The organism is Pseudomonas sp. GW823-FHT02C05 (assembly GCF_058797595.1).
In genome coordinates, this window is sequence record NZ_JBXAJU010000002.1 from 731,504 (window position 1) to 1,119,449 (window position 387,946).

At 63.1% G+C, this 387,946-nt stretch carries 364 protein-coding genes, 4 tRNA genes and 6 pseudogenes (1 of these 374 only partly in view); 242 read left to right on the plus strand and 132 right to left on the minus strand.

The annotated features are described in order from the left end of the window. The 4 genes from AC1RGE_RS14355 to AC1RGE_RS14370 form a co-directional block, all read left to right on the plus strand. A protein-coding gene (locus AC1RGE_RS14355) for an LLM class flavin-dependent oxidoreductase (RefSeq protein WP_011059733.1) crosses the window boundary here: on the plus strand, positions 1–402 show its final stretch. The gene continues 930 nt to the left of window position 1, outside the view; the window shows 402 of its 1,332 coding nt (coding positions 931–1,332); the start codon falls outside the window, past its left edge; its stop codon occupies positions 400–402. 62 nt (positions 403–464) lie between these two features. Next, a complete protein-coding gene (locus tag AC1RGE_RS14360; protein ID WP_011059734.1) occupies positions 465–803 on the plus strand; it encodes a YegP family protein in 339 nt (112 codons plus the stop codon). 272 nt (positions 804–1,075) lie between these two features. Further along, positions 1,076–1,720 carry a hypothetical protein gene (locus tag AC1RGE_RS14365; protein WP_011059735.1) on the plus strand — a complete coding sequence of 215 codons (645 nt, stop codon included), beginning with the start codon at positions 1,076–1,078 and terminating at the stop codon, positions 1,718–1,720. Continuing rightward, a complete protein-coding gene (locus AC1RGE_RS14370) occupies positions 1,720–2,253 on the plus strand; it encodes a hypothetical protein (protein ID WP_072443233.1) in 534 nt (177 codons plus the stop codon). The genes AC1RGE_RS14365 and AC1RGE_RS14370 overlap by 1 nt, the downstream gene beginning before the upstream one ends. A 69-nt stretch (positions 2,254–2,322) precedes the next feature. On the opposite strand, the gene AC1RGE_RS14375 is transcribed toward AC1RGE_RS14370, so the two are convergent. Next, on the minus strand, positions 2,323–3,210 hold the full coding sequence (locus AC1RGE_RS14375; RefSeq protein WP_015634478.1) for a dihydrodipicolinate synthase family protein: 888 nt from the start codon (positions 3,208–3,210) through the stop codon (positions 2,323–2,325). Positions 3,211–3,241: 31 nt separating this feature from the next. Then, positions 3,242–4,024, minus strand: a complete 783-nt coding sequence (locus AC1RGE_RS14380) for an aldolase (protein ID WP_011059738.1) — start codon at positions 4,022–4,024, stop codon at positions 3,242–3,244. Between the two features lie 161 nt (positions 4,025–4,185). On the opposite strand from AC1RGE_RS14380, the gene AC1RGE_RS14385 reads away from it, so the two are divergent. Continuing rightward, positions 4,186–4,728, plus strand: a complete 543-nt coding sequence (locus AC1RGE_RS14385) for a helix-turn-helix domain-containing protein (RefSeq protein WP_011059739.1) — start codon at positions 4,186–4,188, stop codon at positions 4,726–4,728. A 109-nt stretch (positions 4,729–4,837) separates the two neighbouring features. Here the strand turns inward: AC1RGE_RS14385 and AC1RGE_RS14390 are convergent, their stop codons facing one another. Beyond that, positions 4,838–5,857, minus strand: a complete 1,020-nt coding sequence (locus AC1RGE_RS14390) for a DUF4917 family protein (RefSeq protein ID WP_041774553.1) — start codon at positions 5,855–5,857, stop codon at positions 4,838–4,840. Positions 5,858–6,015: 158 nt separating this feature from the next. On the opposite strand from AC1RGE_RS14390, the gene yiaY reads away from it, so the two are divergent. From yiaY to AC1RGE_RS14425, 7 genes are all read left to right on the plus strand, one after another. Then, on the plus strand, positions 6,016–7,164 hold the full coding sequence (yiaY, locus tag AC1RGE_RS14395) for an L-threonine dehydrogenase (RefSeq protein ID WP_011059741.1): 1,149 nt from the start codon (positions 6,016–6,018) through the stop codon (positions 7,162–7,164). Positions 7,165–7,313: 149 nt separating this feature from the next. Further along, complete coding sequence (locus AC1RGE_RS14400; protein WP_492584519.1) at positions 7,314–8,051, plus strand: PA3715 family protein; 738 nt, start codon at positions 7,314–7,316, stop codon at positions 8,049–8,051. Between the two features lie 25 nt (positions 8,052–8,076). After that, a complete protein-coding gene (locus AC1RGE_RS14405; protein WP_019094816.1) occupies positions 8,077–8,808 on the plus strand; it encodes a PA3715 family protein in 732 nt (243 codons plus the stop codon). Positions 8,809–9,047: 239 nt separating this feature from the next. Next, complete coding sequence (locus tag AC1RGE_RS14410) at positions 9,048–9,686, plus strand: LysE family translocator (RefSeq protein ID WP_011059744.1); 639 nt, start codon at positions 9,048–9,050, stop codon at positions 9,684–9,686. A 104-nt stretch (positions 9,687–9,790) separates the two neighbouring features. Further along, positions 9,791–11,140, plus strand: coding sequence for a sensor domain-containing protein (locus tag AC1RGE_RS14415; protein ID WP_011059745.1), 1,350 nt, complete (start codon positions 9,791–9,793; stop codon positions 11,138–11,140). Positions 11,141–11,299: 159 nt separating this feature from the next. Continuing rightward, a complete protein-coding gene (locus tag AC1RGE_RS14420; RefSeq protein ID WP_492584521.1) occupies positions 11,300–11,830 on the plus strand; it encodes a DUF4142 domain-containing protein in 531 nt (176 codons plus the stop codon). A 43-nt stretch (positions 11,831–11,873) separates the two neighbouring features. After that, entirely contained in the window at positions 11,874–12,782 is a 909-nt protein-coding gene (locus AC1RGE_RS14425) for an SDR family oxidoreductase (protein ID WP_011059747.1), read from the plus strand. Positions 12,783–12,820: 38 nt separating this feature from the next. Here the strand turns inward: AC1RGE_RS14425 and AC1RGE_RS14430 are convergent, their stop codons facing one another. Continuing rightward, positions 12,821–13,231 (minus strand): low affinity iron permease family protein, encoded by a 411-nt coding sequence (locus tag AC1RGE_RS14430; RefSeq protein WP_011059748.1) that lies wholly within the window; start codon positions 13,229–13,231, stop codon positions 12,821–12,823. A gap of 202 nt (positions 13,232–13,433) precedes the next feature. Between AC1RGE_RS14430 and AC1RGE_RS14435 the strand changes: the two genes are divergently transcribed. Next, on the plus strand, positions 13,434–14,207 hold the full coding sequence (locus AC1RGE_RS14435; protein ID WP_019096079.1) for a GNAT family N-acetyltransferase: 774 nt from the start codon (positions 13,434–13,436) through the stop codon (positions 14,205–14,207). Between the two features lie 7 nt (positions 14,208–14,214). On the opposite strand, the gene AC1RGE_RS14440 is transcribed toward AC1RGE_RS14435, so the two are convergent. The 5 genes from AC1RGE_RS14440 to AC1RGE_RS14460 are packed head-to-tail and all read right to left on the minus strand — an operon-like array spanning position 14,215 to position 18,617. Further along, positions 14,215–14,991, minus strand: coding sequence for an AraC family transcriptional regulator (locus AC1RGE_RS14440; protein ID WP_011059750.1), 777 nt, complete (start codon positions 14,989–14,991; stop codon positions 14,215–14,217). A gap of 59 nt (positions 14,992–15,050) precedes the next feature. Further along, positions 15,051–16,340 carry an FAD-dependent oxidoreductase gene (locus tag AC1RGE_RS14445; RefSeq protein ID WP_492584523.1) on the minus strand — a complete coding sequence of 430 codons (1,290 nt, stop codon included), beginning with the start codon at positions 16,338–16,340 and terminating at the stop codon, positions 15,051–15,053. Beyond that, entirely contained in the window at positions 16,337–16,570 is a 234-nt protein-coding gene (locus AC1RGE_RS14450) for a 2Fe-2S iron-sulfur cluster-binding protein (protein ID WP_065364417.1), read from the minus strand. Before AC1RGE_RS14450 ends, AC1RGE_RS14445 begins: the two co-directional genes overlap by 4 nt. Continuing rightward, the gene (locus tag AC1RGE_RS14455; protein WP_492584525.1) at positions 16,567–17,688 is read right to left on the minus strand and encodes an NAD(P)/FAD-dependent oxidoreductase; all 1,122 of its coding nucleotides are present in this window, start codon (positions 17,686–17,688) and stop codon (positions 16,567–16,569) included. The genes AC1RGE_RS14450 and AC1RGE_RS14455 overlap by 4 nt, the downstream gene beginning before the upstream one ends. Beyond that, on the minus strand, positions 17,685–18,617 hold the full coding sequence (locus AC1RGE_RS14460) for a 4-hydroxyproline epimerase (RefSeq protein ID WP_401155332.1): 933 nt from the start codon (positions 18,615–18,617) through the stop codon (positions 17,685–17,687). Before AC1RGE_RS14460 ends, AC1RGE_RS14455 begins: the two co-directional genes overlap by 4 nt. 276 nt (positions 18,618–18,893) lie before the next feature. On the opposite strand from AC1RGE_RS14460, the gene AC1RGE_RS14465 reads away from it, so the two are divergent. The 4 genes from AC1RGE_RS14465 to AC1RGE_RS14480 all read left to right on the plus strand — a co-directional run bounded on the left by AC1RGE_RS14465 (position 18,894) and on the right by AC1RGE_RS14480 (position 24,278). Beyond that, positions 18,894–19,814, plus strand: coding sequence for a dihydrodipicolinate synthase family protein (locus tag AC1RGE_RS14465; protein ID WP_019094822.1), 921 nt, complete (start codon positions 18,894–18,896; stop codon positions 19,812–19,814). 159 nt (positions 19,815–19,973) lie between these two features. Beyond that, a complete protein-coding gene (locus tag AC1RGE_RS14470; protein WP_011059756.1) occupies positions 19,974–21,545 on the plus strand; it encodes an APC family permease in 1,572 nt (523 codons plus the stop codon). A 32-nt stretch (positions 21,546–21,577) separates the two neighbouring features. Further along, on the plus strand, positions 21,578–23,152 hold the full coding sequence (locus AC1RGE_RS14475) for an aldehyde dehydrogenase (NADP(+)) (RefSeq protein ID WP_492584527.1): 1,575 nt from the start codon (positions 21,578–21,580) through the stop codon (positions 23,150–23,152). Between the two features lie 115 nt (positions 23,153–23,267). Further along, positions 23,268–24,278 (plus strand): Ldh family oxidoreductase, encoded by a 1,011-nt coding sequence (locus AC1RGE_RS14480; protein ID WP_065364411.1) that lies wholly within the window; start codon positions 23,268–23,270, stop codon positions 24,276–24,278. Positions 24,279–24,335: 57 nt separating this feature from the next. Here the strand turns inward: AC1RGE_RS14480 and AC1RGE_RS14485 are convergent, their stop codons facing one another. After that, the gene (locus AC1RGE_RS14485; RefSeq protein WP_011059759.1) at positions 24,336–26,492 is read right to left on the minus strand and encodes a TonB-dependent receptor; all 2,157 of its coding nucleotides are present in this window, start codon (positions 26,490–26,492) and stop codon (positions 24,336–24,338) included. 231 nt (positions 26,493–26,723) lie between these two features. Here AC1RGE_RS14485 and AC1RGE_RS14490 point away from each other — a divergent pair, with 231 nt between their 5' ends. After that, positions 26,724–27,260 carry a GNAT family N-acetyltransferase gene (locus AC1RGE_RS14490; protein WP_015634497.1) on the plus strand — a complete coding sequence of 179 codons (537 nt, stop codon included), beginning with the start codon at positions 26,724–26,726 and terminating at the stop codon, positions 27,258–27,260. 59 nt (positions 27,261–27,319) lie between these two features. On the opposite strand, the gene AC1RGE_RS14495 is transcribed toward AC1RGE_RS14490, so the two are convergent. The 4 genes from AC1RGE_RS14495 to AC1RGE_RS14510 all read right to left on the minus strand — a co-directional run bounded on the left by AC1RGE_RS14495 (position 27,320) and on the right by AC1RGE_RS14510 (position 31,431). After that, positions 27,320–27,694, minus strand: coding sequence for a hypothetical protein (locus tag AC1RGE_RS14495; RefSeq protein WP_015634498.1), 375 nt, complete (start codon positions 27,692–27,694; stop codon positions 27,320–27,322). Between the two features lie 219 nt (positions 27,695–27,913). Further along, positions 27,914–28,201, minus strand: coding sequence for a hypothetical protein (locus AC1RGE_RS14500; protein WP_015634499.1), 288 nt, complete (start codon positions 28,199–28,201; stop codon positions 27,914–27,916). Between the two features lie 476 nt (positions 28,202–28,677). After that, a complete protein-coding gene (locus AC1RGE_RS14505) occupies positions 28,678–29,865 on the minus strand; it encodes a DUF1501 domain-containing protein (RefSeq protein ID WP_492584529.1) in 1,188 nt (395 codons plus the stop codon). Between the two features lie 27 nt (positions 29,866–29,892). Further along, positions 29,893–31,431, minus strand: a complete 1,539-nt coding sequence (locus AC1RGE_RS14510; RefSeq protein ID WP_492584531.1) for a DUF1800 domain-containing protein — start codon at positions 31,429–31,431, stop codon at positions 29,893–29,895. Between the two features lie 374 nt (positions 31,432–31,805). Here AC1RGE_RS14510 and AC1RGE_RS14515 point away from each other — a divergent pair, with 374 nt between their 5' ends. Beyond that, positions 31,806–33,581 carry a sensor domain-containing diguanylate cyclase gene (locus AC1RGE_RS14515; protein WP_492584533.1) on the plus strand — a complete coding sequence of 592 codons (1,776 nt, stop codon included), beginning with the start codon at positions 31,806–31,808 and terminating at the stop codon, positions 33,579–33,581. A 79-nt stretch (positions 33,582–33,660) separates the two neighbouring features. On the opposite strand, the gene AC1RGE_RS14520 is transcribed toward AC1RGE_RS14515, so the two are convergent. Next, a complete protein-coding gene (locus AC1RGE_RS14520) occupies positions 33,661–34,389 on the minus strand; it encodes a class I SAM-dependent methyltransferase (RefSeq protein WP_492584535.1) in 729 nt (242 codons plus the stop codon). Between the two features lie 272 nt (positions 34,390–34,661). Between AC1RGE_RS14520 and AC1RGE_RS14525 the strand changes: the two genes are divergently transcribed. Next, positions 34,662–35,090, plus strand: a complete 429-nt coding sequence (locus tag AC1RGE_RS14525; protein ID WP_015634504.1) for an SMI1/KNR4 family protein — start codon at positions 34,662–34,664, stop codon at positions 35,088–35,090. A 106-nt stretch (positions 35,091–35,196) separates the two neighbouring features. On the opposite strand, the gene AC1RGE_RS14530 is transcribed toward AC1RGE_RS14525, so the two are convergent. From AC1RGE_RS14530 to AC1RGE_RS14550, 5 genes are all read right to left on the minus strand, one after another. Continuing rightward, positions 35,197–35,270: transfer RNA gene (locus tag AC1RGE_RS14530), tRNA-Gly, on the minus strand. Between the two features lie 155 nt (positions 35,271–35,425). Beyond that, positions 35,426–36,310 carry an alpha/beta fold hydrolase gene (locus AC1RGE_RS14535; protein WP_015634505.1) on the minus strand — a complete coding sequence of 295 codons (885 nt, stop codon included), beginning with the start codon at positions 36,308–36,310 and terminating at the stop codon, positions 35,426–35,428. A gap of 325 nt (positions 36,311–36,635) precedes the next feature. Continuing rightward, positions 36,636–37,328 (minus strand): pseudouridine synthase, encoded by a 693-nt coding sequence (locus AC1RGE_RS14540; protein ID WP_011059770.1) that lies wholly within the window; start codon positions 37,326–37,328, stop codon positions 36,636–36,638. Positions 37,329–37,357: 29 nt separating this feature from the next. Beyond that, a complete protein-coding gene (locus AC1RGE_RS14545; RefSeq protein WP_011059771.1) occupies positions 37,358–37,576 on the minus strand; it encodes a cysteine-rich CWC family protein in 219 nt (72 codons plus the stop codon). Continuing rightward, complete coding sequence (locus tag AC1RGE_RS14550) at positions 37,569–39,056, minus strand: sensor domain-containing diguanylate cyclase (RefSeq protein WP_011059772.1); 1,488 nt, start codon at positions 39,054–39,056, stop codon at positions 37,569–37,571. Before AC1RGE_RS14550 ends, AC1RGE_RS14545 begins: the two co-directional genes overlap by 8 nt. A gap of 339 nt (positions 39,057–39,395) precedes the next feature. On the opposite strand from AC1RGE_RS14550, the gene AC1RGE_RS14555 reads away from it, so the two are divergent. Beyond that, a complete protein-coding gene (locus AC1RGE_RS14555) occupies positions 39,396–39,605 on the plus strand; it encodes a hypothetical protein (RefSeq protein WP_227454106.1) in 210 nt (69 codons plus the stop codon). A 274-nt stretch (positions 39,606–39,879) separates the two neighbouring features. Beyond that, on the plus strand, positions 39,880–40,275 hold the full coding sequence (locus AC1RGE_RS14560; protein WP_404673166.1) for a hypothetical protein: 396 nt from the start codon (positions 39,880–39,882) through the stop codon (positions 40,273–40,275). 104 nt (positions 40,276–40,379) lie between these two features. Here AC1RGE_RS14560 and dspII read toward each other — a convergent pair whose 3' ends face one another. Beyond that, positions 40,380–41,492: an enoyl-CoA hydratase/isomerase DspII gene (gene dspII / locus AC1RGE_RS14565; protein WP_011059774.1), complete on the minus strand. Its 1,113-nt coding sequence runs from the start codon at positions 41,490–41,492 to the stop codon at positions 40,380–40,382. Positions 41,493–41,624: 132 nt separating this feature from the next. Between dspII and ung the strand changes: the two genes are divergently transcribed. After that, entirely contained in the window at positions 41,625–42,317 is a 693-nt protein-coding gene (ung, locus tag AC1RGE_RS14570; protein WP_041120579.1) for a uracil-DNA glycosylase, read from the plus strand. 153 nt (positions 42,318–42,470) lie between these two features. Here the strand turns inward: ung and AC1RGE_RS14575 are convergent, their stop codons facing one another. From AC1RGE_RS14575 to AC1RGE_RS14595, 5 genes are all read right to left on the minus strand, one after another. Next, entirely contained in the window at positions 42,471–43,502 is a 1,032-nt protein-coding gene (locus AC1RGE_RS14575; RefSeq protein ID WP_011059776.1) for an AbrB family transcriptional regulator, read from the minus strand. After that, a complete protein-coding gene (locus AC1RGE_RS14580; RefSeq protein WP_011059777.1) occupies positions 43,495–45,009 on the minus strand; it encodes a tripartite tricarboxylate transporter permease in 1,515 nt (504 codons plus the stop codon). The genes AC1RGE_RS14575 and AC1RGE_RS14580 overlap by 8 nt, the downstream gene beginning before the upstream one ends. 1 nt (position 45,010) lies before the next feature. Continuing rightward, positions 45,011–45,469: a tripartite tricarboxylate transporter TctB family protein gene (locus AC1RGE_RS14585; protein WP_011059778.1), complete on the minus strand. Its 459-nt coding sequence runs from the start codon at positions 45,467–45,469 to the stop codon at positions 45,011–45,013. Positions 45,470–45,527: 58 nt separating this feature from the next. Then, positions 45,528–46,514 (minus strand): Bug family tripartite tricarboxylate transporter substrate binding protein, encoded by a 987-nt coding sequence (locus AC1RGE_RS14590; RefSeq protein WP_011059779.1) that lies wholly within the window; start codon positions 46,512–46,514, stop codon positions 45,528–45,530. A 79-nt stretch (positions 46,515–46,593) separates the two neighbouring features. Next, positions 46,594–47,886, minus strand: a complete 1,293-nt coding sequence (locus AC1RGE_RS14595; protein ID WP_492584537.1) for an OprD family porin — start codon at positions 47,884–47,886, stop codon at positions 46,594–46,596. A 236-nt stretch (positions 47,887–48,122) separates the two neighbouring features. Here AC1RGE_RS14595 and AC1RGE_RS14600 point away from each other — a divergent pair, with 236 nt between their 5' ends. Together AC1RGE_RS14600 and AC1RGE_RS14605 are read left to right on the plus strand one after the other, a co-directional pair. Continuing rightward, positions 48,123–48,794 (plus strand): response regulator, encoded by a 672-nt coding sequence (locus AC1RGE_RS14600; protein ID WP_011059781.1) that lies wholly within the window; start codon positions 48,123–48,125, stop codon positions 48,792–48,794. Continuing rightward, a complete protein-coding gene (locus AC1RGE_RS14605) occupies positions 48,787–50,172 on the plus strand; it encodes a sensor histidine kinase (protein ID WP_011059782.1) in 1,386 nt (461 codons plus the stop codon). The genes AC1RGE_RS14600 and AC1RGE_RS14605 overlap by 8 nt, the downstream gene beginning before the upstream one ends. A gap of 7 nt (positions 50,173–50,179) precedes the next feature. Here the strand turns inward: AC1RGE_RS14605 and AC1RGE_RS14610 are convergent, their stop codons facing one another. Both AC1RGE_RS14610 and ygfZ read right to left on the minus strand, forming a co-directional pair. Next, positions 50,180–51,001 (minus strand): HDOD domain-containing protein, encoded by an 822-nt coding sequence (locus AC1RGE_RS14610; RefSeq protein WP_011059783.1) that lies wholly within the window; start codon positions 50,999–51,001, stop codon positions 50,180–50,182. A 37-nt stretch (positions 51,002–51,038) separates the two neighbouring features. Then, complete coding sequence (ygfZ, locus tag AC1RGE_RS14615) at positions 51,039–51,980, minus strand: CAF17-like 4Fe-4S cluster assembly/insertion protein YgfZ (RefSeq protein WP_011059784.1); 942 nt, start codon at positions 51,978–51,980, stop codon at positions 51,039–51,041. Between the two features lie 149 nt (positions 51,981–52,129). On the opposite strand from ygfZ, the gene AC1RGE_RS14620 reads away from it, so the two are divergent. Both AC1RGE_RS14620 and AC1RGE_RS14625 read left to right on the plus strand, forming a co-directional pair. Beyond that, entirely contained in the window at positions 52,130–52,384 is a 255-nt protein-coding gene (locus tag AC1RGE_RS14620; protein WP_011059785.1) for an FAD assembly factor SdhE, read from the plus strand. Then, complete coding sequence (locus AC1RGE_RS14625) at positions 52,368–52,820, plus strand: protein YgfX (protein ID WP_047284331.1); 453 nt, start codon at positions 52,368–52,370, stop codon at positions 52,818–52,820. Before AC1RGE_RS14620 ends, AC1RGE_RS14625 begins: the two co-directional genes overlap by 17 nt. Here the strand turns inward: AC1RGE_RS14625 and nadB are convergent. Beyond that, entirely contained in the window at positions 52,789–54,405 is a 1,617-nt protein-coding gene (gene nadB / locus AC1RGE_RS14630; RefSeq protein ID WP_011059787.1) for an L-aspartate oxidase, read from the minus strand. The two genes, AC1RGE_RS14625 and nadB, sit on opposite strands and share 32 nt — an antisense overlap. 558 nt (positions 54,406–54,963) lie before the next feature. Here nadB and rpoE point away from each other — a divergent pair. The 4 genes from rpoE (at position 54,964) to AC1RGE_RS14650 (ending at position 58,784) form a co-directional block, all read left to right on the plus strand. After that, the gene (rpoE, locus tag AC1RGE_RS14635; protein WP_007930230.1) at positions 54,964–55,545 is read left to right on the plus strand and encodes an RNA polymerase sigma factor RpoE/AlgU; all 582 of its coding nucleotides are present in this window, start codon (positions 54,964–54,966) and stop codon (positions 55,543–55,545) included. A 31-nt stretch (positions 55,546–55,576) separates the two neighbouring features. Beyond that, positions 55,577–56,164 carry a sigma-E factor negative regulatory protein gene (locus AC1RGE_RS14640; protein WP_011059788.1) on the plus strand — a complete coding sequence of 196 codons (588 nt, stop codon included), beginning with the start codon at positions 55,577–55,579 and terminating at the stop codon, positions 56,162–56,164. A gap of 8 nt (positions 56,165–56,172) precedes the next feature. Beyond that, positions 56,173–57,129, plus strand: coding sequence for a MucB/RseB C-terminal domain-containing protein (locus tag AC1RGE_RS14645; RefSeq protein WP_011059789.1), 957 nt, complete (start codon positions 56,173–56,175; stop codon positions 57,127–57,129). 224 nt (positions 57,130–57,353) lie between these two features. After that, complete coding sequence (locus AC1RGE_RS14650; protein WP_011059790.1) at positions 57,354–58,784, plus strand: DegQ family serine endoprotease; 1,431 nt, start codon at positions 57,354–57,356, stop codon at positions 58,782–58,784. A gap of 75 nt (positions 58,785–58,859) precedes the next feature. Here the strand turns inward: AC1RGE_RS14650 and AC1RGE_RS14655 are convergent, their stop codons facing one another. Beyond that, complete coding sequence (locus AC1RGE_RS14655) at positions 58,860–60,293, minus strand: M48 family metalloprotease (RefSeq protein WP_011059791.1); 1,434 nt, start codon at positions 60,291–60,293, stop codon at positions 58,860–58,862. A 232-nt stretch (positions 60,294–60,525) separates the two neighbouring features. On the opposite strand from AC1RGE_RS14655, the gene AC1RGE_RS14660 reads away from it, so the two are divergent. Together AC1RGE_RS14660 and AC1RGE_RS14665 are read left to right on the plus strand one after the other, a co-directional pair. Continuing rightward, positions 60,526–60,765, plus strand: a complete 240-nt coding sequence (locus tag AC1RGE_RS14660; protein WP_011059792.1) for a sulfurtransferase TusA family protein — start codon at positions 60,526–60,528, stop codon at positions 60,763–60,765. A 40-nt stretch (positions 60,766–60,805) separates the two neighbouring features. After that, positions 60,806–61,876 carry an AI-2E family transporter gene (locus AC1RGE_RS14665; RefSeq protein ID WP_011059793.1) on the plus strand — a complete coding sequence of 357 codons (1,071 nt, stop codon included), beginning with the start codon at positions 60,806–60,808 and terminating at the stop codon, positions 61,874–61,876. 36 nt (positions 61,877–61,912) lie between these two features. Here the strand turns inward: AC1RGE_RS14665 and AC1RGE_RS14670 are convergent, their stop codons facing one another. Both AC1RGE_RS14670 and AC1RGE_RS14675 read right to left on the minus strand, forming a co-directional pair. Then, positions 61,913–62,386, minus strand: coding sequence for a peroxiredoxin (locus AC1RGE_RS14670; protein WP_011059794.1), 474 nt, complete (start codon positions 62,384–62,386; stop codon positions 61,913–61,915). Between the two features lie 9 nt (positions 62,387–62,395). Then, a complete protein-coding gene (locus AC1RGE_RS14675; protein WP_011059795.1) occupies positions 62,396–62,956 on the minus strand; it encodes a glycine cleavage system transcriptional repressor in 561 nt (186 codons plus the stop codon). A gap of 326 nt (positions 62,957–63,282) precedes the next feature. On the opposite strand from AC1RGE_RS14675, the gene dapA reads away from it, so the two are divergent. The 13 genes from dapA to AC1RGE_RS14740 all read left to right on the plus strand — a co-directional run bounded on the left by dapA (position 63,283) and on the right by AC1RGE_RS14740 (position 81,733). After that, entirely contained in the window at positions 63,283–64,161 is an 879-nt protein-coding gene (dapA, locus tag AC1RGE_RS14680; protein WP_169892603.1) for a 4-hydroxy-tetrahydrodipicolinate synthase, read from the plus strand. A 17-nt stretch (positions 64,162–64,178) separates the two neighbouring features. Further along, a complete protein-coding gene (bamC, locus tag AC1RGE_RS14685; protein WP_492584539.1) occupies positions 64,179–65,294 on the plus strand; it encodes an NlpB/DapX family lipoprotein in 1,116 nt (371 codons plus the stop codon). A gap of 4 nt (positions 65,295–65,298) precedes the next feature. Further along, positions 65,299–66,057, plus strand: coding sequence for an MBL fold metallo-hydrolase (locus AC1RGE_RS14690; RefSeq protein WP_011059798.1), 759 nt, complete (start codon positions 65,299–65,301; stop codon positions 66,055–66,057). A 28-nt stretch (positions 66,058–66,085) separates the two neighbouring features. Next, positions 66,086–66,799, plus strand: a complete 714-nt coding sequence (gene purC, locus AC1RGE_RS14695; protein ID WP_011059799.1) for a phosphoribosylaminoimidazolesuccinocarboxamide synthase — start codon at positions 66,086–66,088, stop codon at positions 66,797–66,799. A gap of 84 nt (positions 66,800–66,883) precedes the next feature. Next, positions 66,884–66,973 (plus strand) — tRNA-Ser (locus tag AC1RGE_RS14700). A gap of 575 nt (positions 66,974–67,548) precedes the next feature. Continuing rightward, entirely contained in the window at positions 67,549–68,115 is a 567-nt protein-coding gene (locus AC1RGE_RS14705; RefSeq protein WP_011059800.1) for a fimbrial protein, read from the plus strand. Between the two features lie 27 nt (positions 68,116–68,142). Further along, positions 68,143–68,886: a fimbrial biogenesis chaperone gene (locus AC1RGE_RS14710; RefSeq protein ID WP_011059801.1), complete on the plus strand. Its 744-nt coding sequence runs from the start codon at positions 68,143–68,145 to the stop codon at positions 68,884–68,886. 175 nt (positions 68,887–69,061) lie between these two features. Next, positions 69,062–71,644, plus strand: coding sequence for a fimbria/pilus outer membrane usher protein (locus AC1RGE_RS14715; protein ID WP_492584541.1), 2,583 nt, complete (start codon positions 69,062–69,064; stop codon positions 71,642–71,644). Further along, positions 71,644–72,402, plus strand: coding sequence for a fimbria/pilus periplasmic chaperone (locus AC1RGE_RS14720; RefSeq protein ID WP_492584543.1), 759 nt, complete (start codon positions 71,644–71,646; stop codon positions 72,400–72,402). Before AC1RGE_RS14715 ends, AC1RGE_RS14720 begins: the two co-directional genes overlap by 1 nt. A 94-nt stretch (positions 72,403–72,496) precedes the next feature. Next, positions 72,497–74,128 (plus strand): ShlB/FhaC/HecB family hemolysin secretion/activation protein, encoded by a 1,632-nt coding sequence (locus AC1RGE_RS14725; protein WP_492584622.1) that lies wholly within the window; start codon positions 72,497–72,499, stop codon positions 74,126–74,128. A gap of 75 nt (positions 74,129–74,203) precedes the next feature. After that, on the plus strand, positions 74,204–77,239 hold the full coding sequence (locus AC1RGE_RS14730; RefSeq protein WP_011059805.1) for a two-partner secretion domain-containing protein: 3,036 nt from the start codon (positions 74,204–74,206) through the stop codon (positions 77,237–77,239). Positions 77,240–77,459: 220 nt separating this feature from the next. Further along, positions 77,460–78,602: a fimbrial protein gene (locus tag AC1RGE_RS14735; protein WP_228102246.1), complete on the plus strand. Its 1,143-nt coding sequence runs from the start codon at positions 77,460–77,462 to the stop codon at positions 78,600–78,602. 143 nt (positions 78,603–78,745) lie between these two features. Further along, a complete protein-coding gene (locus AC1RGE_RS14740; RefSeq protein ID WP_492584545.1) occupies positions 78,746–81,733 on the plus strand; it encodes a two-partner secretion domain-containing protein in 2,988 nt (995 codons plus the stop codon). A 197-nt stretch (positions 81,734–81,930) separates the two neighbouring features. On the opposite strand, the gene AC1RGE_RS14745 is transcribed toward AC1RGE_RS14740, so the two are convergent. Together AC1RGE_RS14745 and AC1RGE_RS14750 are read right to left on the minus strand one after the other, a co-directional pair. Continuing rightward, positions 81,931–82,719 carry an IclR family transcriptional regulator gene (locus AC1RGE_RS14745; protein WP_015634531.1) on the minus strand — a complete coding sequence of 263 codons (789 nt, stop codon included), beginning with the start codon at positions 82,717–82,719 and terminating at the stop codon, positions 81,931–81,933. Positions 82,720–82,877: 158 nt separating this feature from the next. Continuing rightward, a complete protein-coding gene (locus AC1RGE_RS14750) occupies positions 82,878–83,327 on the minus strand; it encodes a PaaI family thioesterase (protein WP_019093300.1) in 450 nt (149 codons plus the stop codon). Between the two features lie 322 nt (positions 83,328–83,649). Between AC1RGE_RS14750 and AC1RGE_RS14755 the strand changes: the two genes are divergently transcribed. From AC1RGE_RS14755 to AC1RGE_RS14765, 3 genes are read left to right on the plus strand one after another with little or no spacing between them, the layout of a single operon-like run. Beyond that, positions 83,650–85,353 (plus strand): long-chain fatty acid--CoA ligase, encoded by a 1,704-nt coding sequence (locus AC1RGE_RS14755; RefSeq protein WP_019093301.1) that lies wholly within the window; start codon positions 83,650–83,652, stop codon positions 85,351–85,353. Positions 85,354–85,401: 48 nt separating this feature from the next. Continuing rightward, positions 85,402–86,757: an MFS transporter gene (locus AC1RGE_RS14760; RefSeq protein ID WP_492584547.1), complete on the plus strand. Its 1,356-nt coding sequence runs from the start codon at positions 85,402–85,404 to the stop codon at positions 86,755–86,757. 31 nt (positions 86,758–86,788) lie between these two features. Next, positions 86,789–87,757: an NAD(P)H-dependent flavin oxidoreductase gene (locus AC1RGE_RS14765; RefSeq protein WP_492584549.1), complete on the plus strand. Its 969-nt coding sequence runs from the start codon at positions 86,789–86,791 to the stop codon at positions 87,755–87,757. Positions 87,758–87,814: 57 nt separating this feature from the next. Here AC1RGE_RS14765 and AC1RGE_RS14770 read toward each other — a convergent pair whose 3' ends face one another. Genes AC1RGE_RS14770 through AC1RGE_RS14790 form a run of 5 tightly spaced genes read right to left on the minus strand, consistent with a single transcriptional unit; the run spans position 87,815 to position 93,733 of the window. Further along, a complete protein-coding gene (locus AC1RGE_RS14770; protein WP_019093304.1) occupies positions 87,815–88,066 on the minus strand; it encodes a hypothetical protein in 252 nt (83 codons plus the stop codon). A gap of 5 nt (positions 88,067–88,071) precedes the next feature. Beyond that, positions 88,072–89,205, minus strand: coding sequence for an acyl-CoA dehydrogenase family protein (locus tag AC1RGE_RS14775; protein WP_492584551.1), 1,134 nt, complete (start codon positions 89,203–89,205; stop codon positions 88,072–88,074). Positions 89,206–89,215: 10 nt separating this feature from the next. Beyond that, the gene (locus AC1RGE_RS14780; protein ID WP_161466752.1) at positions 89,216–90,403 is read right to left on the minus strand and encodes an acyl-CoA dehydrogenase family protein; all 1,188 of its coding nucleotides are present in this window, start codon (positions 90,401–90,403) and stop codon (positions 89,216–89,218) included. Positions 90,404–90,413: 10 nt separating this feature from the next. Then, entirely contained in the window at positions 90,414–91,595 is a 1,182-nt protein-coding gene (locus tag AC1RGE_RS14785; protein ID WP_053149577.1) for an acetyl-CoA C-acyltransferase, read from the minus strand. 17 nt (positions 91,596–91,612) lie between these two features. Next, entirely contained in the window at positions 91,613–93,733 is a 2,121-nt protein-coding gene (locus tag AC1RGE_RS14790; RefSeq protein ID WP_492584553.1) for a 3-hydroxyacyl-CoA dehydrogenase NAD-binding domain-containing protein, read from the minus strand. Between the two features lie 298 nt (positions 93,734–94,031). Between AC1RGE_RS14790 and AC1RGE_RS14795 the strand changes: the two genes are divergently transcribed. The 7 genes from AC1RGE_RS14795 (at position 94,032) to AC1RGE_RS14825 (ending at position 100,860) form a co-directional block, all read left to right on the plus strand. After that, positions 94,032–94,748, plus strand: coding sequence for a GntR family transcriptional regulator (locus AC1RGE_RS14795; RefSeq protein WP_011059818.1), 717 nt, complete (start codon positions 94,032–94,034; stop codon positions 94,746–94,748). Further along, complete coding sequence (locus AC1RGE_RS14800) at positions 94,745–95,533, plus strand: SDR family oxidoreductase (RefSeq protein ID WP_011059819.1); 789 nt, start codon at positions 94,745–94,747, stop codon at positions 95,531–95,533. The genes AC1RGE_RS14795 and AC1RGE_RS14800 overlap by 4 nt, the downstream gene beginning before the upstream one ends. 99 nt (positions 95,534–95,632) lie before the next feature. After that, positions 95,633–96,565: a 3,5-dioxohexanoate:acetyl-CoA acetone transferase gene (kce, locus tag AC1RGE_RS14805; protein ID WP_011059820.1), complete on the plus strand. Its 933-nt coding sequence runs from the start codon at positions 95,633–95,635 to the stop codon at positions 96,563–96,565. Between the two features lie 72 nt (positions 96,566–96,637). Further along, positions 96,638–97,966: an MFS transporter gene (locus AC1RGE_RS14810; RefSeq protein ID WP_492584554.1), complete on the plus strand. Its 1,329-nt coding sequence runs from the start codon at positions 96,638–96,640 to the stop codon at positions 97,964–97,966. Between the two features lie 99 nt (positions 97,967–98,065). Further along, positions 98,066–98,986: a LysR substrate-binding domain-containing protein gene (locus tag AC1RGE_RS14815; RefSeq protein ID WP_011059822.1), complete on the plus strand. Its 921-nt coding sequence runs from the start codon at positions 98,066–98,068 to the stop codon at positions 98,984–98,986. Between the two features lie 238 nt (positions 98,987–99,224). Next, on the plus strand, positions 99,225–100,412 hold the full coding sequence (locus AC1RGE_RS14820; protein ID WP_258611572.1) for a low temperature requirement protein A: 1,188 nt from the start codon (positions 99,225–99,227) through the stop codon (positions 100,410–100,412). An 82-nt stretch (positions 100,413–100,494) separates the two neighbouring features. Continuing rightward, positions 100,495–100,860, plus strand: coding sequence for a 5-carboxymethyl-2-hydroxymuconate Delta-isomerase (locus tag AC1RGE_RS14825; RefSeq protein ID WP_011059824.1), 366 nt, complete (start codon positions 100,495–100,497; stop codon positions 100,858–100,860). Positions 100,861–100,863: 3 nt separating this feature from the next. On the opposite strand, the gene AC1RGE_RS14830 is transcribed toward AC1RGE_RS14825, so the two are convergent. From AC1RGE_RS14830 to AC1RGE_RS14850, 5 genes are all read right to left on the minus strand, one after another. Then, positions 100,864–101,802 carry a LysR family transcriptional regulator gene (locus AC1RGE_RS14830; RefSeq protein WP_072451020.1) on the minus strand — a complete coding sequence of 313 codons (939 nt, stop codon included), beginning with the start codon at positions 101,800–101,802 and terminating at the stop codon, positions 100,864–100,866. 180 nt (positions 101,803–101,982) lie between these two features. Continuing rightward, the gene (locus AC1RGE_RS14835; RefSeq protein WP_401260637.1) at positions 101,983–102,891 is read right to left on the minus strand and encodes a DMT family transporter; all 909 of its coding nucleotides are present in this window, start codon (positions 102,889–102,891) and stop codon (positions 101,983–101,985) included. 16 nt (positions 102,892–102,907) lie between these two features. After that, positions 102,908–104,092: a cyanate transporter gene (locus AC1RGE_RS14840; protein ID WP_019093310.1), complete on the minus strand. Its 1,185-nt coding sequence runs from the start codon at positions 104,090–104,092 to the stop codon at positions 102,908–102,910. A gap of 208 nt (positions 104,093–104,300) precedes the next feature. Next, a complete protein-coding gene (gene cynS, locus AC1RGE_RS14845; protein WP_011059828.1) occupies positions 104,301–104,771 on the minus strand; it encodes a cyanase in 471 nt (156 codons plus the stop codon). A 36-nt stretch (positions 104,772–104,807) separates the two neighbouring features. Beyond that, positions 104,808–105,467 (minus strand): carbonic anhydrase, encoded by a 660-nt coding sequence (locus tag AC1RGE_RS14850; protein WP_011059829.1) that lies wholly within the window; start codon positions 105,465–105,467, stop codon positions 104,808–104,810. Between the two features lie 109 nt (positions 105,468–105,576). On the opposite strand from AC1RGE_RS14850, the gene cynR reads away from it, so the two are divergent. After that, positions 105,577–106,467, plus strand: coding sequence for a transcriptional regulator CynR (gene cynR / locus AC1RGE_RS14855; RefSeq protein ID WP_011059830.1), 891 nt, complete (start codon positions 105,577–105,579; stop codon positions 106,465–106,467). Here cynR and AC1RGE_RS14860 read toward each other — a convergent pair. Further along, positions 106,440–107,228 carry a transporter substrate-binding domain-containing protein gene (locus AC1RGE_RS14860; RefSeq protein WP_019093311.1) on the minus strand — a complete coding sequence of 263 codons (789 nt, stop codon included), beginning with the start codon at positions 107,226–107,228 and terminating at the stop codon, positions 106,440–106,442. The two genes, cynR and AC1RGE_RS14860, sit on opposite strands and share 28 nt — an antisense overlap. Positions 107,229–107,391: 163 nt before the next feature. Here AC1RGE_RS14860 and AC1RGE_RS14865 point away from each other — a divergent pair, with 163 nt between their 5' ends. From AC1RGE_RS14865 to AC1RGE_RS14880, 4 genes are all read left to right on the plus strand, one after another. Beyond that, positions 107,392–108,054, plus strand: a complete 663-nt coding sequence (locus tag AC1RGE_RS14865) for a class I SAM-dependent methyltransferase (protein WP_492584556.1) — start codon at positions 107,392–107,394, stop codon at positions 108,052–108,054. A 122-nt stretch (positions 108,055–108,176) separates the two neighbouring features. Beyond that, on the plus strand, positions 108,177–109,310 hold the full coding sequence (gene rnd / locus AC1RGE_RS14870) for a ribonuclease D (protein WP_011059833.1): 1,134 nt from the start codon (positions 108,177–108,179) through the stop codon (positions 109,308–109,310). Beyond that, positions 109,307–109,600, plus strand: coding sequence for a YcgL domain-containing protein (locus AC1RGE_RS14875; RefSeq protein ID WP_011059834.1), 294 nt, complete (start codon positions 109,307–109,309; stop codon positions 109,598–109,600). The genes rnd and AC1RGE_RS14875 overlap by 4 nt, the downstream gene beginning before the upstream one ends. A gap of 120 nt (positions 109,601–109,720) precedes the next feature. Further along, positions 109,721–110,653, plus strand: coding sequence for a D-2-hydroxyacid dehydrogenase (locus AC1RGE_RS14880; RefSeq protein ID WP_011059835.1), 933 nt, complete (start codon positions 109,721–109,723; stop codon positions 110,651–110,653). Positions 110,654–110,766: 113 nt separating this feature from the next. Here AC1RGE_RS14880 and AC1RGE_RS14885 read toward each other — a convergent pair whose 3' ends face one another. Then, entirely contained in the window at positions 110,767–111,360 is a 594-nt protein-coding gene (locus tag AC1RGE_RS14885) for a nitroreductase family protein (RefSeq protein ID WP_011059836.1), read from the minus strand. 274 nt (positions 111,361–111,634) lie between these two features. Between AC1RGE_RS14885 and AC1RGE_RS14890 the strand changes: the two genes are divergently transcribed. Next, positions 111,635–112,084 carry a YcgN family cysteine cluster protein gene (locus AC1RGE_RS14890; RefSeq protein ID WP_015634549.1) on the plus strand — a complete coding sequence of 150 codons (450 nt, stop codon included), beginning with the start codon at positions 111,635–111,637 and terminating at the stop codon, positions 112,082–112,084. Between the two features lie 45 nt (positions 112,085–112,129). Further along, complete coding sequence (locus AC1RGE_RS14895) at positions 112,130–113,365, plus strand: hypothetical protein (protein WP_011059838.1); 1,236 nt, start codon at positions 112,130–112,132, stop codon at positions 113,363–113,365. A 43-nt stretch (positions 113,366–113,408) separates the two neighbouring features. Here AC1RGE_RS14895 and AC1RGE_RS14900 read toward each other — a convergent pair whose 3' ends face one another. From AC1RGE_RS14900 to AC1RGE_RS14915, 4 genes are all read right to left on the minus strand, one after another. Beyond that, positions 113,409–113,780 (minus strand): YgaP family membrane protein, encoded by a 372-nt coding sequence (locus AC1RGE_RS14900; protein WP_011059839.1) that lies wholly within the window; start codon positions 113,778–113,780, stop codon positions 113,409–113,411. Positions 113,781–113,862: 82 nt separating this feature from the next. Then, a complete protein-coding gene (locus tag AC1RGE_RS14905; RefSeq protein WP_011059840.1) occupies positions 113,863–114,330 on the minus strand; it encodes an RNA methyltransferase in 468 nt (155 codons plus the stop codon). Between the two features lie 197 nt (positions 114,331–114,527). Then, the gene (locus tag AC1RGE_RS14910) at positions 114,528–114,905 is read right to left on the minus strand and encodes a YajD family HNH nuclease (protein WP_011059841.1); all 378 of its coding nucleotides are present in this window, start codon (positions 114,903–114,905) and stop codon (positions 114,528–114,530) included. Positions 114,906–114,954: 49 nt separating this feature from the next. Beyond that, positions 114,955–115,641: a spermidine synthase gene (locus AC1RGE_RS14915; protein WP_492584558.1), complete on the minus strand. Its 687-nt coding sequence runs from the start codon at positions 115,639–115,641 to the stop codon at positions 114,955–114,957. 75 nt (positions 115,642–115,716) lie between these two features. Between AC1RGE_RS14915 and AC1RGE_RS14920 the strand changes: the two genes are divergently transcribed. Further along, positions 115,717–116,028, plus strand: a complete 312-nt coding sequence (locus AC1RGE_RS14920; protein WP_011059843.1) for a hypothetical protein — start codon at positions 115,717–115,719, stop codon at positions 116,026–116,028. Between the two features lie 30 nt (positions 116,029–116,058). Here the strand turns inward: AC1RGE_RS14920 and AC1RGE_RS14925 are convergent, their stop codons facing one another. Together AC1RGE_RS14925 and AC1RGE_RS14930 are read right to left on the minus strand one after the other, a co-directional pair. Then, on the minus strand, positions 116,059–116,532 hold the full coding sequence (locus AC1RGE_RS14925; RefSeq protein WP_011059844.1) for a cyclic nucleotide-binding domain-containing protein: 474 nt from the start codon (positions 116,530–116,532) through the stop codon (positions 116,059–116,061). Between the two features lie 102 nt (positions 116,533–116,634). Beyond that, positions 116,635–118,689, minus strand: coding sequence for a S9 family peptidase (locus AC1RGE_RS14930; protein WP_093404124.1), 2,055 nt, complete (start codon positions 118,687–118,689; stop codon positions 116,635–116,637). 100 nt (positions 118,690–118,789) lie between these two features. On the opposite strand from AC1RGE_RS14930, the gene AC1RGE_RS14935 reads away from it, so the two are divergent. Genes AC1RGE_RS14935 through AC1RGE_RS14945 form a run of 3 tightly spaced genes read left to right on the plus strand, consistent with a single transcriptional unit; the run spans position 118,790 to position 120,650 of the window. After that, positions 118,790–119,287, plus strand: coding sequence for a hypothetical protein (locus AC1RGE_RS14935; protein ID WP_011059846.1), 498 nt, complete (start codon positions 118,790–118,792; stop codon positions 119,285–119,287). A gap of 33 nt (positions 119,288–119,320) precedes the next feature. After that, positions 119,321–120,097, plus strand: coding sequence for a class II glutamine amidotransferase (locus AC1RGE_RS14940; RefSeq protein WP_011059847.1), 777 nt, complete (start codon positions 119,321–119,323; stop codon positions 120,095–120,097). Positions 120,098–120,107: 10 nt separating this feature from the next. After that, positions 120,108–120,650 carry a DUF2937 family protein gene (locus AC1RGE_RS14945; RefSeq protein WP_011059848.1) on the plus strand — a complete coding sequence of 181 codons (543 nt, stop codon included), beginning with the start codon at positions 120,108–120,110 and terminating at the stop codon, positions 120,648–120,650. A 212-nt stretch (positions 120,651–120,862) separates the two neighbouring features. Here AC1RGE_RS14945 and AC1RGE_RS14950 read toward each other — a convergent pair whose 3' ends face one another. Continuing rightward, positions 120,863–121,783: a LysR family transcriptional regulator gene (locus AC1RGE_RS14950; RefSeq protein ID WP_492584560.1), complete on the minus strand. Its 921-nt coding sequence runs from the start codon at positions 121,781–121,783 to the stop codon at positions 120,863–120,865. Between the two features lie 137 nt (positions 121,784–121,920). Between AC1RGE_RS14950 and AC1RGE_RS14955 the strand changes: the two genes are divergently transcribed. From AC1RGE_RS14955 to AC1RGE_RS14970, 4 genes are all read left to right on the plus strand, one after another. Further along, positions 121,921–123,204 carry an MFS transporter gene (locus AC1RGE_RS14955; RefSeq protein WP_011059850.1) on the plus strand — a complete coding sequence of 428 codons (1,284 nt, stop codon included), beginning with the start codon at positions 121,921–121,923 and terminating at the stop codon, positions 123,202–123,204. 71 nt (positions 123,205–123,275) lie between these two features. Then, positions 123,276–124,028 carry a 5-oxoprolinase subunit PxpA gene (locus AC1RGE_RS14960; protein ID WP_015634555.1) on the plus strand — a complete coding sequence of 251 codons (753 nt, stop codon included), beginning with the start codon at positions 123,276–123,278 and terminating at the stop codon, positions 124,026–124,028. Next, on the plus strand, positions 124,025–124,729 hold the full coding sequence (gene pxpB, locus AC1RGE_RS14965; protein WP_011059852.1) for a 5-oxoprolinase subunit PxpB: 705 nt from the start codon (positions 124,025–124,027) through the stop codon (positions 124,727–124,729). Before AC1RGE_RS14960 ends, pxpB begins: the two co-directional genes overlap by 4 nt. Then, complete coding sequence (locus AC1RGE_RS14970) at positions 124,726–125,643, plus strand: 5-oxoprolinase subunit C family protein (protein ID WP_019093317.1); 918 nt, start codon at positions 124,726–124,728, stop codon at positions 125,641–125,643. The genes pxpB and AC1RGE_RS14970 overlap by 4 nt, the downstream gene beginning before the upstream one ends. Positions 125,644–125,714: 71 nt before the next feature. Here AC1RGE_RS14970 and AC1RGE_RS14975 read toward each other — a convergent pair whose 3' ends face one another. The 3 genes from AC1RGE_RS14975 to AC1RGE_RS14985 all read right to left on the minus strand — a co-directional run bounded on the left by AC1RGE_RS14975 (position 125,715) and on the right by AC1RGE_RS14985 (position 128,971). After that, entirely contained in the window at positions 125,715–126,893 is a 1,179-nt protein-coding gene (locus AC1RGE_RS14975; protein ID WP_011059854.1) for a vWA domain-containing protein, read from the minus strand. A 12-nt stretch (positions 126,894–126,905) separates the two neighbouring features. Then, on the minus strand, positions 126,906–127,751 hold the full coding sequence (locus AC1RGE_RS14980) for an AAA family ATPase (protein WP_011059855.1): 846 nt from the start codon (positions 127,749–127,751) through the stop codon (positions 126,906–126,908). A gap of 143 nt (positions 127,752–127,894) precedes the next feature. Then, on the minus strand, positions 127,895–128,971 hold the full coding sequence (locus AC1RGE_RS14985) for a DUF748 domain-containing protein (RefSeq protein WP_015634558.1): 1,077 nt from the start codon (positions 128,969–128,971) through the stop codon (positions 127,895–127,897). 248 nt (positions 128,972–129,219) lie between these two features. On the opposite strand from AC1RGE_RS14985, the gene cysK reads away from it, so the two are divergent. The 4 genes from cysK to AC1RGE_RS15005 all read left to right on the plus strand — a co-directional run bounded on the left by cysK (position 129,220) and on the right by AC1RGE_RS15005 (position 133,303). Continuing rightward, positions 129,220–130,194, plus strand: a complete 975-nt coding sequence (gene cysK, locus AC1RGE_RS14990; RefSeq protein WP_011059857.1) for a cysteine synthase A — start codon at positions 129,220–129,222, stop codon at positions 130,192–130,194. A 226-nt stretch (positions 130,195–130,420) separates the two neighbouring features. Beyond that, a complete protein-coding gene (locus AC1RGE_RS14995) occupies positions 130,421–131,359 on the plus strand; it encodes an aspartyl/asparaginyl beta-hydroxylase domain-containing protein (RefSeq protein ID WP_011059858.1) in 939 nt (312 codons plus the stop codon). Between the two features lie 354 nt (positions 131,360–131,713). Then, on the plus strand, positions 131,714–132,577 hold the full coding sequence (locus AC1RGE_RS15000) for a DMT family transporter (RefSeq protein ID WP_492584562.1): 864 nt from the start codon (positions 131,714–131,716) through the stop codon (positions 132,575–132,577). A gap of 348 nt (positions 132,578–132,925) precedes the next feature. Next, entirely contained in the window at positions 132,926–133,303 is a 378-nt protein-coding gene (locus tag AC1RGE_RS15005; protein WP_015634561.1) for a hypothetical protein, read from the plus strand. A gap of 15 nt (positions 133,304–133,318) precedes the next feature. Here the strand turns inward: AC1RGE_RS15005 and AC1RGE_RS15010 are convergent, their stop codons facing one another. Next, entirely contained in the window at positions 133,319–134,263 is a 945-nt protein-coding gene (locus AC1RGE_RS15010; RefSeq protein WP_019093322.1) for a LysR family transcriptional regulator, read from the minus strand. Positions 134,264–134,392: 129 nt separating this feature from the next. Then, positions 134,393–134,968 (minus strand): annotated as a pseudogene (locus tag AC1RGE_RS15015) (tripartite tricarboxylate transporter permease); the annotation flags it as partial. On the opposite strand from AC1RGE_RS15015, the pseudogene AC1RGE_RS15020 reads away from it, so the two are divergent. From AC1RGE_RS15020 to AC1RGE_RS15040, 5 genes and pseudogenes are all read left to right on the plus strand, one after another. Beyond that, positions 134,961–135,062, plus strand: a pseudogene (locus AC1RGE_RS15020) (4-hydroxythreonine-4-phosphate dehydrogenase PdxA); the annotation flags it as partial. The pseudogenes AC1RGE_RS15015 and AC1RGE_RS15020 overlap by 8 nt on opposite strands. 383 nt (positions 135,063–135,445) lie before the next feature. Beyond that, positions 135,446–136,771 (plus strand): MFS transporter, encoded by a 1,326-nt coding sequence (locus tag AC1RGE_RS15025; protein ID WP_019093324.1) that lies wholly within the window; start codon positions 135,446–135,448, stop codon positions 136,769–136,771. A 32-nt stretch (positions 136,772–136,803) separates the two neighbouring features. Next, on the plus strand, positions 136,804–137,979 hold the full coding sequence (locus tag AC1RGE_RS15030; RefSeq protein WP_011059864.1) for an L-rhamnonate dehydratase: 1,176 nt from the start codon (positions 136,804–136,806) through the stop codon (positions 137,977–137,979). Between the two features lie 52 nt (positions 137,980–138,031). Beyond that, complete coding sequence (gene araD1 / locus AC1RGE_RS15035) at positions 138,032–139,027, plus strand: AraD1 family protein (RefSeq protein ID WP_492182428.1); 996 nt, start codon at positions 138,032–138,034, stop codon at positions 139,025–139,027. Between the two features lie 41 nt (positions 139,028–139,068). Further along, the gene (locus AC1RGE_RS15040; protein ID WP_492584564.1) at positions 139,069–140,649 is read left to right on the plus strand and encodes an aldehyde dehydrogenase (NADP(+)); all 1,581 of its coding nucleotides are present in this window, start codon (positions 139,069–139,071) and stop codon (positions 140,647–140,649) included. Between the two features lie 46 nt (positions 140,650–140,695). Here AC1RGE_RS15040 and AC1RGE_RS15045 read toward each other — a convergent pair whose 3' ends face one another. Further along, positions 140,696–141,589, minus strand: coding sequence for a DMT family transporter (locus AC1RGE_RS15045; RefSeq protein WP_011059867.1), 894 nt, complete (start codon positions 141,587–141,589; stop codon positions 140,696–140,698). A 248-nt stretch (positions 141,590–141,837) separates the two neighbouring features. Between AC1RGE_RS15045 and aceK the strand changes: the two genes are divergently transcribed. From aceK to AC1RGE_RS15075, 6 genes are all read left to right on the plus strand, one after another. Further along, positions 141,838–143,559: a bifunctional isocitrate dehydrogenase kinase/phosphatase gene (aceK, locus tag AC1RGE_RS15050; protein ID WP_011059868.1), complete on the plus strand. Its 1,722-nt coding sequence runs from the start codon at positions 141,838–141,840 to the stop codon at positions 143,557–143,559. A gap of 135 nt (positions 143,560–143,694) precedes the next feature. Then, positions 143,695–147,606 (plus strand): ATP-dependent RNA helicase HrpA, encoded by a 3,912-nt coding sequence (hrpA, locus tag AC1RGE_RS15055; protein WP_492584566.1) that lies wholly within the window; start codon positions 143,695–143,697, stop codon positions 147,604–147,606. Between the two features lie 274 nt (positions 147,607–147,880). Next, positions 147,881–149,002 (plus strand): beta-ketoacyl-ACP synthase III, encoded by a 1,122-nt coding sequence (locus AC1RGE_RS15060; protein ID WP_019093329.1) that lies wholly within the window; start codon positions 147,881–147,883, stop codon positions 149,000–149,002. A gap of 77 nt (positions 149,003–149,079) precedes the next feature. Then, positions 149,080–149,694 carry an RNA polymerase sigma factor gene (locus tag AC1RGE_RS15065; protein ID WP_011059871.1) on the plus strand — a complete coding sequence of 205 codons (615 nt, stop codon included), beginning with the start codon at positions 149,080–149,082 and terminating at the stop codon, positions 149,692–149,694. Then, positions 149,688–149,921: an anti-sigma factor family protein gene (locus tag AC1RGE_RS15070; protein ID WP_011059872.1), complete on the plus strand. Its 234-nt coding sequence runs from the start codon at positions 149,688–149,690 to the stop codon at positions 149,919–149,921. Before AC1RGE_RS15065 ends, AC1RGE_RS15070 begins: the two co-directional genes overlap by 7 nt. 425 nt (positions 149,922–150,346) lie before the next feature. Beyond that, positions 150,347–151,681, plus strand: a complete 1,335-nt coding sequence (locus tag AC1RGE_RS15075) for an OprO/OprP family phosphate-selective porin (protein WP_011059873.1) — start codon at positions 150,347–150,349, stop codon at positions 151,679–151,681. A gap of 104 nt (positions 151,682–151,785) precedes the next feature. Here AC1RGE_RS15075 and AC1RGE_RS15080 read toward each other — a convergent pair whose 3' ends face one another. Both AC1RGE_RS15080 and AC1RGE_RS15085 read right to left on the minus strand, forming a co-directional pair. Beyond that, positions 151,786–152,187 (minus strand): nuclear transport factor 2 family protein, encoded by a 402-nt coding sequence (locus tag AC1RGE_RS15080; protein ID WP_026019998.1) that lies wholly within the window; start codon positions 152,185–152,187, stop codon positions 151,786–151,788. Continuing rightward, positions 152,168–153,535 carry an MFS transporter gene (locus tag AC1RGE_RS15085; protein WP_103290538.1) on the minus strand — a complete coding sequence of 456 codons (1,368 nt, stop codon included), beginning with the start codon at positions 153,533–153,535 and terminating at the stop codon, positions 152,168–152,170. Before AC1RGE_RS15085 ends, AC1RGE_RS15080 begins: the two co-directional genes overlap by 20 nt. A gap of 84 nt (positions 153,536–153,619) precedes the next feature. Here AC1RGE_RS15085 and AC1RGE_RS15090 point away from each other — a divergent pair, with 84 nt between their 5' ends. Both AC1RGE_RS15090 and AC1RGE_RS15095 read left to right on the plus strand, forming a co-directional pair. Next, positions 153,620–154,525 carry a LysR family transcriptional regulator gene (locus tag AC1RGE_RS15090; protein WP_053149641.1) on the plus strand — a complete coding sequence of 302 codons (906 nt, stop codon included), beginning with the start codon at positions 153,620–153,622 and terminating at the stop codon, positions 154,523–154,525. A gap of 75 nt (positions 154,526–154,600) precedes the next feature. Next, positions 154,601–155,725, plus strand: a complete 1,125-nt coding sequence (locus AC1RGE_RS15095; protein WP_011059877.1) for a GNAT family N-acetyltransferase — start codon at positions 154,601–154,603, stop codon at positions 155,723–155,725. Positions 155,726–155,741: 16 nt separating this feature from the next. Here the strand turns inward: AC1RGE_RS15095 and aqpZ are convergent, their stop codons facing one another. From aqpZ to AC1RGE_RS15120, 5 genes are all read right to left on the minus strand, one after another. Further along, positions 155,742–156,440 (minus strand): aquaporin Z, encoded by a 699-nt coding sequence (gene aqpZ / locus AC1RGE_RS15100; protein WP_011059878.1) that lies wholly within the window; start codon positions 156,438–156,440, stop codon positions 155,742–155,744. 204 nt (positions 156,441–156,644) lie between these two features. Then, positions 156,645–158,477 (minus strand): ABC transporter ATP-binding protein, encoded by a 1,833-nt coding sequence (locus AC1RGE_RS15105; RefSeq protein WP_492584568.1) that lies wholly within the window; start codon positions 158,475–158,477, stop codon positions 156,645–156,647. Between the two features lie 90 nt (positions 158,478–158,567). Continuing rightward, on the minus strand, positions 158,568–159,131 hold the full coding sequence (locus tag AC1RGE_RS15110) for a peptidylprolyl isomerase A (RefSeq protein ID WP_011059880.1): 564 nt from the start codon (positions 159,129–159,131) through the stop codon (positions 158,568–158,570). Positions 159,132–159,134: 3 nt separating this feature from the next. Next, the gene (locus tag AC1RGE_RS15115) at positions 159,135–159,938 is read right to left on the minus strand and encodes an alpha/beta fold hydrolase (protein ID WP_072443297.1); all 804 of its coding nucleotides are present in this window, start codon (positions 159,936–159,938) and stop codon (positions 159,135–159,137) included. 29 nt (positions 159,939–159,967) lie between these two features. Then, positions 159,968–160,891, minus strand: coding sequence for a PA3225 family LysR-type transcriptional regulator (locus tag AC1RGE_RS15120; RefSeq protein WP_011059882.1), 924 nt, complete (start codon positions 160,889–160,891; stop codon positions 159,968–159,970). Between the two features lie 49 nt (positions 160,892–160,940). Here AC1RGE_RS15120 and AC1RGE_RS15125 point away from each other — a divergent pair, with 49 nt between their 5' ends. The 3 genes from AC1RGE_RS15125 to AC1RGE_RS15135 all read left to right on the plus strand — a co-directional run bounded on the left by AC1RGE_RS15125 (position 160,941) and on the right by AC1RGE_RS15135 (position 163,136). Further along, a complete protein-coding gene (locus AC1RGE_RS15125) occupies positions 160,941–161,255 on the plus strand; it encodes a hypothetical protein (protein WP_011059883.1) in 315 nt (104 codons plus the stop codon). A 158-nt stretch (positions 161,256–161,413) separates the two neighbouring features. Continuing rightward, entirely contained in the window at positions 161,414–162,013 is a 600-nt protein-coding gene (locus AC1RGE_RS15130; RefSeq protein WP_011059884.1) for an FMN-dependent NADH-azoreductase, read from the plus strand. A 259-nt stretch (positions 162,014–162,272) separates the two neighbouring features. Further along, complete coding sequence (locus AC1RGE_RS15135) at positions 162,273–163,136, plus strand: carboxylate/amino acid/amine transporter (RefSeq protein WP_041116582.1); 864 nt, start codon at positions 162,273–162,275, stop codon at positions 163,134–163,136. An 89-nt stretch (positions 163,137–163,225) separates the two neighbouring features. On the opposite strand, the gene AC1RGE_RS15140 is transcribed toward AC1RGE_RS15135, so the two are convergent. Further along, complete coding sequence (locus AC1RGE_RS15140; protein ID WP_011059886.1) at positions 163,226–164,524, minus strand: mechanosensitive ion channel family protein; 1,299 nt, start codon at positions 164,522–164,524, stop codon at positions 163,226–163,228. 193 nt (positions 164,525–164,717) lie between these two features. On the opposite strand from AC1RGE_RS15140, the gene AC1RGE_RS15145 reads away from it, so the two are divergent. Continuing rightward, positions 164,718–166,058, plus strand: coding sequence for a DEAD/DEAH box helicase (locus tag AC1RGE_RS15145; RefSeq protein ID WP_011059887.1), 1,341 nt, complete (start codon positions 164,718–164,720; stop codon positions 166,056–166,058). Positions 166,059–166,119: 61 nt separating this feature from the next. Here the strand turns inward: AC1RGE_RS15145 and AC1RGE_RS15150 are convergent, their stop codons facing one another. Continuing rightward, a complete protein-coding gene (locus AC1RGE_RS15150) occupies positions 166,120–166,395 on the minus strand; it encodes a hypothetical protein (protein ID WP_011059888.1) in 276 nt (91 codons plus the stop codon). Positions 166,396–166,707: 312 nt separating this feature from the next. Here AC1RGE_RS15150 and AC1RGE_RS15155 point away from each other — a divergent pair, with 312 nt between their 5' ends. The 6 genes and pseudogenes from AC1RGE_RS15155 (at position 166,708) to AC1RGE_RS15180 (ending at position 180,956) form a co-directional block, all read left to right on the plus strand. Continuing rightward, positions 166,708–168,450 carry a ShlB/FhaC/HecB family hemolysin secretion/activation protein gene (locus AC1RGE_RS15155; protein ID WP_492584570.1) on the plus strand — a complete coding sequence of 581 codons (1,743 nt, stop codon included), beginning with the start codon at positions 166,708–166,710 and terminating at the stop codon, positions 168,448–168,450. A gap of 27 nt (positions 168,451–168,477) precedes the next feature. Next, entirely contained in the window at positions 168,478–177,780 is a 9,303-nt protein-coding gene (locus AC1RGE_RS15160) for a hemagglutinin repeat-containing protein (protein ID WP_492584572.1), read from the plus strand. Beyond that, positions 177,780–178,250: a hypothetical protein gene (locus AC1RGE_RS15165; RefSeq protein ID WP_492584574.1), complete on the plus strand. Its 471-nt coding sequence runs from the start codon at positions 177,780–177,782 to the stop codon at positions 178,248–178,250. Before AC1RGE_RS15160 ends, AC1RGE_RS15165 begins: the two co-directional genes overlap by 1 nt. Positions 178,251–178,500: 250 nt before the next feature. Continuing rightward, a pseudogene (locus tag AC1RGE_RS15170) lies at positions 178,501–178,908 on the plus strand (toxin C-terminal domain-containing protein); the annotation flags it as partial. Positions 178,909–179,313: 405 nt separating this feature from the next. Further along, complete coding sequence (locus AC1RGE_RS15175) at positions 179,314–179,589, plus strand: hypothetical protein (RefSeq protein WP_492584575.1); 276 nt, start codon at positions 179,314–179,316, stop codon at positions 179,587–179,589. 785 nt (positions 179,590–180,374) lie between these two features. Then, on the plus strand, positions 180,375–180,956 hold the full coding sequence (locus AC1RGE_RS15180) for a hypothetical protein (RefSeq protein ID WP_053156871.1): 582 nt from the start codon (positions 180,375–180,377) through the stop codon (positions 180,954–180,956). A 65-nt stretch (positions 180,957–181,021) separates the two neighbouring features. Here AC1RGE_RS15180 and AC1RGE_RS15185 read toward each other — a convergent pair whose 3' ends face one another. Together AC1RGE_RS15185 and AC1RGE_RS15190 are read right to left on the minus strand one after the other, a co-directional pair. Further along, a complete protein-coding gene (locus AC1RGE_RS15185) occupies positions 181,022–181,969 on the minus strand; it encodes an AraC family transcriptional regulator (RefSeq protein ID WP_011059897.1) in 948 nt (315 codons plus the stop codon). 117 nt (positions 181,970–182,086) lie between these two features. Then, positions 182,087–182,830, minus strand: a complete 744-nt coding sequence (locus tag AC1RGE_RS15190) for a DUF899 domain-containing protein (RefSeq protein WP_258718301.1) — start codon at positions 182,828–182,830, stop codon at positions 182,087–182,089. Between the two features lie 197 nt (positions 182,831–183,027). Between AC1RGE_RS15190 and AC1RGE_RS15195 the strand changes: the two genes are divergently transcribed. Further along, positions 183,028–183,420, plus strand: coding sequence for a hypothetical protein (locus tag AC1RGE_RS15195; protein ID WP_015634584.1), 393 nt, complete (start codon positions 183,028–183,030; stop codon positions 183,418–183,420). 7 nt (positions 183,421–183,427) lie between these two features. Here the strand turns inward: AC1RGE_RS15195 and AC1RGE_RS15200 are convergent, their stop codons facing one another. The 3 genes from AC1RGE_RS15200 to AC1RGE_RS15210 form a co-directional block, all read right to left on the minus strand. After that, positions 183,428–184,297: a DUF6279 family lipoprotein gene (locus AC1RGE_RS15200; protein WP_492584576.1), complete on the minus strand. Its 870-nt coding sequence runs from the start codon at positions 184,295–184,297 to the stop codon at positions 183,428–183,430. 65 nt (positions 184,298–184,362) lie between these two features. After that, positions 184,363–185,082: a TorF family putative porin gene (locus AC1RGE_RS15205; protein WP_011059901.1), complete on the minus strand. Its 720-nt coding sequence runs from the start codon at positions 185,080–185,082 to the stop codon at positions 184,363–184,365. Between the two features lie 197 nt (positions 185,083–185,279). Further along, the gene (locus AC1RGE_RS15210; RefSeq protein WP_016962619.1) at positions 185,280–185,468 is read right to left on the minus strand and encodes a PFL_1563 family small protein; all 189 of its coding nucleotides are present in this window, start codon (positions 185,466–185,468) and stop codon (positions 185,280–185,282) included. Between the two features lie 342 nt (positions 185,469–185,810). On the opposite strand from AC1RGE_RS15210, the gene AC1RGE_RS15215 reads away from it, so the two are divergent. The 3 genes from AC1RGE_RS15215 to AC1RGE_RS15225 all read left to right on the plus strand — a co-directional run bounded on the left by AC1RGE_RS15215 (position 185,811) and on the right by AC1RGE_RS15225 (position 188,108). Then, entirely contained in the window at positions 185,811–186,647 is an 837-nt protein-coding gene (locus AC1RGE_RS15215; protein ID WP_492584577.1) for a CvfB family protein, read from the plus strand. Between the two features lie 28 nt (positions 186,648–186,675). Next, positions 186,676–187,098: a DUF2177 family protein gene (locus AC1RGE_RS15220; protein WP_401155397.1), complete on the plus strand. Its 423-nt coding sequence runs from the start codon at positions 186,676–186,678 to the stop codon at positions 187,096–187,098. Positions 187,099–187,184: 86 nt separating this feature from the next. Continuing rightward, entirely contained in the window at positions 187,185–188,108 is a 924-nt protein-coding gene (locus tag AC1RGE_RS15225) for a DMT family transporter (RefSeq protein WP_053150154.1), read from the plus strand. Between the two features lie 8 nt (positions 188,109–188,116). On the opposite strand, the gene AC1RGE_RS15230 is transcribed toward AC1RGE_RS15225, so the two are convergent. After that, positions 188,117–189,277, minus strand: a complete 1,161-nt coding sequence (locus AC1RGE_RS15230; RefSeq protein WP_011059906.1) for a YbfB/YjiJ family MFS transporter — start codon at positions 189,275–189,277, stop codon at positions 188,117–188,119. Positions 189,278–189,381: 104 nt separating this feature from the next. Between AC1RGE_RS15230 and ptrR the strand changes: the two genes are divergently transcribed. Both ptrR and AC1RGE_RS15240 read left to right on the plus strand, forming a co-directional pair. Beyond that, positions 189,382–190,275: a putrescine utilization regulator PtrR gene (gene ptrR, locus AC1RGE_RS15235; protein WP_011059907.1), complete on the plus strand. Its 894-nt coding sequence runs from the start codon at positions 189,382–189,384 to the stop codon at positions 190,273–190,275. Positions 190,276–190,408: 133 nt separating this feature from the next. After that, on the plus strand, positions 190,409–190,537 hold the full coding sequence (locus AC1RGE_RS15240) for a PA1414 family protein (RefSeq protein ID WP_011059908.1): 129 nt from the start codon (positions 190,409–190,411) through the stop codon (positions 190,535–190,537). Between the two features lie 88 nt (positions 190,538–190,625). On the opposite strand, the gene AC1RGE_RS15245 is transcribed toward AC1RGE_RS15240, so the two are convergent. From AC1RGE_RS15245 to speB, 6 genes and pseudogenes are all read right to left on the minus strand, one after another. Continuing rightward, the gene (locus tag AC1RGE_RS15245) at positions 190,626–190,886 is read right to left on the minus strand and encodes a hypothetical protein (protein ID WP_011059909.1); all 261 of its coding nucleotides are present in this window, start codon (positions 190,884–190,886) and stop codon (positions 190,626–190,628) included. A gap of 27 nt (positions 190,887–190,913) precedes the next feature. After that, positions 190,914–191,171, minus strand: coding sequence for an acyl carrier protein (locus AC1RGE_RS15250; protein WP_072444248.1), 258 nt, complete (start codon positions 191,169–191,171; stop codon positions 190,914–190,916). A 304-nt stretch (positions 191,172–191,475) separates the two neighbouring features. Then, positions 191,476–192,855 (minus strand): sodium:solute symporter family protein, encoded by a 1,380-nt coding sequence (locus AC1RGE_RS15255; protein ID WP_492584578.1) that lies wholly within the window; start codon positions 192,853–192,855, stop codon positions 191,476–191,478. Between the two features lie 132 nt (positions 192,856–192,987). Next, positions 192,988–193,203 carry a hypothetical protein gene (locus tag AC1RGE_RS15260; protein ID WP_019093738.1) on the minus strand — a complete coding sequence of 72 codons (216 nt, stop codon included), beginning with the start codon at positions 193,201–193,203 and terminating at the stop codon, positions 192,988–192,990. 21 nt (positions 193,204–193,224) lie between these two features. Then, positions 193,225–193,416, minus strand: a pseudogene (locus tag AC1RGE_RS15265) (DUF4440 domain-containing protein); the annotation flags it as partial. A 164-nt stretch (positions 193,417–193,580) separates the two neighbouring features. Beyond that, complete coding sequence (speB, locus tag AC1RGE_RS15270) at positions 193,581–194,531, minus strand: agmatinase (protein WP_011059912.1); 951 nt, start codon at positions 194,529–194,531, stop codon at positions 193,581–193,583. A gap of 358 nt (positions 194,532–194,889) precedes the next feature. Here speB and AC1RGE_RS15275 point away from each other — a divergent pair, with 358 nt between their 5' ends. Further along, entirely contained in the window at positions 194,890–195,783 is an 894-nt protein-coding gene (locus AC1RGE_RS15275; RefSeq protein ID WP_011059913.1) for a LysR family transcriptional regulator, read from the plus strand. Between the two features lie 9 nt (positions 195,784–195,792). Next, the gene (locus AC1RGE_RS15280; protein WP_492584579.1) at positions 195,793–196,389 is read left to right on the plus strand and encodes a tRNA-uridine aminocarboxypropyltransferase; all 597 of its coding nucleotides are present in this window, start codon (positions 195,793–195,795) and stop codon (positions 196,387–196,389) included. Between the two features lie 80 nt (positions 196,390–196,469). On the opposite strand, the gene AC1RGE_RS15285 is transcribed toward AC1RGE_RS15280, so the two are convergent. Together AC1RGE_RS15285 and AC1RGE_RS15290 are read right to left on the minus strand one after the other, a co-directional pair. Next, positions 196,470–196,865, minus strand: a complete 396-nt coding sequence (locus AC1RGE_RS15285; protein ID WP_011059915.1) for a YbaN family protein — start codon at positions 196,863–196,865, stop codon at positions 196,470–196,472. A gap of 10 nt (positions 196,866–196,875) precedes the next feature. After that, positions 196,876–197,463 carry a UPF0149 family protein gene (locus tag AC1RGE_RS15290; protein WP_011059916.1) on the minus strand — a complete coding sequence of 196 codons (588 nt, stop codon included), beginning with the start codon at positions 197,461–197,463 and terminating at the stop codon, positions 196,876–196,878. A 274-nt stretch (positions 197,464–197,737) separates the two neighbouring features. Between AC1RGE_RS15290 and recQ the strand changes: the two genes are divergently transcribed. After that, the gene (recQ, locus tag AC1RGE_RS15295) at positions 197,738–199,864 is read left to right on the plus strand and encodes a DNA helicase RecQ (RefSeq protein WP_011059917.1); all 2,127 of its coding nucleotides are present in this window, start codon (positions 197,738–197,740) and stop codon (positions 199,862–199,864) included. Positions 199,865–199,983: 119 nt separating this feature from the next. Then, the gene (locus AC1RGE_RS15300) at positions 199,984–200,418 is read left to right on the plus strand and encodes a MarR family transcriptional regulator (protein ID WP_011059918.1); all 435 of its coding nucleotides are present in this window, start codon (positions 199,984–199,986) and stop codon (positions 200,416–200,418) included. A gap of 96 nt (positions 200,419–200,514) precedes the next feature. On the opposite strand, the gene AC1RGE_RS15305 is transcribed toward AC1RGE_RS15300, so the two are convergent. Further along, the gene (locus AC1RGE_RS15305) at positions 200,515–202,704 is read right to left on the minus strand and encodes a patatin-like phospholipase family protein (RefSeq protein ID WP_492584580.1); all 2,190 of its coding nucleotides are present in this window, start codon (positions 202,702–202,704) and stop codon (positions 200,515–200,517) included. Positions 202,705–202,775: 71 nt separating this feature from the next. Between AC1RGE_RS15305 and AC1RGE_RS15310 the strand changes: the two genes are divergently transcribed. Next, complete coding sequence (locus AC1RGE_RS15310; RefSeq protein WP_011059920.1) at positions 202,776–203,063, plus strand: Rdx family protein; 288 nt, start codon at positions 202,776–202,778, stop codon at positions 203,061–203,063. Here the strand turns inward: AC1RGE_RS15310 and AC1RGE_RS15315 are convergent. Both AC1RGE_RS15315 and AC1RGE_RS15320 read right to left on the minus strand, forming a co-directional pair. After that, positions 203,057–203,950 (minus strand): DMT family transporter, encoded by an 894-nt coding sequence (locus tag AC1RGE_RS15315; RefSeq protein WP_015634597.1) that lies wholly within the window; start codon positions 203,948–203,950, stop codon positions 203,057–203,059. The two genes, AC1RGE_RS15310 and AC1RGE_RS15315, sit on opposite strands and share 7 nt — an antisense overlap. Before the next feature lie 51 nt (positions 203,951–204,001). Then, positions 204,002–204,817: a helix-turn-helix transcriptional regulator gene (locus tag AC1RGE_RS15320; RefSeq protein WP_019093741.1), complete on the minus strand. Its 816-nt coding sequence runs from the start codon at positions 204,815–204,817 to the stop codon at positions 204,002–204,004. Positions 204,818–204,949: 132 nt separating this feature from the next. On the opposite strand from AC1RGE_RS15320, the gene AC1RGE_RS15325 reads away from it, so the two are divergent. Then, complete coding sequence (locus AC1RGE_RS15325) at positions 204,950–205,771, plus strand: UDP-2,3-diacylglucosamine diphosphatase (RefSeq protein ID WP_011059923.1); 822 nt, start codon at positions 204,950–204,952, stop codon at positions 205,769–205,771. 22 nt (positions 205,772–205,793) lie between these two features. Here AC1RGE_RS15325 and AC1RGE_RS15330 read toward each other — a convergent pair whose 3' ends face one another. Further along, complete coding sequence (locus AC1RGE_RS15330; RefSeq protein ID WP_169893807.1) at positions 205,794–206,384, minus strand: HD domain-containing protein; 591 nt, start codon at positions 206,382–206,384, stop codon at positions 205,794–205,796. A 74-nt stretch (positions 206,385–206,458) separates the two neighbouring features. Then, on the minus strand, positions 206,459–206,770 hold the full coding sequence (locus AC1RGE_RS15335) for an Mpo1-like protein (RefSeq protein WP_169893805.1): 312 nt from the start codon (positions 206,768–206,770) through the stop codon (positions 206,459–206,461). A 148-nt stretch (positions 206,771–206,918) separates the two neighbouring features. Between AC1RGE_RS15335 and AC1RGE_RS15340 the strand changes: the two genes are divergently transcribed. Beyond that, a complete protein-coding gene (locus tag AC1RGE_RS15340) occupies positions 206,919–207,980 on the plus strand; it encodes an AraC family transcriptional regulator (protein ID WP_011059926.1) in 1,062 nt (353 codons plus the stop codon). Here AC1RGE_RS15340 and AC1RGE_RS15345 read toward each other — a convergent pair. Beyond that, positions 207,937–209,391, minus strand: coding sequence for a TrkH family potassium uptake protein (locus AC1RGE_RS15345; protein WP_492584581.1), 1,455 nt, complete (start codon positions 209,389–209,391; stop codon positions 207,937–207,939). The genes AC1RGE_RS15340 and AC1RGE_RS15345 overlap by 44 nt on opposite strands. A gap of 122 nt (positions 209,392–209,513) precedes the next feature. Between AC1RGE_RS15345 and AC1RGE_RS15350 the strand changes: the two genes are divergently transcribed. Beyond that, the gene (locus AC1RGE_RS15350; protein WP_011059928.1) at positions 209,514–210,080 is read left to right on the plus strand and encodes a nitroreductase family protein; all 567 of its coding nucleotides are present in this window, start codon (positions 209,514–209,516) and stop codon (positions 210,078–210,080) included. An 81-nt stretch (positions 210,081–210,161) separates the two neighbouring features. Here AC1RGE_RS15350 and AC1RGE_RS15355 read toward each other — a convergent pair whose 3' ends face one another. The 6 genes from AC1RGE_RS15355 to AC1RGE_RS15380 form a co-directional block, all read right to left on the minus strand. Next, positions 210,162–211,502 carry a sensor histidine kinase gene (locus AC1RGE_RS15355; protein ID WP_011059929.1) on the minus strand — a complete coding sequence of 447 codons (1,341 nt, stop codon included), beginning with the start codon at positions 211,500–211,502 and terminating at the stop codon, positions 210,162–210,164. A gap of 66 nt (positions 211,503–211,568) precedes the next feature. Continuing rightward, positions 211,569–212,006 carry a Spy/CpxP family protein refolding chaperone gene (locus AC1RGE_RS15360; RefSeq protein WP_011059930.1) on the minus strand — a complete coding sequence of 146 codons (438 nt, stop codon included), beginning with the start codon at positions 212,004–212,006 and terminating at the stop codon, positions 211,569–211,571. A gap of 143 nt (positions 212,007–212,149) precedes the next feature. Then, positions 212,150–212,827 carry a response regulator transcription factor gene (locus AC1RGE_RS15365; protein WP_011059931.1) on the minus strand — a complete coding sequence of 226 codons (678 nt, stop codon included), beginning with the start codon at positions 212,825–212,827 and terminating at the stop codon, positions 212,150–212,152. A 7-nt stretch (positions 212,828–212,834) separates the two neighbouring features. Beyond that, positions 212,835–213,245 (minus strand): SH3 domain-containing protein, encoded by a 411-nt coding sequence (locus AC1RGE_RS15370; protein WP_492584583.1) that lies wholly within the window; start codon positions 213,243–213,245, stop codon positions 212,835–212,837. Between the two features lie 110 nt (positions 213,246–213,355). Beyond that, positions 213,356–213,655 (minus strand): YciI family protein, encoded by a 300-nt coding sequence (locus AC1RGE_RS15375; RefSeq protein ID WP_011059932.1) that lies wholly within the window; start codon positions 213,653–213,655, stop codon positions 213,356–213,358. A gap of 1 nt (position 213,656) precedes the next feature. Next, positions 213,657–214,253, minus strand: coding sequence for a septation protein A (locus tag AC1RGE_RS15380; protein WP_011059933.1), 597 nt, complete (start codon positions 214,251–214,253; stop codon positions 213,657–213,659). Between the two features lie 87 nt (positions 214,254–214,340). Between AC1RGE_RS15380 and AC1RGE_RS15385 the strand changes: the two genes are divergently transcribed. From AC1RGE_RS15385 to rluB, 6 genes are all read left to right on the plus strand, one after another. After that, complete coding sequence (locus AC1RGE_RS15385; protein WP_011059934.1) at positions 214,341–215,201, plus strand: PHP domain-containing protein; 861 nt, start codon at positions 214,341–214,343, stop codon at positions 215,199–215,201. A 13-nt stretch (positions 215,202–215,214) separates the two neighbouring features. Continuing rightward, positions 215,215–215,844: an L-threonylcarbamoyladenylate synthase gene (locus AC1RGE_RS15390; protein ID WP_041120586.1), complete on the plus strand. Its 630-nt coding sequence runs from the start codon at positions 215,215–215,217 to the stop codon at positions 215,842–215,844. Continuing rightward, positions 215,845–216,663, plus strand: coding sequence for a segregation and condensation protein A (locus tag AC1RGE_RS15395; protein WP_011059936.1), 819 nt, complete (start codon positions 215,845–215,847; stop codon positions 216,661–216,663). 12 nt (positions 216,664–216,675) lie between these two features. Then, positions 216,676–217,671 carry an SMC-Scp complex subunit ScpB gene (gene scpB, locus AC1RGE_RS15400; RefSeq protein WP_492584584.1) on the plus strand — a complete coding sequence of 332 codons (996 nt, stop codon included), beginning with the start codon at positions 216,676–216,678 and terminating at the stop codon, positions 217,669–217,671. Between the two features lie 77 nt (positions 217,672–217,748). Next, positions 217,749–217,940: a DUF1289 domain-containing protein gene (locus AC1RGE_RS15405; RefSeq protein WP_011059938.1), complete on the plus strand. Its 192-nt coding sequence runs from the start codon at positions 217,749–217,751 to the stop codon at positions 217,938–217,940. A 145-nt stretch (positions 217,941–218,085) separates the two neighbouring features. Further along, complete coding sequence (gene rluB / locus AC1RGE_RS15410) at positions 218,086–219,276, plus strand: 23S rRNA pseudouridine(2605) synthase RluB (RefSeq protein ID WP_015634611.1); 1,191 nt, start codon at positions 218,086–218,088, stop codon at positions 219,274–219,276. Between the two features lie 139 nt (positions 219,277–219,415). Here the strand turns inward: rluB and AC1RGE_RS15415 are convergent, their stop codons facing one another. Both AC1RGE_RS15415 and AC1RGE_RS15420 read right to left on the minus strand, forming a co-directional pair. Then, positions 219,416–220,381 (minus strand): CgnE/CgnB domain-containing protein, encoded by a 966-nt coding sequence (locus AC1RGE_RS15415; RefSeq protein WP_011059940.1) that lies wholly within the window; start codon positions 220,379–220,381, stop codon positions 219,416–219,418. Between the two features lie 63 nt (positions 220,382–220,444). Next, the gene (locus AC1RGE_RS15420) at positions 220,445–220,582 is read right to left on the minus strand and encodes a hypothetical protein (protein WP_011059941.1); all 138 of its coding nucleotides are present in this window, start codon (positions 220,580–220,582) and stop codon (positions 220,445–220,447) included. A 49-nt stretch (positions 220,583–220,631) separates the two neighbouring features. Here AC1RGE_RS15420 and AC1RGE_RS15425 point away from each other — a divergent pair, with 49 nt between their 5' ends. The 3 genes from AC1RGE_RS15425 (at position 220,632) to arfB (ending at position 223,644) form a co-directional block, all read left to right on the plus strand. After that, positions 220,632–220,952 carry a hypothetical protein gene (locus tag AC1RGE_RS15425; protein ID WP_134532568.1) on the plus strand — a complete coding sequence of 107 codons (321 nt, stop codon included), beginning with the start codon at positions 220,632–220,634 and terminating at the stop codon, positions 220,950–220,952. Between the two features lie 651 nt (positions 220,953–221,603). Further along, positions 221,604–223,025, plus strand: coding sequence for an amino acid permease (locus AC1RGE_RS15430; protein WP_011059942.1), 1,422 nt, complete (start codon positions 221,604–221,606; stop codon positions 223,023–223,025). A gap of 205 nt (positions 223,026–223,230) precedes the next feature. Beyond that, complete coding sequence (gene arfB / locus AC1RGE_RS15435; protein WP_492584585.1) at positions 223,231–223,644, plus strand: alternative ribosome rescue aminoacyl-tRNA hydrolase ArfB; 414 nt, start codon at positions 223,231–223,233, stop codon at positions 223,642–223,644. Here arfB and AC1RGE_RS15440 read toward each other — a convergent pair. From AC1RGE_RS15440 to phhA, 6 genes are all read right to left on the minus strand, one after another. After that, complete coding sequence (locus tag AC1RGE_RS15440) at positions 223,641–224,840, minus strand: MFS transporter (protein WP_492584586.1); 1,200 nt, start codon at positions 224,838–224,840, stop codon at positions 223,641–223,643. The two genes, arfB and AC1RGE_RS15440, sit on opposite strands and share 4 nt — an antisense overlap. Positions 224,841–224,956: 116 nt before the next feature. Continuing rightward, positions 224,957–225,139 carry a hypothetical protein gene (locus AC1RGE_RS15445; protein WP_011059945.1) on the minus strand — a complete coding sequence of 61 codons (183 nt, stop codon included), beginning with the start codon at positions 225,137–225,139 and terminating at the stop codon, positions 224,957–224,959. A gap of 83 nt (positions 225,140–225,222) precedes the next feature. Next, positions 225,223–225,354 carry a hypothetical protein gene (locus AC1RGE_RS15450; protein ID WP_015634613.1) on the minus strand — a complete coding sequence of 44 codons (132 nt, stop codon included), beginning with the start codon at positions 225,352–225,354 and terminating at the stop codon, positions 225,223–225,225. A 194-nt stretch (positions 225,355–225,548) separates the two neighbouring features. Then, entirely contained in the window at positions 225,549–226,739 is a 1,191-nt protein-coding gene (locus AC1RGE_RS15455) for an amino acid aminotransferase (RefSeq protein ID WP_053156918.1), read from the minus strand. Then, positions 226,739–227,095, minus strand: coding sequence for a 4a-hydroxytetrahydrobiopterin dehydratase (locus AC1RGE_RS15460; RefSeq protein ID WP_007930096.1), 357 nt, complete (start codon positions 227,093–227,095; stop codon positions 226,739–226,741). The genes AC1RGE_RS15455 and AC1RGE_RS15460 overlap by 1 nt, the downstream gene beginning before the upstream one ends. Before the next feature lie 70 nt (positions 227,096–227,165). Continuing rightward, on the minus strand, positions 227,166–227,957 hold the full coding sequence (phhA, locus tag AC1RGE_RS15465) for a phenylalanine 4-monooxygenase (protein ID WP_011059947.1): 792 nt from the start codon (positions 227,955–227,957) through the stop codon (positions 227,166–227,168). A 307-nt stretch (positions 227,958–228,264) separates the two neighbouring features. On the opposite strand from phhA, the gene AC1RGE_RS15470 reads away from it, so the two are divergent. The 66 genes from AC1RGE_RS15470 to AC1RGE_RS15795 all read left to right on the plus strand — a co-directional run bounded on the left by AC1RGE_RS15470 (position 228,265) and on the right by AC1RGE_RS15795 (position 301,969). After that, positions 228,265–229,833: a sigma-54-dependent phenylalanine hydroxylase transcriptional regulator PhhR gene (locus tag AC1RGE_RS15470; RefSeq protein ID WP_047284476.1), complete on the plus strand. Its 1,569-nt coding sequence runs from the start codon at positions 228,265–228,267 to the stop codon at positions 229,831–229,833. Positions 229,834–230,038: 205 nt separating this feature from the next. Continuing rightward, entirely contained in the window at positions 230,039–230,779 is a 741-nt protein-coding gene (gene flgF / locus AC1RGE_RS15475; protein WP_011059949.1) for a flagellar basal-body rod protein FlgF, read from the plus strand. A 45-nt stretch (positions 230,780–230,824) separates the two neighbouring features. After that, complete coding sequence (flgG, locus tag AC1RGE_RS15480; RefSeq protein ID WP_011059950.1) at positions 230,825–231,610, plus strand: flagellar basal-body rod protein FlgG; 786 nt, start codon at positions 230,825–230,827, stop codon at positions 231,608–231,610. Between the two features lie 61 nt (positions 231,611–231,671). Then, a complete protein-coding gene (gene flgH / locus AC1RGE_RS15485; RefSeq protein WP_011059951.1) occupies positions 231,672–232,367 on the plus strand; it encodes a flagellar basal body L-ring protein FlgH in 696 nt (231 codons plus the stop codon). A gap of 15 nt (positions 232,368–232,382) precedes the next feature. Continuing rightward, complete coding sequence (locus AC1RGE_RS15490; protein ID WP_011059952.1) at positions 232,383–233,492, plus strand: flagellar basal body P-ring protein FlgI; 1,110 nt, start codon at positions 232,383–232,385, stop codon at positions 233,490–233,492. Positions 233,493–233,502: 10 nt separating this feature from the next. Next, the gene (flgJ, locus tag AC1RGE_RS15495) at positions 233,503–234,765 is read left to right on the plus strand and encodes a flagellar assembly peptidoglycan hydrolase FlgJ (RefSeq protein ID WP_011059953.1); all 1,263 of its coding nucleotides are present in this window, start codon (positions 233,503–233,505) and stop codon (positions 234,763–234,765) included. 10 nt (positions 234,766–234,775) lie between these two features. Continuing rightward, positions 234,776–236,827 carry a flagellar hook-associated protein FlgK gene (gene flgK / locus AC1RGE_RS15500; protein WP_011059954.1) on the plus strand — a complete coding sequence of 684 codons (2,052 nt, stop codon included), beginning with the start codon at positions 234,776–234,778 and terminating at the stop codon, positions 236,825–236,827. Positions 236,828–236,840: 13 nt separating this feature from the next. Then, the gene (locus AC1RGE_RS15505; RefSeq protein WP_011059955.1) at positions 236,841–238,409 is read left to right on the plus strand and encodes a flagellar hook-associated protein 3; all 1,569 of its coding nucleotides are present in this window, start codon (positions 236,841–236,843) and stop codon (positions 238,407–238,409) included. A gap of 121 nt (positions 238,410–238,530) precedes the next feature. Next, on the plus strand, positions 238,531–242,103 hold the full coding sequence (locus tag AC1RGE_RS15510; RefSeq protein WP_492584588.1) for a glycosyltransferase: 3,573 nt from the start codon (positions 238,531–238,533) through the stop codon (positions 242,101–242,103). 415 nt (positions 242,104–242,518) lie between these two features. Further along, a complete protein-coding gene (locus AC1RGE_RS15515; protein ID WP_103289638.1) occupies positions 242,519–245,455 on the plus strand; it encodes a TIGR00180 family glycosyltransferase in 2,937 nt (978 codons plus the stop codon). Between the two features lie 96 nt (positions 245,456–245,551). Then, positions 245,552–246,721: a UDP-4-amino-4,6-dideoxy-N-acetyl-beta-L-altrosamine transaminase gene (pseC, locus tag AC1RGE_RS15520; protein WP_346624514.1), complete on the plus strand. Its 1,170-nt coding sequence runs from the start codon at positions 245,552–245,554 to the stop codon at positions 246,719–246,721. A 97-nt stretch (positions 246,722–246,818) separates the two neighbouring features. Further along, positions 246,819–247,526 carry a pseudaminic acid cytidylyltransferase gene (gene pseF, locus AC1RGE_RS15525; RefSeq protein WP_011059959.1) on the plus strand — a complete coding sequence of 236 codons (708 nt, stop codon included), beginning with the start codon at positions 246,819–246,821 and terminating at the stop codon, positions 247,524–247,526. After that, complete coding sequence (pseG, locus tag AC1RGE_RS15530) at positions 247,523–249,028, plus strand: UDP-2,4-diacetamido-2,4,6-trideoxy-beta-L-altropyranose hydrolase (protein ID WP_019095433.1); 1,506 nt, start codon at positions 247,523–247,525, stop codon at positions 249,026–249,028. Before pseF ends, pseG begins: the two co-directional genes overlap by 4 nt. After that, positions 249,021–250,073: a pseudaminic acid synthase gene (gene pseI / locus AC1RGE_RS15535; protein WP_072444225.1), complete on the plus strand. Its 1,053-nt coding sequence runs from the start codon at positions 249,021–249,023 to the stop codon at positions 250,071–250,073. The genes pseG and pseI overlap by 8 nt, the downstream gene beginning before the upstream one ends. Positions 250,074–250,304: 231 nt before the next feature. After that, entirely contained in the window at positions 250,305–251,231 is a 927-nt protein-coding gene (locus AC1RGE_RS15540) for a ketoacyl-ACP synthase III (RefSeq protein WP_011059962.1), read from the plus strand. A gap of 82 nt (positions 251,232–251,313) precedes the next feature. Next, on the plus strand, positions 251,314–252,603 hold the full coding sequence (locus AC1RGE_RS15545) for a motility associated factor glycosyltransferase family protein (protein WP_072444223.1): 1,290 nt from the start codon (positions 251,314–251,316) through the stop codon (positions 252,601–252,603). Continuing rightward, the gene (locus AC1RGE_RS15550; RefSeq protein WP_072444221.1) at positions 252,600–252,869 is read left to right on the plus strand and encodes a hypothetical protein; all 270 of its coding nucleotides are present in this window, start codon (positions 252,600–252,602) and stop codon (positions 252,867–252,869) included. The genes AC1RGE_RS15545 and AC1RGE_RS15550 overlap by 4 nt, the downstream gene beginning before the upstream one ends. A 236-nt stretch (positions 252,870–253,105) precedes the next feature. Then, positions 253,106–253,957, plus strand: coding sequence for a flagellin domain-containing protein (locus tag AC1RGE_RS15555; protein WP_011059965.1), 852 nt, complete (start codon positions 253,106–253,108; stop codon positions 253,955–253,957). 73 nt (positions 253,958–254,030) lie between these two features. Next, positions 254,031–254,402 (plus strand): flagellar protein FlaG, encoded by a 372-nt coding sequence (locus AC1RGE_RS15560; protein WP_011059966.1) that lies wholly within the window; start codon positions 254,031–254,033, stop codon positions 254,400–254,402. A gap of 82 nt (positions 254,403–254,484) precedes the next feature. Beyond that, positions 254,485–255,939, plus strand: coding sequence for a flagellar filament capping protein FliD (gene fliD, locus AC1RGE_RS15565; RefSeq protein ID WP_011059967.1), 1,455 nt, complete (start codon positions 254,485–254,487; stop codon positions 255,937–255,939). A gap of 128 nt (positions 255,940–256,067) precedes the next feature. Next, positions 256,068–256,463, plus strand: a complete 396-nt coding sequence (gene fliS, locus AC1RGE_RS15570) for a flagellar export chaperone FliS (protein ID WP_011059968.1) — start codon at positions 256,068–256,070, stop codon at positions 256,461–256,463. An 11-nt stretch (positions 256,464–256,474) separates the two neighbouring features. Continuing rightward, positions 256,475–256,771, plus strand: a complete 297-nt coding sequence (fliT, locus tag AC1RGE_RS15575) for a flagellar protein FliT (protein ID WP_011059969.1) — start codon at positions 256,475–256,477, stop codon at positions 256,769–256,771. Between the two features lie 171 nt (positions 256,772–256,942). Next, entirely contained in the window at positions 256,943–258,418 is a 1,476-nt protein-coding gene (locus AC1RGE_RS15580) for a sigma-54 dependent transcriptional regulator (protein WP_011059970.1), read from the plus strand. A 128-nt stretch (positions 258,419–258,546) separates the two neighbouring features. Continuing rightward, entirely contained in the window at positions 258,547–259,740 is a 1,194-nt protein-coding gene (locus AC1RGE_RS15585) for a sensor histidine kinase (protein ID WP_401022359.1), read from the plus strand. 5 nt (positions 259,741–259,745) lie between these two features. Beyond that, a complete protein-coding gene (locus AC1RGE_RS15590; protein ID WP_368994509.1) occupies positions 259,746–261,152 on the plus strand; it encodes a sigma-54-dependent transcriptional regulator in 1,407 nt (468 codons plus the stop codon). 128 nt (positions 261,153–261,280) lie between these two features. Next, complete coding sequence (gene fliE, locus AC1RGE_RS15595) at positions 261,281–261,607, plus strand: flagellar hook-basal body complex protein FliE (RefSeq protein ID WP_011059973.1); 327 nt, start codon at positions 261,281–261,283, stop codon at positions 261,605–261,607. 15 nt (positions 261,608–261,622) lie between these two features. Beyond that, positions 261,623–263,410 (plus strand): flagellar basal-body MS-ring/collar protein FliF, encoded by a 1,788-nt coding sequence (gene fliF, locus AC1RGE_RS15600; protein ID WP_011059974.1) that lies wholly within the window; start codon positions 261,623–261,625, stop codon positions 263,408–263,410. Beyond that, complete coding sequence (fliG, locus tag AC1RGE_RS15605; protein WP_011059975.1) at positions 263,403–264,422, plus strand: flagellar motor switch protein FliG; 1,020 nt, start codon at positions 263,403–263,405, stop codon at positions 264,420–264,422. Before fliF ends, fliG begins: the two co-directional genes overlap by 8 nt. Positions 264,423–264,431: 9 nt before the next feature. Next, the gene (gene fliH, locus AC1RGE_RS15610) at positions 264,432–265,274 is read left to right on the plus strand and encodes a flagellar assembly protein FliH (protein ID WP_011059976.1); all 843 of its coding nucleotides are present in this window, start codon (positions 264,432–264,434) and stop codon (positions 265,272–265,274) included. After that, positions 265,264–266,622: a flagellar protein export ATPase FliI gene (gene fliI, locus AC1RGE_RS15615; protein WP_492584590.1), complete on the plus strand. Its 1,359-nt coding sequence runs from the start codon at positions 265,264–265,266 to the stop codon at positions 266,620–266,622. The genes fliH and fliI overlap by 11 nt, the downstream gene beginning before the upstream one ends. Before the next feature lie 6 nt (positions 266,623–266,628). Next, positions 266,629–267,078 carry a flagellar export protein FliJ gene (gene fliJ / locus AC1RGE_RS15620; RefSeq protein ID WP_011059978.1) on the plus strand — a complete coding sequence of 150 codons (450 nt, stop codon included), beginning with the start codon at positions 266,629–266,631 and terminating at the stop codon, positions 267,076–267,078. Between the two features lie 87 nt (positions 267,079–267,165). Next, on the plus strand, positions 267,166–267,471 hold the full coding sequence (locus AC1RGE_RS15625) for an STAS domain-containing protein (protein WP_011059979.1): 306 nt from the start codon (positions 267,166–267,168) through the stop codon (positions 267,469–267,471). 5 nt (positions 267,472–267,476) lie between these two features. Beyond that, the gene (locus AC1RGE_RS15630) at positions 267,477–269,183 is read left to right on the plus strand and encodes a fused response regulator/phosphatase (protein WP_103289648.1); all 1,707 of its coding nucleotides are present in this window, start codon (positions 267,477–267,479) and stop codon (positions 269,181–269,183) included. A gap of 30 nt (positions 269,184–269,213) precedes the next feature. Further along, the gene (locus AC1RGE_RS15635) at positions 269,214–269,558 is read left to right on the plus strand and encodes an Hpt domain-containing protein (RefSeq protein ID WP_011059981.1); all 345 of its coding nucleotides are present in this window, start codon (positions 269,214–269,216) and stop codon (positions 269,556–269,558) included. A gap of 98 nt (positions 269,559–269,656) precedes the next feature. After that, positions 269,657–271,060, plus strand: a complete 1,404-nt coding sequence (locus AC1RGE_RS15640) for a flagellar hook-length control protein FliK (protein WP_492584591.1) — start codon at positions 269,657–269,659, stop codon at positions 271,058–271,060. 190 nt (positions 271,061–271,250) lie between these two features. After that, positions 271,251–271,751, plus strand: coding sequence for a flagellar basal body-associated protein FliL (gene fliL / locus AC1RGE_RS15645; RefSeq protein WP_011059983.1), 501 nt, complete (start codon positions 271,251–271,253; stop codon positions 271,749–271,751). A 9-nt stretch (positions 271,752–271,760) separates the two neighbouring features. Next, positions 271,761–272,729, plus strand: a complete 969-nt coding sequence (gene fliM / locus AC1RGE_RS15650) for a flagellar motor switch protein FliM (RefSeq protein ID WP_011059984.1) — start codon at positions 271,761–271,763, stop codon at positions 272,727–272,729. Positions 272,730–272,784: 55 nt separating this feature from the next. Then, positions 272,785–273,246, plus strand: coding sequence for a flagellar motor switch protein FliN (fliN, locus tag AC1RGE_RS15655; RefSeq protein WP_011059985.1), 462 nt, complete (start codon positions 272,785–272,787; stop codon positions 273,244–273,246). Then, the gene (gene fliO, locus AC1RGE_RS15660) at positions 273,247–273,690 is read left to right on the plus strand and encodes a flagellar biosynthetic protein FliO (protein WP_072451682.1); all 444 of its coding nucleotides are present in this window, start codon (positions 273,247–273,249) and stop codon (positions 273,688–273,690) included. Continuing rightward, positions 273,690–274,439, plus strand: coding sequence for a flagellar type III secretion system pore protein FliP (gene fliP, locus AC1RGE_RS15665; protein ID WP_072451681.1), 750 nt, complete (start codon positions 273,690–273,692; stop codon positions 274,437–274,439). The genes fliO and fliP overlap by 1 nt, the downstream gene beginning before the upstream one ends. Positions 274,440–274,463: 24 nt before the next feature. After that, the gene (gene fliQ, locus AC1RGE_RS15670; RefSeq protein WP_011059988.1) at positions 274,464–274,733 is read left to right on the plus strand and encodes a flagellar biosynthesis protein FliQ; all 270 of its coding nucleotides are present in this window, start codon (positions 274,464–274,466) and stop codon (positions 274,731–274,733) included. A gap of 4 nt (positions 274,734–274,737) precedes the next feature. Further along, the gene (gene fliR, locus AC1RGE_RS15675; RefSeq protein ID WP_072451680.1) at positions 274,738–275,520 is read left to right on the plus strand and encodes a flagellar biosynthetic protein FliR; all 783 of its coding nucleotides are present in this window, start codon (positions 274,738–274,740) and stop codon (positions 275,518–275,520) included. 3 nt (positions 275,521–275,523) lie between these two features. Continuing rightward, on the plus strand, positions 275,524–276,660 hold the full coding sequence (flhB, locus tag AC1RGE_RS15680) for a flagellar biosynthesis protein FlhB (RefSeq protein ID WP_015634638.1): 1,137 nt from the start codon (positions 275,524–275,526) through the stop codon (positions 276,658–276,660). A gap of 154 nt (positions 276,661–276,814) precedes the next feature. Beyond that, positions 276,815–277,936: a DegT/DnrJ/EryC1/StrS family aminotransferase gene (locus AC1RGE_RS15685; RefSeq protein ID WP_011059991.1), complete on the plus strand. Its 1,122-nt coding sequence runs from the start codon at positions 276,815–276,817 to the stop codon at positions 277,934–277,936. A gap of 82 nt (positions 277,937–278,018) precedes the next feature. Beyond that, positions 278,019–278,240, plus strand: coding sequence for an acyl carrier protein (locus tag AC1RGE_RS15690; protein ID WP_011059992.1), 222 nt, complete (start codon positions 278,019–278,021; stop codon positions 278,238–278,240). Positions 278,241–278,245: 5 nt separating this feature from the next. Then, the gene (locus AC1RGE_RS15695) at positions 278,246–279,286 is read left to right on the plus strand and encodes a ketoacyl-ACP synthase III (RefSeq protein WP_011059993.1); all 1,041 of its coding nucleotides are present in this window, start codon (positions 278,246–278,248) and stop codon (positions 279,284–279,286) included. A 56-nt stretch (positions 279,287–279,342) separates the two neighbouring features. After that, positions 279,343–280,107, plus strand: coding sequence for an SDR family NAD(P)-dependent oxidoreductase (locus AC1RGE_RS15700; protein WP_041774561.1), 765 nt, complete (start codon positions 279,343–279,345; stop codon positions 280,105–280,107). 16 nt (positions 280,108–280,123) lie between these two features. Beyond that, positions 280,124–280,762 (plus strand): acetyltransferase, encoded by a 639-nt coding sequence (locus AC1RGE_RS15705; protein WP_011059995.1) that lies wholly within the window; start codon positions 280,124–280,126, stop codon positions 280,760–280,762. A 48-nt stretch (positions 280,763–280,810) separates the two neighbouring features. Continuing rightward, positions 280,811–281,938 (plus strand): aromatic ring-hydroxylating oxygenase subunit alpha, encoded by a 1,128-nt coding sequence (locus AC1RGE_RS15710; RefSeq protein WP_026020248.1) that lies wholly within the window; start codon positions 280,811–280,813, stop codon positions 281,936–281,938. Continuing rightward, a complete protein-coding gene (locus tag AC1RGE_RS15715) occupies positions 281,935–282,555 on the plus strand; it encodes an LbetaH domain-containing protein (protein WP_011059997.1) in 621 nt (206 codons plus the stop codon). Before AC1RGE_RS15710 ends, AC1RGE_RS15715 begins: the two co-directional genes overlap by 4 nt. A 58-nt stretch (positions 282,556–282,613) precedes the next feature. Further along, entirely contained in the window at positions 282,614–283,849 is a 1,236-nt protein-coding gene (locus AC1RGE_RS15720; RefSeq protein ID WP_011059998.1) for an FkbM family methyltransferase, read from the plus strand. A 100-nt stretch (positions 283,850–283,949) separates the two neighbouring features. Continuing rightward, positions 283,950–287,468, plus strand: coding sequence for a glycosyltransferase (locus AC1RGE_RS15725; protein ID WP_015634644.1), 3,519 nt, complete (start codon positions 283,950–283,952; stop codon positions 287,466–287,468). Positions 287,469–287,612: 144 nt separating this feature from the next. Beyond that, on the plus strand, positions 287,613–289,742 hold the full coding sequence (flhA, locus tag AC1RGE_RS15730) for a flagellar biosynthesis protein FlhA (RefSeq protein ID WP_011060000.1): 2,130 nt from the start codon (positions 287,613–287,615) through the stop codon (positions 289,740–289,742). A gap of 11 nt (positions 289,743–289,753) precedes the next feature. Next, positions 289,754–291,076 carry a flagellar biosynthesis GTPase FlhF gene (gene flhF / locus AC1RGE_RS15735; RefSeq protein ID WP_011060001.1) on the plus strand — a complete coding sequence of 441 codons (1,323 nt, stop codon included), beginning with the start codon at positions 289,754–289,756 and terminating at the stop codon, positions 291,074–291,076. Positions 291,077–291,194: 118 nt separating this feature from the next. After that, positions 291,195–292,025: a flagellar synthesis regulator FleN gene (gene fleN, locus AC1RGE_RS15740; protein ID WP_011060002.1), complete on the plus strand. Its 831-nt coding sequence runs from the start codon at positions 291,195–291,197 to the stop codon at positions 292,023–292,025. Continuing rightward, the gene (gene fliA / locus AC1RGE_RS15745; protein WP_011060003.1) at positions 292,022–292,762 is read left to right on the plus strand and encodes an RNA polymerase sigma factor FliA; all 741 of its coding nucleotides are present in this window, start codon (positions 292,022–292,024) and stop codon (positions 292,760–292,762) included. The genes fleN and fliA overlap by 4 nt, the downstream gene beginning before the upstream one ends. A gap of 165 nt (positions 292,763–292,927) precedes the next feature. Next, complete coding sequence (locus AC1RGE_RS15750) at positions 292,928–293,299, plus strand: chemotaxis response regulator CheY (RefSeq protein ID WP_003183998.1); 372 nt, start codon at positions 292,928–292,930, stop codon at positions 293,297–293,299. A 30-nt stretch (positions 293,300–293,329) separates the two neighbouring features. Beyond that, positions 293,330–294,118 carry a protein phosphatase CheZ gene (locus AC1RGE_RS15755; RefSeq protein WP_011060004.1) on the plus strand — a complete coding sequence of 263 codons (789 nt, stop codon included), beginning with the start codon at positions 293,330–293,332 and terminating at the stop codon, positions 294,116–294,118. 12 nt (positions 294,119–294,130) lie between these two features. Continuing rightward, complete coding sequence (locus AC1RGE_RS15760) at positions 294,131–296,416, plus strand: chemotaxis protein CheA (protein WP_065363385.1); 2,286 nt, start codon at positions 294,131–294,133, stop codon at positions 296,414–296,416. Between the two features lie 47 nt (positions 296,417–296,463). Then, positions 296,464–297,585 carry a protein-glutamate methylesterase/protein-glutamine glutaminase gene (locus AC1RGE_RS15765; protein WP_011060006.1) on the plus strand — a complete coding sequence of 374 codons (1,122 nt, stop codon included), beginning with the start codon at positions 296,464–296,466 and terminating at the stop codon, positions 297,583–297,585. Beyond that, entirely contained in the window at positions 297,585–298,325 is a 741-nt protein-coding gene (locus AC1RGE_RS15770) for a flagellar motor protein (RefSeq protein ID WP_011060007.1), read from the plus strand. The genes AC1RGE_RS15765 and AC1RGE_RS15770 overlap by 1 nt, the downstream gene beginning before the upstream one ends. Positions 298,326–298,327: 2 nt before the next feature. After that, positions 298,328–299,212 carry a flagellar motor protein MotD gene (gene motD / locus AC1RGE_RS15775; RefSeq protein WP_011060008.1) on the plus strand — a complete coding sequence of 295 codons (885 nt, stop codon included), beginning with the start codon at positions 298,328–298,330 and terminating at the stop codon, positions 299,210–299,212. Between the two features lie 50 nt (positions 299,213–299,262). Continuing rightward, positions 299,263–300,051, plus strand: coding sequence for a ParA family protein (locus AC1RGE_RS15780; RefSeq protein ID WP_011060009.1), 789 nt, complete (start codon positions 299,263–299,265; stop codon positions 300,049–300,051). Positions 300,052–300,135: 84 nt separating this feature from the next. After that, entirely contained in the window at positions 300,136–301,014 is an 879-nt protein-coding gene (locus AC1RGE_RS15785; protein ID WP_492584592.1) for a CheW domain-containing protein, read from the plus strand. A gap of 79 nt (positions 301,015–301,093) precedes the next feature. Further along, complete coding sequence (locus tag AC1RGE_RS15790) at positions 301,094–301,576, plus strand: chemotaxis protein CheW (RefSeq protein WP_011060011.1); 483 nt, start codon at positions 301,094–301,096, stop codon at positions 301,574–301,576. Next, a complete protein-coding gene (locus tag AC1RGE_RS15795; RefSeq protein ID WP_011060012.1) occupies positions 301,577–301,969 on the plus strand; it encodes a DUF2802 domain-containing protein in 393 nt (130 codons plus the stop codon). It begins immediately after the preceding gene. A 58-nt stretch (positions 301,970–302,027) separates the two neighbouring features. Here the strand turns inward: AC1RGE_RS15795 and AC1RGE_RS15800 are convergent, their stop codons facing one another. Beyond that, a complete protein-coding gene (locus AC1RGE_RS15800; protein ID WP_011060013.1) occupies positions 302,028–302,357 on the minus strand; it encodes an EscU/YscU/HrcU family type III secretion system export apparatus switch protein in 330 nt (109 codons plus the stop codon). Next, positions 302,354–303,937 (minus strand): flagellar hook-length control protein FliK, encoded by a 1,584-nt coding sequence (gene fliK / locus AC1RGE_RS15805; protein WP_072451668.1) that lies wholly within the window; start codon positions 303,935–303,937, stop codon positions 302,354–302,356. Before fliK ends, AC1RGE_RS15800 begins: the two co-directional genes overlap by 4 nt. Before the next feature lie 196 nt (positions 303,938–304,133). Between fliK and ccmA the strand changes: the two genes are divergently transcribed. The 11 genes from ccmA to AC1RGE_RS15860 all read left to right on the plus strand — a co-directional run bounded on the left by ccmA (position 304,134) and on the right by AC1RGE_RS15860 (position 312,783). After that, a complete protein-coding gene (gene ccmA / locus AC1RGE_RS15810; RefSeq protein WP_011060015.1) occupies positions 304,134–304,769 on the plus strand; it encodes a cytochrome c biogenesis heme-transporting ATPase CcmA in 636 nt (211 codons plus the stop codon). Then, positions 304,766–305,434: a heme exporter protein CcmB gene (ccmB, locus tag AC1RGE_RS15815; protein ID WP_011060016.1), complete on the plus strand. Its 669-nt coding sequence runs from the start codon at positions 304,766–304,768 to the stop codon at positions 305,432–305,434. Before ccmA ends, ccmB begins: the two co-directional genes overlap by 4 nt. A gap of 90 nt (positions 305,435–305,524) precedes the next feature. Continuing rightward, on the plus strand, positions 305,525–306,280 hold the full coding sequence (locus AC1RGE_RS15820; protein WP_072444213.1) for a heme ABC transporter permease: 756 nt from the start codon (positions 305,525–305,527) through the stop codon (positions 306,278–306,280). Further along, complete coding sequence (gene ccmD, locus AC1RGE_RS15825) at positions 306,277–306,453, plus strand: heme exporter protein CcmD (protein ID WP_011060018.1); 177 nt, start codon at positions 306,277–306,279, stop codon at positions 306,451–306,453. Before AC1RGE_RS15820 ends, ccmD begins: the two co-directional genes overlap by 4 nt. Then, positions 306,450–306,905 (plus strand): cytochrome c maturation protein CcmE, encoded by a 456-nt coding sequence (gene ccmE / locus AC1RGE_RS15830; protein ID WP_011060019.1) that lies wholly within the window; start codon positions 306,450–306,452, stop codon positions 306,903–306,905. Before ccmD ends, ccmE begins: the two co-directional genes overlap by 4 nt. A gap of 3 nt (positions 306,906–306,908) precedes the next feature. Next, positions 306,909–308,897 (plus strand): heme lyase CcmF/NrfE family subunit, encoded by a 1,989-nt coding sequence (locus AC1RGE_RS15835; RefSeq protein ID WP_011060020.1) that lies wholly within the window; start codon positions 306,909–306,911, stop codon positions 308,895–308,897. Next, the gene (locus tag AC1RGE_RS15840; protein WP_011060021.1) at positions 308,894–309,430 is read left to right on the plus strand and encodes a DsbE family thiol:disulfide interchange protein; all 537 of its coding nucleotides are present in this window, start codon (positions 308,894–308,896) and stop codon (positions 309,428–309,430) included. Before AC1RGE_RS15835 ends, AC1RGE_RS15840 begins: the two co-directional genes overlap by 4 nt. Next, positions 309,427–309,897 carry a cytochrome c-type biogenesis protein gene (locus AC1RGE_RS15845; protein WP_011060022.1) on the plus strand — a complete coding sequence of 157 codons (471 nt, stop codon included), beginning with the start codon at positions 309,427–309,429 and terminating at the stop codon, positions 309,895–309,897. Before AC1RGE_RS15840 ends, AC1RGE_RS15845 begins: the two co-directional genes overlap by 4 nt. Continuing rightward, positions 309,894–311,105, plus strand: coding sequence for a c-type cytochrome biogenesis protein CcmI (gene ccmI / locus AC1RGE_RS15850; RefSeq protein ID WP_019093641.1), 1,212 nt, complete (start codon positions 309,894–309,896; stop codon positions 311,103–311,105). The genes AC1RGE_RS15845 and ccmI overlap by 4 nt, the downstream gene beginning before the upstream one ends. 14 nt (positions 311,106–311,119) lie before the next feature. Further along, positions 311,120–311,521 (plus strand): hypothetical protein, encoded by a 402-nt coding sequence (locus AC1RGE_RS15855; RefSeq protein WP_011060023.1) that lies wholly within the window; start codon positions 311,120–311,122, stop codon positions 311,519–311,521. A gap of 119 nt (positions 311,522–311,640) precedes the next feature. Then, positions 311,641–312,783, plus strand: coding sequence for a hypothetical protein (locus AC1RGE_RS15860; RefSeq protein WP_019093639.1), 1,143 nt, complete (start codon positions 311,641–311,643; stop codon positions 312,781–312,783). A 70-nt stretch (positions 312,784–312,853) separates the two neighbouring features. On the opposite strand, the gene AC1RGE_RS15865 is transcribed toward AC1RGE_RS15860, so the two are convergent. Beyond that, positions 312,854–314,062: an MFS transporter gene (locus AC1RGE_RS15865; RefSeq protein ID WP_011060025.1), complete on the minus strand. Its 1,209-nt coding sequence runs from the start codon at positions 314,060–314,062 to the stop codon at positions 312,854–312,856. Between the two features lie 245 nt (positions 314,063–314,307). On the opposite strand from AC1RGE_RS15865, the gene AC1RGE_RS15870 reads away from it, so the two are divergent. Together AC1RGE_RS15870 and AC1RGE_RS15875 are read left to right on the plus strand one after the other, a co-directional pair. Further along, positions 314,308–314,937 carry a hypothetical protein gene (locus AC1RGE_RS15870; protein WP_492584594.1) on the plus strand — a complete coding sequence of 210 codons (630 nt, stop codon included), beginning with the start codon at positions 314,308–314,310 and terminating at the stop codon, positions 314,935–314,937. Positions 314,938–315,071: 134 nt separating this feature from the next. Then, on the plus strand, positions 315,072–315,521 hold the full coding sequence (locus tag AC1RGE_RS15875; protein WP_015634653.1) for a RidA family protein: 450 nt from the start codon (positions 315,072–315,074) through the stop codon (positions 315,519–315,521). A 65-nt stretch (positions 315,522–315,586) separates the two neighbouring features. Here the strand turns inward: AC1RGE_RS15875 and AC1RGE_RS15880 are convergent, their stop codons facing one another. From AC1RGE_RS15880 to gcl, 8 genes are all read right to left on the minus strand, one after another. Further along, positions 315,587–316,588: a sulfate ABC transporter substrate-binding protein gene (locus AC1RGE_RS15880; protein WP_015634654.1), complete on the minus strand. Its 1,002-nt coding sequence runs from the start codon at positions 316,586–316,588 to the stop codon at positions 315,587–315,589. Between the two features lie 90 nt (positions 316,589–316,678). After that, positions 316,679–317,503, minus strand: a complete 825-nt coding sequence (locus AC1RGE_RS15885; protein ID WP_015634655.1) for an ion transporter — start codon at positions 317,501–317,503, stop codon at positions 316,679–316,681. A 21-nt stretch (positions 317,504–317,524) separates the two neighbouring features. Then, a complete protein-coding gene (locus AC1RGE_RS15890) occupies positions 317,525–318,445 on the minus strand; it encodes an urea transporter (protein ID WP_015634656.1) in 921 nt (306 codons plus the stop codon). A gap of 101 nt (positions 318,446–318,546) precedes the next feature. Further along, positions 318,547–319,962: a pyruvate kinase gene (gene pyk / locus AC1RGE_RS15895; RefSeq protein ID WP_011060031.1), complete on the minus strand. Its 1,416-nt coding sequence runs from the start codon at positions 319,960–319,962 to the stop codon at positions 318,547–318,549. Continuing rightward, positions 319,952–321,232, minus strand: a complete 1,281-nt coding sequence (locus tag AC1RGE_RS15900) for a glycerate kinase type-2 family protein (protein ID WP_492584595.1) — start codon at positions 321,230–321,232, stop codon at positions 319,952–319,954. The genes pyk and AC1RGE_RS15900 overlap by 11 nt, the downstream gene beginning before the upstream one ends. A 153-nt stretch (positions 321,233–321,385) precedes the next feature. Beyond that, on the minus strand, positions 321,386–322,279 hold the full coding sequence (locus tag AC1RGE_RS15905) for a 2-hydroxy-3-oxopropionate reductase (protein WP_011060033.1): 894 nt from the start codon (positions 322,277–322,279) through the stop codon (positions 321,386–321,388). Positions 322,280–322,384: 105 nt separating this feature from the next. Beyond that, the gene (hyi, locus tag AC1RGE_RS15910; protein ID WP_346624507.1) at positions 322,385–323,167 is read right to left on the minus strand and encodes a hydroxypyruvate isomerase; all 783 of its coding nucleotides are present in this window, start codon (positions 323,165–323,167) and stop codon (positions 322,385–322,387) included. Positions 323,168–323,284: 117 nt separating this feature from the next. Next, positions 323,285–325,060 carry a glyoxylate carboligase gene (gene gcl / locus AC1RGE_RS15915; RefSeq protein WP_015634658.1) on the minus strand — a complete coding sequence of 592 codons (1,776 nt, stop codon included), beginning with the start codon at positions 325,058–325,060 and terminating at the stop codon, positions 323,285–323,287. 268 nt (positions 325,061–325,328) lie between these two features. Here gcl and AC1RGE_RS15920 point away from each other — a divergent pair, with 268 nt between their 5' ends. Then, complete coding sequence (locus AC1RGE_RS15920) at positions 325,329–325,769, plus strand: GlcG/HbpS family heme-binding protein (RefSeq protein ID WP_011060036.1); 441 nt, start codon at positions 325,329–325,331, stop codon at positions 325,767–325,769. A gap of 131 nt (positions 325,770–325,900) precedes the next feature. On the opposite strand, the gene AC1RGE_RS15925 is transcribed toward AC1RGE_RS15920, so the two are convergent. After that, on the minus strand, positions 325,901–326,509 hold the full coding sequence (locus AC1RGE_RS15925) for a TetR/AcrR family transcriptional regulator (protein ID WP_011060037.1): 609 nt from the start codon (positions 326,507–326,509) through the stop codon (positions 325,901–325,903). A gap of 169 nt (positions 326,510–326,678) precedes the next feature. Here AC1RGE_RS15925 and AC1RGE_RS15930 point away from each other — a divergent pair, with 169 nt between their 5' ends. Further along, on the plus strand, positions 326,679–327,602 hold the full coding sequence (locus AC1RGE_RS15930; RefSeq protein WP_011060038.1) for a DUF808 domain-containing protein: 924 nt from the start codon (positions 326,679–326,681) through the stop codon (positions 327,600–327,602). A 7-nt stretch (positions 327,603–327,609) separates the two neighbouring features. Here AC1RGE_RS15930 and AC1RGE_RS15935 read toward each other — a convergent pair whose 3' ends face one another. From AC1RGE_RS15935 to AC1RGE_RS15945, 3 genes are all read right to left on the minus strand, one after another. Continuing rightward, positions 327,610–329,643 carry an FUSC family protein gene (locus AC1RGE_RS15935; RefSeq protein ID WP_011060039.1) on the minus strand — a complete coding sequence of 678 codons (2,034 nt, stop codon included), beginning with the start codon at positions 329,641–329,643 and terminating at the stop codon, positions 327,610–327,612. Positions 329,644–329,784: 141 nt separating this feature from the next. Beyond that, the gene (locus AC1RGE_RS15940) at positions 329,785–330,573 is read right to left on the minus strand and encodes an MlaA family lipoprotein (RefSeq protein WP_011060040.1); all 789 of its coding nucleotides are present in this window, start codon (positions 330,571–330,573) and stop codon (positions 329,785–329,787) included. After that, positions 330,566–331,864 carry a hypothetical protein gene (locus AC1RGE_RS15945; RefSeq protein WP_015634662.1) on the minus strand — a complete coding sequence of 433 codons (1,299 nt, stop codon included), beginning with the start codon at positions 331,862–331,864 and terminating at the stop codon, positions 330,566–330,568. Before AC1RGE_RS15945 ends, AC1RGE_RS15940 begins: the two co-directional genes overlap by 8 nt. Before the next feature lie 233 nt (positions 331,865–332,097). On the opposite strand from AC1RGE_RS15945, the gene AC1RGE_RS15950 reads away from it, so the two are divergent. Further along, positions 332,098–332,463, plus strand: coding sequence for a hypothetical protein (locus tag AC1RGE_RS15950; RefSeq protein WP_011060042.1), 366 nt, complete (start codon positions 332,098–332,100; stop codon positions 332,461–332,463). A gap of 27 nt (positions 332,464–332,490) precedes the next feature. Here AC1RGE_RS15950 and AC1RGE_RS15955 read toward each other — a convergent pair whose 3' ends face one another. Further along, the gene (locus tag AC1RGE_RS15955; protein WP_492584596.1) at positions 332,491–334,044 is read right to left on the minus strand and encodes a glycoside hydrolase family 17 protein; all 1,554 of its coding nucleotides are present in this window, start codon (positions 334,042–334,044) and stop codon (positions 332,491–332,493) included. Positions 334,045–334,374: 330 nt separating this feature from the next. Between AC1RGE_RS15955 and AC1RGE_RS15960 the strand changes: the two genes are divergently transcribed. The 3 genes from AC1RGE_RS15960 to AC1RGE_RS15970 all read left to right on the plus strand — a co-directional run bounded on the left by AC1RGE_RS15960 (position 334,375) and on the right by AC1RGE_RS15970 (position 337,383). Beyond that, entirely contained in the window at positions 334,375–335,226 is an 852-nt protein-coding gene (locus AC1RGE_RS15960; RefSeq protein ID WP_011060044.1) for a glycine betaine ABC transporter substrate-binding protein, read from the plus strand. Positions 335,227–335,416: 190 nt separating this feature from the next. Then, the gene (locus tag AC1RGE_RS15965; RefSeq protein ID WP_011060045.1) at positions 335,417–335,728 is read left to right on the plus strand and encodes a DUF485 domain-containing protein; all 312 of its coding nucleotides are present in this window, start codon (positions 335,417–335,419) and stop codon (positions 335,726–335,728) included. Then, on the plus strand, positions 335,725–337,383 hold the full coding sequence (locus tag AC1RGE_RS15970) for a cation acetate symporter (RefSeq protein WP_011060046.1): 1,659 nt from the start codon (positions 335,725–335,727) through the stop codon (positions 337,381–337,383). Before AC1RGE_RS15965 ends, AC1RGE_RS15970 begins: the two co-directional genes overlap by 4 nt. 285 nt (positions 337,384–337,668) lie before the next feature. On the opposite strand, the gene gltA is transcribed toward AC1RGE_RS15970, so the two are convergent. Beyond that, positions 337,669–338,958: a citrate synthase gene (gene gltA / locus AC1RGE_RS15975; RefSeq protein ID WP_011060047.1), complete on the minus strand. Its 1,290-nt coding sequence runs from the start codon at positions 338,956–338,958 to the stop codon at positions 337,669–337,671. A gap of 350 nt (positions 338,959–339,308) precedes the next feature. Between gltA and sdhC the strand changes: the two genes are divergently transcribed. From sdhC to AC1RGE_RS16035, 12 genes are all read left to right on the plus strand, one after another. Beyond that, positions 339,309–339,695 (plus strand): succinate dehydrogenase, cytochrome b556 subunit, encoded by a 387-nt coding sequence (gene sdhC / locus AC1RGE_RS15980; protein WP_015634665.1) that lies wholly within the window; start codon positions 339,309–339,311, stop codon positions 339,693–339,695. Further along, on the plus strand, positions 339,689–340,057 hold the full coding sequence (sdhD, locus tag AC1RGE_RS15985; RefSeq protein WP_011060049.1) for a succinate dehydrogenase, hydrophobic membrane anchor protein: 369 nt from the start codon (positions 339,689–339,691) through the stop codon (positions 340,055–340,057). The genes sdhC and sdhD overlap by 7 nt, the downstream gene beginning before the upstream one ends. Before the next feature lie 3 nt (positions 340,058–340,060). Beyond that, positions 340,061–341,833 (plus strand): succinate dehydrogenase flavoprotein subunit, encoded by a 1,773-nt coding sequence (gene sdhA, locus AC1RGE_RS15990; RefSeq protein ID WP_011060050.1) that lies wholly within the window; start codon positions 340,061–340,063, stop codon positions 341,831–341,833. A 12-nt stretch (positions 341,834–341,845) separates the two neighbouring features. Then, complete coding sequence (locus AC1RGE_RS15995; protein WP_011060051.1) at positions 341,846–342,550, plus strand: succinate dehydrogenase iron-sulfur subunit; 705 nt, start codon at positions 341,846–341,848, stop codon at positions 342,548–342,550. 263 nt (positions 342,551–342,813) lie between these two features. Then, entirely contained in the window at positions 342,814–345,645 is a 2,832-nt protein-coding gene (locus tag AC1RGE_RS16000; protein ID WP_011060052.1) for a 2-oxoglutarate dehydrogenase E1 component, read from the plus strand. 42 nt (positions 345,646–345,687) lie between these two features. Next, on the plus strand, positions 345,688–346,911 hold the full coding sequence (gene odhB, locus AC1RGE_RS16005) for a 2-oxoglutarate dehydrogenase complex dihydrolipoyllysine-residue succinyltransferase (RefSeq protein ID WP_492584598.1): 1,224 nt from the start codon (positions 345,688–345,690) through the stop codon (positions 346,909–346,911). 100 nt (positions 346,912–347,011) lie between these two features. After that, positions 347,012–348,448, plus strand: a complete 1,437-nt coding sequence (gene lpdA / locus AC1RGE_RS16010; protein ID WP_011060054.1) for a dihydrolipoyl dehydrogenase — start codon at positions 347,012–347,014, stop codon at positions 348,446–348,448. Positions 348,449–348,678: 230 nt separating this feature from the next. After that, positions 348,679–349,845 carry an ADP-forming succinate--CoA ligase subunit beta gene (gene sucC, locus AC1RGE_RS16015; protein WP_009047768.1) on the plus strand — a complete coding sequence of 389 codons (1,167 nt, stop codon included), beginning with the start codon at positions 348,679–348,681 and terminating at the stop codon, positions 349,843–349,845. Beyond that, the gene (sucD, locus tag AC1RGE_RS16020) at positions 349,845–350,726 is read left to right on the plus strand and encodes a succinate--CoA ligase subunit alpha (protein WP_003223019.1); all 882 of its coding nucleotides are present in this window, start codon (positions 349,845–349,847) and stop codon (positions 350,724–350,726) included. The genes sucC and sucD overlap by 1 nt, the downstream gene beginning before the upstream one ends. A 328-nt stretch (positions 350,727–351,054) precedes the next feature. Then, positions 351,055–352,368 (plus strand): branched-chain amino acid transport system II carrier protein, encoded by a 1,314-nt coding sequence (brnQ, locus tag AC1RGE_RS16025; RefSeq protein ID WP_011060055.1) that lies wholly within the window; start codon positions 351,055–351,057, stop codon positions 352,366–352,368. 176 nt (positions 352,369–352,544) lie between these two features. Then, positions 352,545–353,282: a DUF599 domain-containing protein gene (locus tag AC1RGE_RS16030; RefSeq protein ID WP_011060056.1), complete on the plus strand. Its 738-nt coding sequence runs from the start codon at positions 352,545–352,547 to the stop codon at positions 353,280–353,282. A gap of 43 nt (positions 353,283–353,325) precedes the next feature. After that, positions 353,326–353,799, plus strand: a complete 474-nt coding sequence (locus AC1RGE_RS16035; RefSeq protein WP_011060057.1) for a lipoprotein — start codon at positions 353,326–353,328, stop codon at positions 353,797–353,799. A gap of 117 nt (positions 353,800–353,916) precedes the next feature. Here AC1RGE_RS16035 and AC1RGE_RS16040 read toward each other — a convergent pair whose 3' ends face one another. Further along, positions 353,917–354,168 carry a hypothetical protein gene (locus tag AC1RGE_RS16040; RefSeq protein ID WP_011060058.1) on the minus strand — a complete coding sequence of 84 codons (252 nt, stop codon included), beginning with the start codon at positions 354,166–354,168 and terminating at the stop codon, positions 353,917–353,919. 158 nt (positions 354,169–354,326) lie between these two features. On the opposite strand from AC1RGE_RS16040, the gene AC1RGE_RS16045 reads away from it, so the two are divergent. The 4 genes from AC1RGE_RS16045 to AC1RGE_RS16060 all read left to right on the plus strand — a co-directional run bounded on the left by AC1RGE_RS16045 (position 354,327) and on the right by AC1RGE_RS16060 (position 358,047). Beyond that, positions 354,327–354,803 carry a PaaI family thioesterase gene (locus tag AC1RGE_RS16045; protein ID WP_015634669.1) on the plus strand — a complete coding sequence of 159 codons (477 nt, stop codon included), beginning with the start codon at positions 354,327–354,329 and terminating at the stop codon, positions 354,801–354,803. After that, the gene (locus AC1RGE_RS16050) at positions 354,800–355,252 is read left to right on the plus strand and encodes a PaaI family thioesterase (RefSeq protein ID WP_015634670.1); all 453 of its coding nucleotides are present in this window, start codon (positions 354,800–354,802) and stop codon (positions 355,250–355,252) included. Before AC1RGE_RS16045 ends, AC1RGE_RS16050 begins: the two co-directional genes overlap by 4 nt. A 90-nt stretch (positions 355,253–355,342) precedes the next feature. Continuing rightward, on the plus strand, positions 355,343–357,247 hold the full coding sequence (htpG, locus tag AC1RGE_RS16055; protein ID WP_011060059.1) for a molecular chaperone HtpG: 1,905 nt from the start codon (positions 355,343–355,345) through the stop codon (positions 357,245–357,247). 71 nt (positions 357,248–357,318) lie between these two features. Continuing rightward, on the plus strand, positions 357,319–358,047 hold the full coding sequence (locus AC1RGE_RS16060) for a dienelactone hydrolase family protein (protein ID WP_492584600.1): 729 nt from the start codon (positions 357,319–357,321) through the stop codon (positions 358,045–358,047). A gap of 103 nt (positions 358,048–358,150) precedes the next feature. Here the strand turns inward: AC1RGE_RS16060 and AC1RGE_RS16065 are convergent, their stop codons facing one another. Both AC1RGE_RS16065 and AC1RGE_RS16070 read right to left on the minus strand, forming a co-directional pair. Then, entirely contained in the window at positions 358,151–359,023 is an 873-nt protein-coding gene (locus AC1RGE_RS16065; RefSeq protein WP_492584602.1) for a pirin family protein, read from the minus strand. Between the two features lie 62 nt (positions 359,024–359,085). Further along, on the minus strand, positions 359,086–359,502 hold the full coding sequence (locus tag AC1RGE_RS16070) for an OsmC family protein (protein ID WP_492584604.1): 417 nt from the start codon (positions 359,500–359,502) through the stop codon (positions 359,086–359,088). A 191-nt stretch (positions 359,503–359,693) separates the two neighbouring features. On the opposite strand from AC1RGE_RS16070, the gene AC1RGE_RS16075 reads away from it, so the two are divergent. From AC1RGE_RS16075 to AC1RGE_RS16090, 4 genes and pseudogenes are all read left to right on the plus strand, one after another. After that, positions 359,694–360,668 carry an amidohydrolase family protein gene (locus tag AC1RGE_RS16075; protein WP_492584624.1) on the plus strand — a complete coding sequence of 325 codons (975 nt, stop codon included), beginning with the start codon at positions 359,694–359,696 and terminating at the stop codon, positions 360,666–360,668. A gap of 72 nt (positions 360,669–360,740) precedes the next feature. Then, positions 360,741–361,205, plus strand: a complete 465-nt coding sequence (locus AC1RGE_RS16080) for a DUF3859 domain-containing protein (RefSeq protein WP_072451655.1) — start codon at positions 360,741–360,743, stop codon at positions 361,203–361,205. 139 nt (positions 361,206–361,344) lie between these two features. After that, positions 361,345–362,115: pseudogene (locus AC1RGE_RS16085) on the plus strand (MCP four helix bundle domain-containing protein); the annotation flags it as partial. Continuing rightward, on the plus strand, positions 362,107–362,970 hold the full coding sequence (locus AC1RGE_RS16090) for a methyl-accepting chemotaxis protein (protein ID WP_404940410.1): 864 nt from the start codon (positions 362,107–362,109) through the stop codon (positions 362,968–362,970). The pseudogene AC1RGE_RS16085 and the gene AC1RGE_RS16090, both read left to right, overlap by 9 nt. 67 nt (positions 362,971–363,037) lie before the next feature. On the opposite strand, the gene fabB is transcribed toward AC1RGE_RS16090, so the two are convergent. The 5 genes from fabB to AC1RGE_RS16115 all read right to left on the minus strand — a co-directional run bounded on the left by fabB (position 363,038) and on the right by AC1RGE_RS16115 (position 369,983). Continuing rightward, positions 363,038–364,258, minus strand: a complete 1,221-nt coding sequence (gene fabB / locus AC1RGE_RS16095) for a beta-ketoacyl-ACP synthase I (RefSeq protein WP_011060066.1) — start codon at positions 364,256–364,258, stop codon at positions 363,038–363,040. 11 nt (positions 364,259–364,269) lie between these two features. Next, on the minus strand, positions 364,270–364,785 hold the full coding sequence (gene fabA / locus AC1RGE_RS16100) for a 3-hydroxyacyl-[acyl-carrier-protein] dehydratase FabA (RefSeq protein ID WP_011060067.1): 516 nt from the start codon (positions 364,783–364,785) through the stop codon (positions 364,270–364,272). Positions 364,786–365,033: 248 nt separating this feature from the next. Then, positions 365,034–366,935 carry an ATP-binding protein gene (locus tag AC1RGE_RS16105; protein ID WP_011060068.1) on the minus strand — a complete coding sequence of 634 codons (1,902 nt, stop codon included), beginning with the start codon at positions 366,933–366,935 and terminating at the stop codon, positions 365,034–365,036. Beyond that, positions 366,932–367,855: an ABC transporter substrate-binding protein gene (locus AC1RGE_RS16110; protein ID WP_492584606.1), complete on the minus strand. Its 924-nt coding sequence runs from the start codon at positions 367,853–367,855 to the stop codon at positions 366,932–366,934. Before AC1RGE_RS16110 ends, AC1RGE_RS16105 begins: the two co-directional genes overlap by 4 nt. 1 nt (position 367,856) lies before the next feature. Next, positions 367,857–369,983: a TonB-dependent receptor plug domain-containing protein gene (locus AC1RGE_RS16115; protein WP_072444197.1), complete on the minus strand. Its 2,127-nt coding sequence runs from the start codon at positions 369,981–369,983 to the stop codon at positions 367,857–367,859. A gap of 195 nt (positions 369,984–370,178) precedes the next feature. Between AC1RGE_RS16115 and AC1RGE_RS16120 the strand changes: the two genes are divergently transcribed. The 10 genes from AC1RGE_RS16120 to AC1RGE_RS16165 all read left to right on the plus strand — a co-directional run bounded on the left by AC1RGE_RS16120 (position 370,179) and on the right by AC1RGE_RS16165 (position 378,734). Then, a complete protein-coding gene (locus AC1RGE_RS16120) occupies positions 370,179–371,204 on the plus strand; it encodes an NAD(P)H-dependent glycerol-3-phosphate dehydrogenase (protein WP_011060071.1) in 1,026 nt (341 codons plus the stop codon). 18 nt (positions 371,205–371,222) lie between these two features. After that, the gene (locus tag AC1RGE_RS16125) at positions 371,223–371,570 is read left to right on the plus strand and encodes a DUF4389 domain-containing protein (protein WP_011060072.1); all 348 of its coding nucleotides are present in this window, start codon (positions 371,223–371,225) and stop codon (positions 371,568–371,570) included. Continuing rightward, positions 371,567–372,016 (plus strand): phosphohistidine phosphatase SixA, encoded by a 450-nt coding sequence (gene sixA, locus AC1RGE_RS16130; RefSeq protein ID WP_011060073.1) that lies wholly within the window; start codon positions 371,567–371,569, stop codon positions 372,014–372,016. Before AC1RGE_RS16125 ends, sixA begins: the two co-directional genes overlap by 4 nt. Before the next feature lie 171 nt (positions 372,017–372,187). After that, complete coding sequence (locus AC1RGE_RS16135) at positions 372,188–373,855, plus strand: AMP-binding protein (RefSeq protein ID WP_065363408.1); 1,668 nt, start codon at positions 372,188–372,190, stop codon at positions 373,853–373,855. A 31-nt stretch (positions 373,856–373,886) separates the two neighbouring features. After that, complete coding sequence (locus AC1RGE_RS16140) at positions 373,887–374,330, plus strand: hotdog fold thioesterase (protein ID WP_011060075.1); 444 nt, start codon at positions 373,887–373,889, stop codon at positions 374,328–374,330. 114 nt (positions 374,331–374,444) lie between these two features. Then, positions 374,445–375,239, plus strand: a complete 795-nt coding sequence (locus AC1RGE_RS16145) for an alpha/beta fold hydrolase (RefSeq protein WP_011060076.1) — start codon at positions 374,445–374,447, stop codon at positions 375,237–375,239. Continuing rightward, positions 375,236–376,090 (plus strand): alpha/beta hydrolase, encoded by an 855-nt coding sequence (locus AC1RGE_RS16150; RefSeq protein ID WP_011060077.1) that lies wholly within the window; start codon positions 375,236–375,238, stop codon positions 376,088–376,090. The genes AC1RGE_RS16145 and AC1RGE_RS16150 overlap by 4 nt, the downstream gene beginning before the upstream one ends. A gap of 50 nt (positions 376,091–376,140) precedes the next feature. Then, positions 376,141–376,800: a glutathione S-transferase family protein gene (locus AC1RGE_RS16155; RefSeq protein WP_011060078.1), complete on the plus strand. Its 660-nt coding sequence runs from the start codon at positions 376,141–376,143 to the stop codon at positions 376,798–376,800. An 8-nt stretch (positions 376,801–376,808) separates the two neighbouring features. Continuing rightward, a complete protein-coding gene (locus AC1RGE_RS16160) occupies positions 376,809–377,612 on the plus strand; it encodes a DUF4892 domain-containing protein (protein ID WP_026020223.1) in 804 nt (267 codons plus the stop codon). A 69-nt stretch (positions 377,613–377,681) separates the two neighbouring features. Beyond that, on the plus strand, positions 377,682–378,734 hold the full coding sequence (locus tag AC1RGE_RS16165; RefSeq protein ID WP_011060080.1) for an AI-2E family transporter: 1,053 nt from the start codon (positions 377,682–377,684) through the stop codon (positions 378,732–378,734). A 39-nt stretch (positions 378,735–378,773) separates the two neighbouring features. On the opposite strand, the gene xopAW is transcribed toward AC1RGE_RS16165, so the two are convergent. The 3 genes from xopAW to AC1RGE_RS16180 all read right to left on the minus strand — a co-directional run bounded on the left by xopAW (position 378,774) and on the right by AC1RGE_RS16180 (position 381,318). Next, positions 378,774–379,400, minus strand: coding sequence for an EF-hand domain-containing protein (gene xopAW / locus AC1RGE_RS16170; RefSeq protein WP_041116762.1), 627 nt, complete (start codon positions 379,398–379,400; stop codon positions 378,774–378,776). 113 nt (positions 379,401–379,513) lie between these two features. After that, positions 379,514–380,554 (minus strand): sensor histidine kinase, encoded by a 1,041-nt coding sequence (locus AC1RGE_RS16175; protein WP_492584608.1) that lies wholly within the window; start codon positions 380,552–380,554, stop codon positions 379,514–379,516. Further along, entirely contained in the window at positions 380,554–381,318 is a 765-nt protein-coding gene (locus AC1RGE_RS16180; RefSeq protein ID WP_011060083.1) for a response regulator, read from the minus strand. The genes AC1RGE_RS16175 and AC1RGE_RS16180 overlap by 1 nt, the downstream gene beginning before the upstream one ends. Positions 381,319–381,635: 317 nt before the next feature. On the opposite strand from AC1RGE_RS16180, the gene pyrF reads away from it, so the two are divergent. Continuing rightward, positions 381,636–382,337, plus strand: coding sequence for an orotidine-5'-phosphate decarboxylase (pyrF, locus tag AC1RGE_RS16185; protein ID WP_011060084.1), 702 nt, complete (start codon positions 381,636–381,638; stop codon positions 382,335–382,337). A gap of 105 nt (positions 382,338–382,442) precedes the next feature. Here pyrF and AC1RGE_RS16190 read toward each other — a convergent pair whose 3' ends face one another. Continuing rightward, positions 382,443–383,447: an NADP-dependent oxidoreductase gene (locus AC1RGE_RS16190; RefSeq protein WP_492584610.1), complete on the minus strand. Its 1,005-nt coding sequence runs from the start codon at positions 383,445–383,447 to the stop codon at positions 382,443–382,445. A gap of 237 nt (positions 383,448–383,684) precedes the next feature. On the opposite strand from AC1RGE_RS16190, the gene AC1RGE_RS16195 reads away from it, so the two are divergent. From AC1RGE_RS16195 to AC1RGE_RS16205, 3 genes and pseudogenes are all read left to right on the plus strand, one after another. After that, the gene (locus AC1RGE_RS16195) at positions 383,685–384,446 is read left to right on the plus strand and encodes an SDR family oxidoreductase (RefSeq protein ID WP_492584612.1); all 762 of its coding nucleotides are present in this window, start codon (positions 383,685–383,687) and stop codon (positions 384,444–384,446) included. A gap of 1,060 nt (positions 384,447–385,506) precedes the next feature. Beyond that, positions 385,507–385,731: pseudogene (locus tag AC1RGE_RS16200) on the plus strand (HAMP domain-containing protein); the annotation flags it as partial. Next, a complete protein-coding gene (locus tag AC1RGE_RS16205) occupies positions 385,729–386,592 on the plus strand; it encodes a methyl-accepting chemotaxis protein (protein ID WP_373870545.1) in 864 nt (287 codons plus the stop codon). The pseudogene AC1RGE_RS16200 and the gene AC1RGE_RS16205, both read left to right, overlap by 3 nt. A gap of 63 nt (positions 386,593–386,655) precedes the next feature. Here the strand turns inward: AC1RGE_RS16205 and AC1RGE_RS16210 are convergent, their stop codons facing one another. Further along, positions 386,656–387,414, minus strand: a complete 759-nt coding sequence (locus AC1RGE_RS16210) for a hypothetical protein (protein ID WP_015634689.1) — start codon at positions 387,412–387,414, stop codon at positions 386,656–386,658. Between the two features lie 379 nt (positions 387,415–387,793). Between AC1RGE_RS16210 and AC1RGE_RS16215 the strand changes: the two genes are divergently transcribed. Both AC1RGE_RS16215 and AC1RGE_RS16220 read left to right on the plus strand, forming a co-directional pair. Next, a tRNA-Glu gene (locus AC1RGE_RS16215) sits at positions 387,794–387,869 on the plus strand. Positions 387,870–387,871: 2 nt separating this feature from the next. Further along, positions 387,872–387,944: transfer RNA gene (locus AC1RGE_RS16220), tRNA-Gly, on the plus strand. The last annotated feature ends 2 nt before the right edge of the window (positions 387,945–387,946 follow it).

A 387,946-nucleotide genomic window follows, 5' to 3' on the forward strand; every position in this document is an offset into this window, starting at 1 on the left:
CATCTGCCCCTGCATGCGCAGGTGCCGTTGCTGGACGACGCCGCCCCCACCGAGCGGCATAAAAGCCGCCGGCACCTGGTGCAGGAACTGATCCGCCGGGAGCGGCCGAGCCTGGCGCAACTGCTGCGCAGCCTGTCGGCCAGCGGGCACAAGGTACTGGTGGGCACGCCGGGGCAGATCGTCGATGAGCTGGCTACCTGGTACCAGGAATACGCCGCCGACGGCTTCAATGTGCTGTTCACCCATCTGCCGGGGGCCATCGACGATTTCGTGCAACTGATCACCCCCGAGCTGCAGCGCCGGGGTCTGTTTCGCCAGCGCTACACCGGCCACAGCCTGCGTGAACACCTGGGGCTGGCGCGGGTGGAAAACCGTTTCTTCAGCCACCGGGGCAATGGCTGAATGGCTGAAAGAGTCTTTACTCTCAAGGCGCAACGCCCATCGATCAACCCAGGAGCTACAGCATGTCCGGATGGTATGAGTTGAAGAAAAGCAGCAACGGCCAGTTTCGCTTCGTGCTCAAGGCGGCCAATGCCGAGGTCATTCTCAGCAGCGAGCAGTACACCACCCGCGCCGCAGCCGAGAACGGCATCGCCTCGGTGCAGGCCAACAGTCCCCTGGAAGAGCGCTACGAGCGCAAGAGCGCCAAGGATGGCAAACCCTATTTCAACCTCAAGGCGGCCAACCACCAGATCATCGGCAACAGTGAAACCTATTCCTCGGAAGCGGCCCGGGAAAAGGGCATCGCCAGCGTCAAGGCCAACGGCCCCAGCCACAACATCAAGGACCTGACGTCCGTTTAGGCCCGGCTCCACACACCCTCGACAGCACCAGGCCCGAACCCATGCAGCGTTCGGGCTTTGTGCTGCCAGCGGGTTTTCACGAGCACCTGGCATTTGCCTGGAGGCCGGGCGAGGGCAGCGTATTGTGATCTGGCAGGCCGCCAGCCGATTGGCGACGGAGTTATGGCGCAATGCCATCATTTGCCTTATCCTCCGCGCCCGTCACCGGGCGCTCGGCAGGCCTGGCACTCTGGTTGACGTTATCAATCATTGTCCAAGGGATCTGCGACCTCATGATTCGCCCTCTCGTATTACTCGCCGCGCTGCTGGCGTTGAGCGGTTGCTACAGCCTGTCTTCCACGAAAGTTGCCGAGAGCATGCGCCCCGACTCGCAGTCGGGGGTGGCCTATGTGGTGGGGGTGGTCGGCATCTGGCCGAAGGCGGTGCACACCGCCAACGAACAAATGCTGCTGATTCGCCCGCGCGGCGGTGACGGGTTCGCCTCGGCGCGCTTGTACAACCAGATCTACGGCCGCACGCCACGGGATGTGCGCGAGACCTGGCACGGCATCGGCAGCCTGTTCGTGATGCCGCTCAAACCCGGGCGCTACGAGATCTACAACCTGCACTTCGACCGCGGCAATGCCACCGCCTGGAGCCGCGAAGATTTCTCCATCCCCTTGGAACTGGAAGCCGGCAAGGCTTATTACCTGGGTGATTTTCGCGCCGGCTGCCTGTCGGCGTCGGGGGCCAAGTGCGTGTTTCTGCACAGCGACCACCTGGAGCGCGACGCCGCCCTGGTGCGCGCCAAATACCCGCAGGTGCCGAACCTGCAACGGGTCGATCTGGAGAAGATGGAGGAGGTCACGTCGTTGATCGTCAGGGAGCAGGGGCCCAAGTCGTCGATGCTCAAGGCCATGCTGTCGGGGGATCTGTAATGCGTAATCAATTGTGGTTTTTGATGGTGCTGATGCTGGGGCTTGGCGGTTGCCAGACCAGCCACAGTCTCAAGCGGGCCGAGGTGGATTATCAGCAGCGGCTACCGGCGATCAGCGTCAGTGTGATGGGGGCCATCCCTGCCGGCCTGATCCGTGACGAACTGCGTCGTCGCGGCACCTTCGAGCAGGTGCAGCCGGGGTTCAGTGCCGATGGCTACAACGTGATCGTGATGGCCAACAGTGATTACTTCGGCTGGCAGAACATTCCCATGGGGCTGCTCAGTGCCATGACCTTGTTTATCGTGCCGGGCCGGACCACTTGGGACAGCCAGGTGATGTTCCATGTCAGCCGCGGTGACCAGGAGGTGGCCAAGTATCGGGTCAGCAATCAGACCCGCTCCTGGCGTGGGTGGGCCAACACTGATGGCGGCCAATACCAGCATGTGCGGCGCATCACCGACGACTTCATTGCGCAGATGCTGCAGGACCCGCAGTTCAAGGCCCAGGCCCCGGTGGCGCTGGACAGTCACTGAGCCACGCTTGGACGCGGCACATGCCAAAGCCCGAACGGTGTCAGCCGTCCGGGCTTTTTTTTCAGGAAATCAACCCAGGCTCTGCAGCAGCGTCTGCAACTGTTGGCGACCGCCCTCGTTCAGCGCGAATACCGGCTTGCGCGGCTCGCCGGTGGGCAGCCCGGCGAGTTCCAGCCCGGCCTTGACCGTGGCCGGCAAACCGCCCTTGAGGATGAAGTCCAGCAGCGGCAACTGGCGGTAGAACAGCGCCCGGGCGCGAGCCAGGTCGTTGCTCAGCACGGCCTGATAGAGGTCGAGATTGAGCTGCGGGATCAGGTTCGCCGCCGCTGTGCACCAGCCACTGGCACCGGCAGCGAAAGCTTCCAGGGCCAGCGGGTTGCAGCCGTTGTAGAACGGTACCTGGCCTTCGCCCAGCAGTTGCAGCTTGTGCATGCGCTGGATGTCGCCGGTGCTTTCCTTGACCAGGGTGACGTTTTCCACGGCGTGGAAGATCTTCAGGATCAGTTCCACCGACATGTCGGTGCCGCTGGTGGCCGGGTTGTTGTAGAGCATGATCGGCACGCCGATGCTGGCGCCGATGGCCTGGTAGTGAGCGAGGATCTCGGCTTCGCTGAGCTTCCAGTAGGAGGCGGGCAGCACCATCACCACGTCGGCGCCCTTGGCTTCGGCAAAACGCGCGCGGCGGATGGCCTTGGCGGTGGTCAGGTCGGAGACGCTGACGATGGTCGGCACGCGCTTGGCCACGTGGCGGATGCTGAACTCGCTGACCTGGTCCCATTCGGCGTCGCTCAGGTAGGCGCCTTCGCCGGTGCTGCCCAGGGGGGCGATGGCGTGGACGCCCGCGTCGATCATGCGGTCGATGGAACGCCCGAGGGCGTCCAGGTCCAGGCCTTCGCCGTTGGGGCCGAAGGGGGTGACGGTGTAGCCGATGATGCCGTGGATCTGGGTAGTAGGCATGGTGCAACTCCTGCAAGGCATAAGGGGTGGATCAGTTCAGGCAGTCGGCGTGTTTTTTCAGGTTTTGCCGAGCGTAGTAGTTGAAGGCGGCGCTGTGGCGCTTGGGCTTGGAAATCCAGTCATGGGCTTCGCGGCCCAGCTCCGGGAGGATCGGCTTGATGGTGCCGGCGGCCATGGCCAGCAGTTGCAGCTTGGCCGCACGCTCGATCAGTTGAGCGATCACGCAGGCTTCCTCGATGCTCGCGCCGGTGGACAGCTGGCCGTGGTGGGAAAGCAGGATCGCGCGCTTGTCGCCCAGGGCGGCGGAGATGATTTCGCCTTCTTCGTTGCCCACCGGCACCCCTGGCCAGGCTTCGAGAAAGGCGCAGTCCTCGTACAGTGGGCAGAGGTCCATGTGCGACACCGCAAGCGGCACTTCGATCATCGACAGCGCGGCGACGTGGGTCGGGTGGGTGTGGATGATGCAGTTCACGTCCGGCCGGGCGCGGTACACCCAGCTGTGGAAGCGGTTGGCCGGGTTGGGCATGCCGTGGCCTTCGAGGACCTCCAGGTCTTCGTTGACCAGCAGCAGGTTGCTGGCGCTGATTTCATCGAAGCCCAGGCCCAGTTGCTGGGTGTAGTAGGTGCCGGGTTGCGGGCCGCGGGCGGTGATCTGCCCGGCGAGGCCCGAGTCGTGGCCGTTCTCGAACAGAATGCGGCAGGTCAGGGCCAGCTTTTGTCGGTCGGTCCACGTATTATCCGCCAGGGTATTTTGCATCTGGGTCAGGGCTTGCTTGACCAGTTGGTCTTTGGGCAATGCTAATGTCTTGGCCATGTCGAAGGTCCTTTGAGAAGTGCAATGGACGTCGGATCTGCGCTTCACCTGCTGCTTGCGACGGCGCTTGGTGAATCGCGATGACACTTAAGAGGCTATATGACACTTTGTGTCATTGGCAAGCGCCAATCGTTGTTTTCTAGATGGATTAACCGCTCTACATGTCTATCCGTTTGAAATTACTGAGAAAAAAACTGGGCGTGACCCTGGAAGCCCTGGCCGAGAAATCCGGGATGACCAAGAGCTATCTGTCGAAAGTCGAGCGCGGGCTGAACACGCCGTCGATCGCTGCCGCGTTGAAGCTGGCCAAGGCGCTGAACGTCAAGGTCGAGGAACTGTTCGCCGAGGACAGCATCAGCCTCGACAGCTACAGCCTGGTGCGCAGCGACCAGCGCCAGTCACTGGCGGCCAATGGGCAGACGCCGGGATATGCGGTGCTGGCCCATCAGGTCAGCGAGCGCAACCTGCTGCCGTTCATCATCTACCCGGCCCGGGAATTCAGTGACAAGACCTTCAAGGAACACCTGGGGGAGGAGTTCCTGTTCGTCCACGAAGGCCAGGTGGAAGTGGATTTCATGAACGAGCGGGTGATTCTCAACCGTGGCGATGCACTGCACTTCAATGCGCAGAAACCCCACCGCATCCGTTCCGTGGGGGACGAGCAGGCGCAGTTGCTGGTGGTGGTGCACAGCAGCGAGGACTGAAGGCGTTCAGCGCCGCCAGGAGCCGGCTGGTTGGCGAATGAGCACCAAGACATGCATCGCCCCGGCGGACATCTTCGCTGGCAAGCCAGCTCCTACAGGGCGGGAGTGCTCAGCGCTCCACGGGCACCGACAGGGCCGGGTTGCCCAGGGCGTGGGTCTTGGAGTCGAAGAAACGCAGACTCAGGTCCAGGCCTTCGAACAGCTTGGCGTAGTGGCGTTTCTGGTGCTGGATGAACGCCGCGCTGCGCGGGTAGATGGAGATCGCCAGGGTCTGGGTCGCCGACTGGCGGATCGCCTGGACCAGGTGGCTGTCCTGGGGCCCCAGGTTGTGGCCGAAGATGCACAGCGCGCCGCTGTGATCCAGCAACTGCTGGTAGCAGAACGACAGGTAATCCGAGCTGCGGATGGTCTTGAGCTTGTCCGCCAGCGGCCCCTCGCTGACGAACAGCGGCACGTCGTCCAGGGTCTTGAGGGTGTTGTTGATGGCGAAGCTGCCCAGCAGGGTGCCTTCGGTGGAGGTCAGCTTGCGCGCGCTGCCGTCCAGGTTGCGCACCAGGTGCAGGCCGCCATGCAGGTAGAGAATGCGGGTCGGGGCGCTAGGGGCGCTGCCCAGTTCGAAGGCCGGATCGGCACCGTGGAACAGGTCGTCGATGCCTTGGCTGTCCTGTTGCACGGCCCAGTAGTTGAGCAGGTCATAGTTGCTGGTGAACACCGTGGGATAGCGCCGCAGTTCCTGGTTGATCGCCACCAGGCTCTGCTCCTGGACCAGGCGCCAGGGAATGTGCACCGCGTGCACGGTGTTGATCAGCGCTTCCTTGATGGCGTAGTAGCGATTGCGCGGCGCCGCCGAGCTGACTGCCAGGGCCTTGTTGACTCGGCTGGTGGTTTTCAGGGCGCCCAGTACCTGCTCGAAACTGCGGGTCTGCAGGGCCTCGAATACGCTGAGCTCGGACTGGCTGAGGGGTTTTTCTTCCACTGTGCGAGCGTTTTCGAACAGTGAGTCGTAGGCAAAGTCTTCCCACACGGCACGGCTGGCGCCGTTGCCGATCAGCAGGCCACTGAACGGTGTGCTGGCACCCAGGGCGTTCCAGTCTTCAAGTTCGGCATCAAATTCCTGGAAATCCATCATCGCGGTCATCGGTCTCAAGGCTGGAGGTATTTCGGCTGGCGACTTTATCACGACCGACCCTTGAGCCAGATCAACAACGCCGGTGAGCGATCGGTCGATCCTGTTTGGCAAACATTGCATCGACACCGTGAAATCGGCATTCGCCGGGAGACCTTCTGATGAGCAGCACCTTTTTCATTCCAGCCGTGAACATCATGGGCATCGGCTGTCTCGACGAGGCCATGAGCGCCATCCGCAACTATGGATTTCGCAAGGCGCTGATCGTCACTGACACGGGCCTGGCCAAGGCTGGCGTGGCCAGCATGGTGGCCGAGAAGCTGGCCATGCAGGACATCGATTCGGTGATCTTCGACGGTGCCAAGCCCAACCCCAGCATTGCCAACGTCGAGCAGGGCCTGGCGCAATTGCAGCAGGCACAGTGCGATTTCGTCATCTCCCTGGGCGGCGGATCGCCCCATGACTGCGCCAAGGGCATTGCCCTGTGTGCCACCAATGGCGGGCAGATCCGCGATTACGAAGGCGTCGACCAGTCGGCCAAGCCGCAACTGCCCTTGATCGCCATCAACACCACCGCCGGCACTGCCAGCGAAATGACCCGTTTCTGCATCATCACCGACGAATCGCGCCATGTGAAAATGGCCATCGTCGACCGCAACGTCACGCCGTTGCTGTCGGTGAACGATCCGGCACTGATGGTGGCGATGCCCAAGGGCCTGACCGCCGCCACCGGCATGGATGCCCTGACCCACGCGGTGGAGGCCTATGTGTCCACCGCCGCCAACCCCATCACCGATGCCTGCGCCCTGAAGGCCGTGGAAATGATCAGCGCCAACCTGCGCCAGGCGGTGCACGACGGCAACGATCTGCTGGCACGGGAGAACATGGCCTATGCGCAGTTCCTCGCCGGCATGGCATTCAACAATGCGTCCCTGGGTTTCGTGCACGCCATGGCCCACCAGCTGGGCGGCTTCTACGACCTGCCCCATGGCGTGTGCAACGCGGTGCTGTTGCCCCATGTGCAGAGCTTCAACGCCACGGTATGCGCCCAGCGCCTGACCGATGTGGCCCACGCGCTGGGAGCGGACATTCGCGGTTTCAGCCCGGAAGAGGGCGCCCAGGCGGCCATCGCGGCGATCCGCACCCTGGCCCGTGATGTGGAGATTCCCGCCGGTTTGCGCGAGTTGGGCGCCAAGTTGCAGGACATTCCGCTATTGGCGGCCAATGCCCTCAAGGATGCCTGCGGCCTGACCAACCCGCGTCCGGCGGATCAGCGGCAGATCGAGGAGATTTTCCGCAACGCGTTCTGAGGGACGGAACCCTTCGCTGGCAAGCCTGCGAAGGGTTCATCCGCACCACAGACTCCCGAGCAACTGCTCCCGGCGTTGAAAGCGCCCGCGCCGCGGAGGATAGTGCGACCTGAAATGGCGCTCTATCCGCCTGTCACAAGGAGTCGTGAATGATCCGTTGCTCTTCCCTGGCCCCGCTTCTGGGCAGCCTGGCCCTGCTGGCCGGTGCCACATCCGCCGTCGCCCAGTGCCTGCCGCCGCCACGCAATGCCGAAGTCCCGGGCTTTTCCCTGTGCAAGGACTGGCCGGCCTTTGCCGACCAGAGCATCAGCCTGCTGTCCGAGCAGGTTCCGGACCCCAGCGACACCGGCACCGATGACGGCACCTACAACCTGCAACTGGCAGTGCTGGACCGCAGCAGCGGACAGGCCCTGGCCAGCTATGAGCAGCCTGCCGCCTTTGTCTCCGACGCCGTTCGCCTGGAGAGCGTGAAGCTCGATACCGGGCGCTTCCAACTGACGCCTCAGGTTCGAGCGTTCGGGGTCCGGGCCGCGTTCGAGGGCTCGTCCCGGGTCAACCCGTTCAATCAGACCTGGCTCAGCCTCTACGTGCGCGAGGGCAGTACCCTGCGCCCGGTGCTGGAGAAGTTCGTGGCCCATTCCTACAACGGCGAATGGGATGGCCAGTGCGCCGGCGAGGGCACTAAAACCACGCGCACCCTGGATATCGCCAAGACCCGCAGCCACGGTTACGCCGACCTGATCGTGCGTTCGGTCAGCGTCAGTACCCAGAGCAAAAAAGTCGGGGAAGAATGCCAGTCCACCTCCGTGGCCGCCAAACCGGTGGTCAGCACCCTGCACTACGATGGCCAACGCTACGTCCTGCCCAATGGCTTCAGTGACATCTGATACCGGCGATCGATAAGGAAGCTTGATGAACCTGCTTGAACAATCGACCCGCGGGCTGGTGCTGTGCGCGTTGCTGGGTGTGGCGACGATGGCGCTGGCCGAGTGCGACAACAGCCCCAATTCCCCGGGAGAACTCCACGTCTGCAAACCCTGGCCGGCGGAAGACGGCATCAACATCGGGGTTCGAGCATCGCCGGTGCAAGGGGCCGAAAACGCCAAGGTACCTCGCTACAACCTGGATGTGGCGCTGCTGCTCGACGACAGCGGCTGGGCCGTGGCCAGCTACAACAAGGACCTGGCCCGGCGTTCCGATGGCTTGGCCTTGCAGGGGTTGCAGATCGATACCGGGCGTTACCAGTTGAGCGAGGAGGAGCGGGCCTTTGGCCTGCGGGCCACCTACCGCCGCGCCTCAAGCACCCACCCCCATGAGAAAACCGTACTGACCCTGTTCGTGCGTGATGGCAAGGGCCTTCCGCCGAGGCTCGAAGGGCTGGTGGTGGATGAGCGCCGCGCTGAGCTCGGCCGGGGCGGTGAGTGTGTCGGGCGCAGCCGGACCCTGCACCGGACCCTGGAACTGGGCAACGGCCAGCGCAACGGCCAGACCGACCTGCTGGTGCGTACGCGAATCGTCGACACCGAGCATTTCAAGGGGCCGGCCGGTTGCGAAAGCCGCGACCTGGTGCCCAGGGACAGCCGTGTCACCTTGCACTACGACGGCCAGCGCTACCCCTTGCCGAAAACCTTGACGGGAGCGTGAACCATGCTCAAGGGGCTCAACCACCTGAGCCTGGCCGTCAGCGATCTGGCCTCGCGATTGCTGGCCTGGCGTGATCATCCTTACCCGGGAATGCGCTTTTACTCCGCCGATTGAGAGACTGTTCCACAGGGGCAGCTGACGAAAGCGGCTGGTGGCAAGGTGCCTTGATCGTGCAGAATCCGCCACATTCCCCCTGTGCCTGGCGTTTTTGTCAGGCGCATCGTCCTGGAGTCTTGCTGATGACCTCATCGCTGTTGCTGGCCGTTATCGCCTCGGGTTTCATTTATGCGATCACCCCTGGGCCCGGAGTGCTGGCGGTGTTCGGCATCGGCGCGGCCCGCGGGCGGCAGGCGGGGGCCGGTTTTCTCTGCGGGCACATGCTGGGCGACGTGGTCTGGTGCAGCACGGCGCTGATCGCCATTGTCGGGGCCCGGGAGATCGGCAGCGATGCGTTCAATATCCTCGGCGTGCTCAGCGGCCTGTACCTGTTCTGGCTCGGCCTGCGGGCCATCCGCAGTAAACCGCGCGATGGCGACGAACCCCAGGGCCCGGCGCGCAACCCGTTCTGGCACGGGATCCTGTTCGGCCTGACCAATCCCAAGGCTTATCCGGTGGCGGTGGCAACCTTCACCGCGCTGCTCTCCAGCCGCGCGGAGCTGTTGACCTGGTCGATGCTGCCGGGGCTGATTGCCCTGAGTTTCCTTGGCGGCCTTGGCGCATACGCTATCCTCATCGGCATCGTCGGCGCGCGTAAGGTACGTAATTGGTACCAGCGCCACGAGCTGGCGATCACCCGGGTCTGCGGGGTGATGTTCATCGGTTTCGCGATCAATGCCCTGCTGCACGCAGTGCCAGGGTTGGTCGGCAACAAGGCGTGACGCGCCGCGCGGGTTGCGACGGTGTGCAGTTGCAGGCTTCGGCCTGCGACCGGGCTCAAGGGATGGGTACTCAGTGCATTTTTCATGGGTAGTAGCTTTCTCTGATGGCAACCAAGAACTCCGCGCCTCTGGCCAGTTTCATCGACCTGCTCCTGGACGCCGTGTGCGCCGTGGATGTCGAGGGTCGCTTCGTGTTCGTCAGCGCCGCCTGTGAGCGGGTCTTCGGCTACACCGCCGACGAGCTGATCGGCCGCCCGATGATCGAGCTGGTGCACCCGGCCGATCGTGAACGTACCTTGCAGGCCGCCCGGGAAATCATGGGCGGGGTGCCCAAGCCGAATTTCGAGAACCGCTACGTGCGCAAGGACGGGCGGGTGGCGCATATTCTCTGGTCGGCGCGCTGGTCGGAAGTGGACCAGTTGCGCATCGCCGTGGCCCGCGACATCACCGAGCGCAAGCAGGCGGAATCCCGGCAGGCGGCGCTGTACGCGATTTCCGAGGCGGCCCATGCCACCGAAGACCTGCTGGTGCTGTTCCGGCATGTGCATCGGATCATCGGCGAATGGCTGCCGGCGCTGAACTGTTCCCTGGCGCTCTACGACGAGCGCAGCGCCAGCCTGAGTTTTCCCTATCACGTCGATGACTGCGAAGGCAGCCCGGAACTGCCGGGCACCTTGATCGAACGCTTCTGTGTCGAGGTGCTGCAATGCGGCCAGCCCTTGCTGCTGGCGCCGGAGTGCCCGGTGAACCGGGTGCTCTGGAGCGAGTTCGCGGCTATCCAGGGTTCGCGCTGCTGGCTGGGCGTGCCGCTGAATTCGCAAAAGGGCACCATCGGCGTGCTGATGGTCAAGAGCGCCCCGGGCACCGAAAGCTACAGCGAACAGGACCAGGAACTCTTGCAGTACGTCAGCGCGCAGCTGGCCGCGGCCATCGAACGCAAGCAGCTGCATGCACGCCTGCACTACATGGCCGAATACGATCAATTGACTCACCTGCCCAACCGCGAACTGCTGCGCGAGCGCCTGCGTTCGGCCCTGGCCCGGGCCCGGCGCGAGTCGGGGCGCATGGCCCTGCTGTATGTCGACCTGGACAAGTTCAAGGAGGTCAACGACACCTGCGGGCACGCGGTGGGGGACATGCTGCTGCAAGCGGTGGCCAACCGGCTCAAGGGCTGCGTGCGGGAAACCGACACCGTGGCGCGGATCGGCGGCGACGAGTTCGTGATCCTGCTGGAGAGCGTGCAGCACAGCGAGGACGCCCAGCGGGTAGCGGAGAAGATCCGGCGGACGCTGGGCGAGCCGCTGCGCCTGGACGGCCACTCGTTGAACATCCTGCCGAGCATCGGCATCGGCCTGTATCCCGAGCATGGCCTGGAGGAAAAACAGCTTTTCAAGCACGCCGACGAAGCCATGTACGCGGTCAAGCGGGCACAGAAAAGCCGCTCCAACGCCTGAGCCGGCAAGCACCGGATGAAGCCCTGGCCCGGCCGTGCCGGGGTTCACCGTTCGTCGTGCAAGCGAGGGTTTTTCTAAACCTTTGCGCCCCCCACCTTTCCCTATGCAGACGGGAGCCATGGCTTCCGGCAGATCAATTTGCAAGCGGAGAGCCACCTCATGAACCCCATGGCCACAGTCATGCGCGGTGCCGGACTGGCACTGCTCCTGGGCCTTGGCGCCACCAGCGCCCTGGCCCAGTCCCCCGCGGATTTCATCGACGACGCCTCGGCCAAGGGCATGGCCGATATCGAAGCCAGCCGCCTGGCCCACCAGCAGACCTCATCCAAGGCGGTCAAGGAATACACCATCCAGGTGATCAACGACCGCACCACCGCCAACCAGCACCTGGCCAAGATCGCCAAGCAGCTGGACTTGCCGGTCGCCCCCCGGGAACAGGTGATGGACCAGGCCAAGCGCCTGATGCCCCGTGTACCTGAAGCCGAGGGCGAGGACTTCGATCGCGCTTACGCCGCCAGCCAGGTCAAGGCCACCGAAGAAGCCATCGAGCAGATCCAGCAGCAGGCGCAGACCAGCGAGGTGCCGGAGCTCAAGGCATTTGCCGAAGAGACCCTGCCCAAGCTGGAAAACCACCTGCAGACGGCCAAGGCCCTGCAGGCCGGGCGCCGGTCCGACCGGCTGGACGGTTGAGCCCCGCCGTTGCCCCATCCTTGCCCTTTAGTTGGAGAGCACCATGTCGACTCAACCCGTATCCAATCAGTACGCGATGCAGGATCCCCTGACCCAGTACCCCCAGCCGGAATTTCCCGACCAGCCGCAAACGGCGCCGGGCATCGACCAGGACATGATTCCCCGTCCCGACCACGGCGAGCACAGCTATCACGGTTTTGGCCGGTTGCTGGGGCGCAAGGCCCTGATCACCGGCGGCGATTCGGGTATCGGCCGCGCGGCGGCCATTGCCTATGCCCGTGAAGGCGCGGACGTCGCCATCAACTACCTGCCCGAGGAGGAGCGCGACGCCCGCCAGGTGATAGAGCTGATCAAGGCCGCCGGGCGCAAGGCCGTTGCGCTTCCCGGCGATATCAGCGACGAACGTTTCTGCCGCGACCTGGTGCGCCGGGCCCATGAGCAACTGGGTGGGCTGGACATCCTGGTCAACGTGGCGGGCAAGCAGGTGGCGCAGGAGGACATCGCCGACATCAGCACCGCTCAGTTCGACGCCACCTTGAAGACCAACGTGTATGCCTTGTTCTGGATCTGTCAGGCGGCCTTGCCGCTGATGCCGGCTGGCGCCACGGTGATCAACACCGCGTCGATCCAGTCCTACCAGCCTTCGGCCAGCCTCCTGGATTACGCCACCACCAAGGCGGCGATCGTGGCTTTCACCAAGGCCCTGGCCAAACAGGTGATCGGGCGGGGGATCCGGGTCAACGCCGTGGCGCCGGGGCCGATCTGGACCGTACTGCAACCCAGTGGTGGCCAGCCTCGGGAAAAGATCCCGCAGTTCGGCCTGCAAACCCCCATGAAGCGTCCGGGGCAGCCGGCGGAATGCGCTCCCCTGTACGTGCTATTGGCGTCGCAGGAATCGAGCTACATCACCGGCGAAGTGTTCGGGGTCACCGGCGGCAACCCTCTGCCCTAGGATGATCGGCGCAGGGGCCAGCCTTCGCCGAGCCGATCTCAGCACTGATTGAGATCGGTCTTGTCCTGCTGGCTGGAGGTGCTGACGGACAGCTCGGAATCGCCGCCCTGGCCGATCTCGCGGTATTCGCGGCGCATCTGCTCCAGCTGCTTGAGGTCCAGCCCGTCCAGGTTGAGCATGGCGTTGTGGGCCGCCTTGGTGGCCCGCAGCAGCTCGTCGATCTTCAAGTGCAGAATGTCGTTGTCGCGGTTCTGGGTGTTCTGGATCAGGAACACCATGAGGAAGGTGATGATGGTGGTGGAGGTATTGATGATCAACTGCCAGGTGTCGTTGAAGTGAAACACCGGCCCGCTGAGCCCCCAGATCAGAATCAGCAACAGCGCGCCGAGAAAGGTTTTCGGGCTGCCGGCCCACATCGATAGCGCTTGCGAGATCTTCGAGAACTTCATGGCCGTGTTCCTTATGGGGAGGTGTCTGAAGGTGTGACAGCAGGGCTCTGGCGAAAGTGCTTTTTTTCCAGTGCCCGCTTACACCTCACAACACTCCTTCGCACAATAAAACAGGATTGTGCTGGAGCTGTCGGGGCGCTGGGCTTAACGTGGCCCGGGCCAGGTGCCCCATGGGGCGCCACGACGCTCAAGGAGGCAGCTTATGTCGGCCAGTACCGGTGCTTCGGTCATCGACCTGTATCACCAGGCGCAAGACTATTTCTTCGTTTCCATCTCCCAGTTCTATCGACGTTTCGGCAGTGGCCTGAGTGCCTATTGCACCGGGGTCGAAGCCAGCAGCCTGAACCTGTTGATGATGAATGTCTGCGCTGTCGACGAGCCGGGGGCGTTGGCCGAAGGCGTGGCGTTCCTGCAGCGCACGGGCATGCCGTTCTGTGTGGTGGTGCCCGAGGCGCTGGTGCCCCGGGTCAGCGGGCAATTGCACCAGCAGCATCTGCTGGCGGCGGACAAGACCACCTGCATGGTGCTCGATCTGACGCGCCATGAGCCCCGGCAAGCGCTTGCGGCGCAGGCCCAGGTGCGCTGTAGCGACCTGCGCCTGGAGGATTGGGCGCAGCCCGTGCAGAGTGCATTCGAGTCCGGCGAGGGGGGGATCGAGCAGTACCTGGCCCGGCATCGGGCGGCGCTGTCGGCGGGCCGGGCCCTGAGCCATTTCACCCTGTATGTCGAGGAGCGCCCGGTGAGTGCCCTGACCCTCTCGCTGCTGCCGGGGCTGGCGCGCCTGGATGACATCGGCACCGTGCAGGATTGCCAGGGCCAGGGCTATGCCACGGCGCTGATTCAAGCGGTGCTGGCGTTCGCCCGGGCCAGGGGGGCCAGGACCTGCGTGCTGGAAGCCTCCCTCGATGGCCTGTCGATCTACCGCAAGGCTGGCTTCGAACCGCTGTTCGACTACCGCACCTTCTGCCAGGAATGAGCCTGCCCTAGCGGGCAGCGTTCTGCCGGAACTGGCGCGGGCTGAGCCCGGTCAGGGCCTTGAACTGGCGGCTGAAGGCACTGTGGTCGGTGTAGCCGCATTGCAGCGCGACCTCGGTGATGGGTTCTTCGGTGAGCAGCAACTGCGAAGCGTGTTCCAGGCGGACCTTGTGGATCATCTGCCGTGGCGTGAGGTGGAAGATGCGCTTGCAGTAGCGCTCCAGCTGGGCAGTGGACAGGCTGGCGATGCGGGTCAGGTCGTCCAGGCGGATGGCCTCGCTGTAGTGCTCGCGGATATGCCGGTCCACCGCTGCCAGGCGTTCATAGGCCGGATGGGTGTCATGGGCGGCCTGCAGGTCCAGGGAGATCCCGGCCATGCCGATGATCTGCCCGTCACGCCCGTACAGCGGCAGTTTGTGGGTCAGGCACCAGCCGGGCTCGCGGCTGCCATACAGATGCAGTTCCAGCTGGCCCTTGATGGTGATGCCCTGGCGCAGCACGCGCTGGTCCTGCTCGGTGTAGACCGGGCCGAGCACCGCCGGGAAGACTTCGGCGGAGGTCTTGCCCAGCAGGGGCCGCACATTCTTGAAACCGCAGCGCTGGGCCAGGGTCAGGTTGGCCACTCGGTAGCGGGCCTGCAGGTCCTTGATGAAGAACACCGCGCTGGGGATGCAGTCCAGCAGCGGGGTGATCGGCGCCATATTGGCCAGCAGGCCATTGAGGTCCCGGGGTGCATGGGCGGCGATGGCCCGGGGCAAGTGGTGCAGCTGTGCGCCATCGATCATCGTCTGCCTCTCTCTATGGGGGCTTGGGGGATGGATCTGGGTCGATAAAGCCAAGGGGTTCAGGGGCCGCCGGTTGCATTGTCGGCGCCGGGGCGTGCCTGCTGGCTGTCGAGCAGCAGCGTGGCGATTCGCGCCGGCACCAGGGGTGCCCGTGGCGGGGTGGGCGCCCAGCCGAACAGGCGGTGGGCCGCGCTGGCACAGACCCGGCCCTGGCAGGCGCCCATGCCGCAGCGGCTCTGCAGCTTGGCCTGGGCCCAGTCGGGGGCTGCGGCCACGGCGGCGTAGGGCACATCCTCGCACCGGCACAGCAGAGTATCAGCTCGGGCCAGTTGCAGGACCTGCGGTTGCAGCTCGAAATGCCGCAGCAGGCGCTCGGCAAAATGCTGCCAGTGACGGCGCTGCTGGATCAGTTCGGCGGCCCGGTCTGCCTGCCCGCTGGCCACACAGCCGGCGATCCGGCCTTCGATCAGCGCCAGTTCGCTGCCACCGATGCCCGTGCACTCGCCGGCGGCCAGGACCTGGGGCAGGCTGCTGCGCTGTTGCTGATCGACCGCGATGGCGCCCTGTTCCAGGCGGCAGCCCAGGTGGTTGGCCAGGCGCACATTGGGTACCAGGCCGAAGCCGCAGGCCAGGTAGTCGCAGGGGATTTCCAGGGTGCGCCGGCCCTGGCGGATGCGCACGGCCTGCAGGTGCTGCTCGCCCAGTGCCTCGACCACGTGGGCGTTGCAGCGATAGCTCGGGGTGGCCAGGCTCAGGGCCTGGGCCAGCTTGTTCGGCCAGCGCCACAACTGGGCGGCAAAGCCCAGCAGCGAGGCCGCCGGGGCCTGTTCCAGCACCCGCACCACCCGGCCGCCGGCGCGGCGCGCGGTGGCGGCGCTGGCCAGCAGCAAGGGACCGCTGCCGGCGATCACCAGGGTCTTTCCTGCCACCGCCAGGCCGTTCTTGAGCAGCGCTTGCAGGCCGCCGGCCCCGGTCACCCCGGGCAGGGTCCAGCCGGGGAAGGGCAGCAGCAGTTCCTGGGCGCCACAGCACAGGATCAGTTGTTCGAATTCCACGTGCCAGGCCTGCCGGGCATCTTCGAGCAACAGGCTGTGGGTGCCCAGGGTCGAGATGATGCGGGTGGCGCTGAGGTAGCGCACCGCCGGGTGCTGCAGCACCTTGAAGTGCTCAGTCTGGGCGGCGCTGGGCGGATGCTGGGGGCCGTGGCGCCAGATCTGGCCGCCGGGGCGCGGGTTGTCATCGACGATCAGGATCGAGCTGGCACTGTGGCTGGCGGCCTGGGCGGCGGCCAGCCCCGCCGGGCCGCTGCCGACGATGAGGATCTGGCACTGCAGGTGGCGGGCGGTCATTGGCTGCGCTCCACCTGCATGCCGTCCCGGCACAGGGTCTGGCAGGCCAGCTGGCGGCGGCCATCGATGGTCATCCGGCATTCCTGGCAGATGCCCATGCCGCAGAACATGGTCCGCGGCTGGCCACCGCAGGAGGTGCGGGTGCGCGGGTCGGCACTGCCGGCCACGGCGGCGCCCACGCTGAGGCCGTCGGCCACCTGTAGGGCCTGCTGGTCCAGGTAGATGATCATGGCAAGTCTCCAGTCAGGGCGGCGAAGCGCCCGGGCAGATAGGGGCGTGGGTCGAGCGCCGGGCATTCGCCCAGCATCAGGTCCACCAGCAGTCGCGCGCTGCCGGGTGCGGTGGTGACTCCCAGGCCTTCATGCCCGACCGCCAGCCACAGGCCCGGTTGCCGCGGGTGTTCGCCGAGGATTGGCAGGCCATCCGGCGTGGCGGCGCGAAAGCCGGTCCAGGCGCGGATGCCGTTGAGCTCGGCGAGCGCCGGCAGGTAGTCCACGGCGCGCCGCAGCATGGGCGCCAGTACGCTGGGTTCGATGGCCGGATCGAGGGTGTCGAACTGTCGGGACGAGCCGATCAGCAACTGACCGGTGGGCCGCGGCTGGACATTGAACGCCACCGAGGTGCCGTGGCTGGCGTGGGCGCTGGCGGCGTAACCCAGCTCCACCAGTTGGTGGCCGACCTGGTGCGGGTAGCGGTCGCTGATCAGCAGATGGCCCTTCTTCGGGCGCAGGGGCAGGGCCGGCAACAGTTCCCGGGCAGCGAAGCCGTTGGCCAGCAGCACCCGTTGTGCCCTCAGCACGCGACCGTCGGCGAGCTCCACCTGGTCCCCGGCGACGCTGCGCACCCGGGCTGCCTGGCGCCTGATCAGCGAAGCGTTGCCGAGCAGCCAGTGAGCAGTGGCCGGGGCGTAGAGGATCGCGTCGCCGGGGATCTTCAGCGCACCGGCCAGGCCTTTGCGCAACATCGGTTCCAGGCTCGCCAGCCGGGTGCTGTCCAGCAGCTCGCCGCTGATGCCGTGGTCGGCCAGGGCCTGCTGCTTGGTTCGCGCCAGGTCCCTCTCGTGGTGGTCGGCGGCCAGCCACAAGGTGCCGCAGTTCCGGTAGGCGCAGGCCTCGGGCAGGCGTTCGCGCAGCTGCCGCCAGAGGCCGAGGGAGTAGTGACTCAAGGCCAGTTCCGCCGGGTTGTCGTCCATCACCACCAGATGGCCCATGCCGGCCCCGGTGGCACCGCCACGACCATCGTCGAGCACCTGCACCCGCAGGCCGCGCCGGGCCAGCTCATGGGCGCAGGCGGCACCGATGATGCCAGCGCCCACCACTATCACCTCGGCCTCGGCCACCGGCGTCACGAGCCGATGCCCCAGGCGAACGGATCGCTGTCGTCCAGCAGCAGAGTGGCTTCGGCGCTGATGTGGGCATTGCCGCGAAGGATCGGAATCAGTTGCTCGCCGACCTTCTCATAGTGGGCGCTGAACTGGCTGCCGATGACACTGGCCTGGCGCCAGGCCTGGCCCGGGGCGAGCTTGCCGTCCGCCGCCAGGCACGCCAGCTTGGCGCTGGTGCCAGTGCCGCAGGGCGAACGGTCGTAGGCCTTGCCGGGGCAGAGCACGAAGTTGCGGCTGTCGGCCTGCGGGTCGTCGGCGAACAGTTCGATGTGGTCGATGACCCCGCCCTCGGCGCCGGTGATGCCGGCGGCTTCGAGGGCCTGGCGCACGTCCCAGGTGTAGTGGGTCAGGGCTTCGACATTGTCCAGGGCAATGCGCTGGCCGTGGTCGCTGATCAGGAAGAACCAGTTGCCGCCCCAGGCGATGTCGCCGTGCACCTTGCCGTGGCCGGGCAGTTGCAGCATCACCTGGGTGCGGTAGCGGTAGGCGGGGACGTTGCGCACGCTCACCGACAGGTCCTCGTGCAGGGTGGCCTCGACGGTGCCCACCGGGGTTTCGATACGGTGCACGCCCTGGTCGATGCGCCCCAGGTGATACAGCGAGCGCACCAGGCCAATGGTGCCGTGGCCGCACATGCCCAGGTAGCCGCTGTTGTTGAAGAAGATCACTCCGGCACAGGCGTCGCCGGCCTGCGGCTGGCACAGCAGGGCCCCCACCAGCACGTCGCTGCCCCTGGGTTCGAGGACGCAGGCCCGGCGCCACTGGTCGTGCTCGCGCTCCAGGATCTGCAAGCGTTCGGCCATGGAGCCGCGGCCCAGGTCGGGAAAGCCGTCGATGACCAGGCGGGTGGGTTCACCCCCGGTGTGGGAGTCGATCACGGTTATTTTTTTCATGAGGGCACCTGAGGGCAAAGAGCTACAGAGTGGCCTTGGCGGGGGCGCTGCCGCTTGTGGGTTTTCGCTGTCGTGGATGACGAAATCGGCACAGTCCGTTCGGCTGTCGAGGCGGTGTGCGAGGAACGCGCCGGTGAGCCGCGAGCGTCGGGCAAGTGTGCCGATTTCGTCTCCTTCGGGGGTGAAAAGTCTCAAGCTGCGACGGGGATAAAAGGCGACTCTGGATTTCGTATCCAACGCCTGTCGGCCCGGCCGACCTCATACAAGGACAAGACCATGAGCCGTAAAGCCATCCAGTGGAGCGGTGTGTTCCCCGCAGTGACCACCCAGTTCAACGCCGATTTTTCCCTGAACCTGCAAGCCACCCACAAGGTCATGCGCAGCCTGGTGGACGATGGCGTCTCGGGGCTGGTGGTGTGCGGCACCGTGGGGGAGAACACCTCGTTGACCACCGCGGAAAAACTCGCGGTGATCGAAGTGGCCAAGGACGCCGCCGGCGGCCGGGTGCCGGTGATTGCCGGGGTGGCCGAATTCACCACCGAGTTTGCCCGCAACACCGTGCGCGAGGCCGCCAGGGCCGGGGCCGACGGGGTGATGGTGATGCCCGCCCTGGTGTACTCGGCCAAGCCCCATGAGACCGCCGCGCATTTTCGCGCCGTGGCCACCGGCACCGACCTGCCGGTGATGGTCTACAACAACCCGCCCATCTACAAGAACGACGTCACCCCCGACGTACTGATCGCCCTGCAGGACTGCGAGAACATCGTCTGCTTCAAGGATTCCTCCGGCGATACCCGGCGCTTCATCGACCTGCGCAATGCCGTCGGCGACCGCTTCGTGCTGTTCGCCGGGCTCGATGACGTGGTGGTGGAAAGCGTTGCGGTGGGCGCCGAGGGCTGGGTCTCCGGGATGTCCGTGGCCTTCCCCAAGGAGGGCGAGACGCTGTTCCGCCTGGCCAAGGAAAAGCGCTTCGAGGAAGCCCTCACCCTTTACCGCTGGTTCATGCCTCTGCTGCACCTGGATGCCCGTCCGGACCTGGTGCAGTGCATCAAGCTCTGCGAGGAACTGGTAGGGCGTGGTTCGTCCATTACCCGGCCGCCGCGCTTGCCGCTGCAGGGCGAGACGCTGGCCGAGGTCAAGGCGATTGTCGCCAAGGCCCTGGCCACGCGCCCGAGCCTGCCCAACGTCGGCTTGTAAGGCGTTCACGGGCGCCCAGGGTGAAGGGCGCCCGCTTTCGAACAACAGCTCCGGGAAGCCACGAGGCACAGCCCGGGTGCAGTGCTGCAAGCGTCGGACGGCCCCGCCGACGTGACATTCCATCTGCCCATTCCAATAATCCAAAACAGGCGCAGCCCCATGTCAGGCAAAGGCAAATTCAAGAAACAACTCTCTCTGGTGGACCTGACCTTTATCGGTCTGGGTGCGATTTTCGGTTCCGGCTGGCTGTTCGCTGCCAGCCACGTTTCGGCGATTGCCGGGCCGGCGGGGATCTTTTCCTGGCTGCTGGGCGGCTTTGCCGTACTGCTGCTGGGCATCGTCTACTGTGAGCTGGGGGCAGCCCTGCCCCGGGCCGGCGGGGTAGTGCGCTATCCGGTGTTTTCCCACGGGCCGCTGCTGGGCTACCTGATGGGGTTCATCACCCTGATCGCCTTTTCCAGCCTGGTGGCGATTGAAGTGGTGGCGGCCCGGCAGTACGCCGCGGCCTGGTTCCCGGCGCTGACCCACGAGGGTTCGAGCAACCCGACGATCATCGGCTGGCTGGTGCAGTTCGCCCTGTTGTGCCTGTTCTTCTGGCTCAACTACTACAGCGTCAAGACCTTCGCCAAATCCAACAACTTCATCAGCCTGTTCAAGTTCATCGTGCCGCTGCTGGTGATCGGGGTGCTGTTCAGCTTCTTCAAGCCCGATAACTTCCATGTCCAGGGCTTTGCGCCGTTCGGTCTCTCGGGGATCGAGATGGCGGTCTCGGCGGGGGGCATCATCTTTGCCTACCTGGGGCTGACCCCGATCATTTCCGTGGCCAGCGAAGTGCGCAATCCGCAGCGCACCATTCCCATTGCCCTGATCCTTTCGGTGTTGCTCTCGACCCTGATCTACGGCCTGCTGCAACTGGCCTTCCTGGGCAGCATTCCCACGGAAATGCTGGCCAACGGCTGGAGCGGCATCAGCAAGGAGTTCTCTCTGCCGTACCGCGATATCGCCCTGACGCTCGGGGTCGGCTGGCTGGCCTACCTGGTGGTGGCCGACGCGGTGATCTCCCCCAGCGGCTGCGGCAACATCTACATGAACGCCACGCCGCGGGTGGTCTACGGCTGGGCCCGTACCGGGACCTTTTTCAAGATCTTCACCCGCATCGACGAAGAGTCCGGCATTCCGCGTCCGGCGCTGTGGCTGACCTTCGGCCTGTCGGTGTTCTGGACCTTGCCGTTCCCTTCCTGGGAAGCCCTGATCAATGTGGTCTCGGCGGCCCTGGTACTGAGCTATGCAGTGGCGCCCATCAGTGTCGCGGCCTTGCGCAAGAGCGCGCCGGAGTTGGCGCGGCCGTTCCGCGTGCGTGGTTTTGCCCTGCTGGGGCCGGTGTCCTTCGTGATCGCGGCGCTGATCGTCTACTGGTCGGGCTGGGGCACGGTGTCCTGGCTGCTGGGGCTGCAGATCCTGATGTTCGTGATCTACCTGTTGTGCAAGCGCCTGGTGCCCACCGATCACTTGAGCCTTGGCGAACAGGTGCGTTCGTCCCTGTGGCTGATCGCGTTCTATGCCCTGACCATCGTCATTTCCTACCTGGGCAGCTTCGGCGGCATCGGCGCCCTGGCTCACCCCTTCGACACCCTGACCGTCACCCTCATGGCTCTGTGTATCTACTACTGGGGCGCCAACACCGGCGTGCCCGGCGCCAAGCTGGTGCTGGACGGCGATGAGGTGGAATGAGGGTGCCCACTTTCAAGCAGACGAGGCAAACCATGACTGTTACTGGACAGATGCTGATCGGCCAGCAAGCCGGCTTAGGCACCCACGGGCATATCCATGGGCTGAACGCGGCCACCGGCCAGGTGCTGCAACCGGCTTTTGGCGGGGCCGCACCGGCCGACCTGGAGCGTGCCTGTGCCCTGGCCCAGGCGGCGTTCGAGCCTTATCGGCTGTTGCCGCTGGAGCGGCGGGCGGCGTTTCTGGAGAGTATCGCCAGCCAGATTCTTGAGCTGGGGGATGAACTGATCGAGCGTTGCCTGCTGGAAACCGGCCTGCCCCGTGCCCGCCTGGAAGGCGAGCGCGGGCGCACCGTTGGCCAGTTGCGGCTGTTTGCCGCGGTGGTGCGCAAGGGCGGGTTTCTCGGGGTGCGGATCGACCCGGCGCAGCCCGGGCGCCAGCCTTTGCCCAGGGTCGACCTGCGCTTGCGGCAGATGGGTCTGGGGCCGGTGGTGGTATTCGGTGCGTCGAACTTTCCTTTGGCCTTTTCCGTGGCTGGCGGCGATACCGCATCGGCCCTGGCGGCGGGCTGCCCGGTGATCGTCAAGGCGCACTCGGCCCACCCCGGCACCTCGGAACTGGTGGCCCAGGCCATCGCCCGGGCGGCACGGCAGCAGGGAATGCCCGAAGGGGTGTTTTCACTGTTGTTCGACAGTGGCCGGGATATCGGCCAGGGGCTGGTGGCGGACTCGCGGATCAAGGCCGTGGGTTTCACCGGCTCGCGCAGCGGCGGGATGGCCCTGATGCAGATCGCCGCGGCGCGCGCCGAGCCGATCCCGGTGTATGCGGAGATGAGTTCGATCAATCCGGTGCTGCTGTTGCCCCATGCCCTCGAGGAGCGCGGCGAGCAGATCGCCCCGGCGTTTGTCGCCTCGCTGACCCAGGGCGCCGGGCAGTTCTGCACCAACCCGGGGTTGATCCTGGCCGTCGATGGGCCGGCGTTGCAGCGTTTTGAGCGGGCCGCCGCCGAGGCCCTCGGCCACGTGGCGGCGCAGACCATGCTCACGCCGGGCATTTACCGCAGCTACTGCCAAGGCGTGGCCAGCCTCGCGGCGCATGCCCGGGTGCAGCTCCTGGCCCAGGGCCCGGAAGGGCAGGGCCAGCAGGCGCGCGGGGCATTGTTCGCCACCTCGGCCGCGGCGTTCATGGCGTGCCCCGAGTTACGCGGGGAGATCTTTGGCCCGGCCTCGCTGATTGTCCGCTGCGCCGACTTGACTGTCCTGCAACAGGTACTGCGCAGCCTGGAGGGCCAGCTGACCATTGCCATTCACCTGGGCGAGGGCGATCAGCCGCAGGTGCGGGCGCTGCTGCCGCTGCTGGAGAGCAAGGCCGGGCGCCTGCTGGCCAACGGTTTCGGCACCGGTGTCGAAGTGGCCCATGCCATGGTCCATGGCGGGCCGTTCCCGGCCACTTCCGACAGCCGCAGCACTTCCGTGGGCAGCCTGGCGATCCAGCGCTTCCTGCGCCCGGTGTCCTACCAGGACCTGCCCGAGTCGCTGTTGCCGGCTGAACTGCACAGCGCCAATCCATTGCAGGTGCCGCAGCTGCTCGACGGCCAGGGCCCGGGCTGACCCGAGGCGCGCCTGCTCTCCTCGGGAGTGCCGGCGCGCCTGCTCATCCTTCTTGCCTTACCTATCCGCAAACTCTCCCACAGGAGCGTTCCCCACCTGCCATAGAGGTTCCTGCATGTCTGAATACATCACCCTGTCACTGGATGAAGTCTGTGCCCTGTCCTATCAGGTCCTCACTCGCCACGGCCTGTCCGACGCCCATGCCCGGGCGATCGCCGAAGTCATCACCCAGGGCCAGCGTGACGAGTGCCACTCCCATGGGGTGTATCGTCTGCTGGGCTGCGTACGTTCGGTGCGCGAGGGCCGGATAGACCCCCGGGCCGAACCCAGCCTGCGGCATGTTTCTCCCGGGGTGCTGGAGGTGGATGCCCATTACGGCTACTCCCTGCTGGGTTTTCATACCGGTTTGCCGATCCTTGCGGAAAAGGCCCGCAGCCAGGGGATCGCCGCCATGGTGATCAAGCGCTGCTTCCACTTTTCCGCGCTGTGGCCGGAGGTCGAGGCGATTGCCGACTACGGCCTGGTGGGGATGGCGATGAACCCCAGCCATAGCTGGGTGGCCCCGGCGGGCGGGCGTCATCCGGTGTTCGGCACCAACCCCCTGGCCTTTGCCTGGCCGCGCCCGGGGGGCCAGCCTTTTGTCTTTGACTTCGCCACCAGTGCCATTGCCCGAGGGGATATCGAACTGCATGCACGCCAGGGCAAGCCGATTCCCGAGCACTGGGCCATCGACGCCGATGGCCAGCCCACCACTGATGCCAAGGCGGCGTTGCAGGGCGCCATGCAGACGTTCGGCGGGCACAAGGGTTCGGCCCTGGCGGCGATGATCGAGTTGCTGGCCGGTGCCCTGATCGGCGACCTGACCAGTGCCGAGTCCATGGCCTTCGATGGAGGCGTGGGGGCTACGCCCTGCCATGGGGAACTGGTGCTGGCGTTCGATCCCAGGGTGTTTTTGGGGGAGGGCTATGCGCAGGGGCTGGAACGGGCGGAAGGGTTGTTCGCGGCGATTGCCCGGCAGGGCGCACGGCTGCCGTCACAGCGGCGTTTTGCGGCCCGGGCCCGCAGCCTGGAGCACGGGGTGCAGATTCCCCGAGGGCTGCTGGAGGATATTCGCGGGTTGCTCTGAGACCTGTTCACCGGCAGACGGCTCCTGCGGATGAGTGCAGGAGCCGGCTTTACGGCATCAGAAGCGTACGTTGGCCGCCAGCTCGGCGGAGCGCCCCGGCGCGACGGTGGCGAACATCCCCACGTGGGAGGCGTCGTAGTAAGTCTCATCGGTGAGGTTGAGCACGTTGAGTTGCAGGTCCAGGTTCTTGTTCACCCGGTAGGCGAGCATGGCGTCGTAGCGCCAGTAGGAATCGAGGCTGCGGGTGTTTTCATCGTTGGTATAGCGCTTGTCCACATAGTTGGCGCCGCCGCCGACCTTCCAGCGGTCGGTGAGGGCGTAGGTGGTCCAGACCGAGCCGCTGTTGGGGGCGATGAACTTGGCCTGGTTGCCATCGAAGTTGGTGTTTTTTCCGGACGCATACTTGACCGTCTTGGCATCCAGGTAGGTGTAGCCCGCCATCACTTCCCACTGTTCGGTGAGATGGCCGGTGGCTCCCACTTCAAACCCCTTCACCTCGACGTCGCCGTCCAGCGTGACCTCGTTGCTGATCGGGTCGTAGGTCCGGGCGTTGGTCTTCTCGGTCTTGAACAGGGCCGCGGTCAGGGACAGGCGTTCGTTCAGCAGGTCCCACTTGGTGCCCAGCTCGATGCTGCGGCTCTTTTCCGGATCCAGGTTGCTCAACCGCCCGCCCGCGGCGCCGTCGGCCCCCCCGGATTGCCCGGCGGTTTCCCCCGATGGGTTGAACGAAGTGCCGTAGGACAGGTAGATGCTGCCGTACGGCAGCGGCTTGAAGACGATGCCGCTCTGGTAGGTCCAGAGGTTGCTGCGGTTGCTCTGCACACCATCTCGCACGTGGTAGTTGTCGAAGCGTGCCCCCAGGTTCAGGTCCCACTGTTCATGCAGGGCCAGGGTGTCCATCACGTACAGGGCGCGGTTGTTGTGCTTGGTAACGCGATGCTGGCCATCGCCGCGTGGCACCGGGGTGAAGGGATCCTTGGGGTTGGGGTGGTTCAGGTCACCGAGGTCGGCGCTGCCCGCGCTGCCATAGCGGTTTTTCTCGTCGATCCGTTCCCGGGAGAATTCCAGGCCGGCGCTGTAGCTGTGGCCGATGGAGCCGGTGTCGAACTTGCCGAAAATATCGGTCTGGTTGATCAGCGAGGTATTGACCACGTTACGTGGGCGAGCGGTGCGTTGTGCGAGGTTGTTGCGCTCCTGGGCCGGTGTCGCAATCGGCCGGCTCATGATGTAGTCCTGCATGCTGCGCCCCTGGCGTGTGGTGTTGCGCAGGGTCAGGTGGTCATTGAAGTCGTGCTCCAGTTGCAGGGTGAACAGGTCGGCCGAGGTCTTGCGGAAGTCGCGTTTGCTGAAGCCGTAGAAATTGTCCCGGTCAACCTTGACCGGCTTGCCGCTGATGGCCGATACCGGAACACCTTGGTCGGGAATGTCGTCGCTCTGCATGTGGTAGTAGCTGAGGGTGCCGCGGGTATCGGTGTTCAGGCCGAAGGAAAAGCTCGGCGCCAGGCCCCAGCGGGTGACTTCCACATCGTCGCGCCCGGGGGTATCGGCTTCATGTTTCATGGCGTTCAGGCGCAGCGCCATGTTCTGTTCGGGCAGGTACTGGTTGAGGTCGACGGTGGTGCGGCGCAGTTGATCGGTGCCCAGGGTCAGGCTGCCGGCGGCGAAGGTTTCCTGCTGCGGCACTTTGCTGACCAGGTTGATGGTGCCGCCGGTGGAACCGCGCCCCGCGTAGGCCGAGCCCGGGCCCTTGACGATCTCGATCTGCTCGACGTTGAAGGCTTCGTGGGTCATGCGCCCGACATCGCGAATGCCGTCGATCATGATGTCGGTGCTGGCTTCGAAACCACGGATGAAGGGCCGGTCGCCCAGCGGCGTGCCGCCTTCGCCCGCGCCGAAGGTGATTCCCGGCGTGGTGCGCAGGGCATCGGCCAGGGTCGACACCGCACGCTCCTGCATCAGGGATTCGGTGATGATGGTCACCGACTTCGGGGTTTCGCGCAGCGGTGCGGTGAACTTCACCGAATCCGATGTTTCGCGCTTGTATCCCGGCTTGTGTTCGCCCTTGACGTGGGTGGTGCCGAGGGTGACGGATGCCGGGTCGGATGGGCGTTCGGTGGATTGCTCGGTGGCGCCGAGGCTGGCTTCGCTAAGGGCCATCAAACCGAGGGATGTGGACCACAACTTCCATGGGTGTGGGCGGGCAGGACTGGACATTTCAGATAGAGCCTCCGTTTTATTTGGAATGGATTCTCATCTGCGAATTAATATCATTCAATCAGAACTATCTGAACAATCATGTCGAAAAGTGTATGCGTCGTTGTATGCGCGATAGCCGGCCCCTCCTCAGGACCGCTACCAAGGGGCCGTGGCCTGTTGCTGAACCGGAGGGTTCTTTTTTTTCCGGCGTTGCGGTTTCATGAGCGCCCCCTTTCAGGAAGCTCACGGATGAACCTGCATTTCGAAACCGCCCGCCTGTTGCTGCGCCCCCGTACCCTTGAGCACTTCCAGGCGTGCCTGGGTATGGATCAGGATCCCGAAGTCACGCGCTTCATCCCCGGGACCTGGGATGGCGGGCAGTGGCACAGGGACTTTTTACAGGGGCGCATGACCCAGGATTTCGGCCCGCGCTGTGGGTATTGGGCGATCTTCGCCAAGGACGCGCCGGATGAGTTGCTGGGCTGGGTTTCCTTCATTCCCTTCGATGCTGTGGGGCCCGAGCTGGAAATGGGCTGGCGCCTGGTGCGGCGGGCCTGGGGGCGGGGTTTTGCCAGCGAGGCCGCGCGGCGGATCGTCGAGCATGCGTTTGCCGACCCGGCGGTGCAGCGCATAGTCGCCGATGCCCATGTCGACAACGAGGCGTCGTTGGCGGTGGCACGCAAGGTCGGTTTTCGCTTCACCCACAATGCCGATTTCGAAGGCTTGCCCTGCCGCTTCTTTGCAATGACCCGTGAGGATTTTTGCCAGCAACGGTCGGCTGGCTGAGGCGGGGGGGGCAAGCGTGGGGCGCCGTTGGCGGCGCCCCGTATGGTCCATGCCTGCCGTCAGAGGTGGCGGCTGACCCACCACAGCACCAGGAAGGCAATGACGGCCACCAGGGCCGCGAACTGGAACAGATTGATCAGCCACTTCAGGCCCAGGGGGAATTTCCTGTAGTCCTTCACGTTCAGGCCGCCGTTGCGCAGGAACAGGTGGGGCATGGCGAACAGTGCGCCGATGCACAGCAGCATGAAGAAACGGCTAAGGGGGTCCTTGCCCAGGAGCGGCATGCGGATGGCAATGACCCGGCAGCGCGACAGGTGCTTGACCATGTCATCAAGCCTGAAATAGCCCAGGTAGACCTGGATCGCCAGGGACACCAGCCCGGCCATGACCACCAGGACCCAACCCGCGGTATAGATATCTTTTGCGTTACACATATCTCTTCAGTGACCTCCTCAAGGTGGCGACCACGCGCTCAGCGTATTGCTCCTCCAGTGAGCCCTGGCACGCAGGGCAGCCGGCCACCATAGCACTTTGGGAGCGGTGTCGGGCGCAGGTGCTCCGGTACCCAGGGGTCAATGAGCGCCGCATCAGGGCTGTTTAGCGCGGTCGTAGCCCTGGTCGGAGGCTGGGAGAGAGGGGGGGGCAGGGCGGCCCTAGAGTTTGGCGCAACGCTCCACATCGGCCTGGGTGGTGACCTGGGTGTCGATGCCCAGGCGGTATTTGCAATAGTCGATGATCATCTGGCGCTGTTCATCGGTGAGCTTTTCCACGCGCCGGTAGTCGCCGTCATTGGCGTGGATGTTGAAGAATTCCAGGCGCAGGGTCGGGGATGTCTTGATAAACCAGCGGGTATGGGTTTCAGCCTCTTCAAGCTCGGTGTAGTAACCGAGGTTGAGCACCATCAGCAGGATGAGGGAGAGCAGCAACAGCAGTGTTTTCAAGGCACGGCTCCTTCCGTGGGGGGGCGCCAGGGGCGCGGGCTGCGAATGCTTCAGGTTTTTCCCCGGCTTGGCAAGCGCTCGGGCAGGAGGGGGGACAGCATCGATGGCGGGATTGGCTTCAGGTTCAGCAAGCAGACAGTTGCGCACTGGTAAAAATATCGGCACGCCGGGCAGGAGCCGGGCGGTGACAGGGGGCAAATGGTTTCAAGCGGATTCACGGCAGGTTGCCAAAAGTCTGCCGGGGCGAATGGCCCGGTGCATCCGTTTGCGAACCGCAGAGCGATCGTGGGCTCTGTACGAAAACTACCTGCGCTTCGATCAGACTGCGTTAAAAACAGGCTCGGAATGCTCATTTAGGTTCCTAAACTCCGCTTCCTCGCCTGTTTTTGCCTTGCCTGATCTTTGCTCGGCGAGTTTTCGTACAGACCCTGGGATCGCTCTTTTTTTGCCAGCACCCGGGCGTTTCAGCAACGGCATCAGACCAGGCCCAGGGTCGCGGGCCGGGAACCGGGGAACACCGCCTGCACCTGAGCGCTGGAAAGCCCCCAGGTAGCGCCCAGTAGGCCACCGAGCAGATCCCGGTAGTTGTTGAGCACCGGGTAGTCGCGGTTCTGCAGCAGGCTTTGCGCGTTCACCGTCACTTGCTCGCCGGCCAGGCGCCCGCCGCGAATGCTGCCGCCCAACACCCAGTACACCGTGCCATGGCCGCGGTCGGTGCCCCGGGCGCCGTTCTCGCGAAAGGTCCGGCCGAATTCGGAGACCACGACCACCAGGCTGTCCTTCCAGTGCTCGCCCATGGCCTCGGCATAGGCCGCCAGCCCTTGCCCGAGGTTGGCCAGGTTGCTGGCCAGTTGGCCCTGGGTGCTGCCCTGGTTGACGTGGGTATCCCAGCCGCCGACATCGACGAAGCCCAGGCGATACTGCTCGCGCATCAGGCCGGCCATGCGCCGGGTCTGGGCGGCGAAGCTCTGTGCATTGGCGGCCCCGCGATTGGCTGCGAGCATCTCTTGCTGCAGCTCCCGGGAGACCTTCTGGCGCAGGGCCAGTCCATCGCTGGCCGCGGCGGCATAGGGCGTGTGCTGGTACATGGAGGCCAGAATCGCTGCCTGGCGCTCATCGAAGGGCGTCTTGCCGGCGCTGCGCAAGGACAGGTTGGGAATCTGCTGGCCGCCCTGGAAGCTCAGGGGCAGGGCGTCGGTAAAGGCGATAGGCGCGCTGTCGGGCACCTGCCGCGCCAGGCGTGCGAGGAACCCCGAGTCGTAGCGCCGGTGCTGCTGGCTTGGCTGGCCGGCCTCGATAGTGTCCTGGGTCTGGAAGTGGCTGCGGGACAGGTCGTCGGTGCCGGCAAAGGGCACGAAGGCGAGTTCCTGGCGCTGCCACAGCGGGTACAGCGAATCGCGCAGCACCGGGTTCAGGCCCCAGTGGCTGTCCAGCGCGATGGCGCTCTGCGGGTTGTGCCCATCGGGCCGGGCTATCGCCAGGGTCGGGCGCGACTCGTAGTAGAAGTCGCTGCTGTAGGGCACCAGCAGGTTGTTGCAGTCATAGCCTCCGCGCAGGAACACCAGCAGGGTGCGCGGCGCCGAGGCCGGTGCGGCGAACAGCCGGGCACAAAACGTCAGGCTGGGCAGGGCGGCGGCTGCGATCAACAATTGGCGACGATTCATGACGGCTCCTGGTCAGGTGGGGCGCTCTCAGCGATTGTTGAAATCCGGCGAGGACAGCAGGAAGGTGTTCCATTCCTGGGGGGAAACGGCCTGCTCCAGGGCGTTGCGGGTGGTGCTGGAGAGGTAGGGGGCGATCGCCTGGTAATACATCGGCGTGGTGATCATGGGAAACCCCGGCCCCGGGACCTGGCTACCCTCGGCGGTGAACAGCCGGTTGTTGCCCGAGCCCATGGCCCGGGCGATTTCAAAGCGCCTGGCCATCTGCCCGGAACTCGACCAGCCACTGGCTACCAGCGGCCAGCCGTCGGGAGTGATGCGCCCGAACAGCGGCTGGCCCATCTGATTCAGCCAGTTGAGCAGTGGTCGCGGGTTGGCCAGGGGCTTGCCGTCATAGGTCAGGCGCAGCGCCGAGACCACGAACTGTTGCGGGTCCTTGAATTTCCTGCCGGCCGCGTGCAGCAGCTCCGGCGATTGCATCAGGGTGGCCATGACCTGGGCGATGTCGCCATCGCTGTCACTGAAGCTCTTGGCCATGCGCGCCACCAGCGCCGGCGGCGGCTCGTCCGCGACGAAGTACTGGGCCAGCTTGCGCGAGATGAACCGCGCGCAGGCCGGTTGCCGGGTGATGAGGTCCACGGCCTGGGTGATCTCGTCATACCCGCTGCCCTTGATGGTATGGCCCAGCAGGTGCTTGTCGCTGAAGTCGTGACGTGTGGGGTTGAACTGGAACAGGCCCTGTTGCACCACCAGGGGCTGCAGGTTGCGGGGAAAGTGCTGCTCGCGACCGTCCAGGGGCGCCAGCCCGGCTCCGGTGAGAATCAGCGCCAGCTGTTGCACGTCTTCCTGGCTGTAGCCGGCGTCGACGCCCAGGCTGTGCAGTTCCATCAGTTCACGGGCGTAGTTCTCGTTGACCTTGCCCCTGGCGTTACTGCTGTTGTCCAGGTATTCGAGCATGGCCGGGCTTTGCAGGGTGGCCAGCAGCAGGTCCTTGAACTTGCCCAGGGCGTGGGGGCGGAGGGTGTTTTCAAGGTAATCGGCGGTCAGCAGCCGCACCCTGCCCTTGCCCTGGAACACGCTGAAATGGTTGAGCCAGAACAGCACCAGTTGTTCCTTGAGCTGGTTGGGGCCGTAGACAGCTTGCAACAGCACACTGGACTGGGTCTGTTCAGCCAGTTGGGTGGCGTACTGGCGCAGGTCTTTTTGCGCCTGGTTGCGCGCTTCGCCCTCGGGCATTGCCTTGATCTGTTCCTGGCGCTGCCGGAACTCCTCCAGCAGGGAGCGGGGCGAATCGTTCAGGGCCGGATAACTGCGCAGCAGGGTGTCGATGGCCGGTGGCAACGGATCGTGCAGGCGATCGTCCAGTTGCGCCCTCAGCAGCTCATTGCGCCCCAGGGTGCGCAGGCGCTGGAGTTGCGCCGCGTCCAGGTCGAAGCCGTCACGCCGCAGCCATGCGATGTCGGCGGCACTGGGCGCTTGAGGTTGTGCGGCGTGGGCCAGGATTGGCAGCAGCACAGCCAGGGCAGTCGACAGGTACAGGCAGCGGGGCAACGGGGAAAGCCTTGGCATGGGCGGTTGGTCCGAAGTGAGAGGTTGCGGCCGATGGGATTTTCGCCATCTGTCGCCAGGTTCAGGGCAGGGCGTGAAGCCTGTCCCGGCTCCCTGGGCAGCACAGCGGTATAGCGTCGCAGGCTACCAGAGGGTTGTTCCGGCTTTCAGTCGGCAATGCTCTAGGACAAGTGTTTCAACGCAGGGTTGGGGGGCTTGCCGTCGACCGTTCGTCCGACGGATGGAATTGGCAAGCACTAGTCACTGCGTCATGCTGTCGATGGATGTCGTAGTGCCACTACTTCAAGGCCCGACCCGGTTTCCGGGTGTCGTTCCATCCCTGCGTTGGTGAGATAGATTGGTGATGAGTGTGTTGATCCTGCCCGAGGCGCAATATGCCCGATAAGGCGCTGGCCGAGGAGCAGCGCCTGGCTGCCCTGTATGCCCTGGAACTGCTGGATACGGCCCGGTGCGAGCGTTTTGACCGCATCTGCCGGCTGGCCGCAGAGTACTTCAAGGTGCCCACGGCCCTGATCACCCTGGTGGACCGTGATCGGCAGTGGTTCAAGTCGCGGGTGGGCTTTGCGCCCGAGCAGACCCCCATCGAGCAATCGTTCTGCGCCTATACCATCAAGTCCGGTGATGTATTCGAGGTGGAAAACGCCCGCCAGGATGTGCGTTTCCACGCCAATCCCCTGGTGACCCAAGACCCGGGCATCGGTTTTTATGCCGGCGCGCCGCTGATTACCTCCACCGGGCATGCGATCGGCAGCCTGTGCGTCATCGATCGCCAGCCCCAGCGCCTGAACGCTGCCGAGCGTCAGCAACTGCGCGACCTGGCATCCCTGGTGATGGAGCAGGTGGAGCAGCGTCAGCGCCTGACCCGGCGCGATCCGGTGAGCAGGCTGCCCAACCGTGAGCAATTTCAGAGCGACCTGTACGACCTGGCGGATGAGAACCCGGGAGAACGGCGCGTGCTGGTGCTGTTGGACGCGGTGGACATGACCGTGGCCCACGAGCTGACCCTGGCCATGGGCCTGGCGCCGTTCGAGACCATCGTGCGTTTCCTGGCCCAGCAACTGCTCGCCTACCTGGGGCGCCATGTGCGGGTGTATCACGTATCGGTCAAGCGCTTCGGCTTCCTGCTGCCGGCGGCTCCCGGGATCGAGCGCTTCCTGGAAGGCCTGGTGCGGCGCCTGCGGCGTCAGCCGCCAGGGCTGGAACTGCCGATGATTCCCGGGGTGTGCGCGGGCACGGTGGAGTTCTCCACGGACCGCGACGCCGTGCCCGACGTGTTGCGCAAGGCCATGTTCGCCCTGGAACTGGCGACCCTCAACCGCAGCACCTGGGCGCCTTACGACGTGGTGCGGGACCAGGCCTACCGGCGAGCCTTCAACCTGGCCTCGGATATTAGCGAAGCCCTGGACAGTGGGCAGATCTACCTGATGTTCCAGCCGCGTTTCGCCCTGCCCGACGGCGCCCAGGTCAGCGCCGAGGCGCTGATCCGCTGGGATCACCCCTGGCTGGGGCCGATTTCACCGGCGGAGTTCATTCCGGTGATGGAGCGCAATGCGTTGATCCACCGGGTAACCCACTGGGTGATCAATGCGGTGCTCGGCAAGCTGCAGGCCTGGAGCGACGGTGAAGTGCAGCGCCTGTCGATCAACCTCTCGCCCCAGGATTTCGAGGACCAGGACATCGCTGATGTGCTCAAGGCGGCCTGTCGCCGCCACGGCATCGAACCCCATCGCCTGGAAGTGGAAATCACCGAGGGTGCCTGGTTGCGTTCCAACCCGCGGGTGCTGGACCAGTTGAGCAAGATCCGCGCCCTGGGCATGGATGTGGCCATCGACGATTTCGGTACCGGCTACAGTAACTTCGCCTATCTGCATCAGATTCCGGCCAATGTGGTGAAGCTCGACAAATCCATGGTCACCGACCTTGAGAGCAGTGCCCAGCACCAGAAGATCACCCGCTCGGTCATCGCCCTGGCCCGGGAACTGGGCTACCGCACCGTGGCCGAGGGCATTGAAAGCTTCAAGTGCCTGCAGATGCTGCGCACCTTCGGCTGCGATGAGGCCCAGGGTTATTTCCTGGCCCGGCCCATGGTCCAGGAAAAATTCCTGGCCCGCAGCGCGGCCCAGCGCTTTCCACTACAGCAAGGCTACTGACTGCGGCTTCTGTAGCCGCTGTCGCAGGCTGCGAGCGGCCCGAAGGGGCGTTAAAAAACCTTGAGGGCGCCGCACCTCCTCACCGCTGCGCTGCCACCAGCAACAGCATCGGCCGCTCCCGCTCCTCTGCCAGCGCCGGACGGTCCTCGACCTGCTGCGCCGTGGGGCCCCACTCCTGCACATGGCGCAGGTTGAAGCCGGTATCGATCAGCGTGTTGAGCAGCGTGCCCAGGGTACGGTGTTGCTTGATCACCCCTTCGGCCAGCCAGTGGGTCACCCGCTCGCCTTCCTGCTGGTAGCTGTCCACCGGCCAGGACTGGCGGCCCTGCGCGTCCACCTGCCAGCCCGGGTTGCGCGGTGCCATGAAGATCGGGTGCTCGATGGAGAACACCAGGCGCGCCCCCGGTACCAGGGCCGCATAGACCTGGGCGAACAGGCCGGGCAAATCCTTTATGTAGTGCAGGGCCAGTGAGCTATAGGCCAGGTCGAAGCTGCAGGCGGGCAGGCGCAGTTGCTCCAGGTCCTCTTGCTGATACTGCACGTTGGGTGCCGAGGTGGTGGCGCGGGCGGTGGCCAGCATCTTCTGCGAAACGTCCAGGCCGACTACTTGGCGGGCACCGTGCTCGCTGGCCCAGCGGCTGAACCAGCCATAGCCGCAGCCCAGGTCCAGCACCCGCAGGCCGTTCATCGGTGGCAGCAGGGCTTGCAGGGCCGGCCATTCCGGCGCGGCGTCGAGGCCGCCGAGGGAGCGGCCCATCTGGCTGTAGGCCTGGAAAAAAATCGGGTCGTCGTAGATGTTCTGAGTCATGTCGGGAGGCTCTATCAGGTTCGTGTGCAGCCCTGGTGGGCAGGGAATGTCATGCAGTTGAAACAGCTGAGGGGCTTCTCCCTCGCAGGGCGCGACGCAGGTATCGTCGATGGCCGGGCAGGCGGTGCAGCAAAACAGGTCGGATATCTTAGCCAGTTTTGCGGGCCGGGCCATCGCCGGATGCTTTGCACGCCAGGATCTTCATCGGCACAATCGCCGGCCGGGAACACCGAGTGTCCCCGGCCCCGAATTCGTACCCCAAGAGAGGCATCATGGGCAAAGCGAGAGTGACAGGCACGACGATCGAGGCGATCCGCGCGGCAGAGATGGCATTGGGGCGTACCTTGCCCTGCTCGTTCGCGCGCTGGTTGCTGGAGCACAACGGCAAGGCCCTGGGGGCGCTGGAGGTGTTTCCGGTCTTCGATGCCCGGGATCCGCGCAAGACCTGGGAGTCGATAGTCCGCCATTTCGAAGGCGGCTGGCGGGCCTGGCAGGACAACGTCTGCGCTGACCCGGCGGGTTTCTCCAACCTGCTGCCGTTCGCCCAGTTCGGCACGGGCGACTACTACTGCTTCGATTACGCCGTGCTGGGGGAGGCCGGTGAGCCGGTGGTGGTGCTCTGGTCCCATGAGACTGGCGCCACGTCCGTGGTTGCCGATGGCTATGCAGCTTTTCTGGCCAGCACCGATCGGCCCGGGTAGGCACAAGGCTTGGGCTTGAATGGTCAGGTCTGGAGGGAGAGATCGTTGCGGTTCAACGACTGGGAAACTGCTTGGAGCTTCTGCGTGGGCACGCAGATTGGGGAAGTGGAGCGGGTGAAGGGAATCGAACCCTCGTTATCAGCTTGGGAAGCTGGAGTAATGCCATTATACGACACCCGCTCGAACGGCTGACTTTGTACCAGATGTGGCCGTGGATTTGAAGTTTTTCTTTAGCTGACTTGCGCTTGCGCGCCGCTGACCTTCATCGCAAGCCCGCCCCATACCGTGAAAACCGGGGTTGTCACGGTGTGCAGGCGGCCTGCGAGGAGGGCTTTTCAGAGGGCTCGTACATGCTGCTCCTGGACATGCGGGGCACGCGAACGGTTGTCGTACTGGCCCGGTTTGAGGAACCCCATCAGGGCCTGGCGAGTGTCGCGGCAGGCGGCCTTGTGCTCCATGTCGAGAAAGTGCCCGGTGGCCTGGATGGTACTGAAGCTCGACTGCTGCACATGGTTGGCGAACAGCCGGGCATCGTTGGCCGAGGTGTACTCGTCCCATTCGCCGTTGATGAACAGCACCGGGACCTGGATGTTGCGTGCGGCCCTGAGGTAGCACTGGCGATCACCATGGAGCACATGGCTGATGTGGAAGTGCATCTGCCCGTACTCATGTTCCGCCAGGCTGCTGACGTGGCGATAATTGAAACGCTTGAACAGCGACGGCAGGTGCTTGCCGATGGTGTTGTTGACCAGGTCGCCGACGCGATGGCCATCGCGGCTGCCGAGGTAGTCGACACCGCGTTCCAGGTAGTCGCGCATCGGCTCGTTGATCACCGGCGAGAACGAGCTGATCACCGCCTTCTCGATGCGTCGCGGGCGCTGGGAGAGCGCTTGCAGGGCGGCGGCGCCGCCCCAGGAAAACGACAGCACATGTTCGGCGGCGAAGTGCTCGATCAACTCCAGCAGGATCTGCCCCTCGACTTCCTTGGTGAGCATCCGTTCGTGCCTGTTGTGGGCCTTGGAGCGACCCGCGTAGGGCTGGTCGTAGAGCACCACATTGAACTGCGGGTGGAGGTTCTTCACGGTCTGGGCAAAGGACGCAGTGGTGGCCAGTGAGCCGTTGACCAGAATGATGGTCTTGTCTGCGGCATCTGCGCGATAGAACTCCGTGTAAACCCGATACTGACCCTGTATATCCAGCACAGCGATTTCTGGCCTCATGTCATAAGACTCCTGGCAAGCGGGTATGCGCGCAACGTGAGTGTGCACGGGCAATGTGACAGGTAGGCATACGCCTGGAATCGGAGCCCATGTCGATCCGGTAAGGCAGGTCGACGGGTGTTGTTATAGGCGGGCGATTTGCCGGGGGGAAGGCAGAGCAGGCAGGGCTCAGGCCGGCAAAGGGTTTCTTAGATGCGTGGTTGTGACTCGTCGGTCACAATTCGGCCGACGGACAGATTCAAGCAGGGCAACCGGGAACCTGCAAGGTCATTGGGCAAATTGTTCGACAGCTTCTGCCCAGCGGTCGTGTGGCGCGGCGCAACGCTCAGATCAGGCGTATTTCGGCGTCGCTCAGAGCACGGTATTCACCGGGGGCCAGGCGTTCGTCCAGCAGCAGCGGGCCCATGCGTTCGCGGTGCAGGCGCAGCACCTTGTTGTTGAAGTGGCCGAACATGCGCTTGACCTGGTGATAGCGCCCTTCGACGATGCTCAGCCGGGCGCTGCGGGGGCCGAGGATCTGCAGTTGAGCGGGCAGGGTGGTCAGGTCCTCGAAGGCGAAATACAGGCCATGGGCGAAAGTCTCGACGTACTCGGGGCCGATCTCCTGCTCGGTTTCCACGTAATAGAGCTTGGGCAGTTTGGTCTGGGGCTGGGTCAGGCGCCGCGACCAGTTGCCATCGTTGGTGATCAGCATCAGCCCGGTGGTGTTGTAGTCCAGGCGCCCGGCGATATGCAGATCCTGCGGGTCCGGCTCATGGATCAGTTCGAGCACGGTCTTGTGCTCGGGGTCGCGGGTGGCGCTGACGCAGCCCATGGGCTTGTGCAGCATGAAGTAGCGCGCCGGCTTGCCGGCCTGCAGCACTTCGTCGTCCAGCTCCACCCGGCTGAACTCGCGGACCTCGGCCTTGGGGTCGCTGACCGGCTGCCCATCGATGCGAATGCGTCGTTGCACCAGCAGCACGCGCACTTGCTGGCGGTTGAAACGGGGCAGGTTGCTGAGAAAACGGTCAATGCGCATGGTGATCGGTGGCTATCGGCTGGAGGGGCTCAGGGACGGGGCAGGGTAGCGGCGCGCAGCTGCGCGTCGACCCCGGCACAGCGCGGGCACAGGCAGGCCTGGTTGCGCAGCTCCGGCGCCAGGGCTTCGATGATCGCCGGGTCGATGTCCACGCTGTAGCACCAGCAGGCCTGGCCGGCGCGGCGCGGGTCAGCCAGGGTGCAGTCGTTGCGGGCACCGCAGGCGGGGCAGAGTTCAGGTTCATTCATGGCTGGAGTGAGGCATTTCCACGCAGGTTCGATTGCGTCCGGTGTGCTTGGCACGGTACATCGCGTGGTCGGCACGGGACAGCAGGCTGTGCAGGGTGTCCTGGGCTTGCAGGCTGGTCAAGCCGATGCTGACGGTCAGTTGCAGCGGCTGCCCTTCATAGTGATAGCGCTGCTGTTCGGTGAGCAGGCGGATCTTCTCGGCGATGCCCAGGGCCACGCTGCTGTCGGTGTCCTTGAGCAGGACGATGAATTCTTCGCCGCCCCAGCGGCAGACGATGTCGGACTGGCGCAGGCAGCCCTGCAGGTCCCGGGCGAAGCCACTGAGCACCTGGTCCCCGGCCAGGTGGCCGTAGGTGTCGTTGAGGCGCTTGAAGTGGTCCAGGTCCAGCAGCACGGCGCACAGCGGCGTCAGGTCGCGCCAGGCCTCTTGCAGGGCCTGGGCCGCCAGCAGGTCGAACCCGCGGCGGTTGGGCAGACGGGTAAGGCTGTCGAGGGTGGCCTGGGCTTCGATCTTGCGCTGATAGCGGCGCACCACGGCGCTGAGCAGGACCAGCACGATGGCGGTGATCACCAGGCAGATCAGCAGGTTCAGGTACAGCGACTGGCGGATGCTGTTGAGGGCGCCGTCTTCGCGTTTGTCGACGAACAGGTACCAGTTCAGCTCGGGAATGAAGCGCACATTGAGAAAGTGCCCCTGGCCCTGGGAATTGTATTCATAGCTGCCGCTGTGGGGCTTGGGCAATTGGCTCAGCAGCTCCTTGAGGCTGCCCAGTTCATGCAGCGACTGGCCGCTGCGGGCGCCCTGGGGGCCACCGTCGGCACCGGTGAGGACGATGCGGCCGAAGGCGTCGACGAAGTACACGCTGCGCTGGTAACGCTGCTGGTACTTGTCGATCAGCTTGATCACCGCATCCACGGTCAGGCCGACCCCGGCGGCGCCGATGAAGCGGTCCTGGTAGTCGTAGACCTTGTAGTTGATGAAGAAGGTCAGCTTGTCCTGGTTGGCCAGGTCCGGGTCGACGTTGATCTCGTAGGGCGTGCTCATGTCGCGTACGCGAAAGTACCAGGCGTCCCGGGGCTCATCGGCCTTGACCTTCTTCAGCACGCCCTTGGCCTGGTAGTAGGTGAGGCTGGTGTTGGAGACGAAGAACGCGGTGTAGGCGTCGTAATGGGTCATGACCTCGTTGAGGTAGCGGGTCATCTGGCTTGGGTCGCGCTCGCCGGCCACCACCCAGTCGCGCATGAAGGTATCGCGGGCCATCATCGAGGAGATCAGCACCGGCCGCACCAGGTCCTTCTGGATTTCCGAGTACACGGTATCGGAGGTCAGGGGCAGTTCGGTATTGACGATGCTGTCGCGGATCGAATCCCGCGAGGCGTAGTAGCTGAGCAGCGAGGTGGCGAGAAAACCGCTGCCCAGCAGGGCGATCAGGACCAGAACCAGCGAGCGCTGGGAATACAGGGGAGAGCGGCGCGGCATGGTGATTCCGTGATAGTGGCCCGATGACGCATTCTAGTGGCACGGCGCACAAATAACTCGTTCATCACGCGCCTGAATTGTCTCGAGTTCGATACGTTTGCCAGGCGCTGGAAGGCCAGCGGGGGGCTCGTTGCAACTTGAGCCTGCAAGGCCGCCGAGCAGGCCCCGCCACTGGTCGGTGAAGCCATCGGGGCACTGCTGCGCGGCGCACCACAAAGGCTTTTTGCGGTCCTATGCAATGCCAGTCATGCCGTTTCGATTGGCGTCGTCCAGCGTCGCTGGTACGGCTTGCACGCGGTCCGGGAGGCCGCCATGTTCCGTCGAATCTTGCTCGGTGTTGTGCTTGGTTTGAGTCTGTCCGCCTGTGTGCCCTATTACGTCGAGCCGGGGTACTACCGCACTGACGTGTATGCGGTTCCAGGCCCCTATTACTACGGTGGCTACCCCTACTATGGAGGCGGCTACAGGCCTCACTACTATTACCGGCCCTACTATCACGGGGGCTACGGGCCGCACTACTACGGCGGCTACCGACGCTGGCACCACTAGCCGGCACCAAGGCCCGTACAACAGGCCACCGCCTCGGATGACAAGAGGCCAAGGGCCGAGAGTCGTTGCCCACAGCGCTGCCTTTGCCTGAGGCAGCGCTTTTTCGTGGGCGTGGAAAACCGCGGGAAAGGACGTCAGCAGCACTTGTTTCAAAGTGTTGCGCAAATCGCACCACAAGCGCTTTTCGCGGTCAGATATTGCGTCAGTCAGCCTGTTGCTGATTGCCGCCTGCCAGCGTCGCTGGCGAGGCTTCTTCGCGGTCCAGGAGGCCGCCATGTATCGTCGACTTCTACTGATTGCCTTACTGGGTTCGAGCCTTGCTGCGTGTGCCCCTTATTACGGTGGAGGCTCCGGCTACTACAGCTCGGAGGTCTACAGCGCTCCCGCGCCGGCCTATTACTACGGTGGCGGGTCTTCCTACTATTCCACGGGGCGCAGTTACTACCCACCGCGCTACTACCAGCCCGCTCCGCGCTATTACCAACCGGCCCCGCGTTACTACCAGCCACCGCGCGCGGTATACCGGCCTTATCCGAGCCAGGGTTGGGGTGGGCATGGCCGGCCGAACAACTGGAGCAACCAGGACTGGGGCGGCCACGGCGGGCGTGACAATGGCGGGCGCGGTGATCACGGGCGCGGCGACCATGGCCAGGGTGGCCGCGGTCATTGAGCCGAACCCTGTAGCCGCTGCCGCAGGCTGCGACAAGGTCCGCAGGACCTTCGGCGAGTCCACTGTCGCCGCGTCCCTTCGGGCAGTGCGCAGCCTGTGACGATCTAGTAATCCGTCAGGTCCGCCAGGGGATGGCGACCTTCCCAGGCCTTGTGGAAATGCGCCTCCACCACGGCCTCGGGCACGCTGTTGATATCCGCCCAGTGCCAGTGCGGCTGATGATCCTTGTCGATCAGCCGCGCGCGCACGCCTTCGGCAAATTCCGGATGCCGGCAGCAGTTCAGGCTCAGGGTGTACTCCATCTGGAACACCTCGGCCAGGGACAGGTAGCGGGCGCGGCGGATCTGTTCCCACACCAGGTGTGCAGTTAGCGGGCAGCCTTCGACAAGGGTCTTGGCCGCACGGCTGTAGAGGGCATCGCTGTGGTTGTGCAATTGGCTGATAGCCCGCCAGGCACAGCCCACGTCACTGACATCCAGCCAGCTGTCGATCTGTTGCCGGCGCGGCAGCCATTGAGCGTCAGGCATCTGCTCCAGGGCTTCCTGTTGCAGGGCCTTGAGCAGGCTGTTGAGCTGCCTTGGGGTCTGTTCCTGCCAGTTCAGTTGCAGCAGGCCCTCGATCAGCGCTTCCTGTTGCTCATCGAGCAGGAAACGGTCGGCAAGGTTCAGGTCCAGAGCGTCGCGGCCGTTCATATGGGCGCCGGTAAGGCCCAGGAACAGCCCGAGCTTGCCGGGCATGCGCGACAGGAACCAACTGGCGCCCACATCCGGGTACAGGCCAATGCTGATTTCCGGCATTGCCAGGCGGCTGCTGGGGGTGACGATACGAATGCCAGCACCTTGCAGCAGCCCCATGCCGCCACCCAGGACATAACCGTGGCCCCAGCAGATCAGTGGTTTGGGGTAGGTGTGCAAGCGATAGTCGAGGCGGTATTCCGCGGCGAAGAAGTGCCCGGCCAGCGGCGGCACTTCGCCGGGGTGGGCCAGGCAGGCTTGGGCCAGGCTGCGCACTTCGCCGCCGGCGCAGAAAGCCTTGGCGCCGTTGCCCCGCAACAGCACGCACACTACCTGCGGGTCCTTGGCCCAGGTGTCGAGGTGTTCGCTCAACTGCTGGATCATGGGCAGGGACAGGGCGTTCAGGGATTTTTCCGCGTCCAGGGTGGCAATGGCGATGCGTGCACCATCGGTGCCGGTGAGTTCTTCGACGTGCAGGTTCATCGTGACCTCGATGGGAAATTTAAGCGGTCAGTATGATCGCTGTAAGGGAAAGTGCCGGTTCTGTGTCAGATCAATTGACAAGCGAAGTGGGCTTTCCTAGGGTGCGGCCATTGTTTTTTCACGGGCATGGCCATGACTGCTGACGATCGTATCAAACTCGAACCGAGCTGGAAGGAGGCCCTGCGTGCCGAATTCGACCAGCCCTACATGAGCGAACTGCGGGAGTTCCTGCGCCAGGAACATGCCGCCGGCAAGGAAATCTACCCGCCGGGACCGATGATCTTCAACGCCTTGAACTCCACGCCGCTGGACAAGGTCAAGGTGGTGATCCTCGGCCAGGACCCCTACCACGGGCCGGGTCAGGCCCATGGGTTGTGCTTCTCGGTGCAGCCCGGGGTGCCCGCGCCACCGTCGCTGGTGAATATCTATAAAGAGCTCAAGCGCGACCTGAACATCGACATCCCCAACCATGGCTACCTGCAGAGCTGGGCCGACCAGGGCGTGCTGATGCTCAACACCACCATGACCGTGGAGCGGGCGAACGCCGCTTCCCATGCGGGCAAGGGCTGGCAGTTCTTCACCGACCGGATCATCGAAGTGGTCAGCGAGCATCAGCCGCACCTGGTGTTCCTGCTGTGGGGCGCCCATGCCCAGAGCAAGCAGAAGCTGATCGACGCCACCAAGCACCTGGTGCTGACCTCGGTGCACCCTTCGCCCTTGTCGGCCTATCGTGGCTTTCTTGGTTGCGGGCATTTCAGCCGCACCAACAAATACCTCGAGCAGAATGGCGAGACGCCGATCGAGTGGCGCCTGCCGCCGTTGTAACCAGTGCTCGATGGGGGGCTGCTTGGCGGCCACCCCACTCGCGACTTGAACCAAGGCATATCTGTAGCCGCTGCCGCAGGCTGCGAACGGCCCGTGGGGACGCGGCGGTGGTTCGGCCGCTGAAGGTCCTGCGGACCTTGTCGCAGCCTGGGGCTACAGGGGGCCTTTGTTCCAGTGGCGGAACAGGGGCTCGGCGAGAAACAGCACGAACAGCAACCTCATGACCTGCATCGCCGTTACCAATGGCACCGACAGTTGCAGGACTTCGGCCGTCAGGCTCATTTCCGCAATACCGCCGGGCATCATGCCCAGGGTCAGCGAGCGCAGGTCCAGGCGGGTCAGGGCGCTCAGGCCCAGGGCTGCGAGGCCGGCGATCAGCATGGTCAGGGCGGTGCCGATCAGGGTGCGGCCCATGAACGAAGGGGCCCGGCGAAAGAACTGGCGGTTGAAGTGGCAGCCCAGGCCGCTGCCAATCAGCCACTGGCCCATCTGGCTGGCGCCGTCGGGCAGGCCGATGTGCAGGTCCCAGGCGATGCTCAGTGTCGCGCTGAGCAGCAGGGGGCCGAACAGCCAGGGGTTGGGCTGGCGCAGGCGCTGCCAGAGCCAGGCCAGCAGGGCACCGGCCGGAAACAGCAGGGCCAGCCAGCGCCAGTCCACCGTAGCGGCATGCAGGGCGGGCGTGCCTTCCCCCAGCAGGTACTTGAACGCCGCCGGCACACAGAGCACCACCGTCAGTACCCGCAGGCTCTGCCCGGCCGCTACCCGGCTGAGCACCGCGCCGTTGCGCGCGCCGAGGTTGACCATCTCCCCGGAGCCGCCGGGCATGCTGGAGAAGAACGCGGTGGCCCGGTCCTCGCCGGTGCGCCGCAAGAGCCAGACCCCGACCACGCTGGACAGGCTGGTGACCAGGGCACCGAAGAAGATCAGGCCGAAATGGCTCAGCACCTGCTCCATCACCTGCGGGGTGAAGTGCAGGCCGATGCCGATGCCCACCACCCATTGCCCGCATTTGCGCCCGCCGGGGATTTCCGCCAGTTGCCAGGGCGTCAGGCAGCGCACCAGGATGATCGCCAGCAACGAGCCGACCATCCACGGCAGCGGCCAGCCGATCTGGCTGGCGAGGTAGCCGCCAACCAGGCCCACCAGGGGCGTGCCCCACCACTGTTTCCAAGTGGATTCAGACATCGGCCACGGCACGTTGCTGGGCCGCGCGCTTGCGCCAGATACGCAGCAGCGGCATCAGCAGCATGATCACGGTCAGCACCCAGACCCCGACGGTGATCGGGCTCGACCAGAGGATCTCCATGGCGCCGTTGGAAATCGACAGCGCCCGGCGCAGGTTCTGCTCCATCAGGCCACCGAGGATGAAGCCCAGCAGCACTGGCGACAGCGGGAAGTCCAGCTTGCGCAGGATGTAGCCGAAGATGCCGATGCCCACCATCAGGAACAGGTCGAAGGTGGTGGCGTGTACCGCATAGACGCCGATCCCGGTAATGATGGCGATCACCGGCACCAGGGCCCAGTTCGGCACCGCAAGGATGCGGGTGAAGATGCGGATCATCGGAATGTTGAGGATCACCAGCATGATGTTGGCGATGAACAGCGAGGCGATCAGGCCCCAGACGATATCCGGCTGTTGCTGGAACAGCAGCGGGCCGGGGGTGATGTTGTACAGCGACAGGGCGCCGATCATGACCGCGGTGGTGCCGGAACCGGGCACGCCGAGGGTCAGCATCGGTACCAGGGCGCCACAGGCCGAGGCGCCGATGGCGGTTTCCGGGGCTGCCAGGCCGCGCTTGTCGCCCTGGCCAAAGGTGCCGCTGGCACCGGCGATGCGTTTCTCGGTCATGTAGGCCACGGCGCTGGCCAGGGTCGCGCCGGCTCCGGGCAGCACGCCCATGATGAAGCCCAGCAGGCCGCAGCGGATGTTCACCACGAACACCGAGGCCGCTTCCTTGAAGTTGAACATCATGCGCCCGGTGGCCTTCACCGCTTCCTGGCCGCGATGGGTCTTTTCCAGCAGCAGGAGAATCTCGCTGATAGAGAACAGGCCCAGCACCAGCACCACGAACTGGATGCCGTCGGTGAGGTGGATGTTGTCCCCGGTGAAGCGGTACACACCGCTGTTGGCGTCGATGCCCACGGCCGACAGGAACAGGCCGATCAAGGCGGCAATGAAGGTCTTCAGCGGCCGGTCGCCGGCCATGCCGCCCAGGCAGACGATGGCGAACACCATCAGCACGAAGTACTCCGCCGGGCCGAAGGCGATCGCCCACTTGGCCAGCAGCGGGGCGAACAGCACCATGCCGCAGGTGGCGATGAAGGCACCGATGAACGAACTCCAGGCCGACAACGACAGGGCTACGCCCGCCAGGCCCTTGCGTGCCATGGGATAACCGTCGAGGGTGGTCATCACGGTGGAGGCTTCGCCGGGAATGTTCAGCAGGATCGAGCTGATCCGGCCGCCGTATTCGCAGCCCAGGTACACCGCCGCCAAGAGGATCAGCGCCGATTCCGGCGGCAGGCCCAGGGCGAAGGCGATGGGGATCAGCAGCGCCACGCCGTTGATCGGGCCCAGGCCCGGCAGCAGCCCGACCACGGTGCCGATCAGGGTGCCGGACAGGGCGGTGACCAGGTTGTAGGGGGTCAGTGCAACGCCGAAGCCCTGGCCCAGATAGCTGAGGGTATCCATATCAATTCTCCAGAACGTCGAGCAGGCCGAGGGGCAGGGGGACGTCCATGACCCGGTCGAACAGCCAGTAGAGGCCGACACTGAGCAGGCAGATGATCACCAGGCTGGGCAGCCAGCGGCCGCCGTACAGGCGGGCCATGGGCACGCCGATGAGAATGCTGGCGACGATGAAGCCCAAGGGCTCGAAGGCCCCGGCGAAGACCAGCAGCAAGGCCACGCAGAGGGCGATCTTGGTCAGGGTCTGCCGGTCCAGGGGCGGTTCTTCTTCGCTGTGCTTGATCGGTGCCGGGCGAAACAGCATGTACAGCAGGGCCAGGCCCATCAGCCCGAGCATCAGCAGGGGGAAGGCCCGCGGGCCCACCGGTTCGTAGGAAAAGGCCGCCTGGTAGGGCCAGGCCATCAGTGCCAGGCCGGCACAGGCCAGCAGCAACACCGCGGCGAAGAGACGTTGAACGAGCATGGCTAACTCCCGGGCCCGGCCCCCGATGCGCGAGGGCCGGGCCGTCAGAAAGGGACGGTCACTGGATCAGGCCGAACTCTTTGGCCAGGGTCTTGTAGTCGGCTACCTGCTTTTTCACGTAGGTATCCAGTTCGGGGCCGGTCATGGCGAAGGGGAACAGCTCGCGCTGGTCGCGCAGCTTGGCGAACTCTTCGGAGGCCAGCAGCTTGTCGAAGGCCTCTTTCCACCAGGCGTACTCCGCATCGCTGACCTTAGGCCCGAGGTAGAAGCCGCGTACCACCGGCCAGACGATGTCGTAGCCCTGCTCCTTGGCGGTGGGGATGTCTTTCATTTCCGGCTCGTCCAGGCGCTGCTCGGAGAACACCGCCAGCAGGCGCATGTCGCCGGCCAGGATATGCGGCATGGAGTCGGAGATGTCGGTACTGCCAACCTGGATATGCCCGCCCAGCAGGGCAGTGGCGATCTCGCCGCCGCCTTCCAGGGCGACATAGCGCAGATCCCGCGGGTTGATCCCGGCGGCCTTGGCGATCAGCGCGGTCTGCATCCAGTCCTGGCTGCCGACGGTGCCACCGGAGCCGATCACCACTTTGCTCGGGTCTTTCTTCAGGGCCTGGACCAGATCGTCGAGGTTCTTGTAGGGCGAATCGCTTTTCACCGCGATGGCGCCGTAGCTGGTGCCCACCGCCGCCAGCCAGCGCACCGCGCTTTCATCGAAGCGGCCGAACTTGCCCTGGGCCAGGTTCAGCAGCGAACCACTGGACCAGGCAACCAGGGTCCCGGCATCGGCCGGACGCTGGGCCACCACCGCGTTATAGGCCACGGCCCCGACACCGCCGGGCATGTAGGTCACGCGCATCGGCTTGGAGAGGAGTTTCTCGTTGACCAGGGCGCTTTGCGCCAGCTTGCAGGTCAGGTCGAAACCGCCGCCAGGGGAGGCCGGGGCGATGCATTCCGGGCGCTTGGGCTCGGCGGAGGCTGCCAGCAACTGGCCGGCGAACAACATGCAGCCGGCGGCGAGGGCGAGTTTGCGCAGTGAAAGGTCCATGAGCGTCTCCACAGGAGTTGTTGTAGGTATGTCCGGGTCATCCCCGACCCGTTTTTCGTAGGAGCGTGATAGGGGGGGCTTACCACAGCGCTAGGCTGTAGCTCACCAGCAGGCGTACTTCATCCGCATCGCGTGCCGAATAGTTGGAACGGTAGGTGGCGTTGCGCAGGCGCACGGCGACGTCCTTGAAGGTGCCGCTTTGCACTACGTATTTGACCTCGGTGTTACGTTCCCACTCTTTGCCGGTGTCGCCGTTCTTCAGGGCAATGTTGTCGCCGCTGAGGTAGCGGGTCATGAAGCTCAGGCCGGGCACTCCCAGCTTGGCGAAGTCGAAGTCGTAACGGGCTTGCCAGGAGCGCTCCTCGGCCCCGGCGAAGTCGTTGATCTGCACGAAGTTCACCAGGTATGGGTCGCTGCCATCGACGTAGGGGAAAGCGCTGTCGCCGGACATGTGCTGGTAGCCGGCGCTGAGTTTATGCCCGTTGAGGGCGTAGCTCACCAGGCCGTTGAGGGATTTGTTGTCGATCTTGCCGCCGCGGGTCTGGCCCTGGTCGTCGCTGATGGCCAGGCGCAGGTCGGTGCCGAAGGTGCCCGGGCCCATGGGCTGGGAGGCTACCAGGCCGAGAAAGTGCTGGTTGTAGACATCGTCCAGTTGGGCGAAGTGGTAGCTGCCGGTGATCTTGTCGGTGAACTTGTAGTCCAGGCCGCCGAAATTGAAGTGCTTGCCGGCCACGGTGCCGGCGAAGCGGCTGTTCTTGTTGTTGAGGCGGATATCCTCGTAGTTGCTGTCATCGCGGTCCTTGGCCTTGTCCAGGCGACCACCGGTGAAGGTCAGGTTCTTGATCTCCCTGGAGGTCAGCAAGCCGCCCTCGAAGGTCTGCGGCAGGATGCGCCCGTCGTTGGGCTTGAGGATCGGCAGTTCCGGAATCAGGCTGCCGATTTTCAGTTCGGTGGCGGAAATCTTCACCTTGCCGGTCAGGCCGAGCTTGGAGTACTCGTTGGCCGCGCGCCCGTCATCGTGGGTCGGCAGCAGGCCGGTGCCGGTGCGGTCGGGGCTGGAGTCGAGCTTGACCCCGAGCATGCCCAGGGCGTCCAGGCCGAAGCCCACGGTACCTTCGGTGTAGCCCGACTGCAGGTTGAGCATGAACCCCTGGGCCCATTCGTCGCGCTTGGACTGCTGGGCGCTGGTGCCGTCGCGAAAGTCGCGGTTGAAGTACATGTTGCGGGTTTCGAAGGTGGCGCTGCTGTCTTCGATAAAGGCGGCCTGGCTCAAGGGCGCGAAACCGGCAAGGGTGGCGGCGCTGGCAAGAGCAGTCGGGGTCAGACGGGAAAAACGCGCGGGCTGGACAGCCTGAGGGTGCGTGGATGGCATCCTGGAGTACTCCGTTATTGTTCTTATTTTGACGAAAACGCTTCGAGGCGTTTTGCGGGTCAGCGGCCTTCACGGCCAGGGCAGTCGAGACTGTCCGTGGCGGGACTCTAAAGGGCCAACCTTTCGCTAACCTTTCAGTGCACTTTCGTGGCTTTCGGGCTTCACAGCGGCGGTTGCGGCGGTACACTCCGCGCCAAAGAGCGGCGTCGATCCCCCCTGAAACGAGGTAAACAGCCATGCGAGTCCTGCTCGTGGAAGACCACCTGCAACTGGCCGAAAGTATCGCCCAGGCGCTCAAGAGCACCGGCCTGACCGTAGATGTGCTGCACGATGGGGTGGCGGCCGACCTGGCCCTGGGCAGCGAGGAATACGCCGTGGCGATCCTTGATGTCGGCCTGCCGCGCATGGATGGTTTCGAAGTGCTGGCGCGCCTGCGGGCCCGCGGCAAGAACCTGCCGGTGCTGATGCTGACCGCCCGCAGTGACGTCAAGGACCGGGTCCACGGCCTGAACCTGGGGGCCGACGATTACCTGGCCAAGCCCTTCGAGCTGACCGAGCTGGAGGCCCGGGTCAAGGCCCTGTTGCGTCGCAGCGTGCTGGGGGGCGAGCGCCAGCAGCGTTGCGGAGTGCTGGCCTATGACCTGGACACCCGGCGTTTCACCCTGGGCGAGGAGTTGCTGACCCTGACTTCCCGCGAACAGGCGGTGCTCGAAGCCTTGATTGCCCGCCCTGGCCGGGTCATGAGCAAGGAGCAACTGGCCTCCCAGGTGTTCGGCCTGGACGAAGAGGCCAGCCCCGACGCCATCGAGATCTACGTGCACCGCCTGCGCAAGAAGCTCGACGGCCATGCGGTCGCCATCGTCACCTTCCGCGGCCTGGGCTACCTGCTGGAAAGCCGCGATGCATAAGCCCAGCAGCCTGCGCTGGCGCTTGCTGTGGAACCTCGCACTGCTGCTGGTGGTGCTGATGCTGGCCAGCGGCCTGAGCGCCTACTGGAACGGCCGTGAGGCCGCCGATACCGCCTATGACCGGACCTTGCTGGCTTCGGCGCGAACCATCGCCGCCGGCTTGTCCCAGCGCGATGGCAGCCTGAGTGCCAACGTGCCCTATGTGGCCCTGGACACCTTTGCCTACGACAGCGCCGGGCGCATCTACTACCAGGTCAACGACATCCATCAGACACTGATTTCCGGTTATGAGAACCTGCCCGGGCCGCCGCCCGGCACCCCGCGAACCGATGATTACCCGGCCCTGGCGCGCTTCTACGACGCCCGCTACCAGGGCCAGAACGTACGGGTGGTGAGCCTGCTCAAGGCGGTCAGCGAGCCGAACATGAACGGCATGGCGGAAATCCGCGTGGCGGAGACCGACGAGGCGCGGGTGGCCATGGCCCGCAGCCTGATGGCCGATACCCTGCTGCGCCTGGGCATGCTGGCCATCGGCGCCCTGGTGCTGGTGTGGTTTGCGGTGAGTGCGGCCTTGCGCCCCCTGGAACGCCTGCGCGGGGCGGTGGAAGAGCGCCAGCCGGACGACCTGCGGCCGCTGCCCCTGGTCTCGGTGCAGCGCGAACTGTGGCCGCTGGTACGCGCCTTGAACCATTTCACCGAGCGCCTGCGCGGGCAGTTCGAGCGCCAGGCGCAGTTCATCGCCGAGGCTGCCCATGAGTTGCGCACCCCGCTGGCTGCGCTCAAGGCCCGCCTGGAACTGGGCTTGCGCGCAAGTGAGCCGGATACCTGGCGCGCCACTCTGGAAAGTGCGGCCCAGGGCACCGACCGCCTGACCCACCTGGCCAATCAGTTGCTGTCCCTGGCCCGGGTGGAAAACGGCGCCCGGGCGATCGCCGAGGGCGGGGCGCAGTTGCTCGACCTCAGCCAGCTGGCCCGTGAACTGGGCATGGCCATGGCGCCTCTGGCCCATGCCCGGGGCGTGGCCCTGGCCCTGGAGGCCGACGAACCGGTGTGGCTCAGGGGCGAACCGACCCTGCTCAATGAACTGCTCAGCAACCTGGTGGACAACGCCCTGGCTCATACTCCGCCGGGTGGCAATGTGGTGCTGCGGGTGTCACCGCCCGGGGTGCTGGAGGTGGAGGACGATGGGCCGGGCATTCCCCTGGAAGACCGTGACCGGGTCTTCGAGCGCTTCTACCGGCGCAATCAGCAGGGTGCGGGTTCGGGCCTGGGGCTGGCGATCGTCGGTGAGATCTGTCGCGCGCACCTGGCACAGATCAGCCTGCACGATGGCGAGCCGTCGGGGTTGAAGGTGCGGGTGAGCTTTACAGCCGGCTAGGGGATGCTCAATAGAGCATGGAGCGGGATTCTTCCAGGTCCAGGCACATGGCCTTGTTGTCCGGGTCTATCCCCAGCTTCTTGAAGGCCGGCACGCTGAAGGCGTCGATCCGCGACAGCGGGTGCTCGGTGTCCTTGTGGCAGTACAGGGTCGCCACCTGGACCAGGTCGACGTAGTCGATCCGGCTCGACTGGCGGCTGAAGTCCAGGTATTGCCCGGGGATCTCCACCAGTTGCTCGGGGAACTCCCAGACCCGCAGCAGCTTGTCTCCCAGCAACGGGTGGATGCGCTCGATCACGTGATTGAGGCTGACCGGGTCGGAGAGCAGTTCGTAGTGGTCTTCGGCGTAGGTAAGAATCGGCAGCACGCCAATCTGGTGCACCAGGCCGCCCAGGGCCGCCTGGTCCGGCTTGAGCTGGCTGTAGCTGCGGCACAGCGCATAACTGACCCCGGCCACCTCCAGGCTGCGGCGCCAGACATCGCGCATTTTCTGTTCCACCACTTCGGAGCGGGCGTTGAAGATCTGCTCCATCACCAGGCCGATGGCCAGGTTGCTGCTGTAGTTGACCCCCAGGCGGGTGATTGCCGTGTGCAGGTCGGTGACTTCCTGGGCCGCCCTTAGCAAGGGGCTGTTGACCACCTTGATCAGCCGCGCCGACAGCGCGGTATCGCGGCCTATCACCTTGCTCAGGGTACTGACGCTGATTTCCGGGTCTTCGGCGGCCTGGCGAATCTGCAGGGCCACCTCCGGCAGGGTTGGCAGAACCAGGTCATCGTTGCCGATGGCCTCCAGCAAATCCTGTTGGACCTTTTGCGCCAGCTCAGTCATGTAAGTTCTCTAGGGTGTTGCAAGAAAAGGCAGGCAATCAGCGCTGGATCTCGCGGTCGCGATCCAGCTGGTACGGCAGGTCCAGCAGTTGCAGGGTTGGCCCTTCGAGTGTTTCCAGGTGCAGTTCGCCCCCTTCCACCGCTTCGGCCTGCAGCACGGCCAGCAGTTCCACGCCCTGCTGCGCCCGGGCGGCCAGGACCACTTCGCCAATGGCGCTGTTGTGGCTGGGAGCGAACAGCGCAGTGCCTGGAACGGGGAGGGCGTCGCCAGGCAGGGCAAGGCGGTACAGGCGACGCTTGAGCTTGCCCAGGTACTGCATGCGGGCGACGATTTCCTGGCCGGTGTAGCAGCCTTTCTTGAAGCTGACGCCGCCAACGGCCTGCAGGTTGAGCATCTGTGGAATGAACAGTTCACGGGTCTCGGGCATGACTTGGCCGAGGCCGGCGCGGACTTGCCCCAGCAGCCACTGGTTCAGCTCGCCCTCGGGCAGTTGCGCGGCCAGTTGCTGGCGCAGGCTGGCGGCGCGCTCGGCCGGCACCCAGAGTTCGGCGCGCTGGCTGGATACGCGCAAGGCGATCAGGCCATCGGCGCGGGCCACGGAGCCGTCTTCCTCGGGCAGCTCAAGGCCCAGACCGCTCAGGGCGACCTGGGCATCGGCCAGGCCGAAACGCGCCCAACTGGCGCTTTCGTCGGCAAGCTTGGCCTTGGAGAACACCGCGTACTTCTTCAGGTCTGCCAGTTGCGGCTCGATCAGCTCGCGGGCCATGGCCAGTAGGCAGCCGTCGCCTTCCAGAAGGATGCGGAAGCTCGATTGCATGCGGCCTTTCTGATTGCAGCGGGCGCCGAGGCTGGACTGGCTGTCACTGAGGTAATTGAGGTTGCAGGTCAACTGACCCTGAAGGAATTTGCTGGCGTCAGGCCCGCGGACAGCGAGCACGCCTTCGTGGGAGAGGGGGCAGAAAAAAGCGGAGTCAGCCATGGTTCATCGCAGGGTAAAAAGTCTGGAGCACATCATAAGGGGGCGCCCCTGAAATGGATAGTTCACAAAGGATGGGTGGCCACCGACCAAAGCCGACTGTTCTCGTCTCCCCCGGGCTGTATACTTGCGCTCTATTTGAGGAGCGCTCCATGGTTGAAGATGTTGAACTGAATCGCCTCTACTGGCACAGCCGCCGCGGCATGCTTGAGCTGGACGTATTGCTGGTGCCGTTCGTCAGGGAGGTGTACCCGCATCTCAATGAGACCGACCGCGAGTGCTATCGCAAGCTGTTGGAGTGCGAGGATCAGGACATGTTTGGCTGGTTCATGGAGCGCAGCGAGTCCGAGGACCCCGAGCTGCAGCGCATGGTCCGCATGATTCTGGACCGTGTCCAACCCAAGTAGGTTGTTCGAATGCCGCTGGCGTGCCTCACGGCAACTGCTGGCGGCCTACCTGCTGGCCCAGGCGTTCGCCCTGGGCGCGTTTTTCCTGCTGGATCTTCCGTCTGTCGCCAGGCTCGTGGGGCTAGGGTTGTGCCTGCTGCACGCCGGCTGGGTGTTGCCGCGGCAGATTCTCTTGAGCCATCCACGGGCCTTCACCGGGTTGCGTCATTCGCCCGAAGGCTGGCAGCTGTGGAGTCGATCCGAGGGGTGGCAGGCCGTGCAGTTGCGCCCCGACAGCCTGGCGCTGCCATTGATCGTGGTGCTGCGTTTTCGGCTGCGGGGGGAGCGCTGGGTGCGCTCTGTCTGTGTGCCGCGGGACGCGCAGGCCGCCGACCAGCATCGGCGCCTGCGGCTGCGGCTCAAGTTCAGCCGGCGTAGGTGGGCGGCACCAGAATAGTGTCCCGGGCCTCGGGCAGCATCTGCGGGTAGTCCAGGGTGTAGTGCAGGCCGCGGCTCTCCTTGCGCTCCATGGCCGAGAGAATCATCAGCTCGGCCACCTGGGCCAGGTTGCGCAGCTCGATCAGGTCACGGCTGACCTTGTAGTTGCTGTAGAACTCGTCGATCTCGTCCAGCAGCAGGCGCACCCGGTGCTGGGCCCGCTGCAGGCGCTTGTTGGTACGCACTATGCCTACGTAGTCCCACATGAACCGCCGCAACTCGTCCCAGTTGTGCGCAATGATCACGTCTTCATCGGAATCGGTGACCTGGCTGGCATCCCAGGCGGGCAGGGCGATGGGGATCGACACCTGGGGCAGTTGCCGAAGGATGTCGGCCGCCGCCGAACGGGCGTAGACGAAGCACTCCAGCAATGAGTTGCTGGCCATCCGGTTGGCGCCGTGCAGGCCGGTGAAGCTGGTTTCGCCAATGGCGTACAGGCCCGGCACGTCGGTGCGGCCCTGTTGGTCCACCATCACCCCGCCGCAGGTGTAGTGCGCGGCCGGCACCACCGGGATCGGCTGCCGGGTGATATCGATGGAAAACTCCAGGCAACGCTCGTAAACGGTGGGGAAGTGGCTCTTGATGAAGGCTTCCGGCTTGTGGCTGATGTCCAGGTACACGCAGTCGATGCCCAGGCGCTTCATTTCATGGTCGATGGCCCGGGCCACGATGTCCCGTGGTGCCAGCTCGGCCCGAGGGTCGAAGCGCGGCATGAAGCGTTCGCCGTTGGGCAGCTTGAGGTGGGCGCCTTCGCCACGCAGGGCTTCGGTAATCAGGAAGCTCTTGGCCAATGGGTGATACAGGCAGGTGGGGTGGAACTGGTTGAATTCCAGGTTGGCCACCCGGCAGCCCGAGCGCCAGGCCATGGCGATACCGTCGCCGCAGGCACTGTCGGGGTTGCTGGTATAGAGGTAGACCTTGGCTGCGCCGCCGGAGGCGAGGATCACGAAGCGTGCGCCAAAGGTGTCGACCTGGCCGGTGCTGCGGTTGAGCACGTAGGCTCCCAGGCAGCGGTCGCCTTCCAGCCCCAGGCGTTTTTCGGTGATCAGGTCGACGGCGACCCGTTGTTCCAGCAATTCGATATTGGGGTGTTGCCGAGCCTGGGCCAGCAGGGTCTTGAAGATGGCCGCACCGGTGGCATCCGCCGCGTGGATGATCCGCCGGTGGCTGTGGCCGCCCTCGCGGGTCAGGTGGAATTCGAAGCCGCTGTCGTCGCTGCTGGAGTCTTCGTCGCGGGTAAAGGGCACGCCCTGGTCGATCAGCCACTGGATGGCCTCGCGGCTGTGTTCAACGGTAAAGCGCACCGCATCCTCGTGGCACAGGCCGCCGCCGGCATTGAGGGTGTCATCGACGTGGGATTCTACGGTGTCGGTATCATCCAGCACGGCCGCGACGCCGCCCTGGGCCCTGAATGTCGAGCCGTTGGCGAGGTCGCCTTTGCTCAAGACGGCAATACGCAGGTGGCTGGGCAGGGTCAGGGCCAGGCTCAAGCCGGCGGCACCGCTGCCAATCACCAGAACATCGTGTTGAAACTGTTGGCTCATTTGAAGGATTCCGCTCAAAGCGACCCGGGAAGGGGTTGGCGCAAGACGCCTGAATCGGCAAGTCAAAGCAGCCACACAGCCCACTAGTATATAGAGGGGGGGATCGGCACAATAGTCGCGCCTTCATGGCATTGTGCGACTTCACCGAGCAAAAGCGTTGCTCTCGGTCAGTCCGATATTCGGAGCATTCCAGCCTCTGGAGCGGCTGATCGAAGACATAGGGCGGTTTTTCTTGCCACCGTTACACAATCTTCGTCTGGCGCAGCTATAAAGATTGGGAACTTTTGCCAAGGCCCCAAACTCAATAGAAGGTTGCCTGAAAGAAGGGACAGCGTCGGTTATATCCAAGGTTTACAGTGTGTCCCTTGTGACAGAATTCGACGACAGGATTATTCGCGCAGCCGGCCTCGCCCGTGCTGCGTTTTTCGTGCGTGCCGGATCAGAGCCCGCAGGAAACTTGCTTGGAGGGGGAGAACTTTTGCGAAAAGCCCGAGTCTATGTTTGCAAGCCTGATCGTTTAGTGATGCAAGCCTCCTCCGAGCTTATCGAGGAGTGTTCATGCTAACCCAGGAAGAGGATCAGCAGCTGGTCGAACGCGTTCAGCGTGGCGACAAGCGAGCGTTCGATCTGCTCGTGCTGAAGTACCAGCACAAAATTCTCGGGTTGATCGTGCGTTTCGTGCACGACACCCATGAAGCCCAGGATGTTGCACAAGAAGCTTTTATCAAGGCTTACCGTGCACTAGGTAATTTTCGGGGTGACAGCGCGTTTTACACGTGGCTGTACCGTATCGCCATCAACACGGCGAAAAACTATCTGGTTTCACGCGGCCGCAGGCCGCCGGATAGCGATGTAAGTTCTGAGGATGCGGAGTTCTATGACGGCGATCATGGCCTGAAGGATCTCGAATCGCCGGAGCGTGCGTTGCTGCGGGATGAGATCGAGGGCACCGTCCATCGAACCATCCAGCAACTGCCTGAAGATTTGCGTACGGCCTTAACTTTACGTGAATTCGATGGTCTGAGTTACGAGGACATTGCGAGCGTCATGCAGTGTCCGGTGGGTACCGTGCGCTCCCGGATTTTCCGCGCTCGGGAAGCCATCGATAAAGCCCTGCAGCCGTTGTTGCAGGAAACCTGAGACAGCGGCGACAGCCAAGAGAGGAACCGCCATGAGTCGTGAAGCCCTGCAGGAATCGCTGTCCGCGGTGATGGATAACGAAGCGGACGAACTGGAATTGCGTCGGGTATTGAATGCCGTCGACGAAGTGGAAACCCGTGAGACCTGGGCCCGTTATCAAATCGCCCGGGCAGCCATGCACAAGGAGTTGCTGCTTCCGCGTCTGGACATCGCCGCTGCCGTTTCTGCAGCTCTGGCTGATGAGGCCGTGCCGGCCAAAGCCTCCCGCGGACCTTGGCGCAGCCTGGGCCGTCTGGCAGTAGCTGCCTCGGTGACCGTGGCCGTGCTGGCCGGTGTTCGCCTGTACAACCAGGACGAGATCGCAGGTGTCGAACTGGCACAGCAAACCGGCCAGCCCACCCTGGCGACTCCACAAGTCAAAGGGCCGGCAGTACTGGCCGGCTACAATGAAAGCTCGGAAGCTACTGGCCCCATGGCCAATGGCGTACTACAAGGGCAGCCAGGCTGGCACGATCAGCGTCTGCCAAGCTACTTGCGCCAGCACGCCCAGCAAGCTGCACTCAAAGGCACTGAAAGCGCTCTGCCTTACGCCCGTGCGGCAAGCCTGGAAAACCGCTAAGGAGGATCATGCGCGCCATACCTCTATTAACGCTTCTGCTCAGTGGCTGGTTTGTGGTTCCAGCCCATGCCGACGAAGCCCAGGACTGGTTGCAGCGTCTTGGGCAAGCGGAACAGCAGCAAAGCTTTCAGGGCACTTTCGTTTACGAGCGCAACGGTAGTTTTTCTACCCATAACATCTGGCATCGCGTCCAGGATGGAAAGGTCCGTGAGCGGTTGATCCAGCTCGATGGGTCCGCTCAAGAGGTGGTGCGTGTCGATGGTCGTACCCAGTGCGTCAGTGGCGAGTTGGTGGCAGGTCTCGGGGATTCCCCTGACGGTGCCGCCCGAGCCCTGGACCCGCAAAAACTCAAGAATTGGTACAACCTTGCTGTCATCGGCAAGTCGCGCGTGGCCGGTCGCCAGGCGGTGATCGTTTCGGTCACGCCCAAGGACCAGCATCGCTATGGTTTCGAGCTGCACCTGGATCGTGAGACCGGGCTGCCGCTCAAGTCCCTGTTGCTCAACGACAAGGGGCAGTTGCTGGAGCGCTTCCAGTTCACTCGCCTGGATACTGCGGATGTGCCTGACGACGTCGAGTTGCGTCCCAGCGCTGGCTGCAAGCCGGTGTCTCTGGACAGCGACAAGGCCTCGGCGGTCAAGACTGTGCAAACCTGGCATTCCGACTGGCTGCCTCCGGGCTTCGAATTGACCAGCAGCAGTGCCCGCAAGGATCCGGAAACCAAATCCATGGTCAACAGCCTGCTGTATGACGATGGTCTTGCGCGCTTTTCGGTGTTTCTCGAGCCGCTCAACGGCGCGACGGTCACCGATACCCGCACTCAGCTCGGACCTACGGTGGCTGTATCACGCCGCCTGACTACCCCCGATGGCGAGATGATGGTCACGGTGGTCGGGGAGATCCCCATTGGTACTGCTGAACGTATTGCGCTGTCGATGCGTTCCGATACCACTGCCAAGCAATGAGCCTTTGTTGGTTGTGTAAGAGGTCAGTGATGCCCGCTCCACAATTGAGAAGATGAAATGTTTGGTCAGCAATTTCATTTGCAAAATTCCCAGAGTTTTTCTATAGGTCAGAACCCCCTCGGTTCTGACCTTATTTGTCGTTCCTGGAACAAAGATGCCGCCCCTGCAGTTTCGGTATTTGCTGTTCCATATCGCTTAACCACGCTCGTCGTAACGGGAGCCGTATGTCGATACCACGCTTGAAGTCCTACTTCACCATTCTTGCCACCGTGCTGGTGCTTGGGCAGGCCGTTTCTGCCCAGGCGGCCGAGCTGCCTGATTTCACCCAACTGGTCGAGCAGGCCTCGCCTGCGGTGGTGAACATCAGTACCACGCAGAAACTGCCGGACCGCCGGGTTTCCAATTCGGCGCAGATGCCCGACCTCGAAGGCCTGCCGCCAATGCTGCGCGAGTTCTTCGAACGGGGCATGCCCCAGCCACGCTCTCCGCGCGGGGATCGTCAGCGCGAAGCGCAGTCGCTGGGTTCCGGGTTCATCATCTCCGCGGACGGTTACATCCTCACCAACAACCACGTGATCGCCGATGCGGACGAAATTCTTGTGCGTCTGGCCGATCGCAGTGAGCTGAAAGCCAAGCTGATCGGTACCGACCCACGCTCCGACGTAGCACTGCTGAAAATCGATGGCAAAGACCTGCCGGTGCTGAAACTGGGTAAATCCCAGGACCTCAAGGCCGGCCAGTGGGTGGTGGCCATCGGCTCGCCGTTCGGCTTCGACCATACCGTGACCCAGGGTATCGTCAGTGCCATCGGTCGCAGCCTGCCGAACGAAAACTACGTGCCGTTCATCCAGACCGACGTGCCGATCAACCCGGGCAACTCCGGTGGCCCGCTGTTCAACCTGGCCGGTGAAGTGGTGGGGATCAACTCGCAGATCTACACCCGCTCCGGTGGTTTCATGGGCGTGTCTTTCGCCATCCCGATCGATGTGGCGATGGACGTTTCCAACCAGCTGAAAACCGGTGGCAAAGTCAGCCGTGGCTGGCTTGGCGTGGTAATCCAGGAGGTCAACAAGGACCTGGCTGAATCCTTCGGCCTGGAGAAACCGGCCGGCGCGCTGGTTGCACAGATCCAGGATGATGGCCCGGCGGCCAAGGGCGGCCTGCAAGTGGGTGACGTGATCCTCAGCCTCAATGGCCAGCCCATCGTCATGTCGGCCGACCTGCCGCACCTGGTAGGCGCGCTGAAGGCCGGGGCCAAGGCCAACCTGGAAGTGATCCGCGACGGCAAGCGCAAGAATGTCGAGCTGACCGTCGGCGCGATTCCTGAAGAAGACAAAGACCTGAGCATGCTGCCCAAGTCGGGTGTCGAGCGCAGCAGCAACCGTCTGGGTGTAGCGGTGGTCGAGCTCAACGATGAGCAGAAGAAAGCCTTCGACCTCAAGGGCGGGGTAGTCATCAAGGAAGTCCAGGACGGTCCTGCGGCGCTGATCGGCTTGCAGCCGGGCGACGTGATCACTCACCTGAACAATCAGGCGATCACTTCGGCGAAGGAGTTCACTGAAATCGCCAAGGCATTGCCGAAGAACCGCTCGGTGTCCATGCGGGTACTGCGTCAGGGGCGAGCCAGCTTCATCACCTTCAAGCTGGCCGAGTAATTCGCCAGCCTCTGAGGTTGCCCAATAAAAAGCCCGCCTCGTAAGAGGCGGGCTTTTTTGTGGCTTGCGTCAATGTCAGCGCATCATGTCCTTGACCATCTGTTCCTGGTCCATCATCTCGCGCTGGCGAGCGTCGATCCTCGACGACAGGGGGAAGTTGCTGCCGGCCCGGCGCTTGGCGAAGTCCAACTGCTGGATGGCCTGGCGATAGTCGCCCACCAGGGCGAAGTACTCGGCTCGGGCCTGGTGCAGGCCGATGATATTACCCGACAGGCCGCGGGTTTCCGCCACCAGGTACCAGACATCCGGGTCGTCCGGGCGGCTTTTCAGCAGGCCTTCCAGGGCCTTTTCGGCATCGGCCGGGCGGTTCTGCTTGAGCAGCAGGTCCACGCGGATCTGGTTCAAGGGGTAATTGCCCGGGTACAGGTTGAGCATCCTTTCGACCCGAGTCTGCGCGTCCGGCAGGCGGCTGTTGGCCATGTCCAGTTCGATCTGAGCCAGGTTGTAGGTCACGTCGTTGGGCGACTTGGCCAGCAGCGGCTTGAGGTTTTCCCGTGCTTCGTTCCACTGGCTGCCCTTGATCTGGGCGATGGCCAGGCCGTAGCGAGCGATGTCGTTCTTCGGGTTCTCATCGAGCTGCGCGCGAAAGCGCTTGGCGGCCAGCCCTGGCGATTCCTCATAGGTCAGTTGCACCCGGGCGCGGATCAACTGGTAGCGAAGGCTGTCTTCGGTGCCGCCTTGCCGGGCCTGTTCCGCACGGTTGCGGGTGTCGGCGATCCGCGATTCGGTCACCGGGTGAGTCAGGAGAAATTCCGGCGGCTTGGCATCGAAGCGGTACTGGCGCATCAGGCGTTCGAACATGGTGGGCATCGAGCGCGGGTCGTAGCCGGCCTTTTCCAGGTTGAGGATGCCGATGCGGTCGGCTTCCTGCTCGTTCTGCCGGGAGAAGCGCCGCTGTTCCTGGATGGCTGCGGCCTGGGTGCCGGCGATGGTGGCGATCCCCGCGTCCCCGGCGCCAGCGGCGGCAATCACGATCCCGGCCAGCAGGGCGGCCATCATCGGCACCTGCATGCGCTGCTGGGCTTCGACCCCCCGGGCGAAGTGGCGCTGGGAAAGGTGCGCCAGTTCGTGTGCCAGCACCGAGGCGTACTCGCCTTCGGTCTGGGCATTGAGGAACAGCCCGCCATTGACCCCGATGATTCCCCCGGGAGCGGCGAAGGCGTTGAGCTGCGGGCTGTTGATCAGGATGAACTCCAGGCGCCGGTCGTTGACCTGGCTGGTTTCCACCAGTTTGTAGACGCTGGTTTCGACATAGTCCTTGAGTTGCGGGTCGTTGAGCTGCGAAACCTGGCTGCGCAGCAACGCCAGCCAGGCACGGCCCAGTTGGTATTCCTGTTGCGGAGAGACAATGGCTGAACTGGCATCACCAAGTGACGGCAGGTCGTCGGCGAAGCCCGGTGAGGCGAGCAGGCAAGCGAGCGTCAGCAGGGTAGGGCGCAATACATTCATGCACAAAGCCTTAATCGACAAAGGCTCTACTGTAGCTGGACACCTGGCCGGGGACCAGACAAAGCCAGTGAAAACTCTGAGGATAAAAAGTGCTTTTGGGTAAATTCCGGCGTCTACCTGATCGTGGCTTCGGCAGCGCGCGGCAGTGCTCTGGTGTCGGGCTTCTTTATTGCCGGCGGGCCTGGCTTGCAGGGTATTCTAGACGCCTTGAATTGATGATCGGAGTAATCCAATGACCGATGTTGTCGCCCATGATGCCGAGCTGGACGCCAGCGGCCTGAACTGCCCGCTGCCGCTGCTCAAGGCCAAGATGGAACTCAATCGCCTGGCCAGTGGCGCGGTACTCAAGGTCATTGCCACCGATGCCGGCTCCCAGCGTGACTTCCGCACTTTCGCCCGCCTGGCCGGTCATACCCTGCTGCGTGAAGAGGATGAAGCCGGGGTGTATCGCTACTGGTTGAAAAAGGCCTGAGCGCAGTCTGCCCTTGAGGGCCTTCATCTAAGGAACATCGATGTTCAAAGTGCTACGTGACTGGATTCAGCGCTACTTCTCGGATGAAGAGGCGGTGGTGCTGGCCGTTCTGCTGTTTCTGGCCTTCACTGCCGTCCTGACCCTGGGCGGCATGCTCGCGCCGGTGCTGGCGGGGATGGTCCTGGCCTACCTGATGCAGGGGCTGGTGGTGAGCCTGGAGCGGCTGCGCCTGCCTGGCGGGGCGGCCGTGGGGCTGGTGTTCGCGCTGTTCATGGGGCTGCTGCTGGTGTTCATCCTGGTGGTGGTGCCGTTGCTCTGGCATCAGTTGATCACCCTGTTCAACGAGCTGCCGGGCATGCTCGCCAAGTGGCAGTCGCTGTTGCTGCTGTTGCCCGAGCGCTACCCGCATCTTGTGTCCGACGAGCAGGTGCTGCAGGCCATCGAAGTGGCCAGGGGCGAGATCGGCAAGTTCGGCCAGTGGGCGCTGACCTTCTCCCTGTCCAGCCTGCCCTTGCTGGTGAACATCATGATCTACCTGGTACTGGTGCCGATCCTGGTGTTCTTCTTCCTCAAGGATCGGGCGATGATCAGCCGCTGGGTGATCAGCTATCTGCCCCGCGAACGTACGCTGATTACTCGCGTGGCCCATGAAATGAACCGGCAGATCGCCAACTACATTCGCGGCAAGGTCATCGAGATCGTCATCTGTGGCGGGGTGACCTACATCGCCTTCGTCGCCCTGGGCCTGAACTATGCGGCCCTGCTGGCTCTGCTGGTGGGGGTCTCGGTGGTGGTGCCCTATGTCGGCGCCGTGGTGGTAACGGTACCGGTGGCGCTGATTGCGCTGTTCCAGTGGGGCTGGAGCGATCAGTTCATCTACCTGATGGCGGTCTACGGGATCATCCAGACCCTGGATGGCAACGTGCTGGTGCCACTGCTGTTCTCCGGCGCGGTGAACCTGCACCCGGTGGCGATCATCTGTGCGGTGCTGCTGTTTGGCGGGCTGTGGGGGTTCTGGGGGATATTCTTTGCGATTCCCCTGGCGACCCTGTTCAAGGCAGTGCTGGATGCCTGGCCCAGGAAGGACCCGGTGGTGGCACCTCTACTCTAGATAAACGGGGCGGCTGATACAGCCGCCCCGGTCATTTCAGGCCTTGTTCAGGGCCTGGGCCGCGGCCAGTACGGCGTCGACGTGCCCGGGTACCTTCACCCCGCGCCATTCCTGGCGCAACACACCGTCCTTGTCGATCAGGAAGGTGCTGCGGTCCACGCCCAGGTATTCCTTGCCGTAGAGCTTCTTCAGCTTGATCACGTCAAACAGCTGGCAGACGGCTTCGTCCTTGTCGCTGATCAGCTCGAAGGGGAATTCCTGCTTGCACTTGAAGTTCTCGTGGGACTTCAGGCTGTCGCGGGAAACGCCGAAGACTTCGGTGTTGGCAGCCTGAAAGGCGGCGTATTGATCGCGAAAGCCCTGGCCTTCGGTGGTGCAGCCCGGGGTGCTGTCCTTGGGATAGAAGTAGATCACCACTTGCTTGCCCTTGAGGTCGGACAGGCTGACGGTCTGCCCGCTGGTGGCGGGGGCCTGGAAATCGGCAATAGGTTGATCGATAGCAACGGCCATGGGGCTTCCTTACATAGGGTTCTGTGGGCGCCAGGGTTCGATCAGCGCGTCGAGGTTCATGGCATCGGCAAAGTCCAGGAACTGGTCGCGCAGCCAACTGATCTGGGTGCCGGCGGGCAGGGTCACGGTAAAGGTGGCATTGAGCATGGTGCCGCCGGTCTGTGGAGCCTGGTAGGTATCGCAGGTGAGGTTTTCCAGCTCGACCTGATGGTCGATGAAGAACTGGCACAGCTCATTGACGATGTCCGAGCGGTACGCGGCGCTGACGTAGGCCACATAAGGCAGGGCCTGGGGGCGGCTTTCCAGGGCGGCGCTGCGCACCACGTTGACCGTGAAGGCATGCTTCTTGGCCAGGAACGGCAGGCTGCTTTCCAGGCGCGCCAGGGCGTCCCAGCTGCCGGAAATCTCCAGAACCAGCGCGCTGCACTCGCCATGCCGGGTCAGGCGCGACGTCACCACGGCGCAGCGGTTTTCATGGCTGGCGCGGCACAGGACGTTGGTCAGCTCCATGGGGTTGGCGCCGAGGGCACTGATGACAAGGAATTGTTCGCGAACTGTGGGGGTGGACATGCAGCATTCCTAAAGCGATGAGCGGTCGGTACTTTTTGACAAGCCAGTACCGGGCAAGCGTCGCCGGCGGAACTTCAAGGCCTCGGACCACAAGCCGGCGACTGGCCCCGAAACGCTCGGAACACAGGCTGGCAACGCGGGAATGGGGCTTTGCAGATCCAACAGGCAGGCGATAACCCGGTCTACACGCTTATCAGTAGCGATCAAAGCCTGAAGGGTAGCGAAAACCATCGCTCAGGGGAATGCTCATGGCGCGGGACTTCGCTTGTGCAAGGAACTTGGCGCCAGTACCATTACCGCTCTCTTTTTCCGGCAGGAGCGGTTGCATGATTGCGGGCAGTATGGTGGCACTGGTCACACCCATGGATGCACAGGGAAATCTCGACTGGGACAGCCTGAGCAAACTGGTGGACTTCCACCTGCAAGAGGGCACCAACGCCATCGTGGCGGTCGGCACCACAGGTGAGTCGGCCACCCTGGATGTGAACGAGCACATCGAAGTGATTCGTCGGGTGGTCACCCAGGTTGCAGGGCGCATTCCGGTGATCGCCGGTACCGGCGCCAACTCGACGCGCGAAGCGATCGAGCTGACCACCAATGCGAAGATCGCCGGCGCCGATGCGTGCCTGCTGGTGACCCCGTACTACAACAAACCGACCCAGGAAGGCCTGTACCAGCATTTCCGCGCCGTTGCCGAGGCCGTGGACATCCCGCAGATCCTCTACAACGTTCCGGGCCGCACCGCATGCGACATGCAGGCCGAGACCGTGATCCGCCTGTCCAGCGTGAAGAACATCATCGGGATCAAGGAAGCCACCGGCGACCTGCAGCGCGCCAAGGCCATCCTGGCCGGCGTGCCCGGCGATTTCCTGGTGTACTCCGGCGATGACGCCACCGCAGTCGAGCTGATCCTGCTGGGCGGCAAGGGCAATATCTCGGTGACCGCCAACGTCGCGCCACGGGCCATGAGCCAGATGTGCGCCGCGGCCATGGCCGGCGATGCCGCCAAGGCCCGGGAGATCCACGAGACCCTGATGCCGCTGAACAAGACTCTGTTCATCGAATCCAACCCTATTCCCGTGAAATGGGCCCTGCACGAAATGGGCTTGATGCCGGACGGTATCCGTCTGCCGCTCACCTGGCTCAGTGCCGCCTGTCACGAACCGCTGCGGCAGGCCATGCGCCAGTCCGGCGTCTTGGTTTAATTGAGGAAGTACAACGCATGAAGCGAATGGCCGGACTTTCCGCACTTGCCTTGATTATCTCCAGCACCAGTGGCTGCGGTTGGATCTGGGGCCCGGAAGGCTACTTCCGTGACCGGGGTAGCGATTACCTGCAAGCGCAACAAACAGCACCGATGCAATTGCCGCCGGATGTACAGACCGCCAAGCGTCTGGACCCTCTGCTGCCGATTCCGCGCAACGTGGCCGACGACAACGTCAAGGGCGAGTACGAAGTGCCTCGTCCACAGCCGCTGTCGTCCATTGCCGATGCCAGCGACTACACCCTGCAAAAGAGCGGCGATTCGCGTTGGGTCATGGCCCAGCATCCACCGGCCGAAGTCTGGCCAGTGGCGGTGCAGTTCTTCCAGGACAACGGTTTCCGCCTGGATCAGCAGCGCCCGCAAACCGGTGAGTTCACCACCGGCTGGCAGCGTTCCGACGAGCTTTCCGCTGCCGTGGCCAAGCGCCTGAGCAGTGCCGGCGTCGCCGCCGACAGCGAAACCCGTGTGCGGGTCCGGATCGAACCGGGTGTGCAGCGCAATACCAGTGAAGTCTACGTGGTCAGTGCCGAGCGTCCCGCCGGCAGCACCGCTGACGTGGAATTCACCAATCGCTCGGTCAACACCGGCCTGGACGCCGCGCTGGTGGACGACATGCTGGCAAGCATGAGCCGCACCTCCGAGAAGGGCGGTTCGGTGTCTCTGCTGGCGGCCCGCGATTTCGATACCCCGAGCCGGGTCAGCCTCAGCGAGGATGGCAGCGGCAACCCGGTACTGAACCTGGGCGCCGACCTCGATCGCGCCTGGTCCAGTGTTGGCCGTGCCCTGGAACAGGGCGAATGGCGGGTTGAGGACATCAACCGCAGCCTGGGCCTGTACTACATCAACCTGGCGGAAAAAGCCGAGAAGAAAGACGACGAGCCGGGCTTCTTCGGCAAGTTGTTCGGCAGCAAGCCGGCCAAGGAAGAGATCGAAGCCCGTGCCGAGCGCTATCAGGTTCGCCTGAGCAAGGTAGGCGAGAACGTCCAGGTCACCGTCGAGAAGAACATCAACACCGTAGCGCCGGCCGATGTGGCACGCAAAGTGTTGGGCGTGATTCAGGACAACCTGGGCTGATCCGATGCGTTTTGCCGTTCTCGGCAGTGGTAGCCAAGGGAATGGCACGCTGATCGTCAGTGCCGACACCTGCGTTCTGGTGGATTGTGGTTTCTCCCTGCGGGAAACCGAGCGGCGCCTGCTGCGTCTGGGAGTCGATCCCGCGCAGTTGAGCGCCATCCTGGTAACCCACGAACATGCCGACCACGTGCATGGCGTGGGTTTGCTGTCTCGGCGCTACAATCTACCGGTCTACCTCAGCCAGGGCACCTTGCGCGGGATGCGCAAACCGGTGGAGGTCGCGGGTTTTGTCCGCGGTGGCGAGTCGCTGCAGATCGGCGCCTTGCGCATCGACGTGATTGCCGTGGCCCACGACGCCCAGGAACCTACGCAATTTGTCTTCAGTGATGGCCAGCGGCGCTTCGGCCTGCTGACCGACCTCGGCTCCTACTGCGCCGGGGTGCTGGACGGCTACCGTGGCCTGGATGCCTTGATGATCGAGGCCAACCATTGCCGGGATCGGCTGGCACGGGGTTATTACCCGTACTTTCTCAAGCAGCGGGTTGGCGGCGACCTGGGACATTTGAACAACCATCAGGCCGCAAGCCTGGTGGCCGAATTGGGATGGCAGGACCTGCAGCACCTGGTCCTGGCTCATCTGAGCAGCAAGAACAACCTGCCGCAGCTGGCCCGGCAATGTTTTGTCGACACCCTCGGGTGCGACCCGGACTGGCTGCAACTGGCCGATCAAGATTCAGGGCTCGACTGGCGCCACATCGCCTAGCCCACCTACTTAGCAAGCGGAGCCCATCATGGAAAAACGTGAAGAACTCTACCGCGGCAAAGCCAAATCGGTTTACAAGACCGACGACGCCGACCGCTTGATCCTGCTGTTTCGCAACGACACCTCGGCGTTCGACGGCAAGCGCATCGAGCAGCTGGACCGCAAGGGGATGGTGAACAACAAGTTCAACGCCTTCATCATGCAGAAACTCGAAGCCGCCGGCGTGCCGACCCAGTTCGACAAGCTGCTGGGCGACAACGAATGCCTGGTGAAGAAGCTCGACATGATTCCGGTGGAGTGCGTGGTGCGCAACTACGCCGCCGGCAGCCTGGTCAAGCGCCTGGGCGTGGAAGAGGGCATGAAGCTCAACCCCTACACCTTCGAGCTGTTCCTCAAGGACGACGCCAAGGGCGACCCGTTCATCAACGAATCCCACGTGGTGGCATTCGGCTGGGGTACTGCCGAGCAACTGGCGCGCATGAAAGAGTTGTCGCTCAAGGTCAACGAAGTGCTGAGCAAGCTGTTCGATGACGCCGGCCTGCTGCTGGTGGACTTCAAGCTGGAGTTCGGCGTGTTCAGCGACGGCTCCATCGTCCTGGGCGACGAGTTCAGCCCGGACGGTTGCCGTCTGTGGGACAAGGACACCAAGAAGAAGATGGACAAGGACCGCTTCCGCCAGGGCCTGGGCGATGTGATCGAAGCCTACGAAGAAGTGGCCCAGCGCCTCGGCGTACCGCTGTAATCGACGCAAGCATCTGATAGCACGGAAAAAATTTGCTCGGGGGGCTTCGCTTCGAGCAAAGGTGCTGTTATGATGCGCGCCGTTGGAGAGATGCCAGAGTGGCCGAATGGGACGGATTCGAAATCCGTTGTACCTTCACCGGTACCTAGGGTTCGAATCCCTATCTCTCCGCCATACAAATGAAAGCCCCGGAAAACATCGATTTCCGGGGCTTTTTTGTTGCTCGCAATCGGCCGCCCCGGGCCGTGCGCCCCCCTCGTTTTCCAGCAACGCCTTCTGCCGAACTGTTAGCGCCGGCGGAATCAGTGCGTCCTGCGTCCTGCGCCCGGTCGATTCGGCGGTGCTTGGCCAAATATCAATAGTCCACAATACTTGATGCTGTTATCGGCTATTGGATTGATATTCCAGGAAGTTGTTATTAGCGAATAACTTTAGTTTGTCTGCTGTTTAAGTTGGTTTCCCATTCCGAGAAATTTCCTGTTTCTCTGCGGGAGCATTCCCGGAAATCATGCTGTAGTGATCTTGATCCAAATAAATCGACTCTTCTATATGCTTGGTCGCTGCTGGCAGACCCGATCCGAACTTGTAGTTCAAGCCGGCCGGGATGCCGGGAACAAGCAGCATTAATTAACTTTTATAAGGTCAGGCAAATCCGTTCTTCCAAGCTGGCGGCAGTATTATTGTCGGTTGCTTTCGGAGGGAAGTGTTTTGTTGTTGCTTCCTTATAATCATTTGGAAAAGGAAATCAGATGAAACGCAAGACTCTCTTGTCCATGGCAACTTCCGGGTTGATGCTGGCAGCATTGATTCCATCCTTTGCCCAGGCTACCGATGGCGTGGTGAAGTTCAGTGGCAGCATCTCTGACACCACCTGCGATATCAACGGCAAGGCACCGGGCGAAGGTAACGAGACTAACGTTGAACTCGGTACTATCAACCCGTCTGTATTTAGCGAGATCGGCAAGACTTCTACGCTGAAACCGTTCGTACTACAGCTTTCGGGTGCCAGCTGTACTGCTGGTAAGAGCGTTTCCATCGAGTTCGATCAACTCGGCAACGTCGACCCTGCCTCCGGCAACCTCAAGCTGATCGGTAGCAAGCCTGCAAGGGGCGTGCAGATCCAGATCTACAACGACCACGGCAGTACTCCGGCGAAGATCGTCCTGGGTCAGGCGGAAGCCGCACCCCAGGTCGCTACGATCTCCACTGAAAAGACTGCAACCCTGAAGTACCAGGCCGCTTACGTATCTACTGAAGCCTCCGTCGGTGCGGGTTCGGGCGTGTCCTACATCCGCTACACCCTTGCATACCAATAACAGCAGTTAGTTATTAAGGGGCAGGTCATGACGCCGACTGCGCGTTTTGTTCATTCTCTCGTTATCGGTGTCATGTTCCTGGGGATACTGTCGGGGGTCGCGCATGCCGGGATAGTACTGGAAGGTACGCGCCTGGTTTATCCAGCAGAGGCTCGTGAAGTTACATTGAAGTTGAGTAACACCGGCTCTGTGGCCTTGTTGGCGCAAAGTTGGATCGACGAAGGCGATGCCAACAAGTCTCCTGAGGAAATCAAGGTTCCCTTTCTTCTGGCCCCAGCAGTCAGCCGGGTGGAAGCGGGAGGCTCGGCAATATTGCGTGTGTCTTATTCAAAAGAACCCTTGGCAAAAGATCGCGAATCGTTGTTCTGGCTGAATGTACTGGAAACGCCACCACGGCGAAAACAGGACGAGAACGTGTTGCAGTTTGCATTCAGGACTCGGATCAAGATTTTCTTCCGCCCTGACAACTTGATTGGCAATGCGGGCATGGCTGGCGAAAAGCTCAAGTGGGAATTAAGTCGAGCAGGCGCTTCGCAAGTTCCGGTTATCAAAGTGTTTAACCCAACACCTTATTACGTGTCCTTCGGACGCATGGAAGTTGCTGTGTCAGGCCGTCGAATCGATTTGAAGCCAGGCATGGTCGCACCCTTCGGATATGAGTCTTTCCCCTGGCCAGCGAGCGCTCCGTCACAGCCGACCAAGGCATCAATCGAATATGAGGTGATCGATGATTTCGGCGGCCGAGGCCTGCTGAAAAAGTCGCTTCTTTGACGGGGTACCTCATCACTTCTGCGGGCTTTTCAGTGGCTTGGTTTTCTTGAGGGGCAGGGATCTCGTTATGTCGCGTATTCCGTGCCATCGGCATTTGCGTGCGAGCTGTTCTGGGCCTTCATCCGGCCGCAGACGGGTTCCGGCGACGCAGTCACTGTGTCTGGCGGCGGTGCTGATGAGCAATTCCATGGTGCTGGTGGCCGACCAGGACGGCATCGCGCCGGCGACGGCAGAGGCTGCGGATACGGGCTCCAGCCAGGATGTGTTGTTCGACAGCCAGATGCTATTTCAAGGTAAGGGCACTCCCATCGATACCTCGCGCTTTCAACAATTGGGCTATGTCGCGCCCGGCACATACTTGCTTGATGTGCTGGTGAGCAGTCAGTGGCGGGCGTTGCAGGAAATCCAGTTCCGCGCCAGCGATGACCCCCAGGGCAGCCAGCCGTGCTACGACCGTTCGTTGTTGCAGCAGTTGGGTATCGACTTGAAAAAGACCGATGCGAGCCTGGGCACCCATTCCTCTCACCCTCTCATGGGCGATGGGCTGTTTTGCGGCGACCTGGGCAGCTACATCCCTGGCGCGACCACCCGCGTCAAAATTGCGGAACAGAAGATCGAGTTGTCGGTGCCGCAGCTTTTCCTGCAGCAGAACCTGTCGAAAACCTATGTCGATCCGGCGAGCTGGGATTACGGCGTGTCCGCGGCCACGCTCAACTACAACACCAGCCTGTTCAGTTCCCAGAGCAATGGGCGAAGCCAGACCGATGGCTATGCCGGGCTCAACCTGGGGCTCAACCTGGGTGACTGGCGTCTGCGTCACAGCGGTACCGCCACCTGGTCGCCGGAGGTGGGCGGCCATTATCAGCGCGGTTACATCTATGCCCAGACCGACCTGCCGGCCTGGCACTCGCAGTTGCTGGTGGGAGAGAGCGTGACCGAAGCCGATCTGTTCGACTCGGTATCGTTTCGCGGTGTCCGGCTGGCCAGCGACCCGCGCATGTTGCCCGAGAGCCAGCGCTACTACGCACCGCAGATCCGCGGCACGGCCAGCACCAATGCCAAGGTCTCGGTCTATCAGCGCGGCTACATGATCTATGAAACCTCCGTTGCACCGGGGCCGTTCGAGATTTCCGATCTGCAAGCGGCAAGCTTTGGTGGTGATCTGGACGTGACGGTCACCGAGGCCAACGGCCAGACCAGCCGCTTTACCGTACCTTTTGCCACCACCGTGCAAACCCTGCGCCCCGGCACCTCACGCTACAGCCTGACGGCGGGCAAGGTGGCGAACCCCGGGCTCGGTGGCAGCGAGCAATATGTGGCCCAGGGCACCCTGCACTACGGCCTGGATAACCAATTGACCGGTTATGCCGGCACGGCACTCACCGGCAGCTACATGTCGGCGTTGATCGGCAGCGCACTGAATACTTCCCTCGGGGCTTTTGGCCTGGACCTGACCCAGGCCCGAACCGAGCTGCCCCGGGGCGGCAGCATGCAGGGCCAAAGCGTGCGCCTGTCCTACAGCAAGAACCTGCCCAACAGCGGGACCAACTTCTCATTGCTGGCCTACCGCTATTCCACCAGCGGTTACCTGGGCCTGCATGACGCCATCAGCCTGCAGGACCACGTCAACCAGGGCGAGAGCGTCGACTCGTTCGCCCGGGTCCGTGACCGCCTGGATATCAACATCAACCAGCAACTGGGCGACGGCGCAGGGCAGCTCTATGCCACGGGCTCCAGCCTCCAGTACTGGAATCGCCAGGGCCAGACCCTGAACTTCGCCATGGGCTACAGCAACCAGTGGCGCGGTAACAGCTACTCCTTCATGGCTCAGCGCATGCGTGCTTCCAGCAGTGGTTCGCGGGCAGGCGCGGGGGCGGACAACACGTTTTTCAGCTTCAGCCTGTCGATTCCCCTGGGGCGGGAAGGGCGCCGGGGTACCACGATCAACAGCTACGCCAGCCACGACAAGCGTTCTGGCGCGCACTACACCAGCGGCATTTCCGGCGTACTGGACAATGATGGCGACGCCACCTATGCGTTGTCCGCCGCCCATGACCAGCGCCAGGGCGAAACCTCGACCAACGCCAGCCTCAACTATTTCCTGCCCGAGGTTTCCCTGAGTTCGAGCTTTTCCCAGGGCCGCGACTATCGCCAGCAGTCTCTGGGGGCTTCCGGGGGCATGGTGCTGCATTCGGGTGGCTTGACCTTCGCCCAGACCCTGAGTGAAACCACGGGCCTGGTGCATGCTCCCGATGCCAAGGGCGCCCGGGTCGGCTATGCCGATACGCGGGTGGATGGAAGCGGCTATGCCGTGGTCTCCAGCCTGAGCCCCTATCAATTGAACACCGTGGACATCGACCCCACTGGCGTTGCCGACGACGTCGAGCTGCTGCTCAGCTCGCGCCATGTGGCGCCGGTGGCGGGGGCGGTGGTGATGCTTTCGTACCCGACCCGCAGGGCGCGTGCGGTGCTGATCGACAGCCAGCAGCCCGATGGCCAGCAGTTGCCGTTTGCTGCCGTGGCCGTCGATGCCCAGGACGGTGCCGAGCTGGGGGCGGTGGGCCAGGGCAGCCGCCTGGTGCTGCGTACCGAGCAGGACCAGGGCACGATTCGCGTGGAATGGGGCCAGGAGCCGGATCAGCAGTGCCTGATCGACTACCAGTTGCCGCCCCGCGATACGGCCTCCGCCACGGGCTATGTGGTGCTTCAGCGCCCCTGCCGGGCGATGCCGGCAGGTTCCGTAGAGGAGCGGCCTTGATGGGCCATCAAGGCGGATATCGCCGTCTTTGCTCCCTGCGTGGTTGCCGGTGGCTGCTGGGGCTGCTGGCCTTGTCCAGCGGCTGGGCCCAGGCCGACCTGTCGATTGTCGGCACACGGTTCATCTATCCCGCCGGCAAGCCGGCCATCAGCATCCGGGTCGGCAATAGCGGCCGTGCGCCGATCCTGTTGCAGGCCTGGCTGGACAAGGGCGACGCCGAGGTCGACCCCAGCGCCCTGGTGGTGCCGTTCGTGCTGTCGCCACCCATCTCCCGGCTCGAGCCAAGGCAGAACGCAGCCCTGGTCCTGCGCTACAGCGGCGAGCCATTGCCCGGCGATCGGGAGTCGGTGTTCTGGATCAACTTTCTCGAAGTACCGCCCCTGGCGGCCGCGAAGGACGACTTGCTGCGGTTGGCATCGCGCATGCGTATGAAGCTGCTGTACCGCCCCCAGGGCTTGTCCGGCAAGGCTGACGAAGCGGTCGGCCAGTTGCGCTGGAGCCTTGTGGCGCCGGGGCAGGCTGGCGCTGCGCTGCTGGCCGGCAACCCGACCCCGTACTACGTGTCCTTCGCTGAGGTGGCGCTGGGCAGCGGCAATCGATCAATCACATTGCAGGGGATCACCGTGGAGCCCTTCGGCTCGACGCGGATCGCCCTGCCCGATATGCAGGGAATTACCCCGGATCAGGCGGTGGTTCATTACCAAGTGGCAACTGACAGCGGGGAGACGCTGAGTGGAAGTGCGCGGATACAAGACTGAAGTTGCCTTGGGCAAGTCATCGAACAGCCTGCTTGCGGGGGGCCTTGAACGGCGCTGGCAGCGATTGTCCGGGGGCTGCCTGGGCTTGCTGCTGATGTTGCCCGCAGTGGCGGCTGCCGCGGTGTATGTGCCCAACGCCGGGCAGGCGATGCGCGACATCCAGGCCACGCAACCGGCCTTGCCGGAGCAGCCGGCACCGGAGCTGGACCTGCCGGCGAAGCCGCCGAGCGCCTCTGCCCAGGCTCCGGACACCTCCGGCATCCGCTTGCAGGTCAACGACTTCGTGATCGTCGGCAACCAGGTGTTCAGCAACGAGACGCTGCAAGCCCTGCTGGCGGACCTCAAGGGCCAGGAGCTGGACCTGAACCAGCTGCGCGCGGCCGCCGAGCGCCTGACGACCTATTACCAGAACCAGGGCTACATGCTGGCCCGGGCCTTCCTGCCGGCCCAGGACATCGAGGACGGCGTGGTGCGTATCGAGGTCATGGAAGGTCGCTACGGTCGTATTCAAGTGAACAACCAGTCCCGGGCCCTGAATTCGGTGATCACAGGCCCGCTGTCGTCACTGCACAGCGATACCGCGGTCCGCAGTGAAGATCTTGAACGCAGCCTGCTGCTGTTGAGCGACCTTCCCGGGGTCCGGGTCAAGGGCACTCTCAGTGCCGGCGAGCAGCGCGGCACCACCGACCTGCTGGTCAATGCGCAGCCCGGGCCCTGGGCCAGCGGCACCCTGGAAGCCGACAACTTCGGCGGCTACTACACCGGCGAATACCGCCTCGGGGGCAGCCTCAACCTCAACAACCCCTTGCGCCTGGGCGATCAGTTCAACCTGCGCCTGCTCGGCAGCGATGAGGACCAGCGCTACTACCGCGCCGCCTACAAGCTTCCCCTGGGCCCCTGGTCCACCAGTGTGGGCGTGGCCTATTCGCGGATGAACTACGAGTTGAGCCGGGACTTCGAGGTGCTGGAGGCCCACGGCCAGGCGAGCATCGGCAGTGTCTTCATCACTCAGCCGCTGATCCGCAGCCGCACCTTCGATCTCAGCGCCCAGTTGCAGTACGAGGACAAGCGCCTGCGCGACGACATCGACCTGTTCGAAGTCAGCAGCCAGAAGCATGTGGAACTGTGGAGCCTGAGCCTCAACGGCAACTCCCAGGACAGCCTGCTCGGCGGCGGGCAGAACTTCTTCTACCTCACCTACGGCAGTGGCCGGTTGAGCATCGACGACCCGATGGACCAGTGGCGCGACCATTTCACGGCCGGCACCAACGGTGGCTTTCAGAAGCTCAACCTCAATGCCGCGCGCCTGCAGTACCTGAGCCCGCGCTTTCAGCTCTATGGCCAGTTCAACGGCCAATGGTCCTCGACCAACCTGGACAGCTCGGAAAAATTCGGCATCGGCGGCCCCTTCGATGTGCGCGCCTATCCCCAGGGAACCAGCAGTGGCGACCAGGGCTGGCAGGCCAGCCTGGAACTGCGCTTTCTCCTGGCCCCGCGCTGGCAGCTCAAGGCGTTTGTCGATCACGGCGCGGTGCAGGTCAACAAGAGCCCCTGGATCCACGACGAGAACCGCCGCCAGTTGTCGGGCGCCGGTGTGGGTGCCAGTTGGAGCGGTCCTTCGCAGCAGATCAGCGTGACCAGTGCCTGGGCCCTGGACAACAACCAGGAAGGCAGCGGGCCCGAGCGCACGCCGCGGATCTGGGCCAGCGCGACACAGTATTTCTGAAGGCCGGCGTGTGCTTCGGAGGTGGTGCCGTCCTGCATAGGTTGCAGGGCGTTAATAAGTAGATAAGGAGTCAACGTGAATAAGGTTTATGCATTGGTGTGGAATCAGGCCCAGGGCTGCTGGAGTGTGACCGACGAGGGCGCACGCCGTCGTCGCCGCTCCGGAACACGCAAGGGCCTGGTGGTGATGGTGGCCGGGCTGCTGGGCATTGGTGTTCTGCCTGTGGCCTTCGCGTTGCCGACGGGAGGCACGGTGGTCTCCGGCACGGCGGACATCCTGACGTTCGACAATGGCAAGCAGATGTCGATCAACCAGCACACTGACAAGCTGATCACCAACTGGAACGACTTCAGCGTGAACCGTGGCCAGACGGTGACCTTCAGCCAGCCGACCAAGACCTCGGTGGCCCTGAACCGGGTGATTGGCGTCAATGGCAGTAACATCCAGGGGCAGATCAATGCCAACGGCCAGGTGTTCCTGATCAACCCCAACGGGGTGGTATTCGGCAACAACGCCCAGGTCAACGTCGGTGGCCTGGTGGCCTCGACCCAGAACATCACCGATGCCAACTTCACCGCCGGCAACTACAAATTCGCCGGGACCTCGCAGGCTGAAGTCGTCAACAACGGCATGATTACCGCCACCGATGGCGGCGGCGTGGCGCTGATCGGCAAGACTGTGCGCAACGAAGGTGACATCAAGGCGCAGAAGGGCAGCGTGGCCCTGGGTGGCGGCAACGAGTTCACCGTCAGCTTCGACAGCAACAACCTGCTGGACCTGAAAGTCGATGCCGCGGCGATCGATGCGCTGGTCAGCAACGGCGGGCTGCTCAAGGCCGACGGCGGGCAGGTATTGATGACCGCCAAGAGTGCAGGCTCGATGCTGCAGACCGTGGTCAACAACCAGGGCGCCATTGAAGCCAACACCCTGTCGCGCAAGGCCGGCAAGATCACCCTGGACGGCGGTGACGTCGGCGTGGTCAACGTCGGCGGCTCGCTGAGCGCCAACGCACTGACTGCCATCGGCGATGGCGGCGTGGTGGAAACCAAGGGCGCCACCACCAAGGTGCAACTGGCCGCCCGGGTCAACACCCTGGCCAACAATGGCCGGGCCGGGACCTGGAAGATCAGCTCTTCGGACGTCACGGTCAATCCGACCTCCACGCCCGGTGAAACCACGGTGTATGCCGATACCCTGTCGCACAACCTGGCTACCACCAACATCGAGTTGAACAGCAAGGCCGGCAACGTGTCGATCGATGGTGATATCGCCTGGGCCAGCGGCAATCAATTGAGCGTGGCCTCGGCCCAGGACATCAGCCTCAACAAGAACCTCAAGAGCAGCGGTGCGGGCGCCCGTATCGAACTCAATGCCAATCGGGACATCAAGATCAATGGTGCAGTAGCGCTGACCGGGGTCAACAGCAGCCTGGGCCTGGACTACGGCAACAGCTACGCCCTGGGGCCGAAGGGCCAGGTCACCCTGTCCGGCAGTGGCGCCTGGTTCGACGCCAATGGCGACCTGTACAAGGTGATCCAGAACGCCGCGCAATTGCAGGCGATCGGTACCAGCCTCGACGGCCTGTATGTGCTGGGCAACGACATCAAGGGCACCGGCAGCATCAAGTCCATTGGTGGCAGCCGAGAGTTCAACGGGGTCTTCGACGGCCTGGGCAATACCATCAGTGGTTTCACGGTCAATACCGACGGCCCTTACGGCGGTCTGTTCGGCCGCTCGTCCGGCACCATCAGCAACCTCAAGCTGGCGTCGATGAACATCTACGGTGCCACCTCCAACGCAGGCTTCGGCAAAATCGGTGGTCTGGTCGGCGTAAACACCGGCCGCATCGAAAACGTCAGTGGCACCAACCTCAACGTCTTCGCCAACAGCAACCAGAACAACATTGTCGGCGGCCTGGTCGGTGTCAACGCCGGCGGCACCATCGATCGTGGCTCGATGGCCGGTACGGTGACCGGTAATGCCAACACCTCCGCCGTCGGTGGGCTGGCGGGGGAAAACAACGTCGCTTCGACTGGCCTCGGCACCATTACCAACAGCACCACCGACGTGCGGGTGCTGGGCACCATGCAGGTCACCACCAATGGCGGCATGGGCGGCCTGGTAGGCGTCAACAAGGGCGGCCTGATTAGCGACTCTTCGAGTGCTGGCACCGTCGGTACCGGGTTCAACCGTTACGTCCAGGACCCGAACCTGGGTGGCCTGGTGGGTTACAACCAGGGTGGCAGGATCGAACGCGCCAGCTCCTCGGTCGGCGTCTGGGGGTACACCGCCAGCCGTATCGGCGGCCTGGTGGGCTTCAACAACAACGGCGCTATCGTCGACTCCAGCGCCAGTGGCGCGGTGGTCGGTGCGGGCTCCGTGGCTGCCGGTGGCCTGGTGGGCTGGAACCAGAACAGCGAGCTCAATAACGTCAAGGCCACAGGCAAGGTCAGCGATTCGACCGGTGCCAACGTCGGCGGGCTGGTGGGCAAGAACGACAACAGTCGGATCCACACGGCTGAAGTGACAGGTGATGTGGTCGGCGGAGCCAGCGGCAACATCGGTGGCCTGATCGGGCACAACTTTGGTGGCAACACCGAATATGTCGTGGCCCGTGGCAAGGTCAGCGGCGGCAACCTCAGCTACGTCGGCGGCCTGGTGGGCTACAACGACGGTGACCTGAGTTCGGCCGAGGCCAGCGGTGACGTCAGCGGCGGCGCCAACAGCTTTGTCGGCGGGCTGGTGGGGACCAACGGCGACTTTGTCGATCACCGGATCAACAGTGCCTCGGCCAAAGGCAATGTGGTGGGCGGTAGCCAGAGTTCGGTGGGTGGCCTGGTCGGCCAGAACAATTCGTTCATCACCAACTCCCTGGCCAATGGTCAGGTGAGCGGCGGCACCTATGCCCGCCTGGGTGGCCTGGTCGGCTTGAACATGGGCGATCTGCGCAACTCCGTGGCCTACGGCAACGTCAAGTTCGTGTCGAACTACGCCCAGACCTACGGCGGCCTGGTCGGGGTCAACTACGGCGACATGCGCTACAACACGGCGCTGGGCCTGGCGACTCAGGTACCCGCGGTCGGCCTGAACCAGGGCGACATTCGCAACTGATGATCCACAACCACTGATCCGAGGAATGGCAGTTGCCCCCGGTGCGCCTGGCGCACCGGGTTCCGGCTGCTGGCGGGTACCTGCTTGTCTCGTTCCTTGATGATCTTTTTTAAGGGTGGCCGCGAGCAGCCGGCCACTGTTGGGTAATCCATCTCGTTTGTGCAGAACGCTGCCCTTGTCATGGGCGGTATCACCAAGGCGCAGACAGGGAGAAAGACAGATGATTCGCCAATGGCTGAGGCTTGTAGCCGATTGCAGACCGCTGCCCCTGTGGGTTCATGGCGTCATGCTCGCAGGGGTGCTTTGCGGCTGGGGCGGCGCAGAGGCGCAAGCGGCCTCGTTGAACGGTTATGCCAGGGACTGCAACCTCAGCAGCAAGGCCGGTTCTCCCTGGAGGCTGGTCAACCCGTTGAACACCAATACCCCGGTGGGAACCGTGTTGTGGGAGCGTACGGTGACCTTGCATACCAGTTTCAACCTGGCGATCTCCGGGAAACCGCGGGAGCTGGTGACCGCCGGACATTGGAGCCCCGGTACGCCGCAGACCGATGACGCCGCGCCTACCGATGTCGCCGGCATTGGCCTGCGACTGGACGTAGCTCCGCAAGGGCGGGAGAGAATACGAGTGACCCAGGTCACTTCTCCCATTGTCCTGGAAAAAAATGATGACCTGATCTACGAGAGCGGTTTACCCGCTCAGACCATGGTCACCCAGATTATTCAATCGCTGATCCTGACCGTACCGCCGGATCAGTTGCCCGCGGGCACTCTCAAAGTGACCCAGGTAACAGGCTCGTCCTACCTGCAGTTGTATGCGTACGACCTGGAAAAAAACGAATCAACCCTGGGATCCCAATTGGGCAAGCTCAGCCCGCCGCTGACCTACAGCTGCCGCAAGAGCCTGGTCATGGGCGGCCTGGACTTCAACATGGACATCGAGCTGCCCAAGACCTGTGTGGTGGAAGCCTACAAGGAGATCGGCGTGCGCCTGGGGCGCTTCTCCCTGGCGGACTTTCCCCAGGTCAATGCCACCTCGCCCGAGGTTCCCTTCAGCATCGGGTTGAGCCGCTGTTCGATGCAGGCCCGGCCTCGCATCAGCTTTATCGACAAGTCAGGGGGCTCTGCGGTCAAGGGCGTGCTGGGCCTGATCGATTCCACCACCCGCGGGTTCGGCATTGTCATGACCAATGGGCTGACCTCGGAGCGCATCGAGTACAGCGGCCAGAGCTACGAGATGCAGCGCATCGGCGATGGCGCAAGCATTCCCCTGCGAGCCAGCTACATCCGCATCGGCAATGACCAGGAGGTTCACGCCGGAGGGGCTGCCAACGGGGCTGCAGAGTTCACTTTTACCTTCCCATGATCGCGACCGCTCATTGAGCCGGGCCGTCCGTGGGCAAGTTCTACCCAACACCGTCGTCCAGTTTGAAGGCCTAGCGAGCGCTTCAGCGGCAGTGCCGTGCTGCAAAGGTTTGCAGTACGTAGATAAATCGATATGGAGTTTTCATGAACAAGATCTATGCATTGGTATGGAACCAGGCCCAGGGCTGCTGGAACGTCACTCACGAAGGCGCCCGGCGTCGGCGTGCCGGCTCCGGCAAGGGCCTGGTGGTGGCAGTTGCCAGTCTGTTGGCATTGACCGGGTTGCCTTCGGCGTTTGCCTTGCCCACGGGAGGGGAGGTGGTGTCCGGCAGTGCCGATTTCCATACCCAGGGCCAGCACATGTCCATCAATCAGCAGACGGACAAGCTGGTCACTCAGTGGAAGGATTTCAACGTGCAGAACGGTCAGTCGGTGACCTTCAACCAGCCCACCAGCACTTCGATCGCCCTGAACCGGGTCGTGGGTGTCAATGGCAGCCAGATTCACGGGCAGATCAACGCCAATGGCCGGGTGTTCCTGATCAACCCCAACGGCGTGGTGTTCGGCCAGGGCGCTCAGGTGAATGTCGGTGGTCTGGTGGCTTCGACCCGGGATATCAGCGATGCCGATTTCAAGGCCGGCAACTACAAGTTCGCCGGCACCTCGGCAGCCGAGGTGGTCAACCAGGGCTCCATCACTGCCGCTGACGGCGGTGGCGTGGCGCTGCTCGGGGCCAGGGTGACCAACCAGGGCACCATCAAGGCGCAGAACGGCCGTGTGGCGTTGGCCGCAGGCGATGGCTTCACCGTCAGCTTCGATGACAACCAACTGCTGGACCTGCATGTCGACAGCGCAGCGCTCGACGCGCTGGTGCACAACACCGGCACCGGCCTGCTCAAGGCCGATGGCGGGCAGGTGCTGATGACCGCCAAGAGCGCGGGCTCCGTGCTGCAGACGGTGGTCAACAACCAGGGCACCGTCGAAGCCAACACCCTGTCGCAGAAGGCCGGGCGCATTACCCTGGATGGCGGCGACGTGGGCGTGGTCAGCGTTGATGGCTCGCTGCGCGCCAGTGCGCTGGACGGCAAGGGCGATGGTGGGGTGATCGAGACCCGGGGCGCCAACACTCGGGTGCAACTGACGACCAAGGTCGACACCCAGGCCAGGGATGGCCAGACGGGCACCTGGAAGATCGCCAGCAACGAAGTCAAGGTGGGCTCCTTCCTCACCGCCAAGAGCAACACTGCCCATGCCGACACCTTGTCGCGCAACCTGGCAACCACTAATATCGAACTGGCCAGTGGCAAGGGCGACGTGGCGGTGGAAAACGGGCTCTTCTGGTTCAGTGGCAACCAGTTGACCCTCTCTTCGGCCAAGGACATCCGCCTGGATGACAGCCTGTTTGCCGGTGGCGCCAATGCCCGGGTGGAACTCAACGCCCAGGGGGACATCAAGCTCAATCGTCAGCTGACGCTGAGCGGCAGCAACAGCAGCCTCGGGCTGAACCATGGCGGCAACTTTGCGCTGGGCCAGAATGGCGGCGTCACCCTGTCCGGCAACGGCGCCCGCTTCGATGCCAACGGCGAAGCTTACAGCGTGATTCAAAACGCCACGCAGTTGCAGGCGATCGACCAGGATCTGGCGGGCCGCTACGTGCTGGGCAACTCCATCGACAGCAGTGCACGCCTGACCTCCATCGGTGGGCAGCAAACCTTCAGCGGCGTCTTCGAGGGCCTGGGTAACACCCTCAGCGGTTTGACGGTCAACAGCAACGGCACCGACGGCGGGCTGTTCGCCAGTTCGTCCGGCAGCATCGGCAACCTCAAGCTGGCCTCGATGACCATCAACGGCGCCACGTCCACCACCGGTAGCAGTGCCGTCGGTGGCCTGGTGGGGCGCAACAGCGGGAAAATCGCCAACGTCAGTGCCAGCAAACTGCGGGTGAATGCCAAGGGCCGGCAGGACAACCTGGTCGGCGGCCTGGTGGGCAGCAACGCCGGTGGCTCCATCGACGCGTCGTCGGTGGCCGGTGTGGTATTGGGCAATAGCTTTACCTCGGCGGCCGGTGGCCTGGTGGGCGAAAACCGTCAGGTGGTGGGCAGTGGCGGCACCGTGACCAACAGCAGCGCCGATGTCCGGCTCACCGCCAGCATCGCCAGCAACGCCGAGGGCGGTGTGGGCGGGTTGGTGGGCGTCAATCATCAAGGGCTGATTGCCGGTTCCTCCAGTTCTGGAACGGTTTCCAGTGGTGACAGCTACAGCTACAAGGGCACCAACCTGGGTGGCCTGGTGGGTTACAACCAGGGCGGCCGCATCGAGGGTTCCCAGTCTTCGACGGCGGTCTCGGGCAATGGCGCGAGCCATGCCGGCGGCCTGGTGGGGCGCAACGAGTCGGGCCGCATCAGTGACTCTGTCGCCAGCGGCGGGCTGCTGGGCAAGAACTTTGCCACGGCCGGTGGCCTGGTGGGCCTGAACCAGGACAGCACGTTGCACAACGTCACGGCCAGTGGTTCGGTCAATGGCGGCAGCAGCCTGCACATCGGTGGTCTGGTGGGGCAGAACATCGACGGCCACATCAGCCTTGCCGAGGCCTTCGGCCTGGTCCAGGGCGCGAGCAACAGCAACGTGGGCGGGCTGGTCGGCTACAACGTGGGCGGGCTGGTTGCCAACTCAACGGCCTGGGGCAACGTCGTGGGCAAGGACCAAAGCCACGTCGGCGGGCTCATCGGCTACAACGCCGGGGACCTGAAGTCGGTGGAAGCCCGTGGTGATGCCAGTGCTGGCGCCAAGAGCGCGGTGGGCGGCCTGGTGGGTACGCATGGCGTTCTCAAGGGTGACAGCCTTATCGACACCGCTTCGGCCAAGGGCAATGTCTCCGGGGGCAGTTACAGCGTGGTCGGTGGCCTGGTGGGGCAGAACAACGCGCGGATCGTCAACGCGCTTGCCAGTGGTGAGGTTTCAGGCAGCCGGGATGCACGGCTTGGCGGCTTGGCGGGGGTGGACCTGGGTGACATTCGCCAGTCCGCATCCTTCGGCAATATCCAGGTGATTGCGCCCAACTACGCAAGCCTGGGTTACGACCGCCCGTTCAGTCAGGCGGCCGACTTCAACCAGGGGGTGATGGGCAACTGAATCGCCCCCGGCCGTCGATAGAGGCACTTGCCCACTTCGGATATGCCCTGGCAACCCAGGGCGTGTCCGGAATCGGCTGCCTGCTTCAGCATCGATGGAGTGTCCTGCCCTTGGGCACTTTCGATTGGCTGGCGTTTGGGCAACCTTGAAACCAACCCCTGCATCCATCGCGGATCAGGGGTTTTTTATGGCCTGCCTCAGACGCCCAGGCTTTCCAGGTCCCGTGCCAGCATCACCAGTTGGTGGGCCAGGGAGCTTTCGAGTTTTTCGCTGGACAGCTGGAAGCTCGGGGCGCCGCAGGTCAGGGCCATGATGCTGCCGTCGGCCAGGCGCAGTGGCACGCCGGCACCGTTGACGTTGCGGTCCCACTCGCCCAGTGACAGGCAGAAGCCGAACTCTTCGTATTCACGGAAGGAGTCTTCCAGGGATTTTTCCAGGGCAGGCCATTCATCACCGAGCTTTTTCGCCACTTCCCCCAACAGATGGTCACGCTCGATTTTCGGCGTGGCGGCCAGGTAGGCGCGCCCGGCGGCGCTGGTGGCCAGGGGCAGGCGCAGCCCGGGCTCCATGCGCAGGCTGGCAACTTCCGGCGGGCGGCTGCTGTCGACGTGGATCATCGACAGGCGATCGCGGCAAGTCAGGCTGACGGTGGTGTTGGTGCGGCGCGAGAACTCGTCCATGAACGGCTTGCCCAGCTGGCGCACCCGCAGGCTGGCGGAGTAGGCGTAGCCCAGGGCCAGTACCGCTGAATCCAGCTGGTACTTCTCCAGGTCCTGGTTGTACTTGAGGTAGCCCAGCTGCGTCAGGGTGTAGGTCAGGCGCGACACCGTGGGCTTGGGCAGGCCGGTGATGCGCGCGATGTCCTGGTTGCCGCGTACCGCGTGACCGTGGGTAAAGGCCCGCAGGACCTCCAGGCCTCGGGCCAGGGCTTCGACGAACTTACGGTCTTTGGGCGCTTGTTCCGGGGAGTCGTTCGGGTCTTGCATGGGGTCTTCCGGTAGGGGCTGGTGCCGGGCGCAATGCCGGTTGACCACGCAGCGGATTCGTGGAAACAAAGGAAAAATGTTATCCCGGAACCGCCGCAATTGAAATCTGCGATTCCCTGACGAAACCCGATTCCGTTCCTGACGCCATCACCGGCCAATCAAGGGCACGCCATAACCTCAGTGGCTGCCGCGCGCAGGCGGCCGCGCTTGAACACCCCTTCGGCGCTGGCCAGCAGGCGGTCCTGGGCATCCAGCAGGTCGCAGCTGGCCATGAAGATCTTGGCCCCGCCGCCGCGCAGGCGGGCCACGGCCCGGACCTCGGTGGCCGGTGGGATCGCGGCCATGTAGTTGATGTTCAGGGACAGGGTCAGGGCCAGCCGCCACTGGGCGGGGTCGGCATGCCAGGTGCCGCTCATGCCCATGGCGGTGTCGGCCAGGGAGGCGATGACACCGCCGTGCAGATTGCCGGCCTGGTTGAGGTGATGAGGTTGGACGGTGACCGCGATGACGGTTTGCGCCTGCTGGTATTCCCGCAGGTTCAACCCGAGATGGGCCGCGAATCCGCTGAACAGGCCTTGCAGCATCGAAACTTCGGGTACGGCACTCATGGGCGATGGCTCTTGGGTCAGTCCCGGTCGGGTTTCCTGGAGGGCAGGTGTTCCCCGTGGCCAGGCAGCAGTGATTGTTCTGATTGTGTTTCGCAGGGCAGATAGTTCGTTGAAATGCAGGATGTCAGCGAATATTCTACTGGTCAATATGGAATGTTATTTCGCACAGCGGAATATAAGTGGTTGAAAATCACGCCCCGCATGGGGCAGGATCGATCCGGGGCGGTGGCCCATCAACGTGCGGCCTGGCTGGCCAGCCGGCACCGGATGACGCTGTCCATGGCTGTTCCCTCGATCATTCCCGGGCTTGAAGGAGTCTTCCATGTCCACCGCTCGTACCCAGCGCCCCCATCACCGTGTCTGGCCCAAGCGCCTGCCCCTGGCCTTGTCGGTGCCGGCCACCTCGCTCTGGTTCAACCTGGAGGTGGCGGCCCGGCGTTACCCGGACAAGGTCGCCTACCGGTTTTTCGGCCACACGCTGAGCTTTGCCCAGTTGCAGGCCGAGGCCCTGGCGCTGGCCGGCTGGTTGCAGGGCGAAGGGGTCGAGCCCGGTGACCGGGTGGCGCTGTACCTGCAGAACTGCCCGCAATTCATCATCGCCTGCTACGCCATCCTGCGGGCCAATGCGGTGCTGGTGCCGATCAACCCGATGAACAAGGTGCAAGAGCTGAGCTACCAGCTCGGCGATGCCCAGGCGCGGGTACTGATCTGCGCCGCGGACCTGGCGCCCATCGCCCAGGCGGCGAATGCCAGCCTCGAACCCGAGCAGCGACTGCACCGGGTCTTGGTGACCCGCTACAGCGATGCCATGCCGGCATCGGCGGACATGCACCCGGCGGAGGTCGCCAGCGCCGAGATCGATGCCTGGCTGCGCAGCGAGCCAGCGCTGCCCGAGGGCTACCAGCGCTGGAACGAGGCCCTGGCCCAGGCACGTTGCCCCGGCCCGCACACTGCCCAGGCCGATGACCTGGCGCTGCTGCAATACACCTCGGGCACCACCGGCCATCCCAAGGGCTGCATGCACACCCATCGCAGCCTGATGAGCAACGCGGTCAGCGGCAGTTGGACCCAATCCACCGTGGAGTCGGTGGGCCTTGGGGTCGTGCCGTTCTTCCACATCACCGGCCTGGTGTGCTTTGTCCTGCGGGCGGTGTTCGATGCCACCAGTACGGTGATCATGCCGCGCTGGGATCGGGAGCTGGCCGGGCGGCTGATCTCGCGGTACCGGGTGACCCACTGGACCTGCATCCCGACCATGGTCATCGACCTGTTCGCCAGCCCCCATTACCAGGACTTCGAACTGTCGAGCCTGGTGCATATCAACGGTGGCGGGGCGGCGATGCCCGAGGCGGTGGCGCAGCGCCTGCGCCAGGAGTTCGGCCTGACTTTTCTCGAAGGCTACGGCCTCACCGAAACCGCCGCCGCCAGCCATGGCAACCCCCCTGAGCGGGCCAAGCTGCAATGCCTGGGCATGCCGTTCTTTGGCGTCGATTCACGGGTGGTGGACCCGCGCACCCTGGAGGAACTTGCACCCGGCGAGGTGGGGGAAATCATCACCTCTGGCCCGATGCTGTTCAAAGGCTACTGGCGCAACCCTGAAGCCACCGAGGCGGCGTTCGTCGAGTTCGAGGGCAAGCGTTTCCTGCGTACCGGCGATCTGGGGCACATGGATGAGGAGGGCTATTTCTTTCTCACCGACCGCCTCAAGCGAATGATCAACAGCAGCGGCTTCAAGGTCTGGCCGGCGGAAGTGGAGGCGCTGCTGTTCAAGCACCCGGCGGTGCACGAAGCCTGTGTCATCGCCACCCGGGACGCCTACCGCGGGGAAAGCGTCAAGGCCCTGGTGGTGCTGCGCAGCGAGGCCCGGGGCCGCACCGCCAGCGAAGAGATCATCGCCTGGGCGCGCGAGCACATGGCCGCCTACAAGGTGCCGCGGGTGCTGGAGTTCGTCGACAGCCTGCCCAAGTCCGGCTCCGGCAAGGTGATGTGGCGCGTGCTCCAGGATCGCGAGGCGACCCATAGCTGAAGAGTGATTTCCCTGGCGGGCCAACCCGCGACTGCGTCGGAGACGACAATGACTACAACAACAATAACGGTCCAGGATCCCCACGCCTCACCCGAGCATGCCCGGCAGCTCGACACGCTGTACGCCAGGATCCGCTGGCGCCTGCTGCCGCTGTTGATGCTGTGCTACATGGTGGCCTTTCTGGACCGGGTGAACATCGGCTACGCCCAGTTGCAGATGAAGCAGACCCTGCCGTTCGGCGATGCGGTGTATGGCCTGGGGGCGGGGATCTTCTTCATCGGCTACTTCATCTTCGAAGTGCCCAGCAACCTGATGCTCAAGCGCAGCGGCGTGCGCAAGACCCTGTTGCGGATCATGTTCTGCTGGGGCCTGGTGGCCGCGGCGATGATGTTCGTCAGCACCCCGATGCAGTTCTACGTTCTGCGTTTTCTTTTGGGGGCCTTCGAGGCCGGGTTCTTCCCCGGAGTGATCCTGTATTTCACCTACTGGTTCCCGGCGCCGCGCCGGGGGCAGGTGATCGCCATCTTCATGACCGCCGCCGCGGTCGCCGGGCTGATTGCCGGGCCGGTCTCGGGCAGCATCCTCAAGTACCTGGATGGCACGGTCGGCCTGCACGGCTGGCAATGGATGTTCATGATCCAGGGGCTGCCGGCCAGTGTCCTGGGGGTGGTGGCTTTTTTCTATCTGCAGGACAGCCCGGCCCGGGCCCGCTGGCTCAGCCCCGGGGAACAGCGCCTGCTGGACGCCGACATGGCCCAGGATCTGGCGAACGCCCGGGACAAATCCCAGGACAGCCTGGCGCAGATGTTTCGCGACCCCAGGATCTACCTGCTGTCCACGGCCTATTTCATGTTCCTGGGCGCCACCTACATGCTGGTGTTCTGGATGCCGAGCCTGATCCAGGGCTGGGGCAGCAAGGACCTGTTGCAGGTCGGGCTGATCACCGCGATCCCCAATATCGTCGGGATCGTCGGCATGGTGCTGATCGGGCAGCACTCCGACAAGCACCGGGAGCGGCGCTGGCACTTCGTCGGCTGCATGGCCATCGCGGTGTTCGGCCTGGCGGTCACCACCTTGCTCAACGGCCACCTGCTGCTGTCGGTTACGGCCCTGGGTTTTGCCTACGTGGGGATCAAGGCCGGCACGCCGATCTTCTTCGCCCTGGTCAGCGAGTACCTGTCGGTGGCGGCCACCGCCGGGGGCATTGCCTTCATCAGCAGCTTGGGCAACCTCGGCCCGGCGGTCACACCCTGGCTCAACGGGGTGATCAACAGCCATACCGGCGGCCACGTGTCGAGCATGTACCTGGGGATTGTCATGTACCTGCTGGCGGGCGGGCTGGTACTGGTGACCGCGCGCATCGCCCGGGTGCCCAAGGTCGCTGCGGTCGTCGCCGAATCATGAACTACCCATTGGATTGCCCAGGAGCCCGAACATGAGCCTGCCGAAGATTCTCACCCAGCATTTGCGCCTGCCAGTGGTGGCCGCGCCGCTGTTCATCATTTCCACTCCCGAGCTGGTGATCGCCCAGTGCAAGGCCGGGATCGTCGGTTCCTTTCCGGCGTTGAACGCACGGCCGGCCGAGCGCCTGGGGGAGTGGATCGAGCAGATCACCCAGGCCCTGGCCGAGCACGACCGGCTGCACCCGCAGCGGCCCGCCGCGCCGTTTGCGGTGAACCAGATCGTCCACCGCTCCAATGACCGGCTGGAGCAGGACATGGCGGTCTGCGTGCAGCACAAGGTGCCGATCATCATCACCTCCCTGGGCGCGCGCCCCGAGATCAACCAGGCGGTGCACAGCTACGGCGGCATCGTGCTGCACGACGTGATCAACAACCGTTTTGCGCGCAAGGCCGTCGACAAGGGCGCCGACGGCCTGATTGCCGTGGCGGCCGGCGCCGGAGGGCATGCGGGCACCCAGTCGCCGTTTGCCCTGGTGCAGGAAATCCGCCAATGGTTCGATGGCCCGCTGCTGCTTTCCGGGGCCATTGCCTCGGGGCGTTCGATCCTCGCGGCCCAGGCCCTGGGGGCGGACCTGGCCTACATCGGCTCGGCCTTTATCGCCACCCAGGAGGCCAACGCGGTGGCGGGCTACAAGCAGATGATCAGCCAGTCGGCGGCCGAGGATATCGTCTACACCAACCTGATCACCGGGGTGCACGGCAATTACCTGAAGGCCTCGCTGGTGGCTGCGGGGCTGGACCCCGATGACCTGCCCAGCAGCGATCCCTCGCAGATGAGCTTCGGCGCAGACAGGCACAAGCCCAAGGCCTGGAAGGAGATCTGGGGCTGCGGCCAGGGGATTGGCGTGGTTGACGGCGTACCGAGCGCCGGAGACTTGGTGGCGCGCCAGGGCAGGGAGTATCAGCAGGCCTGCCAGGAGCTGCGCACCCGGTTGCTGTAACGCACAAGTGGGGAAGGGGAGGCTGCCGGCAATGGCCGGCAGCGTCGTTTTCGCGATCTACCAGATCTTGTGGATGAGGCTCAGGGCGTGGCCGCGGTAGGCCAGGCTCTCCATGACCTCCAGGTAGCGGTTGTCGACCTCGGCCACGCCCTTGCCGGGCGCCGCGCTGATGCGGCGCCAGGCTTGGCTTGGGTTCAGCAGGGGGGATTGAGCGCAGCGTCGGGCAGCGCGCTGCGCACCGGGCAAGGAAGGCGGCGACACCTGCGGCCCTTGCGACAGGCCCAGGTGGCCGCCCGGGCCGCGATTCATGGGGCCTATTGCTTGCCGAGGGCGATGTAGCGTTGCAGGTGGTGATCCTCGTCCCCCAACTGATGGTCGATCATCACCAGCCGCTTGGCGTAATGGGCCAGGGGCAGCTCCCAGGTCATGCCGATGCCGCCGTGCAACTGGATGCATTCTTGCGCCACCAGGGTGCCGATGCGGCCGATGCTGACCTTGGCCGCTGACAGCGCGCGCTCGCGGTCCAGGCGATCGGCCTCCAGGGCCGAGGCGGCATTGATCACCGCCGAGCGCGCTTGTTCGATCTCCAGCAGCAGCACCGCCATGCGATGTTGCAGTGCCTGGAAACTGCCGATCGGGCGGCCGAACTGCTGGCGGGTGCGCAGGTAATCCAGGGTCGCCACTTTGGCCACCTCCATGGCGCCCAGGGCTTCGGCGCACAACGCCAGCACGCCGCGGCCAATGGCCCGCTCCAGGGTGGCATGGCCCTGGTGCAGGGTGCCCAGCAGGGCAGAGCCCGGCACAAGCAGCTGGTTCAGGCGCACCTGCGCCACGGGGCCGCCATCGAGGGTGGCGCTGCCGCGGATCTCCAGGCCCGGGGTGTCCCTGGGCACCAGGAACAGCGAAATGCCCTGGCTGTCGTCAATGGTCCCGGCGGTGCGGGCCGACACCACCAGCAACCCGGCCTGCTCGCCGTGCAGCACCAGGCTCTTGGTGCCATCCAGGCGCCAGCCGTCGGCCTGGGGTTCGGCGCGGCAGGCGACCCGGTTGAGTTCGTAGTGGCTGTCGGGTTCGTCATGGGCCAGGGCGGCGATCAGGCTGCCGTCGATGATCTGCGCCAGCTCGATCTTCTGCGTTTCGGTGCCGGCGCTGGCGATGGCGTCCCCGGCCAGCACCGCGCTGCCCAGCAGCGGTTCCACCAGCAGCCCGCGGCCCACGGCCTCGAAGACCAGGGCCAGGTCGAAGCCACCGCCGCCGTAGCCACCGTCGGCTTCGCTGAACAGGGCGCCGATCACCCCCATCTCTGCCAGCTGCTGCCAGATCCCGGAGTTGAAACCCTGGCCTGACTGCAGGCTCTGCTGGCGTTTGTCCAGGTTGTAGTGCTGGGCGATAAAGCGGTTCAAGCTGTCGCCGAGCATGCGCCGTTCTGCGCTGTGTTCGAAGTTCATGTGCGCACCCTCAGAGCCCGAGAATCATTTTCGAAATGATGTTTTTCTGGATTTCATTGGAGCCGCCGAAGATCGACAGCTTGCGATTGTTGAAGTACTGCGCCGCCGCGCTGCTGGCGAAGGCCGGGCCCAGGTCCATCGTCCCGGTGTCGCCTTCGTCCTGCATGACCCGGGCGGCGGGGCCCATGGCCCGGCGCAGCAGAGCGGTGAGCTCCTGGCGGATTTCCGTGCCGCAGATCTTCAGCATCGAGCTTTCCGCGCCGGGCGCGCCGCCACCGGCCACCGCTGCGATCACCCGCAGGTTGGTGGTCTTCATGTTCTCAAGGTCGATCTCGACCCGGGCCAGGCGTGCAGCGAACTGCGGGTCTTCCAGCAGTGGCCGGCCATTGCGGGTGCGCTGTGCTGCCACGCGCTTGAGGCGTTGCAGCGCGGCCATGGACAAGCCGACCCCGGCAATGTTGGTGCGCTCGTAGGTCAACAGGTACTTGGCACAGGTCCAGCCCTTGTTTTCCTCGCCCACCAGGTTGGCCACCGGCACCCGCACGTCGGTGAAAAACACCTCGTTGATCTCGTGGTCGCCTTCCAGGGTGATGATCGGACGCACCTCGACCCCGGGGCTGGCCATGTCGATCAGCAGGAAGCTGATGCCTTCCTGGGGCTTGGCCTCGCGGTCGGTGCGCACCAGGCAGAAAATCATGTTGGCGTGCTGGCCCAGGGTGGTCCAGGTCTTCTGGCCGTTGACCACATAGTGATCGCCGTCGCGTACGGCCGTGGTCTTGACCGCCGCCAGGTCCGAGCCGGCACCGGGTTCCGAATAGCCCTGGCACCACCAGTGGCGGCCGTCGAGGATGCGCGGCAACCAGTAGTCCTGCTGCTGTGGGGTGCCGTACTTGATCAGCACCGGGCCCAGCATGTTGACCCCGAACGGCACGATGCGCGGCGCGTTGGCCAGGCCGCATTCGAGTTCGAAGATGAATTTCTCCACGGCGCTCCAGCCCGGCCCGCCAAAGGCCTCGGGCCAGTGGTTGGCCAGCCAGCCGCGGGTGTTGAGGGTCGAATGCCAATGCTCCATGTCGGCCTTGGACAGGCGTTCGCCATTGGCCACCTTGTCACTCAGTTCGCTGGGCAGGTGTTCGGCGAGGAAGGCCTGCACCTGATTGCGGAAGGCTTCTTCTTGGGGGGTGAAACTCAGGTCCATGTCGGCGTCCTCAATAGATTTCGAACAGCGCGGCGGCGCCCATGCCGCCGGCAATGCACATGCTGACCACGGCGTACTTGACCCCGCGGCGCCGACCTTCGAGCAGCACATGGCCGGCCAGGCGCGCACCGGTCATGCCGAACGGGTGGCCGAGGGCGATGGCCCCGCCGTTGACGTTCAGGCATTCATCGGCGATGCCCAGCCGCTGCTGGCAATAGAGCGCCTGGGAGGCGAAGGCTTCGTTGAGTTCCCAGAGGCCGATGTCGTCCACCTTGAGGCCGTGCCGGGCCAGCAGCCGGGGTACGGCGAACACCGGGCCGATGCCCATTTCGTCGGGTTCGCAACCGGCCACCGCCATGCCACGGAACACGCCCAGCGGTTGCAGGTTGGCGCGGGCCGCTTCACGGGCCTCCATCAGTACGCAGGCCGAGGCGCCGTCGGACAGTTGCGAGGCGTTGCCGGCGCTGACGAAGCGCTGCGGGCCCAGCACCGGTTCCAGTTTGGCCAGGGCCTCGTAAGTGCTCCCCGGGCGGTTGCAGGTGTCGGCGTCCACCGTGACCTGGTGCTGGCTGACCTCGCCGCTCTGCTTGTCGGTCACGGCCATGGTGGTGGTGCAGGGAATGATTTCCTCGCGGTAGTGCCCGGCCCGTTGCGCCGCTTCGGTCTTGTGCTGGCTGCGCAGCGAGAAACGGTCCTGGGCCTCGCGGCTGATGCCGTAGCGCGCGGCGACGATGTCCGCGGTCTCGATCATCGGCAGGAACAGCTCCGGCTTGTGCTGCACGAGCCAGGGATCGAGATCCGGGTCGTCGCTGCCGCGGCCGCGGATCTGCGAGATGCTTTCCACGCCACCGGCAATGATGGCGGGGGCGCCATCGACCACGATACGCCCGGCGGCCATGGCGATGGCCTGCAAGCCGGAGGCGCAGAAGCGGTTCACCGTGGTGCCGGCGATGCCGATGGGCAGGCCGGCGCGGACCACCGCCAGGCGCGCGACGTTGCGCCCGGTGGTGCCTTCGCCGTAGCCACAACCGAGGATGGCGTCCTCGATCAGCCCCGGGTCGATGCCGGCCCGTTCCACGGCGGCGCGTACCGCGAAAGCGGCGAGGGTCGGGCCGGGAGTGATGTTGAATTCGCCGCGGTGGGCCTTGGTCAGGGGCGTGCGTGCGGTGGATACGATGACGGCTTCGCGCATGGCGCGTGCTCCTTGAGTCAATGGCTGTGGTTGAGGCTGTCGAAGTTCTCGCCGCGCTCCACCAACTGCTCCAGCAGCGGCGAGGCTTTCCAGAACAGCGGGTCTTGTTCGGCGAATTCGCGGATGTCCGCCAGCACCTGGGGCAGGCCGTACTGGTCGGCGTACTTGAGCGGGCCACCGCGATAGCGCGGGAAGCCGTAGCCATGGATAAAGGTGATGTCCACATCCAGGGGGCGCAGGGCGATGCCTTCGTGCACCACGTTGGCGCCTTCGTTGATCATCGCCGCCATGTAGCGCCGCAGGATCTCCGGGTTGCCGAAGGGGCGGGGCGTGATGCCGGCCCGGGCCCGCTCGGCGTCGATGATGGCCAGGACTTCCGGGTCCTGGGTGGCGCTGCGCGGGCCCTGGGCATAGAGGTAGTAGCCACGGCCGGTCTTGTGTCCGAACCAGCCGTGCTCGCACAGGCGGTCGGCAATCTGCACGTAGCGCGCGTCGGGATTGCGGGTGGCGGCCTTGCGTTTGCGCGTCGCCCAGCCGATATCGCCGCCGGCCAGGTCGGCCACCTGGAAGGGCCCCATGGGGAAGCCGAAGTCGCGCAGGGCCTGGTCGATCTGATAGGGCGAAGCGCCGTCTTCCATCATGTAGTCCGCCGCCTGGCGGTAGACCGCGAGGATCCGGTTGCCGATGAAACCATCGCAGACCCCGGCACGCACCGGCACCTTGCGCAGTTTCTTCGCCAGTTCGAAGGCCGTGGCCACCACGTCCGGTGCGACCTTGGCCGGGACCACGATCTCCAGCAGCTTCATGATGTTGGCGGGGGAGAAGAAGTGCAGCCCGATGACATCGGCAGGCCGCGAGACGCTGTCGGCGATGGCGTTGAGGTCCAGGTAGGAGGTGTTGCTGGCCAGTACCGCGCCAGGTTTGCACACCCGGTCCAGTTCCTTGAACACCGCCTGCTTGGCGGCCATGTCCTCGAACACCGCTTCGATCACCAGGTCGGCCCGGGCCAGGTCCTGGTAGTCCAGGCTGGCGCGGAAGCGGGCCAGGGTCGCGGCCTTGCCGGCGGCATCCAGGCGGCCTTTTTCGATCAGCCCGTCATAGACCTTCTCGACGTTGCCCCGGCCGCGGTCCAGGGCCTGCTGGTCGCGCTCGATCATGGTGACCTGCAGGCCGGCGTCGAGGGCCGAGACAGCGATGCCGGCGCCCATGGTGCCGCCGCCGACCACGGCCACCTGTTCGATGGGGCGAGGCTGGGCGATGCGGGTTTCCGGGGCCTTGAGCACCTCGCGCTCGGCGAAAAAGGCATGTACCAGCCCGGCACGCTGCGGGCTGTCGAGGCATTCCTGGAACAGCCGGCGTTCTTCCTCCAGGCCTTGATCGAAGGGCCGGTCAAGGGCCGCCTCGACCGCACGAATGATGTTCTGCGGCGACAGCAGGCCCTTGGCCTTGTGCGTGAGCTGTTCGCGGGCGGCGTTGATCTGTTCGCGTTGCAGATGCTGATCGCCCAGGGCCCGGGCGTTCCGGGTGCGCCGCACGCCGGCATGGCTGTCCACCAGCTCGCGGGCATAGGCCAGGCCGGCAGCCAGGGCATCCTCACCCTCCGCCAGGCGGTCCACCACCCCCAGGTCGAGGGCCTCCCGGGCATTCAGGTGACGGCCGCTGAGCATCAGTTCCAGGGCCGCCCGGGCACCGATCAGGCGTGGCAGGCGCTGAGTGCCACCGGCCCCGGGCAGCAGGCCGAGCAGCACTTCCGGCAGGCCGAGGCGGGCGCTGCCCAGGGCCAGGCGGTAGTGGGCCGCCAGGGCCACTTCCAGGCCGCCTCCCAGTGCCACGCCCTGGATGGCCGCCACCACCGGTTTGGCGCTGTCCTCGATGCGCTTGACCACCGCTGGCAATGCCGGGGCCTGGGGCGTCTGGCCGAATTCGCGAATATCGGCGCCGCCACAGAAGTGGCGCCCGGCGCCGGCCAGCAGGATGGCGGCCACCGTCGGATCGTCGGCGGCGCTGTCCATGGCGGCCAGCAGCCCGCGCCTGACCTCCACGCCAAGGGCGTTCACCGGCGGGTTGTCGAGGGTCAGGACCAGGATGTTGCCGTGCAGGGCGGATGCCACAGAGGGCTGGGCGGTGTCGCGACTCATTGCAGCAGTCTCCGGAGGAAAGGGCAGCGTGAGGCCGATGGTTGCCCAGGGGGCTCCGGGCGCTGAGCGGAAATCAGGATTGGATTCCGCTGTTTGAATCGGCTGGTGAAAATAATCCTGTCATCAATAAATTAGTGGGTCAATACGGAATAGTGTTTCGCAGTGCGGAATAAAAAGATTCTTTTTACTTGATTTAAGCCCTTGATTGCTTCAGAGACGTGAGGATGAATATTTGACATATTTGATTTGTGATCACATATTGCTGCCCACAAGAATCACAACACAGGTGTCACCCCCCATGTCCGAAGGTCCTATCCCCCTGCCTACCTTGCGTCAGGTTTCTCGCGATACCTTGCAGGAACAGGTGTATCGACAGATTCGCGAAGCCTTGATGAGTGGCCGATTCCAGCCCGGCCAGAAACTGACCATTCGTGGCCTGGCCGAAGCCCTGGGTTCCAGCCCGATGCCGGTGCGCGAAGCCCTGCAGCGCTTGAGTGCGGAAAATGCCTTCGAGGTCACGGAAACCTCCCGCCTGCGGGTACGCATGATGACGGTGGAGCGCCTGCGGGAAATCCGTGATGCACGGGTGGCCCTGGAGGGGCTGCTGGCGGAAAAGGCCGTGCAGCATCTGCACAAGGCCGATATGCAGGAGATCGCCGATCTCTGCCGGCAGATGCAGAAGGCCGCCGACGAGGTGGATGTCTCCCGCTACCTGTGGACCAACTTCGCTTTCCACCGGCGCATCTATGCGGTGGCCCGGGCCGAACTGACCATGGCCGCCGTGGAGAACTTCTGGCTGCACATGGGCCCCTGCTTCGCCCTGGTGGCGCCGGACAAGGCCCACCTGCAACGTTCCATGGAAGCCCACAACCGAATCGTCGAGGCCCTGGTCGCCGGCGATGGCCCGGCGGCGCGAGCAGCGGTCACCGACGACATCATGCAGGCGGCGGATTCCCTGGGCCGCCTGCTGGCCAAGAGCGACGGCGCAGCACAGCGCAAAGGAGGCCGGGCATGAGCATCCTTCAGCGTTTGCAGCCTTATCCGGGCTTGCGAGTGATGATTTCCGGTGGCGCGGCGGGCATCGGTGAAGTGCTGGCCGCTGCCTACCTTGAAGCCGGCGCCCAGGTGCATGTGTGCGATGTCAGTGAAGCGGCCCTGGCGGCCTTTCGCGATCGCTACCCCGAGGCCCTGGCAACCCGTACCGATGTCGCCGACCCGGCGCAGATCGAAGCCTTGTTCAAGCTTCAGGTGCAGCACTTCGGTGGCCTCGATGTGCTGGTCAACAACGCCGGCATTGCCGGGCCGACCGCGGGCATCGATGCCGTCAGCGATGCCGACTGGCAGCGCACCATCGATATCAACCTGACCGCGCAATACCGCTTCGCCCACCACGCGGTGCCCCTGCTCAAGGCCTCGGACAAGGCCCACCTGCTGCACATCGCCTCCGTGGCCGGGCGCCTGGGCTACGCCTGGCGCACGCCCTATGCCGCTACCAAATGGGCGATTGTCGGGTTGATGAAGTCTTTGGCGGCGGAGCTGGGTGCCAGCGATATCCGGGTCAACGCGCTGTTGCCGGGGATAGTCGAGGGGCCGCGGATGGAGGCGGTGATCCAGGCCCGGGCCGAGCAGACCGGGGTACCGGTGGCGCAGATGCGCGAGCAGTACCTGGAGAAGATCTCCCTCAAGCGCATGGTCAGTGCCGAAGACGTGGCGGCCATGGCGCTGTTCCTCTGTTCGCCGGCGGCATGCAACGTCACCGGCCAGGCGATCAGCGTCGACGGCAACGTCGAATACCTCTAGCTCCCGCCGGCTGGCCGCGCCGGCGAGGACCGCCGGCGCTGAAACCTGTAGCGACACCCTGGGATTTTTTTCATCAAGAATAAAAGTCGGAGTACCGTCATGCCTGGAAAAACACCCGTCATCATCACTTGCGCCGTTACCGGTGCCATTCATACCCCGTCCATGTCGCCCCACCTGCCGGTCACGGCCGGGGAGATCGCCGCCGAGGCCATCGCCGCCGCGGAGGCCGGGGCGGCCATCGTCCACCTGCACGCCCGGGACCCGGAGGACGGCCGGCCGAGCCAGGACCCCGAGCTGTTCCGGCGCTTCCTGCCGCAGATCAAGGCCGCCTGCGACGTGGTGATCAACCTCACCACCGGCGGCGCGCCGACCATGGGTGTCGAGGAGCGCCTGCAACCGGTGCTGGAGTTCAAGCCGGAACTGGCCTCGCTGAACATGGGCTCGATGAACTTCGGCCTGTACGAAATGCTCAACCGCTTCACCGAGTTCAAGCACGACTGGGAGCGGCCGTACCTGGAGGAAAGCGACGACCGGATTTTCCGCAATACCTTCCGCGATATCGCCCATATCCTCAGCGCCTGTGCCGAGAACCGCACGCGCTTCGAGATCGAGTGCTACGACATCGGCCACCTCTACACCGCTGCGCATTTCCTGGAGCGCGGACTGCTCAAGGCGCCGCTGTTCATCCAGTCGGTGTTCGGCCTGCGGGGCGGCATCGGCGGCCACCCCGAGGACCTGGCACACATGCGCCGCACCGCTGACCGGCTGTTCGGCGATGCCTATCATTGGTCGATCCTCGGCGCCGGGCGCAACCAGATTCCCCTGGCGACCATGGGCCTGGCCATGGGCAGCCATGCCCGGGTCGGCCTGGAGGACTCGCTGTGGGACGGCCCCGGCAAGCTGGCGGCGAGCAACGCCGACCAGGTACGACGCATCCGCAGCGTCATCGAGGCCCTGGGCGGCCGGGTGGCGACGGCGGACGAAGCCCGCACCCTGCTCGGGCTCAAGGGGCGCGACCAGGTCGCCTTCTAAGCCCCGCAGGCCCGCTGCCGGCGCCTTCCGGGCGCTGGCGATCCCGCATAACAATTACAAAGGGATATGCCCATGAACACTGCAACCGCCGCGCCGCCCCGGGACCCGCAACAACTGACCCGGCTGATGTTCCTCAAGCTGATGCCGCTGCTGATCGCGGCCTATGTCCTGAGTTTTCTCGACCGCACCAATATCGCCCTGGCCAAGCATCAGCTGGATGTGGACCTGGGGATTTCTGCCGCGGCCTACGGGCTGGGGGCCGGACTGTTCTTCCTCACCTATGCGCTGTCCGAAGTGCCGAGCAACCTGATCATGCACAAGGTCGGCGCGCGCTTCTGGATCGCCCGGATCATGGTGACCTGGGGGCTGATCTCCGCCGCCATGGCTTTCGTCCAGGGCGAGACCTCCTTCTATGTGCTGCGCCTGCTGCTGGGGATCGCCGAGGCCGGGCTGTTTCCCGGGGTCATGCTGTACCTGACCTACTGGTTCGACCGCCAGCAGCGGGCCCGGGCCACCGGCTATTTCCTGCTGGGGGTGTGCCTGGCCAATATCATTGGCGGCCCGCTGGGCGCGGCGCTGATGAAGATGGACGGCCTTTTGGGCTGGCACGGCTGGCAGTGGATGTTCCTGCTCGAAGGCCTGCCGGCGGTGTTCTTCGCTTGGGTGGTATGGCGGCGCCTGCCGGACCGCCCGAGCCGTGCTCCCTGGCTGAGCGCCGAGCAAGCGGCGGCCATCGAACAGCGGCTGGCCCAGGAAGCCGACGAGGGCGCGGGGCAGGGCGGGCACTCGTTCCGGCAATGCTTCACGCCACAGATCCTGCTGGCGATCTTTGTCTACTTCTGCCATCAGATCACCATCTATACCGTGATCTTTTTCCTCCCCAGCATCATCGGCAAGTACGGCAACCTGAGCATCATGAGCGTTGGCCTTTTGACCTCGCTGCCCTGGATCGCCGCAGCCGTCGGGGCTATCGCCTTGCCCCGGCTGGCCAACAGCCCGCAACGCTCGCGGCGCCTGCTGGTCTGTGGCTTGCTGGTGATGGCGGCGGGGCTGTCGATCGCGGCGTTTTCCGGGCCGGTGTTCAGCCTGCTGGGGTTCTGCGTGGCGGCGCTGATGTTCTTCGTGGTGCAGTCGATCATCTTCCTGTACCCGGCTTCACGGCTCAAAGGCGCGGCGTTGGCGGGTGGCCTGGGCTTCGTCAATTCCTGCGGGCTGCTGGGCGGTTTTGTCGGCCCTTCGGTGATGGGCGCGATCGAGATGAGCACCGGCAATGCCATGAATGGCCTCAAGGTGATTGCCCTGGTGCTGCTGGTGGCGGCATTGGCGGCCCTGCGTTTGCGCCAGGGCCAGGAGGACCGCAGTGAGCAGAGGACGAGTGGGCTGGCGAGAAACTCCGCCTGAGGTCTGCCCGGGGGCGGCGTCGCTTGGCAGATCTTGCCTGGACGCCAGCCCTCCGGCCTTTCTACACTGCTTCCCGTCTGGGGACCGGGGGCAACATCAATGAATCGCAATGAACTGCGCAAGGCCGATATCAACCTGATGGTGGTGTTCGAGGCGCTGATGCTCGAGCGCAATGTCACCCGGGTGGCGGAGAAGCTGTTCCTCGGCCAGCCCACCATCAGTTCCGCGCTCAACCGCCTGCGGGCGATGTTCAACGACCCGCTGTTCATTCGCGTCGGCCATCGCATGGAGCCCACGGCTCGTGCCGAGCAGATCATCCAGCACCTGTCGCCGGCCCTGGACGCGCTGTCCTCGGCCCTGAGCCTGACCCACGATTTCGATCCCGCCAGCAGCACCATGACCTTTCGCATCGGCCTGTCCGACGACGTCGAGTTCGGCCTGCTGCCCCCCCTGCTGCGGGCCCTGCGCCAGGAAGCGCCGCAAGTGGTGGTCGTGGTGCAGCACGTGGACTACTGGCGGATTCCCGACCTGCTGGCGTCCGGCGATATCACCGTGGGCATCAGCCAGACCCGCGGCCTGCCGGCCAACGCCAAGCGCAAGCTGCTGCGGCATATCCAGCCCAGCGTGCTGCGGGCCGATGCCAGCGATACACCGCTGACCCTCGATGAGTACTGCGCGCGGCCCCATGTGCTGGTGTCCCACACCGCCAATGTCGCCGGCTTCGCCGATGAGTGGCTGGCGGAGATCGGCCGCACCCGCCAGGTCGTGTTGTCGGTGCCCCAGTACAGCTCGCTGCCGGCCCTGCTCGCCGGCACCAAGCTGATTGCCAGCCTGCCCGACTATGCCGCCGCCGCCATGGCCGCCTCGGGGCAGCTGTACTGCGAGCCGTTTCCGTTCAAGACCCCGACCCTGGACCTGTCCATGGTCTGGCTCAGCCATGTGGACACCGACCCCGCCGAACGCTGGCTGCGCTCGCGGCTGGAAGCCTTCATGAGCGAGCGGGCGCCCCTCGCGAGCTAATCGTGCCTTGCAGCCGCTGCCGCAGGCTGCGATGGACCGCGCAGCGGGCCCCAAACCTGCCCATGCGGTATGCCTGGCGGATCGGGTGGGCGGCCTTGCCAGTCCTGCGGACCGGGTCGCAGCCTGCGGCAGCGGCGACAGCGGCGCAGTGAACGGAGGCCGCCAGCTTGGCATAGGCACAGGGGGCTGCTTTGCTGTGTGGATCGTCTGTTGAAACATTGATCGGTGGAGTGTGCCCATGAGTCGTTCCCGTTCCCTGTTGCGTGGGCGTGGCAGCCACGACAGCGGCAAGGTTGGCATGGTCGAGCTGTTCTTCGACCTGGTGTTCGTGTTTGCCGTGACCCAACTGTCCCACTCCCTGCTGGCTCATCTGTCCCTGGGCGGAGCGCTGCAGGTGGCGTTGCTGATGGTGGCGGTGTGGTGGGTGTGGATCTTCACCTCGTGGATCACCAACTGGCTGGACCCGGAAGCCCTGCCGATCCGCCTCGGCCTGTTCGTGCTGATGGTGGCCGGGTTGCTGCTGTCCTCGTCGATTCCCCAGGCCTTCGGCGAGCGTGGGCTGCTGTTCGCCGGCGCCTATGTGTTCATGCAGGTGGGGCGCACCGCCTATTCACTGTGGGCAGTGCGCGGCGAGCCGCTGAACATGACCCGCAACTTCCAGCGGATCCTCTTGTGGCTGATGTTCTCGGGCGTTTTCTGGATCACCGGTGGCCTGCTCGAAGGCCCGCAGCGCCTGGCGTGCTGGGGGCTGGCCCTGGCCATCGAGGTGCTGTCGCCGTCGCTGTATTTCTGGGTGCCGGGGCTCGGCCGCTCGACCCTGGAAGACTGGAATGTCGAAGGCAACCACATGGCCGAGCGCTGCGCTCTGTTCGTGATCATCGCCCTGGGTGAATCCCTGCTGGTCACCGGCGCCACCTTCGCCGAGCTGGCCACCAGTGCCGAAGGGGTACTGGCTTTCGTGGTGGCGGTGCTGGGCAGCATTGCCATGTGGTGGGTGTATTTCGACAGCGGCGCCGAGCGTGCCCACCACCGCATCGCCCACTCCAGCGACCCGGGGCGCCAGGCGCGTATTGCCTACACCTACCTGCATGTGCTGATCGTCGCCGGGATCATCGTCAGTGCGGTGGCCGACGAACTGGTGCTGGTGCACCCGCAGCATGCCAGCCAGGCCGCGGTGCTGGTGATCGTCGGCGGGCCCTGGCTGTTCCTGCTCGGTTGCGCGCTGTTCAAGTGGGTGATGAACGAGCGGCCGTTGCCGCCGCTGTCGCACCTGGCCGGGCTCGCGGCCTTGCTGCTGTTGTTGCCCGCGGCCTGGAACCAGTGGTTTTCCGCCCTGGTGCTGGGCAGCCTGACCACCCTGGTGATGCTGCTGGTGGCGGCCTGGGAAACCCTGGCCCTGCGGGAAAGGGCGGCGTCCAGGCAATGAGGCTAACGGCTACTGCGGCGGCGTGGGGCGGGTTGTGTAGTATGGAGCGCCTTTTTACCCCTGACTGACCGGGAGCTTTGCCATGCCGCACCTGCATATGGAATACACCGCCAACCTGCCGCAACTGGACGTCGACAAGGCGCTGCTGCGACTCAATCATGGGCTGGTGGCGTCCGGGCAGTTCTCCGACGAGTTCGACATCAAGAGCCGTGCAGTCAAGGTCGAAGCGTTCCGGGTCGGCACCGGGATTGGCGAGCGCGGCTTTGTCCACGTCAAGCTGGCCTTGCTCAGCGGCCGTTCGCCAGAGGTCAAGAAGCAGTTGTCCGAGAGCCTGCTGGCGGTGTTGCAGGATCTGGCGCCATGGCCGGCGGATGTCCAGGTGCAACTGTGCGTGGAGATCGTCGATATCGACCGCGCGTCCTACAGCAAGGCCGCCGTCGGCCGCTGAGGATCAGGCCAGCCCCTGCTCGGCGCAGACCTTGACTATCTGTTCACGGAACCAGGTCTGCGCGCTGTCCTGATCGGTGTGCTGGCTCCACTGCATGTCCAGGCTGAATCCCGGCAGGCCGCTGGGGGCCTCGCAATGGTTGAACACTGCCTCGTTGGCCAGCAGTGCCTGGATGCGCCGGGGCAGGGTGAGGAGGAAGTCGGTGCCGGTGATCATCTTCAGCGCTGCGCTGTAGCTGTTGGAGCGGGCGACGATCTGCCGCTTGTGGGCCTGGCGCGCCAGCCAGCCGTCCACCATGTTGCTGTCCGACGTCCAGGGCGTGGGAAACACGTGCCGCCGCTCGACGAACGACTGCAGGCTGAAGCGCGGTTCCCTGGGCGGGGTCGCACGCTTGTCGAAGACACACACCAGGTCGTCCTCCAGCAGCATCTGCGATTTGAAGTCGGCGTGGCCGCGATGGAAGTCGGGCCCGAAACAGATCACCAGGTCGACGCTGCCATCGCGCAGGTCCTCGGCGGGAATATCACTTTCCAGCTTCTGCACGTTGACTGTCACCGGCAGGTCGGCGTAGTCGAAGCCCTTGAGCAGGCGCGGCAGGATCAGCAGCTCGAAGTATTCCGGGGCACAGAGGTTGAAGGTCACGGCCTGGCGGGTCGGGTCGAAGGCCGGCACGCCGCTGTGGCACAGGTTGATGCTCTCCAGGATCCTCAGCACGTGGTTGTACATGCTGGTGGCCTTGTAGGTCGGGCGCATGCCGGTGCGGGTGTTGATGAACAGTTCGTCCTCGAAGCCGTTGCGCAGTTTCTTCAGGCAGTAGCTGACGGTCGACTGGCTGACGCAGAGGGTTTCCGAAACCCCGGTGACACTGCTTTGCTCGTACACCGCGATAAAGACCATGAGGTCCTGCATGTCGAGTTTTCTGAGCACATTGCTGATGAGCATCCGTTCCATCCCGCTGAGCACCTGGCGCCGGTGGCGCGCAAACCGGATCGATGCTAGCGGAACGATCGTCCTAATTAAATGCCCGGGGCGGGGATTCGCGGACAGCATCGGGACATAAATGTCCGATAACACGACCTGCGCAGTTTCGCGCACTGCAATGGTGCTTGTCCCGGGTAGATTTCAGGCCGCCGCGGCTGTCGGGCGGCTGCCGCGCACCAGGCCGAGCATGCCCAGGGCCACCAGCAGGGCGCCGAGCATTTCTGTCAACTGTGGCCCCTGGCCCAGCCACAACCAGTGGAACAGCGTGAGGAACAGGGTGCTCAGGTAGATGTAGGAAATCACCGTGGACGGGGCGATGACGCCGATGGCCCGATGCAGCAGCCAGAAGGTTGCCAGGGTGGCGAACAGCGCCAGGTACAGCAGCCACAGCAGGTCGTTGCCGCGCAGTAGCGCGGCACTGCGCCAGCCGCCACTGGCCAGGCTGGCGACAAACAGGAACAGCGATCCGAACAGCATGTTCCAGAAGGTCATGGCCGCCGGGCTGCGCCCTTGCAGGCTGCCGGCCTTGAAGTGCTGGCTCAGCGGCGAGTAGGCGGCCATGGCCAGGCAGCCCAGGGCGTAGATACCCATGGCGTACAGCGACGGCAATTGCCCTGGCGCGCCGCCCTTGAGGATCAGCAGCAGCGCCCCGGCCCCCGCCACCAGCATCGGCAGCAGGCGGCGCCGCAGGCCGCTGCCAGGCAGCAGCCAGGCTTCGAACACCAGGGTCAAGAGCGGCACCAGGGTGAACAGAGTCCCGGTGTTGACCGCCGAGGTATAGCGCAGGGCTTCGAACAGCGAACCGAAATACAGCGCCAGCAGCAGGCCCAGCAGCCCGTGGGCGCGCAAGCCGGCCAGGGTCATGGGCGCCGAACCCTTGAGCCACAACAGAGGCACGAACATCAGCGCCGAGAACAACAGGCGCAGGGCGGTCAGCAGTACCGGGTCGATGGCCTGGCTGACCTCGGCGGCGGCAAAGAACGAAGCGGCAATCAGCACCGCCCACAGCAGCATGCCGAGGTTGGCCTGGGTGAAGTTCACCGGGTTCATGATGGCCTCTCCCGGCTCAGCGGATGTGCTGGCGGTAATGCTTCGGATCGAAGCGCAGCGCCATGAGGATCATTACCAGCATCACCGCGGCCAGTGACCACCAGGCCCATTCGAAGCTGCCCAGCTGGTCGCGGATCATGCCCGCCAGCAACGGCGACAGCCCGGCAATCAGGTAGCCGATGCCCTGCACGAAAGCGGTCAGGCCACCGGCGCGGCGCGGGTCGCTGAGGTGGTCCAGGGAGACGATCAGGCTCATGGGAAACAGCCCGCCAATTCCCAGGCCCAGCAGGCACGGCCACAGCAGGCTGAGGTGTTTGGGGCTGAGGATCAGGCCGCAGAAGCCGGCGATGATCAGTACCAGCAGGGCCACCAGCACCAGGCGCCGGTCCTGGCTGCGGTTGGCGATGGCCGGGGTGACCAGCCCGGAAATCACCTCCATGGCGGTGAGAAAGCCCAGTAACAGGCCCGCGTTCTGCTCGCTCCAGCCGTTCTCCACGTAGTAGGGCGCCAGCCATGCCAGCACGCAGGTGTAGGAAGCGGTGCCGAGGCCGAAGAACACCGCCAGCAGCCAGGCCCGGCGATTACCGGCAAAGGACTCCCGTGCTCCACCTTTGCCCGGCAGCCTGGGCAGGGCCGCGCGCTGGGCGTACCAGAACACCAGGGCCAGCAGCGCCAGGGCGGCCCAGATCGCCAGGGCCAGGCGCCAACTGCCACTGTGGTTCATCACCAGGGGCGAGAACGACGCGGCCAGCGCTGCACCGCCCATGATCGAGGTGACGTACAGGCCCATGAACAACGAGACATTGTCGGCAAAGCGCGACTTGATCAGCGCCGGCAGCAGTGCCTGGATCAGGGCGATGCCGATGCCGGCCAGCACCGCGCTGAGAATCAGCTCGGCCGCCGAATCCATGAACAGCCGCGAGACCGTGGCCAGGCCGATGACCAGCAGCGACAGGACCACGGTGCGGTGCTCGCCCAGGCGCTGGCTGATGCCCATGCCGAAGAACATCGCCAGGCCCATGGCCATGACCGGCAGCATGGTCAGCAGGGAAGCCAGGCTGAAGCTCAAGGGGATATCGCCACGAATGCCCGACAGCAGCGGGCCGACGGCGGCCATCGACGGACGCAGATTGAGCGCCACCAGAATCACACTGACCATCAGCCAGAGTGCGGGGCGGGAAGTTGCACGAACGTTTTCCATGGTCGGACCTTCAACAAACAAGGACCCGATTAGGCGGCTCGGTCTGGAGTGGGGGCAAATCAGAAAGTCCGCGGTGTTATTTAAAAACTAAATAACACCGCGGACCTGTAGCCGCTGCCGCAGGCTGCGATCCGGGCCGCAGGGCCGCAAACCGGACGATACGCACGCCCGGCAGGCACCTACCGCTGGAGCAACCTGCAACCCGGGATCAGAACGGCTTGGTCGGCAGGTACTTGCCGTCCAGGGTGATCACTGCGCGGGAACCGCCTTCCGGATCTTCGACCTTCTTGATGTCCAGCTTGAAGTTGATGGCGCTGATGATGCCGTCGCCAAACTGCTCGTGGACCAGGGCCTTGAGGGTCGAACCGTAGACCTGGAGCATTTCATAGAAGCGATACACGGTCGGGTCGGTGGGGATGCCGCCGGCGATGCTGCCGCGCAGGGGAATGCTCTGCAGCAGGCGGCTGGCGTCCTGGTCCAGGCCCAGCTTGTCGCACACCAGGTCGGCGGCGGTGGCCGGCAGGGCGTGCTGGCCCAGCAGGGCGGCGGTGACGAAAGCCAGGCTCAGCCCGGTGCCGTCGGTGAGGTCCTGCCACGACAGGTTCTTGCGCGCCTTGGCGTCGATGATGGTGTCGGCCAGGGCCAGGCGTGGAGCTTGGGCGAATTGGGATTGCAGCATGGGGTGACTCCTCTTGAGTGACGAAACGGGGGCTGCTCAGGCAGCGCTGGAAGCTTGGCTGGCCAGGGCACAGGTGTGCGGGTACTCGGCCAGGGAGACGAAACGCTGGGTGTTGCCGTCGAGGGCGACGATGGCGCCGCTCTCGATGTCATAGACCCAGCCATGCAGGTTGAGCCGGCCCTGTTCCAGGGCCAGGGCCACCGAAGGATGGGTCTTGAGGTTGGCCAGTTGGGCGATCACGTTGTCGCGCACCAGGGCGTCCAGGTGCTCGGCGGGCGAGGCGTGCTGGCGGGCGGCATTGATCACCTTGGCCGACTCGGCATGGCGCAGCCAGTTGGCCACGGCGGGCAGGTGGTCGAGGCACTTGCAGGTGGAAATGGCGGTCATCGCGCCGCAGTCGGAGTGGCCGCAGATGACGATGTCGCTCACCCCCAGCACTGCCACCGCGTATTCCACGGTGGCCGATACGCCGCCCGGCTCGGGGCCATAGCTGGGCACGATGTTGCCGGCGTTGCGGATCACGAACAGGTCGCCGGGCTCTTGCTGGGTCAGCAGTTCGGGCACCACCCGGCTGTCGGAGCAGGTGACGAACAGGGTGCCGGGGTTCTGGGTGCTGGCCAGTTGCTTGAACAGTTCACTGCGTTGGGGAAAGGCTTCGCGCTGGAACTTGAGGAAGCCGTCGATGATGTTCTGCATGGGGTTCTCCTTGCGTCGCTGATGGGGCAAGGATGGAAGTTTTCAGCTATAGCGTCCAAGATCGGCTTATTATGCTTTCCATAAGTACAGCCTATAGTTGGAATTCCCCATGCTGTTGCGTCACATCCGTTACCTGCTGGCCGTGGCCGAGCATTGCAACTTCACCCGGGCTGCCGAGGCGCTGCATGTGTCCCAGCCGACCCTGTCGCAACAGATCAAGCAGTTGGAGGAGGGCCTGGGGGCGCCGCTGTTCGACCGTTCCGGGCGCAGCGTGCGCCTCACCGATGCCGGCCAGGCCTATGTCGCCTATGCCCGCCGCGCCCTGCAGGACCTGGAGGCGGCCAGGCGGGCGATCCACGATGTGCAGGACCTGAGCCGCGGCTCGCTGCGCCTGGCACTGACCCCGACCTTTACCGCCTACCTGGCCGGGCCCTTGCTCAGCCGCTTTTACCGGCAGCACCCGGGAATCGGCCTGAGCATCGAGGAAATGACCCAGGACCGCCTGGAGGCGGCCCTGGCCGAAGACCGCCTGGACCTGGGTATCGCCTTCGCCGGCGAGCACCTGGCGGAGATCGAGAGTCAGGCGCTGTTCATCGAGACCCTGAGCCTGATGGTCGGCCCGCAGTATCCGCAGCCCGAGCGCCTGCCCTTGAGTGCCGAGGCCCTGGGCCGCCAGCCCCTGGTGCTGCTCAGCGCCGACTTCGCCACCCGCCGGCACATCGACCTGTATTGCCGGCAGCAGGGCATTGCCCCGCCGATCGCCGCCGAGGCCAATTCGGTCAGTGCGATTGTCGAGATGGTCCGGCGCGGGCAACTGGCGACCATCCTGCCCAGCTCCATTGCCCGGGAGCAGCCGGGGCTGCGCACCCTGGCCTTGCAGTCACCACCGGCGCCGCGCAGCGTGGTGCTGCTGGGGCGCAAGGGCGCCTATCGCAGCGCCGCCTGCCAGGCTTTCCGGCAGTTGCTGCTGGATCAGGACGAGGGCGCGGCCAGCCACTGATTGACCACCCGGTCGTAGGCGCCGGTGGCCTTGCTCAGGTGCAGCCATTGGTCGACGTAGCTTTTCCAGGCCACATCGTCCCGAGGCAGGAGAAAGGCCTTCTCGCTGTATTGCAGATAGCGCTCGGGGTTGACTGCGCACAGCCCCGGCTTGTGCCGTTGCTGGAAGCGCGCCTCCGAGGCGTCGGTGATCATCACGTCGGCGCGGTGGGTCAGCAACTGATCGAAGATCGTCACGTTGTCGGCGAACAGGGTCAGGCTGGCCTTGGGCAGGTGGGCCCGGGCGAAGATTTCGTTGGTGCCGCCCGGTGGCTCGATCAGGCGCACCTCGGGCTGGTTGATCTGTTCCAGGGTCTGGTAGCGCTTGAGATCCTGGCAGCGCACCAGGGGGATCTTGCCGTCGATGCCCAGGGGCTGGCTGAAGAAGGCTTTTTTCTGCCGCTCCAGTGACACCGAAATACCGCCGACGGCGATGTCGCACTGTTGGCTCTGGAAGTCCGCCATCAGGCCCTTCCAGGTGGTGTTGACCCACTTCACCCGCACCCCGAGGCTCTCGGCCAGGGATTCGGCCAGGCTGATGTCGATGCCTTCGTAGTGGCCGTCGTCGCGCAGGTAGCTGTAGGGCTTGTAGTCGCCGGTGGTGCAGACCGTCAGGTGGCCGCGCTCGATCACCTGGTCCAGGTGCGAGGTGGGCTCCTGGGCGAAGCTCAGGGCAGGGGCGCTGAGGCCCAGCAGGGTACACAACAGCAGGCGCGGGAGCATGGAATCGTTCCTTGAGGGGCAGGGGGGCGGAGCATTATTGGCGCCAGCCGCCGGCCAGGCAAGGCAAGTACCGGTGCTGGAAGGCGATGCGGGCTTTCGACCTTTTTTTCACGAATGGCACGTTAACCTGTGGCCCCTGGATTCCAAAAAGAGTTCGCCGTTCATGTCGTCCCATCCCCCACCGTCCATCGAACTGGAGTTCGCTCGGCGCTACGACCAGGAGCACGCGCGCGTCTGCCGCGAGCCCCGGCCAGCCGGGATTGGCGTGCGCCTGGCCGTCTGGCGCACGGCACGCCTGGTGCGTCACGCCCTGAAGGAAGCCGGCGAGCCGGGGCTGATCCTGGATGTGGCCTGCGGCGCCGGGCGCTACTGGCCGGTGCTGGGCGAGCACGGCAACCGGGTGATTCTGGCGGCGGACCCTTCCCAGGACATGTTGAACCATGCCCAGACCCACCACCCGGCCAGCCTGCTGAAACGGGTCAAGACCTTTCACAGCTCGGCGTTCAATATCGGCCTGTCGGCCAATGCGGTGGACTGCATCATCTGCATGCAACTCTTTGCCCACGTGACCCGGGGCGAGGATCGCCTGGCCCTGCTGCGCGAGTTCTATCGGGTCAGCCGGGACACGGTGATCCTGGCCACGCGGATCGAGCCGCTGTTGCAGATCGCCCGACCCGCTTCTGCCAGCTCCGGCATGCCGCCGCTGGCCAGCAAGGTGCGGCTGGAAGCGGAGTTCCGCGAAGCCGGTTTTGAAGTGCTCGACCATCGGGACCTGCTGCCCGGTTGGGCGCCTTCGCGAGTCTATGTGCTGAGAAAACAGGGTTAGCCCAGAGTCTCGGACTATTCTTGCCCTCCGGCAGATGGTTTCTCACTTGCTCTTGTCGGGTGAATGCTCGGAAATCGCCGGAGGCGATATATACTGCGCGCCATTCTTCAAGGGAGAGCCGTGTGGCCATCGATATACATTGGATTCGCGACAACGATAGCCTCGGTCAGCTTTGCGCCCAGTGGCAGCAGTTGCCATTCGTCGCCCTCGACACCGAATTCATGCGGGTCGACACTTTCTATCCCATTGCCGCCCTATTGCAGATTGGCGATGGGCAGCGCGCCTACCTGATTGACCCTTTGACCATCGACAACTGGCAGCCACTGGCGGCCCTGCTGGAGAATCCGGCAGTGGTCAAGGTGGTGCACGCCTGCAGCGAGGACCTTGAAGTCCTGCTGCGCCTGACTGGCAGCCTGCCGGCGCCGTTGTTCGACACGCAACTGGCGGCCGCCTACCTGAACCTGGGTTTCTCCATGGGCTATTCGCGCCTGGTGCAGGAAGTCCTGGGCATCGACCTGCCCAAGGGCGAGACCCGTTCCGACTGGCTGCAGCGCCCGCTGTCGGAAACCCAGGTCAGCTACGCCGCCGAAGACGCCGTGCACCTGGCCCAGGTGTTCACCGAACTGCGGCCCAGGTTGTCCGAGGACAAGTACCGCTGGGTGCTGGAAGACGGCGCCGAGCTGGTGGCCAACCTGCGCCGCGAAGTGGACCCCTACGAGGTCTACCGCGAAGCCAAGCTGGCCTGGAAACTGTCCCGCGCCCAGCTGGCGGTCTTGCGTGAACTGTGTGCCTGGCGCGAGCGCGAGGCCCGTGCCCGCAACCTGCCGCGCAACCGTATCGTGCGCGAGCATGCCCTGTGGCCCCTGGCCAAGACCCAGCCGGACAACCTGTCGGCGCTGGCCAAGATCGAAGACATGCACCCGCGTACCGTGCGCCAGGACGGCGAGTTCCTCCTCGACCTGATCAAGCGCACCGCCAGCGTCGGCCCGGATCAATGGCCGCCGGCCGTGCCCGAACCCCTGCCGATCGAAGCCGCGGCCCTGCTCAAGCGCCTCAAGGCCGTGGGCCAGGCCCAGGCCGAGCGCCTGGGGATCGCCCCGGAAGTGATGCTGCGCAAGAAAACCCTGGAGAGCCTGCTCAAGAGCGGCTTCCCCAACGGGCCTTACCAATTGCCTGATTCGTTGCGTGGCTGGCGCCGCGAATTGATGGGCCAGGCGCTGCTGGACAGCCTGGCCACCGCCGGAGAACAGCCTTGAAACGTATCTGCTCCATCTACAAAAGCCCGCGCAAGAACGAGATGTACCTCTACGTGCTCAAAAGCGAGGCTCTGGAACGCGTGCCGGAAAACCTGCTGCTGGCCTTCGGCAAGCCGCAACATGCCTTCGACCTGGTGCTGAGCCCGGAGCGCAAGCTGTCCCGCGAGGACATCCACCAGGTGCTGGAAAACCTCGACAAGCAGGGCTACCACCTGCAGATGCCACCGGCAGAAGACGAGTATATCGAGCACTTGCCCGAAGAGCTGCTGCGTCGCAATGATCCGGTCTGACCTGTAGGCGCCCGGTCCCGGGCGTCCTTGTAAGTGCAACTGACTGACCTGGCAGCCGCCTTGATCGATGGAGCGATTCTCCGTCGGCGGCTGCCTGCACCGTTTTTTAAGGTTTGAGCCATGCGCGTTCTGATTGCCGAACACGATCACGCTGTTTATGCCCGCCTGTTGCGTCAGGCGGCCCCGGAGCTGGAAGTGCTGACCAGTGGCGACTCCGCCGAGCTGGCACGGTTGGCGGCGGATTGTCCGGTCTGGCTGGGGCAGCCGGACCTGCTGGCCACCCTGCTGCGCCAGGGGCACCAGCCCCAGTGGCTGCAATCCACCTGGGCCGGCATTACCCCGCTGCTGGCCGACGGCCTGCCGCGGCACTACCGCCTGACCCGGGCCGTGGGCATCTTCGGCCAGGTGATGGCCGAGTACGTGCTGACCTACATCCTGGGCCATGAGCGCGAGGTGCTGGCGCGCCTGGTGAGCCAGGTCGAGCGCAAGTGGGACAACCGCCTGGGCCAGAGCCTGGTGGGGCGCAAGGTGCTGATCGTCGGCACCGGCGACATCGGCCAGAGCGTGGCGCAGTTCCTCCTGCCGTTTGGCGTGAAGCTGTACGGCATCGCCAGCCAGCCCCGGGAGCAGGCGCCCTTTATCGAAGTGGCCGGCCTGCAAGACCTGGGGCGCCTGGTGGGGGAGGTGGACTACGTGGTCAACCTGCTGCCCAACACCCCGAGCACTCACGACCTGTACGACGCGGCGCTGTTCAAGCAGTTCAAGCCCACGGGGTTGTTCATCAATGTTGGCCGGGGCGTGGCGGTGGTCGATGCGGACCTGGTGCAGGCCCTCAAGGATGGGCATCTGGCGGGGGCGGTGATCGATGTCTGCCGCCAGGAGCCCTTGCCGCAACGGCATCCGTTCTGGACCGCCTGGGGCTTGCTGCTGACGGGCCACAGTTCGGCGCCGACCTCGCCGGAATTGATGGTGCAGTTGTTCGTCGACAACCTGCGGGCTTATCAGGCTGGGCAGGCCCTGCGCGGCGAAGTGGATTTCGCCCGGGGCTATTGAAACGGACCTGATCGCAGGAGCGAGCTTGCTCGCGAAAGCCGCGCTTGCCAGGCAAGCGCGGCAGCCTTCAGGGCTTCGCGAGCAAGCTCGCTCCTACAGAGGCGATCGCGGCTTTAGAGGCTGAAATCGCCTTCGGCCACGGTTTCGCTCAGGGGGCGACGCGGGCTTGGCTCTTCCCGGGCCTGGAGGTAGTCGGCCAGGGTCGACTTGTCTCCCAGCTTGCCCACGGCCACGGCGGCGTGCACGGCATAGCCTTCGGGGATCTTCAGTTCCTTGCGGGTCAGTTCCTGGTCGAAACCGGCCATGCCGTGGGTGTGCCAGCCACTGAGGCTGGCTTGCAGGGCCAGGTGGCCCCAGGCCGAACCGGTGTCGAAGGTGTGCCACAGGGCCGGGGTTTCCTCGCTGGCGCCGGGCACGGTGAAGGTGGTCTTGGAAATCACGATCACCAGGGCCGAAGCGTGTTGCGCCCAGCCACGGTTGAATTCGTTGAGCAGGCCGAGGAAGCGTTCCCAGTTCGGCGTGTCGCGGCGGGCATAGAGGAAGCGCCAGGGCTGCGAGTTGTAGGCCGAAGGCGCCCAGCGTGCGGCTTCGAAGAAGCTCAGCAGGGTTTCTTCGGGGATGCTTTCGCCGGTGAAGGCCCGGGGCGACCAGCGCTGGGTGAACTGCGGGTGGATGGCGTAGTCGGCAACGCGAGTGTTGGCGCTCATGGAAAAACTCCTGGCAGCATGTGAGATGAGTGGAATAAACCGGCAAGCGCAGATGAGCTGAGCGAAGGGGTATTCCTGACCCCGTGCGGTTTGCCGGGTGCAACGCGGTCAAGCGTTAATGGCACACGGACGCGGGTCGGTCCGAGGGGCAAAGCTACTGTGCCCATGGCCCGCTGACAAGTCCCGGCCTACCGACAGTCGCCAGCGCTTGGCCCGCCGGTTCTTCGGCACTAGACTGGCGGCCTTTTCACCCTCGGATATTGATGCTTGAGCCATGGCCGCCAAAGTCGAACCTTTCTGGATACGCAAAACCCTCGAACAACTCGACCAGGACGAATGGGAGTCGTTGTGCGATGGCTGCGGTCTGTGCTGCCTGCAAAAGCTTGAAGACGAGGACGACAACAGCGTCTATTACACGCGCATCGCCTGCAAGCTTTTGGACCTCAAGACCTGCCAGTGCAGCGATTACCCCAACCGCCGCGACTCGGTGCCCGACTGCATCCAGCTGACCCCGGGCAAGGCCGACGAATTCAAGTGGCTGCCCCCCACCTGCGGCTACCGCCTGGTGAGCGAGGGCAAGGACCTGCCCCTGTGGCACCACCTGGTGTGCGGCGACCGCGATGCGGTGCACCACGAACGTATTTCCCAGTCCGGCCGCATGCTCGCCGAAGGCAGCGTGGCGGAAGAGGACTGGGAGGATCATCTGATTTTCCGCGCAGGCTGAGGGTTCGCCGCGCCGGCTTCAAGGTTTCAATAGCAAGGAGAGGGTATGAGGGTGGGGGCGAAGCTGGCGCTGGCCGCTGCGATGCTGGCATTGAGTGCATCGGCGTTTGCGGCGAAGAAGGTCGATCTGGATTATCACGTGCGCTTCCTGCCCCAGAGCGATCAGGCCGAAGTGCGCCTGACCCTGGCCGACGGCGCGGCGCTGCGCAGCCTGGATTTCGATCTGGGCTCGACCGGCGACTACAGCGACTTCAAGGCCGACGGCCAATGGCAGGCCGCCCCCGCCGGTGCCGGCGGTCAGCGTGGGGTCTGGCGCCCGGCCAGCGGCAAGGCCAGCCTGAGCTACCGGGTACGCCTGAACCACAGCATCAAGAAGGGCAGCTATGACAGCCTCAGTACTGCCAACTGGGCCCTGCTGCGCGGCGAAACCCTGGTGCCGCCGGCGCACCTGGACCAGCAGGACGGCATCGAGCTGGTGGCGCGCCTGGATTTCGAACTGCCCGCCGGCTGGAAGAGCATCGAGACCGCCTGGCCGCGGATCGGCAAGCACCGTTTTCGCATCGACAACCCCTCGCGGCTGTTCGACCGTCCCGCCGGCTGGATGCTCGCTGGCACCCTGGGCAGCCGCCGCACGCGCCTGGGGGAAACCGACGTCAGCGTGGTCTCGCCACTGGGCCAGGGCATGCGGCGCATGGATGTGCTGACCCTGCTGACCTTTGTCTGGCCGCAGGTGCAGGCGGTGTTTCCCCGCCAGCCGAGCAAGCTGTTGATCGTCGGCGCGGCCGATCCGATGTGGCGCGGCAGCCTGGCCGGGCGCGATTCACTGTTCCTGCACAGCCGCCTGCCGCTGGTCAGCGAGAGCGGCGCCAGCCCCTTGCTGCGGGAGCTGGTGCAATCTCTGGCACGGATCAACGACAGCCAGCGCAGCGACTGGATCAGTGAAGGGCTGGCGCAGTACTACGCCATCGAGCTGCTGCGCCGTGCCGGTGGCATCAGCGATGAACGTTACCAGGTGCTGGAGAAGCGCCTGGCCCGGGACGGCCACAAGGTCACCAGCCTGCGCGGCGAACAGGTGGACAGCGCCACAGTGGCCAAGGCGGTGTTGCTATTGCAGGAGCTGGATCGGGAGATTCGCCTCAAGACCCGCAACAAGCGTTCCCTGGACGATGTCCTGCAAGCGGCGATGCGCCTGGAAAGCGTCAGCACCGCCGAATTCATCCAGCTCAGTGAAAGCGTGCTGGGCGAGTCCTCCAGGGTCCTCGACACCAGCCTGCTGCGCTGACCCGGCGCGGTTGGCCCCAGGCGTCCATGAGGACGCCCCGGCTTCAGGCCTTGGGCACCTTCACTTCATCATTGCTGGCGGCCTTGGCGTTGCGGCCGGCGGCTTCGGCATCGGCTTTCAGGTTGCGCAGCTCTTCTGCAGCGCGTTCGATCTTGTTGCGCACGTTGTTCATGTCCTGGCGGCTTTTCTCCAGCAGGCTTTTCGCCGAGCTGTGCCCGGTGATGCCCCGGGCCAGGGCCACGCCGCCGATGGCTACCTGGATCAGGCCGAATACGCCGCCACGGCGCAGGCCCTTGCCCATCATCACCACGCCGCCGGCCAGCGAGCCGATGCGCTCCCAGCCCTGGACATTCTGGGTGGGCTGGCTCTGGAACGGGGTCGATTCGATGGTTTGCAGCTGTTTGCGCTCGCTCATGATCTGTCTCCAAGGGCGGTAAGGGATACAAGGCTGACTGCACGAAGGCGTCACAGGTTCCCGGGCAATGACCGGCGTGTGCTCAGAACTTGGGACCGGAGCGGGTGTTGTTACCCTTGGCCAGGCGATCGTAGAGCACCACGTTGACTGTCGCTGCCAGGTTCATGCAACCGGTGGTGGGGATGTAGACCACGTCCTCGCACCAGTCGCGGATCTCCTTGTCGAGGGAGCCGTCTTCCGGGCCGAAGATGTACAGGGCGCGATCCGGGTGGGTGTATTCGGGCAGTGGGCGGGCACCCTCGACCAGTTCCACGGCCACCGGAATGCAGCCCAGGGGGAGGATTTTCTTCAGGTCGTCGATGCCGATCAGCGGAATGTCCTGGTGGACCTTCTTGGTGTCGGTGACGAAGTCGCGGGCCCGCTCATAGCGCTTGCCGGTGTAGAACACCGAGGCGACGCCATAGCAGCCGGCGGCGCGCATCACCGAACCGACGTTCTCCGGTGACTTGGGGTTATACAAACCGATGCAGCTGTACCTTTTGTTTGCCACGAACAAAGCGCCTTGGGGGAAAAGAGCGCGATTATACGGGGATTGCCCACGGCTCGGTGGCTTGTTGTGGCGAGGGAGCTTGCTCCCGACGCCGGCCAATGCGGTATAGCAGGCCGGCCGGGGACACAGGGTTTACGGCTGCCTTGCCGCCGAACGGGAGCACGCTCGCTGGCCACAATATGCCCGGCGGCTGGTGCTTACTCCGGGTCTTTCTTCATCAACCCGGCCAGGGCGGCGAACGGGTTGTGGGTCGCCTTGGCGACTTTCGGGGTGCTCAGGGAGCCTTCGCCGAAGTACTGCTGGTCGGTGTAGCGCGAGTGCTCGTTATCGTGGCAGTACAGGCACAAGAGTTCCCAGTTGGAACCGTCCTGGGGGTTGTTGTCGTGGTTGTGATCGCGGTGGTGCACGGTCAGCTCGCTCAGGCGCTTGCCGGAGAACTCCCGGGCGCAGCGGCCGCAGACATGGGGGTACATTTTCAGTGCCTTGTCGCGGTAGCCCATTTCCCGGTCGCGCTGGGCGTCGGCAAGGATACGGTCCAGTTTGGCGGTGTTGGACGGGGGAGTGGACGAACTCATGGGTTCACCTTTGTAGAAGGACTAATGACGGTAATGGACAAAGTTTAGCTCAGGCCTTGAGCTTCTCGGCAATCCAGATGGTGTGCCGGGTGCCGCGATTGCCATGGGCGAAGACCTGTACTTCCTCGGCCTTGAAGCCGGCCTTGCGCAGGCGCTCGGAGAACTGCCGGTCGGCGCTGGCCGACCACACCGCAAGAATGCCCTTGGGCCGCAGGGCCCGGGCGCAGGCGGCCAGGCCGGCGCTGGAGTAGAGCCAGCTGTTGGCTTTCTGGGTCAGGCCTTCGGGGCCGTTGTCGACGTCGAGCATGATCGCGTCGAAGCCCTGGGGCTCGGCCTGCAGGACCTTGGCCACGTCTTCCAGGCGGATCACCGTGCGCGGGTCCAGCAGCGGCCGGCCGGACTTTTCGCCGAGCGGGCCACGGTTCCATTCCACCACCCCGGGCACCAGCTCGGCGACCACCACCTCGGCGCTCTTGCCCAGGTGCTTGAGAGCCGCGGCCAGGGTGAAGCCCATGCCCAGGCCGCCGATCAGCACCCGCGAGTTCGGGCGCTCGGCGACCTTGCTGCAGGGGATCTGCGCCAGGGCATCCTCGGAACCGTGCATGCGCGTGTTCATCAACTGGCCGCCGTCGCCGCCCTGGATCTTGATGACGAAATCCTCACCGTATTCGAACAGGCACAAGGCACCGCCGTTTTCAGGAATCGCAGTAGTGTCCAGCAGTACGAAACGTTTCATGGAGATCTCATTGAGGAAGGCAAAACGCCCCGGTTGGGAGTAGCCTGACGCCAGACAATAGCAATGGAGCCATTGATGAAGCGCACTATTCTAACGGTGATTGCCCAAGCGGCGCTCGCCCTCACCGCAGCCCTGGCGCTTGGTGCCGGCCCGGCTTTGGCCGACGAGCCGCAAAGCGCCCCGGTGGTGACCCCGGCGCCGACCCTCGGCACCCCGGGTACCGCGACCCCTACGCCTTATCCGCAAGTCACCCCGCCCAGCACGCCGAAAGCCGGCAGCAGTGGCAGCGCGCCCCTGCTGCCGCCGATCGACATGCCCAAGCCGCCCAAGGACCAGACCCTGCCAGGGCTGGAGCAGAACGACAGCAAACCCAAGGTTCAGGGTTGATGGATGTAGCGGGCGAGGGTACCCCGGGGCTCAGATCTGCTGCGCGAGCAACTGGCCGTCGGCCATGCGCAGCCGCTTTGACAGCGACACGGCCAGGGCGCGGATGATCTTGGCGGCGATCTTTGGCGCATCGTTGAGCATCTTCTCCAGGGAGTCCTTGCCCAGGTTGAGCAACTGGCAATGGCTGGCGGCCACGCAGGTAGCCGAACGTCGCTCGCCATCGAGCACCGCCATTTCGCCAAAGGCCCGGCCGCTGCGCAGGGTAGCGATGGTCAGCGGCTGGCCGTCGTGGTTGCGCTTTTGCACCGCCACCTGGCCGCTGTGGATGATGCACATGAAGCTGCCGGCATCGCCCTCATGAAAGATCGCTTCGCCCTCGGCGATGCTGCTGATGCTGAAGTAGCCGGCCGCAGCGTTGAAGTCGGCGGGCAACAACTGGTCGAACAGGCCGCAGTCCATCAGCCAGTCGCGGATCTCGTTGTTCAGTAAGGTGGGTTCGGACATGGGATCACGGTCTTTTTCTTGTGTCTGTTGCACGGGCGCAGGCCCGGTCCGGCGGTTGCCGGCGGCGTTCTGGGTTAAGACAGGTACGCCGCCGGGAGTTCCTCAGGCCAGGCCCAGAATGTTCAGGATAAAGGCGTATTCGAGGGCTACGTCACGTAATCCCTGGTAACGCCCGCTCATGCCGCCATGGCCGGCCCCCAGTTCGGTCTTGAGCAGCAGCGGGTTGTCGTCGGTCCTGGTGGCCCGCAACCTGGCCACCCATTTGGCCGCCTCCCAGTACTGCACGCGGCTGTCGTTGTAGCCGGCGATCACCAGGGTTGCCGGGTAGGCCTGGGCGCGCACGTTCTCGTAGGGCGCGTAGGCCTTGATCCGTGCGTAGACCTCGGGCTCCTCGGGGTTGCCCCATTCGTCGTATTCGGTGACGGTCAGCGGCAGCTCCGGGTCGAGCATGGTGTTGAGCACATCGACGAAGGGCACTTCGGCGATGGCGACCTTGAACAGCTCGGGGCGCTGGTTGAGTACCGCGCCGATCAGCAGGCCGCCGGCGCTGCCGCCACTGATGGCCAACTGCTGGGCGCTGGTCAGGCCCTGGGCGATCAGGTGTTCGGCGCAGGCGATGAAGTCGCTGAAGGTGTTCTGCTTGTGTTCCTGCTTGCCGGCGCGGTACCAGGCCTCACCCAGCTCGCCGCCGCCGCGCACGTGGGCGATGGCAAAGGCCACGCCGCGATCGAGCAGGCTCAGGCGGGCGTGGGAGAACCAGGGGTCCAGGCTTTCGCCGTAGGCACCGTAGCCGTAGAGGTACAGCGGCGTCGGCTGGCCCAGGCAGTCGCGCTTGACCACCAGGCTGATGGGCACTTGGGTGCCGTCGGCGGCGGTGGCCCAGAGGCGCTGGCTGACGTAGGCCTCGGGGTCGAACGGGCCCAGTACCGGGGTTTCCTTCAGCACCTGCTGCTGGCCGTCGGCCAGTTGCAGCTGGCGCACCTGGGCCGGGCGGTTCAGGGCCTCGTAGCGTAGGCGGATGCGCTCGCTGGAAAACTCCAGGCTGTTCTGCACGTGCAGGCTGTAGGCCGCATCCGGCAGTTGCACGCGGTACACCGGCAGGTCCCGGGGGTGCACTTCGATGATCGGCAGGCCGCCTTCGCGCAGGCTCAGGGTCATGGCTGCGGCGTTGAGGGTCACGCCGTCGAGCATCACCTCGGGGTTGTGCGGCACCAGCAGTTGCCAGTCGTCCTGCTCGGGGATCGCGCCGTTGTCCGCGGCCTGGTAGAGGGCGAAGTTGATGCCGTCGCGGTTGCTGCGGATGAACCAGGTCCATTGGCCGTCCAGCAGGCCGTGGTCGACATCGTATTCATGGCCTTCGACCCGCGGCGCCAGGCAAGTGAACGGCAGCTGTGGCTGCGTGGCGTCCAGGGCCCAGGTCTCGCCGGTGGTCTTGCTGCCCAGGGACAGCAGCAGTTGGCGTTCGGAGCTGGAACGGTAGCAATGCAGGAAGAAGCGTCCGTCCGGCTCGTGGAACACTTCCTCGGCGGCGGTGCCATCCAGCCGGTAGCGCAACAGCTTGTGCGGGCGGTGGGTATCGTCCAGCTCGCCGAAGAACAGGGTCAGGCTGTCGTTGGCCCAGGTCATGCTGCCGTCGCAGTTGTCGAAGGACAGCTCGCTGACTTTGTCGCTGGCCAGCTCCTTGACGAACAGGGTGTAGATTTCCTCCCCAGTGGTGTCGAGGCTGTAGGCCAGGCGCTGGTGGTCGGGGCTGATACTGAAGGCCCCGAGGGAGAAGAAGCCGCCATTGGCCAGGGCGTTGGGGTCCAGCAGCAGTTGCTCGCGGCTTTCGTCCACCGTCAGGCTGTCGTCCGCCGGGCGCGGGCAGCGGTAGTGGCGGGCGTATTCGTCGCCGGCGGTGGTGCGGGTGTAGTACAGGTACGGGCCCCAGGGCGAGGGCAGGGACAGGTCGGTTTCGAGGATCCGCCCCTTGATCTCCTGGAACAGCGTTTCACGCAGGGGCCCCTGATGCGCCAACTGGGCGTCCAGGTAGCTGTTTTCAGCCTTCAGGTAATCGAGCACCGCGTCGGTGTCGCGTTCCTGCAGCCAGGCATACGGGTCAGCGCCTTCGGCCTTGTGGGCAATCGGGGCGCTGCTGTCGTTGGCGGTTAAGGGCATGGGTGGCTCTCGGGCGATGACAAATGAGGGCTGGGCAGACGGCGGTGCAGCCTGACACGGCAAAAGTCGTTATCATAAGCGCCTCTTTGCCTGCCTTGCCATGGACACCATGACCGAGAACGACTATCTGATCGCCTGGGGGCTCTATGCCTTCGCCGCCTTGGGCTGCCTGCTGGTGTGGATGCGCCTGACCCGCTGGATGTGGCGCTGGCTGCGCGAACCGCTGCGAGTGCTGGTGGCGGTGCTGCTGTTCAGCCCGACCATCATCGACCCGGTCAAGGAAAAATTTGCCCCGGCCGTGGCCATCACCGCCCTGGATATAGCCTTCAAGGTCGGCAACAACGCCTGGCGTGCGGTATCCGACCTGTTCATGTACGGCATGATCGCCTTTGGCGTCTACCTGCTGTTCGTGCTGATCCGCTGGCCCATTGAGCGCGCGGCCAGGGAGCGCCGGGAACGCAACGAAGCGGCGAAAGCTGCCGCCAAGGCTGCCGAAGTGGAGGATGACCAGCCCTTCGGTGGCGCCGGCAATGACCGTTACGGCCGCCAGCCTGCAGCCGGCACCCCCCTGAATACGCGGGTCGAACCGCGTTTGTAACGCTGCCCCCGGCATTGAAGCGAGAGTCCGAGCATGTGTGAGTTGTTGGGCATGAGCGCCAATGTACCGACCGATATCGTCTTCAGCTTTACCGGGCTGATGCAGCGTGGCGGCCGCACCGGCCCCCATCGCGACGGCTGGGGCATCGCTTTCTATGAAGGCCGCGGCCTGCGCCTGTTCCAGGACCCGGCGGCCAGCAGCGAGTCGGAAGTGGCCAACCTGGTTCAGCGTTACCCGATCAAGAGCGAAGTGGTGATCGGCCATATCCGCCAGGCCAACGTCGGCAAGGTCTGCCTGGCCAACACTCATCCTTTTGTCCGCGAGCTGTGGGGCCGCAACTGGTGCTTTGCGCACAATGGCCAGTTGGCGGATTTCCAGCCCCAGGCCAGCTTCTACCGCCCGGTAGGCGATACCGACAGCGAAGCGGCTTTCTGTGACCTGCTGAACCGGGTGCGGGCCGCCTTTCCCGAGCCGGTGGAAATCGAGGAACTGCTGCCGACCCTGATCCAGGCCTGCAGCGAATACCGCAGCAAGGGCGTGTTCAATGGCCTGCTCAGCGACGGTGACTGGCTGTTCTGCTATTGCTCGACCAAACTGGCGCAGATCACCCGGCGCGCCCCATTCGGCCCGGCGCGGCTGAAGGATGTGGATGTGATCGTCGACTTCCAGGCCGAAACCACGCCCAACGACGTGGTCACGGTGATCGCCACTGAACCCTTGACCGAAAACGAAACCTGGACCCGCTACCAGCCGGGCCAGTGGAGCCTGTGGCGGCGCGGTGAATGCGTCAGCCATGGCCAGACCGAATAAGGACATCCCTATGTTGCTCAGTTATCTGCGGCTGGTGCTGTTCGCCGCCGGCCTGTTGATCGGTGTGCAAGTGCCGGGTTTCATCAGTGATTACGCCAAGCGCGTCGAGGCGCATCTGATCGAGTCGCAGCACAGCCTGCAGGGCTTCCAGGGCACCGCGCAGCAATTCTTCAAGGGCGACATGAACGCCCTGGTGGCCCATTACCGGGCCAGCGACGATCCGGTGTTTCGCAGCGATGCCGAGAGCCTGAGCGGCTTGCTCAGCCGCCAGCTGGCCCTGGACAAGCAATACCAGGCGATGCAGGGGCCCTGGTACATCCGCCTGCTGCAAGTGGCCCTGGCCCCCGACCCGGAAATCCGCAAGGAAACCTGGGACGGCTACAGCTACCAGATCCTGCTGACCCCGGAAGCCATGATCTGGGGTATCAGTGGCGCCTTGCTGCTGTCCTTCGGCCTGGAATGCCTGTACCGGCTGATCGACTGGGTAGTGCTGGGCGGCAAGCGCCTGCGCCAGAGCCGCCCGATTGAAGAGCGCGACCTCAAAGGCCTCTGACCCCCTGTAGGAGCCGGCTTGCCGGCGACGGGGGCCGCGTGGCTTGCGCCTGACTGAAGATCGCCTTCGCTGGCAAGCCAGCTCCTACGGGAGCCGTATCGATTTTGTTTTCTGTGTAGGAGCCGGCTTGCCGGCGAAAGCGACGCGCCTGATACACCGCAGCGCGCGGTTCGCTGGCAAGCCAGCTCCTACGAGAGAGGGGATGGCGATGTTCACTGGGGTTCGATGAGCACCAGGTAATCCGCGCCGACCTTCTGCCCATAGCGCTGCACCACGCGCTGGCACAGCTCGACTATGTCCTCCACCAATTCCACTCCCACCCGCCACGACACCACCACTTGCAGGTTCGGCGGGCGCTGTTCGATGGCCAGCAGGGTCAGTTCGCCCCGGGCCAGTTCCTCGCGCACCAGCACCGGCGGCAGGGCGCCGATGCCGAAGCCGTCCCGCAGCAGGCGGGTGATGGCCGACACCGAGTTGACGCAGTTGAGCCGCGGCGCCAGCACGCCGTTGGCCTGCATCAGGCTCAGCACCTGCTGGTGGGGCAGGGAGTTCTTCGAGTAGGTGACGATCCGTTCCCGGGCCAGCTCGGCGACGTTGGCGTAGTCGCGGTTGTAGATCGAGTTGCTGGCGGCGATCCAGCCCATGGGATAGCTGGCCAGTTCCAGGCTGCGGATGCTTTCCTGGCGCAGCAGGTCGGTTTGCAGCACCAGGTCGAGAAAGCCTTTTTGCAGCTGGTCGCACAGGTTCAGCGACGTGTCGGCCACCAGCTCGATTTCCACCTGCGGGTAGTGGTCCATCATCTCTGCCACCAGGGGGCTGAGCCAGGTGTGGATTACCGTGTCCATGACCCCGATGCGAACCCGCCCGACCTTGCTCGACGGCGCTTGGATGGACTGTTTCAGCACCTGCAGGGTGTCGAGCATCTGCTCGGCGTGCTCCAGCACCTTGACGCCTTCCGGGGTCAGGCTGACGCCCCGGGAGTCGCGCAGGAACAGCTTCACGCCCAGTTCGCCCTCCAGCACCGCGATGCGGCTGGAGATCGCCGCCTGGGTGGTAAAGAGTTTTTCCGCGGTGTGGCTGAAGCTCTTCAGCCGCGCGACCCAGACGAAGGTTTCGAGGAACTTGAGGTTCATGGGATCAACTTTTCTTATGCATAAGGGCAGTTTTTATTAGTTGGACGCAGTTGGCGCTCGAGCCGAAGAATGCGCCAACCCACGATATGCGTCGTCGGGGCCCAGAACAACACCAATAAATTACCCTGGAGATCGCCATGAGTGCGCCCGAAACACTGGCCGCCAAGGCCCCGCGCCGCGCCGGCCCGTTTGACTGGTACCGGGACATCAACCAGCAGGAGCGCCGGACATTCTGGAGCTGCAAGCTCGGTTATGGCCTGGATGGCATGGACACGCAGATGCTCAGTTTCGTGATCCCGACCCTGATCGCACTGTGGGGCATCACCTCCGCCGAAGCCGGGCTGATCCATACCAGTACCTTGCTGGCCTCCGCCCTGGGGGGCTGGATCGCCGGGATCCTCTCCGACCGCATTGGCCGGGTGCGCACGTTGCAACTCACGGTCCTGTGGTTCGCATTCTTTACCTTTTTGTGTGGCCTGGCGCAGAACTACGAGCAGTTGCTGATCGCCCGGACCCTGATGGGCTTCGGCTTCGGTGGCGAGTGGACCGCCGGGGCGGTGCTGATCGGCGAGGTGATCCGTGCCAAGAACCGTGGCAAGGCGGTGGGCATGGTGCAGTCCGGCTGGGCCCTGGGCTGGGGCATAACGGCGTTGCTATATGCGCTGCTGTTCTCCCTGCTGCCGCCGGAAGACGCCTGGCGCGGGCTGTTCCTGCTGGGCATCCTGCCGGCGATCTTCGTGATTTTCGTCCGCCGCCTGGTCAAGGACCCTGAGGTCTATCGCCAAACCCGGGCCCGGGAAGAGCCCAGCAACCCGGCCCGGTTCTACGAGATCTTCGCCCCGGGGATCCTCAGCACCACCCTGCGCGCATCGCTGTTGGCGGCGGGGGCCCAGGGCGGCTACTACGCCATCACTTTCTGGCTGCCGACCTTCCTCAAGACCGAGCGCGGCCTGAGCGTGCTGAGCACCGGCGGCTACCTGGCCATGGTGATCTTCGGCTCCTACATGGGCTATGTAATCAGCGCCTACCTGACCGATATTCTCGGGCGCAAGAAGAACTTCGTACTGTTCGCCGCCGGCTCTTTCACCATCGTCCTGCTCTATACGCAAATGCCGGTGAGCAACGCGGTGATGCTCTGGCTGGGCTTTCCCCTGGGCTTTTTCGCCTCGGGCATCTTCAGCGGCATGGGAGCGTTCCTCACCGAACTGTTCCCCACCCGCATCCGCGGTTCCGGCCAGGGTTTCTGCTACAACAGCGGCCGGGCGCTGGCGGCGCTGTTCCCCCTGCTGATCGGCCTGCTCAGCCAGCATGTGCCGCTGGGCGCGGCCATCGGCACCTTTGCCGCGGTGTCCTACGGCGTGGTGGTGCTGGCAGCCTTGAGCCTGCCGGAAACCCGCGGCAAGGAACTTGAGGCACGCTAACTGATAATCTGCGGGGCATTGCCAGCGCTGCCCCGCAGCGGACCCCTTATAAAAACACAGGAACACTGACCATGAGCCGCCTGTTATTGAATTGCGACATCGGCGAAAGCTTTGGCAACTGGACCCTGGGCCTGGATGCCGAAGTCATGCCCTTTATCGACTGCGCCAACATCGCCTGCGGTTTCCACGCCGGCGACCCGGGCATCATGCGCAAGACCGTGGCCCTGGCCCTGGCCAATGGCGTGCGCATCGGTGCGCACCCGGCCTACCAGGACCTGGCAGGCTTTGGCCGCCGCTCCATGAGCTACTCGCCCGAGGAAATCCAGGACCTGCTGCACTATCAGATCGGTGCGCTGGACGGCATCTGCCGAGCCCAGGGCGGCCGGGTCGAGTACGTCAAACCCCATGGCGCGATGTACAACGACATGATGGCCAAGCCTGCGCAACTGCGGGCGGTGATCCAGGCCGTGGCAGCCTACGACCCGCAACTGCCGCTGATGCTCATGGCCACCCGCGACAACAGCGCGGCCCAGGCCCTGGGCGATGAGTACGGCGTGACCCTGTGGTTCGAAGCCTTTGCCGACCGCGCCTACGACAACGCCGGGCATCTGGTGTCGCGGCAGTTGCCGGGGGCGGTGCACCATGACGCGCAAACCATCCTCCAGCAGGCCCTGACCATCGCCCGCGGCGAGCCCCTGGCCGCCAGCGACGGCAGCGCCTTGCTGCTGCACGCCAACACACTGTGCGTGCATGGCGACAACGCCAGTTCGGTGGCGGCGGTGCAGCGCATTCGCGAGGCCCTGAACCAGCAGTCCGGCCTATGAAGCCACAGGTTGAAGTAGTTGCCATCGACTGCCTGATGGTGCGGCTGTTCGAGGTGATCGCCGAGGACAACATGCCCTGGATGCTGGCCGCCGCCGAAGGGCTGCGGCGGGCCTTCGGCGAGTCTCTGGTCGATCTGGTGCCGTCCTATACCACGCTGATGGTGCATTACGATTTGCTGGCCCTGAGCCCGTCCGAGGCCCGGCAGCGGATCGAGGTCGCCTTGACCGACCTGGCGCCCGGCACCACCCAGGCCGGGCGCGAGCACGTGCTGCCGGTGTGGTACGACCTCAGTGTCGGGCCGGAACTGGTGCTGTTGTCCCGGCGCAGCGGGCTGTCGGTGGCCGAGGTGATCGAGCGTCACAGCCAGCGTGAATATCAAGTGTTTGCCCTGGGCTTCGCTCCCGGGTTTGCCTTCATGGGGCTGGTGGAGGAGGCACTCGCGGCGCCGCGGCTGAACACCCCGCGCAAGCGGGTGGCGGCGGGCAGTGTGGGGATCGCCGAACGGCAGACCGCGGCTTACCCGGTGGTATCGCCGGGGGGCTGGAACCTGATCGGCCGCACCCCGAGCCGGTTGTTCGATCGCGAGCGCGACGGCTACAGCCTGATGCAACCGGGGGACCGGGTGCGCTTTGCCCCAGTGGAGCGGGCCGAGTTCCTGCGCCTGGGGGGCGATGACACGCCACTGGAGGTGCCGGCATGAGCCGATTGACGATCGAGGCCAGCACCCCGCTGTGCCTGCTGCAAGATGCCGGGCGCTTTGGCGTGCGCCACCTGGGCGTGACCCAGGGCGGGGCGCTGGACTGGGTGTCGATGTCCTGGGCCAACTGGCTGCTGGGCAATGCCCTGGATGCGCCGGTGGTGGAAATCACCCTGGGCGGTTTCACCCTGCAGGCCGAGGACTATTGCCTGCTGGCCCTGGCCGGGGCTGATCTTGGGGCCTATGTGGATGAGCGGCCTTTGACCCCGGGGCGCAGTTTCATCCTGCAAAAGGGCCAGCGGCTGCGATTCACCCAGCCATTTTCTGGGGCCCGGGCCTATCTGGCCGCCCCTGGCGGTTTCGACGCGCCCAAGGTGTTGGGCAGTTGCGCCAGTGTGTTGCGTGAAGCCCTGGGTGGCCCCGATGGTTATGGCCGCGCCCTGAGCGAGGGTGGGGTGTTGAGTTATTCGGGAGCTGGCGGTGCGCTCAAGAGCCTGTCGGCGGAGCAACTGCCGGATTGGCAATCCGCTGCACCGCTGGAGGTGATCCTGGGGGCGCAAATCGGCCAGTTCAGCGGTTTGAGCCTGTTCGATGCCTTCAATAGCAGTTGGAGCCTGGACAGCCGGGCCGACCGCATGGGCGCGCGCTTGCTCGGGCCGGTCTTGCAGTACCAGGGCCGGCCGATGATTTCCGAGGGCATTCCCCTGGGGGCGATCCAGGTGCCGCCGGACGGCCAGCCGATCATCCTGCTCAATGACCGCCAGACCATTGGCGGCTATCCACGGCTGGGGGCGTTGACCCCACTGTCCCTGGCGCGGTTGGCGCAGTGCCTGCCGGGCAGCGAAGTGCGCCTGGCGCCGGTGGTGCAGGAAACGGCGCATCGGCAGCAGGTGGCGTTCCTGCGCCGGTTCGGGTGAGGGGCTGAAAGCTTCGCCGGCAAGCCGGCTCCTACATCGCCCTGTAGGAGCCGGCTTGCTGGCGAACGGGTTTATTTGGACAGGAAGCGCATGCCTTCTTCCAGGCCACGCAGGGTCAGGGGGTACATCTGGTCTTCGATCAACTCGCGAACGATATTGGTCGAAGCGGTATAGCCCCAGGTGTCCTTGGGATAGGGGTTGATCCAGATGAGCTTCTTGTACTTCTCCATGAAGCGCTGCATCCACACGTAGCCGGCTTCTTCGTTCCAGTGCTCCACGCTGCCGCCGGCCTGGGTGATTTCATAGGGCGCCATGGCGGCATCCCCGACGAAGATCACTTTGTAGTCGGCGCCGTACTTGTGCAGCAGGTCCTGGGTCGAGGTGCGCTCGGAGCCGCGGCGCATGTTGTTCTTCCACACCGACTCATAGATGAAGTTGTGGAAGTAGTAGTACTCCAGGTGCTTGAACTCGGTCTTGCAGGCCGAGAACAGTTCCTCACAGATCTTCACGTGGGCATCCATGGAACCGCCGATGTCGAACAGCAACAGCAACTTGATGCTGTTGCGCCGTTCCGGGCGCATCTGGATGTTCAGCAGCCCGGCATCCCGGGCGGTGTGGTCGATGGTGCCGTCAATGTCCAGCTCCTCCGCCGCACCCTGGCGCGCGAACTTGCGCAGCCGGCGCAGGGCCACCTTGATGTTGCGGGTGCCCAGTTCCACCGAGTCGTCGAGGTTCTTGTACTCGCGCTGGTCCCAGACTTTCACCGCCTTGCCCTGGCGCTTGCCGGCATCGCCGACGCGGATGCCTTCCGGGTTGAAGCCACCGGAGCCGAACGGGCTGGTGCCGCCGGTGCCGATCCACTTGTTGCCGCCGGCATGGCGTTCCTTCTGTTCTTCCAGGCGTTTCTTGAACTCTTCGATGAGTTTGTCCAGGCCGCCCAGGGACTGGATCTGCGCCCGCTCTTCATCCGTCAGCGAGCGCTCGAACTCCTTGCGCAGCCAATCCTCGGGGATCAGCGCCTGCAGGTGGTCGTCGAGTTTTTCCAGGCCGTTGAAGTAGGCGCCGAAGGCCCGGTCGAACTTGTCGAAATGCCGTTCGTCCTTCACCAGGATCGCCCGGGCGAGGTAGTAGAACTCGTCCATGTCGGCGAAGGTCACGCGCTGCTTGAGCGCGTTGATCAGGTCCAGCAGCTCGCGCACCGACACCGGCACCTTGGCCGCGCGCATTTCATTGAACAGGTTGAGCAGCATGGCATCAGCCTCTTAACGACTACCGCGACGGCTCATGAACGCCAGGCGTTCGAGCAATTGCACATCCTGCTCGTTCTTCACCAGGGCGCCGGCCAGGGGCGGGATGGCCTTGGTCGGATCGCGCTCGCGCAGCACCGCTTCGCCGATGTTGTCGGCCATCAGCAGCTTGAGCCAGTCCACCAGTTCCGAGGTCGAGGGCTTCTTCTTCAGGCCCGGCACTTTGCGCACATCGAAGAACACGTCCAGGGCTTCGCTGACCAGGTCCTTCTTGATGTCCGGGTAGTGCACATCGACGATCTTCTGCAGGGTGGTGCGGTCGGGGAAGGCGATGTAGTGGAAGAAGCAGCGACGCAGGAAGGCGTCCGGCAGCTCTTTCTCGTTGTTGGAGGTAATGATGATGATCGGCCGCTGCTTGGCCTTGATGGTCTCGTCGATCTCGTAGACGTAGAACTCCATCTTGTCCAGTTCCTGCAGCAGGTCGTTGGGGAACTCGATGTCGGCCTTGTCGATCTCGTCGATCAGCAGGATCACCCGCTCCTCGGATTCGAAGGCTTCCCACAGCTTGCCCTTCTTCAGGTAGTTGCGAATGTCGTGCACCTTGTCCACGCCCAGTTGCGAATCGCGCAGGCGGCTGACCGCGTCGTACTCGTACAGGCCCTGGTGGGCCTTGGTGGTGGACTTGATGTGCCAGGTGATCAGCTTGGCGCCGAAGGATTCGGCCAGTTGCTCGGCAAGCATGGTCTTGCCGGTGCCGGGTTCGCCCTTGACCAGCAGCGGACGCTCCAGGGTGATGGCGGCATTGACTGCCAGCTTCAGGTCATCGGTGGCGACATATGCGCTGGTGCCTTCGAACTTCATCTGCAATTCCTCGAACGGTGACGGCGAGCTGCCCGGGGCAGGTCGATTGAATGGGGAGTGATGGCGCGACTATAACGCGCTGCCCGGTCGACTGTGAACGTGGACGCCCCATTCAGTCTCTGAATGGAGCGTCACGGGGTGACTCAGTCAGGCGACGGCTTGGGCTGCTCGTAGCGGGCATTGAAGGCCTGGATGAAACCGTTGCGCAAGATCTGCAAAAACGCCTGGAACGCGCTGATATCTTGCTGGTGCACGCTGCCACTGAGCTCGACCCGGGTGGCGAACTGGTTCTTGCGCTGGTTCTTCAGCAGGGTTTCGCTGGCGCCCACCAGGGCCTCCCACACCGAGCGGAAAATGCTCTTGTTGCGGTTCTCCACGTCCTGTTGCCAGTTGAAGACTTCCACGTCCCGCAACAGCGGCTTGATATAGCCGTGCAACTGGCCCTTCTCGGCCTGGGCTTCGATCACCACGTCACCGTGCCCGGCATTGAAGTCGAACTTGCCGTAGGCCGAGGCGAAGTCGTTGAAGCGCTTGAGCTCGATATCCCGGGCCCGCAGGCGGAACTCGAAGTTCTCGAAGTTGCTCAAGGGGTCGAAGGTGGCGGTGCTTTCCATGGGCGCCTGGCCCTGGAGCAGGGCCTTGCCGTCGAAGCGCGCATCGCGCTTGCCCTGGGTGTCCACCACGTTGGTCAGGTTGTAGAAGCTGGCGTTGACCTGGGTCGCGCCGATGTTCACCGGCGGCTTGGAGCTGAAGTTGCGAAAGTGGATCTTGCCGTCATCGATCCGCACTTCGTCGAGGGTGATGGGCAGCAGCTTGCCCAGTTGGGCTCGCCAGTCGGTGCCCTCACCGGTCTGCGATGCCTGCTTGTCGGCCCCGCCGTCGACGAAGTTCAGCTCCGGCTGGATGAACTGCACCTTGGCCACTACCGCGTGGTCGTACCACAGCGAATGCCAGCTCACCGAGAGGTCGATCAGCGGCGCCTTGACGAAGGGCACTGGCACCTTGCCGCTGACCTTGACGATCTCCAGGCCATTGATGCGGTAGGCGCCGCGCCACAGGGCCAGGTCAATGTCGCTGATGCGTCCGCGGTAGTCGCCCATGTCCGCCAGCTTGTCGTTCAAGTAGTCGCGCACCAGGTAGGGCAGGGCGATATGCAGGGCCACCAGCAGCACCACCAGGCTTGCCAGGACCCACAGGGGCCAACGGTAACGAGCTTTCATGATCAGCAGCCTCCAGCCGTATACAGGCATTGACTGCGTCCGTTGGCAGACGTTCGAGTCAATGTTCCCGGGGTGGCCTGGGGCGCAGGTTCGGGGAACGCAGGAGCCGGGCCATGAACTCGGCGTCGCTGATGTGTCTCTTGCATAGGCACGACTGGCCCGGCTGGCCCGGGTGTTGCGCGACTGGACGCTCAAGGGCGCCAGGCATACCCTTGGGGACTTCTTCACTGCTGCATAAGGACCCAGCCATGAGCCGAATTTTTGCTGATAACGCCCATTCCATCGGCAATACGCCCTTGGTGCAGATCAACCGCATCGCCCCGCGCGGGGTGACCATCCTGGCCAAGATCGAAGGACGCAACCCGGGCTATTCGGTGAAGTGCCGGATCGGCGCGAACATGATCTGGGACGCCGAAAGCAGCGGCAAGCTCAAGCCGGGCATGACCATCGTCGAGCCCACGTCGGGCAACACCGGGATCGGCCTGGCCTTCGTCGCCGCCGCCCGTGGCTACAAGCTGATGCTGACCATGCCGGCGTCCATGAGCATCGAGCGGCGCAAGGTGCTCAAGGCCCTGGGCGCCGAGCTGGTGCTCACCGAGCCGGCCAAGGGCATGAAGGGGGCGATCGAAAAGGCGGCGGAAATCGTTGCCAGCGACCCGGCCAGGTACTTCATGCCGCAGCAGTTCGATAACCCGGCCAACCCGGCGATCCACGAAAAGACCACCGGTCCGGAAATCTGGAACGATACCGACGGCGCGGTGGACGTGCTGGTGGCCGGGGTTGGCACAGGGGGCACCATCAGCGGTGTGTCGCGCTACATCAAGAAGACCCAGGGCAAGCCGATTCTCTCGGTGGCGGTGGAGCCGGCGACTTCTCCGGTGATCACCCAGAAACTCGCCGGTGAAGAGATCAAGCCCAGCCCCCACAAGATCCAGGGCATCGGCGCCGGTTTCGTGCCCAGGAACCTGGACCTGGCGATGGTCGACCGGGTGGAGCTGGTGACCGATGAAGAGTCCAAGGCCATGGCCCTGCGGCTGATGCAGGAAGAGGGCATCCTCTGCGGCATCTCCTGCGGCGCGGCGATGGCGGTGGCGGTACGCCTGGCGGAAACCCCGGAAATGCAGGGCAAGACCATCGTGGTGATCCTGCCGGACTCCGGTGAGCGCTACCTGTCGAGCATGCTTTTCAGCGACCTGTTCACCGAGCAGGAAAACCAGCAGTAAGCACGGATCAGGCATTCGCCCGCAGGAGCCGGCTTGCCGGCGAATGCTGACCCATATCAGGCCAGGGCCTGGCTGCTTATGCTACTTAACGCCTTTGTTGCATAACCGTTAACGCTGAATGTTGGGTTGTGCGGGTTTTTCCAGGGCCCAGGAGTGTTTATCATTGCCGGCTGCCAGGTCGGGTGAACGCTCCCCCTACAGGTGCCTATTTCCAAGGAGTCGTTGCATGAGCTTTTCCTTTACCGCCAAGGTCGCGGTGTTGTCGCTGTTCGTCGGCAGCATTCTCTACGTGCACCTGCGCGGCAAGGCGCGTCTGCCGGTACTGCGCCAGTTCGTCAACCATTCGGCGCTGTTCGCCCCCTATAACGCCCTGATGTACCTGTTCTCCGGGGTGCCTTCCAAGCCGTACCTGGACCGCAGCAAGTTTCCCGAGCTGGACATCCTGCGGGACAACTGGGAAGTGATCCGCGAAGAGGCCATGCACCTGTTCGACGAGGGTTACATCCGCGCCGCCGAGAAGAACAACGATGCCGGTTTCGGTTCCTTCTTCAAGAAGGGCTGGAAGCGCTTCTACCTCAAGTGGTACGACAAGCCGCTGCCCTCGGCCGAGGCCCTGTGCCCGAAGACCGTCGAGCTGGTGAGCGCGATTCCCAACGTCAAGGGCGCGATGTTCGCGCTGTTGCCCGGTGGCAGCCACCTCAACCCGCACCGCGACCCCTTCGCCGGTTCCCTGCGTTATCACCTGGGCCTGTCGACCCCCAACTCCGATGCCTGCCGGATCTTCGTCGATGGCCAGGAGTACGCCTGGCGCGACGGTGAAGACGTGATGTTCGACGAGACCTACGTGCATTGGGTGAAGAACGAAACCGAGATCACCCGGGTGATCCTGTTCTGCGACATCGAGCGTCCGCTGAGCAGCCGCCTGATGACCCGCATCAACCGTTGGGTCAGCGCCCAACTGGGCCGCGCCACCGCGCCGCAGAACCTGGATGACGAGCGTGTCGGCGGGATCAACCAGGCCTACGCCTGGAGCAAGCGCTTCAGCGACAGCTTCAGTGGCGTGGTCAAGCAGTGGAAGCGCCGCCATCCCAAGCTGTACCGCATCCTGCGCCCGGTGCTGGCAGTGGTGGTGCTGGTAGTCCTGTGGAAGTGGCTGTTCGGATAAATCTTGCAATGAATATCGGGCGCTGGTTATATTCGGCGTCCGATGAGTCCACAGCGGCTCAGGTTTTTCCTCTCTCGAGAACCATCAGTATATGGCCTTTTCCCTTCTCAACGCGGTAGTGGTTTCAGCGGTCAACGCTGGCGTCGTGCCGTGCGGGAATCAGCAGCCTGTGCAGATCGGTCATTACCCCCCACCTGTCAGTAGCACGCCGGTGTACGCAGTCGTATCACCGCCGGGCGTTGGCTTCTCGGGCTGATCAGCAACCGCTGCTGTTCCCTGCGCCCGCCTGAAAAAAACACTACTGAACTTCAGCCTCGGCTGAATTGGCTTCTTGCCTGATTACAGGTGGTTTTCATGTTGCTCATTTCAAAAAAGTCCGCGCTCGCGGCCGCTTCCACGACCCTGTTCGTCCTGCTCTGGAGCAGTGGCGCCATCTTCTCCAAATGGGGCCTGGCCCACGCCTCACCCTTTGCCTTCCTGCTGCTGCGCTTCGTCATTGCCCTGATCGGCCTGATGCTGCTGGCGCCCCTGCTCAAGCTCAGGTTGCCCCGTGGGCGCCGGGCCATGGGCTTTGCCGTGGCCACCGGCCTGGTGCTGCTGGGGGCCTACCAGATCTTCTACATCCTGGCCCTGGACCTGAAGGTGACCCCCGGGGTCATGGCCACCATCATGGGGGTGCAGCCGATCCTCACGGTGGTGCTGATGGAGCGCCAGCGCTCCTGGAGCCGGCTGTTTGGCCTGAGCCTGGGGCTTGCCGGGCTGGTGATGGTGGTCTACCAGAGCATCGGCCTGGCGGGGATGTCCATCACCGGCATGCTGTGCGGGCTGCTGGCCCTGGTCAGCATGACCGCCGGTTCGATCATGCAGAAACGCATCACCGACAATCCCCTGGGCACGTTGCCGGTGCAGTACCTGGCAGGGCTGCTGCTGTGCGCGCTGTTCGTGCCGTTCCAGCCGTTTCACTTCGAGCACAGTGCAGGTTTCGTGATTCCACTGCTGTGGATGGGGCTGGTGGTGTCGGTGCTGGCCACGCTGTTGCTGTATCGGCTGATTGCCCAGGGCAACCTGGTAAATGTCACCAGCCTGTTTTACCTGGTGCCTGCGGTGACCGCGCTGATGGACTACCTGTTCTTCGGCAATCGCCTGGGGCTGCTGAGCCTGTTGGGCATGGGCCTGATCATCGTCGGGCTGGTGTTCGTGTTCCGCAAGCAGCCTTGACCGCCCTGGGCGGCGTGAGCTCTGCGCGCCGTCGCTGACGACACCGGCCGGGTGCAATGCCCGGTCGGTTGTTTTCCCTATTTATGGCATGAAGGGTCGACTTTTATGTCGAATGGCGGCCATATGGCATCATTGTCGAAAAGGTACTCGCCAACTGCATTGGGACAGGGCTTCAGCGCCGCGTGAGGCAGCTCGAAGAGTCGCCTGAGCAACGCTTGCAGGTGATTTTGATAACCAGTTGATTGGACTTCTTTTCTAATGCTTCCAAACAGTCCATCAGACTTTTCTCAAAAGCTAAAGCCCGTACCTAGACTGACGATACAGTCCTTACACACAAGGAGAGTCAGGATGAACGTAGCGCTTGCTTCCACTGCTTTGAGTCTGTTCCTTGGGCTATCGGGCAGTTGCCTTGCCGCCACTCCCTCAGGGCAAGGCATCATCCGTTTTTACGGCAAGATCGTAGAGTCCAACTGCACCTCCAATGCTGCCAGCGATGGGCTGAACTTGCGGCAGTGCCCTCAGGGCTCGCGTGGGGGATCCATTGACGTTCGGCGGGTCGGCCCGCTGGCCAGCGCCAGCGGCCCGGGAAACTCCGTAGTCAAGGTCAAGCTCCTGGCCGACAGCGGGCGCGAGGGGCGCTATTACGACCAGCACTATGCCGTTATCGACCAGGCAGGCAAGGCCGTGACCTCGGGCGCCTACCTGATCACCCTGAACGTTCCCTGAGCACCTTGGCGGGATTCAGTCTCGGCTCAGCCCGTGTTCCTTGCGAACCGAGTTCATGAAGGCCTGCATCGCCGATGACTGGATGCGGTGCCGCCGGGTGATCAATCCGAAGGGCGGCAAGCGCGCCTCGAACTGGATCGGCAGCACCGCCAACAGGTGACGCCCGGGATAGTCTTCGACTACCGAAACCGGTGTAACACCAATCATGTCGGTCTGCTGCACCAGAGACAGCAAGGTCATGATCGAGGTGGTCTCGACGATGCTGCTGGGGATATCGACCCGGGCGTTGTGAAACACCTGGTTGATGATCGAGCGCATGGGGCTGGGATGCTGTTGCAAGACCCAGGTCTCGTTCTGCAATTGTGCCCAGCTCAGGTGCGTGGCTTGCGCCAGTGGATTCTGCACCCCGGCGATCACGCACAGGGCCTCTTCACCCAGGCTGTCGAAGAGCAGTTCCTCGGCCCGTGCGCCGCCGGGAATCCTGCCCAGGACGATGTCCAGTTGATCCTGGAGCAAGGCCTGTACCAGCACGTCGCTGGTGTCGACCTGGATGCTCATGGACAACCGTGGATGGCTTTGCTTGAGAGTGGCGATGGTCCGCGTCAGCAGTCCCGAGGCCAGGGCCGGAATGGCTCCGACGGCGACCCGCCCGAGGTTGCCGGATTCCAGTGCCACCAGTTCCTCACGCATGCCGCTGAGCTCGGCGAAGACCATCTGTGCGTAGTAGATCACTGTCTCGCCGAAGGGCGTGGGACGCATGCCCCGAGGCAGGCGTTCGAACAGCTCCACACCCAGCAGGTCCTCCGCTTCGTGGAGCATCTTGGTGGCTGCTGGTTGGGTCATGCCAATGTTGTCCGCTGCGCGGCGTAGCGAGCCGAACTCCTGCAAGGCCAGCATCAGCCGCAGTTGTCGCAGGCGCAGACGGCTGTGGATCACATTGGCATCAGGAATCTTGGTCATGGGCCGGGCTCGCAGTAAAAGGCAGCGGCAAGCCTGACAATAAATGCCAGGCCTTGCCAGGGGCTACGTCAAGGGTAGGGGCTCATTGGGCCAGGGGATGTTCGTTCAGCTTTCTGCACGGCGCTGAAGCAGCCGCTGCAGGTCGGCAGACAGCAGCGGCCAGAACAGCATCAGCACCACGTCGAAGAAGGCGTTGTGCACCGAGTAGGCACCAATGGCGCAGACCATGATGATCGGTGCAATGATCGAGAACGGAATTCGCAGGATCGAGGCGAACAGCGGCACGGTGACCAGCACCACGATCAGGCTGACCACGTTGCCCAGGTACATACTGGCGATGAGCCCCCAGACGAAATCGTGCTGCTCGACGAACAGTGTCGGCCCCGGGTGCAGCCCCCAGATCATCAGGCTGCCAAGCATTACCGCAGCGGTGGCAGAGCCGGGAATGCCCAGGGTCAGCATCGGCAGCAGGGCGCTGGTGCCGGCAGCCTGGTCGGCGGTTTCCGGGGCGATCACGCCTTCGATTTCGCCCTTGCCGAAGTTCTCTCGGTGCTTGGAGAAGGGCCGCGCCAGGCTGTAGCTCATGAACGAGGCCGCAGTCGGGCCAGCGGGCGTGATGCCCATCCAGCAGCCCACCAGAGTGCTGCGCAGCAGGGTCAGCCAATAGCGCGCCAAGCGCGCCCAGGTACACAGGATGATCATCGGCCCGGCGGTGAAGGCCGCCCAGGCTCTGGGCATCGCCACCGACGGGCCTTACCCGGGCGACACCATCTTCCTCAAGGTTCAGGGCGACGCCAGGCCTTCGAGATCGCTTGCCGCATGGGCGCCCACCGCCACTGATCGGAGCATTTCCTGGTTCCCGCATTCCCATGCCTTGGCATGGGAATGCTTTCTGGCATCCGCCGTTTGCTAGAGCGCCTTGGCCGGCATGGCTGCAGGCGTCGGCTTGCCCGCGAAAGGAACGAGATATCTCCGATAACCCTAAAAGGCAATAAAAGCCCTCCGGCGATCACCTGTGGTTATCGTTGGATGCCCATAAGTGATTAGCCGCTGCTGTCGGCGCTGGCTAAAGTCGCCTCATCGATTGAGCGGCTGCCAGCCACTCGCTCAGCGATCGAACAACTACAAAAAGCCCGCCTTGTCCCTTGCGCAAGGCCTGACCGGCACTCAAGGAACCTCCACATGACCCGTCCAGATTCTGCGCTGGCGCTCGCCAGCGCCATCTCCAAAAGCCGGCTGCGTCTGCTGCCCTTCCTGATCCTGATGTACATCCTGGCCTTTATCGACCGTTCCAACGTCGGCTTCGCCAAGGCGGCGCTGCAAGCCGACACCGGCCTCGGCGATGCAGCCTTCGCTTTTGGCGCGAGCATTTTCTTCATTGGCTACGCCTTCTTCGAAGTGCCCAGCAACTACATGCTGCATCGCCTCGGTGCGCGGGTCTGGTTGTGCCGGATCATGGTCACCTGGGGTCTGGTGTCGGCGGCGATGATGTTCGCTCACAACGCCCAGACGTTTTATGTGCTGCGTTTTCTTCTGGGCGTGGCCGAGGCCGGCTTCTTCCCGGGGATCATTCTCTACCTCACCTACTGGTTTCCGGCCCAGAGCCGGGGCCAGGCCCTGGGGCTGTTCTACTTCGGCCTACCCCTGGCGCTGGTCCTCGGCAGCCCGCTGTCGGGCTGGTTGCTGGAATTCCATGGGGTGTTCGGCCTGACCAACTGGCAATGGCTGTTCGTGGTCGAGGGCCTGATGGCGTCGGTGGTCGGCATCGCCGCCTACTTCTACCTGGTGGATCGTCCCGGCGATGCGCGCTGGTTGAGCGTCGAGCAGAAGCAGGCGCTGCATGACGCCCTGGCCGCAGAGGACGCAAGGAAAAAGGACAGCAGCCCCCACGGCTTCCTCAGTGCCCTGCGCAATCCCCGGGTCCTGCAATTCTGCCTGGCCTACTTCACCATCCAGATGAGCGTCTACGGCGTGGTGTTCTACCTGCCGACACGCATCGCCGGGCTGCTGGACGGCCACGTGGGCCTCAGCGTCGGGCTGATCACCGCGATTCCGTGGATCTGTGCCCTGCTGGTGACCCGCCTGGTGACCCGCTATGCCGACCGCAGTGGTCAGCATCAGCGCCTGGCGGTGGTGATGCTGACCATGGCCGCTCTGGGCATCGCTGCTTCCGCACTGGGTAGCAGCATGGTCCCGGTGGTCCTGGCCTTCTGTTTCGCCGCCGCCGGCTTCGTCGCCGTGCAGCCGCTGTTCTGGACCATCCCCACCGGCTACCTCAGCGGTGCCGCGGCGGCCGGCGGCATCGCCCTGATCAACTCCATCGGCAACCTCGGCGGCTTTGTCGCGCCGAACCTCAAGACCCTGATGGAAACCCAGTTTGCCGATCCACGTGCGGGGATGTTCGCCCTGGCCCTGGTAGGCATCCTCGGCGCCATCCTGTTGTCACGCCTGAATACTCGGCACACCCCGACAGCTCCCAAACAGCTCACACCGTCCCAGGTCGGCTGATCACTACCCACGCCTTGCAAGGAAACCCCCTGATGAAAATCACCGCGATCCGTACCCGTGTATTCGAATGGAAAGGCAAAGTCGTGCCACCTCAGGCGCACTTCTGCACCAATGCCACGGACATCCTCTTCGAGCGTGGCGATGCCATGGGCTCGTTCCGTTTCCACGGCTGGCTGGTGGTGGAAGTGGAAACCGACAACGGCCTGGTGGGCATCGGCAATTGCGCCCTGGCGCCGCGGGTGGCCAAGGAAGTCATCGACACCTATCTGGCTCCGATCGCCATCGGTGAGGACCCTTTCGACAACGAATACATCTGGCAGAAAATGTACCGTCAGAGTCACGCGTGGGGGCGCAAGGGCATCGGCATGGCGGCCATCTCGGCGATCGACATCGCCCTCTGGGACATCATGGGCAAAGCGGTGAACAAGCCGGTGTTCAAGCTCCTCGGCGGGCGCACCAAGGACAAGATCTGGACCTACGCCTCCAAGCTCTACGCCAATGACAATCTCGACCTGTTCCTCGAAGAGGCCCAGGGCTACCTCAACCAGGGTTTCACTGCGCTGAAGATGCGCTTCGGCTACGGTCCCAAGGACGGCCCGGCCGGCATGCGCCGCAACATCGAGCAGGTACGCGCTCTGCGCGAACTGGCCGGCCCGGATGTGGACATCATGCTCGAGTGCTATATGGGCTGGACCCTGGAATACGCCCGGCGCATGTTGCCCAAGCTGGCGGAGTTCGAGCCGCGCTGGTTGGAGGAGCCGGTGATCGCCGACGACCTTGAAGGCTACGTCGAACTGAAGAAGATGGGCATCATGCCGATCTCCGGCGGTGAGCACGAGTTCACCTCCTATGGCTTCAAGGACTTGCTGGAACGCCGCGCCGTCGACGTGATCCAGTACGACACCAACCGCGTCGGCGGCATCACCGCCGCGCGCAAGATCAACGCCATGGCCGAAGCCTGGTCGGTGCCTGTGATTCCCCATGCCGGGCAGATGCACAACTACCACTTGACCCTGTCCACCACGGCCTCGCCGATGGCCGAGTTCTTCCCGGTGTTCGACGTCGAGGTCGGCAACGAACTCTTCTACTACGTGTTCAAGGGCGAGCCGCAGCCAGTCAAGGGCTACATCCAGCTCGATGACCACAAGCCGGGCCTGGGCCTGGAAATCTGCGAAGACTACCTGAGCGAATTCAACATCATCGAATAAGCCTCGGGCGCCGCTTGCGGGCGGCGCCGTACACACCTATGGGAGAGCGAACATGCGCTTGATTCAATTTGCCAGCAGCACCGGCCAGCGTCAGGTCGGAGTGATCGAAGAGCAGCAAGTGCGAGTATTGCGCAACACCTCCAGCACCCGTGAACTGGCTCTGGCGGCGATCCGCAACCAGCGCAGCCTGCAGCAGGAAGCGCAGCTGCGCGGCAGTGATCCGGGACCGGACTATGCACAGCTGTTGCAGCAGGGCCGGGTGCTGCCGCCCCTGGACCATGAGGACCCGGCCCATTGCCTGATCAGCGGCACCGGCCTGACCCACCTGGGCAGTGCCTCGGCCCGGGACAAGATGCACCAGCATGACGGCGAGGTCGAAGCGGGCATGACCGACACCATGCGCATCTTCAAATGGGGCCTGGAAGGCGGCAAGCCCGAGGCCGGGCAAGTGGGGGCCCAGCCGGAATGGTTCTACAAGGGCGACGGCAGCATTGTCGTGCGTCCCGGCGGCGATTTTCCGCTGCCGCCGTTTGCCGAGGATGGGGGGGAGGAACCGGAGCTCACCGGCCTTTATGTGATCGGTGACGATGGACTGCCGTACCGCGTCGGTTATGCCCTGGGCAACGAGTTCTCCGACCATGTGATGGAGCGGCGCAACTACCTGTACCTGGCCCACTCGAAGCTGCGCTACTGCGCCTACGGCCCGGAATTGCGGGTCGGCGAACTGCCCCGGCACCTGGTGGGCCGCAGCCGCATTATCCGCAACGCTGAAGTGCTCTGGGAAAGGGAGTTTCTCAGCGGTGAGGACAACATGTGCCATAGCCTGGCCAACCTCGAATACCACCACTTCAAGTACGCGCAGTTCCTGCGTCCCGGCGACGTCCATGTGCACTACTTCGGCACCGCCACCCTGTCCTTTGCCGACGGTGTACGCACGCGCCCCGGCGACCGCTTCCAGATCAGCCTCGAAGCCTTCGGCGCGCCCCTGGAAAACACCATCGGTGCAAGCGTCCAGCCCTTGGCCATCGGCCAGGTACGGGCCCTGTAAATCTTCAACCACCGGCCTCTGGCGCCGGTCAAGGAATTCTCATGACTCGCTTGTCTGGACACAACTACATTGGTGGCGCCCGCAGCGCTCTGGGCGAGGTGCAGTTGCACAGCCTGGATGCCAGCAGTGGCCAAGCCCTGCCGGGAAGCTTCTTTCAGGCGACCGCGGCGGAAGTGGATGCCGCGGCCCGGGCCGCGGCGCTGGCCTACCCGCTGTACCGCAACCTCAGCGCCGAGCGGCGTGCGCAGTTTCTCGATGCCATTGCCGATGAACTGGACGGCCTCGGGGATGATTTCATCGCCACTGTCTGCCGGGAAACTGCCTTGCCCGCCGGGCGCATTCAGGGCGAGCGAGGGCGTACCAGCGGCCAGTTGCGTTTGTTCGCCAGGGTCCTGCGTCGGGGCGACTTCTATGCTGCACGCATCGATCGCGCCTTGCCCCAGCGCCAGCCGCTGCCGCGCCCGGACCTGCGCCAGTACCACATCGGCCTGGGCCCGGTGGCGGTGTTTGGTGCCAGCAACTTCCCCCTGGCGTTCTCCACCGCCGGTGGCGACACCGCTGCGGCCCTGGCCGCCGGTTGCCCGGTGGTGTTCAAGGCCCACAGCGGGCACATGGCGACCGCCGAGTGGGTGGCGGACGCGATCATCCGCGCGGCACAGCGCAGCGGGATGCCCGCCGGAGTGTTCAACATGATCTACGGAGCCGGGGTCGGGGAGTGGCTGGTCAAGCACCCGGCGATCCAGGCGGTGGGCTTTACCGGCTCCCTCAAGGGTGGCAATGCCTTGTGCCAGATGGCCGCGACCCGGCCGCAGCCGATCCCGGTGTTCGCCGAGATGTCGAGCATCAACCCGGTGATCCTGCTGCCGGAGGCTCTCAGGGTCCGGGGTTCGCAGATCGCCGCCGAACTGGCGGGTTCGGTGACCTTGGGTGCGGGTCAGTTCTGTACCAATCCTGGCCTGATCATCGGCCTGCGCTCGCCGCAGTTCAGCGCCTTTCTCCAGCAGTTCAGCACGCAGATGGACCAGCAGGCGCCGCAGACCATGCTAAACAGCGGCACGCTGGTCAGCTATTGCCAGGGGCTTGCAGCCTTGCACCAGCATCCACGTCTGCGGCACCTGGCGGGGCGGCCACAGCAGGGCGCCCAGGCACAGGCTCAGCTATTTCAGGCCGATGTCAGCCTGTTGCTGGAGGGCGATGAACTGCTTCAGGAGGAAGTCTTCGGCCCGGCCAGCATCGTCATCGAAGTGGCGGATCAGCGTGAACTGGCGGCGGCCTTGCAGGGGCTGCGTGGGCAACTGACCGCGACCTTGATCGGCGAGGAACAGGAACTGCTGGAGCATCGCTGGCTCAGTGAGGTCTTGCAGGAAAAGGTCGGCCGGCTATTGCTCAATGGCTATCCGACCGGGGTCGAAGTCTGCGATGCGATGGTTCACGGCGGGCCTTATCCGGCAACGTCGGATGCCCGTGGCACCTCGGTGGGCAGCCTGGCGATCGCGCGCTTCCTGCGCCCGGTATGTTTCCAGAACTACCCGGACGCGCTGCTGCCTGAAGCCCTGCGCAATGCCAACCCGCTGGGTATACGACGCCTGGTGGACGGAGAAATGAGCAACGCCACGCTTTGACCCTGGGCGGCCGCAACAGGCCTTGAGCAGATGCCGGCAGCCTGTTTCAGGCTGCGGCCTTTGCCGCCGGCCTTAGCACCAGCCACAGCGCGGCGGCAATCAGCGCGCCGCCATACAGGTGGGCCATGGACAGCGGCTCGTTCAGCAGCAACGCGCCCCACAGTACGCCGAATGGCGGGATCATGAAGGTCACAGTCATCGAACGCACCGGGCCGATGGCGCTGAGCAGGCGGAAATACAGCACGTAGGCAAACGCGGTGCAGCCCAGCCCCAGCCCCAAAAGCGATAGCCATACGCTCCAGCCACCCCAGCTGGGGGGCGGCTGGCTGATGGCGTTGTAGGCGAACAGCGGCAACAGCAGCAGGGTCGCTCCCAGCATGCTGCCCAGGGCCGACAGGCGGCTGTCCAGGCCGCCGGCCTGGTCCAGCCAGCGTCGGGCGAGGAACCCGGCGAAGCCGTAGCAGGTGGTGGCCATCAAGCAGGACAGGGCGCCCAGCAGCAGGTCTCGGTCGAAGGCCACGGGGCCGGCGCGGGTCAGGATGCCGACGCCGAGCAGGCCCAGGCAGACCCCGGCGAATTTGCTCGGGGTCAGGCGTTCATGGAAAAACAGGCCGCCGATCAGCACCCCCATCAACGGCGTGGTGGCATTGAAGATCGCCGAGTAGCCGGCGGGCAGCACCTGGGCCGCCACCGAGTACATCGTCGCGGGTATCCCGGAGTTGATCACCCCGAGCAGCAGCACGGTCTTGAGCTTGCCGCGAAAGTTCCAGTCGACCCGCATCAACGCCAGCATCACCAGCAGCCCGAGCGCGGCGATGGACACCCGGAAGAAGGCCGTGGGCACGCTGCCCAGCACCGGGGCGATGATGCGCATGAACAAGAAGCTCGCGCCCCAGATGGCGGCCAGCGACAGCAGGCGCAGCAGATCGACAGGTTTCACAGGAGGTTCCTTGGGTTCGGGGCGAGGGATCTTGCCCAGCGTGGCCGGGCATGGCAAACCTTATTGGCGCACGGGGCGAAGAAAACCCGCACCCCGATTGTTGCGTTCAATCCTGCGTTGCAGAGGCCTGGAGACAGAGCGACCGCCGGGTCATTTTTCGGCGTACATCCCAACACAAAAATACGCTTCTCTTCACCTCGTTTCACTGGCTAAGCTCTGGCATCGTAAATTCCCGCAGAGGTCTCTTTATGTCGCAGTCATGGCCCGCCGCCGATATCGCTCGAATGATCCTCGATGGCTTCGACGACTACCGCGAGCACTTTCGCCAGATCACCGACGGTGCCCGGCAACGCTTCGAGCAGGCGCAGTGGCAGCAAGCGCAAAAGGCCTCGGCAGCGCGGATCAACCTGTATGAAGAGAAGGTGGGCGAGACCGTGGCGCGTCTGCACCAGGCCTTCAGCACCGAGTCGCTGATGGATGTCAGCCAGTGGCCACTGGTGAAAAGCGCCTACATCAGCCTGATCGACCTGCGCTTTGACGATGAGCTGTCCGAGACCTGGTACAACTCGATCTTCTGCGGCCTGTTCAGCCACGACCTGATCAGCGACGGCTGCATGTTCATCCACACCACCCGACCCAGCCTGCGCCGGGCCCGGGCCGCGCAGACCCGCAGCTACAAGCCCCAGGGCGAACTGGCGACGATGCTCGAACAGGTATTCGCCGACTACCGCTTCAGCGAGGACTACGCCGACCTGCCGGGGGACCTGCGGCGCCTGGAGGCGCAATTGCGGGAGAACCTGCCGGACTGGGTGTGCAAGGACCCCGAACTGACCCTGGAACTGTTTTCCTCGGTGCTCTACCGCAACAAGGGCGCCTACCTGGTGGGGCGTATCTTCACCCATGAAGAACAGTGGCCGCTGGTGATCCCGCTGCTGCACCGCGAAGGCCGGGGGATCCAGATCGACGCGCTGATCACCGACGAGGCGGACGTCTCTATCATCTTTTCCTTCACCCGTTCCTACTTCATGGTGGACGTGCCGGTGCCGGCGGAATTCATCGGCTTCCTCAAGCGCATCCTGCCGGGCAAGCACATCGCCGAGCTGTACACCTCCATCGGTTTCTACAAGCACGGCAAGTCGGAGTTCTACCGTGCCCTGATCAACCACCTGGCCAGCACCGACGATCGCTTCATCATGGCTCCCGGGGTGCGCGGCATGGTCATGAGCGTGTTCACCCTGCCGGGCTTCAACACCGTGTTCAAGATCATCAAGGACCGCTTCTCGCCGTCGAAGAACGTCGACCGGGCCACGGTGATCGAGAAATACCGGCTGGTGAAAAGCGTGGATCGGGTGGGCCGCATGGCCGATACCCAGGAGTTCGCCGACTTCCGCTTCCCCCTGAGCAAGTTCGACCCGGCGTGCCTTGAGGAACTGCTGGAAGTGGCGCCCTCCACGGTGGCGGTGGAAGGCCAAACTGTACTGATCCGCCACTGCTGGACCGAGCGGCGCATGACCCCGCTCAACCTCTACCTGGAGCATGCCAACGAAGCCCAGGTGCGCGAGGCCCTGGAGGACTACGGCCTGGCGATCAAGCAGCTGGCGGCGGCCAACATCTTCCCCGGCGACATGCTGCTGAAGAACTTCGGCGTCACCCGCCATGGCCGGGTGGTGTTCTATGACTACGACGAAATCTGCTTCCTCACCGAAGCCAACTTCCGCCACATTCCGGCCCCTCGTACCCCGGAAGATGAAATGGCTTCCGAACCCTGGTACTCCATCGGCCCCCACGACGTGTTCCCCGAGGAGTTCCCGCCGTTCCTGTTCGCCGATGCCGGCCAGCGCAAGCTGTTCGACCAGCTGCACGGCGAGCTGTACAACGCCGATTACTGGAAGGGCCTGCAGGAGGCCATCCGCGCCGGCAAGGTGATCGATGTCTTCCCTTACCGGCGCCAAGGCCTGGAAGACGAATAAATAGACGTGCAGGAGCCGGTTTGCCGGCAAAGGCGCCCTCACTGGCCCCTTCGCCGGCAAGCCGGCTCCTACGTATTGCATGGACTTTTCTGCGACAATCGCGCCCTGCCTAAATAGACGACCCTTGCGTACCTGATGACTGACGAATCGCCTGCAATCGACCAACTGCTGAAAAACCTCGATCAAGCCATGCTCGGCGACCGTCACCGGTTGCGCCGGCAGTTGCTCGAACTGCGCAAGAAGCCAGACGAGGCCAAGCTCGCCCAGTGGCTCGAGCGCATGCAGGCTTCCTGCAACCTGGTGACGGCGCGGCGCCAGAGCGTGCCGCAGATCCGCTATGACGACAGCCTGCCGATTGCCGCCAAGCGCGACGAGATCAAGGAGGCGCTGCTCAAGCATCAGGTGCTGATCATTGCCGGCGAGACCGGCTCGGGCAAGACCACCCAGTTGCCGAAGATCTGCCTGGAAATCGGTCGTGGCCAGCATGGCCTGATCGGCCATACCCAGCCCCGGCGGATTGCCGCCCGCAGCGTGGCCAGCCGAGTCGCCGAAGAGCTGGCCACGCCCCTGGGCTCGCTGGTGGGCTACCAGGTGCGCTTCGAGGACCAGAGCGATTCCAGCACCCTGATCAAGCTGATGACCGACGGCATCCTGCTGGCGGAAACCCAGAACGATCGCTACCTGGAACGCTACGACACGATCATCGTCGACGAGGCCCACGAGCGCAGCCTGAACATCGACTTCCTCCTCGGCTACCTCAAGACCCTGCTGCCGCGGCGCCCGGACCTGAAGGTCATCATCACCTCGGCGACCATCGACCTTGAGCGCTTCTCCAAGCACTTCGATAACGCGCCGATCGTCGAGGTCTCCGGCCGTACCTTCCCGGTGGAAACCTGGTATCGCCCGTTGACCCTGGAACAGGACGAGGAGGGCAACCGGGTCGAGGACGACCTCACGGTGGACCAGGCGATCCTCGCCACCCTGGATGAAATCGCCGCCCATGAACGCAGTGAAAGGCGCAGCCCCGGGGACGTGCTGGTGTTCCTGCCCGGCGAGCGGGAGATCCGCGACGCCGCGGAGATGCTGCGCAAGGCCCAGCTCAAGCACACCGAGATCCTGCCGCTGTACGCGCGCCTGTCGCCGGCCGAACAGCAGCGCATCTTCCAGTCCCACCCGGGCCGCCGCGTGGTGCTGGCCACCAACGTCGCCGAAACCTCGCTGACCGTGCCGGGCATCCGCTACGTGATCGACAGCGGCACTGCGCGCATCAGCCGCTACAGCTACCGGGCCAAGGTCCAGCGCCTGCCCATCGAGGCGATTTCCCAGGCCAGCGCCAACCAGCGCAAGGGCCGTTGCGGCCGGGTCGAACCGGGGATCTGCGTACGCCTGTACAGCGAGGAAGATTTCCTCGGCCGGCCGGAATTCACCGACCCGGAGATCCTGCGTACCAACCTGGCGGCGGTGATCCTGCAGATGCTGCACCTGCGCCTGGGGGAAATCACCGCCTTCCCGTTTATCGAGCCGCCGGATGGCAAGGCCATCAGCGACGGTTTCAACCTGCTGCAGGAACTCTCGGCAGTCGATCGCAACAGCCAGCTGACACCACTGGGCCGGCAACTGGCGCGCCTGCCGGTGGATCCGCGCATGGGCCGCATGCTGCTGGAAGCGGCCAAGCTCGGCAGCCTCCAGGAAGTGCTGATCGTCGCCAGCGCCATGTCGATCCAGGACCCCCGCGAGCGTCCGCCGGAGCGCCAGCAGGCCGCCGACCAGGCCCACGCCCAGTGGAAGGACGTGGATTCGGACTTCGCCGGGCTGGTCAACCTGTGGCGCGGCTTCGAAGAACAGCGCCAGGCCCTCACCGCCAGCCCGCTGCGCAACTGGTGCCGCAAGAATTTCCTGAACTACCTGCGCCTGCGCGAGTGGCGTGATTCGCACCGGCAATTGAGCCTGATCTGCCGCGACCTGCAACTGAGCCTGAACAAGGAGCCGGCGGACTACCCGAAACTGCACAAGGCGGTGCTGGTAGGCCTGCTCAGTCAGATCGGCCAGAAGACCGAAGACGGCGACTACCTGGGGGCCCGCCAGCGGCGCTTCTGGATCCACCCGTCCTCGGGCCTGGGCAAGAAGCGCCCGCAATGGCTGATGACCGCCGAGCTGGTGGAAACCACCAAGCTCTATGCGCGCATGGTGGCCAAGATCGAGCCGGACTGGATCGAGCCCCTGGCCGGCCATCTGGTGAAGAAGAACCACTTCGAGCCCCATTGGGAGAAGAAGCGCGGCCAGGTAGTGGCCTACGAGCAGATCACCCTGTTCGGTCTGATCGTGGTCGGCCGCCGGCCAGTGCATTACGGCCCGGTGGACCCGGTGGTATCCCGCGAGCTGTTCATCCGCGAGGCCCTGGTGCGTGGCGAAATCCAGTCCAAGGCCAAGTGCCTGAGCGCCAACACCCAGTTGCTGGAACAGCTCGATGCGCTGGAGGCCAAGGCCCGGCGCCGCGACATCCTGGCCGACGAGGAAACCCTGTTCGCCTTCTACGACGCGCGCCTGCCAGCGGAGATCCACCAGACCGCGACCTTCGACAGTTGGTACCGGGTGCACAGCCAGAAGAACCCGCAGTTGTTGATCATGCGCGAGGAAGACGTGCTCGCCCGCGAGGCCAGCGAGGTCACCGCCAAGCAGTACCCGGACACCCTGCATATCGGTGACCTGGAACTGGCCCTGAGTTACCACTTCGAACCCAACCATCCCCGGGACGGCGTGACCCTGCGGGTGCCGGCGCCGCTGCTGCCGGCACTGCCCGCCGAACGCCTGGAATGGCTGGTGCCGGGGCTGATCGAGGCCAAGTGCATCGCCCTGGTGCGCAACCTGCCCAAGGCCCTGCGCAAGAACTTCGTGCCGGTGCCGGACTTCGTCAAGGCCGCCCTGCAGCGCATGGTCTTCGCCGAGGGCTCCTTGCCCCAGGCCCTGGGCCGCGAGCTGCTGCGCATGACCGGTGCCCGGGTCAGCGACGAGGCCTGGAGCGAAGCCGAACAACAGGTGGAAAGCCACCTGCGGATGAACCTGGAAGTCGTCGACGCCCAGGGCAAGTTCCTCGGCGAAGGCCGCGACCTGGCCGAACTGACCGCGCGTTTCGCCGAAGCCAGCCAGGCTGCCCTGGCGGTGCCGCAGACTGCCAAGAGCCAGCAACCGGTGCAAGCCAAGGTATTTGCCGCGGTGGCGGAAAAGACCCAGCAGAAGATCGCCGGGCTGTCGATGACGGTGTACCCGGCCCTGGTGGAGGAGGCGGGTACGGTCAAGGAAGGGCGCTTCTCCACCGCTGCCGAAGCCGAGTTCCAGCATCGCCGGGCCTTGCAGCGCCTGCTGTTGCAGCAACTGGCCGAGCCGGCCAAGTTCCTGCGGGGCAAGTTGCCGGGCCTTACCGAGCTGGGCCTGCTGTACCGCGAACTGGGCCGGGTCGATGCGCTGGTGGAGGACATTCTCCTGGCCAGCCTCGACAGTTGCATTCTTGAAGGCGAGGCCGTGCTGCCTCGGGATGGCGCGGGCCTGGCCTCCCTGGCCGAGCGCAAGCGTGGTGCCTGGACCGAGCACGCCGAGCGCCTGGCACGCCTGACCCTGGAGATCCTCAAGCTCTGGCACGGCCTGCAAAAGCGCTTCAAGGGCAAGATCGACCTGGCCCAGGCCGTGGCCCTCAACGACATCAAGGCCCAGCTGGCGAACCTGGTATACCCGGGCTTTGTCCGGGAAACCCCGGCCCTGTGGCTCAAGGAGCTGCCGCGTTACCTCAAGGCCGTGGAACTGCGCTTCGAGAAACTCGGCAGCCAGGTGCAGAAGGACCGGGTCTGGAGCAGCGAGCTCACGGGCCTGTGGAGCCAGTACCAGACGCGGGCCCAGAAGCATGCCCAGGAAGGCAAGCGCGACCCGCAGCTGGAGCTGTACCGCTGGTGGCTGGAGGAGTACCGGGTGTCCCTGTTCGCCCAGCAGTTGGGGACCAAGGTGCCGATTTCCGACAAGCGCCTGAGCAAGCAGTGGAGCCTGGTCGACGCCTGATCTAAAGCCCTTCGCAGGCGCTGGCGTGCCAGCGAAAGCGCCGCCAGGGGCGGCACAGGGTTGACTCCGTCGATCTTGCAGTTGCGGCGAAATGGCGGAGGTTATGGCAAACTCCGCCGTCATAAATGCCGGCCCCGGCTTTCTGCATCGCAGGCAGCCTGGGCGGATCGGAATAAAGCGATGCCAGAAACGGCTCCCTTGGCGGGAGTCGTCCCTTTACGGTTTGGCACGTGAGTGCCAATACCTTCTGCCTCAACACATTAGAGGAACGACCGTGCACAACGTCGTCATCAGCGGCACCGGCCTGTTTACCCCGGCCAACAGCATCTCCAACGAAGAGCTGGTGGAATCGTTCAATACCTACGTCCACCAGTTCAACAGTGACAACGCTGCCGCCATCGAGCGCGGCGAAGTGCAGGCCCTGACCGAATCCAACGCCGCCTTCATCGAAAAGGCCTCGGGCATCAAGAGCCGCTTCGTCATGGACAAGGACGGCATCCTCGACCCGCAGCGCATGGCTCCACGCCTGCCGGAACGCTCCAACGACGAATGGTCGGTACTCTGCCAGATGGCCGTGGCCGCCGCCGAGCAAGCCCTGCAGCGGGCCGGCAAGACTGCCGCCGACATCGACGGGGTGATCGTCGCCTGCTCCAACCTGCAGCGCGCCTACCCGGCCATCGCCATCGAAGTCCAGGCCGCACTGGGCATCCAGGGTTTTGGCTTCGACATGAACGTGGCCTGCTCCTCGGCGACCTTCGGCATCCAGGCGGCCTGCAACAGCGTGCAACTGGGCCAGGCCCGGGCGATCCTGATGGTCAACCCGGAAGTCTGCACCGGGCACCTGAACTTCCGTGACCGCGACAGCCACTTCATCTTCGGCGACGCCGCCACCGCGGTGGTCATCGAGCGAGCCGACCTGGCCACCTCCGAGCACCAGTTCGACATCGTCAGCACCAAGCTGCTGACCCAGTTCTCCAACAACATCCGCAACAACTTCGGCTTCCTCAACCGCGCCGCGGAAGAGGGTATCGGTGCCCGCGACAAGCTGTTCGTCCAGGAAGGCCGCAAGGTATTTCGCGATGTATGCCCGATGGTGGCCGAGCTGATCGCTGCGCACCTGGAAGAAAACCAGCTCAACGTCAGCGACGTGAAGCGCTTCTGGCTGCACCAGGCCAACCTCAGCATGAACCACCTGATCGTCAAGAAGCTCCTGGGCCGCGAAGCCTCGGTGGAAGAAGCGCCGGTGATTCTCGACACTTACGCCAACACCAGTTCGGCGGGTTCGGTGATTGCCTTCCACAAGTACCAGGACGACCTGGCCAGCGGTTCCCTGGCCGTGCTCAGCTCCTTTGGCGCCGGTTATTCGATCGGTAGCGTGTTGCTGCGCAAGCGTTGATTCAGGGTTGGGGTGTGGCGTCGGGCGGGATTGGCGCGTCACACCCCCTCAAACCTGCATGATTGAACGAGGCACGAATGGCCGCTGCTGATGACACGCAACTGCTAGAGCGCCTGTTGGCGGGCGAACAAAAGGCTTACAAGGAACTGGTCGGCACCTACCAGAGCGCCATGCGCGCCGTGGCCTACGCCATTGTCGGCAACCGCCACGCCGACGAAGTGGTACAGGACGCCTGGCTGTCGGTGGTGCGCAACCTGGCGGGTTTCCAGGGGCGTTCCAGCCTCAAGACCTGGCTGCTGACCATCACCGCCAACGCGGCCAAGAGCCGCTACAAGCAGAACCGCCGGGAAGTGTTGCTCGACGATCTGCCGGCGCCCCATGGCACCGTGGGTGATGAGCGTTTCTCCTCCAGCGATGGTCACTGGCTGGTGGCGCCTTTCGCCTGGCACGAAGACACCCCGGAGGCCCTGCTGACCGAGTCCGAACTGCGTGACTGCCTGGAGCACACCTTGCTCAGCCTGTCGGAGTTGCAGAGCAGTGTCCTGCTGTTGCGCGAACGCCAGGGCCTGGAGCTGGAAGAGATCTGTAACCTTTTGGGGCTCACGCTCTCCAATGTCCGGGTACTGCTGCACCGGGCGCGTCTGAAGGTCTTCGCCACCGTGGAGCATTTTGAGGAAACCGGCCAATGCTGACCTGCAAGGAACAAGTGGCACGATCCAGCGATTATCTCGATGGCCAGTTGAGCTTTCGCGAGCGCTTGATGGTGCGCCATCATCTGTTGTTCTGCCCCAACTGCCGGCGTTTCATTCGCCAGATGCGCCTGCTCCAGGCCACCTTGCGGGTGCTTCCGGAGCCGCCCCTGGAAGGTCTCGACGAACTGGCCGAGCGTCTGGCCGCCGAGCGCCAGAACCACCGCTGATCCTGCCTCCCCCATGGCTCGGTAGCCGCTGTCGAGCCCCGGCGAGGCTGCGAAAAGGCCCGCAGGGCCTTGCTTGACGGTCTCCCGCCGAACCTCCAGCGCCCTCAGGATCGCGGCGTCTCCTACGGAGCCGTTCGCCGCCTCGCCGGGGCTCGACGGCTACAGACGCCACATGAAACTGTCATCCGATCAAAGGTGACAGTGTTCTTGTGTCCCCCTATTCCCCCGCAAAACCCAGGGCAAAGGCTCTAGTACAGGCTTTTTGCCTTATTTCATTTCGAAGTAAAAAAGTTCCCCTGTAATCAAATCTTTATCTATCAGCAACCCGGCTGAAATAACCCCTCGCCAAGATTCCCACCCAACACCAGCGGGCCAACCCCGCGTGTTTTCCAACGCTACAGACCACCAATTAGGGGAACTCTTCGATGATCCGTAAGCACTTCGCCGGTTTTGCCGCCAGCGCCCTGGCCCTGGCAGTAACCGCCCAGGCTTTCGCTGGCACCGTCACCACCGACGGCGCCGATATCGTAGTCAAAACCAAGGGCGGCCTTGAGGTTGCTACCACCGACTCCGCGTTCAGCTTCAAGCTGGGCGGTCGTCTGCAAGCCGACTATGGCCGTTTCGACGGGTTCTACACCAAGAATGGTGACAGCGGCGACGGCGCGTACTTCCGCCGCGCCTATCTGGAATTGGGCGGCACCGCCTACAAGGATTGGAAATACCAGATCAACTACGACTTCTCCCACAACTCGGGCACCGCCGATGACGGTTACTTCGACGAGGCGTCCATCTCCTACGTCGGCTTCAAGCCGGTGACCCTGCGCGCCGGCCGCTTCGACGAAGACTTCGGCCTGGAGAAGGCCACCAGTTCCAAGTGGGTCACCGCCATGGAGCGTAACGCCGCCTACGAGCTGGCCGACTGGGTCAACTCCCACGAGAACGGCATGGGCCTGCAGGCCAGCTCGGTGGTCGCCGACATGGCCTACCTGTCCGGCAGCGTGGCGGCCAAGGATATCAACGACAAGGACGGCGACAGCGTCAAGCAGTTCAACGCGCGTGCCGTGTTCGCCCCGATGCACGAGACCGGCAACGTCCTGCACTTCGGCCTGGACTTTGCCAGCCGTGATGTGAGCGACACCGCTTTCGACTCGCGGATCCGCCCACGCCTGGGCGTGCGTGGTATCGCCACCAACGGCGGCAACGATGCCGGCACCAACGGCAACCGTGCCACCTTCGGCGGCGGTGCCGGCCTCAACGCGTCGAGCCAGACGGCCGTTGGCGCCTATGACAATGACCGGGTGTTCGGCGGTGAATTCGCCTTCGCCACCGGCCCGTTCTCGGCCCAGGCGGAATACCTGACCCGCAAGCTGCAGGCCGACAGCAACGCCTACAAGGACGTCAAGGCCACCGGTTTCTACGGCCAACTGGCCTATACCCTGACCGGCGAGGCCCGGGTGTACAAACTCGACGGCGCCAAGTTCGACACCATCAAGCCCGAGAACAAGCAGTACGGTGCCTGGGAAGTGTTCTACCGCTACGACAACATCAAGGTCGATGACAAGAACGTCGTAGCCGCCACCGCCACCCGTGACGTCGGCGATGCCAAGGCCACCATGAACACCATCGGGGTCAACTGGTACGCCAACGAGGCGATCAAGATTTCCGCCAACTACATCAAGGTCAACACCGACAAGATCACCAACAACGTTGGCGATGACAGCGGCGATGCCCTCGTAGCCCGTGTGCAGTACGTGTTCTAACGCTGTTGCAACACCCAGGTAGAGCTCTTTCTCATCCGTTATAGCTCCTCTCGTTTTTAACCCCGCCCCGGCGGGGTTTTTTTTGCCCGCTGAACGGGCGCCTCTCAAGGGCAGGCGGTTTCGTGCAGGTACAGCCACTGCGCCGCATCGCCCTGCACGCGAATGATCGCCAGGGACAGGCGCGCGCTTTCGACCTGGCCCAGGCGGTGGGTTTCCTTGTAGTGGATCGCCGCGCTCTGGCCTTCCTGCCACACACAGCGCACCTGGCTGATGCTGATTTCCAGACCGGGGCGTTGGCCCAGGCCTTCGCGAAACAGCTGTTCCACCTGCTCGCGGCCGACCATGGCGCCGCCGGTGGTGACCATCTGGAAGTCTTCGGCGAACAGCCCCAGCAAGGGATCGATGCAGGCCTCGGCATCCCCGCGCTGGTTGGTGAAGACGCTGTGAATCAGTTGGTGAATCCAGTGCACGCTGTATTGCGCCTGTCTAGCGATCGAGTTGGGCATGGGAGGCCTCGGGTGGTGGGAGTCGGTTCAGGGTCAACAGGGGTAGCAGGCCGGCTGCGGCGGCCAGCAAAAGGCTCAGGTGGTAGGCGCCGGTGACGCCCCGATAACCCAGCAGCAGGTTGTAGAGCATCAACAGTAAGGCCGCGCCGAGGCTGAAGGCCATCTGCCGGTTGATGTTCCAGATCACGCTGGCCTTGTGCGTATCGGCGCCGTCGAAGTCCAGCAGGGCGGTGGTCTGCGCGGTATTGGCACCGGCGCCGCCGCCCAGGCCCATCAGCAGGTAGGCCAGGCTGATCAGGGGCAGATCGGCCAGCGAATCGACCCCGTACAGGCTGGCGATGCCGGCGCTGTGCAGCACCAGGGCGATGGCGAACAGCCGTGCGGCGCCCAGGCGATTGTACAAACGTCCGCAGGCGAGCATCGCCAGCAGTGCGCCGGCGGCATACAGCAGCATGAACATGCCGCTGTGCTGGGCGCTCAGGTGCAGGCTCTCCTGAAGGAAGAACAGGCTCAGCAGATTGACCCCGGTGAAGACCCCGGGGATCGCGTGATAGATAGCCACCGACAGGCCCAGGCGCGGATTTTTCAGCAGCCGCAGTTCGACGATGGGCCGGGCGCAGGCCCGACAGTGACGCCGGTAGCACTCGGCCAATAGCAGGCCGGCAACCAGGCCCGGTGCGGCCTGATGGGCCGGGTAGCCGCTGCCGTACAGCGACATGCCGAGCAACAGGCAGCCCAGGCTCGCAGTCACCAGCAGCAGGCCGCGCAGGTCCGGGCGCGGCGGTGGCGCCGAGCGCTCGGCGTTGATCCAGTACCAGGACAGCAACGCCGCCAGCAGCGACAGCGGCAGGCTGGCGAAGAACACCCAGCGCCAGGAACTGTGGTCGACAATGGCCCCACCCACCGTGGGCGACAGCGCTGGCGCCAGTAGCGCCACGGCCATCACCAGGGTGGAGATCCGCGCCCGTTGCGTGCCCTGGAACAGGTTGAAGGTCAGTGCCTGCCCCAGGGGAATCAGCAGGCCGCCGGCCATGCCCTGGACCAGCCGCCAGAACACCAGTGGCATGAAGCTGTCGGCCAGCCCGCACATCAGCCCGGCAACGCTGAACAGCAGCATCGAGGCGCAGAGCACCTGGCGGTTGCCGAAACGCGCCGCGAGCCAGGTGCTGATGGCGATCACCAGGGTCAGGCCGAGGATGTAGGCATTGGCGACCCAGGCCACGGCGGCGCTGGACACTTGCAGTTGGGCGGCGATAGTGGGCAGGGCCACCGCCGACATGAAAATGTTGACGCAGTCGATGAAGAATCCGAGAAGGAATACCACCGCCACTTTGTATCTGTAAGTCATGCCGTCTCCCTTTTGGCGCGCAGCTTAGGGAGCTTGGGGGCAGGGTGTCGAGGTGCCTATACTTGACGCATTGTTTAATGGGATTTGACAGTGAGCGAAAATTTTCACGGCCAGCTGCACCGGGTACAGACCTTTCTTGCGGTGGTGGACTTCGGCTCATACACCCGCGCCGCGCAGTACCTGGGCATCAGCAAGGCCATGGCCAGCCTGCACATAAAGGCCCTGGAGCAAGCGCTGGCGAGCACCTTGCTGATCCGCACCACGCGGCAGGTGACACTGACCGAGACCGGCCAGGCCCTCTACGACGAGTTCAAGGGGATTGTCGCCAATATCGACACCGCCTTCGACAATGTGCTGCACGGGCGCGACCGGGTCAGTGGCAAGTTGCGCATCAGCTCCACGGCGGAGTATGCCGAGACGTTTGTGTTGCCGATCCTGCCGTTGTTCACCGCGCGTTATCCCGAGGTGCGCCTGAGTTATCACTTCAACTCGTCGTTGAATGATCTGGTGGCGGAAAAGCTCGACCTGGTGATCCGCCTCGGGCACCTGGCGGACTCGGGGTTCAAGGGGCGCCAGCTGGCGGACTACGCCATTGTCCTGGTGGCCAGCCCGGCGCTGCTCAAGGACCGGCAGGTGACGCAGCCTGAAGAGCTCGATGCCTGGCCCTGGATTGGCAACAGCAACCTGGGCGGGCCGCCGGGCTGGACCTTCAGCCATCCGCGCCGTGGCGAGGTGGAGGTCAAGGTCAGCCCCGGGCACGAGTCCAACTCGGCGACGGCGATTCGCGCCATGGCCCTGGCCGGCCTGGGGCTGGCGGTGCTGCCGGAGTGGATGGTCCTCGATGACCTGGGCAACGGGCGGCTGGTGCGGGTATTGCCCGAGTACCGGCTGGCCACGCAGCCGGTGCATGTGCTGTTTCCCAACAGTGCGCACCTGCCGCGCAAGTCCCGGGTGTTCATCGACTTTCTGGCGGAGCACCTGGGGCGCTAGCGCTGCGGCGGTTTCGGTGAACCCGGGGATGGAGGATACTCCCCGGGTTGTTCGATCTGAATTCCGGGGACCCCGATGCCGCTGCAATCCTTGAACAGCCTGTCCGCCGTCGATCCTGCGCAATGGGATGGCCTGCTCAAGGACGGGCAACCCTTTGTGCGCCACGCCTTTCTCAGTGCCCTGGAAGACAGCGGCAGCCTTGGCCCGCGCTCTGGCTGGCAGGCCGAGCACCTGCTGCATGTCGAAGACGGTCGGCTGCTGGCGGCGCTGCCCAGCTATCGCAAATGGCATTCCTACGGCGAATACGTGTTCGATCATGGCTGGGCGGATGCCTGCGACCGGGCCGGAATCGACTACTACCCCAAGCTGCTGACGGCGGTGCCGTTCAGCCCGGTGAGCGGCGCCCGGGTGCTGGCAGCGACCCAGGCAGATGCGCTCGAACTGCTGAAAAGCCTGCCCGGCTACCTGGAGATCGAAGGACTTTCCAGTGCCCATATCAACTTCACCGACGATTTCAGCGACGCGGCCCTGGAGCAGCAACCGGGCTGGCTGCAGCGCCTGGGCTGCCAGTTTCACTGGCAGAACCGTGGCTACCGGGACTTTCAGGATTTCCTCGATGCCCTGAGCTCGCGCAAGCGCAAGCAGATGCGCAAGGAGCGCGAGCAGGTGGCGGGGCAGGGCATTGATTTCCAGTGGCTCGAAGGCCATGAACTGGACCAGGCGCAGTGGGATTTCGTCTATGCCTGCTACGCCAACACCTACGCGGTGCGGCGCCAGTCACCCTACCTGACCCGAGCATTTTTCAGCCTGCTGGCCGAGCGTATGCCCGAAGCGATCCGCGTGGTCCTGGCCAAGCAGGGCGGGCGCCCGGTGGCCATGGCCTTCAGCCTGGTGGGCGGCGACAGTTTCTATGGGCGCTACTGGGGTTGCCTGGCGGAGTTCGACCGCCTGCATTTCGAGACCTGTTTCTACCAGGGCATGGAGTACGCCATCGCCCAGGGGCTGCAGCGCTTCGACGCCGGCGCCCAGGGCGAACACAAGCTGATTCGCGGCTTCGAACCGGTGCTCACCCGCTCCTGGCACTACCTGCGCCATCCCGGGCTGAAGGCTGCGGTGAAGGATTTCCTGCAACAGGAACAGGCCGGAATCCGCGCCTATGCGCAAGAGGCGAGGGACGCCTTGCCCTATCGGCAGGCGTGACCCTCGCCAGCGTTGCTCAGCCGTCTTCCTTGCCCAGCCAGCGATAGACCACGCCGCCGATCACTGCGCCAAGGATCGGCGCCAGCCAGAACATCCACAGCTGCTGCAACGCCCAGCCGCCAACGATCAGCGCCGGTCCGGTGCTGCGGGCCGGGTTGACCGAGGTGTTGGTGACCGGGATCGAGATCAGGTGGATCAGGGTCAGGGCCAGGCCGATGGCGATGGGCGCCAGCCCCGCCGGGGCGCGTTTGTCGGTGGCGCCGAGGATGATCACCACGAACATCAGGGTCATCACCAACTCACAGACAAAACCCGCGGCCATGGAATAGCCGCCGGGGGAGTGTGCGCCATAGCCGTTGGACGCCAGCCCCGAGGCCAGTTCGAACCCCGGCTTGCCGCTGGCGATGAAGTACAGCAGCGCCGCGGCGATTACCCCGCCGATCACCTGCGCGACGATATAGGCCGGCAGTTCCCTGGCCGGAAAGCGTCCACCCACCACCAGCCCGACGGACACCGCGGGGTTCAGGTGGCAACCGGAGATATGGCCGATGGCGAAGGCCATGGTCAGCACCGTCAGGCCGAAGGCCAGGGCGACCCCGAGCAGGCCGATACCGACGTTGGGAAAGGCCGCCGCCAGCACGGCGCTGCCGCAACCGCCCAGGACCAGCCAGAACGTACCGAGCAATTCGGTGACAGAACGTTTGAACAAAGACATGAGAGAGTCCTTGATAGGTCAACCTATCAACGCGATACAACTGTTATGCATCCCGCAGGTTAACTACAGGTTCCGCTCCGGAACCTAGGCTGAGTACAGCAGGCTTTCGGCGCAATTCCACTCGCCCATGAAAAACGCCAGGGCCCCCTGAAACCGGGGGCTCTGGCGCATTGTGCGGCAACTTTCTGTAGCGGCTACAGAGGCTCAGTCGATGCCGACGAAGCCTCCGGTCTGGTGCTGCCACAGGCGCGCATACAGGCCGCCGTGGGCCAGCAGTTCGGCGTGGGTACCGGTCTCGGCGATGCGCCCCTGTTCCAGGACCACCAGGCGGTCCATGCGGGCGATGGTGGAGAGGCGGTGGGCGATGGCGATCACGGTCTTGCCTTGCATCAGGGTCTCCAGGCTTTCCTGGATCGCCGCTTCCACTTCCGAGTCCAGGGCCGAGGTGGCTTCGTCCATGATCAGGATCGGCGCATCCTTGAGCAGCACCCGGGCAATGGCGATGCGCTGGCGCTGGCCGCCGGACAACTTGACCCCGCGCTCGCCGACATGGGCGTCGAAGCCGGTGCGGCCCTGGGCGTCGGACAACAACGGGATGAACTCGTCGGCACGAGCCTTGCGCACTGCTTCCCAGAGTTCCTCGTCGGTGGCGTCGGGGCGGCCGTAGAGCAGGTTGTCGCGGATCGAGCGGTGCAGCAGCGAGGTGTCCTGGGTGATCATGCCGATGCGTTCGCGCAGGCTTTCCTGGGTTACCCCGGCGATGTCCTGGCCGTCGATGAGGATCTTGCCGCCCTGCAGGTCGTAGAGGCGCAGCAGCAGGTTGACCAGGGTTGATTTGCCGGCCCCGGACGGGCCGATCAGGCCGATCTTCTCCCCCGGGCGGATTTGCAGGTTGAGGTCGCTGATGACCCGATTGGCCTTGCCGTAGTGGAATTCCACATGTTCGAAACGCACGCCGCCCTGGGCCACCGCCAGCTTCGGTGCCTGCTCGCGGTCGGTGAGTTGCAGGGGCTGGGCGATGGTCTTCAGGCCGTCCTCGACCATGCCGATGTTTTCGAAAATGCCGTTGATCACCCACATGATCCAGCCGGACATGTTGACGATGCGGATCACCAGCCCGGTCGCCAGGGCAATGGCCCCGGCGCTGATCAGCGACTGGCTCCACAGCCACAGGGCCAGGCCGGTGGTGCCGGCGATCAGCAGGCCGTTGAGGCTGGTGATGGTCACGTCCATGGCGGTGACCACGCGCCCGGCCAGCTGGCTCTTTTCGGTCTGCTCGGCGATCGCCTCGCGGGCGTAGCTCTGCTCGAAGTGGGTGTGGGCGAAGAGCTTGAGGGTGGTGATGTTGGTGTAGCCGTCGACGATTCGCCCCATCAGCTTGGAGCGGGCGTCGGAGGCGTCCACCGAGCGCTTCTGGATGCGTGGCACGAAGTAGCGCATGGCACCGATGAAGCCGGCGATCCACAGCAGCAGCGGGATCATCAGGCGCCAGTCGGCGTCGGCGAACAGCACCAGGGAACCGATGGCGTAGATGGTCACGTGCCACAGGGCATCGATCACCTGCACCGAGGAGTCCTGCAGCGAATAGCCGGTCTGCATGATGCGCTGGGCGATGCGCCCGGCGAAGTCGTTCTGGAAGAAGTTCAGGCTCTGGCGCAGCACGTAGCTGTGGTTCTGCCAGCGGATCAGGCTGGTCATGCCAGGGTTGATGGTCTGGTGCATCAGGAGGTCGTGCAGGCCCACCATCAGGGGCCGGAACAGCAGCGCCACCACCGCCATCCAGGCCAGTTCCAGGCCGTGGTCGGTGAACACCTGGACGCTGGGGGTGCCCTGGGCCAGGTCGATGATGGTGCTCAGGTAGCTGAACAGCGACACCTCGATCAGGGCCACGAACAGGCCCACCACCAGCAGGGCGACGAAGCTCGGCCAGACTTGCTTGATGTAGTGGAAGTAGAAGGGCAGGACCCGGTTGGGCGGGGTGGCGCTGGGAGCGTCGCGGAAGATGTCGATCAGTTGTTCAAAACGACGAAAGAGCATGGGGTCTGAAGCCCGGGGTACGGGCTCTCCTGTGCAGAAAACGGACGGGGCGCCGGGTAGGGCGCCGCCGTCGGGACAGGCTGCGAAGTATCAGTCGATACGCTTGGCCGACTTGATCAGTACCGGGTCGATCGGCACGTTCTGCATGCCCTGCTTGGTGGTGGTCTGGGAGTTGACGATCTGGTCCACCACGTCCATGCCGCTCACCACCTTGGCGAATACGGCGTAGCCGGCATCGCGGCCCGGGTCGAGGAAGGCGTTGTCGGCGACGTTGATGAAGAACTGGCTGGTGGCCGAGTTGGGGTTGGAGGTGCGGGCCATGGACAGGGTGCCACGCACGTTATGCAGGCCGTTGGAGGCTTCGTTCTTGATCGGGTCGCGGGTGTCTTTCTGCACCATCTGCGCGGTGAAGCCACCGCCCTGGACCATGAACCCCGGGATCACCCGGTGGAAGATGGTGTTGGTGTAGAAGCCGCTGTCGACGTAGTCGAGGAAGTTCTTGCTGGAGATCGGTGCCTTGACCGGGTCCAGTTCCACTTCGATCTTGCCGAAGCTGGTGTCCAGCAGGACGTGGGGCGCCTTGGCCGGTTGCGCGGCCATCAGGTTGGCCGCGAAGAGTACGGAGCCGGCGACGAGGGCGATTTTTTTCAGCATGGGTCAGTGATCCTGGGTGGTGGTGTCGACTGTGGTCATGAAGTCCAGCAGGGTTTGGTTGAAGCGCTGCGGCTGGTCCAGCGGCGTGGCGTGTCGGGAGTCCTCGATCACCACCAGCCGCGCGTCCGGCAGCAGTTTGACATAAGCCTCCTTGAGCGCCACCGGGGTGTAGTCGCGGTCGGCGCTAACGACCAGGGTTGGACAGGTGATTCGCGACAGACGTTCCTGAACCCCCCAACCGACGATGGCGTCGAAGCTGGCGAGATAAGCACGTTTGTCGTTTTTTGCCCAGCGCTCGGCCATCTTCTGCCGCAGCTCGCCCTGCTCCGGCTTGGGAAACAGCCGCGGGCCCAGGGCCTTGCCGATGGCGCTCGGGCTCAGCACCCGGGCCAGGCTCCAGCGCTTGAACCACTGCCAGTAGTCGTTGGCGCTGCGCAGCTTGACCTCGGGGCCGCTGTTGACGATGCACAGGCTCTTGAGCAACTGCGGCTGGTCCACCCCCAGCTGGAAGCCGATCATGCCGCCCATGGACAGCCCGACGTAGTGGGCCGGGCCCAGGTTCAGGTGCTCGATCAGCGCCACGATGTCGGCGGTGAAGCCTTTGATACTGTAGCGCTCCCGGGGCTTGTCGGAGCGCCCGTGGCCGCGGATGTCCGGGACGATCAGCCGATAGCGGGTCGAGAGCGCGGGGATCTGTTTTTCCCAGTCCAGGGCGCTGGAGCCCAGGCCATGGACCAGCAGCAGGGGGTCGCCCCGGCCGTATTCCTCGTAGTGCAGGGTGCAACCTTCATGCTCGAAATAGGCCATGGCAGAACTCCTGTTCTGGTGGGGTGGCGTCAGGCTTGCTCGGGGGCGGCAAAGGGCGCATCCAGGGGCGCGGTGTCGAAGGTGCGCAGCAGCTCCACGAGGATCTGCGTCGCCGGGCCCAGGGGTTTGTCCTTGTTGGAGTAAAGGTAGAAGGTCGGGTGGCGGCTGCCGCCCTGGTCCAGGGGCAGGACCTTGAGCAGGCCTTCGCGCAGCTCGCGCTCGATCAGGTGCCGGGGCAGCCAGGCAAAGCCCAGGCCGCTGCCGACGAAGGTCGCGGCGGTGGCCAGGCTGCCCACGGTCCAGCGCTGTTCGGCGCCGAGCCAGCCGACATCGCGCGGTTGCTGGCGGCCGGAGTCGCGGATCACCACTTGCAGCTGGCTTTCCAGGTCCTGGAAGTGCAGTTCCCGCTGCAGGCGGTGCAGGGCGTGTTCCGGGTGGGCCACGGCGACGAACTCCACCGAGCTCATCTCGGTACCCAGGTAGCCGGGAATGTTGAAGCCGCTGATGGCCAGGTCGGCCACCCCTTCGAGCAGCACTTCCTCGACCCCGGACAGCACTTCCTCGCGCAGGCGCACACGGCAGCCACGGCTTTGCGGCATGAAGGCGGTCAGGGCGCGTACCAGGCGCGCGTTGGGGTAGGCAGCGTCCACCACCAGCCGCACTTCGGCTTCCCAGCCCTGTTCCATATGGTGGGCCAGGTCTTCCAGCTGGCTGGCCTGCTTGACCAGTTGCCGGGAGCGGCGCAGCAACACGCCGCCGGCTTCGGTGAGCACTGCCTTGCGACCGTCGATGCGCAGCAGCGGCACGCCGAGCTGGTCCTGCATGCGGGCCACGGTGTAGCTGACCGAGGACTGGGACCGGTGCAGCGCTTCGGCGGCCTGGGCGAAACCGCCGTGGTCGACCACCGCCTGCAGGGTGCGCCATTGATCCAGGGTCACGCGGGGCGCTTTCATGAGGGGCTCCTCTTGTCCTAAGCTGGCGCTCCTTACTGGAGACTGCCGAATGAGAAAATTCTGTTGTGTGTTGCTGGCTCTGTTGCCCTTGAGCGCCTGGGCCTATCCCATCGAAGTCGAGAAGCAGCTCAACGGCCAGAGCATCGATTACACGGCCTATGACACCGATGAAGACATCGGCTCCATCCAGTTGAACAACTACGGCAAGAGCGATGCGCTGTGCTCGGTGGTGTTTCGCAATGGCCCCGAAGCGCCGCGCACCCGCAAGGTGGAAGTCGCCGCAGGGCAGAGCAAGAACGTTACCGCCAAGTTCAATCGCAAGATCATCAAGCTGCGCCTGGACCTGACCTGCCAGGCCAAATGATCGAAGTGGGCCCGGCCCGGCCGGTTGCTGCAGGGCTGGCTCCGCTTATAAACGAATTTGTTGATTGGTTATAGCAGTTATTTGCGCTTTTTCATCGATATCGCTCTGTTTAATCTGCGCTCCATCGACTTACGCATACCCCGATGGAGATTTGTGCCATGTCCCGCGTCCTGATCATTGAAAGCAGTGCCCGCCAGCAGGATTCCGTATCCCGCCAGTTGACCCAGACCTTTATCCAGCAATGGCAAGCCGCCCACCCGGGTGATTCGATCACGGTACGCGACCTGGCCCGCAACCCGGTGCCGCACCTGGATGCCAACCTGCTGGGGGGCTGGATGAAACCCGCCGAGCAGCGCAGCGCCGCCGAGCAGGACTCCCTGCAACGCTCCAATGAATTGACCGAGGAATTGCTGGCCGCCGACGTCCTGGTCATGGCCGCGCCGATGTACAACTTCGCCATTCCCAGCACCCTCAAGGCCTGGCTCGACCACGTACTGCGCGCCGGGGTGACCTTCAAGTACACCGACACCGGGCCCCAGGGCCTGCTCACCGGCAAGCGTGCCTACGTGCTTACTGCCCGCGGCGGTATCTACGCCGGCAGCACCGCGGACCACCAGGAACCCTACCTGCGCCAGGTGATGGGCTTTATCGGCATCCACGATGTGGAGTTCATCCACGCCGAAGGCCTGAACCTGGGGGGCGATTTCCACGAGAAGGGCCTGAACCAGGCCAATGCCAAGCTGGCCCAGGTGGCCTGAGCCGCGACTCTTGAGCCCAGGCGCCGCTCAGCGAAGGGCAGGGCGGCGCCGTTAATCCGCAGATAATCCACCGGTGTTCAAGTAGCGCCTGCGCATCCCCCTTCAAGCCGGTTCGCGCATCGAACCTCCCTTTGTACTGGTTGCTCCTTCAGTACCGACGCCCGATTGCACGCCTAGCGAGATCGGGCATTTTTTTTGCCCGGGATTCATCTGAGGGGGCAAAACCGCTATCGTCGCCGCCATTCAAGACGAGGCGAACATGGGCTATCTACTTTTTGTCACGCTGATCCAGGCGTTTTCCTTCAGCCTGATCGGCGAATACCTGGCCGGGCATGTCGACAGTTACTTCGCGGTGCTGGTGCGGGTGCTGCTGGCGGGGCTGGTGTTCATTCCACTGACCCGCTGGCGCCGGGTGGCCCCGGCCTTCATGCGCGGCATGCTGCTGATCGGTGCGCTGCAGTTCGGCATCACCTACGTGTGCCTGTACCTGAGCTTTCGCGTGCTGACGGTGCCGGAAGTACTGCTGTTCACCATCCTCACGCCGTTGCATGTGACCCTGATCGAAGACGCCCTGAACCGGCGCTTCAACCCCTGGGGCCTGCTGGCGGCGCTGGTGGCGGTGGCAGGCGCGGTGGTGATCCGCTACGACAGCGTCAACCCGGACTTCTTCATGGGCTTCTTGCTGCTGCAACTGGCCAACTTCACCTATGCCGCCGGGCAAGTGCTGTACAAGCATCTGGTAGCGCGCTACCCCAGCGACGAGCCGCACTACCGGCGCTTCGGCTACTTCTACCTGGGGGCGCTGCTGGTGGTGTTGCCGGCGTTCCTGCTGTTCGGCAAGGCCCACTACCTGCCCGACGCGCCGCTGCAGTGGGCGGTGCTGCTCTTCCTCGGCCTGGTGTCCACGGCCCTGGGCATGTACTGGTGGAACAAGGGCGCGTGCCTGGTGACCGGCGCCACCCTGGCGGTGATGAACAACCTGCATGTGCCGGTGGGGCTGTTGATCAACCTGCTGATCTGGAACCAGCACGAAGACCTGGGGCGGCTGTTGCTGGGCGGGTTGGTGATTCTGGGGGCGGTGTGGATCAGCCGCCGCGGCGCGGCACCGCGCCTGAGGCCCTAACCTGTAGGAGCCGGCTTGCCGGCGAAAGGGCCCGCAAGCGTTGCGTCTGGCCGGCCAACGCCTTCGCTGGCAAGCCAGCTCCTACCGGGTTACAGAGCCTGCTTCTCTACCGTCGGCACATGGCTGGCACCCAGCACCGCCGGCAGCAGGCCGGCCCGCAGGTCGGTGCCGCTGGGCTGCTGGTACAGGTTCAGGCCGAATTCCGGCATCACCGCCAGCAGGTAATCGAAGATATCCCCCTGGATGCGCTCGTAATCCACCCACGCGGTGGTGCGGGTGAAGCAGTAGATCTCCAGGGGAATGCCCTGGGCCGTGGTCTGCATCTGGCGCACCATGCAGGTCATGTTCGGCTGGATTTCCGGGTGGCTCTTCAGGTAGGCCAGGGCATAGGCGCGAAAGGTGCCGATATTGGTCATGCGCCGGCGGTTGGCCGACAGCGCGGCGACGTTGCCCTGGGCTTCGTTCCAGCTTTTGAGCTCGGACTGCTTGCGCCCGATGTAGTCGGTGAGCAGGCGCACCTTGCTCAGGCGCACTTCTTCGTCGTCATGCAGGAAGCGCACGCCGCTGGCGTCGATGTACAGGCTGCGCTTGATCCGCCGGCCGCCGGACTGCTGCATGCCGCGCCAGTTCTTGAACGATTCGCTCATCAACCGCCAGGTGGGGATCGAGACAATGGTCTTGTCGAAGTTCTGCACCTTGACCGTGTGCAGGGTGATGTCCACCACGTCGCCGTCAGCGCCGACCTGGGGCATTTCGATCCAGTCGCCGACCCGCAGCATGTCGTTGCTGGTCAACTGTACGCTGGCCACGAAGGACAGCAGGGTGTCCTTGTAGACCAACAGGATCACCGCCGACATGGCGCCCAGGCCCGACAGCAGCAACAGCGGCGAGCGGTCGATCAGGGTGGCGACGATGATGATCGCGCCAAACACGTACAACACCATTTTCGCCAACTGCACATAGCCCTTGATCGAGCGGGTGCGGGCGTGTTCGGTGCGCGCGTAGATGTCCAGCAGGGCATTGAGCAGGGCGCTCAGGGCCAGGAGCTGGAACAGGATGGTGAAGGCCATGGCCAGGTTGCCGAGGAACAGCAGGCTGGTCTTGCTCAGCTCCGGTACCAGGTGCAGGCCGAACTGGATCACCAGGGAGGGAGTCATCTGTGCCAGGCGGTGGAATACCTTGTTGTGGCGCAGGTCGTTGAGCCAGTGCAGGGCCGGCTGGCGGCCCAGCAGCTTGACCGCGTGCAGCACCAGGTAGCGTGCCACTCGTCCGACCAGCAGGGCGACCACCAGTAACAGGGCCAGGCCGATGCCGGCGTGCAGGAGAGGGTGTTGGTCGAGTGCTCCCCAGAGATCCTGGGTATTGAGCCAGAGCTGTTTGAAATCCATGGGCTAAAACGATTCTTCTATAAGGCACAGGAGGGGGATTAGAGCATTTAACCCTGGGAAAGTTACGGTTAAGGACAAATCGGTTAACAAAAAACCAACTCTTTGCCACCGTTTGCACAAAGAAACTCGGCCTTCGCGCTCGAAACCGGTACCCTATGCAGCTGTTTTTTTGCATATCTTCGAGGTAGCACCCGTGTTTTCCCAATTCGCCCTGCACGAACGCCTGCTCAAAGCCGTGGCCGAGCTTAAATTTGTCGAGCCGACGCCGGTGCAAGCAGCGGCTATTCCGCTCGCGCTGCAAGGGCGTGACCTGCGGGTGACGGCACAGACCGGTAGCGGCAAGACCGCGGCTTTTGTCCTGCCGATCCTCAATCGCCTGATCGGCCCGGCGAAGATCCGCGTCAGCATCAAGACCCTGATCCTGCTGCCGACTCGGGAACTGGCCCAGCAGACTCTCAAGGAAGTCGAGCGTTTCTCCCAGTTCACCTTCATCAAGTCGGGCCTGATCACCGGTGGTGAAGACTTCAAGGTCCAGGCTGCCATGCTGCGCAAGGTGCCGGACATCCTCATCGGCACTCCGGGGCGCATGCTGGAGCAACTCAACGCCGGCAACCTGGATTTGAAGGAAGTCGAAGTGCTGGTGCTCGACGAAGCCGACCGCATGCTCGACATGGGCTTTGCCGAAGACGTGCAGCGCCTGGTGGACGAATGCCCGAACCGCCAGCAGACCATGTTGTTCTCCGCCACGACCGGCGGCTCCGGCCTGCGGGAAATGGTCGCCAAGGTCCTCAACAACCCTGAGCACCTGCAACTCAACAGCGTCAGCCAGCTGAACGAAACCACCCGTCAGCAGATCATCACCGCCGACCACAACCAGCACAAAGAACAGATCGTCAACTGGCTGCTGGCCAACGAGACCTACCAGAAGGCCATCGTCTTCACCAACACCCGGGCCATGGCCGACCGCATCTACGGCCGCCTGGTGGCCCAGGACTACAAGGCTTTCGTCCTGCACGGTGAAAAGGACCAGAAGGACCGCAAACTGGCCATCGACCGCCTGAAGCAGGGCGGGGTGAAGATCCTCGTGGCCACTGACGTCGCTGCCCGCGGCCTGGACGTTGACGGCCTGGACCTGGTGATCAACTTCGACATGCCGCGCAGCGGCGACGAATACGTGCACCGCATCGGCCGCACCGGCCGTGCCGGCAACGATGGCCTGGCCATCTCGCTGATCTGCCACGGCGACTGGAACCTGATGTCGAGCATCGAGCGCTACCTCAAGCAGAGCTTCGAGCGCCGCACCATCAAGGAAGTCAAAGGCACCTACAGCGGGCCGAAGAAGGTCAAGGCCTCCGGCAAGGCGGTGGGCGTGAAGAAGAAAAAGACCGACGCCAAGGGCGACAAGAAAAAGGCCGTGGCCAAGGCCCCGACCAAGCGCAAGACCGCCAACCGGCCCAAGAGCGACAGCCTGGTCAGCCAGGATGGCCTGGCGCCGCTCAAGCGCCGCAAGCCACAGGCCCCCGCCGCTGAATAAGCCTGGCGCCTGATGCAGATGAAAAGCCCGGACCTGGTCCGGGCTTTTTGCTTTGCGGGTGTCAGCTCTCGGCCTTTTTCTCGGCAGTGGCCAGTTCCTTGAGCCGCTGGTCGATCAACTGGCAATTGTCCGGCAGGTCCTTGCTGGAGGTGCTCAGGTCCATCTTCTGCAGTTCGGCGTTGATCTCCTTGGCCTTGGCCGGGTTCTGCTCGGTGATCTTGCTGACTTCCTGGGCCAGCTGTTCGCGCTTGGCGGTGGCTTCGTCCGGGGTGCAGGCCCAGGTGGGCAGGGCGAACAGCAGGCTGCTGGCGAGGGTAAGAATGCTCAGGTTCTTCATGGCGTAGGCCTCGTGATTCGGAACGGGCAGTCATCCGGTTGAGGCAGCGGAGGCAGGGAAAGTTCAGTTGGATTGAGCCGGTGGCCGCGGCTTTGATTGCCGTGCCTGATCAGGAATTCTTACTCGGCAATTCAGATGGATCTGATTTGCCGGCGTCGCCGATAGCTCTAGCATCCGGCCTTGTAGCAGGGCGCGTGCCCCGCAAAACCAGCCATCCATCGACGATGCTCGCGCTTAATTGACGTCAGAATGGTGGCACATTAACATCGCGCGCCCTTTCTCTACCCTTGCTGCCGTTTCGAAGGACCGAATATGTCTCTCTCCACCCTCGGGATGAGGTTGTGCTGTGCCTTGTCCTGCTTGCTGCTGGTCACTGCGCTGCCCAGCGCCACTGCCGCGCCGTTGCCGGGCCCGGCTTTCAACCCCGGCGACCAGGACCTGATCCGCGACCGCCAGAACCGCCTGCTGGAAGAACAGCAGCGGCGCCTCGAAGAACTCAAGGACCTGCCCGGCAAGAGCGCCGCGCCTGTAGCGCCCACGGCGCCGGCCGACAGCCGCTGCTTCCCGATCAAGGACATCCAGCTCAAGGGCGCCGACTCGCTGTCGGCTGCCGAGCGCGAGCGCCTGCTCCAGCCCTACATCGGCCAGTGCCTGGGGGTAGCGCAGCTCAATGAACTGCTCAAGGTCATCACCGACCGCTATATCGAAAAAGGCCTGGTCACCAGCCGTGCCTACCTGCCGCAGCAAGACCTCTCCAGCGGCCACCTGCAAGTGCTGGTGGTGGAAGGCAAGCTCGAAGGGCTCAAGGCCGCCGAAGACAGCAAGCTCAGTGCCCGTGAGCTGAACATGGCCTTCCCCGGCAGTAGCGGTGAGCTGCTCAACCTGCGGCAGATCGAACAGATGGTGGACCAGCTCAACCGCCTGCCGTCGAACCAGGCGCAGATGGAACTGGCCCCGGGCCAGGCCGTGGGCGGCAGCGAGGTCTTGGTCAAGAACAACGCGCAAAAGCCCTGGCGCGTTGGCCTATCACGCAGCAACGAGGGCCAGAAGAGCACCGGCGAGCAGCAGTGGGGCAGCTCCTTCGAATGGGACAGCCCCCTGGGGCTGGCCGACCAACTGGTGCTGCGCGGCGGCCACGACGCCATCAGCGACCACCAGAAAACCTCGCGCAACGCCATGCTCTATTACAACCTGCCGTTTGGCTGGTGGAACCTCAGCTACAGCTACAGCCAGAGCGAATACCGTTCCCTGGCCCAGGGCCAGGGCTTCAACTTCAAGCAGACCGGCGACAGCCAGAATCACCAGTTGCGCCTGGAGCGGGTGATCCATCGCGACGCCCTCAGCAAAACCTCGCTCAATACCGGCCTGAGCTACCTGCGCACCAACAACTACATCGAAGACAGCAAACTGAGCAACAGCAGCAACCGCCTCAGCGAAGCCCAGTTCGGCATCAACCATGGCCGGCGCATCGGCAGCGGTTTTCTCAACCTCGACCTGGGGCTGCAGGACGGCATCGGCGCCTTCGATGCGCAGCGTGAAAACCAGCGCGACCGTTTCGGCAACCGCCAGGCCAACGCCCGTTATCGCAAGTACAGCGCCACCGCCAGCTACCTGCAGCCGTTCAAGCTGGGGGAAGAATCCCTGGTGTTCAGCAGCCTGGTCACCGGCCAGCGCAGCGAGGACCTGCTGTTCAGTTCGCAACGCATGAGCCTGGGCAGCCAGTCCTCGATCCGCGGCTACAAGGACCAGAGCCTCAATGGCGACAGCGGCTACTACTGGCGCAACGACCTGCGCTGGACTCGTCCGGTGGGCTGGGACTGGCTGCGCCCGGTGTTCGCCGAATACGGCGCGGGGCTGGGCTATGACTTCGGCGCGATCCGCAACGACCGCTACAACGCCGAGCAGCATGGCCGGGTCTCCAGCGACTCCATCGAATTCTTCGCCCGGGGCAAGCACCTTGCCGCCAGCGTGACCTTTGCCCATTCCCTCGAACGGCCCGAAGCCCTGAGTGAACGGGAAGCCCCGATCTATTTCCGCCTGGACCTGTTCCTTTAACTCCGCTCTTTGCCCGAGATATACGACATGGACGCTCGTCAGTTCGCCTTTCTGGCCCGCCAGCCTTCCGCCACCCTGCAAGCGCGGGATTCGTTCTGGGGGCTGTCCAAACGCGGTCTGGCGTTCATCCTGGCCAACGTGATGTTCTGGCAGCCCGTGGTGGCGATGGCCGACGGCATCGTGGTCAACGGCAGCGGTACAACACTGGGACAGGCCGGCAATGGCGTGCCCATCGTCAACATTGCCACGCCCAATGGCAGCGGCCTGTCGCACAACAAGTTCAGCGACTACAACGTCGGCCAGCAGGGCGTGATCCTCAACAACGCCACCGGCCGCACCCAGGAAACCCAACTGGGCGGAATCATTCTCGGCAACTCCAACCTGGGTGGCCGCGCGGCCAATATGATCCTCAACGAGGTCAACGGCGGCAGCCCCAGCCAGCTCAAGGGCTACACCGAAGTGGCCGGGCAGTCGGCCCATGTCATTGTCGCCAACCCCTATGGCGTGAGCTGCAACGGCTGCGGCTTTATCAACACCCCGAAAGCCACCCTGACCACCGGCAAGCCGGTGATCGAGAACGGCCAGGTCCAGCGTTACCAGGTGGACCAGGGCAGCGTCGCCATCGAAGGCGCGGGCCTCAACGCGAGCAATATCGACCAGTTCGAAATCATCACCCGCAGCGCCAAGCTCAACGCCGAGATCCAGGCCAGGCACCTGGCGGTGATCGCCGGGGCCAACGACGTCGACGCCAAGACCTTGAGCGCCACGGCCCGCACCGCCAACCCGGCGGATGCACCGCAACTGGCCATCGACTCATCAGCCCTGGGCGGCATGTACGCCGGGGCGATCAAGCTGGTGGGCACCGAGGCCGGGGTGGGGGTTAAGCTCGACGGCAAGCTGATCGCCAGTGGCGGTGATATCCAACTGGATGCCAACGGCCAGTTGCGCATGGCGGACGCCACTGCCGAGAAGGGCGCGGTGGCGATCAAGGCCGGCAGCCTGGAGGCCCAGGGCGCGGTCTACGCCGGCAGCGAACTCAAGGTGCAGACCAAGGGTGACCTGAGCAGCCAGAAAACCCTCGCCGCCCGCGACAGCATCCAGCTGGACAGCGGTGGCCAACTGAGCAACCAGGGCATCATCGAAGCCGGGGTCAATGCCGATAACTCTCGCAACGCCAACGGCGACATCAGCCTCAACGCCCGGGATCTCGACAACCGCGGCAAGAGCATTGTCGCCAGTCGCGACCTGACCCTGAACACGGCCCAGACCCTGGACAACCAGGGCGGCACCCTGAGCGGGCAGCGCCAGGTGAAGGTCAGTGCCGGGGCTCTGGATAACAGCCGTCAGGGCAAGCTGCTGAGCGCCGAGCGCCTGCAACTCGATGCTGAGCAAGTGCGTAACGGCCAGGGCGGCCTGATCAAGAGCCAGCAGTCACTCGATGCCAACCTGGGCCACTTGAGCAACAGCGGCGGCGAGCTGTCGAGCCAGGGCAGCAGCAACCTGGTGCTGGCCGGGATGGACAACCTCACCGGCGTGGTACTGGCGCAACAGACCCTGGAGATTACCGGTACTGCGGAACTGGACAACCAGGGCGGCCTGCTCTCGGGCTGGCAGGGCCTGACCCTCAATGGCACGGGCTTGAACAACAGCAACAAAGGCACCGTTTCCAGCCTCAAGGGCGGTGTCGAGGTCACCCTCAGCGACGCCTTGAACAACAGCCAGGGCGGTGGCCTGGTCAGCCAGCAGGCCCTGGACGTCAAGGCCGCGAGCCTCGACAACAGCCACCAGGGGGTGATCTCCAGCGCCGGCGAGCAAAGCCTCAAACTCAGCGACCTGCTGGACAACAGCCAGGGCGGCTCCATCGACAGCGCCGCGACCCTGACCCTGCAGGCCATGACCCTGGGCAACCAGGGCGGCACGGTCAACGCCGCCGGCGACCTGGAGTTCATCGGCAGCGACCTGGACAACAGCCACGGCACCTTCACCGGCAAGCAGGGCGTTACCCTCGACCTGCTGGGACACTTGATCAACAACCAGGGCACCCTGTCCGCCGCTGGCCCTTTGCTGCTCAAGCGCAGCACTAAGGTTGAGAACCAGGGCGGCGAACTCTCCAGCCAGCAGTGGCTGCGGCTGTTCACCGAACACTTGGACAACCGACAGAAGGGCCGGGTCGCGGCCAATGAGTCGGTGTTGATCAACGCCAGTGGCGAAGTGCAGAACAGCGATGGCGGAGAGATCCTCAGCCGCGAAGCCGACCTGCAACTCAATGCCGAGCGTCTGGATAACGCCAGAGGCCTGCTGCAGGCCAAGACCAACCTGGGCCTCGATGTGGCGGCCGACGCCGGCAACCAAGGCGGACAAGTGATTGCCCAGCAGGGCGACCTGACGCTCAAGGCGGGCCACCTCGACAACAGGGCCGGCAAGGTGTCCGCCCTCAACGGCGGCGCCACCCTGGAAACCGCGGCCGATGGCCGCCTCGACAACCGCGACGGCGCGCTCTTCGCCCAGCAGGCTCTGCATATTAGCGCCAAGGACCTGGACAACAGCGCCGGCCAGATCAGCGCCCGGCAGATCGAGCTGGAGCTCGCTGGTGCCCTGGACAACCGCCAGGGCCTGATCGAAAGCGGCAGTACCCTGGCCACCGCTGCTGCCAGCCTGGACAACCAGCGCGGGCAACTGCGGGCCCTGGGCCTGGCCAGCAAGACCCGGTTCAGCATCGCTGGCACCTTCGACAACCGCGACGGCTCCCTGGAAACCGCCAACAACGACCTGGCCTTCGACGCCGGCGGCTTCAACAACCGCGGCGGCAGCCTGCTGCACAGCGGCAGTGGCGTGTTCGGCATCTCCATGGCCAACCTCGAAGACGTCGGCGGCCGCCTGAAGACCGCCGGCCAACTGACCCTGGAAGCCGAGCGCTGGACCAACAGCAGTGCAATCCAAGCCGACCGGTTGCTGGTCAAGGTCGACCACCTGACCCAGACCGCCGATGGCCAGCTCCTGGCGGGCACCGGCCTGACCGGCAGCGGCAGCCACTGGAGCAATGACGGCCTGATCGGCAGTGACGCCGCGCTCAACCTCGACCTGAACGGCAGCTACAGCGGCAAGGGGCGCCTGAGCAGCATTGGTCAACTGGACCTGCATGCCGCCCAACTGGACCTGGCGGACAGCGCCAGCATCGCCGGTGGCGCCAATGGCACCCTGAAGATCGACGGTGCGCTGAACAGCGCCGGGCGTATCACCGCCAGCCAGAAGCTGCTGCTGAATGCCGCCAGCATCCACAACCTCGGCACCCTGGGCAGCGGTGAAGACCTGAGCCTCAACGCCGCCACCCTGGTCAACGACCATGGCCTGATCTCCAGCGGCGGCAATATGCAGTTGCTGACCAACAGTTTCACCAACCGCTATGCCCAGGTGTACAGCCTGGGTACCGCGCTGATCGCCAAGGACGACCAGCAAGCCAGGGCCGACCTGCTGGACAACCGCTCCGGGGATATCGAAAGCCTGGGCAAGCTGACCATCGCCGCCAGCACCCTCAACAACGTCATGGACGTGCTGCAGTACACCGAGCACGAAAAGAGTGCCGCCAGCATCACCCGCCTGTCCTGCACCCTGATTCCCGTCGCCGGCTGCGACGACCGCGGCGGTGGCCGCATCAACGGCCTGTGGGAAGTGGCCGAGACCGACCGCCTGCGGGTGACCAACAGCAGCGCCGCCGCCAGCCTCAACAGCGGCGCCGACCTGCAGATCGATACCCAGACCCTGACCAACACCAGCAGCCTGATTACCGCGGCCGGCGACATCAACATCAAGGCCGAGACCGTCCACAACCAGGGCCTGCAACCCCAGGAAATCACCACCCTGCGGCGCTACTGGAGCTTCGTCAACGAAACCGGCACCGCCGCAGCCCTAGCCGCCGCGTTCAACGCCCGCAACAACCCGACGCCTTCGAGCAGCTTCGCCTCCGACCTCAGCGCCTTCATTGCCTGGACCGGGGTGATGCTGTCTTCCAGCAGCAAGGTGGTGGACGGCGACCAATCCTTCGCCGCCACCATCCAGGCCGGTGGCAAGGTCAACCTCAAGGCTGACCAGACCCTCGACAACAGCGTGATCCGCTCCTTCTACGAGTACGTCGGCGCCGGCAAGACCCTGACCGACACCGGCGTTGGCAACGGCTACTCGACGCCGATCCGGATCAACCCGCAACTGCCCCCGGAACTGGCCCAGCAACAGGTCAACCCCCTGGAGCTGCCGGGCTTCACCCTGCCCACCGGCGGCAACGGCCTGTTCCGCCTCAGCGGCCAGGGCAGCACTTTGGCCCAGGCCCCGACGCCTGCGCAGATCGCCGGCCTGCCGGACGCCGCGAGCCTGTCCCGGCCGCACAAGTACCTGATCGAAACCAACCCGGCGCTGACCAACCTCAAGCAGTTCATGAGCTCGGACTACCTGCTGTCCAACCTGGGCTACAACCCCGATGAAAGTGCCAAGCGCCTGGGGGACGGTTTCTACGAACAGAAACTCATCCAGCAAGCCATGGTGGCCCGCACCGGCCAGCGCTTTATCGATGGCCAGGACAGCAACGAAAAGCTCTTCAAGCACCTGATGGACAACGCCCTCCAGAGCAAGCAACAGCTTGATCTCTCGGTGGGCGTGACCCTGACCTCCGAACAAGTCGCCGCCCTGACCCACGACATCGTCTGGCTGGAAAGCCATGAAGTGAACGGCGAACAGGTGTTGGTGCCAGTGCTGTACCTGGCCCAGGCCAACAACCGCCTGGCGCCCAACGGCTCCCTGATCGCCGGCAAGGACGTGAGCCTGATTGCCGGCAAGGACTTGAACAACGTCGGCACTCTGCGCGCGGCCAATGACCTGTCGGCGGTGGCGGGGGCGAACCTGGTCAATAGTGGGTTGGCGGAGGCGGGCAAGGGCCTGAGTCTGACGGCGGGCAAGGATCTTCTGAACAAGGCCGGTGGTGTTATCGCTGGGCGTGATGTGGCCTTGATGGCAACTGATGGGGACGTGGTTAACGAGCGAACCTTGACTCGTCATCGGAGCTCCACTTCCACCAGTAATGAACAACGCGATTTTGTTGATAGTGCAGCGCGTATCGAGGCCGCCAACAATCTGACCCTGACTGCAAGCCGGGACCTGAAAAATACCGGTAGTGCATTGACCGCAGGCGGTGATGCGGTGCTCAGCGCTGGGCGTGACCTGTCCATTACGTCCACCGAACAGGCGAACAGCAGCAGTGGCCAGTTCAAGAAAGACCTCTGGACGCGTAGTCAGACCACACAAAATGCCAGTGACATTCAGATAGCCGGCAGTCTGAAAGCAACAGCGGGTCAAGACATTCAAGTAGTGGCGAGCAAGGTTGCTGCCCAGCAAAGCTTGTCGATGGTTGCAGCACGAGATGTGGCCATCGAGTCTGCGGCCAACGCGGGTCATAGCTCGTTCAAAACCAGTAACGGTAGAAGTTCTGACGATCAGGTTCGCCAGCAGTCTTCACGGGTAGAGGCGGGTGGTGATCTGTCGATCAAGGCAGGCCAGGACCTGACATTGGTGGCCAGCCGGGTTAAAGGGGGGCAGAACGTCGCCCTGGATGCTGCTCGCGATCTCAATGTGCTGTCGGCAAAGGATGAGACTGCCTCTTTCATGTCCAAGAAGAGCAAAGGCTCCTTTGGTCAGAGCAGCAGCAAACAGCAGGAGAGCTACCACAGTACCAACATCGCCTCCGTGGTCGAGGCCGGGAAAGACCTGACCCTCAACACCAGCAAGAAAGCCGATGGCGGCATGAGCATCAACGGTGGCCGCGATGTCACGCTGATCGGCAGCCAGCTCAAGGCCGGTGCAGACCTGATGGTCGGTGCCACCGGTGATGTGGCGATCCTCTCCGGTGTCGAGGAGCACGGCTCCTACAGCAAGAAGACCAAGTCCGGTTTCCTCGGCCTGTCCAAAAGCGGCAAGAGCCAGTTGCAAACCACCGCGACCCAGGTCGGCAGCGAGCTGAGCGCTGGCAACGATGTGGTGGTGGCCGCGGGCAACGATATCCGCCTGCGGGCCAGTGAAGCCGTGGCCGGCAACGATGTGGAACTGCGTGCCGGGCTGGTCAAGGACAGCGGTGACATCAACCTGGTTTCGGCCAATGACACGGCCTACAGCCGCAGCGAGCAGTACAAGAAAAAAGTCGGGCTTTCCTCCTCCGGGGCCAGCGTCTCCTTTGCCTCGGCCAAGGAGTCCGGGCGCCAGGCGCAAAGCAGCACCAGCGTGGGCAGCCAGGTGCTGGCCGAGCGCGATGCGAGCCTGAAGGCCGAGCGCGACATCAATGTGGTGGGCAGCGGCATCAGCGCCGGGCGCAATGTCAGTCTTGACGCCGGACGCGATGTGAATGTGCTGGCGGCACAGAACAGCTCGGCGGAGCAGGACTGGAAAAAGAGCAAGCAAGTCGGCGTGGGCGTCAGCAGTGACGACAACGGTGTGAGTTTCTTCGCCGGTGCCGAGCGCAACAAGGAAAAGAACCGCGTCGAAACCCAGACCGCCGCCGCCAGCCAGATCAGCGCCGGTGCAGACCTGTCGGTCAACGCCAAGCGCGACATCAATCAGGTGGGTTCCGACCTTCGGGCCGATCACGACATCAACCTGGTCGCCGGCCGCGACATCAAGATCGACGCCGCCCGGGAAGTGCGGGTGACCGAGCAGCAGCGTGAAAGCGAGCGCAATGGCCTGGGTGTCACCATTAACCACAACTATGGCAAGACCAAGGACGCGGTCAACGGCGCCGGCGACGGTGAAAACAACACCAGCAAAGCCTCCAGCACCCTCAAGGCCGTCGACTCGGTCAGCCAGTTCCTCGCCGGGCCGACCGCCGACGTCAAGCTTGGCAACAGCAAGCAAAGCAGCAGCCAGGAGATCATCGAGCAGGGCAACCGCTCTTCAACTCTGCAGGCCGGCAACGACCTGAACCTCACGGCCAACAACGACGTGACCGTCAAGGGCAGTCAACTGAGTGCCGGGCGCGACATCAACGTCAAAGGGCGCGACGTCACCCTGGATGTGGCCAAAGGCAGCATCAGCGAGGAAACCCGCAACACCGAGATGTGGGGCGGCATCCACGGCGGCACCAGCGGCGGCTTCAAGATCGGCGTCGGCGGCAGCTTCGGCACCGCCAGCACCGAGAGCAGCCAAGGCTCCTCCACTGCCACCCAACTGGATGCCGGGCGCGACATCAACCTCAAGGCCAGCAACGACCTGAACCTGATCGGGACCCAGGCCCAGGCCGGACGCAACATTGACCTGGATGCCGGCAACGACCTGAATATTCGCGCCGCGCAGAACGATCACAGCAGCGAGAACAACCGCAACAGTGGTGGTGGGGAAGTGGGCTTCACCTTCGGCTCGGAAGGCGTGGGCGTCTACGCCAGCGTCAGCATGGGCAAAGGCAATCTGGAGCGTGAAGGCGAGCGCCAGCAAGAGGCTTATCTCTATGCCGGGGAGCGGCTGGGCTTCACCAGTGGCAAGGACACCAACATTTCTGGTGCCAACCTGCGTGGCGATGAAGTTATCGGGCGTGTCGGGGGGGACCTGAACATTGCTTCGGTCGCCGACACCGGCAAGGTCAAGGGCAAGGAATTCGACATCAGCGTCACCGCTACCTTTGGTCCTGCTCCAGGGCTCAGTGGCTCGGTCGGCTATGGCCAGACCACCGGCAAGACCGACTGGGTTGAAGAGCAAACCCGTATTACCGGCAAGAACAAGGTCGATATCCGCACCGAAAACCACACCCAAATCGACGGCGCGCTGATCGCTGCCGACAACGGCAACCTCAAGCTGGACACCGGCACGCTGGGCTTCAGCGATATTGCCGGCAAGGACAAGGAACACGGTTATTACCTGAACGTGGGCGGCACCTACAGCTCCGGTAGTGGCACCACACAAGACAGCAGCCAGGTGGGTAAAGGCAAGGAAGGTGAAACCGGCTGGAGCGTCAGCGGCTGGGACTACCAGAAGGACCGCGAGCAGATCGTGCGCGCCACCGTCGGGGCGGGCGAGATCGTGGTGCGCAAGGATGCCGAGACCGGGGCCGATTCAACGGCCGGGCTGAACCGGGATGTGAGCAAGGCGTATGAGATCACCAAGGATGAGGAGTCGCGTACGGATTTGTATGCGAGTAGTTCTTCCCTTGGGGCGGTGGCGAGCCCGAAGAAGACGTATGAGCAGTGGAAGAAGAATGTTGAGTTGTATGGGGAGAACAGTCGAGACGCGATGTTAAAGCTCGACGAGCTTATGGCCAGTATGGTCGTGCTACTTACAGCGGGAAGCGATATCGAATTTGCATCCAGGCACGTGAACAACGTGCTGGTGATCCGTGAAAACGCTCGAAAACTCGTCAGCAAGGATGAGAACAAACGTGCGGAGGGCATGGATTATCTGATCCGGTCCAAAGTCGGCGAAGCGAATGGGGAGGCTGCAAAACTTCTTTTCGCTCGGATGAAGGATATTGCCCGCGAGAGCCCGGAGAAGTCACTTGAGCTAGCAGAAATGTTGGCCAGTTTGAAGAACCCTTCAAATGGATCGCTAAATCTCGCTGCTGCTCCTGGCGTAGGAATGATGGGGGCCTTAGCGCTTGCGCTGGTTTACTCAGGAGCGTCACCCCAGACTCAAGAAAATATGCGTAACACAGCCAACTCGGTTGTTGAGAGCGCTAAAAAGTCAGGTGGTGTTGCAAAGGAAGAGGTGCAGAGGCAGCTAAAAATTTCGATCGGCCTTTGGGAGTTGATAACCCTCACTACGTTTCCAATTCACCTGCTTGATGATGAAAACCGAAAGCTGGTCAATCCGATTGTTGATGCATCAGGACTGAATCCTACCAGTGGGGGCTACGCTGAAGGTGGCGGAGTTATCACAACGCCTCATACGGGTGGTACTCAGCTGGATGGAGTACAGAAGGATGGTGCCTATGTAACTCCGGAGCACAAGCTGAATCCGGGGGTGATGTATACTATAAATGGTATTACTCCTCGTAATGCACGAAATTTAGTTGGAGGGCCTCTTGAGGGTGGGACTCAAGTTAGTCGAAATTTCATATTGGAAGGTGGTCCCGTGAATGGAGTGTTATATCGGGCTGATAATCAAGGGAACATAACTAGCTACGCTACTTATGATTCGGTGGGTATGGTGTTGAAAAGAGTCGATGTTACAGGTAAGCCTCATTTGTCTGTTCCGACGCCACATGTAATAGAGTATGGTAGGAATACACTTCCTGATGGAACTGTTAGAGTGCAGTCACCATCCACGAAGTTAGCCCCAAGACCAATTAGACCAGACGAGGTTCCATGATGAGTGTTAATACAATTAAACCTTTTGTAGGCTTGAGTAGATATGAGTCATGGAAATCGCAGTGGGCGGAAAAAAGTACAGTTGATATATTTTCCTATGTGAGTGAAATTTGCAGTCCTGAAGATGTTATGTTGTTTTGTAGATTGTTGTTTCCCGATTTTGTTGTTAGGGATGATGCGGTGTTTCTAGAGAGTCGATACGACGCTGCGATATTCGATGTTTGGCTCGAGCAGTTGAATGGTGATGTCAATGCCGTTGAGAGGGTGATGAATCAAATTCATCTTTATGATGTTTTTTCTGGAACGGCAAGCGATGTTGGTGATGTAATATTTGAACAGTTGGCGGATATTTTTGCAGTTTCATGGCGTTTGGTTTTAAAAGATAAGTTTCCCGAGAAGAAGTTCTCTGTTGAAGTCTCAAATGCCGAGCAGGATTACGGTCCAACGATAATTTTTTTTCAGATTTGTTAGTTGTGTTTTAGAGTGGGCGGTATGAGTTTTTGAGTTGAGTGGTTTTGTGTGTGAGTTATTAGGTTGTATGTGTCGTGGGTGGTGTATTGCAGAGTGATATTTAGGGGGGTTAAGAAGTTTTTTTGTATGTTGCTTGTCTGGAAGAAGAGTGGGTTGTTTCGTGTTAAATAGTTCTGCTCTTAGTGTCCGCGTAAAAGATGAGTGATTCAGTTCTAACTCTATATATGTCGCGAGAGAAACGAGTGGCTTTGGCACTCTGATCGCTGCCGACAACGGCAACCTCAAGCTGGACACCGGCACCCTGGGCTTCAGCGATATCGCCGGCAAGGACAAGGAACACGGCTATTACCTGAACGTGGGCGGCACCTACAGCTCCGGTAGTGGCACCACACAAGACAGCAGCCAGGTGGGTAAAGGCAAGGAAGGTGAAACCGGCTGGAGCGTCAGCGGCTGGGATTACCAGAAGGACCGCGAGCAGATTGTGCGCGCCACCGTCGGGGCGGGCGAGATCGTGGTGCGCAAGGATGCCGAGACCGGGGCCGATTCAACGGCCGGGCTGAACCGGGATGTGGGCAAGGCATATGAGATCACCAAGGATGAGGAGTCGCGTACGGATCTGTATGCGAGCAGTTCTTCCCTTGGAGCGGTGGCGAGCCCGAAGATTGATATTGCTAATATTCTTGCCGAAGAGCGAGGGGTGAGTGTTCTGTTGAGAGGCTCTAATACACCAAGTGGTGACGCGACTATTCGTTTGCCAGATGGCACAAGACTTCGTGCAGAGTTTAAAACTTTTGAAACTCCAGATGCTCCGGTGTCAGAGCTGACGGATAATCGTATAAAGAGAATATTTGAGCGAAATATTAGTACCGGGAGTTCGCAGCTTAATGGTTTTCCAAGTGCGGTGGTGATTGATGCGCGTGCATTGAGTTTGTCATCTGAGCAGGTTGCTGGCTATATAGATAGAGCTTTAAATAACGTGGTGCCGAAGCGTCCTGAGTTGGAGCAGGTTTTTGCAATCACACAACATGGGGTTATTCAAATGCCGATTGTGAGAGGGAAGTAAATGGGTACGTATTATTATTTGTGCTGCAAAACTTGCAGAATTTCATTGAGCTTAGGAAAAAAGCTGGCGAAGGAAGGGGGGCGATTAGTTGTTCAGGGGGTTTACTCTGATAAGGAAAGGGCTTGGCTCAATGATAAGCGTGCATGGGATATTATTCAGGCTTTTTTTCAGCAGCATGAAGGGCACGATTTACTATTCGTTAATGATGACGACTTTTCGCAGATCCAGTTGTATGACTATGTTGAAGGAGATGACTTTTTGGAGGGGGGAACTTGATTGGTGGTTTTTTCTATAATAACAATTTTTGTTATGGTTGCTGCGTAAAGTTCTAAAGGGCGTTACATGTTGGATGCAATTGGAGATGTCCGTAGCCTAAATGGAGAGGAGAGATATGATGGCTGTTGGGTACTTTGAATTTACTTTGGTTTTTGATGAAAGAATAGTAAATGTTTGTGGATAAATGGTGAGGCGATATTCCTGGATATAGTGGGGAAGGGGAGGTTTTAGGCGGGTTTCCTAACTGTTTGTTAGGAAGGGTAGATATTGAGTTGTTGTTGGTTGGGTTTTTTCGTTTGCTCTCGGGAGTTGAGTCGTGGGCTAGTGAAGTAAGAGTTTTTGGTTATAAGGGTGTTGGGCGAGTAGAGATTTGGGAAGATGATATCTTTATACTGTTTGGATTTTGAGAGATTATCTTTATTTCTGATAGAGGAAATTATATATCTTGCCGCTAACTTTGATTGTAACTTGGTGTTATTTGGTGGTGGGGAGATTTTTGAGCCAAAACTGCCCTTGGTTGTGGAAAAGGTAAAGTAGCCTAACGCTTTTGTTTTTTGTGAGGAGCTAGCTGGTTTTTTCGAGGCTCTAGTTTTGTGGGGTGAAAAATATAGTTGGAAATTATTTGGTTTGGTGTTGTTATATGGTCTTCAGAATTGGCGTATTTTGGCCTGAATTTACTCTTGTAGTGGTTGTTTTGTTGAGCTCTTTTTATAGCGGATTAATTAGGTCTGTACGCGTCGCTAAGTTTTTCTCAGTTGTTGAAAACCTCTCAAGGAAGATCCGTCATGCGTCTGTTGTCTCTGCTCTTCACCCTCGCTTTGCTCGCCGGTTGTGCCTCCACCCCGGACTATTACATCTCGCCCAAACCGGTGCAGATTCCCGCCAACGCGACTTACTGGATCGACACCTTCAACCTGCAGTTGGTCGGCGAGAGCGAGCGTTTTCTGCCCGAGGACAAGTTGCGTCAGCAACTGGGCATGGAGTTGATCCGGCAGTTGGGCAATGCCAATCGCTACGCCGCCACCAAGGACAGTGCCGACTACCTGCTGGATGTAGATGCGGTGTACAAGCGCCGCCTCAGTGATTCCCAGGGCGGGCTGGTGTCGATGGTCGTCGATGACAATACGATCCTTGCCAGTGTCGACTTTGGCTACAAGGTGCAGGTCAAGCGCGACGGCGCCGAGGTGTTGCATTTCGCCCAGGAGCGCGATGGTTTGCAGCCTGCCGGGGCCATGGGCCAGTTGCGCAATATGAAGACCATGTTGGGGGCGATCACCAACAGCGGTAACTCGGATGTGGAGAACTTCTACATTCGTGCTCTGCCGAGGTTCATCGTTCGCGATATCACGGCCATTCCTTCTCGTTGAGTGAGTGTGTGGAGGGATTGTAGGAGCGAGCTCGCTCCTACAGGGGGATCAACGTGCTTTTTGGGTTATAGCTTTTTCACCGGAATGCAGATCTCACACTCCAGCTCCCCGGTCTTGACGTCGTAGAAGGCATCCGCCGGGTAGCGTTCGAAGGCCGGGCGCGGGTCGAATTGCAGGCCGCTCTTGGGCAGCCAGTCGCGGCACAGTTCGATCCAGGCGTCGGCGATAGCCGGGCCCAGGCCGCGGTAGTGGGCCACGGCGTAGAGGCCGCCGGGCAGGGTGGTGACGACCGCGGGGGCGCTGGCCTTGAAGTCTTCGGGCACTTCCACGCAGGCGTCGTAGCGGCATTTGTCGGCGGGGGTGAGGTCCGGGTCGTCGTGGCCGATGCCGTAGCGCACGCGGTTGAACAGCTGGTGTTCGAGCATCCACGGCGCGGCGGTTTCGCGCCAGAAAACGCCAATGCCCGGGCCGTAGGCGCCGATATAGCGCAGGTAGGCCACGCGGGTGGCGGGTAGTTGCTGCAGGGTGACCTTCATCGCGGTTTCCTTCAGGTGAATGAAGGCGTCAGGATCGTCGAAGGCGGGGATGTGGGTCTGATCAGGATTGCGCAATTCACGCAGGCGGCGTTCGCGGATGTCGTCCAGGCGGCGGTGCCAGCGTTTGGGCTCGGTATCGCGCCAGGTGCTGGGGGAGACCGAGAAGTGCTGTTTGAAGGCCCGGGAAAATGCCTCGCCGGAGCCGAAGCCGACTTCCAGGGCAATTTCCAGCACTGAGGCCGAGGGGCGGCTGGCCATGAGGTAGGCGCCGCAGGCCAGGCGTCGGCGGCGCAGGTAGGCACCCAGGGGCTCGCCGACCCAGGCGCTGAACAGGCGGTGGAAGTGGTAGGGCGAGAAATGGGCGACCCGCGCCAGGTCCGCCAGCTCCAGGGGTTGGTCCAGGTGTTGGTCGATATGCTCCAGCACCCGGCTCATGCGCAGGGTGTATTCGTGGAGGCTGTGATAGGCGGCGCTCATGTCTACAGCTTAGTTGGCTGGGTGGGTCGTCACAGTCTGCCGCAGATTTGTGCCGTTTGTGAGTGCGATTCGCCGGCAAGCTGGCTCCTGCGGCAGGTTCTGCCGGCGAACAGGTTCTCAATCGTCACAACAGCAACTGCTGTTCTTGCCCTGGGGCGTTGCCTGGTAGCGATCGTGGTGCCGGACCCAGCCCATGATCTGCTCTTCGTTGCGCCCCTTGGGCGTCAGGTCGAGGAAGTTGTAGGCCCCCAGCAACAGGTCCAGCCCGCGGGCATAGGTGGAATAGGTGTGGAATATCTCACCTTGCGGGTTGCGGTAGAAGACGCTGAGCCCGGGCAACTCCTGCTCATTGCCACTGGCCTGTTCGTAGTTGTAGCTGGCAGTGCCCTGGGCCAGTTGCTCGGCGCTGAGGCTGACGCCGAAGTCCTGGTTGAAGTCGTCGCCGGCGCTGGAATACCAATCGAAATGCCAACCCATGCGCTGGCGAAAGGCCTGGAACTCGGCATAAGGGGCGTGGGAGATGGCCACCAGCGCTACATCGTGGTGGGCCAGGTGCTGGTTGGCGCCATCGAAGTGGTCGGCGACGAACGAGCAGCCCTTGCAGCCTTCCTCCCAACCTTCGGCAAACATGAAGTGGTAGACCAGCAGTTGGCTGTGGTCGCCAAACAGATCGGCCAGGCCCAGCGGGCCATCGGGGCCATGAAACTGATAGGGCTTGTCGATTTTTACCCAGGGCAGCGCCCGGCGTTCGGCGCTGAGCTGGTCGCGCTGGCGGGTAAAGGCCTTTTCGTGGATCAGGTGCTGTTTGCGGGCTTGCAGCCATTGTTCCCGGGAGACCACGGGATGCTCGGTAACGGACATGACATCTCTCCTCAAGGCAGTGGGGGCGATGGGTCTTACACACGCTAGTCGTTTGGCGCTGGAGTGGATCGACAAACCGCCCAGCGGTTTTCCGATCAGGGGGCGGCGGGCTGGGGTGGATTTCCTGAACGGCTGAATGGCCTGCCGGTCACAACGTGTGAAGGCATTTCATTCTCTTGTCTGGAGGTTGAATCAGGATGACGACTTATAACTGGGATCTGATCGAACGACTGCTGCACGAAGTGCAGAACGGCGCCGGCCACAGCTTCACTCCGCGACCCTATGCCGAGCAGCATGCGGCGGCCAAGGCGGCGGAAGGCGAGCCCACCGGCAATCTGGATGACCTGAAAGTCACCGCCACCGAGTACGAAAAGTTACTGCTGGACCGTGGCTTTATCGAAAGCCGGCCGGAAGAGGAGGGGGGCAATGGCGAGAACTTCGTGCTCACGCCCCGTGGTTCCAGCCTGCTGTGCCTGATCGACAGCAGCATCCCGGGCAATGATCACCCGCGCCAGGTGCTGGAGGAGCAGGCCGATGCGCTGGATCCGGCGACCTTCGATCAGGTGGCCTCCAAGGCCCAGATCGCCTAGGTTGCACCTAGCCCTGGCGGGCGTTCTGCAGGCATTTGAGCTCGGCGAAGTCCTTGCGCACTCCGTCGATTTTCTTCAGCAGGCGCTGGCGCTGGGCCGGGGTGCTTTGTGCCATCAGGTCCACCAGCAGGCTGCGTGCGGCCTGTTCGGTGTGGGCGTAGGCCTGGCGATAATCCGGCGTCCATAAGCTCTCGCGGTGTACCAGCAATTGCTCGATACGTTGTGGGAAATCTCTGTTTTGCCGTTGCTCTACAGCCGCGCTGAATTGCGCCTGCCAGTGGGCTCGGTTGGCGATCCACTGCTGGTTCTGCTCGCCCAGGCTGCTGGACCATTGTTCCACCCGTTGCTGCTGGCTCGGGCTCAAGGGGCCGAGCCAGGCGTTCAGGCGCTTGCTCATGCGTTGGCTGCGCTGCTCTATCTGTTGCGCCAACGGCGGCTTGAGGTATTGCTCCTGGTGTTCCTGCAGGTCCTTGGCGAAGGCGGAATTCATCTCTTTGACTTGCTGGTCGTTCAGACCCTGGAGCAGCTCCACGGCGGACGGGGTGATCTGCTGGGCGGTTTCGGCGATGGCTTGCTTGGCTTCCCGGGTGCGCTCTTGCAAGCCCTGGTCGCTGACCTGGTTGTTCTGCACCATCAGTTGCAGGCGGTCGAGCCAGTCCAGGTAACCCGGAAGCTGGGTGGTGCAATGCCAGCTCAGGTGCTGCTGCAGGCGCTGGTTGAACCAGCTCTTCTGCTCGCTGTTCATGTCCAGGTAGTCGTTGAGGTTCCAGGGAATGATCACATCCAGGTTGCGATAGGCCAGGCCGACCCGGCTACAGGCGCCCAGCAGCAGGCTGATGATCAGGAGCGGAATGAGGAGGTGCCAGCGGCGCGCCATGTTCGAGTCCTTGCGAGTGCGGGTTGCTGTATCTGAACCCTGAAGGTGCCTCGCAGTTCAGACGTTCAGTAGAACGCCCGTTCGGCCTTGAAGGTGAGCAGGCCGTCGCATTGCGGGTTATGCCCGGAGTAGGCGCTGCAGTCGTTGCCGCTGAGGCTGGAGTCACTGTAGATCAGGTTCAGGTCGATCCCCAGCCAGGGGCGCGAGAGCTTGATCGACCAGTCATTGAAGCCGGCCACGTAGCCGCCGTCGGCGATCGAGACGCCATTGTTCAGTTGATGGGTGGTGTATTTGACGCTGACGCCAATGCCGAACGGTACGTTGCCGCCCAGGTCAGCGAACAGGGTGCTGTTGCGTTTGTCCGGGTCATTGCTGAAGGCCGCGCCGAAGCGGCTACCGAGCAGGGTCAGGCCGCCGTAGAATTCCTGGCTGTCCTGGGTCCGCAACTGCGGGTAGTTGTAGTGGATCATTCCCAGTTCGTAGCCCAGGGTCTGGTCGAAGGGCTGCTTGAAGCCCAGGTAGGAATCCACCTCCAGTTTGCTGGAGGGGCTCAGGCCCATGCTGGGGGCCCACTGGCCGGCATACCAGCCACTGTCGTGGCTCAGGTCGAGGCCGCCGTGGAACGAGCCGCTTGAGGACGGCTTGACCAGGCCCTGGGCCATGCTGCGGCTGGGGCTGGTGCCCAGCTTGAGGTCGAAATCCCCCAGCTCGCGCTGGAAGATTTGCCCATGGGCAATGGGGCAGGCCAACAGCAGGCTGCAGGCCAGCAACGAGGATTTGAGCATGCAGCACTCCCTGAACTGCGCGGAGCGACAACCTGAAAGGCGGCTGAAACGATTGATCTAGAGGGAGTAAAGGATACCGGCGAATGCCATTGGCTGAAGGCCGTTCGTCGATTTGCTGGTAGTGGGGAGGAGAGCGGGTGCCAGTCCTAGCGCTTTGAGGGCAAAGCGCTAAGGGACCAGGATAATGCGCGGGGGAGTTACTTCTTGCCCAGGCTGATCTGCTTGGACGGGCCGAAAGTCTGGCCGCTGACGCCTTTGGCGATCTGCTGGATTTCGCCGCCCGATTTCAGGAACGCTGCGATCTGTTCGTTGATCGATTCACTGGTTTCAACGGCGGGAGCTGGTTTTGCTTTGCTGTTGGAGGCTTTTACTCGCATGGCGGCCATTTAACCTTTCGGGAAAATTAATTTGGCCAGGCATCTTATCAGAAATACTTGACAATTGCTTGGTAAATATCCCCTGGAACAGAAAGGCGCTTCCTGCTGTTTTTCCTAAGTTTATTTTTCGGATATTTTCCTAAGTCGCTGTTTTAACTAAGGACCCATCGAAAAAAATGCCCTCTCGCTGTGCTCCGCAAAGGCTCTATGCACGGCTGTTTGCCTGACGAGCGGCCGGTTGAGCGCCGGGAACGCCAGAAAAATCAAGGATTTCGTGGCCGGCGATTCAGGAGCGTCAACGCAGGCCTGGAAAACAGGTAGAATGCCGCCCACGCAATGAGGGTATTGGAAATGGCTTTAGTCGGGCGCTACAACAGTTTGCAAGTGGTTAAACACACTAACTTTGGTTTGTATCTGGACGGTGGGGCAGACGGCGAAATATTGCTGCCCAATCGTTATATCCCCAAGGACATTCCCAGTGAAGATGAAGACTGGCTGAATGTTTTTGTTTACTTGGACAGTGCTGACAAGTTAATCGCAACTACCGAAAAGCCGAAAGTTCAAGTTGGTGAGTTCGCCAGTCTTAAAGTCGTCGAAGTTAACAGTATCGGGGTGTTCCTGGACTGGGGGCTGCCCAAGGATCTGCTGCTGCCGTACTCCGAGGAAAAGCGCCAGATGAACGCCGGCGAATACTGCGTGGTGCATGTCTACCTGGACAAGCACACTCGCCGTATCACCGCCACGGCCCGTCTGGACCGCTACCTGGACAAGACGCCGGCCAACTACAAGGCCGGCCAGGAAGTCGACTTGCTGGTGGCCGAGTCCACTGACATGGGCTTCAAGGCCATCATCAACAACAAGCACTGGGGCCTGATCCACAAGAACGAAGTGTTCAAGTTCCTGCGCTCGGGGATGCAAGAGAAAGGTTTCATCAAGGAAGTGCGCGCCGACGGCAAGATCAGCCTGAGTCTGCAACCTGTCGGTGAACAGGCGGCCACCAGCCTGAACTCGAAGATCCTCGCCAAGTTGCGGGAAAACGATGGCTCGCTGGCGGTCAGCGACAAGAGCGATCCGGTCTTGATCAGCAGTTTGTTCGGGGTTAGCAAGGGCAACTTCAAGAAGGCCATCGGTGCCCTCTACAAGCAGGGCCAGATTGTCATTCACGCGGATCGTATCGAGCTAAGCTGAGACTCACTTCACGCGGCGGGCGAGGCTTATGAAAACCACGCTGGTTGCCTGGCTCGCCACCTTGCTGGCGTTCCTGCTACTCGACGCGCTCTGGCTGGGGCTGATGATGGGCGAAACCTACCGGACCCAGTTGGGGGCGCTGCTGCTGGAACAGCCACGGCTGTTGCCGGCAGCGCTGTTCTACCTCCTCTACGTTAGCGGTTGCCTGCTGTTCGCCGTGCGGCCCGCCCTGCAGCAGGGCGGCTGGCGCCGGGCTGCGTGCCTGGGGGCGCTGCTCGGGCTGGTGGCCTACGGCACTTATGACCTGAGCAACTGGGCGACCTTGCAGGGCTGGTCGGCTTCCCTGGCGCTGCTGGACATGGCCTGGGGCATGCTGGCCAGTGCCCTGGCCTGCAGTTTCGGCGTCTTCTGTGCCTGCCGCTGGGCGCCTGGCGCAAACGACGGGAACTAGGTCTGCTCCAGGGGACCCGTCAGGCGCGGCGGCAGTTCTTTATTTCGGGTAGGGGTCATGTCATTGAATCAATGTGAGGTACGGCGGTGAGCATCGAACGGCGCAACGCCGATGGGTTTGCCCTGCAGGTGATGTTGGGGCTGTGCCTGATCTGGGGCGTGCAGCAGGTGATGATCAAGTGGGCCGCGGCGGACATCGCGCCCATCATGCAGGCGGCCGCCCGTTCGGGGATCTCGGCGCTGCTGGTGGCTGTACTGATGTGCTGGAAAGGCGGCTGGTCCCAGGTTTCCAGTACCTGGCGCGGCGGCTTGCTGGCCGGCGCTCTGTTTGGCCTGGAGTTCCTGTTTATCGCCGAAGGCCTGAAGCTCACCAGTGCCGCGCACATGTCGGTGTTTCTCTACACCGCACCGATCTTCACCGCCCTTGGGGTCAATTGGCTGTTGCCCAGCGAACGCTTGCGGCCCTTGCAATGGTTGGGGATCGTCCTGGCCTTTATCGGCATCAGCATTGCCTTTGCCGGCGGGATCTCCCTGGACAACCTGGACCGGCGCATGCTCCTGGGCGACATTCTGGGACTGCTGGCGGGGCTGGCCTGGGGCGCGACCACAGTGGTGGTGCGGGCTTCGCGGCTGTCCGAGGCGCCGGCGACCCTGACCCTGTTCTATCAGTTGATCGTCGGTTTCGTCGGCCTGTTGCTGATCGCCGTGCTCAGCGGCCAGGTGACCCAGGTCAGCCTGACGCCGGTAGCGGTGGCCAGCGTGTTGTTCCAGGGGCTGGTGGTATCGTTCTTCAGCTACCTGACCTGGTTCTGGCTGCTGCGGCGTTATCTGGCGGCGAACCTGGCAGTGTTTTCCTTCATGACCCCGATGTTCGGCGTGACCTTCGGCGTGCTGTTACTGGACGAGCCCTTGAGCCTCAACTTCGTGCTGGGGGCAATGCTGGTGCTGCTGGGTATTACCTTCGTCAGCGCCGAACAGTGGCTGCGGCGGCGGATCCAGCGCTTGTTGTAGCCCGCGCTTCACGAGACGACCGCACAGCGCTGTGCCCTTGGTCGCAGTTGCCAGAGCAGGCTGGCGCCGATCAGCAAGCCGCAGCCCGCCACCACCAGCGCCAGTTGCAGGTCGCCGCTGAAGTGGCTGCTCAGGGCGGCCAGCAACGGGCCGCTCAACTGGCCCACGGCAAAGCAGGCAGTGAGCAGGCCGGCGTTGCGCTGGGCCGACTGCGGTGCCAGTTCCCGGGAGCGCTGCATCACCAACTGCATGCAGGCCAGGAACGGCGTGCCGCACAGCAACACGCCCAATACCAGCCCCAGGCCACTGCCCAGCAGGCAGGCAAAGACCCCGGCGGCCTGCAGCCACAAGGTCGCCATCAGCCATTGCCGGGTGCTGTGCGGGGTGTGCCGACGCAGGCTGGCCAGGGCCACGCCTACGGCCGCGGCCAGGCCGAAACCGGGCCAGAACAGGTCGGCCTGCCACTGGCCCTGGAAGCGCGCATTGGCCATCTGCGAAAGGAAGGTCGCGGGGATGATGTAGCCCACGCCATACAGGGCGTAGACCAGCCCCAGGCGCGCCACGCTGTGCTCAGTGGCGCAGGCGCTCTGCGTTTCGCCACTGGGGCGCGCCGAGGCCGGGGGCAGGATCGGCAGGATCACCAGCAGCATCAACAAGGCGACCGCGGCATACAGCAGCCACAGGTTGGCCGAGCTTTGCCCCAGAAGATTGGAGCCCAGGGCCAGTAGCCCGGTGAGCATGATGCCCAGCCCCGGGCCGGCGAACACCAGGGCCCCGAGGCGTGGCCGGCCCGCCGCCTGGGCCAGGGGTTGGCTCAGCGCCGTGATCATCACCAGCACCCAGGCGCTGGCCACCCCGGTGCCGAAGCGCAGCAGCAGGTGCGGCCAGAAGCCCTGGGCCCAGAACGAGGCCAGGGTCAGCAGCACGCACAGCCACAAGCCGCCCAGCAGGCGCAGGCGCACCTGGGCCGGACGCCTGGCGAACATGGCGTCCAGGGCTCCGAGGAAATAGCCCAGGTAATTGGCGGCGGCAATCAGCCCGGCGGCGGTCAGGTCGACCTGGCCTTCGCTGATCAGGTGCGGCAGTTGCGGGGTCAGGGCGAAGCGGCCAATGCCCATGGCCATCATCAGGGCAATGAAGCTGGCGAGCAGGCGGAGCAGGGGAGACATGGTCGGCTTTCCATCGATGGGGACAATGACCGTCAGGCTAGGACTGATTGACTTTCTTTAAAAATAAATAATATTGAGTAACTTGTTCAGTTTTGGAGAAAGTCATGGAGTTCAGCCAATTGCGCATCTTCCAGGCCGTGGCCGAGGAAGGCTCCATCACTCGCGCCGCCGAGCGCCTGCACCGAGTGCCGTCGAACCTCTCGACCCGGCTCAAGCAACTGGAGGAGCAGCTGGGGGTCGAACTGTTCCTGCGCGAGCGTCAGCGCCTGCAGTTGTCGCCGGCGGGCAAGGTGCTGCTGGATTACGCCGCGCGCCTGTTCGCCTTGCACGACGAGGCCCATGCCGCGGTGCAGGGCGGTCAGCCGGCCGGGGAGTTTGTCCTGGGCACCATGTACAGCACCGCGGCGATTCACTTGCCTGCATTGCTGGCGCGTTATCACCGGGCTTATCCGGCGGTGAACCTGCAGGTGCAGTCCGGGCCCAGCGGCGAGTTGCTCGAAGGCTTGCTCACCGGGCGCCTGGATGCGGCCCTGGTGGACGGGCCGCTGGAGCTGGCAGGCCTGGATGGCGTGCCCCTGTGCGACGAGACCCTGGTACTGATCAGCGAAGCCGACCATCCGCCGGTGCGTACGGCCCGGGACGTGGAGGGCCGTGCGGTGTTCACCTTTCGCCAGGGCTGCTCCTATCGCATGCGTCTGGAATCCTGGTTTGCCCACTACCACGCCGCGATGGGGCGGGCCATGGAGATCGAGTCCTATCAGGGCATGCTGGCCTGTGTGATCGCCGGTTCCGGGGTGGCGCTGATGGCTCAGTCGATGCTCGACAGCCTGCCGGGGCGCGAAAGCGTGGCGGTGCATGCCCTGGCCGAGCCTTTTGCCCGTGCCACTACCTGGCTGATGTGGCGCAAGGGCATGGTCGGGGCCAACCTCAATGCCTGGATCGAGCTGCAACAGGGCGCTGGCGTGCAGCTTGCGCAGCAGGCGCGGGCCCATGCTTGAACACCCGATGGCCATTGGCTTTAATCCAGTAACAGTTCATTGCCATTGCGCAGCAGCGCGCTGGAAAAGATAGGGCTATTATCTGCTTGAGGCGGCGCAGTATCGCCGCTCGGCACGACCCTGAGGGGGCACTATGAAAGACAAACTGCAAAGCTGGCTGCACGACCTTGGCGTCGCACTGGGCCTGATCGAGCCACCGCTGCAACCGGTGCCGATTCCTACCGACGAAGAGCTGCGGCGCCGTCAACAACGTCGTCGCTGAAGCAGAGGCGAGAGCGGAGTGCAGGCTCCGGCTCTCGCGGATGTTTTCTAGCCGGCAGTCGCTGGGCCACAGGCCTGGGGCAATCGGGTCAATCCTGGTTTTGCCGGGCCTTTTCCAATAACCATTGCACCAGGTCATCCACCCTTTCCAGCTGCCCTAGCGCTCGCTGCTCTTCACGGGGCAAGACACCCAGGTCGAACCTGTCCTCCAGGCGCCACAGCAGCGCCTCGATATCATCCCTGTCCAGCCCCAGTTCAGAGAGACCGCTCTGGTCATCGAAATCCACAGGCTCATCCAGCCAGTGGCGAATGAGCAGGTGCACTGCCGCGCGCGCTTGGGCCCGATTCATCTGCGTTGCTCCCGATACGACAGCAGGTCAGGCGGGACGGGCAGCGTCGGCGCGGGTCTTTTCCAGGATGAACAGGCTCAGCTCGCTGATGCTGCTGATTCGATACAGGTCGCGGTCGGGATCCAGGCGAATGTTGAACTCTCGCTCCAGGCTGTGCAGCAGGGCCTTGAGGTCCAGGGAGTAGGTGTCGTGTTCGCGGGCCTGGCAGGGCGGGATTGGCCACTTCTGGGCCATTTGTGCATCGATGGCATGACGGATGCTTTGCTGGATGGAGAAACGGTCCATAAACACCTCGGGGCAGGGAGAGGCTCTTATTGTTTTATGACCCCATCCAAGGGTGAAGCGATAGCGTGCACTGAGGCGGCCAGCGATCCTTGTACTGTTTTCCTGCGGGAACAGTCGTCGCTGGATCTGAGTACAGCACAGGTTTTTTTCCGGCGGGGTAACCATTCGTCCATTCATGGTCCTGACGAAAATGGCTGCGGGCTTTGCCCGTCGCTGCCGCGAGGCTTTTGCCAGGCAAAAAAAAACGGGTGCGGCCACCGACGCCGCACCCGTCGAAGAAAAGCTTCAGACCTCCGGCTTCACGTCAGATTGCGTTGGCCAGGGGCGCAGGGCGCCGGGAAGTCAGGCTCACCACCACGAAACTCACCAGGCCCACGGCCAGGCTGTAGTAGATCGGTGTGTTGGCATCCAGGCCGTCCTTGAACATGAAGGCCAGAGCCGTGACGAAGCCCAGGCCCATGCTGGCGATAGCGCCGGCAGTGGTGGCGCGTTTCCAGAAAATGGCGCCGATCAGCGGGATCAGCATGCCGCCCACCAACAGGTTGTAGGCCAGGGTCAGGGCGCTGATCACGTCGTTGACCACCAGGGCAATGCCCAGCACCACGATGCCGGTGAGGAAGGTGAACAGGCGGTTGATCCCCAGGCTCGATTGCTTGCCGCCGCGCAGCCTTGGCAGCAGGTCTTCGGTCAGGGTGGTGGAGGCGGCCAGCAGGCCGGCGCTGGCAGTGGACATCATGGCGGCCAGCGCCGCAGCGATCACCAGGCCACGGATGCCGTCCGGCAGCGAGGCTTTGACGATGGCGGCAAAGGCGTTGTTGACGTTGTCCAGGTCCGGCAGCAGAACATGGGCGGCCATGCCGATCAGGGCGCAGGCCAGGCCGTAGAGGATGCAGTAGAAGCCCGCCAGGGTGCCGGCGTATTGCGCGACTTTCTCGGTCTTGGCGGTGAACACCCGTTGCCAGATGTCCTGGCCGATCAGGATGCCGAAGAAGTAGATCATGAAGTAGGTGATGATGGTGTCCCAGCCGATGGCGGTGAAGCTGAAACTGGACGCTGGCAGCTTGGCCACCAACTCATCCCAGCCGCCTACGCGGTACAGGCAGATCGGCAACAGGATGAACATCAGGCCCACGGTCTTGATCACGAACTGGACGATGTCGGTCAGGGTCAGCGACCACATGCCGCCGATCGCCGAGTACACCACCACCACGCCGCCTCCCAGCAAAACCGAAACCCAGAACGGCAGGCCGAACAGCACTTGCAGAACGGTGCCGATGGCGAGGATCGAAGTCACCCCGATCATCAGCGCGTAGGCCAGCATGATCACTGCGCTGGCCTGGCGGGCCATGGGGTTGTAGCGCTTCTCCAGCACCTGGGTGACGGTGAAGATGCGCAGCTTGAGCAGCGGCTTGGCCAGCAGCAGGTTCAGGGCAATGATCCCCGCCCCCAGGGCGGCGCACAGCCAGAAACCGGAAATGCCGTGGACATAGCCCAGGCGCACGGTGCCGACGGTGGAGGCACCGCCCAGGACCGTGGCGGCCATGGTGCCCATGTACAGGGTCGGGCCCAGGTTGCGGCCGGCCACCAGGTAGTCCTCGTGGGTCTTGGCCTTGCGCATGCCGTAGTAGCCGAGTACGAGCATGCCGGCGGCATAGATGAGTACGACAAATAGATCTAAAGCCATGGTGGCGTGTCTCCGATTATCTTTTTTATGTGAAACAAACGGTTCATGCAGGTGCTGGCTGCTCAGCGAAGGCGGGGTCAAGTCTTGTGCAAGACCCAGGGGCTCTATCGCGAGGCCGGCCGCTCCAGGAGGTTATCCGGGCAGTAGCGCGCGACTTGCCAGCAGCCCGCTGGTACAGCGGCTGGCCATGCTGGAGTGCGCAGTTTCGAGAGTGGCGATGGCGGTGCTGGCCAGGCCGGGGGGCAGGCGAAACAGGTCGCAAGGCCTGGTGTCGCGCTGGTGCTCGAGGATCTGTCCGATCCTGTTGGTTGCGATGTTGCTAGGGTTTTTTTCTTTGTTGTTATTCATGATCTGCTCCGATCACATTGGCTAAGGGGGTGGCAGCCCTTCCGGCACAGCGGACAAATGGTTGTGACAGGCCAGCCAGAGGCCTTGTTGTTTTGTGCGAGACCCAATGGTTTCGCGTTCCTGGCTGAAGTCTTGCTCCCCTTGCATGCGCAGCTTCGTGGCTACGTCATGAGTCAATCCGGCGCCGTCCCCTTGTGGGCGGACGACGGCGTTGTCCGGGATGCGTCACCGCACCTCGGAACCATCCTTGGCCCGTCATCGGCCGGCTAATGCCTGGCAGGCATTGCGCAACAGCAGTCGAGGACGGGGTAAAGATGAAGCGGGTAGTACCGCTTTGCGCCGCAAACGGTCTGGCGGCGCGCAGCATGTGCTGAGTCTCAGCGATGGGCGACGCCAGGCAGCACGCAGAGCATTTCGTACAGCAGGTTGGCGCCCAGCAGCGAGGTATTGCCGGTGGTGTCATAAGGCGGCGAAACCTCCACCAGGTCGCAGCCCACCAGGTCCAGGCCCTGGCAGCCACGGACAATCTCGATGGCCTGGATGGTGGTCAGGCCACCGATTTCCGGGGTGCCGGTGCCTGGGGCCCAGGCCGGGTCGATGCCGTCGATGTCGAAGCTCAGGTACACTGGGCCGTTGCCGACTTTCTCGCGGACTTCGGCCATCAAGGGCTCCAGGGATTTGTGCCAGCATTCTTCGGCCTGGACCACGCGAAAGCCCTGCTTGCGGCTCCAGTTGAAGTCTTCGGCGGTGTAGCCCTGGGCGCGCAGGCCGATCTGCACCACGCGGTCGCAGTCCAGCAGGCCTTCTTCCACGGCGCGGCGGAAGGTGGTGCCGTGGGCGATCTTCTCACCGAACATGTGGTCGTTGACATCGGCGTGGGCATCGATGTGCACCAGCCCGACCTTGCCGTGTTTCTTGTGGATGGCCCGCAGGATCGGCAGGGTGATGGTGTGGTCGCCGCCCAGGGTCAGGGGAATCACGTTGTGTTCGAGGATGCCGTCATAGGCTTCTTCGATGATGCGCACCGCGTCCAGCAGGTTGAAGGTGTTGATCGCTACGTCGCCGATGTCGGCCACCGACAGCGAGTCGAACGGGGCAGCGCCGGTGGCCATGTTGTAAGGGCGGATCATGACTGATTCGGCACGGATTTCCCGCGGGCCGAAACGGGTGCCGGCACGCAGCGAGGTGCCGATGTCCAGGGGCACGCCGACGAACGCAGCGTCCAGGCCGGCAGCGGATTGCAGATGGGGAAGACGCATCATGGTGGCGATGCCGCCGAAGCGCGGCATTTCGTTGCCGCCCAGTGGTTGGTGGAGAATCTTGTCCACGGGATAGGCCTCATCGTTGTTTTATATTTATGGGGTCGACGGCGCAGCGAATCCTGCCCGAGCAACCGAGTGGGGCCGATTCTGCGAAATGTAGTGCGGGGAAAGAATCGCTACGAACAAATACTTAGTTCAGATTTTTCTAAACTAATGGCCGATGGCGCGCTAGACTCCCGCGCTGCTCCCCAGGCCCTTGGTGGCGAGGGAGCTTGCTCCCGTCCGGTGGTGCAGCCACCGTTATCCGGGTTGCAGGGTTGGATTGAAAGCGGGCATGGAGGCCATCGGGGTTGCTTTGCCACTCGGCGAGAACCCGCCCCTCGCCGCAGGGACGTTGTCGTTTTGCCTGTTATCGGAGCCTGTCATGGCCAACGCTTTACCTGATCTGAAACTATTGCGCATCTTCGTCAGCGTGGTGCGGCATCAGGGGTTCGCCAACGCCCAGCATGAACTCAATCTTTCCACCTCGGCCATCAGCACCTACATGAGCCAGCTGGAGGCGTCCCTGGGCCTGGTGCTCTGCCACCGTGGCCGGGGCGGTTTCAGCCTGACCAGCAAGGGCGAGCTGTTCCACCAGGAAACCCTGCGCCTGCTGGGCGAGCTGGAAGGTTTCGAACAGTACGCCGCAGCCCTCAAGGGCGAGCTTCGCGGGACCCTGAACCTGGGGGTGATCGACTCCACGGTGAGCGATAAGGCCCTGCCGTTCGCCGAGGCCATCGGCGCCTACAGCCAGGAGCATCCGGCGGTGCACCTGCACCTGTCGGTGATGAGCCCCCACGAGTTGCAGCTGGGGGTGCAGGACAATCGCCTGGACCTGGCCATCGGTGCCTTTTCCACGCGCATGAGCGGCCTGGTGTACATGCCGCTGTACCGCGAGCAGCATTGGCTGTATTGCAGCAACCGCCACCCGCTGTACAGCGAGCGGCGCATTCCCGAGCAGGTGATCACCCAGCAACGCATGGTCGGCCGCGGCTACTGGAGCCAGGCCGAACTGGCCCGGCACGGCTTCAAGCACAGTGCGGCGACGGTGGAGAGCATGGAGGCGCAGTTGATCCTGGTGCTGTCCGGCGCCTACATCGGCTACCTGCCGGAACATTACGCCCAGGCCTGGGCGGACAAGGGCGACTTGCGGGTGCTGCTGCCGGCAACCTTTGGCTACCAGGCGCCGTTCTCCATGATCATGCGTCGCGGACGCGGTCGAGAGCCGCTGATCCAGACCTTTCGCGACCTGCTCAAGGCGCAGCTCAACCAGTCATAAGGAGGTCCCATGTCTCGAGCACGCTGCGAGCGTTGCCTGCGCCCTGCGGGCCATTGTCTGTGCCCGCTGATTCCGCAGCTATCCAGCCGCACCCGAGTGCTGTTGTTACAGCATCCCAGTGAGGTCAATCATGCCTTGAACACCGCACGTCTGGCGGCGCTGGGGCTGAACAACGCCGAACTGGTGGTGGGGGAAGTGTTCGAGGAGCTGCCGGCGTTGCTCGACCAGCCCGGATATCGAGCATGCCTGCTGTTCCCGGCGGATGATGCCCGGCCATTGCAGGCCTATGCCGAGACGGATGCACCGCTGCTGCTGGTGGTGCCCGACGGCACCTGGCGCAAGGCGCGCAAGTTGCTGCACCTCAATCCGTTGCTGGCGGCGCTGCCAAGGGTGACCCTGGCGACTGGGGTGGAGTCTCGCTATCGCCTGCGCAAGGCCCCGGGGCCGGGAGCCTTGTCCACTGTGGAAGCGATCGTTCAGGCATTGCAGGTACTTGAAGCTCCTGCTTCGTTCGAGCCGCTGTTGCGGCCTTTCGAGGCCCTGATCGAAGGGCAGATTGCCGCGATGGGCGAAGACACCTACCAGCGCAACCACGCCAAATCCTGACCGCTCCCGAGTCTGGCGCCGCTGCCGCAGGCGGTGATGGTGCGCGGTGGCCCCGCGCTTGCCGGCCACCCCACAAACCTTCAGGAGCGCCGCAGGGTCTTCTGCCGCAGGATATAGAGACTCACCAGCACTGCGCTGGTCAGCATGAAGCCCCGGGCCCAGGGCGATGGCACCAGGTAGCAGGAGAAGCCGATGCTCAACCACATCAGGCCGATGGCGTAGACCTTGCCCTTGAGCGGAATGCCGTTGCCGTCGAGATAGTCGCGGATCCACGGACCCAGGCGCGGGTGTTGCACCAGCCATTGGTAGAAGCGTGGCGAGCTACGGGCAAAGCAGGCGGCTGCCAGCAGCAGGAAAGGCGTGGTAGGCAATACAGGAAGGAAGATACCCACTACCCCCAGCGCTACGCTCGACCAGCCGATGGCCAGCAGAACGTAACGCCATAGCAGGGGGCGTTGGCCTATGGGCTTGGCCATAGGCAACGACTCAGTGGTGGCGCGGCTTGAGCAGTGCAGGTTTTTCGTCGGGGGCGTTGCACAGCAGGTACAGCGCGGTCAGCGCTTCCGGGATCTGCACGATCATGTCGTCCATCAGGTTGGCATCGCTGGCGATGTCGGAGAACTCCGGCTGTTCGTCGAACAGGCCGGAACCCACCATGATCGGCAGCAGCATCTCGCTGACTTCTTCCTCGGCGGTTTCGAACCAGGCCGCTTCACGCAGGAACACGCCTTCCATGAAGCCGATGCACCAGCCGCGCAGGTCGGAGTCGTCCGGGTCCTCGCCCAGGTCGAGTTCGCAGGGCAGCTCGAATTCTTCGTCGGAAGCCAGTTGGCGGGCGATGTGCGCCTTGAGGGCCAGCAGGGTCGACTCGATGGCTTCGCGTTCGGCGTCGTCACGGTAGTGCGGCTCTTCGGCGAACAGGGCGTCGATCCATTCACGGTCCGGAACGCTTTCCGAGCAGATGGACAGCGCGGTCAGGTAGCCGTGAGCGGCCACGTAGTCCAGCGCCTCGTCGTGCAGATCATCTGCATCGAGGAAGACTTGCAGGCGGGTTAGTTGCTCAGCGAAGGACATTGACGGCTACCTTGGGGAATAAACGATGCTGAATTCTAGGCTTTCTTGCGCGCTCAAGCCAGCCGCGGTGCCGATTTGAGCGGTTCTAAAGGTTACCAGCGGTCCATTGTCGGTGCCCTCTGCCGGGAAGGGGTCGGGTATACTCGCGCGTTTTGTGATGCCCTGCAGGCTGGTCGTCCGCTCCGGACAAGTCCGCTAACGCAAATGTCGGTGAAGCGTGCCGGCTTTTCGTCCAGTCTGCCCCCAGGGATTTCAGCGATTTTTGGAGTTTTTCATGCTCGAACAGGCTCAACGCGTCCTCAAGGACATCTTCGGCTACGACAGTTTCCGTGGTCGCCAAGGTGCGATCATTGAGCGCGTGGCCAGCGGCGGCGATGCCTTGGTACTGATGCCCACCGGTGGTGGCAAGTCGCTGTGTTTCCAGGTCCCGGCGCTACTTCGCGAAGGGCTGGCGGTAGTGGTTTCGCCGCTGATCGCGCTGATGGACGACCAGGTTGCGACCCTGGAGGAACTCGGTGTCGCGGCGGCAGCCTTGAACTCCACCCTCAGCGCCGAGCAGCAGCGTGACCTGGCCGCGCGCATCCGGCGCGGCGAAGTGAAGATGCTCTACCTGGCCCCCGAGCGCCTGGTCCAGCCGCGCATGCTGGCGTTTCTGCAGAGCTTGGAAATCGCCTTGTTCGCGATTGATGAAGCCCACTGTGTGTCCCAGTGGGGCCACGACTTCCGCCCCGAATACCTGCAATTGGGGCAACTGGCGGAAATGTTCCCCCAGGTGCCGCGCATTGCCCTGACTGCCACGGCTGACAAGCGCACCCGGGAAGAGATCGTCAATCGCCTGCACCTGCAGGACGCCGAGCGTTTTCTCTCCAGCTTCGACCGGCCGAACATCTTCTATCGCATCGTGCCCAAGGAGCAGCCACGCAAGCAGTTGCAGGCCTTCCTCAACGAGCGGCGCAGCGATGCCGGGATCGTCTATTGCCTGTCGCGCAAAAAGGTCGACGAAGTGGCTGCATTTCTCTGCGAGCAGGGCTTCACCGCGCTGCCCTACCATGCCGGGTTGCCCAATGAGCTGCGGGCCTATCACCAGAAGCGCTTCCTTAATGAAGAAGGCCTGATCATGGTGGCCACCATTGCCTTCGGCATGGGCATCGACAAGCCCAACGTGCGCTTCGTGGCCCACATGGACTTGCCCAAGTCGCTGGAAGCCTACTACCAGGAGACCGGTCGCGCCGGCCGTGACGGCCTGCCGGCAGACGCCTGGATGGCTTACGGGCTGCAGGACGTGCTGATGCTCAAGCAGATGCTGCAGAACTCCGAGGGCGACGAGCGCCACAAGCGTCTTGAGCAGCACAAGCTCGATGCGATGCTGGCCCTGTGCGAGGAAACCCGTTGCCGGCGCCAGACCCTGCTGGCCTATTTCGATGAAGACATGCCGCAACCCTGCGGTCACTGCGACAACTGCGTCGATGGGGTACAGACCTGGGACGCCACCGAGCCGGCACGCCAGGCGCTGTCGGCGATCTATCGCACTGGCCAGCGCTACGGCGTCGGTCACCTGGTGGATGTGCTGCTGGGCAAGGACACGGAAAAGGTCCGCAGTTTCGGCCATCAGCACCTGTCGGTATTTGGTGTCGGCAAGGCCCGCAGCGAAGGCGAATGGCGCTCGCTGTTCCGCCAGTTGGTGGCCCGCGGCCTGGCCGACATCGATCTGGAAGGTTATGGCGGCCTGCGCCTGAGCGACAGCTGCCGCCCGCTGCTCAAGGGCGAAGTGACCCTGGAGTTGCGTCGTGATCTCAAGCCGCAAACCACCCCCAAGAGCAGCACCAGCCAGGCCAGCCAGCTGGTACGGGGCGAGGAGCGCGAGCAGTGGGAAGCGCTGCGGGCCCTGCGACGCAAGCTGGCGGAAGAACATGGGGTGCCGCCTTATGTCATTTTCCCCGATTCCACCTTGCTCGAAATGCTCCGCAGCCAGCCCGGCTCCATGGCCGAAATGGCCGAGGTCAGCGGCGTGGGTGCGCGCAAGCTGGAGCGTTATGGCGCAGCCTTCCTCGAAGTCCTCGGCGGCGGTGTCGAGGCGCCGAAAGTGGTTGCCGACCTGCGCCATGAACTGATCACCCTGGCTCGTGCGGGGATGACCCCGGTGCAGATCGCCGGCCAGTTGCAGTGCACGGAAAAGAACGTCTACACCCTGCTCGCCGAAGCCATCGGCAAGCAGCAGCTGTCGCTGGAGCAGGCCCTGGACTTGCCGGAAGACCTGCTGGGAGAGATCCAGGATGCGTTCCTCGACGGCGAGGGCGAGTTGCCGCCAGTGGCCGAGGTTATCCCGGTGTTTGCCGGAAGGGTGCCGGAAGGGGTGCTGTATTGCGTGCGTGCGGCCTTGGAGTCGGAGTTTGAAATGTGAAGGGGTGCGTCAATGTTGTAACGATTCAGTCCCTTACAGGCCTTGCCTCCGGGCAAGGGGCATGCTTAGCTGACTAATAATTAGTTTTTCTTTATTTTCAGTCTGATCATGAGTGTTTTATGCCGTTAACCGATGAACACCGTTTTGGTATGCAGCTGGCGCATATGTCTCGCGGCTGGCGTGCCGAACTGGACCGCCGCCTGGCGGGGCTCGGCCTGTCCCAGGCCCGCTGGCTGGTGCTGTTGCATTTGGCCCGCTTCGAAGAGGCGCCCACTCAGCGCGAGCTGGCGCAAAGCGTCGGCGTAGAAGGGCCGACCCTGGCCCGGCTGCTGGACAGCCTGGAAACCCAGGGCCTGGTTCAGCGCCAGTCGGTGGTGGAAGATCGCCGGGCGAAGAAAATCGTTCTCTGTCCGTCCGCCCGGCCCTTGATCGAACAGATCGAAACCATCGCCACCGCCCTGCGTCATGAGCTGTTCGTTGGCGTTGACGAAGAGGACTTGCGGGTCTGCATTCGCGTTCATGAGCGCATCCTGGCCAATCTGGAAAAATCCTGACGCCTTCAACCGGGGTTGCCTGACCCCGGTTTGTCTTGTTCCTCTGCCATTCTGAATTCAAGCCTGCTGCGCCCAGGGGCGTTTTTTGCGTGCCTGTCAAAAGGTCTGGCCCAGATTCAGTGACAGGGCTTTCTGGTTGTCGTCGTTGAAGCCGTAGCTGAAGTTCAGCGGCCCCAGCGGCGTGTCGAAGCCGAGAAAGATGCTCGCCGCGTTGATGTAGCCGCTGTCGAAGGCATTGTCGTTGTTCCACACCCGGCCCCGCTCCAGCGAGCCTCCCAGGTACAGTGGAAAGTCCAGGGGCAGGTAGGAGCGTGGTGTCAGGCGACGGAAGTACACGGCGCGAGCCAGGCTGATGTTCTGCCCGGAGAGGGCGTCCTGACGGAAACCGGACAGTTGTCGAGCTCCACCGAGCAGGAAGCTGGACGTCACCACGTCGGCGTTGTCCAGGGTCCGGCCATAGCGACCGCCCAGGACAAAGGTATTGGGGCCGCTGCTCAGCGCCTTGTCCAGCTTGAACTCCCACTGCCGGTAGCGATTGTCCGAACCCAGGCTCGGTTCGAACTGGCGCAGGCTCAGCTTGATGTCTTCGCCGGAGTGAGGAAAGTAGACGTTGTCCAGCGAGTCGAAGGAGTACTGCAACTGGTAGTAGCCTTCGTTGAAGTTTTCGCTGGGCAGGTTATGGTCGCCGATGCGCACATCGGCCTTGCCCCAGGCCTCGCCGACGCCGAAACGCACTTCGCCGCTGTTGCCGATCTGGCGCCCAAGGTTGAGCCCGAAACCGTAGCGTTCCACGCGATATTCGGCGATCGGGTCGTTGTCCAGCACCGCCTCGACGTTTTGCGCTTCGGCGGCGATGAAGGGCGCAATGAAGTAGCGTGAACCGGCATCCAGTGGCTGGTAGAACTCGCTGTAGAGTTCCTGCTGATCACCGATCTGCACCCGGGTCAGCCATTCTGCACCCAGGCTGTTGATGCCGTTCATGCGGTAGCTGGCGCCGATATTGAACGCGCTGTCGCCACGCATGTCATCGGACAGGTTCAGCCCCAGGCGCAGGTAGTCGGTACCACTGCGCTTGCCCCGGGCGCTGATCACCAGGGTGTTGTCCTGCCCCTTGTGGGCTACGCGATACTGCACCTGTTCGAAGAAATCCAGGCCGTACAGGGTGCCCATGTCGGTTTCCAGGCGGCCCAGGTCCAGCGGCTCGCCGATGCGCTGGCGGATGTAGTAGCGGATCACTTCGTCGCTGACCTTGGAGTCGTTTTCCACCTTGATCGCGCTGATGATCGGCGTGCGCTGGCTGGGCTGGCGCGCAGCGGTCAGTTCGGCATCCAGCGCATGGGCCGGACGTAGACGGGCCAGGCGCGCGTCGAGGATGCGGGTGGCGCGGTAGCCGGTGTCGATCATTTCCTGGGCCCGGCCAAAGTCGGTAACGCCAAAGCTCGACAGCGCTGGCTGGATCAGTACGTCGTCCTTGTGCAGTGCCGCCAGTTGCACCTCCGAGTTGCGCCGGGTCATCAGGGTGATGGACTGGTTGAGCACGTCGACCACGGTATTGAGTTGCTTGCGCGAACGCAGCGGTGTGCCGATGTCCACCACGATGGCGATGTCGACTCCCATGTCCCGTGCCACGTCCAGGGGAATGTTATCGGTCATGCCGCCGTCCACCAGCAGGCGGCCATCCAGTTCCACCGGTGCGAAGACCGCCGGGATCGACATGCTGGCGCGGATCACCTGGGGCAGGTGGCCCTTGCGAAACACCACTTTCTCGCCGCTGGCGATATCGGTGGCCACGGCCCGGAAGGGGATCGGCAGCTTGTCGAAGTCACGGGTATCGCTGGCGTGGGCCAGCTTGCTTTCCAGCAGCAGTGCCAGGTTCTGTCCCTGAATCACCCCCAGCGGCAGGCCCAGGCTGCCATCGTCGCGGAAGCTGAGCTTCTGCTTGACCAGAAAATCCCGGTCGTCCTGCTTGCGCCGGAACGGCACGTCTTCCCGGGGCGGGGCATCGGACAAGGCCTGTCGCCAGTCGATGTTCAGCGCGAGCTTTTCCAGCTCGTCGATCTTGTAGCCCGAGGCATACAGCCCGCCGATCACCGCGCCCATGCTGGTGCCGGCGATGGCGTCGATGCGGATGCCCTGTTCCTCCAGGGCCTTGAGCACCCCGATGTGGGCCAGGCCGCGGGCGGCGCCCCCAGACAGCACCAGGCCGATTTTCGGTCGTGGCGCTTCGGCAGATTGAGCAAGCAAGGGCAGCAGGCAGAGGAACAGGCAGGACAGCAGGCGGCGCATTACGGTTCTCGGGGCGGGCGATAAAGCCGGCTATTATAACGACGCCCTTGAATCCAGGAGTCGGCCGTACCATGACTGAACGTAAACCCGAAGTGATCATCACCTATTGCACCCAATGCCAGTGGCTACTGCGGGCGGCGTGGCTGGCCCAGGAGCTGTTGAGCACCTTCAGCGACGACCTGGGCAAGGTGTCCCTGGAGCCGGCAACCGGCGGGGCCTTTCGCATCACCTGCGATGGCGTGCAGATCTGGGAACGCAAGGCCGATGGTGGCTTTCCCGAGGCCAAGGTGCTGAAGCAGCGGGTTCGCGACCAGATCGACCCCGAGCGCGACCTGGGCCACAACGACCGTACTCAGTGAGAGCCGGCTTCAGCCGTGGCTGCCTTGCTGCCCGAACCCGCCGACAGGCGGCTTGAAACCACGATGGCAACGATGATCAAGGCCCCACCGAACAACATGCGCAGGGTCGGGTTTTCGCCGAACAGCAACCAGGCCACGGTAATTCCGTAGACCGGTTCCAGGGCAAACACCACCGCTGCGGTGCGCGCCTTGATCACTGCCAGGCTGGCGACAAACAGGCTGTGGGCCAGACCGGTGCAGAAAATTCCCAGCAGGCTGATCCACAGCCAGTCCATGGCCCGCACCTGGCCAAGCTCGGGAGCCGCCACCGGCAACAGGCACAGGGCGACCACCACGTTTTGACAGAGCGCTGCCTGCACCGCGGGGATCCGCCCGGAGCTGGCACGGTTGTTCAGTGACAGCAGCGCAAACAGCAGGCCCGAGCCCACGGCCCAGAGCAGGCCGGTGGTGGCCTGGCTGGCCAGGTCGAAGTCCGGGGTCACCAGCACCAGGCCGATGCTGACCAGCAGCACCAACAGCATTTCGTTGAAGCGGATCCGCTCGCGGAAGATCAGGCCTTCGAGAATCACGGTGAACGCCGGGAAACTGGCAAAGCCCAGGGTCGCGATAGCCACCCCCGCGACCTTCACCGCCACGAAGAAACTCACCCAGTGCCCGGCCAGCAGCAGGCCGCTGAGCAGCAGGCGCCGCCAATCGGTGGCGGCCAGTTTCTGCCAGGGGGTGTTGCTCGCCAGGCGGGCGAAGACACCCAGGGCGAGCACGGCAAAGGCTGCACGGCCGAAGACGATGACCGCGGGCGAAGCGGCGGCGAGCTTACCGAATACACCGGTCAGGCCGAACATCAGGGCACCGATATGCAAGGCGCCAAGGGCGGTACGCGGAGTCATTTTTATCCTTAACCACAAGACGGGCAGTAATGGCCTTAGGCGGCAATGGGCTCAGTCTACGGGCGGGGCGGCCTGTTGGTCTGTCGCGATCCTGGCGTTTTTTGTCGAGGGACTAGCGTCTGCCCCTTGGCGCAGTTGGCGCGGCGAATGGCCGTACTGCCGCAGTATCGCCGCGGCAAAGGCACTCTGGGAGCTGTAACCCACGCGGCTGGCGATTTCGCCCATGGGCAAGGTCGATCCGCGCAACAGTTCCAGGGCCATGTGCAAGCGCCGGCGTCGCACGTATTCCATGGGGCTGGCCCCGCACTCGGCGATGAACCGTGCATGCAGGCGGGCAGTGGACAGCCCGGCGATACGGGCCAGGTCGGCCACCTGCAAGGGGTGGGCGGCGTGATGATCGATATGGGCATTCAGGGCGGCATAGGGCAGGCGGCGCTCGCGGGGCTGGCTGTCGGCGCGATGATTGAGGCTGGCCAGCAGCAAGACCGCGCCTTGCTGGGCAATCAAGGGGTCGTCCACCGGGCTGTCCGCCAGCCAGTTGACCAGGCGGCTCTGGCTCGGCCCCAGGACCTGGTGTCGGGGCGCATCGAGCAAACGCCGACTGGCCTCTGCATGTTCCCCCAACGATTGCTGAACCCAGTGTTCGCCGGGTATGTCCAGCACCAGGCAATGGCTGCCGCTGGGGCTGCCGCAGACATGCCGGGCGCCGGCCGGCACCACCACGAAGCTCTGCTGCTGCACCTGGCTGCCCTGGCCTTCGACTTCGAAATCGAGCTGGCCACGCAGGCCGAACACCAGTTGCGCATGTTCGTGGCTGTGGGCGATCAGGTCATGAGTGTAGTGGCGCAGAGTGAGGATAGATCCCATCACGGTCTCCTTTGCAGGCGGCCAGTCTACACCGGCGGTCGGGCGTTTCGCGCTGTCATCGCACTGCCGCATTTGTGTCATGGGCTATTAATCGCTGGGGCGCAAGCTCGCAAAAAATCCAGGAGAGCGTCCATGACCCATGCCGAACTCGCCAAGCCCAGCCGCAAGCAACGGGTGCGGACCCTGTGGATTTCAGATGTGCACCTGGGCACCCGGGATTGCCAGGCCGAACACCTGGCACGCTTTCTCAAGGCCTATCACGCCGATCGCATCTATCTGGTGGGCGACATCATCGATGGTTGGAAGCTGCGCGGCGGCATGTACTGGCCCCAGGCCCATACCAACGTGATCCGGCGCCTGCTGACCATGAGCAAGCGTGGTACCGAGGTGATCTACGTCACCGGCAACCACGACGAATTCCTGCGGCGCTACTCCAGGCTGATTCTCGGCAATATCCAACTGGTGGACGAGGCGGTACATGTCACTGCGGACGGGCGTCATCTGCTGGTGATCCACGGCGATCAGTTCGATGTGATTACTCGCTATCACCGCTGGCTGGCCTTTCTCGGCGACTCGGCCTACGAATTCACTCTGACCCTCAACCGCTGGCTCAACCACTGGCGGGCGCGTTATGGCTATGGGTACTGGTCGCTGTCGGCCTACCTCAAGCACAAGGTCAAGACGGCGGTGAGCTTCATCAGCGATTTCGAGGAAGCCATTGCCCACGAATGCGTCAAGCGCGAGTTGCACGGGGTGGTCTGTGGCCATATTCACCATGCCGAGATCCGCAAGGTGGGCGAGGTGGATTACCTCAATTGCGGTGACTGGGTGGAGTCCTGCACGGCCCTGATCGAGCACTGGGACGGCAGCATCGAGCTCTATCGCCTGGCCGAGGCCCAGGCCCGTGAGGCCCAACTCAAGGCTGAGCGGATGAAAGTCGCGGAGCCGGCCTGAGCCCGGGGCCGAACACGGTTTTTCAGGCCGGGCTGGCCTGCTCCATGGCCGCCTTGTACAGCGACTGCCGGGGCTGGGCGAACAGCCGTTGCAGCATGGGCTCGAAGAAGCTCAGGGGCAGGCTCTCGTAGGCCGGATCGAAGGCGGCGGCGTCGTACTTGGCGCAGAACTCGGCGGTGTACTGGTACAGCGGGTGGTCACTGAACTGCTCGCGCAGGTGGCGATCCATGCCCAGGTGATGGAAGAAGTAGTAACCCTGGAAGATCCCGTGCTTCTCCACCATCCACAGGTTTTCCGGGCTGACAAAGGGTTTGAGAATGGCGGCGGCGATATCCGGATGGTTATAGGAACCCAGGGTATCGCCAATGTCGTGGAGCAGGGCGCAGACCACGTATTCCTCGTCGCGCCCGTCGTGCCAGGCGCGGCTGGCGGTCTGCAGCGAATGGGTCAGGCGGTCCACCGGGAAGCCGCCGAAGTCGCCTTCCAGCAATTGCAGGTGGGTCAGGATGCGTGTCGGCAACTGCTTGGCGTAGGCACTGAAATCCGCGGCGATGATCGCCCAGTCCTCCTGGGTGCCGTCCTGCATATGGGTAAAGCGCGCATGGGTGTTCATCGGCCATCCTCTTGTTGTCATGGGGCGGGTCTGCAAGGCCTGGCCCTGTGGGGAGCCGCTGGCGGCCCTGGGGTCTAGAAGGGCACCTTGCCGAGGATCATGTCGCGGTACATGACGAAGTCCCCCAGCAGGCTGTACAGCGGATGCTGGAAGGTGGCCGGGCGGTTTTTCTCGAAGAAGAAATGCCCGACCCAGGCGAAGCCATAGCCGGCTATCGGCAACACCAGCAGCAGCCACCAGGCGCCTTTGCCGATGGCCAGGGCGAGGATGAAGATCACCAGGCTGGTGCCGATGAAGTGCAGGCGTCGGCAGGTGCTGTCGCTGTGCTCGCTCAGGTAGTAGGGGTAGAACTCGGCGAAGCTGTTGAACTGTCGGGTGTTTTCCATGGCCGCGATCTCTGTGTCTGTTGTTCTGTCGGCGGGGAGCTTATTTGAGTCTAGAGTCCTTGGCGGCGCAGGCCAGTGACAATAGGCGCCACTTTAGTATCCTTGGGAAATTGGCCGTAGCATGCGGCTCATCATGTAAGAACCCCTCATGAGCGAACGAACGACTTCTGCAAGCTGGACCCTGGGAATCGTCAAGGCCCTGGAGATGGACGGCCTGGATTGCCGGGCCTTGTTCAAGCAGTTGGGGCTCGACTACGGTGCCCTGGAAGATCCCGACGCGCGCTTCACACAGGACTCCATGACCCGGCTCTGGCAGCGCGCCGTCGAGCTTTCCGGCAACCCGGCGATCGGCCTGAACATGGGCAAGGTGGTGCGTCCTGCGTCTTTTCACGTGGCCGGGTATGCATTGATGTCGAGTCGTACCCTGGCGGAGGGGTTTCAGCGGCTGGTGCGTTATCAGCGGATCATTGCCGAAAGCGCTGACTTGAGTTTCCGCCTTCTTCCCGAAGGCTATGCACTGATCCTGACGGTGCATGGCGACCATCTACCGCCCACCCGTCAAAGTGCCGAGGCTTCGCTGGCCTGTGCCCTGGCCTTGTGCGGCTGGCTGACGGGGCGCGCGTTGCAGCCGCGCAAGGTGTTGCTGCAGGGCGAGCAGCCCGGTGACCTGCAACCCTACAAGGACATGTTCCACGCGCCCCTGGTGTTTGCCGCGCCCTTTGATGCGCTGATCTTCGAGCGTGCCGACATGGAGGCCACGCTGCCCACCGCCAACGAGGCCATGGCCCTGCTGCACGATCGTTTCGCCGGCGAATACCTGGCGCGCTTCTCCGAAAGCCGGGTGACCCACAAGGCGCGGCAGGTCTTGTGTCGCCTGCTGCCCCAGGGGGAGCCCAAGCGCGAAATGGTGGCGCAGACGCTGCACCTGTCCCAGCGCACCTTGCAGCGGCGCCTGCAGGAAGAGGGCACCAGCTTCCAGGCGCTGCTGGATGACACCCGCCGGGAACTGGCAGAGCAGTACCTGGCGCAGCCGCGCATGACCTTGCTGGAAATTGCCTACTTGCTGGGGTTTGCCGACCCGAGCAACTTCTTCCGTGCATTCCGCCGCTGGTTCGATGCCACGCCCGGTGAGTACCGGGCGCGGTTACAGGCCGCGCCGGCCCCGGTCAATGACGCCAGAATGCCGGAATACACAACACGAACACCGTGATGATTTCCAGCCGGCCCAGGAGCATGCCCAGGGACAGGATCCACTTGGCGGCGTCCGGCAGGGTCGAGAAGTTGCCGGCCGGGCCGATGGTTTCGCCCAGGCCCGGGCCCACGCCCGACACGGTGCTGGCGGCACCGGTGAGGGCGGTCATCCAGTCCAGGCCCAGCAGCGACAGGGCCAGGGCGATCATGCAGATGGTGATGGCGAAGAAGAACGAGAAGGTCAGGATCGAGCGGACGATTTCTTCGTCCAGGCGATGGCCGTTGTACTTCTGCTTGATCACCGCCCTCGGGTGAATCAGTTGATTGAGGTTGGCCTTGAGCAGGATGTAGGCGACCTGGAAGCGGAAGATCTTGATCCCGCCGGCAGTGGAGCCGGAACAGCCGCCGACAAACCCCAGGTAAAAGAACAGCATCAGTGAGAAATTGCCCCACAGGCTGTAGTCGCCCAGGGCGAAGCCGGTGGTGGTGACCACCGACGTCACGTTCAGCGCCACGTGGCGCAGGGCCTCGAGCCAGTGCAGGTTGGTGGTCCACCAGTACCAGGTGCCGAGCACCAGCCACGTCACCAGGAGCATGCCCAGCAAGCCCTGGACCTGCTGATCCTTGATCAGCGCCCGACGATTGCCCCGCAGGGTCGCCACATAGAGGGCGAAGGGCAGGCTGCCGAGGATCATCACCACCACCGCCACCCAGTGCACCGCCGGTTGTTGCCAGTGGGCCAGGGATTCGTCGGAGGTAGAGAAGCCACCGGTGGAGATCGCCGACATGGCGTGGTTGATGGCGTCGAAGATGTTCATCCCGGCCCACCAGAAGGCCAGGCTGCCGCAAATGGTGATGCCGACGTAGCTGGCGACAATCAGGCGCGCCACCATGTGCGAGCGCGGCATGACCTTTTCCGAGCGGTCCGAAGACTCGGTCTGGAACAGGCGCATGCCACCGATACGCAGCAACGGCAGGATCGCCACCGCCATGCCGATGAAGCCGATACCCCCCAGCCAGTGCAGCATCGAGCGCCAGATCAGGATGCCCGGGGACATGCTGTCCAGGCCACTGAGCACGGTGGCGCCGGTGGCGGTGATGCCTGACATGCTTTCAAAGAACGAGTCGGTGTAGCTGATGTGCTGGGTTAGCAGGAATGGCAGGGCGGCAAAGATGCACACCACCAGCCAACTGGAGACGGTCAGCAGGTACATGTCGCGGGGGCGCAGATGAACGTGCTCGGGGCGCCCGGGGATCACCAGGGCCAGGCCGGCGATGAAGGTGATCATGCTGGCCCAGAGGAAGGACGGCAGGTCGCCGGTGCGTTCGAAGATCACCAGGGTCGCCATCGGCACCACCATGGCGATCGCCAGGGTGATGAGGAAGATGCCGATGATGAAACCAATGATCCTTAAGGTCGGCAACGCCATGTGTTCCGCTCGGGCTGGTAGATGAAGGGCGCCCATTCTACCTGCGGGGCAGGGCATGTAAACCGGCACCCGGCCGGCAGATCCCGCTAGAATGGCCGGACATTTTTTTCAGGAGGTGGCCGATGGAGGCTCTCGACGCTTTGCTCAACCGTGTTTCCGTGCCGCGCCTGGTGGAGCCCGCGCCTAGCGCCGCGCAGCGCGAAGCCTTGTTCGCCGCCGCCCTGCGCGCGCCGGATCATGGTCAGTTGCGCCCCTGGCGGTTCCTTACCGTCGAAGGTGCGGCACGCGAGCAGTTGGGCGAGTTGCTGGTGGAGGCGGTACAGCTGCAGGGCGGCGAAGTGACCCAGGCGGCCCTGGACAAGGCCCGGGCCATGCCCCTGCGCGCACCACTGGTGGTTGTGGTGGTCGCCCGTTTGCAGGAGCACTTCAAGGTGCCTAGGAGCGAGCAGTTGCTGGCAGCGGGCTGCGCGGCCCACGGTATCCTGCTGGCGGCCTATGCCCAGGGGATCGGCGCGGTGTGGCGTACTGGCGAGTTGTCCTACTCGCCCCATGTAGCCAAGGGCCTGGGCCTGGAGGACGGCGAAGAGATCATTGCCTTCCTGTATCTTGGCACGCCGCTGAATGAGCCGCGGATCGCCCCCAAGGTCGATACCGCCGAGTTCGTCAGCGCCTGGACTGCCAAGGCCTGATTTTCCTCTTCTAACGCTGTGTACCTCGCGGGCAAGCCCGCTGTTGCCGGACCCGGCGGCAGCGGCTTGCCCGCGTTGCGTTCAGGCCTGCACCACGGCGCCGGGGACCAGGGGCAGTTCCAGGGTGGCGATGAATCCGCCCTGAGGGTGGTTGGCCAGCAGCAGGCTGCCACCGTGACGCTCTGCGGCGCGGCGGGCGATGGCCAGCCCCAGGCCATGGCCCGGAGCGCTTTGCCCCGGGGCGCGGAAGAAGGGCTCTCCCAGCTGGCTCAAGTGCTCGGCTTCTACGCCGGGTCCATGATCGCGCACGCTGATCTGGATCTTCTCGCCCTGGCGTTGGGCCGTGACTTCGATCGCTTGCCCGGCGGGGTTGAAGCGCTGAGCGTTGCGCAGCAGGTTGTCCACTGCCCGCTCCAGCATGGTCGGCCAACCGCGCAGGTGCAGCTGTGGCGGGGCGGTTATCAGCACCGGCTGTTCCGGGCAGGCCAGTTGCGCGTCTTTCTGCACGGCGACCAGCAAGGCGTTAAGGTCCACTTCTTCGGCGCTGGCGTTGTCCGCATCGACCCGGGCCAACACCAGAATCTCGCTGATCAGCGCTTCCAGGCGGTCACATTCGCGGGTCAGCCGCGGCCAGAGCTTTTCCCGTTCTTCGGGGGCGGCCCGTTCCGCCAATGCCAGGGCGATGCGCAGGCGGGCCAGGGGCGAGCGCAGTTCGTGAGACACGTCCCGCAGCAGTTGGCGCTGGCTGCCGATCAGGCTCTGTAGGCGCGAGCCCATGCGGTTGAAGTCCCGGGCCAGTACACCGAATTCGTCGCGGCGGTTGGACAGGCGCGCCAGGCTGTTCTGCTGGTAGGTGGCCTGGCCCAGGTCGTGTACCGCGCCGCGCAGGCGGCTCAGGGGACGAGTGATGGACAGGGTGACCAGGAGGCTGAACAGGGTCAGCACCACCAGGGCGATGGCCAGGGCGCTGAGGGGCCAGGTCAGGCTGTCGCGGTGCCAGGCGTCCAGTTCCGGATGGGGGATGCGATAGATGAACAGGTAGGTGTCGCCGGTTTTCGGGCTGGTGTACTCCGCTGTCAGGCGGCGCCAGGGCAGGTGCCGGTCGTCATTGTTCTGCCGGGCTTCGAAGGCCGCGGCGCGGCGCGGGAAGGTGCCGCGAACCACCGGGTCGCCGCTCTCGTTGAGCACCTGGACATCGATGTGGTACTGGCGCTTGCGCTGCTGGAGGATGTCCTGGGCGGCGTCCTCGCCCTGGTTCTCGTAGGTCTGTGTCCATTCCTCGGTCAGGCTGTTGAGGCCGGGGTGACGGCTGAGGATCCAGGCATCCTGGTTGAGCATGTGCCCGAGCAGGATCGACAGCCCTGCAACCAGGGTGATGGCCAGCCAGAAGCTGGCCAGGATGCGCCAGAACAATGAACGCACAGGAACTCCTCGAACGCGAAAGCCCAGTGGGGGGAGGCCACTGGGCTGGGGGTGGACGCTAACGCATTATTGCGCTTTTTGCGGTTGCTGCGCTTTCCAGGCCTTGAACTCGGCCCATTCGGCGCGACGCTCCTCTTGTTTCTTGACGATGGTGTCAAACTCTTTCTGCTGCTCTGGCTTGAGCAGGGCGCGGATATCGGCCTGGGTTTTCTGGTGCTTGGCGGTCAGCTCATCCTTCATGGCTTTCTGGTCGGCCGGCGAGAGTTTCTCCAGGTACTTTTCCACCACGGCCTTGCGGTCGTGCATTTGCTCGCCCATCAGCTTGCCGATCTGCTGGCGCTGTTCGCGGCTCAGGTCCAGTTGGCTGAAAGGGCCTTTGCCGCGCATGTGCTCGCTGTGCCGAGGGCCGTCCATGGGGCCCATCGGGCCGTGGCCTTCCGGCATGGCCATGGCCACGGTTGGCAGGGCGGCGGCGAACATCAGAGCGATCAGGGTCTTGCGCATGGTGTATCTCCTTGTCTCATTCCCGGTAAGTTCCGGATGAGTTCAGGTTACCCAGATCAAGGTCAGCGGCAGTCAGCGGAGGGTAAAGCTTGGGTAAAGAAGGTATTTCACGGCCCTGACATATCTGCCAGGGCACATCGGGATCAGAGGCTGTAGTAGTAGCCGCGGCTGCGCAGGGCGACGATCCGTGGACGGCCGTCGGGGTGCGGGCCGATCTTCTTGCGCAGGTTGCTGACATGCATGTCCAGGCTGCGGTCATACAGGGTCAGCTTGCGGCCCAGGGCGATCTGCGCCAGTTCCTGCTTGTCCAGGGGCTCGCCCGGTTGCTTGAGCAGGGCTTCGAGCAGGCGGCTTTCGGAAACGGTCAGGGTAATGTCCTGCTCGTCGATGTTGACCACACCGCGCAGCGGACTGAAGCACAGGTCGCCCAGTTCCATCTGGCTGGAGGCCGCCACCGGATGGCTGCGGCGCAGTACGGCACGCAGGCGGGCGGTGAGTTCACGGGGGTCGCAGGGCTTGGCCAGGTAATCGTCGGCACCCAGTTCCAGGCCGAGGATGCGGTCCAGGGGTTCGCCACGGGCCGAGAGCATCAGCACCGGCAGGTCGGGGTGCTCATTGCGCAGTTGCTTGAGCAGCTCCAGGCCGCTGCCGTCGGGCAGCATCACGTCCAGTACCACTGCTGACGGCGCCGTTTCGGCCAGGGCGCGACGGGCGCTCAGGCCATCGTGGCAGGCCCGCACCAGAAAACCTTCCTGGCTCAGCCAGCTGCTCAGGAGCTCGCACAGCTCCTGGTCATCATCAATCAGTAACAGGTCGCTCATGAATCTCTCAATTTAGCCATTGTCGACGCTTGCGATGCCCGCCACTGGCGAAGATCCCGCAGAGCAGGGCCAGCAGGGCCACGCCGCCGCCGGTGACGAACCACTGCTGTTGATCGGTCAACAGGCGGGGTGCCGGGTTGGCCTGGGCCTCTTTGAGCTGCAGCTTGAGGCGCTGGTTCTCCTGGCGCAAGCGGGTCAGTTGGGGGCTTTCCCGTTCGGCATCGGTATTTTGCAATTGTTTGCTCAGTTCATCGCGCAGGCGCTCGCTTTCTTTCAAGCGTTGCTGCAACTCGGTGATCTGACTGCCGGCGCTCAGGGACAACGGCGTGGAATGGCCGGTGTCCTGGGCTTCCTCGGCAAGGGCTGGAGCCCCGATCGACAACATGACCAACAGCAGGCACAGCGGACCTTGGCGCATCGAAACTCCTGATTCCAATCGAGTGTTGGGCAGGTTGTCGGCAGTCAAACGAGAATAATGAGCGATTGAGAGCGCGATGAACCGCGAAGGTTCATCGTACCCGGGAGGATTTACGGCATCGATTGCTTGAACGGCTTGACCAGTACATGGGCGTAGACGCCGCAGGTCACGAACGGGTCGGCGTCGGCCCAGGCCTGGGCGGCGCTCAGGGAGTCGAACTCGGCGACGATCAGGCTGCCGCTGAAACCGGCCGCGCCCGGGTCATTGCTGTCGATCGCCGGGTGCGGGCCGGCGAGTACCACGCGCCCCTGATCCTTGAGCACTTGCAGCCGCTCCAGGTGCGCCGGCCGGTTGGCCAGGCGTTTTTCCAGGGAGTTGGCGACGTCTGTGGCAATGATTGCGTAAAGCATGTCAGTCCTCGGTTTTCGGGGTGGTGGGATCGGCGTCATGCAGGTGGCGCGAGAGGTAGATACCCTGGCCCACCAGGAACAATACGGTCATGCCCAGGCTGCCGAAGACCTTGAAGTCGACCCAGATGCTCTGGAAGGTGAAGGCGACAAACAGGTTGGCGGCGCCGCAGAACAGGAAGAAGGCGATCCAGGCGATGTTCAAGCGGGTCCATACCGGGTCTGGCAACGTCAGGGCGTGGCCCATGATGCGCTTGATCAGCAGGCGGTCGCCGACGAAGTGGCTGCCGATGAAGGCCAGGGCGAACAGCCAGTTGACCACCGGAGCTTTCCATTTAAGGAAGGTTTCGCTGTGGAAGGCCAGGGTCAGGCTGCCGAAGACCAGGCAGGCGATCAGGGTCAGCCACTGGCTTTTTTCCAGCTTGCGCTGGGAGATGAACAGGGCGCCATACACCACCAGGGAACTGATGATCAGCACCGCTGTGGCGCTGTAGATGCCGCCCAGGGTGACTTCGTGACCGGCAAGGTCGACGACGCGGGGATCAATTTTATAGACGATGAAAAACAGGAACAGCGGGATGAAGTCGATGAATTGTTTCACAGTGGCAGCCAGAAGCAGGATGTCCCGGCATAATAACAAACATCCTTGGTAGCGAAAGCGCCAGCTGACTTGAGGTTTTATCGTCCTGTGAATGTTGATTTGCACTGCCATAGCACGGCCTCCGACGGCGCCCTGGCGCCCGCGGTTCTGGTTGCGCGTGCGTACGAGAGAGGCGTGCGAATCCTGTCCCTGACCGACCACGACACCCTCGAAGGGCTGGACGAAGCGCGCCAGGCGGCGCAGCAACTGGGCATGCAGCTGGTCAATGGCGTTGAGCTTTCCTGCACCTGGGGCGGCGCCACTATCCATGTGCTGGGCTACGGCTTCGATACCCAGGCCCCGGCTTTGGTGCAAGCCATCGAAAAACTCCACGAAGGCCGCTGGCTGCGTTCGGAGGAGATCAGCCGCAAGCTGGCCCTCAAGGGCATGCCGGGAGCGCTGGAAGGCGCCCGGGCGATCCAGCAGGAACTGGGGGACAGTGGCAATGCACCGGCGCGGCCGCACTTTGCCGACTACCTGGTGCGTGCCGGTTTCGTGAAGGATCGCGCCGAGGCGTTTCGCAAATGGCTGGGGGCCGGCAAGCTGGGGGACGTCAAGCAGCACTGGCCGACCCTGGAAGAAACCGTCGGCACACTGCGGGCCGCGGGGGCCTGGGTCAGCCTGGCCCATCCCTGGCATTACGATTTCACCCGCAGCAAGCGTCGCCGCTTGATTGCCGACTATATTCAAGCCGGTGGTCATGCTATCGAAGTGGTCAATGGCCACCAACCTGCAGAGCAAGTGGGCAGTTTGGCTATCCTTGCTCGTGAATTCGGACTGCTGGTCAGCGCTGGCAGTGACTTTCATGGCCCTGGAGGCTGGTCCGAGATTGGTGAGTATCGCCCGGTCCCGGAAGACCTGCCGCCCCTTTGGTGTCGGTTCAAACATGAGCCAATTATTGCCGCCTGAACAGGTAGAGACAGTGAGTCAATTTTTCCAGATCCACCCGGAAAACCCCCAACCACGCCTGATCAAACAGGCCGTCGAGATCATTCGCAGCGGCGGTGTGGTGATCTATCCCACGGATTCGTCCTACGCCGTCGCCTGCCAGATGGGCGACAAGGGCGCAATCGAACGGGTTCGACGCCTGCGCCAGCTGGACGACAAGCACAACTTCGCGCTGATCTGCAGCGACCTTTCGCAGTTGGGCCTGTTCGCCAAGATCGACACGGGCACCTTCCGTCTGCTCAAGGCCCATGTGCCGGGGCCCTACACCTTCATTCTCAACGCCACCCGGGAAGTGCCGCGCCTGCTGCTGCACCCCAAGCGCCGGACCATCGGCCTGCGGGTGCCGAGCAACCCGATCGCCCTGGCGCTGCTGGCCGAGCTGGGCGAGCCGCTGATGAGCGTCAGCCTGATCATGCCCGGTGATACCGAGGCCCTGAGCGACCCCTACGAGATGCGCCAGTTGCTGGAGCACCAGGTGGACCTGATCATCGATGGCGGTTTCGGCAGCACCGAGTCGTCCACGGTGATCAACCTCGCCGACGGCGAGCCGGAAGTGATCCGCGTCGGTTGCGGCGACCCCGCGCCGTTCATGGCCGAGGCCTAGATGTCCGCAGTGGAAACCGTCGACGACCAGGCCGGCGCCCAGCAGGAGCTGCCCTTCGCCATGGTCTACGGCCAGGCGGTCATGGAAATGCCCCTGGACCTGTACATCCCCCCGGATGCCCTGGAAGTCTTTCTCGAAGCCTTCGAAGGCCCTCTGGACCTGCTGCTGTACCTGATCCGCAAGCAGAACATCAACATCCTCGACATCCCGGTGGCGGAGATCACCCGCCAGTACATGGGTTATGTGGAGCTGATGCAGTCGGTGCGCCTGGAACTGGCCGCCGAGTACCTGGTGATGGCGGCAATGCTTGCCGAGATCAAGTCGCGCATGCTCCTGCCGCGCTCAGCCGAGGTCGAGGAAGAAGAGGACGATCCGCGGGCCGAACTGATCCGCCGCCTGCAGGAATACGAGCGCTTCAAGGCGGCCGCCGAGGGCATCGACGGCCTGAGCCGGGTCGGTCGCGATGTGCTGGTGCCCAAGCTCGACGCCCCGGAGGCCCGGGCGCGCAAGCTGCTGCCGGATGTGGCCCTGGAAGAGTTGCTGATGTCCATGGCCGAGGTGCTGCGCCGTGGCGACATGTTCGAAAGCCATCAGGTGAGCCGCGAGGCGCTGTCCACCCGCGAGCGCATGAGCGATGTGCTGGAGCGGCTCAAGGGCGGCGGTTTCGTGCCCTTTGTCGAGCTGTTCACCGCCGAGGAAGGGCGCCTGGGGGTGGTGGTGACCTTCATGGCGATCCTCGAACTGGTCAAGGAATCCCTGGTCGAGCTGGTGCAGAATGAGCCCTTTGCGGCCATCCACGTACGGGCGCGAGCCGAATAACGAGCTTAAATCATGAATTTGAATGAACCCCGTGAGCTGGCGCCCCTGCTCGAAGCCTTTCTGTTGGCCTCGGGAAAACCCCAGTCCCTGGAACGCCTGTTCGAGCTCTTCGAAGAAGCCGAGCGGCCGGACCCGGCGGTCTTCAAGAAAGCCCTGGCCCTGCTCGGCAAGTCCTGCGAAGGGCGGGCCTTCGAGCTCAAGGAAGTGGCCTCCGGCTATCGCCTGCAGATCCGCGAGAAGTTCGCGCCCTGGGTCGGCCGCCTGTGGGAAGAGCGCCCACAGCGTTACTCGCGCGCCATGCTGGAAACCATGGCCCTGATCGCCTATCGCCAACCCATCACCCGGGGCGAGATCGAGGACGTGCGTGGCGTGGCGGTCAACAGCCATATCGTCAAGACCTTGCTGGAACGTGAGTGGATCCGCGTTGTGGGGTATCGCGACGTACCGGGCAAGCCGGCGATGTTCGCCACCACCAAGGCGTTTCTCGATCACTTCAACCTGAAGAACCTCGACGACCTGCCGCCTTTGGCGGAACTGCGGGAGATCGAGGCCGAGCCGGTATTGGAATTCGACGACGCGCCGGTGCCCGAGCACCTGCAACAACTGGCCGATGCCAGCGCCGAGCCGGAGGAACCCAAGGAAGAAACCAGCTTCCATACCCTGCTGCTGGAGCTGGATTCCATGGAGGAGGGGATCAAGACCGACTTCGAAGACTTGCACCGTGATGGTGTGGTGGAACCGGAGCAGGGAGGAGTGCAAGAGCCGGTGCCGGATCTCCCGCAGGAGGAGGCCCGGACCGAATCTGAGTTCCTCGCCGATGAGCCCGATGAATTCCCGGTCGAACCCGAGGACCGGCCGCCGGTCGAAGCAGAGGATGACGTGCTGGGCGTGGCCGAGGCCCGGGCCAAGTTGCTCGCCGCAGTAGCCGCTCTGGAGCCTGCTACGCCGCAGTTGAGCGAGGAAGAGGCCGAAGCCATCGAAAACGAACGCCGCCTGCTGGACGATTGACCTTGTAGTCGCTGGCCGGCTCGGCGCATGGCTGGCGGTTTTTTTCGCCGGCAAGCCGGCTCCTACAGAGGTGATGGATGAGTTCTGCCAAGGATCCCTGCATCAGCGTGTGCAAGTTCAGCGATGACATCTGCATCGGCTGCGGGCGCAGCAAGCGTGAGATCAAGGCCTGGAAGAAGCTCGACAAGGCCGAGCGCCGTCAAGTGCTGGCTGAAGCCGCCATGCGCCTGCTGCAATTGCGCGCCACCGGCCGGCGGAAAAAGTCCTGAGGGGCGACTTATCAACTAGTCTGTGATGCGCAACCGCCGCCATGAGCGTATGATTCGCGACCCTTTGGCGATCCCTTCGCCACAGACCCTGTTTTCCACCCTTCAGGCCGCTCAAGCCTGAAGCGACACACCGGGAGGTGCCCAGATGAGCGATACCGATCAGAACGACCAGGAAATCCGTCCAGCCGGCGAAAAACTGCAGAAAGTCCTCGCCCGCATCGGCGTCGGCTCGCGCCGCGATGTCGAGTCCTGGATCAGCCAGGGCCGGATCAAGGTCAACGGCAAAGAGGCCACCCTGGGCCTGCGCGTCGACCTGCATGACGCCATTTCCATCGATGGCAAGGTGATCAAGCGCGAAGAGGCCGCCGAATCGGTGCGCCGCGTGATCATGTACAACAAGCCCGACGGCGAGATCTGCACCCGCGACGACCCGGAAGGCCGCCCGACCGTGTTCGACAAGCTGCCGCGTCCGCGCGAAGGCCGCTGGATCAACATTGGCCGCCTGGACATCAACACCACCGGTCTTTTGATGTTCACCACCGACGGTGAGCTGGCCAACCGGCTGATGCACCCTTCCTACGAGATGGACCGTGAGTACGCGGTGCGTGTGCGTGGCGAGGTCGACGACGAGATGATCGAGCGCCTCAAGGCCGGCGTCATGCTCGAAGACGGCCCGGCCAAGTTCACCGACATTCAGCAGGCGCCCGGTGGCGAAGGTTTCAACCACTGGTACCACTGCGTGGTGATGGAAGGTCGCAACCGTGAAGTGCGCCGCTTGTGGGAATCCCAGGGCCTGGTGGTCAGCCGCCTGAAGCGCGTGCGCTTCGGTCCGGTGTTCCTGAACTCCGACCTGCCCATGGGCCGCTGGCGCGAAATGAGCCAGTACGAAGTCGATGTGCTCAGCGCCGAAGTCGGCCTGACGCCGGTGGCCATGCCGCAGCTCAATGCCAAGTCCAAGGACAAGCTGGAGCGCATGCAGCGCAAATCCTCGCGTCCGGTGGGCAAGAGCGAGCGCGTGCGCACCCTGCGTCCGGCCAATGGCAGCGCGGCCACCCCGCGTGTTTCCCGCGAGCCGCAGATCGAAGGCGAGCGTCCTGGCCGCAAGCCGGCTGCCCGTCCGGATGGCGAGCGTGGCTCCCGTGCTCCGCGTCCGGCTACTGGCCGCGGCACTCCGGTGGCCGACCGCCCGGCGGACACCAAGCGTCCGGCCAAGCCGGCGCCCAAGTCCAAGCGCCCAAGCCTGGTGCTGGACAAGGACGCACCTTCCGGCAAGCGCCGTGGCGCCCCGGCCGGTTCCGGCCAGCGTCCCGGTTTTGGTCGCCGCAAGCCGGAGTGATTCCCGGCCTGCCGACAAAAACGCCAACCTCCGGGTTGGCGTTTTTTTTGCCTGCAACTGCGCAGGAGCCGGCTTGCCGGCGAACCGGGCCGCCCGGCTTGCGCAGGCTGATAGCGGCCTTCGCTTACCAGCTCCTACGCTAGAAGGCGAACTGGCCGTCGAACACAGGCTTGTTATCCACCGCCAGCACTCCGGAACTGAAGATCAGGTCCAGGTGATGGCTGCCTTTGGCGCCGCCCCCCAGGCCCAGGTGCAGGCCGCAATGGCGCTCTTCGAAGCCGGAGTTGCGCCCGTAGAGGGACCTGATGCCCTCGTTGGTGCCGATTCCCAGTTCCTCTATGCGCCGGTTGGACGGGTTGGCATCCAGGTACTTGTTGAAGTCATTGGCCAGCCCCGGCACCTCGGTGGCCACCCGGCTGATGCTGGAGTTCTCGATCCACAGTTCCAGCGGTGCTTTCAGCACCCCGTACTTGCGGGCGAAAGGGATGGTGCTGAGGAAGGTGCCGAGAAACTTCACATGGCCGTTGATGGCATCGCTGTGGGTGGCGATTTCCCCCGGTGCTAGGTCGTAGTTGCCGACGCCGTTGATGTCGGTCCATTTCTTCACGCTGTTCAAGGGCGCTTCGAAATACGAGCCCTGAAGGTCGCTGAAGCTCAGGGTGGTGGCCTGGGACAGGCGGCGGATCAGAGTGGCGTTGAGGTCGGCAATGCGTTGCGGCTCGACGCTGAAGGTGTCGTAGAAGTACTCGCCGTAATCCTTGAACAGCAGGGACTTCTTCCAGTGCTCGGCCATCAGCCCATGCAGCGGCCGCAGGAACTCCGGGCCGTCGGGGCGTGGCTGGGGCAGGGTCGAGGAGTCGTAGAAGAAGATGTACAGGTCACAGTCGATGATGGCCTGGGCAAGGGTCGCCGCCGGCTCCTGGTCCAGGCGCAGGGCGCTGACCGTCAGTGGGGTGGCCTGGCGCGACTGTTCGAGGATGGCGCTGACCATGGCCTGGTACTCGGCGGTGTGGCCGATCACCACCCTGGAGGGCTGGGGGCCGCTCAAGGCCGGATGCCGCTCGAGGTAGTACAGGAAATGGCGGATGGCGCGGGTCTGGTCCATAAAACCTCCCTGGAGGACAAAGGTGACCGGCGCAGGCACCAGGCCTGCACCGGTCCGGGCGCCTTACATCGGCCACATGGCAGTGCCGAATGGCACCACCGCGTCGGCCTGCATCATTTCCACTGCTGCTTCATGGGTGGCGGCTTCGAACCAGTCGTCCAGTTGCAGTTCGGTTTCCAGGTCTTGTTCCAGTGCTTGCATGGTGTCTCTCCTAGATACAGTGCGTGTAAGCAGTCCATTGGCGGAGCAGTTGAACAGCGGAGAACGGGAAGGTTGCTGGGCCGCTCATCCACTCCCGGAACTTGTCGGCTGGCTGAGCCGGCAAGTGGCTGGAAACCTAGTCCAGGGCATTTTGAAGTGCAAAAAAATAATTAGATTATTTTCTGCTGAACTTTATTTTCTATTTTTAGGTGAAATATTTATTCCCAGAAAACAAAAAGCTAAGGCTTTTCCGCTTGTCGGGCGGCGTGGGTGTCAATTTGCAGTCGGTTCGCCAGTTGATCTGGTTTGGCAATTTATCGTTACGCCTCGTAAAGAAAAAATTACGAAATGCGCCGTGATCCGCCTGTAATTCGCGGCGATGGATGTGCTGTAAGGAAAAGCTGCCGGCAGTTGTTCGGGAACGCCACCGCCGAGGCTCTAGCCCGCTTGTTCCGGGGCGCCAAGGCAGGTGAGATGCACATCTGCCTGCGTACAGGTGCATAACAAGAAGGAGGCGCAATGAACGCCGTAACCGACTTTCACCCACACCCTTCGATGGGCGATGGCCTTCGCTCATTTATCGACGACCCCACTCGGTCCGTCCACTTTCGCGCCGCCGATGCCGAGCATCGGGCTGGCCCCGCAGGATTCCGGTTACCGGCACGCTGATAAAGCGGTGTCTGGCGGCAGGGAGTCAGGGGTGTACAATGCGCGGCGTTTTAACTGTGACCCAACTGCGTACCCGCGCATTTTGCGCCTGAAACGTGCTTTCCAGACCGCTTGCGAGGCGCTGAAGAGCTCGCTGCAAGGCCAATAAACTCAAGGTTATCCACCTTGTTCACTCCGCCGCGTCACGAGCGTGGTGGGTTCGATTTCGTCACAGATAAAAACAAACAGGTGACGCATGACCGTTAAAAGAACGCTGAACTTCTGGTGCCTGCGCTGGGGTTTGATCCGCGCCGCTTAAGCCTTTACCGGGCGGCAACGTCTGACACACATTACCTTGCGTGAGAGCCTTTTCATGAGTGGACAAAACTCGCATTCGGGCGAGCTGAAACGCGGCCTGAAGAATCGCCATATTCAACTGATCGCCCTGGGCGGCGCGATTGGTACCGGTTTGTTCCTGGGGTCGGCCGGGGTGCTCAAGTCCGCCGGCCCGTCGATGATCCTCGGTTATGCCATCTGCGGTTTCATCGCTTTCATGATCATGCGCCAGCTCGGCGAGATGATCGTCGAGGAGCCGGTGGCCGGCTCCTTCAGCCACTTTGCCCATAAATACTGGGGCGGCTTTGCCGGTTTCCTCTCGGGCTGGAACTGCTGGATCCTCTATATTCTGGTGGGCATGTCGGAGCTGACAGCGGTCGGCAAGTATGTGCACTATTGGTGGCCGGACGTCCCGACCTGGGCCTCGGCAGCCGTGTTCTTCGTCATGATCAACGCCATCAACCTGGCCAACGTCAAGGTCTTCGGCGAGGCCGAGTTCTGGTTCGCCATCATCAAGGTGGTCGCCATCGTCGGCATGATCGCCCTGGGCAGCTACCTGCTGGTCAGTGGCCACGGCGGCCCGCAGGCCTCGGTGAGCAACCTGTGGTCCCACGGCGGCTTCTTCCCCAATGGGGTCAGCGGCCTGGTGATGGCCATGGCAATCATCATGTTCTCCTTCGGTGGCCTGGAAATGCTCGGTTTCACTGCAGCGGAAGCCGACAAGCCGAAGACCGTGATCCCCAAGGCGATCAACCAGGTGATCTATCGCATCCTGATTTTCTACATCGGCGCCCTGGTGGTGCTGCTGTCGCTGACGCCGTGGGACACCCTGCTGGTGACCCTGAACGCTTCCGGCGATGCCTACAGCGGCAGCCCCTTCGTCCAGGTGTTCTCGATGCTGGGCAGCAACACCGCGGCGCACATCCTCAACTTCGTGGTCCTGACCGCGGCGCTGTCGGTGTACAACAGCGGCACCTATTGCAACAGCCGCATGCTCCTGGGCATGGCCGAGCAGGGCGATGCGCCCAAGGCCCTGGCCAAGATCGACAAGCGCGGCGTGCCGGTGATGTCGATCCTCGCTTCGGCGCTGGTGACCTTCGTCGCCGTGGTGCTCAACTACCTGATTCCGCAGCACGCCCTGGAGCTGCTGATGTCCCTGGTGGTGGCGACCCTGGTGATCAACTGGGCGATGATCAGCTACTCGCACTTCAAGTTCCGCCAGCACATGGAGCGTACCGGCCAGACCTCGCTGTTCAAGGCGCTGTGGTACCCCTACGGCAACTACGTCTGCCTGGCGTTCGTGGTGTTCATCCTGGGCATCATGCTGATGATTCCGGGCATCCAGATCTCGGTGTACGCGATCCCGGTGTGGGTGGTGTTCATGTGGGTCTGCTACTGCATCAAGAACAAGCGCAGTGCCCAGCACGCGCTGCAGGCAGCCAGTGCTTCGCTGAAGTAAGCGCGGCCCTGGCAACGACTAACCCGGCTCCGGCCGGGTTTTTCATGGCCGTGATTTTTGTCGGGGGGCTGAGATCGCTTTCGCTGGCAAGCCGGCTCCTACGGTGTGCCTGCCCGCTGTAGGGGGCTGGCTTGCCAGCGAAGAGACCCGCAAGAGCGTGGGGAATGGGGGTATCCTATGCGCCCTGAAGACGGATTCCTGTTCCATGCTGGTGATTTCCAACAACGTGCATCTGCCGGATGCCGAGATCGAGCTGACCGCCATCCGTGCCCAGGGCGCAGGTGGGCAGAACGTCAACAAGGTGTCCAGCGCGGTGCACCTGCGCTTCGACATTCCGGCTTCGTCCCTGCCTCCGTTCTACAAGGAGCGCCTGCTGGCGCTGCGCGACAGCCGCATCACCAGTGACGGCGTGATCATCCTCAAGGCCCAGCAGTACCGCACCCAGGAGCAGAACCGCGTCGATGCCCTGGAGCGCCTCACCGAGCTGATTCTCAGCGCCATCAAGGTGGAGAAGAAGCGCCGCCCGACCAAGCCGACCCTGGGTTCGAAGAAGCGCCGCCTGGAGACCAAGGCCAAGCGCGGCAGCATCAAGGCCGGGCGCGGCAAAGTGGACTTCTAGCGCGCCTCGCGTTCCTGGCGCAGCTTGGGCGCCTGGCGGTACAGGTACAGGCTCAGCACCAGGCCGGTGCAGGCAGCGATGGCGGCGAACAGGAAGATCGAGGCAAAGCCGAAACCAGCAGCAATCGCCCCCGCCAGCGGGCCGGTGATGCCCAGCGACAGGTCGATGAACAGCGAGTAGGCCCCCACTGCCGCGCCGCGGCTGGAGGCTGGCACCAGGTTCACCGCTTCCACCCCCAGGGCCGGGAATACCAGGGAGAAGCCGAAGCCGCTCAGGGCTGCGCCGGCCAGGGCCCAATTGGCATCCGGGGCCAGCCACAGCAGCAACAGGCCGAGGGTTTCCACCGACAGGCAGGCAATCGCCACGCGAAAGCCGCCGAGGCGGTTGATCAGGTTGCCGAACAGCAATCGCGCGCCGATGAAGCTGGCGCCGAACAGGCTCAGGCACAGTACGGCGTTGTCCCAGTGCCGGGTGGCGTAGTACAGGGTGATGAAGGTGGCGATGGTGCCAAAGCCGATGGAGCCCAGGGCCAGGCCGCAGCCGTGGGGAAACACCTTGCCCAGCACGTGGATGAACGGCAAGCGCTCGCCGGCAACGATCGGCGCGGCGAGTTTCGGCCAGGCCAGCAGCAGGCCGAGCAGCGCCAGCAGGATAATGCTCGCTCCCATGCTCCACAGCCCCAGCCGGCTTACCAGCCACACCCCCAGCGGCGCGCCGATGGCCAGGGCGCCGTAGCTGGCGATGCCGTTCCAGGAAATCACCTTGGCGGTATTCTGCGCCCCGACCCGGCCGATGCCCCAGCCGATGGAGCCCGAGCCCACCAGGCTTTCCGCGCTGCCCAGGACCAGGCGGCCGATCAGCAGGCTGATCAGGCTCAGGGTCGGCAGGTTGTGCAGCCAGGCCGAAAGCAGCATGAACACCCCGCTCAAGCCGCAGCCGGCCAGGCCGTACATCACCGCGCGCTTGCTGCCCAGATTGTCGATGATGCGCCCGGCATAGGGCCGGCTGAGCAGGGTGGCCAGGTATTGCACGCTGATCACCAGGCCGGCGATCACCGCGCCAAAGCCCAGCTCGCTGTGCACGTAGCCCGGCAGCACCGCCAGCGGAATGCCGATATTCAGGTAGCCGATAAAGGTGAACAGGACGATGGAGACGACGTGCAGCGTGACCGTCAAGGGGCGCTGGGTATCTGGCATGGGAAGGGGACCACTGCGACAGCTCAATAGATAGGCTGCTTATGATACCGATGTGCAGGGAGGGGTTGTGGGGGAAATCGATGGGTTGTTCAGATTTTTACCTGGCCGGAGTCGGTTCAGGCGTCATTGTTGCCCAGCAACCGGGTGGTGACCAGGGCGGCCAAGGCGTTTTCCTGGGTGCCGAAGCGGGCCAGCAGAGCGGCCTGTTTTTCTTCGCTGAGGCGATTCCACACGTCGATCATCTGTTCGGCAGTGCCGATCAGCACGCTGGCTTGGGTTTCGCTGAAGGATTCGGTCATGGTGCGGCGGGGCTCGGGAGGAGGGTTTCAGGCGGTGTGGAAAGCGCTTGAGTAGCGCTTTCCACACGGTCTGGTTACAGCTTTCAGTCTTCGCTGTCGGCCTTGCGGCTGTCGGCGGCTTCTTGCACTACAGGCTTGTCGGCACTGGCTTGTGGCGGAGTTGTCTGCTCAGTTTCGTGCAGGCTTGGGAAGGGGAGATTCGGGATCTCATGCATGTCGTTGCTCCTCGCAAAGTCTGTTTTTTAAATCGCTGGGTAGATCCGCGCTTTTAAAAAGCTTGGGCAGGATACAGCACTGGAAATGACAAAAAGATTTTTATCGCGCTTTTTGGGATGAAAGGGATTTCATCGAGTGGTGCGGCTTGCCGTCACAGGCAGCCAGAGGGCTGCCTGTGACGGTGCGCAAGTTGCTATACGACCCGGGCGATGGCTTCAGCCAGCAAGTCCAGGCGGCTGGCGTCGATCCCGGCCACGTTGGCGCGGCCGGAGCTGACCATGTACACGCTGTGGTGGTCACGCAGCTCCTGGACCTGGGCAGGGCTCAGGCCGGTGTAGGAGAACATTCCCCGTTGCACGCCGATATGCGCGAAACGTTCGGCCAGGCCGTAAGGCTGCAAGGCCTCCAGCAGGCCGGCGCGCAGTTGCGCGATCCGTAGGCGCATGGTTTCCACTTCGTCGGCCCAGAGGCTTTTCAGCTCCGGGTCGCCGAGGATGGTGGCGACCACCGCCGCGCCGTGATCCGGTGGCGTGGACCACAGGTTACGGGCGATATGGGCCAGTTGGCTGCGCACATCGAGCAGTTTCTCGGCGTCCTGGGTGCAGACGATCAAAGCGCCGGTCCGGTCGCGGTACAGGCCGAAGTTCTTCGAGCAGGAGCTGGTGATCAGCACTTCCGGCAGTTCGGCGGCGAACAGCCGCACGGCCCAGGCATCCTGCTCCAGGCCGTCGCCGAAGCCCTGGTAGGCGAAGTCGATCAGCGGCAGCAGCTTGCGGCTGCGTACCACGTCCAGCACGCGTTGCCAGTCGGCGTGGCCGAGGTCGAAGCCGGTGGGGTTGTGGCAGCAGGCGTGCAGCAGCACCACGTCGCCCTCGGGCACCTGGTTCAGGGTCGCCAGCATGGCCTCGACGTCCAGGCGGTTGTCGCTGCCCACATAGGGGTAGTGACTGACCTTGACCCCGGCCGCGGCAAAGATGGTCTCGTGGATCGGCCAGGTCGGGTTGCTCAGCCACACGCCACGGCCCGGCAGGCAGTGGGCGATGAAGTCGGCACTCAGGCGCAGGGCGCCAGTGCCGCCCGGGGTTTGCGTGGCGCCGGCACGCTGGGTGGCGATCAGTTTCGAATCGCTGCCCAGTACCAGTTCATTGATCACCTTGCCGAAGGCCGCGTCGCCATGGCCGCCGATGTAGATCTTGGTGTCCTGGCTGTCCACCAGGCGCTGTTCGGCCAGCTTCACCGAGCGCGGGATCGGCGTCAGGCCCTGGGAGTCCTTGTAGACCCCCACGCCGAGGTCGAACTTGCGCGGGTTGGGATCGTTGGCGTAGGCCCCCATCAGGCCGAGAATCGGGTCGCCGGGAACCCGGCCGATGGCGTCGAAGTGCATTACTTGCGTCCTTCTGCGGTCTTGGCCACTTCATCGGTGCGGGCTGCCATGATGAAGTCGTTGCGGTGCAGGCCCTTGATCGAGTGGCTCCACCAGGTCACGGTGACCTTGCCCCACTCGGTGAGCAGGCCCGGGTGGTGGCCTTCGGCCTCGGAGATCTCGCCCATGGCGTTGGTGAAGGCCAGGGCAAATTTGAAGTTCTTGAACAGGAAGACTTTTTCCAGCTGCATCACGCCATCGCGAACTTCGATGTTCCAGTCAGGGATCTGCTTGATCAGTACCGGCAGTTCTTCGTCGCTGACTTGAGGAGCATCGGCACGGCAGGCTTCGCAATGGGCTTGGTTCAGAGCGGTCATGGTGGGTTCCCAGGATTCAATTCTTGTTGGAAGTTACTATCTTTCGCAGCGGCTCGCGAGTGCGGGCCGCTCAGGCCGCCTTGGGTTTTGGCGGAAACTTGGGGGCGTGCAGGCCCAGCTGCATGCCTTGGTGGACCAGGGCCATGATGTCTTCGTGGGCCAGGTCGAACAGGCGCTTGAGGTTGGGCAGGGTGAAATAGATCGGCTGCAGGATGTCGATGCGATACGGCGTGCGCATGGCTTCCAGCGGGTCGAAGGCCTGGTGTTCCGGCTCTTCGGACAGGCTGTACACGGTCTCCTTGGGCGAGGACAGGATGCCGCCGCCATAGATGCGCCGCCCGGCCGGGGTGTCCACCAGGCCGAACTCGATGGTCATCCAGTACAGGCGCGCCAGGTACACCCGCTCTTCCTTGGTGGCTTGCAGGCCGAGCTTGCCGTAGGTGTGGGTGAATTCGGCGAACCAGGGGTTGGTCAGCAGCGGGCAGTGGCCAAAGATCTCGTGGAAGATGTCCGGCTCTTGCAGGTAGTCGAGTTCTTCGCGGGTGCGAATGAAGGTCGCCACGGGAAAGCGCTTGCTGGCCAGCAGTTCGAAGAAAGTCTGGAAGGGGATCAGCGCCGGTACCCGGGCCACTTGCCAGCCGGTGGTTTCACCCAGGACCTTGTTGATTTCGCCCAGTTGCGGAATACGGTCGTGGGGCAATCCGAGCTTGTCGATGCCGTCCAGGTATTCCTGGCACGCACGGCCCTCGATCACTTTCAACTGGCGTGTGATCAGGGTGTTCCACACCGCGTGTTCTTCGGGTGGATAGTCGATAAAACCTTGCGCGTCGGGCTCGCGGGCCACGTACTGCGTCTGCTTCATGCTGCTCTCCTGCCAGGGGATGCGTTCTTGTTATGTGTGACCCCAGTGATACCCGAGGGTGCGACGCTTTGCAGCAGGTGGCCGGTGCGGGTAGAGGGCTGTCGCGCATCAATTTGTAAAGTAAACGTTACGAATCTGGCGGGGTCTCCACCCTGTGGTGGGTTTTCAGGTTTGAAAAAGCCGTTTGCTGTCACATAATCTTGACGACTATCTGCGCCATCCTGCAGAAAGTTTGTAAAACCCGATGCCATAAGCGTCGGTTTTCGGCGCTTATGCCTTTTACTGCCAGTCCCAGGGCCTTCCTTCTATGCGTATCAAAGTTCACTGCCAGAATCGCATCGGCATCCTGCGCGACATTCTCAACCTGCTGGTGGAATACGGGATCAACGTGGCCCGTGGCGAGGTGGGGGGCGAGCATGGCAATGCCATCTATCTGCACTGCCCGAACCTGATCAACCTGCAATTCCAGGCACTGCGCCCCAAGTTCGAGTCCATCGCCGGGGTGTTTGGCGTCAAGCGAGTCGGGTTGATGCCCAGCGAGCGCCGGCACATGGAGCTCAATGCGCTGTTGGGGGCCCTGGAATTCCCGGTGCTGTCCATCGACATGGGCGGCTCCATCGTGGCGGCCAACCGGGCTGCAGCGCAGTTGCTGGGGGTGCGGGTGGACGAGGTGCCGGGCATTCCCCTGTCGCGCTACGCCGAAGACTTCGACCTGCCGGAACTGGTGCGGGCCAACCAGTCGCGGATCAACGGGTTGCGGGTCAAGGTCAGGGGCGATGTGTTCCTGGCGGACATCGCGCCGCTGCAATCGGAACATGACGACAGCGAAGCCATGGCCGGCGCGGTATTGACCTTGCACCGGGCGGATCGCGTTGGCGAGCGCATCTACAACGTGCGCAAGCAGGAGCTGCGGGGCTTCGACAGCATCTTCCAGAGTTCGAAAGTCATGGCGGCGGTGGTGCGTGAGGCTCGGCGCATGGCGCCGCTGGATGCGCCGTTGCTGATCGAGGGCGAGACCGGGACCGGCAAGGAGCTGCTGGCCCGTGCCTGTCACCTGGCCAGCCCGCGCGGGCAGTCGCCGCTGATGGCCCTGAACTGCGCCGGGTTGCCGGAGTCCATGGCCGAGACCGAACTGTTCGGCTACGGCCCCGGCGCCTTCGAGGGGGCTCGGGCAGAGGGCAAGCTGGGGCTGCTGGAGCTGACCGCCGGTGGCACCCTGTTTCTCGACGGGGTAGGGGAGATGAGCCCACGCTTGCAGGTCAAGCTGCTGCGCTTCCTGCAGGATGGCTGCTTCCGCCGGGTCGGCAGCGATGAAGAGGTGTACCTGGATGTGCGGGTGATCTGCGCGACCCAGGTGGATCTTTCCGAGTTGTGCGCCAGGGGCGAGTTCCGTCAGGACCTCTATCACCGGTTGAATGTGCTGTCCCTGCACATTCCGCCATTGCGCGAATGCCTCGACGGCCTGACCCCCCTGGTGGAGCACTTTCTCGACCAGGCCAGCCGGCAGATCGGTTGCCCGTTGCCGCGTCTGGCGCCGGCGGCCATGGAACGCCTCAGTCACTACCACTGGCCGGGCAATGTGCGGCAACTGGAGAACGTGCTGTTTCAGGCGGTTTCCCTGTGCGATGGCGGTACGGTCAAGACCGAGCACATCCGGCTGCCGGACTATGGTGCGCGCCAGCCGCTTGGCGATTTCTCCCTGGAGGGTGGCCTGGAACAGATTGTCGGGCGCTTTGAAAAGGCCGTGCTCGAGAGTCTGTACGCCGAGCACCCCAGCAGCCGTCAGCTGGGCAAGCGGCTGGGGGTTTCCCACACCACCATCGCCAACAAGCTGCGCGAATACGAGGTCGGCAAGAATGCCGGCGACAATCCCTAGGCTTGTATCCGGGCCGTTACTTGCCGGTAGCGGCATAAGACCGCCGTTTTTCCGTCTTCTGTCAGCGCTGTTTTTTCCTCTGTAATCAGGCAAAGCCTTGCCCCGCCTGGGGATCACCACTGCGTGAAAAAGTTGGTGCGCTTATTGCTTATGGCTTCGCAGTACAGCGGTGGGCGGCAAACGTCCGGCAGACAGAGGAAAGACTGTGGACAAGTACCTTTATGTGGCAATGACCGGCGCCAGCCAGAATGCACTGGCGCAAAAGGCTCATGCCAACAATCTGGCGAACATCTCTACCAATGGTTTTCAGCGCGATCTGGAGCAGGCCCGTGCGATGCCGGTATTTGGTGACAGCTTTCCGGCGCGCGCCTTTGCCATGAGCGAGCGCCCGGCAACGGATTTCAGTGCCGGCTCGATGGTGGAGACCGGTCGTGACCTGGACGTGGCCGTCAGCGGCAACGGCTGGATCGCCGTGCAGAGCCCCGACGGCAGCGAAAGCTATGTGCGTACCGGCAGTTTGAATGTCGACGCCCTGGGTGTGCTGCGCGCCGGCAACGGCATGCCGGTGATGGGCAATGGCGGCCCGATCGCCGTGCCACCCGAGCAGAAGATCGAAGTTGGCCAGGACGGCACCATCAGTATCCGTGCCATGGGCGAGGGCCCACGAGTCATGGCCGAGGTCGACCGCATCAAGCTGGTCAACCCGGACATCAAGAACCTCACCAAAGGCCTGGACGGCTCGATCAAGACCAAGGACGGCCAGCCGGCACCCGCCGATGCCAACGTCCAGCTGGTCTCGGGTTTCCTTGAGTCGAGCAACGTCAACGCCGTTGAAGAGATGACCGCGGTGCTGGCCCTGTCCCGGCAGTTCGAATTGCACGTGAAGATGATGAACAGTGCCAAAGAAGACGACCAGGCCATGGCTCGGGTCTTGCAGATCAGCTAATTACCAGTATCTAGCGCCGTAAAACAGGCGCGAGAGGAGAAATCAATGCTTCCGGCTCTATGGGTTGCCAAAACCGGTCTGTCCGCCCAGGACACCAACCTGACCGTCATTTCCAACAACCTGGCGAACGTCTCGACCACGGGCTTCAAACGTGATCGCGCCGAGTTCCAGGACCTGCTGTACCAGATCAAGCGTCAGCCGGGGGCCCAGTCCACCCAGGACAGCGAGCTGCCAACCGGTCTGCAGGTCGGTACCGGTGTGCGCATTGTCGGCACCCAGAAGAACTTCACCGCCGGCAGCCTGCAGACCACCGAGCAGCCTCTGGACCTGGCCATCAACGGCCGCGGTTTCTTCCAGATCCTGCAGCCCGATGGCACCACGGCCTACACCCGTGACGGTACTTTCCACCTGAACTCCGACGGCCAGATCGTCACCGCCAGCGGTTTTGCCCTGGAGCCTGCGGTTGTCGTGCCCAACGATGCACAGACCTTCACCGTAGGCCAGGACGGCACCGTGTCCATCACCATTGCCGGCAACCCGGCGTCCCAGGTGATCGGCAACCTGCAAACCGCCGACTTCATCAACCCGGCGGGCCTGCAGGCCCAGGGCAACAACCTGTTCCTGGAAACCGCCGCCAGTGGCGCGCCGCAGATCGGTACCCCGGGCCTCAACGGTTTCGGCACCACGCTGCAGAACACCCTGGAAGCCTCCAACGTCAGCACCGTTGAGGAGATGGTCAACATGATCACCACTCAGCGCGCTTACGAGATGAACTCCAAGGTGATCTCCACCGCGGACCAGATGCTCTCGTTCATTACGCAGAAGCTGTAATCAAGTCTTGAGGTCGCCACGGGTCTGAAGTGGCGCACCGGCAACATCGTGAGGAAGGGTCATGAATCGGTTTATTTGTGTTCTAGCGCTGAGTGGGAGTGCCGTGCTCGCGGGCTGTGTCGCCCCGCCGCCCAAGCCCAATGACCCTTACTACGCGCCGGTGCTGCCGCGTACGCCGCTGCCTTCCGCGTCCAACAACGGTTCGATCTACCAGGCCGGCTTCGAGCAGAACCTGTACAGCGACCGCAAGGCGTTCCGGGTCGGTGACATCATCACCATCACCCTGAACGAGCGGACCAACGCCAGCAAGGGTGCCAACTCGGCGCTGACCAAGACCAGTTCCAACAGCATTGGCCTGACCTCGCTGTTCGGTGCCGTGCCCAACACCAACAACCCGCTGGGCGACGGCGACCTGACCCTGAATGCCGGCTACAGCGGCAATCGCGCCACCAAGGGCGACAGCAAGGCGGCCCAGAGCAATAGCCTGACCGGTTCGATCACCGTGACCGTGGCCGACGTACTGCCCAACGGCATCATCGCGGTGCGCGGCGAGAAGTGGATGACCCTCAACACCGGCGATGAGCTGGTGCGGATTGCAGGCCTGGTACGGGCGGACGACATCGCCACCGACAACACCGTGTCCTCGACCCGGGTCGCGGATGCACGCATTACCTATTCGGGCACCGGCTCGTTTGCCGATGCCAACCAGCCTGGCTGGTTCGACCGTTTCTTCCTCAGCCCGCTGTTCCCTTTCTAGGTGATGAAAAGACTCATGCTCAATTTCAAGCACCTGATGGCGGCGGCGTTGTTGCTGTCCACTTCCCTTGGCGTCCAGGCCGAGCGGTTGAAGGACATCGCCAGCATTTCCGGCGTGCGTTCCAACCAATTGATCGGCTATGGCCTGGTGGTCGGGCTTAACGGTACCGGCGACCAGACTACCCAGACGCCTTTCACCTTGCAGACCTTCAACAACATGCTGTCGCAGTTCGGCATCAAGGTGCCGGCCGGCTCCGGCAACGTGCAGTTGAAGAACGTCGCGGCGGTGTCGGTGAGTGCCGATCTGCCGGCGTTCGCCAAGCCGGGCCAGCAGGTGGATATCACCGTGTCCTCCATTGGTAACTCCAAGAGCCTGCGTGGCGGCACCTTGCTGCTGACGCCGCTCAAGGGTATCGACGGCAACGTCTACGCCATCGCCCAGGGCAACCTGGTGGTGGGTGGTTTCGATGCCGAAGGACGCGACGGTTCGAAGATCACCGTCAACGTACCGTCGGCCGGGCGGATTCCTGGTGGAGCCTCGGTCGAGCGTGCCGTGCCCAGTGGTTTCAACCAGGGCAACAGCCTGACCCTGAACCTCAACCGGTCGGATTTCACCACCGCCAAGCGCATCGTCGACAAGATCAACGACATGCTCGGCCCAGGCGTGGCTCAAGCCATCGACGGTGGCTCGATCCGGGTGACTGCACCCCTGGACCCAAGCCAGCGTGTGGACTACCTGTCGATCCTGGAGAACCTGGAGATCGATCCGGGGCAGGCGGTGGCGAAGGTCATCATCAACTCCCGTACCGGCACCATCGTCATTGGCCAGAACGTCAAGGTCTCGCCGGCGGCGGTGACCCACGGCAGCCTGACCGTGACCATTACCGAAGACCCGATCGTCAGCCAGCCCGGCCCTCTGTCCAATGGCCAGACCGCGGTGGTGCCCCGCTCGCGGGTCAATGCTCAGCAGGAAGCCAAGCCGATGTTCAAGTTCGGCCCGGGCACCACTCTGGATGAGATCGTCCGGGCGGTGAACCAGGTGGGCGCGGCGCCAGGCGACTTGATGGCCATCCTTGAAGCCTTGAAACAGGCCGGCGCCTTGCAGGCCGACCTGATCGTGATTTGAGGTGAGCGCCATGGATATTCGTAAGAGCGGACTGATTGGCAGCGGCGATTCCGGGTCTTACTCCGACCTCAACCGCCTGCAGCAACTGAAGGTCGGCGACAAGGACGGCGAAGCCAACGTGCGCAAAGTGGCGCAGGAGTTCGAGTCGCTGTTTCTCAATGAAATGCTCAAGTCCATGCGCAAGGCCACTGACGTCATAGGCCAGGACAACCCGCTCAATACCCCGGCCGCCAAGCAGTACCAGGACATGTATGACCAGCAGTTGGCGGTGTCCCTGTCTCGCGAGGGTGGCGGTATCGGCCTGGCCAATGTGCTGATGCGCCAGATGATGAAGAACAAGCCGGCTCATCCGAATGCGGCCACCACGACTTTGCCGGCCGCGGCGCCGGTGGCGACTCCGACGCCGATCGCTGCCGGTACCACGGCCCAGGATGGTCCGTTGAGCCGGGTCAACGGCCAGCGCCCGATGTGGGCTTCGCGGGCCCACGATCCTTTGCGCACGAGCGTGGCGCATAACGACATGGTGCTGCTCAACCAGCGGCGTCTGTCCCTGCCCAGCAAGCTCACCGATCGCCTGTTGACCGGCATCGTGCCGTCGGCCGGTGCCGTCGAGGGCGGCGCACAGAACGCCGCGCCGACCCGCAACAGCCCGGCCGCCGATGCCGTGCTGCGGGGCGAGTGGCGGGTCAATCAGGGCTACGCCGCGTCCCAGGGCAAGATGCGGGTCTATGGCCGGGCCATGGCCCAGCCGCCGCTGGCACCGGCCAAGCGTGCCTTCAGTTCCGCCGACGACTTCGTCGCCACCATGCTGCCGATGGCGCAGCAGGCGGCCCAGCGTATCGGGATCGATCCGCGCTACCTGGTGGCCCAGGCCGCCCTGGAAACCGGCTGGGGCAAATCGGTGATGCGCCAGCAGGATGGCAGCAGCAGCCACAACCTGTTCGGCATCAAGGCCGGCAGCAGTTGGCAGGGTGCACAGGCCCGGGCGATCACCAGCGAGTTCCGCAACGGGCAGATGGTCAAGGAGACGGCGGCGTTCCGTTCCTACGATTCCTATCAGGACAGCTTCCACGATCTGGTGACCTTGTTGCAGAGCAACAATCGCTATCAAGAAGTGCTGAAGGTGGCCGATAAACCAGAACAGTTTGTTCGCGAGTTGCAAAAAGCCGGGTATGCAACGGACCCGGATTACGCAAGCAAGATTTCGCAGATAGCCAAGCAGATGAAGAATTACCAGAACTACGCTGCGGCTGGCGTTTCCACGAATTTATAAGGTCTGAATCATGAGTTTGCTCAATATCGGGATGTCGGGGCTGGCCGCCAGCCAAACGTCGTTGATGACCACGGGTAACAACATTGCCAACGCCGACACCGCCGGGTACTCGCGTCAGCAGACCGTGCAGGGCACCAAGGCCTCCAGCCAGAATGGCAACGTCTTCATCGGCACCGGCACCACCCTGGCGGACGTGCGCCGGGTCTATAACAGCTTCCTCGATGCCCAGTTGCGCACCGCCACCTCGCTCAACAGCGATGCCGCGGCGTTCCAGGGGCAGATCAGTCCGATCGACCAATTGCTGTCGGACAGCGGCACCGGCATGACCGGCGCCCTGACCAAGTTCTTCGCCTCGGTGCAGAACCTCAACGCCAAGCCTACCGACGAGGCTTCCCGGCAGTTGCTGCTCAGCGACACCCAGGCCCTGAGCAACCGTTTCAACTCGGTATCCAGCCAGCTCAACCAGCAGAACACCAATATCAACGGCAACCTGGCGAACATGGCGGACCAGGTCAACAAGCTGGCCAACACCGTGGCCCAGCTCAACCAGAAGATTTCCGAGCTGTCGACCAACGGTAACGGCATGCCCAACGATCTGCTCGATGCGCGTAATGAAACCGTGCGCCAGCTTTCGACCTTCATCGGCGTGCAGGTCTCGGAGCGTGGCTCCAGCGTCGACCTGTACCTGGGCAGCGGCCAGCCGCTGGTCATGGGTAACTCGGCCAATACCCTGGAAGTGGTGCAGGGCAAGAACGACCCGAGCCGCTCCGCGCTGCAGTTGAACCGGGGCTCGAGCAGCATCGACATCACCAACCTCACCACCGGTGGCGAGATCGGCGGCCTGCTGCGCTACCGCAGCGAAGTGCTGGATCCGGCGATGAACGAGCTGGGCCGAGTAGCCCTCGTGGTTGCCGACCAAATGAACAGCCTGATGGCTCAGGGCATCGACAAGAACGGTGATTTCGGCGGCAACCTGTTCAACGACATCAACAGTGCCCGGATGATCAGCCAGCGCAGCATTGGCAGTGCCACCAACAGCGCAGGCTCGGGCAACTTCGATGTCACCATCAAGGACACCGGCAAGCTGAGCACCAGCGACTACACCGTGACCTTCAGCAGTGCCACCGACTACAGCGTCAAGCGCTCCGATGGCACCGACATGGGCAGCTTCAGCACTACCACCAGCCCGGCACCGGTGATCGATGGCTTCTCGCTGAAGCTCAATGGTACGGTCGGTGCCGGTGACAGCTTCAAGATCACCCCGACCCGCAATGCCGCTACCACCATCCAGACCGAAATGACCGACCCCAAGCGCCTGGCCCTCGCGGCTCCGCTGAAGGCCGAGCTGGCTGCCGGGCTCAAGAGCTCCCTGAGCATTTCCGCGCAGCCTTCCTTGAGCGTGCCGATCGACAACTACGACGCCGCAGCCAAGCTTGAGATGCAGACCGCAATCAAGAATTCGGGCCCGGTCAAAGTGGTGTTCAATGCGCCGGCAGGCGGCAGCCAGAGCTACGACTATTTCGATGCCAAGGGCAACAAGATGGGCAGCGGCTCCATCGTTCCCGGGCAGACCAACACCCTCAACCTGCAGATCAACATGCTGGATGCCAGCGGTGCGCCGATCACCGACGGCGGCACGCCACCGGTGACCAAGACGTTCGGCGTGCAGATGACCGTGGCCGGCGCTCCCGCTGCCGGCGACAGCATGAACATCTCGGTGAACGGCGCCGGCTCTTCGGACAACCGCAACGGCCTGGCGCTGGCCGGTTTGCAGAGCAAGCAGACAGTCGATACAGGTTCTGCCAGCAAAGGCATCACCCTGGTGGATGCCTACGGCAAGCTGATCGAGAACGTCGGCGCCAAGGCCAGTCAGGGCAGCCTCGACAGCGCCGCTACCGGCACCATCCTGGCTAACGCCAAGGGCGCCCGGGACTCGCTGTCCGGGGTCAACCTGGATGATGAGACCGGCAACCTGGTCAAGTTCCAGCAGTACTACACAGCGTCGTCGCAGATCATCAAGGCTGCGCAGGAAACCTTCAGCACGCTGATCAACAGCCTTTAAGGAGTCGTAGCCCATGCGCATTTCCACCTCCCAGTTTTACGAGTCCTCGGCTACCAACTACCAGAAGAACTTTTCCAAAGTGGTCCAGAGCAGCGAAGAGGCCAGCAGCCTGGTTCGCGTCAAGACCGCTGCCGACGATCCGGTAGGTGCCGCGCGCCTGCTGCAGCTGGGCCAACAGGCTTCGTTGCTGGACCAGTACAAGACCAACACCAACTCGATCAAGGCCTCCCTGGGCCAGACCGAATCGGTGATGACCAGCATCAACAACGTGCTGGCCCGCGCCAAGGAACTGGCCTCCGGTGCCGGCAACGCCGGTTACACCGACGCCGACCGCCAGGCCAATGCTTCGGAACTGGGGCAGATCGAAGAGCAGTTGCTGAGCCTGATGAACTCCCAGGACGAAAACGGCAAGTACATCTTCGGTGGCTCCAAGGATGATGTTCCGCCGTTCAGTCGCAACTCCGATGGCACCTACAGCTACAACGGTGACCAGAGCAGCCTGCAACTGCCGGTCGGCGACACCATGATGATGGCCGCCAACAGCACCGGTTGGGATGTGTTCCAGCAGGCACTGAACACCAGCCGCAGCCAGGTCACCATGACCGCGCCAGCCGTGGATGACGGGCGGATTTCCCTGTCCAACGGCCAGGTGGCCAACAACGGTGCCTACAACAGCCAGTTCCGCAGCGGCGAGCCTTACACCGTGTCCTTCGTGTCGGGCACCCAGCTGAAGATCGTCGACGGCAGTGGCAACGATGTGACGGCCGAGGCCAGCAAAGGCGGTGTTTTCGGCACTGCGCCGAACCAGACCGTGAGCTTCCGTGGGGTCGACCTGAGCCTGAACGTCAACCTCAAGTCCGGTGACGACGCCAACGCCGTGCTGCCGGGGCATACCTTCACCCTGGGCTCCAAGCCGGACACCTTCAACGTGGCGCGCTCTCCGGGCAACCCGAGCATGACTCAGGTCTCGAACACCAGCATTACCGATCCGGTGGCCTACAACTCCACCTTCCCCAGTGGTTCGGCGATCCTCAAGTTCACCAGCGCTACCAATTTCGATCTGTACGCTGCGCCACTGACCGCTGATAGCAAGCCGGTGTCCTCGGGCGTGGTCGGGCCGGGCAACGTCGCCACCGCGGCGGGCGTGAGCTTCACCCTGACCGGCGCGCCTTCTCCGGCGGCCAACGATCAGTTCAGTGTGTCGGTCAACACCCACGAGACCCAGAACATACTGGATACCGTGAGCCAGCTGAAAAACGCCTTGAACACGCCAACCGCCGGCAACACCCTGGCGACCCAGAAGCAACTGGCCGACCTCGCCTCGGGGATGGCCAACCTGGCCAGTGGCATCGACCAGCTGTCCATCGGTATCAGTTCGGTGGGTGGTCGTGGTTCGGCCCTGGACACCCAGACCGAAATCAACGAAAGCCTGGCAGCTGCCAACACCAAGACCCGCTCGGCCATCAGCGACTCCGATCCGGCCGAAGTGATGACCCGCCTGACCCTGCAACAGACCATGCTGCAAGCCTCGCAGCTGGCCTTCAGCAAGATTGCCCAACTGGGTCTGTTCAACAAGGTCTGAGTGCGTGGCGTTCGGGCTGGCGCCCGGACGCCGCGATCTTCGAGCAGCCAGCCGTCTTTTTTAAGCGGTCTTGCAGCCCTGGCATCACTGGCCAGGGCTCGCCGCTCGAGAGTTTCCCGCCGTGAGCCAAGCCCCTCTAGTCAGCATCGTCATTCCCGCCTTCAACCCACGCTTCTTCAGCCAGGCTCTGGAAAGTGCCTTGGCGCAGACCTATCAGCCACTGGAGATCGTTGTTTGCGACGACAGTCCCGGCGATGAAATCCAGCAGGTTGTACAAGGGCTGAGCGAACCCGCGCACCCGGTGCGTTACTTGCGCAACCCGCAACCTTTGGGGTTGCAGAAAAACCTGTTGCGCTGCGTGAAAGAGGCCCGGGGCGAGCTGATCAAGGTGCTTTGCGACGATGACCGGCTGTTTGCGCCGAGCATCGCCCTGCAGGCGCAAGTGCTGATCGAGCACCCTGAGGTCAATCTGGTGTTCGCACTACGGGTGTTCAACGACGAAGGCAACTCCATTCTTCCGCCGCGGATTGAAAACTGCCGCTTTGCGCCGCTCGACGTGCTGCTCAAAGGCGATGACATGCTGGCGATCTTCGAGGGCACGCGGAAAAACTTCCTCGGCAACTTCAGTGCGGCACTGATGCGTCGAGCCGACGTGCTGGAGGTACTGCCAGCCCTGATCCACAAGGGCGCCGGTTTTGTCGCCTTGCTGGACCTGGCGCTGTTCATCTGCCTGATGCGCCGCGGCAATCTGGCGGCCCTGTCCACCGTGTTGAGTTGCGAGCGCCTGTATCAGGGGCGTTTCAGCCGCACGCCGCAAGTGCTCAAGGCCGTTGCCACCGAATGGGAATGGCTATTGCGGATGCTCTCCGAGCGTTCTGGCGAGTCGGCGCCCGCTGCGGGCTGGGTGCGTTACGTTGAACTGGCGCGAGCCGCCGAGCAGCCACGGCCATGGCGTGAGCTGGGGGTGCTCCATGTGCTCGGCAATCGCAGCGCCGTGGTCAACGGTCGGGTAGGGGGCGAGAGTCAAAGCTACGAGGAGTTCTACCAGCAATGGCTGGCGGCACGCTGCCTGTCGGCGGCGGAACAGCGGTTGCTGCCGCAGCGCATCGAAAGCTGGCCGCGGCGGGTGCGGATCGTGCCGATCGTCATGGACCTGGCAGGTGATGGCGCCGCTCTCGAGCGGACGCTGGGCAGCCTGGCCGGCCAGTTGTACCCAGCCGAAACGATCGTGGTGTTGTCCACCGCTGCCGGTACAGCCGGGGAGGCTGTGCTGCGTCAACCCTTGCGGGCCGACTGGGCCGGGCAACTCAACGAACTGATCCCTCGCCTGGATACCTGTGACTGGTTCTATCTGTTGCAGTCGGGTGACCAACTGCGTGACACGGCATTGCTGGTGCTGGCCGAGCGGATCGCCAACACCCCGGCCATGCTCTGCGCCTACAGTGACGAAGGCGCATTGCTTGATGGTCAGTCAACCGAACCGGTGTTCAAGCCCGACTTCAACCTCGATTTGATGCGTGCCTACCCTTATGTCGGGCGCTCGCTGGCCTTTTCCCGCGAGCGTTTCCTGAGCGAGGGAGGCTTCGATTGCGCACGTGGCGAGCTGGCGCCCCAGGATCTGTTGTGGCGGCTGGTGGAAAATGTGGGCCCGCAAACCATCGAGCATATTGCCGATATCCAGATCGAGTCCGAGTTCCCGTTCGCAAAGTGGCTGTCCCGGCCCCAGGTCATCGAAGCCAGTGAGGGGCTGGTCGCTGCGCACTTGCAGCGCATCGGCGTGCAGTGCCGGATCCGCCATGATGATTTGCCCTTGCTCAATCGCATCGACTATCAGCACGGTGCGCGGCCGCTGGTGTCGATCATCATCACCTGCGGGGATTCGCTGCCGGCCTTGCAGCGTTGCGTCGAAGGCCTGATCGAGCAGACCGCCTACAACCATTACGAGATCCTGCTGGTGGCTGCCGGCAGTCGCGACCCGGACATGGCTGACTGGCTGGCGGCCATGGGGCAGTTGGGGGGCAACATGCTGCGGGTCTTGCCTTATGCCGGCCCCGCCAACCAGGCGGCCTTGACCAACAGCATTGCGGCCCAGGCTCGCGGCGACTACCTGCTGTTGCTCAGCCACGACACACGGATCTGCACCAGCGACTGGCTGGACGAGCTGCTCAACCAGGCCCAGCGTCCGGAGGTGGCTGTCGTGGGGGCGCGCATCCTTGCTACCGATGGCTCCATCCTGCATGCCGGGCAGGTACTGGGCATGTCTGGGCCCGTGGGCTCGCCGTTCATCGGCGAGGCACTGGGTGCCCGTGGTTATATGCAGCGTCTGCAGGTGGTGCAGAACTGGAGTGCGGTCAGCCGCGACTGCCTGATGATCCGCAAGGACGTGTTCGACAGTCTGGGCGGGCTGGATGAACAGAGTTTCGGCGCTGACCTGGGTGAAGCCGACCTGTGCCTGCGCGTCGATCGCGATGGCTACCTGGTGGTCTGGACCCCCCACGCCACCCTGATGCTGGCCCCGGCGTTGGCGCCACCGCAGGCGCCTGGGCAGCAGCAGATGCAGGAGGCTGAACAGGAGCGCTTCTACCGTCAGTGGCTGCCGAAGATCGCTCGCGATCCAGCCTACAATCCGGCCCTGAGCCTGGGGTTCTCCAGTTTCAGCCTGGAACCCAGCCTGCGCAACAACTGGAACCCGTTCTGCTCACGAGCCTTGCCGCTGGTGCTCGGCTTGCCGGTCAACAGCAGCGCGGTCGGGCATTACCGGGTCACCGGGCCACTGCGCGAGCTGGAAGCTGCAGGCAGGGTCATCGCTCGGGTGGCATACGAATCTCCGACCACCGTGGAAATCGAGCGTTTGTCGCCCGATACCATCGTGCTCCAGGGGCGCTACAGCGACGGCGCGGCCAGCGACATTCTGCGAATGAAGAAGTACTCCAGTGCGTTGCGGGTCTTCGAACTCGATGATTACGTGGTCAGCGCGCCAAAGAAAAACAGCCATGCTCGCAACAAGCCGGCGAACATCGAGCAGATGCTGCGCGACGGCATTGCCCTGTGCGATCGGCTGGTGGTCACCACTCAGCCGCTGGCGGATGTCCTGTCGGACATGCACAGCGATATCAGGGTAGTACCCAATATGCTCGCCCCTGAGCCCTGGGCGGGGCTGAGCAGCCGTCGCGGTACTTCCAGCAAGCCGCGGGTCGGCTGGGGTGGGGGCACCAGTCACACCGGGGACCTGGAGGTCATTGCCGATGTCGTGCGTGAACTGGCCTCTGAGGTGGAATGGGTGTTCTTCGGCATGTGCCCCGACGCCTTGCGCCCTTATGTGCACGAGTTCCATCCGGCGATCGGCTTGCAGGCTTACCCCCTCAAGCTCGCCAGCCTGAACCTCGACCTGGCTCTGGCACCTCTGGAGTTCCATATTTTCAATGACTGCAAGAGCAACTTGCGGTTGCTGGAGTACGGAGCCTGCGGCTACCCGGTCATTTGCACCGACACTGAGGCCTATCGTGGCTTCCTGCCGTGCACCAGGGTTCGCAGCAACACGACCGAAGAGTGGCTGCAGGCGATCCGCATGCACCTCAGCGACCCTGTTGCCAGCCACCGCATGGGAGATGAATTGCGCGAGGCGGTGCGGCGCGACTTCATGCTGGGCCCCGACAACCTGCAGCACTGGATGTGGGGCTGGTTGGCAGACTGAAGAAACCGCTGCAAAAAAAGCCACGCCTGCCAAGCGTGGCTTTTTTGTTTCTTGCGTGGCCTCTCGCAGTGGCGGGGGCTGCGCTCTACGCACCGATGGAACTGGCGCGTTTCCTGCAGCCTTGCTGGCAATTGTCATAAAACGAACGCTGTCGATGATCGGGTGTGTCTTCCGGCGCTCATGGGTGTAGCGCACGCGTGCGGGTAGCTTCCGGCTCGCCTGTTGTGGCCGGTGCCTGGAGTCAGGCGTAGCGTTGGCCAGGTGTTGAGCAGTTCTCAAGCCAATTCTTTGGCGCATCCAGGGGCGCAGTTGCGCTCGCGGGATGGATGAGCCGAGAGGGACATGCCGGGATCGGGTTCGTACAACATTAATGATTTGAGGTTCCAGGCGATCAGCCGGATGAGGGAATGGACAGATGTGGGTTCAAACAAAAGCAAACGAGGATGCAGCCCCGATGAGTGAGCGTTTCACTCTGGTGCTATTGACCCACGAGGCCAAGGCGCTGGCACAGCGAGCGCTGCGCTACTACAGCAGCTTTGCCTGTTCCATCCTGGTTCTGGATTCCTCGGAAAAGGCGGACGAGTCTCTGGCTCGCCAATTCCCGAAGGTGGATTACCGCCACGTGCCACAGTTTTCCCGGCAGGACCAGCAGGGCAAGCTGACTTACGGTGTGGGCCTGGTCGACACGCCCTACCTGGCGATTGCCAGCGACACCGACTTTTTGATCGCCGATGGGATTAGCACCGCGCTAGCTTTCCTTGATGCCCACCCCGATTACGCGGTCTGCCATGGCTATGGCCTGATGTATTCGGCGCGGGTCCTGGAAACCAGCTATTACCTGCGCGATCGCAAGGGGCCCGAAGACTTCGCCGCCGCGAACGGGCGTGAGCGGATCATGAGTTTCATGGGGCATTACCTGAGCCCCTTCAATGCCGTGACCCGCACCGATGTGCTGCGCCAGTGGTACAGCCAGTTGCCACCTGCGGTGAGCACCGAGTGGCTGGATATAGGTTACGCCTTCTTCCTGTTGGCCACTGCCAAGGCGCGGATCCTGCCGGTTCCGTTCATTGTTCGTGAGGCCAATAGGGAGGCCCTGGAGCGCACCGCCCGCATTCAGGCGTTGCTGAGCAGCAAGGATGCCGGCTCGTTGGCCCAGCATCAGCAATTTGCCGAGTTTCTTGCGACCCTGCCGCACAACTGCGAAGGCCCGGATGCGCAGCAGATGAAGCAGCTGGCGCTGGACAGCTTTGCCGCCTTGGCCGAGTGCCTTGAAAGTGGCCGTTCGCTCAAGGGTGTGATGATCTTTCGCTCCACCTGGAGCGAGGTCGGCAAGGACCCGGTGCGTGCTTTCGGCTCGGAGCAGTTTGTCGAAATGCCGTTCTACAACCAGCCGATGTTCGATCTGTTGACGCAGATCGAGTTTCTTGTGCATGCGATGCCTGCGGGGCGCCTGCAGCTCAATGAGCTGGAAGGGGTGCTGCTCAAGCAGGAGGAATTGCTGCGGGTGCACTCGAATGACACGGCGCGAACCCTTCGCAGCCGGCTGTGGGAAGCCATGGCGCTGAACCTGTTCAACTTCACCGTGGTCAAGCGCCTTGCCGAGTCGATGCGCGATACCGACGAAGTGGAGGTGTTCCGCGAACTGCAGGAGTGGGCAGCCCGCCTCAAGGCGCTGCCGGCCACCGATAGCAGCGCGTTGTTTGCCAATACCCAGTCCGGGCAGTTGTTCAGCTGGCTGGAAGGCCGTGGCCCGAAACCGGGTCAGTTCAAGTCGATCGCCCATCTGCTGGGAAGGCGCGCCGGTGGGCCGCAGTTTCAGATTCTGCTGCTCGACCTCGACGCCGACATGATCAAGTTGCAAGCCACTTTCGATTCCCTGATGGCCAACCACTGCAAGGCATTCAAGCTGGTGGTGCTGACCACCGGCGATCTGCCGGCGATGACCACGGCACAGGACACTGTGCACTTCGTCAAGGTCAGCCAGGGCAACTATATCGAGCGCCTGAATCAGCTGGTGGCGCAGTCCACAGCGCACTGGGTACTCCTGATGGAGGCGGGTGACCAGCTCACCGCAAGCGGGCTGCTGCGGGCAAGCCTGGAGTTGCTGGGCGCCGAAGGCATCAGGGCCGTGGCGATGGATGAGGTGCAGCGGCAAGCCGATGGCACCTTGCGTCACGTGTTCCGTCCCGGAGTCAATCTGGACCTGCTGCAAAGCGCCCCCAATCTGATGGCGCGCCATTGGCTGCTGCACCGTGAAGTGCTGGTGCAGGCAGGTGGGTTCAATCGCGAGTTTGCTCGGGCCGTCGAGCTGGATCTGGTTCTGCGCCTGATCGAAGACGGCGGTCTGGCCGGCCTGGCTCATCTCGCCGAGCCGCTGCTGATCTGCCAGGCTGCGCCAGCCGGGGAAAATGCCGAGGAGCGCCAGGTACTGAGCCGTCACCTGGCCAATCGTGGGTATCGGGCTCAGGTCAGTTCTGCCCAGCCAGGGACCTACCAGATCGACTATCAACATGCCGAGCGGCCTCTGGTTTCGATCATTCTGCCGAGCCAGGACAACTTCGCCGAGCTGCAACGCTGTCTGGTGAGTGTGCTGCAACGTACCCGCTACCAGCGTTACGAGGTGCTGATTGCCGAGAACCACAGCCAGAACGCCGAACTCGATAGCTGGCTGGCCAGCCTGGAACGCCAGGGGGAGCGGATCCGGGTGTTGCGCAGCGGCCAGCGGGTGAGCACTTCGGCACTGCACAATGCAGCCTGCGCTGAAGCCAAGGGGGAGTACCTGTTGCTGCTTTCGGCCGATGCCGAAGTGGTCAATGCCAACTGGATCGACAGCCTGCTCAACCAGGTACAGCGTCCGGAGATCGGGATTGTCGGCGCCAGGCTGGTGAATGAGCGCGGCATGACCACCCAGGCGGGCCTGATCCTCGGCCTCAATGGCCAGTTGGGCGCAGCCTTCGCCGGAGAGGCCAAGGATGCTCCGGGCTACATGAACAGCCTCTGGGTGGAGAAGAACTACTCGGCGGTATCCGGCGTCTGCCTGATGATCGCCAAGGCGTTGTTCGAGGCCGTAGGTGGTTTGGACGAGGAGCATTTCGACCAGGCCTTCGCCGATGTCGACCTGTGCCTGAAGGTGGCCGATGCCGGTTATCTCACCGTCCTGACTCCGCAAGCGCAGGTCATGCATCCCGGCACCCTGGCGCAAGATCCACAGGCCTTGGCAGCCCTGAAAGACAAATGGGCGGCGCGCTTTGCGCAGGATACGGCCTACAACCAGAACCTGGCGTTGACTGGCAAGGGCTTTGCGCTGGGGACCGCGAGCCGGGTGGACTGGCAGCAGTTGCTGTCCAATTGATCACTGCCCCAAGGAGATCCACATGCACAACAGCCTATTGATGCTTCACCGGGTGTCTGAGTGCCTGAGCAGGCCGGTCTGCAATGGACTGCCATCATGACTCCCTATCGGATTCCCTATGGGCGTCAAAGCATCAGTCAGGCCGACATTGATGCTGTGGTGCAAGTGCTTGAGTCTCCCTGGCTGACCCAGGGGCCGACCATTGAGCGCTTTGAGCGTGGGTTGGCCGAGTATTGCCAGGCCGAACATGCAGTGGCTGTGTGTAATGCCACGGCGGCATTGCATATTGCCTGTCTGGCTGCCGGCCTGGGGCAGGGGGACCTGCTGTGGACCAGCCCCAATACCTTCGTCGCCTCGGCCAATTGCGCGCGCTACTGTGGGGCCCGGGTAGACTTCGTTGACATCGATCCGCATACCTGGAACATGGATGCGAACCTGCTGGCGCAGAAGCTTGAAGTGGCAGAGCGCAACGGCACCTTGCCGAAGGTTGTTGTGGTGGTGGCTTTTGCCGGCCAGAGTGCCGATATGCAGGCTATCGCCGAGCTTTCCCGGCGCTACGGTTTTGTCCTGATCGAAGATGCAGCCCATGCGGTGGGGGCTTCCTATCTGGGGCGTCCGGTGGGTTGTGGGGCCCATGCGGCGATGACCATCTTCAGTTTTCATCCAGTGAAGATCATTACCAGCGCCGAAGGCGGAATGGTGCTCACCAATAATCCGGAGTACGCCGAGCGGATGCGGCGTTTGCGCAGCCATGGCATTACCAGTGATCCGGGGTTGATGCAGGTTCCGGATAACGGGCTCTGGTACTACCAGCAATTGGAGCTGGGTTTCAATTATCGAATGACCGATCTGCATGCTGCACTGGGCTTGTCGCAGATGGCGCGGCTCGATGAGTTTGTGGCTCGACGCCGCGAGCTCGCTGCGCGTTACCAGGTGCTGCTGGCGGATCTGCCTGTGACCCTGCCGACTCTGCAGGAGGGCGCCGATTCGGCGTGGCATCTGTATGTGGTGCGGCTGGATCTGAGCCGTATCAGCCTGAGTCAGAAGCAGGTCTTTGATGCGCTGCGCGCAGCGGGCCTTGGGGTAAACCTGCACTACATTCCCGTGCATCTACAGCCTTACTATCAGGAGCAGGGGTTCGCCGAGGGAGACTTCCCCCAAGCCGAGCGCTACTTCCTTGAGGCTCTCAGTCTGCCTCTTTTCCCGGAGCTGACCGACGCGCTGCAAGATGAAGTGGTGGCACATATGCGGCGGATTCTGCTTTGACGGTTTTTGCCATGGCTGGACCTTGCTTCCCTCAGCCTGCATCGTCAGGTCCTGGTTGCTTGAACGAGGCGGGGGCCTATTGCGTGGAGCGCGATGTGTGAGTTGTGTGGCCTTGATCCCTGCCCGAGGTGGCAGCAAGCGAATTGCGAGGAAGAACCTCAAGCCCTTCGATGGCGTGCCGATGCTCGCCCGTTCTATCGATAAGGCGCTGGGTTCGGGGTTGTTCCAGCGCGTGGTGGTCAGCACCGACGATCCCGAGATCGCCGAGCTGGCCATTGCCTGTGGCGCAGAGGTGCCTTTTGTCCGACCGCAGGCTCTGGCGGATGACTTCACCGGCACTGCGGCGGTGATCGTGCATGCCTTGCAAGCGTTGCGGGAGCTGGGGCAGCAATTCGAATATGCCTGTTGCATCTATGCCACCGCCCCCCTGTTGCAACTGCGTTTTTTGCGCCAGGGGCTGGCGTTGCTGGAGCAGCATCAGGACAGGTCGTTTGCCTTTTCGGTGTGCAGTTTTGGTTTTCCGGTGCAACGGGCGCTGACGCTAGACGAGCAGGGCGCTCTGGGCGCGCTGTATCCGGAGTTCAGTCAAGCCCGCTCCCAGGATTTGCCCGTGGCCTATCAGGATGCGGCGCAGTTCTATTGGGGTAGAAGCCAGGCCTGGCTGGAGGGGGAGGCGTTGTTCTCTTCTCGCAGCTTGCCGGTGATCCTGCCGCGTCACCTGGTTCAGGATATCGACACCGACGAGGATTGGCGGCGGGCGCAATACCTGTACGCCGCGCTCAAGGCCGCAGGAGAGCTGGAGTGAGGGTGCTGATCCGGGCTGACGCCTCGCCGGCGATCGGCAGCGGCCACGTGGCCCGCTGCCTGACCCTGGCTCAGGTGTTGCGCCAGCAGGGGGCCGAAGTTGCATTCGCCTGCCGTCGCCTGCCCGGCAATCGCTTGGCGGCCTTGCAAGCTGAAGGTTTTCCGACCTTTGCACTGCCTGAGTTCTATACCGATGAGAACCCTCGGTTGGGTATCGAAGCGCCCTTGCCCTGGCAGGCCGATATCGCGGCACTGCAGGAAGCCCTGGTAGATCAGCCGGCCTTCGACTGGGTGCTGGTGGATCACTACGGCCTTGATCATCAGTGGCAAAGCGCAGCTCGCCGATGGGCGCCGCGGATCGCCGCGATCGATGATCTGGCCAACCGCCGGCATGCCGCAGATCTGTTGCTGGACCAGAACTTCAGTGGTTCGGCCGAGGCGTATGCCGGGTTGTACGGCACACAGTGCCGGACCTTGTTCGGGCCGCACTTTGCCTTGCTGCGTGAGGAGTTCCGGCGCCCTCCGATCCTGATTCGGCCGCAGGCCCAGCGGCTGCTGGTGAACTTTGGAGGTTTTGATGCTGCCGGCCAGACCCACAAGGCCATGCTGGCGCTGGCGGACCTGCATGAACTGCAGGTGGATTTTGTTGCTGGCAGTGGCAACCCGGATTGGCAGGCCATGCAGATGCTGGCAGCAGACCGGCCGAACTGGCACTTGCACAGTTATGTGAACGACTTCGCCGGGTTGCTGGCCGAAGCAGACCTGTGCCTGGGGGCCGGGGGCGGTACCAGTTGGGAGCGTGCAGTGCTGGGCGTGCCTACGTTGTGCATCACCGTGGCCGGCAATCAGCAGGCCAATGCCCGGCTGTTGGCTGAAGCGGGTGCCCACTTGTACCTGGGGCCTTGTGAGCAGGTGGAAGTCGGACAACTGCGCGATGCCGTGAAGCTCATGCTGGGCAACCCTGGGCTGCGCCATAGCCTGGCTGCTCGTGCCCGGAAACTGGTCGATGGCCTGGGCTCGCAGCGGGTGGCCGCGGCGCTGTTCGCGGCGGCAGTTCGTCTGCGACCGGCGACCCTTGACGATGCCCGGCTGCTATTTGACGGGCGCAATAGTGATCTGGTCAGGCGCTGGTCGCAGCAGCCCGAGGCCATCGACTGGTGGAACCATGTGCAGTGGCTGGAGGCCTGTCTGAGCGACCCACAGTGTTTGCTGCTGATCGCCGAGTTGCCAGATGGCCCTCTGGGAATGCTGCGTTATGACCGGGAGGGAGGGCAGGCCGAGGTGTCGATCTACCTGTTTGCCGGACGCTTCGGCCTAGGCTGGGGGCAGGTTCTACTGGAGCAGGGGGAGGCCTGCCTGCTGCGCCATTGGCCCGATGTGCAGCGCCTGCGGGCACAGGTCCTGTCGAATAACCAAGTGTCGCTGAGTTTGTTTCGCCGGGCTGGCTATCGCCAAGGCGCCTGCGAATTCACCCGTATGTTGAAGGAACATCTAGATGACTAGTTTCAAGATTGGCTCGCGCTTCGTGGGCGCCGGCCATGGGCCGTTGATCATTGCGGAGATGAGCGGCAACCATAACCAGTCGCTGGATGTGGCCTTGCAGATTGTCGAGGCAGCGGCCAGGGCCGGTGCCCATGCACTGAAGTTGCAGACCTATACCGCCGACACCATGACGCTGGACCTCGCTCAGGGCGAGTTCTTCATCAAGGACCCGGACAGCCTCTGGGCCGGATCATCGCTCTACCAGCTGTACCAACAGGCCCACACACCCTGGGAATGGCATCAGCCGATCTTTGCCCGGGCCAAGGCCCTGGGCATGCTGGCCTTCTCCACGCCATTCGATGAGAGCGCCGTGGATTTCCTGGAAAGCCTCGACGTTCCGGCCTACAAGATCGCCAGTTTTGAAAACACCGACCTGCCGTTGATTCGCCGGGTGGCCGCTACCGGCAAGCCGCTGATCATCTCCACTGGCATGGCCAGCATTGCCGAGCTGGACGAAAGTGTCCGGGCTGCACGACAGGCGGGTTGCCGCGATCTGGTGCTGCTCAAGTGCACCAGCACCTATCCTGCATCACCGACCAACAGCAATCTGCTGACCATTCCTCATCTGCGGGAGTTGTTCGGCTGTGAGGTGGGCTTGTCGGATCACAGCATGGGTGTCGGTGTGTCCGTGGCGGCGGTGGCGCTAGGTGCCACAGTGATCGAGAAACATTTCACCCTGGATCGAGCTGCCGGTGGGGTCGACGCCAGCTTCTCCCTGGAGCCTGCAGAGATGGCCAGCCTGGTGCTGGAAACCGAGCGGGCCTGGCAGGCCATGGGGCAGGTCAGCTATGGCGCCACCCAGGCCGAGAGCAAATCACTGGTTTACCGCCGGTCGCTGTATGTCACCCAAGACATGCAGGCCGGAGAGCTGTTCAGCGCCGACAACGTGCGGGCCATCCGTCCCGGGCTGGGGCTCGCTCCCAAGCACTATGACGCCCTGCTTGGCCGTCGCGCGCGCCAGGCCCTCAAGCGCGGCACCGCGCTGGACTGGGTATTCGTCGAGTAGCCCTTTGTATGGCAGTTTCGGCAAAATAGCGTGACCTGTGAGTCATAACGTGCATCTTCACTGTATTGTATCGCCCGGGAAGATGGCGCCAGCCCTGTGTGACAGGTCCAGTGATAGCCCTTGGTTCTTCCCGATACCGCCGTGTTTCGGCGCAAGTATCTGTGTTTTTTCGGCAGCCCCTGCTCGGTCATCGCGCGGGGGTATTGAGCTGTTTATTATTGGGAAGCCGTAATGATTGGCATAAAAAGCATTGCGAGCTACGTGCCTGTAGCCGGCGTGGACAATTACGCACAAGGTGCAAAATTCGCCAAGGATGAAGAGTTCATCCTGGGCAAGATCGGTTCGGCCTTCCTGCCGCGCAAAGACGCCGGGCAAGAAACCTCCGATCTGTGTGTCGAAGCAGTCAATGCATTGTTTGCCGCTAACCCGGAACTCAAGCGCGAAGCCATCGATGTGTTGATCGTGGTTACCCAGAACGGTGACGAAGAAGGTTTGCCTCACACCGCGGCGATCGTACAGGACAAGCTGGGCCTGCCCACCACCGTCGCGGCCTTTGATATTTCCCTGGGTTGCTCCGGGTACGTCTACGGCATCTATGCCATCAAGGGGTTCATGGAAGCTGCTGGCCTGAAGAATGGCCTGCTGGTCACCGCTGACCCTTACTCGAAGATTGTCGATCCCGAAGATCGCAATACCACCATGCTGTTCGGTGACGCCGCCACGGCCACCTGGCTGGGCGAGGACGCCACTTGGCAGCTGGGCAAGGCCAAGTTCGGTACCGATGGTTCGGGGGCTCCGCACCTGAAGGTCACCGATGGTGTGTTCTTCATGAACGGCCGCCAGGTGTTCAACTTCGCTCTGCTGAAAGTGCCGGCACACCTGCACGAGTTGCTGGATGAGTCGGGGCTGAAGTCTGACGATATCGATGCCTTCTGCATTCACCAGGGCAGCGCGGCGATCGTCGATGCGGTGGCCCGGCGTTTCGAAGGCAACCCCGACAAGTTCATCAAGGACATGGTGGAGACCGGCAATACCGTGTCCTCCAGCATTCCGCTACTGCTGGAAAAGCACATGTTCGATTCCAGTTGGAAGCGCGTTGCCCTCAGTGGCTTCGGCGTTGGTCTGTCCTGGGGATCGGCCATCATCTACCGCTCCTGAGTTTCAGCTCGCAGCGGCACAGATAGCGCTCAAGGTGTAATCTTGAGCGCTATTTTTTTGCACGAGTGATAAGCGAGGCGGCATGAGCGACAGCTTTGAACACAACGCCCGGGTGATTGGCGAGCGCTGGCCGGCGCTGCTGGCACGGGTGCAGGCTGAGGATGCTGCTGTGCTGCAGGCGGATCTGGTGGAAGGCCTTGGCTCGACCCTGAGCATTGGCGGGGTCCAGCTGACCAGTCGCCATGATCGCAGTCGCGAGGCTCAGGTCCAGGCCGCCAGCCTGCCTGAGGCGGCGGTATTGCATCTTTACGGCTGTGGCTTGGGTGACCTGCAAATGGCGTTGCTGCAGCGGCCGGGGCTGGAGCGTCTGTATGTGCACATTCTCAATGGCGCACTGTTCAAGCTGGTGCTGCAACTGCTGGAACAGCAGGCCTGGCTGGCTGATTCACGGGTCGAGTTGTTGTATGCCGGCGACCTGCCGGAGATTGCATTGCCGTTTTTCGCCCTGCCGGCCGAGCTGGTGCTGGCCGATGACTACAACGCGAAGATCCGCGATCGGTTGATCAGCGAGACTCATCTTTCCTTCAATAATCGTTTGTTTACCGCAGATACAGCGGATATCGTCGAGCGCCTGGCTGCCATTGAGCCTTGGGTTGGGATGGATCGCGATATTGCCGAGCTGTTTGATCGCCATCCCGGGAGCGAAGTCTTTGTTATCGCTACGGGGCCGAGCCTGGAGCATCACTATGCGGCATTGCGCGCCGTGTCCGGCCAGGCGCAGCGGCCGCTGCTGATCTGTGTCGACACGGCATACCAGCCGCTGCTCAAAGAGGGCATCCGGGTGGACCTGGTGGTGAGTGTCGACCAGCGAATTTCCACCCGGCACCTGCCTGCTCAAGGCAGTGACTGCACCGCTCTGGTGTATATGCCGCTGGCGGACCCGCAGGTACTCGAGGGCTGGCTCGGGCCGCGGTATGTGGCGTATTCCGCCAGCCCGGTGTTCCAGGCATTGCGCCAGCGCATACCCCGGGCACAGCTGCATGCCGGTGGCAGCGTGATTCATCCGGCCGTGGATCTGGCGGTGAAGATGGGAGGGCGACGGATCACCCTGTTTGGTGCGGACTTCGCGTTCCCCATGAACCGTACCCATGCCGGTTGGCATGACGGCGATCTTGGCCCGCAACTCGGCGCGGCCCGACACTGGGTGCTGGATGGGCATGGGCAGCGAGTCAAGACCCAGCTTAATTTCCGCAGCTACCTGTGCGAACTGGAGCGCTATATCAGCAGTCAGCCTGAGGTGGCGTTTTTCAATACCAGCCGTGATGGCGCGATGATCCTCGGTACCACCTTTCACCCGGATTTTGCTCAATGAATCAGCTAGAGCCTATGGTTTCCCGAGCCAGAGAAGTCGCCGATCTGTTTCGTCTGGGGCGTGATGTCGAGGCGGTGGGTGTCATGGTTGAGCTGTTCGATCCCATCCAGTCGTTGGTGGATGGAGCTGCGCTGCCTGTCCAGCAGGATTGGGCGCAATTGCTGACCCTGATGCTGGCATGCCAGGAAGGGCAGGACTGGTTGGGATTGGCCGACTATCTGGAGTACGAGCTGCTGGACTGGTTGCAGGCCGAGTTTGGTGGATGAGCGGTGCGGCAGGCTGGGCGAGTGTTTTTGGTGGGTATTTTCTGGCGTCAGTTTTTCGTTCGGTGTCGGCTTAACCCCTTGTTTTCCAAGGGATGGCCGGGTGATGGCAAATATTTTTGAAAAAGCCCTAAAGCAACTTGCATTACCGACGATAACTATTACGAAGGTTCTCTAGGCCATTACCCGGCGGTTGCCAGGGCCGGAAGCCGCAGTACCCAACCAACGAGGAATTCGTCATGGCTTTAACAGTAAACACTAACGTCACGTCGTTGAACGTTCAGAAAAACCTGAACCGCGCTTCCGACGCTCTGTCGACTTCGATGACTCGCCTGTCTTCCGGCCTGAAGATCAACAGCGCAAAAGACGACGCCGCCGGCCTGCAGATCGCTACCCGCATGACTTCGCAGATCCGTGGTCAGACCATGGCGATCAAAAACGCCAACGACGGTATCTCCATCGCCCAGACCGCTGAAGGCGCGATGCAAGAATCCACCAACATCCTGCAGCGTATGCGTGAACTGGCTGTTCAGTCGCGAAACGACTCCAACGGTACCCAAGACCGCGTTGCTCTGAACAAAGAATTTGCTCAGATGTCGGACGAGCTGACTCGTATCGCCAAGTCGACCAACCTGAACGGCAAGAACCTGATCGACGGTTCCGCTGGCACCATGACCTTCCAGGTTGGTTCCAACACCGGTTCCACCAACCAGATCACCATCACCCTGGACAGCGGCTTCGACGCTGCCACCCTGGGCGTTGACTCCGGCACCATCAACATCACCGGTAACGACAGCACCACTGCCGAGACCAACACCAAGGCCGCGATGGACGCCATCGACAAGGCTCTGGCTACCATCAACTCCAGCCGTGCGGACCTCGGTGCTGCCCAGAACCGTCTGACCAGCACCATCTCCAACCTGCAGAACATCAACGAAAACGCCAGTGCTGCACTGGGTCGCGTACAAGATACCGACTTCGCTGCTGAAACTGCCCAGCTGACCAAGCAGCAGACTCTGCAACAAGCTTCGACCGCAGTTCTGGCCCAGGCCAACCAACTGCCATCCGCTGTACTGAAACTGCTTCAGTAATAGCTGGCTAAGCTTTGGCGGGGGAGTGCGCTGGTCGTGCTCTCTCGCTTTTTTACTTTAAGAGGTGATGGACATGGATATGAGCGTGAAGCTGAACTTGTCTTATCCAGCGGCCAAGCCGGTGACGCCTGTCGCTGACAAGCCCGTGGAGAAGCCTCGAGAGGTCGTTCCTGCAGTTGCCAAAACCGCATCTCAGGACAGTAAGAAAGAAGCTCGGACCGAGCAGGAAAAGTTGAAAATGGCCGTTCAGGAAATTGAAAAGTTCGTCCAGTCGGTCAAGCGCAATCTAGAGTTCTCGATCGACGAGCCTTCCGGAAAGGTCGTGGTCAAAGTCATTGCCAGTGATTCGGGTGAAGTGGTTCGCCAGATCCCCAATGAAGAAGTGCTGAAACTGGCCAATAGCTTGAATGATGCGAGTAGTCTGTTGTTCAGTGCCAAGGCCTGACAGCTGGCATGAAAATTGTTGCTGGTTACGTTTGAGCGCTGTAGTGGTCAAAAGACTGGCGGCACACTGAAGGGAGAGACACATGGCAAGTCCAATTCTACCGGGTACCGGCTTGGGTTCCGGCCTCGACACCGGTGCTATCGTCAAGGCGTTGGTAGCTGCTGACAAGGCGGCCAAGCAAGGTCAGATCGATCGCGCGACCACCACCAATAGCGCCAGCATTTCTGGTATCGGGACATTGCAGTCGTTGTTGTCGACCTTCCAGAGCACGCTGTCGGTTGCTGGGCTGGGAAGCTCTGTGAATCCCGCCTTTGCCGGTTTCGCTGCGACCTCCAGCGACAGCAAGACCGTAGACGCCACCGCAGACAACTATGCGGTTGCCGGCAAATACTCGGTTACCGTCAAAAATCTTGCAACTTCGTCAAAAGTGGCCAGTGCGGCTTTTAGCGGAGGAAATACCAGTGCCATTCCGAGTGGTACGTTAAACATCACTCAAAATGGCATTAACTACCCGTTGACCGTCGGCGCCAATGCGACGCTGCAATCGGTGCGTGACTCGATCAACGCTGATTCGAAGATGAACATGGCCGGGCTCAGCGCGAACATCGTGACCGACTCGTTCGGTTCGCGACTGGTGATCGGCTCCGAAAAGACCGGTGCAGGCACCGACATTTCTGTCAGCGGTATTGCCGGTTTGGAGATCGATGGCACTCAGCCGATGTCGAGTGATACCAATCCGGCTTCCGCCGCCTCATCCGGCAATATCGGTGGGCTGGCCAAGGACGCGGTTTTCAGCGTCGACGGCATGCAACTGACCAGCAAGACCAATACAGTCACGCAGGCCATTTCCGGTCTTAAGCTCAATCTGGTTGCGCCAACTACCACGCCGATCACCGTGACAGTTGCCACAAACACTGAGGGTCTTAAAACCTCGATCCAGAAGTTTGTCGATGCCTATAACGCCGTGGCCAACGGCATTACTACGCTGACCAAGCCTTCCCTGGATGACAGTGGCAACCCGACCATCCCGGCACAGCTCACTGGTGACTCGCTGCCTCGTTCGATTCTGGCGGCTATTCGTGCACCACTGTCCGAAACGGGCGCCGGCGACAAGTTGACAGTGCTTGCGCAGTTGGGGATCACCACCAACCAGAAGACCGGTGCACTGGATTTCGACGACAAGAAATTCACGGCTGCAATGACCGACAAGAAGCTCGGTGGTGAAGTGCAGAAGCTGTTTACCGGTGATGGTACCAACCCGGGTCTGCTGGAACGCATGACTAACGCGATCAAGCCGTTTACCCAGGGCGTGGGTAGCATGACCGAGGGGATCCTGACCACTCGTACCAAGACCCTGGATATCACCAAGAAAAAGCTCAGTGATCAACAGGATGCCCTGGATCGCCGGGTGGCTACCCTGACAGCGGTACTGACCAAGAAGTACAACGACATGGACACCCTGGTGGGCAAGCTGAAGGCCACCGCCAGTAACATCACGTCGATGTTTGAAGCCTTGACCGCACAGCAAAAAGGCTGATATTCACTCAGCGCCAAAAGCCCGGCAGCGTTTTTCAGCGCTCCGGGCTTTTGTATTTGGCCTAAAGTTTTTTGACGTTGCGTCGATATATTGCTTATACGAACCCTTGAGTTTTGAAGAGGTATTACATGAATCCGATGTTAGCCCTTCGGCAGTACCAGAAGATCGGTGCGCAGGCGCAGACCTCCGAAGCCAGTCCCCACCGTCTGGTGCAGATGCTGATGGAAGGCGGCCTGGATCGTATCGCTCAGGCCAAGGGGGCGATTGAGCGCAAGGATATCGCCAACAAAGGCATATTCATCAGCAAGGCCATCGGCATCATTGGTGGTCTGCGTGAAGGCCTGGACCTGGAAAACTCCCTGGATACCCTGGGGGATCTGGACAGTCTGTATACCTACATGATGAAGCGCCTGGCTGAAGCCAATATCAAGACCGATCCGAAGATTCTCGATGAGGTCGCCGATCTGCTGCGTACGGTCAAGGATGGCTGGGATGCCATTGCCGCACCGGGTCCGCAGTTTTAAGGAGGAACACCATGAGTGCTGTCCTGCAACGCATTGAAGAAACCCGTGAGGCGCTGGTCGGCGCCCTGGCCGAACGCAACTGGCAAGCCATTGGCGAGCTGGACCTGGCGTGCCGTTCATGCATGGAGGACGTGCTCAGCGAGGCTGAGGTCGACGAGGCGGCACTGCGCGACAATCTGGAGGAGTTGTTGGGGGTCTACCGGCAACTGCTTGAGGTGGCAACAGGGGAGCGCCAGGCGATAGTCGACGAGATGTCGCAGATCCAGCAAGCACAGAACGCGGCAAAGGTTTACCATTTGTTCGGTTGATGTTGAGTTAATCCCGAACACTGCGCGCCATAAATTTGACTGTGCACGCTTTTTTGACTTAACTAGTGGCTGTTTTCAGATTTCAGGCGTCTATAAGGCAGAAAATGCCTACAAGCGCGTCTAGCTTGCCCCTTATCTGGGCATTGAGTTGACTAGGGAAGTTGCTATTGCATGTGGCGTGAAACCAAAATTCTGCTGATCGATGACGATAGCGTGCGCCGCCGCGACCTGGCGGTGATTTTAAATTTTCTTGGCGAAGAAAATTTACCCTGCGGTAGCCATGACTGGCAGCAGGCTGTCGGCTCTTTGTCGTCAAGTCGCGAAGTAATTTGCGTCCTCATCGGGACCGTAAATGCTCCTGGTGCACTTCTGGGCCTGTTAAAGACACTCTCAACCTGGGATGAGTTCCTTCCGGTGCTGTTGATGGGCGAAAATTCTTCCATTGATCTGCCTGAAGACCAGCGTCGTCGTGTGCTTTCCACCCTGGAAATGCCTCCCAGCTACAGCAAATTGCTGGACTCCCTGCACCGAGCCCAGGTCTATCGTGAAATGTACGATCAGGCCCGTGAGCGCGGTCGTCACCGTGAACCCAATCTTTTCCGCAGCCTGGTAGGCACCAGTCGCGCCATCCAGCATGTGCGGCAGATGATGCAGCAGGTGGCGGATACCGACGCCAGCGTGCTGATCCTTGGCGAGTCGGGAACAGGCAAGGAAGTGGTAGCGCGCAACCTGCACTATCACTCCAAGCGGCGCGACGCGCCTTTCGTGCCGGTCAATTGCGGCGCCATTCCGGCAGAGCTGCTGGAAAGTGAGCTGTTTGGCCATGAAAAGGGCGCGTTCACCGGTGCTATCACCAGTCGTGCCGGGCGTTTCGAGCTGGCTAATGGCGGCACCCTGTTCCTCGACGAAATCGGCGATATGCCACTGCCGATGCAGGTCAAGTTGTTGCGGGTGCTGCAGGAGCGCACGTTCGAGCGCGTGGGCAGCAACAAGACCCAGGGTGTTGATGTGCGAATCATCGCTGCCACCCATAAGAACCTGGAAAGCATGATCGAGGTAGGCAGCTTCCGTGAGGATCTGTACTACCGCCTCAACGTGTTCCCCATTGAAATGGCGCCGCTGCGTGAGCGAGTGGAAGACATTCCGCTGCTGATGAATGAGCTGATTTCGCGAATGGAGCACGAGAAGCGCGGCTCGATCCGCTTCAACTCTGCTGCCATCATGTCGCTATGCCGGCATGGCTGGCCGGGTAACGTTCGTGAGTTGGCCAACCTGGTGGAGCGCATGGCGATCATGCATCCCTATGGTGTGATTGGCGTCGTCGAGTTGCCGAAGAAGTTCCGCTATGTGGATGACGAAGACGAGCAGTTGGTGGACAGCCTGCGCAGCGATCTGGAAGAGCGCGTAGCGATCAACGGTCACGCGCCAGACTTCGCCGCCACGGCCATGCTGCCGCCGGAAGGCCTGGACCTGAAGGACTACCTCGGCAGCCTGGAGCAAGGGCTGATCCAGCAGGCGCTGGACGACGCCAATGGCATCGTGGCGCGGGCCGCAGAGCGTTTGCGCATCCGTCGCACCACCCTGGTGGAGAAGATGCGCAAGTACGGTATGAGCCGTCGTGAGGGTGATGAACAGGCGGATGATTGACGCCGGTTTTTCAAGTCTTTGAAAACTGGGTGGTTTTTTTTAGGCACGGGTATTGCTAAGTCTCTTGCAACGTTCCGTTTAACTGACGGTCAGCCACGCGAGAGTGCACGATGCCCCAAGCCGCCCAGATGTCTCCTGCCCCTGATGCACAGAGGCAATCGTCGTCCGTAGAGCAGGCAAGCCGGCTAGGTCTTGAGCAGGCCTTCGCCTTGTTCAACCAGATGTCGAGCCAACTTACTGACTCCTACAGCATGCTTGAGGCCCGGGTGACCGAGCTCAAGGGCGAGTTGGCGGTGGTCAGCGCCCAGCGCATGCAGGAGCTGGCGGAAAAGGAGCGTCTGGCCAATCGTCTGCAGAACCTGCTGGACCTGTTGCCGGGCGGGGTCATCGTGATTGATGGTCATGGCATCGTCACCGAGGCCAACCCGGCAGCCTGCGAGCTGCTGGGGCTGCCGCTGGAAGGGCAGTTGTGGCGCAACATCATCGCCCGCAGCTTTGCCCCTCGCGAAGATGATGGCCATGAAATTTCCCTGCGTGACGGTCGACGCCTGTCGATTGCCACGCGCTCGCTGGATGCCGAGCCCGGGCAGTTGGTGCTGCTCAATGACTTGACTGAAACCCGTCATCTACAGGACCAGTTGGCCCGTCATGAGCGTCTGTCCTCCCTGGGCAAGATGGTTGCCTCCCTGGCTCACCAGATCCGCACGCCGCTGTCGGCGGCCCTGCTGTACGCCAGCCATCTCACTGAGCAGGAACTGCCGGTCGCTACCCATCAGCGCTTTGCCGGGCGGCTCAAGGAGCGTTTGCACGAGCTGGAACATCAAGTGCGCGACATGCTGGTGTTCGCCCGTGGCGAATTGCCCCTGACCGATCGCCTGACGCCCAAGTCGCTGTTGCAGTCGTTGCAGGCCGCGGCCCTGACCCATGTGCAGGACGTTGCCGTGCGCTGGCAGTGCGATAGCCACCACGGTGAGTTGCTGTGCAATCGCGACACGCTGGTGGGCGCCTTGCTCAATCTGATCGAGAACGCGGTGCAGGCCAGTGCCGGCGCGGCGCGACTCAAGGTGCACCTGTACAGCCGCGGCGACACCTTGCGGCTGTGCATCAGTGACAGTGGCAGTGGTATCGACGCTGCGGTCCTGGAGCGCCTGGGAGAGCCGTTCTTCACCACCAAGGCCAATGGAACCGGGCTGGGCCTGACGGTGGTCAAGGCGGTAGCCCGTGCTCATCAGGGAGAATTGTCGCTGCGCTCGCGTCCTGGGCGCGGTACTTGTGCGCTGGTGACACTGCCTCTGTTCTCCAGCGTGCATGGAGTGGAGTGAAGGTAATGGCAATCAAGGTTCTACTGGTTGAAGACGACCGCGCATTGCGCGAGGCCCTGGCGGATACCCTGCTGCTGGCCGGTCATGACTACAAGGCTGTCGGCAGTGCTGAGGAAGCATTGGAGGCTGTGGCCGCGGAGCCCTTCAGCCTGGTGGTCAGCGACGTCAACATGCCGGGCATGGACGGTCATCAATTGCTTGGCCTGCTGCGAGCCCGCCAGCCACAACTGCCGGTGTTGCTGATGACTGCCCATGGCGCCGTCGAGCGTGCCGTGGACGCCATGCGCCAGGGGGCGGCCGATTATCTGGTCAAGCCTTTCGAGCCGCGGGCTCTGCTGGACCTGGTGGCGCGCCATGCCTTGGGCAGCCTGGGTGTTGGCGAGGATGAGGGGCCTGTGGCCTTCGAACCAGCCAGCGCTCAGTTGCTGGAGCTGGCGGCGCGGGTGGCCCGCAGTGACTCCACGGTGCTGATTTCCGGTGAATCCGGTACTGGCAAGGAGGTGCTGGCGCGCTATATCCATCAGCATTCCCATCGAGTCAATCAGCCGTTTATCGCCATCAACTGCGCGGCCATCCCGGACAACATGCTCGAAGCCACTTTGTTCGGGCACGAAAAGGGCTCTTTCACAGGGGCCATCGCTGCCCAGCCCGGCAAGTTCGAGCAGGCCGATGGCGGCACCATCCTGCTGGACGAGATTTCCGAAATGCCTCTGGGCTTGCAGGCCAAGCTGCTGCGGGTGTTGCAGGAGCGCGAAGTGGAGCGGGTTGGTGCGCGCAAGCCGATCACCCTGGATATCCGCGTGGTCGCCACCACCAACCGCGATCTGGCGGGGGAGGTGGCGGCCGGCCGTTTCCGTGAGGACTTGTATTACCGTTTGTCGGTATTTCCTCTGGCCTGGAAGCCGTTGCGCGAGCGTACCGCCGATATCCTGCCGCTGGCCGAGCGCCTGCTGGCCAAGCACGTCAATAAAATGAAGCACGCGGCGGCCAGGCTATCGGCCAAGGCCCAGGAGTGCCTGCTGGCCTATCCATGGCCAGGCAACGTTAGAGAACTGGACAACGCATTGCAGCGCGCATTGATCCTGCAGCAGGGGGGCTTGATCCAGCCGGAAGATTTCTGTCTTGCCGGCCCTGTGGCTTGTGCTCCGCTGCCGGCGCTGGCGCCCGTGGTGCAGATGGCAGCGCGTGGCACGGCTGCCGAGGTGGAGGTGCCGGCTCAAGAATCCGGTGGCCTGGGCGATGACCTGCGGCGCCGGGAGTTTCAGATGATCATCGATACCCTGCGCTCCGAGCGCGGGCGACGCAAGGAGGCCGCGGAACGCCTGGGTATCAGCCCGCGGACCTTGCGCTACAAGTTGGCGCAGATGCGCGATGCTGGAATGGACGTCGAGGCCTATCTGTTCGCGACCTGATCTGTGAGAGGCAAGCCCGGGATGGGCTTTTGTCGATAAGGGCCATGGAGCTGGCACCCTTGTTGCTAACACCTCACTAACCGCTGAGTGAGCGTCAAAAAATTGCGGATCGTCAGAGAGAGTAGACCATGAGCCAAGGTGTTGAATTTAATCGGTTGATGCTGGATATGCGTGCCATGCAGATGGACGCAATGTCGCAGCCTAAATCCGCCGCGGTGGCAGAAGTCAGCGGCAGCAGCTTTGCTGACATGCTTGGCCAGGCCGTGAACAAGGTCAATGACACTCAGCAGGCGTCCAATCAGCTGTCCAGTGCCTTTGAAATTGGCAAGAGCGGTGTCGACCTGACGGACGTGATGATTTCCTCGCAAAAGGCCAGCGTGTCTTTTCAAGCCTTGACCCAGGTTCGCAACAAGCTGGTTCAAGCGTATCAAGACATCATGCAGATGCCGGTTTAAGGACGAGATTGAGTCATGGCAGAAGCAGTCGCCGATAACGTACCGGCCAAGGCCGCCCCGATCGACGGTAAACCGCCGCTGTTCGGTTTGTCCTTCCTGGAAAACCTGTCCCAGATGACCATGCTGCGTCAGGTCGGCCTGTTGGTGGGCCTGGCCGCCAGCGTGGCGATTGGTTTTGCCGTGGTGCTGTGGTCCCAGCAACCCGATTACCGGCCGCTGTACGGCAGCCTGGCGGGTATGGACGCCAAGCAGGTCATGGATACCCTGGCCTCTGCCGACATTCCTTACACCGTAGAGCCCAATTCCGGCGCCTTGCTGGTCAAGGCCGATGACCTGTCCCGAGCCCGCCTGAAGCTGGCCGCGGCTGGCGTAGCGCCGGGTGACGGCAACGTCGGCTTCGAGATCCTCGATAAAGAGCAGGGCCTGGGTACCAGTCAGTTCATGGAAGCGACCCGTTACCGTCGCGGCCTGGAGGGCGAGCTGGCTCGCACCATCTCCAGCCTGAACAACGTCAAGGGCGCCCGGGTGCACCTGGCGATTCCCAAAAGCTCGGTGTTCGTGCGTGATGAACGCAAGCCCAGCGCCTCGGTCCTGGTAGAACTCTACTCCGGCCGTTCCCTGGAGCCCGGCCAGGTCATGGCCATCGTCAACCTGGTGGCGACCAGTGTTCCCGAGCTGAACAAGTCCCAGGTCACCGTGGTCGATCAGAAGGGCAACCTGTTGTCCGACCAGGCGGAAAACTCCGCACTGACCATGGCTGGCAAGCAGTTCGACTACAGCCGTCGCCTGGAAGGCATGCTGACCCAGCGGGTGCACAACATCCTGCAACCGGTGCTGGGCAACGATCGCTACAAGGCTGAAGTCTCGGCGGACGTCGATTTCAGTGCCGTGGAATCCACCTCCGAACAGTTCAACCCCGACCAGCCGGCCCTGCGCAGCGAGCAGTCGGTGAATGAGCAGCGCTCCAGCAGCAACGGCCCGCAAGGCGTGCCGGGTGCTCTGAGCAACCAGCCGCCGGCGCCGGCCTCTGCGCCACAAACCACCGGTGGCGCCACTGCCGCCGCCGGCATGGTGCAACCGGGCCAGCCACTGCTGGACGCCAACGGCCAACAGATCATGGACCCGGCCACCGGCCAGCCGATGCTGGCGCCGTACCCGTCGGACAAGCGTCAACAATCCACCAAGAACTTCGAGCTCGATCGCTCCATCAGCCATACCAAGCAGCAGCAGGGTCGCCTGAATCGTCTGTCGGTAGCGGTAGTGGTGGACGACCAGGTCAAGGTCAACCCGGCCAATGGCGAAACCAGCCGAGCGCCGTGGAGCGCCGACGAATTGGCGCGTTTCACCCGTCTGGTGCAGGACGCCGTGGGCTTCGATGCCAGCCGTGGCGACAGCGTCAGCGTGATCAACGTGCCGTTCTCCGCCGAACGCGGGGAAGTGATCGCCGATATTCCGTTCTACTCGCAGCCCTGGTTCTGGGACATCGTCAAGCAAGTGCTCGGCGTGCTGTTCATCCTGGTGCTGGTGTTCGGCGTGTTGCGTCCGGTGCTCAACAACATCACTGGCGGCGGCAAGAACAAAGAACTGGCAGGCCTGGGCAGTGACGTCGAATTGGGCGGCATGGGCGGCCTGGACGGTGAGTTGGGCAACGACCGCGTGAGCCTCGGCGGCCCGCAGAGCATTCTGCTGCCGAGCCCGAGCGAGGGTTATGACGCTCAGTTGAACGCAATCAAGAGTCTGGTGGCTGAAGACCCGGGTCGAGTGGCTCAGGTCGTGAAAGAGTGGATTAACGCAGATGAGTGATAACCGAGCCGCTACCGCCAAACTGACCCGGGTCGACAAAGCCGCGATCCTGCTGCTGTCCCTGGGTTCTACCGATGCTGCGCAAGTGTTGCGCCACATGGGCCCCAAAGAGGTCCAGCGGGTGGGTGTGGCCATGGCGCAGATGGGTAACGTGCACCGTGAGCAGGTCGAACAGGTGATGAGCGAGTTCGTCGATATTGTCGGCGACCAGACCAGCCTCGGCGTCGGTTCCGATGACTACGTGCGCAAGATGCTCACCCAGGCCCTGGGCGAAGACAAGGCCAACGGCCTGATCGACCGCATTCTGCTGGGTGGCAACACCAGCGGCCTGGACAGCCTGAAGTGGATGGAGCCGCGGGCCGTTGCCGACGTGATCCGCTACGAGCACCCGCAGATCCAGGCCATCGTGGTGGCCTACCTCGATCCTGACCAGGCCGGCGAAGTGCTCGGCAACTTCGACCACAAGGCGCGCCTGGACATCATCTTGCGGGTTTCCTCGCTCAACACCGTGCAACCCGCGGCGCTCAAGGAACTCAACCAGATTCTCGAGAAGCAGTTCTCCGGCAACTCCAACGCATCGCGGACCACCCTGGGTGGTATCAAGCGTGCAGCCGACATCATGAACTTCCTCGACAGCTCGATCGAAGGCCAGCTGATGGATTCGATCCGCGAAGTGGACGAAGACCTGTCGGGCCAGATCGAAGACCTGATGTTCGTCTTCAACAACCTCGCCGATGTCGACGATCGCGGCATCCAGGCGCTGCTGCGCGAAGTCTCTTCCGATGTACTGGTGCTGGCCCTCAAGGGCTCGGACGAAGGGGTCAAGGAAAAGATCTTCAAGAACATGTCCAAGCGTGCGGCGGAACTGCTGCGCGACGACCTGGAAGCCAAGGGCCCGGTTCGCGTCAGCGATGTGGAAACCGCGCAGAAGGAAATCCTCACCATTGCCCGCCGTATGGCCGAAGCCGGAGAAATCGTTCTCGGCGGGAAGGGCGGCGAAGAAATGATCTAAGGTCGCTTTATGTCGTCCAGCAGTGATGAGTCCCAAAGCGAGCTGATTCGCGCCCGGGACGTCGAGGGTTTTGACGTCTGGGCGCTGCCCAGTTTCGATCCCGAGCCGCCCGAGCCTGAGCCCGAGCCGGAAGAGGTGCAGGAGGAGATCGAGGAAGTGCCGCTGGAGGAAGTCCAGCCGCTGACCCTTGAAGAGCTCGAGAGCATCCGCCAGGAAGCCTATAATGAAGGGTTCGCCACTGGCGAGAAAGAGGGCTTTCACAGCACCACCCTCAAAGTGCGCCAGGAAGCCGAAGTGGCACTGAGCGCCAAGTTGCAGGCGCTCGAGCAACTGATGGCCAACCTGTTCGAGCCCATTGCCGAGCAGGACACCCAGATTGAAAAGACCCTGGTGGAGCTGGTGCGGCATATCACCCGCCAGGTGATCCAGCGCGAGCTGGCGATGGACTCCACGCAGATCGAACATGTCATGCGCGAAGCGCTCAAGCTGCTGCCCCTGGGCGTCGGTAATGTGCGCCTGTACGTCAATCCGCAGGATTTCGAGCAGGTCAAAAGCCTGCGCGAGCGCCATGAGGAAAGCTGGCGCATCGTCGAGGACGAAGCGCTGCTGCCCGGCGGTTGCCGGGTCGAGACCGAGTACAGCCGTATCGACGCCAGCATGGAAACCCGGATCGCCCAGGCCATGGACCAGCTGTCCGACCAGTTGCACGAACAATCGCTGCATCCGGCAGCGGCGGACCTTGGTCTGGACCTGGGGCCGTTGACGCCGTCGGCGCCGCAGAGCGACATCGCCGACCCCGCTATGGACCCTGACGCCGCACACGAGCCAGCGGACCCTAGCAATGCGCCTTGAACGCACCAGCTTCGGCAAGCGCCTGGGGGGCTATGCCCAGGCCGTCAGCCTGCCGGGCCAGCCAATCCTTGAGGGCCGCTTGCTGCGCATGGTCGGCCTGACACTGGAAGCCGAAGGCTTGCGCGCGGCCATGGGCACCCGGTGCATGGTGATCAACGATGACAGCTACCACCCGGTCAAGGTCGAAGCCGAGGTCATGGGGTTCTCCGGGAGCAAGGTATTCCTGATGCCGGTGGGCAGCGTGGCCGGGATCGCTCCGGGCGCGCGCGTGGTGCCCCTGGCCGACACCGGCCGTTTGCCCATGGGCATGAGCATGCTCGGGCGTGTGCTGGACGGCGCCGGCAGGGCGCTGGACGGCAAGGGCGCGATGCGTGCCGAAGACTGGGTACCGATGGACGGCCCCGCCATCAACCCGCTCAAGCGCGACCCCATCAGCCAGCCGCTGGATGTGGGTATTCGCAGCATCAACGGTTTATTGACGGTAGGTCGCGGTCAGCGTCTCGGCCTGTTCGCCGGTACCGGCGTGGGCAAGAGTGTGCTGCTGGGCATGATGACCCGCTTCACCGAGGCCGACATCATTGTGGTCGGGCTGATCGGCGAGCGGGGACGTGAGGTCAAGGAGTTCATCGAGCACATCCTGGGTGAGGAAGGCCTCAAGCGGTCGGTGGTGGTGGCCTCGCCAGCGGATGACGCTCCGCTGATGCGTCTGCGGGCTGCGATGTACTGCACGCGGATCGCCGAATATTTTCGCGACAAGGGCAAGAACGTCCTGTTGCTGATGGATTCCCTGACACGTTTCGCCCAGGCCCAGCGGGAAATCGCCCTGGCCATCGGCGAGCCGCCGGCCACCAAGGGTTATCCGCCTTCGGTGTTCGCCAAGCTGCCCAAACTGGTGGAGCGTGCCGGCAATGCCGAGGCCGGCGGCGGTTCGATCACCGCCTTCTACACGGTCTTGTCCGAAGGCGACGACCAGCAGGACCCGATCGCCGACTCGGCGCGGGGCGTGCTCGACGGGCATATCGTGCTGTCCAGGCGCCTGGCGGAAGAGGGGCACTACCCGGCCATCGACATCGAGGCTTCCATCAGTCGGGTCATGCCGGCGGTGATCAGCCCTGACAACATGGCGCGGGCGCAGTACTTCAAACAGCTGTGGTCGCGTTACCAGCAGGCCCGGGACCTGATCAGCGTCGGTGCCTATGTGGCCGGCGGCGATCGGGATACCGATACGGCCATTTCCCTGCATCCGGCCATGGTTGCGTACCTGCGCCAGGGGCTCAATGACAACATCAGCCTGGGCCATAGCCAGACCCACCTGGAAATGCTTTTCGCTCCGGCAGCGGGCGGGTAACCGGCCATGGCCGATAGCCGTGCGGCGCGCCTGGCGCCAGTGGTGGACATGGCAGAGAGTGCCGAGCGCACGGCCGCCCAGCGCCTGGAGTACTTTCACGGCCAGGTGCGTGTGGCCGAGAGCAAGCTGGGGGACCTGGAGCGTTTTCGTGGCGACTACCAGGAACAGTGGGTCGAGCGCGGCAAGTTGGGGGTCAGTGGCCACTGGCTGATGAACTACCAGTACTTTCTCAGCCAGCTGGATACCGCCGTCGGTCAGCAGCGACAGAGCCTGGCCTGGCACCAGAACAACCTCGATCGCGCCCGGGAGGCCTGGCAGCAGGCCTATGCCCGGGTCGAGGGGCTGCGCAAGCTGGTGCAGCGCTATATCGACGAGGCGCGGGCGCTTGAGGACAAGCGTGAGCAGAAGTTGCTGGATGAACTTTCCCAACGCTTGCCTCGTCAGAGCCCATACTGATGGTGCTCATTTGCCCCGTGCGGGTTGTCCCCCCGGCGAGTGGGTGCTAAACCTTTTAGACGTCGTCAATGACAAGGAAGCAGTCACATGTCGGTCGTTACAGAAATATCCCCGGACGGGCAAAAACTCACGATCTCCATCAGAGGCCGTTTCGATTTCGGACGCCACCAGGAGTTTCGCGAATCCTACGAGCGACTCAACCGGACACCGGAGTCCATCGTGGTGGACCTCAAGGAGGCCACCTATCTCGACAGTTCGGCCCTGGGCATGCTGCTGTTGCTGCGTGACCACGCCGGCGGCGACAACGCCGATGTCCGGGTAATCAACAGCAACTCGGATGTGCGCAAGATCCTCGCCATCTCCAACTTCGACAAGCTTTTCGACATCAGTTGACCGGTATGCGGTCGATGCTCGAGCCCCTGTGTGTGCTGATCGCCGAAGATGGCGCAGCGGACCGCATGCTGCTGTCCAGCATCATCCGGCGCCAGGGGCATCAGGTGCTGGCGGCAAGCAACGGCGCCGAGGCGGTGCAGCTGTTTCAGCAACAGCGCCCGCACATCGTGCTGATGGATGCATTGATGCCGGTGATGGACGGTTTCGAGGCTGCCCGGCAGATCAAGGCCCTGGCTGGCGAGACCCTGGTGCCGATCATCTTTCTCACCTCCTTGAGCGGCGGCGAGGCCCTGGCCCGCTGCCTGGAAGCGGGTGGCGACGACTTTCTGGCCAAGCCTTACAACCCGGTGGTGCTGGGTGCCAAGATCAACGCCATGGACCGCCTGCGCCGTCTGCAAGAGACCGTGCTGCACCAGCGTGACCAGATCACTCGCCACCACGACTACCTGCTCAACGAGCAGCGGGTGGCCAAGGCGGTGTTCGACAAGGTCGCCCATGCCGGCTGCCTGGATGCGCCGAATATCCGTTACCTGCAATCGCCCTATGCCCTGTTCAACGGCGACCTGTTGTTGGCGGCCTACACCCCGGCCGGAGACATGCACGTACTGCTGGGGGATTTCACCGGCCATGGGCTGCCTGCGGCGGTAGGCGCCATGCCGCTGGCGGAGGTGTTCTACGGCATGACCGCCAAGGGCTACGGCCTGCCGGAAACCCTGCGGGAGATGAATGCCAAGCTCAAGCGCATCCTGCCCGTGGACATGTTCTGCTGTGCCACCCTGCTGTGCCTGAGTTCCCAGCGGCGGGCGGTGGAGGTGTGGAACGGCGGCATGCCCGAAGGGTATCTGTATCGGCACGCCAGCGGCGCACGCACGCCGCTGGTGGCTCGCCACTTGCCCCTGGGTGTGTTGAGCGCCGAGGCCTTCGAGGACAGTACCGAAGTGTTTTCCATGGCGCCGGGAGACAGGGTGTTCCTGTTGTCGGATGGGGTAATCGATACCTGTAACACCGAGGAGCAACTGTTTGGCGTCGAGCGATTGCACCAGGTGTTTGCCGCCAATCGCCAGGAAGATCAGCTGTTCGAGGAGATCCGGCAGGCCCTGGAGCGCTTTGGCGGCAGTGCCCGGGATGATGTGAGCATGGTCGAGGTGGGGTTGCCGGAGTTTCCCCGGTTGGCGCCGCCGGCTCTGGTGTACTCCGACAGTGGCCAGTCCTGCCCGCTGGACTGGTCGGTGAGTTTCGAGTTTCGGGCTGCCACCCTCAAGCGTTTCAATCCCTTGCCCTATCTGCTGCAACTGTTGCTTGAGGTGCATGGCCTGCGCTCCCAGAGCGGGGCGCTGTACAGCGTTTTGGCAGAGCTCTACTCCAATGCCCTGGAACATGGCGTGCTCAAGCTCGACTCGCGGCTCAAGCGCGATGCCGAGGGGTTCACCCGCTATTACCGCGAACGCTCGACCCGGCTTGCGCAGTTGCAGGAGGGCTTTGTCCGGGTGCATCTGCAAGTGCAGCCCCTGGAAGCGGGAGGGCGCCTGGTGGTGCGCGTCGAGGACAGTGGCGAGGGCTTCGATGTGGCTGCGGTCCTGGCGCGGCCCAATGATATGGAGCGTCTGTCGGGGCGTGGCGTCAGTCTGATCCGGCAGATGAGCCAGCAGGCCGTGTGGGCGGATGATGGGCGCAGTGTCTGCGTGGAGTTTTCTTGGGAGGCTCTGGCATAATTCCCGGGTTCTTGATCAAGGAGTGAACAAGTGGCTGAGATTCATCTGGACCACACGGTGCTCAATGCTTTGCAAGAGGTCATGGAGGATGAATATCCCGTCCTGCTGGATACCTTCGTCTGCGATTCCGAGGAGCGTGTGCGGTTGCTGCATAAGTCCGAGGATACGATTTTGCTGGTAGCCACCGCCCACAGCCTCAAGGGCAGCAGCAGCAACATGGGCGCCACCCGCCTGGCCGAACTCTGTCATCAGCTGGAACTGCGGGCCGGGCAGTCGGCCGCGGATGGCATTCGACAATTGGTGGGGGAGATCGACGGCGAGTTCGCGATCGTTCGACGCTTGTGCGAGCAGGAGCTGCAGCGCTTTCATTGTTGAGAAGCAGCTTTTTATCTGCGGATTGATAAAGCTGGCCCGGCCTTTGCAGTCAAGTCTTCCAACTGTACCTATGATCCCCGTGCAGCGGAGACTGTCCCATGGCTGTTACCCCTAATTCGCTTCTTCAGGCCACTGCCCAGGCCAGCCCTAAGTCCAAGACTCAAGCGGCACCTGTCAGCCCCCTGGCGAGCATTGCCGAGCCTGGGGACAAGGCTTCCAGCTTCGCGCAGCTCTACGCCAAGGAATCCCAGAACCAGCCGCAGGCCAAGCCTCCAAGCTTTGCCGACAACTCGCCCAAGCCGGTGCGCGACAAGGGAGCTGACAGTAGCCCGAAGAAGGATGTCAGCAAGGACTCTTCTGCCGCGCCGCAGCCAGCCGTTGCCGATAGCGGCAAATCCTTGCCTGCCGACAAGCCGGCCAGCAGCGACAGCAGCGACAGCAAAACAGCGCCCACTGATGCTGCCAAGCCGGCTGATACCGCACAAACCGACACCCCGCCCCCCAGCGATCCGATGCTGGATCCAAGCCTGGTACAGGTCGCGCCGCCACAGCCTGTGGTGCCGGCTGAACCGGCCCCGGCGACACCTGCGCCGCCTCAGGTCGAGGCGGCTCCCGTCGCCCCTGCGCCGGCCCTCGTTGCCGCAGTGGTGGCGCCACCCGTCGAGCCGGCCAAGCCTGAATTCGACCCCGAGGCTGATCCTCTGGATGCCTTGCCTGCGGTGCGCCTGGCCATGGAGCAGGGCGGCCATGTGTCGGCGTCCAGCCAGAGCCAGCCGAAGGCCGCGCCAGGCAATGCCGGCAATGAAGGGCAGCTGGCCTCGGTGCAGAACTTCGCCAATGGCATGGCCGGCATGCTCGAGCAGCAGGCGGGCAAGAGCGGCACCGAGCAGGGCGGCGAAAAGGCCTTTAGCGGGTTGATCGCCGATGGCTTGAAGGACCTCAAGGGGGCGTCCAGTGATACCCGGGTGGATGATTTCGCCAATCGCCTGGCGGCCTTGACCCAGGCTGCGACGCCCAAGACGGCCAACGCGGTGCCGGTCAACCAGCCGCTGGCCATGCACCAGAATGGCTGGACCGAAGAGGTGGTCAACCGGGTGATGTACCTGTCCAGCACCAGCCTCAAGTCGGCAGACATCCAGTTGCAGCCGGCCGAGCTGGGGCGCCTGGACATTCGCGTGCACATGATTCCGGACCAGCAGACCCAGGTCACCTTCATGAGTGCCCATGCTGGCGTTCGCGAAGCCCTGGAAGGGCAGATGCACCGCATGCGCGACATGTTCAACCAGCAGGGCCTGGGGCAGGTGGACGTCAACGTCTCCGATCAGTCCCGTGGCTGGCAGGGCCAGGAGCAGGCGCAGCAGGAGCAGAATCGCCGCAGCGGTTCCAGCACCAGCGGCGGGCGCCTGGACAATGGCGATGATGAGTCGTCCCAGGCCGTGGCAGAAGTTCAGGCTCCGGTACAGACCGTGATCGGCAGCAGCGCCGTCGACTACTACGCCTGACCTGTGGCGGGGGTCGCTACCGGCCCCTGCACTGATCCTCGCGGTGTAACTGCAACAGCTTGCACCCCAGGTTTCCCTTCGCAGCATTGCCCTTCGCTGTTGATCCCCGCCTTTCTGACAAATCTGGCATAACACTTGCTCTTGCCTTGCCGTGCGACTGTGAACCCCCGATTAGTGACGGATTATTGGCATGGCGAAGAGCGAAGCAGCAGAAAAACCCACCGCAGGGAAAAGCAAACTCAAGCTTATCCTCTTGATTGTCCTGGCGTTGTTGCTGGCCATCGGCCTGTCGGTCGGCGCCACCTGGTACTTCATGCACAGTGCTCAGAGCAAGCCGGCCCCGGCTGCAGAGACCGCCAGCAACGTCAAGCCTGCGGCGATCTACGAGCCCATGGCCCCAGCCTTTGTTGCCAACTTCACGCAGAACGGCCGGCAGCGCTACATGCAGGTGAGCATTACCCTGCTGGCGCGCAATCAGGCCGACCTGGATGCGCTGAAAGTGCACATGCCGGTGATCCGCAACAACCTGGTCATGCTCTTCTCCGGGCAGAGTTTCGACACCCTGGCCACTCCGGTCGGCCAGGAAATGCTCCGCCAGAAGGCCACCGCCAGCGTTCAGGAAGTGGCGCAGAAAGAGGTGGGCAAAGTGGTGGTCGAGCAGTTGCTCTTTACTAACTTCGTACTGCAGTAGGAACACGACATGGCCGTGCAGGACCTGCTGTCCCAGGATGAGATCGATGCGCTGTTGCATGGCGTCGACGACGGTCTGGTACAGACCGAACACGCTGCCGAGCCCGGCAGTGTCAAAAGCTACGACCTGACCAGCCAGGATCGCATCGTCCGTGGACGCATGCCGACCCTGGAAATGATCAACGAGCGTTTCGCCCGCTATACCCGTATCAGCATGTTCAACATGCTGCGCCGTTCGGCTGACGTGGCAGTGGGTGGCGTGCAGGTAATGAAGTTCGGCGAGTATGTGCACTCGCTGTACGTACCCACCAGTCTGAACCTGGTGAAGATCAAGCCGCTGCGCGGCACCGCGCTGTTCATTCTTGACGCCAAGCTGGTGTTCAAGCTGGTGGACAACTTCTTCGGCGGCGATGGCCGCCACGCGAAGATCGAAGGGCGCGAATTCACCCCGACCGAACTGCGGGTGGTGCGCATGGTGCTGGAGCAGGCCTTCGTCGATCTCAAGGAAGCATGGCAGGCGATCATGCCGGTCAACTTCGAGTACATAAACTCGGAAGTGAACCCGGCCATGGCCAACATCGTCGGTCCCAGCGAAGCCATCGTGGTGTCGACCTTCCACATCGAGCTCGATGGCGGTGGCGGCGACCTGCACGTGACCATGCCGTATTCGATGATCGAGCCGATCCGCGAAATGCTCGACGCCGGCTTCCAGTCCGACCTGGACGACCAGGACGAACGCTGGAGCAAGGCTCTGCGCGAGGACGTGCTGGATGTGGCCGTGCCGCTAAGCGCCACTGTCGCCCGTCGTCAGTTGCGCCTGCGGGACATCCTGCACATGCAGCCTGGCGATGTAATCCCGGTGGAACTGCCCGAAGACATGATCATGCGTGCCAATGGCGTGCCGTCGTTCAAGGTCAAGCTGGGTTCCCACAAGGGCAACCTGGCGCTGCAAGTGATCGAGCCGATCGAGCGCCGTTGAGCGGCGCTCCAACCTGTTTGCTGTTCAATGAATTTTTGCCCGTCGAGGACCCATGATGGCTGACGAAATTAACTCCCAGGACGACCAGGCGCTGGCCGACGAGTGGGCTGCTGCGCTGGAAGAAACCGGTGATGCCGGTCAGGCGGATATCGATGCCCTGCTGGCGGCGGACGCCGGCGCTGCGTCAAGTTCCGGGCGCTTGCAGATGGAAGAGTTCGGCAGCGTGCCGAAGAACCATGAGCCGGTCACCCTGGACGGCCCTAACCTGGACGTGATTCTGGATATCCCGGTATCGATCTCCATGGAAGTGGGCAGTACCGATATCAACATTCGCAACCTGCTGCAGCTCAACCAGGGCTCGGTGATCGAGCTCGATCGCCTGGCCGGCGAGCCGCTGGACGTGCTGGTCAACGGCACCCTGATCGCCCATGGCGAGGTGGTGGTGGTCAACGAAAAGTTCGGCATTCGCCTGACTGACGTGATCAGCCCCAGCGAACGCATCAAGAAGCTGCGCTAAGTGAACAAGCTGCTTGGCATTGCATTCGCGCTGCCCCTGAGCGCCCTGGCCGCGGAACCGGCGGCCACCGCCGCGGTGGCTGCGGCTGCGCCCGTGACCGGCAGTGTCAGCGGCCAGTTGACCCAGCTGGTACTGGGCCTGCTGCTGGTGATCGGCGTGATCTTCTTCCTGGCCTGGCTGTTGCGCCGGGTGCAGCAGGCCGGTCCTGCCGGCAAGGGGCAGGTGATCGAACTGATCGGCTCCCGGGCTCTGGGCCCGCGCGATCGCCTGGTGCTGGTGCAGGTTGGCAACGAACAGATCCTGCTGGGCCTGACTCCGGGCACCATCACCCCGTTGCATGTGCTCAAGGAGCCGGTGCAGGTGCCCAATGCCGAGCAGGCGACGCCCGAGTTCGCCCAGCGCCTGATGGAGCTGTTGGGCAAGGATCAGAAGGATAAGAAGTAATGCCGTTGCGCATCATCTTGACGTTGGCACTGATGCTGGCGGCGCCGCTGGCGTTGGCGGCGGACCCGTTGTCGATCCCGGCGATCACCCTTGGCACCAATGCCAGCGGCCAGCAGGAGTATTCGGTCAGCCTGCAGATCCTGCTGATCATGACGGCGCTGAGCTTCATTCCAGCGTTCGTCATGCTGATGACCAGCTTTACCCGGATCATCATCGTCTTCTCGATCCTGCGTCAGGCCCTGGGCCTGCAACAGACCCCGTCGAACCAGATCCTCACCGGCATGGCGCTGTTTCTCACCCTGTTCATCATGGCGCCGGTGTTCGACCGGGTGAACCAGGACGCCTTGCAGCCTTACCTGGCGGAAAAACTCACCGCCCAGGACGCCGTGGCCAAGGCTCAGGTGCCGATCAAGGACTTCATGCTGGCGCAGACCCGCAGCAGCGACCTGGAGCTGTTCATGCGCCTGTCCAAGCGCACCGACATCGCCAGCCCTGACCAGGCGCCGCTGACCATCCTGGTCCCGGCCTTCGTCACCTCCGAGCTCAAGACTGCGTTCCAGATCGGCTTCATGATCTTCATTCCGTTCCTGATCATCGACCTGGTGGTGGCCAGTGTGCTGATGGCCATGGGCATGATGATGCTCTCGCCCCTGATCATTTCCCTGCCGTTCAAGATCATGCTGTTCGTCCTCGTGGACGGTTGGGCGTTGATCATCGGCACCCTGGCGGGCAGTTTCGGTGGTGTTTAAAACCTTGTTTGCGGGTGATCGACAATGACTCCGGAAGTCGCGGTAGACCTGTTTCGCGAAGCGCTCTGGCTGACCACCATGATGGTGGCGGTGCTGGTGGTGCCCAGCTTGTTGGTGGGCCTGATGGTGGCCATGTTCCAGGCTGCCACCCAGATCAACGAACAGACCCTGAGCTTCCTGCCGCGCCTGCTGGTGATGCTGGTGACCCTGATTGTCGCCGGGCCCTGGCTGGTGCAAACCTTCATGGAATACATCCGTCAGTTGTACGGCAGTATTCCGCAGTTGATCGGCTGAGCCCATGTCCCTGCTGGCGTTGACCGACACCCAGATCAGTACCTGGGTGGCGAGCTTCATGTTGCCGCTGTTCCGGGTCACCTCGCTGCTGATGGTGATGCCGGTCTTCGGGACCACTCTGGTGCCGCGGCGGGTACGTTTGTACTTTGCCCTGGCGATCACCGTGGTGATAGCGCCGGGGCTGCCGCCCATGCCCGAAGTACACGCCCTGGATCTCAGTGGCCTGTTGCTGGTCGCCGAACAGATCCTGATCGGTGCGGTACTGGGGTTTTCCCTGCAGCTGTTCTTCCAGGCTTTCGTGGTTGCCGGACAGATCGTGGCGATCCAGATGGGCATGGGGTTCGCTTCCATGGTCGACCCCACCAACGGTGTGTCGGTGGCGGTGATCGGGCAGTTCTTCACCATGCTGGTGACCCTGTTGTTCCTGGCCATGAACGGCCACCTGGTGGTGTTCGAGGTGCTTACCGAGAGCTTTACCACCCTGCCGGTGGGTGGCGGCCTGATGGTCAACCATTACTGGGAGCTGGCAGGCAAGCTCGGTTGGGTGCTGGGGGCGGCGCTGCTGCTGGTATTGCCGGCGATCACCGCGCTGCTGGTGGTGAACATCGCCTTTGGCGTCATGACTCGCGCGGCGCCGCAATTGAACATCTTCTCCATCGGCTTTCCCCTGACCCTGGTGCTGGGCATGGGCATCGTCTGGGTCAGCCTGGCTGACATTCTCAATCAGTATCAACCGCTGGCCTCCGAGGCCTTGCAGTTCTTACGCGAACTGGCAAAGGCGCGCTGAGCCATGGCAGAGAGCGAGAGCGGTCAGGACAAGACAGAAGAGCCCACGGAGAAACGCAAAAAGGACTCCCGGGAAAAGGGCGAGATTGCCCGCTCCAAGGAGCTCAATACCCTGGCCATCATGCTGGCGGGGGCGGGCGGTCTGCTGGTCTATGGTGGTGGCCTGGCCCTGGACCTGCTGGAAATCATGCGCCTGAACTTCTCCCTGCCCCGTGAAGTGCTGCTCAGCCCCGGGGCCATGGGCCTGTACCTGCTGCATTCGGGCAAGATCGCCATCCTGGCGGTGCAGCCGGTACTGCTGACCCTGCTGCTGGCGGCGGTCATCGGCCCCATTTCCCTGGGCGGCTGGTTGTTCGCCGGAAAGAGCCTGGCGCCCAAGTTCAGCCGGATGAACCCGGCCAATGGCCTCAAACGGATGTTTTCCCCCACGGCGTTGATCGAGCTGCTCAAGGCCCTGGCCAAGTTTGCCTTGGTGCTGTTCGTGGCGCTCTCGGTGCTCTCGGCAGATATCGACGACCTCTTGCGTATCGCCCATGAGCCCCTGGAGAAGGCGATCATCCACAGCATCCAGGTGGTGGGCTGGAGCACCTTGTGGATGGCCTGCGGGCTGATCCTGATTGCCGCAGTGGATGTGCCGGTGCAGCTGTACCAGGCCCACAAGAAGTTGTTGATGACCAAGCAGGAAGTGCGCGACGAGCACAAGGACCAGGAGGGGCGGCCCGAGGTCAAGCAGCGGATTCGCCAGTTGCAGCGCGAGATGTCCCAGCGGCGGATGATGGCGGCGATCCCGGAGGCCGATGTGGTCATCACCAACCCGACCCACTACGCCGTGGCGCTCAAATACGATGCCGAGAAGGGCGGGGCGCCGGTGCTGCTGGCCAAGGGCAGCGACTTCCTGGCCTTGCAGATTCGCGAGATCGCCGTGGCCCACGAGGTCATGCTGCTGGAGTCGCCGGCCCTGGCGCGTTCGATCTTCTATTCCACCGAGCTTGAGGAAGAGATTCCTGCCGGGCTTTACCTGGCGGTGGCCCAGGTACTGGCCTACGTCTATCAGATCCGCCAGCACCGCGCGGGCAAGGGCAAGCGCCCGGATCCGCTCAAGGATCTGCCGATTCCGCCGGATCTGCAGCGCGACTCCTGAGGCGAGCGCCGCCAGATTGTTGGCTGGATTATTGCTTGTGGGTAGCCAGTGTATGGAAATGGTTACTTTTTTGACTAGGCAGAATCAATCTGAAAAAAGCGGGTGGATTGACTTTGTTCTTTGGGATGTTCGAACTGCTCAGAACTGATAAGTCATGGAAAAAATAATTACAGTTACCAGTCCGCTACTGCCGCCGTTAGAGGAATTTGTTCCTTATCTGGAGCAGATCTGGAAAAACAAGCGCCTGACCAATTGCGGTCCCTTCCATCAAGAACTTGAGCAAGCACTGGCTCGTTACTTGGGGGTCGGGCATTTGTCGTTGTTTGCCAATGGAACATTGGCCCTGATTACCGCTTTACAAGCGCTGCATGTGAAGGGTGAAGTGATTACCACGCCTTATTCTTTTGTCGCTACGGCCCATGCCTTGGTGTGGAATCGCTTGACCCCGGTGTTTGTCGATATCGATCCACAGACCTTCAACATCGACCCTAAAAAGATAGAACAGGCCATTACGCCACAGACGACCGCCATCATGCCGGTGCACTGCTATGGCAATCCCTGTGATGTAGAGGCGATTCAGGCCATCGCCGATAAACATGGATTGAAAGTAATTTTTGACGGCGCCCACGCGTTTGGCGTGGAAGATGCCGGTGGCAGTGTACTGCGCCATGGCGACCTCAGTGTCCTGAGTCTGCATGCAACCAAGGTCTTCAATACCTTCGAGGGCGGTGCGATCATCAGCCCGGATGCACAGACAAAGTTGCATATCGATCAATTGAGGAATTTTGGTTTTGTGGATGAGGTCACGGTGGTGACCTGTGGCATCAACGGCAAGATGAGTGAAGTAAATGCTGCGTTCGGGCTCTTGCAGCTGCAGCATATCGACGCGGCCCTGGAACAGCGTAGAGCTATCGATTGTTTCTATCGCTCTGAATTGCGAACCATCAAAGGTATTAACCTGGACCCGGTACCGGCCGCTCTTGTCTCGAACTATGCCTACTTTCCGATTGCCATTGAGCCCGAATATGCGCTGAGCCGCGATCAACTCTATGGGTTGTTGCAGGAGCACAATATATTCGCGCGCCGTTATTTCTATCCCCTGATTACCCAGATGTCGGTGTATGAAGGTATGGAGGGACTTCATCGCCATGCTTTGCCAGTGGCCGAAGCATTGGCTGAAAAGGTTATCTGTCTGCCCATTTATCCAGGGTTGGAGCCAGAGGACCTGCAACGGATCGTTGCTGTCATTCGCTCAGGAAACTCGGCGAATATATAACGTACTGGAGAGGGACTTTCGCCAAGAAGGCGAGTGTTTTGCGGAATTTTAAACCGCAGATTCTGATTATTAAGAGGCTGTTATGAGCAAAGAAGCATTTATCGAAAACTTTCTGTCTGCCACCGATTTTCAGGAGCCAGTTGAAGTCACCATGGAGACGGAGTTGCGCAATTTGCCAGAGTGGGATTCGCTCGCCGCATTGGGTGTGATTGTCATGTTCGATATGGAATACAAGAAAGTGATTACCGGTGATGACCTCGAAAAGGCTGTCACCATTGGTGATCTTTACAACTTGGTAGGATAAGTCTCATGCCACTCGTTACGTTGAATTCTGTGCGCTTTGCCGGTATGGCAACTTGCGTTCCTAAACGAGTTGTTTCCAATCTGACTGATTGCAAGCCGCAGATTCGTCCAGAACGCGAAAGACTGGTACGCAATATCGGTATCGAGCTGCGAAGGCTGACGCAAGAGTGGCAGTGTTTTTCCGACCTGGCCTTCGATGCAGCCTCCAAGCTGATTGAAAGCCTGGAGTGGAAGCTCGAGGAAATCGACGCGCTGATCGTGGTTACCCAGTCCCCGGACTACCTGGCGCCTGCCACTGCGATCATTCTTCAGGATCGTCTGGGGTTGCCCCATACCACCCTGGCGTTCGACGTCAACCTCGGGTGTTCCGGCTATCCGTTCGGCCTGCATCTGCTCGGATCGCTGATCAGCGCCGGAGGTATCAAGAAAGGCTTGGTGCTGGTTGGGGACAGCGGTGCCCAGCTCAATGACCCGATCTTTTCGGATGCCGGCACCGCTACGGCGATGGAGTTCTGTGCGGATGCGCCGCCCATGTACTTCGACCTGAATAGCGATGGTAGCGGCCACAAAGCGATCATCCTCCCGGTCGGGGGGCATCGTGAGCCGGTAGGCATACAGCATCTGGTGCCTTTCCGTGAGAATGAAAATGATCACTGGCATCGAGCGATCGACTTGCAGCTCGACGGTACTGCGGTGCTGAGCTTTTCCACTCAGCGGGTTCCGCCGGCAGTAGAGAAGTTGCTTGAATATGCCAATGCCTCGAAAGACGAAGTCGATTACTTCATCTTTCACCAGGCCAACCGGATGATTAACGAAACCATCCGTAAGAAGTTGGCGCTTCCTGTCGAGAAAGTCCCTTCGACTCTGCGTGATTTTGGCAATACCAGCGGTGCTTCGCTGCCAGTCACCATGACTGCGCGAATTAACAAGCAGCTTGAGGAAGGATCTAAGCGTCTAGTGCTGTCAGGGTTTGGTATTGGTTTGTCATGGGGAACCTGCCTGGTGGATATCCAGGGGGCGAAGTTTCCTGATTTGATTGAATCCTGATGAGGCTGGGAGGTGTTCCTCCCAATGGCCGCACATATTCTTCGGAGGGCAGCACAGTGAATGCTGACAACAGTTTTAATCCATTCAGCCTCAAGGGTAAGCGAGTCTTGGTTACCGGTGCCAGCTCGGGGCTGGGGCAGGCTATAGCGCTGAGTTTCGCGCGCATGGGGGCCGAGGTCATTGCAACGGCACGTGATCGTGAGCGTCTGACCAAGACTTTTGAAGAGTTGCAGAGCATTTCGGATCTGCCTCATCAGATGATCTTGGCTGACCTGACGATTGCAGAGGAGCGCAACGCTGTTGTTGCAGCCCTTGGTTCGGAAATTCATGGGTTGGTGCACAGTGCCGGCATTTCTCGCCTGTGTCCGACGCGCATGATGACTGACACTCATCTTCAGGAAGTGCACGCCATTAACTTTGAAGCTCCTATGCTACTTACCCAAGGGGTTTTGAAGCGCAATCTTGTAGCAGATGATGGGTCCATTCTATTTCTTTCATCTATCGCTGCCCATATCGGTGTTGCAGGTGTGGGGGCTTATTCCGCGAGCAAGGCTGCTTTGATTGCTGCGTCGCGTTGTCTTGCTATGGAGTTAGTCAAGCGTCGGATTCGAGTTAATTGCCTTTCTCCTTCACTGGTGGAAACACCGATCTTGGCGGAAACCGCCAAGGTGACCTCTCTTGATCAACTGCTTGAAGATTATCCTCTAGGGTTTGGTCGGCCAGATGATATTGCTAATGCGGCGATTTTCATGATTTCCGGTGCTAGCCGTTGGATAACAGGAACAACACTGGTCATGGATGGTGGTTTGACCATCAGTTAAATCAACAGGAGCTGCTATGAAGCAGGTCGTCATATTGGGAGCAGGTGGGCTTGGGCGTCAGGTTCTTGCCCAACTGGAGGCTGATGTCGCCTGTGGTGTTGATTGGGTTCTCGGTGGTTTTTTGGATGAGCGGGGAAAAGAAGTTGTCTCCGAAGCTCTTAATTGCCCTTGGTTAGGTACTCCCGAAGGTTTTCAGCCTGGATCTGATCACCTATTTTTGGCCGCAATTGGAGATCCATCGAGCAGGCAAAAGCAGGTACAACTGCTTCGTGAAAAAGGTGCCCAGTTTATTGGTTTTGGTAAACCTCAACTTTTAGGCGTGAGAACCACTTGGGGTGCAACATTTTTTTCGTATGAAGTAAGTTGTGGTGTGGACAGCAGGATCGGGAGTTACTGCTTTATCGATCAAGACAGCATGATCGGTCACGACGTGGTGATTGGTGATTATGTGCATATCGCGCCCCGTTGCTTGTTGGCCGGCTATGTCAAGGTGGGTAATGGCGTCGTAATCAACTCTGGGGCCATGCTATCCCGTGGGGTGACTGTAGGCGATGGGGCGGTTATCGGCATGGGCGCAGTGGTGTTCAAGGATGTTCCTGCCGGTGCGACGGTGGTGGGTAACCCCGCTCGAGTCATTTTCACCAAGCAGAATTGAAGGCTAGGTATTCATCTGGCTGCTCGGTCATTTTTGTGGATATGTTTTATGTCGCGTCATGCTTTGGATGCAAGCCATTACACCTCCGCGGAAACTCTTTCCCACGAGCGTGCCAACTTATTTGGCAAGTTGTGGACTTTTGTCGGTTTCACCTCGATGGTGCGCGAGCGCAATCAGTTTTTTACCCGCAAGGTAGCGGGTGTGCCGATCTTGGTTCAGAGAACCGAAGCCGGTATCCGGGCCTTTATCAATGAGTGCCCCCATCGACTATCGCCTATCCAGATTGAAAATGCTGGCAAGCGTCCGATGGTTTGTCCTTACCATGCCTGGTCTTTTGGTTCTGAGGGTGAGCTGCGGGGCATACCCAATCATGGGCTTTACCAGTTCAGTGCTGCGGAACGAGAGAAAGTCTGCCTGAAAAAGCTTCATCTGGAGGAGGTTGGCCAGTTGTTGTTTGTCAACTTTTCGGAAGAGCCACTTGCGCTGAACAAGCAATTTACTGATGAGTTTATCCAGCAGTTAAAAGATGTCTCCTCTCACCTAGATTCGCAGATTATCTACAGTTGTCATCAGGTCCGTTATAACTGGAAGCTGAATATGGAAAACGTGAAGGATTATAATCACGTTCCTTTTATTCATCCTCAAACCTTCATGCCGGCCATGAGTCAAATGGTCAGGGAAATCCCTTCTGTTGGAGGTGGGGCTGAAGTCGTTAGGTTAATTGCCACTTCTGAATCTCCTGAACTTGACTCGTTGAGTTATAGTAACAAATCAATGATCAAACCCTACGAGAACTGGTTTGCGCCGTTGTGCGAAAAATATGGCAGTGAACATGCCTACTACAACTGGTTCATTTATCCCAATGTCAACTTCTGTAGTGTCAAGGGTGATCACTTTCTACTTCAGCAGTACGATCCCGTATCCCCTGGGGTTACCGATTATCACCTGTGGATGATGACCGCCACACGCAAGGATGTCCGCACCGACTTTACTGCGTTGCTGGCAACTTTGATTCGTGGCGAGCGCAAGGTCATAGCCGAGGACACGGTTGTGCTCGAGCGTTTGCAGGATGGGTTCGGTGAGCACTCTCGGCGCTTCATGCACGGCGAGTATGAGGCGCATATCGTTCAACAGCATCTCTGGTATAGAACTCATGTTTTGGGAGAGCGCCCATGACTCGCCATATCGTGCTGGGGGAGGGCTGGGCCTTCGAGCATGCCTGCCAGATGGCCACTGAGCTGGGCTTGCCCCATGTGCAGCACCGCCTGCTTTCGGCTGATCGTTACAACTTTCAGCTGGATGAATTCATCGATCGGTATCCGGCGCAAGACTTCGAAGTGTTTGTGGCGCTGGATGAGCGTGCGGTCAACTACTCGCGACACAAGCTGATTGCCCAGGTTCGGTTGGCGGGGTATCGCCTGTTCAATCTGGTTTCGCCTCGATCCATTGTTGAAGAAAGCGCCGTTCTGCAAGGCAATGCCTATGTGGGTGCGGGCTGCAACCTGGCCTCCGGTGCGGTAGTGGGGCTGGGCTCCTGGCTTGATCGCCAGGTAACTCTGGACTGCTCCGTGCAGTTAGGGGCCTGTGTGACCTTGCAGGCGGGTGTGACCCTGGGGCGCGGCGTGGAAATCGGCAGGGGCACCACGCTCTCCGCTGGCAGCTTTGCGCTGGCGGGCACGAAAGTCGGTCGCCATTGCGAGTGGTTGTTGGGCGGGAAGTTGCCGGAAGTCCTTGCTGACAAGTCCTTTTATGATGCCCTGATGCCAGATGGCGCCAGAATCCTGAAAAACTGAATGTTAATTATCTTGCCGATTCGCTCAGGCAATTGGGCGGGCCGTTTCTGGAGTGGGTATGCCGAGTAATTATGCTGGTGTTAAAGGGCTGGAAGTGGCTGGTAACTACGAAAACCTGGTCACCATCTTTCAGCGGGCGGTCTCTGCGTATCAACATGATCCGCGCTTCTGTATTGCGCCTGAGGCCTGTCATGTCTACGACGCAAATGGGCGTGAAACAAAAGTCGTGCTGTTGGGAACGACCCAGTTCTCTCAACTCTTTATCAATGAAGCTGCCGGCAGAGTGCGGATTGTTGCCGTGGTCGACGACTTCAAGGCCGGCAAGATGGAAAGCTTTCATGGCGTTCCGGTGATCAGTTCGGATGCCTTCCTGAAGTTGGCCCGGGATACTGCGCTGATCAGTGTCAATGGCTGTCGGTATGATCACTCCCGGCGTTATTTCAAAAGCCTGGCGCTGCGCAACAACATCCCCATGCTCAACTTTGAGCAGGGCTTGCGGCTGCTTTCCATCAACCCGGCGAGCGACCATCGGATTGATGACTGGGGCAGCTACATTGTTGCTCACGCCCAGGAGTTGATTGCTCTCGGGCGGCGTCTGGACGATGACTATTCACGCTTCACCCTGTTCAGCGTTTTGCTCGGCCATTTGACGTGCGACCCCGAGTGGATACTCAACGCTGCCAAGCCCTACTTGACCCTGTATTTCCGTTCCGGCTTGTGGCTGCCTGACCAGAATGAGCGCTTCGCTGACTGTGGCGCCTCGATTGCCGAGTCCGCCAAGGCCTTTCTCGATGCGACCGACGGCCGCTTCCAGAAGATCTGGATGATCGAGCCGGATGAAGTCAATCGGGCCACCATTCAATCCTTCATCAGCGGTTACAACGGTACTCTCGCGCCTGCCCAGTCAGGTGCCATCGAGTTGCTGGGTTGTGCGTTGAGCAACGAAGACGGGCAGATGCCGTTCTTGCATGAGGGCGGGCACGGCGGTCACCTGTTATCTGCCGCTACTGCCCAGGCCATCTGCCGGGATGTCGATGTGCGCCGTCTGGATTCATTGCTTGATGACAGCCCGACGCTGATCAAGATGGACATCGAAGGGGCGGAATTGCAGGCCTTGCAGGGGGCCCGTGAGCACATCAGTCGTGGGCGCCCGAAAATGGCCATTTCGGCTTATCACCGGTCTGGCGATTTGCTGGATATCACCCGTTTTGTCGAAAGTGTGCGTGGCGACTACAAGATCGGCCTGCGCCACCACACCGAAGAGCGCTGGGATACCTGCCTGTACTTCTATTGATCTGCGTTCTGGCGCGCTGCATTGGCGCGCCATTTGATTGGGCCTGTGCCACTCGAGCGAAGGTGGCGGGCTATCGGCATTAACTAGCAAGAAGGTTTATATGAGCGCAAAGCCACTGGTCAGTGTGGTCATTCCTGCTTACAAGGCAACTTACTTTGAAGCGGCGCTGGCCAGTGTCTGTGCGCAGAGCTACGAGCATCTGGAGGTGGTGGTATGCGATGACTCGCGTACCGGGACCATCCGTGAGTGCACGGCTCGTTATCAGGAGTCCTGCTCTTTTCCGATTCGCTATGAGTTCAATGAGTCTCTGCGCGGCGAGCTCTTCAATGCCATTGAGTGCATAAAAGTCGCCAGTGGAAAGTACATCAAGTTCCTCCATGACGACGATGTATTGCACCCTGAATGTGTCGCGCAACTGGTGGCTGCGATGGAGTCAGATCCCTCTGTGGCCATGGCGTCTTCGCGTCGCCGCCTGATCGATTCCGACGGGGTCCCGCAACCGGATGCCCTGGCCACATCCCTGCCTTTCGCTACCGATGTGGTTATCGATGGCAAGGAGCTGACCAGCCTGCTGGCCGACCATAGCCTCAACTTCATCGGCGAGCCGAGTTGCGTGCTTTGTCGCCGAGAGGATCTGCTGGCGCTGGGGGATGGCCTTATGTCGCTCAATGGTTGCCTGATCTATTGGGTGGGCGACCTGGCGATGTATGTGAAGCTGCTGCAAAAGGGCAACCTGGCGTTGCTGAAGCAGCCGCTGACCGATTTCCGAGTGTCCCTGCAGCAGGGCAGTCAGCAGGGGCGCGACAAGCCGGGTATCGGTAACCAGGGGCACGCTGATTTCAAACGGACATTGCGCGAACTGGGCTGGCATCGAGGGGGGCTGGATAACCATCTGGTTTCGGTGCGTTCCCTGTATGGCGGCGACAGGTTCGAGCCGGTGGATATCCTGGCTGCTCTGCGCCAGAGTTACGCCAAGGGCGTGGCCGACCGGCAGATCAACAGCTGGATCGAGCAGCGGGTGCCAAGCCCGACCCAGTTGCATTTGATGGAGGGCTATCTGCAGTCCGGCGGCGGTGCTCCTTCAATCGGCATCATCGTCCTTGATCTGGCCGCGGATGCCCAGGCGCTGGCGCGCACCCTGCATAGCCTGGCGGCGCAGCCGCAGGGGCTTGTGCAACTGAAAGTGACGGTACTGGGGCATGAGGCGCCTGGCTTGGTTGCCGGCGGCGCCGAGTTGCACTTCACACCGGTTCAGGCGAACTACGCAGAGCAGGTCAATCGTTTGCTGCAAGAAGATGCATGCGAATGGTGTGTGCTGGTCCGCGCTGGTGATGAGTTCACGCCAAGCGGCCTGTTGGTCGCCAGCCTGGAGTTGCTGCCGGATCCCGACTGCCGTGCAGTGTTCTGTGATGGCGTGCTGCGAGAAGCCAATGGCGACACGGGGGTCATGCTGCGCCCGGACTTCAACCTGGATTACCTGCTGAGTTTCCCGGGGGTGCTGGCGCGTCACTGGATCTTCAGGCGTCGGGTGCTGATCGAGGTGGGTGGTTTTGATGGTGCCTACGCGCGGGCCCTGGAGTTCGAGCTGATCCTGCGCCTGATCAATCAAGGTGGCATTGACGGTTTCGGGCATATCCCGGAATTGCTGCTGAGTTGTCCGCCCGTGGCCCTGGGTGAAAATGAAGATGAGCGCCGTGCGCTGGTCGAGCACCTGTCGCAGCGTGGCTATGCCAGCGCGCAGGTCGACAGCTCGCTTGCGGGACACTATCTGATCGACTACGGGCACCAGGCCCGCCCCCTGGTATCGATCGTGGTGGTGGTGAGTGACGACCTGGCGGCGGCGCAGCGCTGTATTTTCAGTGTCCTGGAGCACACCCGTTACCCTTTCTACGAGTTGCTGATCGTCGATAACGCCTGTCAGGCCGCAGAGGCAAGGCAGTGGTTGCAGGCTGTCGCGGAGCTGTCGGCTGAGCGTATCCGGGTAGTCAGCCTGCCTTATGCCGTGGATCGTTCCACCGCCAACAACCTGGGGGCGCAGCAGGCTTCTGGTGAATATCTGGTATTCCTGCGTGCGCTGACGGCGATCTTCGACGGTGGCTGGATTGATGCGCTGTTGAATCACGCGCTGCGCCAGGAGGTGGCGGTAGTGGGGGCCAAAGCGCTCTCCAGTGATGGCGAAGTGAGCCATGGCGGACTGATCCTGGGGCTGGCGGCCGGCGGGGCGGCAGCATTTGCCGGGCAGCAGGCCGACGCTGCCGGGTACATGAATGGCTTGCAGGTGGATCGCAATTGCAGTGCGGTCGCCGACATCTGCCTGATGGTACGTAAAGCCCTGTTTGATGGGGTGGGTGGCTGGGATGCCGAGCTGTTCCCTGAGGCGGGAGCGGATATTGACCTGTGCCTGCGCCTGGCGGGCCATGGTTATCTGACCGTGTGGACGCCGCGTGCGCGGGTCATGCACGGTATGCCGCCGGCCGCGTTTGCGCCGCGGGATGAAGATGCCTTGTCCCAGCGCTGGCTTTCGGTGCTGGCGCGGGACCCGGCCTACAACCTGAATTTTTCCCTGGGGCAGCCAAAGGGCTTTCAACTGGCCGAGCCGTCGTTAAGTTGGCGTCCGCTGATCTGGCGCCCGTTGCCAGTGGTGCTGGTGCATCCTTCGGATCGTTATGGCAGTGGTCACTATCGGGCCATTCGACCGATGGAGGAGCAGAGTTCGGCGGGCCTGATCGACGGGGTGCTGTCGATGGCGCTGTTATCGCCGGCCGAACTGGCGCGAGTGGCCCCGGATTCGATGGTTTTCCAGCGCCACATCGGCGAGGAGTCGCTCAGCGCCATGCGTCGTGCGCAAGCCTTCTCGCGCAGTTTCAAGGTCTTTGAGCTGAACGATCACCTGCCAAGCCTGGCTGTCGGGGAGGCTGCCCAGGGCATGACGCCTGGGGATATTTCCTACTATTTGCGCGAAGCCGTGGCCTGCGTCGATCGCCTGGTGGTGTCCACCGAAGCCCTGGCCGACGCTCTGCATGGCCTGCATCCGGATACCCGGGTCATCCACAGTCGTCTGGACCAGCAGGGCTGGGGGGCGTTGCCAAGCAGCCAGCGGTGTGCCGGCGACAAGCCCCGGGTAGGGTGGGCGGGCGCGGACTGGCAGCTGGCTAATCTTCAAGTGATCGGCGAGGTGGTGAAAGCCCTGGCGACGGAAGTCGACTGGGTGTTCATGGGGGCTTGTCCCGAGGAACTGCTGCCCTATGTCAAGGAAGTGCATCGTGGTGTGGAGATCAGCCTGTATCCGGCGGCGCTGGCCAGGCTGAATCTGGATCTGGCAGTAGCGCCCATGCAGCAGAGTCTGCTCAACGAGTGCAAGAGCAACCTGCGTCTCCTGGAGTATGGCGCCTGTGGTTATCCGGTCATCTGCAGTGATCTGGCGTGTTTCCGCGGTGATTTGCCGGTGACTCGGGTTGCCAATCACTTCCAGGACTGGAGGGCGGCCATCCGCATGCATCTGGATGATCCACAGGCCAATGCCCGGGCCGGGGATGCCCTGCGTGAAGTCGTCCGGCGCGACTGGATGCTGGACGCTAGCGCATTGATGGCGTGGCGTGCTGCCTGGCTGCCGGATTAATCACGGCCACTCTGAGGTTTCCGGCATTTTCAGCTCAATGCCGGCGCCATATTTCCTTTCGGTAAAAGTTGGAAGGTTTCTTGCAGTAGCAGCCCCGTGCCGCTTCAGGCGTCAAAAGTTTGCTTTACGGAACGGGGTAAATCGGTGGATCGATCTCAGTTAATCAACACGGCTCGCAGCAACCTGGCTGACCTCGGTCGAGGCAATCTGGGTGTGCCGGTGCTGCTGTTGGTCATGCTGGCCATGATGATGTTGCCGGTCCCGGCGTTCCTGCTGGACGTGTTCTTCACGTTCAACATCGCTTTGTCGATCGTGGTTCTGCTGGTGTGCGTGTACGCCCTGCGGCCGCTGGACTTTGCCGTGTTCCCCACCATTCTGCTGGTGGCCACGCTGCTGCGCCTGGCGCTCAACGTGGCCTCGACCCGGGTGGTGATGCTCCATGGCCAGGAGGGCCACGCCGCTGCCGGTAAGGTGATCCAGGCCTTCGGTGAGGTGGTGATCGGCGGCAACTACGTGGTCGGTATCGTGGTCTTTGCGATCCTCATGATCATCAACTTCGTGGTGGTGACCAAGGGTGCCGGCCGTATTTCCGAGGTGAGCGCGCGCTTCACCCTGGACGCCATGCCCGGCAAGCAGATGGCCATCGATGCTGACTTGAACGCCGGCCTGATCGACCAGAACCAGGCCAAGCTGCGCCGTCTCGAAGTGGCCCAGGAGGCCGAGTTCTACGGTTCCATGGACGGTGCCAGCAAATTCGTGCGCGGTGACGCCATCGCCGGTTTACTGATCCTGTTCATCAACCTGATCGGCGGCATGGCCGTCGGTATCTTCCAGCACAACATGAGCTTTGGCGATGCGGGCCGGGTATACGCCTTGCTGACCATCGGTGACGGTTTGGTGGCGCAATTGCCATCACTGTTGCTGTCCACTGCGGCGGCGATCATGGTGACCCGGGCTTCGGGTTCCGAAGACATGGGCAAGCAGATCAACCGGCAGATGTTCGCTTCGCCCAAGGCGCTGGCGGTGGCAGCCGGCCTGATGGCCGTGATGGGGCTGGTGCCGGGCATGCCGCACTTCTCCTTCCTCAGCCTGGCGGCCGTGGCCGGTGGCGCCGCTTACCTGGTCTGGAAAAAGCAGAATCAGGTCAAGGTCAAGGCTCTGGAAGAGGTCCAGCGTCAACAGGACCTGCTGCCTTCCCCGGCCCGTGCCCTGGAAACCAAGGAGTTGGGTTGGGACGACGTGACGCCGATCGACATGATCGGCCTGGAAGTCGGTTACCGCCTGATTCCCCTGGTGGATCGCAACCAGGGCGGGCAATTGCTGGCGCGGATCAAGGGGGTGCGCAAGAAGCTCTCCCAGGACCTGGGCTTTCTCATGCCCACGGTGCATATCCGCGACAACCTGGACCTGGCGCCGAGCGCCTACCGCCTGACCCTGATGGGGGTGATCCTGGCCGAAGCGGAGATCTATCCGGATCGCGAGCTGGCGATCAACCCGGGGCAGGTCTATGGCACGCTCAACGGCATCTCCGCTCGGGACCCGGCCTTTGGTCTGGAAGCGGTGTGGATCGAAATCAGCCAGCGGCCGCAGGCGCAGTCCCTGGGCTACACCGTGGTGGACGCCAGTACCGTGGTCGCCACCCACTTGAACCAGATTCTGTACAAGCACTCCAGCGAACTGATCGGCCACGAAGAGGTCCAGCAGTTGCTGCAAGTGTTGTCCAAGAGTTCGCCGAAGCTGGCCGAGGAATTGGTGCCGGGCGTGCTGTCGCTGTCGCAGTTGCTCAAGGTCCTGCAAGCGCTGCTGGCCGAGCAGGTGCCGGTACGCGACATCCGCAGCATTGCCGAAGCCATCGCCAACAATGCCGCCAAGAGTCAAGATACTGCCGCTTTGGTTGCCGCGGTACGTGTCGGATTGTCTCGTGCCATCGTCCAAAGCATTGTAGGCACTGAGTCTGAGCTGCCTGTGATCACCTTGGAGCCAAGGTTGGAACAAATTTTGCTCAGCAGTCTGCAGAAGGCAGGACAAGGCCAGGAAGAAGGCGTTCTGCTGGAGCCAAGCATGGCAGAGAAGCTGCAGCGTTCGCTGATCGATGCGGCGCAGCGTCAAGAGATGCAAGGTCAACCGGTGATTCTGTTGGTAGCGGGGCCGGTCCGCGCCATGCTCTCGCGGTTCGGCCGTCTCGCCGTCCCGGGTTTGCATGTGCTGGCGTACCAGGAAATTCCGGACAACAAGCAAGTGACCATCGTTGCGACAGTAGGGCCCAACGGCTGAGGTAGTGGGTTATGCAAGTTAAGCGTTTTTTCGCCGCCGATATGCGTCAGGCCATGAAACTGGTTCGTGATGAGTTGGGCGCTGAAGCCGCCATCATCGGCAACCGGCGGATCGCCGGCGGTGTCGAGCTGACGGCTGCGCTGGATTACAAGTTGTCGGCCTTGTCGCCACGGGTTCCGAACATGGAACTCGAGGACGAGCTGCGCAAGACCCAGTCGCGGATTGTCACCGCCCAGGCTGAACTGAGCCTGCGGGGCGAGGGCGACAGTGCCTCGATCACCAATCGCCAGCTGTTCGCCGGCCTGCCGTTGACCGCGGCCGAGCCCCTGATCGAGCCGACCCTGACCGAGCGTCCGCGCCCGGCGCCGGCTCCAGCAGCGCCACCTGCCGATACGCGGGCGCTGGACTCGATGCGTTTCGAGCTCAACGGTCTGCGCGAACTGCTGGAAGTGCAGCTCGGCTCCCTGGCCTGGAGCCAATTGCAGGGCAGCCGTCCGGAGCAGGCCAACCTCTGGCGTCGCCTGCAGCGCATCGGCCTGTCGGGCCCGCTGGCCCGTGACCTGCTGGCACTGATTACCGAAATCAACGAACCCCGTCAGGCCTGGCGCATGTTGCTGGCGCACCTGGCGCGAATGATCCAGACCCCGGAAGTCGAGCCTCTGGAAGAGGGCGGTGTGATCGCCATGGTCGGCCCGGCCGGCATGGGCAAGACCACCACCCTGGCCAAGCTGGCGGCGCGCTACGTGCTCAAGTACGGGGCGCAGAACATTGCCCTGGTGAGCATGGACAGCTACCGCATCGGCGCCCAGGAGCAGCTCAAGACCCTGGGGCGCATCCTGAATGTGTCGGTGACCCATGTGGACCCGGGCCAGTCCCTGGCCCAGGCACTGGATCCGCTGCTGCGCAAGCGCGTGGTGCTGATCGATACCGCCGGCCTGCAGGCCAGCGATCCGGCGTTGCGCATGCAACTGGAGAGCCTGGCCGGTCGTGGCATTCGTGCGAAGAACTATCTGGTACTGGCTACCACCAGCCAGAAACAGGTGCTGACCGCCGCCTACCACAGCTACAAACGCTGCGGCCTGGCCGGTTGCATCCTGACTAAACTTGATGAAACAGCCAGTCTTGGCGAAGTGTTGAGCCTGGCTATCAGTCATGAACTGCCGGTTGCCTATCTCACTGATGGTCCGCGGATTCCTGACGATCTGCACCTGCCTCGCCGGCATCAGCTGGTGAGTCGCGCGGTAAGCGTACAGATGCAGGAAGAACCCAGCGAGGAAGCCATGGCCGACATGTTCGCTGACCTTTACCACAGCCCGTCCAAACGGGTTGGCTGAGGTAATCATGAATAGATTGCAGTGTATCTACATCGATGGTCTGCCATGCATTGTTCCAATGGTGAACGCGCAGCCAGTTATGTGGCCCCGTCTAAGTAAGACAAGGTAAAGAAAGAACATGGGCAGCATGCATCCCGTACAGGTGATTGCGGTGACCGGCGGCAAAGGTGGCGTCGGCAAGACTAATGTGTCAGTGAACTTGTCCCTGGCTCTGGCTGAGCTCGGCCGGCGGGTCTTGCTGCTGGATGCCGACCTGGGACTGGCCAATGTCGATGTCCTGCTGGGCCTGACTCCCAAACATACCCTGGCCGACGTCATCGAGGGTCGTTGCGAACTGCGCGATGTGCTGCTCCAGGGCCCTGGAGGCATCCGCATCGTACCGGCCGCCTCGGGCACCCAGAGCATGGTGCACCTGAGCCCCGCGCAGCACGCTGGCCTGATCCAGGCCTTCAGCGATATCGGCGACAATCTCGATGTGCTGGTGATCGACACCGCTGCGGGTATTGGTGACTCGGTAGTCAGCTTTGTCCGCGCGGCCCAGGAAGTACTGCTGGTGGTGTGCGACGAGCCGACCTCGATCACGGACGCCTACGCGCTGATCAAGCTGCTCAACCGCGACTACGGCATGAACCGTTTCCGGGTCCTGGCCAACATGGCTCAGAGCCCTCAGGAAGGTCGCAACCTGTTTGCAAAATTGACCAAGGTCACGGATCGCTTCCTGGACGTGGCCTTACAATACGTCGGCGCAGTTCCCTACGACGAAAGCGTACGCAAGGCCGTGCAAAAGCAGCGTGCGGTCTATGAAGCCTTTCCTCGTTCGAAGTGTGCATTGGCGTTCAAGGCCATCGCGCAAAAAGTCGATACCTGGCCGTTGCCGGCGAACCCACGCGGGCATCTGGAGTTTTTTGTCGAGCGGCTAGTGCATCAAACAGCGGGACCGGTGCTATGACTGCCAGTGGCTACAACCTCTACAAGAAGTCGGCGCGTGACAGCCAGTACGAATTGATCGAGCGCTACGCGCCTCTGGTCAAGCGTATTGCCTATCACCTGCTGGCGCGGTTGCCGGCCAGTGTTCAGGTAGAAGACCTGATTCAGGCCGGGATGATCGGTTTGCTCGAAGTGTCGACCAAATACGACGCGAGCAAGGGGGCGAGTTTCGAAACCTACGCGGGTATCCGTATCCGTGGGGCGATGCTCGACGAGGTTCGTAAAGGCGACTGGGCACCGCGTTCGGTGCACCGTAATACGCGCATGGTCAGTGATGCGATTCGCGCAATTGAAGCTAAAACCGGTCGTGACGCTAAAGATCATGAAGTTGCGGCCGAACTTCAATTGAGTCTCGACGATTATTACGGGATTTTGAACGACACCTTGGGCAGTCGCCTGTTCAGTTTCGACGACCTGTTGCAGGACGGCGAGCATGAAGGGCTGCATGAGGATGGCGCCAGTGCTCATCTCGAGCCGTCACGAGACCTGGAGGATGAACGCTTCCAGGCCGCGTTGGCGGATGCGATTGCCAATTTGCCGGAGCGCGAGCGACTGGTGTTGGCGCTGTACTACGACGAAGAGCTGAACCTCAAGGAAATCGGTGAGGTCCTGGGGGTCAGCGAATCGCGGGTCAGCCAGTTACACAGCCAGTGCGCAGCCCGTTTGCGGGGGCGTTTGGGGGAGTGGCGAGCGCGCTGACAGGCAGTGTGGGGACACTGCGTTCAGGACCGGTGAAGCAAGCGCTGCACCGGTCTTGCAGTATGTGCTCCATGCAGTCGTTGTGTGTTATGCCGGATTGATTGAATGGCGCGTTCAGGTGCTGGATGCGTTTAAGACTGCTTGGAGGTCGAATTGGACAAGAACATGAAAATCCTCATCGTTGATGACTTTTCAACGATGCGGCGGATCATTAAGAACCTGTTGCGTGATCTGGGATTCACCAACACGGTCGAGGCCGACGATGGCACTACCGCCATTCCGGTACTCAACAGCGGGAGCATCGACTTTCTGGTAACGGACTGGAACATGCCGGGCATGACCGGTATCGACCTGCTGCGCCACGTGCGCGCCGATGAAAAACTCAAGCACCTGCCGGTATTGATGGTGACTGCTGAAGCCAAGCGCGAGCAGATCATCGAAGCTGCCCAGGCCGGCGTAAACGGCTATGTCGTCAAACCATTCACGGCTCAGGCGTTGAAAGAGAAGATCGAAAAAATCTTCGAACGCATCGGTTGAGACGCGTAGCCATTCCGCCACGGGGGAGCTATGGAGCATAACGAATCTTCACTGGGCGACTTTGAGTCGACCCTGAAAAAACATGCGCTGGAACTGGTCGAGAGCCTTGAAAAGGGCCGGTTCGGCGAAGCGGTGCAATTGATCCATGAGCTCAATCAGACCCGTGACCGCGGCCTGTACCAGGAAGTGGGCAAGCTCACCCGCGAGCTGCATAGCGCGATCGTCAATTTCCAGATTGACCCGCACATGCCGCAAGCCGAGGAAGTTTCACAGATCACGGATGCCACTGAGCGCCTGTCCTATGTGGTCCGGCTGACGGAAGCCGCAGCCAACCGCACCATGGACCTGGTGGAGAGCAGCACCCCGCTGGTCAACGGCCTGAGCACTGAAGCCCAGGCCTTGAGCGCAGACTGGGGGCGCTTCATGCGGCGCGAGGTCGGCGCTGAAGAGTTTCGCGAGCTGGCGCGCCGGGTCGACAGTTTCCTGACGCGCAGCGAACAGGAAACCCGTACCGTTTCCGGCCACCTCAACGACATTCTGCTGGCGCAGGATTACCAGGACCTGACCGGTCAGGTGATCAAGCGTGTGACCCAGTTGGTCACGGAAGTCGAAAGCAATCTGCTCAAACTCGTCTTGATGGCCAGCCAGGTCGATCGTTTCGCCGGTATCGAACATGACCGTGAATCGATCCTCGCTGAAAAAGATCCGCAAAAACATCTCGCCAAGGGTGAAGGTCCGCAGATTCATGCCGATAAACGGGAAGACGTTATGTCCGGTCAGGACGATGTAGACGATTTGCTTTCCAGCCTTGGATTCTAGGAGCACCCATTAATGAGCTTCGGCGCCGATGAAGAGATCCTTCAGGATTTCCTGGTTGAGGCCGGCGAGATTCTAGAGCAACTGTCCGAACAACTGGTCGAGCTGGAAAGCCGGCCAGATGATGCGGATTTGCTCAATGCAATTTTTCGCGGTTTTCACACTGTTAAAGGGGGCGCCGGCTTCCTCCAGCTCAATGAGCTGGTGGAGTGCTGCCACATCGCCGAGAACGTCTTCGACATCCTGCGCAAGGGTGAGCGGCGAGTCGACTCGGAACTGATGGACGTGGTGCTTGAAGCTCTGGACGCGGTGAACGGCATGTTCAGCCAGGTCCGTGAGCGCACCGAAATCACCGCTGCCACACCGGAGTTGCTGGCGGCCCTGGCGCGCCTGGCCGAACCTGCCGGTGCCGAGCCTGCAGCACCTGCTGTGGAAGAGGTGGTTGAGCCGGTTGCCGAGCCTGTGGCTGAAGAAAGCCCGGCAGGGGACATCACCGATAACGAATTCGAGCTGTTGCTCGACTCGCTGAATGCCGCCAAGGCCGAAGCCGAAGCAGCGCCTGCCGCCGCACCTGCGGCCCAGGGCGAGCCGGCCAGCGATGAAATCACTGACGCCGAGTTCGAATCCCTGCTCGATCAGTTGCACGGCAAGGGCCAGTTCGCCCCGGATGCCGTGGCACCGGCCGCGGCCAGTGCCACCAGTGGTGCGGCTGGCGCAGGTGATGAGATCACCGACGATGAATTCGAAGCATTGCTGGACCAGTTGCATGGCAAGGGCAACTTCGCCGTGGAGGCCCTGGATTCGGCCGTGGCGGCCGCGCCAGCCGCTCCTGCCGCAGCCGCACCAAGCGCAGCCGCAGCCGGCAGCGACCTGATCACCGATCACGAATTCGAATCCCTGCTGGATGAGTTGCACGGCAAGGGCAAATTCTCCGAAACCCCGGGTGCGGCCAAGCCAGCCGCGGCTACTGCGGCTCCGGCTGCGGCGGCCACTGCTGCCGTCGCCAAGCCGGCGGCGAAGAAGCCCGAGCCCAAGGCCGAGGCGCCGAAAGCTGCCGCTGCTCCTGCTGCGGCACCGGCACCGGCTCGCGCCGCCGCTGCGGCCCCGCCGGCGGAAAAGCCTGCCAGCGAAGCGGAAACCACGGTGCGTGTCGATACCGCGCGCCTGGACGAAATCATGAACATGGTGGGCGAGCTGGTGCTGGTGCGTAACCGCCTGGTGCGCCTGGGCCTCAACAGCGGCGACGAAGCCATGTCCAAGGCCGTGTCGAACCTCGACGTGGTGACTGCCGACCTGCAGACCGCGGTGATGAAGACCCGCATGCAGCCGATCAAGAAAGTCTTCGGGCGCTTCCCGCGCCTGGTTCGCGACCTGGCCCGGCAGCTCAAGAAAGAGATCAACCTGGAGCTGGTGGGGGAAGAAACCGACCTCGACAAGAACCTGGTAGAGGCCCTGGCCGACCCGCTGGTGCACTTGGTGCGCAACGCGGTGGACCACGGCATCGAATCGCCGGAAGAGCGCGAAGCCTCGGGCAAGTCCCGTGGCGGCAAGGTGGTGCTGGCGGCGGAACAGGAAGGCGACCACATCCTGCTGTCGATCTCCGATGACGGCAAGGGCATGGACCCGAACGTGTTGCGCGCCATCGCCGTCAAGCGTGGCGTGATGGACAAGGATGCCGCCGACCGCCTGAGCGATACCGAGTGCTACAACCTGATCTTTGCCCCGGGCTTCTCCACCAAGACCGAGATTTCCGATGTGTCCGGTCGCGGTGTGGGCATGGACGTGGTGAAGACCAAGATTTCCCAGCTCAATGGTTCGATCAACATCTATTCGACCAAGGGCCAGGGCTCGAAGATCGTCATCAAGGTGCCGTTGACCCTGGCGATCATGCCGACCCTGATGGTCATGCTCGGCAACCAGGCATTCGCTTTCCCGCTGGTCAACGTCAACGAGATCTTCCACCTCGACCTGTCGCGCACCAACGTGGTGGACGGCCAGGAAGTGGTGATCGTGCGCGACAAGGCGTTGCCCCTGTTCTACCTCAAACGCTGGCTGGTCAGTTCCGCCGCTCATGAAGAGCAGCGCGAGGGCCACGTAGTGATCCTTTCGGTGGGTACCCAGCGGATCGGCTTCGTCGTCGATCAACTGGTGGGCCAGGAAGAAGTGGTCATCAAGCCCTTGGGCAAAATGCTTCAGGGAACCCCGGGCATGTCCGGCGCCACCATTACCGGTGACGGCCGCATTGCTCTGATCCTCGATGTTCCGAGCATGCTCAAGCGTTACGCCGCACGGCGTATTTGATTCGGCGGGGAGGGGCGGTTGGCCTCGCCCCACCTAACGGAGTGTTTATGGCAGTCAAAGTCCTGGTGGTGGACGATTCGGGTTTTTTCCGCCGCCGCGTCTCGGAAATTCTTTCAGCGGATTCGAATATCCAGGTCGTCGGCACGGCGACCAATGGTAAAGAGGCGATCGATCAGGCCCTGGCGCTCAAGCCGGACGTGATCACCATGGACTACGAGATGCCGATGATGGATGGCATCACCGCAGTGCGGCACATCATGCAGCGCTGCCCGACGCCGGTCCTGATGTTCTCCTCCCTGACCCACGAAGGCGCCCGAGTGACCCTCGATGCGCTGGATGCCGGGGCGGTGGACTTTCTGCCGAAGAACTTCGAGGACATCTCGCGCAATCCCGAGAAGGTCAAGCAGTTGCTGTGCGAGAAGGTCCACAGTATCTCGCGCAGCAATCGGCGCTTCAGCAGCTACAGTGCTCCAGCACCGCAGCCGGCGAGTGCTCCGGCACCTGCTCCTTCGAGCTTCGCCAGTTCGCGCTCGCCAGCTCCCGCACCGGCTCCGGCCCGCGCAGCGGCGCCGGCGGCCAGTGCGAATTCGCCGGCACCCAAGCGCAAGGCCTACAAGCTGGTGGCCATTGGTACGTCCACAGGCGGCCCGGTGGCGCTGCAGCGGGTCCTGACCCAGCTGCCGGCCAACTTCCCGGCCCCCATCGTCTTGATCCAGCATATGCCGGCGGCCTTCACCAAAGCCTTTGCCGAGCGTCTGGACAAGCTCTGCCGCATCAGTGTCAAGGAAGCCGAGGATGGCGACATCCTGCGTCCAGGCCTGGCGCTGCTGGCGCCTGGCGGCAAGCAGATGATGGTCGACGGTCGCGGTGCGGTGAAGATTCTCCCGGGCGATGAGCGCTTGAACTACAAGCCGTGCGTGGATATCACCTTCGGCTCTGCGGCCAAGTCCTACAGCGACAAAGTTCTGGCGGTGGTGCTCACCGGCATGGGCGCCGACGGTCGTGAAGGCGCGCGTCTGCTCAAACAGGGCGGCAGTGCGGTATGGGCCCAGGACGAGGCCAGCTGTGTGATCTATGGCATGCCAATGGCCATCGTCAAGGCCAACCTGGCGGATGCGGTGTACAGCCTGGACGACATCGGCCGACACCTGGTCGAGGCCTGTCTCTGATGGATGTGCTCAGCCTTATCGGGATCATCATGGCGTTTGTCGCCATCATCGGTGGCAACTACCTGGAGGGGGGGCACCTGTCGGCCCTGGCCAACGGTCCGGCGGCACTGATCGTGCTCGGCGGGACCATCGGCGCGGCACTGCTGCAGTCGCCGCTGAGCGCCTTCAAACGGGCCATGCAGATCCTTGCCTGGATCCTGTTCCCGCCCCGGGTCGATCTGCCGGGCGGCATCGACCGGGTGGTCAACTGGAGCCTCACCGCGCGCAAGGAAGGCCTGCTGGGCCTGGAAGGCGTGGCGGATGCCGAGCCTGACAGTTATGCGCGCAAGGGCTTGCAGTTGCTGGTGGACGGTGCCGAACCCGAAGCCATCCGCAGCATTCTCGAAGTGGATTTCTATACCCAGGAAAGTCGTGATATCGAGGCCGCCAAGGTGTTCGAGAGCATGGGCGGCTATGCGCCGACCATCGGCATCATCGGCGCGGTAATGGGGCTGATCCACGTGATGGGCAACCTGGCCGATCCATCCCAGCTGGGTAGCGGCATCGCCGTGGCCTTCGTCGCCACTATCTATGGGGTGGCCAGTGCCAACCTGGTGCTGCTGCCGATCGCCGCCAAGCTGAAATCCGTTGCCTTGCGCCAGTCGCGTTACCGGGAAATGCTCCTCGAAGGCATCCTGTCGATCGCCGAAGGCGAAAACCCCCGCTCCATCGAGCTGAAGCTGCAAGGCTTCATGGACTGATTATGGCCCGTCGTCGCCAGCAAGAAGAACACGTCAACCATGAGCGCTGGTTGGTTTCCTACGCCGACTTCATTACCTTGCTGTTCGCGTTTTTCGTGGTCATGTACTCGATTTCCTCGATCAACGAGGGCAAGTACAAGGTCATTTCCGAAGCCTTGATCGGGGTCTTCACCGACTCCGATCGTAGCCTCAAGCCGATTCCCATCGGCGACGAGCGTCCCAAGACCGTGACCCCGGCCAAGCCCCTGGTCAAGGACAGCGACCAGACCGACGCCGGCATCGCCGGGGCCAGCGACCCGCTGAAAAGCATCGCCGATGACATCAGCGCCGCCTTTGGCGACCTGATCAGCTCCAACCAGATGACCGTGCGCGGCAATGAACTGTGGGTGGAGATCGAACTCAACTCCAGCCTGCTGTTCGGCAGTGGCGATGCCATGCCCAGCGACCAGGCGTTCACCATCATCGACAAGGTGGCGAAGATCCTCAAACCCTTCGACAACCCGATCCATGTCGAGGGTTTCACCGACAACCTGCCGATCCAGACCGCGCAGTACCCGACCAACTGGGAGCTGTCCTCGGCCCGTTCTGCGAGCATCGTGCGCATGCTGGCGATGCAGGGGGTGAACCCGGCGCGCATGGCCTCGGTGGGCTACGGTGAGTTCCAGCCAGTGGCCAACAACGCCACCGCCGAAGGCCGGGCGCGCAATCGCCGGGTGGTGCTGGTGGTGTCGCGCAACCTGGATGTGCGCCGCAGCCTGACCGGTACCGGCACCGCCCATGCAACACCGGATGCGGCACTCAAGCGTGCTGGCACACAAACTGCACCAACCCCGGTCAAAACGCCGGTACAGGGAAGCGCCGTCAATTCTCCGTCACCTGCTTTATAACTTAGCGCTATGTCTCGCCCCGCTGTGGCCGGGCGGGAGGAACCAACCGAATGAGAGTCTGGGCAGTTGCCAATCAAAAGGGTGGTGTCGGTAAAACCACCAGTTCCATCGCTTTAGCCGGCTTGCTGGCCGAGGCGGGCAAGCGTGTGGTCGTGGTCGATCTCGACCCCCACGGCTCCATGACCAGCTACTTCGGCTATGACCCGGACAGCCTGGAGCACAGCAGCTACGACCTGTTCCTGCACAAGGGCAATGTGCCCCAGGACCTGCCGGGCCAGTTGTTGCTGGGTACCAGCCACGAGCGTATTTCGCTGTTGCCGTCCAGCACCGCGCTGGCCACCCTGGAGCGCCAGTCGCCGGGGCAGAGCGGCCTGGGCCTGGTAATCGCCAAGAGCCTGGCGCAGCTGTGGCAGGATTTCGACTATGCGGTGATCGACAGCCCCCCGTTGCTCGGGGTGCTGATGGTCAACGCCCTGGCGGCCAGCCAGCAGTTGGTGATCCCGGTGCAGACCGAGCACCTGGCGGTCAAGGGCCTGGAGCGCATGGTCAATACCCTGGCCATGGTCAATCGCTCGCGCAAGCAACCCTTGCCGTTCACTATCGTGCCGACCCTGTTCGACCGCCGTACCCAGGCCTCCCTGGGCACCCTGCGGGTACTGCGGGACAAGTTTCCCGAGGAGATCTGGCAAGGCTACATTCCGGTGGATACCCGCCTGCGCGACGCCAGCCGGGCCGGGGTCACCCCTTCGCAATTCGATGGCAAGAGCCGCGGCGTACTGGCCTACAAGGCCTTGCTCAAGCACTTGCTGGCCCAGCAGCTCGTGGCGCAGGTGGCTTGACGTGAAGCGTTATTCAAGTCGCCACGCCGCCCGGCCGATAACCCCTACAGGTCACTGTATCGGGGTTTTAGCGTGGGCATCCTCATGAACCGTCCTCTGGATGTAAAGAGCCGGCCGCAGTTGGCGCTGCAGTCGTACCTGGACGCTTTGCTGCAGGACGCCACCGACGAGGAGTTGCTGCCAGAGCCGCCGATCCCGGTGCCCGCCCCGGTAGTGGTCGAAGCCTCCAGTGAAGTGCTGGATGAACTCCAGGCCGCGGTACTGGAAGAGCAGGCCCGTGACGCCGAGCTCCAGCAGCACTCGGCGCCTGCGGTTGCCGCGCCAGAGCCCGTTGCCACCCCGGTGCTGGAAGCGCCGGAGCCCATGCCAAGCACCCTCTCGCCCGTGGTGCCGATGCTTCAGGCCCTGGTGCCGCCCGTGGTGGAAGTGCACTTGCCGCCGAGCAATACGCCGCCTCCGGTCACCGGCAGCGATCGTCCCGCCTGGGCGGCAGAGCCGTTCGAGTGCCTGTTGTTCGATGTCGCGGGCCTGACCCTGGCGGTGCCCCTGGTGTGCCTGGGCTCGATCTATTCCCTGGCCGGGCAGGAGCTGACGCCGCTGTTCGGCCAGCCGGAATGGTTCCTCGGTATCCTGCCGAGCCAGGCTGGCAACCTGAAGGTGCTGGATACCGCACGCTGGGTCATGCCGGATCGCTACCGCGACGATTTCCGCCAGGGCCTGCAGTACGTGATCTCGGTCCAGGGCTATGAATGGGGGCTGGCGGTGCATCAGGTCAGCCGCTCGCTGCGCCTGGACCCCAATGAAATCAAGTGGCGCAGTCACCGTGGCCAACGCCCGTGGCTGGCCGGCACGGTGATTGAACATATGTGCGCCTTGCTCGATGTTGCCGAACTGGCGGAATTGATCGCCACCGGTGGCGCCAAGCAGATGGCGATCAGTCAAGCGGCCCACAAGCCGAAGTAAACCAACAACAGGCCGCGTCCGTCGGGCGTGGCCACACAGAACACACGCCGTTTTCAACGGTTATTTGAGGGGTCAGGGTATGAATAAGTCGTCGTCTGCACAGGGTTCCGAAGATCCGATCCTGCAATGGGTCACCTTCAAGCTGGATAACGAGTCCTACGGCATCAACGTGATGCGGGTCCAGGAAGTGCTGCGCTACACCGAGATCGCTCCGGTGCCGGGCGCACCCAGCTACGTGCTGGGGATCATCAACCTGCGCGGCAACGTGGTGACCGTGATCGATACCCGCCAGCGCTTCGGCCTGGTGCCGACCGAAGTCAACGACAACACCCGGATCGTCATCATCGAAGCCGACAAGCAAGTGGTCGGGATCATGGTGGACAGCGTCGCCGAAGTGGTTTACCTGCGCCAGTCGGAAGTCGAGACCGCGCCGAACGTCGGCAACGAAGAGTCGGCCAAGTTCATCCAGGGCGTGTGCAACAAGAACGGCGAACTGCTGATTCTGGTTGAGCTGGACAAGATGATGAGCGAAGAGGAATGGTCGGAACTGGAGAGTATCTGATTGATCCTCGAGGTAGCGGTAATTGTCCTGGCGATCCTCTGGGTCGCCACTCTGGCTCTGTTCCTGTCCTACACCCGCAACCAGCGGCAGATTGCTGCCCAGCAGGCTGAGGGTGACGCCGTGCGCGACCAGCGGATCAAGGAGCTGGCCAAGCGCGTCGACCATTACCAGAGCGGTACGGTGCGCATGGGCGAGGACCTGCACGAGTTGCGCGCTGTGGTAGCGCCTTTGCCGGACAAGCTGGCCCAGCTGGAGCAGCGTGACCCTTCCAGCCTGTCGTTCGCCCAGGCCGCGCGCCTGGTGGGCATGGGCGCCAGCGTCGACGAGCTGACCCAGTCCTGCGGCCTCACCCAGGCCGAAGCGGAGCTGGTCAGTAAGCTGCACAAAGGCTGATGTAGCCGCGAACGCCCGCCGCAAAAGGCCCCTGGGGCCTTTATGCGGACGGGTTGTATCAGTAATCGTCGCCGCGTTCGGTGACGTCCTTCTCCAGTTCCGCCCGTTGCGGATCATGCCCCGCCGGGAACTTGCCCTTGAGGTTCCAGGCGAAGGCGATGATCTCGGCGATGGTCCGGTACAGCTCCGGCGGAATGCTCTCGCCCAGTTCCAGTCGCGCCAGTAGCTTCACCAGCTCGGCGTTCTCGTAGATCGGGACTTCATAGTCCCGGGCAATCTTCAGGATGGCTTCGGCCAGTTCGTCATCGCCCTTGGCGGTGAGGGTCGGAGCTTGCTGGCCATCGTATTTGAGGGCGATGGCCTGGCGTGGTGGCGGAGAGTGCTTCATGCGGTTTCGTCCACCCAGCGTTGTTCCAATCGGGTTTGCGGGCCCTGGGGCGGAGTGCCGAGGTGGCAATCCAGGTCGCCGACATTCAGTCCCGAGGCCAGCAGGCGTTCGCGCAGGTTGCCCAGGTGGCTTTCAATCAGGCTCGCCGTGTAGGGGCGCTCGGCCCAGAGCTGGCTGGACAGCCGGCCCTGGATCAGCTGTGCCTGGACTTGCAGCGGGCCCAGAGGCTCCAGGTCGAAGGCCAGGTCGACCCGCCACAGGGCCTGCTTGGGCTCACGTTCCTCGCGTTTGTGTTCCGGCTCCGGTTCCGGCGCCTCTTCGCGCTGCAGCTTGACCTGCAAGGGCACGATGTCCTGCAGGTTGCGCATGGGGATTTCCAACTGCCAGGTGCTCAACAGCCGGCCATCGTCGGTCAGGCCGCTTTGCTCCAGGCTCGATAGTTGATGGCTCTGCAAGCGCGATACGGCCGCGGCGGCCAGGCGCAGCAGTTGTTCCAGGTCACCTTCGCCTTCCAGGCTCTGCAGCAACCGTTCCGGCAATGGAAAGCCGGTGGGCGAAGCCTTGGCGCTGACCTGGCCGAGGGTACCCAGGGCGCTGCGCACGAAGCTGGGAAGCGACTGGGCCAGGGTGTTGGCGGCCAGGATGGCGTTGAAGCTGGTGGAGGCGGGCAGGCCTGGGGTCAGCTGGGCGATCAGGCGCAACAGGTCGGCCTTCATGTCCGGCACCTGCCCTGGGTTGGCTCCGGCCAGCAGCCGGGCTTCCAGGAACAGGCCGCTGCCCAGCAAGGCCTGGGCCACGCCGCGCGGGTTGCTCAGTTGCTGCACGTCGGGCAGGCCGGCCAGCAGGCGCTCGACGGCGGCGCGCAGGTCGGTGGAGGTGGTCGAGGGGGCACTGTCGGCGGGCAGGTTCTGCAGGGCGTTGATCAAGCCGCTGAGGGAGCCCTGGCGGCTTTGCTGGCTGGCCAGTTGGGCGGCGATGGCCAATTGCTCCTGACGGCTGCTCAGGGGGACGAAACTCAGGGTCTGGGCATCCGAGACCAGGGCGCTGAGCAGGCTGCCGATGCGCAGCGGCTGCGGGCTTTCGATGCTCAGGGTGGCGCCGCTCTGTGCGGTGTTGAGCAGGCTCACCAGGGAGCGATAGATCGCCGGCTGGCTGGTGCCCTGGGGCAACATCTGGCTGGTCAGCACCTTGGCCTGGATCAGGGTGCCGGGGGGCAGTTGGCTGGTGTCCAGGCGGGTCAGGGCGGCGACACTGGAGGCGATGGCCTGTTGCACGGTGATCGCCAGGTTGCCCGCCGAGGGCTGGGTGACCGCCAGGCTGGTGCCCTGGGGCAGGGGTTGATTGCTGGTGGCCTGCAAAGTGGTTTGCCGGCCGTTGTCCAGGGTCACTTTGAGCAGCAACTGGAACGTCTGGTCGGTCTGCTTGAGCGACAGTACTTCGGCCTTGGCGCTCTGGCCGGCGGCAATCAGGCCTTCCAGGGGCGGCACCAGCTTCAGCAGTTCCCCGCTGATCGCCTGGGGGCGCGAGGCGCCGGGCGCGGGCACCTGGGGCGCAGGCAGGATGTTCATTTCGCCTGTCATTCGGACACAACCTGTGGAAATTAGCCCTCATAAGCGTAGGGCTTCGCATGTATAATGCCGCCCGTCTTTGGGGGAGTGGTGAAAACATTGCAATTGTTTGACGCAGCTCTCTAGAACAGGCCGCCAATGCATTTATCCTGCATCTCTTTAACGGCCGCTCCGTTGCCGACTTGAACCTGTAAAGGCCCGCTATCCCTTGACCAGCCCTCTTCTCGAAGCCGTAGCACTCGCCTGTGAGCGCGATTGGCGGATGCTATTTGAACACCTCGAGTTGCGTCTGACGGGCGGCGACATGGTGCAGATCAGCGGCCCCAACGGCAGCGGCAAGACCAGCCTGCTGCGCCTGCTGGCCGGGTTGATGCAGCCCACCAGCGGCCAGGTGCTGCTCAATGGCCAGCCATTGCACGCCCAGCGCGCGGAACTGGCCCGCAACCTGTTGTGGATCGGCCATGCCGCCGGCATCAAGGAGCTGTTGAGCCCCGAGGAGAACCTCAGCTGGCTCTGTGCCCTGCACCAGCCTGCCCGGCGCGAGGCGATCTGGCAGGCCCTGGCGGCGGTCGGCCTGCGCGGTTTCGAGGATGTGCCTTGCCATACCCTTTCCGCCGGCCAGCAGCGCCGCGTGGCCTTGGCGCGCCTGTACCTGGACAGCCCGCCGTTGTGGATACTCGACGAACCCTTCACCGCCCTCGACAAGCAGGGCGTGGCCCAGCTCGAAGAACACCTGGCGGGCCATTGCGAGCGCGGCGGCATGGTGGTCCTGACCACCCACCACAGCCTGGCCCGCATGCCTTCCGGCTACCGTGACATTGACCTGGGACGGTGGGCTGCATGAGTGTGTTTGCCCTGTTGGTGGCCCGTGAAGCGCGCCTGTTGTGCCGGCGCCCGGCGGAACTGGCCAACCCCTTGGTATTTTTCGCAATCGTTGTCGCACTGTTCCCCCTGGCCGTAGGACCTGAGACACAATTGTTGCAAACCTTGTCTCCGGGGCTGGTCTGGGTAGCGGCCCTATTGTCCGTCCTGCTCTCGCTGGACGGGCTTTTTCGCAGTGATTTCGAGGATGGATCCCTGGAGCAGTGGGTCCTTTCGCCGCACCCCCTGGCTCTTCTGGTTCTGGCCAAGGTACTGGCACACTGGGTGTTTTCCGGGTTGGCACTGGTCTTGCTCGCGCCCTTGCTGGCGGTGATGCTGGGGCTGCCTGCCGCCTGTCTGCCGGTGCTGCTGATGTCCCTGCTGCTGGGGACCCCGGTGCTCAGCCTGCTGGGCGCAGTAGGCGCGGCATTGACGGTGGGGCTCAAGCGTGGCGGCCTGCTGCTGGCGCTGCTGATCCTGCCGTTGTACATCCCGGTACTGATTCTCGGCAGTGGCGCCCTGCAGGCGGCATTGCAGGGCATGCCGGCAACCGGTTACCTGCTCTGGCTTGGGAGCCTGACCGCCCTGGCAGTAACCTTGACACCCTTTGCAATAGCGGCTGGCCTGAAGATCAGCGTCGGCGAATAATAATGAGGTCTGATCATTTTTTGATCACTTCTTTCTGAGAAAAGACCCAGGCTTTTCGACCACGAAAAGCACCCGTGATGGAAATAGTGAATGAACTGGACTTGGTTTCATAAGCTCGGCTCGCCTAAATGGTTTTACGGCATCAGTGGCAAGCTGCTGCCCTGGCTGAGTGTTGCCGCCGTGTTGCTGATCGGCCTCGGCGTGGTCTGGGGCCTGGCCTTTGCGCCACCGGATTACCAGCAAGGCAACAGTTTCCGCATCATCTACATCCATGTGCCGATGGCGATGCTGGCCCAGTCCTGCTACGTCATGCTGGCCGTGTGCGGTGTGGTCGGGCTGGTGTGGAAAATGAAACTGGCCGATGTCGCCCTGCAATGCGCGGCGCCGATCGGGCACTCGATCACCTTCCTGGCCCTGGTGACCGGGGCTATCTGGGGCAAGCCGACCTGGGGTTCCTGGTGGGTCTGGGATGCCCGACTAACGTCGATGCTGATCCTGCTGTTTCTGTACGCAGGTCTGATTGCGCTCAATGCCGCCATCAGCAATCGTGACAGCGCCGCCAAGGCCTGTGCGGTGCTGGCGATTGTCGGGGTGGTGAATATCCCGATCATCAAATACTCGGTGGAATGGTGGAACACCCTCCACCAGGGCGCGACCTTCACCCTGACCGAAAAGCCTGCCATGCCGGTGGAAATGTGGCTGCCGCTGCTGCTGACCTCGTTGGGTTTCTACTGTTTCTTTGGTGTGCTGCTGTTGCTGCGCATGCGCCTTGAGGTGCTCAAGCGTGAAGCCCGGACCAGTTGGGTCAAGGCCGAAGTCCAACGCAGCCTGGAGGCCGCCCGATGAGCTTTGCATCCTTCAGCGATTTTCTCGCCATGGGCCATCACGGCCTCTACGTCTGGTCGGCCTATGGCATTTGCCTGGTGGTCCTGGCTCGTGAGCTGGTGGCGCCGATCCTGGCGCGCAAGCGCTATCTGCAACAAGAGGCGCGTCGTCTGCGCCGGGAGAACGGTAAGTGAATCCGCTGCGTAAAAAGCGTCTTTTGATCATCCTGGCGATTCTGGTCGGTGTCGGCATTGCCGTTGGCCTGGCCCTCAGCGCGCTGAAGGAAAACATCAACCTGTTCTACACCCCGACCCAGATCGCCAATGGCGAAGCACCGCTGGACACGCGGATCCGCGCCGGCGGCATGGTCCAGGCCGGTTCCCTGCAGCGTTCCGCCGACTCCCTGGACGTGAAATTCGTGGTCACCGACTTCAACAAGTCGGTGACCATCACCTACCGCGGCATCCTTCCGGACCTGTTTCGCGAAGGGCAGGGCATCGTTGCCCTGGGCAAGCTCAACGCCGATGGCGTGGTGGTGGCCGATGAAGTGCTGGCCAAGCACGACGAGAAGTACATGCCGCCGGAAGTCACCAAGGCCCTGAAAGACAGCGGCCAATCGGCACCGACACCAGCGAAAGAGGGTTAAGCCATGAGTTCCGCACTGTTCGTTCCCGAACTCGGTCACCTGGCGATGATCCTCGCCCTGTGCTTCGCCCTGGTCCAGGCCGTGGTGCCGCTGCTGGGGGCCTGGCGCGGTGATCGCCTGTGGATGAGCCTGGCCCAGCCGGCTGCCTGGGGCCAGTTCGCCTTCCTGGCGTTCGCCTTCGGCTGCCTGACCTACGCTTTCATGAGCGACGATTTCTCGGTGGCCTATGTCGCCAGCAACTCCAACAGCGCCTTGCCCTGGTACTACAAATTCAGCGCCGTGTGGGGGGCTCACGAAGGCTCGCTGCTGCTCTGGGCACTGATCCTCGGTGGCTGGACCTTCGCCGTGTCGGTGTTCTCGCGCCAGTTGCCCCAGGTGATGCTGGCCCGGGTGCTGGCGGTGATGGGCATGATCAGCACCGGCTTCCTGCTGTTCCTGATCATGACCTCCAACCCGTTTTCGCGGATCCTGCCCCAGGTGCCGGCCGATGGTCGCGACCTCAACCCGCTGTTGCAGGACATTGGCCTGATCGTTCACCCGCCGATGCTCTACATGGGCTATGTGGGTTTTTCGGTGGCCTTCGCCTTCGCCATCGCCGCTTTGCTCGGCGGCCGCCTGGACGCCGCCTGGGCTCGCTGGTCGCGGCCCTGGACCATCGTGGCCTGGGCCTTCCTCGGCATCGGCATCACCTTGGGCTCCTGGTGGGCCTACTACGAGTTGGGCTGGGGTGGCTGGTGGTTCTGGGACCCGGTGGAAAACGCCTCGTTCATGCCCTGGCTGGTGGGCACGGCGCTGATCCACTCCCTGGCGGTCACCGAAAAGCGCGGGGTGTTCAAGAGCTGGACCGTGCTGCTGGCGATTGCCGCCTTCTCTCTGAGCCTGCTGGGGACTTTCCTGGTGCGTTCCGGCGTCCTGACTTCGGTGCATGCCTTCGCCTCCGACCCTGAGCGCGGCGTGTTCATCCTGATTTTCCTGCTGTTCGTGGTGGGGGGTTCGCTGACCCTGTTCGCCCTGCGCGCGCCGGTGGTCAAGAGCCAGGTGGGCTTCAACCTCTGGTCGCGGGAAACCCTGCTGCTGGGCAACAACCTGGTGCTGGTGGTGGCGGCCTCGATGATTCTCCTCGGCACCCTGTACCCGCTGGTGCTGGACGCCCTGACCGGCGCCAAGCTGTCGGTGGGCCCGCCGTACTTCAACGCGCTGTTCATTCCGCTGATGGCCCTGCTGATGGTGGTGATGGCGGTGGGCGTGCTGGTGCGCTGGAAAGACACCCCGGTGAAATGGCTGGTGGGCATGCTCGGCCCGGTACTGCTGGGCAGCGTGGCCCTGGCCGTGGTTGCGGGCATCGCCTATGGCGACTTCAACTGGGCCGTGCTGGCGACCTTCCTGCTGGCGGCCTGGGTGCTGCTGGCCGGGGCTCGCGACATCGTCGACAAGACCCGGCACAAGGGCCTGATCAAGGGCCTGCCGAGCCTGACCCGCAGCTACTGGGGCATGCAGCTGGCGCACCTGGGCATCGCGGTCTGTGCCCTGGGCGTGGTGCTGTCGAGCCAGAACAGCGCCGAGCGCGATCTGCGCCTGGCGCCGGGCGAATCCATGGAACTGGCCGGCTATCACTTCATCTTCGAAGGCGCCAAGCACTTCGAAGGGCCGAACTTCACTTCCGACAAGGGCACCGTCCGCGTGGTGCGCAACGGCAAGGAAGTGGCGGTGCTGCATCCGGAGAAGCGCCTGTATACCGTGCAGAGTTCGATGATGACCGAGGCCGGGATCGATGCCGGCTTCACCCGCGACCTGTATGTGGCCCTTGGCGAGCCCCTGGGCGATGGCGCCTGGGCGGTGCGGGTACACGTCAAGCCGTTCGTGCGCTGGATCTGGTTCGGCGGCCTGCTCACCGGTTTCGGTGGCTTGCTGGCGGCCCTGGACCGGCGCTACCGGGTCAAGGTTAAAAGCCGCGTGCGCGAAGCGCTGGGCATGACAGGAGCCACCGCATGAGACGCTGGATGATGATGCTGCCCCTGGCGGTGTTCCTGGTGGTGGCGGTGTTCCTCTATCGCGGGTTGTACCTGGACCCGGCCGAACTGCCGTCGGCGATGATCGGCAAGCCGTTCCCGGAGTTCTCCCTGCCGTCGGTGCAGGGCGACAAGACCCTGACCCGCGCCGACCTGCTGGGCAAGCCGGCGCTGGTCAACGTCTGGGGCACCTGGTGCATTTCCTGCCGGGTCGAGCACCCGGTACTGAACAAGCTGGCCGAGAAGGGCGTGGTGATCTACGGCATCAACTACAAGGACGTCAACGCCGATGCCCTGAAGTGGCTGGCCGAATTCCACAATCCCTACCTGCTGGACGTGCGTGACGAGGAGGGCTCCCTGGGCCTGAACCTGGGCGTCTACGGCGCTCCGGAAACCTTTTTCATCGACGCCAAGGGCATCATCCGCGACAAGTACGTCGGGGTGATCGACGAAGTGGTGTGGCGCGAGCAACTGGCCGCCAAGTACCAGGCCCTGGTCGACGAGGCCAAGCCATGAAGCGCTGGTTAGCCGCCGCCATCCTGGGCCTGGGCATCGCCGGCATGGCCCATGCCGCCATCGACACCTACCAGTTCGCCAACGACACCGATCGCGAACGGTTCCACGAGCTGACCAAGGAACTGCGCTGCCCCAAGTGCCAGAACCAGGACATCGCCGATTCCAACGCGCCGATTGCTGCCGACCTGCGCAAAGAGATTTTCCGCATGCTCGGCGAGGGCAAGGACAACCAGCAGATCATCGACTTCATGGTCGATCGCTACGGTGACTTCGTGCGCTACCGGCCGGCCCTGACCGGCAAGACTGCCTTGCTCTGGTTCGGCCCCGCCGGGTTGCTGCTGGGCGGGCTGGTGATCATTGTCGTGATTGTCCGGCGTCGGCGCGTGCAGCGCAGCGACAGCCCGAACACGCTTTCCGTCGAAGAGCGTCAGCGCCTCGACCAACTGCTGGATAAAAACCACCCATGATTGATTTCTGGCTTGCGGCAGGCCTGCTGCTCCTGATTGCCCTGAGTTTCCTGTTGATCCCGGTATTGCGTGAGCGTCGCGCTCAGCGTGAAGAGGATCGTACCGCGCTGAACGTGGCGCTTTATGAAGAGCGCGTGGCCGAACTGCACAGCCAGCAGCAAGAAGGCGTGCTCAGTGCCGAACAGATGGACAGTGGCCGTGCCGAAGCCGCGCGCGAACTGCTGGCCGATACCGAAGGCAGCGCTAACGTGCGCACTTCGCGCCTGGGCAAGCCGCTGCCGTTGCTGGCCGCGCTGCTGGTGCCGGTACTGGGCCTGGGCCTGTACCTGCATTTTGGTGCCAGCGACAAGGTCGAGCTGACCCGGGAGTTCGCCCAGGCGCCACAGTCCATGGAGGAAATGACCCGGCGCCTGGAGCGTGCGGTAGCGGCCCAGCCGGATTCCGCCGAAGGCCTGTACTTCCTCGGCCGAACCTACATGGCCCAGGACCGGCCGGCGGACGCGGCGAAGATCTTCGAACGCACCGTGGCCCTGGCCGGGCGTCAGCCCGAGCTGCTGGGGCAATGGGCCCAGGCGCAGTACTTTGCCGACAACAAGCAATGGTCGGACAAGGTCCAGGGCCTGACCGACGAAGCCCTGAAAGCCGACCCCAATGAAGTCACCAGCCTCGGGCTGCTGGGGATCGCCGCCTTCGAAGGCGGGCGTTTCCAGGAAGCCATCGACTACTGGAAGCGCCTGCAGGCGCAACTGCCGCCGGACGACAACTCCCGCGCCGCGTTGCAGGGCGGTATCGACCGCGCCAGCGAGAAGCTGGTGGCCAGTGGCGGCAAGGTTGCCAGCGAACCTGCGGCCAAGGCTCAGGCCAAGGGCGCGGTGCTCAAGGTCAGGGTCGACCTGGCGGCCGAGCTCAAGGCCAAGGTCCAGCCGGGCGACAGCGTGTTCATCTTTGCTCGCGCCACCCAGGGCCCACCCGCGCCGCTGGCGGCCAAGCGCCTGACCGTGGCCGACTTGCCGGCCACGGTCGAGCTGGCGGATGCCGACGCGATGATGCCGCAGTTGAAACTGTCGAACTTCCCTGAAGTCCAACTGGTTGCGCGCGTGTCCCGCGCCGGCCAGCCGACGGCCGGCGAGTGGGTCGGGCGCAGCCAGCCTCTGGCCAGCAGCACCACCGCTGCCCAGCAGGTGACCATCGACAGTCCGGATCAATAATCAGAGAAGCCGCCATGACCGCCATCGCTCGTATCACCCTGTTATCACTGGTCCTGGGGTTGAGCGCATGTACGGTCCATCGGCCGGTGCCCACCAGCTCCGAGCCGATCCCGCCGGCTGGGCCGAGCACACGCCCGGCCCCGTCCACGGCGCCGGGTACGCCCAGCGCGCCGATCCCCGCCGCCAAGCCCCTGCCACGCACCTCCGCCAGCTTCGCGCCGCCACCGGGCGGGCACAGCCATTGGGATGCGCGGTTGGGGGTCTATGTGCTGGATGACCAGAGCAACACCTTCTACCGCCAGCGCACCTACTACCGCTGGAACAATGGCTGGAGCCGCTCCATCAGCCCTGACGGGCCCTGGGAAGACACCGATATCCATGGTGTGCCCGCCGGGCTTGGTCGCCAGTTCCAGTAACCCTGTCCGATAAGCGCAGAGGCGCAGGCCAGAGCCTGCGCCCGGGCTGGATTATTTAAGCCTCGGGATGCCTGGCCGATACAGCGGGGTGTTCCCGAGTATCAGCCGTTGAGCGCCCGATGAAGAATGACCTGAACAAACCCTATTTCACGCCGATGGTGTTCTGGCTTGCGCTGATCTGTGTGCTGTTGCTGGTGTATGGCTTTGGCCCGGCCGAGGTGCCGGAGCTGATCTACCTGTCGCTGGAGCCGGTGTGCCTGCTGCTGGCATTCGTCTTCATGTACTACTTCTTCTGCTGGAGCCTGATCTCGGTCTTTCGTTTGGGCGAGATCGGCTGGAAGCGCGTGGACTACGCCTGGCTGCTGCTGGCGTCCCTGGCCCTGATCAGCGCCACCCAGGCGGTGCGCGTGGACTGGTTCCAGACCGACTACCAATTGGCGCAGCAGGCCCAGGCCGGGCTGCAGCGGCGCGTGGCCACGGAGATCGAGGACATGCTGGGCGTGGAGCACTGCAAGGCGGCCATCGCTCGCTACGAGCCCCAGGATGCGGCCCAGGTCAGCAGCCTGTGCGAGCGTTTTGCAGCGCTGGAGCGCACCGCGGACGGGCGCCTTTCGGTCTTGGCAGAGGTCAAGGTACAGCAGGCGCTGGAGGATATCCGCGGCGAATACACGGCGGCTCCCATCCGCCAATGGCTGCAGGGCTTGAGTGAAAGCCTCAAGGAACTGGAGCAGCAGCGGGCCGAGGTGCGGCGCCTGTACGGGTTGGTAACGGTCAGCGCTACCGAGAGGCTCTACAGCTACTTCGTGCCCTTGCTGCTGGTGATCGCCCTGGCATTGCGCGCCTCCAAGGTCACCGGCGAAGTGCTGCTCAAGGCACCACGGCGGCGCAAGCTGTGGCTGATCATCAACCGCCGCGTGGTCATCGATGGCCTGGGTTTTGCCCGTGGCGCCCGGGCTCGGCTGGATGAAGCCCTGGGCAATTGGCGGGTAGCCCGTTGGGGTGTGGTGCACCTGGGCTGCAACTTCATCGGCGCCCCCGGCCCCCAGGACACCCCGGTTCCGGTCACCCCGGGCTTCTATGAAAGTGAATTCCAATTGGCCAGCCTGGCCGACTTCGACAGCAGCGAGTTCGTCGAATGGGCCGCGACCCAGACCATCGACACTCTGTACCTGGTGGGGGAAACCGATGCCGGCCTGATCGGGCGCCTGCGGCTCTGGGGGGCGGCGGCCAATATCGAAGTCCTGGTGCGCGAACGCATCTGAGGCGCCCGCCCTGGTGCAGCTTGCCTGCCCGGGCAACTCCGGGCAGGGGCAAGGGCGCCGCGCCTTTTCCTCAGGCCCGGGCCGGGCGGCGGTTGTCCCGCACCAGCAGGAAACGCATCAAGGCCAGCAGCGGGAAGGCGCTGCCCACCAGCACGATGCCCAGCCAGCCGCCATGCTCGTACACCGCACTGGCAATCGAGGAGCCAAAGGCACCGCCGATGAAGATGCTGGTCATGTACAGCGCATTCAGGCGGCTGCGGCTGTGGGCGTCGAGGGCGTACACGGCGCGCTGGCCGAGCACCATATTCATCTGCACGCAGAAATCCAGGACCACCCCGGTCACGGCCATGCCGATCACGCTGTAGGCCGGATGCACCAGGCTGGGGATGAAGCTCAGGGCCGCCAGCAGCATGGCCAGCAGTGAGGCGATGCGGGTATGGCCGGCATCTGCCAGGCGCCCGCTGATGGGCGCGGCGATGGCGCCGATGGCGCCCACCAGGGCAAAGATCGCGATCTGGCTTTGGCTCAGGCCGTGCTGGCGCGCCAGCTCCAGCGGTGCGGCGGTCCAGAACAGGCTGAAGGTGGCGAACAGGCAACCCTGGTAGAAGGCGCGCTGGCGCAGTACCGGTTGCTGGCGCAGCAAGTTGCCCAGGGAATGCAGCAGTTGGCCATAGGTGGCGCTGTGGGCCGGCTGGCGCTTGGGAATGGTGAGCATCAGCACCAGGCTGATGGCTGCCATCAGCAGCGCCGCGGCGATGAACATCGCCCGCCAGCCGAAGTGGTCGGCCACCACGCTGGACACCGGCCGGGCCAGGAGAATCCCCAGTAGCAGGCCGCCCATGATCCCGCCCACCACCCGGCCCCGGGTTTCCTCGGGGGCCAGGTGCGCGGCCAGGGGAATCAGGATCTGCACCGACACCGAACTGAAGCCGATCAACAGCGACACCAGGAGAAAGGCATTGGGCTGCTGGATAAAGGCCGCGCCCAGCAGGCTGGCAATCGCCACCAGGGTGGTGCAGATCATCAGCCGGCGGTTTTCCAGCAAATCGCCCAGGGGCACCAGGAAGAACAGGCCCAGGGCGTAGCCGATCTGGGTCAGCGACACGATCAGGCTGGCCAGGGCGCTGGACAGGCCGAGATCCGGGGCAATCAGCTCGATGATCGGTTGTGCGTAGTAGATGTTGGCGACTATGGCCCCGCAGCAGAAGGCGAACAGCAGCACCATGCCTCGGGTCATTGTCGCGCTGGCGGTGGGCAGAGCCTGGGTCGTGGAATTCATTGGCGATCTCTGGGGCAAGCGCAAGGAGCGAGGTCGGCAAGACCCCGTGGCAAAGCGATGGAGCGGGCCGGGTGGCAAAGGTCAGCGATCGAATGATGAAGGCCCGTTGAGTACCGGGGCGTGTCGCTGTCGAGGGGCGATGATACATTTACTTACATCCTGTTCGATAGCATGCTCATGCTCCCCCGGGGCCTTGCAGTCGACTGACGGGCTCTGTGCACCCATTGCCTTGAGGAATCCGTTCCATGAATCGGTCTTTGCCTGGTTTGTTGTGCAACCTTCAATGCCTGGCCCTGGCGTTCCTGCTGGGCAGCACCACGGCCCTGGCCCAGGGCGCGCCGGGCATGCGCATTGGCGTACGCGGGGAAATCACCGGGGTCGGCGGCGACGTGGTGCGGGTGCACGTCAACAGTGGGGAGAATGTCAGCGTCGAGCTGACGCCCCAGACTCAGGTGCGTGCCGTGACCCTGGCCAATATCGAGGACATCAAGCCCGGCAGCTATATCGGCTCGGCGGCCATGCCCATGGCCGACGGCACCTTCAAGGCGCTGGAAGTGCATGTGTTTCCACCGCAGTTGGCCGGTACGGGTGATGGCCACCGGCCTTTCGACCTGGCCAAGGGCAGCAGCATGACCAACGGCAGCGTCGGCGACCTGGTGGTGAGCAACGGCCGCACCCTGACCGTCAACTACAAGGGCGGCCAGCAGAAGATCCTGGTGCCGGACGATGTGCCCATCGTCAACCTGACTCCCGGCGACCGCAGCCTGCTCAAGGTCGGGGTCAAGGTGGTGATGTTCGTTACCCAGAGCGATGACGGCAAACTCACCGCGCAGTCGATCTCCGCCGGCAAGGATGGGGTCGCGCCGCCGATGTAGGCCGCTGCTGCACGGGTTTGCCACCAGGCGGGTGGGGGCTTGCATTGCCAAATGTTGCTGCGCGCGGGTTGCAGTGGAAGTCGGCAAAGGCTTGGTTTACGGTTTCCGGTCGTTCAATGCGCCGGGAGTGCCTTATGGAAAAGTCGACGTTCAACCCAGCCAGTGTGTTCAATTCCCTGCAATACGGTTTCAGCCAGGCGGTGGAGGTGCGCGGTGGGCGGCGCCTGCTGCTTTCCGGCCAGGTGGGTGTGGATGAGCAGGAGCGCACCGTGGGCCCGGGCCTGCGGGAGCAGACCGAGCAGGCCTTCGACAATATCGCCCGGGTCCTGGCCGAGGCGGGTGGCCGGCTGGCGGATGTGGTGATGCTGCGGATCTACATCGCCGAAGCGGCCCGCAACCAGCAGGAGCACATCAGCGCAGTCTTGCTCGAACGCTTTGCCAGCCAGCCGCCGGCGTCTTCGTGGATCATCGTCAGCGGGCTGTCGCTGCCAGAGTGGCTGATCGAAGTCGAGGCGGAGGCGGTGCTGGAGGAGCGCCATCAGGCCGCCGAAGCGGCGCTGTTCACTCCGGCGCGAGCCCTCTGAGCGCCATGCCAGGGGCATAAAAAAAGCGACCCCGGAGGTCGCTTTTTTCATTCACCCGTTAGGGGTCACTTGGCGTTGGTGTAGATCTGGTCGAAGATCCCGCCGTCGTTGAAGTGGGTCTTCTGCACGCTGCGCCAGTCGCCGAAGGTCTTCTCCACCGAGAGGAAGTCGACTTTCGGGAAGCGATCGGTGTACTTGGCCAGCACTTTCGGGTCCCGTGGGCGCAGGTAGTTGTTGGCGGCGATTTCCTGGCCTTCCGGCGACCACAGGTACTTGAGGTACTCCTCGGCGGCGGCGCGGGTACCTTTCTTCTCTACCACCTTGTCCACCACCGATACCGGCGGCTCGGCTTCGGCGGACACGCTCGGGTAGATCACCTCGAACTGGTCGCGACCGAATTCGCGGGCGATCATCTCCGCCTCGTTCTCGAAGGTCACCAGCACGTCGCCGATCTGGTTGGTCATGAAGGTGGTGGTGGCGGCGCGGCCACCGGTGTCGAGCACCGGCGCCTGCTTGAACAGCTTGCCGACGAAGTCCTTGGCCTTGTTCTCATCGCCGCCGTTCTTGAGCACATAGCCCCAGGCCGAGAGGTAGGTGTAGCGGCCGTTACCCGAGGTCTTGGGGTTGGGCACTATCACCTGCACACCGTCCTTGAGCAGGTCCGGCCAGTCCTTCAGGGCCTTGGGGTTGCCCTTGCGGACGATGAACACGGTGGCCGAGGTGAACGGCGCGCTGTTGTTCGGCAGGCGGGTCACCCAGTTGTCCGGCACCAGCTTGCCGTTGTCCGCCAGGGCGTTGATGTCGGTGGCCATGTTCATGGTGATGACATCCGCCGGCAGGCCGTCGATTACCGAACGCGCCTGTTTGCTGGAGCCGCCGAAGGACATCTGCAGGGTGATGTTCTCGTTGTGCTCGGCTTTCCAGTGTTTCTGGAAGGCGGCGTTGTAGTCCTTGTAGAAGTCGCGCATCACGTCGTAGGAAACGTTGAGCAGGGTCGGTGCGGCCTGGGCGACGCTGCCCAGGGCCAGGCTGGCGGCCAGTAGCGAGGCGCTGAAGAGTTTTTTCACTGCACATTCCTTTTGTTCGAGAGTGAAGGCAATTTGCCGCCGACTATAGCCGGGGCGCTATATCTCTTTAAAGATTAAAAAGTACTTTGCTTATTCCAGTTTCCTGAATAGCGCATTGCCGCAGCGGGAACAGAAGGCCGCGGCGGGTTCGTGGGTGTTCTTGCGGCACACCGGGCAGTCGTGCTTGAGCTGCTCGCCGCGCATGGCGCTGGCCAGTTCCGCGGTGAAGATCCCGGTGGGCACCGCGATGATCGAGTAACCGGTGATCATCACCATGGACGAGATCACCTGGCCGATCACGGTCTTGGGCACGATGTCGCCGTAGCCCACGGTGGTCAGGGTGACGATGGCCCAGTAGATGCCCTTGGGAATGCTGGTGAAACCGTGCTCCGGGCCTTCGACCACGTACATCAGGGTGCCGAACACCGTGACCAGGGTGCAGACGCTGAGCAGGAACACCAGGATCTTCTGCTTGCTGCCGCGCAGGGCGTCCAGCAGGTAGTGGGCCTGCTTGAGGTAGGGCGCCAGCTTGAGCACGCGAAAGATCCGCAGCATGCGGATGATGCGGATGATCAGCAGGTATTGGGCGTCGCTGTAATACAGGGCGAGGATCCCCGGAACGATCGCCAGCAGGTCCACCAGGCCATAGAAGCTGAAGGCATAGCGCAGCGGCCGGGGGGAGCAGTACAGGCGCAGCCCGTACTCGATGGCGAAGATCAGGGTGAAACCCCATTCGATGTAGGCCAGGACGTTGGCGTAGTTGCGATGGACCTCGTCGATGCTGTCGAGGATCACGATCACCAGGCTGGCGAGGATGATCAGCAGCAGGGTGCTGTCAAAGCGCCTCCCCGCCACCGTATCGGTCTGGAAGATCATTACGTAGAGGCGCTGCCGCCAGTTGTCGCTGTTGCCCATGGAAATCGCCTGAATCGAAAGTCAGCGAAGCCTAGGGGGATTTGCCGGGGGAGCGCAAGGCGCGTCGCCCCGCACGTTGCGGCCCAGCACCCGGTCGACGGTGTGCACCAGCCAGCAGGCCAGGACAAAGGGTGCGGTCAGGGGCGCAAGACCCAGGGCGACCAGCCCCGGGCTGATCAGCAGTGCCAGCAGCATCCCCAGCAGCGGCCGCCAGGGGTGCCGGGCCTGCTGGCCCAGGGCCAGGGCGACCAGGGCGCAGTTGTAGCCGCCCAGGCCCTGCAGGGCCTGGGCATGCTCTTGCTGCAGCAGGGCAAAGAGCAGGCCGCAGGCGGAGCCGAACAGGGCCCAGGCTGCCGCGCGGCGGCTGGCCAGCAGCAGGCCGAGCAGAATCAGCAGGCCGGCCAGGGGCTGGCCGAGGAACATGATCTGTCCCAGGCCCTGGAACAGCCCACCCAGCAGGTTCGCCAGGGACAGCCCGGGCACGCCCTGGGTGGCCGCGGGCAGCGGCTCGATCAGGCTCAGCAGCAGCCAGCCGAGGCCGACGAAGGGCGCGGTGTAGGCCGGCAGGCTGGCGGGGTTGCGGGCACGTTTGAGCCATTGCTGGGTAATGATCGCGCTGAGGCCGCCGGCGGCGATGATCAGCGGCGGCAGCAATACCGACCAGGGCAGGTACAGGCCCAGCAGCAGGCCCAGCAATACGCCGTTGTAGCTGAACAGCCCGGCCTGGCGGTCGGCCTTGGCGTACCCCCGGCGTTGCGCGGTCAGCAGCCCGGCCAGGGCACCCAGCAGGGCAGCGCCGAGCAGTGCCGGGGCACTGACCAGGATCGCCAGCAGGCACAGCAGGCCGCACAGCGGATGGCGCTGGAGAAAGATCTGACTGAAGCCGTTAAGCAGGGCAGTGGCCCAGTCGGGGCAGAAGGCATTGAAAGACTGTGAAGGCATGATGCAAATCAGTGGGGCGGCCCCTGGGCGAGGGTTGCGCCGACCGCCCAGGCCTCCTCTGCGGGAGGCTCTGGCCGGTCAGCGGCGCCATGGGCTGCGGGTCAGAGAAGGGTTTCGACGCGCAACGAATTGGTGGTGCCCGGCTGGCCGAACGGCACACCGGTGGTGATCACCACGGTGTCGCCGCGCTTGGCCAGGCCCTGGGCCTGGGCGATTTCCAGGGCCGTGGCACACACCTCGTCGACCTGGCGCAGCCGGTCGTTGACCACCGAATGCACGCCCCAGGCCACTGTCAGGCGGCGAGCAGTGGCAAGGTTCGGCGTCAGGTTGAGGATCGGCACCGAAGGCCGCTCGCGGGCGGCGCGCAGGGTCGAACTGCCGGATTCGCTGTAGTTCACCAGCACCGCCACCGGCAGGATGCTGCACACCCGGCGGATCGCACAGCTGATGGCGTCCGAGACCGTGGCCTCGGCCTGGGGCCGGCTGACGTCCAGCTGGGCCTGGTAGTCCGGGCCGGTTTCCACCTGGCGGATGATCTTGCTCATCATCTGCACGGCCTCCAGAGGGTATTCGCCGGAAGCGGTTTCCGCCGACAGCATCACGGCGTCCGCACCCTCGGCCACTGCGTTGGCGACGTCGGTGACCTCGGCCCGGGTCGGCGCAGGGGAGAAACGCATGGATTCGAGCATTTGGGTGGCCACCACCACCGGCTTGCCCAGCTGGCGGCAGGTGCTGATGATGTTTTTCTGGATCTGCGGCACGCTTTCTGCGGGCACTTCCACCCCCAGGTCGCCCCTGGCCACCATGATCGCGTCGCTCAGCTCGGCGATTTCCCGCAGTTGGGTGACGGCCGAAGGCTTCTCGATCTTGGCCATCAGGTAGGCCTTGTCGCCGATCAGCGCACGGGCTTCACGGATGTCTTCCGGGCGCTGCACGAAGGACAGGGCCACCCAGTCCACCCCCAGTTCCAGGCCGAAGCTCAGGTCGCGACGGTCCTTGGCCGTCAGCGGGCTGAGGTCGAGCACCGCCTGGGGCACGTTGACGCCCTTGCGGTCCGACAGCTCACCGCCATTGAGCACGGTGGTCTCGATGGCATCGGCCTGCTTGGCGATCACCCGCAGGCGCAGCTTGCCGTCGTCCAGCAGCAGGTCCATGCCCGGCTCCAGGGCGGCGATGATCTCCGGGTGCGGCAGGCTGACCCGCTGGGCGTTGCCCGGGGTCGCGTCGAGGTCCAGGCGCAGGGCCTGGCCGCGCACCAGTTGCACCTTGCCCTCGGCGAAGGTGCCGACCCGCAGCTTCGGCCCTTGCAGGTCCATGAGGATGCCCAGGGGGTAGTTCAGTTCGCGCTCTACCTGGCGGATCCACTCGTAGCGCTGGGCGTGGTCGGCATGGGCGCCGTGGCTGAAATTGAGCCGGAAGATGTTCACCCCGGCTTGCACCAGCTCACGGATGTCCTCGATGCCGTCGATGGCCGGGCCCAGGGTGGCGAGGATTTTGACCTTCTTGTCAGGCGTCATGTTTGGGGTTCTCGAGAATCAGGATGGCGCGGAAGTCGTTGACGTTGGTGCGGGTCGGCTCGGTGACGATCAGGTCCCCCAGTGCCGCGAAGTAGCCATAGCCGTTGTTGTTGTCCAGCTCGTCGCTGGCGCTCAGGCCCAGGGCCGCGGCGCGGGCGTAGCTGTCCGGGGTCATGATGGCCCCGGCATTGTCCTCGGAACCGTCGATGCCGTCAGTGTCGCCGGCCAGGGCATAGATGCCCGGGTAGCCCTTGAGGCTGTCGGTGAGGCTCAGGAGGAACTCCGCGTTGCGTCCGCCACGGCCATTGCCGCGCACGGTGACCGTGGTTTCACCGCCGGAGAGGATCACGCAGGGCGCCGCCACGGGCTGGCCGTGCAGGGCGACCTGGCGGGCGATGCCGGCGTGGACCTTGGCCACCTCCCGGGATTCGCCCTCCAGGTCGCCGAGGATCAGTGGGCTGAAGCCGGACTGGCGAGCCTTCACGGCCGCCGCCTCAAGGGACTGCTGGGGCCGGGCGATCAGTTGGAAGTGGCTGCGCGCCAGGCACGGGTCACCGGGCTTGACGGTTTCCGACTCGGGGCTCTGCAGCCAACTGCGGACCGCGGCCGGTACGTCGATGCCATAGCGCTTGAGAATCGCCAGGGCCTCGGCCGAGGTGCTGGGGTCGGCCACGGTGGGGCCGGAGGCGATGACCGTGGCCAGGTCGCCGGGTACATCGGAAATCGCATAGGTGTAGACCGTGGCCGGCCAGCAGGCCTTGGCCAGGCGTCCACCCTTGATCGCCGAGAGGTGCTTGCGCACGCAGTTCATCTCGCCGATGGTGGCGCCGGATTTGAGCAGGGCCTTGTTGATGGCCTGCTTGTCCGCCAGGGTGATGCCGGCGGCTGGCAGGGCCAGCAGCGCCGAACCGCCACCGGACAGCAGGAAGATCACCCGATCCTGTTCCGACAGGTTGCTGACCAGTTCCAGCACGCGCTTGGCCACGGCCAGGCCGGCGGCGTCGGGCACCGGGTGGGCGGCTTCGACCACTTCGATCTTAGTGCAGGGGGCGCCGTGGCCGTAGCGGGTGACCACCAGCCCGGAGACTTCGCCCTGCCAGCTGCGCTCGACCACCTGGGCCATGGCCGCGGCGGCCTTGCCGGCGCCGATGACGATGACGCGGCCGCTGCGGTCGCTGGGGAGATGGGCTTGCAGAACCTGTTGCGGGTGGGCGGCGTCGATGGCTGTGGCGAACAGCTCACGGAGGAATTTTTGCGGATCGACCGACATGGCGGGCTCCCGGATTTCTTGTTATGGGGGGCTTGAAACGGGTGTAGCCGCCACCTCAGGCGGCGGCAAGGTCAGCAGGGCCTGTCCCTGGCCCGCCGTGAGGCGTTTCCTGCGAACCTTGGCGCAGCCTGCGGCAGCGGCTACGGATGCTGCTTATTTCTTCTCGCGGATCGAGAAGTTGGCCATGTGTTCCAGGCCCTTGATCAAGGCCGAGTGGTCCCAGTTGGCGCCACCGATGGCGGTGCAGGTGCTGAACACTTGCTGGGTGTTGGCGGTGTTGGGCAGGTTGATGCCCAGCTCGCGGGCACCGCTCAGGGCCAGGTTCAGGTCCTTCTGGTGCAGGTTGATGCGGAAGCCCGGGTCGAAGGTGCCCTTGATCATCCGCTCGCCGTGCACTTCGAGGATCTTCGAGGAAGCGAAGCCACCCATCAGTGCTTCACGCACCTTGGCCGGGTCGGCGCCGTTCTTCGAGGCGAACAGCAGGGCTTCGGCCACGGCCTGGATGTTCAGGGCGACGATGATCTGGTTGGCCACCTTGGCAGTCTGGCCGTCACCGTTGCCACCCACCAGGGTGATGTTCTTGCCCATGCTCTGGAACAGCGGCAGGGCACGTTCGAAGGCCTGGCTGTCGCCACCGACCATGATGCTCAGGGTGGCGGCCTTGGCCCCGACTTCACCGCCGGACACCGGGGCGTCCAGGTACTGGGCGCCGGTTTCGTTGATCTTGGCGGCGAAGGCCTTGGTAGCGGTGGGCGAGATCGAGCTCATGTCGATGACGATCTTGCCCTTGCCGATCCCGGCGGCCACGCCGTCGGCGCGCAGCAGCACGTCTTCGACCTGGGGGGTATCGGGGACCATGATGATGACGAACTCGGCTTCCTGGGCTACGTCCCGGGGCGAGGCCAGGGCGATGGCGCCGGCGGCGATCAGGTCGGCCGGAGCCTTGCCGTGGTGTTCCGAGAGCAGCAGGCTGTGACCGGCCTTCTGCAGGTTGGCGGCCATTGGGTGGCCCATGATGCCGGTGCCGATAAATCCGATTTTAGCCATGATAAAAATCCTCTATTCAACGGGACCTTGTGGGCGCTGGCTGGCCAGCGAAGGCGGTCTTGCGGGCCTCTTCGCCGGCAAGCCGGCTCCTACGCAGGTACAGGTTCAGATTGCGTTGTGGGTTTTCAGCCAGCCAAGGCCGGCTTCAGTGGTGGTCAGCGGCTTGTACTCGCAACCGACCCAGCCCTGGTAGCCGATGCGGTCCAGGTGCTCGAAGAGGAAGCGGTAGTTGATCTCGCCGGTGCCCGGCTCGTTGCGCCCGGGGTTGTCCGCCAGCTGGATGTGGTTGATCTGGCCCAGGTGGTTGGCCATGGTCCGCGCCAGGTCTCCCTCCATGATCTGCATGTGGTAGATGTCGTACTGCAGGTACAGGTTGTCGCTGCCCACCTGCTCGCGAATCGACAGTGCCTGGGCGGTATTGTTGAGGTAGAAGCCGGGAATGTCGCGGGTGTTGATGGCTTCCATCACCAGCTTGATGCCCACGGCCTGGAGCTTGTCGGCGGCGTACTTGAGGTTGGCGACCAAGGTCTTTTCCGCCAGGGCTTCATCGGCGCCCTGTGGGCGGATGCCTGCCAGGCAGTTGATCTGGGTATTGCCCAGGACCTGGGCGTAGGCAATGGCCAGGTCGACCCCGGCGCGGAACTCCTCGACCCGGTCGGGCAGGCAGGCGATACCGCGTTCACCCTTGGCCCAGTCGCCGGCCGGCAGGTTGAACAGCACCTGGCTCAGGCCGTGGGCGTCAAGTTGCGCCTTGATTTCGGCAGAGCTGAATTCGTAGGGGAACAGATATTCGACGCCGCTGAAGCCGGCATCGGCGGCCGCCTTGAAGCGGGCGAGGAAGTCCTGTTCGGTGAACAGCATGGACAGGTTGGCAGCAAATCGCGGCATGGTGGTCTCCTGTGGTTCGGTCAAGCCTGGGGCTGGCGCCAGGGGGCGGGCGGCCCGGGCGCCACCTCTGGCGGGAGGTGGCGCGCGGGGCCCGGCCGGTGCCAGCGGCCAGGGGTATCAGTCGAGCAGGGAAATCGCGGTAGGGGCGTCGTTGCCCACCAGCGCCAGGTCTTCGAACTCGTTGACCGCGTTGATTTCGGTGCCCATGGAAATGTTGGTCACGCGCTCCAGGATGATTTCCACCACCACCGGCACCTTGAAGGTCTGGAGCATTTCCTGGGCCTGGCGCAGGGCCGGCTGGATGTCCTTGGGTTCGAACACCCGCAGGGCCTTGCAACCCAGGCCTTCGGCAACGGCCACGTGGTCGACGCCATAGCCGTTGAGTTCCGGCGCGTTGAGGTTGTCGAAGGACAGCTGCACGCAGTAGTCCATGTCGAAACCGCGCTGGGCCTGGCGGATCAGCCCCAGGTAGGAGTTGTTCACCACCACGTGGATGTACGGCAGGTTGAACTGCGCGCCCACCGCCAGTTCTTCGATCATGAACTGGAAGTCGTAGTCGCCGGACAGCGCCACCACCTGGCGGTTCGGGTCGGCCTTGACCACGCCCAGGGCAGCGGGGATGGTCCAGCCCAGCGGGCCGGCCTGGCCGCAGTTGATCCAGTGGCGTGGCTTGTAGACGTGGAGGAACTGCGCGCCGGCAATCTGCGACAGGCCTATGGTGCTGACGTAGCAGGTGTCCTTGCCGAATACCTGGTTCATTTCTTCGTACACGCGCTGCGGCTTGACCGGCACGTTGTCGAAGTGGGTCTTGCGGTGCAGGCTGGCCTTGCGCTGCTGGCAATCATGCAGCCAGGCGCTGCGATCCTTGAGCTTGCCGGCGGTCTGCCATTCGCGGGCCACCTCCAGCAATACGGTCAGGGCGCTGCCAGCATCGGAAACGATGCCCAGGTCCGGGGTGAAGACGCGGCCGATCTGGGTCGGTTCGATGTCCACGTGGATGAACTTGCGGCCTTCGGTGTAGACGTCCACCGAACCGGTGTGGCGGTTGGCCCAGCGGTTGCCGATGCCCAGCACGGTGTCGGACTTGAGCAGGGTGGCATTGCCGTAGCGATGGGAGGTCTGCAGGCCGACCATGCCCACCATTTGTGGGTGATCGTCAGGGATGGTGCCCCAGCCCATCAGGGTCGGGATCACCGGAATGCCGGTCAGTTCGGCGAACTCCACCAGCAGCTCGCTGGCGTCGGCGTTGATCACGCCGCCACCGGCCACCAGCAATGGACGTTCGGCCTGGTCCAGCAGGGCCAGAACCTTTTCCGCCTGCAGGCGGGTCGCCGCCGGCTTGGCCAGGGGCAGGGGCTGGTAGGCGTCGATGTCGAATTCGATTTCCGCCATCTGCACGTCGAACGGCAGGTCGATCAGTACCGGGCCGGGACGGCCGGAGCGCATTTCATAAAAGGCTTTCTGGAAGGCGTAGGGCACCTGGCCCGGTTCCAGCACGGTGGTGGCCCACTTGGTCACCGGCTTGACGATGCTGGTGATGTCCACGGCCTGGAAGTCTTCCTTGTGCAGGCGGGCGCGGGGGGCCTGACCGGTGATGCAGAGAATCGGGATGGAGTCGGCCGAGGCGCTGTACAGGCCGGTGACCATGTCGGTGCCGGCGGGGCCCGAAGTACCGATGCATACGCCGATGTTACCGGCCTTGGTGCGGGTGTAGCCCTCGGCCATGTGCGAGGCGCCTTCGACGTGGCGAGCGAGCACGTGATCGATGCCACCGACCTTCTGCAGCGCGGAATACAGCGGGTTGATGGCGGCACCCGGGATGCCAAAAGCGGTATCGACCCCTTCACGGCGCATCACCAGAACGGCGGCTTCGATTGCTCTCATTTTGCTCATGGTTTTGTGCCTCTTGCGTTTTGTAATTGTATACAAGTGGTTTTGCGCAAAGTGTATTCACGGCGGATGGCGCAGGTCAATCCATTTTCTTGAGCGGCAGCGGCTTTCATCAAAGCCCCGATAAACCGGCGTCCTTTTGTCGCAGGGGCTGCCTTTCGCGAATTATTGTATACAAAAAATAAATCCATTGTGTTCTATTTGTTGTATCGGACTTCTCCTACAAGAAGCTTCCCCAGGCTTTCTCAATAACAAGATAAGGACGGCACCCATGAGCGCTTTAACCTTGAAAGTCGCAGTCAACCTGGCCAACCAGGCCATCAACGCGGGGCGCAAGATCAATGCGGCGCCGCTGACCATCGCGGTGCTGGATGCCGGCGGGCACCTGGTGACCCTGCAACGGGAGGACGGCGCCAGCCTGCTGCGCCCGCAGATCGCCATCGGCAAGGCCTGGGGGGCGGTGGCCCTGGGCAAGGGCTCGCGCCTGCTGGCCCTGGACGCGCAGCAGCGCCCGGCCTTCATCGGCGCATTGAACGGTCTGGGGCAGGGCAGCGTGGTGCCTGCGCCGGGCGGGGTGTTGATTCGGGATCAGGCGGGGGCAGTGATTGGGGCGATCGGCATCAGTGGCGATACCTCGGACATCGATGAGCAGTGCGCCATCAGCGCGATCGAAGCCCAGGGCCTGGCGGCGGACGCTGGCGTCAGCGCGTAGCCCTCGACCTCGCGGGCCCGGCCTGTAGCCGCTGCCGAGCCCGCGAGGCTGCGAAAAGCCGCGCAGGATCTTGATTGAAACTATTGCGCCCTTGCGGGCCGGGAAACAAACCAGAAAGTACCGAAACGCTATCAGCGATCCAGTTCACAGCCCTTGAGCACCAGACGGATGATGGTCTGCGCCGCAGCTTCGTAGTCGTCTTCGTCGAGCTTGGTCTTGCCGGTGACCACCGAGATCTGCCAGTCGAAGTCGGCGTAGGTCTGGGTCGCGGCCCAGATGCTGAACATCAGGTGGTTGGGGTCGAGCGGGGCGATCAGGCCGCGATCGATCCAGGTCTGGATGCACTCGATGTTGTGCTTGGCCTGGGCGTTGAGCTGTTCCACCTGCTCCGGGCTCAGGTGCGGCGCGCCATGCATGATCTCGCTGGCAAAGACCTTGGAAGCGAAGGGCAGGTCGCGGGAGATGCGGATCTTCGAGCGGATGTAGCCGCTGAGCACTTCGCTGGGCACGCCATCGGCATTGAACGGGGTGGAGGCCTGGAGGATGGGTTCGATGATGCTTTCCAGCACCTCGCGATAGAGGTTTTCCTTGGACTTGAAGTAGTAGTAGACGTTGGGTTTGGGCAACCCGGCCTTGGCGGCGATGTCGCTGGTCTTGGTCGCCGCAAAGCCCTTGTCGGCAAACTCTTCACTGGCGGCCCGCAGGATCAGTTCTTTATTGCGCTCGCGGATGGTGCTCATAAACCAGGGGATTCCTTGCCTGTTCGGGCGGTTGCGCATGGTAGCACCGGCGTCGCGCGAGGCTCAAGAATGCCCGGCGGCCGCGGTTTTACTGCTTCTGGCATCTCGCTTGTGCTGCCAGCGGCACGGTATGCTGCGCGCCTTATTTCCATGCAGGGAAGCCAGGTTCATGGCCGGAAGCAGTTTGCTGGTATTGATCGATGACATCGCCGCGGTACTCGATGACGTGGCCTTGATGACCAAGATGGCGGCGAAGAAGACCGCCGGTGTGCTGGGCGACGACCTCGCGCTCAATGCCCAGCAGGTCTCCGGGGTCCGCGCCGAGCGGGAAATTCCGGTGGTCTGGGCGGTGGCCAAGGGGTCGTTTCGCAACAAGCTGATCCTGGTGCCGGCGGCGCTGGCCATCAGCGCCCTGGCGCCGTGGCTGGTGACCCCGCTGCTGATGCTGGGTGGTGCCTACCTGTGTTTCGAGGGCTTCGAGAAGCTGGCGCACAAATACCTGCACCACGCCGAAGTGGCGGCCGAACATACCCAGACCCTGCAAGCCCTGGCCGACCCCCAGGTGGATCTGGTGGCTTTCGAGAAGGACAAGATCAAGGGTGCGGTGCGCACCGATTTCATCCTTTCCGCGGAAATCATCGCCATCACCCTGGGCACCGTGGCCGGGGCCTCCCTGACCCAGCAGGTGGTGGTGCTCTCGGGTATCGCCATTGTCATGACCGTCGGCGTCTACGGCCTGGTGGCCGGCATCGTCAAGCTCGATGACCTGGGGCTGTGGCTGGTGCACAAGCCCGCCGCCCTGGCCAAACGCATCGGTGGGGCGATCCTGCGGGCAGCGCCGCTGATGATGAAGAGCCTGTCGGTGATCGGTACGGCGGCGATGTTCATGGTCGGCGGCGGCATCCTGACCCACGGTGTGCCCGCCGTGCACCACCTGATAGAAGGGCTGGCCGAGCGCAGCGCCGGGGTCATAGGCCCGGTATCGGCGTTGATGCCGACCCTGCTCAATGCCGTGGCCGGGATCATTGCCGGTGCCGTGGTGCTGCTGGCGGTCACCCTGGCGGGCAAGGCCTGGCGCGCACTGCGCGGCTGACGGGCGCTCAGCCCGCTGCCGGCACCGGGGTCGGCAGCGCGGCCGCTTGTTGCTGGCGGCACCAGCGGCGCCAGGTGAACTGCAGTTGCAGAATCGCCGCCCGGGCCATCTCCCGGGCTTGCAGGGGCAGGTCGCGGTCGCCATCCAGGGCCTTGAGCAGGGCCGCCGAGACCGCATCCAGCTGTTCGCTGCGGTTGGCGCTGGGGCCGCCGTGCCTGAGCAGCGTCGCCAGGTGCGCGAGATAATGCTCGCGTTCCGTGGCCAGGGTGCCCCGAGCCGGGTCCAGGCAACTGCGCAATTGCAGCAGCTCATCTCCCAGGTCCAGCCCCAGCAGGCCGTTGTCCCAGTGACTGCGGCGGTTCTCGGGCTGCATCTGCCAATACCGCGACACCCGGATCAGCCGATCGGCCATGCGCCCGCCGAACCAGCTTTCGGCCTGCTCCGGCGGGCGTGAGGTGAGCTGCGCCAGATCGAACAGCGAAGCCTTGAACATCCGCCGGTAGTGCTGCTCGCCCGGGTTGAGGCTGACCAGGCGCAGCACCACCACGGCGATGCCGACACCGATCAGGGTGGCCATGGCCTTGTTCAGGAACGCCCCGAGGTCGTAGCTCATCAGGTTGCTGGGGCCGACGTTGTTGACGAAAAAGATGCAGAACGCCGAGGCGACGGGCGCGAGCTTCGGTCGGCTCATGCACAGCGAAGCGCAGAACAGCGGCACTGCCAGCCCCAGGCACAGCAGGGGAAAACCGTCCCAGCCCGGCAGCAGGCCAAGGCCGACGAAGGCCGCCACGGGAATGGACAGGGCAATGCCCTTGAAGAAATTCAGGCAGGACGCGGCAGGGTTCTCACGCCCGGCGAACAGGCTCAGCACCACGCCACAGATGGAGACGGCCCCCAGCCCCGAGGGCCAGGCGGACAGCAGCCAGAAGCCGGCGACGGCGAGAAAGGCCAGGGCGCTGCGCAAGCCTCCCAGCACCCCTTGCTGGATATCCCGGTGCCAGGACAGGGCGCCGGGAGCGCCGGGCGGGACCCGGCCCTGTTCCACGGCGCTGACACTCAGGGCGCTCTGTTCCACCCGCTCCAGTACCTGGGCCAGTTGCACCAGGCACAGATGGCCTTCGGCGGACAGCGAAGGGTCCTGCAGTGCCTGTTGCAGGCGCTGGAGCAAGGGCGGCAGGGCGGCGTCATGTTCGGCCTGCAGGGCCTGGATGGTCTCGCCGAGCAAGGGTTGGAGTTGCTGCGCGGTGGCGGCGTCGAGCATCTGCCGTTGCCGCGCCACGCCGCGGGCGGACCGGAGCAAGCCCAGCAGGTCGCGGCTCAGCACCCGCAGCGCCTGGGAGCGACGGCGCCCCTGCGGGCCTTCGAACCAGGCGTGATCGCGTTGGGCATCCACGGTGACGATACGCCCCAGGGCTTCCAGCAGCCCCTTGCGCTGGTCTTCCCCCAGCAGCTCCGAGGCTGCGGCCTGGCGCCCGGCCAGCCAGGCGGCGCGGCCCTGGACCGCCAGCGCCTGTTCCACCCGGCGCGGCCAGAGCAGTTGGCTGGCCACGGCGGCGCAGATGATCCCCAGGCCGATTTCCGAACAGCGCGCCACTGCCTGGTCGAACACCTGCAAGGGCGCTGCGGTGGCGGGCAGGGCGATGATGGCAGTGGTGTAGCCCGCCAGTACGAAACCGTAGGCTGCGTGGTTGCGCAGCAGCGAGGCGCCGGTGGTGCAGAAGGCCAGCCACAGGGCCATGGCCAGCAGGAACAGCAGGGGCGCCTGGCCCAGGGTAGCAATCAGCAATATCGACACCACGGCCCCCACCAGGGTGCCCAACAGGCGGTAGGCGCCCTTGGCCAGGACCATGCCGCTGCTGGACTGGCTGACGATGAACACCGTGGTCAGGGCCCATTGCGGTTGTTCGAAATCCAGGCGGAACGCCAGGTACAGGGCCAGGCCGCCGGCAATCAGGTTGCGCGCGGCGAACAGCAGGTCGGCAGGGGCAGGGGCGAAGAGGGCTTGCCAGATATCGGCGCGGAAAAAGGTCGGCAGTTTCATCTTTCAGACACATCGATAGCTAGCTAATGATTAGCATCGTATCGATTTTGCCAGGGTGTGCCAATCGGCTTTTCAACGAGCGGGGAGGAAGGGGCTTTGACGGGGAGCGGACGCCCCGCCGGATGGCGGGGCGAGGCAGGGTTACTCGGCGATCTGCAGCTTGCGCGACTCGGTGTAGACGTAGCGCACTTTCTCGTATTCGAACGGCGAGTTCAGCTGGCCATAGCGGAAGCTGGTCTGGTAGCGCTTGTCGACCCCGCGCAGGACCCAGATTTCCGGGTGGTTGCTGCTGGCTTCCGAAACATTGAGGAAGTTGATCGCCGATTCGGCGGTGTAGTCCACCGCCAGCCCGGCGGTATCACGCAGGTTCGACGGGCCGAGGATCGGCAGCACCAGGTAGGCGCCGCCGGGTACGCCGTAGAAGCCCAGGGTCTGGCCGAAGTCTTCGCTCTGGCGCGGCAGGCCCATCTTGGTAGCCGGGTCCCACAGGCCGGCCACGCCGATGGTGGTGTTGAGCAGCAGGCGCGCGGTGGTTTCCATGGAGCGCTGGCCCTTGAACTGCAGCAGGCTGTTGAACAGGTTGGGCACATCGCCCAGGTTGTTGAAGAAGTTGCTGACCCCGGTGCGCAGGAAGCTCGGCGTCACGTAGCGGTACCCGTCCACCACCGGCAGGAACACCCATTGGTCGAAGCGGTAGTTGAAGTGGTAGACCCGGCGGTTCCACGACTCCAGCGGGTCGTAGATATTCAGGGCGTTCAAGGTCGAGCGCTCGAACTCGCGCTGGTCCAGCCCCGGGTTGAACTTGAGCTTCTTCAACGGCTCGGTGAAGCCATCGGGGTCGGGGGTGACGGGGATGTTGGCCTTGCTGTTGTCGGCTTGGGCATAGCCTGCGCAGAGCAACGCAGCGATAAGCAGGAGATGTTTAGCCACGGAAGAACTCCAGCATGGCGTCGCTGTTGACGCGGTAGTTGAGGTTGCCGCAGTGGCCGCCATGGGGGTAGACGGTCAGGCGGTCACCAAAGGTTTTACGCAGGAAACCCAGGTCGCCGGGGCCGAGGATCACGTCGTCGGCGTTGTGCATCACGGCGATCTTCGGGCTGGCCTTGAGGTAGTCCTGCAGGGCGTAGAGGCTGACCTGGTCGATCAGTTGCAGCAGGCTGCCGCCATCGGTGCGGGCGCGCCACATGGGGATCACCTGCTCGGTCAGGTAGCAGTCGAAGTCGCATTGCAGGGCACGCTTGAGAAACGGCGTGAGGCTGGTGCCTTCGCGGATCGGGTATTTGGGCGGGGTGATCAGGCCACGGCGGTTGATCAGGTCCGAGGTGAAGGCAATGTCCGCCGCAGAGAAACGGAAGGAGGTGCCGATCAGCATCGCCATCTGCTCGTTGGTCAGGTGCTGCTTGGATTGCTGGAAGTCGTAGAGCAGGGCGTCGTTGAGGTCGATATAGCCCTTCTGCTGGAAGTAGCGGGTCAGCTTGCCCAGCACCAGTTCGTAGAAGGTAGTGCTGTTGTTGATGCCCTTGACCTCGGTCTGCACCAGCTTGTCGAGGTTGGTGATCGAGGTATAGAGATTGACCGGCGGGTTGAGCAGCAGGACCTTCTTGAAATTGAAGCTGCGCCGGGTTTCATCCAGCTTGCTGACGAAGGCCGCATCCAGCGCGCCAAGACTGTAGCCGGTGAGGTAGAACTCGGTGATCGGCAGCTTGGGATTCTGCGCCCGTACGGCCTGCATCACCCGGTACATGTCCTCGGCGTCTTCCTGGGTCACGCCCGGGGTGGCAAAGCGCGAAGCGGCGCTGATGAAGTCGAAGCTGGTGGGCGAGGACAGCTGCACCACGTGGTAGCCGGCTTTGTAGTAGAGCTTCTTCAGGTACTCGTTGAGGCTGCTGTCATAGCGCGCCCCGGTGCCGGCGATCAGGAAGATCAGCGGCGCGGCGTGGTCCTGGGTGGCAATGCGGTAGGTGAGTTTCTTCACCGCCCAGAAGTTGTCCGGGAGGATGAATTCCCGTTCCGGACGCAGCGTCAGGCTGTGGTCAGACTGGCGGATGTCATCGCTTGCGGGCAGTTCCGGGCGCAACTCCGGAGGCGTGGTGGCGATGGTGGCTTCGAAGGGGTTGGTCAACGGGTAGCCATAGGTGGCCGGGTCGACGTCGACCGCCAGCGCGGACGCACTCAGGATAAGGCCGCCAAACAGGGCAGCGAAGCGCAAGGAACGAAGCATGACTGTATCCCTAGAAGAAGGTGCCGAATGAGGTTCGCAGGCTATGACCACCGCGCTGCTGCCGAAGTGCCATGGTTGGGCACAAATAACGCCTGCGACAGGCTTATTGGGAAGTGATAGTAGCCGGACGATACACTTTGCCGCCATTTGCATGACAGATATCTGCGCCTGGCGCTTGCCAAGCGTTCTCGGGGGATTATGCTGGGCGCCGTTTTGACTGTTCGGAGTGTTTCATGTCCCGCCGCCTTCCCCTCATTCTGCTGCTCGTGGTCCTGCCGCTGTGGCTGGCCGCCAGTTATGGCCTGCGCTACGGCTTCATGGAGGATGCGCGCTGGGTGGGTGCCTGTGTCGAGGCCGCCAGCCGCTGGGAGTGCGGGCTGCGCTCCAGCCTGGGTTGGATGATTCACTTCAAGGTGCTGGGCTGGAGCGCGGTGGCCGTGGCGCTCCTGGGTTTTGTCATGCCCGGGCGTGCCGGTTGGGGGCTGGGCGTACTGGCGTTGCTGATCGGCATCCCGGCCCTGGCCCTGTACAACACCACCCTGGCGGTATTTGCCGTGGTGATTGCCGGCTTGCGCCTGGTGCGCGCCAGCAAGCCATAGCCGCAGCAGCGGCCATGGCCTATGGCCTCAGGCCCTGCGGGCCCGCAGGTTGCGCCAAAGCGCCGCTACCATCAGCAGGCTGACCAGGGCCCAGCCCCAGGCCTGCTGGTTGGCCAGACCTTCCTGATACAACTGCGGGGCAATGCCGGCACCGACGATAAAGGTCAGCAGGGCAATCTCCCGGCGCGGCACTCGCACCGGGCGGCACAGGTAGACCAGTGCCGGCAGTAGCAGGGCCGCGCTGGGGAAGCTGCGGTAGCGCGGGTCGAACACCAGCTCCAGCATCATCACCGCCGCGGCGAAGCCTGCGGCCGTCAGCAGCCAGCCGGCCCGTTTCTCCAGTGCATTGAAGGCCTCCAGGCGCCAGCCCTGGCGAGGGCTCAGGGCCAGGGCGGCGTGGGCCAGCACCAGCAGGTTGAGCCCCAGCAGCAACGCGGCCCAGCACCATTCACCGGCGAAACGGCTGGTTACCCGCGCCAGTTCTCCCCAGGTTCCGATGCTGCAAGCGGCCACTGCTCCCAACAGGGGCAGCAGCAGGGCGGCGCGGTGGTCGCGGGGCCGGCCGCCGAGCACGAGGGTGCCGAGCAGTATCAGGCCGCCGACGCCCAGCCACAGCGGCCAGTACGGCAGGTTGGACACCGGGCCGGCGAGGATGCCCTTGTCCTGGCGATCAGCATCGAACAGCCCCCAGTAGCCACCGACGGCACCTTCGCTGGCGCGCTTCCAGGGCTGGTCGAAGGCTTCGATCAGGTTGTAGTGCCAGCCATTGTGTTCCGCCAGGGCGACGAAGCCGCGGATGAACTTGGCCTCGTTGACCCGGCTGGGCAGCGCGGTTTCTCGCTGCCGGCCTTCACTGGGCCAGCCGGTCTCGCCAATCAGCACGTCCTTGGGGGCGAAGCGGTTGCCGAACACCTGGCGCACCTCGGCCACGTGGTTCAAGGCGGCGTCGATGTTCGACGGATCGTCTTCCCAGTACGGCAGCAGGTGGATGGTGAGGAAATCCACCGTCGGGGCGATTTCCGGGTGCTTGAGCCAGAACTCCCAGACATCGGCGTAGGTCACCGGCTGCTTGACCCCGGCCTTGACCTTGAGGATCAGCCGCGCCAATTGCGCGCCGGTGACCTCCTTGCGCAGCAGTGCTTCGTTACCGACGATCACCGCACTGACCACGTCCGGGTTGGCGTTGGCCGAGGCGATCAGCAGGTCGACCTCCTTCTCGGTGTCCACCGGGTTGCTGTTGACCCAGGCGCCGATCATCAGCTTCAGGCCGTGCTTGCGCGCCAGGTCAGGCAGGGCTTCCAGGCCGGTCATGGAATAGGTACGAATGCATTCGAAACGGGTCGCCAGCAGGGCGAGGTCGGCGTCCATGCGCTGCGGGCGCAGCTTGAACGGCTGGTCGAAGGGCGACTGGTCCTTGTCGAACGGAGTGTAGGAAGCGCACTGCAGCTTGTGGCTGGCGCTGGCGACATCCGGCAGGTGCACCGGCCGGCCAAGGCCGTACCAATAACCGCAGAGGGCCAGCAGCCCGAGCAGGCAGGCGAACAGATAGGGCAGGGCGGGGAAACGAGGGGTGGCGGGCATGATCGGGCCGTCGTGGAACAAAGCCGGGCATCTTACCCGCATTTGTCCGCAGCTTGGTGGGCTGCATGATTTTGACATGCAAAGTTCGGGCGGACCCACTGCCCGGGTGAGGTCGGCCGTTGGTTACTGGCTATCTGATGTCGCTGCTGGCTGCCTTGAGGTCGTAGACAGAGCAGGTCGCGGAACAGGGCGGGTTGATGATCCAGGCATCAGTACTCCGCTGATGATCGAACGCGTTCGCGGTGAGGCGTGATGGGGGCGCTGAGCACCATAACCATACGTTGACGTGCCTGGCAGCCGCCCGGCACTGCACTTTTCGGGGAAGTAACGATGAAGATGCGACGACTCTTAGGCGCAGGTGCCGCACTGGTACTTGCCATCAGCTCCACTCTGGCCAGTGCCGACAGCAAAACCCTGAGCATCGGCTATGTCGACGGCTGGTCCGACAGCGTGGCGACGACCCATGTGGCGGCGGAAGTGATCAAGCAGAAGCTCGGTTATGACGTCAAGCTGCAGGCGGTGGCGACCGGGATCATGTGGCAGGGCGTAGCCACCGGCAAGCTCGACGCCATGCTTTCGGCCTGGCTGCCGGTGACCCATGGCGAGTACTGGGCCAAGAACAAGGACAAGGTGGTGGACTACGGCCCCAACTTCAAGGACGCCAAGATCGGCCTGATCGTGCCGGAGTACGTCAAGGCCAAGTCCATCGAGGACCTCAAGACCGATACCACGTTCAAGAACAAGATCGTCGGCATCGACGCCGGCTCGGGGGTGATGCTCAAGACCGACCAGGCGATCAAGGACTACGGCCTGGACTACAAGCTGCAGGCCAGTTCCGGGGCGGCAATGATCGCCGAGCTGACCCGCGCCGAAGAAAAACAGGATTCCATCGCCGTGACCGGCTGGGTGCCGCACTGGATGTTCGCCAAGTGGAAACTGCGCTTCCTCGAAGACCCGAAGGGCGTGTACGGCGCTGCTGAAACCGTCAACAGCATCGGCAGCAAGGGCCTGGAGAAGAAGGCGCCGGAAGTGGCGGCCTTCCTGAAGAAATTCCAGTGGGCCTCGAAAGATGAAATCGGTGAGGTCATGCTGGCCATTCAAGAGGGTGCAAAACCCGATGTGGCGGCCAAGGATTGGGTGAGCAAGCACCCGGAAAGGGTTGCCGAGTGGACTGCTAAATAAGCACAACGCGTCTAGATCAGGGGTCTTGAGGCCGCGCACTGGAAACAGTGGGCGGCCTTGTCATTTATTGAAGAAAAAACCGGCGCCAACGCTAATGTCGTTCTAATACTAAGGTCGTCTGGAACCTGCTCCATAGCCGCATAGAGTGGATTAGGTTCCACCTAAAATCTGTGCTGCGAGGATAAAAACAATGAACGACAGCATTTACCTCTCGATTCAAAACAGCCCGCGTTTCAAGGAGCTGGTCAGCAAACGAGAGCGGTTCGCCTGGATTCTCTCGGCGATCATGCTTGGGCTTTACTCGGCTTTCATCCTGTTGATCGCCTATGGTCCCCAGATCCTGGGCGCCAAACTCAGTCCTACCTCATCCATCACCTGGGGCATTCCCATCGGTGTCGGCTTGATTCTCTCGGCCTTCATCCTGACGGCCATCTATGTGCGACGCGCCAACGGCGAATTCGACGAGTTGAACAATGCGATCCTGAAGGAGGCTCAGCAATGATCCGACGTCTATTCGCAGCACTCGGTCTTGCCGCCTTCGCTCCCGCCCTCTGGGCTGCAGACGCCTTGACGGGCGAAGTCCACAAGCAACCACTCAACGTATCGGCGATCGTGATGTTCGTGGTCTTCGTCGGTGCCACCCTGTGCATCACCTACTGGGCCTCCAAGCGCAACAAGTCGGCTGCCGACTATTACGCGGCGGGTGGCAAGATCACCGGCTTCCAGAACGGTCTGGCGATCGCTGGCGACTACATGTCCGCGGCGTCCTTCCTGGGGATTTCCGCCCTGGTGTTCACTTCCGGCTATGACGGCCTGATCTACTCCATCGGCTTCCTGGTGGGCTGGCCGATCATTCTGTTCCTGATCGCCGAGCGCCTGCGCAACCTGGGCAAGTACACCTTTGCCGACGTGGCGTCCTACCGCCTCGGGCAGACCCAGATCCGCACCCTGTCGGCCTGTGGCTCGCTGGTGGTAGTGGCGTTCTACCTGATCGCGCAGATGGTGGGTGCCGGCAAGCTGATCCAGCTGCTGTTCGGCCTCGACTACCATGTGGCGGTGATCCTGGTGGGCATCCTGATGTGCCTGTACGTGCTGTTCGGCGGCATGCTGGCCACGACCTGGGTGCAGATCATCAAGGCGGTGCTGTTGCTCTCCGGCGCGTCCTTCATGGCACTGATGGTGATGAAGCACGTCAACTTCGACTTCAACACCCTGTTCTCCGAAGCGATCAAGGTTCACCCCAAGGGTGAAGCGATCATGAGCCCCGGCGGCCTGGTGAAAGACCCGATCTCGGCGTTCTCCTTAGGTCTCGCGCTGATGTTCGGTACCGCTGGCCTGCCCCACATCCTGATGCGCTTCTTCACCGTCAGCGATGCCAAGGAAGCTCGCAAGAGCGTGCTCTATGCCACTGGCTTCATCGGCTACTTCTACATCCTGACCTTCATCATCGGCTTCGGCGCGATCCTGCTGGTAAGCACCAACCCGGACTTCAAGGATGCCGCAGGCGCCTTGCTGGGCGGCAACAACATGGCGGCGGTGCACCTGGCCAACGCAGTGGGCGGCAGCGTGTTCCTCGGCTTCATTTCGGCCGTGGCCTTCGCCACCATCCTGGCGGTCGTTGCAGGCCTGACCCTGGCTGGCGCCTCGGCGGTGTCCCATGACCTGTATGCCAGCGTGATCAAGAAGGGCAAGGCCAACGAGAAGGACGAGATCCGCGTTTCCAAGATCACCACCGTGGCATTGGGCGTACTGGCCATCGGCCTGGGCATTCTCTTTGAAAGCCAGAACATCGCGTTCATGGTCGGCCTGGCGTTCTCCATTGCCGCCAGCTGCAACTTCCCGGTACTGCTGCTTTCCATGTACTGGAAGAAGCTCACCACCCGTGGCGCCATGATTGGCGGCTGGATGGGCCTGGTGAGTGCCGTGGCGCTGATGATCCTCGGCCCGACCATCTGGGTGCAGATCCTGCATCACGAGAAGGCGATCTTCCCGTACGAGTACCCGGCGCTGTTCTCGATGATCATCGCCTTCATCGGTATCTGGTTCTTCTCCATCACCGACAAGTCGACCGCGGCGGTCAACGAGCGGGCGCTGTTCTTCCCGCAGTTCGTGCGTTCGCAGACCGGCCTGGGTGCCAGTGGGGCGGTGTCGCACTAAGCCAGATGAATGTATCGGCTTCTATATAGAAGCTGCGTAATGGCGAAATGCCCCGATCGAGAGACCGGGGCATTTTTCTGTCCGCTCGCCCTGCCCGGAGCCCCCCGACTGCAGGTGCAGGAGCATAGGAGCTGGCTTGCCAGCGCAAGCGTATGTGAGGAGCAGGGCTCTTCGCCGGCAGGCCGGATCCTGCGGGTTGGGGGGGGCGAGGGGAGGGCAGAAACAAATACGACCTCTGTTAGAGGCCGTATCCGGTGCAGCTAAGACGTTTGCGCAAGGCAGGTCTTATTTGCGGTCTTCCAGTTTGGTGATGTCACGCGACTCGTAGCCGGTGTACAGCTGGCGTGGACGGCCGATCTTGTACGGGCTGGAGAGCATTTCCTTCCAGTGCGAGATCCAGCCGACGGTCCGCGCCAGGGCGAAGATCACGGTGAACATGCTGGTTGGAATGCCGATCGCCTTGAGGATGATCCCCGAGTAGAAGTCGACGTTCGGGTACAGCGAGCGCTCGATGAAGTATGGGTCGGTCAAGGCGATCTCTTCCAGGCGCATGGCCAGTTCGAGTTGCGGATCGTTGTTGATGCCCAGTTCCTTGAGTACTTCGTCGCAGGTCTGCTTCATCACGGTGGCGCGCGGGTCGCGGTTCTTGTACACGCGGTGACCGAAGCCCATGAGCTTGAACGGATCGTTCTTGTCCTTGGCCTTGGCGATGAACTTATCGATGTTCGAGACATCGCCAATTTCGTCGAGCATGGTCAGCACTGCTTCGTTGGCACCGCCGTGGGCCGGGCCCCAGAGTGCAGCGATACCGGCAGCGATACAGGCGAACGGGTTGGCACCCGAGGAGCCCGCCAGGCGCACGGTGGACGTCGAGGCGTTCTGTTCGTGGTCGGCATGGAGGATGAAGATCCGGTCCATTGCCTTGGCCAGTACCGGGCTGATCGGTTTGATCTCGCACGGGGTGTTGAACATCATGTGCAGGAAGTTTTCCGCGTACGACAGGTCGTTGCGCGGGTACATCATCGGCTGGCCCATGGAGTACTTGTAGACCATCGCTGCCAGGGTCGGCATCTTGGCCACCAGGCGCACGGCGGAGATTTCGCGGTGCTGCGGGTTATTGATGTCCAGGGAGTCGTGGTAGAACGCCGACAGGGCACCGACTACGCCGCACATCACCGCCATCGGGTGGGCGTCGCGACGGAAACCGTTGAAGAAGCTCTTGAGCTGTTCGTGAACCATGGTGTGGTTCTTCACGGTGCTGACGAACTGGGCCTTCTGTTCGGCGGTGGGCAATTCACCGTTGAGCAGCAGGTAGCAGGTTTCCAGGTAGTCGGATTTCTCGGCCAGCTGTTCGATCGGGTAGCCGCGATGCAGCAGAATGCCGTTGTCGCCGTCGATGTAGGTGATTTTCGACTCGCAGGAGGCGGTCGACATGAAACCCGGGTCAAAAGTGAAGCGGCCCGTGGCCGTCAGACCCCGAACATCGATTACATCGGGACCAACGGTGCCGGTTAAAATGGGCAGCTCGACGGGGGCTGCGCCCTCGATGATCAACTGCGCTTTTTTGTCAGCCATGTGGCCTCCTATTTATGCTTGAAATCATCAGACAGACCCCCCACGCAGGGCCCGCACCACTATAGTGAGATAAATCCGAATGTCAATTTGCCTAAAGTCTTGTCCCAGAAGGCTTTGGGAGGGATTTTTTCGCGAAATTCAGCGCCATTTACGCCTTTTATAACGCTAACGCAATCAGCTATTAGGGGAAGGTCTTTGCGTTGTCATTAGTAGCCTAACTGTCTATACTCGGCCACCGACCTCCGTAGGCTTCTGGGCCCGCTTTGCTGGGGGTCGCACTCCCTGGGTAGTGGTTGCCTGACCAGTGCACTCCCCAACAACTTTGCCCTGATTGTTAGGGGCTCTTCAGTGTGAAAAAAGCCGTGAATAGCCAACGACCTGTAAACCTAGACCTAAGGACCATCAAACTCCCCATCACCGGCGTTACGTCGTTTCTCCACCGTGTTTCCGGCATCATCCTCTTCCTGGGCATCGGCATCATGCTTTATGCATTGAGCAAATCCCTGGGCTCCGAGGAAGGCTATGCCGAGGTGAAGGCGTGCTTGACCAGTCCGCTGGCCAAATTCGTTGCATGGGGCCTCCTGTCCGCCTTGCTGTATCACTTGGTGGCCGGTGTACGCCATCTGATTATGGACATGGGCATCGGTGAGACGCTGGAAGGCGGCAAGCTGGGCTCGAAAATCGTTATCGCCGTATCCGTGGTGGTAATCGTTCTGGCGGGAGTTTGGATATGGTAACCAGCGTTACGAACCTGTCGCGTTCGGGCCTTTATGACTGGATGGCACAGCGTGTGTCTGCGGTCGTTCTCGCGGCTTATTTCATTTTCCTGATCGGATACCTCGTAGCGAATCCGGGCATTGACTACACCCAGTGGCATGGCCTGTTCGCAAACAACTGGATGCGTATCTTCAGTCTGCTGGCCATGGTGGCCCTGGGCGCTCACGCCTGGGTCGGCATGTGGACCATCTCGACTGACTACCTGACGCCGATGGCGCTGGGCAAGTCGGCCACAGCAGTACGTTTCCTTTTCCAGGCAGTATGCGGCGTCGCGATGTTCGCTTACTTCGTCTGGGGTGTGCAGATTCTCTGGGGTATCTGATTCATGGCTAACATTCCAACCATTTCATTCGACGCCATCATCATTGGCGGCGGCGGCGCCGGCATGCGTGCCGCACTGCAGCTGGCCCAGGGCGGCCACAAGACTGCGGTGATCACCAAGGTGTTCCCGACCCGTTCGCACACTGTGTCTGCCCAGGGCGGCATCACTTGCGCGATCGCCTCGGCGGACCCGAACGATGACTGGCGCTGGCACATGTACGATACCGTCAAGGGTTCCGACTACATCGGTGACCAGGACGCTATCGAATACATGTGTCAGGAAGGCCCGGCTGCGGTCTTCGAACTGGACCACATGGGGCTGCCGTTCTCCCGTACCGAAACCGGTCGTATCTACCAGCGTCCTTTCGGCGGTCAGTCCAAGGACTACGGCAAGGGCGGCCAGGCTGCTCGTACCTGCGCAGCGTCCGACCGTACCGGTCACGCACTGCTGCACACCCTTTATCAGGGCAACCTGAAAGCCGGCACCACCTTCCTCAACGAGTGGTACGCGGTCGATCTGGTGAAGAACCAGGACGGCGCCTTTGTCGGCGTGATCGCTATCTGCATCGAAACCGGCGAAACCACCTACATCCGCTCCAAGGCCACCGTTCTGGCCACCGGCGGTGCAGGTCGTATCTACGCCTCCACCACCAACGCCCTGATCAACACCGGTGACGGCGTTGGTATGGCGCTGCGTGCTGGCGTTCCGGTGCAAGACATCGAAATGTGGCAGTTCCACCCGACCGGCATTGCCGGCGCCGGTGTACTGGTAACCGAAGGTTGCCGTGGTGAGGGTGGTTACCTGATCAACAAGCATGGCGAGCGTTTCATGGAGCGTTATGCTCCGAACGCCAAAGACCTGGCTGGCCGCGACGTTGTTGCGCGCTCCATGGTCAAGGAAATCATCGCTGGCAACGGCTGTGGCCCGAACGGCGACCACGTGATGCTCAAGCTCGACCACCTGGGCGAGGAAGTGCTGCACAGCCGCCTGCCAGGTATCTGCGAGCTGTCCAAGACGTTTGCGCACGTTGACCCGGTGGTTGCTCCGGTTCCGGTCGTTCCAACCTGCCACTACATGATGGGCGGCGTTGCCACCAACATTCATGGCCAGGCCATCACGCAGAACGCCGCTGGCGAAGACACCATCATCCCTGGCCTGTTCGCAGTGGGTGAAGTGGCTTGCGTATCGGTACACGGCGCCAACCGTCTGGGCGGCAACTCGCTCCTGGACCTGGTGGTGTTCGGCCGTGCAGCCGGTCTGCACCTGGAAAAAGCGCTGACCGACGGTATCGAATACCGCGACGCCAGCGACACCGACGTCGACGTTGCCCTGAACCGCCTGGCCAAGCTCAACGAGCGCACCACCGGTGAAGACGTTGCAACCCTGCGTCGCGAGCTGCAGAACTGCATGCAGAACTACTTCGGTGTATTCCGTACCGGCGAATACATGCAGAAGGGGATCGCCCAGCTGGCTGACCTGCGCGAGCGTATCGCCAACGTCAAGATCAACGACAAGTCTCAAGCTTTCAACACTGCGCGTATCGAAGCACTTGAGCTGCAGAACCTGCTGGAAGTGGCCGAAGCCACTGCCATCGCTGCCGAAGTGCGCAAAGAGTCCCGCGGCGCTCACGCCCGTGAAGACTTCGAAGACCGTGACGACGAAAACTGGCTGTGCCACACCCTGTACTTCCCGGGTGAGAAGCGCGTTGCCAAGCGTGCGGTCAACTTCTCGCCGAAGACTGTTCCGACTTTCGAACCAAAAGTCCGGACTTACTAAAGGGTGATCGATATGTTGCAAGTTGAAGTTTATCGTTACAACCCTGACACCGACTCGGCTCCGAAAACCCAGGTTTTCCAGGTAGACACCGGTGGCAAGGACTTGATGGTGCTGGACGTGCTGGCCCTGATCAAAGAGCAGGACGAAGGTTTTTCCTACCGTCGTTCCTGCCGTGAAGGCGTATGCGGTTCCGATGGCATGAACATCAACGGCAAGAACGGTCTGGCGTGCATCACGCCGCTGTCTGCCGTGGTCAAGAAGAACAAGCTGGTTGTTCGCCCGCTGCCAGGTCTGCCGGTTATCCGTGACCTGGTCGTCGATATGAGCATCTTCTACAAGCAATACGAGAAGGTGAAGCCATTCCTGCAGAACGATACGCCGGCTCCGGCCATCGAACGTCTGCAGTCCCCGGAAGAGCGCGAGAAGCTCGACGGTCTGTACGAGTGCATCCTGTGCGCTTGCTGCTCGACCTCTTGCCCGTCCTTCTGGTGGAACCCGGACAAGTTCCTGGGTCCAGCTGCCCTGCTGCAAGCCTACCGCTTCCTGGCAGACAGCCGTGACACCAAGACGTCCGAGCGTCTGGCTTCCCTGGACGACCCGTTCAGCGTATTCCGCTGCCGGGGCATCATGAACTGCGTCAACGTTTGTCCGAAAGGCCTGAACCCGACTAAGGCCATCGGTCACATTCGTAACATGCTGCTGCAGAGTGGCGTGTGATTCAGCTGTTGTACCCGTAGGACCGCTGTACCCGTAAAAGCCACGGCGCGGGCTTCAACCCGCGTCATGGCTCTAACCTGAGCAGCAGCTCACAAAGTGGCTGCTCTATATTTTGAAGAAATGAGACAAGCAGGGGCATCCGGGCTGGTACCCGGACTATCAGCGTGATCCTAAGTGGCTTGTTTTGGTCGCTGCATTCGGACTTCTGCAAGCTTGCTCGGTGTCGTCGCCGGTGGTGTTCCCCTAACCGAGGGTGACCAAGCATGCAAGAAAGCGTGATGCAGCGCATGTGGAACAGCGCCTACCTATCCGGTAGTAACGCTGCCTATGTGGAAGAGCTCTACGAGCTCTACCTGCACGACCCTAACGCTGTGCCAGAAGAGTGGCGCACTTACTTTCAGAAGTTGCCTACCGACGGCAGCACTGCCATCGATGTTTCGCACTCGACAATCCGCGATCATTTCGTCTTGCTGGCAAAGAACCAGCGCCGCGCCCAACCGGTATCCGCCGGTAGCGTGAGCAGTGAGCACGAGAAGAAACAAGTTGAAGTGCTGCGATTGATCCAGGCCTATCGGATGCGTGGCCACCAGGCAGCCCAGCTGGACCCGCTGGGGCTGTGGCAGCGTCCTGCACCTGCAGACCTGTCGATCAATCATTACGGCTTGACCAATGCCGATCTTGATACGACCTTCCGTGCCGGCGACCTGTTCATCGGCAAAGAGGAAGCGAGCCTACGCGAAATTCACGAAGCGTTGCAGCAGACATATTGCCGCACCATTGGCGCTGAATTCACGCATATCACCGATTCCGAGCAGCGTCAGTGGTTCCAGCAGCGTCTGGAAAGCGTACGCGGCCGTCCGACCTATTCCGCCGACATCAAGAGCCACCTGCTCGAGCGCGTCACTGCGGCTGAAGGCCTGGAAAAATACCTGGGTACCAAATACCCGGGCACCAAGCGTTTCGGTCTGGAAGGCGGCGAGAGCCTGATTCCGATGCTCGACGAGCTGATCCAGCGTTCCGGTTCCTACGGCACCAAGGAAGTGGTTATCGGCATGGCCCACCGTGGCCGTCTGAACGTGCTGGTCAACACCTTCGGCAAGAACCCGCGCGAGCTGTTCGACGAGTTCGAAGGCAAGAAGAAGGTCGAGCTGGGTTCCGGTGACGTTAAATACCACCAGGGCTTCTCGTCCAACGTCATGACCACCGGTGGCGAAGTTCACCTGGCGATGGCGTTCAACCCGTCCCACCTGGAAATCGTTTCTCCAGTGGTCGAGGGTTCGGTGCGCGCTCGTCAGGACCGTCGCAACGACCAGACCGGCGACAAGGTTCTGCCGATCTCGATCCACGGTGACGCGGCGTTCGCCGGCCAGGGCGTGGTGATGGAAACCTTCCAGATGTCCCAGACCCGCGGTTTCCGTACCGGCGGCACTGTGCACATCGTGATCAACAACCAGGTCGGTTTCACCATCAGCAACCCGCTGGACTCGCGCTCCACCGAGTACGCCACCGACGTTGCGAAGATGATCCAGGCACCGATCCTCCATGTGAATGGTGATGATCCGGAAGCCGTGTTGTTCGTGACCCAGTTGGCCATCGACTACCGCATGCAGTACAAGCGCGACGTGGTGATCGACCTGGTCTGCTACCGTCGTCGCGGCCACAACGAGGCCGACGAGCCAAGCGGCACCCAGCCACTGATGTATCAGCAGATCGCCAAGCAGCGCACCACCCGTGAACTGTATGCCGATCGCCTGACCCAGGGCGGTGTGCTCGACGCAGAGCGTGTTCAGGCGAAAGTCGACGAATACCGCAACGCGCTGGACAACGGTCTGCACGTGGTCAAGAGCCTGGTCAAGGAGCCGAACAAAGAGCTGTTCGTGGACTGGCGTCCGTACCTGGGCCATACCTGGACCGCGCGTCACGACACCACCTTCGACCTCAAGACTCTTCAGGAACTGTCCGCCAAGCTGCTGGAGCTGCCGGAAGGCTTCGTGGTTCAGCGTCAGGTCGCGAAGATCTACGAAGACCGTCAGAAGATGCAAGCCGGCGGCCTGCCGATCAACTGGGGTTACGCTGAAACCATGGCGTACGCGACCCTGGCGTTCGAAGGTCACCCGATTCGCATGACCGGCCAGGACATCGGCCGCGGCACCTTCTCGCACCGCCATGCGGTGTTGCACAACCAGAAGGACGCCGGCACCTACATCCCGTTGCAGCACCTGTACGAAGGCCAGCCACGTTTCGACCTGTACGATTCGTTCCTGTCCGAAGAAGCCGTACTGGCGTTCGAATACGGCTACTCCACCACCACGCCTAACGCGCTGGTGATCTGGGAAGCCCAGTTCGGCGACTTCGCCAACGGTGCACAAGTAGTGATCGACCAGTTCATCACCAGCGGCGAGCACAAGTGGGGCCGTCTCTGCGGTCTGACCATGCTGCTGCCACACGGTTATGAAGGTCAGGGTCCCGAGCACTCCTCGGCTCGTCTGGAGCGTTACCTGCAGCTGTGCGCCGAGCACAACATCCAGGTATGCGTACCGACCACGCCGGCTCAGATCTACCACTTGCTGCGTCGCCAGGTGATTCGTCCGCTGCGCAAGCCGCTGGTCGTGCTGACACCGAAATCCCTGCTGCGTCATAAACTGGCCATCTCGACCCTGGAAGATCTGGCGGAAGGTTCGTTCCAGACCGTTATCCCGGAAATCGATGCCCAGGATCCAAAAGACGTGGGTCGCATCATTCTGTGTAGCGGCAAGGTCTACTACGACCTGTTGGAAAAACGCCGTGCCGAAGGTCGTGACGACATCGCCATCGTGCGTATCGAGCAGCTGTACCCATTCCCTGAGGACGACCTGATCGAAGTCCTGGCTCCGTACAAAAACGTCAAACACATCGTTTGGTGTCAGGAAGAGCCGATGAACCAGGGTGCCTGGTACTGCAGCCAGCATCACATGCGTCGCATCATCAGCGGTCACAACAAGTCGCTCGTACTCGAGTACGCGGGCCGTGACGCTTCTGCTGCTCCAGCTTGTGGTTATGCATCGATGCACGCTGAGCAGCAGGAAAAACTGCTGCAAGATGCCTTTACTGTTTAACGCCTTCGCGCACCTGAAACCGAATTTAAGGAACCACAGATAATGGCTATCGAGATCAAAGCCCCCACTTTCCCGGAATCGGTTGCCGATGGCACCGTTGCCACCTGGCACAAGCAACCGGGCGACGCCGTCAAGCGTGACGAGCTGATCGTTGACATCGAGACCGACAAGGTCGTGCTGGAAGTTCTGGCCACCGCTGACGGCGTGCTGGGCGCTATCGTCAAGAACGAAGGCGACACCGTTCTGTCCGACGAAGTCCTGGGCTCCATCGTTGAAGGCGGCGCTGCTGCCGCTGCTCCTGCTGCCGCCGCCGCTCCGACCGCCGCCGCTGCTGCCCCGGCTGCTGCCGATGGTGAAGACGATCCAATCGCTGCTCCTGCCGCGCGCAAGCTGGCTGAAGAAAACGGTATCAACATCGCTTCCGTTGCCGGTACCGGCAAAGGCGGCCGTGTGACCAAGGAAGACGTGGTCGCTGCTGTTGCCGCGAAGAAAGCCGCTCCGGCTGCCGCGCCTGCCAAGGCTCCGGCTCCTGCCGCTGCTGCTCCGGTCTTCGCTGCTGGTGATCGCGTCGAGAAGCGCGTGCCTATGACCCGCCTGCGTGCCAAGGTTGCCGAGCGTCTGGTTGAAGCCCAGTCGAACATGGCGATGCTGACCACCTTCAACGAAGTCGACATGACTGAAGTCATGGCCCTGCGTTCGAAGTACAAGGACCTGTTCGAGAAGTCCCACAATGGCGTACGCCTGGGCTTCATGTCGTTCTTCGTCAAGGCCGCCACCGAAGCCCTGAAGCGCTTCCCGGCTGTCAACGCCTCGATCGACGGTTCCGACATCGTCTACCACGGCTATGCCGACATCGGTGTTGCGGTCTCCAGCGACCGTGGCCTGGTGGTTCCGGTTCTGCGTAACGCCGAACTGATGAGCCTGGCCGAAATCGAAGGCGGCATCGCCACCTTCGGCAAGAAGGCCCGCGACGGCAAGCTGTCGATGGAAGAGATGACCGGTGGTACTTTCACCATCACCAACGGTGGTACTTTCGGTTCGATGATGTCGACCCCGATCGTCAACCCGCCACAAGCCGCGATCCTGGGCATGCACAACATTCTGCAGCGTCCTATGGCGATCAACGGTCAAGTGGTCATCCGTCCGATGATGTACCTGGCGCTGTCCTACGATCACCGCCTGATCGACGGTAAAGAAGCCGTGACGTTCCTGGTGACCATCAAGAACCTGCTGGAAGACCCGGCTCGTCTGCTCCTGGACATCTAAAAAGCAGCTGCATGCTGCAAGCGGGAAGCTTCTCGCCCCAGGGCAAGAGGCTTCAAGCTTGCGGCTGCAGCTTCTAGCTTGCCGTTAAAAGGAACCTTTTATGACTCAGAAATTCGACGTGGTAGTGATTGGCGCGGGCCCAGGCGGTTATGTCGCCGCAATCAAGGCCGCACAACTCGGTTTCACCACCGCTTGCATCGAGAAGTACACCGATAAAGAGGGCAAGCTGGCCCTCGGTGGTACTTGCCTGAACGTCGGTTGCATTCCTTCCAAGGCGCTGCTGGACAGCTCCTGGAAATTCCACGAAGCCCAGGACGGTTTTGCCATCCACGGTATCAACCACGCTGGCGTGACCATGGACGTACCAGCCATGGTGGGTCGCAAGGCCAACATCGTCAAAGGCCTGACCAGCGGTGTTGCCACCCTGTTCAAAGCCAATGGCGTCACTTCGATCCAGGGCCACGGCAAACTGCTGGCCGGCAAGAAAGTCGAAGTCACCAAGCCTGACGGTTCGGTTGAAGTGATTGAAGCCGAAAACGTGATCCTGGCTCCAGGCTCGCGTCCGATCGACATTCCACCGGCTCCCGTCGACCAGAATGTGATCGTCGATTCCACCGGCGCTCTGGAATTCCAATCCGTACCAAAACGCCTGGGCGTGATCGGCGCTGGCGTCATCGGCCTGGAACTGGGTTCGGTATGGTCGCGCCTGGGTGCGCAAGTGACTGTCCTGGAAGCCCTGGACACCTTCCTGATGGCAGCCGACACCGCTGTTTCCAAGGAAGCGCTGAAAACCCTGACCAAGCAAGGCCTGGACATCAAGCTGGGCGCTCGCGTGACCGGCTCCAAGGTCAACGGCGAAGAAGTCGTGGTCACCTACACCGATGCCAATGGCGAGCAGACCATCACTTTCGACAAGCTGATCGTTGCCGTTGGTCGCCGCCCGGTGACCACCGACCTGCTGGCCGCCGATTGCGGCGTGACCCTCGACGAGCGCGGTTTCGTGCACGTTGACGATCATTGCGCTACCACCGTACCGGGCGTCTACGCCATCGGTGACGTGGTGCGTGGCATGATGCTGGCTCACAAGGCCTCGGAAGAGGGCATCATGGTTGCCGAGCGCATCAAGGGCCACAAAGCCCAGATGAACTATGACCTGATCCCTTCGGTTATCTATACTCACCCGGAAATTGCATGGGTCGGTAAAACCGAGCAGGCCTTGAAAGCTGAAGGCGTTGAAGTTAACGTCGGCACCTTCCCGTTTGCCGCCAGCGGCCGTGCCATGGCAGCCAACGACACCGGTGGTTTCGTCAAAGTCATCGCCGATGCCAAGACTGACCGCGTATTGGGCGTCCACGTGATTGGCCCAAGCGCTGCGGAACTGGTTCAGCAAGGTGCGATCGGCATGGAATTCGGCACCAGCGCCGAAGACCTGGGCATGATGGTTTTCTCCCATCCGACCCTGTCCGAAGCCCTGCACGAAGCAGCTCTGGCTGTGAATGGCACTGCCATCCACATTGCCAACCGCAAGAAACGCTAAGCAATAATAAGAAACCACGGCGGTTGGCCCGTCGTGAGCCTTGTGCGCAAGACTCACCGCGGAATATCCGCTGGACTCGACCTCTCGAGGTAGCGCCACACACTGGACCGGGGCCCAGGCTCCGGGTTCAGGTGTGGCGCTGGTTTTGAGAGGAGCGGTCACAGGTGGTGCGGCACTCAATCTTGAGCGCAGCGCCGAATGCGCAGTACCTAACGAAGACGGTAAAAAGCATGAATCTTCACGAGTATCAGGGTAAGCAGCTGTTCGCTGAATACGGCCTGCCAGTATCCAAAGGCTACGCGGTAGACACCCCGGAAGAAGCAGCAGAAGCTTGCGACAAAATCGGCGGCTCCGAGTGGGTTGTCAAAGCCCAGGTTCACGCCGGTGGTCGCGGTAAAGCGGGCGGCGTTAAGCTGGTTCGCAGCAAAGAAGACGCTAAGGCATTCGCTCAGCAGTGGTTGGGCAAGCGTCTGGTGACCTATCAGACTGACGCCAATGGCCAGCCTGTCACCAAGATCCTGGTTGAATCGTGCACTGATATCGCTAAAGAGCTGTACCTGGGCGCTGTCGTTGACCGTTCGAGCCGTCGCATCGTGTTCATGGCTTCCACCGAAGGTGGCGTGGACATCGAGAAAATCGCTCACGACACTCCAGAAAAAATTCTCAAGGCCACTATCGATCCACTGGTTGGCGCTCAGCCATTCCAGGGTCGCGAGCTGGCTTTCCAACTGGGCCTGGAAGGCAAGCAAGTTGCCCAGTTCGCCAAGATCTTCGTAGGTCTGGCCAAACTGTTCCAGGATCACGATCTGGCCCTGCTGGAAGTGAACCCGCTGGTGATCAAGGCCGACGGCGATCTGCACTGCCTGGACGCGAAGATCAACATCGACGCCAACGCCATGTATCGTCAGCCTAAGCTGAAAACCTTCCACGATCCGTCCCAGGACGATCCGCGCGAAGCCCACGCTGCCAAGTTCGAACTGAACTACGTAGCTCTGGAAGGCAACATCGGCTGCATGGTCAACGGTGCCGGCCTGGCCATGGGTACCATGGACATCGTCAACCTGCACGGCGGCAAGCCAGCCAACTTCCTCGACGTAGGTGGTGGTGCTACCAAAGAGCGCGTGACCGAAGCCTTCAAGATCATCCTGTCCGACACCAACGTCGCTGCAGTACTGGTCAACATCTTCGGCGGCATCGTTCGTTGCGACATGATTGCCGAAGGCATCATCGGCGCCGTGAAAGAAGTCGGCGTGAAAATCCCGGTTGTTGTTCGCCTTGAAGGCAACAACGCTGAACTGGGCGCTAAAGTACTGGCAGAAAGCGGCTTGAACATCATCGCTGCTACCAGCCTGACCGACGCTGCTCAACAAGTTGTCAAAGCTGCGGAGGGCAAATAATGAGCGTCCTGATCAATAAAGACACCAAAGTTATCTGCCAGGGCATTACCGGTTCGCAAGGTAGTTTCCACACCCAGCAAGCCATCGAGTACGGCACCAAGATGGTTGGCGGCGTAACTCCTGGCAAAGGCGGCACCGAGCACCTGGGCCTGCCAGTGTTCAACACCGTGAAAGACGCTGTAGCTGCCACTGGCGCTACCGCCAGCGTGATCTACGTTCCAGCTCCTTTCTGCAAGGACTCGATCCTGGAAGCGGCCTTCGGCGGCATCAAGCTGATCGTCTGCATCACCGAAGGCATTCCTACCCTGGACATGCTGGACGCCAAGGTTAAGTGCGACGAGCTGGGTGTGACCCTGATCGGCCCTAACTGCCCAGGCGTGATCACCCCAGGCGAATGCAAGATCGGCATCATGCCAGGTCACATTCACTTGCCAGGCAAGGTCGGTATCGTTTCCCGTTCCGGCACCCTGACCTACGAAGCTGTTAAGCAGACTACTGACGCCGGTTTCGGTCAGTCCACCTGTGTCGGCATCGGTGGTGACCCGATCCCGGGTTCGAACTTCATCGACATCCTGAAGCTGTTCCAGGAAGACCCGAAGACCGAAGCGATCGTGATGATCGGTGAGATCGGCGGTTCGGCTGAAGAAGAAGCGGCTGCCTACATCAAGGCTCACGTGACCAAGCCGGTTGTTTCCTACATCGCTGGTGTGACTGCTCCTCCGGGCAAGCGCATGGGCCATGCTGGCGCAATCATCTCTGGCGGCAAAGGCACTGCAGACGAGAAATTCGCTGCTCTGCAAGACGCCGGCGTGAAAACCGTGCGTTCGCTGGCAGACATCGGCAAGGCCCTGGCCGAGCTGACCGGTTGGGCTGTCAAGTAAGCCTCGCGCTTAGCTGACGCTTCAACCACAAAGGCCACCTTCGGGTGGCCTTTGTGCTTTCTGCCGTAGGAGACCTGCATCCTGCACAGAGCCTGGGGGAAATATAATTTCAAAAATGCGACATCATTCTGTCGCATATCGGATAGTTCGCCCTGGAACAGTGCGCTTGTCTTACCGATTCTGTAATCTAGCCGCCTCTTTTTGCGTCTGCTGCCCACAAGGTCGCTGCGCGCTAAACGGGTCAGTCTTATACGGACTGGCAGCATTTCCCTCACCCATAAGGGAAATCCCTCTCTAAATTCCGATTCAGTAGTGTGGTATTTCCTTAATGAAAGTGTTGAAAGGCCAGGACATCCTGGCACTCGGCTTTATGACTTTTGCCCTGTTCGTCGGGGCCGGCAACATCATTTTCCCGCCTATCGTCGGCCTGCAGTCCGGACCCCATGTCTGGATGGCGGCGCTGGGCTTCCTGATCACCGCGGTCGGTCTGCCGGTGATCACCGTGGTTGCCCTGGCCAAGGTCGGCGGTGCCATGGACGCGCTGAGCACGCCTATCGGCAAGCTGGCCGGTGGCCTGCTGGCAGCGGTCTGCTACCTGGCGGTAGGCCCGCTGTTCGCCACGCCACGTACCGCTACCGTGTCCTTTGAAGTGGGCCTGGCGCCGTTGACCGGCGAAAGCCCGCTGGCCCTGTTCCTCTACAGTTCGGTGTACTTCCTGCTGGTGTTCTTCATCTCCCTGTACCCGGGCCGGCTGCTGGACACCGTCGGACGCTTCCTGGCGCCGCTGAAGATCATCGCCCTGGCTGTGCTGGGCATTGCGGCCTTTGCCTTGCCCGCCGGCGACATCGGCACCGCCACTCCCGAGTACGTTGCAGCACCGTTCTCCCAGGGCTTCATCAATGGTTACCTGACCATGGATACCCTGGGCGCGCTGGTGTTCGGCATCGTCATCGTCAATGCCATCCGTTCCCGCGGGGTCGAGTCGCCTCGGCTCATTACCCGTTATGCCGTGATCGCCGGCCTGATCGCCGGGGTCGGCCTGGCGCTGGTCTACGTCAGCCTGTTCCGCCTGGGCTCGGGCAGCCATGAAGTGGCCGCCGGTGCCAGCAACGGCGCCGCGGTATTGCACGCCTATGTGCAGCACACCTTCGGTTCCCTGGGCAGCGGTTTCCTCGCGGTGCTGATCTCCCTGGCCTGCCTGGTGACCGCCGTGGGCCTGACCTGCGCCTGCGCCGAGTACTTCAGCCGTGTCCTGCCGCTGTCCTACAAGACGCTGGTGGTGATCCTCGCGGCGTTCTCGCTGCTGGTATCGAACCTGGGCCTGACCAAGCTGATCGCGTTCTCGATCCCGGTGCTGACCGCGATTTACCCGCCGTGCATCGCCCTGGTGGCCCTGAGCTTCTGCAAGGACTTCTGGCAGGACCAGCGCCGTATCGTCGGCCCGGTGATGCTGGTGTCCTTCGTGTTCGGCCTGATCGATGCCCTCAAGGGCGCGGGCCTGGCCGGCTGGATGCCAACCCAGCTGTCGCACTTGCCGCTGAGCGAGCAGGGCCTGGCGTGGCTGGTGCCGTCGGTGATCGTGCTGGTGGTGGCAGTGATCTGCGATCGCCTGCTGGGCAAGCGCAGCGAAGCCCTGGCCTGACCTGAAGTTGATGGCCCGGGGTCGCCACAAGCGGCCCCCGAGCCCCTTAAAAAATGCCCCGCATCGATGGATGCGGGGCATTTTTTATGGGCGTACAGCGGTGTCTTTTTCCCCTGCGGGGCGTCGAAGCAGTGCCCTTTGCTTTTGTCTTCTGCCAACGCCTTACAGGAATTTGCATGTCGTTCGTTCAAGCCAACCTGATCCACCTACTGGCCGCCCTGTGGTTCGTCGTCTGCTGGGGTGGCTATACCCGCTACGCCAGTTGGAAGGGAAGGGACACCGCGTGCCTGGCCAGCGTCCTGCACCTGTATCGCGAGGACTGGATGCGCCGCATGCTGCTGCGGGACAACCGCATCGCCGATGCCAGCGTGATCGGCAACCTGGAGCGCAATGCCTCGTTCTTCGCCTCCAGCACCCTGATCATCCTGGCGGGCATTCTCACCGTGCTGGGCGCCTCGGAGCGTGCAGTGTCGCTGTTGGCGGACATTCCCATGGTCCAGCAGGCGTCCCAGGGCATGTCGGAAATCAAGCTGCTGTGCCTGGCGCTGGTGTTCGTCTATGCCTTCTTTACCTTCAGCTGGTGCATGCGCCAGTACAACTTCGCCGCAGTGCTGGTGGGGTCGGCGCCAATGATCGGCGAGCGTCATGTTTCCGAGCAGGAGCGCAAGGCTTTTGCATCGCGAGCGGCTCGGGTAATTTCCATGGCGGCCAACCAGTTCAACTTCGGATTGCGTTCCTATTACTTCGGCATGACCATGCTGGCCTGGTTCGTCAGCCCCTGGTTGTTCATGCTGATGAGCGCGGGTGTGGTGTTTGTCCTGTATCGGCGGGAGTTCCACTCCGATGTACTTGAGGTCATGGTCTATACACCGACAGAACAACCTGTGGTCGATAGCCCCAAAGATGCAGCCTGAGCGTTGATGGCTGATCGATTGAACGGTTGAAAGGAGTTGGCCAATGAGCAGTTCGCGTGCCCTGAAGTACCTGTGCCTGGGGTTCTTCCTGTTGTCGGGCTGCAGGGCGCAAACCCTGTATCTGAATGGCGAAGCCCGGGGCAGGGTGGTAGATGCATTGAGCGGCATGCCGATCGCCGGGGCCAAGGGCGCCTTGTGTGGCGCACAGTTCCTGACGGCCGATGACGGGAGCTTCAAAGTCGAAGCGGCAACTGACTGGGAATGGGTCATGTTGCTGGCCGGGCGTTCGCCGCAGGACATCCCGCACCCTTGTTTCATGAGTATCGCGGCAGCGGATTACCAGACCCGCCAATGGCTGGCGCCTTTTACCGCCCACTACGACTTTCCCATCAGGTTGCTGCCCATTTCCAGCCCCTTGCACTATGCACTGGAGTCCCCGGGCAATGAGTCGGTGCCAATGCAGCCGTTGCAGGCAGAGCCCCGCCAGGACGAATTGTTCCTGGGGGCTGGCGGCTGATCTTCAACGCTTAGTTGCTTGCCCGGCAACTAAGCACTGTTGTATTGAGCGACTGTTTTACGAGCAAGAAAAAGCCCGCACTTGGCGGGCTTTGTTCTTTGTTGCGCTAAAACCGACTTAGTTGGTTTTAGGAGCTGCTTCCTTGGCGCTTTCTTCAGCAGCAGCCTTGTTGGATTCAGCCTGATCTTTGGCTGCTTCGGCGTTTTCTTTTGCCGCGTCGTTCACTTTATCCTGAGCTTCGTTCATTTTCTGTTGGGCTTGCTCAGCATGTTGATTGGCATCTTGAGCTTTGTCCTCGGATTTTTTGTCGCAGGCAGCCAGACCGAGGGAAGCGGTCAGCATCAGGGCAATAGCTAAAGTCTTACGCATGGGGTGTTTCTCCTTAGTGAAGATATCTACTGGCCTTTCGATCATGGCCTTGTGATTTAAGTTCCTTGAGACTCACAGATATATTAAGTAGTCATTTCATGGAACTTTTGCCTGCTTCATTCAACGCACATTCCCGACAATAAAAAGAGATAAATCCCATGGCGCAAAACCCTATTTCTGAGCGTGCGGCGCGCTTTCTTTCCGCCTTGCGCCACTGCCAGGTGCTGGGCATCCGGGTACATAGCGCCTCTGAAGAGGGCCTGACCCTGACCTTGCCCTACAGTCCGCAGATTGTCGGCGACCCGCAAACCGGGATCATTCACGGCGGTGCCCTGACCACGCTGATGGACAGCGCCTGTGGCATGGCTACGCTTTGCGTGCTGCCGGAGTTCGAAGTGTGTCCGACCCTGGACCTGCGCATAGACTATATGCATCCGGCGGTCCCTCATCATGACGTGCACGGCTTTGCCCAGTGTTACCGGGTCACCACCGATGTGATCTTTACCCGCGGCTTTGCCTATCAGGATGATCCCGAGCGTCCCGTGGCTCATGTAGTCGGCACTTTCATGCGCATGGGCCGGGGGCTCAAGGGCAGCCGCGGGCTGGCCAGCTCGATCAAGGGGGAGCGGGCATGAGCACGGACCTTCGAGCACTCCTGGAGCAGGCTCGCCAGCAGGGCGATTACACCGCGTTGCTGGAGCAGATCCCCTACGCGAAGCTGATTGGCATCGAGTGCACGCAACTGGGAGATGAACTGCTGTTTCGCCTGCCGGCCAACAAGGACAATATCGGCAACCCTCTGCTTCCAGCCCTGCACGGTGGAGTGATCGCCGGTTTCATGGAACTGGCGGCCGCCTTGCATTTGCTGATTCTCACCGGCTCGCCCGGGGTGCCGAAAATCATCGACTTTTCCCTCGACTACCTGCGCGCCGGGCAGTTTCGCGACACCTTTGCCCGCTGCCAGGTATGCCGGCAGGGCAGAAGGGTGGCCAATGTCGCCATCACTGCCTGGCAGAGCACTGCCGAGGAGTCGATTGCCACCGCTCGCGCACATTTCAAGATCGAAGAGAGCACCGGCCCTTGAAATCCAGCGAGCGACCCCCACTTTCATGTCATCCCGCCGCCCTCCGCTCCCGGAACGCGGCCAATGCCATCTGATTGGAGTTTGATGACCATGAGTGTGGAAACTCAAAAGGAAACCCTGGGCTTCCAGACCGAGGTGAAGCAACTGCTGCACCTCATGATCCATTCGCTGTATTCCAACAAGGAAATCTTCCTTCGCGAATTGATCTCGAACGCCTCTGACGCCGTCGACAAATTGCGCTTCGAAGCCCTGTCCAAGCCCGAGTTGCTGGAAGGTGGCGCCGAACTGAAAATCCGTGTGAGCTTCGACAAGGACGCGAAAACCGTCACCCTCGAAGACAACGGTATCGGCATGAGCCGAGAAGATGTGATCACCCACCTGGGGACCATCGCCAAGTCCGGCACTGCCGATTTCATGAAGAACCTCACCGGCGACCAGAAGAAGGACTCGCACCTGATCGGTCAGTTCGGCGTGGGTTTCTACTCCGCCTTTATCGTCGCCGACCAGGTTGAAGTGTTCAGCCGCCGTGCCGGTCTGCCCGCCAGTGAAGGCGTGCACTGGTCGTCCAAGGGCGAAGGCGAGTTCGAAGTTGCGACCATCGACAAGGCCGAGCGCGGTACCCGCATCGTTCTGCACCTGAAGTCCGGTGAAGACGAGTTCGCCGATGGCTGGCGCCTGCGCAACATCATCAAGAAGTATTCCGATCACATCGCGCTGCCGATCGAGCTGCCCAAAGAAGCCGCTGCCGCTGAAGGCGAAGAGAAACCTGCGCTGGAGTGGGAAACCGTCAACCGCGCCAGCGCGCTGTGGACTCGTCCGCGTACCGAGATCAAGGACGAGGAATACCAGGAGTTCTACAAGCACATCGCCCATGACTTCGAAAACCCGCTGAGCTGGAGCCACAACAAGGTCGAAGGCAAGCTGGAGTACAGCTCGCTGCTCTACGTACCGGCTCGCGCGCCGTTCGACCTGTACCAGCGTGAAGCGCCCAAGGGCCTCAAGCTCTACGTGCAGCGCGTGTTCGTCATGGATCAGGCCGAGTCGTTCCTGCCGCTGTACCTGCGTTTCATCAAGGGCGTGGTGGACTCCAACGACCTGTCGCTGAACGTCTCGCGGGAAATCCTGCAGAAAGACCCGATCATCGACTCGATGAAGTCGGCGCTGACCAAGCGTGTCCTCGACATGCTGGAGAAACTGGCGAAGAACGAACCCGAGCAATACAAGGGCTTCTGGAAGAACTTCGGCCAGGTGATGAAGGAAGGCCCGGCCGAGGACTTCGCCAACAAGGAGAAGATCGCCGGCCTGCTGCGCTTCGCCTCCACCCAGGGCGACGACGGCGAGCAGAATGTCTCCTTGGCCGACTACCTGGCTCGCGCCAAGGAAGGCCAGGACAAGATCTACTTCCTCACCGGCGAATCCTACGCCCAGGTGAAGAACAGCCCGCACCTGGAAGTCTTCCGCAAGAAAGGCATCGAAGTGCTGCTGCTCACCGACCGTATCGACGAGTGGCTGATGAGCTACCTCAACGAGTTCGACGGCAAGAGCTTTGTCGACGTGGCGCGCGGCGACCTGGACCTGGGCAACCTCGACTCCGAAGAGGACAAGAAGGCTGCCGAGGAAGTCGCCAAGACCAAGGAAGGCCTGGTTGAGCGGATCAAGACCGCCCTGGGCGAGAGCGTCAGCGAAGTGCGGGTTTCCCACCGCCTGACCGACTCGCCGGCGATCCTGGCCATTGGCGAGCAGGACCTGGGGCTGCAAATGCGTCAGATCCTTGAAGCCAGCGGGCAGAAGGTTCCGGATTCCAAGCCGATCTTCGAGTTCAACCCGACTCACCCGCTTATCGAGAAACTCGACGGCGAGCAGAGCGAAGAGCGCTTTGGCGACCTGTCGCACATTCTCTTCGATCAGGCGGCCCTGGCGGCCGGTGACAGCTTGAAGGATCCGGCGGCCTATGTGCGCCGGCTGAACAAGCTGTTGGTGGAGCTGTCGGTTTAACCACGTTGCAAGAAAAACCCGCTTCGGCGGGTTTTTTCATTCTGGTGTCCCCCTACTGGAGAAGATGAGTCATGAGTCAAATCACAGTGCGTTCCGTGGTCTATCAGATCGATGGCCAGCCCTATGAAGGCCGCCTGGCCTTCGATGCCGCCCATAAAGCTGCGCGTCCGGGGTTGCTGATGGCGCCGAACTGGATGGGTGTCAGCGCCGGCGCGGAGAAGATCGCCGAGGCGGTGGCGGCCAAGGGTTATGTGGTGCTGATCGCCGATCTGTATGGCCAGTCGCTGCGCCCCGGCGATGCGAGCCAGGCCGGTGCCGCGATGATGCCGCTCAAGGATGATCGGGTGTTGTTGCGCAAGCGCATGCAGGCGGCCTTTGCGGCCTTGCAGAGCCAGGGCGAAGCCGCGGTGGACACCTCCAGGCTGGGCACCTTCGGCTTCTGCTTTGGCGGCTGCTGCGCCCTGGAACTGGCCCGCAGTGGCGCGCCGGTGAAGGCGGCGGTGTCGTTCCACGGCACCCTGGACACCCCCAACCCTGGCGATGCCAACAACATCAAGGGCTCGGTACTGGTACTGCACGGCGCGGCGGACCCGTTCGTGGCCAAGGAGCAACTGCCGGCCTTCGAAGCGGAAATGGACGCCGCGGGAGTGGACTGGCAACTGGTCAGCTACGGTGGCGCGGTGCATTCCTTCACCGACACCCACGCCAACCTGCCGGGCAAGATGATGTACGACGCCAAGACCTCGGCCCGGGCCTTCGCCACCATGCATTACCTGCTGGACGAAGTCTTTAGCGGCTGACCCACCGACCCTGATCCCGTAGGAGCTGGCTTGCCAGCGAAGGCGTCAGTGAGAGCAACGCCAGATTCACGGGCCTGTTCGCCGGCAAACCGGCCCCTACCGATCAGTGGCGGGCGGGTGGCAATTCGATGCGCTCGCTTTCTCCCGGCACCTGCGGCCAGTCCCCGGCGGCCCAGCGTCTGCGAGCTTCATCGATCAACAGTGGATCGCTGGCGACGAAGTTCCAGTTGATCCGCCGCGGGCCGTCCAGGGCGGCGCCGCCGATCAGCACCGCATGGCAATCGCTCTCGGCGAACAGCGTGGCGTTCTCCCCCTCTGGCAATACCACCAGCGAGTGCACGGGTAATGGCTCGCCGTCCAGTTGTACCTCGCCCTCCAGTACATACAGCGCACGCTGTTGATGCTCGGTGGGAATCAGCAGGCTGGTGGCGGTCTGCAGCCGCAGCTCGGCATACAGGGTGGGGGAGAGCACCGGCACCGGCGACTGCAGGCAGAAACCGCTGCCGGCAATCATCCGAATGCTCACCCCCAGGTTGTCGCTCACCGGCAGGCTGCTGGCCGGGTGATAGCTGTAGTGCCCCGGGCCCTGCTCCTGTTCTTTGGGCGAGGCCAGCCAGACCTGCAGGCCGTGCATGGCAAACCCCTGGGCCTGCAAGAGTGCTGGCGTGCGCTCGACATGGGCGATGGCGCTGCCGGCGGTCATCCAGCTGACGTCCCCGGCGCCCACGATCTGGTCGGAGCCCAGGCTGTCCTTGTGCTGGATCTGCCCGGCGAACAGGTAGGTCAGGGTGGAGAGGCCGATATGCGGATGCTGGCGGATATTCATGCCTTTGCCCGGCGGGTAGCGGGTTTCCAGCATGTGGTCGAAGAACACGAAAGGCCCGACACTGCGGCACTGGGCCGAAGGCAGGGGGCGCAGGATGGGTTGGCCTTCAACGTCCTCGGCACGGGGACGGATCACGAGGGGGGAGTTCATGGCGGATTCCAGGCTGATCGGGTTATGCCCGGGAGCATAACCCGCTTGTGCCCGCCTTGCCGCTACTGGCTGAAGGCACCTTCGGAGAGGTGGGTCTCGATGCTGACTTCGCTGGTGGTCATCAGCTTGTGGATCGGGCAACGGTCGGCCACCCGGTGCAGCTCATCACGCTGGGCATCGGTGAGCACGCCCTTGAGGGTCAGCTTCACATGCAGGACGTACTTGCCCTTCTGCTCTTCGCTGTTGTCGTGCTTGATCTCCACGGTGACCCCGGTCAGCGGGATGTTCTTCTTCTGCGCGTAGAGCTTGAGGGTCAGGGCCTTGCAGGCGCCCAGGGCGGCATCGAAGTAGTCATGGGGCTCGGGGGCGGTGCCTTCGCCACCGGCGGACTTGGGCAGGTCGGTGAACAACGGGTGGTCGTCGACCTGGATGCTGTGGCGGAAACCTTCGCTGGACTCGGTATTGACGGTGATGGTCATGGCAAACCTCAGGCAGTGATGAATAAGGATCAGGCTGTAAGGGTGCTGAAGTTATAGAGCATATCGAAGCGCGGGCGTTCCCCTTTTTCTGAACCTGCGGCTCGGCGTCGCGGTCTATCCTGCTTCGATCCATGGGAGGCGGCCCGGTGCACTGGAACCCTGTTCAAGCAAGCTGTTTGTGGGCGCTGCTGATGCTGCCGCTGGCGGTGGCCCAGGCGCGTGACTATGTGTACAGCGACGCGCACCTGCATTACGTGGACTTCTTCCAGGAAACCGCGGGCATGGAAGCCTTGCTCAAGGCCATGGATGACAACCGCATCGAGCAGGTGATGATTGCCGGGATTCCGGTGGCCAAGAAATGGCACGAGGATGAGCCCAAGCGCCCGCGCTACTACGCCGGGGACGATGCCGCGGCCTACTGGTACAGCGCCACCGACGTGCTGGTGGCCGCCGCGGTGAAAAAACTACCGGCCGAGCAGCGCCGGCGCTTTCATCCGTTCCTTTCGGGGTTCAACCCCAACGACAAGAACTCCGCGGCGCATATCCAGCGCATGCTCGATCTTGACCCGGGGCTGTGGCAGGGCATCGGCGAGGTCTTCACCCGGCACGACGATCTCACCGCGCTGACCGCCGGCGACACGCCGCGGGCCAATAACGAGGCGATGACCAAGGTCTATCACCTGGCGGCCGAGAACGACCTGCCGGTCATGCTGCACTCCAACATCACCTCCAAGCGCGAGCGCAATCCGCTGTACCTGGCGGAAATCGAAGAGCCGCTGCGCAATCACCCCCATACGCGTTTTATCTGGGCCCATGCCGGCACCAGTGCCGAGATCCATCGTCACCAGACCCGGCTGGAGTTCCTGCTGCCGACCCTGACGCGGCTGCTGGAGAGCTACCCCAACCTCTACATCGACCTGTCCTGGAGCCTGCTCACGCCCTATCTGCTGGATAAGCAGGGCAACCCCGACCTGGCCTGGCTGCAGCTGGTGGAGCGCTTCCCGGAGCGCTTCATGCTGGGTTCGGACGTGGTCGGGCGCTTCAACAAGCTGGGGAGCGAGCTGCGGGGGTTCGATGGCTTTCTTGACGCCTTGCCGCAGGAGGTGGCACGCAAGGTGGCCCATGACAATTTCCTCGCCATCCTTCCCGCCAACCATCGTCCCTAGCAGGCGCCAGACTGTCATCAGCCTGTCATGCCTGCTTCATAAGCTCGCGCCATCTCAATCAAGGAGCGCGATATGCACCTCACTCGTTTAAGCGCACTGGCGGCGCTGATGATCTTCAGTGGCCTGGCCTGCGCCGAAGTCCGTGTCGAAGGGCCGGTGGAATACGGCGTGTTCGAAGGTCCCAAGGCCGAGCTGCAATCGGGGGAGCGAGTGCTGCGCCGCAGCAACGAGAAGATCCAGCAGACTTCCGTGGTGCCCGCCAGGCTGGGGACCAAGTTCGGCATGCGTTACCAGTTGCTGGGCAAGGTGGCCGAAGATCAGCCCCTGACTCTTCTTTACCTGACGCCGGGCATCCGTACGCCGGACGGGGTACGCCATGACAAGTTCGAAATCACTCAGAAACTGGTGCCCAACGCTCCCCAGGATGTAATGGCCTATGAGTTCACCGAAAGCCATGAAGTGGTCCCGGGCGAGTGGCGTTTCATGGTCTTCCAGGGCGACCGATTGTTGGCAGAACAGCGATTTTCTGTGCGCTGAATCGTTTTACGCCCAAGTATTGGAGTGCTAGGGCGTTTTGATATCACGTTTTTGTCTTACGCAATTTTCCAATGGCCCGATACCGTCTAAGAGCACCCTGCTGCAAGTTCTTGCAGCGCTCTAGGAAGGAGCCAGAGGAATGAGTCTTAGAAGTCTGAACATTGCGCTACGGGCGAGCCTGGGTTTCGGCTTGCTGGCGCTGATGGTGTTTGCCCTGGGGGCATTCGCCTTGATGCAGATGGGCAATATGCGCCAGCAGTCCGATGAAGTGGAAAGCAATTGGCTGCCCAGCGTGATGTCCGTAGGGGAAATGAACCAGGACCTGCTGCGCATTCGCGCCCTGACCCTGCGGCTGTTGATCAATCGCGACCCGCAGGCAATCACCCAGAACGAAAACAAGATCAACGAGATCAAGAGTGTCCTGGGGGTTGCCCAGAGCCGCTACGAATCCTTGATCCTCCTGCCCCAGGAGCGGGTCCTGTTCGATCGCTTCAAGACCATCGAAAAACAGTACCTGCAACGCCAGGAACGGGTCATGCAGCTCTCCAGCCAGAACCAGCTGGAGGAAGCGGTCAAGGTGGTCAATGGCGAAATGAACCAGCTGGCCGATGAGATGGCCGCGACCCTGCACGAGCTGGTGGAGCTGAACAAGCAAAGCGCGACCCATGCCACCGATATGGCCCAGGCGGTGTTCAGCAAGTCGCGGGTATGGGTGATCGGCATGATTGCCCTGGCGGCGCTGGTGACCATCGGCCTGGCCCTGTTGTTGACCCGCAGTATCGTCCTGCCTCTGGCGCAGTCGTTGAATGTGGCCGAAGTGGTGGCCGGCGGCGATCTGACCGGCACTATCACGGTGACCGGCAGGGACGAGCCGGCGCGCCTGCTGCACGCGCTCAAGGCCATGCAGCACAGCCTGCGGGAAACCATCCGGCGCATCTCCGATTCATCCAGCCAGCTGGCCTCGGCCTCGGAAGAGCTCAGTTGTGTCACCGAGGATGCGACCCGTGGCCTGCATCAGCAGAGCCTGGAGATCGAACAGGCGGCCACGGCGGTAAACCAGATGACCGCAGCGGTGGAGGAGGTGGCCAGTAACGCAGTGGCCACGTCCGAAGCCTCGCGGGAGTCCGACCGCATCGCCCAGCACGGGCGCGAGCAGGTGCACCAGACGGTACTCTCGATTGAGTCGCTGGCGCAGGACGTGACGGCCAATGCCAGCCAGGTGGAGGATCTGGCGCAGAAGGTCTATGGCATCAGCAAGGTACTGGAGGTGATCCGTTCCATTGCCGAGCAGACCAACCTGCTGGCGTTGAACGCGGCCATCGAGGCGGCACGGGCCGGGGATGCGGGACGCGGGTTCGCAGTGGTGGCCGATGAAGTCCGGGCCCTGGCTCATCGGACCCAGCAGTCGACCCAGGAAATCGAGCAGATGATCGGTGGTATCCAGCAGGGCACCGACCAGGCCGTCAGTTCCATGCAGCAGAGCAACAACCGCGCCCATTCGACCCTGGAGGTGGCCAAGGCGGCAGGGCAGGCGCTGGAGGAAATCGCATCGGCCTTCACCCAGATCAATGAGCGCAACATCGTCATTGCCAGCGCCTCGGAGCAGCAGGCGGCGGTGGCGCGGGAGGTGGACCGCAACCTGATGAACATCCGCGACCTGGCCTTGCAAACCTCCGCCGGGGCCAATCAGACCAGTGCGGCCAGCCAGGAGTTGTCGCGCCTGGCGGTGGACCTGAACAGCATGGTGGCGCGTTTCTCGGTCTGAGCCTTCTGGCAGGCGAAAAAAAGCCCCGAACCGGTCGGGGCTTTTTCATTCGGCGAAGCGGCGGGGCTTACTTGCCCTGCCAGCGCTTCAGGACCAGGGTGGCGTTGGTGCCACCGAAGCCGAAGCTGTTGCTCATCACGGTGTTGATGGTGGCGTCTTCGCGGGTCTTGGTCAGGATCGGCATATCGGCCACTTCCGGATCCAGCTCGTCGATGTTGGCCGAACCGGCCATGAAGTTGCCTTCCATCATCAGCATGCAGTAGATCGCTTCGTGAACGCCGGCAGCGCCCAGGGAGTGACCCGACAGGCTCTTGGTGGAGCTGATGGCCGGGGCCTTGTCGCCGAACACTTCACGCACGCCCTTCATTTCCGCGACGTCGCCGACCGGGGTCGAAGTGCCGTGGGTGTTCAGGTAGTCGATAGGGGTGTCGACGGTGGACATGGCCATTTCCATGCAGCGGATTGCACCTTCGCCGCTTGGAGCCACCATGTCGTAGCCATCGGAAGTGGCGCCGTAGCCGACGATTTCCGCGTAGATCTTGGCGCCACGGGCCAGAGCGTGTTCCAGCTCCTCGACCACCACCATGCCGCCACCGCCGGCGATGACGAAACCGTCACGCTTGGCGTCGTAGGCGCGGGACGCCTTTTCCGGGGTTTCGTTGTACTGGGTCGACAGGGCACCCATGGCGTCGAACAGGAACGACTGGGTCCAATGCTCTTCTTCACCGCCACCGGCGAAGACGATGTCCTGCTTGCCCATCTGGATCTGTTCCATGGCGGTACCGATGCAGTGAGCACTGGTGGCGCAGGCAGAAGCGATGGAGTAGTTCAGGCCCTTGATCTTGAACGGGGTGGCCAGGCAGGCGGAAACGGTGCTGCTCATGGTCCGCGTAACGCGGTATGGGCCAACGCGCTTGACGCCTTTCTCGCGCAGGATGTCCAGCGCTTCCATCTGGTTCAGGGTCGAGGCGCCGCCGGAACCGGCGATCAGGCCGGTGCGCGGGTTGGACACTTGTTCTTCGCTCAGGCCGGAGTCGGCGATGGCGTCTTTCATGGCCAGGTAGGCGTAAGCCGCCGCGTGGCCGACGAAGCGATAGATCTTGCGGTCGATCAGCTCTTCGAGGTTCAGGTCAATGGAGCCGGAAACCTGGCTACGCAGACCCATTTCGGCATATTCCGGGTTGAAGCGGATGCCAGGGCGACTTGCACGCAGGTTAGCGGAGACGGTCTCTTTGTCATTGCCCAGGCACGAAACAATGCCAAGACCTGTGATAACGACGCGGCGCATGCGGATAACCCTTAGAAGTTGTCAGTTGAAGTAAACACGCCGACCCGGAGGCCTTCGGCGGTATAGATTTCGCGGCCGTCAACGCTGACCGAACCATCGGCGATGGCCATGTTCAGCTTGCCCTTGAGCACGCGCTTGATGTGAATGTTATAGGTGACTTTCTTGGCGGTCGGCAGGACCTGGCCGAAGAATTTCACTTCCCCCGAACCCAGGGCGCGACCGCGGCCCGGCAAGCCCTGCCAGCCGAGGAAGAAGCCCACCAGTTGCCACATGGCATCCAGGCCCAGGCAGCCTGGCATCACCGGGTCGCCTTCGAAGTGGCAAGCGAAGAACCACAGGTCTGGAGTGATATCCAGCTCAGCGACCAACTCACCTTTACCGTACTTGCCACCCTCTTCGCTGATATGGGTGATGCGATCCACCATCAGCATGTTGGGGGCGGGCAGTTGCGCGTTACCTGGGCCGAACAGCTCACCGCGACTGCAGCGCAGCAGGTCTTCCCGAGTAAAGGCGTTTTGTTTGGTCATGCGAGCTCCTCAATAGTCCCGTGCGGCAGGGTTGGGCAAATCTTCCCGGCCGATCGAAGCGTTCATGCCTCGAGCCGGCAGCCTACTCATAGACTATTGCGTTGTAGTGAAAGTCACAGCGCAAAGGGCATGAATGTACACTTGTGCACTGAAATTTTTTTTGAGGGCCTTTTCAGGGCCCCGTCGGGTGCCTAAGACTGCCGCACTTTCGCCCATGACGCCAGTCGTAGCTGTTGGAAAATAGCCGGTTATTGCACCCAACGTTGGAGAATTTGCTGCAGATCCGCGCGCTTGAAAGGCTTGGCCAGGTAGTCGTTCATGCCCGCTGCAAGGCAGGCTTCACGGTCGCCCTGCAAGGCGTTGGCGGTCAGGGCGATGATCGGTAAATCGGCACAACCGGGCAGTTGGCGGATCTGCCGGGTGGCCTCATAGCCGTCGACCAGCGGCAGTCGGCAATCCATCAGAATCGCCTCGAAGATCAGGCTTTCGGCACTGCGGACCGCCTGGGCGCCGTCGGTGACGATGCTCACGGTGAACCCCAGGCTGCGCAGCATGGCCTGGATCACGGTCTGGTTCACCGGGTTGTCTTCCACCAGCAGCACGTTGCGGCCTTCACCGGAGTGCTGATTGCTGCTCACCCGCGGGGCCAGTACCGGCAGGCTCTGCTGGAACAGCGCCAGGGGGATTTCCAGGGTGAACACCGAGCCTCGGCCTTCCTCGCTCTGGGCCCGCAGGGTGCCACCCATGCGCTCGGCCAGGGTGCGGGCGATGGGCAGGCCCAGGCCGGTGCCGCCATAGCGACGGGAAATCGAACTGTCGGCCTGCTGGAAGGCGTCGAACATCAGCTCCAGGCTGGCCGGGCTGATGCCGATACCGCTGTCGCGCACTGCGCAGGTGAACCACAGCAGTTCGTGATCCAGGGCCTGCCACTGGGGCTCGATGGTGATGCTGCCCTGCTCGGTGAATTTCAGGGCGTTGCCGATCAGGTTGACCAGGATCTGCCGGATTCGCGTCGGGTCGCCCTTGACCTGCAGCGACTCCATGCCCGGCGGCAGCCGCAGTTGCAAGTCCAGGCCGCGTTGCAGGGCGCTGTGCTGGAAGGCCTGGGCCGAGCTGGTGATCAGTTCGGCAAGGTTGAATGGGATGTGCTCCAGTTCCAGGGCCGAGCGTTCGATGCGGGAGAAGTCGAGGATGTCGTTGATCACCTTCAGCAGGTGTTCGGTGGATTCCGACGCCAGCGCCGCGTACTCGCTCTGTTCCTGGGTCATCTGGGTGGTTTCCAGCAGTTGCAGCATGCCCAGCACACCGTTCATCGGTGTGCGCAGCTCGTGGCTCATCATCGCCAGGAAATCCGACTTGGCCTTGTTCGCCCGTTCCGCCTCTTCCCGGGTCTGGATCAACTGGGACATGGCCTGGTGCTGCTCGCGGCTGGCCAGTTCCAGGCCGGCGGCGAGGTTGTTGATGTGCCGGGCCAGGTTGCCCAGCTCGCCATCGTCGACGATCGGCAGCGGGGTCTTGAAATCCCCTTCCTGGATTGCCTTCACCGCATCGCCCATGGCGCGGATCGGCTGTGCCAGGCCGGCCGCCAGGCGCCGGGCCAGGAGGAAGGTGAAGAGCAGGGCGAACAGCGCGAGGATGGCGGCCTTGAGGAGGATTTCCTGCTGGCGCTGGCTGAAGGCGTCGTTGGACATGCCGACGATCACCCGGCCCAGGTAACCATCGCCCTGGGCGGCCATGCTGGCCGGATCGTTCTGCAGAAAGTCGTTGTGCACCTGGATGCGCTGCAGGCGTACCGGGGCCTGGAATACCTTGATCTGCTGCGCGTGGTTGTGGCTGGCCGAGGGCTGTTCCACGTACACCAGGATGTTGTTGGCGCTGTCCTGCACTTCCAGGAAGTGCACATGAGGTGTGGCCAGGGTTGCCTGCAGGAGGCTCTCCAGGCCCTCGTTGTTGCCGGAGATCACCCCGTACTCGGTGGCTGGCGCCAGTTGATTGGCGATCAGTTGCCCGGTGTGGTTGAGCTCCTGGCGCAAATCCTGGATACGCACGAAGGTAAAGAAGCTGATCAGCAGCAGGGTCAGGAGCAGGGCCGGGCCCAGGCTGATGAGCTGAGTGCGGGTCTGGATATCCCATCGGCGACGCAATGTCATGGGTGCTTCTCTCCTTCACTCAACTGGCGCGCAACGGCCTGCGGGTCGATTTCCTCGATGCCCAGCGAGCGTGCCACCTGGGGGTTGCTCAGTACTTTGAAAGCCGTCGGGTATAGCGCGCGGGGCCAGCGAGCCGGCGGTTGGTCGAGCAGGCTGTCCAGGGTCTGCAGCCAGTCCTGCTGGTCGCTGTAGGTGCTGGCCAGGCTGCCGGCCCGGACGAAGCCGGCATTGGGGCCGATCAGCGCCTGTTGCCGGGCGTAGCTGCTCAGTAGCAGGTTCTTCACGGTTTTCGGGTTGTACAGCTTCGGATCATCCAGGCCCAGCAGCACTTCGCTGTTGCGCAGCAGGTTCTGCAGCGGGCGGCTGTCGCTGGTGCTGTCCCAGGGTTCGGCGATGATTTCCATGTCCAGGGTTTGCGCAGCCAGGTGCAGCTCCTTGAGCAGGAACCGGCTGTCGGCGCTGTACAGCACCCCCACCCGGCGCACCTGCGGCAGAACACTGCGGATCAGGCGTAACTGGCGCTCCAGGGGCGGATCGCTCCACAGCAGGCTCAACCGTGGATGAGGGCTTTGCGCCAGGCGCTGTTGGGCCTGCAGGCGGCTGATGCGCAGGACCAGGGTCGGCGGGCCCAAGGGATCTTGCAGGCGCCAGTCGAGGCTTTGCGGGTCCAGCAGGATCAGGCGCGTGCTGCCGGGCAACTGGCCCGGCGGCGGCAGTTGGGCCAGGGGGACGAAGCGCACCTGGTCCCGGGGGCGCTGGGCGGCCAGTTCTTCGGTGAAGGTGCGCACGCTGCTGTTGTCGTCGCTGGCGGTGAGCAGCACATCGGCCGCCCACAACGGGTTGCCCAGCAGCATGCCCAGTACCAGCAGGCACAGGCGACGATGTATGCGCAGGGCCTTCCAGGGCCGACAGTGGCCCATGTCAGAACTCGAGCTCCGCGCTGAAGTAGACCACGTGGCGCGAGTCGTAGAGATTGTCGGCGAAGGTGGTGGGCTGGTGGTCGAGCCGTTGCTGCAGGGTGCCGGCCAGTTCCAGGCTGGTCTTGCTGCCCAGGGCCAGGCGCTTGGCGATGCGGGTGTCGACCCGTTCGAATCGGTAGCCGTTGAGGGCGCTGTCGCCATAGTAGAAGAGCGCGCTGGACCAGCCCTGGCCCCAATTGCGCAGCCAGCCGGCGGAGCCGCTGTTGCTGGCGGTCAGGCGCTGGTCCAGGCGGTTGCTGGCCTGGGCATGGACGTAGGCGTAGGTCAGGCGCAGGCGGTCGGCGCGGCTCAGTTGCCAGTCCAATTGGCTCTCGGTACCGGCGAAGCGCGAGGCGTTGCTGTTGCTGGCGATGTACTGGTTGTTGCGCAGCGGCTCGCTGATCATCCCGGTGATTTCGTCATAGAACAGCTTGATGTCGAGGTTCAGCGCCTGGTCGACGAAGTAACCGTTGTAGCCCAGTTCCCGGGAACGCATGTGCTCCTGGTCGAGGTTGCCGGGGCCACGGGTCTTGACGAAGTACTGGGCGCTGTTCTGGCCGTAGACCGGGGTACTCAGGCCGGTGACCCGGTAGCTCCAGTTGACGTTGTTCTCGAACATGTCCGGGGAGCGGATGGCTTCCGAATACACCGCCCGCAAGCCGTGGCGCGGGTTGATCAGGTAGTTGACCGCGATCCTCGGGGTCAGGGAGTTGCCGGTCAGCTGGGTGTCTTCGTACATAGCCCCGCCCTGGATCAGCCAATGTTCGCTGGCCCGCCATTCCAGCTGGCCGAACAGGCGCCAGGTGGTGTCGTCGAGGGTGCCGTTGAAGTAGGTTTCGGAGTCGGCCCGGTCGTAACGATAGTTCATGCCGCTGACCAGCCGCAGGTTGTCGCTGAGGCTCAGGGTGTCCTGCAGCTCCAGGTCGTAGCGGGTTTCCCGAGAGCTCTGGTCGATGTTGCCGCAGACCGTATTCTTGCCGCCGCCGGTTTTCCATTGGTCGATGACCTGGTTGGCCAATGCCTGTTCCGTCGGGGTTCCACCGGGCGTCGCGCTTAAATAATCGGGCATGTGGCGCGCCAGGCGCTCGGCGTAGTTCGGGTTGAGTTGCCACAGGCGTGTCAGCTCGGGGCTGAAGGAAATTGCCGCGTCGCAGGCACGCCAGGTCTGCTGGCGGTCCCAGTGTTGGGCCGAGCCCTGGATATAAAGGCTGTGCTGTGGATTGAGCTCCAGGTTCCAGCGCAGTGACCCGGCGTAGTCCTTGGCCACCACATCGGAGTTGTTGCCTTGCTGGGTTACCCCGTGGAACACCGGCTGATAGGTATAGGGCCGCTGGTTGGTGCCTTCCTTGGCATTCAACTGCCAGTCGATGCTCTGCTGTTCATTGAGCATCTGGCTCACGGACAGACTGAAGCGGTTCAAGCGCTTGCTGTCGCGGTAGTCGGCCCCCAGGCGATTCTTGTCGAAGCCATCATCTTCCTGCCCCGACAGCGACAGGCGCAGGTCGCCGGTTTCCCAGCCGGTACCCTGGCTGGCGTACCAGTCGCTGATGCCGCGCTGGCCCCGGGTCAGCTTGACCCGCGTGCCATGGCTGTTGGCCGGGGCGCGGGTGATGATGTTGACCACCGCCATCAGCGCGTTGGCGCCGTAGCTGACGGTATTGGGGCCGCGAAACACCTCGATGCGCTCGATGTCTTCCATGGCCACCGGGATATCGCTCCAGTCCACTGTCGCCAGGCCGGCGCGATACACCGAACGCCCGTCGATCAGCACTTGCATGCGCCGGGCTTCGCTGGCGTTGGTGCCGTGGTAGTTGACCGTGGCCTGGTTGCCGCTGATGGCGCCGACCATCATCCCCGGCACCAGGCGCAGCAGTTCGCTGATGTCCCGGGCGCCGCTGGCCTTGATCAACTCGTTGTCGAGCACCGTCATGCTGCCGGGAACCGCGGCAGGTGACTGTTTCAGGCGGGTGGCGGTGAGGACCTCGGGCAGGGCGGTGCCGTCCAGGAACAGATCGTCGGCCAGCACCGAGTGGCCGAACAGCATGCCCAGCAGCAGCGACAGACGAAGAGGTGAGGGGCCAGCGGACACGACACAGCCTTGAATCTTGATGGAAGGCGCGCATGTTAACCGAGATAGTCGAGTTTTCCAGTCGATAAGCCCGACATTCCCCGAATGACTCCACGTGTTCCCGACAGGTTGCCTGAATGGCCCCTGGGGCTGGTGGTGAGAAAACCGCCCCGTATAATGCCGCCATCGCCACTGCTATGGATTAACGGATTGCATATGACACAACAGCGCCCTATTGCGGTCCTGGGAGGCGGAAGTTTTGGTACCGCCGTGGCCAATCTGCTGGCCGAGAACGGTCATCGGGTGCGGCAGTGGATGCGCGACCCCGAGCAGGCCGAGGCCATTCGGGTCAACCGCGAGAATCCGCGCTATCTCAAGGGCATCAAGATTCATCCGGCGGTGGAGCCGGTCACCGACCTGCTGGCCACCCTCAATGACAGTGACCTGTGCTTTGTCGCCTTGCCCTCCAGCGCCCTGCGCTCGGTGCTGGCGCCCCACGCCGAGCTGCTCCGCGGCAAGCTGCTGGTCAGCCTGACCAAGGGCATCGAGGCCCAGACCTTCAAGCTGATGAGCGAGATCCTCCAGGACATCGCCCCGCAAGCGCGCATCGGCGTACTTTCCGGCCCCAACCTGGCTCGGGAAGTGGCCGAGCACGCCCTGACCGCCACCGTGGTCGCCAGTGAAGACGAAGAGCTCTGTCAGCGGGTCCAGGCTGCGCTGCATGGCCGCACCTTCCGTGTGTATGCCAGTGCCGACCGCTTCGGCGTGGAACTGGGCGGGGCGCTGAAGAACGTCTACGCGATCATCGCCGGCATGGCGGTGGCCCTGGGCATGGGGGAAAACACCAAGAGCATGCTGATTACCCGGGCGCTGGCGGAAATGACCCGCTTTGCCGTGAGCCAGGGCGCCAACCCCATGACCTTCCTCGGCCTGGCCGGGGTCGGCGACCTGATCGTCACCTGTTCCTCGCCCAAGAGCCGCAACTACCAGGTGGGCTTTGCCCTGGGCCAGGGCCTGAGCCTGGAAGAGGCGGTGACCCGCCTGGGTGAGGTGGCGGAGGGCGTCAACACCCTCAAGGTGCTCAAGGTCAAGGCTCAGGAGCTGGGGGTCTACATGCCGCTGGTGGCCGGCCTGCACGCGATCCTGTTCGAAGGGCGTACGCTGAACCAGGTAATCGAGCTCTTGATGCGCGGCGAGCCGAAAACCGACGTCGACTTTATCTCCACCAGCGGATTCAACTGAGCAGCACAGGAGCCAGACATGAACGATACGAATTCCGAAGCCAAATACGAGTCCATCCTCCTGCGGGTGCTGTGGATGCTGATATTCGTGCTGGTGTGGCAGGTGGCGCAGTTTCTCCTGGGCGCGCTGGTGCTGGTGCAGTTGATCTATCGCCTGATCTACGGCGCGCCGAATGCCGGCCTGATGAACTTCGGCGATAGCCTGAGCCAGTTCCTGGCGCAGATCGGCCGTTTCGGCAGCTTCCATACCGAACAGAAACCCTGGCCGTTCGCCGATTGGCCCGCTCCCCGGGCGCCTGAAGGCGAAGCTCCCCATAGCGTGCCGCCAGCGCCTCACCCGGTGCGTGACGAGGAGCCCAAGCTGTGAAGCTGTGGGTGCTGCGTCACGGCCAGGCCGAGTCCCATGCGCCGACCGATGCCCAGCGCAACCTCACGGCCCACGGTCGCGAGGAAGTGCTGGGCAGTGCCGCGCACCTGATCGGCCAGCCCATCGCCGCGATCCTCGCCAGCCCTTATGTACGTGCCCAGCAGACTGCACAGCTGGTGCGCGAGGCCCTGGGGTTCGAAGGCGAGATCCGCACCGTGCCCTGGCTCACCCCCGAGGCCAACCCGCTGCAGGTGCTGGAGCAACTGGACAGTGCCGACAACCTGCTGCTGGTCAGCCATCAACCCCTGGTGGGCAACCTGATCGGCCTGTTGCAGCACGGCCACCTGCGTGATCCGCAGCCGATGAACACCGCCAGCCTGGCGGAGCTCGAAGGCGACTGGCCCCTGGCGGGGCTGATGACCTTGAATGCCGTGACACACCCTTGATGGACGCGGCGGCAGGGCATGCCCGGGCCGCCGTTGTTGTCTCGAACCCACCGATCCCCGGTTGCGATCCGCTACATTTCTTAACTTGCAGCGCTCCTTTGTGCGTGGAATAGTCCACCAAGCAAGTGCTTGGTTGGTGTCGCGAACAGAATAAGAACAAAGGAGCGAGTCATGTCTGCTGCTTTTCGTTTGCCCCTGCAAGTGTTCTACGAGCGCGAGGCTCGTCATCCCCAGCAGCGCTTTCTGGTCCAGCCCAGTGCCGGCGGGCAGGTGCAGGAGCTGAACTGGTTCGAGGTGGGCCAGCAGGCCCGGCGTGCCGCCCAATGGCTGCGCGAGCGCCAGCTGCCTTCCGGCAGCCACATCGCAATCATTGGCAAGAACTCCGCGCACTGGGTCATTGCCGACCTGGCGATCTGGATCGCCGGGCATGTCTCGGTGCCGTTGTATCCCAATCTCACGGCCGAGTCGGTAGCCCAGGTGCTGGAGCATTCCGAGTCGGCCCTGGCCTTTATCGGCAAGCTTGACGACTGGCCGCAAATGGCGCTCGGGATCAAGGCCGGGTTGCCCACCATCCGCTTGCCCCTGGCCCCCGAAGGCCCTTTCGATTTCAGTTGGGAAGACCTGCAACGCTGTCCGCCGCTCGAGGATAGCCCGAGCCCTGCGGCCGATCAGCTGGCCACCATCATCTATACCTCCGGCACCACCGGGCTGCCCAAGGGTGTGATGCACAGTTTCGGCAACCTGGGCTTTGCCGCCAGCCATGGTGTGCAGATGTTCGGCCTGGGCCCCGAGGACCGGCTGCTGTCCTACCTGCCCCTGTGCCACGTGGCCGAGCGCATGTTTGTCGAGATGGCGGCGATCTATACCGGGCAGACGGTGTTCTTTGCCGAAAGCCTGGATACCTTCCTCGCCGACCTGCAGCGAGCCCGGCCCACCGCGCTGTTTGGCGTGCCGCGGATCTGGACCAAGTTCCAGATGGGGGTCTACAGCAAGGTGCCGGCCAAGCGCCTGGATTTTCTCCTGGGCCTGCCCTTTATCGGCAAGCGTGTCGGCCACAAGGTGCTGAGCGGGCTCGGGCTGGACGCGTTGCGGGTGGCGCTGTCGGGAGCGGCACCGGTGCCCCAGACCCTGTTGCACTGGTATCGACGCCTCGGGCTGGACGTGCTGGAGGTGTACGGCATGACCGAGAGCTGCGGCTACTCCCATATCGGCCGCTCCGGTGAGCATGTGCCCGGCTGGATTGGCCGGCCCTGCCCGGAAGTCGAGGTGCGCATCGACGAGGCGGGGGAGGTTCAGGTACGCAGCGGAGCCACTATGCTGGGCTATTTCAAGGACCCGCAGAAGACCGCCGAAACCGTTACCGAGGATGGTTTCCTGCGCACCGGCGACAAGGGGGAGCAGGATGCCGCCGGCAATCTGCGCCTGACCGGCCGGCTCAAGGAGATCTTCAAGACCAGCAAGGGCAAGTACGTGGCCCCGGCGCCCATCGAGAACCGCCTGGCGGTGCATGCCCATATCGAGCAGGTGTGCGTGGTGGGCGACGGGCTGATTGCCCCCCTGGGCCTGTGCGTGCTTTCGGCAGCGGGCGTGCAGGCCGCCGCCGGCAGTGCACGGGAAGGCTTGCACAGCAGCCTGGAAAGCCTGCTGGCCCAGGTCAATGGCAGCCTGGACAAGCACGAGCGGCTGCATCGGCTGGTGGTGGTCAAGGACAGTTGGGCGGTGGAAAACGGCTTTCTCACTCCAACCCTGAAGATCAAGCGCAATGTGATCGAAGCCACCTATGGCGGCAGTTTTCAAGCCTGGAGCGAGCGCAGCGAAGCCGTGCTGTGGCAGGATTGACCGACAATAACCACCCATAAGGGAAGCGGCGATGAGTCTATGGCGTACCACTCCGAACATCGAGCAACTGAACGCGATCCAGAAGAACACCATCGGCGAAGTGCTGGATATTCGCTTCGAGTCCTATGACGAGCAGTCACTGACCGCGAGCATGGTCATCGACCATCGCACCCACCAGCCCTATGGGCTGCTGCACGGCGGGGCCTCGGTGGTGCTGGCGGAAACCGTCGGCTCCATGGCCAGCTACCTGTGCATCGACGCCAGCAAGTTCTACTGCGTGGGGCTGGAGATCAATGCCAATCACCTGCGGGGCTTGCGCACCGGGCGGGTCACGGCGGTGGCCAAGGCCATTCATATCGGGCGCACCACCCATGTCTGGGACATCCGCCTGAGCAGTGATGAAGGCAAGGCCAGTTGCGTCTCGCGCCTGACCATGGCGGTGGTGCCCCTCGGGCAGAACCCGCCGGCGCAATGAGGCAACGCGCCATAGGCTGAGCCTGGGTGTCAGCATTCCTGTCCGTTACGGTCATTGCCCTGGTGCAAGGGCCTGCGGACAATCGGTGTTCGTTTGGTGGATGGATAGGTCGGTATGTCGCAACAGGTGTTTTTCGCTCACGCCAATGGGTTTCCCTCCGGCACGTACGGCAAGTTGTTTGCTGCCCTGGCGCCGGAATTCGAGGTGGCTCATCTGCAGCAGCATGCCCACGACCCGCGCTTTCCGGTGGACGACAACTGGCGCAGCCTGGTGGATGAACTGATCCATCACCTGCAACAGCAGGCCCAGCCGGTCTGGGGCGTGGGGCATTCGCTGGGTGGTGTGCTGCATCTGCACGCGGCCCTGCGCTGCCCGGAGCTGTATCGGGGGGTGGTGATGCTCGATTCGCCGGTGCTGACCCGGGCCGACCAATGGGTGATCCGCGCCGCCAAGCGCCTGGGCTTCATCGACCGGCTGACTCCGGCCGGGCGCACCCTGGGGCGCCGCGAAGAGTTTGCCGACATCGAGGCCGCCCGCAGTTACTTCTCCCGCAAGACGCTGTTCCGGGCCTTCGATCCCGATTGCCTGGATGCTTACCTGCAGCACGGCCTGCAGCAGGTGGGGGATCGCTTGCGCCTGCGTTTTGACCCGGCCACGGAAATCAGCATCTACCGCGGCGTGCCTCATACCAGCCCGGGCAGTGCGCGCCAGCTCAAGGTACCGCTGGCGGTGGTGCGCGGACAGCAGAGCCGGGTGGTGATGCGCCATCACACCAGTGCGGTCGGGCGCATGCCCCTGGGCGAGTCGCTGACCATGCCCGGTGGCCACATGTTTCCCCTTGAGCGCCCCCAGGACACCGCGGCGCTGCTCAAGGAGCTGTTCACACGCTGGCAACGGAGCCCTGCATGAGCCACGCCGTCGAAGAAGTCCGCCTGAACCTGCCGCACATCGAACTGGCGGCCCATCTGTTCGGGCCCGAGGACGGTCTGCCGGTCATCGCCCTGCATGGCTGGCTGGATAACGCCAACAGCTTCGCCCGGCTGGCGCCCAAGCTCGCCGGCCTGCGCATCGTTGCCCTGGACCTGGCCGGCCACGGTCATTCCGGGCATCGCCCGGCGGGGGCCGGCTATGCCCTGTGGGACTACGTCTATGACGTGCTGCAAGCCGCCGAGCAACTGGGCTGGAAGCGCTTTGCCCTGATCGGTCATTCCCTGGGGGCGATCGTCTCGCTGGTGCTGTCGGCGGCGATGCCGGAGCGGGTCAGCCACCTGGCCCTGATCGATGGGGTGATCCCGCCGACGGCCAATGGCGAGGACGCCGCCGAGCGCCTGGGCATGGCGTTGCAGGCACAGCTGAATCTGCAGAACAAGAGCAAGCCGGTGTACGCCACCCTGGAGCGGGCCATCGAGGCGCGCATGAAGGGCCTGGTGGCGGTCAGCCGCGAGGCGGCCGAACTGCTGGCCCAGCGCGGCCTGATGCCGGTGCCCGGGGGCTATACCTGGCGCAGCGACAGCCGCTTGACCCTGGCTTCGCCGCTGCGCCTGACAGAGGAGCAGGCCATGTCCTTTGTTCAGCGGGTCGCCTGCCCGACGCAACTGGTGGTGGCGGCCGATGGCATGCTGGCCAAGCACCAGGCCTTGTTGCAGCGTCTACCCTTCAGCGTTGAGCAGTTGCCCGGCGGGCATCACCTGCACCTCAACGACGAGGCGGGTGCCAGCTTTGTCGCAGACTGTTTCAATCGGTTTTTCGCCGTTCCTTGACTTGACGGGATCAACTGTCGAGGCTGGGCGGGTTGAAATGGGAGACAACCATGATAGATCTGTACACCGCTGCGACCCCCAATGGTCACAAGGTTTCCATCCTGCTTGAGGAACTCGGCCTGCCCTATGAGGTGCACGCCTTGAGTTTCGACAAGAAGGAGCAAAAGGCCCCAGCGTTCCTGAAGATCAATCCCAATGGGCGTATTCCGGCCATCGTCGATCGCGACAATGGCGATTTTCCGGTGTTCGAGTCCGGCGCGATCCTGGTGTACCTGGCCGAACGCACTGGCCAGTTGTTGCCGGCCGATCCCAAGGGCCGTTCGCTGGTCATGCAATGGCTGATGTTCCAGATGGGCGGGGTCGGGCCCATGCAGGGCCAGGCCAATGTGTTCTTCCGCTATTTCCCGGAGAAGCTGCAGGGCGCCATCGACCGTTATCAGCACGAGACCCGGCGCCTGTACGAAGTGCTCGACAGCCGCCTGCAACAGGCCGAGTACCTGGCCGGCGACTACAGCATTGCCGACATCGCCACCTTCCCCTGGGTGCGCGGCCATGAATGGTCCGGGGTTTCGGTGCAGGGCCTGCCGGCGTTGCAACGCTGGATGGCGGCCCTGGAGGCCCGTCCTGCGGTGCAGCGAGGCTTGCAGGTTCCACAACGCAGCGACGATGCCAGCGTCGTCAAGGGCGCCCAGGCCATGCTTATCCGATGAGAGTTTCCATGCGTTCAATCAGTGTTCTGGGCCTGTCCCTGGCAAGTACCCTGGTGCTTGCCGCCGATCTGCCGGGCAGCCACGACCTGCCCCTGGTCCCCCGTCTGGCCGATGCACAGATCGTCGACTACCGCCCCGAAGTGGAGCAGGAGCGCGTCTACCCCCTGGGTTCGATCCGCCGTATCAGCGGCCAGTTGCGTTTCGATGGCCAGGTCAATGCCCGCGGCAAGCTCACCGCCATCACTTACCAGTTGCCCGCCGAGCGCACATCCAACGAAGCCTTCACCCTGGCCAGGGAGGCGCTGCAAAAGCAGGGCGCCGAGCTGCTGTTCTGGTGCCAGGCCCGCGATTGCGGTGAAAGCAGCCTGTGGGCCAACGAAGTATTCGGCAACGCCAAGCTGTTTGGCGCCGATGAACAGCAGGCCTACCTGCTGCTGCGGCTGGCAGCGCCCCAGGACAACTCCCTGGTAGCCCTGTACAGCATCACCCGGGGTAACCGACGGGCCTACCTGCATGTGGAGCAGTTCGACGCCAGCGCGCCGCTGGGGGACCTGCTACCCACTTCGGCCACCCTGCTGCGCCAGCTCAAGGACACCGGCAAGCTGGACCTGCCGAAACTCGCCGAGCCCCAGCCCACCTGGCTCAACCTGCTGTCCCGCGGGCTGAACCTGGACACCACCATGCGCATCAGCCTGTCCGGCAAGCAGGCCGAAGCCTGGCGCCAGGCGCTGATTGGCCAGGGCGTGCTGGCCTCGCGGATGGAAACCGGTAACACCGACGCAGCAGGCCTGCATTTCGAACTACTGCGTTAAGCTGTTTCAGGCAGCCCGCGCTCGCGGGTTCGCCTACTCTTCACTGGTTCTTCTTGCGCGAGACATTTCATGCCCAATAACGATCGCCTGCTGGTGCAGATCCTGCTCCTGGTGTTGTTCGGTGCCAGCTTCTGGGTCATGGCGCCTTTCTGGTCAGCGCTGTTCTGGGGCGCCGTGCTGGCGTTTGCCAGCTGGCCGCTGATGCGCCTGCTGACCCGCTGGCTCAATGGCCGCGAATCCCTGGCGGCGGCCCTGCTGACCCTGGGCTGGATGGTGCTGGTGGCCGCGCCGCTGGTCTGGCTCGGCCTCAACCTGGCGGACCATGTGCGCGATGCCACGGCCTTCATCAAGGACGTGCAGGTCGACGGCCTGCCCGCCGCTCCAGAGTGGCTCGGCAACCTGCCATTGGTGGGCGAGCGCCTGGTGGGCTTGTGGAACAGCATCGACCAGCAGGGCGCGGCCCTGATGCTGGCGGTCAAACCCTATCTGGGGCAGGTGGGCAACTGGCTGTTGGCTCGCAGCGCGCAGATCGGCGGCGGCATTCTGGAACTGACCCTGAGCATCGTCTTCGTGTTTTTCTTCTACCGCGATGGCCCGCGCCTGGCGCTGTTCGTGCACAAGTTGCTGGAGCGCTTGATCGGCGAGCGCGCCGGCTACTACATCGACCTGGTGGCTGGCACCGTGCAACGGGTAGTCAACGGGGTGATCGGCACCGCGGCGGCCCAGGGCCTGCTGGCGCTGATCGGCTTCCTGATTGCCGGAGTGCCCGGGGCGCTGGTGCTGGGGATCGTCACCTTCCTGCTCAGCCTGATTCCCATGGGCCCGCCCCTGGTATGGATCCCGGCTACCGCCTGGCTGGCCTGGAAAGGCGAATATGGCATGGCGGTGTTCCTGGGGATCTGGGGCACTTTCATCATCAGCGGCGTGGACAACGTGCTCAAACCGTACCTGATCAGCCGCGGCGGCAACCTGCCGCTGGTGATCGTGCTGCTGGGAGTGTTCGGTGGCCTGATCGCCTTCGGCTTTATCGGCCTGTTCATCGGCCCGACGCTGCTGGCGGTGGCCTACAGCCTGTTGCTGGACTGGAGCGCCAGCCAGGCCCGGGCCCAGGAGCCGCGCTGAACCACCGATTGCCGCTCCCCCCGGGAGCGGCAATGGACGTCAGGCAGCGACGTTGACGCTGCCGCCGAGGCTGCTGCTGGTGTCCAACTGATACTGCTTGCTCAAGCTGGCGATCATCTTGCCCAGAGCTTCGGCGAGGTTGGCCTGCGGGTCCTGGGGGGCGCTGTCCTGGTTGCTTCCGGCCTGCAACGCGGCCTTGAGCTCATCGCTACTGATGCCGCCACTGCTGTCGCTGTCGAGAATCTTCAGCAGAGCCGAGCTGGTGTCGCTGCTGGTGGAGCTGTTGCCCGAGGCTTGCAGGGCAGTGCTCAGTTCGTCACTGCTGATGACTCCGTCGCCATCGCTGTCCAGGGCGCCGAGCAGGGCATCCGCCAGTTGGGTATCGGGGGCGCGGTCCTTGGGCGGAGGAGGGGCCATGGCGGCCATTTCATCGCTGCTCAAGCTACCGCTGCCGTCACTGTCCAGGTCGTTGAAATTCTTGCTCAGGCTGACCAGGATGCCGTTGTCGCTTTTCTGCGACAGGGCGTTTTTCAGCTCGTCCTGATCCACCGCGCCATCACCGTTGCTGTCGAGCTTGGCGAACAGCTCCTTGTGCAATTGCTGGCCACGGCTGGTGCTGCTGGAGCTGTAATAGCTCGAATAGTTGCTGCTGAGGCTATCGATCATGGGGCTCACTCCCTGCGGATGAATTGAACCGGTGGGGGGCACCGGCCCAAGCAGCCTCAGGGGGGGAGTTGTCCTGGGTATTGGCGGTTTGTACCTGCCGCCACACAAGGCGCTCAAGGCCTGGGTAGACGCAATACCGCGGTCAGGCCGCCGCCGGGGGTTTCTTCGAGGATCAGTTGGCCGCCCAGGCGCTCCGCCGCTTCACGGGCAATGGTCATGCCCAGGCCGACGCCGCCGGAGTTGCGGTTGCGCGAGCCTTCCAGGCGAAAGAATGGCTCGAACACCGCTTCACGCTTGTCGGCGGCAATCCCCGGGCCGTGGTCGATGACCCGGATCAGCAGTTGCCCTCGGTCGTCCTCCAGGGCCAGGGTTGCCTGGCCGGCGTAGCGCAGGGCGTTGTCCAGCAGGTTGTTGAGGCATGACTGCAACGCCATGGGTTGCACCAGCAGCGGCGCGCAATGGCCCTGGGCCTGAGCGTCGGCGCCCTGGTCCTGGGCGTTCTCGCACAGCGACTCCACCAGGGCCTGCACGTCCATCCATTGCTCGGCCTCGCTGGTGCGTTGTTCGTGCAGGTAGCTGAGGGTGGCGTCGAGCATCTTGATCATGTCGTCCAGGTCCTGGCGCATCTGCCCTTGCAGTTTGCTGTCCTCGATCTGCTCCAGGCGCAGTTTCAGCCTTGATAACGGGGTGCGCAGGTCGTGGGAGACGGCACCGAGCATGCGCCCGCGTTGCTGCACCTGCTCGCGGATGCGCTTCTGCATCTGGTTGAAGGTGCTGGCCGCTTGCCGGGCTTCCCTTGGCCCCACCTCTTCCAGGGGCGGGCTGTCGAGGTCTTCGCTCAAACGCTCGGCGGCGACGCTCAGGCGCTGGATCGGCCGCGACAACAGCTTGGCGCCGTACCAGGCAGCGATGATCAGGGAGATGAACTGGAACGTCAGGGGCACCAGCGGGCCGCCGAACCAGGGCCGTGGCGGGCGCCTTGGATAAGGGGGCGGCGGCTGGCCATTGATCAACTGCGCCGAATCGGGAGGGGGCGGCGGCGGGGGCGGGCCGTAGTGGTGAAACCAGAAGAACGCCAGCAGGTGGGCGAGGACGATCGCGATCAGCAAGACGCCGAACAGGCGGCCGAACAGCGTATCGAACCGCCCGCGCATCAGCCGATGTCCCGGGCGTCGAACAGGTAGCCTTCACCGCGCACGGTCTTGATCAGTTGCGGCGACTTCGGATCGTCGCCGAGCTTTTGCCGCAGGCGCGAGACCAGCAGGTCGATGCTGCGATCAAAGGCCTCGATGGATCGGCCGCGGGCGGCGTCCAGCAATTGTTCGCGGCTCAGTACCCGGCGCGGGCGCTCGATGAACACCCAGAGCAGGCGGAACTCGGCGTTGGACAGCGGCACCACCAGGCCATCGGCGGAAATCAGTTGGCGCAGCACGCTGTTCAGGCGCCAGTTGTCGAAGCGGATATTGGCCCGCTGCTCGCTGCGATCGTCGCGCACCCGGCGCAGGATGGTCTGGATCCGGGCCACCAGTTCCCGTGGCTCGAAAGGCTTGGCCATGTAGTCGTCGGCCCCCAGCTCCAGGCCGATGATGCGATCGGTGGGCTCGCAGCGGGCGGTGAGCATGAGGATCGGGATGTCCGATTCGGTACGCAGCCAGCGGCACAGGGACAGGCCGTCTTCGCCGGGCAGCATCAGGTCCAGCACCACTACGTCGAAGTGCTCGGCCTGCAGGGCCTGGCGCATCGCCGCGCCGTCGGTGACGCCGCTGGCGTGAATGTTGAAACGCGCCAGGTAGTCGATCAGCAACTCGCGGATCGGCACGTCGTCGTCGACGATCAGGGCCCGGGTGTTCCAGCGTTTGTCGTCGCCACTGACCAATGCTTTGGCGTCTTCGTTGAGAGGGGCTGAAGTGTTCTGCATGGGTGCGGTCGTCTGCCAGGTAGGCTGCCGGCGCCTGAGGGCGACGGCGGGATTGTGGCTTCAGCATAGGCGTCCGGCCCGGGGGCTGGAAGTGCTGTTCGAAGGTGTTGCGGCTGGCGAGGGTAGCGCCGGGGATTGTTGCCGACGTGTCGTCAGTGTATCGAGGTTGATACAAATGCCGTGGCGTGGGGGAGCGATTGCCGAGGCAATCGGCCTTCTTGCGCACCGTTGAGGAGGATTTACCTCTGATCGGGTCCCGGAGCGGCGCGGCTTGCGCTACAATCCGCGCCGATTTCGACTTGCCTGAGAGCCCCTTCATGTCCGCCTGCCAGACTCCTATCATCGTCGCCCTGGATTTCCCCACCCGTGACGCCGCACTGAAACTGGCCGATCAACTGGACCCCAAACTGTGCCGGGTCAAGGTCGGCAAGGAGCTGTTCACCAGCTGCGCCGCCGAGATTGTCGGGACCCTGCGGGACAAGGGTTTCGAAGTGTTCCTGGACCTGAAGTTCCACGATATTCCCAACACCACCGCCATGGCGGTCAAGGCCGCCGCAGAAATGGGCGTGTGGATGGTCAATGTGCACTGCTCCGGCGGCCTGCGCATGATGGCTGCCTGCCGCGAAGTGCTGGATCAGCGCAGCGGCCCCAAGCCGCTGCTGATCGGCGTCACCGTGCTTACCAGCATGGAGCGTGAAGACCTGGCCGGTATCGGTCTGGACATCGAGCCCCAGGAGCAGGTGCTGCGCCTGGCTGCCCTGGCGCAGAAAGCCGGCATGGACGGCCTGGTGTGCTCGGCCCTGGAAGCCCAGGCCCTGAAGAGCGCCCATCCGTCCCTGCAACTGGTGACCCCGGGGATTCGCCCGGCGGGCAGCGCCCAGGACGACCAGCGGCGGATCCTCACCCCGCGCCAGGCCCTGGATGCCGGCTCCGATTACCTGGTGATCGGTCGCCCCATCAGCCAGGCGGCAGATCCGGCCAAGGCCCTGGCCGACGTCGTGGCCGAACTGGCCCTGTAACACGCTTCCTCTTGTAGGAGCCGGCTTGCCGGCGATAGCGGTTTTGCGGTTGGCGGCCCTTTCCGGCCGCCGTTGCGGATCGCCGACAAGCTGGCTCCTACGGATTCAGACTTTCAGTATCAGCTTGCCGAAGTTCTCGCCGCTGAACAGCTTGCCCAGGGTTTCCGGGAAGGTTTCCAGGCCCTCGATAATATCCTCCTTGCTCTTGAGCTGCCCCTTGGCCATCCAGCCGGCCATTTCCTGCCCGGCTTCGGCGAACTGCGCGGCATAGTCCATCACCACGAACCCCTCCATGCGCGCCCGGTTGACCAGCAGCGACAGGTAGTTGGCCGGCCCCTTGACCGCCTCCTTGTTGTTGTACTGGCTGATGGCGCCGCAGATCACTACCCGCGCCTTGACGTTCAGACGGCTGAGCACGGCATCGAGGATGTCGCCGCCGACGTTGTCGAAATACACATCGACGCCTTTCGGGCACTCGCGCTTGAGGCCGGCGTGGACGTCTTCGTTCTTGTAGTCGATGGCGCCGTCAAAACCCAGCTCGTCGATGAGGAACCGGCACTTGTCCTGGCCGCCGGCAATCCCCACCACGCGGCAGCCCTTGATCCTGGCGATCTGCCCGGCAATGCTGCCCACCGCGCCGGCGGCCCCGGACAGCACCACGGTGTCGCCGGCCTTGGGCGCGCCCACGTCCAGCAGGGCGAAGTAGGCGGTCATGCCCGTCATGCCCAGGGCTGACAGGTAGAGCGGCAGCGGGGCCAGCTTGGGGTCGACCTTGTAGAAGCCCCGGGGCTCGCCGAGGAAGTAGTCCTGCACGCCGAGTGCACCATTGACGTAGTCGCCCACCGCGAAACCGGGGTGGCTGGAGGCGATCACCTGGCCCACGCCCAGGGCGCGCATGACCTCGCCGATGGCCACCGGGGCAATGTAGGATTTGCCCTCGTTCATCCAGCCGCGCATGGCCGGGTCCAGGGACAGGTAGTGGTTCTGTACCAGGATCTGCCCGGCGGCGGGCTCGCCCACTGCCACTTGCTGGTAGGTGAAGGTATCGCGGGTGGCCGGTCCGATGGGGCGTTTGGCGAGCAGAAACTGGCGATTGGTCAGGGCGGTCATGGCAGGCACTCGTGGGATGAATGAACCCCTAGTTGATAGCCCCTTGGCCTCGGTGCCGCAAGGTTTGCCGCTGCAGCGAATGGAGGCCAATCGATCGCCCTGATAAAGCCCCCGGCAGATTCATCACCAGAATGCATGAGCATCCAACCGGGCTTTTGATAGTGCTGACGCCACCAGCCCCGGCTGTGGCTAGATTGGGCCGGGTAGCTGACCCGCATTCGATCGAGGATTCCTGCAATGAGCATGATGTTTTCCGGCCAGGTGGCCCTGGTGACCGACGCAGCCAATGGTATCGGCCGGGCCACCGCCCAGGCATTTGCCGCACAAGGCTTGAAGGTGGTGGTGGCGGACCTGGACACGGCGGGGGGCGAGGGCACCGTGGCGCTGATCCGCGAGGCCGGTGGCGAGGCGCTGTTCGTGCCGTGCAACGTTACCCTGGAGGCGGATGTGCAAAGCCTCATGGCCCGCACCATCGAAGCCTATGGGCGCCTGGATTACGCCTTCAACAATGCCGGTATCGAGATCGAAAAGGGCCGCCTTGCGGAGGGCTCCATGGATGAGTTCGACGCCATCATTGGGGTCAACGTCAAAGGGGTCTGGCTGTGCATGAAGTACCAGTTGCCGCTGCTGCTGGCCCAGGGCGGTGGGGCGATCGTCAACACCGCCTCGGTGGCGGGCCTGGGCGCGGCGCCGAAGATGAGCATCTATGCGGCCTCCAAGCATGCGGTGATCGGCCTGACCAAGTCGGCGGCCATCGAATATGCGAAGAAGAAAATCCGCGTGAACGCGGTATGCCCGGCGGTGATCGACACCGACATGTTCCGCCGTGCCTACGAGGCGGACCCGAAGAAGGCCGAGTTCGCCGCAGCCATGCACCCGGTGGGGCGCATCGGCAAGGTCGAGGAGATCGCCAGTGCGGTGCTCTACCTGTGCAGCGATGGCGCGGCCTTTACCACCGGCCATGCACTGGCGGTCGACGGCGGGGCCACCGCGATCTGATGCCGATGGCCGGAGCCCGATGGAATCGACCTCCAGTGTCCTGAAAACGACCTCGGCGTAGCTTTTTGCCATTATTCCGATGTCAGAGACTTGTGCGCCGGTGCATGCCGTTGCGACCCTTCGCCAAGACAAGATGGCCCTATTGCCATTGGGGATTGGAAGGGGACTGCGCACCATGACTTCGGCCGCAAGTGGACGTTTTGCCAACCTTGGCATGGCAAAGAAACTGGGCATCGGGTTTGCCCTGGTGTTGCTCCTAACCGCTCTGGTGGCGGGGATCGGTGTCTGGTCCCTGCAGACCATCAGCCAGCGCTTTGATGGCCTCAAGCAGATGTCCCAGCTCAATAGCGGCGTGCTCAAGGTGCGGCTGCAGGAGCAGGACTACGCCCTGCATGGCGACAGCAAGACCGTGGACAGCCTGCATGAAAGCCTGGAAGGCCTGCAGGCCCTGGCCCAGCAGCTCAAGGTGCGGTCGGCGGCCAACCAGACCGCGATGGGCGATGTGGAGCTGGCGCTGGCGGACTATCGCAAGGCATTCGACGAGTTCGTCGAGCTGACCCAGGCCAAGGACCTGGCCCTGGAAATGGCCAGTTGGTCGGTGTCCAGCGTGGCCAATAACCTGGACGTGCTGCAGGCGGGGCTGGCGGATGACGGTGCCTATACGCTCAAGGAATCCCAGGGCAAGGACGGTGCCGAATTCATCGAGCAGGCCAATCAGATCAGCCAGGTTTCACGCCTGATGCTGCAGGCCATGAATGAGGCCAGGTTGCGCCTGGATCAGAACCGCAAGGGCGGCGACCAGGAGCCCGCCGAGCAGGGCAAGATCGAGCAGGCCGATCAGGCCCTGGCCCAGGCCGAGCAGTTGAAGGCCACGGTCAAGGATGCGGGCTATCAGACGGTGCTCAACGAAGTCTCGGGGCATATCGGCAACTTCAGCGAGAAGCTCAACGAGTACACCGGGTTGCTGGCCCAGGAGAAGCAGGTCTATCAGCAGCTGCATGAGCGCGCCGCCCAGGTGATGGCGCGGGTTGATCAGGCGTACGGGGCGCAAGAGCATTCGATGCTGGGGGAACTGGACAAGAACTCCCTGCTGATCATCGGCTCCTCGGCCCTGGCGCTGTTGGTGGGGCTGTTGGCGGCCTTGAGCGTCACCCGCCTGATCGTGCGCCCGTTGCGCAGTGTGATGCACGTGGCTCAGCAGATTGCCGCCGGTGATCTGACCGCGACCGTGGAGGTGACCCGACGTGACGAGATCGGTCAGTTGATGCAGGCCATGCAGCAGATGGGCAGCGGCCTGAGCGGCATTGTCAGTGGCCTGCAGGCGGGGATCGAGCAACTGGCCAGTTCGGCTCAGTCGCTGTCCACGGTGACCGAGCAAACCAACCTGGAAGTCAGCACCCAGAAGGAAGAAACCGAGCAAGTGGCCACGGCCATGAATCAGATGACCGCCACGGTGCACGATGTGGCGCGCAATGCCGAGGAGGCCGCCCAAGCCGCCCAGGCGGCGGACGACAAGGTCGAAAGTGGCCAGCAAGTGGTGCGCCAGAGCATGCAGCGCATCGAGCAACTGGCGGATTCCGCCAGCCGTGCCAGCAGTGGTATCGAGAGCCTGAGCGCGGAAATCGACAACATCGGTAGCGTGCTGGATGTGATCAAGAGCGTGGCCGAGCAGACCAACCTGCTGGCCCTCAACGCCGCTATCGAAGCCGCCAGGGCCGGGGAGCAGGGCCGAGGGTTTGCGGTGGTGGCCGATGAAGTGCGGGCCCTGGCGAAACGCACGCAGCAGTCCACCGAAGAGATCGCCCGGTTGGTGACGGCTCTGCACGCAGCGGCCGACTCCTCGGTGCGGCAGATCCAGAGCAGTGGCGAGCTGGTGAAGCTGGCGGTCAGCGATGCCCTGCAGACCGAAAGCGCCCTGGGCAGCATTGCCGCGGCGGTGTCATTGATCCAGCAGATGAACCAGCAGATCGCCGCTGCGGCCGAGCAGCAGAGTTCGGTGGCCGAAGAGATCAACCGCAGTGTCACCAGCATTCGCGCCAGTGCCGATCAGTCGTCCCTGGCGATGCAGGGCAACGCCGCGTCGAGCATCGAGCTGGCGCAGTTGGGCGTGGAACTGAAGGGGATGGTGGGGCATTTCCGCTTGTAGCGGCGGGGAGGGCGCAGCGTTCTAAAACCCTTGCCCGGGTGTTCCGGGCAAGGGTTTTTTCTGTCAGTCGTAGATGGCTTTCTTTTTCCAGTCGGCGTCGGCTTCCACGGTCTTGAGGCCCTGGGTCAGCTGGTTGTCTTCGTCCGGGGCAGGTTCCAGGGTCGACAGCACCATGGCATTGGCCCGGGCCAGGAGTTTGTCCAGGTATTCCAGTTGCTCCTTGTAGACCGCCGGGTCCGGCTGCTTGCGCAGGTACTGCACGCCACGCTCGAAGGCCAGCCGGGCCTGGCCCGGCTGATTCTGCTGCAGGGCGTACTGGCCCAGGTTGTTGAAGAACTCGATATGCAGCAGCACCAGGATGTGGCGGATCTCCTTGATCCAGCGCTTGGCTTCGTTGGGCTGCAGGAAACCGTCGTGGGCGGCGCGAGTGACCTGGCCGTGCATGGCCTCCAGCAGGAAGCGCACGTCCTTGGCCTTGGCTTCGGTCTGGATCGGTGCCGGTGGGTTGTTCACCGGGATCGACTCGCCCTGGCCCACCAGGGTATTGAGCTCAGCCAGGCGAGCCTTGAGGGCGCTGTCGGTTTTATCGAGGTTGAGCATGCGCTGAACGACGTTCAGCTCCAGGCGCGTCAGCAGCAGCTTGAGGGCCGGTGACATGAACTGGCCGGGGAAGGTTTCGGTGATCTCGCCGCAACGACGCAGGCGATCATTGAGTTCGACCTTGGTGCGGGCTTTTTCCAGTTTGTTGTTTTCCACCACATGGTTCATGTAGCCAATGGCGATCAATAGTGCGATCCCGGCTATTACCAGCAGGGTGATCATGAGTGGTGTCACCGTTAAAACCTCGTTATGGGATTCGCGTGCGAGTGTAGTGGCTTGGCATTTAGACGCATAGCGCCGCTCGACGAGCCGGGCATGGATTGTGCTGCTTATATAGGTGGCATTTGCCTCGGGGGATCCAAGGGTTCAAATTGCCATCACCGGCTGTGGAGGACTATAACGCCTTGTCGAGTGCCAGAATATAGGCGTCAAAGCGCGGACGGCAGAAAACCCTGAAGCGGGCCTAAAACAGCTCCGAAGTCATTGATTTAAATAAAATTATATCTGGGGGTTGACGGCCTCCCAAAGCATCCATAGAATGCGCGCCACTTTCAACGGAAAGCAAATAGCAAAACGTTGAAGGAAGTGAATGCTGTAGCGTGTCCCCTTCGTCTAGTGGCCTAGGACACCGCCCTTTCACGGCGGTAACAGGGGTTCGAGTCCCCTAGGGGACGCCATTGCGGGAATAGCTCAGTTGGTAGAGCACGACCTTGCCAAGGTCGGGGTCGCGAGTTCGAGTCTCGTTTCCCGCTCC

Bases quoted from the DNA above. Each gene is read 5' to 3' on its own strand.
- AC1RGE_RS14970 (WP_019093317.1), top strand. From the start codon at position 124,726: ATGAGCCGATTGACGATCGAGGCCAGCACCCCGCTGTGCCTGCTGCAA.
- AC1RGE_RS15290 (WP_011059916.1), bottom strand. From the start codon at position 197,463: ATGTCCTTCGCTGAGCAACTAACCCGCCTGCAAGTCTTCCTCGATGCA.
- AC1RGE_RS14410 (WP_011059744.1), top strand. From the start codon at position 9,048: ATGACCTCATCGCTGTTGCTGGCCGTTATCGCCTCGGGTTTCATTTAT.
- AC1RGE_RS15900 (WP_492584595.1), bottom strand. From the start codon at position 321,232: ATGTCGGTCGATCCGCAAAAATTCCTCCGTGAGCTGTTCGCCACAGCC.
- flgG (WP_011059950.1), top strand. From the start codon at position 230,825: ATGCTTCCGGCTCTATGGGTTGCCAAAACCGGTCTGTCCGCCCAGGAC.
- AC1RGE_RS14465 (WP_019094822.1), top strand. From the start codon at position 18,894: ATGAGCCGTAAAGCCATCCAGTGGAGCGGTGTGTTCCCCGCAGTGACC.
- AC1RGE_RS15550 (WP_072444221.1), top strand. From the start codon at position 252,600: ATGAATCAGCTAGAGCCTATGGTTTCCCGAGCCAGAGAAGTCGCCGAT.
- AC1RGE_RS16065 (WP_492584602.1), bottom strand. From the start codon at position 359,023: ATGAACTCCCCCCTCGTGATCCGTCCCCGTGCCGAGGACGTTGAAGGC.
- AC1RGE_RS15220 (WP_401155397.1), top strand. From the start codon at position 186,676: ATGAAAACCACGCTGGTTGCCTGGCTCGCCACCTTGCTGGCGTTCCTG.
- AC1RGE_RS16140 (WP_011060075.1), top strand. From the start codon at position 373,887: ATGAGTCTATGGCGTACCACTCCGAACATCGAGCAACTGAACGCGATC.
- AC1RGE_RS15960 (WP_011060044.1), top strand. From the start codon at position 334,375: ATGAAGATGCGACGACTCTTAGGCGCAGGTGCCGCACTGGTACTTGCC.
- AC1RGE_RS15935 (WP_011060039.1), bottom strand. From the start codon at position 329,643: ATGAAACTGCCGACCTTTTTCCGCGCCGATATCTGGCAAGCCCTCTTC.
- AC1RGE_RS14545 (WP_011059771.1), bottom strand. From the start codon at position 37,576: ATGAATGAACCTGAACTCTGCCCCGCCTGCGGTGCCCGCAACGACTGC.
- AC1RGE_RS15625 (WP_011059979.1), top strand. From the start codon at position 267,166: ATGTCGGTCGTTACAGAAATATCCCCGGACGGGCAAAAACTCACGATC.
- AC1RGE_RS14505 (WP_492584529.1), bottom strand. From the start codon at position 29,865: ATGAATCGTCGCCAATTGTTGATCGCAGCCGCCGCCCTGCCCAGCCTG.
- AC1RGE_RS15065 (WP_011059871.1), top strand. From the start codon at position 149,080: ATGGCCGCTGCTGATGACACGCAACTGCTAGAGCGCCTGTTGGCGGGC.
- AC1RGE_RS14580 (WP_011059777.1), bottom strand. From the start codon at position 45,009: ATGGATACCCTCAGCTATCTGGGCCAGGGCTTCGGCGTTGCACTGACC.
- AC1RGE_RS14510 (WP_492584531.1), bottom strand. From the start codon at position 31,431: ATGCCAAGGCTTTCCCCGTTGCCCCGCTGCCTGTACCTGTCGACTGCC.
- AC1RGE_RS15230 (WP_011059906.1), bottom strand. From the start codon at position 189,277: ATGTCTCCCCTGCTCCGCCTGCTCGCCAGCTTCATTGCCCTGATGATG.
- fliS (WP_011059968.1), top strand. From the start codon at position 256,068: ATGAATCCGATGTTAGCCCTTCGGCAGTACCAGAAGATCGGTGCGCAG.
- AC1RGE_RS16150 (WP_011060077.1), top strand. From the start codon at position 375,236: ATGAGCCACGCCGTCGAAGAAGTCCGCCTGAACCTGCCGCACATCGAA.
- AC1RGE_RS15430 (WP_011059942.1), top strand. From the start codon at position 221,604: ATGAGTGGACAAAACTCGCATTCGGGCGAGCTGAAACGCGGCCTGAAG.
- arfB (WP_492584585.1), top strand. From the start codon at position 223,231: ATGCTGGTGATTTCCAACAACGTGCATCTGCCGGATGCCGAGATCGAG.
- AC1RGE_RS14360 (WP_011059734.1), top strand. From the start codon at position 465: ATGTCCGGATGGTATGAGTTGAAGAAAAGCAGCAACGGCCAGTTTCGC.
- AC1RGE_RS16165 (WP_011060080.1), top strand. From the start codon at position 377,682: ATGCCCAATAACGATCGCCTGCTGGTGCAGATCCTGCTCCTGGTGTTG.
- AC1RGE_RS14620 (WP_011059785.1), top strand. From the start codon at position 52,130: ATGGTTGAAGATGTTGAACTGAATCGCCTCTACTGGCACAGCCGCCGC.
- hrpA (WP_492584566.1), top strand. From the start codon at position 143,695: ATGACTGACGAATCGCCTGCAATCGACCAACTGCTGAAAAACCTCGAT.
- AC1RGE_RS14915 (WP_492584558.1), bottom strand. From the start codon at position 115,641: ATGAAACGTTTCGTACTGCTGGACACTACTGCGATTCCTGAAAACGGC.
- AC1RGE_RS14595 (WP_492584537.1), bottom strand. From the start codon at position 47,886: ATGCCATCCACGCACCCTCAGGCTGTCCAGCCCGCGCGTTTTTCCCGT.
- phhA (WP_011059947.1), bottom strand. From the start codon at position 227,957: ATGAAGCAGACGCAGTACGTGGCCCGCGAGCCCGACGCGCAAGGTTTT.
- AC1RGE_RS15580 (WP_011059970.1), top strand. From the start codon at position 256,943: ATGTGGCGTGAAACCAAAATTCTGCTGATCGATGACGATAGCGTGCGC.
- AC1RGE_RS15545 (WP_072444223.1), top strand. From the start codon at position 251,314: ATGAGCGACAGCTTTGAACACAACGCCCGGGTGATTGGCGAGCGCTGG.
- fliR (WP_072451680.1), top strand. From the start codon at position 274,738: ATGTCCCTGCTGGCGTTGACCGACACCCAGATCAGTACCTGGGTGGCG.
- AC1RGE_RS16205 (WP_373870545.1), top strand. From the start codon at position 385,729: ATGGGCAGCGGCCTGAGCGGCATTGTCAGTGGCCTGCAGGCGGGGATC.
- AC1RGE_RS14820 (WP_258611572.1), top strand. From the start codon at position 99,225: ATGAGTCGTTCCCGTTCCCTGTTGCGTGGGCGTGGCAGCCACGACAGC.
- AC1RGE_RS15310 (WP_011059920.1), top strand. From the start codon at position 202,776: ATGACTGAACGTAAACCCGAAGTGATCATCACCTATTGCACCCAATGC.
- AC1RGE_RS15340 (WP_011059926.1), top strand. From the start codon at position 206,919: ATGAGCGAACGAACGACTTCTGCAAGCTGGACCCTGGGAATCGTCAAG.
- AC1RGE_RS15150 (WP_011059888.1), bottom strand. From the start codon at position 166,395: ATGAAGAACCTGAGCATTCTTACCCTCGCCAGCAGCCTGCTGTTCGCC.
- AC1RGE_RS14720 (WP_492584543.1), top strand. From the start codon at position 71,644: ATGGGCCATCAAGGCGGATATCGCCGTCTTTGCTCCCTGCGTGGTTGC.
- hyi (WP_346624507.1), bottom strand. From the start codon at position 323,167: ATGCCGCGATTTGCTGCCAACCTGTCCATGCTGTTCACCGAACAGGAC.
- AC1RGE_RS14420 (WP_492584521.1), top strand. From the start codon at position 11,300: ATGAACCCCATGGCCACAGTCATGCGCGGTGCCGGACTGGCACTGCTC.
- fliJ (WP_011059978.1), top strand. From the start codon at position 266,629: ATGGCCGATAGCCGTGCGGCGCGCCTGGCGCCAGTGGTGGACATGGCA.
- AC1RGE_RS14450 (WP_065364417.1), bottom strand. From the start codon at position 16,570: ATGATCATCTACCTGGACCAGCAGGCCCTACAGGTGGCCGACGGCCTC.
- AC1RGE_RS14475 (WP_492584527.1), top strand. From the start codon at position 21,578: ATGACTGTTACTGGACAGATGCTGATCGGCCAGCAAGCCGGCTTAGGC.
- AC1RGE_RS16045 (WP_015634669.1), top strand. From the start codon at position 354,327: ATGGCGCAAAACCCTATTTCTGAGCGTGCGGCGCGCTTTCTTTCCGCC.
- AC1RGE_RS14865 (WP_492584556.1), top strand. From the start codon at position 107,392: ATGTCGTCCCATCCCCCACCGTCCATCGAACTGGAGTTCGCTCGGCGC.
- nadB (WP_011059787.1), bottom strand. From the start codon at position 54,405: ATGAGCCAACAGTTTCAACACGATGTTCTGGTGATTGGCAGCGGTGCC.
- AC1RGE_RS14945 (WP_011059848.1), top strand. From the start codon at position 120,108: ATGTTGCTCAGTTATCTGCGGCTGGTGCTGTTCGCCGCCGGCCTGTTG.
- AC1RGE_RS14790 (WP_492584553.1), bottom strand. From the start codon at position 93,733: ATGAGTCGCGACACCGCCCAGCCCTCTGTGGCATCCGCCCTGCACGGC.
- AC1RGE_RS15330 (WP_169893807.1), bottom strand. From the start codon at position 206,384: ATGAACACCCATGCGCGCTTTACCCATATGCAGGACGGCACCCAGGAG.
- AC1RGE_RS15420 (WP_011059941.1), bottom strand. From the start codon at position 220,582: ATGCAAGCACTGGAACAAGACCTGGAAACCGAACTGCAACTGGACGAC.
- AC1RGE_RS14900 (WP_011059839.1), bottom strand. From the start codon at position 113,780: ATGAGCGAGCGCAAACAGCTGCAAACCATCGAATCGACCCCGTTCCAG.
- recQ (WP_011059917.1), top strand. From the start codon at position 197,738: ATGCTCGAACAGGCTCAACGCGTCCTCAAGGACATCTTCGGCTACGAC.
- AC1RGE_RS14525 (WP_015634504.1), top strand. From the start codon at position 34,662: ATGGGCAAAGCGAGAGTGACAGGCACGACGATCGAGGCGATCCGCGCG.
- AC1RGE_RS14640 (WP_011059788.1), top strand. From the start codon at position 55,577: ATGAGTCGTGAAGCCCTGCAGGAATCGCTGTCCGCGGTGATGGATAAC.
- AC1RGE_RS16000 (WP_011060052.1), top strand. From the start codon at position 342,814: ATGCAAGAAAGCGTGATGCAGCGCATGTGGAACAGCGCCTACCTATCC.
- AC1RGE_RS15970 (WP_011060046.1), top strand. From the start codon at position 335,725: ATGATCCGACGTCTATTCGCAGCACTCGGTCTTGCCGCCTTCGCTCCC.
- AC1RGE_RS15375 (WP_011059932.1), bottom strand. From the start codon at position 213,655: ATGCTTTACGCAATCATTGCCACAGACGTCGCCAACTCCCTGGAAAAA.
- AC1RGE_RS14585 (WP_011059778.1), bottom strand. From the start codon at position 45,469: ATGCTCGTTCAACGTCTCTTCGCCGCGGTGTTGCTGCTGGCCTGTGCC.
- AC1RGE_RS16040 (WP_011060058.1), bottom strand. From the start codon at position 354,168: ATGCGTAAGACTTTAGCTATTGCCCTGATGCTGACCGCTTCCCTCGGT.
- fliL (WP_011059983.1), top strand. From the start codon at position 271,251: ATGGCGAAGAGCGAAGCAGCAGAAAAACCCACCGCAGGGAAAAGCAAA.
- sdhD (WP_011060049.1), top strand. From the start codon at position 339,689: ATGGTAACCAGCGTTACGAACCTGTCGCGTTCGGGCCTTTATGACTGG.
- flhB (WP_015634638.1), top strand. From the start codon at position 275,524: ATGGCAGAGAGCGAGAGCGGTCAGGACAAGACAGAAGAGCCCACGGAG.
- ccmI (WP_019093641.1), top strand. From the start codon at position 309,894: ATGATTGATTTCTGGCTTGCGGCAGGCCTGCTGCTCCTGATTGCCCTG.
- AC1RGE_RS16080 (WP_072451655.1), top strand. From the start codon at position 360,741: ATGCACCTCACTCGTTTAAGCGCACTGGCGGCGCTGATGATCTTCAGT.
- AC1RGE_RS15450 (WP_015634613.1), bottom strand. From the start codon at position 225,354: ATGCATGAGATCCCGAATCTCCCCTTCCCAAGCCTGCACGAAACTGAG.
- AC1RGE_RS15415 (WP_011059940.1), bottom strand. From the start codon at position 220,381: ATGGACCAGACCCGCGCCATCCGCCATTTCCTGTACTACCTCGAGCGG.
- AC1RGE_RS14780 (WP_161466752.1), bottom strand. From the start codon at position 90,403: ATGGACCTGAGTTTCACCCCCCAAGAAGAAGCCTTCCGCAATCAGGTG.
- AC1RGE_RS15760 (WP_065363385.1), top strand. From the start codon at position 294,131: ATGAGCTTCGGCGCCGATGAAGAGATCCTTCAGGATTTCCTGGTTGAG.
- AC1RGE_RS15250 (WP_072444248.1), bottom strand. From the start codon at position 191,171: ATGGACCGTTTCTCCATCCAGCAAAGCATCCGTCATGCCATCGATGCA.
- AC1RGE_RS14470 (WP_011059756.1), top strand. From the start codon at position 19,974: ATGTCAGGCAAAGGCAAATTCAAGAAACAACTCTCTCTGGTGGACCTG.
- AC1RGE_RS16110 (WP_492584606.1), bottom strand. From the start codon at position 367,855: ATGGGCCACTGTCGGCCCTGGAAGGCCCTGCGCATACATCGTCGCCTG.
- fliH (WP_011059976.1), top strand. From the start codon at position 264,432: ATGTCGTCCAGCAGTGATGAGTCCCAAAGCGAGCTGATTCGCGCCCGG.
- xopAW (WP_041116762.1), bottom strand. From the start codon at position 379,400: ATGATCGATAGCCTCAGCAGCAACTATTCGAGCTATTACAGCTCCAGC.
- AC1RGE_RS14610 (WP_011059783.1), bottom strand. From the start codon at position 51,001: ATGACTGAGCTGGCGCAAAAGGTCCAACAGGATTTGCTGGAGGCCATC.
- AC1RGE_RS15905 (WP_011060033.1), bottom strand. From the start codon at position 322,279: ATGGCTAAAATCGGATTTATCGGCACCGGCATCATGGGCCACCCAATG.
- AC1RGE_RS15765 (WP_011060006.1), top strand. From the start codon at position 296,464: ATGGCAGTCAAAGTCCTGGTGGTGGACGATTCGGGTTTTTTCCGCCGC.
- AC1RGE_RS14440 (WP_011059750.1), bottom strand. From the start codon at position 14,991: ATGATCGATGGCGCACAGCTGCACCACTTGCCCCGGGCCATCGCCGCC.
- AC1RGE_RS14430 (WP_011059748.1), bottom strand. From the start codon at position 13,231: ATGAAGTTCTCGAAGATCTCGCAAGCGCTATCGATGTGGGCCGGCAGC.
- AC1RGE_RS16175 (WP_492584608.1), bottom strand. From the start codon at position 380,554: ATGCGCGGGCGGTTCGATACGCTGTTCGGCCGCCTGTTCGGCGTCTTG.
- aceK (WP_011059868.1), top strand. From the start codon at position 141,838: ATGTCGCAGTCATGGCCCGCCGCCGATATCGCTCGAATGATCCTCGAT.
- AC1RGE_RS15720 (WP_011059998.1), top strand. From the start codon at position 282,614: ATGCCGAGTAATTATGCTGGTGTTAAAGGGCTGGAAGTGGCTGGTAAC.
- AC1RGE_RS14665 (WP_011059793.1), top strand. From the start codon at position 60,806: ATGTTCAAAGTGCTACGTGACTGGATTCAGCGCTACTTCTCGGATGAA.
- AC1RGE_RS14775 (WP_492584551.1), bottom strand. From the start codon at position 89,205: ATGAACTTCGAACACAGCGCAGAACGGCGCATGCTCGGCGACAGCTTG.
- AC1RGE_RS14835 (WP_401260637.1), bottom strand. From the start codon at position 102,891: ATGAACCCGGTGAACTTCACCCAGGCCAACCTCGGCATGCTGCTGTGG.
- AC1RGE_RS15955 (WP_492584596.1), bottom strand. From the start codon at position 334,044: ATGCCCGCCACCCCTCGTTTCCCCGCCCTGCCCTATCTGTTCGCCTGC.
- AC1RGE_RS16195 (WP_492584612.1), top strand. From the start codon at position 383,685: ATGAGCATGATGTTTTCCGGCCAGGTGGCCCTGGTGACCGACGCAGCC.
- AC1RGE_RS15280 (WP_492584579.1), top strand. From the start codon at position 195,793: ATGTCTCGAGCACGCTGCGAGCGTTGCCTGCGCCCTGCGGGCCATTGT.
- AC1RGE_RS15260 (WP_019093738.1), bottom strand. From the start codon at position 193,203: ATGAATAACAACAAAGAAAAAAACCCTAGCAACATCGCAACCAACAGG.
- AC1RGE_RS14495 (WP_015634498.1), bottom strand. From the start codon at position 27,694: ATGTGTAACGCAAAAGATATCTATACCGCGGGTTGGGTCCTGGTGGTC.
- AC1RGE_RS14895 (WP_011059838.1), top strand. From the start codon at position 112,130: ATGAGGGTGGGGGCGAAGCTGGCGCTGGCCGCTGCGATGCTGGCATTG.
- AC1RGE_RS15005 (WP_015634561.1), top strand. From the start codon at position 132,926: ATGAACGTAGCGCTTGCTTCCACTGCTTTGAGTCTGTTCCTTGGGCTA.
- brnQ (WP_011060055.1), top strand. From the start codon at position 351,055: ATGAAAGTGTTGAAAGGCCAGGACATCCTGGCACTCGGCTTTATGACT.
- AC1RGE_RS14975 (WP_011059854.1), bottom strand. From the start codon at position 126,893: ATGCTGCTCAACCTGTTCAATGAAATGCGCGCGGCCAAGGTGCCGGTG.
- AC1RGE_RS14575 (WP_011059776.1), bottom strand. From the start codon at position 43,502: ATGTCTGAATCCACTTGGAAACAGTGGTGGGGCACGCCCCTGGTGGGC.
- bamC (WP_492584539.1), top strand. From the start codon at position 64,179: ATGAAGCGAATGGCCGGACTTTCCGCACTTGCCTTGATTATCTCCAGC.
- AC1RGE_RS15930 (WP_011060038.1), top strand. From the start codon at position 326,679: ATGGCCGGAAGCAGTTTGCTGGTATTGATCGATGACATCGCCGCGGTA.
- AC1RGE_RS15440 (WP_492584586.1), bottom strand. From the start codon at position 224,840: ATGCCAGATACCCAGCGCCCCTTGACGGTCACGCTGCACGTCGTCTCC.
- AC1RGE_RS14740 (WP_492584545.1), top strand. From the start codon at position 78,746: ATGAACAAGATCTATGCATTGGTATGGAACCAGGCCCAGGGCTGCTGG.
- AC1RGE_RS16210 (WP_015634689.1), bottom strand. From the start codon at position 387,414: ATGATCACCCTGCTGGTAATAGCCGGGATCGCACTATTGATCGCCATT.
- AC1RGE_RS15350 (WP_011059928.1), top strand. From the start codon at position 209,514: ATGGAGGCTCTCGACGCTTTGCTCAACCGTGTTTCCGTGCCGCGCCTG.
- AC1RGE_RS14405 (WP_019094816.1), top strand. From the start codon at position 8,077: ATGAACCTGCTTGAACAATCGACCCGCGGGCTGGTGCTGTGCGCGTTG.
- AC1RGE_RS15080 (WP_026019998.1), bottom strand. From the start codon at position 152,187: ATGCCCAACTCGATCGCTAGACAGGCGCAATACAGCGTGCACTGGATT.
- cysK (WP_011059857.1), top strand. From the start codon at position 129,220: ATGAGCCGAATTTTTGCTGATAACGCCCATTCCATCGGCAATACGCCC.
- AC1RGE_RS14370 (WP_072443233.1), top strand. From the start codon at position 1,720: ATGCGTAATCAATTGTGGTTTTTGATGGTGCTGATGCTGGGGCTTGGC.
- AC1RGE_RS15360 (WP_011059930.1), bottom strand. From the start codon at position 212,006: ATGCGCAAGACCCTGATCGCTCTGATGTTCGCCGCCGCCCTGCCAACC.
- rluB (WP_015634611.1), top strand. From the start codon at position 218,086: ATGAGCGATACCGATCAGAACGACCAGGAAATCCGTCCAGCCGGCGAA.
- AC1RGE_RS15135 (WP_041116582.1), top strand. From the start codon at position 162,273: ATGGGCTATCTACTTTTTGTCACGCTGATCCAGGCGTTTTCCTTCAGC.
- AC1RGE_RS14655 (WP_011059791.1), bottom strand. From the start codon at position 60,293: ATGAATGTATTGCGCCCTACCCTGCTGACGCTCGCTTGCCTGCTCGCC.
- cynR (WP_011059830.1), top strand. From the start codon at position 105,577: ATGCTGTTGCGTCACATCCGTTACCTGCTGGCCGTGGCCGAGCATTGC.
- AC1RGE_RS15190 (WP_258718301.1), bottom strand. From the start codon at position 182,830: ATGTCCGTTACCGAGCATCCCGTGGTCTCCCGGGAACAATGGCTGCAA.
- AC1RGE_RS15640 (WP_492584591.1), top strand. From the start codon at position 269,657: ATGGCTGTTACCCCTAATTCGCTTCTTCAGGCCACTGCCCAGGCCAGC.
- AC1RGE_RS15685 (WP_011059991.1), top strand. From the start codon at position 276,815: ATGGAAAAAATAATTACAGTTACCAGTCCGCTACTGCCGCCGTTAGAG.
- AC1RGE_RS15210 (WP_016962619.1), bottom strand. From the start codon at position 185,468: ATGGCCGCCATGCGAGTAAAAGCCTCCAACAGCAAAGCAAAACCAGCT.
- pxpB (WP_011059852.1), top strand. From the start codon at position 124,025: ATGAAGCCACAGGTTGAAGTAGTTGCCATCGACTGCCTGATGGTGCGG.
- AC1RGE_RS14520 (WP_492584535.1), bottom strand. From the start codon at position 34,389: ATGACTCAGAACATCTACGACGACCCGATTTTTTTCCAGGCCTACAGC.
- gltA (WP_011060047.1), bottom strand. From the start codon at position 338,958: ATGGCTGACAAAAAAGCGCAGTTGATCATCGAGGGCGCAGCCCCCGTC.
- AC1RGE_RS15185 (WP_011059897.1), bottom strand. From the start codon at position 181,969: ATGAGCGCCGCCTATCACAGCCTCCACGAATACACCCTGCGCATGAGC.
- AC1RGE_RS14995 (WP_011059858.1), top strand. From the start codon at position 130,421: ATGAGCTTTTCCTTTACCGCCAAGGTCGCGGTGTTGTCGCTGTTCGTC.
- AC1RGE_RS15770 (WP_011060007.1), top strand. From the start codon at position 297,585: ATGGATGTGCTCAGCCTTATCGGGATCATCATGGCGTTTGTCGCCATC.
- AC1RGE_RS15460 (WP_007930096.1), bottom strand. From the start codon at position 227,095: ATGACCGCTCTGAACCAAGCCCATTGCGAAGCCTGCCGTGCCGATGCT.
- AC1RGE_RS14985 (WP_015634558.1), bottom strand. From the start codon at position 128,971: ATGAAAGCTCGTTACCGTTGGCCCCTGTGGGTCCTGGCAAGCCTGGTG.
- AC1RGE_RS14955 (WP_011059850.1), top strand. From the start codon at position 121,921: ATGAGTGCGCCCGAAACACTGGCCGCCAAGGCCCCGCGCCGCGCCGGC.
- AC1RGE_RS15085 (WP_103290538.1), bottom strand. From the start codon at position 153,535: ATGACTTACAGATACAAAGTGGCGGTGGTATTCCTTCTCGGATTCTTC.
- AC1RGE_RS14980 (WP_011059855.1), bottom strand. From the start codon at position 127,751: ATGAAGTTCGAAGGCACCAGCGCATATGTCGCCACCGATGACCTGAAG.
- fliF (WP_011059974.1), top strand. From the start codon at position 261,623: ATGGCAGAAGCAGTCGCCGATAACGTACCGGCCAAGGCCGCCCCGATC.
- rpoE (WP_007930230.1), top strand. From the start codon at position 54,964: ATGCTAACCCAGGAAGAGGATCAGCAGCTGGTCGAACGCGTTCAGCGT.
- AC1RGE_RS14540 (WP_011059770.1), bottom strand. From the start codon at position 37,328: ATGCGCATTGACCGTTTTCTCAGCAACCTGCCCCGTTTCAACCGCCAG.
- AC1RGE_RS14925 (WP_011059844.1), bottom strand. From the start codon at position 116,532: ATGTCCGAACCCACCTTACTGAACAACGAGATCCGCGACTGGCTGATG.
- AC1RGE_RS14650 (WP_011059790.1), top strand. From the start codon at position 57,354: ATGTCGATACCACGCTTGAAGTCCTACTTCACCATTCTTGCCACCGTG.
- AC1RGE_RS16070 (WP_492584604.1), bottom strand. From the start codon at position 359,502: ATGACCATCACCGTCAATACCGAGTCCAGCGAAGGTTTCCGCCACAGC.
- AC1RGE_RS16030 (WP_011060056.1), top strand. From the start codon at position 352,545: ATGTCGTTCGTTCAAGCCAACCTGATCCACCTACTGGCCGCCCTGTGG.
- AC1RGE_RS14550 (WP_011059772.1), bottom strand. From the start codon at position 39,056: ATGCCGCGCCGCTCTCCCCTGTATTCCCAGCGCTCGCTGGTTCTGGTC.
- AC1RGE_RS15725 (WP_015634644.1), top strand. From the start codon at position 283,950: ATGAGCGCAAAGCCACTGGTCAGTGTGGTCATTCCTGCTTACAAGGCA.
- fabB (WP_011060066.1), bottom strand. From the start codon at position 364,258: ATGCGCCGCGTCGTTATCACAGGTCTTGGCATTGTTTCGTGCCTGGGC.
- AC1RGE_RS14880 (WP_011059835.1), top strand. From the start codon at position 109,721: ATGCGCGTTCTGATTGCCGAACACGATCACGCTGTTTATGCCCGCCTG.
- odhB (WP_492584598.1), top strand. From the start codon at position 345,688: ATGGCTATCGAGATCAAAGCCCCCACTTTCCCGGAATCGGTTGCCGAT.
- AC1RGE_RS15335 (WP_169893805.1), bottom strand. From the start codon at position 206,770: ATGGAAAACACCCGACAGTTCAACAGCTTCGCCGAGTTCTACCCCTAC.
- AC1RGE_RS15365 (WP_011059931.1), bottom strand. From the start codon at position 212,827: ATGAGCGACCTGTTACTGATTGATGATGACCAGGAGCTGTGCGAGCTC.
- AC1RGE_RS14930 (WP_093404124.1), bottom strand. From the start codon at position 118,689: ATGCCCTTAACCGCCAACGACAGCAGCGCCCCGATTGCCCACAAGGCC.
- fliE (WP_011059973.1), top strand. From the start codon at position 261,281: ATGAGCCAAGGTGTTGAATTTAATCGGTTGATGCTGGATATGCGTGCC.
- AC1RGE_RS14810 (WP_492584554.1), top strand. From the start codon at position 96,638: ATGAACACTGCAACCGCCGCGCCGCCCCGGGACCCGCAACAACTGACC.
- flhF (WP_011060001.1), top strand. From the start codon at position 289,754: ATGCAAGTTAAGCGTTTTTTCGCCGCCGATATGCGTCAGGCCATGAAA.
- AC1RGE_RS15490 (WP_011059952.1), top strand. From the start codon at position 232,383: ATGCTCAATTTCAAGCACCTGATGGCGGCGGCGTTGTTGCTGTCCACT.
- ptrR (WP_011059907.1), top strand. From the start codon at position 189,382: ATGGAGTTCAGCCAATTGCGCATCTTCCAGGCCGTGGCCGAGGAAGGC.
- AC1RGE_RS14920 (WP_011059843.1), top strand. From the start codon at position 115,717: ATGAAGCGCACTATTCTAACGGTGATTGCCCAAGCGGCGCTCGCCCTC.
- AC1RGE_RS15885 (WP_015634655.1), bottom strand. From the start codon at position 317,503: ATGGGCAACAGCGACAACTGGCGGCAGCGCCTCTACGTAATGATCTTC.
- AC1RGE_RS15695 (WP_011059993.1), top strand. From the start codon at position 278,246: ATGCCACTCGTTACGTTGAATTCTGTGCGCTTTGCCGGTATGGCAACT.
- AC1RGE_RS15405 (WP_011059938.1), top strand. From the start codon at position 217,749: ATGAGTTCTGCCAAGGATCCCTGCATCAGCGTGTGCAAGTTCAGCGAT.
- AC1RGE_RS15590 (WP_368994509.1), top strand. From the start codon at position 259,746: ATGGCAATCAAGGTTCTACTGGTTGAAGACGACCGCGCATTGCGCGAG.
- AC1RGE_RS15800 (WP_011060013.1), bottom strand. From the start codon at position 302,357: ATGAAGCACTCTCCGCCACCACGCCAGGCCATCGCCCTCAAATACGAT.
- ung (WP_041120579.1), top strand. From the start codon at position 41,625: ATGACTGCTGACGATCGTATCAAACTCGAACCGAGCTGGAAGGAGGCC.
- AC1RGE_RS14600 (WP_011059781.1), top strand. From the start codon at position 48,123: ATGCGAGTCCTGCTCGTGGAAGACCACCTGCAACTGGCCGAAAGTATC.
- AC1RGE_RS14560 (WP_404673166.1), top strand. From the start codon at position 39,880: ATGTATCGTCGACTTCTACTGATTGCCTTACTGGGTTCGAGCCTTGCT.
- AC1RGE_RS15130 (WP_011059884.1), top strand. From the start codon at position 161,414: ATGTCCCGCGTCCTGATCATTGAAAGCAGTGCCCGCCAGCAGGATTCC.
- AC1RGE_RS14460 (WP_401155332.1), bottom strand. From the start codon at position 18,617: ATGAAAAAAATAACCGTGATCGACTCCCACACCGGGGGTGAACCCACC.
- fliT (WP_011059969.1), top strand. From the start codon at position 256,475: ATGAGTGCTGTCCTGCAACGCATTGAAGAAACCCGTGAGGCGCTGGTC.
- fliP (WP_072451681.1), top strand. From the start codon at position 273,690: ATGCCGTTGCGCATCATCTTGACGTTGGCACTGATGCTGGCGGCGCCG.
- AC1RGE_RS14435 (WP_019096079.1), top strand. From the start codon at position 13,434: ATGTCGGCCAGTACCGGTGCTTCGGTCATCGACCTGTATCACCAGGCG.
- AC1RGE_RS14725 (WP_492584622.1), top strand. From the start codon at position 72,497: ATGTTGCCCGCAGTGGCGGCTGCCGCGGTGTATGTGCCCAACGCCGGG.
- AC1RGE_RS15195 (WP_015634584.1), top strand. From the start codon at position 183,028: ATGACGACTTATAACTGGGATCTGATCGAACGACTGCTGCACGAAGTG.
- dspII (WP_011059774.1), bottom strand. From the start codon at position 41,492: ATGAACCTGCACGTCGAAGAACTCACCGGCACCGATGGTGCACGCATC.
- AC1RGE_RS15315 (WP_015634597.1), bottom strand. From the start codon at position 203,950: ATGACTCCGCGTACCGCCCTTGGCGCCTTGCATATCGGTGCCCTGATG.
- AC1RGE_RS16075 (WP_492584624.1), top strand. From the start codon at position 359,694: ATGCTGCCGCTGGCGGTGGCCCAGGCGCGTGACTATGTGTACAGCGAC.
- AC1RGE_RS15155 (WP_492584570.1), top strand. From the start codon at position 166,708: ATGTCTCTCTCCACCCTCGGGATGAGGTTGTGCTGTGCCTTGTCCTGC.
- AC1RGE_RS15780 (WP_011060009.1), top strand. From the start codon at position 299,263: ATGAGAGTCTGGGCAGTTGCCAATCAAAAGGGTGGTGTCGGTAAAACC.
- AC1RGE_RS15095 (WP_011059877.1), top strand. From the start codon at position 154,601: ATGCCGCTGCAATCCTTGAACAGCCTGTCCGCCGTCGATCCTGCGCAA.
- AC1RGE_RS15120 (WP_011059882.1), bottom strand. From the start codon at position 160,891: ATGAAAGCGCCCCGCGTGACCCTGGATCAATGGCGCACCCTGCAGGCG.
- flgH (WP_011059951.1), top strand. From the start codon at position 231,672: ATGAATCGGTTTATTTGTGTTCTAGCGCTGAGTGGGAGTGCCGTGCTC.
- AC1RGE_RS14425 (WP_011059747.1), top strand. From the start codon at position 11,874: ATGTCGACTCAACCCGTATCCAATCAGTACGCGATGCAGGATCCCCTG.
- AC1RGE_RS15245 (WP_011059909.1), bottom strand. From the start codon at position 190,886: ATGAATCGGGCCCAAGCGCGCGCGGCAGTGCACCTGCTCATTCGCCAC.
- AC1RGE_RS14515 (WP_492584533.1), top strand. From the start codon at position 31,806: ATGCCCGATAAGGCGCTGGCCGAGGAGCAGCGCCTGGCTGCCCTGTAT.
- AC1RGE_RS16120 (WP_011060071.1), top strand. From the start codon at position 370,179: ATGACACAACAGCGCCCTATTGCGGTCCTGGGAGGCGGAAGTTTTGGT.
- AC1RGE_RS16105 (WP_011060068.1), bottom strand. From the start codon at position 366,935: ATGACATTGCGTCGCCGATGGGATATCCAGACCCGCACTCAGCTCATC.
- fliK (WP_072451668.1), bottom strand. From the start codon at position 303,937: ATGACAGGCGAAATGAACATCCTGCCTGCGCCCCAGGTGCCCGCGCCC.
- AC1RGE_RS15630 (WP_103289648.1), top strand. From the start codon at position 267,477: ATGCGGTCGATGCTCGAGCCCCTGTGTGTGCTGATCGCCGAAGATGGC.
- AC1RGE_RS14950 (WP_492584560.1), bottom strand. From the start codon at position 121,783: ATGAACCTCAAGTTCCTCGAAACCTTCGTCTGGGTCGCGCGGCTGAAG.
- AC1RGE_RS14910 (WP_011059841.1), bottom strand. From the start codon at position 114,905: ATGAGTTCGTCCACTCCCCCGTCCAACACCGCCAAACTGGACCGTATC.
- AC1RGE_RS14800 (WP_011059819.1), top strand. From the start codon at position 94,745: ATGAGCATCCTTCAGCGTTTGCAGCCTTATCCGGGCTTGCGAGTGATG.
- AC1RGE_RS14770 (WP_019093304.1), bottom strand. From the start codon at position 88,066: ATGAATCGCGGCCCGGGCGGCCACCTGGGCCTGTCGCAAGGGCCGCAG.
- purC (WP_011059799.1), top strand. From the start codon at position 66,086: ATGGAAAAACGTGAAGAACTCTACCGCGGCAAAGCCAAATCGGTTTAC.
- scpB (WP_492584584.1), top strand. From the start codon at position 216,676: ATGAATTTGAATGAACCCCGTGAGCTGGCGCCCCTGCTCGAAGCCTTT.
- AC1RGE_RS14935 (WP_011059846.1), top strand. From the start codon at position 118,790: ATGGACACCATGACCGAGAACGACTATCTGATCGCCTGGGGGCTCTAT.
- fliM (WP_011059984.1), top strand. From the start codon at position 271,761: ATGGCCGTGCAGGACCTGCTGTCCCAGGATGAGATCGATGCGCTGTTG.
- ccmD (WP_011060018.1), top strand. From the start codon at position 306,277: ATGAGCTTTGCATCCTTCAGCGATTTTCTCGCCATGGGCCATCACGGC.
- AC1RGE_RS14590 (WP_011059779.1), bottom strand. From the start codon at position 46,514: ATGGACCTTTCACTGCGCAAACTCGCCCTCGCCGCCGGCTGCATGTTG.
- AC1RGE_RS14675 (WP_011059795.1), bottom strand. From the start codon at position 62,956: ATGTCCACCCCCACAGTTCGCGAACAATTCCTTGTCATCAGTGCCCTC.
- AC1RGE_RS14390 (WP_041774553.1), bottom strand. From the start codon at position 5,857: ATGATGGATTTCCAGGAATTTGATGCCGAACTTGAAGACTGGAACGCC.
- sdhA (WP_011060050.1), top strand. From the start codon at position 340,061: ATGGCTAACATTCCAACCATTTCATTCGACGCCATCATCATTGGCGGC.
- AC1RGE_RS14825 (WP_011059824.1), top strand. From the start codon at position 100,495: ATGCCGCACCTGCATATGGAATACACCGCCAACCTGCCGCAACTGGAC.
- AC1RGE_RS15755 (WP_011060004.1), top strand. From the start codon at position 293,330: ATGGAGCATAACGAATCTTCACTGGGCGACTTTGAGTCGACCCTGAAA.
- AC1RGE_RS14940 (WP_011059847.1), top strand. From the start codon at position 119,321: ATGTGTGAGTTGTTGGGCATGAGCGCCAATGTACCGACCGATATCGTC.
- AC1RGE_RS15870 (WP_492584594.1), top strand. From the start codon at position 314,308: ATGAATCGGTCTTTGCCTGGTTTGTTGTGCAACCTTCAATGCCTGGCC.
- AC1RGE_RS15075 (WP_011059873.1), top strand. From the start codon at position 150,347: ATGATCCGTAAGCACTTCGCCGGTTTTGCCGCCAGCGCCCTGGCCCTG.
- AC1RGE_RS16190 (WP_492584610.1), bottom strand. From the start codon at position 383,447: ATGACCGCCCTGACCAATCGCCAGTTTCTGCTCGCCAAACGCCCCATC.
- AC1RGE_RS15320 (WP_019093741.1), bottom strand. From the start codon at position 204,817: ATGGGATCTATCCTCACTCTGCGCCACTACACTCATGACCTGATCGCC.
- AC1RGE_RS14400 (WP_492584519.1), top strand. From the start codon at position 7,314: ATGATCCGTTGCTCTTCCCTGGCCCCGCTTCTGGGCAGCCTGGCCCTG.
- AC1RGE_RS15010 (WP_019093322.1), bottom strand. From the start codon at position 134,263: ATGACCAAGATTCCTGATGCCAATGTGATCCACAGCCGTCTGCGCCTG.
- yiaY (WP_011059741.1), top strand. From the start codon at position 6,016: ATGAGCAGCACCTTTTTCATTCCAGCCGTGAACATCATGGGCATCGGC.
- AC1RGE_RS15715 (WP_011059997.1), top strand. From the start codon at position 281,935: ATGACTCGCCATATCGTGCTGGGGGAGGGCTGGGCCTTCGAGCATGCC.
- AC1RGE_RS14710 (WP_011059801.1), top strand. From the start codon at position 68,143: ATGACGCCGACTGCGCGTTTTGTTCATTCTCTCGTTATCGGTGTCATG.
- AC1RGE_RS15240 (WP_011059908.1), top strand. From the start codon at position 190,409: ATGAAAGACAAACTGCAAAGCTGGCTGCACGACCTTGGCGTCGCACTG.
- AC1RGE_RS15025 (WP_019093324.1), top strand. From the start codon at position 135,446: ATGACCCGTCCAGATTCTGCGCTGGCGCTCGCCAGCGCCATCTCCAAA.
- AC1RGE_RS14785 (WP_053149577.1), bottom strand. From the start codon at position 91,595: ATGCGCGAAGCCGTCATCGTATCCACCGCACGCACGCCCCTGACCAAG.
- AC1RGE_RS14830 (WP_072451020.1), bottom strand. From the start codon at position 101,802: ATGCTCATCAGCAATGTGCTCAGAAAACTCGACATGCAGGACCTCATG.
- AC1RGE_RS16180 (WP_011060083.1), bottom strand. From the start codon at position 381,318: ATGCAGAACACTTCAGCCCCTCTCAACGAAGACGCCAAAGCATTGGTC.
- flgJ (WP_011059953.1), top strand. From the start codon at position 233,503: ATGGATATTCGTAAGAGCGGACTGATTGGCAGCGGCGATTCCGGGTCT.
- fliA (WP_011060003.1), top strand. From the start codon at position 292,022: ATGACTGCCAGTGGCTACAACCTCTACAAGAAGTCGGCGCGTGACAGC.
- AC1RGE_RS14605 (WP_011059782.1), top strand. From the start codon at position 48,787: ATGCATAAGCCCAGCAGCCTGCGCTGGCGCTTGCTGTGGAACCTCGCA.
- AC1RGE_RS15890 (WP_015634656.1), bottom strand. From the start codon at position 318,445: ATGCCTTCACAGTCTTTCAATGCCTTCTGCCCCGACTGGGCCACTGCC.
- AC1RGE_RS15515 (WP_103289638.1), top strand. From the start codon at position 242,519: ATGTGGGTTCAAACAAAAGCAAACGAGGATGCAGCCCCGATGAGTGAG.
- AC1RGE_RS15560 (WP_011059966.1), top strand. From the start codon at position 254,031: ATGGATATGAGCGTGAAGCTGAACTTGTCTTATCCAGCGGCCAAGCCG.
- AC1RGE_RS15860 (WP_019093639.1), top strand. From the start codon at position 311,641: ATGAAGAATGACCTGAACAAACCCTATTTCACGCCGATGGTGTTCTGG.
- AC1RGE_RS15855 (WP_011060023.1), top strand. From the start codon at position 311,120: ATGACCGCCATCGCTCGTATCACCCTGTTATCACTGGTCCTGGGGTTG.
- AC1RGE_RS15115 (WP_072443297.1), bottom strand. From the start codon at position 159,938: ATGGCCTATTTCGAGCATGAAGGTTGCACCCTGCACTACGAGGAATAC.
- AC1RGE_RS15205 (WP_011059901.1), bottom strand. From the start codon at position 185,082: ATGCTCAAATCCTCGTTGCTGGCCTGCAGCCTGCTGTTGGCCTGCCCC.
- AC1RGE_RS14765 (WP_492584549.1), top strand. From the start codon at position 86,789: ATGAGCCTGCCGAAGATTCTCACCCAGCATTTGCGCCTGCCAGTGGTG.
- AC1RGE_RS16050 (WP_015634670.1), top strand. From the start codon at position 354,800: ATGAGCACGGACCTTCGAGCACTCCTGGAGCAGGCTCGCCAGCAGGGC.
- fliI (WP_492584590.1), top strand. From the start codon at position 265,264: ATGCGCCTTGAACGCACCAGCTTCGGCAAGCGCCTGGGGGGCTATGCC.
- AC1RGE_RS14415 (WP_011059745.1), top strand. From the start codon at position 9,791: ATGGCAACCAAGAACTCCGCGCCTCTGGCCAGTTTCATCGACCTGCTC.
- AC1RGE_RS15820 (WP_072444213.1), top strand. From the start codon at position 305,525: ATGAACTGGACTTGGTTTCATAAGCTCGGCTCGCCTAAATGGTTTTAC.
- sucD (WP_003223019.1), top strand. From the start codon at position 349,845: ATGAGCGTCCTGATCAATAAAGACACCAAAGTTATCTGCCAGGGCATT.
- AC1RGE_RS15140 (WP_011059886.1), bottom strand. From the start codon at position 164,524: ATGGATTTCAAACAGCTCTGGCTCAATACCCAGGATCTCTGGGGAGCA.
- AC1RGE_RS16160 (WP_026020223.1), top strand. From the start codon at position 376,809: ATGCGTTCAATCAGTGTTCTGGGCCTGTCCCTGGCAAGTACCCTGGTG.
- fliN (WP_011059985.1), top strand. From the start codon at position 272,785: ATGGCTGACGAAATTAACTCCCAGGACGACCAGGCGCTGGCCGACGAG.
- AC1RGE_RS15175 (WP_492584575.1), top strand. From the start codon at position 179,314: ATGGGTACGTATTATTATTTGTGCTGCAAAACTTGCAGAATTTCATTG.
- AC1RGE_RS15925 (WP_011060037.1), bottom strand. From the start codon at position 326,509: ATGAGCACCATCCGCGAGCGCAATAAAGAACTGATCCTGCGGGCCGCC.
- AC1RGE_RS15285 (WP_011059915.1), bottom strand. From the start codon at position 196,865: ATGGCCAAGCCCATAGGCCAACGCCCCCTGCTATGGCGTTACGTTCTG.
- ygfZ (WP_011059784.1), bottom strand. From the start codon at position 51,980: ATGGCTGACTCCGCTTTTTTCTGCCCCCTCTCCCACGAAGGCGTGCTC.
- lpdA (WP_011060054.1), top strand. From the start codon at position 347,012: ATGACTCAGAAATTCGACGTGGTAGTGATTGGCGCGGGCCCAGGCGGT.
- sucC (WP_009047768.1), top strand. From the start codon at position 348,679: ATGAATCTTCACGAGTATCAGGGTAAGCAGCTGTTCGCTGAATACGGC.
- fliG (WP_011059975.1), top strand. From the start codon at position 263,403: ATGAGTGATAACCGAGCCGCTACCGCCAAACTGACCCGGGTCGACAAA.
- pyk (WP_011060031.1), bottom strand. From the start codon at position 319,962: ATGACGCCTGACAAGAAGGTCAAAATCCTCGCCACCCTGGGCCCGGCC.
- AC1RGE_RS15325 (WP_011059923.1), top strand. From the start codon at position 204,950: ATGACCCATGCCGAACTCGCCAAGCCCAGCCGCAAGCAACGGGTGCGG.
- AC1RGE_RS16145 (WP_011060076.1), top strand. From the start codon at position 374,445: ATGTCGCAACAGGTGTTTTTCGCTCACGCCAATGGGTTTCCCTCCGGC.
- AC1RGE_RS15275 (WP_011059913.1), top strand. From the start codon at position 194,890: ATGGCCAACGCTTTACCTGATCTGAAACTATTGCGCATCTTCGTCAGC.
- AC1RGE_RS14715 (WP_492584541.1), top strand. From the start codon at position 69,062: ATGAGCAATTCCATGGTGCTGGTGGCCGACCAGGACGGCATCGCGCCG.
- AC1RGE_RS15965 (WP_011060045.1), top strand. From the start codon at position 335,417: ATGAACGACAGCATTTACCTCTCGATTCAAAACAGCCCGCGTTTCAAG.
- htpG (WP_011060059.1), top strand. From the start codon at position 355,343: ATGAGTGTGGAAACTCAAAAGGAAACCCTGGGCTTCCAGACCGAGGTG.
- AC1RGE_RS15200 (WP_492584576.1), bottom strand. From the start codon at position 184,297: ATGGCGCGCCGCTGGCACCTCCTCATTCCGCTCCTGATCATCAGCCTG.
- AC1RGE_RS14760 (WP_492584547.1), top strand. From the start codon at position 85,402: ATGACTACAACAACAATAACGGTCCAGGATCCCCACGCCTCACCCGAG.
- AC1RGE_RS15585 (WP_401022359.1), top strand. From the start codon at position 258,547: ATGTCTCCTGCCCCTGATGCACAGAGGCAATCGTCGTCCGTAGAGCAG.
- AC1RGE_RS14860 (WP_019093311.1), bottom strand. From the start codon at position 107,228: ATGCTCCCGCGCCTGCTGTTGTGTACCCTGCTGGGCCTCAGCGCCCCT.
- AC1RGE_RS15555 (WP_011059965.1), top strand. From the start codon at position 253,106: ATGGCTTTAACAGTAAACACTAACGTCACGTCGTTGAACGTTCAGAAA.
- AC1RGE_RS16060 (WP_492584600.1), top strand. From the start codon at position 357,319: ATGAGTCAAATCACAGTGCGTTCCGTGGTCTATCAGATCGATGGCCAG.
- AC1RGE_RS15995 (WP_011060051.1), top strand. From the start codon at position 341,846: ATGTTGCAAGTTGAAGTTTATCGTTACAACCCTGACACCGACTCGGCT.
- AC1RGE_RS15395 (WP_011059936.1), top strand. From the start codon at position 215,845: ATGTCCGCAGTGGAAACCGTCGACGACCAGGCCGGCGCCCAGCAGGAG.
- AC1RGE_RS15300 (WP_011059918.1), top strand. From the start codon at position 199,984: ATGCCGTTAACCGATGAACACCGTTTTGGTATGCAGCTGGCGCATATG.
- AC1RGE_RS14645 (WP_011059789.1), top strand. From the start codon at position 56,173: ATGCGCGCCATACCTCTATTAACGCTTCTGCTCAGTGGCTGGTTTGTG.
- pseI (WP_072444225.1), top strand. From the start codon at position 249,021: ATGACTAGTTTCAAGATTGGCTCGCGCTTCGTGGGCGCCGGCCATGGG.
- pseC (WP_346624514.1), top strand. From the start codon at position 245,552: ATGACTCCCTATCGGATTCCCTATGGGCGTCAAAGCATCAGTCAGGCC.
- AC1RGE_RS14490 (WP_015634497.1), top strand. From the start codon at position 26,724: ATGAACCTGCATTTCGAAACCGCCCGCCTGTTGCTGCGCCCCCGTACC.
- dapA (WP_169892603.1), top strand. From the start codon at position 63,283: ATGATTGCGGGCAGTATGGTGGCACTGGTCACACCCATGGATGCACAG.
- AC1RGE_RS15105 (WP_492584568.1), bottom strand. From the start codon at position 158,477: ATGCTCTTTCGTCGTTTTGAACAACTGATCGACATCTTCCGCGACGCT.
- AC1RGE_RS15040 (WP_492584564.1), top strand. From the start codon at position 139,069: ATGACTCGCTTGTCTGGACACAACTACATTGGTGGCGCCCGCAGCGCT.
- AC1RGE_RS14705 (WP_011059800.1), top strand. From the start codon at position 67,549: ATGAAACGCAAGACTCTCTTGTCCATGGCAACTTCCGGGTTGATGCTG.
- AC1RGE_RS15165 (WP_492584574.1), top strand. From the start codon at position 177,780: ATGAGTGTTAATACAATTAAACCTTTTGTAGGCTTGAGTAGATATGAG.
- AC1RGE_RS14480 (WP_065364411.1), top strand. From the start codon at position 23,268: ATGTCTGAATACATCACCCTGTCACTGGATGAAGTCTGTGCCCTGTCC.
- AC1RGE_RS14885 (WP_011059836.1), bottom strand. From the start codon at position 111,360: ATGAGCGCCAACACTCGCGTTGCCGACTACGCCATCCACCCGCAGTTC.
- AC1RGE_RS15945 (WP_015634662.1), bottom strand. From the start codon at position 331,864: ATGCTTCGTTCCTTGCGCTTCGCTGCCCTGTTTGGCGGCCTTATCCTG.
- pyrF (WP_011060084.1), top strand. From the start codon at position 381,636: ATGTCCGCCTGCCAGACTCCTATCATCGTCGCCCTGGATTTCCCCACC.
- motD (WP_011060008.1), top strand. From the start codon at position 298,328: ATGGCCCGTCGTCGCCAGCAAGAAGAACACGTCAACCATGAGCGCTGG.
- AC1RGE_RS15865 (WP_011060025.1), bottom strand. From the start codon at position 314,062: ATGAATTCCACGACCCAGGCTCTGCCCACCGCCAGCGCGACAATGACC.
- AC1RGE_RS15470 (WP_047284476.1), top strand. From the start codon at position 228,265: ATGCGTATCAAAGTTCACTGCCAGAATCGCATCGGCATCCTGCGCGAC.
- AC1RGE_RS15705 (WP_011059995.1), top strand. From the start codon at position 280,124: ATGAAGCAGGTCGTCATATTGGGAGCAGGTGGGCTTGGGCGTCAGGTT.
- AC1RGE_RS15110 (WP_011059880.1), bottom strand. From the start codon at position 159,131: ATGCTGAAAAAAATCGCCCTCGTCGCCGGCTCCGTACTCTTCGCGGCC.
- AC1RGE_RS14485 (WP_011059759.1), bottom strand. From the start codon at position 26,492: ATGTCCAGTCCTGCCCGCCCACACCCATGGAAGTTGTGGTCCACATCC.
- AC1RGE_RS15785 (WP_492584592.1), top strand. From the start codon at position 300,136: ATGAACCGTCCTCTGGATGTAAAGAGCCGGCCGCAGTTGGCGCTGCAG.
- AC1RGE_RS15750 (WP_003183998.1), top strand. From the start codon at position 292,928: ATGAAAATCCTCATCGTTGATGACTTTTCAACGATGCGGCGGATCATT.
- ccmB (WP_011060016.1), top strand. From the start codon at position 304,766: ATGAGTGTGTTTGCCCTGTTGGTGGCCCGTGAAGCGCGCCTGTTGTGC.
- AC1RGE_RS14375 (WP_015634478.1), bottom strand. From the start codon at position 3,210: ATGCCTACTACCCAGATCCACGGCATCATCGGCTACACCGTCACCCCC.
- AC1RGE_RS15445 (WP_011059945.1), bottom strand. From the start codon at position 225,139: ATGACCGAATCCTTCAGCGAAACCCAAGCCAGCGTGCTGATCGGCACT.
- aqpZ (WP_011059878.1), bottom strand. From the start codon at position 156,440: ATGTCTTTGTTCAAACGTTCTGTCACCGAATTGCTCGGTACGTTCTGG.
- AC1RGE_RS14850 (WP_011059829.1), bottom strand. From the start codon at position 105,467: ATGCAGAACATCATCGACGGCTTCCTCAAGTTCCAGCGCGAAGCCTTT.
- AC1RGE_RS15070 (WP_011059872.1), top strand. From the start codon at position 149,688: ATGCTGACCTGCAAGGAACAAGTGGCACGATCCAGCGATTATCTCGAT.
- AC1RGE_RS16035 (WP_011060057.1), top strand. From the start codon at position 353,326: ATGAGCAGTTCGCGTGCCCTGAAGTACCTGTGCCTGGGGTTCTTCCTG.
- AC1RGE_RS14840 (WP_019093310.1), bottom strand. From the start codon at position 104,092: ATGGAAAACGTTCGTGCAACTTCCCGCCCCGCACTCTGGCTGATGGTC.
- AC1RGE_RS14755 (WP_019093301.1), top strand. From the start codon at position 83,650: ATGTCCACCGCTCGTACCCAGCGCCCCCATCACCGTGTCTGGCCCAAG.
- AC1RGE_RS15305 (WP_492584580.1), bottom strand. From the start codon at position 202,704: ATGCGCCGCCTGCTGTCCTGCCTGTTCCTCTGCCTGCTGCCCTTGCTT.
- AC1RGE_RS14745 (WP_015634531.1), bottom strand. From the start codon at position 82,719: ATGCAAGACCCGAACGACTCCCCGGAACAAGCGCCCAAAGACCGTAAG.
- gcl (WP_015634658.1), bottom strand. From the start codon at position 325,060: ATGAGCAAAATGAGAGCAATCGAAGCCGCCGTTCTGGTGATGCGCCGT.
- fliQ (WP_011059988.1), top strand. From the start codon at position 274,464: ATGACTCCGGAAGTCGCGGTAGACCTGTTTCGCGAAGCGCTCTGGCTG.
- AC1RGE_RS14670 (WP_011059794.1), bottom strand. From the start codon at position 62,386: ATGGCCGTTGCTATCGATCAACCTATTGCCGATTTCCAGGCCCCCGCC.
- AC1RGE_RS15540 (WP_011059962.1), top strand. From the start codon at position 250,305: ATGATTGGCATAAAAAGCATTGCGAGCTACGTGCCTGTAGCCGGCGTG.
- AC1RGE_RS14750 (WP_019093300.1), bottom strand. From the start codon at position 83,327: ATGAGTGCCGTACCCGAAGTTTCGATGCTGCAAGGCCTGTTCAGCGGA.
- araD1 (WP_492182428.1), top strand. From the start codon at position 138,032: ATGCGCTTGATTCAATTTGCCAGCAGCACCGGCCAGCGTCAGGTCGGA.
- AC1RGE_RS15030 (WP_011059864.1), top strand. From the start codon at position 136,804: ATGAAAATCACCGCGATCCGTACCCGTGTATTCGAATGGAAAGGCAAA.
- AC1RGE_RS15840 (WP_011060021.1), top strand. From the start codon at position 308,894: ATGAGACGCTGGATGATGATGCTGCCCCTGGCGGTGTTCCTGGTGGTG.
- AC1RGE_RS14445 (WP_492584523.1), bottom strand. From the start codon at position 16,340: ATGACCGCCCGCCACCTGCAGTGCCAGATCCTCATCGTCGGCAGCGGC.
- AC1RGE_RS15690 (WP_011059992.1), top strand. From the start codon at position 278,019: ATGAGCAAAGAAGCATTTATCGAAAACTTTCTGTCTGCCACCGATTTT.
- AC1RGE_RS14960 (WP_015634555.1), top strand. From the start codon at position 123,276: ATGAGCCGCCTGTTATTGAATTGCGACATCGGCGAAAGCTTTGGCAAC.
- AC1RGE_RS16125 (WP_011060072.1), top strand. From the start codon at position 371,223: ATGAACGATACGAATTCCGAAGCCAAATACGAGTCCATCCTCCTGCGG.
- cynS (WP_011059828.1), bottom strand. From the start codon at position 104,771: ATGCTGCAATCCCAATTCGCCCAAGCTCCACGCCTGGCCCTGGCCGAC.
- AC1RGE_RS15215 (WP_492584577.1), top strand. From the start codon at position 185,811: ATGGCTTTAGTCGGGCGCTACAACAGTTTGCAAGTGGTTAAACACACT.
- AC1RGE_RS14690 (WP_011059798.1), top strand. From the start codon at position 65,299: ATGCGTTTTGCCGTTCTCGGCAGTGGTAGCCAAGGGAATGGCACGCTG.
- fleN (WP_011060002.1), top strand. From the start codon at position 291,195: ATGGGCAGCATGCATCCCGTACAGGTGATTGCGGTGACCGGCGGCAAA.
- AC1RGE_RS15160 (WP_492584572.1), top strand. From the start codon at position 168,478: ATGGACGCTCGTCAGTTCGCCTTTCTGGCCCGCCAGCCTTCCGCCACC.
- kce (WP_011059820.1), top strand. From the start codon at position 95,633: ATGCCTGGAAAAACACCCGTCATCATCACTTGCGCCGTTACCGGTGCC.
- fliD (WP_011059967.1), top strand. From the start codon at position 254,485: ATGGCAAGTCCAATTCTACCGGGTACCGGCTTGGGTTCCGGCCTCGAC.
- AC1RGE_RS15710 (WP_026020248.1), top strand. From the start codon at position 280,811: ATGTCGCGTCATGCTTTGGATGCAAGCCATTACACCTCCGCGGAAACT.
- AC1RGE_RS15125 (WP_011059883.1), top strand. From the start codon at position 160,941: ATGAGAAAATTCTGTTGTGTGTTGCTGGCTCTGTTGCCCTTGAGCGCC.
- flgK (WP_011059954.1), top strand. From the start codon at position 234,776: ATGAGTTTGCTCAATATCGGGATGTCGGGGCTGGCCGCCAGCCAAACG.
- AC1RGE_RS15455 (WP_053156918.1), bottom strand. From the start codon at position 226,739: ATGCACTTCGACGCCATCGGCCGGGTTCCCGGCGACCCGATTCTCGGC.
- AC1RGE_RS15180 (WP_053156871.1), top strand. From the start codon at position 180,375: ATGCGTCTGTTGTCTCTGCTCTTCACCCTCGCTTTGCTCGCCGGTTGT.
- AC1RGE_RS15255 (WP_492584578.1), bottom strand. From the start codon at position 192,855: ATGGCTTTAGATCTATTTGTCGTACTCATCTATGCCGCCGGCATGCTC.
- AC1RGE_RS15845 (WP_011060022.1), top strand. From the start codon at position 309,427: ATGAAGCGCTGGTTAGCCGCCGCCATCCTGGGCCTGGGCATCGCCGGC.
- AC1RGE_RS15920 (WP_011060036.1), top strand. From the start codon at position 325,329: ATGAGCGCTTTAACCTTGAAAGTCGCAGTCAACCTGGCCAACCAGGCC.
- AC1RGE_RS15790 (WP_011060011.1), top strand. From the start codon at position 301,094: ATGAATAAGTCGTCGTCTGCACAGGGTTCCGAAGATCCGATCCTGCAA.
- AC1RGE_RS15000 (WP_492584562.1), top strand. From the start codon at position 131,714: ATGTTGCTCATTTCAAAAAAGTCCGCGCTCGCGGCCGCTTCCACGACC.
- AC1RGE_RS15875 (WP_015634653.1), top strand. From the start codon at position 315,072: ATGGAAAAGTCGACGTTCAACCCAGCCAGTGTGTTCAATTCCCTGCAA.
- AC1RGE_RS16090 (WP_404940410.1), top strand. From the start codon at position 362,107: ATGCAGCACAGCCTGCGGGAAACCATCCGGCGCATCTCCGATTCATCC.
- AC1RGE_RS15835 (WP_011060020.1), top strand. From the start codon at position 306,909: ATGAGTTCCGCACTGTTCGTTCCCGAACTCGGTCACCTGGCGATGATC.
- AC1RGE_RS14815 (WP_011059822.1), top strand. From the start codon at position 98,066: ATGAATCGCAATGAACTGCGCAAGGCCGATATCAACCTGATGGTGGTG.
- fabA (WP_011060067.1), bottom strand. From the start codon at position 364,785: ATGACCAAACAAAACGCCTTTACTCGGGAAGACCTGCTGCGCTGCAGT.
- AC1RGE_RS14735 (WP_228102246.1), top strand. From the start codon at position 77,460: ATGATTCGCCAATGGCTGAGGCTTGTAGCCGATTGCAGACCGCTGCCC.
- AC1RGE_RS15950 (WP_011060042.1), top strand. From the start codon at position 332,098: ATGTCCCGCCGCCTTCCCCTCATTCTGCTGCTCGTGGTCCTGCCGCTG.
- AC1RGE_RS15370 (WP_492584583.1), bottom strand. From the start codon at position 213,245: ATGCGCCAAGGTCCGCTGTGCCTGCTGTTGGTCATGTTGTCGATCGGG.
- AC1RGE_RS14365 (WP_011059735.1), top strand. From the start codon at position 1,076: ATGATTCGCCCTCTCGTATTACTCGCCGCGCTGCTGGCGTTGAGCGGT.
- AC1RGE_RS14380 (WP_011059738.1), bottom strand. From the start codon at position 4,024: ATGGCCAAGACATTAGCATTGCCCAAAGACCAACTGGTCAAGCAAGCC.
- AC1RGE_RS16155 (WP_011060078.1), top strand. From the start codon at position 376,141: ATGATAGATCTGTACACCGCTGCGACCCCCAATGGTCACAAGGTTTCC.
- AC1RGE_RS15505 (WP_011059955.1), top strand. From the start codon at position 236,841: ATGCGCATTTCCACCTCCCAGTTTTACGAGTCCTCGGCTACCAACTAC.
- AC1RGE_RS14795 (WP_011059818.1), top strand. From the start codon at position 94,032: ATGTCCGAAGGTCCTATCCCCCTGCCTACCTTGCGTCAGGTTTCTCGC.
- AC1RGE_RS15345 (WP_492584581.1), bottom strand. From the start codon at position 209,391: ATGGCGTTGCCGACCTTAAGGATCATTGGTTTCATCATCGGCATCTTC.
- AC1RGE_RS14890 (WP_015634549.1), top strand. From the start codon at position 111,635: ATGGCCGCCAAAGTCGAACCTTTCTGGATACGCAAAACCCTCGAACAA.
- AC1RGE_RS14660 (WP_011059792.1), top strand. From the start codon at position 60,526: ATGACCGATGTTGTCGCCCATGATGCCGAGCTGGACGCCAGCGGCCTG.
- AC1RGE_RS14535 (WP_015634505.1), bottom strand. From the start codon at position 36,310: ATGAGGCCAGAAATCGCTGTGCTGGATATACAGGGTCAGTATCGGGTT.
- AC1RGE_RS16135 (WP_065363408.1), top strand. From the start codon at position 372,188: ATGTCTGCTGCTTTTCGTTTGCCCCTGCAAGTGTTCTACGAGCGCGAG.
- AC1RGE_RS14385 (WP_011059739.1), top strand. From the start codon at position 4,186: ATGTCTATCCGTTTGAAATTACTGAGAAAAAAACTGGGCGTGACCCTG.